This is a genomic window from Cryobacterium sp. BB307, assembly GCF_012274275.1.
Taxonomy (GTDB): Bacteria; Actinomycetota; Actinomycetes; order Actinomycetales; family Microbacteriaceae; genus Terrimesophilobacter.
Window position 1 is genome coordinate 285,007 of sequence record NZ_JAANZA010000002.1, and the last position, 458,085, is coordinate 743,091.

Consider the following 458,085-nt stretch of genomic DNA (forward strand, 5'->3'; position numbering starts at 1 on the left):
CGATGCCCGCGATGACACCCTCGATGTCGAAGACGTTGTCGCGCTGCCCGAAAGAGTAGTCGCGCGGCACCAGGTCGAACAGGCTGGGAGCCAGCGGATACCAGAAGTCCCGGTCCGGCAGATACTCGGCGAACGGAACAGGGTGGATCTTGTCGTACTGATCGACCGCGCCCTGCCCAGCCTGCCACAGCAGCATGCTGTTGAAGATGCGGCCCTGATCGTCGTGGGTGATGGTGCCCGTGACCAGCGGCGCGTCCATCTCCTGGCTCACATAGTCGACCGCCTGGGCCGCCTGCGGGAACTCGAGCGGGCTCAAATCGGATGAGTTCTCCGGCCAGACGACCACGTCGACGTCCTCGCCGAACAGCGGGACCGTCGCTGTGACGTGGTCTTGCAGGATCTGCCCGTGCTGATACTCGGAGAACAACCCGGCATCCGAGTCGCCCTGCACGGCCGCAACGCGCCACTGTCCGCTCTCGTGGTTCGGGAACGCCGGAACGGCGAGCAGCAGCGCGACCGCGATGCCGGCGACGATCGCCCGCAGGCCGACCGCGACATCCCGCAGCCGGACCGCCTGCACGAGGATGGCCGCCGTCCACGCGACGAGGAAGCTGAGCCCGGATGCGCCCACCCAGGCCACAAGCTCCCCGAACGGGCTCTCCGATAGGGAGAAGGCGAGCCGGCCCCAGGAGAAGCCGCCATACGGCCAGGTGCTGGTGATTGCCTCGTACAGCGTCCACAGCCCGGCCAGCACCGCTGGCACACCGACCAGACGCCCGAAGGCGCCCGGCCAGAGCACGGTGACGTAACGCCAGGCGAGCGCGATGAGCACCGCGGCGCCGCCGAAGAACAGCGCTTGCAGTCCGGCCAGCGCGAGCCAGGGCACCGGGCCCAGGTAGACGGTCAGCCAGTCGATGAGCGGGAACCAGTAGGCGGCTCCGCCGACCAGTCCCACGGCGAAGGCGGAGCCGGCCGTGCGGCCGACGAGCGAGACGAGCATGAGCGCCGTCCCGACGAAGATGAGAGGCCACCAGCCCGGGTCGGGGAACGCGAGTGCGTTGATCGGCCCGGACAGCGCGGCGAGGCAGAACGCCAGCCACAGCGGCGGTGCACTCTGCGACAGTGCCCCGACCGCGAAGCTGCGCTCTGCTGTCGGCGCAACTGCCTGAACGCTCATCAGCTCACACTCGAGTAGGCGACGATCCCGCGCCGCACCTGGTCGATCGCAGCACGAGCCCGGGCATCCAACGGGGAGTCCGCGACGATGGACAACTGGTCGAGAAGGTCGATGGTCTGCTTGGTCATCCGCACGAAGTCGCCGGCGGCGAGCTCGGTGTCTTCCAGCACCGAATCCAGGCTGGCCCCGTTGGCCCAGCGGTACATCGGCAGGGACAGCCCGGTGGCGAGCGGCTCGCTGCCCGGCAGCCGGTGATCGCGCTCCAGGTCGTCGAGCTGCGCCCACAGGGTCGTCGTGCGGTCGAGCGCGTGCCGGAACGGCCCCTTCGGCAGCCGGTGGTCAGCCGGATACGCGTCGTCCCGGCGTGGTTCGTAGACGAGGGCGGCCGCCATCGCCGCGAGTCCGGCCGAGTCCAGCTCCGACCAGGCTCCGGTGCGCAGCGACTCCGCGACCAGCAGGTCGCGTTCGCCGTAGATGCGGCGCAGGGTCCTGCCCGGCTGCGCAACCGTGAGCTCGTCCCCGTCCCGCACCAGGTAGTCGAGTTCGAGCAGCACGTCGGTGACACGGTCGAAAATCTTGGAGATCGCGCCGGTGCGGCCGCTGATCTGGCGACGCAGCTCATCCGTCTGCCGCTTCAACCGCCACCAGCGCTCCGCCCAGCGCGCGTGCGCTTCCCGATCAGGGCAGCCGTGACACGGATGCTGCCGGATGCGCTTGCGCAGCCCCTGCATCTGGCGTTGGCGTCGGTCGCGTTCGCTGCGCGACGCCGTTGTGGCCTTCGACGCGCCCTTGCGTTCGAGGTCGCTGAGCTCGCGCCGCAGCCCGGAGTACTCGCGGAAGTCGCCGAGGTGGCAGTGCATCGCCGTCTCGTAGCCCTCGAGCGACTCCTCCTGCGACCGCACCTTGCGGGCGAGGTCGACGACGCCGCGGTCCGCCTGGAACTGGGCGAAGCTGGACTCCAGGATCTGCTTGGTGCGGTCCCGTCCGAACTGCGCGATCAGGTTCACCGACATGTTGTAGGTCGGCTTGAAGCTCGAGTTCAGCGGGTAGGTGCGGCGGGACGCGAGCGAGGCGACCGCTTGCGGGTCGAGTCCGTCTCGCCACTGGATGACGGCGTGCCCCTCGACGTCGATGCCGCGACGGCCAGCGCGTCCGGTCAGCTGGGTGTACTCCCCCGGCGTGATCGGCACGCGCGCTTCGCCGTTGAACTTCTCGAGCCGCTCCAGCACGACAGTGCGGGCGGGCATGTTGATGCCGAGCGCGAGGGTCTCGGTGGCGAACACCACCTTGAGCAGCTTGCGCCGGAACAGGTCCTCGACCACTTCCTTGAACGCGGGCAGCAGGCCGGCGTGGTGGGCGGCGACCCCGCGTTCGAGCCCGGACAGCCAGTCCCAGTAGCCGAGCACCGCGAGGTCATCGTCGGGGATGGTGCGAACGCTCGCCTCAACGGTTGCCCGGATCTCGTCGCGCTCGGCGACCGTTGTGAGGACGGCGCCGGCCCTCAGTACCTGACTGACGGCCTGGTCGCATCCGATCCGGCTGAAGATGAAGAAGATCGCCGGCAGCAGGTTGCGCTCGTCGAGCAGCTTCACGACGTGAGCGCGGTCGAGGCGTTCCTCGCGGTACCGCCCGCCGCGCGAGTGGTAGCGGCCGACATCCTTCATCTGCCGCGCGCTGAGAGTACGACCGCCGTAACGGGCCATTTGCACCAGCTCGGGGTTGACCCGATTGGAGGCCTGCCGGTCGCCCGCGCCCTGCAGCGAACCGGTGGAAGTGTCGAACAGGTCGATGAGCTTGCTGCGCATGAGGATGTGCTGCTCGAGCGGCACCGGCCGCTCCTCGGAGACGATCACCGCGGTGTCGCCGCGCACCGCCTGCAGCCAGTCACCGAACTCCTCCGCGTTCGACACGGTCGCGCTCAGCGACACCAGGCGGACCTCGCGCGGGAGGTGGATGATGACCTCCTCCCAGACCGCGCCGCGGAACCGGTCGGCGAGGTAGTGCACCTCGTCCATGATCACGAAGCCGAGATTGGGGAGCAGGTCCGAGTCGGCGTACAGCATGTTGCGCAGCACCTCTGTGGTCATGACCACGATCCGGGCACGCGAGTTGATGTTGGTGTCGCCGGTGAGCAGGCCGACATCCTCTGGGCCGTACTCGTCGACCAGTTCCTGGAACTTCTGGTTGCTGAGCGCCTTCATCGGAGCGGTGTAGAAGACCTTGGTGGTGGGCGACTGCATGGCGAGGAAGACCGCGAACTCGGCGACGATCGTCTTGCCCGCCCCGGTCGGCGCCGCGACGAGCACACTGCGGCCCGCCTCCAGCTCAGCGCACGACGACAGCTGGAACGGGTCGAGGTCGAAGCGCTGCTTGGCGCGGAACTCCTCGAGCATCGGCTTGCCGCTGCGCTGCCGCGCCGCAGCGTACCGCTCAGCGGCCGAGAGCTCGGTAGTCATGCGACGCTCGGTGCTCCGAGCTCCGCCTCAAGCTTCTTCTGCTTGCGAGCCTCGATGGCGTCGTGCCAGAACGCGACACCGACGGCGAGGAAGTACAGCAGCACCATCGGGATTGCCAGCAGGAACATCGAGAACACGTCCGCGGCGGGCGTGGCGATGGCGGTGAACACGGTGATCGCGAGAATCGCCCAACGCCAGGCCGACAGCATGGCCTTCGCGGTCATGACGCCCATGAAGTTCAGGATGACCAGGAACACCGGCAGCACGAACCCGATGCCGATGGCGAGGATCAGCTTGACGACGAAGTGCAGGTACTCCTTCGCGGCGAAGAGGGATGCTGTGCCCTCGGCGCCGAATGAGCTGAGCAGCTCGACAATGTTCGGCAGCACGTACCAGCCGGCGAAGCAGCCGGCGAGGAAGAGCGGCACCGCGGTGAAGAAGAAGCCGAAGGTGTACCGCTTCTCCCGCGAGGTCAGGCCGGGCACGATGAACGCGAAGATCTGGTACAGCCAGACCGGTGCCGAGAGGAAGATGCCGACGTAGACGGCGATCTGCATGCGCAGGTCGAAGTGCGCGGTGACCGTCGGATAGACCAGCTCGGCGTCACGGCTCTCCGCGACGATCGTGATCGGCTCGCGCAGCGCCGCCCAGATCGGCTCGCTCAGGATCCAGCCGGCGATGCCGCCCACGATAATCGCGAGCGCACAGCGGAACAGCCGCTTGCGCAGTTCGATGAGGTGCTCGCCGAGCGACATCCGGCGTTCGGGATTCGCGCCTCGTTTCACACGAGCTGCCACGGTTGTCAGGGTTGAGAGCTGGGCTTGTTGTCCGTGCTAGTCGTCGGCTCGGTTGCGTCAGCCGGGGTGGTCGGCTCGCCCGGCTGCGCTGCCGTCGCCTCGCTCTCCGGGGTCTTGATCTCGTTCTTGAAGATCTTCATCGACTGGCCGACGCTGCGAGCGAGCGCCGGAAGCTTGGTGGCGCCGAACAACAGCAGAATGACCACCAGCAGGATGATGGCGTGCCAACCACTGAGGTTGCCTAACATGCGGTCACTTCCTTCGTGTCTGTGTTCGTCGCTGTAGTTTAGCCCGGTCAGCGGGACGTAATGTACGCGTCGGCTGACCGTGTTCTAGTCGTTGTAGCGGGCCAGCGCCGCCGCCGCCCAGTCGGCCACGACCTGGCGGGCCTCCTCCGGCTCGACGACGGTGACCATGCCGGGCAGGCCGGCGACCAGACGTTTGAGCCCGTGATAGTGGGAGACCCGGATGCTGGTGCGCAGGGCGTCGCCGGACGGGACCAGCTTGGCGCCGGCGGGGATGTAATCCGAGATGAGCGGGAGCGCCGCGGGGCTGATGTCGATGGTGACCGACAGGTCGTCGGCCGAGCCCTCGAACAGGGTGTCGGGCAGGGTGACCTCGCCAGCGTGGAAGCTGATGCGCTCGTCGGTGAGCACCGGGTTGCCGATCCGATCGATTCGGAACGTGCGCACCGCTTCGCGCAGGTGGCACCAGCCGCGCAGGTACCAGTCGGCGTCGACCGACTCGACGCGCAGCGGGTCGACGCGCCGGCTCTCCAGTTCGCCGCGCGAGTTCAGGTAGTCGAACTGCAGCTGCCGCTCCTCCTCGACCGCCTCGCGCACCAGCTCGAGCGTCGCATCCGCCTCCGCCGTCTCGACGGCGACCTGGGTGGGCAGCGCCGACGCGCCTCGCGCGAGCTTGGCCATGAGCGTCGCAAGCGCGGCGCGGTCGACGGTCTCTGGCAGCGCGGACAGGTACTGCAGCCCCGCGATGAGTGCCGCGGCCTCGCGGCCGGAGAAGCGCGGGGACTCGTCGATGGCCACCATGTTGGTGAGCACGATCTGGTCGTTGTCCTCGAAGTCGTCCCAGGCGATGTCGAAGAGGTCGTCGTGCTGGTAGGCGGCGGTCTCGCCGGGGATGCCTGAGATCGCGATGAGCCGCACCGACTCGCGGATGAGCTCGGCGTCGACCCCAAAGTGGTCGGCGACCGTCTGCACCGACACCCGGTCGTGGTCCATCAGGTAGGGAACGAGTGACAGCAGGAAGGCCAGCTTGTCGCGCGCGTGCAGCGGTTGCTTGGCTCTAGCCATGCGCTGCCTCCGTTTCGGTGTGCGCCGCCAGCACCGCGGCGAGCCGCGAGCGGTGCGCTTGGCGGAGCTGGTCCGGCTCGAGCACGAGCACCTCCGGGCCGTAGCTCGCGAGTTCCTCGGCGAGCAGGTTGGCGTCGGCGAACTGCAGCAGCAGCTCTCCGTTGTCGGCCCCCTCCCTGGTGCCGCGACGCTTGCGGAGCCGCATCGCGGCATCCGAATGCGGCTCGACCCGGATGCGCGCGGTGTTGGCGTTCCAGATCTCCTCGATCTCGCGCAGCGCGATCTCGCCCTCGTCGGCGTCGCGCGGCGGGAAGGTCGCGCCGGTCGGTGCGATGTCACTCACGATGCGTCGCAGCAGGAACGACTTGCGCGCTCCGGTGTCCGGTTCGATCGCCGAGCAGTGCCAGCGTCCCTGGTACTGGAAGAGTGCGACCGGTGCGACCTCGCGCACTGTCGCCTCCGACTGGCCGGGCTTCAGATAGCTGAAGCGCACCACCTGATTGCGTTCGAGAGCGTTGTTGAGCGGCTCGAATGAGGCATCCCGAACCCGCAACCGTGGCGCGTAGGCGAGCACCGGTTCGTCGGCCTCGATGCCGAGCGCGCGCAGCTTGATGAGCGCGCGGCGTGACTCTGTGGACATCGTGCCCTCGCGCCACACCATGCCAGCCAGGCCGAGCAGCGCCGTCTCCTCCGCGGAGAAGGTGATGTCGCGCGGTAGCTCGTAGTCGCCGCGCGGGATGCGGTAGCGCAGCGACTGGTTGTTGACGGCTTCCCCGGGCGGCTGGATGGTCTCCAGCGGAACGCCGAGCTCCCGGATGTCGTCCTTGTCGCGCTCGAACTGGCGCTCGAGGTTCGCGTTGTCGCCGCTTGTCTTGTACCGCTGACGGTAGCCCTGCACGGTCGACAGGATCTCGCTCTTTGTCAGCCCGTTCTCGGTTGCCAGCAACGCCAAGACCAGGCTGAACAGCCTTTCCTCAACGGGTACTCTCACCGGTGCTGCCAATCTTCGTGTTCCGCGCTGTCACCGACATTGGTGTCCAGCGATGTGACAACACACCCGGCCAGTGTGTTTGTGAAGCTCTACAGGTCGACTATGCCCAGAATATCAACCACGTAGACGAGGGTTGACCCCGACGGGATGCCCAGCGCGCCCTGGTCGCCGTAGGCGTGCTCCGGCGGTGCGACGATGAGGATCTGCGAGCCCACCGTCTTGCCGGTCAGCCCCTCGACCACGCCGGAGGGCAGTCCGCCGCCCTCCTTGAGCTCGCGGACGACCGCCTGTCCCTCTTCCCAAGTGGAATCGAAGACGCCGCCGTCGGACCAGAGCACACCGGTGTACTTCATGAGCACCGCGTCGCCGGCCTTGACCGTCTCGCCATCCGCCTTCTGCAGCTCGGCCACCTTCAGGTCGGTCGGCGGCTCCTCATTCGGAACCGTCACGCCGGGAGCGCCGTTCGGCGCGAGGACCACCGCGGGCAGGCCGTTCTGCGGAAGCTGCGGGCCGCCGTTGGCCTTCGCGGGCCACGCCTCGATCAGGTCGATGACGTAGACGAAGGAGTCATTCGCGCTGACGCCGTTGGCCGGATCGGCTGCGCCGTTGTGGGTGTCCTTGGCTGAACCGACGATGGCGATGCGCGAGCCGACGCTCGTGCAGGCGAGTCCGTCGGTGATGACGTCGAGGGTCGAATCGGCTCCAACCGTGACGAACTGGCCCAGGTCGTCGAACTTGCTCTGGCCGAGCACCTCGCCGTCGGCGCCGTTGACGATCGTGAACTGGATGCGGACCGGCGCTCCGGCGCGCACAGGCTCGCCGTCGCCCTCGACGAGGACGCTGCGCTCGGTGCTGTCGGTGTAGATCGGGGTCGGGAAGTCGACGCTGGGCTTGTCGCCGAAGTCCCCGCTGGCCGTCACCACTGACGAAGCGTCTCCCGCAGGCGTCGGCGTGCATCCCGGTGCGAACGGGTTGGCACAGGCCGAAAGGCTTGCGAGCACGCCTGCAGATAGAAGGAGCGCGGGGATCTTGCGCACGAGTCCTCGTTTCGTTGATGGCACAGCTTGGACAATTCTAGGCTGAAGGCTCGGTGTGAGTTTTCTCACCCGGGAGGCGCTTGGCCGCTTCCGATTCCGCCTGCCGCGCCGCCTTGCGGATACGCTTCTCACTCGCGGACCGCTCCCCCAGGGCGCCGGGCGTCCACTGCTCGACATCCTCGTCGGCGTAGTCCGGCTTTGCCTTGCGCCCGCGCTGCGGCAGCACTGTGCCTGGGGCGAGCCGCCGGGCGGTGAGCAGGAAGCCGGTGTGGGCGACCATCCGGTGATCGGGGCGCACCGCGAGACCCTCGACGTGCCATCCGCGCACCATCGTCTCGGACGACTCCGGGTCTGTGAAGTTGCCGGTAGCGCGAATCGCCTCGGCGACGCGAGAGAGCTGGGTGACGGTTGCGATGTACGCGACAAGCACCCCGCCCGGGGTGAGGGCGTGCGCGCTCGCCTCGAGGCAGTCCCACGGGGCAAGCATGTCGAGCACGATCCGGTCGACGGATCCGGCCGCGACCTTGGGGAGCTCCTCCGCCAGATCGCCGAGTTCGACGCTCCAGTTGGCCGGCTCCTCGCCGAGGAAGTTCTCGACGTTGGCGCGAGCCACGCGCGCGAATTCGTCGCGGCGCTCATAGGAGATGAGTCGACCCTCGGGCCCGATCGCCCGCAGCAGGGACAGCGACAGGGCGCCGGAGCCGACCCCGGCCTCCACAACGGTCGCGCCCGGGAAGATGTCGCCGATGCTGAGGATGCGGGCCGAGTCCTTCGGGTAGACGATGGCGGCGCCGCGGGGCATCGACATGACGAAGTCGTTCAGCAGCGGCCGCAGGGTCAGGTACTCGTCGCCTGTGGTGCTGGTCACCACCGAACCATCCGGGAGCCCGATCACGTCATCGTGCTTGAGCACGCCGCGGTGCGAGTGGAACTCGCCGCCCGGCTGCAGGGTGATGGTGTTCAGGCGGCCCTTCGGCCCGGTGAGCTGCACCCGGTCGCCGACGACGAACGGGCCGGACTGACGCCGGGTCACGACGCGAGCCTCTGCGCGCTGAACACCGCGGCGATGTCGTCGAGGGTCTTGCCCTCGAGCGTCGGCCACAGCGTGTAATCCGGGCTCGGCTCCAGCGGGATGTGCGCTGGCACGCCGATCACGGCGGCTCCGGATGCGACAGCGGAGGCGAGTCCGGGACGCGAGTCCTCGATCGCGACGCAGTCGATCGCCGCGACACCGAGCAGCTCTGCACCCCGCAGGTAGGGCTCCGGATGCGGCTTCTCGTTGTCGACATCATCGCCGGAGACGACATGGTCGATGCCGAGCAGCCGGGCGATCGGGTCGGCCATGGTGCGCATGGACATCGTGACGATCGCGGTCGGCACTGCGGCCTCGGCCAGGGCCGCGACGAGTTCACGGGCGCCGGGGCGCCACGGCACGCTGTCGCTGAGCTGGGCCACGACGCGTGAGGTCAGCCGACCGATGATCTCGGCCGCAGGGAGGCCCACTCCCCTGTCCTGGAAGACGTGTGCGCTGTCGAACAGTCCCGAGCCGACCTGGCCCATCGCATCCTCGTGCGTCCAGACGCCGCCGAATGACTCCACAAGCTCCGTTTCTGCGGTCATCCAGTAGGGTTCCGAGTCGATGAGCGTGCCGTCCATGTCGAGCAGGACTGCCGCGGGTAGCTGTGAGGTCACGAGCGTCAAGTGTACTGACCGCGTTCTACCACTCGCGGTCCTATCCTTGAAGGGCAAAAGGTGAGCGCCTTAGCGGCGTTCGAAGATTCGTAAGGTGAATGTGGTCAAGAACGATAGTGTGCTCGGCGGTCGACTGCTGGTCGTCGCGCTCGAGGGCTGGAACGACGCCGGCGAGGCCGCCAGCGGCGCCGTCCGCACGCTGAAGGACCAGCTCGGGGTGGTGCCGGTCGCGGAAATCGACGGCGAGTACTACTTCGACTACCAGTTCAACCGGCCCACGATCGCCACCAACGACGATGGGACGCGCAGTCTCGACTGGCCGAGCGTGATCGTCTACGGTCCGGCATCCGATCGTCCGGCGCAGCGTGAGCCGATTGTCGACGAAGCCGGGCTGTCGGTGAGCGGCGACAACGCCGGCAATGTCTTCATCCTGCTCGGCACAGAGCCGTCGCGGAGCTGGAAGAGCTTCGCCGAGGACCTGATCGCGATCATCGACGAGAACGACATCGAGGCGGTTATCACCCTGGGGGCGATGCTCGCCGACGTACCGCACACCCGGCCGATCTCGGTGTTCACGAGCAGTGAGAACCCGGAGGTGCGCGCAGAGCTGGGCATCGAGCGGAGTCTGTACGAGGGACCGGTCGGCATGCTCACGGTCATCACCGATGCCGCCGAGGCGGCGGGCGTCCCGACCGTGTCGGTGTGGGCATCCGTGCCGCACTACGTGCACAACACGCCGTCACCGAAGGCTATGCTCGCGCTCATCGACCGGCTCGAGGAGCTGATCGACGTGGTGATTCCGCGCGGCGAGCTGCTGGACGAGGCGCAGGTGTGGGAGCGCAGCATCGACCAGCTGACGAGCGAGGACGAGGACATGGCGTCCTACATCCACCAGCTGGAGCAGGCGCGCGACACCGTCGACTCACCCGAGGCGAGCGGTGAGGCGATCGCGCAGGAGTTCGAGCGGTACCTGCGCCGCCGCGGTGGCGAAGGGAAGCCGCCGCCCGGCCCGACCGCCAGCTGAGGCCTCCGCTGGTTGAGGGATTACGCGCAGCGCAATCGTCTCGAAACCAGCTTCACGCTGGGGCTGGTTTCGAAACGATCGCTTCGCGATCCCTCAACCAGCGAGGCTTCGCGATCCCTCAACCAGCGGTTGAGAGGCGGATGCCTAGGAGCGCGTCGATCGCCTCGACCGTGACGCGGCTCGGGGTGCGACCGGCCGCCACCTCGGCGTCGAGCAGCGTGAGCACTCCGGCCGTGTCCAGGTCGTCGGCGAGCAGTTCGCGCATGTTCTTGAGCACCGATACGTCTTCCCCGGATGCGCCGGCCGCCCACGCCCGCCACGAGGCGAGCCGCTGCTGCGCCCGCTCGAGCACGGCATCCGTCCACTCCCGGTCGGAGCGGTAGTGCCCGTCCAGCAGCGCGAGCCGGATCGCCGCAGGGTCGACCCCGGCCTCCCGCAGCCGCGACACGAACACCAGGTTGCCGAGCGACTTGCTCATCTTCTCGCCGCGGTAGCCGACCATTCCGGCGTGCGAGTAGACGCGCGCCCAGTCGGTCCCGGTGAGCGCGGCAGAGTGGGCAGCGCTGAACTCGTGGTGCGGGAACAGCAGGTCAGATCCCCCGCCGTTGAGAGTGATCGGCGCAGCCAAGTGCGTGAGGCCGATTACCGAGCACTCGATGTGCCAGCCGGGCCGTCCGCGCCCGACCGCGGAGTCCCAGGCCGGCTCCCCGTCGCGTTCGGCACGCCACAGCAGCGGGTCCAGCGCATCGCGCTTGCCCGGCCGGTCCGGGTCTCCCCCGCGCTCGGCCGATAGCTGCAGCATCGTCTCCCGGTCGAGCCCGCTCTCCTGCCCGAGGTGCCAGGGCGAAACCTCGGCGGCCGCGGCGATGTCGAAGTAGAGGTCGGGTGCGGCATCCGGGCTCTCCACCTCGTAGGCGAGTCCCTGCTCACGCAGCGTGGCGACAGCATCTGCGATCCGGTCGACCGACTCGACGACGCCGACGAAGTGGGTGGGCGGCAGGATGCGCAGCGCCTCCATGTCGGTGCGGTACAGCTCCAACTGGCTCTCGGCGAGCTCACGCCAGTCGACGTCGGTGGCGGTCGCCCGCTCGAGCAGCGGGTCGTCGACGTCGGTTGTGTTCTGCACGTAGTCGACCCGCGCGCGGGCGTCGCGCAGCACGCGCACGAGTGTGTCGTAGGCCAGGTAGGTGGCGGCGTGGCCCAGGTGGGTGGCGTCGTAGGGGGTGATGCCGCACACGTAGACGGATGCGACGCCGTCGACCTCAAGCGGCGTGAGAGCACCCGTCGCCGAGTCCCTCATCCGCGGCAGCGGTGCGTTGCCCGGCAGCGTCGGCACCGGGACTTCGTTCCAGGACTTCACGGCTGCAGCACACCCGTCGACAGCATCACGATGATCGCCCCGCCGAGCAGCACCCGGTAGAGCACGAACGGCAGGAACGAGCGCTTCGAGATGTAGTTCATGAAGAACGCGATCACTCCGAGCGCGACCACGAACGCGACGCCGGTGGCGGCCGCCGTCTCGAGCCCGGTGAACACTTCTGGCGCGCATCCGGCTGCAGCACCGCCCTCGCACGTGCTCGTCGCGGTCTTGACCAGCTGGAACAGTCCGCTGCCGAAGACTGCCGGGATAGCGAGCAGGAACGAGTAACGCGCCGCGGATGGCCGGTCGTAGCCCATGATCAGTCCGGCGGTGATGGTGCCGCCGGAGCGGGAGACGCCGGGGATCAGGGCGAGCGCCTGCGCGAAGCCGAAGATGACCGCGTGCCGCCAGCCGAGTTTGTCGAGTGTGAGGGTCTTACGTCCCAGCCAGTCGGCGATGCCGAGGATGATGCCGAAGCCGATGAGGGTGAACGCGACGATCCACAGCGACCGGAGGGTGGTCTCGATCTGGTCCTGGAACAGCAGCCCGAGGATGACGATCGGGATGCTGCCGAGGATGATGTACCAGCCCATGAGGGCATCCGGATCCTTGCGCGGGACGCTGCCGGTGAGAGACCGGAACCAGCGGCCGATGATGCGCGTGATGTCACGCCAGAAGAACACGACCACGGCGGTCTCGGTGCCGAGCTGCGTGATGGCAGTGAACGCCGCGCCGGGATCTTCGCCGCTGCCGAGGAACTCCCCGACGATGCGCAGGTGGGCGCTCGAGGAGATCGGCAGGAATTCGGTCAGCCCCTGTACGAGGCCCAGGATGAGCGCGTCGATGATGCCCAAGTGAGGCCGCTTCCGATCAGTAGTCCAACAGCAGCTGCGCGAGCACCTGCCTGCCAAAGACTAATGCGTCGAGCGGGACGCGCTCGTCAACGCCGTGGAACATGCCCGGGAAGTCGAGCTCGGCCGGGAGGCGCAGCGGCGCGAAGCCGTAGCCGGTGATGCCGAGCTTGCTGAGCGCCTTGTTGTCGGTGCCGCCGGAGAGCATGTACGGGAGCACCGGCGCGCCCGGGTCGTGCTCGCCGAGTACCCGGGTGATCTCGTCGACGAGCGGGCCGTCGAACGGCGTCTCGAGGCCGACATCCTGCGTCACGATCTGAAGCTCGATGTCGTCGCCGATGAGTTCGCGCACCTCCGCGAGCACCTGCTCCTCCTCACCGGGCAGGGTGCGGATGTCGATGAGGGCCGACGCGGTCTCCGGGATGACGTTGTGCTTGTAGCCGGCGCTGAGCAGCGTCGGATTGGTGGTCGTGCGCAGCGACGCCTGGATGAAACCGGCGGCGGTGCCGGTGGCGAGCACGATGTCATCAGGGCCCGCGGTCTGCGGGTCGACCTCGAGGATGCGTGCGAGCTCGGCGATGAGCTGGCTGGTGGTGTCGGTGAGCCGCACCGGCCACTCGCGGCGTCCGATGGCGGCGACCGCCTCGGCCAGGCGGGTGACCGCGTTGTCGCGGATGTAACGCGAGCCGTGCGCGGCGCGCCCCTTCGCGACGAGCCGGATCCAGACCAGCGACTTCTCCCCCGTCTGCAGCAGGTAGGCACGCTGGCCGTTGAGGCTGACCGAGTAGCCGCCGACCTCGCTGATGGCTTCGGTGGCGCCAGCGAAGAGTTCCGGATGGGTGTCGACCAGGTAGTGCGCGCCGTACTCTCCCCCGGCCTCCTCGTCGGCGAAGAACGCGATGACGAGGTCGCGGGCTGGCTGCTGGCCGCTGCCGAGGATGTCCTGCAGCGCGGTGACGATCATCGCGTCCATGTTCTTCATGTCCACGGCGCCGCGGCCCCAGAGCATGCCGTCTTTGATGACCCCCTCGAACGGGTCGACGCTCCAGTCCTCCGCCTGGGCGGGGACGACATCCGTGTGCCCGTGCACGACTAGCGCTGGCTTGCTGCTGTCGCGGCCCTCGACGCGCGCGACCAGGCTGACGCGGCCGGGTGCGCTCTCGAACAGCTCGGGCTGGAGGCCCAGCTCGGTGAGCTTGACGTTCAGGTACTCGGCAGCATCCGCTTCGCCGTTCGACTTTCCCTCGCCGTAGTTGGTGGTGTCGAAACGGATGAGGTCGCGAGCGATGATCGCGGTGGCGTCAAGTTCTGGGGACGAGGGTGAGGTCATGCCTCAACGGTACCGGTTGCGCAAAACTGGCCCCGCCGAACGTGCTATTCTCGACACTCGGTGAGAGCCGAATAACATCCTGTCCGGATGGCGGAATTGGTAGACGCGCTAGCTTGAGGTGCTAGTGCCCGTATAGGGCGTGGGGGTTCAAGTCCCCCTTCGGACACAAACAACACGTACTGACCACGGAACCCCCGATTCCTGCGGAACCTTCGCACGCGGACGCCCGATCCGCTGCACTTCCGGACATCCGCGCCCCGCGCACCTGGCGCGGTTGACCGCAAAAGGTGCGGTTGGTTTGGTGCCGCGGAGTCACGTCGATGCGATGTCACATGTCTGCCATGCTGCTTGTTGTGCGATCACCTAACTCCGCCCGCGCCGCTGGTGTGAAGATTGGGCGAGCACTTCCGAACGTCCGCGCCTCTGACAAAGAAGTCCTCCGCATCGTCGATGCACAGGTGGTCCCGCAGATCAAGCTTCTCCGAAGCAAGGAAGAACGTCGGGCGGAAGAAATTCGGGGGCTCGTTTGGTTGTTCGCCGTGCTTGCAGTGATGTCAGCCGTCGTGACTGCTGGCCTCTTGATCCCGAACCCCCTGTTAGCGCGAATACCAACTGTTTGGGGTTTTCCGTCGGGTCTCGCAACGGCGTTGTTCATGATCCTGTCGGCAACTGCGTGGCTCTTCTGGCGCGGAGCGAAGGAAGCAGCCCAAGACAAGCAGGCAGCTGAGACCAACGCTCTACGAGCAGCGGCGTTCGAAGGAGTAATCGAGGAGCTCAACAAGCGCCGATTGCAAGAGGGCGTTCCTCTGCGGCGAAGTCATCACCGTGAGGCGAGCGCACCGGACCGCGTCCCCGGCGGCGTGACACCGCGCGGAGCCGAGGCGTTGGTCGCCCAGTGGATGCGACACCTTGGTGAGACCACCGCGGAGACAACGCAATTCCAAGGTGATGGCGGGGTCGACGTCGCCGGTGCAAGATACATCGCCCAGGTGAAGCACTTCGCCGTGAGCGTCGGCGTCGCCTCCATCCGAGAGCTTGCTGGTGTTGCAATCTACGACGGGCGCGCTGCCCTCTTTTTCACAAGCACCGGATACTCAAAAGGCGCGGTGGAGTTCGCGGAGAAATCCGGGGTCGCACTGTTTGTCTATGACGCGAAGCTAGCTGAGCTGCGAGGCATTAACGAGTTCGCCATTCGGTTGCTTGAGGTTGGGCTTGGTGCATTGGAGGGGGGCATCATCGCCAACGAAGCTAGAACGCTCCTGGCTGCCGAAGGTGATGCAGAAGACCTTCTAGAAACGGTGGAACTCCCTGGGCTTGCTCGGTTGAAGCCAACGACCTCAGCAGTGAGTAGCGCAAATGCGGTCGTATTCGTTGAGGCTCTGACGAGCAACTCTGGATGGCTAATCGATCAAGCGCTGAAACTGCTGGTAAACCGTCAAGACCCTGCAGTTGCGGACGCCGTGAAGTCGCTTGACCAAGATGAAGTCACCATGTGGGAGTCCCGCTTGAACGTTGTTCTCATTCGAGCAACAAACGCGGCAGAGCCTATCGAGGAGGTCCGACGAGCTGCAACGGCTGGCGCCGCCGAGCGCGCTGGGGCCGCACTGCTTTTGACGCATCTGGTGGACACTGACTCGGCCCAATCGGAGCTGCTTTCAATGCTCCGGCGAGATCGCGATGCCACAGTCCGCTATTACGCGGACGCGGAAGTGCTAACTGACTCGGAGTACTGGTCGTGTCGCCCGTGTGGACATCACAACGAGATGACGCTAACCGAATGCTCACGGTGCAATCATTCCCCGGGTTGGCTGACGGGGCTAGTGCCTGAGGATGAAGGAGATGAGGAGTTGGACCCGATTGAGATTTGACCGAAGCGTGCACGGAGTTCGCTGATCGACTGAATCTATGAGCGCACGCCCGATTTCCAAGAATTGTTGACGGTGGTGGCCGAGACCAGCGCATTGGACAACTGATCGGCTCCGAACGGGTATGGGGGCCGACGACGGTTACCTGAACTGACTCAGCAGGTCTCCAGAAATGCCCTGGCCTTTGCGAGGGGGATCCCAAGCGCCTTACCTTCGACCTGAGACCGATACACCTCGTCTCGACGGTGTCGGTCGAGACGGGCGCCGGCGTGAAGTGGAGGGTAGACGCGGGCGGAGATTCTTACAATTTGCCCCGTACTGCGCCACTCTCCGCTGGTCTTCATCCACATCTCTGCGTCGACCAAACCGACCGTGTAGGGATTGCTCTGGGCGGAGTGCTCGACCTCTCCACGGAAGTAGACCAGCGCTCCCAGCACCTGGCCCTCGGCGGATGCTGCGCGAGATGCATGATACTTAGCGCCAAGGTGCTGGCGTTCGCGTTCCTCCGAGCGATACAGCCAGGCGAGGCCATCCAGTAGCGCGGACCAAGCGACATCTTCATCTGGGTTCATGATCGACGCTTCGAGAGCCTTTTCGGCGCGACGGATGCCCGCCAGATATCGTGAACCGTCAGGCGCCTGCATGTACTTATGATGGCCGATCTCTGGCTCGCGGCCTTGCAAGGTTCGGTGCCGATTGGTTTGATCCTCTGCGGAACCACCAGAAGGCACTGCGCAGCCTTCCGTGCGGGTTGGGCAGGGACGGCGGCTTGCGTCCCATCAAGGGTCATCGGCACTCACTACCCTTCGACCGAGCGGACCTCTCACCCGGCGTCCCGGAGGCGCTCAATGCACTGAACCATTGGGCACGGAGCCGGAGTGTGGAATTTGGAGCGTTATCTCGTGGAATGGCTTTTCCGAAGGTCATGAACTCCCCTGTGTTCTCGGGCCAAAATGAATTGTCCGAACCTCCCACAACAAGACTGAATTACTCCGGAAACCCCGTTCTTCAACGGCACTTTCGCACGCGACCGCCCGATCCGCGCCACTTCCGGACATCCGCGCACCGCGCACCTGGCGCGGCTGTCCGCATCGCGCGCGTGTCGGTGATCGGCTCGCCGCCAAGTGCCTTCAGCGACGTCGTTGGAATGACTGGACTGAGAGTGCTAGTTTCGCTCAGCCGCTGACACCTGCAGACCATTGGGGCTGAGGGCAGGATTCGTTTAGTCGACGATAATTGTCTTCGTCCATGTTCCTGAGATCTACGTAGCTCCACGCAGCCCAGAGCGTGGTGTTGTACGTCTCGACGTAGGTTTGGAGCGTCGGTGCAAGCGGGATCTCGTGGCCATGGTCGAGCAGGCATTCTCGCGTCCGCAACTCTGCGTCATGGAGGCGTTCTTTCTCATCGTCGTCCAGAACCTGCATGGCATCAATCTCGGCCATGCACTCATCAGCATCTTCCTCGTATAGCGGCTTCTGCTCGATGGGAATCGTGCGGCTGTCCGCGACGACTCCACCATCCCAATCGATGGTCACGTCCCAGCCGTGGTCTCTGAGGCAGAGGTACAGCAGGTCACCTAACGGTGACTTGCTCAGCGGGTCCGGTGGCGAGGGAGCACTCGAGCTAGCCGGCGACGTCACGGACGGTTCGCTGCACCCAGGCGGGAAGCCTGTCCCCAGAAGTAGGACAGTAATCGGGCCGATCGATCGGATCATCTCTCCTCCGGACTCGGCGAGGCAATCTGGCATTCACTCATAGGCGGTGCCCACTCTGTGAGGTCACCCGATGAAGTGGTCCGGAACTTGCGGACAGACCCGGTTGATGCGCGCCAGTTCGTCCGGGCCGACAGCGGCGTCCGCAACACCGGCATAGATGAACCAACCGCCATCTGTGCGATATGTCTCCTGGAAGCGCTGCAGGCTTGGGGCTGGCGGCACCTCATAACCCTCGCCTTCAAGGCAGGGCTTGAGTGAGTTCAGGTAGTAGTCGTACAGCTGCGTGATCTTTGCATCGGTCATTGGCGCGTTGTACTTCGGATGCACCGGATACATCGCCTCGCACGTGTAGAAGGCGAGGAAGTAGGGTTCGCTTTCTGGCCCACCTTTGACTCCCCACGATCCGTTCGCGTCCGGGACGACGTGGTGCCCCAGCTCGGCTAAGCAGTCGGGGATGATCGTCGTCCAGTCGGCTTGGTCTATCAGCCGGACTCGGTCCACCTCGGGGCGTATGGCGTCAGGGTGGATGGAGGCGACGTTGCGCCAGGCATTGTCGAGGTACTTGCTGACGAGCTCTTGCTCGACTGCGGTGAGGTCCTGGTTCAGCGACTCGTTCGGTTCTGGTGGTGGCGGTTCCGTTTCGGCAGCGCAGCTCGACAGCGCAAGAGCACAGATCACTCCGACAGCAGCGGAAGCTGTTGTACGCACGGCACGACGTCCGGACATCCGCGCCCTGCGCAACCGGCGCGAATGTCCGGAGCGCGAGCGAGAGACCGGAAGAGTCATGGGACGCGCAGCTCCTTCAGTGGGTCGCGGCGGGCTGCCGCGAGTGCGGGCACAAGGGCGGCGACCAGCCCGGTGACGATGGCCAGGATTGCGACGGCTGCGAAGAATGCGATGCCGGGGAGTGGGTCGCCGGATGCCGCCAGCCCGATCGCCGCGGCCGCGCATCCAACGACCGCCCCGACCAGGGCGAGTGCGCCGATCTGTGTCAGCAGCAGTGCAACGATGAGGCTTTGGGAGGCGCCGAGGGCGCGGCGGCGGCCGAAGTCCTTGCGGCGCAGCATCACCAGCCCGTACAGGATGGCGGCGACCAGCACCGCGGTGAGCGCGAAGATCACGATCACGAGTCCGCGGCCGAAGCTGCCGAGTTGGCCCTCGACGATGGCGCGCAGTTGGGCGAGGCTCTCGCTGGTGGACAGGGTGACCTTGGTGATGTCGTCGACCGCGAGCACGGATTGAACTGCTGCCGACACCGGGGCGACCAGGTCCGGGCGTTCTGCGATCACCACCAGCACGCTGACCGGCTGCTCGGCGATGTCCGGGCCGCGCTGTTGCGGCACGATCACCAGCGGTTGGAGGAAGCTGAGGTAGTCGGGCACGGCGAACTCGGCGATCACCGCGAACTGGTCGCCGTCGACGGTGGCGATGCCGCCGGCGGCATCCGGCATCCCGAGCTGGGTGAGCGCTGCGGTGGAGGCGAACGCCGACCGGTCGGCCACCGGCGATGCGGCGAGCCCGAGGTCGCTGAGGTTGTCGCCCCAGGCCAGGCGCACCGGCACCCGGGTGCCGTCGGCGAACGCGGTGTTCTGGGTGTCCCTGGCGGGGCCGAACGCGCCGGCCCACTCGATGCCGTCGAGGTTCGCCAGCCGGTCGAGCACGCCGGTGTTGAGCCCGGCGTCGGCTTCGGCGCGCACCACGATGGAGCGGGTGCCGGCGGAGTCGATGGTGCCGATGACCGCCTGTTCGGCGCCGACCGTGCGACCGGTGGTGAGCAGCACGGTGGCGCACATCCCGGCGACCATCACGATGGTGACCACGGATGCCACCGGCTGGCTGAGCGCGGACGCCAGCGCCTCGCGCACCACCGCCCACCACCGGGTCATAACTGGATCACCCGGTCGCAGCGGGCCACCAGGGCGGGGTCGTGGGTGGCGACGATCACTGTCGATCCGGAGACGGCGTGGGAGCGCATCGCATCTACCACCACGGTCGCCGAGTCCTGGTCGAGGTTGCCGGTGGGCTCGTCGGCCAGCAGGATCCGAGGCCGGTTCAGCAGCGCTCGGCAGAGCGCGATGCGCTGCGCCTGCCCGCCGGAGACCTGCCCGGGCTTGTGGGTGGCGCGCAGGTCGACCCCGAACTGCGCCATCAGCTCCAGCGCCCGCGCCTTCGCCTCCTCCCGCGGCTGACCGCGGTAGAGGGCGGTCTCGATCACGTTGTCGAGCACGGTGCGGGTGGCATCCAGCGCGGCGTCCTGGAACACGAACCCAAACAGGCCGGCCCGCATCCGGGCGCGTGCTGCGTCGCGCTGGGAGGCGGCGTCCGCCCCGTCCACCAGCACCTGCCCGGCGCGAGGCGCGAGCATCAGCCCGAGCAGGTAGAGCAGGGTCGACTTGCCGCGACCGGACGGGCCGGTGATCGCCACCACCTCGCCGGCCTCGAAGCGGGCGTCCCAGCCGTCGAGGATCGGCACGCCGCGGCCGTAGCCGAAGCTGATGCCGCGCGCCTCGAGCAGTGCCATCTCAGCCCTCGCTGGCGGGCACGCGCACTCGGACACCAGCCAAGACGCCCTCGATAACCGACATCCCGCGCGCGCTGGTCACCACCGTGACCGGATGGGACTCCCCCGCCTCATCGACCACCGACACCGCACCCCCGGCCGACGACAGCAAAGCGGCGCTGGGCACGACGAGCCCCTGCACCGTCTCCACGGTGACGATCCTCGACCGCAGCAGCGTCTGCCCGGTGACCGGGATGGTCGCGCAGTCTTCGCCGCAGATCGACGCACCGTCGGCGCCGGCCAGTTTCACCACGGTGCCGGATGCCGGGTCGGTCACCCGGTCGACCACGAACGCCTCCCAGGTGCCTGCATCGGTGACAATCTCCACCCGGGTGCCGTTCGGCATCATCGCCGACTGGTTGTCGCTCACCGGCACGGTGAACGCCGGCTCGGCCGGCAGCCCGCGCACGACCGCCTCGCCCCCGGCCAGGCTCGCCCCGCGGTGGATCACCTCGGTATCGAGCGCCACCCGGGTCGGCAGGGCCGGCACGAACACGATGTCACCGGGTTGCACCACCCCATCCCTCGGGAGGCCGAGACTCTTCTGCCAGGCCCGCACCGCGGCATCCGTCGCCGGACCGAACTTGCCATCCGGCGTCGCCGTGAAGAACCCGAGCGCGGCGAGCATGCCCTGCAGCTGCTTCGTGTCGGTGCCATCCGTGCCGCGCGCCAGCGGCCGGAACCCCGGCACCGCACCCTGCCCGATCACCACCGGACGCAGATTCACCGTGTACAGAACCGACCCGTGGGTCACCTCGTCGCCGGCCGCGACATCCACGGTCGTCACCGTGCCGGATGCCTGATTCGTGCCCACCGGCACCGGTGTCCACTCCGCCACCGTGTTCAGGTTAATGCTCGACCCGACCTCGCCCGGCACCACCTCGACGTAGGTGAATGGCGTGGACTCGAGCACATCCTTGGCGGGGGTGAGCACCGTCGCGCCCGCCCAGCCGATACCGGCGCCTGCGACCAGTGCGGCCACCGTCACACCGACCCAGCGGACCCAGCGACGGGATCGATGGCCGGTTATCGAGTCGCCCTCACGCATGGTTCATCCTGACACAGCCAGAGCCCGAGCGCTGGAACGGTGAGTCAAGTCGCGTGTCGAATAGTCGACGATATGGGCAAGCTCTTTGCGTTTCGTACCTGCTCGCAACATTGAAAGCGTCCAGTGATCTGGCCTATGGGTATGGTGCGGTGCAGAGTGTTGGGTAGAACTCCGATTCACGGACAGACGGGTGGATAGATGCGGGGTGGCACTAGATCTACATCCCTCTTCGGAGCCCTCGTGGGCGTCTTGATTCTCGCCATCGCGACGACCGGTTGTGCCACAACTGAGGCGGATGGCGATCCAGTAGATACAACGTCCTCGCTGACCGACGCGCAGATCATTGAGGAGTCTCTCGACCAACACTGGAACCAAGTTCAGACGCAGTACCCGTCTGCTGTGAGGCCGTCCGTCGAGATCGTCCGAACCATCTCAACAGATGAGTGGGCTCAAGTGATGGCGGATTGCCTGACCGAAGAAGGCTTCTCCAGCGTTCGAGCAAACGACGACGGCTCCATTGAGTGGGGAGATATTTCGCAAGTACAGGCTTTTGATGTCGCCCGCTACGTCTGTACTGCGAAGTTCCCACGGGACCCGAAATACCAGCGCCCACTAACCGACGCGCAACTCGATCGGCTCTATTTGTACTATGTGGGCGATCTCACGGAATGCTTGACGGGCCTCGGGTACCAGATATCGCCGCCGCCGAGCCAACAAGTATTTCGTGAGACATACTACGAGGACGCCTGGCTACCGATCGCAGATGCGGCATCTCGGGCCGACTCTCCTGAAAAGTGGGCGGAGATAGTAAGAAGGTGCCCGCAGGCCCCCGATGACCTGTACTAAATATTGACGAGGTCGAGCATTCCTGCCGCCTCGAAAAATGTCATCTCCATGGGGACTCGAACGTGGTGTTGAAAGCATAGGCTCGGCTCATGACTGAGCCATTGTCGGAATCGAGTGAGACGACGGCGTCTCGACGGTGGGCTCCGACCGCAAGGCTGCCAAGAGCCCTATGCGGAGCAGCGAGCGCACTCCTGGTCGCCGTGGTCTTGACCGGTTGCGCTTGGGGAGGCGTTGATGACGAGCGAGAGGCAGCGCCCGACATCTCGCCCCAAGAAGCCTTTGACTATGACGAGTACTTGGTTCTTCAGCAAGCCAGTGGGATCACCAACCCGCCACCGACCACGATGGTGCGGTTGATTTCCGTCAACGAGGCCAACACCGTGTGGTCCGACTGCATGCACGAACAGGGCTACAACGTCTTCGTCACCTTCGACGGGGGTCAGGCTGCGCCCGTCGACCTGCCCGAGAGTCAATACGAGGCTTACGAGCTGGCCAACTACATCTGTTACGCCAGGTATCCCGTGGACCAGTCCACTATCCCGGTTTTCGGCGACGAGCAGATCAACATCCTTTACAGCTACTACGTCGACCACCTGGTGCCTTGTCTAGAGGCCAACGGTTATCCGATTGAGTATGTCCCCAGCAAAGCCACATTCCGAGCCACGTTTGAGTCCGATCAATGGGCCCCATACGGAGCGGTGGATGCCGCGCGGATTAGTGACGAGGACTGGCAGTCGCTTAACGAGTCCTGCCCGCAACGGCCGCCCGACGACATCCTCTACCCGTCGGACGAATAACGGGTGGCACCGCCTTGCACAGCGTCTCCCCTCACCCGCGACGACGTGTCTGGTCATGCATACGAGCCGTGCGTCGGATTCAACTGCGATCGCCCGTACCAGCGACGACGGTTTACCGAGGAATGTGCCTCCGAGTAAGCAAGTGGCTGCTGTCGTTCCCGGCTCTACTCTTTGCGGCTTCGCTAGTTGGCTGCGCCCCGCAGGAGCGGGCGCCGGCTCCGAACGTTGAGCCCTTGAGCGAGGCGGCGCGGGAGGTGGCGTATCGTGATCACGTTCTCTATGAGCGGGACCGCGTTGAGTGGCTACACCCGGGGGCTGTCATCCCCGACGTGGAGCGAGTGCGATTCGTGTCGGCTACCGAGTGGGCGCTTGCCATGGCTGAATGCATGGTCGGTGAGGGTTTCCAGGTTACGGCGCGGCCCGATGGGGGCATCCACGCCGAGCTCGTCCCACCTGAGCAGGGTGAAGCTCAGGCGATCGCCTTCTATGTCTGCTCGGTGCGTTACCCGATCGACCCGATCTACTTGGTTCCCTTGGCCGAGGACCAGATGTATTACCTCTACGACTATTACGTGCTCGAACTTGTCCCCTGTCTTGAGGCCGAGGGCCATGCGATCAGCGAACCTCCGTCGTGGCAGGTGTTTCGCGACGGATATCTGACTGACCCGTGGTCCCCGTACTCCGACCTGCCGCCCAGTGACGAGGACGACTGGATCGCGATCAATGAGAAGTGCCCGCAACAGCCTGCGAACCTCTTTGGGCCCGGCACCTAGCGGCCGGCGGCCTCGCACAATCCTGGCTGCTACGACCCACACATCTGTCCAATCGTTCGCCAGGACAGTAGGGTGAGCGGATGTCAGCACTTTCCATGCGTCGAAAGACTGCTTCGACAGCGAAGCGGGAGCGCCGTACGTTCGATCGGGTTGCGCTGCTTCTTGCCACGACTTGTGCCGGACTTTTCCTGCTGACCGCCTGCACCGTTTACGACACGCATGCATCTCCGCCATCGCCACCTGCAACCCCGTCGTCTGACCAACCGTTCAACGCGATGGATCTGGCCGCCGACATTGCATGGGAGAAAGTCTTGGTCAGATTCCCTGACGCGACCCGACCGGATGTCCATTACATCCGCACACCTGAACACGACGCATACATGGCAACCATCGTCGATTGCCTGTCGGACGAGGGTGTCGAGGCAGCCCTCGCTGAGAACGGCGGTGGCTACGAGTTTCTTAATGGGTACACCGAGCAGGTGGCTGTCGCCGAGTACATCTGCAATGTGATGTACCCGATCGACCCATCGCTCTACCCGATCGCAACCAAAGATCAGATCGGGCAGATATACGACTACTTCGTGACTGGGCTCACCCCATGCCTGGAGCGGGAGGGGCATGAGATCGACGCGCCACCGAGCCGACAATACTTCGTCGACAACTGGCCCCATGCCGGTTGGAACCCCTACTTCAGCGTTGACACTTCGGACCCAGACCGGACGACCATCCTCGAAGAGAAGTGCCCTCCGGTTTGGCCAGGGTAGAGTCCCGGCGGCGCATGACACGAAGCCGCGCAGTATTGGGAATGTCCCTTGTCGCGGTGCTGCTGGTCTCCTGCAGCGCCCTCGGGGATGCACCAACTCGGGCAACGGAATCCCCGGTGGCGACCGCCCAGCCGACCGCCCTGCCGACCGCCAAGCCGCAGCGCATTCCCCAGGGTCTGGTCGCGTCGGGCACATTTCACTCGACTGATGGGACCACGACGGGCGCCGTCGACGTTGTCGTGAACGGGCACGTTGCCGAACTCGAACTCCGCGACCTCGTGTCGACCCATGAGCGGCTCGGCGTGCGTGCACCGCTCCGCGACTCAGAAGGGGACCCCTGCGTGGACAGTCACGCGTTTGCGTTCACCGACATCGTCGCGGGCACCCCGACCGACCCGCTGATCATGCCCTTGTCGTTGGGTCGCGGCGACCCGACATTCATCAGCGAGATCGCCCTGACGACAATGACCCAAGCGGATGGCAGCAGCCACTGCATCAACCTAGTCGTGGCCCGCGCCCCGCTCGTGTGGACCTTCGGCCCCCTGCGTCCTTACCTCGACACTCTCGTCGACGACGGGATCCGGGGTGGCGCGAGCGGCGAAGTGGTCTTCGATGCAACTGGCCGCCCGGTGACCTACACCGTTGCCCCGAACGACCTGCTCCCGGAGGTGGCCGGCCGGTTTGGTATCACTGTCGACGATGTGTTTTACCTCAATCCCGCCCGTGGTCCGTCGCCTCAGGATCCGATGCTGTATGTGGGCGAGGTGCTCAACCTGAACTTCCGCGAACGGTGAGCCGCCTGCGACGCAATCGCTCCGACGCAAGACAAAGCCCGGCCCGAGGCGTTCGCCTCGGGCCGGGCTGGTCATCGGTTCGGTTCGCGGGAATCCGCGTCCGTCATTTCTCCGGCGGGTACCACCCCGATCCGGTGCCGGTCGCGTAGCCATCAGCCGTGACCGACACGGTGGCGGTGTGCGGGCGGCCGAAGTCGTAGACGACGTTGTTGAAGGTGCTGTTATCCCCGACGTTGAACGAGATCACGATCGGGTCGTAGGCTGCTCCGCGGTTCAGGGGTGCGGTCGAGCGGAAGGTCCAGGTCGTTACCATGGATGGGTCCGAGACGGTGGGATCCCCAACGAGTTCCCACGCGCTGTTCCCGAGAGAACCGTACTGTCCAACCGGAATCCAAGAGAAGAATCGGTCCTGAGGCGTCATCGTCATGGTGACGGTGGCAACCGCGGCGTCGCCAGCACCAGCACCGGACAGGGAGACCGGCACCGTTACCGTCAACACTTCATTGCCGGCCGCCTGAGTGATCGGCACGGTCCTCCTCGCCTCGTAGCTCGTCGGATGAGCGAAGGGGCCCACCCACTTGTGCCAGCTCGGGTCGGGAGGCGTCAGGCCACGAGCAAGAGTGCCGAACAGTGACGCCTCGAACGTCACGGTCCCGACGTTGGCAGCGGTCAGGTGCTGCAACGCGTTCGAGAGAGAGACGCACTGGCCCTGGTTGCTGAACAGCGTGCCGAAGCTCTCCCATCCACCGGCCATGCAGTCCGCCTTGGTCAGCGATACGGTCTCCAGCCGGAAGAAGGCATCCGAGCCGCTGTCGATGCCGTTCCAGATGGCCTTGTTCACAAACTCCAAGGAGTGCGATCCAGGACCAACATAGAAGGTGCCCTGGCTGAACGTCGGGTCGGTCATCGAGATGTCGGCACGGGCAATGGCCGACAAGTAGAAACGGGTCGGACACGTGCGGAGCTCTGCAGGGATCTCGGAAGTGGTACCGATGAGCACGCCGTTGTCGAAGACGGAGAACTCATCGCCGTGGCAGAACGAGTCGGTGACCGTCACCTTCGTCAGCTTGGTGGTCTCGAAGACGTACGGCCCGTCGACTGTGCCGCCGCCCACGCCGCCCTGGGTCGTGAACTGCTGCCATCCCGTGTCGACGATGGTGTTCGTGGTCGCGCTTGCCGTCGTTGGCGAGGCAACCACCATGAGGGCGAGTGAGGCGAGCACCGCTAACAGTCGTGTCCGCACGGCTCGCATGGGCGTCCCGGCCAGCTGAGCCGCGGCGCGCGTCTCCCGGTGTCGGTTCTTGTCTGGAGGGTCTTCCGGTTGGACGGTGGCTAACGTGAACATGGTTTCTCTTTTCTACGGGTTAGAAGGCGACAGGCCTGGATTGGCCAGGGCTTCTAATAACAGCGAACTTTAACGTTAGAAGCTACCATGTCTTTTGCTCGCTTTGAAGCCCCCAGTTGCACGGCTTCTTGGGCTGGACAGGAGAAGCTTCGAAGGTGCGGATGCGGTTGCGCGGCTGGCGGCGCGGACCCCGCCTCAATACTCAGTACGCTGACCAGAAGCAGCAGACACCAGCGAAGGACGCATCAATGACGAGAGTTGCCGTAGCCCAGATCGGGTCGCGAGTGTTCGACACCCCGGCGACCATGCAGCGGTTGCGGGACATCGTCGCGGAGGCATCCGAGAAGCAGGTCGAGTTCCTGGTGTTTCCGGAGGCCTTCATCGGCGGCTATCCGAAGGGGTTGAATTTCGGAGCCGTCGTCGGCTCGCGCACACCGGAAGGACGTGATGACTTCCTGCGCTACTCCGAATCGGCGATCAGCGTGCCCGGCCCGGAGACTGAAGAGATCGGTGAACTGGCAGCATCCGCGGGCATGACCATTGTCGTCGGCGTCATCGAGCGCGATGGCGGAACCCTGTACTGCACGGCCGTCTACATCGGTGCCGACGGTTCGCTGGTCGGGAAACACCGCAAACTGATGCCAACCGCGAGCGAGCGCCTGATCTGGGGGCAGGGTGACGGTTCCACCCTGGAGGTCTTCGACTCCCCCGCCGGCCGGTACGCCGCCACCATCTGCTGGGAGAACTACATGCCCCAGCTGCGCCTGGCGACCTACCAGCAGGGCATCCAGCTGTGGTGCGCGCCGACCGTCGACGACCGCGAGATCTGGCAGTCCAGCATGCGCCACATCGCCTACGAGGGGCGGATGTTCGTGCTCAGCGCCTGCCAGTACCTGACCCGCGCTGATTGTCCAGACGACTACGAGGCGGTGCAGGGCAACGATCCGGAGACCGAACTCATCCGCGGTGGAAGCGTGATCGTCTCGCCGCTCGGCGAGGTTCTCGCCGGCCCGATCTACGGCGAGAGCGCACTGCTGGTGGCGGACATCGATCTCGCCGACCAGGTGCGCGGCCAGTACGACCTGGATGTGACCGGCCACTACTCCCGCAGCGACATCTTCCAGCTCACGGTGAACACCGAGCCGCGGGCATCCGTTCGCCGCGTCGCGGAGATTTCAGACTGAGTCCGGAAGCTGAACCCACGTGGACGACCAGTCCTCCAGCTCCGAGATGACAGCATCGGGTCGGCTCGCCCAACCGAAGTGGGGCCGCTTGCCGGCATCCAAGACCAGATGACGGCGGGTAACCCGTGCGCTCGGCAGGAGAGCCGCGAGCCCGCCCACGGCGCGCTGCGGGGCCAATGTGTCCCCGTGCAACGAGAGAACCAGCACCGGCAACTCGAGGACCGCTAGTGACTGGCCCGCGTCGACAGGAGGTCGGCCGTACGTGAGCCGGCCGGTGCGCGCCAGGCGAGCCCAGTCGCGCATCACACCGCGCGCTTCCCTGCCAGCGAAGCTCACAAGACGCCCGGGGAAATGGCCGACAACCGCGGCGAGGGCAGCGAATAGTTGAATGGCGACGAGGTAGCGAAGTGGCCAGAGTCGCCAGTGAACCGACCCCGCGGCAACGAACGCCAGAGCATCTACGGTCGCACCTCCGCGTGCGACGCTGACACACGCCACCTGGGCACCCAGGCTGTGACCCAAGACAACCACCGGTGAACCGGGAGCGCGTTCCCGAACTTCCTCTATTGCTGCATCGAGGTCATCCGCCAGATCCGCGTATCCGAAGTCCCGCCGACGCCCGGGGATCGACGGTTGCATCCCCTCGTGCCCCCGCAGTTCGGTGACAGCGACACCGCTCCCGTTCTCGGCTAGCGCATCCGCGAACTGGCGGTAGAAACGAGCGCCGACCCCCATCGCCGGAACAACGACATACACCGGAGCCCTCGGTGTGGAAGGCGCCCGCCACTGGACCGCGAAGTGTGAGCCATCCAGGCGCCGAATTGGCACGCTCTCTATTTCGACCAACACACTTCCTCTTTCAGCTGCGGGAGTTATCCGTTCAGCACATGGTCTCATCGACATGGCGACCGCTGCGCCGCTCTCGAGAACGTCGACCACCGGGCCGCTTCCCACTCCCGATACGGTTGGCACAGTCTTGTCCCGCCACAACGGTGGAATCGCAGAGGAGAACCATGAAGACCCAGGACAGCATCAGCATCAACGCTAACCGTGCACGGGTGTTCGGGGTGTTCTGCGACCTCGAGAATGCGGCGGCCAACATCGGCGCGATTACCAAGGTCGAGGTGCTCACCGGGGCATCGCAACTCAACGTTGGCACCAAGTGGCGGGAGACCCGCACCATGTTCGGCAAAGAGGCGACCGAGGAGATGTGGGTCACGGCGTACGAACAGGACGTGTCCTACGTGGCCGAAGCTGAGTCCCGTGGTGCCCACTACCGCACCGAGTACCGATTCACTCCGGAAGGCAGCGGTACCCGAGTCGACATGACGTTCGAGGGTGTCCCGCTCACGTTCGGCGCCCGCCTATCCGGCATCATCGGGACGCTGTTTGTCGGTGCGGCCAAGAAGGCGCTGCACCAGGACCTAGTCGACCTGAAGCGGGTGTGCGAAGCGGCGTGAACCGCGGCAGCTGACGACTGCCATCTTCGTTGCCGGATGCGATGAGGTAGCGTGGACGCAGACTTCCGGCTTTGGCCGGCGGGTACTGGTTGAGACAGTGCATGAACCCCCAGCTGCTTTGACTGGGGGTTCTTCCGTTTCCAATAGTCGCGGGATCGGTGGAATCCTACTCGAAATGCAGTAGCAAGACGCGCGAGGTTGCAGTCCGCTACGCGCCTTAGATTTACCCCGCCGCAGTACGCTGGTTGTCCCGGAAGATCGCGAGGAAACATGGCAACGAAGCAGCCAGCGATGTCACCGTCCGACCTGCCGGTCGCGGAGGTGCTGGACCGCGCCACCGGCCCACGGCGCGCCGAGGCGGACGAACTGCTCGCGATCTTCCGCGACGTCAGCGGCGAGCAACCGGTCGTGTGGGCGGGCCGCATCATCGGTTTCGGAGAGTACGAGTACCGCTACGACAGCGGCCACGGGGGTCGCGCTCCCCTGCTCGCCTTCGCATCCGGTCCCAGGGAACATACGATCTACATGCCCAACGATTTTGCGGAGCGTTGGCCCGATCTTCTAGCTCGGCTCGGCCCCCATCGTGCGAGCAAGGTGTGCCTTTACTTCACACGGTTGACGGGTGTGGATCGCGACGCGCTGCGGATGCTGCTCGAGCTAGTGCTTGATGATGCGAGGTCGCAGGCGGTCTGAGACGGGCACGTTTTGTCTAAACCCTCCCCCTGGCGGCGGGTCGACATCCACGCGCAGGCCAAGCGGGCAGGGTTCAGGTCATCGAGGTAATACGGATGCCCGGGGCAGCAATCAAGGAGAAATCGGCGTCTCTGCGGCGAAACCTCCTCGATTCAGTGCTGGTGGGGCAACAAGTCCTCGGTCAGGATCGCCCCAATCTCCGAACGACGGCCGATGAGCCCTACTTCCGTGCCGCGTGCGTGTCTGCGAGAGTGAGGGCAATCTGGGAACGAAGGGATCACGATGCGCGGTGTTGTCATGTACGGCCCCGGCGATGTTCGGGTCGAAGAGCGCGAAGATCCGAGCATCCGGGAACCCACCGACGCGATCATCCGCGTGACCGCCGCGTGCATCTGCGGCTCTGACCTCTGGCCGTATCGGGGCGCCGACAAACCCAGGTGGCCGATCCCGATGGGGCACGAGTACGTGGGCGTGGTCGAAGAGGTCGGAGATCAGGTCGGGACAATCAAGGTCGGCGACTTCGTCGTCGGATCGTTCTTCGCCTCCGACAACACCTGCGAGATCTGCCAAGCCGGATACCAGAGCCGCTGCGTCCACGCCGTCGGCATGGGTCGGATGGGCACCCAGGCGGAGCGGCTGCGGGTTCCTCTCGCGGACGGCACGCTCGTCGCCATTCCGACGCGGCCTACCGAAGCCCAAGAACGGGGCCTGCTCGCCGCATCCGACGTCTTGGGAACCGGGTGGTTCGGCGCGGTCGCCGCGCAGGCCGGACCCGGCAAGACCGTCGCGGTGGTCGGTGACGGTGCGGTCGGCCTGCTTGCTGTGTTGGCGGCGAAGCGACTTGGCGCGGAACGCATCATCGCGATGAGCCGCCACCCTGACCGCCAGGCGCTGGCCCGCCGGTTCGGCGCCACCGACATCGTCGAGGAGCGCGGAGATGACGGCGTGGCTCGGATCAAGGAGCTGATAGGCGGACTGGGTGCGCACTCAGTCGTCGAAGCTGTGGGCACGCAGGAGGCGATGATGCAGGCGATCCGAGCGACGCGCGCCGGCGGGCACGTGGGATACGTCGGCGTCTCACACGACGTCGCCCTGCCTGGCGAGGAGCTGTTCTACTCCGGTGTGCACCTGCACGGCGGTCCGGCGCCTGTGCGCCGCTTCCTGCCGGAGCTGGTCGACCTGATCATGAGCGGCGAGATCGACCCCGGTCAGGTGTTCGACCTGACGCTGCCGCTCGAGCAGGCCGCCGAAGGTTACAAGGCGATGGACGAACGCCGCGCCATCAAGGTGCTGCTCACGCTCTGAGTTCGCTGAGTCGCTTTGAGCACGCGCCACGTCTGGTCCACCGCTACGACGATGATGAAGAAGCACGATCGCTCAAGCGCGAAGAGGGAGTCAATGCGATGACGAAGTACCTGATCTCGTTCCCGAGTAGTGCCATGGACGTTCCGGAGGAGGAATTCCAGTCGGTGGTGGATGCCTCGCACGCGGTAGTGCAGGAGGCGAAGGATGCCGGCGTCTGGGTGTTCGGCGGCGGTATCGATGAGAGCGTGCCGCCCGTCATGGTCGATGCTGATGGGACCGTGACCGAAGGAACCTATCCGCAGACGAAGCAGATCGAAGGCGGCTACTCGGTGCTGGAATTGCCCTCGTATGAGGCGGCACTGGAATGGGGCGCAAGGATCGCGACCGCCTGTCGATGCGCGCAGGAAGTTCGCGCGTTCCAGTACGACCCCGCCAGCTGAGACGTCGGTGGCCGTCGGTACCATCAGCCGATGGTCACACGATTTCGGATCGACATCGGCGACGACATTCTCGACGACCTGCGCACACGGCTCGCCGGTGCTCGTCTGCTGCCGGAATCGCCGGGGCGGCCATGGTCGGCTCTGTCGGCCGACTACCTCGCGGAACTCGTCGATGACTGGCGGCGGTTCGACTGGCCGCGCCGGCAGGCATGGCTGAACTCCTTCCCGCAGTTCACCGCGACGATCGACACCGCCAGTATCCACTTCGTGCATCGGCTCGGCTCCGACGCGGATGCTCCCCCGGTGCTGCTCATGCACGGCTGGCCCCACACGTTCGCCCTTCAGCTCGCCTTGGTCGAGGCCGCTCCCGAACTCACCTTCGTTGTGCCGAGTCTTCCCGGGTTTGCGTTCTCGTCCCCTTTCGAAGGAGTGATCTCAGAGGCTCGCCTAGCTGAGACGATGCACACGCTGATGACGGGCGTGCTCGGGTATCGCCGCTACGTCACCTAGGCGAGGACGTGACCGCAAACGTGAATGACCTGATCGCTGCCACGCATCCGGAATCAGTGGCCGGCATCCTCGCGACTCACGCGCACTTCCCCACTGCTGCCGAGCGCGAGGCGCTGGGCGACCCGCAGATCGAAGCGTTCTTTGCTCGCCTGGCCGCCGACATGCACGACATGAGCGGCTATGCGCATCTGCAGTCCACCCGACCGGACACCCTTGCGGCCGCGTTGAACGATTCACCGGTCGGCCTGTTGGCGTGGATCGTCGAGAAGCTGATCGAGTGGAGCGACACGCCTCGGGATGACCCTCGAGCGGTGGAGAGGCTGTTGTCGCGGGAGCGGATGCTGACGGAGGCGACAATCTACTGGGCGACGCAGTCGATCGGCAGCTCGTTTCGGCCGTATTTCGAACGCGATTATGGCGCCGAGATCCCGCCGGTCGAGGTGCCGGCATCGGTGCACATCCAGCGGCACGAGCACGACTATCCGGAAGCGGCGGCGCGTGCGTTCTACCGCGACCTGTTCTCGTTCGAGCATCTCGAACGAGGCGGACATTTCGCCGCGGCGGAAGTCCCAGACGTCATTGCTGAACGGCTTCGCGCGCTTGTTGCACATGTGCGGTGACCGGGGCGGCGCAAACGTCTAGAAGTGTCGGGCACAGGTCTCATCTGCTGCGGTTTGGCCCTGAACACCGTCCAACACCTCGGGGGTGGCGGATGGTGGAGCACTCGTGCTCGAAGGCGGGGAGGCGCCTTCCCCAGTCTCGGGCGCATCCGCCGCCGCTGTGCCCAGCCCAGTCTTGCCGGGCACGAATCGTTCGTCGGCCCGGATCTTGTCCATCATTTTGTCGGCCTCAGCCGCCACCGGGGCGACCTTCCCGGCGTAGACGCCATCCTGCCCATAGACACTCGGGTATTGGGCGAACGCGACGTTCTCGAGCCCCATACCGTTCAGCGCCTGGGCCATTGCGACCATCGTCATAGGATTTCTGAGACTGTTCGAGAAGATCGTGTTCTCGCTGACCACGGTCGCCAGCCTGAAGAGCGCCACCGGATCGTTGAGAATGCCGTCTGGCTTCTTCAACGTCCGCAGCATCGACGACAGGAACATCTGCTGCGTGCTGATTCGCCCCAAGTCGCTGCCGTCGCCTACACCGTGACGGGTGCGGAGGAAGTTCAATGCGTCCTCGCCGGACAGCTCGTGCGTGCCGGCGGCATCGACGCTGAACCCGCTCCACGGGTCATCGATCGGACCGTCCACGCACACGGGCACCCCGCCGATCACCTCGGTGATCTTCTTCACACCCTCGAATTTGACCTGCAGCGCGAAAGGGATCTCGAGCCCGGTGAGCTCCGACACGGTTAGAACAGTGCACGCGAGGCCGCCATAGGCAAGGGTGTTGTTGATCGGCTGCGCGGACATGGCCGAATGAAACCCGTTGCCGTCCTTCCGGGGGCATGCCGGGATGGACACGACCATATCCCGCGGGATGCTCACTGCCACGGCACTCTGTTGGTCCTCGGCAACGTGGATGAGCATGGTGACATCGTTGAGCTCCGCCTTGCCGCGCCCGTTACAGCCCGAGTCGTCCTCGCACACGTCGCTGCCGACCACTAGCACGTTGAACCCGCCCTCGAACGATCCGAGTGACGGCGGCGGCCCAGGCGTCTCGCCGACGAGCGGCACCGACTCCACGCGGCTCTCCAGACTCAACAGAACTACCCCGACCAGGCTGACGCTCGACACAACCAGCACCGCGCAGCCAACTGCCGCCGCTTTAAGAAGCACGCGCCACGCCGGGTGACGGTGAAGGCGACCGTGTCTGGCCAGGGTGGGCGGTTGCGTGCGACTTGTTTTCCGCAGGGCACGCATCGGGTCCACTCCCCCCTCCCCCTCTGGTCGCATCCGGCGGCGATCCCTCACCGCTGAGGTCTTGTCAACGATACATGGGAGCATCAGCTCGAAGTCGAAAGTTCGCGTGAAGTCATTCGAGGCCTTCTTGTTACGAACCGGGCGGCTTGAGACGATTCGGCTGTCGCATCAGGCAACCTCTACCCTGAGACCAGTCTCCTCCTTCTCTCGTCAGTAGAAAGCAACATCGCACATGAAGCCCCAACGCGTTGTCGTCATCGGCGCGGGAATGATCGGACTTGCCACCGCGTGGCACCTGCAGGAGCGCGGCGTGGAGGTGACCGTCGTCGACCGCAGCGGCGTCGCAGCAGGATCCTCGTGGGGCAACGCCGGGTGGCTCACGCCCTCGCTCACCCTTCCGCTCGGCGAGCCGTCGATGCTCATGGCCGGCCCGTGGCAACTGGTCAAGCCGTCGTCACCGCTGTACGTGCCGCTCGACCCCAGGCTCGTGCCGTTCCTCAGCGGATTCGCCTGGCACTCGCTGCCCAAGCGGTGGAAGAAGTCGATCGGCATCTTCGCCAAGGTCAACCCGCTGGCCATGGATGCCTTCCACGAGCTCACCGCGGGAGGCGTCAGCGAGCCGGTCACGCAGGCCGAGCCGTTCCTCGCCGGTTTCCGGAGCGACAAGGATCGCGCCGGGCTGCTCCGCGAATTCGAGGTGGTGAAGGCATCCGGCGGCGAAGTCGACTACGAACTCGCCACCGGCGCACAGCTGCGTGAAATCGAGCCCACCCTGAGCGAAGCCGTCACCGCCGGCGTCCTGCTGCACGGTCAGTGGTTCATCGACCCACCGAAGTACGCAGAATCGCTCGCGGAAGTCGTGCGCTCCCGCGGCGCCGAGATCGTCACCGGGTTCGAGGTCACCGACGTTGCCGACACCGGCAGCGGCGTCACGGTCACCGCAGCAACCGGCGAGAAGCTCGACGCGGACTCGGTCGTCATTGCCACCGGGGCGTGGCTGGGTCGCCTCGCCCGCAAGTTCGGTGTCAAGGCCATCGTGCAGGCCGGACGCGGCTACAGCTTCAGCGTCAAACCCGAGGTGATGCCGACGCATCCGATCTACTTCCCGACTCAACGTCTCGCCTGCACGCCGCTCGGCGACCGGTTGCGTGTCGGCGGCATGATGGAGTTCAAGGGGGTGGATGCTGCGGCCGATCCGCGTCGCATCCGGCTGCTCGTCGACACCGCCCGACCAGTGTTCCAGGGCATCGACTGGGATGACCGGCAGGACGAATGGGTCGGCGGACGCCCGGTGACCACCGACGGTCACGCGCTCATCGGCCCGACGCGGTCTCCGCGGGTCTTCGTCGGAGGCGGACACGGAATGTGGGGCATCGCGCTCGGCCCGCTCACCGGGCGGATGCTGGCGAGTTCAGTCGTTGGTGAGCCGGGCCCGCTGCTCGAGCACTTCGACCCGCTGCGGTAACACGCCACCTTGGAATCGCCCCAACGTTTCCCTGTGCTCCCGCGTCTGAGAGAGTGAGGACAACTTCGTTGAGTGGAGGGCGACAGGCATGACGGCTCACGGCAGGCGACGTGGTGGGGGCTTGGCTGCGGCCGCGATGTTGATGACGCTGGTCGCGACTGGCTGCGCGCAGAGCGCGCCTCTGGGCCCCGAGGCCGAAGGTCATGAGACCGTCGACTGCCGGTCGGAGCCGAGTGCGCTGTCTCCGAACCCGGACGGTCGACTGGACGACTCGTCGGTTGCTGTGCCTGGCCGCGTCCCGGACGGGTTCGAAGCGGTCGCTGCACTTCGCTGCTCCCTGGAACTTACGCTCGCTCCCGCGCCTGACCGTGAGCCCGTGCCATTGGAGTTCTGGTCAGAGAGCGGTCCCCCACCTAACGTCGAGACGCCGGAGAACGCCGCTGGCGGCGAGGTCGTTTGGCGAGTCGAACGTCTCGAAGGCGACCTGACCCGGCTGCTCAATGCTCTTGCCGCTCCGGATGACCTGCCATCGGCGGGGCTCGCGTGCACGGCCGACATGGAGATTGTGCCTGCTCTCTGGCTCGAATCCCGGTCCGGCGAATTCGTGCCCGTGCACTATCCGCGCAACGGCTGCGGCAAGACGAAGCCGGCGGTTCGGGATGCGCTCGCTGGGTTGCAGGTCACGATCGTGGTAGCGCCGCTGACAAGTGAGTAAGTCGAGTTCGGCATCGTCGTCGCTGCGGAAGCGAGCGGGATTCGAGGAGCTATTACTCTCGCACTCATCGACGATCCTCGAAACCGCGTCGGCGGACACCTCTCTCCTCGAATCCGGTCGGTCGCCGCGCGTCTTCGTCGGCGGCGGGCACGGCAGGTGGGGCATCACGCTCGGCCGCTCGACCGGCGAGGAGTCAGCGCTTGCGAGGTTTGCGAATCAGCGCCCACACCGCCATCAGCAGCAGGATGCCGACGATGGTGCTGATGCCGCCGAGGACGAGGACGATCGGTTCGATGCCGAACATCGCTACATCCGTGGGTCGTCGTGGCGCGTCGTGTCAGGGCGCACTGTGTCGTGCTGATCCGGCACGGTGTCGTCGAGACGGTCCGTGCCCGAGGATTCCGGGACTGAATCGTCCCGGTGCCGTCCACCAGACTTCACATCTGGATCGATTTCGTCCGCCTTGCGTGCGGCCTCGGTCGACTCTCCTCGGACCTCTTGGGCACTCTGCTGGCGCTGTGCAGCCTCTCGGCGCAGACGCTCTGCGTCGAGTTCCGCTTGGCGGGCCTCCGCTTCCGCCCTCGATGCGGCGACCTCCCTTTCGCGGGCGATCAGGTCGGAATCAGCGGCCTGATCACGCATTTCAGTCGCTCGCTGGCGGTTGGTTTCGTCGCGCCGCTTGCGGCCCAGGTACGCAACAATGCCGATGATCACCAGAACGACAACGACCGCCACGATGATCCAGATGATGGTGCTCGTATCCACGGAATCCACCTCGATTCGCTAGAGCGACTATGTTCGTCACGATATGGGCGCAACCTGTGGCCTGCCCGTGAGAGTTCCACGCTTTGCGGGCGGTTCGTCCACAATCGCAGCACGAGAGAGGTGTGCAGTGGAACAACCGGATATGCGCTTGGCCGGCCCGGTGCTCAGCAGCCCGGAGCCGCGGAAGCTCGCCGACTTCTACCTCCGGATGCTGCCCGGATGGACGGTCGTGCACAGTTCCCCAGACTTCATCATGATCCGTCCAGAGGGCGGCGGCACCGGGATCCATTTCCACGTCGAGCAGTACTACGTGCGGCCGGTGTGGCCGTCACAGCCCGGCGAGCAGTTGCAGATGACGCACCTCGACATCGCGGTGCGGGACCTCAGCGTCGGCGTCGAGTGGGCGAAGTCGGTGGGCGCGGTTGAAGCCGACTACCAACCCAGCGACAGCCACACGGTCATGCTCGACCCTGATGGGCATCCGTTCTGCCTGTTCGAGGCGCAGTTCGCGCCGAAGCCGTAGGGCTACCGGGACTCGGTGCCCGCCGGCTCCAGGTACTCGTCCCAGTCGTGGTGCTTGCGCACGTACGCCGAGATGAAGGAGCACTCCGGGACGATCCGCTTGCCGCTGCCCGCCGCGTCGTTCAACACGAACTCGGCCAGCCGGGAACCGAGGCCGCGGCCGCCGTACCGGTCATCCATCACGGTGTGCGTGAAAGTCACCCGATCGCCGCTGAGCGAGTAGGCGGCTATGCCGATGATCGTGTCGCCCTCGTGCATCTCGAACCGGTTGCGCTCCGGCACGCGCACGATGGCGAACTCGTCCTCCATGGCTAGGCGGGACCTCCGGATGCGGTGTCCTCCTCGGTCTGCGCGTTGTGGTGCTCCTGCTTCGACGGCTCGCCGGACTTCTGCGAGTCGGGTTGCTGCTCGGACTGCTGCTCGTCGTCGGCGTGCTCTTCTTCTCGGTCGTGGTGTGTCATTTCTTCTCCTCGTCGATGAGCTCCATGAGCTCGCCCAATACCTTTCGGATATCGTCGTGGTTGTGCTGGCTGGCCCGGCTCTCCGCGGAGATCACCGCACAGCGGTGGATCTTCTTGAAGTCGCCGTACGGGAACGAGAAACGCCCTTTCGTCTCCTCGCTCGCCTCGTCGTCGACGCCGAGGTGCCACTCGGAGAACTCGCCCCAGCCGTTCTTGTCGACGAAGCGATTCTCCTCGGCGGCGTCCGGTGCGTGCTCGCTCCAGTCGTCGCGTTCGTCACGGACGACGTCGCCGTCCCGGATGAGCTTGCGCGCGTGCTCGTAACCCTTTCGGTTCAGGTTCACGGTCATGGCTCTACCCAACCACCGCGCCGGCGATGGGGCTATCGGCGGGTGTCCAGATAGGCGGCGGGTGGCGGACGCACAATGAGCCATGAAAATCACGCGGCGACCCGAACCACCCGCCCCAGTCGCGTCGGACCCGCCATCCGTTCGCGCTCAGCTCCTCGCCACCGAGCACTGGAGCATCCTGGCCACCAGGAGCATGACCCAGAGCGAAGTGCTCGTGCGGATCACGATGTTCCTGACCCTCGTGTCGGCGAGCGTTGTGAGTCTTGCGCTGATCGGGCAGGCGACCGGCTTCGGTCCGTTCTTCACGGTGTTCGCGCTCGTGCTGCTCGGCATTGTCGTGGTGATCGGCTCGCTGACGACGATCCGGCTATACAACGGCGCGATGGAGGATCTCGCGCACGTGCTCGCAATGAACCGATTGCGCGCCGCTTATGTGGAGCTCGATCCGGGCATTGAGAAGTACTTCCTCAACTCGACGCACGATGACGAGACCGGAATGGGCGTCACCTACAACCATCTCGGCGGCAACGATCGAAGTCAGGTGCTCGGCAGCAGCATGATCTTCATCACTGCAGTGAACGCAGCGCTCCTCGGCGTGTTTGTCGCGATTGCAACGTTCGCGCTCGGTGCGCCGACGTGGGCGATCTATGTCGCGGCTACGCTGGCGGCGCTTGCCTATCTCGGCGTGGCGGTCAGGCACGGGTACGGCAGGTACAGCAGAGTGTGGACGACCTTCGTGCCGCTGTCGCCTACGCCTTCGTAGGCCGCGAACTGCGGCAAATTCGAGGTTCGCGCGCCGGTGACCCCGAACTTGCCGCAACTCGCGACTCGAGTTTTGGTGAAGGGGTCTTCGCCTGAGTAGGCATTGCATTGCTCGAACATGTGTTCGATAATTAAGAGATGTCGAACGCCGCCATTGCTCCCGAACTCGGCCCGACCGGGCAGAACGAGCTGGTGCGCGAACTGCAGGATCGCATCCGGAAGCTGCAGTCAACCAAGCTCGACTCGCGGGACCTCCCCACCAACCCGGCGATCGCCCGACTGCTGCCCGGCGGTGCGCTGAAGCAGGGGTCGGCGTACTCGGTGGAGCGATCGGCGACCCTGCTGATGGCGCTGCTCGCTCCCCCGTCGGCGGCCGGCACCTGGGTCGGCGTGGTCGGCGTGCCCGAGTTCGGGGTGGAGGCTGCCGCCGGCTTCGGCATCGATCTTGACCGGTTGGCGTTGGTGCCGCATCCGGGCGACCAGTGGCTCGCGGTCACCGCGGCGATCGCGGATGTCATGGGCATCGTGGTCACCCGCCCGCCGCAGAAAGCGAGCGACGGCAGCATCGCGCGGCTCGCGGCGCGGCTGCGGCAGCGCGGCACCACCCTCATCGTGCTCGGCAGCTGGCCGCAGAGCGAGGCGATGCTGACCCTCGAGGAGAGCAGCTGGGTCGGCATCGGCGAAGGACACGGGCACCTGACCGCGCGGCAGGCGACGGTGATCGTCTCCAGCAGTACCGGACGGCCGCGGCGGGCGAGGCTGTGGCTTCCGGATGCGGGTTACCAGGTGCGGGAGGCGGGTATGCGGCCGGTTGATACCGCGGACGCGCCCGTTGCGGACATCCGCGCCCCGCGCACCTGGCGCGCCTGACCGGAGGGTGCGCGCCCGACCGGAACGGTAGCGGATGACCGGAAGCCGGGCGGACCGGTTGCTACCGGTCGTCCTCGAGCTCGCCGTACAAGCCGTCGGGAGCCTGCTCGCAGCGGTACTGAAGCCAGCCCGGCGCTGCCACTTTCGCCATCGGCACCCATTCGCGCGGTGTGCCGGCGTCAGCGAGATACGCCTGAAAACTCGGGATCTCACCGACGTCGAAACCCGCCTTCTCGATGCACGGGACGAGCTCATTGACCAGGAACTCATAGAGGAACTCGTGCTGCGACTCGTTGAGTGGGGCCAAGTACTTGGGATCGGGCGGGTACTTCGCGTTGCACACGTAGTGCGCCAAAGCGAAGGCGGCCCGTTGCTCTATCCGATGCCCAATCGACAGACCGCCATCGGTTTCAACGTCGGCGTCAAACCCTTCTTCTCTCAGACATTGAGCAATCGCTTCTGGAGGTTCCGAAGGATCAAGTAAGCGCACGCGAGCCACATCCGGAATCTGCACCGTCGGATCCGCGATGCGCGCCTCATCCGCGTAGAACTCGAGGTGCTCCTCAATCAAGCGCTCTGCGTCGGCTGCAGAGAGTGGATCGGGAGTCGGCAGGCTGCGGCCGGTTGCCACGCACGAGGTGAGCAGCAAGGCGGTTGCGGCGGCCGCGATCATTGTGATCGCTCTCAGGTGGTTACGGATCGCCCAGCGACCAGGTCGACGGCCAGTTATGGAGTCCCCCTCACGCATGGGGGTCATCCTGCCACACGGGGTCGCGGGTTTCGATGGACCTGTCGGCAGTGTGATCAGCCTTAAGGCGCGAGCGCCGCGCGATTATGCGAGCGCGCCTGCAATATCGTGCGCGCTCGCACATTTGGACGGCGCTCGGCAGGCGGGTGGAAGGCGGCCGAACCTGAGCGTTTCCGCGTTGCGCTGCTCGAACAAAGGTTCGATAATTGGTGGATGAAGCAACCGATCCAGCCGCCGGGCACCGCGCCAGAGCGCGTCATGCTGCTCTGGTGCCCGGATTGGCCCGTGATCGCCGCCATCCGCACGCACGGGCTGAAACCGGATGCCCGGATCGCGCTGATCGAATCCGGTCGAGTGTACGCGTGCTCGGGATCCGCTCGCGCCGAAGGCGTCAAGCGCGGCCTCAAGCTGCGTGAGGCGCAAGCCCGCTGCCCCGACCTCATCGTGCAGCCCTACCGCGCCGACGAGGACGCCCGCGCTTTCGAACCGGTGCTCACCGCGATCGAGGAGGCCATGCCGGGTGTGCAGCCGCTGCGCCCCGGGGTGTGCGCCATCCGATCCCGCGGCCCAGCCCAGTTCTACGGCAGCGAGGAGGAAGCAGCGCTCTGGCTGCTCGACCACGTCGACGCGCTCGGCGTCCCGGCCAGCCGGGTCGGCATCGCCGACGGCGTGTTCACCGCGGAGCAGGCCGCGCGCAGCCCGCAACCGCAGCGCATCGGGATCGTGCCGGCCGGCGACGCGGCAACCTTCCTCGCTCCACTGCCGGTCAGCATCCTCGACGACCTCGCACTTACAGGGCTGCTGCGCCGGCTCGGTGTCTACACCCTCGGCGAGTTCGCCGCACTGCCCGCCGAGCTTGTGCTCGACCGCTTCGGCGACCCCGGCGCCCGGCTGCACTCGCTCGCCGGCGGACGCGACTCCCGCCCGGTCATCGCCCGCGTCCCACCGGACGAGCTCGACGCCTCGATCGACTTCGAACCGCCGCTCGACCGCGTCGACCAGGTCGCGTTCGGCGTGCGCGCGACGGCGGATGCCTTCATCCGCTCGCTCACCGACACGAAACTCGTGTGCACCGCGGTGCTCGTGCAGCTCGAGTCGGCGAACGGCGAACTGTCCGAACGCAGCTGGCTGCACCCGCGCTCGTTCACCGCGGCCGAGGTCGTCGACCGGGTGCGCTGGCAGCTGCAGGGCGGCAGCACCGAGACCGGGCTCTCCGCACCGATCGGGCGCGTGCGGCTCATCCCGGAGGCGATCGACTCGATCGGCAACCACGAGGAGGGGCTGTGGGGGTCCGGCCCGGACGAACGCATCCACCACGCCCTCTCCCGCGTGCAGTCGATGCTCGGCCGCACCGCGGTGCTCACCCCGGCGATCGGCGGCGGCCGCGCTCCGGCCGACCGGATGACGCTGGTCCCGTGGGGCGACCGGGTGCTGCACGAGCGCGAACCGGACCGCCCGTGGCCCGGGCGCCTGCCCGACCCCGCCCCGGCCACCGTGTTCGAGCCGCCGCGCCCTATCACCGTGTTCGCGGCATCCGGGGCCGAGGTCGCGGTCGACGACCGCGGCGGGCTCTCCGAACCGCCCGCCACGGTGAGCGCCGGCAGCAGCACCCTGCGGGTCGCAGCGTGGGCTGGACCGTGGATGGTCGACGAGCGCTGGTGGGATCCGGATGCCGCGAGCCGGGTCAGCCGATTCCAGCTGGTCGACGCGAGTGGGGTCGCCTGGCTGCTCTCGCTTGAGCACGGCCACTGGTGGGCAGAAGCGAGGTACGACTGATGTCTGACGGAGCACGCTGATGGGCTGGCAGAACCCCCCGATCCCCTGGTCCCAGTTCGAGCGGACCCTCTCCGGCAACCGGCAGGGACTGCCGCCGGTCGGCGCGGATGGCGGCGACAGCCCGGCATGGTCGCGTAAGCGCGCGCCGTTCCAGCCGACCGACATCGAACCGGTCAGCGGAACGGTCGTCCCGTACGCGGAGCTGCACGCGCACTCCAACTTCAGCTTCCTCGACGGGGCGAGCCAGCCCGAGGAACTGCTCGAGGAGGCCGCCCGCCTACGCCTGCACGGCCTCGCCCTCACCGACCACGACGGCTTCTACGGTGTCGTGCGGATGGCCGAGGCCGCCGAGACACACCCGCAGGTGAAGACCATGTTCGGCGCTGAGCTGTCCCTCGGGCTGCGCGCACCGCAGAACGGCGAGGCCGACCCGGATGGCACTCACCTGCTGGTGCTCGCCCGCAAACAGGAGGGCTACCACCGGCTCGCCGCCGCGCTCACCGCCGGGCAGCTCGCCGGCGGCGAGAAGGGCCGCCCGGTGTACGACCTCACCGACCTGGCCGACCGTGCCGCCGGGCACTGGCTGGTGCTCACCGGATGCCGCAAAGGCAGCGTCCGCCAAGCCCTCGCCGCTGAGGGCGAAGACGCGGCAGCGCGCGAACTGGCGACCCTGATCGACCTGTTCGGACGCGACAACGTCGTCGTCGAGCTCACCCACCATGGGCATCCGCTCGACGACGCCCACAACGACGTCCTCGCCGCGATCGCCGCCCGCACACGACTGCCGGTCGTCGCCACCGGCAACGTGCACTACGCCACCCCGGCACGGCACCACCTCGCCACCGCCCTCGCCGCGGTGCGCGCGCGCCGCAGTCTCGACGAACTCGACGGCTGGCTGCCGGCATCCGGAGCCGCCCACCTGCGCAGCGGCGCCGAGATGGCCGCGCTGTTCGACCGCTACCCGGGCGCGATCGAGCGCACCGTCGAGCTCGCCGACGACCTGTCGTTCCGGCTGCGGAGTCTCAAGCCGGGACTGCCGAAGCAGCAGGTCCCGGATGGTCACACGCCGATGAGCTGGCTGCGTCACCTGGTGTGGGAAGCGGTGCCGGTGAAGTACCCGAACCTGCCGGATGCCGACCGCGAGCGGATCGAACGCGAGCTCGCGGTGATCGAGCAGAAGGACTTCCCCGGCTACTTCCTGATCGTGCACGACATCGTGCGGGAGGCGCGCAGCCGCGGCATCCTGTGCCAGGGGCGCGGCTCGGCGGCGAACTCGGCGGTCTGCTACTTGCTGAACATCACCGCGGTGGATTCCATCTATTACAAGCTGCCGTTCGAGCGGTTCCTCTCCAGCATGCGCGACGAGGAGCCAGACATCGACGTGGACTTCGATTCCGACCGGCGTGAGGAGATCATCCAGTACGTCTACGAGAAGTACGGACGACAGAATGCCGCGCAGGTCGCCAACGTCATCAGCTACCGGCCGAAGATCGCGGTGCGCGACATGGCGAAAGCGCTCGGGCACTCCCCCGGGCAGCAGGATGCCTGGTCGCGGCAGGTGGAACGCTGGGGCGCGCTCGTCGAGAGCGGCGACCACGACATCCCGCAGCCGGTGATCGAGCTCGCGCAGCAGGTGCTGACCTTCCCCCGTCACCTAGGCATCCACTCCGGCGGCATGGTGCTCACCGACCGGCCGGTGGGCGAGGTCGCGCCGATCGAGCATGGCCGGATGGACGGCCGCACGGTGCTGCAGTGGGACAAGGACGACTGTGCCTGGATGGGGCTGGTCAAGTTCGACCTGCTCGGCCTCGGGATGCTCGCCGCGCTGCAGTACTGCTTCGACATGATCCGGGACTCGCTCGGCGAACAGTACGCGCTCGACACCATCCCCCGCGAGGAGGCCGCCGTGTACGACATGCTGTGCCGGGCCGACTCGATCGGAGTGTTCCAGGTGGAGAGCCGCGCGCAGATGGGGCTGCTGCCGAGGCTGCGACCGCGCTGCTTCTACGACCTCGTGGTGGAGATCGCGATGATCCGCCCCGGGCCGATCCAGGGTGGAGCTGTGCACCCGTACGTGCGGCGCCGGATGGGGCAGGAGCCGATCACCTACGCGCATCCGAAGCTCGTCGAACCGCTCGAGCGCACCCTGGGGATACCGGTGTTCCAGGAGCAGCTGATGCAGGTCGCGATGGCGGTCGGCGAGTGCAGCGCCGAGGACGCCGACTTGCTGCGCCGCGCGATGGGGTCGAAGCGCGGGGTCGAGCGCATCGAGTCGCTGCGCGAGAAGCTGTACGCCGGGATGGCCACCAACGGCATCACCGGCGAGGTCGCCGACGACATCTACAGCAAGATTCAGGCGTTCGCGAACTTCGGCTTTGCCGAGAGCCACAGCTTGAGTTTCGCGCTGCTGGTCTACGCGAGCTCATGGCTCAAGCTGCACTACCCGGCGGCGTTCCTCGCTGCGCTGCTGCGGGCACAGCCGATGGGGTTCTACTCCCCCGCGTCGCTGGTGTCGGATGCGCGGCGGCACGGCGTCGAGGTGCGCCGGCCCGACCTGGCGCTCTCGGGGGTGTCGGCCGGACTGGAGCCGATCGAGGCGGGTCCGGATGCTCGGGGCGCGGCATCCGGGAGCGACACCTGCCTCGGCGAGCAGCCGCCGATCCCGCCGTTCGACCCGCGCCTGCCACTGGACTTCAACGCGCACCGGCGCGACGCATCCGTCGCCGTGCGGCTCGGGCTCGCCGAGGTGAAAGGCATCGGCACCGAACTGGCGGAGCGCATCGTCGCCGAGCGGGACGCCCGCGGCGACTATCTGGACATGTCCGACCTGGTGCGGCGGGTCGGGCTCAGCACCGCGCAACTGGAGGCGCTGGCGGCAGCCGGCGCGTTCGAGGGCTTCGGCATGGGCATGCGCGAGGCGTTATGGGTCGCCGGGTCGGCGGCGCAGAACCGCGCCGAGTACCTGGAGGGGACGGTGATGGCGGTGCAGCCGCCGCTGTTCCGGATGCCGTCGGACTCGGAGCGGCTGGTCGCCGACCTGTGGGCGACCGGGCTCTCGACCGACGACCATCCGGTGAGGCACCTGCGGCCTCTGCTTGACGATCGCGGTGCGCTGTCGGCGGCGGAGCTGCTCGGCGCGGAATCGGGTCGGCGGCTCGAGGTCGGCGGGGTGGTGACACACAGGCAGCGACCGGCGACCGCGAGCGGCATCACGTTCATGAACCTGGAGGACGAAACCGGGCTGGTCAACGTGATCTGCAGCACCGGCGTGTGGAAGCGGTACCGGCGGGTCGCGCGGGAATCGCCAGCGCTCGTGGTGCGCGGCATCCTGGAGCGATCGGATGAGGGCGTCGTCAACATCGTCGCCGACCGGCTCGAGCCGCTGCTCGTGGCGCCGCACGTGAAGTCGCGGGACTTCCACTGACGGGTGTCTCTGTGACCAGCGCGACTAGTCCAGCGGGGTGAAGCGTTGCACCTCGGTGCCGTCGACCGTGGTCGTGCCGAAGAACATGTCCTTCGGCCGCACCCACAGCTCCCCCGCCGGTGACCGGTAGACGACGAGTTCCTCTTCCGTCTCGCTGTGCCGGGCGATGCCGATCACCTCGTAGACGTTGCCCTTGAAATGACGGTAGCGCCCAGGCATCCGGATGCTCAGTCCTGCCCGGCCTTGCGGCGTTCGGCGTCGCGTTCCTTCACCCGACGGTTCTCGGCGCGCACCGCAGCCTGAGTCGCGCGCTCCTGCACCAGCCATTGTGGTGGGCTCTCGAGGAGGGCCTTGATCTCCGCTGTCGTGAGCGCATCCGTCAACCCGCCGCGCGCGAGCCCGGCGATCGAGACGCCGAGCTTCGCCGCGACTACCGGACGCGGGTGTGGACCGTTCTTGCGCAGCTCCACCAGCCACTCCGGCGGCTCCGCATTCAGCGCGTTGAACTGGCCGCGGGTGATCGGCGCCGACTGGAGCTCCTCCGGCGTCGCCGGCAGGTAGACCCCGAGCTTCTTCGCCGCCGTGGCGGGCTTCATCATCTGGTCGTGCGCATCCGAGGTCATCCCGACAGCGTAACCTGAGACCACACCGGACGCAGGCGGGAGGCAGAGTGTTCAGGATCGCCTTCGTGCCCGGCGTGACCATCACCAAGTGGACCCGTGCGTGGGAAGAGCGCCGGCGCGACCCGCTGCAGGTGCTGCCGACACTGCCGAGCGACCAGGTTGCCGTGGTGCACCGCGGTGAGGCGGATGTCGCGTTCGTGCGGCTGCCGATCGACCGGGACGGCCTGAGCGTCATCCGGCTGTACACAGAGTCGCCGGTAGTGATTGCGACCAAGGACCACGCTTTCGAGGCCGCCGGCGAGCTGACCACCGCTGACCTCGACGGCGAGAACATGATCCAGGTCGGCGACGACCCGAAGGACGCCATTGAATTGGTCGCCGCGAACGTGGGGGTCGCGGTGCTCCCCCAGTCGGTCGCGAGGCTGCACGCGCGCAAGGACGTCATCGCGAGGCCGCTGACGGATGCGCCGGGCACCGACATCGCGATCGTCTGGCTGGCGGATGCCGAGACGCCAGACATCGAGGAGTTCGTGGGGATCGTGCGCGGGCGGACCGTGCGGAGCTCGCGCGGCCCGGGGGTTGCGCTACCCGCGCCGCAGAAGACCAAGTCGGCGAACGCGTCGAAGCGCCCCAGCCCGAAGCATCCGTCCCGCCGCCGTCGCTCCCGCTAGGAGTCAGCCGCGACGCAGGTAGTCGATCCGCGACTGCAATTGCGCCACGGTCGCTTGCCCCACCGGCGGACCGCCGCAACGGCGGCGCAACTCCGCGTGGATGTGCGCGTGCGGCTCCCCCGTGCGCTTCGCGCGGGATGCGACCAGCGAGTTGAGCAGCCCGCGCTGCTCCTTCAGGGTGCGGTACAGCGGCTTCGACTCCTGAACCCCGCGGTCAGCGCGCCGCCGCGACTGCCGAGCCTGCCGCTGCTGCAGCAGCTCCCGCACCTGCTCCGGTTCCAGGATGCCGGGCAGCCCGATGAAGTCGAGTTCCTCGAGGGTGCCGACGTCTGCAGCGAAGCCGAACTCGGCGCCGTCGAACAGTACCCGGTCGAAGTTCGCATCCGACTCGAGCGCCTTGAAATCGAACAAGTCGGCATCGGCGGATGCGCTCTCCGACGCGTTTGCCTCGTCGACCGCGTCGTCATCGAGCAGGATCTCCTCGAGCCCCTCGCCCGGCTGCCGATCCAGCGCATGGTCACGCTCCAGCTCCAGCTGCGAGGCCAGGTTCATCAGCTGCGGCACGCTCGGCAGGAAGATCGACGCCGTCTCACCGCGCCGCCGCGTGCGCACGAATCGGCCGACCGCCTGCGCGAAGAACAGCGGAGTCGATGCTGAAGTCGCGTACACGCCAACCGCCAGTCGAGGCACGTCGACTCCCTCAGAGACCATCCGTACGGCGACCATCCAGCGCGAGTCCCCTTGCGAGAACTCGGCGATCCGGTCGCTCGCGCCCTTGTCGTCCGACAGCACGACAGTCGGCTCCTCGCGCGTGATCTCCTTCAGCAGAGACGCGTACGCCTTTGCCGCGTAGTGATCGGTCGCGATCACCAGCGCCCCGGCATCCGGGACGTGGTGCCGAACCTCGGTCAGTCGGCGGTTCGCGGCACGCAGCACCGACGGGATCCACTCGCCCTCGGGGTTCAGCGCCGTGCGCCAGGCTTGCGCGGTGACGTCCTTGGTGTCGCCCTCGCCGAGCCGCGCCTCCATCTCGTCGCCAGTGCGGGTTCGCCAGCGCATCCGTCCGGCGTACGCCATGAAGATCACCGGTCGCACGACCCCGTCGGCGAGGGCGCGCCCGTAGCCGTAGCTGTAGTCGGCGCGGGAGGTGCGGATGCCCTGCTCGTCCGGGTAATAGGTGACGAACGGGATGGGCGCGGTGTCGGAGCGGAACGGGGTTCCGGTAAGCGACAGCCGACGGGTTGCCGGTTCGAATGCCTCACGAATGCCGTCGCCCCAGCTGAGCGCGTCACCGCCGTGGTGCACTTCGTCGAGGATCACAAGCGTGCGCGAGCCTTCGGTGAGGCTGCGGTGCAGCGCCGGACGCAGCGCCACTTGTGCGTAGGTGACAGCGACGCCGTGGTAGTGCCGCGCTTGCCGGCCGTGCGCGTTCCGGAAGCCCGGGTCGAGGCGCACACCGACGCGGTGTGCTGCATCCGCCCACTGCCGCTTCAGGTGCTCGGTCGGCGCGACGACCGTGACTCGGTCGATGGTGCGGCTTGCCAGCAGTTCGGTGACCAGCCGGAGCGCGAAGGTCGTCTTGCCTGCGCCCGGCGTTGCGGCGACAAGGAAGTCGCGGGGTTCGCGCTGGAAGTAGACCTCGAGGGCCTCGGCCTGCCAGGCGCGCAGCCGGTCCGCAGTACCGCGAGGCGCTCGACCCGGAAAGGCCGGTGAGAGGTGTTCTGCTGCCGAGGTTCCGACCGGGGGACGATGGATCGGGTCGGTGCTCACTGGATAGAACTTTACCGTGTCGCCACTGACACCAGTGGCCGGAGGTCTCGACAAGCTCGACCAGCGAGGGACGCTCGACCACCGAGAACGGAAGAGAGCGCCGCGACTTTCGTCAGCGGCGCTCTCTCCGTTCAGTCCGGTGTCACACCGGGCCGGGCGTGGTCACGCTCGGGTCGTGGTGCTTCCACTACGGCGGGTGATCAGGCCCCAGATCAGCAGCACGACGATCGCGCCGATGATGGCAATGAGCCAGGACTGGATGGACCAGAAGTCCTCGTACCCGATACCGAACAGCAGACCGCCCAGCCAACCACCGAGCAGTGCGCCGATGACACCGAGGATCAGGGTCGCCACCCATCCTCCCCCTTGACGTCCCGGCAGAATCAGCTTGGCGATAGCACCAGCGATCAGTCCGAGGATGATGAATGCGATCCAACTCATGACGACCTCCCAGTCGTTCAATTCGTCTTGCAGGGACCGAGTCTCGGTCGCCTTTGATAAGCGTGGCATGCCCCCCATACGGGGGCAACCGTTCGACACGGAGTCGCGGAATGTTCACAGGTGGGTGAATTTCGGGTCTGCTAGGGGGGATCCGGGCATTCCGATCTGGCAGTGTTGGGTGTATGTCTGCACAGCATCCGTGGTCGAGGTATATCGCGTTGGGAGACTCCTTCACGGAGGGAATCGGTGACCCTGAGCCGCGCAGCCCAGGCGGCCATCGCGGCTGGGCGGACCGTGTCGCGGAGGAGCTGAGCTCCCTCACCGAGGACTTCGCCTACGCCAACCTCGCCATCCGCGGCCGCCTGCTGCAGCAGATCATCGACGAGCAGGTCGAGCCGGCGCTCGAGTTGCGCCCCGACCTCGTTACCATCTCCGCGGGCGGCAACGACATCATTCGCCCCGGCACCGACCCGGATGACGTAGCCAGCCGGCTCGAAGCCGCCGCCGCGCGACTGCGCTCCAACGGTGCAACGGTTGTGCTGTTCACCGGACCGGATGTCGGCACTACGGCGGTGCTCGGACGCATCCGCGGCAAGGTGGCCATCTACAACGAGAACCTACGCACGATCGCCTTGCGCCACGACCTGGTCATCGCCGACATGTGGGCGCTGCGCGAGCTCAAGGACACCCGGATGTGGGCGCCTGATCGCCTGCACTTCTCCCCCACCGGGCACCACATGATTGCGCGCATGGTGCTCGACTCGCTCGGCGTCGAGCACGCGCTCGAGCCGTATCAGCCCGAGCCGCTGCCCGCCGTCTCCTGGCGTCAGGCGAAAATTCAGGACATCGGCTGGGCGCGCGAGTATCTCGTGCCGTGGGTGGTGCGCCGCATCCGGCACCAGTCATCCGGTGACGGAATCCTGCCGAAGCGCCCGGATGCGTCCCCGTTTCGCCACGCGATCAAGCCGGACGCCACCGACGCCTAGCGTCCGAACTGTGCCGCGGCCGGGCAGTCGAACGGATCGCGGCCAGCGGCAAGTCCGACCCTGTTCAGGTACCGGATGACGATGCCGTACGACTCCACGAGCGTCGTCTCGGTGAACGGGATGTTGTGGGTGGCGCAGTACTCGCGAGCGATCTCGTTCGCCTTGCGCAGGTGCGGCCTGGGCATGTTGGGGAACAGGTGGTGCTCGACCTGGTAGTTGAGGCCGCCCATGAAGGTGTCCATGAACCACCCGCCCTTGATGTTGCGGGACGTCAACACCTGGCGGCGCAGGAAGTCGACCTTGGAGTCGTGCGGCAGGATCGGCATGCCCTTGTGGTTGGGGGCGAAGGATGCGCCCATGTAGACGCCGAACACCGCGAGCTGCACGCCGAGGAAGGCAAACGCCATCCCCAGCGGCAGGAACAGGAAGATCACCGCGACATACGCGCCGACACGGGTGACGAGCATGGTTGCCTCTACCCAGCGGCGCTCCACCTTGCCGCGTGAGAACACCGTGCGGAAGCCGTGGATGTGCAGGTTGATGCCCTCGAGCAGCAGCGCAGGGAAGAACAGCCAGCCCTGACGGCGGGTGGCCCAGCCGTACAGCCCCTTGGCTCGAGCGGCATCCGTCTCGGTGAACGAGATGAAGTCGCGCTCGATGTCGGGGTCCTTGCCGAGGATGTTCGGGTTGGCGTGGTGACGGCTGTGCTTGGTCATCCACCACTGGTAGCTGATGCCGACGAACAGGTTCGCGAGCGTACGTCCGGCGCGGTCGTTGGCGGGGCCGGAGGCGAACACCTGACGGTGGGCGGCCTCGTGCGCAAGGAACGCGTACTGGGTCAGGATGACGCCGAGCGCCCCAGCGATGAGCAACTGGAACCAGCTGTCACCGAGCAGGATGAATCCGGTGACCGCACCGCCGAGTGCGAGCGTGATGCCGGAGAACATCAGCCAGTAGAAACCGGTGCGGCGCCGCAGAAGGCCCGCATCCCTAATGGTGTGAAGAAGGGCCGAGTACTCGGATGTCGAGTTTCCCCGACCTCCGCCCGGCCTCGTCTTCGTGAACGTCACTGTTGGCGTTGCAGAGGTCACGGAACCCTCGTTTCACTAGGTACAACCAGAAGCCCTAGCGAAGCGGATGCCGATTGAAGAATGTGAAGCCAGCCTATGGGCGGTTGCTGGGAATATGTCTCGCCACGCGGAATATGTCCTATCCGAACAGTTCGGCAGGGTTGGTCAGCCGCCAGAGCGCATCCGGTGGGCCGATCGAAGAGTCGAGCACGAGCGGCACTGAGAGGTGTGTGGTGCCCACCTGCACCGCGAGTCTGCCCACTCGGTCCCCTGCGGCGCCGTCGCGCACCTGGTCGGCCACAACGTCGTAGGACACCGGCGTGCCGCGCCAGGTCACGACCGTGTAGGTCTCGCCGGCAACAGCGCTCGCATGCTGGCCCCACGGCGTCACGTAGTCGGCGAACCGGGCGCCGGCCTCGACGACGTCGAGCTCGACGAATCCGGATGTCGCACTCGCCAGCAGCGAACGCACGGACTCACGCACCGCATCCGGGTCCTCGCCGCCCATTACGACCCCGACGAGTTGCACGGTCTGATGACCGACCGGCAGGTCAGCGGAGAACAGCAGGTTCGACTGGTCGAGGCGTCCGGTCTTGATTCCGTCGACGCCGAATTCACCCAGCAGCTTGTTGGAGTTCTCGAGCTCTTCGAAGCCGGGAACCGTTGTACTTGCTGTCGCGACGATCTCGGCGATGACCGGATCGGCGAGGGCGAGCTTGCCGAGCTGGATGAGGTCAGTCGTCGTGCTGACGTTCGCGGGGTCAATGCCGGTCGGTTCCACCACGCGTGTGTCCGGCATCCCGTTGCGCTGCAGCCAGGACGTTGCAGCGGCGACGAACTCGTCGTTGAACCCGAACGCCCAATCCGCGAGCGATGCCGCGTAGTTGTTGGCGGAGGTGATGAGGGTGAAGTCCAGGACCTGACGCTGGGACAGCGTGAGACCGGACCACACCGGCTTGGTGCCGCCGCCGAGCCGCTGGTAGTGGCCGATGAGGGCTTGGTCGTTCGCAGTGAACCTGATCTGCTCTCCGCTCTCGCCGGGCGCCAGCGGCTTCGTCTCGAGCACGACCAGGCTCGTGATGACCTTGGTGATGCTGGCCATCGGCAGGGATTCGCTGGAGCCACCGGATGCGAGTACACCCGGATAGCCGACCGCGCCGATCGCGCTCGCCCCGTAGGCGGGCCAGGTCAACTCCACCGCGGGTTCGTGGATCGCATCAGCCGCCGTCAATTGTGGGGCGATCGCGTCGACCGGGGCGAGCAAGGTGAGCGGTAGGTAGGCGCTCGCGGTGATCAGCGCGAGCACGCCACCGACAACGCCGAACCGGCGACGAATGTACGTCGCGCGGGTTGGTGCCATGCATTCATCTTATGAGCGGGGTTCCGCCCTTATGCTCGCTGAATGGATCCCCAGCCTTTCGATCAGGTTGCCATGGCCGCCTACCCAGACAAGTCCAGCTGGCAGACGGTGGCCGGTGAACTGCTCCTCGACACGCTGAGCCGCTGGAAGCTTGCGCTGGCCGGCTCGCACGAGGGTGGGCGCGCGGGCATCGTCGTCGAGGTCGTGCAGGAGGACGGCACACCCGCGGTGCTGAAGATCGGTGTCCCGCACGAGGAGGGACGCTGGGAAGCTGTCGCGTTGGCAGCCTTCCCGAAGGGAACCGCCCCGCAGTTGCTCCGGCAGGATGCGACGACCTGGGCGCTCCTGCTCGAAAGCGTCCGGCCCGGCACTCCCCTGCGAGACGCGGGACTCGACCCGATGGAGGCTCTGACGATCGGAGGGACGCTGCACGGGCGCATCGCGTCGTCCTCCCCAGTGCGCGGCAGCACGCTGCCCCGCGTCTCCGACTTCGCGGCGTCCGGTGCGCTGCGCATGCGCGACAGGATCGCCCGCGAAGCCGACCTGTTCGAGCGCCTTGAGATCGAGCCGGAGCCGCTGCACCGTGCTGCCGATGAACTGCTCAGACTCGCGGACCTGTCGACTGCTGGTGCGCTAGTGCACGGCGATTTCAACCCTGGCAACATCGTGCACTCGATGGATGACGACAGCGAACGCTGGATGGTCATCGACCCGAAGGGCATGGTCGGCGACCCGGCCTATGACCTCTGGCCGCTCGTGACCCAGCTCGGCGATCCGCTGAACGACCCGGATCCGGCCGGCCGCCTGTCCGAGCAGCTCATGGTGGCCGCGAACGCTGCCGGATGCGATCCGCGCCGGACCGCGGAATGGGCCTTCGCCCGAGCCGGTCAGGTCACAGTGTGGTTCGCAGAGGACGGCGACTACGACCTCGCGCGCAACGAGGCCCGTGTGCAGGCGCTGTGGGCCGAGGTGCTCGCCGGCTAGCTGCCGCTGGCGTGCCCGCGGACGAACGCGGCGACCGAGGGCGCGAGCGAAGCGCCGACCTGCGCCGGGGTGCGCTTGATGCCCGCAACCTCGAAGGAGTGCCCGCCGCCCTCCACCCACTCGAGCAGCGCGCTGGCGCCGATGCGACCCACGACGCCATCGAGCAGCTCGGGCGTCGCGAAGGGGTCCTTGGTCCCCTGCAGGAAGAGCATCGGCACTCGGATGCCGTACAGGTGCTCGTCGCGCAATGCCTCCGGCTTGCCAGGCGGATGCAGCGGATAGCCGAGGTACACCAGGCCGGCAGCGGGCATGCCCTCTGCGACCGCCATCGACGCCATCCGCCCGCCGTACGACTTGCCGGCTGCAAGCACGGGCAACCCGGCCGACTCGGTCTCCGCCCAGCGCAACGCATCGCGCCAGGCGGCGATCGCGTCGGCCGGGCGGCCGGGCATCCGTCGTCCGGCTTCTCGGTACGGCAGGTTGAACCGCAGGGTCGCGACACCGTCGGCGTTGAGCGCGTCGCTGAAGCCGACCAGGAACGGGTGGTCATAGCCGGCCCCGGCTCCGTGGGTCACGGCAATGACCGCCCAGGCGTCGTCCGGTCGCTCCCAGACGGCCGAGACACTCGCGTCGCCCACAGGAACCCTGATCTCGGTCACTCGTCCATTCTCCCCCGCCACAGTTGGCGATCCTTGTCGAGATACGTCGCGCGGGTGATCCTTTCACGCGCGGGTCAAATTCGACCGGCGCATGAAAGTTCGACCCGCGCGAGCGCGATCAGTGTCAGACCCGCAGCTCCCACAGCGCCACCGCGCTCGCCGCCGCCACGTTGAGCGAGTCCACGCCCCGCAGCATCGGGATCGTCACCACCGTGTCGGCCTCCGCGATCGCCTTGCGCGTGAGCCCGTCGCCCTCGGTGCCGAGCAGCAGCGCGACCCGCTCCGGCGCGTTGGCGGCGTACTCGTCGAGCGGCACGGCGCCGTCCTCGAGTGCGAGCGCAGCCAGTTGAAAGCCGGCCGCGCGCAGGGGTGCAGCGCCGTCCGGCCACCACGGGATGCGTGTCCACGGCACCTGCAGCACCGTGCCCATGCTCACGCGCACACTGCGCCGGTACAGCGGATCCGCGCAGCGCGGCGTCACCAGCACCGCGTCGGCGCCCAGCCCGGCCGCCGCGCGGAAGATCGCGCCGACGTTCGTGTGATCGGCGATGTCCTCAAGCACCACGACGCGCCGCGCATACCGGAGCAACTCCTCCACCGCGGGCAGCTCAGGGCGGTGCATCGCCGCGATAGCGCCGCGATGCAGATTGAAGCCCGTGATCGACTCGAGCACCGCAGCGTCGGCGACATACACCGGCACGTCGAAGCCGTCGAGCAGCGGCTCAAGCTCGGGCAGCCACTGTTCCTGAAGCAGGACCGACCTCGGGCGATGCCCGGCGGCGAGTGCACGCGTGATGACCTTGGTCGACTCGGCCAGGTAGAGGCCGCCTGCCGGCTCAAGCTTCCGCCGCAACGCGACGTCGGTGAGGCTCGTGAAGTCGGCGAGCCCCGGCTCGCTCAGGTCGGTGATTCGGATGATGCGCAGCGGCTTCTCCTCATAGCTTCAGCGGCGCAAGGAACAACCCGCCCGCTCTCGCGTTTACTCTAGGGACATTCGCTAGAGAGGTTTCCATTGACTGCCCCCGCACCAAACCCGATCGAGTCCGATGGTGGCCTCGACGCCGTGCTCGAAGTGCTGCAGGGGCGCAAGCTGGCCATCCTCACCGGCGCAGGACTCAGCACCGACTCCGGCATCCCCGACTATCGCGGGGCTGGCGCACCGCCGCGGAACCCCATGACGTTCCAGCAGTTCCTCGCCGACGAGGACTACCGCAAGCGCTACTGGGCTGGCAGTCACCTCGGCTGGCAGCGCTTCAGTTCGGTCACCCCCAACGCCGGCCACCGCGCGGTAGCGGCTTTGGAGGCATCCGGGGTCGCCACGGGCGTCATCACCCAGAATGTCGACGGCCTGCACCGCCGTGCGGGGTCGCTGCGGGTCATCGAACTGCACGGCAGCATGGATCGTGTGCGCTGCCTCGACTGCGGCCAGTTCTACTCGCGCAGGGACATCGCCTCTCAGCTCGCGCACCGCAACCCGTGGCTGGACCGGGTTACAGAGCGTGAGCTCGGCCCTGATGGCGACGTGATCATCGAGGACCCGTCCGCGTTCGACGTTCCGGTGTGCGGTGTGTGCGGCGGCATGCTGAAGCCCGACGTCGTCTACTTCGGCGAGTTTGTGCCGTCGGCGCAGTTCCGGGCCGCCAGCGCGATCATCGGTGCGGCCGATGCGCTGCTGGTCGCCGGGTCATCGCTCGTCGTGAACTCCGGGATGCGTTTGCTCGACCAGGCGATCAAGCGCGGCCACCCCACGGTGATCGTCAACCGGGGGCCCACTAAGGGCGATCCACGAGCAACGGTTAAGCTGGACGCAGGGACCTCCGAGGTGCTGACCGTTCTGGCCAAGGAACTTCGCGGCTGAAAAAGGCACTCACGTCCCGACGCGACCGGAAGGACGTTGATAGGGATGACGACGCTGATCTACCTCGTGCGGCACGGCGAGACCGACTGGAACCAAGTTCACCGCATTCAAGGCAGTTCCGACATCCCACTGAACGACAACGGGCGCGCACAAGCCAGCAGGGCGGGAGCCCTGCTCGCCCGCCGAAGCTGGGACGGCATCTACTCAAGCCCTCTCGGGCGGGCGATGGAGACCGCGACCATCATCTCTGACCGGCTCGACCTCGGCGACCCGACTCCCCTGCCATCCATGGTCGAACGCCACTACGGCGAGGCCGAGGGGCTGACCAACGACGAGGTCGCCGAACGGTATCCCTCGTACGCGCCGGTGCCGGGGCGGGAGTCGCGGGAAGAGGTCATCGCCCGCGTCATGGCGACCCTGAGCACGCTGGCCAAGGAGCGCCCCGGCGAGCACCTCATTGTCGCCACCCACGGCGGTGTCATCCGCGCCACGCTGCTCGCGGTGGGAGCGGACATCGACCGCAGCATCCCGATCACGAACGGCTCCATCCACAGCTTCCGCCGGATCGACGGCGGCTTCCAACTGCTCGCCTTCAACGACCCGATCGAGGTTGCATCCGTTGTTCCCGGCGACGAGGGCATCGAGGAGCAGAACGTCATCGAGGGCCGCGAAGAGAAGGTGGCCGGCTGATGGCGGCGCTCGACCGCTTCCTCACCCGGCTCGAGCAGCTCGGTGTCGAGCTGGACGTCCGGGAGATGGACAGCAGTACCCACACGGCGGCGGATGCTGCTGCCGCCGTCGGCGTCCAGGTCGGGCAGATCGTCAAGAGCCTGCTCTTCATGGCCGACGGTGAGCCGCTGCTCGTGCTGGTTTCCGGACCGAACCGGGTCGATACCGCGGCTCTCGGGAAGCGCCTCGGCACCCCGGTGACCATGGCGGACGCCAAGCGCGTGCGCGAACTGTCCGGGTTCAGCATCGGCGGGGTGCCGCCGTTCGGCCACCCGGCGCCGCTGCGCACAATCGTCGATCCCGACCTGCTGAGCTACGACGAGGTGTGGGCGGCCGCCGGGTCAGCGACAACCGTGTTCGGCATCGAGCCGTCGCGACTTCTCGAGCTCACCCGCGGAGAGGTGCTGCCGGTCGGGGCAGACAGCGGCGCCGAACGCGTCAGCGCCGACTAGGTTCGCGTCGCTCGTCAACGAGCGAGGTCGCGAGTTCGAGCAGGGTCGCCGCGGACGCCTGCCAGGTGTACTCCCCCGCGCGCTGCAGCGAGAGCTCTGAGCGGCGCTTCCACTCCGCGGTGTCCTCGAGCGTGCGCACCTGCGCGGCGAACGCGGCCGGGTCGTCCGGGTTAGCGAACAGCGCTGCGTCGCCCCCGACCTCGCGGAACACCTCAATGTCGCTGCAGACCACCGGCGTGCCGTGCGCCATCGCCTCGATCAGCGGGATGCCGAAGCCCTCATCCCGCGACGCGGTGAGCAACGCGGTGGCGGATGCCAGCAGTTCGGCGTACTGCTCATCACTCACGCCGTTCAGGAACTCGATGCTGCCCGCGGGGGCCAGCGCAGAAAGGCGTGCGCGGTCGCGATCGGTGACCTTGCTGAGCAGTTGCAGCCGGTAGCCGGGAAGGAGCGAGACCGCACGCGCGAGCGTTTCCGCGTTCTTGTACGGCATGAACGAGCCCATGTAGACGAGAGTCCGCTCGCGCGGCCGCGGCGGGGTGGTCGCCGGGTCAACGGCGCTGGAGATGACCGTGATCGGCAGCTGGGTCAGGCGCGCCTCCTGCAGCTCCCGCTTGGCGGTGTGCGAGCCGGTCACGATCGCATCCGCTCGACGCAGCGCCCACCGCTGCGGTGCGAAGCTGAAGTGGTACGCCCGCCAAATGAGCCTCACGATCCAGGGCAGGTTCCGCGGCGGCGTGCGATGCCGGTAGTAGATCAGGTCGTGCACAGTGAGGATCAGCTGGTACTTCGCGCCGGTGCCGCCCATCGTCTGCATGGGGCAGAACACCACATCCGGATGCTCATCGTTCAGGTAGCGCGGCACCCACGGCTCGCTGAGTTTCGTCGGATCCGGCCCGAGAATCCAAGGCAGGTCGGGCAGGTTCGCCAGCTGGCGCTCGTCGCTGATGAACATCGTCACCGGATGCAGCTGGGCCAGCGCCCCGACGATGCCCGCGGTGTACCGGCTGATGCCATCGTGCCGCCCGATGCGGGTGTAGCGGCAGTCGAAGACGATCTTCACGTGGTTTACTTCAGCGCGTCGACGAAGTCACGGATGGCGTCGGCGGCTCGTTCCGGCACCTCGTAGTGGATGAGGTGGCCGACTCCGCCGAGCACCCGCAGCGTTGCATCCGGGAATCGCTCCTGCAGCGTGTACTGGGCGGAGACGGGCGTGATGTCGTCCAGTTCGGCGGCGACCAGCAGTGTTGGCACGGTGATCCGTTCGGCGTACTCGCTGACGTCGGCTGAGATCGACGCGTCGAAAGCCTCGACGACGGTGTCCCGGTCGCTGAAGTTGTTGAAGTAGGTGTGGTGCTGATCGTGGATCCACCTGCGCAGGTCACGATCCTTGGTCTTCACAAGGTTGGAGCTCATGAACTGCACGATCATCCGGTTGCGCAGCAGCGCATCGCCGAGCCGCGTCGGCAGCTTGGATGCTGCACGGTAGTAGCCGACGGTGAGCGCGGTGGCGAACTTGCGCGGCCCGTCGAGGCCGGGCATCGCGATCGGGTTGATCAGCATGAGCGCGGGCGCCTGCATCCCGGACGCGAACGCGTGGGAGGTGACGATCGTGCCGAACGAGTGGCCGAGGATGAGCGCCTCTCCCGTCAGGCCGAGGTCGTCGACGAACGCCTGGAACCACTTCGCGTAGCCGTCGATGCTGTGCGGCACCTCGGTCAGCGGCGTGGACTCTCCGAAACCGGGCAAGTCGGGTCCGATGAACCGGATGCCGGGAAGGTGGGCGATGACCGGCTCCAGGCCGTGGTGCTCGCCGCGGTAGCCGTGCGCGACGACGACGGTGTGCTCGGCGTCCGGGTCGCCGTACTCCCAGTAGCGGGTGGTGCTGCCGAGCACCTCGGTCTCCCGACGGCGGATCGGGATGGACGCGAGGCGCGTTGCGTAGGGCGAAGTGACACTCATCCGCTCCAGTCTAGGGAGTGGCCGCCGATGATCAGGGCCGCAGGAACGTTGCTTAGACTCTCTGGGACGAAGCGCGCCCTTCGCCAACTCCCACAGACAACCCTTCGAGAGGAACCTCGTGAGCTTCACCGCGCCGATCCAGCTGCCCGGTCTGACCCTGGACCCACTCTGGTACCGCCGCTCGGTGTTCTACGAGGTGCTCGTGAGGGGATTTGTCGACTCGAACGGTGACGGCACTGGCGACCTCGCCGGGCTGATCTCCCGGCTCGACTACCTGCAGTGGCTCGGCGTCGACGCACTGTGGATCCCGCCGTTCTTCAACTCGCCGCTGCGGGACGGTGGCTACGACGTCTCGGACTACCGGTCGATTCTGCCCGAGTTCGGCACCCTCGACGAGTTCCAGGAGCTCGTCACCAAGGCGCACGAGCGCAACATGCGGATCATCATGGACCTGCCGCTGAACCACACCTCGGACCAGCACGAATGGTTCCAGCAGTCCCGGTCGGATCCGGATGGCCCGTACGGCGACTACTACGTGTGGAGCGACACCGACGAGAAGTGGCCGGACATCCGGATCATCTTCACTGACTACGAGGAGTCGAACTGGGCATTCGACTCTGAGCGCCGGCAGTTCTACTTCCACCGGTTCTTCTCGCACCAGCCCGACCTCAACTACAACAACCCGGCGGTCGCCGAGGAGATCTTCGAGATCACGCGGTTCTGGCTGTCGATGGGCGTTGACGGTCTGCGGCTCGACGCGGTGCCGTACCTGTACGAGTCGGACGAGGGCAACGGTGAGGGCGAGCCCCCGACGCACGAGTTCCTGAAGAAGCTGCGGAACCTGGTCGACACGGAATTCCCGGGCAGAGTGCTGATCGCCGAGGCCAACCAGTGGCCGCGCGAGGTCGCAGCGTTCTTCGGCACCGATGAGGAGCCGGAGTGCCACATGGCCTTCGACTTCCCGGTGATGCCGCGCATCTTCTACTCGCTGCGCTCGCAGCAGGCGGACGAGCTGGTCCGGGTGCTGTCGGAGACCACCGACATCCCGGAGACCGCGGGGTGGGGCATCTTCCTGCGCAACCACGACGAGCTGACCCTCGAGATGGTCTCCGAGGAGTACCGCCAGGCGATGTACGGCTGGTACGCCTATGACCCGCGGATGCGTGTCAACGTCGGCATCCGGCGGCGCCTGGCCACGCTCCTGGACAACTCGCGCGCGGAGCTCGAGCTGGCGCACGCCCTGCTGTTCTCGCTGCCGGGCAGCCCGTTCCTCTACTACGGCGACGAGATCGGGATGGGCGACAACATCTGGCTCCCCGACCGTGACGCCAGCCGCACGCCGATGCAGTGGACGCCGGACCGCAATGCGGGCTTCTCCTCCGCGGACCCAGGCAAGCTGTACCTGCCGGTGGTGCAGTCGCTCGTCTACAACTACTCGCTCGTGAACGTGGAGTCGCAGCTGGCCCAGTCCCGCTCGCTGCTGCACTGGGTGCGCAATGTCATTCACGTGCGGAAGGCGCATCCGACCTTCGGCCTCGGCTCGATGACGGTCGTCGACTCCGATCACGAATCGGTGCTCGCGTTCGTACGCTCGTACGAGGGGGCGGCCAGCGGCACGCAGTTCGGGGATGCGCCGGAGAACGTGCTGTGCGTGTTCTCGTTCGCGCATAACCCGATCTCGGTGACCATCCGGGCGCCGGAGCATGCGGGCAGCGACCTCTACGACCTGTTCGGCGGCGCCAAGTTCCCGGCGTTCGACGAGAACGGCGAGGTCACCATCACGATGGGCTCGCAGCAGTTCTTCTGGCTGCACATCGGCACACCTAGCCGAGGATTGCCTCGAACCGCGTGATCGCGGCAGCCAGCTGATCGGCCGGCGCCGCCTGCGCTCCCTCGAACCAGTCGATCGAGACTCCGTCGTCGCCGAGGGACCACGTGCCGGACACGACCCCGTCCGTGATGACCAGATTGGCGCCGCGGCTCACCGCCTCGCGGTGCGCTGACGGGACGATGCTGGTGTCGGCCGTGCCGGGGCCGAGCACCCACTGGTCGAAGGCGGGCAGGAGCCGGACCGATGGGGTCTCGGGCGTCGACAGCAACTCGTCGACGTCGTCACCGAGCACATGCGCGGCCGTGCCCTCAACGTCGATCGGCACGAGCCGGCCGCCGAGGTCGGCGATCCACTTCGTGATGCGCCTGCCGACACCCAGGCCATCGCCCAGCCAATAGTCCAGATTGGAGCGGGTCGCCGGTCCGTACGCGCGGAAGTACGCCTCCACCGCGCGGATACCGGCATCCTGCAGGTCGGGGATTCCCGCCCAGCGCGGGTTGGAGGTGAGGTTCTGCAGCGTCGGATGCCCGTCCCGTGATGCTCCGACACTGAGTTCGCCCTGCCACGCGACGGCCTTCAGAAGCGTGCGTGGATCCGCCGCGAAGACAAAGTCGAGGTGCGCAAACTTCGGTACCGCGGTGATCTTCCGGCCTAGTTCGGCGAAGGTGAGCGGCTGGTCGGCCAGCGCTTCCCGCACCACTTCCAGGAACGCGGGCCAGTCGCCGGGAGCAAGCCCGTAGAAGGTCCGCCAGCTTGCGCGTTCCCACATCCGCCCGGCCGCTCGCAAAGCCAGATAGACACCGCCATCCTCAGGCGTCAGCAGGTGGGTTGCTCCGCGGAAGGTGAACGTCTTGATGAGCTCGCCGTTCGCGAGGGCTGCTGCCACTTCACCCGGCCTGGAGCGCTCACGTCTGACGCGAATTGCGAGTTCTGCAGCGGAGTCGGTGCCGGCCGGTATCGCGCCCAAGCGCCGCACGACGCCCGCCACGGACTCCGTGCCGACCGGCTGGAGCAGGTGCCGCTGCATCCGCCATGCGAGGGCTCGCGCTCGAGTGACTGACACCATTGGCCCGTTTTACCGCATCCGCCCTCGTCGAGACTGCACAAACCGGCGTTATCGCGCTCCTTTACGCACTTTCATGCAGTCTCGGCGGGTGCTCCCGGGGCGTGCCGGTGGTCGCCCCTAGCCTTAGCCCCATGGCAGGCAATTGGTATGACATCCTCGGAGTTTTCGACCTTGAGACGACCGGAATAGATGTCGATACCAGTCGCATCGTCACCGCGAACGTGAGCGTCATCGGCCCGGACGGCGGCGTGCTGGAGCGCACCGACTGGATGGCCGACCCGGGCGTGCCGATACCGCCGCAGGCGACCGCCGTGCACGGCATCACCACCGAGCGCGCCCAGCACCAGGGCAGGCCAGCCGTCGAGGTGGTGGAGGAGATCATCGACGCGCTGCGCCGCATCCTGGACCGCGGCATCCCGGTGGTCGTCTACAACGCTCCGTACGACCTGAGCCTGCTGAACCGCGAAGCGGTGCGGTACGGCATCGAGCCGCTGCGCGACCCGTGCCCGATCATCGACCCGCTCGTGCTCGACCGCGCCGTGGACCGGTACCGCAAGGGCAAGCGCACCCTCGAGGTGGCGTCGCTCGTCTACGGGGTCATCCTCGACTCGGCGCACGACGCTGGCGCCGACGCCATCGCGGCCGGCCGTGTGGCGCAGGCGATCGCGCGCCAGTACAGCGATCAGCTGGGTGACGATGTGCTGGCGCTGCACGATTCGCAGGTCGGCTGGTGCCGTGATCAGGCCGCGAGCTTCCAGGAGTACATGCGCCGCGTGAAGGACCCCGCGTTCACCGCGGACGGGTCCTGGCCGGAGCGGGTCGCTGCACCGCTCGCGCGCGAACTCGACCCGATCGTCTGACGAGACGAAAGCGCAGGTTAACGACGAGAGCCGGATGCCCGAAGGCATCCGGCTCATCGCCTGACGTGCTGATTAGGAGCCGAAGCCCTTGTAGCGCGTGTTGAACTTCTCGACGCGGCCTGCGCTGTCGAGGATGCGCTGCTTGCCCGTGTAGAACGGGTGCGACTCGCTGGAGATCTCGACGTCGATCACCGGGTAGGTGGTGCCGTCTTCCCACTCGATCGTCTTGTCGCTCGACACGGTCGAGCGGGTGAGGAACGTTGCACCGGATGCGAGGTCACGGAAGACCACGGGCGCATAGTTCGGGTGGATGTCAGACTTCATGGTGGTTCCTCGCGAGTGGATTGGGAATTAAGGGAAAAGTCTCTCGGCGTCTTAGCCGACTGACCACTTTACCAGAATCAAGAGCGTCGGGTGCGGATCACGCGGCCCGGGCGGTAAACCGGTTGTCGGTGCGCTCGACCTTGAGGTCGACACCGAAGACATCGCTCAGGTTCCCGGCGGTGACGACCTCTTCGATCGGGCCAGAGTCGTGCACCTCGCCCTGCGACAGCAGCAGTGCGTGGCTGAAGCCCGGCGGGATCTCCTCGACGTGATGGGTGACCATGACGATCGCCGGGGCATCCGGTGCGCTCGCGTAGCCGCCGAGCAGCTGCAGCAGCTCCTCACGGGCGCCCAGGTCGAGGCTCGCCGCCGGCTCATCGAGCAGCAACACCTCGGGGTCCGTCATCACGGCACGGGCGATCTGCACGCGCTTCTGCTCGCCGTCGCTGAGGTTGCCGAAGCGGCGGTCCTCGAGGTGGCTGAGCTTCCACTCCCCGAGCACGCGGCGTGCGCGGCGGGTGTCGATCTCCTCGTACTCCTCGTTCCAGCGCCCTGTGACCGAGTACGAGGCGGTGAGCACGACATCCAGCACCGTCTCGTTCGCCGGGATGCGACGGGCAAGCGCCGTCGAGGCGAAGCCGATGCGGGGGCGCAGGTCGAACACGTCGACCGCGCCGAGGGTGCTGTCGAGCACCACCGCTTCGCCGTGGCTGGGGTGGATCTGCGCCGCAGCCAGTTGTAGCAGGGTCGTTTTGCCCGCGCCATTCGGTCCGAGAATGACCCAGCGCTCCTTGCTGTCGACGTTCCAATCAACAGAATCGAGGATCGTGTTCCCGTCGCGCACGACCGACACATCTGAGAACTGGAGAACGCTGGCCATATGCTCAAGCCTAAGCCACGGGCGGGGTGCGACCCGGCAGCGCTAGAGGAGCGTTGCGTACAGTTCGCGGGTGCGCGCCGCGATGCGATCCCAGCCGAACTGGCGCTCGGCACGCTCACGTCCGGCGGCCCCGAACTGCTTGGCGCGCTCCGGATCGGAGACCATCTCGCCGAGCGCTGCGGCGAGGTCGCCGATGAAGCGCTCCGAGTCCACCGGAAGTCCCGTGCCGTCGTTCGCCTGCTCGATCGGCACCAGGAAGCCGGTGACACCGTCATCCACCACCTCCGGGATCCCCCCGGTTGCCGTCCCGACTACGGGGGCGCCGCACGCCATCGCCTCCAGGTTCACGATGCCGAGCGGCTCGTAGATCGACGGGCAGACGAACGTGGTCGCCGCGGTCAGCACGGCGCGAAGTTCGCGCTGGCTCAGCAGCCGGTCGATCCAGACCACACCGGTGCGGGTCTCCTGCAGGTGCGCGACGCCGGCCTGCACCTCCGCCAGGATCTCCGGCGTGTCCGGCGCGCCCGCGCACAGCACCAGCTGCACGTCCGGGTGCAGCCGCTCCGTCGCTGCCAGCAGGTAGCTGAGGCCCTTCTGCCTGGTGATGCGGCCAACGAACACGACCGACGGCCGGTCGGGGTCGATGCCGAGCGAACGCACGAGGTCGTCGTCCGAGGTGGGACGCCACCGGTCCAGGTCGATGCCATTGTGGATGACGCTGATCCGCGACGGGTCGAGACGCGGGTAGGACCGGATGATGTCCTGCCGCATTCCCTCGCTCACCGCGATGATCGCATCCGCCGCTGAAAACGCGCCGCCCTCGATCCAGCTCGACACGCGGTAGCCGCCGCCGAGCTGCTCGGCCTTCCACGGGCGCAGCGGCTCCAGGCTGTGCGCGGTGACGACGTGTGGGACGCCGTGCAGCAGCTGCGCGATGCGCCCCGCGGCGTTCGCGTACCAGGTGTGCGAGTGCACCAGCTGGGCATCACCGCAGTCCTGCGCCATCTGCAGGTCGACGCCGAGAGTCGCAATCGACGGGTTCGCCGAGACCAGTTCCGCGGGCACCAGATAGGACGTCACACCCGGTTCGTCGCGGGGCGCGCCGAAGCAGCGCACGTTCACCTCGACATCGGTGTCCCGGCGCAGCGCGTGCACCAGTTCGCCTACGTGGACGCCGGCGCCGCCGTACACTTCCGGGGGATATTCACGGGTCAGCAGGTCGACTCTCACCAACAAGACACTAGTTCCTATCACGTGGTGTCATCTACGGTGGGAGCATGGCGGCGCCCAAGATCTTCGGAATCGTGCTCGCCGGTGGTGAGGGAAAGCGGCTGATGCCGTTGACCGCCGACCGGGCCAAACCGGCGGTCCCATTTGGCGGAAACTACCGCCTCATCGACTTCGCCCTCTCCAATCTGATCAACTCCGGGCTGCGTCAGATCGTCGTGCTCACCCAGTACAAGTCGCACAGCCTCGACCGTCACGTGTCGCAGACCTGGCGGCTGCCCGGCCTGACGAACTCCTACGTCGCATCCGTGCCGGCGCAGCAACGGCTCGGCAAGCGCTGGTTCGCGGGGTCGGCGGATGCGATCCTGCAGAGCCTGAATCTGCTGAAGGATGAGAAACCCGACATCGTCATCGTCGTCGGTGCCGACCACGTCTACCGCATGGACTTCAGCCAGATGATCGACGCGCACATCGAGGCGGGCACCGGTGTGACGGTTGCAGCCATCCGGCAGCCGATCTCGCTTGCGGGCCAGTTCGGTGTCATCGAGGTCGCGCCGGGTGATCCGACGCGGATCGGGCGGTTCCTGGAGAAGCCGTCCGACCCTGTGGGGTTGGCCGACTCCCCCGGCGAGGTACTCGCGTCGATGGGCAATTACGTGTTCAACGCCCGCGATCTCATGGACGCCGTGCTGCGCGACGGCGAGCGGGCCGACTCGAACCATGACATGGGCGGTGACATCGTTCCCGACTTCGTCGAACGGGGCGACGCGGCCGTGTACGACCTGATCCGCAACGACGTTCCCGGCGCGACCGAGCGCGACCGGTACTACTGGCGCGATGTGGGGACGATCGAGTCGTTCTACGACGCCCACCAGGACCTCATCTCAGCGCTGCCGGTGTTCAACCTGTACAACACCGACTGGCCGATCTACAGCGAGCAGCTGAACTCTCCCCCGGCGAAGTTCGTCCGCGACGCGTCAGGCAACACCGGGACCCTCATCGACTCGGTCGTCTCGCTCGGGTCGCTGCTGTCCGGGGCCCACGTCGAGCGCAGCGTGCTCGGCCCCTGGGCCAACATCGAATCCGGCGCCCAGGTGATCGACTCGATCCTGTTCGAGCGGGTTCGGGTCGGCCCGGGCGCATCCGTGCGCCGCGCTATTCTGGATAAGGATGTCGTCGTCGAACCCGGCGCGACCGTAGGGGTGGATCCCGAGGCCGATCGGGCCAGGGGCTTCACCGTCACAGATACCGGAATCACCGTTGTGGGCAAGGGCGTTCACGTCGCGTGAACAGCGCGCCAGCGCTCTACCCTTGGGGGTTCAATGCCACGGTTCCTCGTCGTGCTCGACGTCGATTCGACGCTCATCGAGAACGAGGTGATCGAACTGCTCGCCGAGGCGGCGGGTTCGCTCGACAAGGTGGCCGAGATCACCAGCCGAGCCATGAACGGCGAGGTCGACTTCGAGCAGAGCCTGCGTGAGCGGGTCGCGACGCTGCGCGGCCTGCCGGTGAGCGTCTTCGGCGAGGTGGGCGAGCGCATCCGGGTGACGGATGGTGTGCCAGAGCTGATTGCGACCGTTCGGGCGAATGGTGGTGCGGTCGGCGTCGTCTCGGGTGGCTTCCATGAGCTCGTCGACCCGGTTGCAGAGCGCATCGGGCTGGACCGGTGGAAGGCCAACCGGCTCGAGGCCGCCGATGGGGTGCTCACTGGTGGGCTCACCGGGCCGATCGTCGACGCCGCCGCGAAAGCGCATACCGTGCGCGAGTGGGCCGCGGAGCTCGACATCCCGCTCCGGCAGACCATCGCGGTCGGTGACGGCGCGAACGACCTGCCGATGATGGAGATCGTCGGGCTCTCGGTGGGCTTCGACGCGAAGGCCCCGGTGCGTGAGGAGGCCGACCTGGTCATCGACCGGCGGGACCTCTCGCAGCTGCTGCCGTTGCTCGGGCTGCGCGGCTAGCGGGTTAGTGGCCCATCCCGAGGCCGCCGTCGACCGGGATGACAGCACCGGAGACGTAGGCGGCGTCGTCGCTCGCCAGCCAGGCCACTGCCGCGGCAACCTCGGCCGCTGACCCGTAGCGGCCGGCTGGGACCTGCGCCAGGTACTCCTTCTGCTTGTCCTCGCTCAGCTCCGCGGTCATGTCGGTCTCGATGAAGCCGGGTGCGACGACGTTCGCGGTGATGTTACGTGAACCGAGCTCGCGCGTGAGCGACCGGGCGAGGCCGATGAGGCCGCTCTTGGATGCGGCGTAGTTCACCTGGCCGGCGGAGCCGAGCAGCCCGACGACGCTCGAAATGAGCACGACCCGGCCGTACTTGGCCTTCAGCATGCCCTTCGACGCGCGCTTGACGACGCGGAACGCGCCGGACAGGTTGGTGTCGATGACGTCGGTGAAGTCGTCCTCGCTCATGCGCAGCAGAAGGGTGTCGCGGGTGATGCCGGCGTTGGCGACGATCACCTCGACGGAGCCGTAGGCCTCCTCGATCTGGGTGAACGCGGCGTCGAGGGACGCAGCATCCGTCACGTCTGCCCTGACGGTCAGCGAACCGGCGGGACCCTCTCCGGAGCGGGCGGTGACGGCGACCCGGTGACCGTCAGCGACGAACCTCTCGGCGATCGCGAAGCCGATCCCCCGGTTGCCCCCGGTCACCAGAACTGTCCTCGGCTCGGCCACGTCAACTCCCTGTCAGTCGGCTAGAAAAACCCACCCAATACTAGACGTAGGCTTGTAGCCACAACGATGACCAGGCATATCAACACGATCACTGCGCTGCCGCGCTCCCCCGAGGATGATCGCAGGCGACGGATGCGCCTCTACACGCTCACGATGAGTATCCGTGTCGTGTGCATCGTGCTGTGCCTGTTTGTGCGTGACTGGTGGTTGCTGCTCGCTGCCATTGGCGCGACGTTCCTGCCGTATGTGGCGGTGGTGCTCGCCAACGCGGTCGACAAGCGCGGTACAAGTCCCGAGCGGCCTGGCTCGATTGTTCCGCTTGCTCCGTACCGGCCGCAGGGCGACGAGAACCTCGGGAACGGCGACCACGGCGAGGACCGCGCCGGCGGCGATAACGGCGAGCACCGCGAGGACAAGGAGTGATCGGCGAGTTTGCCGCCACGGATGCCGCGCAGTGCGCCCGGGCAGGGTGCCGCGCCGCCGCAGCCTGGCGCGTGAACTGGCGGAATCCGCGCATCCACACTCCCGATCGAGTGAAGGTGTGGCCCGCGTGTGATGAGCACGTCGGATACCTGCGGGATTATCTGGCCAGCCGGTCGTTTCCGGTGGTCGTGACGGCGCTGGCCGATGAGGTCGAGTCGGTTCCGGATGGTGCGCGATGAGCGGGTGGCGTTTCGCGTTCACCGGGCGCTGGTTCGGCTGGCTGGCGCTGGCCATCGTGTTCGCCATCGTGTGCAGCTTCTTGGGAACCTGGCAGCTGAATCGCCGCGCCGAGGCCCAGGCCGAGATCACCCGCATTGACAACAACTACGCGAGTGAGCCGCGCCCGCTGGATGAGGTGCTGCCGACGCTCGACTCGTTCGATGAGTCGCAGAAGTGGACACCGGTGGAGATGACCGGCCAGTACCTCGCTGATGAGGAGCTGCTGGTCAGGAACCGGCCGCAGTCCGGGCAGCCCGGTTTCGAGGTGCTCACTCCCCTGCTGCTCGAGGATGGCACGGTGTTCGTCGTCGATCGGGGGTGGCTACCGGTTGGAAACGAGCAGGACGAGCCGGACATGGTGCCGGAACCGCCGACCGGCGAGGTCACGGTTGTTGCGCGCCTCAAGGCGGGCGAGCCCGTGCTCGAGGGGCGCGGTGTTCCGGCCGGGAGTGACCAGATCGCCACGATCCACCTGCCATCCGTTGAGGAGCACGTCGCACGTGATACCTATACGGGCGCATATGGGTTGATGGTGTCGGAGAACCCGCCCGCCGAGCAGCGGCCCGTTGCGGCGCTGAAGCCGATCCGGGACGAGGGTCCGCATCTCTCGTACGCACTGCAGTGGTTCGTGTTCGCGATAATGGGCTTCATGGCGCTCGGCTGGGCGCTACGCCAGGAGTACCGGGTGATCAACTCGGACGACCCGGAGGAGCAGGCTCGAGCGCACGAGCGCGAGCGTCGCAAGGCGGCCAAGGCGCCGTCGGATGCGGACATCGAGGACGCGATCCTCGACGCGCGGCCGCCGCGGTGACATGACGCCACCTCTCCCCCAATGTGGCAACTCTGGGGTTGTTGCGCCGCCTCACCGCCCATAGCGTGCACTTCGGCCCCGCGACAACAGCCGAGGTCATCCTGATCAGGTGGGGGAAACTATGGGTAGGCGCGCGCCGCTTTTTCGGTTGACGGCGATGGGCGCAGCGGTGACCATGCTTCTCACGGGGTGTGTTTTCGGTCTCGGTACGCAGCCGGGCACCGACTCCGTCGACCACCGCATCTACCTCGGCGACTTCCCAGCTCCGCTGTCGTTGCCAGCACTACCCGCCATCCCGCCGCAACCCGTACAACCCGCTGACACAACCGACTCGGCTGCGATGGATGCGTACTATCTCGCGCAAGCCGACTACAACAACGCAGTCATGGAAATGCAGGACGAGTTCGCAATCCACGGCGCCGCGATCGCTGAGGCAGCGGTCACCGCAGCCCAAGGTGGCCGCGACGCGGTGGCCGCGTGGCAATCGCTTATGGTCACCGCTGGCGTGAGCGTTACCGACGCCAGCGGTTCCCTGGTTGAAGTGGGCGGCAACTCGGGTTTCGGTTGGCCGATGTCGGATGCGCAGCTGCGGCTCCACGCCGTGCTCGGTGCGTCAAGCGGTGGACTTGGGCTCGCCGACCTCGCGGATGCGCTCCAAGGGATCCCAGAACTAGCCGATGCGGACCTCGTTACGATGCTGTACGACGAGCTGCTCAACTACCAGGATTATGGCTTCGGAGCGGTGTTCGCACAGTTGGCACCCGGGACCTTCATGACCGGTCCAACTGTGAAGGCGCCTGAAGAGGTCGTGCTGTCATGGGCCCAGGTGAGTCTTGTGCTTCACCGGCTCGCCGCCGAGCTCGCGATCATGGACAGCGTTGACGGCCAGGACACGGTGTCCAGCCAGAGTGGCTCGGCATACGACGCTGCACCGTCCGTCGTGACTGCGTCGTTCACGGGCGACGCTGCCTCCTCGAAGCGCGCGTGCGATGTCGGGATCGAGAACCCCTGGGCCGCAGAGCTTCTCAATCAGTTCAACAAGGCACACGCCACCGTTGTCTTTGACAAGGTCGTCGCATACGTCGATGAGGGACTCGGCACCAACGCCGGGGGCAAGATCGGCATCGCACGGGTGATCTCGGCCTTCGCAACCATGCTCGCGAAAGCCGCCGCGCTCCGGGCGGACTTCTCGGTTTCGGATACGCCGCTCGTGCGCACGAAGAACACGCAGCCTGGTGAGGTTCGCGACTTGGCGGTGAAGCTGCGGTTCGACGCGGACTCATGGGAGGAGATCCGGGGGTGCATGAACCTCTTCATGTCGCCCTTCGGTCTCGAGCTACCGGGCGCCCAGTCCGGTTTCGCCCAGAACATCGACATCGACCTCTCAAGCGAGGAGCCTTGGCGACTGCGGATTGGTGACGGCGCCGGAGGAGACAAGCCCGTCACTCGTGGCAAGACCGACGGCAACGGTGAAGCACGTTTCAAGCTCTCCGGTGCGCCGCAGGCCGACCTCATCCCCGAAGTCGCCGAACCGGAAGACGTTGACGTGACAGTCCGCGCGGTGACCAACCTCGGCGGCAACGACTTCTACAAGGACGTGGCGGCGTTGCCGTGGGACGCGCTCGACGCGGCCGGCACGGCCGGAATCAGCCTCGTGCCGCAGGTGCTCAGCCGGATGAAGTTGATCATACTCACCGGCGCGGTTCCAGTGCGCGACTGGAACCTGGAGGCGGATTTCGAGGCGACCGTCGTCGCCTCCATCAGCTCGCGCTCGGCGACGCATTACCTCCCGGCAGCAGACTGCGGCCAGAGGCCGGTCAGCACCTCGTCGACCGAGGCGGCAGTGTCGCTCGCGTCCGACACCGTCGAGATCTCTGCCGTCCTGTTGAGCAACCCCGATGGCAATCTCGGCGATCAGGCAGTGGTGTTCGTTCCCCGCGGCGAGGAGTTCCAGGGCTACGGTTACGGCGACGGCGTGCTCCAGTTCGAGACCACTGGGAACTACACCGCGACCAAGTCGCATTTCAAGCCCGCCGTTGGCGAACTTCCCCCGGTTCGAGTCGGTCAGGGCAACGGCGTCTGCGATGCGCAAGGCGTCGGCGGCCCGTACATTCCACCGACTCCGGATTGCGGCGAACGGACGTACTCCGAGGCGCTTCAGGTGACCATTCCCTCGGCGCGCACGCTGCACGTGTCCCACCTTTCCTCAACCGCCTCCGAGCTGTGGAGGCACTGCGGCGACGCCGTTGTTGTTGTCGCTCCCCGGCTCATCGAATGTCTGGGCGACGTGCAGCGCCATGGGGGCAAGTTCCCTTCGATCGCTGACATCTACGATTCGTCCAAGACCGTGATTGAGGTCACTGGCACGCTTAGTTGCACAGATATGCGGGAGGGCTATCTGGAGGAGTTCCAGTACGAATGGACGTTGGTGCTCTGTCGCATCGTCGACGGAGAATCTGCCTGCTGAGGGTGCTCGTCAAGAACCTCCACCCAGCGTGGGAATCGGTTCCACCGCTCCTCCACAGGTGGCCCGGAAAGTAGTTTCTAACAGATTCTCAAATCTGCTTGTGTAGCTGTGTTCGGGGCTGGGACAATTGATGCATGAGATCTTCCGCAGCTACGTTCAGCACCTCGCTCGAGGTGCTGCTGGCCGCGGCGGCCCGGATCGGCGCCGACGCGCCCGCTGCCCGGGCGCTGGGTGACAAGCAGCTACTGGCGGCGCAGGCGTCGTTGGCGGAGGCGAAGCGCAGTCTTGATGCTTGCGCGTCGGTGCTCGCCGGTGAGGTGGTGCGCCGCTCATCGGTGGAGGCTGGGTTTGGCGGGTTGGCCCGGAAGGAGGGGTTCCGCACCCCGGAGGCGCTGATCCGTGGGGTGACCGGCTCGACCGCCCGGGAGGCGACCACGCTGGTGCGGGTCGGCGCCATGATGAATGACGCCGACCTGCTGCAGAACGCCGAAGCCAACGGGATCGACGACCCGGTCGGCCTTGCCAGCATGATGACCGAACCCTGGCTGGCCGCGGTGGGGAGGGCCGTCGCGACCGGGGCGCTGTCGGTGGCCGGTGCCGAGGCGATCCGCACCGGGCTGGGCCGGCCGGGACCCGGTGTCACGACTGAAGACTTGACCGCCGCCGCGATCCGGCTGGTGACCAGCGTCGCCGAATCGGCGACCTCGCCCGGTGGCGCGCTCGATGCCGAGCAGCTGTTGCGGCTGGCCCGGACCGCCCGCGATGACCTGGATGCGGCCGGGATCGTGGAGCGGGAGCGGCAGCGCCGGGCGCTGCGCTCCTTCCGCCGGTGGAAGCGGGACGACGGGATGACCCGGTACACCTGGGACCTCGACCCGGAGGGCGCCGCCCTGATCGATGACGTCTACGACAAACTCACCTCACCACGCCGGGGCGGACCCCGCTTCACCACGGGTCCGGAACGGGAGCGGGCGGAGCAGATTATGGCCGACACCCGCACCACCGAGCAGCTGGCCTCGGACGGGATGCTGGAGCTGATCCAACTGGCCCTCGACACCGACCCGCAGGGTGTGGTCGGAGTGAACCGGCCCGCGGTTAGGGTGCTGGTGGCCGCCACAGACCTGACCGACCGGACCGGTCGGGGCTGGATCGAGGGGCAGGACTACCCGGTGTCGATCGCCACCGTGGAGCGCAACGCCTGCCTGAACGGCATCGAGCTGATCGTCTTCGACGACCGCCCCATCCCGGTCAACCTCGGCCGCGAGCAACGCTTCTTCAACCGGGCCCAACGCCGCTTGCTGGCCGCCCGCGACGGCGGCTGCGCCTGGCCCGACTGCGACCGACCCCCCGAGTGGACCGAGGCCCACCACATCCGCTGGTGGGAACGCGACGGCGGGACGACCGACATCGACAACGGCATCCTCCTTTGCCGCCACCACCACCTGCTGCTGCATGACGAGGGCTGGGAGATCGAAACCCGCGACCAGGACCCGCTAGCCCGGTTCTGGCTCATCCCGCCCCGCGACATCGACCCCAGCCAGACACCCAGGCCGATGCCATCCAAATCCCCGGCACTCAACGACGCCCTCCGAACCGCGGAGCGACATCGGGCCACCTGAAGGCCACGGGAGAACGCTGCCCAGCGACGGGTCTCGACAGGCTCGACCACCGGAGGCTCACCACCGAAGCCGGTCAGAGCGCGTCGGCCGGCCGTTTCTTGGGCGAGAAGGTGTAGCTGATCGCCCAGATCAAGTCCACCGCGAACCAGAGGCCCAGCAGCGGATAGATGGCTGTCAGAGCATCAGCCCGGCTCGGGTCGTCAACCAGCACGGTGAGAAGCCAGAGGATGCCCGCAGCGATTCCCACGGCGATGGCGGTGCGGACGACATCAGACCAGCAGTCCTTCGCGTAGTCCCAGCCCCAGAGCTTCAGTGGCTTGGGTCCGCCGGCGAATCGATAGGCGAAGCGAACGTCAGCCCACTTGACCATCTTGTGACCGTAGGCAATGGAGACTCCGAGGTAGATCGCTGCCAGTCCATGGATGAAACTGGCGGTTCCTCCACTCCGCAGATTGATGATCACAGCGGCCAGCAGTACCAGATCCACCGCTGGCGTCATGGCCAGCAGGATCGCGCCGGTGCGACGCCAGCGCAGGAGGTAACGGGCAAGCAGACCCAGGACAACGAAGACCCAGAAGCCGATCTCGCACGCGACGATGATCCCCAGAATCAAGTCCATCTACCCCCCCATTTCCTCTCGGCGCGCGATCGCCGAAGCGCATCACGCCAGCGAGATCAGCTCCGCGTAGTCCGGGTTCCAGTGATCCTCGACACCATCCGGGAGGATGAGCACCCGCTCCGGGTTGAGCGCCTGCACCGCACCCTCGTCGTGACTCACCAGCACCACCGCACCGGAGTAGTTCGCCAGCGCATCCAGGATCTCCGCGCGACTAGCCGGATCCAGGTTGTTCGTCGGCTCATCGAGCAGCAAAACGTTCGCCCCCGACACGACGATCATCGCCAACGCCAGCCTGGTCTTCTCGCCACCGGAGAGCACCCCGGCCAGCTTGTGCGAGTCATCGCCCGTGAACAGGAACGACCCCAGCACCCGCCGGGCCTCAGTCTCGGTCAGGTTCGGCGACGCCGACACCATGTTCTGCAGCACCGACCGCTTGACGTCAATCGTCTCGTGCTCCTGCGCGTAGTAGCCGATCTTCAACCCATGCCCCGGTTCGATCTGCCCTGTGTCCGGTTTGTCCACCCCAGCCAGCATCCGGAGCAGCGTCGTCTTGCCGGCACCATTCAGCCCCAGCACGACTACCTTTGAGCCCCGATCGATCGCGAGGTCGACAGCGGTGAAGATTTCCAGCGATCCGTAGCTCTTGCTGAGGTTGCTCGCCTGCAGCGGCGTACGCCCACACGGAGCCGGCTCCGGGAAGCGCAGCTTCGCCACCCGATCGGCACTCCGCTCATCCTCGAGCCCAGCAAGCAGCTTCTCCGCTCGGCGCACCATCTGCTGAGCCGCCGCCGCCTTCGTCGCCTTCGCCCCGAACCGGGCAGCCTGCAGCTGCAGCGCTGTCGCCTTCTTCTCGGCGTTGGCGCGTTCCTTCTTGCGCCGTTCCTCGTCCGCTTCGCGCTGGCGCAGGTAGTGCTTCCAGCCCATGTTGTAGATGTCGATGACCTGACGGTTCGCGTCGAGGTAGAACACCCGATTCACCGTCTCGCCAACGAGCTCGATGTCGTGGCTGATGACGATCAAGCCGCCCTGGTACGCCTTCAGGTACTCACGCAACCAGACCACAGAGTCGGCGTCGAGGTGGTTGGTCGGCTCATCCAGCAGCATCGTCTCTGCGCCGGAGAACAGGATGCGCGCCAGCTCGATGCGACGACGCTGACCACCGGACAGCGTCTTCAACGGCTGATCGAGGATGCGATCGGGCAGGTTCAGGTTGCTCGCGATGGACGCTGCCTCCGCCTCCGCCGCATACCCGCCGAGTGCGAGAAAGCGGTCCTCAAGCTTGCTGTAGCGCTTCATCGCTGCCGCGCTGACCGTCGAATCGCCATCGCCCATCTCAACCGTGGCCGTGCGCATGCCGATGACCAGGGTTCCCAGGCCGCGCGCGTCGAGGATGCGGGTGCGCGCCAGGTCGTCCGGGTTCCCGGACCGCGGATCCTGCGGCAGGTAGCCGACTTCACCGTGACGTTCGATCTTCCCGTCGGTGGGCGAACCCTCCCCCGCAAGAATCTTGGTCAGCGTCGTCTTTCCTGCGCCGTTGCGCCCGACCAGTCCCACCTTGTCGCCCCGGTCGACCCGGAAGTTCACCTCCGCCATGAGAGTGCGTGCGCCCACGCGAACCTCGAGGTCGTGCACGGCGAGCACAGGCATACTCCAATTCGTTGGTCGTCGTCCGACAACCGAAGGTGAGGGGGAAGCCTCTAGTCTATTTGCTAGTGCGCGCACGAGGGTGCGCGCGAGAAGGAGCAGCAGATGACCACGGTGAGCCTCGCATTCGGACGCCCGACCCTCGCAGACCGGCTCTACAGCCGCGGCCTCGTCATGGACTTGGTACTCATCAGCGCCGGCGCCGCACTCACCTCGATCTTCGCCCAGCTGTCGGTGCCGCTGTGGCCTGTCCCGATCACCGGGCAGACACTCGCGGTACTGCTCGTCGGCAGCGCCCTCGGCGCGGTGCGCGGAGCACTCTCGATGGTGCTCTACATGGCACTCGGCATCGCGGGCCTTCCAGTGTTCTCGGACTCGACATCCGGATTCGCCGCGGTCGCCGGCCCGACCGGAGGCTACATCGTCGGCTTCATCTTCGCCGCCGCCCTGACCGGATGGATCGCACAGCGCTCCTGGGATCGCAAGGTGCTGCGCGCCCTGCTCTCGTTCCTCGCGGGCACGGTCGTCACGTTCGTCTTCGGACTCCCCTGGCTGGCATTCGCCCTCGGTCTCGACCTGCAGACGACCCTTGAGGCCGGCCTCTACCCGTTCATCCTGAGCGGTGTCATCAAGGCAGCCATCGCCGCTGGCGTGATCACGCTCGGCTGGCGGTTCATCGAGCGCAAGGACCGGCGCCGCGCGGAGAGCGAACTCGGCGCCTGATCAGATCGCGAAGCCGAGGGCCCGCATCTGGTCGCGACCGTCGTCGGTGATCTTCTCCGGACCCCACGGCGGCATCCAGACCCAGTTGATCCGGAACCGCTCCACGATGCCATCGAGTGACTGAGCGGTCTCGTCTTCGATCACGTCGGTGAGCGGGCATCCGGCGGAGGTCAACGTCATGCTGATGATAAGCGCATCGTTCTCTTCGTCCCAGCTGAGGTCGTAGATCAGGCCGAGGTCGACGATGTTGACGCCCAGTTCGGGGTCGACGACGTCCTTCAGCGCTTCCTCGACCTGGTCGAAGAGCTTCGGCTCCAGTGCAACAGCCATGATGTCAGCTTACGTTCGCGGCGTGGACAAAGCGATCGTAACCTTCATCCTCGAGCCGGTCGGCGAGCTCAGGGCCGCCCTCCTCGGCGATGCGGCCGTCGACGAAGACGTGCACGAAGTCGGGACGGATGTAGCGCAGGATGCGCGTGTAGTGGGTGATGAGCATTACACCAAGGCCGGTGTTCTCCTTGACCCGGTTCACACCATCGGCCACAACGCGCAGCGCATCGACGTCCAGACCGGAGTCGGTCTCGTCGAGGATCGCGAACTGCGGCTTCAGCAGTTCGAGCTGCAGGATCTCGTGACGCTTCTTCTCTCCACCGGAGAAGCCCTCGTTCACGTTGCGCTGCGCGAACGAGGAGTCCATCCGCAGCTTCTCCATCGACTCGCGGACTTCCTTGGTCCAGCCGCGGATGGCTGGCGCCTCACCGTCGATGGCAGTCTTGGCGGTGCGCAGGAAGTTCGTGACGGTGACGCCGGGGATCTCCACCGGGTACTGCATCGCCAGGAAGAGCCCCGCGCGAGCGCGCTCGTCGGTGGTCATCGCGAGCACGTCCTGGCCGTCCAGGGTGATCGAGCCGGATTCGACGTGGTACTTCGGATGCCCGGCGATCGTGTACGCGAGGGTCGACTTGCCGGAGCCGTTGGGGCCCATGATCGCGTGGGTCTCACCCGATGCGACTCGGAGGTCGACGCCGCGCAGGATCGGCAGTGCCCCCTGGTCGGTCTGGACGGATACGTGCAGGTCCTTGATCTCGAGAACTGCCATGTCTTTACGCTTCTTCCTTCTGGTAGTCAAAGTGCGGGGTGGGGTCGATGTAGACCTCCCCGTCAACGATCTCGACGGTGAACACCGGAACCGGCTCGTACGCCGGCAGGGTCAACGCCTTGCCCGTCACAATCGAGAATTTGGAGCCGTGCGCCCAGCACTCCAGGGTGTCGTCCTCGACGAAACCCTCGGAGAGCGAGATGTCGCCGTGCGTGCAGGTGTCACCGATGGCGTAGATGTCCCCGGCGGAGTCCTTGACCAGCGCGATCGGGGTGTCGTCGATGACGACACGCACCGCGCTGTTCACCTCGACGTCATCCACCGAGCAGACCTTCACGTTCACTTCGATGCTCCCTCACCGCGCAGCTCGAGCTCGATGGCGTCCTCGAGGCGCTGCTCCAGCTCGGGCGAGCCGATCTTCTGGATGATGTCGGACAGGAAGCCGCGCACGACGAGCCGACGCGCTTCCTCCTCGGGGATGCCCCTGGACTCCAGGTAGAACAGCTGCTCGTCGTCGAACCGGCCGCTGGCGCTCGCGTGCCCAGCACCGGCGATGTCGCCGGTCTCGATCTCGAGGTTGGGCACGGAATCGGAACGCGTGCCGTCGGTCAGCAGCAGGTTGCGGTTCTCCTCGTAGCTGTCGGTGCCGGTCGCGGTCTGCTGGATGAGCACGTCGCCGATCCATACGGACCGCGCATCCGTACCCTGCAGCGCACCCTTGTAGGTGACGCGGGAACGCGTGTGCGGTGCGTCGTGGTTGATGAAGACCTGATGCTCAAGGTGCTGCCCGGCGTCGGCGAAGTAGACACCGAACGCTTCGATCTCGCTGCCTTCGCTCGCGAGGTGCACGGACGGGTTGACCCGCACGAGCGACCCGCCGAGCGAAACCGCGACGTGCTTGAGGCTCGCGCCGTGCCCGAGCCGGGCGAAGTGGCTGGCAACGTGCAGCGCGTCATCGTCCCACTCGTGAACGGTGACGACGGTGAGCTGAGCGCCGGGGTCGAGGATGATCTCGACGTTCTCGTCCAACTGCGCCGGGCCGCTGTTCTCGAGCAGCACGATTCCCCGGCTGTTCTCCTCCGCGTGGATCACGGTGTGCGCGGCACGCGGGGTGTCCCCGAGCTGGTTGCGGTCCAGGTGCAGGCGCACTGCCTCACCGGTGACGGTCACCAGCAGCGCCTCCTGGAAGCTGGCCCACGCGTTCGCGGACGCCGGCTCCTCCGGGATGCCGGCGCGACCGATCCGGCTGTCGTCGCGGTCGATCCATTCGATCACCGCGGCGCCGTCGATCTGCTGCTCGAACGGGTAGCGCGAGCCGTCCAGCTCACCGGTGAAGAAGTGACGGATGCGGTCGACGGGGGTGAACTTCCACTCAACCTCGCGTCCGGTCACCGCCGGGAACGCTTCAGGATCGTACGACTTGAACCGCTCGGAGCGGGTTTGCACGGGGACCGTGCCGTGGTCGTGTTTCAGGGTGGGGGTTGCTGACGTGTCGATGACTGCCGGAGCGGTCTGGGATGAGGCTGCTGACATTACTAACCGACAGATCCTTCCATGCCCATCTCGATGAGCTTGTTCAACTCCATTGCGTACTCCATGGGGAGTTCGCGGGCGATCGGCTCGATGAAGCCGCGCACGATCATCGCCATCGCCTCGTCCTCCGGCATCCCGCGGGACTGCAGGTAGAACAGCTGCTCGGCGCTCACTCGGGAGACGGTCGCCTCGTGACCCAGCTCGACGTCATCCTCACGTATGTCGACGGTCGGGTAGGTGTCCGACCGGGAGATGGTGTCGACCAGCAGCGCGTCACAGCGCACCGTGTTCTTCGAGTGGTGCGCGCCCTCCCCGATGCGGACCTCGCCCCGGTAGCCGGAGCGACCGCCGCCGCGCGCGATCGACTTGGACACGATCGACGACTGGGTGTGCGGCGCGAGGTGCACCATCTTGGCGCCCGCGTCTTGGTGCTGGCCGGGGCCGGCGAACGCCACCGACAGGGTCTCGCCCTTGGCGTGCTCCCCGACGAGGTAGATCGACGGGTACTTCATGGTCACCTTGGAGCCGATGTTGCCGTCGACCCACTCCATGGTCGCGCCCTCGTGCGCGACCGCGCGCTTGGTGACCAGGTTGTAGACGTTGTTCGACCAGTTCTGGATGGTCGTGTAGCGCACGCGCGCGTTCTTCTTCACGACGATCTCGACGACCGCGGAGTGCAGCGAGTCCGACTTGTAGATCGGCGCCGTGCAGCCCTCGATGTAGTGCACGTAGCTGCCCTCGTCGGCGATGATCAGCGTGCGTTCGAACTGGCCCATGTTCTCGGTGTTGATCCGGAAGTAGGCCTGCAGCGGGATCTCTACGTGCACGCCGGGCGGCACGTAGACGAAGGAACCACCCGACCAGACCGCGGTGTTCAGGGCCGCGAACTTGTTGTCACCGGACGGGATGACGGTTCCGAAGTACTCGGTGAAGAACTCGGGGTGCTCCTTGAGTGCGGTGTCGGTGTCCATGAAGATGACACCCTGCGCTTCCAGCTCCTCGTTGATCTTGTGGTAGACCACCTCGGACTCGTACTGCGCGGCGACACCGGCGACGAGGCGCTGCTTCTCCGCCTCGGGGATGCCGAGCCGGTCGTAGGTGTTCTTGATGTCGTCCGGCAGGTCCTCCCACGAGGTGGCCTGCTTCTCGGTCGAGCGCACGAAGTACTTGATGTTGTCGAAGTCGATATCGGAGAGGTCGGCACCCCACGTCGGCATCGGCTTCTTCTCGAACAGCGAGAGAGCCTTCAGGCGCGTCTTGAGCATCCACTCGGATTCGTCCTTGAGCTTCGAGATGTTCTCGACCACTTGGGGTGACAGTCCACGCTGCGCGGTGGCACCGGCGTCATCCGAGTCCGCCCAGCCGAATTCGTAGACACCGAGGCTCTCGAGTTCTGGGCGGTCGATCAGGACATCTGACATGCTCATACCTCTTTCACTGCGCCGCGGGTTCTCGCTTTAAAGACAACACGCGGCACTGTCATCTCATTCCCAATCATGCGGAGGCACGGAGGCACCGCTCGCGCGGCGTGCTGCGTGCTTAGACTGGGCGAAGGTCCAGGCATCTGTGCCAGGCCACGCGCGCTGGATACGTCCAGCCGGCTGTTGCCCCTTCGATTCGCTCAATTCTACAGGGGTGGGCCGCGAAAACCAGCGATCCGCAGGGCGCGCACAGTTCGCAGTAGGAGAACATCAGTGACAGGAACGACCGACCGCCAGGCCCCAACCGAGCGGAGCGTGTCAGCGCTGCTCATGCCGGGCAGCATCCAGCGCAGCACCATCGTGCTGGCCTGGCTCAATTTCATCGCCGAGACGCTCATCATCGCGACCGGCGGCGCGGTGCGGCTGACCGGCTCTGGTCTCGGCTGCCCGACCTGGCCGACCTGCACACCCGATTCCCTCATTCCGACGCCCGAGATGGGCATCCACGGCTTCATCGAGTTCGGCAACCGCACGATGACCGGCCTCGTCGGCATCATCGCCGTGCTGGTCCTGCTGCAGGTGTTCAGGATGCGTCGTGAGCGTCGCGACCTGTTCACGCTCGCGCTGATCGTTGTGCTGGGTGTCGTCGCGCAGGCGTTCGTCGGCGGGGTGACCGTGTGGACCGGGCTGAACCCGTTCATTGTCGGCTTCCACTATGTGGCGTCGCTGGCCCTGGTCTGCGTCACGGCAGCGTTCCTGGTGCGGCTGTACTCCCCCGTCGGCCCGCGCGAGCGGGTGGTTCCGCGCTGGTACGCGATCCTCGCGCATGTCACGTCACTGGCTCTCGCGGTGACCATCGCCTTCGGGATCGCGACCACCGCATCCGGACCGCACTCAGGTGACGTGACTGCCGGGCGCACCGGCTTCGACGCCGAACTGCTGCAGCACGTGCACGCGTGGCCCAGCTACCTGATGTTCGCCCTGACCGTGGTGCTCGTCATCGGCGCGGTCGCACGCCGGTTGGCAGTCGCGCCGTGGATGCTGGCACTGCTCGCGCTCGAACTGGTGCAGATCGCCGTTGGCCTCTACCAGGCGCGCAACGGCCTGCCGCCGGTGTTCGTCGGCCTGCACATGGTGCTCGCGGCGCTGATTGCCGCGACCATGACGGTGGCGCTGCTGAAGCTGAAGGCGGTGCCCGCTCAGAACGGCAGCAGCGGGTCGATCCCCACCGCGACGAAGACCAGCGTCAAGTAGGTGATCGACGCGTGGAAGACACGCATCGGGCTGCCCTCCTGGCCGCGAATGGCCTTGGAGTACAGCGCGTGCGACTCGTAGATGAACCACGCGCCAGACAGCAGCGCGACACCGGTGTAGAAGAAGCCCATTCCGGCGACCGGGACCAGCAGCAGCGAGCAGGCGACCGTCGCCCAGGCGTACAGGACGACCTGCAGTCCGACCGTGGTGCGGCCGGCGATCGCGCCGAGCATCGGCACGTCGGCCGCGTTGTAGTCGTCGCTGTAGCGCATCGACAGCGGCCAGTAGTGCGGCGGGGTCCAGAGGAAGACGATGCCGAACAGGATGATGGGCGGCCAGTCCAGCGAACCGGTGACGGCCGCCCAGCCGACCAGCACAGGCATGCAGCCGGCGATGCCGCCCCAGATGATGTTCTGCGAGGTGCGCCGCTTGAGCCAGAGCGTGTAGACGAGCACATAGAACGCGTTGCCGGCTGCCGCCAGCGCGGCGGCGACCCAGTTGACCGCGAACCCGAGCAGCAGCGTCGAGATGACCGCGAGCACCGAGGCGAAGACAAGCGCCTGACGGTCGGTCAGCTCGCCGGTCACCAGCGGACGATGGCTGGTGCGCTTCATCACCCGGTCGATGTCGCGATCGAAGTAACAATTGAACGCGCCGGCGGATCCGGCGCTGAGCGCCCCGCCGACGAGCGTCCACAGCACGAGCCACAGATCCGGAAGCCCCTGTGCGGCGAGGAACATCACCGGAATGGTGGTCACCAACAGCAGCTCGATGATGCGCGGTTTGGTGAGCGAGACGTACGCCTTCACCTTTCGGCCGAAGGCGGAACCGCCCTGCTTGCGCGTCAGTACAGCCGTGTCCATTGCCCCTCGGGTTGCCTAGAAAATGACCTGATTACGAGTCTAGGCGACGGGCACCGCATGCTTGCGTCACGCTGAGAGCCGCAAGAGTGAGGTTGCCTATACTGGGCAAAGCTTGCCATGCCGCGCGCCTGCGAGGATCGTGCGGCCCCTGTCGATGACGACGGGCGAGCGGTTCCCCGCACGATAACCCTCGTGCACCGTCAACGTACAGAAGGAAATCGACGAGAATGGCAGCACTCCAGTGGGATTCCATCGACGATCGCGCGGTTGACACGGCTCGCGTGCTCGCCGCCGACGCCGTGGAGAAGGTCGGCAACGGGCATCCGGGAACCGCGATGAGCCTCGCCCCTGCCGCCTACCTGCTGTACCAGAAGGTCATGCACACCGACCCGTCGGACCCGCACTGGGTCGGCCGTGACCGCTTTATCCTCTCCGCCGGCCACACCAGCCTCACCCAGTACGTGCAGCTCTACCTCGGCGGGCACGGCCTCGAACTGGACGACCTGAAGGCGCTGCGCACGTGGGGCTCGAAGACCCCCGGCCACCCCGAGTTCGGCCACACCGCCGGCGTCGAGATCACCACCGGCCCGCTCGGGCAGGGTATCTCCTCCGCGGTGGGCTTCGCCTACGCCGCCCGCTACGAGCGGGGGCTGTTCGACCCGGATGCGCCGACCGGCGAGAGCCCATTCGACCACTTCATCTACGTGATCGCCAGCGATGGTGACCTGCAGGAGGGCGTCAGCTCCGAGGCCAGCTCCCTGGCCGGCCACCAAAAGCTCGGAAACCTGGTGGTCATCTACGACAGCAACGAGATCTCGATCGAGGACGACACGAATGTCGCGTTCACCGAGGACGTTGCCGCCCGCTATGAGGCGTACCACTGGCACGTGCAGACCGTCGACTGGCGGAAGACCGGCGACTACACCGAAGACGTGCAGGCACTCTACGACGCGATCGAGGCGGCCAAGGCGGAGACCGACCGCCCGTCGATGATCGTGCTGCGCACCATCATCGGCTGGCCGGCACCGAACAAGCAGAACACCGGCAAGATCCACGGCTCGGCGCTCGGTGCCGACGAGCTCGCGGCCGTGAAGAAGGTGCTCGACTTCGACCCAGAGCAGTCCTTCGTTGTCGAGGACGAGGTCCTCGAGCGCACGCGCGGCGCGATCGAGCGTGGCCGCGACGCGCACGAGGCCTGGCAGGAGCGGTTCGACGCTTGGGCTGCGGCAAACCCCGAAGGGAAGGCACTTTTCGACCGGTTGGAAGCCGGAGAGCTGCCCGAGGGAATCGTCGATGCGCTCCCGGTGTTCGAGCCGGGCAAGGACGTCTCCACCCGCGCGGCATCCGGCAAGGTGCTGAACGCGCTGGCCGGCCTGCTGCCGGAGCTCTGGGGCGGGTCGGCCGACCTGGCCGAGTCGAACAACACCACCATCGAGGATGCGCAGTCGTTCATCCCCGCTGAGCACTCGACGCGCGAATGGAATGGCGACCGCTACGGGCGCGTGCTGCACTTCGGCATCCGCGAGCACGCGATGGGCGCGATCGTCAACGGCATCGTGCTGCACGGCAAGACGCGCGCCTACGGCGGCACCTTCCTGATCTTCAGCGACTACATGCGCCCAGCGGTGCGCATCGCCGCGCTCATGCGGATCCCCTCGCTGTACGTCTGGACGCACGACTCGGTCGCGCTCGGCGGCGACGGCCCGACGCACCAGCCGATCGAGCACCTGTGGGCGCTGCGCGCCATTCCCGGTCTCGACGTGGTGCGGCCCGCGGATGCCAACGAGGTCGCTTGGGCGTGGAAGCACATGCTCGAGCGGCGCGGCGGCCCGGCCGGGATCGCGCTCAGCAGGCAGAACCTGCCGGTCTTCGAACGCGGCGACGGCGAAGCATCCGGTGACACCCTCGCCTCTGCGGCCGGTGTCGAGAAGGGCGCCTATGTGCTCGCCGACGCACCCGACGGCAACCCCGACGTGATCATCATCGCGACCGGCTCCGAGGTGCAGTTCGCCCTCGCCGCCCGCGAGACGCTGAAGGCTGACGGGGTGAACGCCCGGGTGGTGTCCGCGCCCTGCCTCGAATGGTTCGCCGAGCAGAGCGCCGAGTACCGCGACGCGGTGCTTCCGCCGTCCGTCACCGCGCGCGTGTCGGTCGAGGCCGGTCTGGCCCTCGGCTGGCGCAGCTACATCGGTGATCGCGGCCGCAGCGTCTCGATCGAGCACTTCGGCGCCTCAGCCGACTACGAGACCCTCTACCGCGAGTTCGGCATCAGCGCCGATCATGTCGTGACGGCAGCCAAGGAATCGCTGGGCGCGTAGGCGTCCGGCAGGAAGAAGAGAGAAATGACTGATTCCACCAGCCCCCTCGCCGCGCTCTCCGCGGCCGGGGTGAGCATCTGGCTTGATGACCTGTCGCGCGAGCGCATCGTCTCGGGCGGCCTGCAGAACCTCATCGATGAGCGTCACGTCGTCGGGGTCACCACCAACCCGACGATCTTCGCCAACGCCCTCGCCAAGGGCAGCGACTACGACGACCAAATCGCCCAGCTCGCGAAGCAGGGAGCGGATGCGAGCGCCGCGGTCGTCGACATCACCACCCACGACGTGCAGCGCGCATGCGACCTGATGCGTCCGGCGTTCGACGCGAGCGAGGGGCTGGACGGCCGGGTCTCCATCGAGGTGGAGCCGGCGCTTGCGCACGACACCGCGGGCACCATCGAACAGGGCGCCCAACTGTGGGAGCTCGTCGACCGGCCCAACGTCATGATCAAGGTCCCAGCCACCGTGGACGGCCTGGAGGCGATCACCGAGCTCACCGCGCGCGGCATCAGCGTCAATGTGACCCTGATCTTCAGCCTGCAGCGCCACCGCGAGGTCATCAACGCCTACCTGACCGGGCTGGAGAAGGCGAAGGCCGCAGGGATCGATCTCGGCAGCATCCGCTCGGTCGCGTCCTTCTTCGTGTCGCGCGTCGACACCGAGGTGGACAAGCGCCTCGATGCGATCGGCACCCCGGAGGCGACCGCGCTGAAGGGCAAGGCCGGCATCGCCAACGCACGCCTGGCCTACCAGGTGTTCACGCAGGCGTTCTCGAGCGAGCGTGCCAAGGGCCTGCTGACTGCCGGCGCCCACGTTCAGCGTCCGCTCTGGGCCTCGACGGGCGTCAAGGACCCGACGCTCAAGGACACCCTCTATGTCGAGGAGCTGGTCGCCCCGAACACGGTCAACACCATGCCGGAGAAGACGATGGAGGCCGCCTACGACCACGGCGAGATCCGCGCCGACACCGTCACCGGTTCCTACGCCGAGGCCAACGAGGTGCTCGATGCGATCGCCGACCAGGGCATCTCCTACGACGAGGTCACCGACCTGCTCGAGCGTGAGGGCGTCGAGAAGTTCACGGTGTCCTGGAACGAACTGCTCGACACTGTCACTGCGGCGCTTGGTGCCGCGGGAGGGCAGCGATGAGCTTTGACGTGACCGCCAGCGGTGCAGCCGCGGAAGCGGTCGACCGGGTGGTCCCCCAGCTGGTCAGCGACCTGGTCGCGTCACGGCTGACCGCACAGGATCCGACGCTGTGGGGCGCAGACGCGGAGGACGAGGCCTCCAAGCGGCTGGGCTGGACCGAGGCCGTCGTCGCCTCGGAACCGCTCGTACCGGACATCCTGGAACTGCGTGACCGGCTGCGTGAGGACGGCGTCGACCACATCGTGCTCGCCGGCATGGGCGGCTCATCGCTCGCGCCCGAGGTCATCACGAAGACCGCCGGCGTGCCGCTCACCGTGCTCGACACCACCGACCCTGGCCAGATACGCGCCGCGATCAGCGACCGACTGCAGCGCACCGCGGTGGTGGTGTCCTCCAAGTCCGGTTCGACGGTGGAGACCGACAGCCAGAAGCGCGTCTACGAGCAGGCGTTCCGCGACGCCGGGATAGACCCCATCGAGCGGATCATCGTCGTCACCGACCCTGACTCCCCCCTCGACCGCTCCGCGCGTGCTGACGGCTACCGGGTGTTCAACGCCGACCCGAACGTGGGCGGACGCTACTCGGCGCTCACCGCCTTCGGTCTCGTGCCATCCGGGCTCGCCGGCGTCGACCTCGAACCGCTGCTCGACGAGGCCAGCGCTGTGGCAGCGCAAGTAGCCATCGACGACCCCAGCAACCCGGCGCTGATCCTTGCCGCAGCGATCGCAGGCACCCGCCCGCTCAAGGACAAGCTCGGGATCGTCGCCGATGGCACCTACATCGTGGGCTTCGCCGACTGGGCGGAGCAGCTCATCGCCGAGTCCACCGGGAAGCAGGGCAAGGGCATCCTCCCCATCGTCCTCGACGTCGACTCGCCAGAGCTCGAGTCGCGCCCGGATGACCTGCAGGTGGTGCGTCTTGTCGAAAGCGCGCGCGCCACCCAGGAGGTGCTGGAGGGCGAGATCGAGATCAGCGGCACGCTCGGCGCGCAGCTGCTGGTGTGGGAATACGCGGTCGCCATCGCCGGCCGGATCCTCGGAATCAATCCGTTCGACCAGCCCGACGTCGAGTCGGCGAAGACCGCCGCGCGTGGCCTGCTCGACGACCGGCCGGAGCCCGCGCCCGCCGCATTCACCGACGGTGACATCGAAGTGCGGGGTTCCGCGACAGTGGTCGCGGGTACCGTCACCGTCCGGGAGGCGATCGATGCGCTGCTCGCCCAGGTCGGCGACGACGGCTACGTCAGCGTGCACGCCTACCTCAACCGGGTCGCGCTGCCCCAGGCGATGCAGCTGCGTGACCTGCTCGCGGCTGAATCGTCCCGTCCGACGACGTTCGGCTGGGGCCCTCGCTTCCTGCACTCCACCGGCCAGTACCACAAGGGCGGTCCGGCCGTCGGCGTGTTCCTGCAGCTCACCGCTGCGCCGACTGACGACCTGGAGATCCCCGGTCGGCCATTCACCTTCGGGCAGCTCATCGAGGCCCAGGCAGCCGGCGATGCCGCGGTGCTCGAGGGTCACGGCCGGCCGGTGCTCACCCTGCGGCTGGAGGACCCCCGCACCGGTCTCGATGCGATCATGAACGCGCTTCGCTGAAGCGCACGCGACCAAGGAACCACCAATGATCCCCACCCCGGTCACCGAGCAGTTCAACCCGCTTCGATCCGTTTCCGACCGGCGGCTCAACCGCATCGCCGGACCAAGCAGCCTGATCATCTTCGGGGTGACCGGCGACCTGTCGCGTAAGAAGCTCATGCCCGCGGTTTACGACCTCGCCAACCGTGGATTGCTGCCCCCAGGCTTCGCCCTGGTCGGATTCGCACGCCGCGACTGGGACGACCAGGACTTCGAGCGGGTTGTGCACGACGCGGTCAAGCAGTATTCGCGCACCCGCTTCGACGAGGACGTGTGGAGGCAGCTGGCACGCGGCATCCGGTTCGTGCAGGGCGAGTTCGACGACGACGACGCTTTCCTGCGGCTGAAGCAGACCGTCGCCGAACTCGACCGCACCCAGGGCACCATGGGCAACCACGCCTTCTACCTGTCCATCCCGCCGAAGGCGTTCCCGCTCGTCACCGAGCAGCTGCGCCGCTCCGGGCTGGCCGAGCAGAAGGACGGCCAGTGGCGGCGCGTCGTGATCGAGAAGCCGTTCGGCAGCGACCTCAGCACCGCGCGCGAGCTCAATGACGTCGTCGAGTCGGTGTTCCCGCCGGATTCGGTGTTCCGCATCGACCACTACCTCGGCAAGGAGACGGTGCAGAACATCCTGGCGCTGCGCTTCGCCAACCAGCTGTTCGAGCCGATCTGGAACGAGCGGTACGTCGACCACGTGCAGATCACCATGGCCGAGGACATCGGCGTCGGCGGCCGCGCCGGCTACTACGACGGCATCGGCGCCGCACGCGACGTCATCCAGAACCACCTGTTGCAGCTGCTCGCGCTCACCGCGATGGAGGAGCCGGTGTCGTTCGACGCACGCGACCTTCGCAACGAGAAGGAGAAGGTGCTGTCCGCCGTGCGTCTGCCCCGCGACCTGGGCACCGCGACCGCGCGCGGCCAGTACAGCGGCGGCTGGCAGGGCGGTGAGCGGGTCGTCGGCTTCCTCGAGGAGGAGGGCATGAACCCGAACTCCCACACCGAGACCTACGCGGCCATGCGGCTGGACATCGGCACGCGCCGCTGGGCCGGCGTGCCGTTCTACCTGCGGGCAGGCAAGCGGCTCGGTCGCCGGGTCACCGAGATCGCCGTCGTGTTCAAACGCGCTCCGCAGTACCTGTTCGCCGAGAGCCAGACCTCGGCGCTCGGCCAGAATGCGCTCGTCATCCGGGTGCAGCCGGATGAGGGGGTCACCATCCGGTTCGGGTCGAAGGTGCCCGGCGCGAGCATGCAGGTGCGCGACGTGACGATGGATTTCGGGTACGGGCACGCGTTCACCGAGGCCAGCCCTGAGGCGTACGAACGCCTCATACTCGACGTGCTGCTCGGCGACCCGCCATTGTTCCCGCGGCACCAGGAGGTCGAGTTGAGCTGGATGATCCTGGACCCGATCGAGCGGTTCTGGCTGACCCAGGGCCGTCCAGAGCAGTACGCGCCGGGAACCTGGGGTCCCGACTCCGCGGATGCGCTGCTTGCCCGCGACGGACGAACCTGGAGGCGACCGTGATCGTCGAACTGCCGAACACCACCACCAGCGCGGTGTCGCGCGCGCTCGTGCGCATCCGGGAAGAGGGCGGCGCGGTCGCCCTGGGCCGGGTGCTCACCCTGATCATCTGCACCGAGCTGGGAGCCGAAGAGGACGCCATCGAGGCGGCCAACCACGCATCCCGAGAGCACCCGATGCGCGTCATCGTGCTGTCGAAGTCCGCGGATCCCACGCATCCGGTTGAGGCGAGCCTGGACGCGGAGATCCGGGTCGGCGGCGACGCCGGAGCGAGCGAGGTCATCGTCCTGCGCGCGTACGGCGAAGCGGCGAAAAGCGAGGAGTCGCTGGTCAACGGACTGCTGCTGGCCGACGCACCGGTGGTCGCCTGGTGGCCGGGCGACGCGCCGGTCGTGGTGGCGGAGTCGCCGATCGGAAGGATGGCGCAGAGGCGGATCACCGATGCGGCAGCCCAGTCGGACCCGCGCGGCTACCTGCAGCACCTGGCGCGGAGCTACACGCCCGGCGACACCGACTTCGCCTGGACCCGCCTGACGCTGTGGCGCGCACAGCTCGCGGCCGTGCTCGATCAGCCTCCGTTCGAACCGGTCACCCGGGTGCACATCGAGGGCGCCTGGGACTCCCCGTCGACGACGTTGCTCGCCGCCTGGCTGCAGCTGCAGCTGGGGGCGAAGGCGGACACGATCCTCGACGACCCGGTCGGCAACAAGCCGGGCATCCACCGGGTCAGGCTCCAGCGGGCATCCGGCGACATCGTCCTCGAACGGGTTCCGGGCAACATCGTCACGCTGGTGCAGCCCGGTCAGCCGAATCACGACATCTCGCTCCCCCGCCGTGACCTGCCGGAGTGTCTCGCGGAAGAGCTCCGGCGCCTCGACCCTGACGACCTGTTCGGAGAGGTTCTTCAAGTCGGCCTCGGTAAGCTCAGCGAACCCGACACCTCGTCGATTACGCTCCCGACATAAAGCCACCGAAGGGAACATTCGCTGTGACACAACGACGCGTGCTCGTCCACACCGACCGCGCGAGTCTGGCAGGAGCGGTCGCCGACCGGTTCATCACCACCATGACCGCAGTGCTCGGCGCAAAGGATGAGGCGCACGTGGTGCTCACCGGCGGCACGCTCGGCATCGACATCCTCGCCCGAGTGTCCGCTTCACCGCGGGTGGGCTCCGTCGACTGGCGTCGCGTGCACTTCTGGTGGGGCGACGAACGCTGGCTGCCCGCAGGCGACCCTGAACGGAACGACAAGCAGGCCAGGGATGCGCTGTTGTCCTCGCTCGATGTCGACGACTCGCACGTGCACCCGTTCGCGGCATCCGACGCCGGGCTCAGCCTCGATGAGGCCGCGGACCGCTACGCCGAGGAGCTGTCCGCCGCCGCGGACGGCGCGCAGCTGCCGGCGTTCGACGTGGTGTTCCTCGGTGTCGGCCCCGACGGGCACATCGCGTCGCTGTTCCCCGACCGGGAGGGCATCCGGGTCAGCGATCGGATGGTCGTGCCGGTGCGCAACTCACCCAAGCCGCCACCGGAGCGGCTGAGCCTGACCCTGCCAGCGATCAACACCGGTGAACTGGTCTGGCTCGCGCTGGCCGGGGCAGACAAGGCCAGCCCGCTCGGTCTCGCGCTCGCGCGGGCGAATACCTTCGAGGTCCCGGCTGCCGGCGCGGATGGGAAGCGCAGAACCGTCTACTTCATCGACTCCGAGGCCGCGGCAGAGGTGCCGCAGGACCTCATCGCGAGCGAGTACTAGCCCGCGAGCGCGGTCAGGAGCCGCGGCGGGAGCGCAGCTGCTGCAGCGCGTCGTCGAGGAGGCTCGCCGCCTCTTCCTCGCTGCGGCGCTCCTTCACATACGCGAGGTGCGTCTTGTACGGCTCGAGCTTGGTGACGGCCGGCGGGTTCTCGCGGTCACGCCCGGACGGCAGGCCGCAGTTCGGGCAGTCCAGCTGCTCCGGGATCTCCTCCGGCTCGATCGTGGCCAGGAAGTACGGGTTGATCTGGTGGCCGTTGGCACACCAGTAGCTGACTTGGATCCGCTCGGCGTGGAAACCACGGTCGAGTTCGCCCATCGGACCCGATCCGACTCGTGATCCCCGAATCGCACTGCCACCTACCATTTGCGCTGCCTTCCTAGATTCCGGTCTCGAACTTGGTGATCAACCCGAGCACCACGATGCTGGTGATCCAGACCACCGCAAGGATGACCGTGAAGCGGTTGAGGTTGCGTTCGGCAACGCCCGATGCACCGAGGTTGGAGGTCACGCCGCCGCCGAACATGTCGGAGAGGCCACCGCCGCGTCCCTTGTGCAGGAGGATGAGCAGGGTCAGCAGGAGGCTCGTGATGCCGAGCACCACCTGCAGGATTACCTGGAGGAATTCCACGAAGACATGCCTTTCTTGGGGGCAAGGGAGCGCCCGATCAGTATAACGCGGCACTGTCGGGCCGCTGCACAGCACCCCGCCCGGTCAGACGCCGACGTGCTTGGGGAACTGCGCGATGCTCGAGAATTCGGCGACATCCAGGCTTGCGCCGCCAACCAGCGCGCCGTCGATGTCCTTCTGCCGCATGAACCCGGCGATGTTGGCGGCCTTCACCGATCCCCCGTAGAGGATGCGGGTGGCCGCGGCCGTGTCGGCGTCGAGCTTCTCCTCGAGCACCGTACGCAACTGCGCGGCGACGGTTTGGGCCTGCTCTGCGGTCGCCGCCTGGCCGGAGCCGATGGCCCAGACCGGTTCGTAGGCGACGACGATGTCGTCGCCCGCCTTCAGCGCTTCGGCGATCGTGCCCAACTGTGCGACAGGGATGGCGCTCGGCCCGTGCTGTTCCAGGTCCTCCGCCGTCTCCCCCACGCAGATGACCGGGACCAGTCCGGCCTTGATGGCGGCCTTGGCCTTGCGCGCGATGAGCTCGTCGGTCTCTCCGTGCAGCGCCCGCCGCTCGGAGTGGCCGATGATCACATATGAGCAGTTCAGCGCGGCCAGGAACTGGGCCGACACCTCTCCCGTGTACGCCCCGGATTCGTGCTCGGAGACATCCTGAGCGCCGTACTTGATCGGCAGCTTGTCCGCTGAGACGAGGGTCTGCACCGAGCGAAGGTCGGTGAACGGCGGAAATACGGCGACCTCCACCGTGTCGAAGTCGTGACGCGCGTCCTTGAGGCTCCACGCGAGCTTCTGCACGAAGGCGATCGCCTGCAGGTGGTCGAGATTGAGCTTCCAGTTTCCCGCGATCAGCGGGGTACGACCCGCCCTGCCTGCTACTGCCATCCGAGAACCTCCAGTCCGGGCAGCCGCTTACCCTCGAGGAACTCGAGGCTCGCGCCACCGCCAGTTGAAATGTGACCGAATTGGTCATCGTCGAAACCGAGGACGCGCACCGCGGCAGCCGAGTCCCCGCCACCGACCACGGTGAGGCCCTTCGACTCGGTGAGCGCCTGCGCGATCGAGTGGGTGCCCCGAGCGAACGGGGCCAGTTCGAACACGCCCATCGGGCCGTTCCAGAACACGGTGTGCGACTCCCGGATGATGCGGGCGAAGGTCGCGGCGGTCTCCGGGCCGATGTCGAGGCCGAGGCCCTTGTTGCCCCATGGTGTGTCTTCGATCGCGGATGCCGCACGGACGGTGTGCTCTGCGTCGGCGGCGAACCGGGACGCGACCACCGCGTCGGTCGGGACGATGAGCTGCACTCCCAGGCGGCGGGCCTCGTCCAGGTACCCGCGGACGCGGTCGATCTGGTCGAGTTCGAGCAGGCTGGCGCCGACCGTGTGACCCTGCGCGGCGAGGAAGGTGTACATCATGCCGCCGCCGATCAGGAGCGAGTCCACGCGCGGCAGCAGGTGGGCGATGACGCCGAGCTTGTCGGAGACCTTGGAACCGCCGAGGACGACCGTGTACGGCTTCTCCGGCCGCTCTGTCAGCCGCTCGAGCACGTCGAGCTCGTTCGCGATGAGGAGGCCAGCTGCGCTCGGCAACAGCTCTGCGAGGTCGAACACGCTGGCCTGCTTGCGGTGCACGACGCCGAAACCATCTGACACGTAGGCGTCGCCGAACCGGGCGATGCTGGCAGCGAACTCGCGCCGCTCGGCGTCATCCTTCGCGGTCTCCCCCGCGTTGAAGCGCAGGTTCTCGAGCAGCGCGATCTCGCCGTCGGCGAGACCGGTCACCGTCCGCTCGGCGGACGGCCCAACGGTGTCGGTCGCGAACGCGACGTCCTTTCCCAGCAGCTCGCCCAGGCGCTTCGCCACCGGCGCGAGGCTGTACTTCGCATCGGGGGCGCCGTCGGGCCGACCGAGGTGGGAGATCGCGACGACCCGGGCACCGGCCTCGAGCAGTCGCTTCAGGGTCGGCAGCGAGGCGCGGATGCGGCCGTCGTCGGTGATCTTCTCGCCATCGAGCGGGACGTTGAAGTCACAGCGGACGACAACCCTCCTGCTCCCCAGCGGCTCTAGCGTCTCTAGGGTGCGAAGCATCGCGCGGCTCCCGGGGTCAGAGCCTTGCGGCGACGTACTCGGTGAGGTCGACCAGTCGGCGGGAGTAGCCCCACTCGTTGTCGTACCAGGCGGCTACCTTGACCTGCGTGCCGATGACCTTGGTCAGCCCGGCGTCGAAGATCGCGGAGTGCGGGTCCGCCTGAATGTCAGACGAGACAATCGGGTCCTCGGTGTACCGCATGATGCCCTTGAGGGGACCCTCGGCCGCCGCACGGTAGGCGGCGTTCACCTCGTCGACGGTGAGGCCGGGGCGGGTCTCCACCGTCAGGTCGGTGAGCGAACCGGTGGGCACGGGGACACGCAGCGCGTAGCCGTCCATCTTGCCGACCAGTTCGGGGATGACGAGGCCGATCGCCTTCGCCGCGCCGGTGCTGGTCGGGATGATGTTCTCGGCGGCCGCGCGAGCGCGCCGCAGGTCACGGTGCGGGCCATCCTGCAGGTTCTGGTCCGCGGTGTAGGCGTGCACGGTGGTCATCAGGCCGCGTTCGATTCCGAATTCATCGAGGAACACCTTGGCCAGCGGCGCCAGGCAGTTCGTCGTGCAGGACGCGTTGGAGATGACGTCGTGCTTCTCCGGGTCGTACTCGCCCTCGTTGACGCCCAGCACGAAGGTGGGGGTGTCGCCCTTCGCCGGAGCGGAGATCAGCACCTTCTTCGCCCCAGCCGCGATGTGCATGCGGGCATCCTCGGGGTCGGTGAACCGCCCGGTCGACTCGATCACGATGTCGACGCCGAGGTCTCCCCACGGCAGCTGCGACGGGTCCTTCTGCTCGAACACGGTGAGGCGCTTGCCGTCGATGACGATGGCGTCACCGTCGACCGAGACCTCGTTCGCGAGCGGACCGAGCACCGAGTCGTACTTCAGCAGGTGAGCGAGGGTGTCGTTGTCGGTGAGGTCGTTGACGGCGACGATCTCCAGGTCGCTGCCCTTCGCGAGGGCGGCCCTGAAGTAGTTGCGACCGATGCGGCCGAAACCGTTGATCCCGACCTTGACACTCACAAGAGTCCTCCGGACAGCTTGCGTGCGTTCTGGAAGCGCTGCTGCACACCCTCCCAGTTCACGATGTTCCAGAACGCCTTGACGTAGTCGGCGCGCACGTTCTGGTAGTCCAGGTAGTAGGCGTGCTCCCAGACGTCCAGCAGCAGCACCGGGATCATCCCAACCGGGAAGTTGGCCTGCTGGTCGAAGAACTGGGTGATGATCAGGCGCTCACCCAGCGCGTCCCAGACCAGCGCGGCCCAGCCGGAGCCCTGCACACCGAGCGCAACGGCGGTGAAGTGCGCCATGAACCCGTCGAACGAGCCGAAGTGGTCGTCGATGGCGGAGGCGAGCTCACCGGTCGGCTTGTCGCCGCCATCCGGGGACATGTTGGTCCAGAAGACCGAGTGGTTGACGTGGCCGCCCAGGTTGAACGCCAGGTCCTTCTCGAGCTTGTTGATGTTGGCGAAGTCGCCCGACTGGCGCGCTTCGGCGAGTTTCGCGATGGCCGTGTTGGCACCGTCGACATACGCCTTGTGGTGCTTGCCGTGGTGCAACTCCATGATCCGACCGCTGATGCTCGGCTCGAGCGCTGCGTAGTCGTAGGGAAGTTCGGGAAGGGTGTAGTCGGCCATTGGTTACCTGCTCCTAGCGATGTAAAGCGGCACGTGTCGTGCCGGCCCGATGGACGTGATCAGTCTAATGACGCCAACTCGGCTCGCTTTCAGAAGCTTCCCAGAAGGCACGGAAAATTCATGCGTCTTCGTATTCGGCCGGCAGGTTGGCGTCGGTGCCCGGAATGCCGAGGTCCTCAGCCTGCTTGTCGGCCATCGCGAGGAGTCTCCGGATGCGGCCGGCCACCGCATCCTTGGTCATCGGCGGGTCGGCGTGCTGGCCGAGCTCGTCGAGGCTCGCGTCGCGGAAGCGCAAGCGCAGCTCCCCCGCATAGCGCAGGTGGTCTGGCACCTGGGAGTCGAGGATCTCCAGCGCGCGTTCGACGCGCGCGCAGGCCGCGACGGCTGCCTGGGCGGAGCGGCGCAGGTTGGCGTCGTCGAAGTTCACCAGGCGGTTCGCGGTGGCCCGCACCTCACGCCGCTGCCGAAGCTCTTCCCATTTCGTCACTGCGTTCGTCGCGCCCATGATCCGCAGCATCGAGCTGATCGCCTCACCGTCGCGGATGACCACTCGGTGCACGCCCCGCACTTCACGGGCCTTGGCGGAGATGCCGAGCCGTCCCGCGGCGCCGACCAGCGCCATCGCCGACTCGTTGCCGGGGCAGGTCACCTCCAGGGCTGCGGAGCGTCCGGGGTCGGTCAGTGAGCCGCGCGCGAGCACCGCTCCGCGCCAGAGGGCCGCCAGCTCCTCCTGGGAGCCGGTGGTCAGGCGGTTGGGAAGCCCGCGCACCGGGCGGCGGCGGGCGTCGAGCAGGCCGGTCTGCCGCGCGAGCGTCTCGCCGCCCTCGAGCACCCGGACGAGGAAGTGGCTGGTGCGGCGGATGCCGGACGCCGAGATCTCGGCCAGCTCGCTGCGGACGCCGTACAACTCGGCTAGATCGCGGCGGACGCGGCGCGCGATGACCGGTGAATCCAGTTCTGACTCGACCGCGATGCGGCCGGAGATCAGGTGCAGCCCGCCGGAGAAGCGGAGGATGGTCGCCAGTTCTGCCGCCCGCACCGTCGTCTTGCTGACCTCGATCCTGGCCAGCTCGTCCTTGACATCGGCGGTGAGCGCCATCGGGTCCTCCTTGAAACGGGTGATTGTGCCGCTATTCGCGGCCAAGATCGCGGTGTTTGGTGCTGACGGCGACCCCCGGCAGATTCCTGATCCGCTCTGCGAGCTTCTCGGCCATCGCCACGGAGCGGTGCTTTCCCCCCGTACAGCCAAAGGCGATCGTAGCGTGTCTCTTGTTCTCGCGCTGATAGCCGGCGAGCACCGGCTCGAGCGCGCGCACGTAGTTGTCGAAGAACTCGGTGGCACCCTCCTGCGCCAGCACATAGTCGCTTACCCGCGCATCCTTGCCGGTCATCGGCCGTAGATCCGGCACCCAGAACGGGTTGGGCAGGAAGCGCATGTCGGCCACCAGGTCGGCGTCGGTCGGCACGCCGTACTTGAAGCCGAAGCTCATCACGGTCACTTGCAGCCCAGGGGCGCCGGCTTCGGCGAAGGTCTCCTGGATCTCGGTCGCCAGCTGGTGGATGTTGAGGTCCGAGGTGTCGATGATGACGTCGCTCGACTCGCGGATCTGCAGCATCCTGGCCCGCTCGGCGACAATCCCGTCGAGGATGGTGTCGCCGTCGCCCTGCAGCGGATGCGGCCTGCGCACCTGCTCGAACCGGCGCACCAGCACGTCGTCGGTCGCCTCGAGGAACACCACCTGCACCGAGGCGGTGGTGCGAAGCTCCTCGATGACCGCGCCGAGCTCGGAGAACAGCCGCCCACCGCGCACGTCGATGACCGCGGCGATCTTCGGGATGGCATCTCCCGCGCGCGACGCGAGCTCCACCAGGGGCTTCAGCATCTGCGGCGGCAGGTTGTCCACCACGTACCAGCCGAGGTCCTCGAGCGCGTTGCCGACGGTCGAACGACCGGCCCCGGACATTCCCGTGACGACAAGCACCTCCTGGCGGGTGCCGTCATCCGTCATGTCGTCGATCCTCTCAGCGTGAGTGCCCCAAGCTTACCGAGCCGGCCGGCCGCTCACGCGCGAAGTCGCTCATGGATCGTGCGCGCGGTTGCCTTGCCGATGCCCTTGACCTCGGCGATCTCGACCTGCGACGCCTGCCGCAGTCGGGTCACCGAGCCGAAGTGGCGGAGCAGCTCGCGCACGCGTGCCGGGCCGAGCCCAGGGATGTCGGCGAGCTGCGACCGGATATCCTTCTTGCGCCGCTGCCGCTGGTAGCTGATCGCGAACCGGTGTGCCTCGTCGCGGATGCGCTGGAACAGGAACAGCGCCTCGCTGTTGCGCGGCAGGATCACCGGGTAGTCGGAGTCCGGCACCCAGATCTCCTCGAGCCGCTTCGCGATCCCGCACAGGGCGATGCCGTCGCCGTTGGCGTAGTCCACGCCGGCGTCCCGCAGCGCGCGGGCCGCGGCCTGTACCTGCGGTTGACCGCCGTCGACGATCAGCAGGTTCGGACGGTAGGCGAACCGCTTGGGCTTCTGGGCGACCTCGCCGTCCTCGCTGATCACCTCCAGGTCGTCGTCTGGCTCGTTGATGCGCGCGAGCCGGCGGCTGAGGGTCTGGTAGATCGACTCCGTGTCGTCCGTCGAGGAGGCAATGCTGAACCGACGGTACTGGTCCTTGCGGGGCAGGCCGTCTTCGAAGACCACCATCGATGCGACGATGTTGGTCCCGCCGAGGTGCGACACGTCGAAGCATTCGATGCGCAGCGGCGCCTGCTCCATGCCGAGCGCGTCCTGGATGTCGGCAAGCGCTTGCGAGCGTGCGACGAAGTCGCCGCTGCGCCGCGTCTTGTAGCTGAGAAACGCGGACTGCGCGTTGTTGCGCACCGTGGTCGCGAGCGACGCGAGGTCGCCGCGTTGGGCCACCCGCATGGTGGACTTCGACCGCTCGCCGCCCGCGCGCCTGCGCTCGGTGAGCCACAGCTGCACCTCGTCGGCGTCCTCAGGCAGCGCGGGCACGACGACGACCTTCGCCGGCACGAGCCTGCTCTCATAGGCGTTCAGGATGATGTTCTCGACCAGCTCCGGCAGTTCGAGATCGAGTTCCTTGTCAACCACCCAGCTATGCACACCGCGGATGCGTCCACCGCGCACGACAAACAGCTGGACGGCCGCGGCGAGTTCGTCGTGGGCGACCCCGATGACGTCGGCGTCGACCGCCTCCGGCAGCACGACGGAGTTCTTGGTGAGCACGGCCTGCAGCGCCAACAGCTGGTCGCGGAGTCTCGCCGCCTGCTCGTAGTCCTGCGCGGCGGCGGCCTCGCGCATCCGCTTCTCCAGCTCGTCGAGGAACCGGGAGTCGTTGCCGGCCATGAAGCTCGCGAAGTCGAGCGCGATCGCCTTGTGGTCGGACTTGCTGATCCGGCCGACGCACGGCGCCGCGCACTTGCCGATGTCACCGAGCAGGCACGGCCGACCGGTCTGCTCGGCGCGCTTGTAGATGCCGTCGGAGCAGCTGCGCATCGGGAACGCCTTGAGCATCAGGTCGACGGTCTCCCTGATCGCCCACACCTTGGTGTACGGGCCGAAGTAGCGGGCGTCCTTGATCGACCGGTTGCGGGTGACCATCACACGCGGCACCGGCTCCCCGAGGGTGATCGCCAGGTACGGGTACGATTTGTCGTCCCGGAACTGCACGTTGAACGGCGGGTTGAACTCCTTGATCCAGCTGAACTCGAGCTGCAACGCCTCAAACTCGCTCGCGACCACCGTCCACTCGACCGATGACGCTGTGGTGACCATCGCCCGGGTGCGCTCGTGCAGGCTGTGCAGCGGCCCGAAGTAGTTGCTCAGCCGCGCCCGCAGGTTCTTGGCCTTGCCGACGTACAGCACGCGACCCTGCGCGTCACGGAACCGGTAGACGCCCGGCCGCTGCGGGATCTCGCCCGCCTTCGGGCGGTAGCTCACGGTCGTCGTCATGGCCTTACACGCCGAGGACCTCGGCGAGGAAGGTCCCTGTGTGGCTGTCCGGCGCCTTCGCGATCTTCTCCGGGGTGCCGGTCGCGACGACGGTGCCGCCGCCAGCGCCGCCCTCCGGCCCGAGATCGATTATCCAGTCCGCCGACTTGATCACGTCGAGGTTGTGCTCGATCACAATGACGGTGTTCCCCTTGTCCACCAGGCCATTCAGCACGAGCAGGAGTTTACGCACGTCCTCGAAGTGCAGACCGGTTGTGGGCTCGTCGAGCACGTAGATGCTGCGGCCGACAGAGCGACGCTGCAGCTCGGTGGCGAGCTTGACGCGTTGCGCCTCACCGCCGGACAGTGTCGTCGCGCTCTGCCCGAGCCGCACGTAGCCGAGCCCGACCTCCTCCAGCGTCTTCAGGTAGCGGTGGATGGCGCTGATCGCCTCGAAGAACTCCGCCGCCTCACGGATCGGCATGTCGAGCACTTCGGCGATGTTCTTGCCCTTGTAGTGCACCGACAGGGTGTCGCGGTTGTAGCGCGCTCCCCCGCACACCTCGCAGGTCACGTAGACGTCGGGCAGGAAGTTCATCTCGATCTTGATCGTGCCGTCGCCTGAGCAGTTCTCGCAGCGGCCGCCCTTGACGTTGAAGCTGAACCGGCCGGGCAGGTAGCCGCGCGCCTTGGCTTCAGCCGTCTCGGAGAACAGGGTGCGGATGCGGTCGAAGACGCCGGTGTAGGTTGCGGGGTTCGACCGGGGGGTGCGGCCGATCGGCGCCTGGTCGACGTGCACGATCTTGTCCAGGTTGTCGAGTCCGCTGATGCGGGTGTGCTTGCCCGGGATCTGCCTGGCGCCGTTCAGCTCGTTGGCCAGGGCACGGTACAGGACGTCGTTGACGAGCGACGACTTGCCCGATCCGCTCACCCCGGTGACCGCGGTGAAGGTGCCGAGCGGGAAGCCGACCGTGACGTCCTTGAGGTTGTTCGCGCGCGCGCCCTCGACCGTAAGCATCCGCTTCTTGTCGACCTTGCGCCGCTTCTTCGGTGTTGCGATCTCGCGCCGCCCGGCCAGGTAGTCGCCGGTGATCGAATGGGTGTTCTCGAGCAGCCGCGCGTAGCTGCCGGAGTGGACGACCTTGCCGCCGTGCTCCCCCGCCCCCGGGCCGATGTCGACCAACCAGTCGGCTGTGCGGATGGTGTCCTCGTCGTGTTCGACGACGATGAGGGTGTTGCCGAGGGTCTTCAGCTTGACGAGCGTGTCGATGAGCCGCCGGTTATCACGTTGGTGCAGGCCGATGCTCGGCTCGTCCAGCACGTACAGCACGCCGGTGAGCCCGGAGCCGATCTGCGTCGCCAGCCGGATGCGCTGTGCCTCCCCGCCGGACAGCGACCCCGCGGACCGGGACAGGTCCAGGTAGCTCAGGCCGACCTCGATGAGGAAGTCGAGACGCGCACGGATCTCCCGCAGCACCGCGGCGGCGATGTGCGCCTCCCGCTCGGTGAGCTCGAGCCCGTTCATGAACGCGTACGAGTCGACGAGGCTCAGGTCGCTGACGTCTGCGATGCTGCGGCCGTGAATGGTGACCGCAAGCACTTCCGGCTTGAGCCGCTTGCCTTCGCACACCGGACACGGCACCTCGCGCAGGTAGCTGCCGTAGCGCTGCCTGGCCGAGTCCGATTCTGCCTCCAGGAACTTGCGTTCGATGTACGGCATGACGCCCTCGAAGCCGGTGCTGTAGCGCATCTCGCGCCCGTACCGGTTCTTCCAGCGCACCGTGACGTTGAAGTCGTTGCCGCGCAGGATCGCATCCTGCACCTCACCGTGCAGGTCCTCCCAGGGGGTGTCGAGAGAGAAGTCGAGGTCCTTGCCCAGGCCCTCGAGCAACCGCTGGAAGTAGTTGTAGAGGCCCTTGCCGCCCTGGGTCCACGGCAGGATGACGCCCTCGGCGAGGCTCAGCGCCGGGTCGCCGAGCAGCAGCTCGGGATCGACCGACATCCGGGTGCCGATGCCGGAGCACTCGGGGCAGGCGCCGAACGGCGCGTTGAACGAGAACGTGCGCGGCTCGATCTCGGTGAGCTGCACCGGGTGGCCGTTCGGGCAGGACAGCTTCTCGGAGAAGCTGCGCCACGCGCCGTCGCCCTCCCCGTCGACGAAGTTCACCGCGACGATGCCGTCGGCGAGCCGCAGCGCCGTCTCGAGCGAATCGGTCAGCCTGGTCAGGATGTCGTCGGCCGCCACCAAACGGTCCACGATGACCGAGATGTCGTGCTTGAGCTGCTTCTTCAGCGTCGGCGGGTTGGACAGCTGCACCGCCTCACCGTCGACGAGCGCGCGGGAGTAGCCGCTGGAGGCGAGCTCGCGGAACAGGTCGACGAACTCGCCCTTCTTCTGCCAGATCAGCGGGGCAACAACCTGATACCGGGTGCCCGGCTCCAGGGTCATCAGCTGGTCGGCGATCTGCTGCACCGACTGCTTGGAGATGGCCTCGCCGCACACTGCGCAGTGCGGAACGCCGATGCGCGCCCACAGCAGGCGCATGTAGTCGTAGATCTCGGTGATCGTGCCCACCGTAGACCTCGGGTTGCGGTTGGTCGACTTCTGGTCGATCGCGACCGCAGGGCTCAAGCCCTCGATGAAGTCGACATCCGGTCGGTCGACCTGGCCGAGGAACTGCCGCGCGTACGCCGACAGCGACTCGACGTACCGGCGTTGGCCCTCCGCGAAGATCGTGTCGAACGCGAGCGAGGACTTCCCCGATCCGGAGAGCCCGGTGAACACGACAAGGGAGTCGCGCGGGATCTCGAGGTCGATGTTGCGGAGGTTGTGCACGCGCGCGCCACGGACGCTCAGCCGCGGGCCGTCTACAGGGTCGATACTCACTGAAGTCAATTCTCTGCCATCTTCCGCTGGGCATTGACCGTGACCCAAGCGCCCCGTGTCACCTCGAACGGATGTTCTATGCTATCGCGCTCGCGCGGTGGATGCGTGCACGCAGGTCACGCGTCGCCGAGCACACGCCTGCGGTGAGCCGCGTATTGACGCTTGCCGATCAGGGTGTACAACACGCGCGGCACTCGCGGCAGGGTCGCCAGCATCCACGCGTCCCGGTCCTCGGGCGGGATCGACTCGAGCAGGAAGCCGAGCCGGATGAGCAGCCTGTTCTTCGGGGTCGACTCGCGGCGGTGGGCGGCGAGCTCGTCCCACTCCTGCTGGGTCAGCGTCGCGGCGACGATCGGCACGATCTGCTGTTCCTCTTCGGCCAGGTGCTGCACGAGGACCGCGCCCAGATGGGCGAGCACCTCCGCGACCCCCTGCCCGTCATCGACGTGCGCGGTGGAACGCCAGGTGGTGAGGTGCAGGTCCAGGCGGTCGAGCAGGAGACTGATCTCGTCATGCTGCGCGCGCATACGACCGACCAGCGGCACGCACGCCGGGGAGCGCTGCTCGAGCCGGTCCCAGAGCACCCTGTCTTGACCTTCGTGATGGGTGTGCAGCATGTCGGCGATGTCATCGAGGTGCTCAGCGACCTGGCCAGTGTGCTTGTGGTCACCGTCCGCGACGGCGCGCACCAGCCCCGGTGCCTCGGCGAACAGGCGGCGAAGCGTGCTGTGGATGAGGATCAGGTCGGAGGTGTCGCAGGGACCGGAGGGCCGGGGCGGGTTGAAGCTGGGAAGCGCAGTGGCCATCTCGTACTCTCAAACTCGCGGTTAACCAGTGACAAAGTGTCGATGAATACTAGCGGTTTTCTAGAGAGACTCAGATGTGGCCGGCTGCCTCCATCTGGCGCAGCTCCTTCTTCAGGTCGGCCACCTCGTCACGCAGCCGCGCCGCGAGCTCGAACTTGAGCTCACCGGCCGCCGCGAGCATCTGGTCGTTGAGGTCGGCGATGATGCTCTCGAGCTCGTTGGCGCCCGCCGCCGCGAGGCCCTCGCGGCGCAGCGCCGGCGTCGCCGCGCGTTTGCGCGAGTCGCGACCGGACAGGAGCTCCTTGGTGTCCGCTCCCTCGCGGATTAGAACATCGGTGATGTCGGCGATGCGCTTGCGCAGCGGAGTGGGGTCGATCCCGTGCTCGGCGTTGTAGGCGAGCTGCCTGTCCCGTCGCCGGTTGGTCTCCTCGATCGCGATCTTCATCGAATCGGTGAGCACGTCGGCGTACATGTGCACAGAACCGGACACGTTGCGGGCGGCGCGGCCGATGGTCTGGATGAGCGACGTCGACGAGCGCAGGAAGCCCTCCTTGTCGGCGTCGAGGATCGCCACCAGCGACACCTCGGGCAGGTCGAGGCCCTCACGGAGCAGGTTGATGCCCACGAGCACGTCGTATACGCCCTGGCGCAGTTCGGTGAGCAGCTCAACCCTGCGCAGCGTGTCGACATCCGAGTGCAGGTAGCGCACCCTGACGCCCGCTTCCGTCAGGAAGTCGGTGAGCTCCTCCGCCATCTTCTTGGTGAGCGTGGTGACGAGCACCCGCTCGTCGCGGTCGGTACGCCGGCGGATCTCCTCGAGCAGGTCGTCGATCTGCCCCTTGCTCGGCTTGACCACGATTTCGGGGTCGACCAAGCCGGTGGGGCGGATGATCTGCTCGACGATGCTGTCGGTGATGCCGAGTTCGTACCTACCGGGCGTCGCAGACAGGTAGACCTTCTGGCCGACCCGGTCGAGGAACTCGTCAAAGGTCAGCGGCCGGTTGTCGAGCGCGCTGGGCAGCCGGAACCCGTGCTCCACCAGGGTGCGCTTGCGGGAGGCGTCGCCCTCGTACATCGCCCCGATCTGCGGCACCGTGACGTGCGACTCGTCGATGACGACGAGGAAGTCCTCTGGGAAGTAGTCGAGCAGGCAGTTCGGCGGCTCCCCCGCTGAGCGCCCGTCGATGTGCCTGGAGTAGTTCTCGATGCCGCTGCAGAACCCGATCTGCTCCATCATCTCGAGGTCAAAGGTGGTGCGCATCCGCAACCTCTGCGCCTCGAGCAGCTTGCCGGCTTTCTCCAACTCTGCCAGTCGCTCGGCGAGTTCCTCCCGGATGGTGCCGATCGCGCGGTGCATGGTGGTCGGGCTTGCCGCGTAGTGCGTCGCGGGAAACACTGAGACGGCGTCCATCTGCTGCAGCACTTCGCCGGTGAGCGGATGCAGCGAGTACAGCGCCTCGATCTCGTCACCGAACATCTCGATCCGGATCGCGTGCTCCTCGTAGACCGGGATGATCTCGAGGGTGTCGCCGCGCACGCGGAATTTGCCGCGGGAGAAATCGATGTCGTTCCGCTGGTATTGCATGGCGACGAATCGACGGATCAGCTGGTCGCGGGAGATGCGCTGGCCCACCTGCAGCGCGACCATCGCCTCCAGGTACTCCTCGGCCGCGCCGAGGCCGTAAATGCAGGACACGGTGGACACCACGATCACGTCCCGGCGACTGAGCAGCGAGTTGGTGGTCGAGTGGCGCAGCCGTTCCACCTCGGCGTTGATCGAGCTGTCCTTCTCGATGAAGGTGTCGGTCTGCGGGACGTACGCCTCCGGCTGGTAGTAGTCGTAGTAGGAGACGAAGTATTCGACCGCGTTGTTGGGCATCAGTTCCCGGAACTCGTTGGCCAATTGTGCGGCGAGCGTCTTGTTGTGGGCGAGCACCAGCGTCGGGCGCTGGACCTGTTCGATCAGCCACGCGGTGGTCGCCGACTTGCCGGTTCCGGTGGCGCCGAGCAGCACGACATCCGTCTCTCCCGCGGTGACTCGCGCCGCCAGTTCGGCGATCGCGGTCGGCTGGTCGCCGCTCGGTTCGTACTCGCTGATGACCTCGAACGGCCTCACCGCACGCGTTGGCTGCATCAGTTAAGACTAAGCCGCTCCCCTGACACGCTCGCGTCGTGGGTGACCAGCACGACGATGCGGTCAGCCAGCGCGGTGCGCAGGTCCGCCATCAGGGCCTCGGCGGATGCCGTATCGAGGTGCGCTGTCGGCTCGTCGATGAGCACCACGTCCGCGGGCGCCAGCAGCGTGCGGGCGACGGCGACACGTTGCCGCTCCCCGCCGGACAGCCTGCTGCCGGCCGCGCCGATGGGCGTGTCCAGGCCCAGCGGGAGACGCTCGAGCAGGTCACCGAGGCCCACCCGACGCAGCACCACGGTCAGCTCGGTGTCATCCGGCGCGTCAGAGCGGTCGCGGGCGATGGTCAGGTTGCCGCGCAGCGTGGAGTTGAACAGGTGCCCCTCCTGCGGGCACCAGGCGATGCGCTCACGCAGCAGCGCCGGGTCGAGTTCTGCGGTGTCCCTGCCGTTGACCAGGTAGCGGCCGCCCTCGGGACGCAGCTGGCCGAGCAGGGTCAGCAGCAGGGTCGACTTGCCCGCGCCGGATGGCCCGGTGACGGTGAGCCAGTCGCCGCCGGTCAGCGTGGCCGAGACCCCGGTGAACGCCGGCGCCGGCGCGTCCGGCCAGCGCACGCTCAGGTCGTCGAGGGTGATCGAATCGATCGGCGGGGCATCTGCGGCGCGCTCCGGCATCGCATCCGTCGTCGTGGTGGACACCCGGCTGAGGGCATCGCGCAGCGCGGGCGCCTGCTGCACGGCGGCAACCAGTTCGAGCACCGGCTCGATGAGGCCGAGCGGCAGCAGGGCAAGCACGGCGACCAGTCCGGCATGGAGGGCACCGCTGGCGGCTGCCGGTGCGCTGATTGCGAGGGTGAGCGGCGCGAGCGCGCAGAACACCAGCACGACGATCGCGTTCCCGGCGCCGAGCGCCAGGGCGCCACGCCGAGCCGTGCCGCTCGCGCGCGCGTCGAGGCCCGCGAGCTCGGCGCGCATCCTTTCGTCCACCCCATTTCCGCTCAGGTCGTCGCTCGCCGCGACCAGGGCAGCGAACCGTTGCATGACCTGAGACCTCAGCAGCGACTGCGAGCGGGTGGCAGCGCGGTCGGTGAGCAGCGCGACGGCGGGCGCGACAACGAGGGCGATCAGCACCGCGAGCAGGAAGGGCCCGACCGCGTCCGGATGGATGGCCGCCACAGCGATGAGCACCGCGGCGGAGGTCAGCGCCCCGACCAGCACCGGCTGAACGACCCGGACCGCGAGGTCGCGCACCTGGTCGGCGTCGTGCACCAGACGCGACAGCGCCCGACCGCCCTGCAGCGCGGCACGGTTCACAACGCCGGAACCGGCGAGCCCGTTCCACAGCCGCATGCGCAAGCGGGTGACCGCCGCGAACACCGCATCGTGGGTCTGCAGCCGCTCCCAATAGCGCAGCACCGCGCGACCGAGCCCGAAGAAGCGCACGCCGACGATGGCGACCATGAGGTGCAGGATTGGCGGCTGCTCGCTCGCGCGCACGATCAGCCAGGCCGACACCGCGGTCAGCGACACCGCGAACAGTGCCGCGAGGGTTCCGAGCAGCGCCGCGAACGCGAACCTGCCGGCGACCGGGCGCAGGAAGGCGACCAGTTCGCGCACCGGATGCGCCCGGCGTCCCGCGACGGTCGACCTGAGCTGCGATTCGCCCGTCGACTCCTGGACGACCGCGGGCAGGTCCTCTGCTACCGCGTCCAGCGTCGCGCCGAGCACGACCCGGTCATCGGCCAGGACGCGGACCCGGTCGTCGTGCGAGGCTGCGATGATGGCGACGTCACCACTCGCGCGCAGCTCCCGGATGAGCCGCACGATCACCGCCGCGCTGTGCGCGTCGAGGTGGGCGGTCGGCTCGTCCAGCAGCACGAGCTCGGCGCCGGCATCCACTCGCGCGAGCACCCGGGCGAAGGCGAGGCGCCGGAGCTCCCCCGGGCTCAGCTGAGCCGGATGCGCGCCAGCCCGATGGGCGAGGCCGACCCGGCGCAGCAGCGCCGCGGCATCCGTCGCGCCGAAGTTCTCGAGTTCCAGCTCGACGGTGTCGCCCGTCACCACCGGCCGCTGTGGAAGCCAGGCGGTGCCGCCAGAGGGCAGCCCGGTCAGGTCGCCCTCGACCTCGACGCCGTGCGCGCCGTCTGCGGTGCGACCGTTCAGCACGGCGAACACCGTCGACTTGCCCGCGCCGCTCTGGCCGTCAAGCAGGGTGACCCTGCCCCGCTCGGCGTTGAACGAGACGTCGCTCACCGCCGCGGCGGAGCGCTCCGGATACCGCACGGTCAGGTTGCGCACCCGCAGCGGCAGTGTCCCGCTGACTGCCGCGCGCGTGGGTCGTGGCGCGTCGACGATCGCGGTGGCGCGCCGCAGTGCCTCGCGACCGTCGTCGGAGGCGTGGTAGGCGGCGCCGACGTCGCGGAACGGCGCGAAGCACTCGGGGGCGAGCAGGAGAGCGAACAGTCCGACGGTCAGGTCGAGTTCGCCGTAGACCAGGCGCACACCGATGAACACCGCGACCACGGCCACCGAGATGGTGGAGATCAGCTCGAGCGCGAGGCTGGACAGGAACGCGGTCTTCAGCGTCTGCAGCGTGGTGTTGTGCTGCCGCTGCGCGATCCGGTGCAGCGCGTCGGCCTGCTCGCGCGAGCGGCCGAGGCCGACCAGCACCGGCAGCCCGCGGGCCAGTTCGACCAGGTGGTCGGAGAACCGCGCGAGCGCATCCGCCGCCGCGCTCACCCGCTCCTGAGTGTGCACGCCGATGAGCGCCATGAACAGCGGCACCAGCGGGACTGTGAGCACGATGATGAGCGCACTCACCCAGTCGGCAGACAGGATCGCGACGCCGGCGAGGAGTGGGATCGTCGCAGCCGACACGGTCGCGGGCAGGAACACCGTGACGTAGTCGTCGAGCGCGTCGAGACCGTGGGTCGCAAGGGTGGTGAGCGAACCCTCGGAGACGTACGGGTCGCGCACCGCCGCTTCGGCCAGTCGCGCGCGCAGCCGCTCCTTGGCGCCCAACGCGGCTCGTGCCGAAAGCGCGTTGTGCGCCCACGCGACGACGGCGCGGAGCACCGCACAGCCCAGACCGACCACGACAGCCACCTGCCAGCCGGCCGTGCCGTCGATGACGGCGACGATGCCGTGCGCGAGCGCCCAGGCCAGCCCGACCAGGCCCACCCCTTTGAGCGCGCTCAGCAGGCCGAGCAGGTACAGCACCGGGCGGTCGGCCGCCGACAGCAGCGCGATCGGCGACCCTGCCCTGGCCCTGCTCCTGGTCACGGCCGCTTCACCGCCGGCACAACCGGCTGCGCGTCCGGGATCGCCGCAGCTGTCAGTCGCTTGCGGAACACCCAGTAGCTCCACCCCTGGTAGACCAGCAGCACCGGGATGCCGATGGCGGCGACGACGGTCATGACGCCGAGTGTGTAGTCGGACGACGACGCGTTCTGGATGGTGAGGTCGTATGCGGCATCGATCGACGACGGGAGGACGACCGGGTAGGCAGCGAGGAATATCGCCGAGGCGCCCGCGGTGAGCAGGACCGAGAAGCCGGTGAAGGCCCACCCTTCCCGCCCTGCCCGGTTGGCGATCCAGCCGATCACCGCGCCGCTCGCCGCGACGCCGACAAGACCGTACGCGGTCAGTGAGCTGCCGTCGGCGACGACGATGAGCACCCAGACGACGATCGGCAGCAACGCGACCGGGGCGCTAAGCCGGATGATCCGGCGCATCCGGTAGCGGATGTCGCCGTCGGTCTTCAGCGCCAGGAAGGTTGCGCCATGCACGAAGCAGAATCCGACGACGGCCAGCCCGCCGATCACCGACTCGAGACTGAACCACGCGAACGCGCCGCCGACGCGGATGGCGTTCTCATCGATCGGCAGTCCGGTCGTCGTGATCGCGAGCATCGCGCCGATGCCGAATGCCGCGCCGAACGAACCGGCGCCCAGCAGCACGTGCCAAACCCGACGTCCGCGCTCTGTCGCCGCCTTCCCGCGGTACTCGATCGACACCGCGCGAACGATGAGGGCGAGCAGCACGATCACCAGCGGCAGGTAGAGCCCGGAGAAGAGGGTCGCGTACCAGACGGGGAACGCGGCGAAGGTCGCAGCACCCGCGGTGATCAACCACACCTCGTTGCCGTCCCAGACCGGGCCGATCGTGTTGAGCAGCAGCCTGCGCTCCTTCTCGCTGCGCGTGGAGACCAGCATGTGCATGCCCACCCCGAGGTCGAACCCGTCAAGCAGCAGGTAGCCGATCCAGAGGAAGGCAATGAGCACAAACCACAGCGTTGGCAGGAAATCCATCAGTCCAGTTCCTTTTCGTGACTCGGTACTCAGTAGGCGAAGGCGAGGACGTCGGTCTCGTCCTTGTCCTTGTCCTGTGGGTCGCCGTCATCCGGTGTGCCGAGTTCCGGCATCGCGCTTGCCACCCCGCCGCGCACGTAGCGCACGAGCAGCGTCAGCTCGACGACCAGGAGCGCCGCGTAGACGAGGGTGAGCGTGATCACCGAGAACAGCAGTTCCCCGGCGCTGACACCCGGCGAAACCGCCGCCGCGGTGAACATGTAGACACCGTCGATGCCGGTCGGGTTGGGGGCGACCACGAACGGCTGCCGGCCCATCTCGGTGAAGATCCACCCGGCCGAGTTCGCGGCGAATGGGGCGGCGATGCTGGCGATAGCGGTGAGCATGATCAGCTTGCTGCGCGGCACGGTGCCCTTCCGGGTCATCCACAGTGCGAGCACGGCGACGCCGGCCGCTGCCATGCCGAACGCGATCATCAGACGGAAGCCCCAGTAGGTGACCTCGAGCATCGGGACGTACTCGATGGCCTCGCCCGCGTGCGCTCCGTACAGCGGGTTGTCCGGGATGTGGGTGCCGTAGAGCTCCTGGTAGATCGGGACCAGGGTGTTGATGCCCTTGATCTCGGTCTCGAAGTCGCCGTGGGCGAGGAACGACAGCACACCGGGGATCTCGATGACGTTCGTCACGTCGTCGCAGTCGCGCGATCCCAGCTCGCCGAGGGCGAGCACGGAGAAGCTGGTGCCGTTGTAGCATGCGCCCTCCGCCGCGGCCATCTTGAGCGGCTGCTGCTCGAACATGAGCTTGGCCTGCAGGTCGCCGGTGAGGGCGACACCGGCGAAGGCGACCACCGCGACGACGCCGCCGACCCGCAACGACTTGATCCACACGCTGTGGTCCTCGCGGTCGCGGCCCGGCACCTCCGGGGCCTCCCCGACGACGACGCGACCGTTCTCATCCACCGTGTCGATGCCGTCCCGCCGGCGCTGCCACAGTTGGTACCAGGCGATGCCGAGCAGGAAGCCACCGGAGACCGCGAAGGCGCCCATGATGGCGTGGGCGAACGCGACGATCGCTGTGTTGTTGGTCATCACGGCGATCACGTCGTTCATGACCGGCCGGCCGTCGATCATTTCGACACCGACCGGATGCTGCATCCACGAGTTCGCGACGATGATGAAGTACGCGGAGATGATCGAGGCGATCACTGCGGCCCAGATCGTCGCGGCGTGCAGCTTCTTCGGCAGGTGGTTCCAGCCGAAGATCCACAGGCCCAGGAAGGTCGACTCGATGAAGAAGGCCAGCAGCGCCTCCATAGCCAATGGCGCACCGAACACGTCACCGACGAAGCGGCTGTACTCGCTCCACGCCATCCCGAACTGGAATTCCTGCACGATGCCGGTGGCGACACCCATGATGAAGTTGATGAGGTAGAGCTTTCCCCAGAACTTCGTCAGGCGCAGGTAGCGCTGGATGCCGGTGCGCACCCACATGGTGTGCATGACCGCGACGACCGGCCCGAGGCCGAGTGTCAGCGGGACCATGATGAAGTGGTAGACGGTGGTGATGCCGAACTGCCACCGTGCGATGAGCACCGGGTCGAGCCAGTCCACTTGCTTCTCCGTTCGAACGAGCTTCGTCTTCTACGAGTCGTAGAGTTCTACGCCAAGTAGAATAACCCCGTTCTACGGGAAGTAGAAATCGGGTGCTGGCGCGGGTAGTATCGATCGCATGCTCCCCCTCGGCGATCTTGAGAAGAAGGTCATGGAGGCGCTCTGGGACTCACCGGATGCGCTGACCGCCATCGACCTGCGCGACCGCCTGAGTGGCCAGAAGGGCAGCCGCGAGCTGGCGCAGACCACCGTGCTGACCGTCCTCTCCCGGCTCGAGGACAAGGGTTACGTCACGCGGGCGCGTGACAGCCGCCCCCACCGCTACCGCCCGGTCACGACGCGCGCGAATTTCATGGCGGAGCTCATGCACGACGTGCTCGGGGCGGCCCGCGACCGCGAGGCGGTGCTGGCACGCTTCGTCGGCGGCGTCTCAGAAGACGACGCCGCGGCGCTGCGCCGGATCCTCGCCGGCCGCTGATAGCGAAGTGATCGGAGCCGCCGCCCTGCTCGGTCTGCTGGCCGTGGCGTTGGCGTGGCCGGTCCCGGTGTTCCTCGCATCCGCGAGCTGGCCGTCGCGCTCGCCCGCGACCGCGCTCGTGCTGTGGCAGGCGATCGCCCTGGCCGGCGCCCTGTCGATGATCGGGGCGTTGCTGATGTTCGGCCTCGCCCCGTTCGGCGACAACCTGGTGCATGGCCTGCAGGCCTTCCTGGGCTCCCTCGGCGATGGCACGCTGCCGCCCGGCGCGCACTTCATCCAGCTGTTCGCGCTGAGCGCCGCGCTATTGCTCGGCCTCCACCTCGCCTTGAACCTGGCTGCCACCGTGTACACGGCGGAGAGGTCGCGGCGGCGGCACCGTGAGCTTGTCGCCCTGCTCAGCTCGCCGTATCCGGAGCAGCCGCGCACCCGGCTGCTGGACTATGACGCGCCGGTCGCCTACTGCCTCCCCGGCACCGTCCGCTCGATGACGGTGCTCTCCGCGGGGCTGATCCAGCTGCTGACTCCGGAACAGCTGCGCGCCGTCATCGAGCATGAGCGAGCGCATGCGACGCAACGGCACGATCTGGTTCTTATCGCCTTCCGCGCTTGGCGGGCTGCGCTGCCGTGGTTCCCTGTCGCGAACCTGGCGGGCGAAGCGGTCGCGACGCTCGTCGAACTGCTCGCCGACGACAGGGCTCGGCGCGTGGTCAGCGATCGCGATCTGGCAGATGCGATCCGGCTGGTGCGGGACGGCCTCAGCGCCGGTGACGCGACGATCGGCGCATCCGAGTTCGAGGCGGAGGGTCCGGCCTCCGCGGTGCGCATCGCACGACTGGACGGCCGAGTGCGCCCGCTTGAGCCGTGGGTCAGCGCCCTGGTCGTGGCGTTCGCTTCGGCGCTGCTGGCCGTGCCGACCACGTTGCTCCTGCTGCCGGCGCTGTAGCCCTGCTGGTATTCGCGCGTCAGCGCATCCGGGTGCGTTCGGCCAGGCTGGTCCAGAGCGCATCAACCTGCGCGACGGTCTCCTGAATCGTGCCGTTGTTGTCGATGATGACGTCGGCGATGGCGAGACGCTCGGTGTCGCTGGCTTGAGAGTTCAGCCGGTGTTCCGCCTCGGCGCGCGACAGCCCGCGGTGCTCCATGAGCCGCAGCGTGCGGGTCTCGGTGTCGGCGTTCACAACCACGATCAGGTCGAACGGGATGCGGCGCTCTCCCCCGGTCTCGACGAGCAGCGGGATGTCGTAGACGACCCTGGCCTCCGGATTCGCGGCCTCGGCGGCGGCGATCCGCTCGCTGGCAAGCGCGGCGACGGCCGGATGCGTGATGCCATTGAGCAGCGCGCGCTTCTCCGGGTCGCGGAAGATGAGGTCGCCGAGGGCGGCACGGTCGAGCGTGCCGTCGGCGCGGATGACCTGGTCGCCGAATTTCTCGCGGATGCGCTCGAGGGCCTTCTGTCCCGGCTCGACCACCTCGCGCGCGAGCTGGTCGGCGTCGATGACCACCGCGCCGAGCTCGGCCAGATGCGACGACACCAGTGACTTGCCCGACGCGATGCCTCCGGTGAGTCCGATCAGCAGCATGATCACACCCTACTGGCGGCGGGATGCGGGCTACGCGTGCGTGGGTTCCCTGTTGTGCAGGAGATCCCTTGTTGTGCAGGACATACTGTCTCGCCACGGGGTTTTGTCGGGCATCCGGGGCCACACCCGACCGGAAGTCCTGCATAACAGGGGGTGGCCCTGGCGGCAGGCACGCGAAAACGGCCGGCCCCGAGGGGACCGGCCGTTTCGTGGAGCGGTTCGCGCTTAGTTGTTGCTCGAAAGCTTCTCGCGCAGCGCCGCGAGGGACTCGTCGTCGGCGAGGGTTCCGCCGCCCGCCGACTCGCTCGTGAAGGAACCGGTGCTCGTCTCGCTCGCTTCCGCGGCGAGAGATGCGGCGACCTGCTTCTTGTGGGCCTCCCAGCGAGCCTGGGCTGCAGCGTAGTCCTGCTCCCACTTCTCGCGCTGGGCCTCGAAGCCTTCCTTCCACTCGTTGGTCTCCGGGTCGAAGCCCTCCGGGTACTTGTAGTTGCCCTGCTCGTCGTACTCGGTGAGCATGCCGTACAGTGCCGGGTCGAACTCGGCGCCCTCGGGGTCGACACCCTCGTTGGCCTGCTTGAGGCTCAGCGAGATGCGGCGACGCTCGAGGTCGATGTCGATGACCTTGACGAACACCTCGTCACCGACCGACACGACCTGCTCCGCGAGCTCGACGTGCTTGCCGGAGAGCTCCGAGATGTGCACGAGGCCCTCGATGCCGTCCGCGACGCGCACGAACGCGCCGAACGGGACGAGCTTGGTGACCTTGCCCGGTGCGACCTGACCGATCGCGTGGGTGCGGGCGAACAGCTGCCACGGGTCTTCCTGGGTCGCCTTGAGCGACAGCGAGACGCGCTCGCGGTCCAGGTCGACCTCGAGGATTTCGACGGTGACCTCCTGGCCGACCTCGACGACCTCGCTGGCGTGCTCGATGTGCTTCCAGCTGAGTTCGGAGACGTGCACCAGGCCGTCGACGCCGCCGAGGTCCACGAACGCACCGAAGTTGACGATCGAGGAGACGACGCCCTTGCGCACCTGGCCCTTGGCGAGGTTGCCGAGGAACGAGCTGCGGCTCTCGCTCTGCGTCTGCTCGAGCAGCGCGCGGCGGGACAGCACGACGTTGTTGCGGTTCTTGTCCAGCTCGAGGATCTTCGCCTCGATCTCCTGCCCGAGGTACGGGGTCAGGTCGCGGACGCGGCGAAGCTCGATGAGCGACGCCGGGAGGAAGCCGCGGAGGCCGATGTCGACGATCAGGCCGCCCTTGACCACCTCGATGACGGTACCGGTGACGACACCGTCCTCATCCTTGATCTTCTCCACGTCGCCCCACGCACGCTCGTACTGCGCGCGCTTCTTCGACAGGATGAGGCGCCCTTCCTTGTCCTCCTTCTGGAGAACGAGCGCCTCGACGGTGTCACCGACCTCGACGACCTCGCTGGGGTCGACGTCGTGCTTGATGGAAAGTTCGCGTGAGGGGATCACTCCCTCGGTCTTGTAACCGACATCGAGGAGAACCTCGTCCCGGTCGACCTTGACGACGGTGCCTTCGATCAGGTCACCGTCATTGAAAAACTTCAGCGTCTTCTCGACCGCGGCCATGAAGTCTTCAGCAGATCCGATGTCGTTGACTGCGACCTGCTTCGGCGCCTTGTCGGTCGTTGCGATTGTCATGTAGTTGTTGCTCCAGAATGGACATAGTTCGGGCCACGAACGAGGTGATGCATTGTTGTGTTTCGCCGTGGCGGGCGGATGGGACGTCACAGAAGTGACATGTCAGCCTATCGTGCCGAAGTGCTGTTTGCCACCACCGTGCTCGTGTGCTCCGGCGTGAGGATGTCGCGCAGCGCGCCGTCGAGGTCCGGGTGCCGGAACCGGTAGCCCGCCGCGGTGAGTCGCTCTGGCAGCACCCACCTGCTCTTCAGCACCAGTTCGGTCTCGGTGCGGATGAGAATCGACCCGAGTTCGAGCATCCACCGGAAAGCGGGCAGGCCGAGCGGCATCCGGAGCACCGTGCGCAGGGTTGCCATGAGTTCGCGGTTGTCGACCGGGTTCGGCGCGGTGACGTTGACGACACCGTCGAGGTCGTCGCGGGTCTGAAGGAAACGGATGATCCCGTAGACGTCGTCGAGATGCACCCAGCTGAAGCGCTGCCTTCCGCGGGTGCGTCGGTTCTGGTGGAAGGTGCCGGCGACCCGACGCGCCCTCGTGCCGAACCAGGTGCCGTCAAGCTGCGGACCACCGAGCCCGAGGCGCACGAGCCACCGGTATGGCACCATCACGCTTCCGTCACCGAGCACGATCGAGGTGCGCAGGGCGACCCGGCGGGTTGCGGGCAGCGCGCCGTCGAAGAACGCGCTCTCCCACGCTCGGGCGATGTCGACGGAGAAGCCCTCCCCCAGTTCGCCCGTGGCCTCGGTCATCGGCCGGTCCTCGGCGTGACGGTAGATGGTCGCCGTCGACGCGTTCACCCAGAGTTTCGGAGGTGCGGTGGTCGCCCCGATGCCGGCGGCGAGCTCCAGGGTCGTGTCCAGTCGCGAGCGGAGGAGTTCGGCGCGGTTGGCGCGCGTGTAGCGGCAGTTGACGCTCTTGCCGGAAAGGCCGACCACCAGGTCGGCACCCTCCAGGGCGGTGCGGATGCCGTCCGGGTCTCCCCAGACGGCATCCGCGCCCGATCGTCCGATGGTTGTGACGGTGAAGCCGTCACGGCGGAACGAGTCGACCAGGTGGCGTCCGATGAACCCGGACGCCCCGGCAACGACTACCGTCCCGCTCACTGGGCTGTCGCCAGCGCTCAGCCGAGCAGCGCCGACTTGAGCGTGTCGAGGCCGACACCGCCGAGGTCGAGCGCCTTGCGGTGGAACTCCTTCATGTTGAAGTTCTCACCCTCGCGCTTCTTGTACTCGTCGCGGATCTGCTCCCAGATGCGCTGACCGACCTTGTACGACGGAGCCTGTCCGGGCCAGCCGAAGTAACGGTTGACCTCGAAGCGCACGAACGGCTCGTTCATGTTGACGTTCTTCTTCATGAAGTCGAACGCGTAGTCGAAGTCCCACACGCCGTCGCCGTCGAGCTTGTTCTTGCCCAGGTGCACGCCGATGTCCAGCACAACGCGCGCCGCGCGCATCCGCTGTCCGTCGAGCATGCCGAGGCGGTCGCCCGGGTCGTCAAGGTAGCCGAGGTCCTGCATCAGGCGCTCCGCGTAGAGCGCCCAGCCCTCGGCGTGTCCGCTGGTGCCGGCCAGCTGGCGGCGCCAGGTGTTCAGCTTGGCGCGGTTGTAGACCGCCTGGCCGAGCTGCAGGTGGTGGCCGGGGACACCCTCGTGGTACACCGTGGTGGTTTCACGCCAGGTGTTGAACTCGGTGACGCCCTCAGGCACTGACCACCACATCCGGCCGGCGCGAGAGAAGTCGTCGCTCGGGCTCGTGTAGTAGATGCCGCCGTCCTGGGTCGGGGCGATCATGCACTCGAGCTTCTTCACCGGGTCGGGGATGTCGAAGTGAGAGCGGGACAGCTCCTCGACCGCGGCGTCGCTCAGCTTCTGCATCCACTTCTGCAGCGCCTCGGTGCCGTGCAGCTTGCGCTCCGGGTCGGCGTCCAGCAGCGCCACGGCCTCCTCGACGGATGCGCCTGGCTTGATCTCGTTCGCGATCGCCGTCTGCTCGTCGACCATCCGGCGGAGCTCCTCGATGCCCCACTCGTAGGTCTCGTCCAGGTCGATCTTCGCACCGAGGAAGCGCCGCGACTGCAGCGCGTAGAGCTCACGGCCGACAGCGTCGCGATCGCTCGCGGCGGGCGCGAGTTCGTTCTCGAAGAAGTCGGCGAGCTTCCGATACGCGTCGGCCGAGACCTCGGCGCCCTTCTGCAGGTCGTTCTTCAGCGACTCTGGCAGCTCGCCGTTCTCGACGCTCGCCCCGTTCGCGAAAGTGAAGAAGAAGCCGTCCTTGGACGAGTTGCGCTGCAGCTGCTCGAGCACCTCCATGACCTGGCGGCGGGCGGGGACGCTGCCGTCGCTCATGCCGAGCCGCAGCGTCTCGATGTAGCCGTCGACGGCTCCGGGCAGGTTGCCGAGACGGCCGGAGATCTTCTCCCAGTCCTCGACGCTGTCGTGCGCCATCAGGTCGAAGGTGTCCCGGATGCCCTGCGCAGGGGAGGCCAGCACGTTGACGTCGCGCTTCCACCAGCCGGCGTCGGAGAGCTCGAGCTCCAGCTCGATCTCCGCGGTCATGTCCGTCTTGGTGACCTCGTCGACCTCGTCGACCGGCTGCACGTCGCGCAGCTTGGCGAGGGTGGCCTTCGCCGCAGCCTCGAGCTTCTCGTGGCCGGCAGGCGACAGGTCGGCGAACTCCTCATACCGGCCGGGGATGCCGATCCAGATCGCGACATCGGGGTCGAGATCGGCGAGGGTCGTGACCCACTCTTCGGCGATCTGGTCGATCGCGGACTGGGGGCGTACTTCGTTGTTGTGTTCAGAAGCAGTCATGCCCACGAGCCTAATGTGCCGCCGCGTCCCAGTTGGGGCCCAGTCCGACCTGCACGTCGAGTGGCACCCGAAGCTGCGCCGCGTTGGACATCCGGTCGGTGACGATCGCGGTCATGGTGTCCAGCTCGTCCGGTGCGATCTCGAAGACCAGTTCGTCGTGCACCTGGAGGAGCATCCGGGAGCGCAAGTCCCGGTCCCGGATGTCGGCGGCGATGCCGAGCATCGCGATCTTCATGATGTCGGCCGCGGAGCCCTGGATCGGCGCGTTGAGCGCCGCCCGCTCGGCGTTCTCGCGCAGCACCCGGTTGTTGGAGTTGAGGTCCGCGAACGGCCGGCGGCGGCCGAAGATCGTCTCGGTGTAGCCGTCGATCTTGGCCTGGGCGACCACGTTGCGCAGGTAGGTGCGCACTGCGCCGAACCGGGCGAAGTACTCGCTCATCAGCTGCTTCGCCTCGGACGTCTCGATGCGCAGCTGGCGGGACAGGCCGAACGCGCTGAGCCCGTAGGCGAGACCGTAGGACATCGCCTTCACCTTGGTGCGCATGAGCGGCGTCACGTCCTCCGGCTGCACGCCGAACACGCGCGCACCGACGAACCGGTGCAGGTCCTCCCCCTCGTTGAACGCCTCGATCAGGCCGGCGTCTTCCGACAGGTGCGCCATGATGCGCATCTCGATCTGCGAGTAGTCGGCGGTCAGCAGGGTTTCGAAGCCGTCGCCGTACTGGAAGGTCGAGCGGATCTCCCGGCCGTCCTCGGTCTTGATCGGCACGTTCTGCAGGTTCGGGTCGGTCGAGGCGATGCGCCCGGTGCTGCTGCCCGCCTGCTCGTAGGTGGTGTGGATGCGTCCATCCGGCGCGATGCTCTTCTCCAGGCTCTCCACCATCTGGCGCAGCTTGGTGACATCCCGGTGCTGAAGCAGCAGGTCGAGGAACGGATGCGGCTCGTCGAGCTGGTCGCGCAGGTCGACGAGGGACGCGGCATCTGTGGAGTAGCCGGTCTTGGTGGCGCGGGTCTTGGGCATGCCCAGCTCATCGAATAGCAGCGTCTGCAACTGCTTCGGCGAGCCGAGGTTGACCTCACGGCCGACGCTCTCGAACGCTTTGGCTTCGATCTCGGCTGCGCGCGCGCCGAGGTTCGCGTTCATCTCGGACAGCGCCTGCGCGTCCACCTCGATGCCGGTGGTCTCCATGCCGGCGAGCACCGGCACCAGCGGGATCTCGATCTCCTCAAGAACACGCAGCGAGCCGGGGTCGAGCCGGCCGCGCAGCTCGTCCGAGAGCCTCAGCAGGAACCAGGCGAGGGTCGCCGGGCTGGGCGCCTCGGTGTCAGGCACCAGCTGGTTGGGGTCCGGCTCGGCGATGGTCTCACCCAGGTAGTAGTAGACCTGACCGACGAGGGTGTCGTTCCTGCCGCCCGGCCGCAGCAGCCACGCGGCGAGGGTGGTGTCGAAGGCGATGCCGCCGAGGGTGATTCCGGATGCGGCGAGCCGCTTCAGCGTGCGTTTCGAGTCGTGCAGGATCTTCGGGGCGTCGCTCGCGAGCCAGTCCTCGAGGGCGGCGTAGTCGGGGCGGTGGGCGCCCCACGGCACGAACGCGGAGTCGGTGAGGGTTGCCAGACCGAATCCGGCCAGCTGGTCTCCTGCCCAGTCGGCGACGAGCCCGAGCGGAGCGCCGTCGGCGGTGGCGGTGCGCAGCCAGTTCGCGAGCTCCTCGTCGACCAGCCGGCGCACTGCGGGCACGGCGACCGCGGGCTTCGCCGCGACGGTCTCCTCGACCACTCCCCCGTTCTCGTCGGCGACGATCTTGAGCATCCGGTCGAGCAGGGTGCGGAACTGCAGCCGGTCGAAGATGTCCCGCACGGCTTGCGTGTCCATAGGGCGGCGTTCGAGGTCGGCTGGCCCGAGCGGCAGCTCGACGTCGTCGACCAGGCGGTTGAGCTTGCGGTTCCGGATCGCGCGGTCCTTCTGCTCGCGCAGCTTCTCGCCGACGACGCCCTTGATCTCGTCGGCGTGTTCGAGGATCTGCTCGAGGCTGCCGTACTGCTGCACCCACTTCACGGCGGTCTTCTCGCCGACCTTGTCGATGCCGCTCAGGTTGTCGCTGGTCTCGCCGACGAGCGCGGCGATGTCGGGATACTGCTCGGGTTCGATGCCGTACCGTTCGAGCACCGCATCCCGGTCGTAGCGCTTGAGCTCTGACACGCCGCGCGCGTTCGGGTAGAGCAGCGTCACGTTGCCGTTGACGAGCTGGATGGTGTCGCGGTCACCGGAGACGACCGAGACGTCGAAACCCTGCTCAGACCCCTGCCTGGCGAGGGTCGCGAGGATGTCGTCGGCCTCGAAGTCCTCCTTGCTGATGGTGGGGATGTTCATCGCCGCGAGGGCTTCTTCGAGCAGCGGGATCTGTCCGATGAACTCCGGCGGGGTCTCGCCGCGGGTGCCCTTGTACTCCTCGTACTCGCGCGTGCGGAAGGAGTAGCGGGAGATGTCGAAGGCGACAGCGAGATGGGTGGGCTTCTCTCGCTGCAGCAGGTTGATCAGCATCGCGATGAAGCCGTGGATGGCGTTCGTGTGCTGGCCTTCCCGGTTCACGAAACTGTCCACCGGGAGGGCGTAGAAGGCCCGGAATGCGAGGGAGTGGCCGTCGATGACCATGAGGGTAGGCTTTGCGGTGTCCGTCACGCAGCCAGCCTAATGGCCGCTGCCGACACCCCCGATCCACCTCTGGAGGGCACACATGGTCGTCCCGATCGACGCGATGAGAGGCACCCTCGTCGAGAGACTCGGCATCGAGTTGCTCGAGGTTTCACCCGAGCGCACCGTGGCCAGGATGCCCGTGGAGGGGAACACCCAGCCTTACGGCCTGCTGCACGGCGGCGCATCCGTCGCGCTCGGTGAAACGCTCGGCTCGCTGTCAGCGGCCGCGCACGCGGGCGAGGGACGCATCGCGGTCGGCATTGAGATCAACGCGAGTCACTCGCGCACCGCGACCTCCGGCTGGGTCACCGGGGTGTGCACCGCGATCAGCCTCGGCCGCACCCTCGCGGTGCACGAGATCGTGGTCTCGGATGATGGCGGGAACCGACTCTCGACCGTGCGGATGACCAACCTGCTGCGTGACGCCCCACCCGGTGTGACGTCGGTGCCGTAGCCGCTACTTCTTCTCTTTCGCGCCGCCGAGTTCCTCGATCAGCGCCTTCGCGACGTCGTGCATGGTCAGGCGGCGATCCATCGACGCCTTCTGGATCCAGCGGAACGCCTCCGGTTCGGTGAACCCGAGCTTCTCGTTGAGCAGGCCCTTGGCGCGGTCGACGAGCTTGCGGGTCTCGAACCGCTCGACCAGGTCGCTGACCTCGGCCTCGAGCGCGACGATCTGCGCGTAGCGGGCGAGGGCGATCTCGATCGCGGGCAGCAGGTCGTTCGGGGTGAACGGCTTCACCACGTAGGCGAGCGCGCCGGCCTCTGTGGCCCGCTCGACGAGCTCCTTCTGGCTGAACGCGGTGAGCAGCACGACCGGGGCGATGTGGTCCTTGCTGAGGCGCTCGGCCGCAGAGATGCCGTCCAGCTGCGGCATCTTGACGTCCATGATCACCAGGTCGGGGCGCAACTCCGTCGCGAGCGCGACAGCCGTCTCGCCGTCTCCAGCTTCACCGACCACCTCAAAACCGTTGTCCCTGAGGGTTTCGACGATGTCCAGCCGGATGAGGGACTCATCCTCGGCTACAACGACTCGGCGGGGTGCGGCTTGCGGGCTGTCCTGGTCGGTCACGTCGTTAAGCCTACGGTATTCTTTGAGCGGCTACGGGGGCATGCCCCCGCAGGCCGGTGTGGCGGAATGGTAGACGCGGAGCACTCAAAATGCTTTGTCCGAGAGGGCGTGTGGGTTCGAGTCCCACCACCGGCACTGAATGGACGCGGCGCGTTCCGCGCGGGTTGCGGACAGCCGCGGGTACTGCGGACCGCCGCGCGCTTGCGGACTGCCGCGCGGGCAGCGGACAACCGCGCCCGGTGTGCCGGGCGCTACCGTCCGGAACGGGCGCGCTAGCGGCGGATAGGCGCGGTTCGGTGAAAGGAAGCCGGCCGGCTAGGCGTTTTTATCGTTGTTGTTGTTGTAGTCGTTATCCGCCCACACCGGTGCGACCGCGTTGATCGCGTCGCCGATGCGGTGGATGCGCATGTCGTTGGTCGAGCCTGGCAAGCCAGGAGGCGAACCGGAGATCACGACCACCTTGTCGCCTGGCTCCGCCATGCCATTGGCGAGCAGCACCTCGTCGACCTGCTTGAACATCGCATCCGTGTGCGAAACCCGATCCACCAGGAATCCGCGGATGCCCCAAGTGAGCGCCATGCGGCGGCGCACGCCCGGCTCGGGGGTGAACGCGAGCATCGGGATCTGCGACCGCAGCCGGGACATCCGGCGGGCCGAGTCGCCCGACTCGGTGAACACGCACAGGAACTTGGCTTCGACGAAGTCGGCGACCTCGGAAGCCGCAAGCGTCACCGCCCCGCCCTGAGTGCGCGGTTTGGTGCCGAGCGGCGGAATGCGCTCCAGCCCGTGCTCCTCGGTGGAGGCGATGATGCGCGCCATGGTCTGCACGGTGATCACCGGGAACTGGCCGACGCTTGTCTCACCGCTCAGCATGACCGCGTCGGTGCCGTCGAGCACCGCATTGGCGCAGTCGGATGCCTCGGCGCGAGTCGGCCGCGGGTTGCTGATCATCGACTCGAGCACCTGGGTGGCGACGATGACCGGCTTGGCCATCCGGCGGCACAGTTCGACCGCGTGCTTCTGCACGATCGGAACCTGCTCGAGCGGCAGCTCGACGCCTAGGTCGCCGCGCGCGACCATGATGCCGTCGAACGCGTCGATGATCGCCTCGAGGTTCTCGACCGCCTGCGGCTTCTCGATCTTGGCGATCACCGGGATCTTGCGCCCCTCTTCGGCCATGATCTCGTGCACGCGCTTGATGTCGTCGGCGCTGCGCACGAACGACAGCGCGATGTAGTCGGCGCCGAGCGAGAGCCCCCAGCGGAGGTCCTCCTCGTCCTTCTCCGACATGGCGGGCACGTTGACCGCCACCCCGGGGAGGTTGATGCCCTTGTTGTTTGAGATCGGACCCGGCACCTCGCACGTCGTGGTCACGACCGTGCCGTCGGTCTCCACGACGCGCAGCGTCACGCGCCCGTCGTCGATGAGCAGCGGGTCCCCCGGCTTGACGTCGTCCGGCAGCCCCTTGTACGTGGTCGACGCCATGTCGCCGTCACCCACGATGTCGTCGGTGGTGATCCGGAAGGTGTCGCCGATCCCCAGTTCGTACGGGCCGCCCTCGAACTTGCCGAGCCGGATCTTCGGGCCCTGCAGGTCGACGAGCACCGCGATGGCGCGACCGGATTCCTCTTCGGCCCGCCGTACGTTGGCGTAGACCTCTTCGTGCACCGCGTGGCTGCCGTGGCTGAGGTTCATCCTGGCAACGTCGACTCCGGCGTCGATGATCGACCGGATGTTCTCGTAACTGGAGGTCGCTGGCCCGAGGGTTGCGACGATTTTGGCGCGTCTCATCTCACGTTCAGTCCTTGCGGGCGACTTCGGAGCTGTGAGCGAAGTCTGAGTCGGAATAGACGTCGTCGGTGTGCACGACCGCATTGGGCGCGAGGTGCTCCTTGCCGGGGACGTACGGGCTGGGCTCGAGGCCGGGGTGCCTGCGGCTCTGCACGATGATGACCACCAGGCCGACAACGATCGCCAGCCACGCCATCCACACGTTGGTGCGCACGCCGAGGAAGATCTCGCTCGGGTCGATCCGGATCATCTCGAAGAAGCTGCGGCCGAGGCCGTACCAGATGAGGTAGAGGCCGATGAGCTTGCCCCACTGCAGGCGCCAGGTGCCCGGGATGGGGGCTGGGATCTCGAAGCCGGCGATGTGCAGCCTGCCGAAGCGCCACTTGCGCTCGAGGTAGAGCAGCACGACCACACCAGCGAGGTTCCACAGGATCTCGTACAGGAACGTCGGGTGGAACAGCGTGCCCGCGGGCAGCCCGGCCGGGAAGGCGGGATTGGTGGACTCGATCTCGAGCCCCCACGGCAGGTCGGTGGGCAGACCGTACAGTTCGTGGTTGAACCAGTTGCCGAGTCGACCGAAGGCTTGCGCGAGCAGCAGGCTCGGGGCGAGTGCGTCGGCGAACGCGGTGAAGCGCAGGCCGGTGATGCGGCAGCCGATCCACACGCCGACCGCGCCGAGCATCAGCGCGCCGAAGATCGCGAGGCCGCCCTCCCAGATATAGAGGGTCTTGGCGAGGTCCTTTCCGGGCCCGAAGTAGTCATCCGGATGCGTGATGACGTGGAAGATGCGCCCGCCGATGATGCCGAACACGACGGCCCACAGCGCGACGTCGATGACGAGTCCGGCTTCGGCGCCGCGCTGGTGCAGGCGGTAGCCGGTGAGGATCGCAGCGACGATGATCCCCGTGAGGATGCACAGCGCGTACATGTGGATGTCGAGGTTCCAGACGAACCAGGTCAGCCCGATGGAGCGCAGCCAGTCCCCGACCTCGAGAACCTGCCAGGCGTAGTCGGGACTCGGGATGCTTAGCGGAGCGAACACGTATCCAGCGGACCTTTCACGTTTGCTTGAATCTTCAGCGAAGTTCAGCCTAGTGCTGAACGCTGGCCCCGGATGCGAGGTCACGGGCGGTGCTCGCGAGAGCGTCGAGGCCGCCGTCGCTGAGCGCACGCACGAGCGCCGAGCCGACGATCGCGCCGTCGGCATAGGAGAGCACCTCGGCGACCTGGTCGGCCGTTGAGATGCCGAGCCCGACACACGCGTTGGTGGCGCCGGCCTCCCTCAGTCGCGCGACGAGGGTGCGAGCGGCACTGTCGACCTCGGCCCGGGCTCCGGTGATGCCCATCGTCGAAACCGTGTAGACGAACCCGCGGCTGAGCTCTGTGATGGTCCTCAGCCGCTCGTCGCTCGAGCTCGGCGCGGCGAGGAACACCCGGTCGAGGCCGGTGGCCTCTGATGCTGCCAGCCAGTTGGACGCCTCATCCGGGATCAGGTCGGGCGTGATCAGCCCGGCTCCCTGCGCCTCGGCCAACTCGGCCGCGAACCGCTCGACGCCGTACTGCAGCACCGGGTTCCAGTAGGTCATCAGCAGCACTGGCGCGTCGACACGGCTGGTGATCTCGCGCACCGCGGTGAACGCGTCACGAAGCCGGAAGCCTGCGGCCAGTGCGGTCTGCGTCGCCTCCTGGATGACCGGTCCGTCCATGACCGGGTCGGAGTACGGCAGCCCGAGTTCGATGACGTCAAACCCGTTCTCGGCGATCGTGACGGCCGCCTCGATGCTCGTGGCGAGGTCCGGGAAGCCGACCGGGAGGTAGCCGATGAGCGCGCCGGAGCCGGCGTCGCGGCGCGCGGCGATGGTTGTCTCGACCTTGCTCATGCTCACTCCCGCTCGTCCAGGAGCCGGAAGTACTCTGCGGCGGTCTCCATGTCCTTATCGCCGCGCCCGCTCAGGCTGACCAGAATGACGGCATCCGGGCCGAGCTGCTTGCCCAGCCTGATCGCGCCGGCGAGGGCGTGCGCCGACTCGATCGCCGGGATGATGCCCTCGGTGCGGGACAGCAGCCGTAGCGCGTCCATGGCCTCCGCGTCGGTGACCGGCAGGTAGCTGGCGCGGCCGATGGACGCGAGCCAGGAGTGCTCTGGGCCGACGCCCGGATAGTCGAGGCCGGCCGAGATCGAGTGCGACTCGACGGTCTGCCCGTCCTCGTCCTGCAACAGGAAGCTGCGCGCGCCGTGCAGCACCCCGGGGCGGCCCTTGGTGATGGTCGCGGCGTGCCGGGGCGTTTCGACGCCATCTCCTGCAGCCTCGAAGCCGTACAGGGCGACATCTGGGTCGTCGAGGAACGCGTCGAAGATGCCGATCGCGTTGCTGCCGCCGCCGACGCACGCTGCGACGGCATCCGGCAGCGCGCCGGTCAGCTCGAGGACCTGCGCGCGTGCCTCATCGCCGATGATCTTCTGGAAGTCACGCACCATGGCGGGGAACGGATGCGGCCCGGCCACCGTCCCGAAGATGTAGTTGGTGGTCGCGACGTTGGTGACCCAGTCGCGCATGGCCTCGTTGATGGCGTCCTTGAGGGTGCGGGAGCCGGTGGTCACCGGCACGACCTCTGCGCCGAGCAGGCGCATCCGGGCGACGTTGAGCGCTTGGCGCTCTGTGTCGACCTCGCCCATGTAGATGACGCAGTCCATGCCCAGCAGCGCGGCGGCGGTGGCGGTGGCGACACCGTGCTGGCCGGCGCCGGTCTCGGCGATCACGCGGGTCTTGCCGACGCGCTTGGTGAGCAGCGCCTGCCCGAGCACGTTGTTAATCTTGTGCGAGCCGGTGTGGTTGAGGTCCTCGCGCTTCAGGATGATGCGCGCGCCGCCGGCGTGCTCGGCGAACCGCGGCACCTCGGTGATGATCGACGGCCGACCGGTGTAGGTGCGGTTCAGGTGGTCGAGCTCTGCACTGAACGCCGGGTCGGCCTTCGCCTCCTCGTACGCCTCGGTCAGCTCATCGAGGGTCGCGATGAGCGACTCGGGGACGAACCGGCCGCCGAACTCGCCGAAGTAGGGTCCGGATGCTTCGCGCAGGCTCATCCGACGGCCAGGAATTCTGCGAGGGTCTCCAGCGGGTCGCCGGTGACGAGGGCCTCGCCGACCAGCACCACGTCGGCGCCGGCCGCGCGATAGGCCGCGACATCCGCGGCGGACTGCACCGCCGACTCCGCGACCTTGATCGCATCCGCGGGGAACCGCTCGACGAGGGAGCCGAACAGGTCCCGGTCGAGCTCGAAGGTGGACAGGTTTCGCGCGTTGACACCGATGAGCCGGGCACCGACATCCGTTGCCCGCGACAGCTCGTCGGCGGAGTGGGTCTCGACGAGCGGCGTCATGCCGAGGTCGGTGATGAGTGTGTGCAGGCGTTCGAGGGTGCGCTGCTCGAGTGCGGCGACGATGAGCAGCACGATGTCGGCGCCGGCCGCCCTGGCCTCGAAGACCTGGTACTCCTCGCCGATGAAGTCCTTGCGCAGCACCGGGAGGGTCACCGCGTCGCGCACTGCCTCGAGGTCACGCAGCGAACCGCCGAAGCGGCGTTCCTCGGTGAGCACGCTGATCGCGCTCGCACCGCCCTCCTCATATAGGGCGGCATGCATCGCGGGGTCTGGGATGCTCGCCAGCGCACCGCGCGATGGACTCGCGCGTTTCACCTCGGCGATGATCTTCACGCGTTCTGCCGGGCTGAGCGCAGCGAGGGCGTCGATGGCGGCGGCACGGTCGAGTGCGGCCCGCTCGACGGCGGCGAGGCTGCGATCTTGCCTGCGCCGAGCCGCGTCCTCGAGCGATCCGTTCAGTAGTTCTAGAAGCACTTCGGTCAGTGGGTCTTCTTGGGCTGGTAACGCTCGCCGCCGGCGCCGTAACCGGCGCGCTTCAGCACCCAGCCGACGATGAGACCCACGACAACCAGGCCGGCGGAGGCCCAGACGAGCCACTCCATCTCGAACCAGAACGCGCCAGTGCCGATCGCGAACGCGGCGAGCATGATGATCACCGCGGTCCAGGCGGCCGGTGAGTGGCCGTGGCCGGGGTCGCCGATGTTCGAGTTGCTCAATTTCACTCCAGTTCTCATGGGGCTTTGACCGTAGTCAGTCTAGCGGGAGGCGGAACCCTGCTCGCCCTGCTCGGTCGGGTCGTTGCCCTCGCTCAAGGCATCCCAGTCGCTTGCGGCTCCCCGCGCGGTGGCTGGCGCTGAGCGCTCATATTTGCGGGACGCACCCGGCCAGCGGCGTGTCGTCACGAGGTTCAGGATGCCGAGGGCGGCCAGCAGGGCGGCGCTGACCATGGCCAGCCACGGCCATGGTGTCGGGCTGATCGCGGTGACAAGCTCGCGCAGCGACGACTCTCCTGACACTCCGGTCAGGTCGGTCACCAGCCGGGAGACCGCGCCAACCGGGTTCGCGATCGCTGCGGAGGCGACGATGACACCGCCGAAACCGATCGCCGTCTGCACCGCCGCGAGCACGACGCGGAAGAGCGTGCCCGCGATGGCCATCGCCGCGACGAGGGCGAGCCCGGCCAGTGCAAGCGCCGGCAGCGCCGGCCCGGCGACGTCTCCGCCCGCGGGGACCGGCTCCGCCGTGACCGCGCCGAGTTCAACCATGAACCAGGGCTGGGTCCACGCGAGCAGCATGAGCGCCGGCAACAGGACCCCGGCGAGGAGGCTCACGGTCTTCAACCGGCGAGGGGTCATCCGCGCACTCTCCGCATGGCGTTGGCGACGGCGACAGCGCGCAGCGGCGCCGCCGCCTTGTTGCGGGTCTCCTCGTACTCGCTGTCAGGGTTCGAGCCGGCGACGATGCCTGCACCGGCCTGCACCCTCGCCACCCCGCCCGCGATCGTGGTGGTGCGGATCGCGATCGCCAGGTCGAGGTCGCCGGCGAAGTCGAAGTAGCCGACGACCCCGCCGTACAGGCCGCGCTGCGCCGGTTCGAGCTCGTCGATGATTTCCAGCGCGCGCGGCTTCGGCGCGCCGGATAACGTGCCGGCCGGGAAGGTCGAGGTGAAGACATCGATCGGGCTGACGTCGGCCCTGGCGTCGCCCTCGACCGAGGACACCAGGTGCATGATGTGGCTGAACCGCTCCACCTGCATGAACTCGGTCACCTCGACCGAGCCGGCAGTGCACACCCGCAGCAGGTCATTCCGGGCGAGGTCGACGAGCATCAGGTGCTCCGAGCGCTCCTTGTCGTCGGCGAGGAGCTCCTCGGCGAGCTCGAGGTCGTGCTCGGGGTTGTCGCCTCGCGGCCGGGAACCGGCGATCGGATGCGAGTAGACGCGGCCGCCGCTGACCTTCACGAGCGCCTCAGGGGACGAACCGACCACCCAGTACTGCGCTCCGGCTGGGTCCTGAAGCGACAGGTAGTACATGTACGGGCTCGGGTTCAGGGTGCGCAGCACTCGGTACACGTCGAGCGGGTCCGCTGTCACCTCGTGGTCGAAGCGGTGCGAGAGCACAACCTGGAAGACGTCACCGTCCCGGATGTACTGCTTGCCACGCTCGACCGACTCGACGAACGCGGCACGCTCGATGCGCGACGACGGCGTCGGTGCGGTCGTCAGGTCGACCTCGGCGAGAAACGCCTCGGCCGGCTGCGCGAGCCGCCGCTGCAGCGAGTCGAGGCGGGCCTGCGCATCCGCCCAGGCGGCATCCGGGTCCGCGCCGTCGGCCAGCACGTTGGCGATCAGCAGCACCGAACCGTCCCTGTGGTCGACGACCACGAGTTCGGAGACGAAGCTCATGGCCAGACCGGGGATCTCGTAGTCGGCCGCGGGCGCCTCGGGGAGGTGCTCCAGTTGCCGTATGGCCTCCCAGCCGATCAGCCCGACGAGACCGCCGGTCAGCGGCGGGTGGCCATCGACCTTGGGGGTGCGCCACCGCTCGTGCAATCGCGCGAGCGCGGCGAGCGGCTCGGTCGGCGCGTCGTCGCCCAGCGCCCGGTCCGCGCTGAGGCCGAAGTCCTGCCATACGGCGGCATCCGAGCCCTGGGTGAGAACACCGAAGCTCGCGACGCCGATGAACGAGTAGCGGGACCAGATGCCGCCCTGCTCGGCGGATTCGAGCAGGAAGGTGCCCGGCGCGTCACCGGCCAGCTTCCGGTAGATCCCGACGGGCGTCTCCCCATCCGCGAACAGGGTGCGGATGACCGGGACCACCTTGTGGCCTGAGATGAGCGCGCCGAACTGCGCGCGGGACGTGGTCACTGGGCCGCCCCGATGACCGGGGTGAGCGGGCCGACGTCGAAGCACGCGTGCGCGCCGGTGTGGCACGCGGCGCCGACCTGCTCGACCTGCACCAGCAGGGTGTCGTTGTCGCAGTCGAAGGCGGCGCCCTTGACGTACTGCGCGTGCCCGGAGGTGTCGCCCTTGCGCCAGTACTCCTGCCGTGACCTGGACCAGAAGGTCACCCGGCCCTCGGTGAGGGTGCGCTTCAGCGCCTCGCGGTTCATCCAGCCGAGCATGAGCACCTGCTTCGTGCTCTGCTCCTGGATCACGGCCGGCAGCAGCCCGCGATCGTCGAATACCGCGGCCTCGAGCACCGCATCCAGTTCCGCGTCGTCCATGTCACGCTCCCCTGACGCTGATGCCGTCGGCGGCCAGCGCGCCCTTGACGTCGCCGACGGTGAGTTCCCCATTGTGGAAGACGGATGCCGCAAGCACCGCGTCCGCGCCCGCGTGCACCGCTGGCGCGAAGTGCTCGAGTGCGCCGGCGCCGCCGGAGGCGATCACGGGCACCGAGCTGAGCTCGTGCATCGCGGCGGTCAACTCGAGGTCGTAGCCTGCCTTGGTGCCGTCGGCGTCGATCGAGTTGACCAGCAGTTCGCCCGCACCGCGTTCGATGGCCTCTTTCGCCCAGTCGAGGGCCAGCAGGTCAGTCTCCCGGCGGCCACCGTGGGTGGTGACGATGAACCCACGGTCGGTGCGCTTGACGTCGAGGGACAGCACGAGCACCTGCGCGCCGAACCGGTCGGCGATCTCGTCGATGAGCGCTGGCCGGGCGATGGCCGCGCTGTTGACCCCCACCTTGTCGGCGCCGGCCGCCAGCAGCCGGCCGACGTCATCCGTGCTGCGCACTCCCCCGCCGACGGTGAGCGGGATGAACACCTGCTCTGCGGTGCGCGCGACCATGTCGTAGGTAGTCGACCGGTTGTCGACTGTCGCGGTGACGTCGAGGAAGGTGAGCTCGTCGGCGCCCTGCGCCGCATACTTGGCGGCGAGCTCGACCGGGTCGCCTGCGTCCCGCAGGTTCAGGAAGTTGACGCCCTTGACCACTCGGCCGTCTGCGACGTCCAGGCAGGGGATGACCCTGATGGCGACGGCCATGTCAGATCCGTGCCGCGTGGATCGGGCTGACCAGGATGGCGCGTGCGCCCAGCTCGTACAGCTCGTCCATGAGCTGGTTGGTGCCGGCGCTGGGCACCATGACGCGCACCGCAACCCAGCCGGTGTCGCGCAGCGGGGACACCGTCGGCGACTCCAGCCCTGGCGTGATAGCCGATGCGGCTTCAACCAGGTCGGCGGGCAGGTCGTAGTCCATGAGCACGTATTGGCGGGCGACCAGCACTCCCTGCAGGCGGCGGTGGAAGGTGGACAGACCGGGCAGGTCCTTGCCGGAGCTGATCAGCACCGCGGTCGACTCCAGGATGATCGGCCCGAACACCTCGAGCCCCTGCTGGCGCAGGGTCGTGCCGGTGGAGACGACGTCGGCGACCGCATCCGCGACCCCAAGTCGAACCGCCGACTCGACCGCGCCGTCCAGCGCAACCAGTTCGACGTCGACGCCCTGCTTCCTCAGGAAGCGGCCGACCAGTCCCGTGTAGCTGGTCGCGACGCGCAGGCCGCTGAGGTCCGCGAGCTCAGTGAATCGGCCGACCGGGCCGGCGAACCGGAAGGTCGACTCGGCGAAGTCGAGCCCGCCGATCTCGGTCGCGCTCGACCCGGAGTCGAGCAGCAGGTCACGGCCGGTGATGCCGACATCGAGCGCGCCACTTCCGACATAGGTCGCGATGTCCCGCGGTCGCAGGTAGAAGAATTCGACGTCGTTGGCCGGGTCGAAGACGATCAGTTCCTTCGAGTCCCGTCGGACGACGTAGCCGGCCTCGCCCAGCATCTGGGTGGCGGTGTCGGAGAGCATGCCCTTGTTGGGCACCGCGACTTTCAGTGTCATGTCAGCTCTTTAACTCGCCGCCGAAAGCGGCGCTCACGTGGGTGGGTGGTGGAGGAAAGGCGATCACAGATGTCGGTAGACATCGGCAGTCGTCAGACCCTTCGCGAGCATGAGCACCTGCAGGTGGTAGAGCAGTTGGGAGATCTCCAGCGCGGTCTGCTCTTCGCCCTCGTGCTCTGCGGCCATCCACACCTCGGCGGCCTCCTCGACGATCTTCTTGCCGATCGAGTGCACCCCGGAGTCGAGGAGTTCGACCGTGCGTGAACCGGCCGGTCGGGTCGCTGCCCGCTCTCCCAGTTCTGCGAACAGGTCGTCGAAGGTCTTCACGCGTACAACGTTACCTGCTGGCGGCAGGCTGCTTGGGCTAGGAGACGCCGAGCAGGTCGATCACGAAGATCAGGGTGCGGCCGGAGAGTTCGTGGCCGGTGCCTGCCTCGCCGTAGGCCAGACGCGGCGGCACCACGAGCTGACGGCGTCCTCCGACGCGCATGCCCGGGATGCCCTCCTGCCAGCCCGCGATGAGCGCGCCGAGCGGGAAGTTCACCGATTGGCCGCGGCTCCAGGACGAGTCGAACTCTTCGCCGGATTCCAGATCCACCCCGACGTAGTGCACGTCGACGGTCGAGCCGGGGGTCGCCTCTGCTCCGTCACCCTCGTCGATGTCCGTGATCACGAGGTCAGTGGGCGCCTCGCCCTCGAAGAAGTCGATCTCCGGCTTGGACTTGTTGAAATCGCTCATCGCACCATCCAAGCAGATGAGGCGGCTGTTCAGGCGTGGGTGTGCTCCGCGACCGCTGCCCGCAGCGACTGGATGTTGTCGGCCGCGGTGCCCGCGCCGTACACCGCGGAGCCGGCGACGAAGGTGTCGGCTCCGGCCTCGGCGGCGATGCCGATGGTGTCGGCGTCGATTCCTCCGTCGACCTGCAGCCAGACGTCGAGTCCGGATGCCTTCACAGCGTCGGCCGCGCGACGCAGCTTCGGCATCATGTCGTGCATGAATTTCTGTCCGCCGAAGCCCGGCTCGACGGTCATCACCAAGAGCTGGTCGAACTCGCCGAGAACCTCGAGGTAGTCGTCGATCGGCGTGCCCGGCTTCACCGCGAGCCCGGCGCGGGCGCCGATCTGCCGCAGTCGCCTGGCGAGCGCGACGGCATCCGTCGCCGCCTCGGCATGGAAGGTGACCGAGAACGCGCCCAACTCTGCGTACCCGGGCGCCCACCGGTCGGGGTCGTCGATCATCAGGTGCACGTCGAGCGGGATCGGGGACACGTCCTGGATCCGCCCGACCATCTGCGGGCCGAACGTCAGATTGGGTACGAAGTGGTTGTCCATGACGTCCACGTGCACGAGGTCGGCGGTCGCGATCGCGGCGATGTCCCGCTCGAGGTTGACGAAGTCGGCCGACAGGATGCTGGGGTTGATGCGCGCCATGCTGGCCAGCCTATTCGGCGGGCTTCTGCAGCAGCGCGATGAACATCGCGTCGGTGCCGTGCCGGTGCGGCCACAGCTGCACGTGCAGTGCGTCGGCGAGCTCGAGCGGCTGGTTCGTGACCCTGCCGAGCACGCCGGGGGTGTCCAGTTGCTCCAGCCCGGCCGCGACCGCCCGCTCAACAATCACACGCGTTTCCGCCACGTGCGGCGAGCAGGTGACGTAGGCGAGCAATCCGCCCGGCGCGAGCGCCGCGACCGCCGAGTCGATCAGTTCGCCCTGCAGCGTGGTGAGTTCCGGCACGTCCCGCGGTTGCTTGCGCCATCGGGCCTCCGGGCGCCGGCGCAGTGCGCCGAGCCCGGTGCAGGGCGCGTCGAGCAGGATGCGGTGGTAGCGTCCCGGCTCGTTCTCGCCGATGCTGCGCCCGTCGCCCACCCGTACCACCGGGGGCCGTTCGAACGCCGCGACCGCGTTGCGCACGAGCTCGGCGCGTGCCGGCACTAACTCGTTCGCGATGAGCTCGACGTCGCTGCCGAGCGCTTCTGCGGCGAGCAGCGCCGTCTTGCCGCCGGGGCCTGCGCACAGGTCCAGCCAGCGCTCCCCCGTGCCGATCGGCCGAGCACGCGTGAGGGCTAAGGCAGCCAGCTGCGATCCTTCGTCCTGCACCCTGACCCACCCGTCGCGCACAGCCGGCCAGCGCCGCGGATCGCCGCCGGGGCTGACCGCCGCGAACGGTGAGAACCGGCCCGGATCCGCGCCGTCGAGGTCGGAGGCGGTCGCCAGGCCGGGTAGTGCTGCGAGCGTCACGCGTGGGGCGACGTTGTCGGCCTCGAGCAGCGCCTCGAGCTCGTTCTCCCTGCCCTCTGCTCGCAGCGCCTGCCGAAAGGCCCTGACCACCCACGCCGGGTGCGAATGCTCCGCAGCCAGCCGGTCGTCGCCGCTCTTCGGTGTGGCGAGCACCCGCTGTCGCCATTCGTCGGCTCCGGTCCGACTGATCGTGCGCAGCACGCCGTTGACGAAACCGGTGCTCGATCGGGTGCCAATTTCGCGGGCGAGCTCCACCGACTCGTCGACCGCAGCGTGCTGCGCCACGCGCATGCCCAGCAGCTGGTGCGCGCCCAGTCGCAGCACATCGAGGATCGGCGGGTCGATGGTGTCGACGCCGCGCCGCGCGGCGAGTTCGATGACGCTGTCGTAGTAGCCGAGCTGACGCAGCGTCCCGTAGGTGAGCTCGGTGGCGAGGCCGGCGTCAGCGCCGCTGATGCCGGCGCGCGCGAGCCGAGTGGGCAGCAGCAGGTTGGCGTAGGCATCCGACTCTGTGACCGCCCGGATGACGTCGAACGCGACTCGCCTGGCCGCGCGCCCGGGGCGTTCGGCGCGCGACTCGCGTCCGCCCTTGCGGCTCACTGCGTCACCAGCTCTTCTGTGCGCTGCCCGCGCCACCAGTCGCCCGCGCGCATCGCGGTCTTCCCTGCCGGCTGCACCTGGAGCAGTTCGATCGGGTGGTCGGCTGTGCCCGCGAGCACGCGGCCTTCGACGAACCGGATGCGTCCAGGCGGCAACGGCGCCGCATCCGGTGCGGGGGTCGCGTCGAGGATCTTGAGACGTGCCCCGTCGATGGTGGTGTGGGCGCCCGGCTCCGGGGTCACTCCGCGGATGCGGCTGTCGACTTCCCGGGCGCTGCGGGCCCAGCCGACGCGGCCGTCGTCCAGGGTCAGCTTGGGGGCGAGGGTGACGTCGCCGCTCTGCGGCTGGGCTGATGCGGTGCCGCCTGCGATCGCGTCGATCACGTCCACCAGCAGTCTGGCGCCGCTGTCGGCTAGTTCGGCCAGCAATGATCCGGATGTCTGGTGTCCGGCGATCTGCTGGGTGAGCTGCCCGTAGACGTCGCCGGCGTCGAGCTCCTCCACCAGCCGGAAGACTGTCGCGCCGGTCAGGTCATCGCCGGCGATGATCGCGTGCTGCACCGGCGCTGCTCCGCGCCACCGCGGCAGCAGTGAGAAGTGCAGGTTGATCCAACCGTGCTCTGGCAGCGACAGCAGCGGTTCGCGGACCAGTCCGCCGTAGGCGACGATGACGCCGAGGTCCGGTGCGAGTGCCGCTATCGCCTCCGTCGCCGGTCCCGCCAGCCGGTTCGCCTTGATCACCGGGACCCCGAGCTCTGCGGCCGCCTCGGCGATCGGGGTGGCACGAAGCTCACGCTTGCGCCCGTGCGGGGAATCTTCCCGCGTGACGACGCCGACCAGCTCGTGCCCGCTCGCCGCCACCGCGGCCAGGCTCGGCAAGGCCGTCTCTGGGCTTCCCGCAAACACCAGGCGCACCGGCGCTCACTCTCCTTGATTCTTCGCTTCCGATGCCGTCAGGACTCGTCGGTGAACGGTTCGAGATCGTCGAACCGGACTCTCAGTGTAGGCGGCGCCGGCCTGCGGTTCGGCGGCACGGCCGAGCGCCTGATGGTCGCGTTCCGAATGAGTTCGGCGCGCAGCGAGCTCGCAACCGCACCGCCAGCCGAGTAGTCGAAACGGACGATCGCCCGCACTGAGCCTCGCTCGGTGGCGACGGGACCCAGCACGTCCACCCCCGGCCCGTCCGGGAGGACCGCGAGTGCCGCAGCGACCTCCTCCGCGGTGCCGGTGACGGTCGCCGCGCGCACCGCGGGCGGGAAGCGAAGCCGCTTCCGGTCGGACAGTTCCGCTCTCGCGTAGTCGGCGAGCCGCCAGGTGGCGAGGGCCGTGGCGATGCTCCCGCTGACCCCGACGAGCATCACCGGCGCGCCGGGGGCGGCCAGCGCGGTCGCGTTCGACCACCAGCGCAGGCAGTCCTCGGCGATCCGGAGGCTCTCGCGCGCGAGCATCCGCTCCCCATCGAGGAGCAGCACCGCCCGGTAGCCGCCGGATGCGATGGGCTCTGCGCCGCGGGTGGCGATCACCAGCGCGGGGGTACCGGACACGCCGAGCACGTTCCGTTCGCCGTCGGCGACGATGACAGGGACGCCGGGGAAGGCACGGCCGAGATCCTCGGCCGTGCGGGTTGAGCCGCCCGTGCCCTGTCGCAGCTCCGTGCCGGGGCACCGGTCGCACGCCCAGTCGCTGGCGATGGCGCCGCACCAGCCGCAGGACGGCGCCGCGCCGCGCGAGGCAAGCCCGAGCGGACCGCCGCAGTGTCGACAGCGTGCCGCCACCCTGCAGCTTGCGCACACCAGTTGCGGCGAGTAGCCCGGCCGGGCGACCTGCACCAGCACGGGTCCGTCCGCGAGGGCGTCGCGGGCGGCGCTCCACGCACCGGAGGGGATGCGGGCCCGCTGCGCGAGTGGGTCCTCGCCACGCTGGTAGGCGGTCGGGATGACGCGTGGCAGGTACGCGCGCCGCGGTGCAACCGCCTGCACCCAGCCGACTTCGACCAGGCGCTCCACCTCGGTGCTGCGGGTGTGCCCGAAGAAAGCGAGGGCACAGCCTTGCTGCTCCTGCCGCACGAGCGCGACGTCGCGGCTGTGCACGTACGGTGCGAGCGGTTCGGCGTGCAGCGGGTCACCGTCGTCCCATAACGCGATCAGGGCCAGTCGCGCCGCCGGCGCGTAGATCGCGGACCGATTGCCGACGATCACCACGGGCTCTTCCTCAAGGCAGCGCAGGAAGCCCGCGTAGCGGTCTCGGTCGGCTTGCCTGGCGTCAAGCGTCACGATGCGCTCCGCCGGCAGCACCGCCTCGAGCGCGGCGACCAGCTGTTCCTGGTCGCGGTAGTCCGGCACGCCCAGGATGACGTGCCCGCGCGGCAGCGCCCGGCTGGCGAGCGCGGCCATCGCGATCGCCCATTCGCCAACCCAGCGGCCATCAGGAAGCGGCGCGGTCAGCGGAACCGCGTCGACCGCGGCTCGGCCGCCGCGTTCGAGGATCGCATCGAACATCGCGTCGTCGAAGGCAGGGACGTCGGCGGGGGCGATCGGAGCGGGTGGGTCGGTCGGCTGCCTGCCCAGCCAGGCCGTCTCGACCCTCGCCTGCCGTTTGGGGATCGCCAGCCGGAGCACGTCGCTCGCCGAACCGCCGGCGCGGTCGGCGACACGCCGAGCGAGCGCCCAGACCTCAGGCGCCAGCACCGGGGCAGCCGAAACGACAGAGTCCAGGTCGCTCAGTTTGCCTGTGAAGTCCGCGTCGGTGGCGAGCTCGACGAGGTATCCGTTGGCGATCCGGTTGCGGAACGGGACCTTGACCCGCACGCCCGGCCGGACGGTCTCGGCGAGTGCGTCCGGCACCCGGTAGTCGTAGAGCTGGTCGAGCTGGGGCAACGGTGAGTCGATGAGCACCCGGGCGATGGATGCCTGACTCATGGCTACAACCCGGCTGCGCTGCGCAGCTGCTCCACGCGGTCGAGTCGCTCCCAGGTGAAGTCGGGGAGGTCCCGGCCGAAGTGCCCGTAGGTGGAGGTCTGCCGGTAGATCGGCCGAAGCAGGTCGAGGTCGCGCACGATCGCGGCCGGACGCAGGTCAAAGACCTCCCGGATGGCCTCGATGATGCGATTCTCATCAACGTGCGCGGTGCCGAACGACTCCACGTACAGCCCGACCGGATGCGCCTTGCCGATCGCGTAGGCCACCTGCACCTCGAGCTTGTCGGCGAGTCCGGCGGCGACGACGTTCTTGGCCACCCAGCGCATCGCATACGCGGCCGAGCGGTCGACCTTCGACGGGTCCTTGCCGCTGAATGCGCCACCGCCGTGCCGTGCGGCGCCGCCGTAGGTGTCGACGATGATCTTGCGCCCGGTCAGGCCCGCGTCGCCCATCGGGCCGCCGATCTCGAAGCGGCCGGTGGGGTTGATCAGGATGCGTGTGCTCTCGGCGTCGAGGCCGGAGCTCTCCAGCACCGGGCGGATCACCAGCTCCTCGATCTCAGGGAACAGCCGGCTGTTGTCGACCTCCGGCACGTGCTGCGTGGACAGGACGACGGTGTCGAGGGTGCGCGGCACGTCGCCGTCGTAGCCGATCGTGACCTGGGTCTTGCCGTCGGGCCGCAGGTAGCCGAGTTCTCCGCTCTTGCGCACCTCGCCGAGCCGTTCCGCGAGCCGGTGTGCGAGCCAGCTCCCGAGCGGCATGTACTGCGGCGTCTCGGTGGTGGCGAAGCCGAACATGATGCCCTGGTCCCCGGCCCCCTGGGCGTCGAGCGGGTCGGAGGCGCCGGCGCGGCTTTCCAGCGCGTGGTCGACGCCCTGCGCGATGTCGGGTGACTGCGCGCCGATCGACACCGAAACGCCGCAGGACTCACCGTCGAAGCCCATGTCGGACGAGTTGTAGCCGATGTCGAGGATGGTCTGGCGCACGATGGTCGGGATGTCGGCGTAGCCGGAGCAGGTCACCTCGCCGACGACATGCACCAGCCCGGTGGTCACGACGGCCTCCACCGCGACACGGCTGCTGCGATCCACGGTCAGCAACGCGTCAAGGATGCTGTCGGAGATCTGGTCGCAGACCTTGTCCGGGTGTCCTTCTGTGACGGATTCGCTCGTGAAGAGGCGCAGTGGCGCGGCAGTGCTCAATAGATCACCCAACGTGAAAGAGGAAGCGGTTCAGGACAGCAGATCGAGAATACGGTCGGCCACTGACGCCTTGGGGCCAGAGGCCTCCATCACTATATCCCCGGCCCTGTTCAGGGTTACGACCGAGTTCTCGCCGGTGCCGAAGCCTGCATCCCAGCCCACCCTGTTGATGACCAGAAAGTCGCTGCCCTTACGGGCGAGCTTGCGGCGGCCCAGCTCGAGCAGCGCACCCGGGTCTTCTTCGGTCTCCGCGGCGAAGCCCACGATGACCTGACCGTCACGCCGGTTCTCCGAGAGGGTCTGCAGGATGTCCGGGTTGCGCACCAGTTCGATGGTGAGCCGGTCGCCCTGGGTCTCCTTCTTGATCTTGCCCTCGGCGACAGCCTCCGGCCGGTAGTCGGCCACTGCCGCCGCCATGATCACCACGTGAGCGGTCGCGGCCGCGGCGAAGGTCGCGTCGGCAAGCTCCCGCGCGGATGACACGCGGGTCAGCACGACGGATGCCGGTGGCGCGACCTCGAGGTTCGCGGCGATCAGGGTTACGTCCGCGCCACGCGTGGCTGCGGCTGCCGCGATGGCGACGCCCTGCCTGCCGCTCGAGCGGTTGCCGATGTAGCGCACCGGGTCGATCGCCTCGCGCGTGCCACCGGCTGTGACGACGATGCGCTTGCCGACCAGGTCACGCGGTCCGCGTGCCGCGAGGGCCGCCTCGACGATCGCCTCCGGCTCCACCATGCGCCCGGGGCCGCTGTCGCTGCCGGTGAGCTGACCGCTCGCCGGCCCGACGATGACGACACCGCGTTCGCGCAGCACGGCGATGTTGTGCGTTGTCGCCGGGTTCTGCCACATTTCGGTGTGCATCGCCGGCGCGAGCACGAGCGGTGCGGTGCTGGCCAGGATGGTGTTGCCGAGCAGGTCGTCGGCGAGTCCGACGGCGATCTTCGCGATGGTGTTCGCGGTCGCGGGGGCGACGATGATCAGGTCGGCTGCCTGCCCGATCGCAACGTGCCTGACCTGCGCGACGCCCTCGTACAGGTCGGTGTGCACCGGGTTGCGGCTGATTGCCTCGAGAGTCGGCCGTCCGACGAAGCGCAGTGCGGCATCCGTCGCCACGACGTGCACGTCGTGACCGGCGAGGACGAGCGAGCGGATGACGCCGACCGCCTTGTACGCGGCGATCCCGCCGGTGACTCCGACGACGACGTTCAGACGCTCCCCCACGTTGCCGCCTTTGGGTCTGGGCTCGCTAGGAGGCGAGCGGCTTCATGACGAGCTTGCCCTCGTTGATCTCGTGCAGGGCAACCGAGAGCGGCTTGTCGTCGATGGTCGAATCGACGAGCGGTCCGACGTTGTCGAACAGGCTGCCCTCGTGCAGATCGGCGTAGTAGTCGTTGATCTGACGGGCGCGCTTCGACGCGAACACCACGAGCGCGTACTTGGAGTCGACCTTGGTCAACAGCTCGTCGATGGGCGGGTCGATGATGCCCTTGGCGCGTTCAACCATGAAAAAACTCCTCATTACTTAGTTCGAGATCGACATCAAGTCTACGACCTCGCGCGCGGCTTGGCTTACCTCGGCGTTCACGATGCGGTAATCGAACTCGTCCTGGGCTGCCAATTCGACCTTTGCGGTCTCCAGTCTGCGCGCCTGTTCGGCGCTGTCCTCTGTGCCGCGGCCGATGAGCCGGCGGACGAGCTCCTCCCAGGTCGGGGGCAGCAGGAACACTAATGTCGCGTCCGGCATCTGGCTGCGCACCGAGCGCGCACCCTGCAGGTCGATCTCCAGCAGCACGCTGCGGCCCTCGTTCAACGCACGCTCGATCGGGGCGCGCGGGGTTCCGTAGCGGTAGGCGTTGTGCACCGTCGCGTACTCGAGCATCTCGCCGGTTGCGATCAGCCGGTCGAACTCGTCGTCGCTGACGAAGTGGTAGTTGACGCCGTCGATCTCGCCCGGGCGCGGCTTGCGGGTGGTCGCGGACACCGAGAGCAGCACGTCAGGGTAGTTCTCCCGGATGTAGCCGGACACGGTGCCCTTGCCGACCGCGGTCGGCCCAGCCAGCACGACGAGCCGGCTCGCCGGCCTGGTCCCGCTGCTCTCTCGCTGCGCGAGGAATTCCTGCAGCGCCTTGCGCTGCCGGCTGCCGAGACCGCCGACCCGCTTGGAGTCCGCGATGCCGAGTTGCTGCATGACGCGGCCGCTGCGCACCGGGCCCATGCCGGGGATGCTCCCGAGCAGTTCCCGCACGCGCAGGCTTGCTTCCGCGCTGCTGCCGTCGCTCAGCCCGGTCTCCAGCACGTCGGAGGCGCTGCGGGTGCGCTCGGCGACGGCGCGTTTCACTTGTGCGCGCGCGCGACGTGCGGCGACGGCGGCGCGCGACGCGGCCGCGCGATCGACCTCGGGCGGGTTCACCTGGCTCACGCGGCGAGCTCTTCCGACGCGCTCTCGATCGCCGCGACGATCCGGTGCGGCCCGGCGCTCAGCACCGTCCGGGAGACCGAAGCGAGAGTGGCTCCCGCTGCCTGCCCGAAGATCGGCCGGAAGTCGGCGAGCTGGGCGCCCTGGTGCCCGAAGCCTGGTGCGAGCACTGGTGTCGCAGGGGGTCCGGCGACGCCGTCCAGGTTGATGCCGAGGGCGGGGAAGTCGGCGGTCGCGCCGAGGACGAGCCCGATCGAGCCGACCGGACCACGGGCATCCGCGTTGAGGGATCGCACGTCCTCGACGATACCCGCGGCGACGCTGGTTCCTTGCCGGTTGCCGGTGCCGAGCACCGCGGATTGCGACTCGAAGCCTTCCGGGTTGGAGGTCGCCGCGAGCACGAACAGGCCCTTCCCGTTGTGGTGGGCCAGGTCGACGGCGCCGCGCAGGGCACCGATTCCGAGGAACGGGTTGACGGTCAGCGCGTCGGCCTCCAGCGGGCTGCCCGGTGTGAGCCAGGCGTCACCGTACCCGTCGAGGGTGCTGCCGATGTCGCCGCGCTTGGCATCGGCGATGACCAGCAGGCCGGCGGCGCGCGCCGCGGCCAGCACCCGCTCGAGGGCCGAGAAGCCTGCAGCTCCGAAGCGTTCGAAGAACGCCACCTGCGGTTTGACCGCGGGCACGCGCCCCGCCGACGCCTCGATGACCCGCAAGCCCAGCTCGCGCGCGCCGTCTGCGGTGTCGTCGAGCCCCCATGCCTTCAGCACTGTGCGCTGTGGGTCGATGCCGACGCACAGGTTGCCGCGCGAGGAGATCGCGGCGGCCAGTCGCTCACCGAACGGAGCCATCCGGTCAGCGCTCATTTCGCCAGGCGCGCCGCGCGGTCGCGCTCGTAGTCCTGCAGGGACCGCACGTCGAAGCCATCCGGGATGGTCTCGATCGACGACACGGCGGCAGAGAGCTGCGCGATGGTCGTGAACAGCGCCTTATCGGCGGCAACCGTCGCGGTGCGGATCTCGTAGCCGTCGACACGCGCCGAGCGCCCGCTCGGCGTGTTGATGACGATGTCCACCTCACCAGCGCTGATCAGTTCGACGATGGTGCGCTCCCCCGGTCCGCGGACGTCGGAGTGCTTGCGCACGACCGTCGCCTCGATGCCGTTCCGCGCCAGGATCCTCGCGGTCCCTGAAGTCGCAAGCACCGTGAAACCGAGCTGCAGCAGTCGCATCACCGGCAGCACGATCGCGCGCTTGTCCCGGTCGGCGACGGAGACGAAGACCGTGCCGCTGGACGGAAGCCCGCCGTAGGCGGCGGCCTGGCTCTTCGCGAACGCCTTCGGGAAGTTCGAGTCGATGCCCATGACCTCACCGGTCGAGCGCATCTCGGGGCCGAGCACGGAGTCGACGATCCTGCCCTCGCGTGTCCGGAACCGCTTGAACGGCAGCACCGCCTCCTTCACCGCCACCGGCGCGTCCATCGGCACATCGGAGCCGTCCTTCGCCGGGAGCAGCCCGGATGCGATCAGCTCGGCGATGCTCTCGCCTGCCATCAGCCGGGACGCTGCCTTCGCCAGCGGGATGCCGAGCGCCTTGGAGACGAACGGGACGGTGCGTGAAGCGCGCGGGTTGGCCTCGAGCACGTAGAGCAGGTCCTGTCCGATCGCGAACTGCACGTTGAGCAGCCCACGCACGCCGATTCCCTCGGCGATGGAGCGGGTGGCGGTGCGTACCGCGTCGATGATGTCGTCCCCGAGGGTCACCGGCGGCAGCGTGCAGGACGAGTCGCCGGAGTGAATGCCCGCCTCCTCGAGGTGCTCCATGATGCCGCCGACGTACAGGTCGGTGCCGTCGAACAGCGCGTCGACGTCGATCTCGACCGCGTCATCGAGGAAGCGGTCGACGAGCAGCGGCGAGCCCGGGCCGATGATGGCCTGACCGGCGACGCGTTCGAAGTAGCCGGCCATCGACTCTGAGTCGTAGACGATCTCCATGCCGCGCCCGCCGAGCACGAAGCTGGGGCGCACCAGCACCGGGTAGCCGATCTCCTCCGCGACCGCGATCGCGCTGTCCCTGTCGGTAGCTGTCCCGTTCTTCGGGGCGAGCAGGCCCGCGGCGTCGAGGATGCCGGAGAACAGGCCGCGTTCCTCGGCGAGGTCGATCGCATCCGGACTGGTACCCAGGATCGGGACACCGGCGTCCTGCAGCCCCTTCGCGAGCCCGAGCGCGGTCTGGCCGCCGAGCTGCACGATCGCGCCGACGAGTTCGCCACTGGATTTCTCCGCCTCGACCACTTCGAGCACGTCCTCGAGGGTGAGCGGCTCGAAGTAGAGCCGGTCAGAGGTGTCGTAGTCGGTGGAGACGGTCTCCGGGTTGCAGTTCACCATGATCGTCTCGAACCCGGCTTCAGACAGCGAGAACGCGGCGTGCACGCACGAGTAGTCGAACTCGACGCCCTGGCCGATGCGGTTCGGGCCGCTGCCGATGATGATGATCTTCTTGGCGTCGCTGGGCTCGACCTCGGTCTCCTGGTCGTAGCTGGAGTAGTGGTACGGGGTGAAGGCGGGGAACTCGCCCGCGCAGGTGTCCACCGTCTTGTAGACCGGGCGCACGCCAGCGTTGTGCCGGATGGCGCTCACCTCGTGTTCGTCGAGCCCGCGCAGCTGTCCGAGCTGCGCGTCGCTGAAGCCGTGGTTCTTGGCGTGGCGCAGCAGTTCTGCGTCGAGGCTCGGCGCGGCGGCCACCTCTGCTGCGACCTCGTTGATGAGCACGATCTGGTCGAGGAACCACGGGTCGATGCCCGTCGCCTCGTGCGCCTGCTCGATGGTCGCACCGGCACGCAGCGCCTGCTGAAGGGTGACGATTCGGCCATCGGTGGGAACGCTCGCGAGCTCGAGCAGTTCGGCGGGGTCCCCCGGTTCGCCCAGCCAGTGGAACGATGAGCCGCGCTTCTCCAGCGAGCGGAGCGCCTTCTGCAGCGCGGTGGCGTAGTTGCGGCCGATCGCCATCGCCTCACCGACAGACTTCATGGTCGTAGTGAGGGTCGTGTCGGCAGCGGGGAACTTCTCGAACGCGAAGCGGGGCACCTTGACCACGACGTAGTCGAGGGTCGGCTCGAAGCTCGCCGGGGTCACCCTGGTGATGTCGTTCGGGATCTCGTCGAGCCGGTAGCCGATCGCCAGCTTGGCGGCGATCTTGGCGATCGGGAACCCGGTCGCCTTGCTTGCGAGCGCGCTCGAGCGGGAGACGCGCGGGTTCATCTCGATGACGATGACCCTGCCGTCCTTCGGGTCGACGGCGAACTGGATGTTGCAGCCGCCGGTGTCGACGCCGACACGTCTGATGATGTCGATGCCGATGTCGCGCAGGTTCTGGAACTCCCGGTCGGTGAGGGTCAGCGCCGGGGCAACGGTGATGGAGTCCCCGGTGTGGACGCCGACCGGGTCCACGTTCTCGATCGAGCAGACCACCACGGTGTTGTCCGAGTTGTCGCGCATGAGCTCGAGTTCGTACTCCTTCCAGCCGAGGATCGACTCCTCGAGCAGCACCTCGGTGGTCGGGCTTTGGTGCAGGCCGTCGGTGACCATCCGGATGAGCTCTTCGCGGGTGTAGGCGAAGCCGGAGCCGAGCCCGCCCATGGTGTATGACGGGCGGATGACGAGCGGGTAGCCGAGGTCCTCGGCGAATTCGATCGCCTCCTCGACGGTGTGCGCCACGTGGCTGCGGGCGACGTCGGCGCCCGAGGCGAGCACCAGGTCCTTGAACAGCTGTCGGTCCTCGCCCTTGCGGATCGCGTCCAGGTTCGCGCCGATCAGCTCGACGCCGTACTTCTCCAGCACGCCGTGTTCGTGCAGTTCGATGGCCGCGTTCAGTGCAGTCTGCCCGCCCAGGGTCGGCAGGATCGCATCCGGCCGCTCCTTCTCGATGATCGAGGAGATGACCTCCCAGGTGATCGGCTCGACGTAGGTCGCGTCGGCGAAGTCGGGGTCGGTCATGATCGTCGCCGGGTTGGAGTTGATCAGGATGACCCGCACGCCCTCCTCCCGCAGCACCCGGCAGGCTTGCGTGCCCGAGTAGTCGAACTCGACGGCCTGGCCGATGACGATCGGCCCGGAGCCGATCACGAGAACGCTGTTGATGTCGCTGCGCTTGGGCATCAGGCCTTGTCTCCAGTGGTGGTGCGTGAATCGATGACCAATTGCCGGAACCGGTCGAAGAGGTAGTTGGCGTCGTGCGGTCCCGCGGCGGCCTCCGGGTGGTATTGCACCGAGAATGCGGGGATGTCGAGGGCGTTCAGGCCCTCGACGACGTTGTCGTTGAGGTTGACGTGGCTCACCTCGACCCGACCGAACCCGGCGGGCGAGTCGCTCACCGTGTCGACGGGCGCGTCGACAGCGAAGCCGTGGTTGTGGGCGGTGATCTCCGTGCGTCCGGTGGCGCGGTCGACGACCGGCTGGTTGATGCCACGGTGGCCGTATGGGAGCTTGTAGGTCTGGTAGCCGAGGGCGCGGCCGAGCAGCTGGTTGCCGAAGCAGATGCCGAAGAACGGGAGCCGCTCACGCAGCACCGCCTGCAGCAGCTCGACGTGGCTGTCCGACCCGGCGGGGTCACCTGGCCCGTTCGAGAAGAACACCGCATCCGGCTTCAGCGCGAACAGCTCGTCCTTGGTGGTCGCCTGCGGCAGCACATGCACGTCGAAACCGCGTGCGGTCAGGTAGGCGAGGGTCGACGCCTTGACGCCGAGGTCGAGCACCGCGACCGACCCGATGCGTTCGCCCTCGGCCTCGAGCAGGTACGGCTCTGGGGTGGAGACGGTGGCCGAGAGGTTGCGGCCGGTCATCGACTCGGATGCCCGCACTGCAGCGAGCTGCTCGTCCTCCCCGAGCGCGGCATCCGGCCCTGAGAAGATCCCGGCGCGCATGACGCCGGCGTCGCGCAGCCGCCTGGTGACCGCTCGGGTGTCGATGCCGCTGATGCCGACGACGCCTTGCTCGACGAGGGCGTCGTCGAGGCTGCCGGTGGCGCGATGGTTGGACACGGTGCGTGCAGGGTCGCGCACGATGAAACCGGAGACCCAGATCCGGTCCGATTCGCCGTCCTCACCGTTGACACCGGTGATGCCGATGTGCGGAGCGGTCATGAGCACGATCTGGCCGGCATAGGACGGGTCGGTCAGCGTCTCCTGGTAGCCGGTCATGCCGGTGGCGAACACCGCCTCGCCGAGCGTCCGGCCGAGTGCGCCGTACGCGGTGCCGACGTAACGGGTGCCGTCCTCGAGCACGAGTACCGCGCTGTGGGGTGCTGTCACTTAGTTCTCCCTTTCCAGGACAGAGGCAATCGCCTCGAGCAGTCCGCTGTCCGCGGCCGCCCGCAGGTAGGTGTCGACCTCGGTGGCTGAAAGCCGCCAGCGCAGGCAGATCAGTCCACCGGTCTCGACGCCCTTGCCGATGGTCCAGGTTGCGCGCTCCACCGAGACGATGTCCGAGGCTGGCACGAACACCGGATCCTCGCCGCGCAGTTCGAGCAGCACGCCCTCCTCGTGTACGGAGACCGTCGCGCGCGCCCGGAACGCGAGCGGACCGACGGTGACGCGCTCGAGCGGCGTATCGGCGATGGTCGTCGCGGCGTGCAGCGCGTCGCTTTCGTGCAGTGCGGCGCCGAGCCCGGCCGGCGCGGCCTCGGGCACCGCAATGTCACGCTGGCGCTGTTTGCGGGACCGCCAGCCGAGGTACATGGCTATGAGGATGAGCGCGAGGACCAGGATCACGATCGCGGCGGGGACGAGCCTATCCACGCGCCACCTCGTGCGTGCCACGGTCGGCGAACTCTTCGGCGGCGACGAGTTCACCGTCGATCACCGTCTGCCGTCCTTCGTGGATGGTCGCGACCACCCGACCGGGCAGTTCCCGCCCGAAGTAGGGCGAGTTGATGCTCTTGCCGCTCAGGTGCTCCGGCGCGAAGGTGCGGGTGGCGGATGCGTCGTAGAGGGTGAGGTTGGCCGGCGCGCCGACCGCGATGCCTTGCGCGTAGCCGTCGAGTCGGCCGATCGCCGCGGGCGCAGCGGACAGCACCCTGGCGACATCCGCCCAGCCGAGCTCTCCACTGTCGACGACGGATGCCTGCACGACGGACAGCGCGGATTCGAGGCCGACCATGCCGAATGCGGCGGCGCTCCACTCCGCTTCCTTGGCCTCGAGCGGGTGCGGCGCGTGGTCGGTGGCGACGATGTCGATGGTGCCGTCGGCGAGCCCTGCGCGCAGCGCCCGCACGTCGTCGTCGCTGCGCAGCGGCGGGTTGACCTTGAAGCGTGCGTCGTAGCCGCGGATGAGGTCTTCGGTGAGCAGCAGGTGGTGCGGTGTGACCTCTGCGGTCACCGCGATGCCGCGCGCCTTCGCCCAACGCACAACGTCGACGGCACCCGCGGTCGAGACGTGGCAGATGTGCACGCGCGCGCCGACGTGCTCGGCGATGAGGACATCACGCGCGATGATCGCCTCCTCGGCGACGGCGGGCCAGCCGGCCAGTCCGAGCTCGCTGGACAGCGCTCCCTCGTTCATCTGCGCGTCGAGGGTCAATCGTGGCTCCTGCGCGTGCTGCGCGACGACGCCGTCGAAGGTCTTGACGTATTCGAGCGCGCGGCGCATGAGGAGGGCGTCCCAGACGCACTTGCCGTCGTCGGAGAATACGCGCACCTGGGCGCGGCTGCGCGCCATGGCGCCAATCTCGGCGAGACGCTCCCCCGCGAGCCCAACGGTGACGGCACCGACCGGACGCACGGTGACGTACCCGGCGGCCCGTCCGAGGGCCTGTACCTGCTCGACGACGCCGGCGGTGTCGGCAACCGGTGAGGTGTTCGCCATCGCGTGCACAGCGGTGAACCCGCCGGCCGCGGCCGCGCGCGAGCCGGTGAGCACGGTCTCGCTCTGCTCGAAGCCGGGTTCCCGCAGGTGGGTGTGCAGGTCGACGAGACCGGGCAGCGCGATGAGCCCGTCGGCGTCGATGCTGGTGGCGCCCGAGGAGTCGAGGCTGCGGCCGAGTCCAGTGATGGTGCCGTTCTCGATCAGGATGTCTGCGGTGGAGCCTCCGGGGAGCGTCGCGCCGCGCACATGCAGTCTTTGGTTCACTTGAGCAGCGCCTCCCGATCTGAAGCCAGCAGGAGGTACAGCACAGCCATCCTCACCGACACCCCGTTCGCGACTTGTTCTCGCACCGTCGACCGCGGGGAGTCGGCGGCGTTGGCAGAGATCTCCAGCCCACGATTCATCGGGCCGGGGTGCATGACAATGCTACCCGCGCCCAGACGCGCCAGTCGCTCGTCGTCGAGTCCCCACTGTCTGGAGTACTCGCGCGCGTTCGGGAAGAAGGCGTCCTGCATCCGCTCCGCCTGGATGCGCAGCATCATGACGACATCCGGTGCCGCGTCGATCGCCTCGTCCAGGTCGTGGCCCGTCGTCGCCGGCCAGCCGTCGATCGCGACCGGCATGAGCGTGCCGGGGGCGACCAGGTGCACGCGAGCGCCGAGGGTGGCCAGCAGCCACACGTTGGACCGCGCAACCCGCGAGTGCAGGATGTCCCCGACGATGGTCACCGAGGTCCCGTCGAGGTCCTTCCCGCGGCTGGCGTCCCCGTGCAGCCGGCGGCGGATGGTGAACGCGTCGAGCAGCGCCTGGGTCGGGTGCTCGTGGGTGCCGTCCCCGGCGTTGATCACACCGGCGTCGACCCAATCGCTCGACGCGAGCACGTTGGGCGCCCCGGATGCCGGGTGACGCATGACCACCGCGTCGACCCCCATCGCCGCGAGGGTCTGCGCGGTGTCCTTCAGGCTCTCGCCCTTGGAGACACTCGAGCCCTTCGCGGCGAAGTTGATGACGTCGGCGCTCAGCCGCTTCGCGGCGGCCTCGAACGAGATGCGGGTGCGGGTGGAGTCCTCGAAGAACAGGTTGACGACGGTCCGGCCCCGCAGGGTCGGAAGCTTCGGCACCGAGCGGCTGGCGACATCCGCCATGTCCTCCGCGACGTCGAGGATGCCGATGGCGTCGTCGCGGGTCAGGTCGCGGGTCGACAGCAGGTGCCTCATCGCGCCTGCCCTTCCGATGGGCTCGGTGTCTCGATGGAGACGTGCTCCTCACCGTCGACCTCGCGCACACGCACGTTGACGCGTTCGGCAGCGGACGACGGCAGGTTCTTACCGACGAAGTCGGCCCGGATCGGCAATTCCCGGTGGCCACGGTCGACGAGCACGGCCAGCCGGACCGCGCGCGGCCTGCCCAAGTCACCGAGCGCGTCCAGCGCCGCGCGAATCGTCCGCCCGGAGTAGAGCACGTCGTCGACCAGCACGACGGTCTTGCCGTCGATCCCGCCGGACGGAATGCGAGTGGGCCGCGGCGTGCGGGTCGGGTTCCGGCCGAGGTCGTCGCGGTACATCGTGACGTCGAGTGTCCCGACCTGGCCGCTGCCCGGCTCAATGCTGTCGAGGATGCTGGCGATGCGCTCGGCCAGCACGGCGCCGCGCGTCGGAATTCCCAGGATGACGAGGTCGCTGCCGCCATGATTCGACTCGAGGATCTCGTGCGAGATGCGCGTGAGCGCCCTGGTGATGTCAGAGGACTGCAAAACGGTGCGCGCAGTCATACCGACCTCCTTCCCCGCCTCTCCGGACGGCTTTAAAGGATGTCTTCTTGCCTCAAGCATACTGCGTGCTCGAGGCGAGCCTCTCGCGTGTGATGGCGGGTCAGACGACGGCGGCGATGCGCCCAAGCAGCCCGTTCACGAAGCCGGCAGAGTCGTCGGTGCTGTAAGTCGTCGCAGCTTCGACCGCTTCCGCGATCGCCACGGCAGCGGGGATGTCGTCGTTGTAGGCGAGCTCCCAGATGCCGATGCGCGTGATCGCCCGGTCGAGCGCGGGCATCCGCTTGATGGTCCAGCCCTGGGCGTAGGTCTCGATGAGCTCGTCGATCTCGACGCGGTGCTCCTCGACCCCCTCGACGATCTGTCGCGCGTACTCCCAGGAGGCGGTGCGCGCCGGTTCGCGGGCGGCACGACCGGCCTCCTCGGCGAGCAGGTCACCGACCGGCCGCTGCGTTAGGTCTGCGCTGTACAGCAGGTCGAGGGCGCGCTTGCGCGCCTTGGTGCGTGCGCTCATACGCGCTAGTCGTTCACGCGGCCGAGGTAGTCCCCGGTGCGCGTGTCGACCTTGACCTTGGTGCCCGCCTCGAGGAACAGCGGGACCTGGATCTGGTAGCCGGTCTCAACCGTCGCGGGCTTGGTGCCGCCGGTGGAGCGGTCGCCCTGCAGGCCCGGCTCGGTGTAGGTGATCTCCAGCACCACGGATGCCGGCAGGTCCAGGTAGAGAGGGTTGCCGTTGTTCAGGGCGATGGTGACCGGCTGGTTCTCCAGCAGGAAGTTCGCGGCGTCGCCGACGACGGTCTCCGACACGGTCACCTGGTCGTAGTCGGTCGCGTCCATGAACACGAAGCCGTCGCCGTCACGGTACAGGTAGGTGAAGTCGCGGCGGTCGACGTTCTCGAAATCGAGCTTGGTGCCCGCGTTGTAGGTGCGGTCCACGGTCTTGCCGGTGACGACGTTCTTGAGCTTGGTGCGCACGAACGCGCCACCCTTGCCCGGCTTCACGTGCTGGAACTCGATCACCGTCCACAGCGCGCCGTCGATGTTGAGAACGGCACCGTTCTTGATGTCAGCGGTAGAGGCCATGAGAGTTCCTGTTCGTGAGTCGTCGGTGGGCGTAGCGCCCGAGCCATTGTAGTTGTTGGAAACCGGTTGGTTGGAAACCGGTGGGGCGGGACCGGTGGCTTAGGAGCCGATCTCCTGGTAGGCGGCGAAGAGCAGCGACTCGTCCGGTCCGGCGAGCACGGTCGGCCGGGCGACGTCGTCGAGCACGATGAAGCGCAGCAGGTCGCCGCGCGCCTTCTTGTCCCGCTTCATCACCGACAGCAGAGTGTTCCAGCGGCCGGCCGGGTAGGTCACCGGCAACTGCAGGGACTCGAGGATGCTGCGGTGCCGGTCGACGACGGCGTCGGAGAGTCGGCCGGTCAGCCGAGCGAGTTCCGCCGCGTACATCATGCCGATCGCGACCGCGGCGCCGTGACGCCACTGGTACCGTTCGGCGAATTCGATGGCGTGGCCGAGCGTGTGCCCGTAGTTGAGGATCTCGCGCTCGCCTGCCTCCTTGAAGTCGTTGCCGACCACCCTGGCCTTGATGCCGATCGACAACTCGACGATGCGCCGGAAGGCGTCCGAGTTGGGGTCGGTCGCTGCCGTGACATCGGCCTCGATCAGCTCGAGGATCTCAGGCTCGGCGATGAAGCCGTACTTGACGACCTCGCCGAAGCCCGCGAGCACCTCCATCTGGCTGAGACCGTCGAGCAGGTCGAGGTCGACGATCACCGCGGACGGCTCATAGAACGAGCCAACCAAGTTCTTGCCCTCGTTGGTGTTGATACCGGTCTTGCCGCCGATCGCGGCATCCACCATGCCCAGCACGGTGGTCGGCACCTGGATGAGCCGGACCCCGCGCAGCCAGGTGGCTGCGACGAAACCGGCGAGGTCGGTTGCTGCTCCCCCGCCCATGCCGATAACCGCATCGGAACGCGTGAAGTCGGACTGTCCCATGATCTGCCAGCAGAACGCGGCAACCTCGACCCGTTTGCCGGCCTCGGCATCCGGCACCTCGGCAAGAAGCACCTCGAAGTCGCCGGCCAGGGACTGCCGGAGCGCCTCGGCCCGTGCCCCGAGCGTCGGCGGGTGCACCACGAGCACCTTGCGCACCCCGGAACCGAGCTGCGCTGCGATTTCGGCGCTCGTGCCGCGTCCGAAGATGACGTCGTAGGGGTTGGTACCGGCGACGGTGATGGTCGTCGTCATGCTTGCTCCTTGGTGCTTGGTCGTCTGCTCAGCCAGTTGGCGATGTCGTGGGCGAGCTTCGGGGCGCTGTGCCTCGATGTGTCCCAGGTTGCCGTGGCGAGCTGGGCGTAGAGGGCGCGACGGCTCTCCACCAGCCGCATCCACGCGTCGATGCCGCCGGTGATGAGCGGTCGCGTGTGCGAGTCCAGTCGCTCGGCGGCTGCCTCCGGGCTCACGGTGAGTCCGATCACAGTGAGCTGGGCAAGGTCGCGTTGGGTGTCCGGGTTGAGCACTGCTCCCCCGCCCAGCGAGACGATCGCATGCTCACCCAGGGCGCGCGCGACCTCAGCGCGCTCGAGGGCGCGGAAGTGCTCTTCGCCGTGGGCCGCGAAGATGTCGGGGATCGGGCCGTGGGCCTCCCGGATCCGGTGGTCGACGTCGATGAACGGCACCTCGAGCAGACGAGCGACGTGACGGCCGATGCGCGTCTTGCCCGCGGCGGGCGGGCCGATGATCACGGCGACGGGCGATTCGGTCATTCGGGTGAGAACAGGGCTGGGTCGGTGCGCAGGTTGTCGGGGATCGCGGCCAGGTAGCCCTGGAGGTTGCGCCTGGTCTCCTCGAGGGAGTCGCCGCCGAACTTCTCCAGCACGGCGTTGGCGAGCACGAGCGCGACCATGGCCTCGCCGACCACGCCCGCGGCCGGCACGGCGCACACGTCGGAGCGCTGATGGTGCGCATCCGCCGTGCCTCCGGTGGCGACGTCGACGGTGCGCAGGGCGTGCGGGACGGTTGAGATCGGTTTCATCGCGGCGGACACGCGCAGCACGGTTCCGGTGCTCATGCCGCCCTCTGTGCCACCGGCACGATCGGATGCGCGGGCGATGCCGGAGTCGGTCTGGAACAACTCGTCGTGGGCCTGGGACCCGCGGCGTGCTGCGGTGAGGAACCCGTCGCCCACCTCGACGCCCTTGATGGCCTGGATGCCCATGAGGGCGGCGGCGAGCTGCGCATCCAGACGGCGATCCCAGTGGGTGTACGAGCCGAGTCCGGGCGGCACGCCGTACGCGAGAACTTCGACGACTCCACCGAGCGTGTCGCCCGCCTCGTGCGCGTCATCGACCTCGGCGACCATCCTGGTCGAGGTGTCGGGGTCGAAGCAGCGCAGCGGGTCGGCGTCCAATGCGGCGACGTCATCGGGTGTCGGCAGGGCGCTGCCCGCTGGCACCCGCACGGAGCCGATCGACAGGGTGTGGCTGATGACCCGGATGCCGAGCTGTTCCAAGAATGAGCGCGCGACCGCGCCCAGGGCAACGCGCGCGGCGGTCTCTCGCGCGCTGGCGCGTTCGAGCACGTTGCGGGCCTCGTCGAAGCCGTACTTCTGCATGCCGGTGAGGTCGGCGTGCCCGGGACGTGGCCGGGTCAGCGGGGCGCCGCGGCCCTTGGGGAGAGTCGCAGGGTCGACTGGTTCAGCGCTCATCACCTCGACCCAGCGGGGCCACTCGGTGTTGCCGATCCGCACCGCGATGGGGCTGCCGATGCTCGCACCGAACCGGACGCCCGCGGAAATAGCGAGCTCGTCCTGCTCGAACTTCTGCCTGGCACCACGGCCGTAGCCCAGGCGGCGCCGGGCCAGATCCTCGCGGATGGCATCGAGGCTGACCGGCACTCCGGCCGGGAGCCCCTCGAGGATCGCAATGAGCTCGGGGCCGTGCGATTCCCCAGCGGTCAACCAACGAAGCATGTAATCGATCTTCCCACAGCCGTCAGTGCCCGATTGCCCGGCGCATGGCCGTGAGCACGGCGGCTTCGTCGTCCAGCGGCTGGTCCGGGTCGCCGGTGACGAAGATCCGCACCTGCCGGAGCGCCTGGTGCAGCAGCATCCCGAGACCGGATGCCGCGGTCCCGCCGACCGCCGCCCAGGACCGTGCGATGGCGGTCGGCCACGGCGCGTAGGCGACGTCGAACAGCGGAACCGACTGCCGAAGCTCGGTCGGCAGTTCGCGGCCGAGCGCGGCGTCGCCGGGCAGGGTGCTGATGACCACGTCCGCGTTCTGCGCCGCCTCACGCACCGCGGTGTCGAAGTCGTGAGCGGTTGCGGTGACGCCGAGTCGGGTGGCGAGCTTGAGCGCTTCGCCCGCCTTCCCCGGCGTGCGTGCGCCGATGACGACGCATGTCGCGCCGAGGCCGTGCACCGCGGCGATCACCGATGACGCTGTCGCTCCCGCGCCGAGAAGCAGCACGGTCCTCGGGCTGGTTACGCCCAGTTCGCGAAGCGCCTGCTGCACGCCGTAGATGTCGGTGTTGAACCCGGCCCTCGCCCCGTCGCGGAGCAACACGGTGTTCACGGCACCGACCTGTGCGGCGACCGGTTCGACCTCGGCCAGCAGCGGCAGTGCCTCGCGCTTGAGCGGCATGGTGAGCGAGAGGCCACGCCAGTCCGGTCCGCAGCTCGCGAGGAAGTCGGCAAGTCCGCCTGCGCCGACCTCGATCGCGGTGTACTCCCAATCGAGACCGAGCACGTCGTAGGCGGCCCGGTGCAGCACAGGGGACTTCGAGTGCGCGATCGGCGACCCGAGGACTGCGAGCCTCATCCGCAGGTGGGGCTTCTGGTATCCCGGCACCACTGCTGCAGCTGCTTCACTGCCGCGTTGTGCTGGCTCAGGGTGTCGGAGAACACGGTCTCCCCGGTCTCCAGGTTGACCGTGACGAAGTACAGCCACGCCCCGTCGGCGGGCTCGAGCGCCGCTCTGATGGCGAGGTCCCCTGCCGCGCCGATCGGCCCGATCGGCAGACCGGCATGCACGTAGGTGTTGTACGGGTTGTCGTCGGTGAGTTCTTCGGTGTTGCTGAAGACGCCGCCGTCGAGCCGCTCGCCGTGCGCCCAGGCGTAACCGTAGTGCGAGGTCGAGTCGAACTGCAGCAGCATGCCGCTCTTCACCCGGTTCTGGACCACACGCGAGACCTTGTAGAAGTCCTCCGCCTTGCTGCCGGCCTCACGCTGGATGAGCGACGCGATGGTGAGCACCCGATGCCGGTCCTCCGGGGCAACACCGGCGGCATCCAGCGACTCGAAGGTGCGATTCACGAGCCGCTCGAGCACAGAGCGGGCCGTGACCCCTGGATCGAAGGTGTAGGTGGCCGGGAACAGGTAGCCCTCGATGCTCGGGGCCTCTGCGGGGATGCCGAAGCTCGCGAGGTCCTCGGCCTCTGCCTGAAACTCCTCGATCGGGATCTCGGTGGCCGCGCTCAGGATCTCAAACGCCTGGTCCTTGCTCTTGCCCTCCTGGATGAGCGCGGTGTTCTCGACACGATTGGCCGGGTCCTGCAGCGCGTCGAGCGCCGCTTGCGCGCTCATCTGCTCTTTGAGCACGTAGAAGCCAGGGAAGAACTGAACGTTCGGGTCCGCCAGGAGCAGGTCGTAGAACGCGTCGAAACTGGCGATCACGTTCGCCTCGAGCAGCGCGCGCGCCACTGCGGCGCCGTTGTCGCCGCTGTTGATGACGATGGTCGCCTCGCCCGTGCCGCTGCCCTCGAAGTCGGCCGGCGGCAGCTCCCAGCCGAGCACCTTGCGGATCTGGTCCTCGTAGTTGGCCCACACGACCGCCGTCGCACCGGCGCCGAGGCCGAGCACAACGACGATGGAGATCAGCCACGGAATCCAGCGGCGCCGCTTGCGGGGGCCCCGGTCCCTGACCCGGTCCTGCCGCTCGCTGCGGCGAGGCCGACGCGCGGTCGGCTCCCGGCGTGCAGAGCGTCTGGTCGGCAGCCCGTCGCCGTCGGCGGGTTCCGTCGGTTGCTCCGCTGCAGCCTGCGGCTGCGTGGTGAAGATGTCGTCCCAGTTGGGCTCGTCTGCCACGATCACGGTCCTTGGGTTGAGACGACGAGCTCACCCGGTGCCGTACCGGACGAGCGCTCGAAGTCGAGGGCGTGCTGAAGGATTATAGTTGCGGCCACCTGATCGATGACCTTCCGAGAGCCCTTGGTGTCGCGCCCGGCGGCGTGCAGGGACTGCTGGGCGCTCACGGTGGAGAGGCGCTCGTCGACCAACCTCACCGGGCGCCCGCCTACGGCGAGCCGAGCGGCGAACTCGGCGGCGTCATCCGTCGACCTCGTCCGCGCCCCCGACAGGGACAGCGGCAGTCCCACGATCAACTCGATTGCCTCCAGGTCGGAGGCGATCGCCAGGATCGCAGTGACGTCGCCGTCGCCGCGGGTGACGGTTTCGACGGGGGTTGCGAGCATGCCGTGCAGGTCGCTGCGCGCAACGCCCACGCGGACGGTGCCAACGTCGATGCCGAGCCGGACGCCACTGCGCATGGTCACCTCGGCAGGGCGTCTCGGATGGAGTCGAGCGCGGCCGGGATCGCCGAGACGTCAGACCCGCCACCCTGGGCGAGCTCGTCCTTGCCGCCGCCACCGCCGCCGAGCACGCCCGCTGCGGTCTTGGCCAGCGGGCCAGCCTTCACGCCGAGACCGCGAGCGGCGTCGTTGGTGGCCACGATCACGGCCGGCTTGCCGCCGATGTCCGCGGCGAGGGCGACGACGGCCGCCTCCGCGCCAAGCCGGCCACGGACATCCGTCACCAACGACCGGAGGTCATCGGCTGAGGAGGCACTGCCGATGCTGTCGACGACGCGCTTCACCCCAGCGACCTGCTGCGCGCCGGAGGCGAGCGCCGGAGCGCGCTGCGCGAGCTCGGCCGCCTGGAACGCGGCGATGCGCTTCTCCGCGGCCTTCAGGTTGCCCATGAGCTCGGCGATGCGCTCCGGAAGCTGCTCACGCGGAGTCTTCAGGTTGGCGCTCAGCTGCGACACGATCGCGCGCTCTGTTGCCAGTTCGCGGAATGCCTCCATACCAACCAACGACTCGATCCGGCGGTTGGTCGAGCCGACGGATGCCTCACTGACGACGCTGATCAGCCCGACCTCGGAGCTGCGGGTGACGTGGGTGCCGGCACACAGCTCGCGTGACCACGGCCCGCCGATGTCCACGACCCGCACGGTCTCGCCGTACTTCTCCCCGAACAGCGCCATGGCGCCCAGGGCCTTCGCCTCATCGAGCGGCATGACGCGCGTCTCGACCTCGAGGTTGCGGCGGATCGCGACGTTCGCGAGCTCTTCGATCTCGGAGCGGGTCTCCGGGGAGAGCGGTTGGCTCCAGCCGAAGTCAAGGCGCATGTAGCCGGCTTTGTTGTACGAACCGGACTGGTGCGCCTGCGGCCCGAGCACCTCACGCAGCGCGGCGTGGATGAGGTGGGTCGCCGAGTGCGCCTGCGTGGCGCCACGGCGGTACTCGGCGTCGACAACGCTCGTGGCCGGTTCGCCGACCGCGACCTCGCCGCTGGTGACCTGCACCTTGTGGCTGATGAGTCCCCTCACCGGGCGCTGCACGTCGAGCACCTCGAGGTCGAAGCCGGTGCCGACGATGCGACCAGCGTCGGCATCCTGGCCGCCGGACTCCGGGTACAGCGCGGTCTCGGCGAGAATGACCTCCGCCGTCTGGCCCGCGCTTGCAGAGGTAACCGATTCGCCGTCGACGATCAGGCCGAGCACCCGGCTGTCGGTCTCCAGGAACTCGTAGCCGGTGAACACCGTCTCGCCAAGCCCGCGGAACTCGCTGTAGACCGACAGGTCGGCCAGGTGCGACTTGCGCGAGCGGGCATCCGCCTTCGCCTTGGAGCGCTGCTCGGCCATGAGGGTGTCGAACGCGCCGCGGTCGACGCTCAGGCCCGCTTCCTCCGCCATCTCCAGGGTCAGGTCGATCGGGAAGCCGAAGGTGTCGTGCAGCAGGAACGCGGTGTCCCCCGGCAGCTCCTTGCTTCCGGATGCGCGGGTCTTCTCCACCGCGACGTCCAGGATGCTGGTGCCGCTCTCGAGCGTGCCGAGGAAGGTCTCCTCCTCGGCGTAGGCGAGGCGGGAGATACGGTCGAACTCGTGCTCCACCTCAGGGTAGGAGGACTTCATCGCGTCCCGGGAGGCGGGGAACAGCACGTCGAAGGTGGCCGCGTCGACCCCCAGCAGGCGCATCGCGCGCACGCTGCGGCGCAGCAGGCGCCTCAGGATGTAGCCGCGCCCCTCGTTGGACGGTGCGACACCGTCGGCCATGAGCATGAGCGCCGAGCGCACGTGGTCGGCGATGACACGCATCCGCACATCGTCGTCGTGGTCGGCACCGTACCGGCGTCCGGAGAGCTCGGCCGCCCGGTCGAGCACCGGCCGGACCTGGTCGATCTCGTACATGTTCTCGACACCCTGCTTCAGGAACGCGACGCGCTCCATGCCCATGCCGGTGTCGATGTTCTGCTTCGGCAGGTCCCCGACGATCCTGAACTCGGTCTTCGAGCGCACATCATCGAGCAGGTACTGCATGAAGACCAGGTTCCAGATCTCCACGAACCGGTTGTCGTCGGCGGCCGGCCCACCCTCGGCGCCGTAGGCGGGGCCACGGTCGAAGTAGATCTCCGAGCACGGACCGCCGGGGCCGGACTGGCCGGTGTGCCAGTAGTTGTCCTCGCGGCCGAGCCGCTGGATGCGCTCATCCGGGAGCCCGGCGACCTTCTTCCACAGCGCAGCGGCCTCATCGTCGTCCTCGTAGACGGTCACCCAGAGGTCACGCTCGTTGAAGCCGTAGCCGCCATCCGACTCGCTCGTGGTCAGCAGCTCCCACGCGTATCCGATCGCGCCTTCCTTGAAGTAGTCGCCGAAGGAGAAATTGCCGTTCATCTGGAAGAACGTGCCGTGGCGGGTCGTCTTGCCGACCTCATCGATGTCGAGGGTGCGGATGCACTTCTGCACGCTCGTCGCCCGCGGGTACGGCGCCGGAACCAGACCGGACAGGTACGGGATGAACGGCACCATCCCGGCGATGGTGAACATGAGGGTGGGGTCGTCGCTGACGAGCGAGGCCGACGGCACGACGGTGTGGCCGCGCTCGGCGAAGAAGTCGAGCCAGCGGCGACGGATTTCAGCGGTTTGCATGGGTTGTCCCGGATCAGTGCCGGGAGGCCCGGCAGGCAGTGGTCTGAGGAATCAGTGCTCAGCCGGCCTTGGCGGCGAACTCGTCGTCGAGCTCGCCACGCAGCTCAGCCTCACGTGCCCGGTAACCCTCGACGACGGCGTCCGCGAACTCGCGGGCCTTGCTGTCGACGTCCTCGAAGAACTTCCTGCCCTCGGGAGTCTTGTTGACCTGGTGCGCAACGACGAACCCGACGCCGACACCGACGATCAGCCAGAACACCTTGCCCATAAGCACTGCTCCTAAATGAAAAGTCGAGTGAGTTCAGTAAGAACTCATAAAGCCTAATCGTGCCACGGTTGACGCCTGCTGCGCGCGGACGGCCAGCGAGCTATGTTAAACGCGAACGGGGCGGCGCACCGAAGTGCAACCGCCCCGACTCGCTTGGAGCTTTTGTGTCGCTTAGCGTGCTGCGTAGTACTCGACCACGAGCTGCACTTCGCAGGTCACCGGGACCTCGGCGCGCTTCGGGCGGCGGACCAGGCGAGCCTGCAGCTTGTCGAGCTCGACCTCGAGGTAGCCCGGGACCTTCGGCAGGACCTCGGCGTGACCGCCGGCGGCCGCGACCTGGAACGGCTCGAGCACCTCGCTGCGCGGGTGCACGTGGATGAGCTGACCCGGCTTCACGCGGAAGGACGGGCGGTCGACGCGCTGGCCGTCGACCATGATGTGACGGTGCACGATCAGCTGGCGAGCCTGCGCGGTGGTGCGGGCGAAGCCGGCACGCAGCACGAGGGCGTCGAGGCGCATCTCCAGCAGCTCGACCAGGTTCTCACCGGTCAGGCCCTGGGTGCGGCGGGCCTCCTGGAACACGATGCGCAGCTGCGCCTCGCGGATGCCGTACTGGGCGCGCAGACGCTGCTTCTCCCGCAGACGGACGGCGTAGTCGCTGTCGGTCTTGCGGCGGGTGCGTCCGTGCTCGCCCGGCGCGTAGGGGCGCTTCTCGAGGTACTTGGCTGCCTTCGGGGTGAGGGCGATGCCCAGAGCCCGCGAGAGGCGGGTCTTGCTATGGGTACGTGACTTGGTAGACACGGTTTCCTTTCGGTACGAATGAGTTCATCGGTCTTCGACTGCCGCGCATGCGCGCACAGCGACAGGTTCATGGAAGAGGGATGCGCCACGGGTACCGTCCGGCTAAAGGGCGTTCCCATCCAGTTGAGTCTCGAAGCAGCCGCGCGCGAGAGCCCACTGTAGGCGGATCAATGTTAGCAGACAGCCGGGGCCGATCGGATGCTAGTCGCGACCGCCGCGGATGATCTTCCGAAGCTTGGCCAGCCGCGCCGACACGTCGCGCTCGTTGCCGTGCTCTGTCGGCGTGTAGTACCGCGTGCCCTGGAGCTCGTCGGGGAGGTACTGCTGCTCGACGACCCCCAGATCGGAGTCGTGCGCGTAACGGTAGCCCTTGCCGTGGCCGAGCCGTTTGGCTCCCGGGTAGTGCGCGTCCCGCAAGTGCTTGGGCACCCGGCCGATCTTGCCTGCACGGACATCCGCGATCGCCGCGTTGATCGCCGAGTACGCGGCGTTGGACTTCGGTGCTGTGGCCAGGTAGACCACCGCTTCAGCGAGCGGGATCCTCCCCTCCGGCATTCCGATCAGCTGCACCGCCTCGGCTGCGGATACCGCGATGTTGAGCGCGTTCGGGTCCGCCATGCCGATGTCTTCCGCTGCCAGGATGATGATGCGCCGAGCGATGAACCGCGGGTCCTCCCCCGCCTCGATCATCCGGGCGAGGTAATGAATCGCGGCGTCGACGTCGGAGCCGCGGACCGACTTGATGAAGGCGCTGATCACGTCGTAATGCTCGTCACCCTGCCGGTCGTATCGCAGCAGCGCCCGGTCGACAGCGGTCGCGACGACCTCGGGCGTGATGACCGGCTTCCCATCCTCAGCCAGCGCGGTCGCGGCGGCGGCGGATGCCTCCAACGCGGTGAGCGCGCGACGCGCGTCGCCGGACGCCAACCGGATGATGGCCGCCCGCGCATCCTGCTGCAGGCTGACGGCATCCGCCAATCCGCGATCGTCGCCCAGTGCCCGGTCGATGACTTCGCCGAGGTCGTCGTCGGACAGCTGCTCGAGCGTCAGCAGCAGGGAGCGGGACAGCAGCGGCGCGATCACCGAGAACGACGGGTTCTCGGTGGTAGCTGCGACGAGGATGACCCAGCCGTTCTCGACGCCGGGAAGCAGGGCATCCTGCTGCGCCTTGGTGAAACGGTGGATCTCGTCGAGGAACAGCACCGTCGAGACGCCGTACAGGTCGCGGGCCGACATCGCGTCCTGCATGACCTGGCGTACGTCCTTGACTCCCGCGGTGACGGCGGACAGTTCGACGAATTTGCGCCCGGAGCTGCGCGCGATCGCCTGGGCGATGGTGGTCTTGCCGGTGCCGGGCGGCCCCCACAGGATGACGGAGACCGCGCCCTGCTCCCCCGTCGTGTCCCCGGCGAGGCTGATGAGGGGCGAGCCGGGCGTCAGAAGGTGCTTCTGGCCGGCCAACTCGTCGAGGGTGCGCGGTCGCATCCGCACGGCGAGCGGTGTCGCGCCCGTGCGCAACCCCGGTTGCAGATCGGCCATAGCGGCCATGGTAGTTGGCTGCACCGACCGTCCTTCGCCCAACCGGTAGTGTTCTTGACGGTTCGTAGGTGAACGCAAGATGGAGGTTCCGTGGCACCGAGCAAGAGCGCCGATCGTGAGGCACGGCAGGCGCGCGAGCGTCTGCGTCGTTTCAACGCGCGGCAGGAAGTGCACAAGCAGCGGGTGTCGCGGCGCAAGCGGGACAACGTGCTGGCTGTCATCGGTGTCGTCGTCATCGCGGCTCTCGCCACGCTCACCCAGGTGGTGTTCTTCACCGCCGGACCTGGCGCCCCGGAGCCCACGCCGGAGCCGTCGGCCACAGCGACCCCAGAGCCGCAGCAGAACGTCGGCGACATCCCCGACCCGGCGCTCTCCGAGTTCCGCACCTGGACCGGTGAGCTCGTGCTCAACGAAGTGCCGCTCGCGTTCGAACTCGACGGTGCTGCGGCGCCGCAGGCTGTCGCCGCGTTCGTCCAGCAGGTGCAGGACGGCTACTTCGTCGACAAGATCTGCCACCGCCTGACCGACGCTGGGGTCAAGCTCATCCAGTGCGGCTCCCTGGATGGAACCGGCGCGGGCGACCCCGACTTCCGCTTCGGGCCCATCGAGAACGCGCCGGAGGACGGCGTCTACCCGGCGGGCACGATCGCGATGGCGCGCGCGGGCGGCGACGCCTACAGCCAGGGGCACCAGTTCTTCATCATGTACGAGGACGGCAGCCTGCCGGACGATATGGCAGGCGGGTACACCGTCTTCGGCAAGGTCACCGACGGGCTCGACCGGTTCATCGAGGAGATCGCAAGCGGTGGTGTGCAGCCGGGTGGTCCCCGTGGGGCCAACGACGGCGCTCCGGTCATCCCGACGACCATCACGAGCGTGAGCGTTCAGTAGGCAATAGGCTTGTGCTCGGTTATCGCGGGCCCTGAAACGGACCGCGCGAGAGCATTCCTGATCCAAACAGCAAGGTGAGGCAGTTGGCCGAAGACAATCAGTCGCAGTGGGGGCGTGTCGACGAGACGGGCACGGTCTACGTGCGCACCGCCGACGCCGAGCGCGTTGTCGGAGCGTTCCCGGATGGCAGCCCGCAGGAGGCGCTCGCCTACTTCGAGCGCAAGTTCACCGAGTTGGAGGGCCAGGTCCGGCTGCTCGAGCAGCGGGTTCGTCGCGGCGCATCCGCGTCCGACGTTGCCAAGACGGTCGAGACCCTGCGCCGAGCGGTTTCGGAGGCGAACGCCGTCGGTGACCTCGCCTCGCTCGAGGCGCGCCTCGACACGCTGAAGGGCGCTGTCGGCGAGCTGACCGCCCAGCAGGCCGAGGAATCGAAGGCCGCACTGCAGCAGGCGATCGCAGAGCGCACCGCCGTCGTCGAGGAGGCAGAGGCGCTCGCCGCAGCCGACCCGGCGAAGGCGCAGTGGAAGCAGGTGAGCGCCGCACTGGACGCCCTGTTCGCTCGGTGGCAGGAGCAGCAGCAGAACGGTCCGAGGTTGCCGAAGGCGGAGCGCGACGAGCTGTGGAAGCGGTTCCGTGCAGCGCGCCTGACGATCGAGACGCACCGCAGGGCGTTCTTCGCCGAGCTGGACGCGGCGCACAAGGATGCGCGCGGCCGCAAGCAGGAGCTCGCAGAGAAGGCGGAGGCGCTTGTGCCGCAGGGTGCTGACGGCATCCCGGCCTACCGGGCGCTCCTGGACGACTGGAAGCGCGCCGGACGTGCGGGCAAGAAGGTCGATGACGCCCTGTGGGCGCGGTTCAAGGCCGCAGGCGACGCGATCTACGCTGCGAAGGCAGAGCTCGACGCCAAGGACGACGAGGAGTTCCGCGGCAACCTGGAGCAGAAGCTCGAGCTCCTGAATGAGGCCGAGCCGCTGCTGAAGGAGACCGACCGCGACGTTGCGCGAGAGAAGCTGCTCGCGATCCAGCGTCGCTGGGACGAGATCGGCAAGGTACCCCGCGACCAGGTTCGCGTGGTCGAGGATCGGCTGCGCAAGGTCGAGGCGGCGGTGCGCAAGCTTGACGAGGAGCACTGGCAGAAGAACAACCCCGAGCGCAAGGCGCGCGCGGAGGGTCTCGCCGGGCAGCTTCAGGATGCTATCGAGAAGCTCGAGAAGGAACTCGCCGACGCGAAGACGGCCGGCGACGCCAAGCGCATTGCCGAGGCCGAGGAAGCACTCGCCGCACGCAAGCTCTGGCTCGGCGCGATCGGCTGACCCGCGTCGCCGCCGGCCCGACTGCCGCGGTTGTGCACAGTTGGCAGACGCGTGATGCACGTCCCACAGCGCGCTCGGCGACCATAGAGGGATGACTGCGGTCCTCTCCCCCAGCCGGCTCGCGTCGCTGCTCGATGACGACGACTTGCCGATGGCGGAACTGTGCGCGGCCCGCCTCGATGGCGAGCTGTTCGGGATCGGCGAGGGATTCGCTCCGGTCGACCAGGCAGAAACGGCCCTGCTGCGGGCGCTCTCGGTCGCCCGCCTGGCGGGGGGTCGGCTGATCGCAGAACGGGCGACAGCGGCATGGATTCTCGGTGCGAGCGCGACGGTGCCGGAGCGTCATCAGTTCTGCGCTCCCCTCTCAGCGCGCTCTCGTCCGGCGTACCCGGCCAGGGTGGCCGTGCGTGAAGTCGTCATCGGGCCGGCCGACTGCACAGAACTCGGCGGCGTCCGGGTCACCACCGAGCTCCGCACCATCCTCGATCTGGTGCGGTTCAGCGAGCCGTTCGATGAGCGCGCGGCAGCCATGGTGTCGGCGCTGGCCGACATCGGCGGTCTCGACCGTGCGCACATCCGTCAGGTTGCGCTCGCTCGCCGGAACCTCCCGAACAAGCGCCTCGCGCTGCGCCGGCTGGCATTCGCCCTCGGGACCTAAGAATCGCTAGTTTGCGTTCACCCGGTACACGTCATAGACCTGGTCGATGCGGCGCACCGCGTTCAGCACCTTCTCCAGGTGGGTGGTGTCACCCATCTCGAATAGGAACCGGCTGAGCGCCAGCCGGTCACTCGAGGTCGCGACGGTCGCCGACAGGATGTTGACGTGGTGTTCGGAGAGCACTCGGGTCACATCCGACAGCAGGCCGGCGCGGTCGAGGGCCTCGACCTGGATCTGCACCAGGAAGACACTCGAGCTCGTCGGCGCCCACTCGACCTCGATCATCCGGTCGGGCTCCGCGAGCAGCGCCTTGACGTTGACGCACTTGCGCTGATGAACCGACACCCCTGCGCCACGCGTCACGAAGCCGACGATCTCGTCGCCCGGGACCGGCGTGCAGCACTTGGCGAGCTTCACCAGGATGTCGGGCGCGCCGCGCACGAGCACACCGGAGTTGCTGTTGCGCAGCGGCGTGGCACGGCCGGGACGGAACGGCAGCTCTGGAACATCGTCGGGCTCGGTGGCGACGAGCGCGAGCACCTTCTCGATCACCGACTGGGTGGAGACATGTCCCTCGCCGACGGCCGCGTACAGCCCGGAGACGTCCTCGTAGCGCAGCTGCGCGGCGACCTCGTTGAACGAGTCCTGGCTCATGAGCTTCTGCAGTGGCAGGTTCTGCTTGCGCATCGCCCTGGCGATCGCGTCCTTGCCCTGCTCGATGGCCTCTTCGCGGCGTTCCTTGGTGAACCACTGCTTGATCTTGTTGCGGGCCCTCGTGCTCTTGACGAACGCCAGCCAGTCCTGACTCGGCCCGGCATCCGGATTCTTCGACGTCAGGACCTCGACGACCTCACCACTCGTGAGCGGGGTGTCCAGCGGCACGAGCCGGCCGTTGACCTTCGCACCCATCGTGCGGTGGCCGACCTCGGTGTGCACCGCGTAGGCGAAGTCCACCGGGGTCGCGCCCGCCGGGAGGCCGATGACCTTGCCCTGCGGGGTGAACACGTACACCTCTTTGGCGCCGATCTCGAAGCGCAGCGACTCGAGGAACTCATTCGGGTCGCTGGTCTCCGCCTGCCAGTCGGAGATGTGGGCGAGCCACGCCATCTCGGTGCTGCCAGCGAAGGTCTTCTCCGGCAGCTTGCCGGCCATCCGCTCCTTGTACTTCCAGTGCGCGGCGACACCGTACTCGGCGCGCTGGTGCATCTCCTCGGTGCGGATCTGCAGCTCCACCGACCGGCCGTGCGGGCCGATGACGGTGGTGTGCAGCGACTGGTACAGGTTGAACTTCGGGGTGGCGATGTAGTCCTTGAACCGGCCGGGCAGCGGGTTCCAGCGCGCGTGGATCGCCCCGAGCACCGCGTAGCAGTCACGGACAGAGTTCACCAGCACGCGCACACCGACGAGGTCGTAGATGTCGTCGAACTCGCGTCCGCGCTGCACCATCTTCTGGTAGATCGAGTAGTACTGCTTGGGCCGGCCCATGATCCGACCGCGGATCTTCGACGCCTTGAGGTCCTCCGTCACCGCATCGATGACCTCCTGGATGAAGCCCGCGCGCTCGGGGTTGCGCTGCTTGACAAGCGACTCGATCTCAACATAGATCTTCGGGTACAGCACCGCGAACGACAGGTCTTCCAGCTCCAGCTTGATCGTCTGGATACCCAGCCGGTGCGCGAGCGGGGCGTAGATGTCGAGCGTCTCCTGCGCCTTGCGGCGGGCGGAGTCGCCATCCACGAACCCCCAGGTGCGGGCGTTGTGCAGCCGGTCGGCGAGCTTGATGACGAGCACCCGGATGTCCTTCGACATCGCGACGACCATCTTCCGGACGGTCTCGGCCTGGGCGCTGTCGCCGTACTTGAGCTTGTCCAGCTTGGTGACGCCGTCGACGAGCATCGCAACCTCGTCGCCGAAGTCGTCGCGCAGGCTCTCGAGTGTGTAGTCGGTGTCCTCCACCGTGTCGTGCAGCAGCGCGGCGGCGATCGTCACCGGACCGATGCCGAGGTCGGCGAGAATCGTCGCGACCGCGAGCGGATGCGTGATGTACGGCTCGCCGCTCTTGCGCAACTGGCCTTCGTGGGCCCGTTCCGCGGCAACATAGGCGCGCTCGATGATGCCGGTTTCCGCCTTGGGGTGGTGGGTGCGGACGGTCTTGATGAGCGCCCCGACCGTGCCCGCCGGCTGGCCCTTGGAGAAGATGCGCGGGAAGAGGGCGCGCCGCAATGCGACAGGTGCCGTGGGGCCCTGCGCAGAGCCCGATCGTGTATCGGTCATCGCGCCTCCTCCACTGGCAAAACTAACACCGGGGCCCTGAGATTCCGCGGCTGTTCGCTACCGGCTAGGCGATGCTCGCCTTGCGGTTCTCGGTCAGCCGCTGCTCCTGCTTCTTCAGCTCCGGCTCGTTCTGTCGCAGGTGCGCGTACAGCGGCGCGGCGATGAAGATCGTCGAATAGGTGCCGACGAGCATGCCGATGAACAAGGCGAGGGCGATGTCTCGCAGCGTGCCGGCGCCGAGCAGCACCGATCCGATGAACAGGATCGAGCCGACCGGCAGCAGCGCGACGACCGAAGTGTTGATCGACCTCACCAGCGTCTGGTTCACCGCAAGGTTCACCGACTCCGAGAAGGTTCGCACCCCGGTGTCCTCTGTGGTGTTCTCGCGAATCTTGTCGAACACCACGACAGTGTCGTACAGCGAGTAGCCGAGGATGGTCAGGAAGCCGATCATCGCTGCCGGGGTCACCTCGAACGCGAGGACGCCGTAGATCCCGGCGGTGATCACCAGGTCGTGCAGCAGTGCGATCATTGCGGCGAGCGACATCTTCCAGGTGCGGAAGTAGAGCGCCATCACCACAGCGGCGAGACCGAGGAACACCAACAGCGCCCGGATGGACGAGTTGGTGATGTCCTGACCCCAGACCGGGCCGATGAACGATGCTGTGACATCCGAAACACCGACGCCGTAGGCCTCGGCGAGTGCATCGCGCACGTCATCGCTCTCGCGGTTCGTCAGCTGGTCGGTCTGCACCCGGACAGAGTCGCCGCCGACGATCGTGACCTTCGCGTTCGCGCTGTCGACGACGGATGCGACGACATCCGAAGCGAGGGCGTCATCCGGATTCGCGACGTCGGCGACCTCGAACTGCGAACCGCCGCGGAACTCGATCCCGAACTGGAAACCGCCGCGCATCATCGTGACGCCGACGAACAGGATGACCAGGGAGATGGCGATCGAGTACCAGATCCGGCGCTTGCCGATGAAGTCGAACGAGCGCTTGCCCGTGTAGAGGTCGTTGCCGAACTGGGAGAAGCTGGCCATCAGGAATCCTTCCCCGCGTTCTTCTTGGCAGTGGAGTTCTTGGCACTGGTGCTGGTGGAGCCGGTGCTGACGGAGCTGACCTTCTCGGCGGCCTTGCGCTCGGCGATGGTCTGGCGCTTCGCGGCCTCACGGCTGCTCGACGCGCGCTTGCTGGCCGGCACGGCGACCGGGTCGCGGAACTGCGCCCGCCCGCGGTAGACGGCGCCGAGCGCACGCGGGTCGAGCCCACTGAAGCGGTGACCCTCTCCGAAGAACTTGGTTTGCGCGAGCAGTTGCATGACCGGGTGGGTGAACATCGACACGACGAGGAGGTCGACCAGGGTTGTGAGCCCGAGCGTGAAGGCGAATCCGCGGACGTTCCCGACGGCCAGCAGGAACAGCACGGCAGCCGCGAGGAAGTTGACCGTGTCGGACGCGAAGATCGTGCGCAGAGCACGCTTCCAGCCCGCCTCGACTGCCGAGACGAGGGCGCGCCCGTCGCGCAGTTCGTCGCGGATGCGCTCGAAGTAGACGATGAACGAGTCTGCGGTGATACCGACCGCGACGATGAGGCCGGCGACGCCCGCGAGCGAAAGTCGGTAGCCCTCACGCCAGGACAGGATGGTGACCAGCAGGTAGGTGATGATCGCCGCGACCATGAGCGACACGACGGTCACGAAGCCCAGCGTCCGGTACTGGATGAGCGAGTAGATCACGACCAGGATGAGGCCGATCAGGCCCGCGAGCAGGCCGCTGGCCAGCTGACTCTCACCGAGAGTCGCCGAGATGGTGTCCTGGCTCTGCACCACGAAGCCGATCGGCAGCGCACCGAACTTCAGCTGGTCCGCGAGGGTCTTCGCCGTCTCCTGAGTGAAGGATCCGGTGATCTGCGGCTTGCCATCGGTGATGACCGCGTTGGTGGTCGGGGCCGTGATGACCTTGCCGTCAAGCACGACCGCGAACTGGTTCTGCGAGCCCGGCAGCTGGAACAGCCGCTTGGTGACGTCGCCGAACTCCTTAGTGCCCTCACCGTCGAAGACGATGTTGACGCCCCACTGGCCGGTGCTGACGCCCTGGCTGTTGGCGACCAGCGCGGCCTGTGCGTCGGCGATGCGCTCACCTGAGACCTCGACCGGGCCGAGGATGTACTTGAACTGCAGCGTGTCGTCACAGGTGATGAGCGGCTTGTCGGCCGGCGCGATCGCCATCGCGGCCTCGTCGATCGTGTCGCAGGTGAAGTTCGTGAACTCCTCCTGCAGAGCAGGGGTGATCCAGTTCAGGTCGCTGGCATCGGTCGGCGTGACGCTCGGCTCGGCCGCAGGCTCTTCCGCCGGTGCAGAAGGCGACGGTGACGGGCTCGGCTCGCCGTCCTCCCCAACCGCCGACGTCGCGGAGACGTCCGCGACGAGCACTGGGCGGAACTCGAGCTTGGCCGAAGCCTCGAGGCGCTCCATGGTCTCGTCATCCGGAACGCCGGGGATCGAGACGATGACGTTCTGCCCGCTCTGCGTGCTGATCTCGGCCTCAGCGACACCGGATGCGTCGACACGCTGACGGATGATCGACACGGCCTGGTCGAGCTGTTCCTGAGTGACGGCCTGGCCGCTCTCCAGTTGCGGCGCCAAGATGATCTGGGTTCCGCCCTCGAGGTCGAGCGCGAGCTTCGGGCTCCACGACCCGCCACCCCAGATGACCGCCGCGCCGTTGAGCGCCACCAGTCCGAGCACGATCACCAGGAGCCAGGTGAGAGTGCGCCATGCCCTCTTCACCGGTGTCGATCTTGCGGCCACGTACGCTCAGCTTTCTAGGGTCAGATCAGGAGTTATTGTGCGGACAACGGCCCGCGGTCCACGCGTCTTCGCGTGGAGCAGGTTTCAGGTTAGCGCCTACTAGAGGGCCTTCTTGTCATCTCCGGTGGTGCCGTCGTCCGTTGCAACGTCGGTTGTGCTGTCCTCGATTGCGTCGGCGGTCTCATCGTCGGTGGCGGCGACGGCCTCGTCGGCGGGCTTAAGGAGCACCTGACGGTGCACGCGGAGCTCGACACCGGGGGCGACCTCGAGGGTGGCGATGTTGTCGTCTTCGTCGATCGCGGTGATGGTGCCGTACAGGCCGAAGTTGGTCATCACCTCGGTGCCGGGCACCATCTGGGTGCGACGCTCCTCCGCCTCACGCTGCCGCTTCTTGCCAGAACGGAACTGGAAGAAGAGCAACGCCGCGAGGGCGACAAGGATGATGACGAATGTGAGGTCCATGTGGGACTTGGCCTTCCGAAGGGGACTGTGGTTGCGGCTCGTGTCGGCGTTCAGCCGTGCGACTGAGCCACTGATCGCGTGCGATCAGGCTGTGGAGAGCCAGTTAAGCATCATAGGTCATCGCCGAACAGGGCGTCTGAGCGCCGCTGGATCCCGAGGTGCTCGAAGGCGGCGCGCGTGGCGACCCGGCCACGCGGAGTGCGGGTCAGCATGCCGACCCGAACCAGGAACGGCTCGACGACCGATTCGATCGTCTCGGCTTCCTCACCGACCGATACCGCGAGTGTGCCAAGGCCCACCGGACCGCCGTCGAAGCGGGTCAGGATGATGTCGAGCACCGCCCGGTCGAGCCGGTCCAAGCCGAGCCCGTCGACGTCGTACAGCTCGAGCGCCGACTGCACCGCGTGCAGACCGTCGACGTGGTGCACCAGGATGTAGTCCCGCACACGTCGAAGCAGACGGTTGGCGATTCGCGGGGTCCCACGGGAACGGCCTGCGATCTCGGCGAGGGCATCGCGTTCGACATTGAGCTCGAGGAGCGCCGCCGCACGGATGAGCACCTGCTCGAGCTCACCCTCGTCGTAGAACTCGAGGTGGGCGGTGAACCCGAAGCGGTCGCGCAACGGGTTCGGCAGCAGACCGGATCGCGTGGTCGCGCCGACCAGCGTGAACGGTGCCAGGTCGAGTGGGATCGACGTGGCGCCTGCGCCCTTGCCGACCATGATGTCGATGCGGAAGTCCTCCATCGCGAGGTACAGCATCTCCTCCGCCGACCGTGCCATGCGGTGGATCTCGTCGATGAACAGGATCTCCCCCGGCACGAGCGACGACAGTAACGCTGCCAGGTCGCCCGCGTGCTGGATCGCTGGGCCGCTGGACATGCGCAGCGGCCGACCGCTCTCCTCCGCGACGATCATGGCGAGCGTCGTCTTGCCGAGGCCGGGCGGGCCGGCGAGCAGGATGTGGTCTGGTGTGCGGTTCTGAATCCGCGCTGCGTCGAGCAGCAGCTGCAGCTGTGCGCGCACCTTGGCCTGCCCGACGAACTCAGCGAGCGTCTTCGGACGAAGCGCGCCCTCGAAGGCGAGCTCGGCATCCGATTCCGGTGTCGACCGGACGATGCCGAGGTCGCCGGCGGCGTCGCCCGTCATGAACGGCCACCCATGGAGCTGAGCTGGCTGGGTCCGAGGTTCGCGAGGGCGATGCGCAGCAGCGCCTGCACGTTCGACTTCTCATCGTCGGATGCCGCGGCGACGGCGTCGTCGACGGCCTGCGCCGCGATCTTCTCCGACCAGCCGAGGCCGGCAAGGGCAGCGATGACGCTGTCGCCGACGTGCGCGGGGGCCCTTGACGCCGGAGCGTCCTGCATGCGGACGGCGGTGAGCTTGCCCGCGAGGGAGACGACGATGAGCTTCGCGGTCTTCGGGCCGATGCCGGAGACCTTGCGGAACGCTGCGTCGTCCTCGTTCGCGACCGCGGCGGCGATCTCCGCCGGCCGGAGCGCGCCGAGCACACCCATCGCCGACTTGGGGCCGACTCCGCTCACGCCGCGCAGCAGGTCGAACAGCTCCCGCTCCTCAGCGTCGGCGAACCCGTAGAGGGCGAGTTCGTCCTCACGCACGATGAGGGCGGTGTGCAGGCTCGCCTCCGAGCCGACCCGCAGCGACAGCGCGGTGTCCGGTGTGACAGCGACCCGCAACCCGACTCCCCCGACCTCGACGACGACACTCGAACCAGCAGTTACGAGCACGGAGCCGCGGACGGAAGCGATCATGGAGCCAGCCTACGGTGGGCCCCCGACCTCGCCGCGGAGCGCTCGGCGGCGTGCCACGCCTGCTGCGCGGGAGTGAGTGTCCCTCGATCCGTTGCGACGCTCGCGCCGCGTTTCCAGGCGTGACAGATGGCCAGGGCGAGCGCGTCCGATGCGTCGGCCGGCTTGGGCGCCTCCGCGAGACGCAGCACCTTCGCCACCATCGTCGCCAGCTGCTTCTTCTCGGCGCCGCCGTAGCCGGTGAGGGCCGCCTTGACCTCGGTCGGCGTATGGAAGCCGACGTCGAGACCGCGCGCGGCGGACGCATGCAGGGCGACACCGCTGGCCTGCGCGACGCCCATCACGGTGCGCAGGTTCTGCTGCGCGAACACGCGTTCGATGGCAACGGCATCCGGATGCCACTCGTCGAGCATCGAGGCGATCTGGTTCCCGATCGTGAGGAGCCGCTTCTCGAGCGCCTCCCCCGCGCCTGTGCGGATGACGTCGACGAACACCAGGGTGGCGCGTCGGTCGGGCGTGACATCGACGACCCCGACGCCGCAGCGGGTGAGGCCGGGGTCGATGCCGAGCACCCGCACGAGGGTCTACTCCTCTTCGTCGAGCTGGGCTTGCACCTCGGCCGGGACGTCGAAGTTCCCGTAGACGTTCTGCACGTCGTCGAGATCCTCGAGCGCGTCGATGAGCTTGAACACCTTGCGCGCGGTCTCGACGTCCACCTCGACGCTGAGGTTCGGCACGAACTCGGCCTCAGCAGAGTCGTAGTCGATGCCCGCCTCCTGCAGCGCGGTGCGAGCCGCGACCAGGTCGGTCGGCTCCGTCACGACCTCGAAGCCAGCGCCACGGTCGATGACTTCCTCTGCCCCGGCGTCCAGCACTGCGAGCAGGATGTCGTCCTCGGAGACCCCGTCGGTCTTCTCGATCGACACGACCCCCTTACGGTTGAAGTTGTAGGCGACGCTGCCTGGGTCGGCCATGGTGCCGCCGTTGCGGGTCATCGCGGTGCGGACCTCGGCTGCTGCGCGGTTGCGGTTGTCGGTGAGGCACTCGATCAGCAGGGCGACGCCGCCGGCGGCGTAGCCCTCGTACATGATCGTCTGGTAGTCGATCGTCTCGCCGGTGAGGCCGGCGCCGCGCTTGATCGCGCGATCGATGTTGTCGTTGGGAACCGACGTCTTCTTCGCCTTCTGCACGGCGTCGACGAGGGTCGGGTTGCCGGAGAGGTCAGCACCGCCGATCTTGGCTGCGACCTCGATGTTCTTGATGAGCTTCGCGAAGGACTTCGCGCGGCGCGCGTCGATGACGGCCTTCTTGTGCTTCGTCGTTGCCCATTTGGAGTGACCGGCCACTAACGTCCCTTTCGTCGACGCACCGCTTGGCTCTGCCCCGGGTGCGCGTTTACCGCCCGTAATTCTACGCCAGCGGTGTCTGGCAGCCGGTTAGGGCGCCGCGTCAGCGAGCCGCGCGCACCTTGTCCAGGAAATAGCGGTGGAAGCGGTGGTCATCCGTCATCTCCGGATGGAAGGACGTGCCGAGCAGATTCCCCTGCTCGACCGCGACGACTCGTCCGTCTCTCAATGTCGCGAGGGTCTTGACCTCGTCGCCGACCCGTTCGACCACTGGGGCGCGGATGAACACCGCGTGCAGCGGCGGTTCTCCGATCGCCGGGACCTTGAGGTCGACCTCGAACGAGTCGGTCTGGGACCCGAACGCGTTGCGGCGCACATCGATGTCGAGTGCACCGAGGCTCTCCTGGCCCTCGATGCCGTCGACGATGCGTGCGGACAGCATGATCAGCCCCGCGCACGTGCCGTACGCGGGCAGCCCCTCGGCCAGCGCGCGCTTGAGCGGCTCGGCGAGGCCGAAGATGCGCGACAGCTTGTCGATGACGGTGGACTCACCACCGGGGATGACGATCCCGTCGATGCTGTCGAGCTCCTCCGGGCGGCGCACAGGCACCGCGTCGGCGCCGAAGCCCCTGAGCACCGCGAGATGCTCGCGGAAGTCGCCCTGGAGGGCGAGCACTCCGACTGTCAGCGTGTCGCTACCAGCCACGTTCGGCGAGGCGGTGCGGTGCAGCGAGGTCGGCGACATTGATGCCGACCATGGCCTCACCCAGCCCGCGCGAGACATCCGCGATGACCTCGGCGTCGTCGTAGAACGTTGTCGCCTTGACGATCGCTGCTGCCCGACGCTCGGGGTTGCCCGACTTGAAGATGCCCGATCCGACGAAGACACCGTCGGCGCCGAGCTGCATCATGAGCGCCGCGTCGGCTGGCGTTGCGACGCCACCGGCGGTGAACAGCACGACGGGAAGCTTTCCGGTCGCTGCGACCTCGGCGACGAGCTCGTACGGCGCCTGCAGTTCCTTTGCGGCGACGTACAACTCGTCCTTCGTCTTCGACTTGAGCTCGTTGATCTGGCCGGTGATGGTGCGGATGTGCTTGGTCGCCTCGGAGACGTCACCGGTGCCAGCTTCACCCTTGGAGCGGATCATCGCAGCACCCTCGGTGATACGGCGCAGGGCCTCACCCAGGTTGGTCGCGCCACACACGAACGGAACGTTGAACTGCCACTTGTCGATGTGGTTGACGTAGTCGGCGGGGCTCAGCACCTCGGACTCGTCGATGTAGTCGACCTTGAGCGCCTGCAGCACCTGCGCCTCGACGAAGTGGCCGATGCGGGCCTTCGCCATGACCGGGATGGAGACGGAGCTCACGATCGCGTCAATGAGGTCGGGGTCGCTCATGCGGGCGACGCCGCCCTGCGCGCGGATGTCGGCGGGCACGCGCTCGAGCGCCATGACAGCGACTGCGCCGGCGTCTTCGGCGATCTTCGCCTGATCCGCCGTGACGACGTCCATGATCACACCGCCCTTGAGCATCTCTGCCAGGCCGCGCTTGACGCGGCTCGTGCCCAGTTCGGTGTTGGAGTCGTTGGTGATGGTCATTAGGTCATTCTACCGCCGCGGAGGACGGCAGAAGCACGCGGCGTAACGCTCAGTCATCACCGGTCGGCCAGCCCGCGGCGATCTCGTCGCGAACCTCGCCGAGCAGCCGCGGAACGGCCTTCGTGCCGGCGACGATCGGGAAGAAGTTGGAGTCGAGCGCCCAGCGCGGAACGATGTGCTGGTGCAGGTGCTCTGCGATGCCCGCGCCGGCGATGCGACCCTGATTCATGCCGAGGTTGAAGCCGTCGCAGTGGGCGACCTTCTTGAGCACGCGCATCGCGGTCTGGGTGAGGCTGCCGATCTCGGCGACCTCTTCCGGGCTCGCTTCGTCGTACGTTGCGATGTGCCGGTACGGGCACACCAGCAGGTGCCCGGAGTTGTACGGGTACAAGTTCAGCAGGGCGTACGCGTGCTTGCCGCGCGCCACGATGAGAGCTTGCTCGTCTTCGAGACCGGGTGCGCGGCAGAACGGGCACTCGTCCTTGGCCGGCTGCTGGCCGTCCTGGATGTAGACCAGCCGGTGCGGTGTCCACAGCCGCTGGAAGGCATCCGGAACTCCGGCGAAATCGCTCGCGAACTCCGCGCCGTGGAACTCCTCCGGCGAGTAACTGCGCCCGCTGTCCATCAGACCTGGGCTTTCGTCTCGATTGCTCTCAGGATGCGCTGGATCGCCTCGGCGACGGGCACGCCGTTGTCCTGGGTGCCGTCGCGGTAACGGAAGCTGACTGCGCCGTTGGCCCGGTCCTCCTCGCCTGCGATGAGCTGGTATGGCACCTTCTGCTTGGTGTGGGTGCGGATCTTCTTCGGCATCCGGTCGTTGGAGTCGTCGAGTTCTGCACGCACACCGGCGTTCTTCAGCTGCTCGATGACCGAGCCGAGGTACTCCTCGTACTCCTCGGCGACGGGTATGCCGACGACCTGCACGGGCGAGAGCCAGACCGGGAACGCTCCGGCGTAGTGCTCGGTGAGCACGCCGAAGAAGCGCTCGATGGACCCGAACAGAGCGCGGTGGATCATCACCGGGCGCTGGCGCGTGCCATCCGCTGCCGTGTACTCGAGGCCGAAACGCTCTGGGAGGTTGAAGTCGAGCTGGATGGTCGACATCTGCCAGGTGCGGCCGATCGCGTCGCGTGCTTGCACGGAGATCTTCGGGCCGTAGAACGCGGCACCGCCGGGATCGGGTACCAGTTCGAGGCCGGATTCCTCCGCCACCTCGCGCAGGGTGGCGGTGGCCTCGTCCCAGACCGCGTCGTCGCCGACGTACTTCTCGGGGTCCTTGGTGGACAGTTCGAGGTAGAAGTCGTTCAGGCCGTAGTCCTTGAGGAGGTCAAGCACGAAGTCGAGGAGCATGCGCAGCTCTTCGCGCATGTTCTCCCGCGTGGTGAAGATGTGCGCGTCATCCTGAGTCATCCCGCGCACGCGGGTGAGGCCGTGCACGACGCCGCTCTTCTCGTAGCGGTAGACGGAGCCGAACTCGAACGCGCGCATCGGCAGGTCGCGGTAGGAGCGCCCACGCGACCGGTAGATGAGGATGTGGAATGGGCAGTTCATCGGCTTGAGGTAGTAGTCGGCGCCCTGTCTGGTGATCTCGCCGTCCTCTCCGCGCAGCTCGTCGAGGTGCATCGGCGGGAACATACCGTCGGCGTACCAGTCGAGGTGCCCGGATTCTTCGAACAGGTTCGACTTGGTGATGTGCGGCGAGTAGACGAACTCGTAGCCGGCTTGCTCGTGGCGGCGGCGGGAGTAGTCCTCCATCTCCTTGCGGATGATGCCGCCCTTGGGGTGGAACACCGGCAGTCCGGAGCCGATTTCCTCGGGGAAGGAGAACAGGTCGAGCTCTGCACCGAGTTTGCGGTGGTCGCGCTTGGCAGCCTCTTCGAGTCGCTGCTGGTACTCGCGCAGCTCGTCCTTGCTCGGCCAGGCAGTGCCGTAGATGCGCTGGAGCTGCTTGTTCTTCTCGGACCCGCGCCAGTAGGCGGCGGCGACACGCGTGAGGGCGTAGCCGTTGCCGATCATGCGAGTGTTCGGAAGGTGGGGTCCGCGGCAGAGGTCCTTCCAGGCGGTTTCGCCGGACTTCGAGTCGACGTTGTCGTAGATCGTGAGTTCTGCGCCGCCGACTTCGACGCTCTCCCCCGCGTCACCGGCTTCGGCCGAGCCGCCCTTGAGCCCGATGAGTTCAAGCTTGTACGGCTCGCCTGCCAGCTCGGTGCGTGCTTCGTCCTCGGTGACGACCCGACGCTGGAAGCGTTGGCCGGACCGGATGATGCGGTCCACCTCTTTCTGGATGGCCTTCAGGTCTTCTGGCGTGAATGGTTCCTCGACGTCGAAGTCGTAGTAGAACCCGTCGGTGATGGGCGGGCCGATGCCGAGCTTCGCTTCCGGATTGATCGACTGCACCGCTTGGGCGACGACGTGGGCCGCAGAGTGGCGGAGGATGTTGAGGCCATCCTGCGAGTCAATGGTGACGGGTTCGACGGTGTCGCTGTCAGTGACGGTGGCGGCGAGGTCTTTCAGTTCGCCGTTGACGCGCATCGCGACGATGTTGCGGTCACTGTAGAGGTCGAATCCCGTCTGGTGGCTCATTGGATCAACTTTAGTGGCCGGGGCGTCCGCCTACAGCCGCTTCTCCATCGGTGGTCGAGCTCTCGGTTGACGAGCCCCCGGTGGTCGTGCCTCTCGAGACCCGCGCTCCGGTGGTCGAGCCTGTCGAGACCCGCGCTCCGGTGGTCGAGTCTGTCGAGACCCGTTGCTGGGCAGAGTTCTCCCGCGGTGCCTCAGGTGGCCCGATGTCGCTCGGCCGCGGTGAGGGCGTCGGCGAGTGCCGGTGACTTGGATGGCATCGGCCTGGGTGTCTGGGTGGGGTCGATGTCGCGGGGTGGGATGAGCCAGAAGCGGGCTAGCGGGTCGTGGTCGCGGGTTTCGATCTCCCAGCCCTCGTCATGCAGCAGCAGGTGGTGGTGGCGGCAAAGCAGGATGCCGTTGTCGATGTCGGTTGTCCCGCCGTCGCGTTCCCACCAGCGGATGTGGTGGGCCTCGGTCCATTCCGGGGGTCGGTCGCAGTCGGGCCAGGCGCAGCCGCCGTCGCGGGCGGCCAGCAGCCGGCGTTGGGCCCGGTTGAAGAAGCGCTGCTCCCGGCCGAGGTTGACCGGGAGGGGGCGGTCGTCGAAGACGATCAGCTCGATCCCGTTCAGGCAGGCGTTGCGCTCCACCGTGGCGATCGACACCGGGTAGTCCTGGCCTTCGATCCAGCCCCGACCGGCGCGGTCGGTCAAGTCTGTGGCGGCCACCAGCACCCGCACCGCGGGCCGGTTCACGCCGACCACACCCTGCGGGTCGGTGTCGAGGGCCAGCTGGATCAGCTCCAGCATCCCGTCCGAGGCCAGCTGCTCGGTGGTGCGGGTGTCGGCCAGGATCGCCTCCGCCCGCTCCCGCTCCGGACCGGTGGTGAAGCGGGGTCCGCCCCGGCGTGGTGAGGTGAGCTTGTCGTAGACGTCATCGATCAGGGCGGCGCCCTCCGGGTCGAGGTCCCAGGTGTACCGGGTCATCCCGTCATCCCGCTTCCACCGGCGGAACGACCGCAAGGCCCGGCGCTGCCGCTCCCGCTCCACGATCCCGGCCGCATCCAGGTCATCCCGGGCCGTCCGGGCCAGCCGCAGCAGCTGCTCGGCATCGAGCGCGCCACCGGGCGTGGTCGCCGATTCGGCGACGCCGGTCACCAGCCGGGTCGCGGCGGCGGTCAAGTCTTCAGTCGTGACACCGGGTCCCGGCCGGCCCAGCCCGGTGCGGATCGCCTCCGCACCTGCCACCGAGACGGTTCCGGCCGCGACGGCCTTCCCGACGGGTGCGAGCCACGGCTCGGTCATCATGCTGGCGAGCCCTGCCGGGTCGTCGATGCCCGCGGTCTCGGCGTTCTGCAGCAGGTCGGCGTCATTCATCATGGTGCCGACCCGCACGAGCGTGGTCGCCTCGCGGGCGGTGGAGCCGGTCACCCCGCGGATCAGCGCCTCCGGCGTGCGGAACCCCTCCTTCCGGGCCAGCCCGCCGAACCGGCCTCAACCGATGACCGGCGCACCACCTCACCGGCGAGCACCGACGCACAAGCATCAAGACTCCGCTTCGCCTCCGCCAACGACCGCTGCGCGGCCATCAAGGCAGAGTCCGAGAGTCCACGACCGCCGGCAGCTTCGGCACCCAGGCGGGCGTTCGCCTTCAGCGCCACCTCGAGCGCGGTGCTGAACGTAGCTGCGGAACTGGTCATGCATCCATTGTCCCAGCCTCGAACACAGCTACACAAGCAGATCTGAGAATCTGTTAGAAACTACTTTCAAGCTCACGTGTGGAGGAACAGACGGGCGCTTCGCGACGCCCCGCGAAGACCCAAACAGGGAAGGTCTCGACAAGCTCGACCACCGGACGAAGCTCAACCACCAAAGGGAAGCTCGACCGCCGAGCGAACGAGGGCTCCGGCGAAACGGCGGTGCCTAGACTGCGGACATGTCCCTTCTGCGCGACCTCGCCCAACCCATCCTTAATGCCCCGATGGCCGGCGCGGCAGGCGGGCGCCTGGCAGGCGCTGTCTCCGCCGCGGGCGGTTTCGGCATGATCGGCATCGCCGGTGCCATCACCGAGGAGTGGCTCGCACGCGAGGTCCCGCTCGCGGCAGCATCCGGACGCCCGTGGGGAGCCGGCATGATGGCCTGGGTTCTCGATGGCGGCCTCGACCCCGTGCGCATGGTCCTCGACCACAAGCCGGACCTGCTGTGCATCAGCTTCGGCGACCCAGGACCGGCAGCCCAGCTTGCGAGAGACGCCGGCGTCACCACCGCCATGCAGGTCGGCAACGCAGAAGATGTCGATCGCGCCATCGAGGCCGACATCGACCTGATCGTCTGCCGCGGAAGCGAGGGCGGCGGGCACGGCCGCGGCGAGGTGGCGACACTCCCCCTGCTCCAACTCGTCCTCGATCGCACCGACAAGCCCGTGATAGCGGCCGGCGGCATCGCAACAGCCCGAGGTGTGGCGGCGGTTCTCGCGGCGGGCGCTGCCGCGGCTTGGGTCGGCACCCGGTTCGCCGCCTGCACCGAGTCGCTGTCGGCGGACTCGCTCAAGCAGGCCATCGCATCCGCCGCCGTCGACGACACCGTCTATACGCGCGCCTTCGACGTGGCCCAGCGCATCCCGTGGCCCTCCGAGTTCGGCGGGCGAGCCATCCGCAACCCCTTCACCGAAGAGTGGGTCGACCGCATCGACGAGCTGCAGCAGCGGGTCGACTCCGAAGATGAGCTGACAGACCGGATGAACGCCGCGCGAGCATCCGGCGACGTCACAGTCGCTCCGGTCTACGCAGGCCAGTCTGCTGGCCTCACGCCGCGTGTGGAATCCGCGGCGGATGTCATAGCGGACCTGGCCCGGTTCCGTGAGCACTTAAACGCAGCGTGGGTCGCCTGGCAATAGGCGACCCACGCTGGCGTGTTATCTAGCGGCGGTAGCCCTCCGTCGGGAAGCCACCGAGGTAGGCGAGCACGCGGGCCATCGCGAACGAGCCGGTATTCGACTCGATCGCGAAGAACTTGTCCGTGAGGTCGCCCTCACGGTCGATGCCGGCCGATTCGAAGGCTCCGACGATCAGCACCGGCGTGTACTCCTTGCCCTCCAGGACGCTCACCGAGCTCGACACCTGGTCGGCCGAGAACTCGAGCGCGTTGCTGAGGTAGGAGTCCGAGCGAACGCCGACGATGTTGAAGTCGCCGTCCATCTGCCCTTGCGCGTACTTCTCGATCAGTCCTGCGTTGCGGGCGTAGTTGCGCCATCCGTAGCCCATCTCAGCGTAGGCAGCGTTGGGGTTCTCCTTGCCGAGGTAGTTGGTGATCATGCCGATCGTGTCGGATGCCGTGTACGCCAGGGCCACGGCGATGTCACGCTCGCTCAGGATGTCCTTGATCACCTGGTCGGAGTATCCGTAGTTCTCGGCAAGCGGCGCAACCTCTGTGGTCGTGAAGGCCTCCAGGTTCGCGTCCGCGGCCCGGCGGAAGAACGATGCGATATCAGCGACATTCGCGTTCTCAGAGATGGCCGGGCTGTCCAGATCGCGGCCCACTTCGAAGATCGCTTCGGCCGCCTCGACCTGCGTGACGGACAGTTCGAGCAGCAGCAGCGGGTAGAGGGAGTCGTTGATGACCTCCTCGATCGACCCGTACGCGCCGGCGTCGAGCGCCGCGTAGATCTCTTCAATCGAGGAGCTCGCGAAGAGGTACAGCGTGAACGCGTCGAACGCATTACCGTATGCGGTAGTGATGGCCTCGGCGTCCGAGAGCGTCTTCACCTTGAAGGTGTCGAGTCTGTCAAGGAAGCCGGTGAACACGCGTTCCACGGTGCCGATGCTGCTGAACTCGCGGTCCAGCACCCCGCCACCGTTGATAAGGGCGTCCTGAGCGATACCGTAAGCGCCCGCCAGCGCCTGCATGAGGCTCTTGGCGTTCATCGCCTCGATGAAAGCTCCGCCGGGGAGGCCCTGGCTGAGCAGACGGTCCGCCTCGTCGGCCATGATGAGCGCCTCGATGTAGCTCTCCCACGCCGCCTCCTGGATGCCGTCGGTAAGCGCGGTGAATTCGAGATCCGCACGGTTGAAGTCGTTGAGCTGGCGCTCGGTCGCGGTCTTGAAGCGTGTGTAGCCGGGCTCAGTCACCTTGAGTCCACGCGCCGCAGACGGAGCGGGCAACTCCTTACCGGTGAGGTGGAAGTAGGCCTCGAAGATGTCACCGACCTCGACGACCTCAAGGCCGTTCTTGCGGCCGTACTCGACCACGTCGACGACCTGACCTTGCGTGTTCATGGAGTTGCGCGATCCCGCGGGAATGAGCACCTTCGTGTAGTCGCCATCAGCGTCGACGACCCCGGTAACTTTCTCGGGAACGCCGCCCACTGGCCCGATGGTGCCGCTCGGCGTGATGGTGCCGGTCATGACGACGTCGGGAAGGAACTCGTCGCCGAGGATGAGACTCAGCAGGCCTGCGGTGGTGATGCCGCCGGCGCTAGGTCCGTCGCCACGACCCCGAAGGGCGAAACGGTAGTTGTTGGTGATGTCGGCACCAGTCAGGAGGGTCGCCACCATCACAGAACTCCACGCTGCTCCCTGGAACATGTCGCCGAAGCCGCCGACCTCGTCCTCGGAGATGTCGATGGAGAACTTGCCATCCTCGGACGGCTTGACGCTGATCGTCTGCTCGAAGATGGAACCGGTGCTGCCGCTGACCGCGAGCATGGGGATCGTGATCTCGGTCCGCTGGTAATCGACCGTGTTGTCGGTGTTCTCGACCGGCGCGACGGGATCGGCCGGGAACAGCGTGCAGCCGGTCAGCATGACGGCGGCTGCAGCGACCACGGCCGTGGCGCGCATGAGTCGCGACGCGTGGCGGCGTGGCGTGGTAGTTCGTGACAAAGGGATCTCCTTGGTTCAGGACGAACGGATGCAGGGATGGTGCGGGTGATGGGGAGTCGGAACGTCGCTTCACTGTGCTTCGCGAAGCTCCACTGTGTCGCGAAACGGAACCTTGCCTGATCGCAACCCAACCGGGAATGCTGTCAGATGCCGGTGCGCTCGGGCAACGAGTTTGAGGGTGTTTCACCCCTAGTTCGCACCCTAGTTTTTACCCGCGTCGCAGCTACAGCCAGCGCTTGGCCTTGAACACGGCGTACAGCCCTCCACTCAGCAACGCCATGAGCACAAGAGCGAATGGATAGCCGACCGACCACGCGAGTTCTGGCATGTGCTCGAAGTTCATGCCGTAGATGGTTCCTATGAGCGTCGGCGCGAACAGGATGGCCGCCCACGCGGTGATGCGCTTGACCTGCTCGTTCTGCTCCACGCTGGTGCGCGTCATCCCTCGGGTGACGAGCGTTGACTGCACTTGGAGAGCATTGTCGAGCAACGCCCGATAGGAATCCACCCGGTCGACGGTTCGCACAACGTGATCGAGCACATCTCGTAGGGAGCGCTGCAGCTCCACCTCGACCGCATAACGGTCCGCACCACGGAGCAGGCTTTCCAGCATCTCAACGAGGGGATGCACTGCCCGCTGGAAGCGGATCACTTCGCGAGAGAGCGCGTAGATTCGCCGCGCCAGGATCTCATCGTCAGCCTCGCCGAAGAGCTGGTCTTCGATCTCGTCGATGTCGTCCTCGAGTCCGGCAACCACCGGCTCGTACTCATCGACGACCTCGTCGACGATGGCATAGAGGACTGCCTCCGGGCCGAGTGCCAGGAGCTCCGGCGACCGCTCGAGCCGTACGCGGACATCCGCAAGGTTCGGAGTCTCCGAGTGTCGCACGGTCACGACGAAATCTGGTCCGACGAACACGTGCAGCTCTCCAAACTCCACCGCCTCTTCCTCGTCCAGGTAGCGTGCCGGCCGGAGTACTGCGAAGAGGGTCTGGTCGTAGCGCTCAAGCTTGGCCCGCTGGTGTCCCTTTCTCGCGTCCTCCACCGCGAGGTGATGAAGCCCGAACTCCGCCGCCACAGAACTGAGCTCAGCATCCGTCGGCCGGTAGAGGCCGATCCAGGCCATCCCGTTCTCTGCGCGATTGAGCTCGTAGGTCTCCTCAAGCGAGCCGGGCGTCTGCACGCGTACCCCGTTGCGGTAGATGGCGTTGTCGACGAGCGGCATGCGGGCTCCGATCACGCGGGTTGGTGGCGTTTCAGACGGTATCGCATTCCTCGGTCGCGCTCCTGTCAGAGGCACATGGAACAATCGCTGGTATGTGCGGCAGGTTCGCTCTTGATGACAAGGCCAACGACTCGATCACCGAGTTCGTGGAGTTCTACGGCGTGAAGCGGCTCAGCGACTGGCAGCCGAACTGGGACATCCGCCCGACCGACCCCATCATGACGGTGATCGACTCCCCCAAGAACGGTCTCGTCGCTTCAACGGCCAGGTGGTCGCTCGTTCCGGGATGGGCGAAAGAGCTCAAATTGAAGTTCCCGACCTTCAACGCCCGCTCGGAGGAGGCGGCCACCAAGAGCGCCTTCGCGCCGTCGGTGAAGTCCAAGCGGGCGCTGATCCCGGCAACTGGGTACTACGAGTGGCAGACGCGCGGATCAACGAAAACGCCTTACTTCATCCGCGCGGGCCAGGACGAGCCGGTGATGTTCGCGGGCCTGTACTCGTGGTGGCGTGATCACTCCAAGGCTGATGACGACGAGAGTCGCTGGGTCTTGACGGCGACGATCTTGACCATGGATGCTGCGCCGCAGCTCGCAGAGATCCACAATCGGAACCCTGTGGTCCTGCCGCGCGACTGGTGGTCGGACTGGCTGAACCCCCAGCTGGAGGGTGACCAGAAGTTCCTCGACGCGGCAGTGCAGGCGGCCCAACCGGTCGCCGATGCCCTCGACTTCTACGAGGTCGCACCGCTGCGCGGCGAGGGTCCGCAGCTGATCGAGCCGCTGAACTCGCTCTGATTCAATTCCGGGCCGCGGCCGCGGAGGCAGTACTCTTCCGCAAGAACCATGAGATCACCCGTCGCGCTCACCCTTGCCGCAGCAACGCTCGCTGCCCTTGCCTGCTGCGCGTATCCGGCTGCGACCGCTGACGATGGATCGCTGACGTTCGCGGCTGTCGGGGACTCCATCACCGCGTGGGATCCCCCGTACAACTCAGACCCGCTGAACTCGTGGATCACCACGGCGGTGGGCGACGACCTTCAGCTCGGTGGCGGCTGGGCGCTGTCCGGGGCGCGGCTGGAGCTCATGCTCGCATCGGTGAAGCCGACGGATGCCGATGTCCTCGTGGTCATGGCGGGCACCAACGACGTGCGTCACACGACGCCGGTCGAGGATCGTCTGGCTCGGCTCGCCGCGGTGATCGAGATGATCGGGATTGACGAGGTCGTGATCGCGGCGATTCCTCCGCTGGATTCCGACCCGGTCGGCGCTCGAGTGTGGAACGACGCCTTGTCGGCTTATGCGACCGCACACGGAATCACTCACATCGACCCGTGGCGCACCTTGCGGTCACTCGACAACAGCTGGGTCGAAGGCGCGAGTGCCGACGGCATCCATCCGAGCCACAGCGCGGCGGCGGCGGCTGGGATGGCGATCCGGAACGAGCTGGTCACCCGGTTCGGTTGAGCACATTCCGGCGGATTACCGTGGATGCATGACTGATCCGAACCAGTCCGACGGCCGTTCGATGATGGAGCGGATGGCTGCTGGCGACCTGTACATCGCCGGCGACCCCGAGATGGCGGAGGCGGCGGACACAGCGCATGATCTGGCTTCCGCGTACAACGCGACGACAAGCAGGCAGGGACCGCTGAGGCGTGAGTTGCTCGGTCAGCTGCTCGGGGCGATCGGTGAGGACACGGTCCTCCGTCCGCCGCTGTACGTGGACTACGGCACGAACATCCGGATCGGTTCGCGCACGTTCGCCAACTTCGGGCTGGTTGCCCTGGACGTCGCGCCGATCACGATCGGTGACGACGTGCAGATCGGGCCGAATGTGCAGTTGCTCACGCCGACGCATCCGCTGGACTCGGAATCGCGCCGCGACAAGTGGGAGGCGGCGGAGCCGATCGTCATCGGTGACAACGTGTGGCTGGGCGGTGGCGTGATTGTGCTGCCCGGCGTGACGATCGGTGAAAACACGGTGGTCGGGGCGGGAGCGGTCGTCACCAAGGACCTGCCGGCGAACGTCGTCGCGGTGGGCAACCCGGCCAGGGTGATCCGCGAACTCTAGACACCCACCGAGACTGCAGATTCTGGCGCCTTCGCGGGCCATTCGGCCGGTTTCTGCAGTCTCGGCGGGGAAAGCTGGCTCAACGCAAGAACCCCCGGATTTCCCGGGGGTTTGCTCTGGTGGGCGATACTGGGATCGAACCAGTTCTCTACGCCCTGGACACTCCCCCGAGATTTCCGCTGAGTTGCCGCTGATGCCCCGTTTTTACTGGGCTGTCGCCCCCACACGGTAGACTCATAGATGGACACGACAGGACACGATTGGCCGGTCGTTAGGGCACGTTGGGGCACGGAGGCATGACATGGCGACTACTCGCAAGCGCAAGGCATCTCGCAACGCCTGGGGCAAGATCCGGCTCCTCCCAAGCGGTCGGTACCAGGCCAGTCACATCGGCCCCGATGGTGAACGGCACACAGCCCCGATGACCTACAGCGCGAAAGTTGACGCGCAAGCGTGGCTTGCCGCCCAGCACACCCTCATCGCTCAGGGAAATTGGTCTCCTGCTGCCGTCCTCGCTGCGCAGGCCACGCAGAAGGCCCAGACTCTCCAGGACTACGCCGAGCGGTGGTTGCGCGAGCGCACCAACTCCCGCGGCGAACGTCTCCGTCCCGCCACGATCCACGAGTACCGCCGCCTCATCGCGGGCCCCCTCGCGCCGCTCGCTCCTCGGCTCCTCGCGGACATCACGCCGGCCGTCGTGCGGACGTGGAGGACCGACCTCCTCGACACAGGGCGCAAGACGCAGACATCTCGCGCCTACGGGCTGCTCAACGCGATCATGGGCACCGCAGTCAGCGATGGACTGATCGCGCTGAACCCGTGCACCATCAAGGGCGGGCAGTCCACCAACACAGGCCGGAAGGTCCTACCGCCAACGGATGCTGAACTCGACACGATCCTGGATACGATTACTCCCCGCTTCCGGGCCCTCGTGCTCGTCGCAGCATGGGGCGGGCTGCGCTACGGGGAGGCGACCGAACTGCGCCGGAAGGATGTCACGATCACACGCGACGACTCAGGCGAGGTCAGCCTGATCCGCGTGCGCGTCGATCGCGCAGTGACCCACACTTCCGACGCCGGATTCCAGGTCGGTCCCCCGAAGTCGGAGGCCGGCATCAGGACGGTCGCTCTGCCACCGCACACAAACGGCGAACTCCTCGCCCACCTGGAGGAGCACACCGGGCGGTTCCCTGACTCGCTCCTGTTCCCCGCCGCTGATGGCTCCTCGCATCTCGGGCAATCAACGTTTACCAAGCACTGGTATCCGGCTCGGCGGGCGGCGGGTCGCGAGGATATGCCGTTCCACGCGCTCCGCCACTACGCGGGCACCCGCTACGCGCAGACCGGCGCGAGCCTTCGCGAGACGATGACCAGGCTCGGGCACTCCTCGACTTCGGCGGCGATGCGGTATCAGCACGCGACGGGTCGGGATGATGAACTGGCGGCGCGCATGGCTCGGCGGGTCTGATCCGGCCAGGTCCGGACACTGCGATAAACTAGATTTCACAACAGAAGACCAACGCTAAGCCGAGGATCGACGCGGAGAGTGGCCTGGAGCCCCCGCTGGGAACCGGATGTGTTGAGCCAGGCGCTCCACTCCGGAAAGTAGGCCGAACGGTTGTCAGCCAGGAGCACAAGACCGAGCACCGACTAGACCCCCTACGGGTCGTCGTGCTTGGTCTTCGTGCATCTAGGAGCAACCACCATGAGCACGACCCCCACACCGGAATGGCTCACCCTCCGCGACACCGCCGAGCGGCTCTCGATCTCGGAGAAGTCGGTCCGCCGCTGGATCGCTGACGGACGCCTCAAGGCCGTCCGCATCGGCCCCCGCATGATCCGCGTGGACGCCGCCAGCATCGCCGCCCTCGGCCAGCCCCTGACCGTCGCCTGACGCGACCAGATCGAGCAACCAGGGGTGCCGATGATGAGAGAGCAGTCACGCCGCTACAAGCGGTTCGAGAAGGCTCGCCAGCGGATCGCTGAGGCCAGAGCACAAACCCGCCGCCGCGAGCATGAGCGCCGGATCAACCCGCCGCTGTTCGACCTCCACGAGATCGAGGAGGACGACCGATGAGCGGGCACACGTCCCGGATCCCTCACTGGCTCCAGGAGCACGGCTCAGTGCTTGGCCTCCAGAGCGCCGATCTGGCCGTCTATGCCGCGCTCCTCCACGAGTGCGACTGGAGGAGCGGGATCACCCGCCGCGTCAGCATGGCGACGATCGCGCGTCTCGCGCTCATGAGATCCACGACGACCGCCGAGGCGTCGATCAAGCGGCTGGTCCGCGCGGGCGTAGTGGCGATCCATGAGCGCGGGATCAACCGCCCCCACGTGTACCGCCTCGGCATGATCCCCGAGGCTCTCAGTCCCCAGAATATGGGCACCGAGCAAGCAGGGACCGAGGCGCTCAGTTCCCAGAATCTGGTGGGCACTCCCCAGAATCTGGTGCCTCAGTCCCCAGAATCTGGTGACGATCTAGAACACAACTCTTTCAAGGGGGCTTCGCCCCTGGCCGATACCGAGGAGTTCGATCGATTCTGGTCGCTCTACCCGACTCACCGCCGAGGAGCGAAGAAGCCCACGCGAGCCGCCTGGGATGAGAGCCAGCCGCCCGCCGATGTCGTCGCCCGCCTCCGTGCTTGGATCCCGACAACGGATCCCCGGTTCGTACCGAGGGCCGAGAAGTGGCTCCACGAGCGGCGCTGGGAACTGGTCAAGATCACCAGTCCCTCGGCCGAGTACCTCGCATGGCTTGAGACGCCCGAGGGGCAAGCCCACGCGGCCCGAAAGGAGGCTGGATAATGCGTATTCCTCGACGCACCGATCCCACCTACCAGCCCGTCCGCGAAGCGGGCCGCCACTCCCAGCGAGTGACCCCGGCATTCAAGCGGGCGATGGACGCCTCGCCGGCATGGATTCGGGAAGCGATCCGCGACTACTGCTCCGCGCTCCGCGCCGAGGCGGCGGCATATCGGGTCGAGGCCCGCACTAATCGCTTCCGCCTGCAGGAGATCACGCGCTCCGGAGCAGATCTCAAGACACACATGGACCAGGACACAACGGAGGATCAGCGATGACCAGCACCAAGGGCAAGACCCGAACCCAGATCCGCGCGGAGGCCCGCACCCGAGAAGCGAAGGCGCTGGATCTCCGGCTCCTCGGCTACTCGCATGAGCGGATCGCCCGAGAACTCGGCTACCAGCACCGGAGTGCCGCGAAGAAGGCCATTGATCGCGCGCTCGCCGCGATCCCCCGGGAGGCCGCGAAGCAACTCCGAGATATGGAACTGGAGCGGCTGGACCTCGCTCAGCGGTCCCTAGCCGACAAGATCGTGCGCGGGCATCTCGGGGCGATCGATCGGCTGATCCGGATCATGGATCACCGCGCGAAGTTGCTCGGACTCTACGAGCCCCAGCCGGATACCGGGATCGCTGAGATTGCCGCGGTCCTCGGTGCGTGGCTTGGGAAGGTCCGGGAGGAGGACGAGGCCCTGGACGGCGATCTGCCGGATCAGGACGCAAAGGCCCTCCCTGGGTCCCTGGACACGCAGAACTCGCGGCAGACCAGCGCAGGAGGCGTTTGACATGCGCATCCGGGATTTTCGCGGACGCGACCCGACCTATCGGACCCGATAGATCGACCCTCACCCATCACAGATCAGGAGATCACTATGAGCACCAGCACCAGCACCCACGCCCAGGCATTCGCACGGCTCCAGCAGGAGCGCCACGCCGCGATCAGCCACGAGGATCACAATCTCTCGCCCCGAGCCCTCACCACTCACCGGCTCGGCCTCCTCCAGAAAGCGAACGACAACCTCGCGGCCCTCATCCCCGCCGTACCAGGGATCAGCGGCCCGACTCAGGCTGAGATCCTGGACAGCCTCCACCCGTCCACCGCCGACGAGATCGCCGTCTCCCGGGACATGCGCGAGCGGATCCAAGCCGACCTGGACCGTGGCCGTCGGCTGGAGCAGATTCTCGCGTCAGCGGATCAGCGGACCATCGTGTCGCTCTTACACTGGCTCCCAACGATGCCTGGTGTAACGGACTCCCCGCATCGGGACGAAATCATGGCGGAGATCCAGGCGCTCGCGTTCGGTCGCCTCGCGGAAATCGGCCACGAGCCCGCCGTGGCCCGCCTCCAGGCCGAGCAGGAGAACGCGCTTCCCGCCGCCGTGGCGCGAGTGTTCAACGAGGCTCTCGCCGGGACGGTCACGACCGGGGCATGGACGGATCTCCACCTCGCCGGCCCCGAGGTCTACCGGGAGATCCAGGCGGCGGAGGTCCCGGGTCTGACGGAGGAGGTTCGCCGGTTCGGGATCCTCGCGGCGCGCCAGGTCGAGCCCGACCAGTTCGCGACGCGGTAGGCCCGCTCGGGCTGGTCGAACGCCTCGGTGTCTGCGGATGCCGGGGCGCTCAGCCTTTCTCGACGGCCAGTCTCGACCGGCTCAGCCGCATCGTCACGGACTCCGGGACCTCCTTGTCCCCGCACGCGGCAACGTAACGCTCGAGGAACGCGAGTTCGTTGGGGTACTCGCGCAGGCGGCGGAGGACCACCGACATCTGTTCGGACGGCCATGGGTCCGGGACCTCGCCGGTCACGGTGCTCTCTTGCTCGGCGGCGTCTATGCACTGTTCCAAAAGGTCCCGCGCTTCCTCGAACCGTTCCTGCCGCTTGAGTTCGGAAACTGACGGCTTGAGGAGGACCCAGTACTGCCCGTCGACGGCCCCGGCGGTGCGCCGCGCCTCCGTATGAGCCTCTCGCGCCGCCTTCTCTGCCTCCTTGCGAGCTTTCTCCGCTTCCCGCTCGGCGTAGTTCGCCTCAGCCCGCCGACGCTCGGCGGCGTAGTCCTTTTCGCTCTCACGGTCCCCTGAGAACATGAGGGTGACGCGGGCTCGCCAGGTGCCATCGTCGTTACGGGCCCAAACTCGCGCGGGGACTGTAGCGACGTTCCCACGCCCGACCGAGGAGCATACGCGCGCAATCCTCCCCGTGCCGGAAGCTACTCGGTGCCGCAGTGTCCGAAGCCGGAGAACCGGGAAGGGGACGAGGGCCCCCGTACTGGTTTCCGCCGCCTGAACCGCCGCCCCGTCCCTCGTCGCCCCACAGGCGAGGGTCCAAGACGCCGGAAATTTGTAGTCGCTCAGGGTGGGCGACTCGTTGTTCGTCAGTCACCACAGCCCCGGCCATCAGAACGCGCACCCGCAAGATTCGGTACACCTCGCGGCGTTGCTCCTCGGCCATCAGGTGGAGGTTGCCCCGCGCCCGCTCTGCAAGCTCCGCAAGGTCGCGGAGCGCCTCACCCTTCTCCCGAACCGACGACGCCAGCGCCCGGTAGCCCTCGCGGCGCTCCCGGAGTCCGGCGAGGTCCTGCTCAATCTCGGCGAGCGCCGCACGGATCGGGGCGGGGTTGTCCGCCAACAGGAGTTCCCGAGCGACATTCGACTGCGCCCCTTCGAGCTTGGTGATTTGCCGTTCCACTGCCGACAGCAGCGTGGAGTCCTCCACGCCGTCGCCCGCGTCCGTGGGTAGTTCGAGGTACTGGCGGGCCATGGCCTCCAGCCGCGCCGGGTCCGTCAGGAACTCCGAAACGGCTCCCCACACGCGCGCCTCCAGAGGCTCGTGGGCGACCTGCTTGCAGGTGCATTTCTCGTCGCCTCGGAGGTGTCGACGCCCGGTGCAGCGCATCACCGCAGGCTTTCCCTTGATGGTCACCCCGTAGTAGGACATGCCGCACTCGCCGTACACCTGACCGGTAAGCGGGCGCGAGACCGCGTGCGCGGCCTTCCCTCGGGTGGAACGCCGAGCCAGCGCCCGAGTGATCGACCGGTGCTCTGCGGGAGTGAACGGCGGCTCGTCCAGTTCGATCCGGATCGGGGCTCCGTACTTCGGCGTGCCGTCGCGGCGAACCTTGGTCTTGTGGCTCCGGGGGTAGAACCCTGACTGTCCCTGTGCGGCTGCGCCCCACATGACCACGCCGGAGGCGAGGCTCGGGTTGGCGAGGATTCGGCGCAGGCTCTCCGGATGCCACTCCTTCGCCAGGCGAGGGTGCAGCCCGGCGTCGTTCAGCCGCGCCGCGACCTCGTAGGCGTTCTTCCGCTGGGTGACCAGCAGCCGGTACGCCTCGGCGAGCACTTCCCGTTCGCGGTCGTCGGGGACGGGTCGAGCGGTGCGCTTGAACCCTTCGAGTCGCCAGCCGAACGGCGGGTGCCCACCGGGCCAGAGGCCTGCCTCACCCTTGGCGCGTTGGCCTCGGGCGGTCTTCTCCACGAGAGAGTCGCGGTCCATCTGAGCGAAGGATGAGAATATTCCTGCCATGCCTCGACCGGCGGAGGTCGAGGTGTCGATGAACGCCTCTTGCACGGACACGAACGCCACGTCGAGGTCGTTCAGGTCCTCGATGGCCTTGGTCGAAATCCACTGTTTGCGGGACAGCCGGGAGAGGTTCAGGGCGACCAGCGCGTCGAACTCGCCCTTGGCGGCGTCCCGCATGGCCTCGGTCAGTGCGGGGCGGTTTTCGACTGTCCCCGAGACTCCGGCGTCCTCGTAGATCCGACCAGTGAACTCCCAGCCGCGCGACTCGATGAGTGACCGGCAGAGGCGTTCCTGGTCACCCAGCGAGGTGCCGTCCACCTGCTCTTCGGTGCTCACGCGGGTGAGGATGACGGCCCGCTTTGGTTTCGCGGCGCTCACCGGGTCACCTCCAGCCCTGCGCGGATGTCCTCGGTCATCGCGTCGGTGGTCATGTTCCCGTCGGCGCCTTCGACGAGGCACCCGATGGCTATTTCGTCGGGGGTGATGGATTGATCAGCCACGGCGGGCCTCCTTCTGCATTGCTCGGGTGGTTCGGACGGCCTCGACCATGCAGTCGCGGCAGTATGACTGGCGGGCCTTTCTGCCTTTCCGCCGGAGGTTGAATGCCTGCACAGGTTTGGTCCGCTCACACTTGAGGCAGCGCTTGGTGTCCGTCATGCCACCGCCTCCTTGGCCTCGGGCTTCGCGGTGAGGCGCTCGACAGCTCGGGTGGCCTTCGACTGGAGTGCGGCGCTTGGGAGGGTGTTGAGCAGCGTCTTGACCTGCTTCGGGTTTTCCGTGATGGCCCGAGCGACAATCCCGGCATGGCGGGCGTGGTGTCCGGGGCGATAGTTTGCCTTCGCCCCGACCGGCTCGCCGCATTCGCATCTGCAAGTCGAGGAGTTCTTGGTGTTCGTCATGGGGTATCCCTTTCTCGGTCGTGTGGCTCGCTTTTCGACCACAATTCCAAGAAAAACATTCCTGGATACTGGCCCACAATTTCGGCTTCCCATCAGGGGTTTCTCGACCTGCACGGGTCTACTGCCGCTCTTCGAGTGCCGCGACCGCCCGCGTCACCACGCGAAGCGCCCCCCAAAACATCCGCTGTGTCCCCGGCTTGAGCTCAAGCCGTTCCATCCAGCCGACTAGCTCGGCAATAACCTCCGCCCCGTCTGCGCCCGATGCGAACGCAAACTCGACAAACGGCAGGAGCGCCGTTGCTAGGTCGGACACCACTTGACACGTGCGAGCGATCTCCTCAGCTGCGATCACCACTGGCTCGGTCGGGTCGTCAAGTACGACATCGGGCATGCCTGTGCACTCGTCGTCGTGCGTCACCCACGCGTCGCTCAGCCCGCCTCCACCAAAGGCCGCGAGGTCGGCGTTCAGCATGTAGACGACCACGCGCCCGTCGCTCCGGATGTCGACAGCGAGGCCCGCCGCGATGCCAACGAGGGTAAAGCGCCCGAGAACTGCGTTCCCGTCCAGCATGTCAGCGAGGCAGGTGTCGCACAGAGTCCACGCGTCCACCCCGTGCTCGCAGTCGCGCGGGTCCGCACTCTCGTGGTTCCTGTACTTGTCCATCAGTTTTTCTCCTTATTGGCTACGGGCCCGACTGTGGCGGCACGACCGAACAAGACGCCCGCACCCACCCGTTGAACGCTGGTTTCCGAGTCGGACGTTGGGACGACGTTCTGTTCCTCGCGGAAGCGGCGGCGGGCCGTCACCGCGTGCGCTTTGCAGAGCCCATGGCTCACTGCCGAGCGCTCGCAGACGCTGACCCAGCAGACCGAGCCTCCGGTCACCAGCGCCGGACCCTGGACGGCCTCGTCGACGTGCGCTGCAAGCCAGCCAGCTAGCGACTGCCCCCGACGCTTCGCCCGAGCACGCAGGTTGTCGTAGTGGTCGCGACACAGGCCGAGGCTGAACCCCGAGTGAGTGCACACCGCGATCAAACACCGAGGGTTAGGTCCCCGAACTGCGGACCACGCCCGCACCTCGGCGACGTGAGGGGCGAGCCACCTCGGAATCGTGAACTGCGGAACCTTGGCATTCATGAGGCGCTCCTTTCGCGCGTGAAGGTTTGGTGAAACAGGGTTAGGTTTGCTTTTCGATTGTGCGGGTGCGGCTTATTTCCGTTCCGCGTGAACTGGTGAACTGGGGGAAATAACGGAAATGAGCCGGGGCTCCGGGGGTTCTTATTTCCGTTATTTCCTTCATCTACTACCCCCGCGCGAGGCGGAAATAAGCGGCTCATCAGTAGTCCTCCTGTCCGCCGAGGCCGGGGATCGGCTGGAGCCCGGTCGGTTTGCTATAGAGGCCCTTGCCGGTCTTGCTGATGTCGCCACGTGCGACCGCGCGTGAGAGCTTCTTCATGAGGTTGGTCCGCTCTTGTTTGGCGGGGCCCTCCTTAGCGTTCGGGTCCACCCCTACCTGCCGAGCGATGGCCGACCAGGTGACCGGTCCCGGCTGGTCGCAGATCCAGGCGATGGTCTCGGCGGTGTCCTCGTTCACGACCCGGCGTCCGTCGCGCTTCGCGTTCTCCGCTTCGAGCAGGTCCTGCACGCTCCTTGGGGAGTCGCCGATGTACTGGGCCTTCGACACGAACTGGTTGCGGGTTTTGCCCTTGGTGTCACGGCCCTGTACGACTGCGCCGGTCACCTCGAACAGCATCGACTTGCCGCGAGCGTTCGAGTAGTTCGACTTGTCAATGGTGACGACGCGGTACTGTGACTCCTCATCGACCGCCATGACGAGCAACGACCTGAGCGCGTCGCGCCAGACGTGGGAGCCGGACACTTTCTCCCCGGCGACGCCGTGGCCCTTCTTGAAGTGCATGACCACCACGACGGCGATATTCAGTTCGCGGGCCAGAGCGGCCAGCGGGTCCAACGCGTTGCGCACGTCTTTCTGGCCGTTCGGGTCACCGTCGACGAAGCTGAGGATCGGATCGAGGACGAGCATCTTCGCGTCCGTATCAATCAACATCTGGCGGATGGTCGGCAGGTCCTTGGTGAGTTGCATTACCGTGTCGACCGACTGACCCTGCACCACCTCGATCGCAGGTTGCACCACACTCACGCGGTTCATGTCAGCACCAGCCACGTTTAGGCGTGGTGCGAGCTGACGACTGGTGTCGTCCTCTCCCGCGACGATCAGCACCGATGCGGGCTGCCCCTTGAGGTCACCCTCGAACTTGCCGCGTGTGAGCCCGGCGACCAGCCACGAGATGAGCGTCGATTTGCCGATGCCCGCCCAGCCGGCGATGCCGGTAAGGATACCGAGCGGGATCACCTCATCCCACGCCCACTCCGTCACTTCGAACTCGACATCGGCCAGGTTCACGAGGTTGAGGGTCCGCTTCGAGTTCCCGCCCGTGGAGACCGTTGGGGGCTTCTCGCGGTTGTTCCAGGCGCTCCGGATTGCGAGCTTCACCGCGTGGCGCTCCGGCGGTTTCCTGCTGTAGCCGTTGCGGTGGTAGCCCCAGACCTGATCTTCAAGGTCGGACAAATCCGGTGCGACTTGGGCGACTGCCTCTGCCACCACGTCGATTGGGAGGTCCATCCGCTTGCGGTCGCCAACTGTCTGGCGGGCCGAGGCGATCTTCGCTCCCACCTGCTCGATGCCCCATGCCTCGTCGGTCGGCGCGTGCTCCCGGACGAGCGCCTCGGCTTCGGCGGCGGTGAGTTCGAAGAACGGGACGTTGGCGAGTTCCAGCAGACTGCACGCCTGACTGAAGGTGCCCTCGTCCCAGCCTGCGCCCTCCGACCATGGGCCGTGCATTGCCTGCAGTCTGGCGATGCACCCGTTGACGGAGGCACGCTCGTAATGGGTCCCGCCGCTGTAGGCGTCGTCCCCGGCATAGGCCGCGACGGCCTCCGGTGCCTCTTCCTTGACCTGGCGCGGCGCAGGGGTGCTCAGGTAGCTGACGAGCCACTCCGGCATCACGGCGACCACCGCGTCGTCGTCCTCGGCGGTGTAGATCACGCCTGTCGCGTGGACTGAGCCCGCCGCCACGGCGTAGGCGTTGCCGCCGCGAACGTCGAGGTTGTAACCGGCCTTCTTGAACGGCGAACGGTTTCCGAAATGTACGCCCTCGGGCTCGGCGAAGTAGTAGTGCCAGCCCTTCGCACTCCGCACCTTGTAGGTGACTGGTACCTCGACCCCCTTATCGCGGCAGAACCGTTCGAAATCGCCGAGGGTGTCCTCGTCGAGGATCACCACGCCGGAGGGTCCGCAGACCACGCCGAGGTTGTAACCCTCAGCTCGCCACTTGCGGACGAGGCCGGGGTCGTTGCTGGCCCGCCGGACGTGGCTCCCAATCGGGTGCTTGCCGCGCTCGGTGCAGGTGTCCGGTTTGTGGGTGCCGCTCTTGGGCGCGAGGCACTGTGGCGCAGTGGGGTCGTCCAGCGGCGCGAAGTGGAAGCGCTCGACCTGTGAGGCCGTGCGGGTGACGTGTCCGATCTTCGGGGTCATCGACGCCCGATCGCCCAGGCGAACAGGAGACCGTAACCGATGTAGGCGAGAAGCCCGGTGATCGTGACGGTGCCGTAGAACAGGTCATCGTGGTTCATCTGCCAGCGGCGGCGGGGTTGGGGTTTCGAACTCATGCCGACACCGCCCTAGTGGCGGCGCTCGCAGGGGCGGCGAACAAGACTCGAAGGAGCCAATGCAGATCCGCGTCGGGGATCGGCTCTGCTTCCCAATGTGTGATCGTGGGTCGGTGAAGCACCGTAACCTCCTGAGGTCACGGGCGCTTGCATGACAAACGCCCATGGTTCCGTCGCTCGCCGCATCTGTTGACACGCGGTGAGCAACCCGATCCACGGGCGTGGGTATCGACTGCCGGTGTTGCCACCGACTCCCCGGACATGGTGCCTTCTTGCCAGCCCAGCGGAAACGCGACCCTGAGGTCCGTCAGCCTTTGTTTAGTTGTCTATCTGAAACCATCAAAACACAGCCGCGAGGTTGGATGCTATGCCTTCAACTGGGAAGGTGCTGCATGACTTTGAGTCAAGCCGTCATGCTCGTTCCGGGGCCGAATCACCGCTGGTAAAATGAGGGTTGGTCGGTTGGTTCCGTTCCGTGGTCTATCTCGGCTTGGCCCTCGCTATGGCGGGGGCCTCGTCGCCCGAGTTTCGTCGTCGGAGGCCGGTTCCGGTAAGAATCCTCGATATGGTGTGAGCCATGACGCCAAACGCCGACGAGGAGCCAACACTCGACATTGAGGTTGAAGATGCTACTGATGCTGGCGACGAGCCTTCCAGCACAGGCCTGAGCATTGATGTCGACGAGTCTCCCGAGACGCTCGGTCAGACACTTGAGACAATGCACGAGCTGTACACGAAGGATCGGGTCAACGCCGTTCGAGGCCAGCACTTCATCAAGACGCTCCATGGTTACATTGCTGAACAACTCCGTGCGCGCCTCCACCCCGACGCTTTCAAGGACGGCGTTCGAGTTATCGAGGAGGCGAGCATCCTCGGCTCGCACAAGACCAAGGACGTCGATGTCGCGGTGGTGCACCCCTCCAGCGGCCCGCTACTCCTTGTAGGTGTCCGTAGCCAGATGAGCTCAATCGGAAAGAACGTGCTCACCTATTACCAAGACATTGTGGGCGAGGCCGTGAGCCTACAGGAGCGTTATCCGATGACGATCCACTCCTACGTTTACCTCCATCCGTACTCGTATGTCGAGGTGAAACCGGCCACCAAGACCTTGCCCGAGCGCAACATCGTAGTCACGCCGGATCACACCCGTTACGCGAAAATGTACAGAGCGATCGCGGGCCGCGACGACAAGCTTTACCGCACCGTCAGCGGCATCTACGATCAGTTCGCTTACATGGTGGTCGACTTTGACAAGTCGCCCGCTCTGCTCCGTGACGACATCGTGAACGCGGCGAGCCCAGATACTGACCTGTCCATCGAGACGTTCGTGGACCGGGTTATCGACACCTATAAGCGGCGCAACATTTGGCTAGACCTGTTTATCTAGTTCGCCACTTGGTGAGAGTCTGGATGCCCTCTGCGATCAGGTCAGCACCCTCAGAACCGAAGGACTTCCGGAGGCTCACCGCTCCACACTCATAGGCGGCGGCGATGTCACCGGATCTAAGGGCGGCGTCGATCTGATCGATGTCACCTGTGACGCGGTCGGGGTGTAGCACAGTCACGCGGGAGGCCTCATTGGGTACCATCACGACCACGCCCCCACCGAGTGAGTGCACTTCGAGACCGATGCTCAAAAGCGTGAGCGGGTTGTACCAAGATGCAGCGAGCTGCTGGACCGTTCCTGAACGAAGGTAAGCGCAGAGGAGACTGTTTGAGGCAACCCAGGACGCGTCATTGATGAGCAGGAGCGGACGTTCACTGAACACTGTGACGATGGCATCCGGAGATTTGACGCCCGGCACCGTGTACCACGGGGACCGTATCCGGGCCTTGTAGCCATCTGAGACGCCCGCCCGCTCTCCCTTGCGTACGTACCGTCTTTCGCCTTCTGTGAGTTCGCCATCTGGGAGCCACAGGTGGTCGACCACTTCTTCGCCCACACCCGATGTCCGGAGGCCGTGTCCACGTAACTTCCGGGCGTTGATGAGAGAGCGGCGAAGACTGGTCTCCGGGAGTTTGTACTTGCGAATCGTCTCGGCGTCCGGATGGAAATATACTTTGTCGCCCGCGACGTACCCGATTCTGAACGTTACGAGGTCCGACGCTGGGATCGTCCAGCCTTTCTGCGATGCGCCCGACAAGAGCGAGTCGAGGCCCTCGGGGAGCAGAGCACGCTGGAAGGCTCGCTCGCCCGCGGCAATGGATGCAACGCTGACGCGCCCGCCGACGCTGCCGACGCCCTCCACCATTGCACCCACACTCTCATAGGCGTCGTAGATGACGTGGTCGGTGGCACCTCCTCGATTGTCGGCAAGCAAGATGAGCACGTCCTGATTGATGTCACCGAAAATGCGCTCCCGGCTCCGTAGAACCCGCAGTGAAGCGAAGGATCTGGCGAGGTGCTCCCAAAGCGGGAGCGCATACGCGACGTACGTAAAGTCAAGCGGCAAGACGACGGCCATCCGCCCTCCCAGCTTGACCGACGCAACCATACGAAGGAGAAACGGCATCCAGATGCTTCCGCTCGGAGCCATTGGCGCGCCGAGGTGCTCATGCGCCACAGCGAGCGCGCGCTCTCGCGAGCGCGCATCCAGGTGCCTCAGCCGGACATACGGCGGGTTTGCGATCACGCCGTCCGCGAGGGTCGGGGTGAGGCTCAGAAAATCGCCAATTCGGATCTCATCGGGGGTCACCAGTCCGCGCCGGGTCGCGGTCAGTGCCGTCTCGGCGTCAAGCTCCGCTGCTATCCAGTTCGGTCGCTTCATTCCTGCGGCAGAGGTCACATCGCCCACAGCCTCCACGAACACACCATCCCCGAGGCTCGGCTCCAAGTAGGTCTCGCCCTCGTGGCGGACCAACCACTTCGCCATCAGGTGTGCCGCGTCGCCAGGGGTGTAGTACGCGCCGCGTGTGCGACGGTCGGTGGTATGGATTAGGCGGTCGGATCGTGGCTCCCGGCTCATGGTCGAGGGGCGACCCGGACCGTGCGGGATGAGGGTCTCGATACCGGCCAGATCCTGCTCTCGCCAGACCAGCCCATCGAGCCTTCCGGCGGGCTCGGGAAGCCACGCCGCGCCCCGACTCCGCCAAGACCGAATGGTCGCCTGTGAAACCCCGAGACGACTCGCGAGACCCTTGGAATCGATTAGCCCTTCAACCACGCCGGGGTCGTGTGAGATCGTCATGCAGAGAGCTTAACGCAAATGCAACGGGTGCGTTGCATGACACGTCGAGGAGGATGAACCCATTTTCACGCGGACCACCGACAATCGCGCAACAGCAAGGAGGGCGTTGGCCCGACCAAGAAACACATGCCAGCTCGATGCTGAAACAAGTGCCTGCGGCGCGAGATTCTGCTCTAGCCTCGGTACCAATAGCTGATCGCGCGACCGACTCCAAGACGGACCGGCGGGTGTTGCGCGCGCTAACCATGGCTTCATCAATGAGGAGGATCGATTGGAATCGCTAAAGAAGGACGATAGCTACACCTTCACGTATCAGTTCGAGTACATCGCCAAGAATCACGGGAACGACAACTACGACATCGACAACGCCACGATGAACGTTCGCGTCGAGTGGAGTGATTCGCAGGCGGGATATGTAGTCACATACGACGTCCCCGACATGCACAAGATCGACCTGGCTCAGGGGAACACTGATGCTGAGGGCTTCTACGAGGACAATGTGTACTGGCGGTTGATGGATGACCTAGCGAGCAACGGCATCCATGCGGAGAGCATCGCTTTGTAGAGTCGGAGGCTCTGCCGGTGTGATTAGCCCGAGGAAAAAACCAAGGAGGCCCAGCGCGATGGCTGGGCCTCCTTCGTGATGGCACGCTTACACGGTCTCCGGCACGCGCTCTTCCAGTCCGGCACGGCGCATGAGCTCTGCGGCGACAGCGCGACGCGTCTGGAAGCTCATCCGAAGCTGCTGCTTGCCGGACGTGTTGACGAGCGCACCGAGCTTTGTCCAGACGGGGTTGTCGTACGAGAAGTAGTCGACCTTCTCGCCCTCGCTGTAGACAGGCTCAGCGAGAGGAGCCAGGACGTCCGCAGGATCGAGGTCGCGCTTGTATATCTCGTAGGCTACGGCGATCACGCCGTGGATGGAGAGTGCCGTCCCTGCCATCGAAGTGCCGCGAAGTGCCATACGATCCGACTTCCCCAGGCGCCCGAACTCCGGGCGAACGGCGACGAGGGCGTCCCAGAAATCCACGAGGTACTGCGCCTGTGCCTGCTCTTCGACCTTGTTCACTGGGTCGCCGTGCCAGAACGACTCCATCGCCTGCGTGAGGGTGTTGAATGCGAAGAGCTTGGAGCTTGACGCTGAGACTGCGTTCTTGAGGACTTCGACGTTGTCGACGCCAAGGTGCGGGCTGTTCTGCAGCAGGTCCCGGGCAAGGCGCTTGTCAGCGTTGTCCTGGTACGCGAACTTCGCCGCCGTGTCGTTCACCTTGTCGCCACGCGTGTTGTAGTCCGATCCGACGCGCGCCGCAAGCTCATCGTCCGCAATCCAGATGCGCGTGGCGAACGGGGTAGTGACCTCGAACGAGCCCACCGGGTTGTTCACTGCCCGGATGATGGCCGTGATACGCGACTGCGAATCGACTGCGGTATCGAGGTGGCCGGACCAGAGTGTGAGCGTCAGGTCTCCATCTTCATCCTGCTCGATCTCGTAGTCACTATTGGTGGGGTTGAGGCGGACGCTGAGGTTGCCGATGACTGCGTCGTTCTGCAGCAACTCCTCGACCCACCGCTCGACCTTCCGGCGGGTCTTGGCGCCCATCTTCTCGGTCTGCCAATCGGGGCGGATGTTGCCGCCGTACTCCAGCACTCCGGTGTTCAGGCTCTCGGCGAACCACGCACCCGTCATGATTCCTTCATAGTGGGTCGTTCCTGCGTCGGTCACCTTGCGAAGGTGGCGGATCACGGCGACCGGATCTCCCTGGTAGTTGCCCATTTTCATTCCCTGCTTCCTGCTCGGTCGACCTCCTAACTGGGCCGGTACGTGTAAAACTACAGGGGTACGTGCGATTGGTCAATGGGTACGTGGAAATTTCTTGCAGTACGTGTAAAGAGGCCTAAATCTGGCGCCGTCACTGCCGCGAGGCGTCGGCGACCGCTGGGGTATCGCGACACTGCGTGCACTGCCACGTTGGATCGCCCTCGACATCGACGGGTTCCATCCTGTGCAGGCAGGTGGGGCAGTTCGGCGTGTTCAGAGTCTCGTCGCGATAGCGGCCTAGTTCCCTCTGGCGCTCCAGGTCATCCATGGTGGGGACTCTACCGCGCCAGGCATACCCGCCCCGGTCTCCCGTGGGGTCTCCGAGACACTGAGAAGCCCCGCACCGTATTCGTAGGGGTGCGGGGCTCTCAGTATGCGGGACAGGCGCGGAGCGCTACTCCTGGATCAGCCCCGGCCTCGCCGGTGGCAGCACTTCACCAACCATGCGACCAGCGAGCAGGGTGAACGTGTCGAACATGCTCACCGTTTTCTGCATCGACTCCTGCTCGCTCAGCAGAATGTCCGGCTTAGTGACGTTGGCGTATCCCCGAAGCGCCGCATCCGCCGCCTGCATCAAGTACTGCCGCTGGCGAGGGTCTGTGACGTTCGCCGCGAGGTCTGCCGACCTCTCTGCCTGATCAAGCATCTTGTCGGCGATGGCCTCACGGCGGTCTCGCATGTACTTCGAGCGGAAACCCCGAGCTTTCGCCGCCGCCTCTGGGGTGCCGCTGGAGCCTGAGCCCGTGCGCGCCCAGTCCAGGCCGGGGGTGTCCCGGACGATGCGGGTCAGCACGCCCTGTGATACCCCCGTGACTTCGGCAACCTCGCGGCGGGTCTGACCCTCACGGATCAGACGCACGGCCTCAGCCTCCACCTCCGGGGAGGTTTTCACGCCCGCCGCCATGGCTCAGATCACCTCAGCCACTGCCAAGGGCTTCGACACGAGGGAGTCGAGGCGCTTGACCGCATCGTCGGTGTCGCCTGCCAGATTGAACTGGAAGTTCGCCGCCTGCACAGCCGCGTAGCCCTCCGGGTCCACCTGGTACAGCGCCTGGATCGAGGCATTGCCGTTGCCCTCGATTGTGTCGGTCAGGAACTTGTTCCAAGCCGCCGTGGTCCGGAAAGTCTCATCGAGGCTCTGCGCACCGACTGCGCCTTCGTGCCCGAGCGCCACCAGCCTGTCGAACACCAACGAGCGAACATCCTCGGCGAATCCCTCCGGATCGTTCGTGTTGAGCCCGTACGCCCAAATCTCGACGTTGTTGGCGATAGCGGCGAGGCGCTCCACCGAAGTGGTATCCATCACTGCCTGCTGGATCACGCGACCAGATTTGAGGATCGCCTGTACCTTCGCCCACTCCGCGCCCTGTACGGCCACCTGATCCGCATTCTTCGGGGCGAGTGACTCGATGACCGCAGGGCGGCGGTCCTGCAGCACCGCCGGGTCCGGGGCGCTCGGGATTTTGTTGATGAGCGCCGACCGTGCCTGCATCACGCGGGCGTGGCGCTGGCGGGTCGCCCCCGTATGTGTCAAATCATGGTGGGTGTAAGTCACGGCCTTCGCGACGTCTGAGCGGTACTGCGTGTAGGCGTCCTGAAAAGGCTTTGTGTTGATTGACATGTGTTTCTCGTTCCACTGGGCGGGCCTCTCGGCCCTGGGTGTACCCGACGAACGGTCGCCGCCGGGGGTCTGTTAGGCGGCGCGCCGGTCGGCCTCGATCTGCCAGGCGAAGGGAGGGAGCGAGAAACTTTGCGTACGGGGGCGATCGCTGCACTGGCTTCCTGCGGGACGTGGCCGACCTGCTCACCCAGGACGACCACACGTACTGCATTGCGGTCGTACTTGTTCTTTGGCTCTGGGACTAGGTGGGCGGTCTGCATAGTCACGCCGCCCTCGGTACGTCCGAGGTTTCGGAAGATCTTGCCGATGTTGTCGCGGTAGTAGGACTCGCCTGAGACCTCGAGGTCCTCGCGAAACGAGATTGGGATCTCGCGACCGGAGGCGGCTGCTGGTGGTGGAGCGGGTTGGGCACGGGCGACCTGTGCGGGCTCGGCTTTCGTCCCGCCGCCGAACAGTCTGGACAGGAATCCGGTCATTGATGCCCCCTTAGTGTCTGCGAGAAACCCCCAGGTATCCCGTTTCGCGTGAGTCTATCCTTCGCAGTGAGCGACTGATCGACGCCAGCCGCCGAGAAAGAAAGTCATGTCGATACTCAGCGCGTTGTCGGCAGTGCCCTATAGTCTGTCGAAAGGACGGGCCACCTGATGCTCGCCGGGGATCGCCAGCGGTGCTGCCACCGCACTCCTTAAGTGGATCGGCCCCTGGGGGCTTCAGGGGGCCCGTACTGCATTGCAGTACTTGCACACACAGTCGTTCCAGTCCAGCTTCCGGGCAATGCCATTGTCTGGCATTGACATGAACCCCAGCGGGATTGCGCATTCGTCATAGCCCTTCCGAACCTGGGGCCACACCGTCTTTAGGTATTGCGGCTCAACGAGGTCGAACTCAGCGGGCCAGACGGCTGCGCGGAGGAACCCCCCGTAGAGGTCTGCGGCCTGGCTCTCCAGGTACTTGTCGGCGGAAACCCACTGCAGTCCTCGTTCAAGACGATGCGGCACTTTCGGATCCATTGATGCCTGGAACTCGAGGTACTGCTTGGTGCCGGTGTGATCATGTCCCCGCACGTGGCCATAGCGCGTGTGCACGCCGGCTGTGCCCTGCCAGTTCCGTGCAGCCCAGAGGATGTTCTTATACAACTTGAACGCGACGTAGTTGTAGAACAGTTCGCGGTTCTGTGTGTACGCGCCGCTCACCTGGTCCTTCTGGCAGTAGACATACGAAACCCACACGTCGGGCACCGCGGCCAATGTTTTCGCGGCGTACTGACGGCGCGCGTGAGACTTAACGTGCTCCTTCCACGACATCACCTTGGTGTGAGGAACGCTAAACGTCGCACGAAGGTCAGTGACGGCCGCCCTAAGTTTCGGAGCCGATTTTTCCGAGACGAGTACTGCGGCCATCCCGAAGATCGGGCTAGATCCCTTGGTGCCTGCCAGCCCTCGGTCGCCGGTCTCATCTATGTACGCGTATATGACCACAGCACAACCCTAGAGATCGCGGCAGCAATTCGCTCCCGGCCTCGCGCCCCGCCCTGCCCAAGGGCGCCACAGGGTCATTCGCGCCACAACTCACATCGGCTAGGGCACGGGGAGGGCACGAACCCTCCGACACAATGAGGAAACCCCCGGCGGACCGGGGGTTTCTTTGGTGGGCGATACTGGGATCGAACCAGTGACCTCTTCCGTGTCAGGGAAGCGCGCTACCGCTGCGCCAATCGCCCAGGTTGTGAAGCCTGGAGGTGGAGACGGGATTTGAACCCGCGTATACGGCTTTGCAGGCCGCTGCCTCGCCTCTCGGCCACTCCACCGCATGGCGGGACCCGCCAGCGAGGCTGACACTTCCCACTCGAGCGGATGACGAGATTCGAACTCGCGACCCTCACCTTGGCAAGGTGATGCGCTACCACTGCGCCACATCCGCATTTGCTCGCATTTCTGCGTGCTTGAAGACTCTAACCGATGCGCGCCACCCACGGCAATTCCGTGACGAGTGTCGCCAAACCTATGGCAAGATTGTGTGGTCGGCCCGGCCGGCGAGGGCGATTGGCGCAGTTGGTAGCGCGCTTCCTTCACACGGAAGAGGTCATCAGTTCGAGTCTGGTATCGCCCACAACAGAAGGGCCCGGAAATCGTTGATTCCCGGAGGTTCTTGGGTCAAGGTTCAGTTGGGTGAAGGCCCATGACACAATCGGAGCCGTGGCAAAGGATCACAGGGCCCCATCACCAGTCGATGAGTTCGCCGCCGCGTTCGGTCGGAACAAGAAGCACCTGGGCCGGATATCCCCGGAGCTTGTCGAATTGCTGCTCGCGTACGGCCGACCGCCCAAGATGCCGACCTTCAAAGGCGATGCAGTCGAGTACGCCGCCGCAGTAACTCACTTCATCAGGCTCTCCTCAACGCCCGAGGCGATGGCACGGACGGAAGCCTTGCGGCGGTACTTCGATGCCCGGTGGGGCGCTCGCAAGGATCCCACCGACGGGAGTTCCTGGGGCAGCTGACCGGCCTCCGACAACCGCAAGCCGCCTTGGAGCTGATGAGGTCGGTCCGGGTACCAGAACGATCGAGGACACGCGGGCCGCGCGGGTAGCCGCGGTGATCCTCGCGGTGACGGGCTCGGTCGTTCCAGTTGTCGGTTGTTGACGCCAGTGTCGTTCGACTGGTTTGCCCCAAAAGGCGGGGTGGGATCAGTCGGACTCCGGCAACTGAGGGTCCACTCTTCGATTCCGGGGTTCCGGTTTTCCTTCACACGGAAGAGGTCATCAGTTCGAGTCTGGTATCGCCCACCAGCACTTCCCCCGCCACCCGTCAGACGATGATCGGCGTGGTCTGTGCGGATGCGATCCGCCACTCCCCTTCCCGCACGAGCACATAGGTCAGGCTTCCGGATGCCGGGAGCGCTGCACCGCCGTCGCGACCATCGTGCACGTGTTTCACGCAGCTGACGATCGCGACATCGGGTCGAAGGAAGACGATGTCCTCCACGTCAACCGTCGTCAGGACGTCCGCGAGAGGCGACGCCAGCGCAGCGCTCATCGCATCAGCCAGGGCGGGCCGGCCTCGCACCCGGCGGCCCGCGATGTTCACGATCCGAACGTCATCCGTGTGCAGCCCGACGAATGCTTCGTCGCTCTGCAGCCGAACGGCCTCGGCAACCAGCCTTCGAATCTCGGCCGCATCGCCGCTGTTGTGGTGTTCACTCATGATCGGCACAACCTGCTTTGCGCTGCGGCCATTCCGTCACTCGTCGGAATCGAGCAACCCCACCTCGGCGAGAGCCTCCCGCAAGCCGTCACGCGATGACACCCCGAGCTTGCGGTAGGCCGACTGCAACTGGGTGTCGACGGTGCGCACAGAGGTTCCCAGTCGCTCGGCGATCTCCCGCGACCGTTCCCGCGCCGATGCTGCACGCGCGACCTCGAGCTCACGCCGGCTGAGCAGCGGCGGCGGCGCACGATGGAACGGCTGCTCGTCGACGACCGACGCGATCCGCACCATCATTAGCTCCAGCTTGCGCCGCAGCTCAGCTGACGGGCGCATCCGCAGGGCGAGTGTGATCGCGTCGAGCACCGTCGGCTCCTGACCGGATGCCTCGACACGGCTCAGCACGCCGGGCAGCACCTCGAGATCCCGATCGCGCAGTGCCACCGCGAGCTCCTGGATGCAGCGGACGATCTCCAGTTCGGTCGGCGAGCGTTCGCTGATCCAGTCCAGCATGGTGGCTGCCCGGTCGAAGTGCCCTAGCCGAATCGGGATGCACGCGGCCAGCGCAGCCAGGAACGCGGAACCGCGATCCCCCTGCCCGGTGATCGCCTGCTCGACGACCTCGACGGCGCCGTCCAGGTCTCCGGAGTGGGCGCGAATCCACGCCTGCGCCTCCGCAACCTGGATGTACGCGTTGCGCGCGGTGCGCTGCGCGGGCGTCATCGCGTCGAGCAGACGCTGCGCCTCCTCGACGCGACCCTGTTTCGCGATCGCATTCGCCTGGTACCCGAGAGCAACGCCGAGCAGCCCGAGTCCGTCCCGCCACCGCAGCTGGTCCACGGCCAGGGTGGTCAGACGTTCCGCGTCGGCGAGCCGCCCGCCGCACTGGCGCAGGTTGCCCAAGAGCATCGTGTAGATGCCAATGCCGTCGTCCGCGTCGATGCGGCGCGCTTCGACGTACTCGGCCGCCTCCTTCACCTTGCCGTCGCAGATGAGTTCCACGAACCGCGCAAACCCCAGGGCCGCCGAGGCAAGCGGGTCGACCTGACCGATCTGGTCCTGGATATGCGACAACTCATCGATCGCGGAGCGCGCCGCAGCAAGGTCGCCGCGGGTGGACCGAGACACCACCAGAAGGATGGCCGACCGGATGGCAAGTTCCGGGTTCACACGGAACGCCAGGCGCCCCAGCAGTGGCATCCCGGCGATCACGTCTAGGGAGGCATCCCACTGCTTGAGCGATTCATCCAGCGCCTCGGACTCGGCGTTGATCCGAGCCCGGATGCGCTCGGCCTGGGCAACAGCGCCGGCCAGGTCGTAGCGGCGATAGGACAGGTGCTCGCCTCGGCGGACCGCAACGAGGGCAAGCTCCTGGGGCGTGTGAGCGAGCGCCTCGGCTTCAGCGAAAGCGGCCTCAGCCGCGGTGTGCTCGCCAAGCAAGGACTGGGTACTCGCGAGGGTGGTAAGAGCCGCGCAACGACTGGCCCGGTCGGCGTCGCGAGCGAGCAGAGCCGTCGCGAAGTCCGCCGCCATGACGAGATCCCCCATCCCGTACGCGTACCCCGCCCCCCACGCAAGCTCACCGATCGGTGGCGGCGTGAGGCCCTGCAGCTCGAGCCGCACGGCGTGAAGTCGGTCACGGTCATCCCCGGTGGCACGAAGCCTGCACACGGCCTCCGCGATGTCCTGCGTTGCGTGATCGTCCTGCGCGAGGCCTTCGGCGATGAGCGGGTGGGTGAGGCGGATCCGGTCTGTACCGAGTTCGGCCGCTACAAATCCGCGCTCCTCAAGCGCTGACACATGTACCGCCTCGTACGCTGTGGCGGCCAGGATCCCGCGGCTGACTGGCTGCAGCAACGCCGCCAGGCGCAGCACGCGCCGCTGCTCGTCGGTGAGGCCTGTCAACCGGGTCGCCATCGCGTTGATCAGATCTGTGGGCGCATCACCCTCGTCAATACGGATCGTGTCGCCCTCTGGCCTGACCTTGCCCCTCAACTGTGCGCTCTCCACGAGCACACGCAGGTACAGCGGGTTGCCCGACGTGCGCCTGGCGAGCCGTTGCACATCCGCGTAGCTCACGCGCGCGTCGAATCGGCGGTCTAGCAATTCGCCGACCTGGCTCGGTGTCAGGCCGGCAAGGTCATGTCGAACCGTGAGACCCTCATCGACCATCCGCTGGATGGGCGCAGGGAACCGCTCGCCGAGACGCGCGGTCGCCACCGTCGGCACACCGAACGCGCGCACAAGCTGATACACCGCGGCCGCGGAGACGTCATCAAGCCGCGGGATGTCGTCGACGACAAGCAGGAAGCGCTCCGCCGCGCCCCCGATCGCCGACATCAGCGCGGGCACCGCGCGCTCCGGCTCAGCAGGGATACCGAATTGGGCAAGCAGCGGCCCGAACGCGCCAAGCGGGACCCCGGCGAGCTCGGCCAGCCCGATCACCTGTCCCACGGTTCGGTCATCAACGGCACGCGTGACCTCGGATGCGAGTACGGTCTTGCCGACACCGGCGGCTCCGACGATCAGTTGCACCCGGCTCGGCAGACGACCCAGGCCATCCGAGATCTCCGCAGCCGCGGTCGGACGCGGCACAAACGGCCATTCCGGCCGGGCGGTAGGGCTCCAGAGACCTGACACGGCTCTGATCGTAGTGGTCGGCGCGCGTACGTAATTCCTACTGATTGCGTGCGCGAGTCGCTCTGCCAGCCTGTCAAAGGCCGGCGCGCGGCGTCGGCGACCTAACGTCCTGCCAAGAAAGAGGCCTCATGCACGCTCGCACCTCCATCGGGTTGACCTCGGTCACCGCTCTCGTGACCCTCCTCACCCTTGTCGCCTGTTCGTCCCCGGCGATCGACCCGGTCGAAGACATCGCCGAGAACATCGTGGAGACCGAGCCGGATGTCGAGGTCGAAGCCCCAGAGCCCGGAGGCGATCCCGCGACCAAGGGTTTGAGCCCAGAGGCCATCGACGGCGGGTACACGATCGTGAAGATGCCGAGTGGATGGCCCGGCGAACTCCCGCTGCCGGATGGGCATCCGGTCACCGCGATGCGCAGCGGATCCAGCTTCTACCTCGTCTACGACCTGTCATCGGTCAAGGCCGGCGAGGAGGTCATTGCGTGGTACGAGAGCAAGAGCGACTGGACCCTCGAGGAGGACTGGGAGAACGACGGCGTCCGCGTGACGACCTTCGACAGTGTCGAGACCAATGACTACGGGCCGCTGCGCCGGGTGATACTGGGCCTCGGCATGACCGACTGGCCGACCGGATTCCAGTACAACCTCGAAGTTCGGGAGGACTGACCATGAGCATCCGATCGAAGCTTGCTGCTTCCAGCGCCGCAGTGCTGCTCCTGGCCGGACTCGTCGGCTGCACGGCACAACCACCTTCCGGCGATCCGGAAGACGGCCCCGACACGGTCCAGCCAGCGAACGTGGACAGCCCCGGTACAGACAGCGACACCGGCACCTTCATGATCAGTCCCGGGTGGCCGTGGCCGGCCGCGCTGCCGCGCCCAGCGCACACCATCACCTCGGAGTACACCGGCGAGAACATCCTCGGCGAGGGCGGCATCTACACCATCGAGTTCACCGTCCCGAACCTGGCTGCCGCGCAGGAGTATGCCGACGCGCTGGCAGCGGCCGGGATCAGCTGGATGATGGACAGCACGTTCCCGGATCCAGAGCCGGGTGATCCCGAGGTTTCGCTCGTCGCGATGGCTGGGGCGTCCATGGCGACGCTTACGGTGGACACCGACTCGCTCCACACCGAGTTCAGCTTCATCGGAGCTCTGGAATGAGGCTGCGCCGGCATTCGTCGGCCCTGGCTGTCGTTGCTGCCACGGTGCTCTTGCTCGTCGGCTGCGCGACTCCGGGACCGGGCGGAACGGAGCCCGTTGGCCCGGGCGACAACCCGGGTGCGGCTGCACCCGATGACAACGAGGCCGCGGCGGAACGTGCCGCGATGGAGTGTGTGACCGGCGCCTGGGTGGCCGAGACGCCGGCGCTCCAGGAGTTCTTCGACCAGGCGGTGGCCAGAGCCGGAGCCAGTGACTTCCAGATCATCGCCGAGGGAAGCATCGTCTACGAGTTCATTGAGCACGGCTTTGGGCTGATCGTCATCCCAACCGCGTTCGCCATGCGGATGCCGACAGAGGTCGGTGATGTGGTCGGAACGATGACGGGGCAGGCGTCCGGAATGTGGACCGTGAAGGGTCAGTACATCCACGCCGCCGGCGAGGACTGGCAGATGGCCCTCGAGATGCGCTGGACCTTCAACGGCCAGGCGATCGAAGCGGACACCGGTGCCCAGTCGATGACCAATGGCTTCACCGACATCGACCGCTTCGAGTGCGACGGAGACGTGCTCGTGCTCCAGTCCCATGACGGACCGCCGCTCACGCTGGAGCGGATGACGCAACTCCCCTAGTCGCAGGGCCGGGCGCCGCCACCCGAAGGCACCCCGGCCCTGTCAGCGGCCGCGCTGCAGCAGCGACGCGACCGTGGCGATGAGCATCGAGAGGACGAGCGCGAACACCGTCGCAAGCGCCGTCACCGAGAACTGGCTGGCCAACTGGGTGGGCTGGCCCGAATACACGAACCCAGGACCGAGCGCGAAAACTCCGAGAAACAGGAGGCCCCAAAGCCCGCCGATCAGCAGCGGAGCACCCAACCCGGCAGCGGCCGGCCACGGCTTGAAGAAAGCGCCGCAGACCGTCCCGACCACGAGGCCGAGGATCACTGCGCTGACCGGTTCGAGGTACGCGCTGGTTCCGAGCGCGCCCGCCACCCCGGCGAGGACCCCTGCGGCGAAGCCCTCCCCCGAATTCCGCGCCGATTTCAGCCGCTCGACCACCACGACCGCCACGGCCGACGCAGCGGGAGTGAGCACACTGTTCAGTGCGATCACCGGGGTGAGCTCATCCACCCGCAGCTCGAAGCCGATGCCCGCGACAATGCTCGAGGCCCACAGCAGAGCAACTCCGATCACCGCCCGCGGATGCCACACCGCGGGAGCTCCGCGGTCCTTGAACGCGAGCACGAGCAGGAACACGCCGCCGCCGATGGCCACCGGCAGCGCGCCCGCGAAGTCCAGGGCACCTGCGGTGCGGTACAGCCACATGCCGCCGCCACCGAACACAACGAGCGCGAGCGGCAGGAAGACCAGCACCGAGAACGCAACCGCAACCCCGGCGGCCGCCGACGGGCCGAACCTCTCGCACGCGGCCATCGCGACGCCCATCCCGACCACGAAACCTCCGGCGGGAACCAGCACGGCGAAGCCGAACGGCTGCCATCCGGCCAGCGCCGCCGCGATGCCTGCCAGACACCACAGCGCAAACAGCGTCACGGCAGCCGGCCACAGCATCCGCCAGTGCCCGCCGCCGTACAGCAGCACGCCGGGCGTCGCGATGAGGATGCCGACGACCCCCGCCACGAGCAGCAAGCTGTCAGCGAACATGTGTCATCTGTACCACAGGACCAGTGAGCCGCCCGGTCCGCTCCGAGCGCCCAGCCGATCGAGCGCCGCCCACAGCGCCACCAGCACGCCTGCGACCTCCAATGACTCCTCCACCAGCACCGCGATGTCGCCGATAATCAACAGTCCGTCCCTGTTGTGTCCGACGTCGGCTGTCGTCAGCAATCCGCCGAGTGCCTCGATCCCGATCGCGCCGGCAAGGTACAGCGCACCGCCAAGAATTAGCCGGCGCCGCAGCACCCGATCCAGCGACCGAGCCACCCAGGTCAGCCACACCCCCACGGCCACCGCGACGGGCGCGGCGATGACAAGCCAGAGGTAAGCGAACGAGACGTCGATACCCAGCGTCGCCGGCAGGTTCCTGAGCCGGTCCTGAAGCGCGGCACCCTCTCCCGCCGACAGCACAATCGCTGCTCCGGCCATGACCGCGAACGGCAGCCGTTCGCGCGTGCGCCAGTTGACGAGCATGGCTATGCCGAACACGACGGCGAGCAGGGCAAGCAGGAACGCGGAGTACCACGCGAACAGGTTCGACTCGCCATTCGGATGAAACGCATCCACCAGCGCGCCGAGGATCGGAAGCGACTGCCGGGCGCCCGTCAGACCGAGGTACACGTCGAGAGCGATCCCGATGACGCACATCGCGCCGCCGACCACGGCCAGCACCGTCACCAGCGCGCCGAACCGGAACTCCGGCCCCTGAAGGGACTGGGGCGTGGGTGTCGCCTGCGGCATCCCCACATGCTGGCACGGCGACACGATGTCGGCCTACCGAATCCGGCAATGGATTACTCGGGCGCCCCGGAGGTGAGCGAGATGAGACGCGAGATGGCGCGCAGATACTTCTTCCGGTACCCGCCGCCCAGCATGTCCTCGGCGAACACCGCATCGAGCGGCACGCCGGAGGCGACAACGCGCACCTGCGCGTCGTACAGCCGGTCGACGAACGCGACGAAACGCAGCGCATCCGTCTGGTGGTCGAGCACGGTAACGTTCCGCAGCCCGATCGCCTGCAGGCCGTCGACGAGCTTCGCGTAGCGCGACGGGTGCACACCCCCCAAGTAGGAGATGACCGTCGCGAAGTCGTCCACTGTCGCGTTGCCGTCCAGGTCTGCGATCGCCTGCTCGAGCGCCGCGTCGTCGGCGACGCTGACCGCGTGCCCCTCGACATCGCGTCGGCGGTAATCGAGCCCGTCAATGCGGATGGTCGTGAACTGACCAGCGAGCGCGTCGATCTCCCGCAGGAAGTCCTGGGCGGCGAAGCGTCCCTCCCCCAGCGCGTTCGGTGGCGTGTTCGACGTCGCCGCGATTCGGGTTCCGGATGCGGTGAGCTCGCCGAGCAGGCGAGACATCATTCGGGTGTCGCCCGGGTCGTCCAGTTCGAACTCGTCGATGGCGAGGAACGATGAGCCACGCAGCATCTTCACCGTCTGCGCGTAGCCGAGGGAGCCGACCAGCGCGGTGTACTCGATGAAGGTGCCGAAGTACTTGCGGCCGGGCGCGAGGTGCCACAGCGAGGCAAGCAAGTGGGTCTTGCCGACGCCGAAGCCGCCGTCGAGGTAGATCCCGGGAAGCGTCTTCGGCGCCTTGCGTCTGGAGAACAGGCCGCCGCGGGCGGGCTGCCACGCCGCCACGAACTCGCGAATCGCGTCCACTGCCTCCGCTTGCGACGGGTAGTCAGGGTCCGGCTGGTAGTTGTCGATCGATGCGCCCCGGAACTGGCGCGGCGGCACCAGGTGATCGACGATTTCGGTGCCGGTGAGGGATGGGCGACGGTCAGTGAGACTGCCCGCCACCCGCACATGTTCAGCGGGCACGCGACTCTTTCCTTCGTGTAATGCTTGGACTCATCCGCCGCCACGTGGCAAGAAAGTGCGTAGATTCGTTGTGGGCGGCGCGAGATTCAAGCCTAACGCGCCGTGAACGCACCATTCGCCCGCAGGACGGGCGCTGACTGGAGGTAATAATGACCGTCGAGGTCGATTCATCCGAACGGTTCGCCGGCTACGCCAACCCGAACCGGCTTGTCACCACCGAGTGGTTGCAGGCGCACCTCGACAAGCCGGATCTCGTCGTCATCGAATCGAATGAGGATGTGCTGCTCTACGAGACCGGTCACATCCCCGGCGCCGTGAAGATCGACTGGCACACCGACTTGAACGACCCGGTGCTGCGTGACTTCGTCGACGGCGATGCCTTTGCGAAGCTGATGAGCTCGAAGGGGATCGCGCGCGACTTCACCGTCGTCATCTACGGCGACAAGAACAACTGGTGGGCCGCGTACGCGCTGTGGGTATTCACCCTGTTCGGTCACGAGGATGTCCGCCTGCTCGATGGCGGCCGGAACAAGTGGATCGCCGAGGGCCGGGAACTGACCACCGAGGTGCCCCAGCGCACCCCGGTCGAGTACCCGATCATCCCCCGCAACGACCACGCGATCCGCGCGTTCAAGGACGACGTGCTCGACCACCTGGGCAAGCCGCTGATCGACGTCCGCTCCCCAGAGGAGTACAGCGGTGAGCGCACCACCGCACCGGCGTATCCGGAGGAGGGCGCGCTGCGCGCCGGCCACATCCCGACCGCGCGCAACGTCCCGTGGGGCCGCGCCGCAGCCGAGGACGGCACGTTCAAGCCCATCGACGAGCTGAAGGCGATCTACGTCGACGAGGCCGGGATCGGCGCCGCCGACGACGTCATCGCCTACTGCCGGATCGGTGAGCGCTCTGCGCACACCTGGTTTGTGCTGCACCACCTGGTGGGCATCCCGAAGGTGCGCAACTACGACGGCTCGTGGACCGAGTGGGGCAGCACCGTGAAAGTGCCGATCGTGCAGGGAGAAGCGCCCGGCGAGCTTCCCTGACCGCGGTGGGATAATCGTCGGATGACTGAAACGGCGGTACCCCCCGCGCTCGCCGAGATTCGTGACGAGTTCCTCGAACTCGAGCAGCAGGATCGACTCATGCTGCTGCTCGAGTTCGCGAACGAGCTCCCGGAGCTTCCGGAGCGATTCCAGGACCACCCCGACCTGCTCGAGCGTGTCACCGAGTGCCAGTCCCCCGTCTACCTCTTTGTCGAGGTTGACGACGAGCGTGTCGTGCACATGCACGCGACGGCCCCCAGGGAAGCGCCCACCACGCGCGGATTCGCGTCGATTCTGGTGCAGGGACTGTCCGGGCTCACCGCCGACGAGGTGCTCGCCACGCCGGACGACTACCCGCAGACCATCGGCCTGAACGAGGCAGTGAGCCCGCTTCGCATCCGGGGCATGAGCGGCATGCTGGGCAGGACGAAGCGGCAGGTGCGCGCGAAAGCTGCCGCGTGAATCTCACGCGGCTCATTCCGCAGCCGCCGCTCACGATAGACACCACCGCCGACGACGCGGCAGCGCGCCTCGAAGAGCTGTACGCAAGCGAGGCCACCTGGTTGCGCATCAACATGATCGCAAGCCTCAACGGGTCAGCGGTCGGCGTCGACGGCACCTCCAACAGCCTGACCAGCCGCGTCGACCGGCGCATCCTCGGGGCGATCCGACGGCAGAGCGACATCGTGCTCGTCGGCGCCACCAGCATCCGGAACGAGGGTTACCTGATGCCGCGCACAGCCGCGCTCGCCATCGTCACGGCCAGCGGTGACCTCGAGGGCAACAAAATCCCGGCGGACCTCGCACCGGGTCGGCTGATCGTCGTGTGCCCGTCGCACGCCGCCGCGCGCGTGCGGAACCACCTGCCCGACACGGTTGACATCGTCGAGACCGGCGACGAGCGCCCGGATGCCGCCGGCATCGTCTCCGCGCTTCGCGACCGCGGTCACCGCCGCATCGTCTGCGAGGGCGGCCCGAATCTGGCGGCCCAGCTGCTGGATTCCGGACTGGTGGACGAACTGTGCCTGTCGACCAGTCCGCTGTCCGTGCCGTCGGTGCTGCCTGTGTTGCCGGGTCAACTGCCGCAGCGGCTCGAGCTGACCCAGCTGCTGGCCGATGACGACGGCGCGCTTTACGCCCGCTGGCGGGTCACGCGTTGAGCTCTGGCCGGCCGAGCCAAATCCGGATGGTGCCCACGAACCGCTCCTCGTCGTAGTTCCACAACTTCGTGTGCCGTGCGACGGTGAAGGCCTCCAGTTGCACGATGTCCGGCCGGGCTTTCGCCAGTGCGCGCGAGCCGGTCGAGGGCACGAAGCCGTCGTCGTCGCTGTGCAGGATGAGTATGGGCAGGTCAAGCTCGTCGGCACGGCGCACGAAGTTCAGGCGTGCAAGGTCGATCGGGTCGCGTTGGCCGGTGAGGATGCGCCCCCAGGGTGCGCCGATGGCGCGGAATACCGACCGACTCACCGGAACGGGCAGCCCCGCCTCCCCCGCGATCGCCTCGAGCGTGATCACCCAGTCGATCACCGGCGACTCGAGCACGACGCCGCGCACGAGCGGCGCGAGTTGGGACCGGGTGACCGCCTGAAGCACCGTCGCCCCGCCCATCGACCAGCCCATGAGCACGATGTGCCTCGCCCCGCGCTCCTGTGCGTACTGCATCGCGGATTCGACATCCCGCCATTCGGTGTCGCCGAGGGAGTATCGACCATCGGCACTCGATGGGGCGTCGCCGTCGTTGCGGTACGAGATGAGGAGGCTGTGGTAGCCGGCGTCGCGGAAGACCGGCACGGCGCGCAGTCCCTCCGGCCGGCGCACCGCCCGGCCGTGCACCTGGATCACCCAGCGGTCGGTGTCCTCGATGCGCCGGTCATCGTGCGCCGCGATGAGCCACGCCGGTGCTGGACCGAGCTCGGTGTCGATGTCGACGTCCTCGTAACCGACGCCGAGGTCATCCGGGGTCAGGTACCACCATCCGGCGATCCGGCCGCTGCGGGCGAGCCGCAGTTCTCCGTGGCTCACGTCGTCGAGTCGCCTGGTAACCGTCTCGTCGGTCTCGCTGAGAATGTCGCCGATGCGCGCGTGACCTCTGTCGTTCGAGAACCACAGGCTGTACCGGCCGCTGATCACGGTGTCAGCGGAGCGCCGCAGCTCGATCGTGCCTTCCGTCTCGTCGACGCCGACGATCACGACGTCCTGTTGACGCTTGCGTGGCGGAACAATGATGGTGCGCGCGACAGCCGCGGTCAGCCAGGCGGTCGCGAGCAGGCCGAAGGCTGCAAGTCCCCCGACGGCGACAAGCCCGAGACGCAAGTACGGCCTGGGGTCGGCGTGCCTGCGGGAAACTGCCACCCTGAAACTTTAGTCTGCTGAACGTGTCCGACACCGTGACCGGTTCGCCGGTGCCAGCGCCCTTCGGCGCGGCGATCGACTCGATTCACGCAGCAACGCTGCGCAGTGAACTCGTGGTCACAGAGCTGCCCGCGCCGGGTTCGCTCGCACCGCACTCCATCGCCTTCGCGGCTGACGTCACCCCCGCGCGGCACAGCGACGACTCCGACCTCGCAACGGGCCGCTTCGTGCTGCTCTACGACCCCAGCTCTCCGGATGCCTGGGGCGGGCCGTTCCGCGTCGTGTGCTTCGCGCAGGCACCGCTCGAGACCGACATCGGCGTCGATCCGTTCCTCGCCGCAGTGGCCTGGTCGTGGCTGATCGACGCGCTCGACACTCGCGGTGCGCGCTACCACTCCCCATCAGGCACGGCCACCAAGATCCTCTCCACCGGGTTCGGCGAGCTGGAGGTCCAGGGCGACGGTGCGCAGATCGAGCTGCGCGCGTCCTGGAGCCCCGACGACAGCGCGCTCGGCCCGCACGTTGAGGCATGGGGCGACCTGGTCTGCATGCTCGCCGGGCTGCCTCCCGTTCCAGAGGGCGTCAGCGTTCTCCCGACTCGGCGCAAGGGCGCGTGACGGGCGAAGACGCGGGTGGCGGGACCCGTGAGGACAAGGGTGGGCACGAGCCGCTGCGCGTGATCGACAACCGTGACGACTACCTCGACGCTGTGCGCCAGGTCGCCGCGGGCACCGGCCCGGTCGCGATCGACGCCGAGCGGGCATCCGGCTACCGCTACTCCCAACGCGCCTACCTCATCCAGCTCTACCGCGACGGGGCAGGAACGTTCCTGTTCGATCCTCCGGCCATTGGCGACTTCAGCGAACTGGCCGATGTCATCCGTGACGAGGAATGGGTGCTGCACGCCGCGAGCCAGGACCTCGCCTGCCTGCGCGAAGTCGGCCTCGAACCGAACCGCATTTTCGACACCGAGCTGGGGGCGCGGCTCGCGGGCCTTCCACGCGTCGGCCTTGGCGCAGTGGTCGAGGAACTCCTCGGCATCAAGCTCGCCAAGGAGCACTCGGCGGCGGACTGGTCGACCAGGCCGCTGCCCGAGTCCTGGCTTGTCTATGCGGCGCTCGACGTGCAGCTGCTCGTGCGGCTGCGGGCCGAAGTCGCCGCGCTGCTCGTCGAGGCGGGCAAGAAGGAGCTGGCGGAGCAGGAATTCGATGCGGTCCGCACCAAGGAGCCCAAGCCGGTGGTCTCCGAACCGTGGCGGAGACTCTCCGGCATGCACGCCCTGCGCACGCCCCGCTCGCTCGCGGTCGCCCGCGCGCTGTGGCAGGCACGCGACGAGTACGCGCAGGAGATCGACACCGCGAGCGGCCGGCTGCTTCCGGATGCGTCGATCGTCGCCGCAGCCAAGGCATTGCCGCGAACGCGTGGCGAGCTCATGAAGATCAAGGAGTTCACCGGGCGTGCCAGCCGCACCCAACTCCCCCGCTGGCTTGCCGCTATCGAGGAGGGCATGGCGGCCGAAGACCTGCCGCCGCTGCGAGTGCCAGGCGACTCCATCCCGCCCGCACGGTCCTGGTCCGATCGCAACCCGGAAGCCGACCGCCGCCTGCGCGCCGCGAAGGCGCAGATCACCTCGCTGTCCGATCGGGTCGCCATCCCGGTCGAGAACGTGCTCACCCCTGAGCTCCTGCGCCGCGTAGCGTGGGCGCCGCCGCAGCCGATCACCACCGAGAGCGTCGGCGAGGCCCTCGCGGGCGGCGGTGCGCGCCCCTGGCAGATTGACGCAACCGCACAGTTGATCGCGGATGCCTTTGTGGAAGTCGACCAAAGCGCCGACACCGCCCAATCCGACGATTCGTAGAAAGAATCAAAGGATTCTTAGGGCAAATCGCCCGACTCTAGGATCAGTGGGACTTGTCTGAGGAGGCACAGTGGTCGAGAGAACAGAAGTCGTCTTCGTCGATGGCGTTCGCACCCCGTTCGGGCGCGCCGGCGAGAAGGGCATGTACTGGAACACCCGCGCCGACGACCTTGCGGTCAAGGCGATGATCGGTCTGCTGGAGCGGAACCCAGAGGTTCCCAAGGACCGTATCGACGACGTCGCGATCGCCGCGACGACGCAGCAGGGTGACCAGGGCCTGACGCTCGGCCGCACCACAGCGATGCTCGCAGGACTGCCCAAGTCGGTGCCCGGTTACGCCATCGACCGGATGTGCGCCGGTGCGATGACCTCCGTCACGACGACGGCAGGCGCGATCGCGTTCGGCGCTTACGAGCTGGCGATCGCCGGCGGTGTCGAGCACATGGGTCGTCACCCGATGGGGTTCAACGCCGACCCGAACCCGCGCTTCCTCGCCGAGAAGCTGGTGAGCCCCGACGCGCTGAACATGGGGATGACGGCCGAGCGCATCCATGACCGTTTCCCGCACCTCACCAAGGAGCGCGCGGACCGTTACGCGATGCGCAGCCAGCACAAGCTCGCCGCTGCGTACGAGGCCGACAAGATCCAGCCCGACCTGATCCCGGTCGCCATCCGCAGCGATGAGGGCTGGGGACTCGCCACGCGCGACGAGGCGCCGCGCCCGGAAACCACCATGGAGGGACTGGCCGGCCTGAAGACGCCGTTCCGTCCGCACGGCCGGGTGACCGCGGGAAACTCCTCCGGCCTCAACGACGGCGCCACCGTGAGCCTGATGGCATCCGCCGCCGCGGCGAAGGAATTCGGGTTGAAGCCGAAGATGCGCATGGTGAGCTTCGCGTTCGCCGGGGTCGAGCCGGAGATCATGGGCATCGGACCGGTCCCGTCGACCGAGAAGGCGCTGCGCAAGGCGGGCCTGTCGATCGACGACATCGGACTGTTCGAGCTGAACGAGGCGTTCGCGGTGCAGGTGCTGTCGTTCCTCGACCACTTCGGTATCGACGACGACGACCCACGCGTCAACCCGTGGGGCGGCGCGATCGCGATCGGGCACCCGCTCGCGTCATCCGGTGTCCGCCTGATGATCCAGCTCGCCCGGCAGTTCGAGGAGCACCCGGAGGTGCGCTACGGCGTGACCGCGATGTGCGTTGGCCTCGGCCAGGGCGGCACCGTGATCTGGGAAAACCCGAACTTCAAGGGAGGCAAGTGACCATGGCGGAATTCACGCAGCTCGCTGAGCTTCTCAAGGACGACGAGGTAGTCACGCACTCCTACGTGCGGGACGTGCCGCTGAGCGGCGGCAAGACTCTCGCGCTCGTAACCCTCGACAACGGGCGCGACCACACGCGGCCGAACACCATGGGCCCGACGACGCTGCTCGAGCTGCAGCGCACCTTGCAGTCGCTCAAGGACCGCGCGTCGCACGGCGAGATCCACGCGGTCGCGGTCACCGGCAAGCCGTACATTCTCGCGGCCGGCGCCGACCTCAGCCACGTCGACGCAATCCCGAGCACCGAGGTCGCGAAGCAACTCGGGCAGCAGGGTCACGCGACGCTGGGGCTGCTCGGCGACCTGGGCGTGCCGTCGTTCGTGTTCATCAACGGCCTCGCGCTCGGCGGCGGCGTGGAGATCGCGCTCAACGCCGACTACCGCACCATCGACAGCTCCGTTCCGGCCCTCGCACTGCCGGAGGTCTTCCTCGGAATCATCCCCGGCTGGGGCGGCGCGTGGCTGCTGCCGAACCTGATCGGGATCGAGAACGCGCTCAAGGTCATCGTCGAGAACCCGCTCAAGAACAACCGGATGCTGAAGGCGAAGGATGCCCTCGAGCTCGGCATCGCGGATGTCATGTTCGAGCCGGCGAACTTCCTCGAGGACTCCATCAAGTGGGTCGACCGGGTGGTCTCTGGCACGACGAAGGTCAAGCGCCCGAACCAGCCGGGCAAGATCGAGCGCGCGGTCAAGTGGGATGCTGCCATCGGCATCGCCCGCAAGATGCTGCAGAGCCGCATCGGCACCGTGCCGAAGTCTCCGTACGCCGCCCTCGACCTGCTTGCGGCAGCCAAGAACACCGACAAGGCGACCGGCTTCGCCGCCGAGGACGAGGTGCTGGCCGGACTCATCACCGGTGACCAGTTCCGCGCGAGCATCTACGCGTTCAACCTCGTGCAGAAGCGCGCGAAGCGGCCGGCCGGCGCGCCGGACAAGGCGCTCGCCCGCCCGGTCACCAAGGTCGGAGTCATCGGGGCCGGGCTCATGGCCAGCCAGTTCGCGCTGCTGTTCGTGCGCCGCCTTCAGGTTCCGGTCGTGATCACCGACCTCGACCAGGCACGCGTCGACAAGGGGCTGGACTACATCCGCGGTGAGATCGACACTCTCCGCGACAAGGGCCGCATCTCCCCCGACGAGTCCAACCGGCTGAAGGCACTTGTCAGCGGGACGACGGACAAGTCCGAGTTCGCCGACTGCGACTGGGTCATCGAGGCGGTATTCGAGGAGCTGGGCGTCAAGCAGGACGTGTTCGCCGATGTCGAGCAGTACGTCTCCGAGACGGCAGTGCTCGCCACCAATACGTCGTCGCTGTCGGTCGACGCGATCGGCGCCAAGCTGAAGCATCCGGAGCGCCTCGTCGGCTTCCACTTCTTCAACCCGGTCGCGGTGATGCCGCTCATCGAGGTCGTGAAGGCGCCGAAGACCGACGATGAGACACTCAGCACCGCGATGGTCACCGCCGCGGCGCTGAAGAAGACCGCGGTCATCACCAAGAACACGCCGGGGTTCGTCGTCAACCGCATCCTCGCCAAGCTGCTCGGTGAGGCGATGCACGCTGTCGACACCGGTACGCCGTTCGACACGGTTGTGGAGGCGGTCAAGCCCCTGGGCCTGCCGATGGATCCGTTCGAGCTGCTCGAGCTCGTCGGGCTGACTGTCGGCGCGCACGTGCTCGACACCCACCACGCGGCGTTCCCCGACCGTTTCTTCGAGAGCGAGAACCTGCGCAAGCTGGCCGAGCACGGGAAGATCCTGGATCGGGACGGCAAGGGCAAGGTCAAGGGGTACGACAAGACCGCGCTCTCGATCGTCGCCGGCGGCACGACGCCGATGTCGGCGGACGAGCTGCGCATCCGGATCGAGGACGGCCTCGCCGACGAGATCCACCGCATGCTCGAGGACGGTGTCGTGGCCGCGGCCGAAGACATCGACCTGTGCATGATCATGGGTGCCGGCTGGCCGTTCCAGATGGGTGGGGTCACCCCATACCTCGACCGGGTCGGCGCCTCCGAGCGGGTCTTCGGCGGGACGTTCCACACTCCGCCGATCAGGGGCGTCGCGTAGAGCTTGAAAGCAAGAACGGGAAGCAGTCGTCAGACTGCTTCCCGTTTTGTCTCACGGCCGGTCGAGCTTCTCTTCCGCCTCGATCTGCGCGCCCTGCTCCTCCGGAAGCGGCCGCGCGACCGGGATCTTCGTGCCGAGCACCTGCGCGACGACATTGCGCGCGATGCTCTGCGCGGTGAGGCCGGCCGCGGTCAGGATCTCGTCGCGGGAACCGTGGTCGAGGAACTCGTCCGGCAGCCCCAGCTCGTCCAGCCCGGTATCAACTCCCGCAGCGCGCAGATCCTGGCGGATGCGCGTGCCGATGCCGCCGACTCGGACGCCGTCCTCAATGGTGATCACCAGGCGATGCTCGTCGGCGAACCGGATGATGCTCGGCTGGGTCGGGACGACCCAGCGCGGATCGATCACTGTCGCACCGATGCCCTGCGCCGCGAGCCGCTCTGCGACCTCGAGGCCGAGGGTCGCCATCGAACCGACCGTGACGATCAGCACATCCCGGTGCGGGGCCTCGCGGAGCACGTCGACGCCGTCCTCGGTGCGGCGGACCGCCTTCAGCTCGTCCCCGACCGAACCCTTCGGGAATCGGATCACCGTCGGCGCGTCATCGATCGCGACGGCCTCGGCGAGTTCCTCGCGGAGCCTGGCCGCGTCCCGCGGGGCAGCGATACGGATGTGGGGCACGATCTGCAGCGCCGCAAGGTCCCACATGCCGTGGTGGCTCGGACCATCCGGCCCGGTCACACCCGCTCGGTCGAGCACGAAGGTGACGCCGGCCTTGTGCAACCCGACATCCATGAGGAGCTGGTCGAACGCGCGGTTCATGAACGTGGCGTACAGCGCCACAACGGGGTGCAGGCCGCCGAAGGCGAGACCGGCAGCTGAGGTGACCGCGTGCTGTTCGGCGATTCCGACGTCGAAGACGCGGTCCGGATGCCGCGCCGCGAGCACGTGCAACCCTGTCGGCCGCAGCATGGCTGCGGTGATCCCGACCACCCGGTCGTTCTTGTCCGCCAGGCGGACGAGCTCGTCGGCGAACACCGAGGTCCACGACGGCCGGTCGGGAACGTCGAGCGCCTCCCCGGTATCGGGATCGATCTGGCCAACCGCATGGAACTGGTCGGCCGCGTCGTGCCGTGCGGGCTCATACCCGCGGCCCTTCTCGGTGATCGTGTGCACGATCACCGGGGCTGCGTAGCTCTTCGCCTGACGCAGCGCACGCTCGACGGCCTCGAGATCGTGACCGTCGATGGGGCCGATGTACTTGATCTCCAGGTTGGAGTACGGTCCCTCATTCTTGATGAACCGGGTCCCGAAGCCATGCACGGCACCGCGGACGCCTCGATAGAAGGCGCGCCCAGGCGACCCGAACTTGTCGAAGAGCCTGCGGCTCGAGTGGTGCAGGCCGCGGTAGGCGCGCTTGGTGCGGACACCGTCGAGGAAGCGCGCGATGCCGCCGATGGTGGGAGCGTAGGAGCGCCCGTTGTCGTTGACGATCATCACCAGGTTGCGCGTGTTGTCGTCGCTGATGTTGTTCAGCGCTTCCCAGGTCATGCCGCCGGTCAGCGCACCGTCTCCGACGACGGCGACAACGTGGCGGTTGGTCTGGCCGGTCATCTCGAACGCCCGGGAGATCCCGTCGGCCCAGCTCAACGAACTGGACGCGTGCGAGCTCTCGACGACGTCGTGCACGGACTCGCTGCGCTGCGGATACCCGGCGATGCCGCCGCGCTGACGAAGCCCGGAGAAGTCCTTCCGTCCGGTGAGGAGCTTGTGCACGTACGACTGGTGCCCGGTGTCGAACACGATCGGGTCACGCGGTGAGTCGAAGACCCGGTGGATGGCAATGGTCAACTCGACGACGCCGAGGTTCGGCCCGAGGTGTCCGCCGGTGCGAGCCACGTTAGCGATAAGGAATTCGCGGATCTCCCCGGCTAGCTTCTCGAGTTGCGGCTTGGTCAGCGAATCCAAGTCCCGAGGTTCATGGATGGACTCGAGAATGCTCATGCTCCAACCCTATTTCACTTGCCGCCACCGACTCCTGAGTACAGGCCACTAAGACGTCCGATTCGCGCAAATAGGGATAACTCCCGATGTGCGGGTGCTGCCTCAGAGCGGACTCTTGAGACATGGAAACGATCACCACCCCGCATCCTGTACTCAGCATCCCGGATGAACGTGAAATGGCTCTCGCTGCCGAGTTGGCTCGACTGCGTGCCGCCGGCGACACTCGTGTCATGCCGGCACCCCGCCGGCTTACCACCCGGTTGCGGGCGGCTTTCGCGGTTGCCCCGCACCCGACCCCCGTCCTGGACAGGTGAGCGCTGGCCGGCCCCTCCCGTTTCGCCCGCCACGGTGGGACGATGGAGTGGTGCGCAGCCAGTCTGCCCCGGACATGGTCGGACGCCAATCCGAGCTGGAAGCCCTGCGAGCCGTCTTCGACGAAGCGGCCGCAGGGTCCACCCGCGTCGTGCTTATCAGCGGAGAAGCGGGCATCGGCAAGACCCGACTACTCGAAGAACTCGCCGCCGAGGTCGCCGACGAGTCGGACGTCATCGTCACCCACTGCCTGGACTACGGCGCCGTCGTGGTGCCGTACGCGCCGATCTCCGGATTGCTGCGCGAGCTGGTGGAATCACACGGCCGAGAGGCCGTCGACAAGGCCGCGGGGACCGGGCGTCGGATGCTCTCCGAGTTCATCGACGGAAGCAAGCTCTCCCCCACCCGCGACGACCGGATGGGCGTCGACCGGTTGAACGACGCGATCACGACCGTGCTCGAGAACCTCGCCGCAAGCAAACCGCTCGTCATCGTGATCGAGGACCTGCACTGGGCAGACCCAGCCACCCTGGACTTCCTGCGTTTCGTCGCGCGGGCCGGGGTGCGCAGCGGCCTGTTGTTCGCGCTCAGCTTCCGCAGCGACGAGGTCAAGCGCGGGCACCCGCTTCGCACTTTCCTGGCTGAACTGGAACGCAACCGGCGGGTCGATCGCATCACGCTCCCCCGGCTGACCCGCACGCAGGTGCGCGACCAGGCGCGCTCGATTCTCGGCACCGCCCCGGATGCCGACCGCACCCTCGCACTGTTCGAACGCAGCGAGGGGGTGCCGTTCTTCGTCGAGGAGCTGGTGTGCTTCGACCGGGCCGGGGGTGTGCCGGACACGCTGCGCGAACTGCTTTTGAACCGCTATGACGCCCTGGGTGACAGTGCCCGTGCGCTGATGCGGATCCTGGCAGCCGGTGGCGAACGTGTCGAACACGACCTACTGGCGGCGGTGGTCGACGATCCGGGGACCCTGGACGACGACGCTCGGGAGGCCATCGACGCCGGGCTCATCTCGATCCACGATCGTGATTACGCGTTCCGGCACGCGCTGGTGCGCGACGCGGTCCGCGAGGAGCTGTTGCCGGGCGAGGCGACCCGATTCAACACCCGCTACGCGCAAGCGCTCACCGCCGAAGAGGGGGCGCCGGGTGAACGCGCCGGGCGAGCGACGAGGATCGCGTCGCATTGGATGGAAGCGCACGACGTGCAGCGTGCGTTCGCGGCGTCGATCACGGCCATGGACCTGAGCCTGGACGCGTTCGCGTACGCGAGCGCCGCGCAGCTTGGCGAGCGGGCGCTGGAACTGTGGGACCTCGTCGCGGAACCGGACGCGACAGCCGCGATGTCGCGAGTCGACCTGCTCAGGGAGGTGTCCGGTGCGTGGTACCAGGACGGAGACATGGGCAGGGCCCTCGCCATGGTCGACCTCGCCCTCCGTGAGACCTCGCCCGAGGATCCGACCCGGCACGCCGATGTGCTGAGGCAGAAGGCAGCCATCAGGGACCATTCCGGCGCTACGGACGCACCGCAGCTCTACGAACAGGCTCTGGACGTGCTCGGCGACCGCGACCCGGTGCTGAGGACGTGGATCCTCGCCGAGCTCGCGGCGCAGTACATGCTCATCGGCAACCTCGACGACGGCATCCGCCGCGCGACCGAGGCGCTCGAGAACGCGCCGCGCGAGGCCAGGCGGTTCGCGTCGGTTGCCGCGAATGTGCGGGGCTGCTCGCGCCTGAGTCTCATGGACATCTCCGGTGGGCTCGAGGACCTCGAACTCGCCAAGGAACTGGCCGGCCGGGATCCGGACGCGCTCTTGCGCTACTACGTGAACGCGTCCGATTCGCTCGCCCTGCTCGGCGACTTCCCCCGATCGCTCGAGGTCGCAAGCGAGGGCCTGCGGCTTGCCCGAGCGAACGGGGTGGAGCGCAGCGTCGGCTCGATCCTGGCCGTCAACACGGTCGATCCGCTGTTCGCCCTCGGCCAGTGGGAGCACGCCGACGAACTCATCGACCGCTCTCTAGAACTCGACCCGCCGCTGTCGTTCAAGATCTTCATGCGCGCCGCGAAGCTGCGGTCGCTGCTGTGGCGCGGCCAGGTCGACAAGGCGTGGGAACTGTATGGCAAGTGGCGCCCCGTCATGACCTCGCTGGGCAGCCATCAGGCTCAGGTGCGATTGTGCGTGGCAGCGGTTGCGGGTCACCTTGCCTTCGCGCGTGGCGACCTCGACTCCGCGTGGGAGGCTGTGTCTTCGCTGTTCAGCGAACAGACACCCGCGTCGGGGTGGACACTGCCCCTCGCCGGGATCGCCGCGCGCGTGCTCGCCGCCAAGCGCAGGGCGTTGCTCGCGCGTGGCGCAGAAGCACCGGTGCTGACGGTCGAGGAGGAGCAGCTCCGCGCCTGTCTTGCACGCGACGAGGGCTGGCCGACTCACTCACTCTGGAGCACCGTCGTCGATGCCGAACTGTCGGGATCACTCGCCACCGGTGACGACCCGGATGCCTGGCAGCGGCTGGTCGATCATCCTGACCTTCCGGGCGCAGCCGTGGTCCTCCGGCTCCTCGCACGGCTGGGGTTGGCCAGGGCCTTCCTGGAATCTGGCGATCGCGCTCGCGCTGCCGAGACGCTCGATGCCGTCCTCGCCGACGCGGATGACGTCGGCGCGAAGCTCGTGGTGGCAACAGCGGAGCAGCTGCTGCAGCGTGCGGGCATCCGTGGCGAACGCGCCGTGGTGCCGGGCAACGAACTCACGGCCCGCGAGAGGCAGGTTCTCGAGCTGATCGGTCAGGGCCTCAGCAACGCGCAGATCGCCGGACGGCTCTTCATCAGCCCGAAGACCGTGAGCGTGCACGTCTCGGCGATCCTGCGGAAGCTGGGCGCGGCGAGCCGCACGGAAGCGGCTCACCGCGCCAGCCAAGCGCTCGCGCAGGTGGACTGACTCAGACCAGGCTGCGCAGCACGTACTGCAGGATGCCCCCGTTGCGGTAGTAGTCCGCCTCACCGGGGGTGTCGATGCGCACGACCGCGTCGAACTCGACCGGCTGCTTGCCGGCCGGCGAATGCTCGCTGGGCTCCGCAGTGACCCGCACGGTCTTCGGGGTGGTGCCAGCGTTGAGCTGCTCGATGCCTGAGATGCTCACGAACTCGGTGCCGTCGAGGCCGAGGCTCTCTGCGGTCTCACCCGCGGGGAACTGCAGCGGGATGACGCCCATGCCGATCAGGTTCGAACGGTGGATGCGCTCGAAGCTCTCAGCGATCACCGCGCGGACGCCGAGGAGAGACGTGCCCTTGGCCGCCCAGTCGCGGCTCGATCCGGATCCGTACTCCTTGCCGGCGAACACGACGAGGGGGATGCCCGCTGCCTGGTAGTTCTCGCTCGCGTCGTAGATGAACGACTGCGGGGCGTCCGGCTGGGTGAAGTCGCGGGTGTACCCGCCCTCAACGCCGTCGAGCAGCTGGTTCTTCAGGCGGATGTTCGCGAACGTGCCGCGGATCATCACCTCGTGGTTGCCGCGACGCGAGCCGTAGGAGTTGAAGTCCTTGCGGTCGACGCCGTGCTCGGTGAGGTAGTGACCGGCCGGGCTGTCCGCCTTGATCGAGCCGGCGGGGCTGATGTGGTCGGTCGTGACAGAGTCGCCGAGCTTGGCCAGCACGCGCGCACCGGCGATGTCGGTCACCGGGCTGGGCTCGAGGGTCATGCCGTCGAAGTACGGGGGCTTCCGCACGTAGGTGGACTTCTCGTCCCACTCGAACACCGAGCCGGCCGGCGTCGGCAGCGAACGCCAGCGCTCGTCGCCGTCGAAGACGCCCGCGTACTCGCGCGTGAACATCTCGCTGTCGATCGATGAGTCGATGGTCTTCTGCACCTCGGCTGCATCCGGCCAGATGTCCCGCAGGAACACGTCGTTGCCGTCGCTGTCCTGGCCGAGCGCGTCGTTCTCGAAGTCGAAGTTCATCGACCCGGCGAGAGCGTATGCGATGACGAGCGGTGGGCTCGCCAGATAGTTCATCTTGACGTCGGGGTTGATGCGGCCCTCGAAGTTGCGGTTGCCGGAGAGCACGGCCGTGACGGCCAGGTCGCTCTCGTTGACGGCGGCCGAGACCTCTTCGATGAGCGGTCCGGAGTTGCCGATGCAGGTGGTGCAGCCGTAGCCGACGAGCGCGAAGCCGAGCTCGTCGAGGTAGCCGTTCAGTCCGGCCTTCTCGTAGTACTCGGTGACCACCTTCGAGCCGGGTGCGAGCGTGGTCTTCACCCACGGCTTGACCTTGAGGCCCTTCATGCTCGCGTTGCGGGCGAGCAGCCCCGCGGCGAGCATCACCGACGGATTCGACGTGTTGGTGCAGGACGTGATGGCCGCGATCGCGACAGCGCCGTGGTCCAGCACGACCGACTCGCCGTCGAGCGAGACCTCGGTCGGCTTGGAAACCGACTTCGGGGCGTGTGCGCGGTGCGTGTGCTGGTGCTGGCTGTACTCGCTCTCCGGGGTGTTGCCGGGCGGGTCGGATGCCGGGAACGACTCCGACACCTCGAGGTCGACCAGGTCGTGCACGACGGTGGTGTAGTTGACGAGGTCGTTCTCGAACTGCTCCTTGGCCTGGCCGAGGATGATGCGGTCCTGCGGGCGCTTCGGGCCGGCGATCGACGGGACCACCGTCGCGAGGTCGAGCTCGAGGTACTCGCTGAACGCGGGCTCGGTGCTCGGGTCGTGCCAGAGCTTCTGCAGCCGGGAGTACTGCTCGATGAGCTCGATCTGCTCGGAGCTGCGGCCGGTGAGACGCAGGTAGTCGAGGGTGACATCGTCGATCGGGAAGATCGCGGCGGTCGAACCGAACTCGGGGCTCATGTTGCCGATGGTCGCCCGGTTGGCGAGCGGGACCTGCGCGACGCCCTCGCCGTAGAACTCGACGAACTTGCCGACCACGCCGTGATGGCGCAGCATCTCGGTGATGGTGAGCACGACATCCGTCGCGGTCACGCCGGTCGGGATCGACCCGGTGAGCTTGAAGCCGACGACCTTGGGGATGAGCATCGAGACCGGCTGGCCGAGCATCGCGGCCTCCGCCTCGATGCCGCCGACGCCCCAGCCGAGCACGCCCAGTCCGTTGACCATGGTGGTGTGCGAGTCGGTGCCGACGCACGTGTCGGGGTAGGCCTGCAGGACGCCATCCACGGTGCGAGTCATCGTGACGCGGGCCAGGTACTCGATGTTCACCTGGTGCACGATGCCGGTGCCGGGCGGGACGACCTTGAAGTCGTCGAATGCGGTCTGGCCCCAGCGGAGGAACTGGTACCGCTCGCCGTTGCGCTCGTACTCGATCTCGACGTTGCGCTCGAAGGCATTCGGCGTGCCGAACAGGTCGGCGATGACCGAGTGGTCGATCACCAGTTCAGCGGGCGCGAGCGGGTTGATCCGCTCCGGGTCGCCGCCGAGGGCCGCCACCGCCTCGCGCATCGTGGCGAGGTCGACGATGCAGGGCACGCCGGTGAAGTCCTGCATGATCACGCGCGCTGGCGTGAACTGGATCTCGGTGTCCGGCTCGGCCGCGGGATCCCAGCCGCCGAGCGCGTCGATCTGGCTGCGGGTGACGTTCTTGCCGTCCTCGGTGCGCAGCAGGTTCTCCAGCAGCACCTTGAGGCTGAACGGGAGGCGCTCATGACCGGCGACCTTGTCGATCCGGAACACCTGGTAATCGGTGCCACCGACCGTGAGTGTGTCTTTGGCTCCGAAACTATCCACTGCCGACATTTGTGGTCTCCCTTGCTGAAGCTGCCAAATTTATCTTGACGTCGAGATAAATACTATCACTTATGCCGTGTCATCCGCTGTGGAACTCGCCGGAGGGCTGTACGCCCACCTCACGAGCATCCAGGTGACCCAGAGCATGCCGGCGTAGAGCGGCACGCCCATGAGCAGCTTGGTCGCGGCAAGCCATTCGGTATTCGAAGAGAAGTAGAGGGGCGCCTGCACGAGCAGTCGTGCAGAGAACAGTCCGACCCACAGCCAGGTGGCGATGTACAGCACGCGGCGCTTGTTCGCATCCTGGCGCCAGTGCGAATCGTTCGCGAGCAGCCCGACAATGACGCCGATGAGCGGCCAGCGCACGGCGATGCTGACCAGCAGGACCAGCACCGACACCACATTAATGATGAGTCCGGGCACGAAGCTGTCCTCGGCGCGCCACGTCAGCAGGGCGAGGACCGCGGAGATGCCGACACCGGCGAGTCCCGCGAAGGCCTGCGTCGCGGGCGTCTTCTGCACGAGTCGAACGATCACGAACACCGCGGACACGGCCACCGGGGCGAGCACCGAGGCGACAAGGTTGCCGGTGAATGTGTAAATGACCAGGAACCCCATGCCGGGCAGGATCGCCTCGATCAGGCCGCGGACGCCGCCGACCGCCTTGAGCAGAGATCCAGCGGTCGGCACTTCGCCGGGCGCGACCTGCCCGATGCCGGCCTTGCGGGCCGCAGCGGCGAACGCCTGCCTGACCGACTCTGTGTCCGATTCGGCTGGCTTCTGCTCGCGCGGTTCTGTCATGTCGCGGTGTGCCCTGCGCTGGTCGGTGGCGTGGTGGTGGTGCCAGGTGCAAGGGTCGTCGCACCCTGCGGGACGTGCAGCGGGATCAGGTCGCGCGGCGGCATCGGGGTGTTGCCGCGCACGACCACGACACTGCGGAAGAGCTCTTCTACCTTCGCGGCGGCCTCCGGGTTGTTGACGCCCTCCCCCGCGATGACACCGCGCAGGAACCAGCGCGGCCCGTCGACGCCGACGAACCGGGCCAGACGTGTGTGCCCGGCCGCGCCCGCGCCGGTGGCGGGGATCTCAGCCAGCAGCTCGGGACCGAACGGGCCCATCGTCAGCTTGGTCGTGCCGCCCTGCTTGGCGATCTGCTCGCCGATCTGCTCCCGGATCTCGTGCCAGAGACCGGTCGAGCGCGGCGCGGCGAACGGCTGCACCTGAAGGGTCGATCCCGCGTAGTCGAGCCCGACCGCGACCACCCGCTTGGAGCCCTCCTCGATCTCGAGCCGCAGCTGCAGGCCCTCCCGCGGCAGGAGCTTGATGCCGCCGAGATCGATGTACGGGCGCACCGCGTTGGCTTCGCTCTCGTCGAGCGGTCCCGCGGTTGCGCGGTCGGCTGGCGCCGACTTGGACTGGTCCAGCTCGTCTGTGAGTTCGTCTTCTGTGCCGGTCTCATCCGGATTGGCGCTGGCGTTCACGACTGTGCTCCCGTTTGTGTCTGCGTCGACTCGGACCGATACCCGGTCGAACCGAACCCCGCGGCCCCGCGGAGGCTTTCGGGGAGCGACTCTACCGGGGTGAATCGCGCCGTGGTCACCGGAGTGATGATCAACTGAGCGATCCGATCGCCGACCGCGACAGAATACGGCACCGACCTGTCGGTATTCAGAAGGGTCACCCGGATCTCGCCCCGGTACCCCGCATCGACCGTTCCGGGGCTGTTGACGATGGTGATGCCGTGCTTGGCTGCGAGCCCGCTGCGCGGCACGACGAAGGCCGCGTAGCCATCCGGCAAAGCGACGGCGAGCCCGGTCCCGACGGTGGCGCGTTCGCCCGGGCCCAACTCGACTGACTCGGCCGCGCACAGGTCGGCCCCGGCGTCGCCATGATGCGCGTAGAGGGGAGCAGCGGCCCCCACATACAGAACCTCGATCGCCTCAGTCACGGCATTCAGGCTAGTGCAGGCCGGCGGTGCACCGTCGCCGCGCGAAAGTCTGGTCGAATGGTGCCATGACGATCTACCGCGAGAAGCTCAACCCCTCCGTCTGGCTGTACGTCATCGCGTTGCTGGTGATTCCCGCGAGCCTGCTCGTCTTCCTGCCCATCAACGTCTGGGTGGGCGTGGCGGTCGCGGTCGTGCTGTACGCCGGATGCGTCGTGCTCCTGCTCCTCGCCAGCCCGGTGCTCGAGGTGACGGACGGCGAGTTCATCGCAGGGCGGGCGCGCCTGCCTATCGCCTTCGTCGGCGTCATCGAGGGCTTCAGAGCATCGGAGGCGACCCTGGAACGTGGCCAGCGGCTGGATGCGCGCGCCTGGCTCGTCATCCGGGGCTGGATCGACCCGGTTCTCAAGGTCGAGGTGACCGACCCGAAGGATCCGGTGCCCTACTGGCTGGTCTCCACCCGGCGACCGGATGAGCTGAAGTCGGCACTGGAGAAAGCGAAAGCCGGCGCATGAAGCGCCGGCTCACCGCCTGGAGTACAGCGAATTCCTAGGCTGCACACTCGATGCAGATCGGTCCGAGCTTGCTCTCGTGGTCGATCTGCGAACGGTGCTTCACCAGGAAGCAGTTCACACACGTGAACTCGTCCGCCTGCGGCGGAAGTACGACGACGTCGAGGTCGACATCGGTCAGGTCGGCTCCGGGAAGCTCGAATCCCCCGGGGTTGTCGGCGTCATCGACGTCTACGACTCCCGACATCTTGTCGGGGACCCGTTCCTTGAGCGCCTCGATCGACTCCGAATCGTCGTCCGTCTTTCGCGGGGCGTCGTAGTCCGTTGCCATGCCCATCCACTTCTGTTGTTGCTGTGATTTAGCCAATCGGCGCGCATAGTTTGCACCATCCGGAAGTCAATAGCAAACCATTGGCAGCACTAACATCCGTCCCCTACCCAACTCGCGGCGCGCCCAGCGTATTCCGGCCGAAATCGCATGGGCCATGGCACGCTTGGGGCATTGGCGAAAGGAACGCATCAGCCATGCAGGACCTGAGAGTGATCGGAGTGGAGAGCGGGGCGCTCCTCGTCGCATCAGACACGGGTGACCGGTTCCGTCTGGCCATCGACGACGTGCTGAAGTCCAAGCTGCGGCAGGCCCAGCCGGCCGCAGGCGAGAGTCGCAAGCTCTCCCCCAAGGAAATCCAGGCGCACATCCGCTCCGGCATGTCGGCCGAGGATGTTGCGGCCATCACCGGCGCGTCGCTCGAGTACATCGAACGGTTCGAGGGACCGGTGCTCGCTGAACGCGAGTACGTCGTGGAGAGCGCCCTCGCGGTGCCCGTGCACACCGCAGCGGACACCGACCCGCTGTCGGATGCCCAGACCTTCGGCTCGGTCATCATGAGCCGCCTGCACGAGCTGGGCGCGTCTGACGAGCGCTGGGCGAGCTGGAAGGAGGCTGCGGGCGGCTGGGTCATCAAGCTGTCGTTCACGGCCGACCAGATCGACCACGACGCCCGCTGGAGTTTCGACCCGCGCAAGTCCGCGCTCGCGCCGCTCAACAACGAGGCGATCACTCTCTCGCAGCAGGGTCGCCTGACCGGCAGCCTGATTCCGCGACTGCGTGCCGTCGACGTGCAGGAGCGCGTCCCGGATGCGACACGCTTCGACAGCGGCGCGTTCGACGACAGCGACCTGTTCCATGCCGACACCCTGCCGCAGCCCTCGCTTCGCCCGGTCACCGGCCCTGGCGCGGTCAACCCTGCGGCGATCAACCGGGACGAGAGCGAGACCTCCAGGCCGTCGAGCCAGACCGCTGATCTGCTCGAGGCCCTGCGCCGTCGTCGCGGCGAACGTGAGGCGGCGAGCTACGACGATCTCGAGGACGCCATGGCGGACCACCCGTCGACCGGGAGCATCCGTCTCATCGACGTTCCGCTACCCGACCCTGACCCAGAGGAGGAGCCGGTTGCATCCGCGCCCACCCCTCATAAGTCGGGCAAGAAGGGCCGCGCCACCATGCCGAGCTGGGACGAGATCGTCTTCGGTGCGCGCTCGGACGACGACCCGGCCTGACCGGTTCAGCGAGCGAACGCACCGAAACGCAGCAGCGGCACGGTCGTCTCTTCCGGAGAACGTGACCCGTGCTGCCCCACCATGGCAAGCGCCGTCTCGGATGCGGTCCGGCTGTCGTAGTAGACGATCGCCTTGCGCGCGGCCACCACGATGTCGCCGACGCGCGGAAGCACCTCGTCGGCAACGTCAGCACCGAACCAGCCCTGCGCGACGATCTCGTCACGCGTGAGCACCCAGGACCGGTCACCCTCCGCTGATCTCCACCGCTCGAGCACCCGCTGCCGCTGATCGGGCGACGCGTCCGGTTCGAAGTAGAGCTGCAAGCCACGGGGCTCCCCCGCGACATGGCGGATGCCGTCCACCAGTCCCGGGACGCTGTCGAACAGCACGTGCGCGTGCTGCGGCACGTCGATGACGCCGTGATCGGCTGTGACGAGCATCCCCTCGCGTTGCCCAAGGCTTGACAGGAACTCGTTCGCGGCGGCATCCGTCGCCTCCAACGCGCGAAGCCACCGCTCGGACTGCCAGCCGTCGCGGTGCGCCGCCTGGTCGAGTTCGGAGATATAGAGGTAGACGACCGCGGTGTCATTCTGGTCAAGCACTCGCCGCGCCTCGGTGAAGCGGTCCGCGATGCTCACACCGCTCAGGTACTCTGCCCCGCGCAGCACGGCCTGGCTGAAACCGGACCCGCGGAACCGCTCGCTGCCGATGGTGAACGACGGGACACCGTTCGCCGCGGCCTCCTCGAACAGCGTCCCGGAGCGCTGCCAGGTGAGCGGGTCGAGCCGGTCGTCCCACCCGGTCAGCAGCTTCACGACCCGGTCGTGCTCCGCGTCGAGCACCTCGTAGCCGACCATGCCGTGCACACCCGGCTGCTCACCTGTGGTGAGCGATGCCAGCGCCGCCACTGTTGTGGTGGGGAACACCGTCTGGATCGTCGAGGATCTGGTCAGCGCGCTCGCGAGCGTCCGCGCGTGCCCGGCGCGAGCCCGCAGGTTGACAGCACCGAGGCCATCGACGATGACGACGACGGCGCGATCCACCGTCGGCAGCCCGAGCGCGTTGGAGCGTCCGGCAACCGAATCAAACGAACTTCGCAGAACGTCGGCAAGGCTCGGCCGCACGGTTTGAGTGGCCGCTAGCATGGTCGCAATCCTATGACTACCCCCGCCACTCCCCATTCAGACGGCCAGCTCGAACGCATCGACGAGATCGACCTCTCCACCGAGATGGAAGGCTCGTTCCTCGAGTACGCCTACTCGGTGATCTACTCCAGAGCGCTCCCGGATGCGCGCGACGGGCTCAAGCCGGTTCAGCGACGCATTCTGTTCCAGATGAGCGAAATGGGCCTCCGCCCCGATCGCGGTCACGTCAAGTCCGCGCGCGTGGTCGGCGAGGTGATGGGCAAGCTGCACCCGCACGGTGACGCGTCCATCTACGACGCCATGGTGCGCCTGAACCAGCCGTTCATCCTGCGTGTTCCGCTCGTCGACGGGCATGGCAACTTCGGCTCGCTCGACGACGGTCCGGCCGCCCCGCGCTACACCGAAGCCAGGCTCGCGGCCCCGGCGATGGCGATGACCGCCGACCTGGACGAAGAGGTCGTCGACTTCGTCCCCAATTACGACAACCAGCTGCTCCAGCCGGAGGTGCTCCCGGCGGCGTTCCCGAACCTGCTCGTCAACGGCGCCAGCGGCATCGCGGTCGGCATGGCGACGAACATGGCGCCGCACAACCTGATCGAGGTCGTCGGCGCGGCTCGCCACCTGCTGCAGCATCCGGATGCGTCCCTCGACGACCTGATGTCGTTCGTACCGGGCCCTGACCTGCCGACCGGCGGCACGATCGTCGGTCTCGCCGGCATCCGGGACGCCTACGAAACCGGACGAGGGAGCTTCAAGACCCGTGCGCGCGTGTCGATCGAGCCGCTGACCGCGCGCAAGACCGGACTCGTGGTGACCGAACTGCCCTACATGGTGGGGCCCGAGAAGGTCATCGAGAAGATCAAGGACGGCGTCAACTCCAAGAAGCTCTCGGGCATCTCCGATGTCACCGACCTCACCGACCGCAAGCACGGCCTGCGGCTGGTGATCGGCATCAAGACCGGGTTCAACCCGACCGCGGTGCTCGAGCAGCTGTACAAGGTCACACCACTGGAAGAGCAGTTCAGCATCAACAACGTCGCGCTGGTCGACGGTGGGCCCAGGACCCTCGGCCTTCGCGAGCTGCTGCAGGTGTACCTCGACCACCGGATCTCGGTCACCACCAGGCGGAGCCGGTTCCGTCTGGCCAGGAAGCAGGAGCGGCTGCACCTCGTCGAGGGCCTGCTCATCGCGATCCTCGACATCGACGAAGTCATCCAGGTCATCCGCACCAGCGACGACAGCGACCAGGCCAGGACGCGACTGAAGGATGTCTTCGACCTCAGTGACGTTCAAGCCGAGTACATCCTCGAGCTGCGCCTGCGCAGGCTCACCAAGTTCTCCCGCATCGAGCTTGAGGCCGAACGCGACAAGCTGCAGCAGGAGATCGCGGAGCTCGAGCTTCTCCTGTCCGAGCCCGCCCGCATCCGCGCACTTGTCGGTGACGAGCTCGAGGCCGTCGCGGAGCTCTACGGCACGCCCCGGCGGACCCTCCTGACCGAAGCGCGGCCCTCCGTGGCCACGACGAAGTCAGCGCGTGGTGCCGCGCCGGTGCTGGAGATCGCGGATGCGCCCTGCCGCGTTCTGCTCTCCACGACCGGTCGGGTCATCCGGGTCGATCTCGGTGACACCGGCGACCTGCCGGGCAAGCCCGCCCGCCGCAGCAAGCACGACGCCATCCGCTCGATCGTGACCACGACCACTCGCACCGAGATCGGCGCCGTCACCAACCTCGGCAGGCTCGTGCGGCTCTCCCCTATGGACCTCCCGGTCGTGCCGGAGAACTCGGTGCAGCTCGCGGCGGGAGCGAAGATCGCCGAGTATCTTGCGCTCGACTCGAAGAAGGAGCGGGTGCTCGCGCTCGTCTCGCTCACCTCGGACGCACCCATTGCGCTCGGCACGGCGCAAGGTATCGTGAAACGGGTATCGCCCGGGGAGTGGCCGAGCAAGCCTGACTTCGAGCTGATCTCGTTGAAGGCCGGCGACGAAGTCGTCGGCGCCGCTCAGGGCAGCAACGCGGAGGAGTTCGTCTTCGCAACCTCCGACGCGCAACTGCTGCGCTTCTCCGCCTCAGCCATTCGACCGCAGGGCCGCAGCGCGGGCGGGATGGCCGGCATCAAGCTGGGCTCTGGCGCGCGGGTGATCCTGTTCACCTCGGTCGACCCGGCCGTGACGAACGTGGTCGCTACCGTGTCGACCAGCCTGTCGACGATCGCCGGAACCGATCCCGGACGCGCGAAGGTCTCCCTGCTGTCTGAGTTCCCCGCGAAGGGACGCGCAACCGGTGGTGTCCGGGCGCATGCGTTCCTGAAGGGCGAGGACATGCTCGCACTCGCGTGGGCAGGACCGGAGCCGGTGCTCGCGGTCGGAACGGATGGCGCGGTGCGCACGCTGCCGGATACCGGGGCCAAGCGCGACGCATCCGGAGCCGCCCTGGATGCGGTGATCGGCTCGATCGGGACGAGCGCCTCAGCGCTCGCCTGAGTTCCGCTCCCGCTCGGCGGCGTCCAGCCGGAGCGCACGGCCGCGCTCTAGGTCCTCTTCTTCCTTCTTCGCAGCCTTGTCGCTCTTCTTCGTATCACGCGGTGGCAGCTGAATCGTTTCCTCCGCCTCGATACCGGCCTGCAACTGACGGCCACGCTCGAGTTCCGCGTCGAACTCGGCGCCGAACAGCAGTGCGAGGTTCACGATCCACAGCAGCAGCAGGAAGATGATGACGCCCGCGAGTGAGCCGTAGGTGCGGTCGTAGTTGGAGAAGTTCGCAACGTAGATGCCAAAAACGATGCCAGCAATGACGATGAGCAGCAGCGCGATGAACGCTCCGATGCTCATCCAGCGGAATTTGGGCTGCTTCGCATTCGGCGTCGCGTAGTAGAGAATCGCGATCATCGCGATGAGGATGATCGCGATCACCGGCCATTTCGCGATCTCCCAGACGATGCGAACTGTAGTGCCGAGGCCGAGCGCCTCGCCTACTGCGTCGGTGACCGGACCGGAGATGACGAGGAGCAAAGTCATGATGAGGATCATGACGATGCCGATCAGCGTCACCAGGAGCTGGGCCGGCTTGAGCTTGAAGAACGTGCGCCCTTCCTCGATTTCATAGATTCGGTTCATTGCGCGTGTGAACGCGCCCACGTAGCCGGACGCCGACCAGATGGCCAGCACGATTCCGAGGACCAGCGCGAGCCCGGCGCCGGGGGCGGAGCTCAGTTCTTGAAGCGGCCCCTCTAGGCCGGCCGCAGCATCCGGTGCGACCTGCTCGACGGTCCCGAGTATTGCGCGCGTAGCCGCTTCGCCCTGGCCGAAGATCCCGAGCAGTGAGAAGAGCGCGAGCAGGGCTGGAAAGAGGGCAAGCACCGAGTAGTAGACAAGCGCCGCTGCGATGTCGATGCACTGGTCGCTGCTGAACTCGCGAACCGTCTTGCGAAACACGTACTTCCACGACGGTTTCTCGATGTCGGTCGGCGAGTCCGGCTTTGCTTCGTGCTCCGGATGCGGCGCGTCGGTCTTGGCTCGTGCGTCTTGCTCCCTGACCACCTGATCCCTCCCCTGCTCGCGATCTCCTTGCTCGGCCATTCAGGAACTACTGGTTGCGCATGTCCTGCGCAGCCGTGCCGGCCTCGTCCTTCACGTGGGCTCCTTCGGCCTTGGCCTCGGACTTGACGGTGTCAACGCCCTCCTGGGCACGACCCTTCACAGCGTCGACGGACTGCTTGGCGGGTTCCTTGAGGTGCTCGCCCATCTCCTTTGCGACATCTGTCGCCTGATCGACCAGTGGCTGAGCCTCCTCCTTCACCTTGGTTGCCATCCTCTTCTCCTGCTCGCTCGCAGGAATAAGCGAGGCGACGAGCCAACCCAGGCTGAACACCGCAAGACCGACAGCGAGGGGGTTGCCCTTGGCTTTGTCGACCGCTGTGTGGCCAGCCTCGGAGATGTTCGTGGCGACGTCGTCGCCAGCGCCCATCACCCGGTCGCGTGCGGAGCGCATCGCGCCGCGCATGCGGCTGGTCTGGCGTTGCACCATCTTCGAGGGTGTCACCTTGTCGGCGAGAGCGTCGACGTTTTCGCCGAGTTCTTCACGGGTGCGTTCGATATCCGACCGGATGCGGTCGGGATCGGTGTTGCTCATTGGTTCTCCTCATTTCGCTTCAATGCGTCTGGAATCTTCTTGACTGAATCGACGGTGCGGGGCATCCCGCGGACCGACTGCAACTGCTTGCGGCCCACCATGTACAGGATCAGCGCGATGATCGCCCACAAGACTGCGACGACCACTGCCGACCATCCCCTGCCCATGAGGTAGCCGAGCGCCCACCAGAGTGCTAATGACAGGAAGAACACGGCCATCAGGGCGCCGTACACAGCGCCGCCCATCATCCCGGCTCCTCGGCCGCCCCGTTTGGCGGTTTCTGTCAGTTCAGCCTTCGCGAGTTCCAGCTCCTGACGCATCAGGGTCGAGAAGTCGCGAGTGACTTCGCTGATCAACTCTCCGAGTGACGCGCTGGAGGCTTTTTCCTCCGACGGGGTGGGAACTTCGTCGCTCATGGTCGAACTCCTCCGGGGGCGCCGGGGTTGGTGTCGGACGTGTAGCCGGTGCCGGTTCCCGTCGTCGTGCCGGGCATCGTGGTCCCGGGCGTTCCGGTGTAGGCCGTGCCGAGCGCGTCATCCGGAACCGGGGTGGTGCTCTGGGTTCGGCGAACGCCGGGCTGGCGCTGGTCGTCCGAGTCGCCGCCGCTGACGATCCCGCGAGTCAGCCTGCCGACCGCGAGGCCTGCCAGTGCTGCGATGCCGATGAAGACACCGGGGCGCCGCCTGGCGAACGAGCGGACCTCGTCGATGATGTCACCGGGTTCCCGCTGCTCGAGCCATCCTGCGATGTCGCCAGCCTTGGACGCGGTGGTCGAGACCAGCTGCGATGCCATGCCCTGGTCCTCCGACCGGTCGGCCATGCTCCGCAGTTCGTCGCTCATAGTGCGCAGACTCGAGGCTGCGCGGCTCTGTTGACTGCTCGCCTGATCGCGAAGCTCTATCTTGGCTTCGTCATACATTTCGCGCGCCTGGTTCTTGGCTTCGCGGGCGACGCCCTTCGCTTCGTCGGTGGCGGTGCCGGCAACGCGCTTGGTGGACTCGGATGCTTCGTGTCCCACCTTGCTCGCCTGCTCCTTTGCGCCGCCGCCCTCCGTGGTTGATGGAGTCGTCGGGTAATCAGTGGACATGATGATCCTCTCGGGGAAGGACCGCTCCCGGGGTTCGGGGCGACCGGGTTCCTGATCTTGGGTCCACTATTGAACGGCGTTTGGATGTTCCGCTCCCAGAGTCGACAAACGTCCAGCACCATTTCAGGGCAGATGCAGACCGGCGTCAGCCAAGGCTCAGGCTGGGGGCGGATGCGACGAGATGCTGATCATGCTCCACCTTTCGGCGCCCAACTGAATACACTTCGACTCATGCACATCGTCATCTCTGTCGTCATCTTCTGCCTGGTGCTCGCGGCACTCATCGACATCGTGATCAGGGATGAATCGCAGATCCGCCACCTTCCCAAGCTGGTGTGGATCGTCCTGGTGATCCTCTTGCCGCTGATCGGCTCCATCATCTGGTTCACGGTTGGTCGCGAGTACCGAACCGTTGAGGATCGCGGCAGCTTCGGTGATCCACGACGCTGGGAGAGCGCGGAGCCTGCGGCCGCACCGGTTCGAGCCAAGTCGACCGAGGAGCAGCTGGCCGAGCTCGAACTGGAGATCGCCGAGTACAAGGAGCAGGAGCGCATCCGCCGCCTGAAGGCGGAACTGGACGAGCGGCGCAATAACTAGACGTCGATGCGGTCGCGGCTCAGCGCCGCCGAGCCGGCCACGATGAACTCCTTGCGCGGCGCAACCTCGTTGCCCATGAGCAGCTCGAACACCTTCTCGGCTCGCTCGGCATCCTCGATGCGAACGCGGCGCAGCGTGCGGTGACGCCGGTCCATGGTCGTCGTCGCGAGCTGCTCGGCATCCATCTCACCGAGACCCTTGTACCGCTGGATCGGGTCCTGGTACTTCCTGCCGCTCTTCTTCAGCGCCGCGAGCACCCCGGCAAGCTCCTGCTCGGAGTAGGTGTAGATGGTCTCGTTCGGCTTGCTCCCGTGGTTCACCGCGATCACCCGGTGCAGCGGCGGCACCGCCGCGTAAACCCGCCCATCCTTGATCATGTCCGGCATGTAGCGGAAGAACAGGGTGAGCAGCAGCGTCCGGATGTGCGCGCCATCGACATCCGCGTCGCTCATGATGATTACCTTGCCGTAGCGCGCGGACGACAGGTCGAAGCTGCGACCAGAGCCGGCGCCGATGACCTGGATGATCGATGCGCACTCGGCGTTGCCAAGCATGTCGGACACCGATGCCTTCTGCACGTTCAGGATCTTGCCCCGGATGGGCAGCAGCGCCTGGTACTCGCTGTCGCGGGCCAGCTTGGCCGTTCCGAGCGCGGAGTCACCCTCGACGATGAACAGTTCACTGTTCGCCACGTCGTTGCTGCGGCAATCGACGAGCTTGGCCGGCAGCGACGAGTTCTCGAGCGCGTTCTTGCGACGCTGGGTCTCCTTGTGGGCGCGAGCCGAGACGCGCGCCTTCATCTCTGCGACGATCTTTTCGAGCACGAGCGTCGTCTGAGTCTTGTCGTCGCGCTTCGTCGACGAGAACTTGGCCGCCAGTTCCTTGACCATCACGCTGGAGACGATGTTGCGCACCGCCGGTGTGCCGAGGACTTCCTTCGTCTGGCCTTCGAACTGCGGCTCCGGGAGCCGCACCGTGAGCACCGCGGTGAGCCCGGCGAGGATGTCGTCCTTCTCAAGCTTGTCGTTGCCCACCTTCAGCCGGCGGGCGTTCTGGTCCACCTGAGCGCGCAGGAACTTCATCAGCCCCTGCTCGAACCCGGCGAGGTGCGTTCCGCCCTTCGGCGTCGCGATGATGTTGACGTAGCTGCGCACCTCGGTCTCGTAGCCGGTGCCCCAGCGCAGCGCGACGTCGACGTCGCACTCACGCTCGAGTTCGGTCGGCACCATGTGCCCCTTGTCGTCGAGCACCGGAACCGTCTCGGTGAACGTGCCCTTGCCCGTGAGCTGCCAGGTCGCGGTGAGCGGAGCGTCCTTGGCGAGGAAGTCGACGTACTCCGAGATCCCACCGTCGAACCGGAACGTCTCGCGCACCGGCTCGTCGCCGCGCTCATCCACGATGTCGAGGGACAGCCCGCCGACGAGGAAGGCCGTCTGCCGCGCGCGCTCCAGCAGGCTGTCGAGCTGAAAGGTCGCGCCCTTTGTGAAGATCTGCGGATCCGCCCAGTAGCGCACGCGGGTGCCGGTGACGCCCTTCGCCACCTTGCCGATCACCCGCAGTTCGCTGCCAGAGACGAACGGCGTGAACGGCGCATCCGGTGATGGCTGGCCGTTGTCGGAGAAGGTGCCTGGCTCGCCCCGGTGGAAGGACATCGCCCAGGTCTTGCCATCCCGGTCGACCTCGACGTCCAGGCGCGCCGAGAGCGCGTTGACGACGGAGGCGCCGACACCGTGGAGTCCGCCAGAGGAGCGGTAGGACTGGCTGCCGAACTTGCCACCGGCGTGCAGTTTGGTGAAGACGACCTCGACGCCGGAGAGCCCGGTCTTGGGCTCGACGTCGACGGGCACGCCTCGGGCGCGGTCGCGGACCTCGACGCTGCCGTCCTTGTGGAGCACGATCCGGATGTCGTCACCGTGACCGCCGAGCGCCTCATCGACCGAGTTGTCGATGATCTCCCACAGGCAGTGCATGAGCCCGCGCGAGTCGGTGGATCCGATGTACATGCCGGGACGCTTGCGAACGGCTTCGAGACCCTCCAACACCGACAGGTGCCGTGCGGAGTAGTCCGATGATGCCATTTCGTGCCTCCAAAGCTGCGGCCTCAAGCTGTTTCTGGCCGCCTTCAAGACTAACCAGCGCCGGCGACGTCCCCACGCTCCGACACCCGTTCGCGCCCGCCTTGTCTGCCTCAAGTTGAGCACCTGGTCACAGTTCTTCGCGGTAAGCGAAATCCCTCCGCGGAAGGTAAGGATTGTCGGCGGGGCGTGTTTGTATAGATATACGTCCCCGACGATCGGTAAGCGTGAGGAGAAGCAGATGTCACAGATCACCGCAGAGGCCACCGCAGTGGATGACAAGCGCCCGCTCACCGCTCTCGATCGGTGCGACAGTTGCGGAGCGCAGGCCTACATCCGAGTCATGATCGGCGAGAGCGAGTTGTTGTTCTGCGCCCACCACGGTCGCCGTCACCAGGAGAAACTGGCCCAGGTGGCAACCGGCTGGCACGACGAGTCCGCCCGGCTGGCCGAGAGCCACAACGTCTGATCTTGTGAAGAGAAGGCCCGCTGATTGCGGGCCTTTTCTTTTGCCTCTCAGTCGACGTAGTGCCGGGGCACGCGCGAGCTGACACGTAAGACGAGCTCCTCGCCGATGGTGCCCATCGCATCCGCCCACTCCTGCGTGGTCGCCTCACCCGCCGAGCCGTCGCCGAACAGCGTCACCTGGTCGCCGACGGAAACCTCGGACCCGGTGACATCGATGATCGTCCGCAACGGTTCGACCGCAGTGATCGGATGCCGCACTCCGCCGATCGCGACCGAGACCGCCCCGGCCGCGTCGGAGAGCAGGCCGAGCACTCCGCCGTAGCCGATCTCCGCGAGCGTGCGGCCGGCGTCCACGCGCACGGCGCTCACTCGATCGCGTACGGTCATCGCCGGCCGGAGGCCAAGCTGGCCGGGCCCGACCCCACCGCCGGGTGCGATGCCGTACAGGAACGCGCCGATCCGCACCAGGTCGAAGCGGGCATCCGCGCGAGCGTAGGCAGCGGCACTCGCGGCGACGTGACGGGTCGCGCTGTCCAGTCCGTGCTCGCGCGCGAGCTGCACTGCGGACTCGTACTCGGCGATCGACCTGCTGTCGTCCTCATCCGACGCCTCGGCGAGATGCGTCCAGAGCCCGTCCACCGACACACGACCCGCGCGCTGCAGCTCGGCCGCGCGTTCCGTGAACTCCGACCACCGGTCGGGCAGCACTCCGGCTCGGTGCAGGCCGCTGTCCACCTTCAGGTGGATGCGCGCTGTCAGGTCCCCCGCCGCTTGCGCAACCCGCTCGAGGGTCGCGGCATCCGTCACCCCCAGGTCGATGCCGGCACGCACCGCGGCGCCTAGCTCCGAGTGCGAGTCGAACACCCAGGCGAACACCATCGCATCCGGAACGAGCGAGCGGACGCGGAAGGCGCCGTCGAGGTCGAGCGTGCCGAACCGGCGCACTCCTTCGCCGACGAGCACCTCGAGCACCTGCTCCAGGCCGTGGCCGTAGGCGTTGTCCTTGACGATCGCGAGCAGCTCAGCCGGCGCAACGCGATCGCGCATCACCTGCACGTTGTGCCGGATCGCCCCGGTCGACACCTGCGCGATGGCCTCGACCGGGGTCACGCTGTGGTCTCCGTTGTCACCCGGTTCAACCCGGCGAGCAGCGACACCGGATGCTCGTCGACGCTCTGCGCCCAGTCGGTCAAACCCAACTCACCCGCGCTCGTGCTGCCGAAGAGCACCACCCGTTCGCCGAGCGTCGGTGTGCTGTCACCGGCGTCGATCACCATGACGTCCATCGCGACTCGCCCGACGATCGGCATGATCCGTGGGCCACTCGAGTCGTCCCAGGTGACGGATGCCCGGTTGCCGGCCTTGCGCGGCACGCCGTGACCGTACCCGATGGCCGCGAGCAGAAGGGTCGTGTGGTGTTTCGTCCTGTAGGTGTGTCCGTAAGAAACGCCCGCGTCGACCGCGACCCGCTTCACTGACACGACCTCCGCGGTCAGCCGCACCGGGTCCGTGGCGAGGCCACCGATGAACGCAGACACCGCCTCTTCGTCGCCGCCCTGAGCGGCGGCGAGCCGAGCAGCCTGAGCCGCGGACAGCTCGAGGATTCGCGCGTTGGACGTCACAGCGATCCAGCATAGTTTGAGCCGCCCGCGCGGTCCGGGCGGGCGCACCCTTCGCGGATCGCGCAGGCGACCGCCGTTAGAGTTGAGTTTGCTGATCGGCGCATCCCGTGCGCCGCCGACAGGAGACAACACAGTGAACGCCAAGAAGCTCAGTCTCGGCACACGAGCGCGCTACCTCTTCCTCCGCGTGAAGGGTTTCAACTTCTCTTCGGTGTGGTCGCGCGCCCGCGACGTGGCGAAGCAGCACAATCGGTCGACGTTCGGGGTGTTCGTCGACATGCTGTGGTCGGCCGCGTTCCACAACACCGCGTTCCAGGACTACGTCGACTTCGAGTTCGCGACCCTGAACCGCCAGGAGCGCGCCACCTACATGACGCACTCGCTCTCCAATCACCTCGCGATGACCTACGACGACCCCAAGTATCGGGAGCTGTTCCACGACAAGATCGAGTTCAACCGGGTCTTCGACGAGTTCCTCGGCCGCGAGTGGCTGGACATCCGTGAGTCGAGCGCCGACGGGGTCCGCGACTTCTTCGAACGGCACCGGACTGTCGTGGCAAAGGAGCCGTTCAGCAACTCCGGGCACGGGGTGCACCGCCATCGCTACGAGGACGTCAGCGACTGGGGTGCCTTCTACGCCGAACTCAAGCAGAGCGGCCAATCGCTCATCGAGGAGAACATCAAACAGCACCCGACGCTCGCCGAGGTCTGCCCTGGCACCGCTAACACGACCCGCATCACGACCTTCTTCGACGGTGACCGCACCCACGTCCTGTCGATGGCTCAGAAGTTCGGCCGCGGCACGGTCAGTGATCAGCAGACCTACGGCGGCTTCTATACGATGCTGAACCTGGACGGCAGCGCACGCGGGGCAGGCTACGACTCTCATGGCAACGTGCACGCGACGCATCCCGAGTCCGGGGTTTCGATCCCCGACTTCCAGCTGCCGATGGTCCAGGAGATGTTCGACTTCATCGACCGCGTCGCCCGCACGGTCCCGCAGATGCAGTACGTGGGCTGGGACGTCGTGATCACCGCGGACGGGCCGGTGCTCGTCGAGGGCAACTGGGCGGCGGGCGTCTACGAGAACAAGCCAAGCGTCACCGGCATCCGCACCGGCAGTCTCCCCCGCTTCCGCGAGGCGATCGGCTTCTAGCTCGCCGGACGGATGATTCCGATCGGCGTGCTCTGGTGGCCCTGGCCGAGCGGGTTGTCGGCGAGGATCCGCTCGACGCGCTTCTCCGCCTCACGATCAAGCGTGGAGCCGAGGACATTGCCGCCGAGGTCGTTGATGTCGACGATGAGCACATCGACCTTGTTGCCGAGCGCTTCGCGCAACTGCCGAGCGACATCATCCGGGCGCTCCGGGGCGAGAACGACGTACGTGTTGTAGGGCGGAATCGTCCCGCTCGTCGGCCCGTCGATGCCGCGGGCCTTCGCCCCAGCGACCCGGTAGAAGTCACCCTTGCGCCCGAACAGCTTGGTCACCGCGGCCACGCCGGCCGCGAGGAGGATGCGGGGTGTGCCGCAGTCCCGCAGTGCGCACTCCATGGTCTCCGGCATGCCGAGCCCGATGCCGCTCGGAGTCTTGGTGACGTACTTCGCGAGCGTGTAGGCGAGCTTGCGCGGCCTGATCGAGTCGATCGGGAACGCGCGACCTTGCGTGATCGCGACGATCTTCTCCGTCACGAACAGCAGGTCGCCGTCCTGCAGGTGTTCCGGCACAAACTCGGTGACGACGTCGACGATGTCGTCGTCGGCCATTACCAGCTTGGTCTTGATCGGGATGCGCAGGAACCGCCCGCCGTCGAACTCAACGTCGAGCTTCTTGCCCTGATTGGCTTCAGCGGCCATTTGCTGCGCTCCTGTCTGGACCGGTCGGACGGCTTACTCGAGGTAGTCGCGCAGTGACTGCGACCGCGACGGGTGACGCAGCTTGGCCATAGTCTTCGACTCGATCTGGCGGATGCGCTCGCGCGTCACCCCAAAGGTGTCGCCGATCTGGTCGAGAGTCTTCGGCATCCCGTCGCCGAGACCGAAACGCATCCGGATGACTCCGGCCTCACGCTCGGAGAGCGAGTCGAGCAGGCTCTCCAGCTGCTTCTGCAGCATTGTGAAGCCGACCGCGTCTGCCGGCACGACCGCTTCGGTGTCCTCGATGAGGTCACCGAACTCGCTGTCGCCGTCCTCGCCCAGGGGCGTGTGCAGCGAGATCGGCTCGCGGCCGTACTTCTGCACCTCGACGACCTTCTCCGGGGTCATGTCGAGTTCGCGGCTGAGCTCTTCCGGCGTCGGCTCCCGTCCGAGGTCCTGCAGCATCTGGCGCTGAACGCGCGCGAGCTTGTTGATGACCTCGACCATGTGGACCGGGATGCGGATGGTCCGCGCCTGGTCGGCCATCGCACGCGTGATGGCCTGACGGATCCACCAGGTCGCGTAGGTGGAGAACTTGAAGCCCTTGGTGTAGTCGAACTTCTCGACCGCACGGATCAGGCCCAGGTTTCCCTCCTGGATCAGGTCGAGGAACTGCATGCCGCGACCGGTGTAGCGCTTGGCGAGGCTCACGACGAGGCGCAGGTTCGCACCGAGCAGGTGCGACTTGGCGCGCTGGCCGTCCTTGGCAACCCACAGGAGCTCACGGCCGAGCTGAGAACGCTTCTCGGTGTCCGACATGCCCGACAGCTTGTCCTCGGCGAACAGGCCGGCCTCGATGCGCATCGCGAGCTCGACCTCTTCCGCGGCGTTGAGCAGCGGGACCTTGCCGATCTGCTTCAGGTAGTCCTTGACCGGGTCAGCGGTCGCGCCGGTGATGGCGCTGGAGTAAACCGGGACCTCGTCCTCGTCGTCGACGAGCGACAGCCGGATGGCGCCGGTGGGCAGTTCCTCGACCCTGCCGCCTTCGGAATCGCTGTCAGAGTCGGAGTCGTCATCGGACTCATCCTTCGCTGCTGCCTCGGGAGCGGCCACCTCTGTTGCCTCAGTGTCGACGTCGACAACGGCGACGTCCTCGTCGTCAATGTCGACCTCATCGAGCTCTTCGACCTCGGTCTCGGGCGCTGCCTTCGCCTTCGACGCCGTGCTCTTCGCCGCACGAGTCGTCTTAGTCGCGGCCGTCTTGGTGGCAGCGGCCTTCGTGGCGGCGGGCTTGGTCGCGGTCGACTTCGTCGTCTTCGCAGCCGTTGCCTTGGCGGCCGTGCTCTTGGCTGCGGTCGTCTTCGCAGCCGCGCTCTTCGCGGGCGCAGCCTTCGCAGCAGTGGTCTTCGCGGGCGTCGCCTTCGCAGCTGTCGTCTTCGCCGCGGGTGCGGACTTAGCGGTGGCTGTCTTGGTCGCGGCGGGCTTGGTTGCCGTGGCCTTCGGGTCGTCAGCAGCCTTCTTGGAGGCCGACGACGGTGAGCTGGATCGGGTAGCCATGCGGTTACCTTTCTTGTTTGCGGAGTCGGCCGCCATCGTTGGTCACGTCAAGGCGCGTTCGGGAAACCGATTCCGGGCATTACTAAGACCCTTGTCAAGTCCGCGCCCTTCGAATCGCTACCGCAAATCGAGAGAACGACGGAATGACCGGGGTCCTAAGTCAATTATTACATGCGTTTATGGACGAACCTGACCATCGTCAGTGAGAGGGCGAATCCTCGTCCCCGTGGCGCCTCAGCGCGAGGAAGAACTCGAGCTCCGCCGCGATCTCGTCTGCCGACGGGAGCTCGCCGTCCTCATCCGTCAACGGAGAGCGAAGCGGGTTGCCCTCCATGTAGGAGTCGTGGCGCTGCTCGAGGGTTCCGACCAGCCGCGCGAGCTCACTGTTGTTCTCGACTTGGCTGTCGATCTTGGCCGCGAACTCGCGTCCCTCTTCTCGCAGAGAATCGGTCGCGAAGACCAAACCGGTCGCCGCGCTGACCGCTTCGAGTGACTTGACCGCGGCATCCGGGTACTCGGTGTCGGCCAGGTAATGAGGCACGAGCAGCACGAAACCCGCAACCGGGTGACCCTGCTCCTGAAGCCGGTACTCGACCATGTGCAGCGCGTTCGCGAGCACCTGGGTGTGCGGCTTCCACACCGAGTAGGTGTCGATGAGTTCGACGCGGTTGCCGCTCACCGTCATCTGGATGGGCCGCGTGTGCGGGACCGGCATCGGGATCGCGTGCACCCACGTGGTCGTCTTGACCTTGAACATGGCGACCAATTCGAGCACCGCCGCGGTGAACCGCTCCCATTGGAAGTCCGGTTCGTAGCCAGCGAGAAGGAGGAATTGCTGGCCGAGCTCATCCTGCATGAGGTGCAGCGCAAGGCGCGGCGGTTGGTAATCGGTCAGGTGGTCCTGATCGAAGTAGATCGTCGGCCGGCGCGCGCGGTAGTCGAGGAGCGCGTCGTTGTCGAAGGATGCGATGACTCGCGACTGCAGGGTGGCGAGCACCGCCTCATTGAGTCCGGCGACCGCTCCACCGGCGTCTGCGAAACCGGTCAGGCCGGCGACGAGCGGAAGTCCCTCAGGGACGTCGGAGACGTCGATGCTGAGTTCGTAGAGTTCGCCGGATTGGTACATACGTCGAGTTTAAGCGTCGGGCGGCGCACAACATTCCCATAGGGCACCCTTGCATCAAGCCGATAGCGAACAGGCGGGAACCGGGCGCCATGATGAACCGCATTACGATTGCGGTCATGACTGTTCCCGCCCTTGCCGTGTCGACCGAATCCGCCCTCGACCAGAGTGTTGATGTCCTCGTGCTTGGGGTGAGCAGCACCGAATCCGGACCGCAACTTCGCACAGAACTTGCCGACTTCGACGCCATCAAGAGCTCACTTTCGGCTCTCGGCGTGACCGGGGCGGAGGATGAGCTTCGTCGCCTCCCCTCCCCGAACACTTCCGTGGGCAGCATCGCCCTGATCGGGCTCGGCAGCGGTGAGCCGACCACAAACAGCCTCCGCCGGGCGGCCGGATCCGCCGCGCGCCAGCTCATCGGCGCCGGGTCGCTCGCGTTCGCGCTACCAACCGCCGATGACGCGGGCGTGCAGGCCGTGCTCGAGGGCGCGGCGATCGGTGCTTACTCATTCTCGGCGTACCGCTCCGCCGCGCCGGAGAACGGCAAGCAGCCCGCAGCCAGCGTGACCGCCGTCGCCACCAGCGCCCCGGCGGATGACATCGCAGCTCGAGCGGCAATCGTCGCCGAGGCAGTGCACACCGTTCGCGACCTGGTCAACACGCCGCCGTCGGACCTCTACCCGGAGACCTTCGCGCAGGAAGCCCAGGACATCGCATCCGACGCGCCCGTCACCGTCACGGTCCTCGCCGAAGACGAGCTCGAGCGGGAGGGCTTCGGCGGCATCCTTGGTGTGGGCAAGGGGTCGACTCGCGGACCGCGTCTTGTCAAGGTGGAGTACTCGCCGGCGGATGCGTCCCAGCACCTCGCGCTGGTCGGGAAGGGCATCACGTTCGACTCGGGTGGACTCTCGCTCAAGCCGCCGGCGTCGATGGTCGGCATGAAGTACGACATGACCGGCGCCGCGACCTCGCTCGCGGTGACAGTTGCGGCGGCACGCCTCGGCCTGCCCCTGCGGGTGACCGCGTGGCTGTGCCTCGCCGAGAACCTGCCGTCCGGCTCGGCCATGCGACCCAACGATGTGCTGCGCATCCGCGGCGGCAAGACCGTTGAGGTGCTCAACACCGACGCTGAGGGCCGCCTCGTGCTCGCCGACGGGCTGGCCGCAGCGAGTGAGGAGCAGCCGGACGTCATCGTCGACATCGCCACGCTCACCGGTGCCGCCCGCGTGGCGCTCGGCGACCGGTACGTCGGCACCATGGGCAACGGCTCCGCGGTTGACGACCTCATCGCGGCCGCCACCGAGGTTGGCGAGACCTTCTGGCACATGCCGCTCCCAACCGAACTGCGCCCGCTGCTCACATCCGACGTCGCCGACATCACCAACGTGAAGATCGGCAGCACCGCCGCCGGAATGCTGGTCGCCGGCGTCTTCCTGCAAGAGTTCATCGGCAATTCTGCGGACGGTTCGCCCATCCCGTGGGTGCACCTGGACATCGCGGGGCCGGCGAACAACGACGGCGGCAGCTACGGCTTCACCGGCAAGGGACCGACCGGCGTGACCGTACGCGCCCTCCTCGCGTTCGCCGATCGGCTTTCACGCGCGTAGTAAGGTCATTACGGCGGGAATCACCGCCGCCCAGGGCCCCGCCGAGTTCGACACACGCGGGGCCGATGCAAGCAGAACCACAAGGGAGTTGCGGGTGTCCGAACAGAACTTTGACCTGGTTGTCCTCGGAGGCGGAAGCGGCGGATACGCGGCTGCACTCCGTGCGACCCAGCTCGGCATGAGCGTCGCTCTGATCGAGAAGAACAAGGTTGGCGGTACATGCCTTCACGTCGGGTGCATCCCGACGAAGGCGCTGCTCCACTCGGCCGAGGTTGCTGATGTCGCCCGCGACTCAGCAAAGTACGGTGTCAACACCCAGCTCGACGGCATCGACATCTCTGCGGTCACCGCGTACCGCGAGGGCATCGTCGCCAGCAAGTACAAGGGACTGCAGGGGCTGATCAAGGCGCGCGGCATCACCACGATCGAGGGTGAGGGGCGCCTGGTCGCACCGACCACGGTCGAGGTGAACGGCGACCGCATCACCGGCAAGAACGTCGTGCTCGCCACCGGCTCCTACTCGCGGTCGCTTCCGGGCCTTGAGCTCGGCGGTCGCGTGATCACCTCGGAGCAGGCGCTCACGCTCGACTTCGTGCCGAAGAAGGTCGCGGTGCTCGGTGGCGGTGTCATCGGCGTCGAGTTCTCGAGCGTCTGGCGCTCCTGGGGTGCCGAGGTGACCATCATCGAGGCGCTCCCCCGCCTTGTGCCCAACGAGGACGAGTCGGTCAGCAAGCAGTTCGAGCGCGCGTTCCGCAAGCGTGGGATCGACTTCAAGGTCGGCACGCGCTTCGAGAGCGTCACCCAGAACGAGAACGGCGTCGTCGTCACGGTCGAGGGCGGCGGAACCGTCGAGGCGGAGCTGCTGCTCGTCGCGGTCGGTCGCGGCCCGGTCACGCAGGGACTCGGCTTCGAAGAGGCCGGCATCACCATGGACCGCGGCTTCGTGCTCACCAACGAGCGCCTCGCCACCAACGTGCCCGGCGTCTACGCGGTCGGTGACATCGTCCCCGGACTGCAGCTCGCGCACCGCAGCTTCCAGCAGGGCATCTTCGTTGCCGAGGAGATTGCAGGCCTGAACCCGATCGTCGTCTCAGACACCAACATTCCGAAGGTCACCTACTCCGACCCCGAGGTCGCATCCGTGGGACTCACCGAGGCGAAGGCCAAGGAGCAGTACGGCGACAGCTCGGTGACCAGCTACGACTACAACCTCGCCGGCAACGGCAAGAGCTCGATCATCGGCACGACCGGCTCGATCAAGGTCGTCCGCGTCAACGACGGCCCGGTCGTCGGCGTGCACATGATCGGCGCCCGCGTGGGTGAACTCATCGGCGAAGCGCAGCTCGCGGTTAACTGGGAGGCGTACCCGGAGGATGTCGCGCCGCTCGTCCACGCACACCCGACGCAGAACGAGGCGCTCGGAGAGGCGTTCCTCGCCCTCGCCGGCAAGCCGCTTCACGCAATGTGACACGAACTAACCTAGAACCACGGTCTTCCAGAAGGAGCAAATACTGATGAGCGAATCCGTCAACCTCCCGGCACTCGGGGAGAGTGTCACAGAGGGTACGGTTACCCGCTGGCTGAAGCAGGTCGGCGACCGGATCGAGGTCGACGAACCTCTCGTCGAGGTCTCGACCGACAAGGTCGACACCGAGATCCCGTCCCCGATCGCCGGCGTGCTCGAGCAGATCCTCGTTCAGGAAGACGAGACGGTCGACGTCGGTACGCCCCTCGCGATGGTCGGAGACGGAACCGGCGGCGGCGAGGCTCCGGCCGCGCCAGCTGCAGAGCCGGTAGCAGCTGAGGCCGCACCGGCTCCCGCTCAGGAAGCTCCCGCGGAACCCGTGCAGCAGGAAGCGCCTGCCGCGCAGCCCGCTCCGGTCGAAGAGGCGCCTGCCGCTCCGGCTCCGGCCGAGGCGGCGCCCGCTCAGCAGCAGGTCTCGCAGCCAGAGGCTCAGCAGCAGGAGCAGCAGGCTCCTGCTGTAGTCCCGTCAACCGAGGCTCCCGCGCCCGCAGAGGCGGCTCCGGCCGCTCCCCCGGCTCCCGCGGCCCAGGTCGACCAGCCGCCGGCGGCGCCAGCGGCCGAGCCCGCTCCTGCACAGGAGGCACCTGCTGCGCCGGCCGCTCCCGAACAGGCTGAGCCGGCCACCGGCGGTGGCCACGCTGGCACCGGCTACGTCACCCCGATCGTCCGCAAGCTTGCGAACGAGAGGGGCGTCAACCTGAACCAGCTCTCCGGCTCGGGTGTCGGCGGTCGCATCCGCAAGCAGGATGTCCTCGCCGCAGCGGGCGGACCCGCCGAGGCGGGCGAAGCAGCGCCGGCAGCGGTTGTCAGCGCGCACGCTCCGCTGGAGACGTCGCCGCTGCGCGGCACGAGCGTTCCGATGTCGCGCCTTCGCAAGGTCGTCGCAGAGCGCGCGGTCGTCTCGATGCAGACATCCGCGCAGCTCACCACCGTTGTCGAGGTGGATGTGACGGCCGTCGCCAAGCTGCGTGACCGGGTCAAGGGCGAGTTCCAGCAGAAGACGGGCACCAAGCTCTCGTTCCTGCCGTTCTTCACCCTCGCGGCGGCGGAGGCGCTCAAGGCGTACCCGATCATCAACGCGACGATCGACGGCGACAACATCGTCTACCCGCCGCACGAGAACATCAGCATCGCGGTCGACACCGAACGCGGACTGCTCACCCCGGTGGTGCGTGACGCGAGCGACCTCAACGTCGCTCAGCTCGCGCAGCAGATCGCGGACCTCGCGGAGCGCACGCGTGACAACAAGCTGAAGCCGGACGAGCTCGCTGGCGGCACCTTCACGGTGACCAACACCGGCTCGCGCGGTGCGCTGTTCGACACGCCCGTGGTGTTCCTGCCGCAGTCGGCGATCCTCGGCACCGGCATCGTCACCAAGCGCCCGGTCGTCGTCTCCGACAACGGCATGGATGCGATCTCGATCCGCTCGGTCGTCTACCTGGCGCTGTCGTACGATCACCGCATCGTCGATGGTGCTGACGCAGCTCGCTTCCTGGTCACGGTGAAGAACCGCCTCGAGGAGGGCAACTTCGAGGGCAACCTCGGCCTGTAGTCGACGCAAACGCTCCATCCGGCCCCGCTCCTTCACTGGAGCGGGGCGGATTCGTTAAGGGGTCTCGACAAGCTCGACCACCGGAGTGGCGGATCATTCGAACAGGAGCTCGCGGATGCGCCAGCCTGCATCGCTGCGCACGATGAGGAGAGACGCTGTCGCGGCATCCGGCTCGACCGACACGGAGATCAGCACCGCGTCGCCCAGTTCCTCGACCAACTCGAGAGTTGCGTCAGCAACCCGGATCGGCGCGGACTCCTCTCCCATCTGGGCGAGGCGGATGGCGTCGGCGTCGCGCTCGAGCATCGCCGAGCCGGGCTGATCCACGGCATCGAGGCAGAGCACCGACCTGGCCTCAAAACATTGGTCCCGCGCAGCGAGCAGCGCTTCGGCGGCCGCCAATGGGTCATCGCCAAGAATGGCCGGATTGGCCGTCTCAGTTGAGGTAGGTTGCGCAACAACGGGCTGCGGTTCGAGATCAGAACCAGCTCCCGGCTGCAGAAGCACCGCTGTCGCAACGATGGCCGCCACCATGGCGGCCGCGGCGACCCAAAACGGCTTCCGCACTGTTCGAAGTGACTGCGCCGCTCGAAGCGTACGATCACGGGTTTTCTGCGCCCATTCCCCGGCCAGCGACTCCAGCCACGCAGGCAGGTGTGCGCCAGCCAGCACGAGGGACGGTGCAGCTGACGCTTCCGCCTCAGGTGCATCCCCGCCGCGCGCGATGACTATCCGAGCGGGCGGCCCCGCGATCGGCGGGACATCAAAGCGCATCGGCACGGGGTTAGCCGCGCGGAACAGCGACGGCGTCAGCGCGTCCCGCAGTTCCGTCGCGTTGTCGGGAACGTCGTCGAGGTCCACGGAGTGCACCCCGGCGGTTCCGAGCACAAGTCGCAGCAGGTCGACCAGCTGCCGGCAATCGGCAAGCGCACGATCGTGCTCTTCGAGCCGCGCTGTCGTGAGGCTGTACTCCTCTGGCGGTACCGGGAATGGGCCGATCAGCTCGGCGCGCCCGAATTCGGCCAGCACCGGTGCGCCCACCGCGTCGAAGTGGATCACGCCGGGTCGCAGGTCGCCATGTGCTACGCCGACCCGGTGAAGTTCCGCCACCGCTTCCAGTGTCGGCACCAGCAGAGTCACCGCCTCACCAGGAGCAAGACTGCCGCGGTCAGCGAGCAGCCTGGCCAGGCTCACCCGCCCCAATCTGGCCATGATCAGGCAGGGGCGGTCATCCGGGTCCATCGCGATGTCGACCAGCTCGACGATGTGACGATGTGAGACTCGCCCGAGCGCCTCGAGCTCGGTGTCGATCTCGCGCCGCGGTGTCCCCGACAGAAACCGTTTGATCGCGACCGTCTCCCCTGCACCATCCGGTGCGCTGCGGTGCCCGAGCCACACTTCTGCGCGGCTACCGGCACCGAGCAGCCGCACGAGCCGGTAGCCGCCGATCGAATCCACGAGCCGATCATCCGCCACCACCAAGCCGTGCCCCGACCCGGCTGCGGCCGCTGTGTTCACAGCGATGCTGGCGGGATTGGGGCGGAGCGGAAAGCCCTATCCTTGAAGCATGGCGCGAAGCGAGAAAGCCCCCAAGGCTCCGAAACCCCAAAAGGAGCCAGGCCGGCTCAAGCAGATGTACCAGGTGTACAAGATGACGCGCCGGGAGGATCCCGGCTCGGTCTGGTACATGCTCGCTGGCTTCGTGCTGCCGCTGCTCCTCGCCATCCTGCTCGGCGTGCTGCTGTCGCGCGACAGCATCTTCGGGCTCATCATGTGGGTTCTGGCCGGCATCCTCGGTGGCCTTCTCGGCTTCATGATCGTGCTGGGCCGCCGCGCCGAGCAGGCCGCGTACAAGCAGATCGAGGGGCAACCCGGCGCGGTCGGTGCGGTGCTGAAGAGCTCACTCCCCCGCGGCTGGACCGGCAGCGAGATGCCGGTCGCCATCAGCCCGCGCACTCAGGACGCCGTCTACCGCGCGGTCGGCAAGGGAGGCGTCGTGCTGATCGGCGAAGGCCCAGCGTCGCGCACCCAGCGGATGCTGGATGACGAGCGCCGCAAGGTGGCCCGCATCCTCCCCAATGTGCCCATCCACGTGCTGCACGTCGGACCGGACATCGACTCCGTGCCGCTTGCGAAGATGTCGAAGAAATTCAAGCGCTACAAGAAGGCGCTGAACCGGGCAGAGATCTACGCGGTCAGCAACCGCGTGAAGTCGCTGTCGAGCAAGGGCACCAACCTGCCGATCCCGAAGGGCATCGACCCGACCAAGGTGCGCGCACCGCGCCCGCGCTGACGCTCAGACTCGCACCAGGACGGTGCCGGCAGCCAGGTCGTGAAGGCCGCGCTGGTCGTGGTCCCAGATCACTGCCGGGATCACCAGGCACAGCAGCATTGTGCGCACGACCGGCCGCCACACGCCGATCCAGCCCGTCTTCACCGGCACGACCCGCATCCCGAACACGAGATGCCCGATGCTGCCGGCCGCGAGGATGATGAACAGCACCTGCAGGCCGGCGAAGATCCACAGCGTCACCCACGGATCGCCACCGAAAAAGGCGAGCGAGATGATGTAGCCGGGGATCCAGTCGACCACGAGCGCCCCGATGCGGCGCCCGAGTCGGCCCACCGAGCGGGGTCCGGATGCGGGGAGACCGAGCCGCTTCCCCGGCCAATCATCGGAGGTGTCAGGGGAAGTCGGGGGTACGCTGGCCATCAGACCATCCTAGGAGCGCGCCGCGAAGGGCCCGTTCGCGGATGCGAAACACCGCCGAAACATTTGCGACACGGTTGCGAAATCGCCCGCGCATACCCTCGTTTTCATCAGCACTGCGACCGCCCACGCACAAGAAAAAGGAGTGCACTGCATGTTCCGCGATCCCTCGGAAGTCCTGTCGTTCATCAAGGAGACGGACGTCAAGTTCCTCGACATCCGCTTCACCGATCTGCCGGGCGTGCAGCAGCACTTCAACATCCCCGCGTCGACCGTGGACGAGGACTTCTTCACCGTTGGGCAGCTTTTCGATGGCTCGTCCATTCGCGGTTTCGCGAGCATCCACGAATCGGACATGCAGCTGATCCCGGATGTGTCCACCGCCTACATCGACCCCTTCCGCGTAGAGCGCACGCTCATCATGCTCTTCGACATCCACAACCCCCGCAATGGCGAGGTGTACGGGCGCGACCCACGCCAAGTGGCTAAGAAGGCCGAGAAGTACCTCGCCTCCACCGGCATCGCCGATACCGCGTACTTCGCCCCTGAGGCGGAGTTCTACATCTTCGACGACGTGCGGTACGAGACCAAGCAGAACCAGAGCTACTTCTATGTCGACTCCAGTGAGGGCGCGTGGAACTCTGGCCGGGTCGAAGAGGGCGGGAACCTAGCCAATAAGACGCCGTTCAAGGGCGGATACTTCCCGGTCAGCCCCGTCGACCAGCACGCGGACCTGCGTGACGACATCGTGCTCAAGCTCGAGGATGCGGGCCTTCAGGTGGAGCGCTCGCACCACGAGGTCGGCACGGCAGGCCAGGGTGAGATCAACTACCGCTTCGAGACGATGGTGCACGCGGCCGACGACATCCTGAAGTTCAAGTACATCGTCAAGAACACCGCCACCGAGTGGGGCAAGACCGCGACCTTCATGCCGAAGCCGCTGTTCGGTGACAACGGATCGGGCATGCATGTGCACCAGTCGCTGTGGAGTGGCGGTGAGCCCCTGTTCTACGACGAGACCGGCTACGGCGGGCTCTCCGATATCGCTCGCTGGTACATCGGCGGCCTGCTGAAGCACGCGCCCGCGCTGCTCGCGTTCACCAACCCGAGCATCAACAGCTTCCGGCGGCTGGTCCCGGGCTTCGAGGCTCCCGTCAACCTGGTCTACTCGGCTGGCAACCGCTCGGCCGCTATCCGGATTCCCATCACCGGCACCAACCCGAAGGCCAAGCGCATCGAGTTCCGTGCACCGGATGCCTCCGGCAACCCGTACCTGGCGTTCGCCGCCCAGCTCATGGCCGGAATCGACGGCATCCGGAACAAAATCGAGCCGCTCGAACCCATCGACAAGGACCTCTACGAGCTGCCGCCAGAGGAGGCCCGCAACATCCCGCAGCTGCCGGGGTCGCTTGCTGAGGCGCTCGAGGCGCTCGAGGCTGACAACGACTTCCTGACCGCTGGTGGAGTGTTCACGCAGGATCTCATCGAGACCTGGATCGCGTACAAGCGCGAGAAGGAGCTTCTGCCCCTCGCGCAGCGCCCTCACCCCTACGAGTACGAGCTGTACTTCGGGGTGTAGCCCGCGGCGGCTGGGAACTCGGCGCGATCTCACGGCGGTTGTTAGACCGGCGTGACTACTGTGGCCGGCATGCGTCGATCATTTCTCGCACTAGTGCTGGGAGTGGCCATCGCGTCGATGACCGGATGCACGTCGATCCCGGCGGACCCTGATGGGACCTTGGACCGCGTAACGGGCGGTGAGCTGCGCGTCGGCGTCTCCCACCATCCACCGTGGGTCGTCGTACCGGAATCCGGTGAGCCCGCTGGGCACGAGGCCGACCTCGTACGGGAGTTCGCGGAAACGCTTGATGCCAGCGTTGAGTGGGTCGCTTTGGGCGAGGAAGCGCTGATGCTCCACCTCGAGAACGGACGCCTCGACCTCGTGATCGGCGGACTGACATCGGATACGCCGTGGACAGATTCTGCCGGCGTGACCCGCCCCTACCGCGAGTCCACCAACGATCTCGGGCAAACGGTGCAGCACGTCATGGCCGTTCCGCTCGGTGAGAACGCGTTTCTCGTCGAGCTGGAGACCTTCCTTCACGAGAACGGAGAAGGACCGTGACACGTCGGTTCGGCAGGACCGAGCTGCCGCCGGAACTCCAGGACGTGCTGAAGCGAGCCATCCGGATCGAGTGGATCACCATCTGCTTCCTTGTCGTGACGACGATCCTGTTGGGGCTCGTGCTCGGAAACTCGCAGGCGATGAAAGCCGCGTGGCTCGAGGACCTGCTCTCGCTCGCGCCGCCGATCGCGTTCCTGGTCGCGGTGCGTGTCGTCAACCGGCCACCATCTGCCCGCTATCCGTACGGGCACCACCGTTCGATTGGCGTCGCGCACCTCGTTGCCGCTGTCGCGCTGACCGCGGTCGGAACGTTCCTGATCGTCGATTCCCTGAGCGGTTTGTTCCGGGCGGAGCATCCGACGATCGGGTCGGTCGTGATCTTCGGCCAACAGGTGTGGCTGGGCTGGCTCATGATCGGCGCACTGTCGCTGACGGTGGTTCCGCCGATCATCTTGGGTCGGATCAAGATGGAGCTCGCCGAACAACTCCACGACAAGGTGCTTTACGCCGACGCTGACATGAACAAGGCCGACTGGATGACCGCGGCGGGGTCGATGCTCGGCGTGTTCGGCATCGGGCTGGGCATCTGGTGGGCGGATGCCGTCGTCGCGACGCTGATCGGCTGCAGCATCCTGTGGGACGGGTACAAGAACCTCAAGGCAGCGATCACCGATCTCGTCGACTCGCGCGCGACGACCGTGGACGATAGCGCGCCGCATCCGCTGATCCGTGAGGTCAACACCTACCTGCGGTCACTGCCGTGGGTAGAAGCGGCCGGTGCGCGCGTGCGGGACGAGGGTCACGTTCTGCACGTCGAGGCGTTCGTTGTGCCCGAAAGAGGGAAGGTGCGGCTCGAGCAGCTTCTGGAAGCGCGCGACGGATGCATCGACCTCGACTGGAAGATCGAGGACATCGTGATCGTGCCGGTGGGGCAGCTACCTGAAGAGGTCGGCGGTCCGAGCCGGGAGCGGCAGAGCGAGCGGAGCGGCTGAGGACGGGTTTCGAGACGATCGCTGCGCGATCCCTCAATCAGCGATTCCCGCGATCCCGTGGGCCGGCGGGTCCGTCACCAGCGTCAAGCTCAGTTCCAGCGGGCGGGGTGGTCGGTGGCGGTGACCCCGTTGGGGCTGGTCCACTCCAGCACCCCGGGGGTGACCTGCTTGACCTTCCAGGCGCCGATCGACTTCAGGGTGTGGTGGCCGCGGCACAGGTTGGCCAGGTTGTCGATCTCGGTCTTCCCGTCGTGCTGCCACTCTTCCGTGTGGTCCAGGTCGGTGCGCCACGGCGATGCGTTGCAACTGGGGAATCGGCAGCGGCCGTCTCGCCAGCGCAGGTAGCGGCGCATCTTCGCCGACGGCCGGTAGGAGTCCACCGCCACCGTCATCCCGGACACCGGGTGGGTGATCAACCGCACCAGCTGGTCGGCATCCGCCGCCAGCCGTCTGGCGGTGTCCATGTCGATCGGGCCGCGCCCGGCCATGCTGGCCGGGCCGGCGCTCTCGTCGCCGGCCAGGGCGAGGGCGGGGATCACAATCGCCACCTCGCCGCGGATGCCGACCCCGGCCCGGTGCGGGGCGTCCGGGTCGCCGTCGGGTTGTCCGGTCAGCAGCAGCTCGGTCAGCAGGTCGGCGCGCAACTGGTCGCGGGTTCGCGGGTCGCCGGTGTCGGTGACCGCCTTGGCCTGCTTGGTCAGCCGGTCCCAGATCCCCTCCGCCAGCACCGTCGGCAGCATCGCGGCGACCTGGGACATGCCGTCCTCGCACTCGGTCACCCACACCCGACGCTCCTCGCGGGCCTTCTTGTGCCGTTCCTCGAACGGGGTGGCACCCAGCCGGGCGGCGGTCAGCTGCGCGAACCGGTCCAACCGGCCCGGAGTGACCTCCACCGCCCGCTCCAACACCACCTGCTCGTACTCGGCGCGGGCCTCCGGGGTGCCGAGGTTCAGGCCGCGGTCCAGGATCACCCGGGCATGCCCGAAGCCGATCGCGCCGCACTGCAACGCGTCCAATGTTTGCGGGAACTGGTGCACCAGCGAGTAGGCGGTGCCCACCCGGGCGTCCACCGTCCGGTCGGCCAGCCGAAGCATGACCGCCAACTCGCTCACCATCCCCCGCAGCGCCAGATCCCGATTCCTGAACGTCGGACCACCATCGGCCTCGGCAAGTTCCGCCAGCTCCGCCAGCACCCGCTGCTGCTTGGCCAGCGCCCGATCCTGCACGTACTGCGGCTCCAGCACCTCATCCAGCAGCGACTGGCGGTGTCGCTCCTCGCCCTCCGTGCCCGGGAAGAACCGGTCCGCCTCCCACGCCGCGACCTGCGGGTCCTCGAACGGGCCATACCTCGCCAGATATGCCTCTTTGATATCCGCGGTGCGATCCCGACCCAGCCACGCCTCCCAGTCCTCGTAAGCCCGAGCATCAAGCTCCGTAGGCTCCGGATAGGGGGTCGTGGTGTTCATATTTCCACTGAACAACCCACCACCGACATTGCAAACGACGCGGCGGACGGGGTGTGGATAACTCTTCCAAAAGCCATGCTGATGCTGGTTTCGAGACGATCGCTTCGCGATCCCTCAACCAGCAGGTGACGCGGCGTAGAAGGTGCGCTCGAAGACCTGCCGCGCCCTCCGCGTCACGCGCAGGTAGTCGTCCTCCAGCCGGCTCGCCGAGCCCGCTGGGTACCTCAACAACCGGGCTACGCCCTCCAACTGCACCCTGTCCACTGGAAGCACGTCCGACGTCTTCGACGTCCACAGCATCAGCGCCGACCGCGTCCGCGAGGCGAACAGCCACGCCTCGCGCAGCACCCCAGCGTCTTCGGCCGTCAGCAGACCAGCTTCGACAGCAGCCTCCAGCGCCCCCAGCGTCGACGTGATGCGCAAGGACGGCACCTCTGCAGCCTGCGTGAGCTGCAGTAGCTGGACAAGCCACTCGACGTCACTCAGCGACCCTCGCCCGAGCTTCAGGTGCCGGGTCGGGTCTGCGCCCTGCGGCAGCCGCTCCGCCTCCACGCGCGCCTTTATGCGCTTCACCTCGCGGATGTCCTGTTCGCTCAGCCTCTCCGGGTACCGCACCTCGTCGGCCACGGTCTCGAACCCGCGCAGCAGCTCAGCGTCCCCCGCCACGCCACGAGCACGGAGCAGCGCTTGCGCCTCCCAGGTGAGCGACCAGCGCTCGTAATAGGCGCGATATGCGTCAAGCGAGCGCACCACCGGGCCGTTGCGACCCTCTGGGCGCAACCCGGCGTCGAGTTCCAACGGCACCGAGAAGTCTTCGGTCAGAGCGCCCAGCGCGCGCACGAGCTCGCCAGCGCGCACCCTGGCCGCCTCAGGCTCCGCGCCGGCCGGCCGATACACGTACAGCACGTCGGCGTCAGAGCCGAAGCCCAGTTCGCGCCCCCCGTACCGTCCCATTGCAATCACCCCGAACTCGATGCCGTCGGGTTCCGTCCGGGCAATGCGCAGGGCGCTCCGGATCGCCGCGGTCATCACGTCGGTGAGCGCGCGCCCCAGCTCCTGGACGCTCAGCAGCCCTAAGATGCTTGCAATCGCCGCCCGCAGGATCTCCCGGCGACGCACCGTGCGCACCCCGGCCGCCGCCGCATCCGGATCGTCGCCGTGGCGGCTGATGATCGCCTCGCCCTCCTCGATCAGCTGGTCGAGGGTCCGCGGTGCGAGATCCGCATCCACTTCGAGCCAGGCAACCGCCTCGGGGATGGTGAGAAACAGGTCGCTGACGAAGCGCGAACTCGCCAGCACCTGCGTCAGGCGATGCGCCGCGCCGGACGAATCACGGAGCATCCGCAGGTACCAGTGCGATTCCCCCAGGCGCTCGCTCAGTCGCCGGAAGACGAGCAGCCCATGGTCGGGATCGGCGCCGTCGGCGAACCATTGCAGCATGACAGGAAGGAGGTTGCGTTGGATGATCGCCCGGCGGGAGATCCCGGCGGTCAGTGCTCCGATGTGCCGCAGCGCGCCGGCGGGGTCGACGAAGCCGATGGCCGCGAGCCGCGCGACCGCCTGATCACTTGTCAGCGCGAAGTCCTCGTCAGGCAGCGCGGCAACGGCCGACAGCAGCGGCCGATAGAACAGCCTCTCGTGCAGGCTTCGAACCTGGGTCTTGGTGCGCTGCCAGCGCGCGGTGAGCTCCGGCTCGTTCGCCGCGACCCCGGATGCGCGAGCGAGCACGCGCAACGCTTCGGGGTCGCGCGGCATCAGATGGGTGCGACTGAGTCCGGCCAGCTGAAGGCGATGCTCGAGCAGCCGGAGGAAGCGGTAGTGGTCAGCGAACTCGGCCGCCTCCGCACGTCCGATGTAGCCGTGCTCCGCCAGCGCCTTCAGCGCCGGCAGGGTGGCGCGCTGACGCACCTCGGGGTCGGTCTGCCCGTGCACCAGCTGCAGGAGCTGAATCGTGAACTCGATGTCGCGCAGTCCGCCCGGTCCGAGCTTCAGCTGAACATCCCGCTGCGCGGCGGGGATATTGGCCGTGACCCGCTCACGCATCCCCTGCACCGATTCGACGAAGTTCTCGCGCGACGCGCTCGACCAGACGAACGGGGCGACGCTCTCGCAGTAGCGCGCCCCCAGCTCTCGGTCGCCAGCAAGCGGCCGGGCCTTCAGCAGCGCCTGGAACTCCCAACCTTTCGCCCAGCGTTCGTAATAGGCGATATGCGACTCGAGGGTGCGCACCAGCGCTCCGTCGCGCCCCTCCGGCCGCAGGTTCGCGTCGAGATCCCACAGCGCGGGCTCGCTCGACGGGCCGCTCAGGATGCGCGTGAGCGCCTTGGCCAGGCGGGTACCGAGCTCCACCGCCCGGTCGCCGGTCAGGTCGCCGGATGCCCGGGCCACGTAGATCACGTCGACATCGCTCAGATAGTTCAACTCGCGCGCGCCGGCCTTGCCCATGCCGATCACTGCGAGGCGAGTGGCGGCGAGCTCCTGCTTGTCGCCCGCAACGCTCGCGCGGGCAACATCCAGCGCGACGTCCAGAGCGGCGCCGGCCAGGTCGGCGAGCGTCGCGGCGACGGAGTCGACCGCCGCGATCGGATCCTCCTGCTCGACATCCCACGCCGCGATCCGCGCGAGTTCGCGCCGATACCGCACGCGCAGCGCGTCCACGGCGGCCTCTGGTGCGCTGCCCTGCACCCCAGCGAGCAGGCTCGCGTGCAGGCTCTCGGCATCCGGTAGTCGCTGCACCCGACTCGACAGCACGTCCAGCTCGTCCGGGTGCCGCTCGAAGAACCCCGCGAGTCCCGCCGACGCGCCGAGGACTCGGATCAGCCGAGCCGCGGCATCCGAATCCGCCAGCAGGGCATCCGCTCCGCCACCGTGCTCGCGCAGCCGCAACAGCTCACGCAGCGCCTGGTCAGGGTCGGCCGCGCGTCCGAACAGCGCATGCAGCGTCGGCTCGACCTGCTCCAGCAGCCGCTGCGCCCCACGCAGGTCGCTGAACCCAAGCCGAGCCAGGTCGGTAAGCGACGTGCGACCGCGCGACATGGCCTGTTAGAGGGCGTGCAGGTTCGTGCGCAGTTCGTACGGCGTCACCTGGCTGCGGTACTCCGCCCATTCGCGACGCTTGTTCTTGAGCACGTAATTGAACACCTGCTCGCCCAGCGTCTCGGCGACCAACTCCGACTCCTCCATGAGTGAGATGGCGCTGTCGAGACTGGTCGGCAGTGGCCGGTAGCCGAGTGCACGCCGCTCGGAGTCGGTGAGCTCCCACACGTTGTCCTCCGCCTCTGGCGGCAGCTCGTAGCCGTTCTCGATGCCCTTGAGACCGGCGGCCAGGATGACCGAGAACGCCAGGTACGGGTTGGCTGCGGAGTCCAGCGCGCGGTACTCGACGCGCGAGCTCTGCCCCTTGGACGGCTTGTACAGCGGCACCCGGACGAGCGCCGAGCGGTTGTTGTGCCCCCAGCACACGAAGCTGGGGGCTTCGTCGCCGCTCCAAAGGCGCTTGTACGAGTTCACGAACTGGTTGGTGATTGCGGTGATCTCCGGCGCGTGCTTCAGCAGCCCGGCGATGAACTGACGACCGATCTTCGAGAGCTGGTATTCGGCGCCGGCCTCGAAGAACGCATTGGTGTCGCCCTCGAACAGAGACGCGTGGGTGTGCATCCCGGATCCGGGCTGCCCGATGAGCGGCTTGGGCATGAAGGTGGCGTACACGCCCTGCTCGATCGCAACCTCTTTGATGACGGTGCGGAAAGTCATGATGTTGTCGGCCATGGTGAGCGCGTCCGCGTAGCGCAGGTCGATCTCGTTCTGGCCGGGGCCGCCTTCGTGGTGGCTGAACTCGACCGAGATGCCCAGGTCCTCGAGCATGCGCACGGATGCCCGGCGGAAGTCGTGAGCGGTGCCGCCGGGAACATTGTCGAAGTAGCCGGCAGAGTCGACCGGCGTCGGCTGGCCATCCTTTCCCAGCTTGGAGCTCTTCAGCAGGTAGAACTCGATCTCCGGATGCGTGTAGAACGTGAAGCCGCGCTCTGCTGCCCTCTCGAGGTTGCGCTTGAGCACATTACGCGGATCTGCGACAGCTGGCTGGCCATCCGGCGTGCTGATGTCGCAGAACATGCGCGCGGTGGCGTCTTCCTCGCCCCGCCACGGCAGGATCTGAAAGGTCGCCGGATCCGGATGCAGCAGCACATCCGCCTCGTACGCGCGCGTGAGGCCCTCGATGGCGGACCCGTCGATTCCGACGCCCTCTGCGAACGCTCCCTCGACCTCAGCCGGGGCGATAGCAACAGACTTCAGTGTGCCTATGACATCCGTGAACCACAGTCGTACGAACTTGACGCCGCGTTCCTCGATAGTGCGCAGAACGAAGTCTTGCTGCTTGTCCATGAGCTCCTCATTATCGGCCCCGCGTAACCGCTATTAGGCTACTGGCTATGCCACGACTCCGCTTGGCGCTGGCCCAGACCAACCCCGTTGTCGGGGACATCACCGGGAACTCGGCCCAGTTGCGTGCAGCGGTGGCGAAAGCGGCCGAAACCGGTGCCGACCTGGTGGCGGCCGGTGAGATGGCGATCACCGGGTACCCGATCGAGGACCTGGCGTCGCGCCCTGCCTTCCTGCGCGCCTCACGCGAGGCGGTGGGCGACCTGGCCCGGCAGCTCGACGAGGACGGCTACGGCGACCTCGCGGTCGTTGTCGGGCATCCGGATGGTCCGTTCGAGCCGCGACTTCTCGGCACGTCCAACGCACCGACCGCGATCGCCAAGAACTCGGCGAGCGTGCTGCAGCACGGCAAGGTGGTTGCCGTCTATTCGAAGCACCACCTGCCGAACTATGCGGTGTTCGACGAGTACCGCACCTATATCCCTGGCGACGAGCTGCTCGTGCTGCGCATCAAAGGCGTCGACGTCGCGCTCATCATCTGCGAGGACCTCTGGCGCGACGGCGGACCGGTCGGTCGGGTGCTGGAAGCGGATGCCGGACTGCTGCTGGTCATCAATGCGTCGCCGTTCGAGCGCGACAAGGACGAGGTGCGGCTGCCGCTGGTCACCCGGCGTGCCACCGAGACAGACACGATTGTCGCCTACGTCAACATCGTCGGCGGTCAGGACGACCTGGTGTTCGACGGCGACAGCGTTGTGGTGGACGAGGCCGGGACAGTCATCGCGCACGCGCCGAAGTTCGCCGAGCACCTGCTGGTTGTCGACGTCGATCCGGCCGCGGCGACGGATGCTCCGCTTCCGGCCGGTGTGCGTCGTGTCGAGCTTGCCGCCTCCCAGCGTGCACAGCCCGCCCGCGAAGCGGACCACGCCGAACCGTCGGATGACACCGAGGACATCTGGAACGCCCTCGTGCTCGGGGTGCGCGACTACGTCAACAAGAACGGCTTCCGCAGCGTCATCATGGGCCTGTCCGGAGGGATCGACTCTGCAGTATGCGCTGCGGTGTGTGTCGACGCCATCGGCGCCGATCGCGTGTACGGGGTCGGCATGCCGAGCGCCTACAGCTCCGATCACTCGCGCACCGACGCGGACGTGCTCGCCGACAACCTCGGACTGCACTACAGCGTCGAGGCCATCGCCGACCTGGTTGCACCGGTGGAGAGCCAGCTCGCCCTCACCGGCGTCGCCGCGGAGAACCTGCAGGCCCGCATCCGGGCCCTCATCCTGATGGGCAAGTCCAATATGGATGGGCATCTGGTGATCACCACCGGCAACAAGACCGAGGTGGCGGTCGGCTATTCGACCATCTACGGCGACTCCGCCGGCGGGTACGCGCCTCTGAAGGATGTGCCCAAGACGCTCGTGTGGGCGCTGGCCCGGTGGCGCAACGACTTCGCCGCCGCGCGCGGCGAGACCCCGCCGATCCCGGAGAACTCGATCACTAAGCCCCCGAGCGCCGAGCTGCGCCCCGGCCAGGTCGACCAGGACTCGCTGCCGCCGTACGAGCTGCTCGACGGCATCCTGTACTCCTACATCGATCAGCGGATGGGACTGGACGACATCGTCGCGGCCGGGTATGACCGCGAGACGGTGGAGGCGGTCATCCGGCTCGTCGACCGGTCCGAGTGGAAGCGCAGGCAGGGCGCGATCGGGCCCAAGGTCAGCGCGATGGCGTTCGGGCGTGACCGGCGCATGCCGATCACCATGCGACAGACTTGGTAGCTCGTTTTCCCGCTCTCGCGAAACGCCCGCTATAGGCTGACGTTCGTGACTTCAATGACGGATCCGACACCGGCCGAGACTCAAGCGAAGCTCAAGCGGGTGCGCACGCGGCACTTCCAATCCGCGAAAGAGAACGGCATCAAGATCCTGGGCCTCACCAGCTACGACTTCCTGAGCGCGCAGATCTTCGACGAGGCCGGCGTCGACTTCCTGCTCGTCGGCGACTCCGCCGGCAACAACGTGCTCGGTTACGACACCACACTCCCGGTCACGATCGACGAGCTCATTCCGCTCACACGGGCCGTCGCCAACGCCGCCAAGCGCGCGTTCGTGATCGCCGACATGCCATTCGGGTCCTACGAGACCGGTGCCGACGAGGCGCTGCACTCGGCGTTCCGCTTCATGAAGGAGACCGGCGCACACGCCGTCAAGCTCGAGGGCGGCGAACGCAGCGCCGAGCAGATCCGGCGCATCGTCTCTGCCGGCATCCCGGTGATGGGGCACGTCGGCTTCACCCCGCAGAGCGAGCATGGTCTCGGCGGCCACATGATCCAGGGCCGCGGCGAGGGACTCGAGCAGCTGCTTCGCGACGCGCACGCGGTGCAGGATGCCGGAGCGTTCGCCGTCGTGCTCGAGATGGTGCCCGCAGAATCCGCGGCTCAAGTCACCAAGGAGCTGAGGATTCCGACCATCGGTGTCGGCGCCGGGCCGGATGTCGACGGACAACTGTTAGTGTGGACCGACTGGGCTGGCTTCACGACTGGCCGCATACCCAAGTTCGTACGCAAGTACGCTGACCTCCGCGGCATCCTCACGGATGCGGTCAACAACTACCGGGCGGATGTCGAGAACGGCGCCTACCCCGGCCCCGAGCACAGCTACGAATAGTCACAAATAGCGCTGGAGCTATTGGCGAAGGCCAACTCCGGCCTTCCCGCGCGCAGGACCTGATGGCGAACGCGCAGACACTCGGAAGGCCCCACATGACGATTTCCGTTTCCCCCTACATTTCCAAGGTGTACGACGCCGCCATCGCACGGAACCCCGGCGAACCGGAGTTCCATCAGGCTCTCGGCGAGGTGCTGGAGTCGATCGCACCCGTCGTCGCCCAGCATCCGGAGTATGCGGAAGCGGGAATCCTGGAACGCCTCGTCGAACCGGAGCGGCAGGTCATGTTCCGCGTGCCGTGGGTCGACGACGCCGGCAGGGTGCGGGTGAACCGCGGCTACCGGGTGCAGTTCAACTCGGCGCTCGGGCCGTACAAGGGCGGGCTGCGCTTCCACCCGAGCGTGAACCTCAGCATCATCAAGTTCCTTGGGTTCGAGCAGACCTTCAAGAACGCGCTGACCGGTCAGGGCATCGGCGGGGGCAAGGGCGGCAGCGACTTCAACCCGCACGGCACGTCCGACGGCGAACTCATGCGCTTCTGCCAGAGCTTCATGATCGAACTGACCCGCCACATCGGGCAGTACACCGACGTGCCGGCCGGCGATATCGGAGTGGGCACCCGCGAGATCGGCTACCTGTTCGGCCAGTACCGGCGCCTGATGAACCGGCACGAGTCAGGTGTGCTCACGGGTAAAGGTCTCGGCTGGGGCGGCGCCAACGTCCGCACCGAGGCGACCGGCTACGGCGTCGTGTTCTTCCTGCAGGAGATGCTCGCCAAGCGCGGCGAGACCCTGGAGGGCAGGACCGCCATCGTGTCCGGATCGGGCAACGTCGCGACCTACGCGATCGCCAAGCTGCAGCAGCTGGGCGCGAAGGCGATCACCGTGTCGGACTCGTCCGGCTACATCGTCGACCAGGCCGGGATCGACCTGGAGCTGCTCAAGCAGGTCAAGGAGGTGGAGCGACTGCGGATCTCTGCATACGCCGACCGGCGCCCTGGAGCTCACTTCGTTGCGAGTGGCCGCGTCTGGGAGGTGCCCGGTCAGCTGGCGATCCCCGCCGCTACGCAGAACGAGCTCGGGTCGGATGACGCTGCCGCGCTCATCCGCAACGGCGTCGTGGCCGTGGCGGAGGGCGCCAACATGCCGAGCACACCGGATGCCGTTGAGCTGCTGCAGCAGGCGGGGGTGCTGTTCGCCCCCGGCAAGGCGGCGAACGCCGGCGGCGTGGCGATGTCAGCGCTCGAGATGAGCCAGAACGCCGCTCGCGAGCGCTGGGGTTTCGAGGAGAGCGAAGCGCGCCTGAGCGGCATCATGAGCGACCTGCACGCGGCCGCCTACGACGCGTCGGAGAAGTACGGGCATCCGGGCGACTACGTCATCGGGGCGAACGCCGCTGGTTTCGTGCGCGTGGCCGAAGCGATGCTCGCGCAAGGGCTGATCTAGGCCGTCACGAAGTCGATCAGCTGCTCAACACGACCGAGCAGCGCCGGCTCCAGGTCGTTGAACGTCGACACCCGGCCGAGGATCCGCTGCCACGCGTGCGCGATGTCCGCCTGATCGTCGTGCGGCCAGCCAAGCGCGTCGCACACGCCGTGCTTCCAGTCGATGCCGCGCGGCACAACCGGCCAGGACTCGATCCCGATTCGGGCGGGCTTCACCGCCTGCCAGATGTCGATGTACGGATGCCCCACCACGAGCACGTGCTCCCGGAATGGGCCGCGCATGACCGCGTCGGCGATGCGGCTCTCCTTCGACCCTGCAACCAGGTGATCGGCGAGCACGCCCACCCGGCGTCCGGCATCCGGGGCAAAATCGCGCAGCACCTCATCAAGGTGGTCGATGCCCTCCAGATATTCGACGACAACGCCCTCGACCCGCAGGTCGTGGCCCCATACCTTCTCGACCAGTTCGGCATCGTGCCTGCCCTCGACGAAGATCCGGCTGCCCCTGGCGACGCGCGCCGTGTGATCGGTGACGGCAACCGACCCGGATGCCGAGCGCAGCATCCCCTGCTGTTTCACCGTTGGCAAAATCAACTCCACCGGTTCGCCCTCGAGGAGGAAGCCGGGGCCGAGCGGGAAGACTCGACGCTTCCCGAAGTAGTCCTCAAGCGTCACCAGACGACCCTCGCGCGCGACCACGGCGCCGCTGAATCCGGTCTCGGTCTCCTCGACCACCAGGTCGTCGGTCGCCTCCACCTTCCGCGGCGGAGCCGGGGTGCCGCGACGCGAGAAGTCAGCGAGAACGTCGGAGCTGTAGCGATCGGGACCGAAATCTGTCACCCGACGAGGCTAGTCCTCCGCGGCATCCTCTTCGGCCCATTTCCGGGCGCGTTCGCGAAGGATCTCCGGCGCGCGCGCCGCTTCCTCGCGTGAGGCGAACGGGCCGACTCGATCGGTGCCCAGCGACTGCGGCCCCTCCTCCACCTCGCCGGTGCGATCGTTGTACCACCACTCGGTCATCGTTGCCTCCTGCTTGCGTAAAATCGATCCTATGCCTAGGGACTCCAACGGTCACCTCACGCCCGGACGGATCTCCGGGCTCCGCGCGGTGCCGAAGCACATCGTCCGACCGGAATACGTCGGCAAGCAGGCGCCAACCCCGTTCACCGGCTCTGACGTCTACGAACAGGAGGCGATCGAGCGCATCCGGCACGCGGGTGAGCTCGCCGCTGCTGCCATCCAGACGGTCGGCGAGGCGATCGCGCCCGGCGTCACCACCGACGAGCTGGACGGCATCGGACACGACTTCCTGATCGCGAACGACGCCTATCCGTCGACGCTCGGCTACCGCGGCTTCCCGAAGTCGCTGTGCAGTTCGGTCAACGAGGTGATCTGCCACGGCATCCCGGATGACACGGTGCTCGAGGCCGGCGACATCATCAACATCGACATCACCGCGTTCAAGAACGGGGTGCACGGCGACAGCAACGTGACATTCATCGTCGGCGAGGCCAGCGACGAGGCGACCGCGCTCGTCGAGCGCACACGGGAGTCGCTTCGACGCGCCATGAAGGCGGTCGCACCCGGCCGCCAGGTGAACGTCATCGGACGCGCGATCGAGTCGTACGCCAAGCGTTTCGGCTACGGAGTCGTGCGCGACTTCACCGGGCACGGTGTCGGCGAGGCGTTCCACTCCGGGCTGGTCATCCCGCATTACGACGCCGCGCCGGCGTTCGCACAGCCGTTGGAGGTGGGCATGGTGTTCACGATCGAGCCGATGCTCACGCTCGGCACGCACGAGTGGGATCAGTGGGCGGATGGCTGGACCATCACCACCAAGGACAAGAGCCTCACCGCGCAATTCGAGCACACCCTCGCTGTCACTGAACACGGGGTGGACGTTCTCACTTGGGCGCCTGAAAGAATGAGCGCATGACCATCGCAGTTGGCATCGATATCGGCGGCACGGGAATAAAGGGAGCGGTCGTCGACATCGCCACCGGCGAGTTGCTGACCGAGCGGATGAAGATCGCAACACCGGCAGGCGGGTCACCAAGCGACATCCTCGACACCGTCGAGGAGCTCTTCGGCCGACTCGGCGACGTGGCGACCGAGGTGCCGGTCGGCGTGTGCTTCCCCGCGATCGTGAAGAACGGCGTCACCATGTCGGCGGCGAACGTCTCGAAGGACTGGATCGGCCTGGAGGCGGAGCGGCTGTTCGAGGAGCGCCTCGGCCGCGACATCCACTTCCTCAATGACGCGGATGCCGCGGGCATCGCCGAGGTCGTCTACGGCGCTGCGCGGGATGTTCCCGGGCTGGTGCTGCTCACGACGCTCGGCACCGGCATCGGCACCGCGCTGCTGTACAACGGGGTGCTGATCCCGAACACCGAACTCGGGCATCTGGAGATCGGCGGCGTCGACATCGAGACCGTTGCGGCCGTGTCGGCACGCGAGCGCGAGGACCTCAGCTGGACCGAGTGGGTGGCGCGGCTGCAGCCGTACTACACGCACCTCGAGTTCCTATTCTCCCCCGACCTGTTCATCGTCGGCGGTGGGGTGTCGAAGAGCCACGAGCAGTTCCTCCCGCTCATCACCACCCGCGCACCGATGGTGCCCGCGAGCCTGCGCAACAACGCCGGCATCATGGGTGTCGCGTGGCTGTCTGTGAACGACCACCGCGCGCGCTACCGCGACTCCCCCATCGCCTGAGCGAGAGGGGTGAATGGGCCGGCTGTTACGCCGGGTTCTGTCCGGGTGCCGTTAGGCACCGTGGACGGTCATCTATCTCGGGACTACGTTGCCGCAGCCCTCTAGCGGTCTACCCGGGGACTCGGCGAGCAGCCTCATCGTCCCCTTATTCGACCTTGCTCCTGGCGAGGTTTACCCAGCCGACCCGATCGCTCGGGCCGCTGGTGGTCTCTTACACCACCGTTTCACCCTTACCCCGGGCACAAGGCCCGTGGCGGTCTGCTTTCTGTTGCACTTTCTCGCGGATTGCTCCGGGTGGGTGTTACCCACCACCATGCTCTGCGGAGCCCGGACGTTCCTCGGCACCCTTTCGGATGACGCGACCGTCTTGCCGACCCATTCACCGTTGATTCTACGGTGAGCGGGCAGCCTCCGGTATGACTAATCGTCGAAATCGGTGCGGAGGTCCATGGCCTTGTTGGCCACGGCATCCGCGCGCGAGTTCTGCAGCCGCGGTACCCACTCGAAGCGCACCGGTGTGCCCATGAGCAGGTCGCGGGCCTGCGCGGCGAGCTCCGCCATCGCCGGATGCTTGATCTTCCAGCGCCCGCTCATCTGCTCGACGACGAGCTTGGAGTCCATCCGCACGAGCAGCTCGGCGTCCGGGTCGATCACCAGCGCCCTGCGCACGCCTTCGACGAGTCCGGTGTACTCTGCCACGTTGTTGGAAGCGACGCCGATGTAGCGGCCGACAACGGCGAGGATCTCGCCGGAGTCACCGTCGATGATGACCGAGCCGCTGCCGGCCGGCCCGGGGTTGCCCCGCGAGCCGCCGTCCGCCTCGATGATGAGCCGGCGGCCCATCAGAGGCCGGACTCGCTGGTACGGACCAGGATGGCGTTGCTGGTCGGGCACAGCAGCACGTCATCCGGCGCCGCCGCGCGGATCTCCGCGAGATCGCTCTCGTTGAGCTTCACGCCGCTCGCGCTCGAAACCCCGTACTGCAGCAGGGATGCGCCCGCGCCGTAACGCTCGCGCTGGCGCTCGTACAAGGCGAGCAGGTCATCCGGCACACGGCCGGCGATGGTCTGCCTGTTCGCGTTCGCATGCTGCTGTTCACCCCGGATTCCCTCGAGCGCGGCATGCCGATCGGCCTCTAGCGCTTTGACCTTCTCGGCCACATCGTCGAGCCGGGTGCGCGCTTCGCGCTCGGCGGCCTCGGCCTCCTCGACGCGTTCCATGACCGCGAGCTCGATGTCCTCGAGGTCGCTCTGGCGCTTGCGCAGCGAGGTCAGTTCCGCCTCCAGACCCTGGACGTCCTTCACCGAACTGCTGGCATCCAGCCGCTCGGTGTCGCGCCGGATCCGCGCCTCCACGAGCTCGACGTCGGACTCGATGCGCTTGAGCTCGATCCGGGCATCCTCGAGTGACCCGAGCTTCTCCAGCAGGTCCTTGCGGAGCTCATCGGCTTGCCCGCCGAGTTCGGCCAACGCCGCGTGCTCTGGCAGGGTCTTCGCGCGGTGCTCGAGCTGCGCGAGTCGTGTGTCGATCGCCTGCAGGTCGAGCAGGAGCGCCTGGATTTCCGGGCTCGCTTTCAACGCCATCTGTCTCGGGCTCGCTTTCTCTTCTTACTGGACAATCGCAAAATCCCACGGATCGGTGCGCAGCTCGCTCACCGTGATCTGGGTTCCCGGCAGCTCCCGCCGCAGCTCCTGGGCCGCGGCGTCGAGCCACAGCCATTCGCTGGCCCAGTGGGAGACATCGATCAGGGCCGGTCCCCCGCTTAGTTTCGCCTGCTCACGGGCCTCGCTTGCCGGGTGGTGGCGCAGGTCGGAGGTGATGTAGACATCCGCGGACCTGACCGCGCTCTCCGCCAGCAGGCTGTCCCCGGCGCCTCCGCACACGGCGACGGTGCGAACCGGCCGGTCGTACTCGCCGGAGACGCGAATGCCGGATGCCGTGGCGGGCAGCAACTCGGCCAGCGCGCCGGCGAGTCGCCCCAGGGTGGTCTCGGCGGGCAGGTCGCCGACGCGACCGAGCCCGCGACCGGGCTGTTCGCCCGCGACGATGGGCTGCGGCGACACGAGGCCGAGCCCCGCCGCGAGCACCGCAGAAGTGCCGGTCTCGACGACGTCGGCGTTGGTGTGCGCGGCGATCAGCGCGCATCCGGAGCGGATCAAGCGGGCGAGCACCGCGCCCTTGTAGCGGTCCTCGGCGACGCTCGTGACGCCGCGCAGCAGGAGGGGGTGGTGAACGAGCAGCAGCTGGGCGCCAGCGTCGATGGCTTCGTCGACGGTGTCCGGGACCGCGTCAACGGCAAGGTGGATGCGCCAGGTGGGTGCTGCCGGATCACCGGAGAGCAGCCCGGGGGCGTCCCAGACCTCGGATCCGCTGAGCGGCCACAGCCGTTCGACCGCGCGGACGACGTCGGCGAGCGTCGTGGGCGTTGGCTCCGGCATCCCGTCAGTCTAGTTCGGGGGCGGGACTGCGCTCTTGCCGCCGGACCGCCGGGATGCCGGCGACGATGGGGGTGAGCAGTCCGAGGCCAAGCGCGACCAGCACGCCCAGGTCGGTGTCAGCGAGCACACTGCCGTCCGCTACCCCGAACACGCCCCACAGGTAGCCCTCCCAGGCAAGCGCGGGAACGCTCGCGCTGACCAGACCGAGGCCAATGGCCGAGGCGACGACGAGCATGGCCAGGTTGACCCAGTTCACATCCGGGTACACGCCGCCACGATGCAGCAGCGACGTGCTCTCGAATCGCCTGCTCCTGATCATCATCTCGCCGGCGAAGATGCCCGCCCAGGCCGCGACCGGCACCGCGAGGGTTGTCGCAGCGTCCCGCAGGATGAGCGCGACGTCGCCGACGAGGAGGGCGAGCGCGAGCGCGGCGCCGAGCACGAGCACGCCGACGATGGCGGCGGCCGCGGCCCGCGGCATCCGGATGCCGGCCGACTGCAGCGCGAAACCGCCCGAGTAGATGGTCACGATGACGCCGGAGAGCACGCTGAGGCCGACCGCGGCCAACAGCGGAATCGGATACCAGCCGGGCAGCACCGAGCCGAGAGTCTCGAAAGGCTCCTCGACGAGGCCCGAGGCGAGCGATGGATTGGATGCCGCCAGCAACGCCCCGTAGGAGATGAGCACGAATGCGGGGATCATCGCCCCGAAGCTCGACCACAGCATCGATGCTGCGCCGGAACTTCCCGGACGCTGGTAGCGGGCCAGGTCGGCGCTGCTGACAGCCCAGACCAGGCCGACGAAGCTGAAGACGAGCACGGCGCCGGTCACGAGCAGCAGCCAGGAACCATCACCGACGGTGAGCGCCGCCTGGAGGTCGATCTCGGACCAGGTGAGTGAAATGAAGCCGGCGACGAGCACGCCCGCGATGACACTGATCGCGAGTTGCACGGGAGCGATGAGCCCGTAACCGAGGATCGCGATCGCGAGGGCGATGACCACACTCCCGCCAATGCCGATCAGGATGCTGGTCTGCTCGCCGAGGCCGAGAGTGTCGCCGAAGATGCGCTCCACCCCGATGCCGAGGATGACGAGCAGCACCGCACCCCAGAAGACGCGTGTGATGAGCGTGAGGATCGCCGGCAGGATGTTTCCGAGCAGGCCGAAGGTCGCTCGCGAGACGACCATCGCGGGCTGACCGCTCCACTTGCCTGCGAGGGTGCCGAGACCGAGCGGGAGTGCGGAGATGGCCACCCCGGCGAGGGTCGCGACAACGGCCTGCCTCAGGCTCATGCCCAGGCTCAGGATGACCGCCCCCATGACGATGCTGAGCACCGACGAGTTGGCCGCGAACCAGAGCCAGAACAGCCGTACCGAACGGCCGACCCGGTTCTGGATCGGGGTCGGCTCGAGCCCGGCCTGCTCGAGCGAGAAGACCGAAAGCCGGCGTGGCTCGGCGTCGACCGGCAGGATCGGAACCTCGTAGGTCGGCTGCCGCTGCACCGTGACTACCGGAACCGAGTCAACGGATTCCACGGCCTCGCCGGGTTCACCGGGTTCGTTGAAGAGGGTGAAGACGTCGCCGGTGCTCTCGTCCTGCGCGACCTCATCGTCGGGCACATCCGGAGCGGCCAGCAGTGAATCGAAGTCGAACGGACCGGTGGGCGGGTCCGGGATCGGTGGGATCACCGGTTCGACGAGTTCGTGCAGCACCGGGATGTCGAGAGGCTCCTCGGCGGTAGTGGGCTCGGTCTCGGCCGGCTCGACCGTCTCAAACTCCGGCTCGATGGCCCAAAGCTCAGGCTCGGCCGGCGCGAGTTCCGGCTCGACCTCTTCGATCGGCTCGGGCCCCGCCACGGGCTCGGGCTCCGGCTCGCGCGGCTTGGGAGGCATCAGGACCGTGCCAGGCGGCGGCGGGATGTGCACGAACGGCTGCGACAACGGCGCGGGCGCGCTGAGCAGCAGCTGGAGCTGCTCGGGGGTGTACTGCTGGGTGGTCTGGTGAAGCATGGACGGATCCGGATGCGACTCCACCGCCGGCGGAAGCGGCGTTGGTCCCTCGTGGAACGACCGATGCACGCGGTCCACCTCGGCGAGAGCCTCCGGTGTGCCGACGCGGCGCATGGACTCCTCCCAGTGGGCGAGTTCCTCGGCCTCCTGCGCACGCAGCCGCATCTGAGCTTCCAGCTGATGCATCGCCTCGAGGCGCTCGTCGGGTGAGCTCGACTCCGACGTCAGCCGGCCCATCAGCACCTCATCGGGCAGGGACCGGCGCACCGGGGGCGGGAGCAACTCGGTCTTGTCGGGCGCGGCGGGCGCTTCCGGCGCTACGCCAAGGTCGTAGACGACCGTGGGGGCGACGTCCTCATCATCCGGCACCGGCTCGAAGTCGCCGAACACCTGGTGGACGGGCGGCTGGTAGTGGGGCGCAGGCTCGGCGCTGACCTCTGGCTGCGGAACAGGCGCAGCCTCGGCGGCGGGCTCAGCCTCCTCTGCGGGCGGCGCCTCCTCGACGGGTGCGGGCTCTTCGGCAGGCACGAACTCGAATACCGGTTCCCGCACCGGCCCCGGTGTTGACGCTTGCCACGAGGGTGCCGCAACGGGCTGCTCTGCGACCGGCTGCGCGACCGTTTTCGCTGCCGGCGTCTGCGTGATCCGCGCGATCTCCTCGGCGATCGCCGCCGCGAGGTCGTCATCATCCACACCGAGCGCTTCGGCAGCGAGCCGCGGTGAAATCTCCGCGGGTGGGGTGTAGGTCGATCGCCGCTGCGTCGGCAACACCGACTGGGGCTCCGACTGCTCGTCGTCGCCCGTCATGTCCTGATCAACCATGGCCAAAATACTAGAGGCGCAGCGAAGATTCGTCGCCGCGGCGTGCCGAATGAGACCCGCTAGTGACATTCTCCGTCAGCAAGGCTGACAGTGCTCACAACGACCGATCAGAGCAGCAACGCGAGGTCCCCAGCCAGCCGCGGTGCGACGTAGCCGCCGACCCAGACCAACGAGGCGATGAGGAACACTCCGGCGATGGCGGCCGAAACGGCCGCGACTCGCCACACTCTGGGAGCCGGCGGGCGGTGCACGCTTCGCCGCCAGAGCCCGTAGCCGACGGCTGCCTCCGAAACATGTCCCGCGAGCAGCAACGGGACGAACAACAGGATCCCCCACCAGCCTTCTCCCCCGAAGGCGCTTGCGAACGGCGCCAGCAGATCGGCCATTGGTCACCACTTCCTCAACCCTCGATGGAAGCTGAGGTTGCCACGCAAATCTGGAGCGGCGCTGTGAACCCCATTCGGGGGTCATGCGGCTCAGAGCTTCGGAGTCCGGCCCAACGCGCTGAGCGGGCGCGGCTCGTTCACGAGTTCATCCAATGCGCCGTGGTGCCCATTGTTCACCGCGGCCGCCCGGCGGAGGTTCGCGTCGAGCTTCGCAGCCAACTCACGGGACGAGGGGTTCAGGTCGTAGCTTGGCGGGTCCTCCGGGTCAATCCCTAGCACTGCCCTCCCTCGCTTGTACGAGGTCAGGAACGCCGGAAGCGTGCTGAGCAGCGCCCGGTAGCGCACCCACCTGTGGTTGTCCCACCCGGTCTGCGGAGTGTCGCTTCCGAGTCGATAACGCGGCTCGTTGAACTGCCCGACGATGGCGTCGGCCGCCACGGCGCCGCGCGTGGCGAGCCGCTCGATCGTCGCCGAGTCCATGTGCAGGTTCAACCCGCCCTGCGCTCGGGTCTGCAGCACCCGAACGATCCGGTCGCGGTAGCCGGGTTGGTCCAGCCGGGCGTTGTCGGTCCACTCGCGGGCGGTGTCGATGGTCGCGGCCCCGAAGCCGATGATGGCCGAGATCCCGGATGCCGGAATCGCCGTGTACGGGGCGGGCAGAACGTTGTTGTTCCGGGCGAGATCGACGTTCTCGCGTTCGTCGGCACTCTCCGGCCAGTCGGTGCGGAACCGGCCGAGATTGATCGCAAAGGTGGGCCGTGTCGGCAGAGCAGCGTCGAACAGGTGGATCGGAAAGTTGCTGGTGAGCCCTCCGTCGCTGAACCACAGCGACTGGAAGTGCGGCCCGTGGTTCGGATGGTCCGGGTCGGCGCGATGCAAGTGGTCGATGCGCCACAACGGGACCGCGGAGATGAGCACCGGAAAGCTCAACGACATGCGCGTTGCGACGATGACCGGCAGGTGCGCGGCATCCGGAAGCCTCCGCAGCCTAAGGCGGTGGGTCTCGGCGTACTTGTCCTCCTCTCGCCAGCGGGCGGTCTTGCTCGGGGTCGAGGCCGTTGCGGGCGGGGCCGCCTCGAGCGCGTCCATCACAGCGGCCGGGAACAGCCGCCGCCAGACGGCCGGCTCGTAGAAGAAGTTGCACGCCTGCCACGGCAGCTCGTATGGGCGCGACTGGCTGAGGCACGTGCTCATCATCCGCAGGTCGATGGTGCGGTCAGCCACCTCGGTGCTCTCGACATCCGATCCCCACAGGTCGCCGAAGGTGAGCGGCCCATGCTCGGGGCTGAGCCCGGCGAGTTCGTCGATGCGCGCGGTGAGCCAGTCGGTGAGCGCCGGCGCCGTGGATTCGCTGAGGCCGGTGCAGATGCCGAACCCGTTGTCTGGTACGGCGTGAGCAAGCTTGCGATAGATCCGGATTCCCACGGCAACGGCCCAGCCGACGATGAGCAGCACGATGCCGCAGACCAGCAGGGCGACGCCCGTCGGCCAACCGGAGTAGGCGCCGAGCAGGATCGCCGCAGCCCCGGGGAGCAGGCCAAGGATCGTTGCAAGCGGGAATGACCGGACCAAGGCGAGGACGGTGTCGAGCACCCGGTGGCTTCGTCCGTTACGCGAGGCCGGACCGTTGCCCGTCGCCGCCAGGAGAACCGGGAGAAGCGCGCGGGTCGAGCGTTGCGGCTGGAACAGATCGGCGAGACGGCCATCACCGAGCTCGTCGGGGATCTGTTCGAGCCGCTCGAAACCTCCCATTTTCGAATGCCGGCCGAACTCGGCGGCCGCGGCCAGCGCGGCGCCGATCGCCCCGGCGGACGACCCGCCGACGCTTCGGAGCCGGTAGGTCTTCGCCAGCTCTGTCACCGCGCGCGGGTAAACCACGCCTGAAGTGATGCCGCCCTTCATGACGACATCGCACTCGAGCGACGGGTTGGACGCCCGCCAGTTGAACGGGATCGTGTTCTCAGCGTCAACGTCGGTCATGGTTCATGGAACCACGGGGTGCTCACCTTTATGGTGAGAGTTGGCACAGAGCCTCATTTTTGTGGTGAGAGTTGGCTCTGCTGCGTCAGCCCGCTGGCGACAGCGATCCGGACTCGATCGCGCGGCGCGCGTCCCTGATCAGCGAATTCAGCACACCGCACAGCTTGCCTGCGGAGAGCAATCCGGCATCCGGACGCCTGGTGACGTCCTCCATCGCCACGCGGAGCACCTCGATCGTTTCGGCGGTGGAGAGCATAAGTCGCAGGATCGCAGTGTTGCGCTCGAACTCGAGCCGGAACAGGTACTCGTCTCCGATCGCGCCGACGGCGACCATCGGGTGCGTGCCGGTCACCGAGGCGACCCTGGCCGCCGGGTACACGGCGGACAGGAGCGTGTTCACCTCGTTGGCCAGATTGCCATCCGCGACCGCCACGGGCGCGTCGGGGACACCAGCGTAGTCGAGGACTGGCGCCACGAAGTCGGGCAGCGTGGACTCTGGCTCAGACGGAGCGGGAGCCGGCGCCGCGGGGGCGGCAGGCGCGGAAGGCTCGATGGCCAGCGAGGCAGTCGTACCCGGTGCGAGCAGTTCGGCGTACCGCCTGTCGAGCGCGGTCAGGAGCTCGGCATCCTCGACCCCATACGAGTCGGGGAACCCGTGCTGCCGGGCCGCGTAGTGCACGAGCTCACCCAGCCGCAGGTCTGGTCGCTGCTTCCAATGGTCGGCGATGACCGCGAGAACGGCGTCGATGCGCTCCGGCGCTCGGCCCGCGCCGTCGCGGCGAGCCAACTCCGAGGAGCGCACGAGCGCGAGAGCGCTGCGTAGTGTCTCGTTCATTCTGTGATCCTCAGCCTTCGGGTAGCTGTTTGAACGACCACGGACGCCGACGATATATCGGCGCCGTGGGTCCCCATGCTAGCAGCGGACTCTCAGGCGCGGAATGACCCCTCAGGGGGGTACGCGTTCGTCATGCGAGAGCCGCCGAAACCACGCTCAGCATCTCGGGCGAACCGATCGGCCGGAAGTGTCCCGCCATCGGCAGCCGCACGTTGGTCGCCCCTGGCAGTTCGCTGCCGCCGGGGATGTGCGGGTCGAATTCGGCATAGATAGAGGTGATGCGAGAGTTGATCTCCAAGTTCTCCGCGAGCATCGTGAGGGTCTTGTCGCGGGGTGAGAACTGTCGTAAGGTGCGGCTGGGCGTCCGGAGTGCGTACCGCGAGCCGCTGAACGGCGTGCTAATGGCCACCAGCCGGTCGATCCGCCCGTCGCGGTCATCGATCATCATCATGTGCTTGCCGATCAGGCCGCCCTTGCTGTGGGCGACGATCGACACGTCTCGTAGGTCGTGCAGGTCGACGTAGGCCTGGGCAACCGCTGCCATTTTGGCGACCGGGCCGCGGTTGTAGCCGAGGTCGTCGATGACGTGGATCGGATGCCCCAGCCTGTGAAGTTCGTCGGCGAGGGGGCGCAGGAACGTCCAGGTCTCGTACACGCCGGGGAGCAGCAGCACGGGCGAGCGGTCGCCGCCGCCGTAGCCGGCCGCTTCGCCGCGGACCACAGCATGCCGAAGCTGCCACCAGCCGACGTACACGTAGTCGAGGAACCAGGAAACGCCGCGGCGCAGCCAGTTCATCGCGAATGGTCCGCGATCAGCGCGGCAACCCTGACCGGATCGGTGAACATCACGACGTGCGGTCCCTTGACTTCGACGAATGAGCCATCCGGGATCGTGTTCGCCACCCGCAGCGACCAGCCGTCGCCCGCGATCGGATCCCGGTCGCCGGCGATAACGAGGGTCTTCGCGCGGATGTCGCCGAGGCGGTCCTCGATGCGGTCGTCGAGCAGCTTGGGCAATTGGCGGAGGTAGTACGGGATGCCGCAACGGAAGAGGTAATCGACCATGACGACAAGATTGCTGTGGGCAGGCTCGCGCAGCATGTCCTTGAACAGGGCGAAGGATGCTCTCGGCACGGTGCGCAGGTGCGGCGCCATCGTTGTGCCCATGAGTACGAGCCGGTCGGTCAGTGTGGGATCGTCGACGGCGAGCTGCGTGACGATCTGGGTGCCCATCGAATGGCCGACGAGCACCGGATTGACCAGGCCGAGCTCGCGTACGAGCTCGGAAATTACCGCGCCGTGGTCGGCGAGTTCGACGTCACGGCGCGGATCCGGTGCCGTGCCATACCCGGGCAGGTCAACCGAGTAGACGGTGCCGTGCTTCGAGAGTTCCTTGGCCATCGGGCCGAAGTACCGCGACGAAACGCCGATTCCGTGAACCAGCACGAACGGCCGGACGTTCGGCGGTCCCTTGATGACGTGCAGATCCACGTCGAGTCCAGCGAGCTGTCGGTGCCGTCTGGTGCGAGCCATCCGGTCAGTGTAGGTACCGCAACTGAATCATGTCCCCGCTAGTCTGCGGTCATGGCTGATCGCGCGCAGGATTTCGTCGACACCTTTCGGCTGTTCCTTGAGGAGGTGGTCCAGCATTAGCGGATGCGACCGGCCGTCCTGACACCGATCGGAGTCACGGTCGAGGAACACCTGGGCGCCCCAGTGCGGGACCTGCCGCTTGTGAGCGAAGCGATCCCGCCGCACCGTCTGGTCGACGCTGACGTCGCACTCGATCACCTGACGGACTCCCCCGGCTCCGGACTGTTCGGCTGCAGCGGCGGCCAGCAGCGCTACGTCGAGGACTTCCCGCAACTGCTGCAGCACCCGCATGTGGCGTTCGCGCCGGCGCCGGTCGACTACGTGACGGTCGATACCGGCCCGGACAGCCAGCGCCGCGTGGTGGCGTTCGGCATCCGCCTCGTAGTGTTTGAGGGCAAGCCGGTCGCGGTGCTGCAGCGGGCAGCCGCACCACAGTTCGGGCGTGCGACCGCGAGCCTTGACGTGCTTTCCCCGGACGCCGACCTCAGTGGTCGCCTGCTTGCTGAGGTGCGTCGCCTGATGCTCACCCACAGTGTGCTGCGCGGCAAGGTGCTGACGTTCACGGGCGACGAGTACGCGCACCAGGCCGCCGGCGCAACATTCGTGCCGCGTCCGGCCGTGTCGGCAGAGGATGTCGTGCTCCGCCCCGGCGTGCTCGAGCAGATCACGGGGCACGTCGTCGACATCGGCAACCAGCGCGTGAAGTTGGCGGATGCCGGTCAACATCTCAAGCGTGGCGTGCTGCTGTATGGCCCGCCCGGAACCGGCAAGACGCTGACCGTTCGACACCTGCTCGCCTCCACTCCCGATGTGACCGCAGTGCTGCTCACGGGCACGAGCATCCGCTTCATCACCGAGGCTGCCGAACTCGCTCGTGCGATGCAGCCGGCGATCGTCGTGCTGGAGTCGATCTCGTCGCGCACGAGCGCGGCATGCACGGCGGTCCGCAACCGCTGCTCTTTGCGGTGCTTGATGCGCTCGACGGGCTGGACGGTGACGCTGATGTCGCGTTCATCCTCACCACGAACCGGGCGGACCTGCTCGAGCCGGCGCTCGCTGCGCGACCCGGCAGGGTTGACCTAGCGGTCGAGATTCCGCTGCCAGATGCGGATGCTCGGCGCCGCATGTTTGCGCTCTACGCTTCGGGGCTCGGGTTGTCGGAAGCGGCGGTGCAGGAGGCCGCGGACCGCTCGGAGGGTGTGACAGGTTCGTTCGCGAAGGAGCTCATGCGGCGTGCGGTACTGCGGGCGGCCAGGAACGATCGTGCGGTGGCGGATGCAGACCTTGCCGCTGCGCTGGACGACCTGCTCTCATCCGGAGCGACGCTCACGCGCACCCTGCTCGGTGTCGGTGGTGGCGACCAGGCGTGACACGAGGAGGATCACGGCGCCAGTCGCCACGGCCACCAGCCCACCGAGGGCAAAGTAGGGCGTGATCTGGTCTCCATAGGGGATCAACTGCGGCGTCGCGTGACCAACGGCGCTCGACACCAACCCGACCGGGATGTAGCTGGTTGCCCCGATCCCGCCGAGCACTACCAGAGCGAGGCCAACTTGATCGTGCACAGCCGCCTGGAGTCGTCCTGCTAGAGCCGCGACCCCGATCGAACCGATCGCCCAGATCCCGCCCGCCAAGATGGCGGCAGTCAGCGGCGCGGATTGCTGGGACATAGCAGCGTACGCGGTCCCGAGGTCGGGCGAAACAGTCTGGGAGCCAGGACGAAGCTCGCGAACGCCAGGACCGCGACGAGCACAACTCCAAGCAGCAGCAGCCGAGGCGGTTGCTCCTTCTTGATTGCAGCCGGGTCCATGCCTCAGTCTTGCATGGGACCGAGCATTCGTCGTGGTGGGCCCTGCCGGGATCGAACCGACGACATCCACGGTGTAAACGTGTTGGCAATGGGAATCCCTTGCATGGAATGTTGCGATTTCTCAATGAATTCAAGGGTAGGCGGGTCAGCCCGTTCCAGTAATTCGCCGCAATTTGCGGACGTTTGTGAAGGTCTACCGGCACCTCACCGGCACGCATCGCGTCCGACAATCAGGACCCCTTGTAGTCCAGCCATCCGAGAAACTGTGCCAGAGGTCAGACCAGGGCCGTGGGCCGCTTGGATTGCAGACCGTGCCGAAGATGCGGCATCGTTGAATGGATGTCAGGATGGGCACATCATGAGGGCCCCACGGACCACAGTCGCTTCGCTCATCGCCTTGGTACTTGTCGCGTCAATGACGGCCTGCACTCGCAGTGCCAGTTCCGGCGCTGCATACTCGGCGCCCAGTTGCTCACAGCTACTCACGTCCGCTGTAGCACACGAGCGATCTGGCAGTGGCGACATCGACTCAACATTGCAGGCGCTGAGTGACAACTGCTCGGATGAGTATGAGATCGCCGTCGACTACCTCGCGCACTCCACTGATGGCCCGTTTAGCATCGACTCCTGCGACGAACTGATCGGCTATGGAGTCAGGGCAGAGTCCGTCGAGTTGCTCGAACAAGACCGACGGTGCAGTTTCGGGCAAGGCGAGGCAGCCGTCGGCTCAGGGTGGCCAGAAGGTGGCCTTGGATGGGACAAGGCACGGGAGCATTCAGGAACGATGCAACGGGTGTGCGGCCCTCTCATGAGCGCCAGAGAAACATCCGACGGCACCTTCGTAAACGTGGGCCAGGACTATCCCTCCGCTGACCGATTTACGTTCATTTTCTGGGACGTCTATCTCGAGCCGATCGGACCCGACGCTGTTGTTTGCGGGAGCGGCGAGATTTATCTCTACAACGGCGTCGCGCAAATGGAAATGTGGGACCCGCGCGCGCTCGAGATCTGGCGTTAGCCGAGGCGATCCGTGAAATTGGCCCTTGGAAGGAAGTGCCGCAATGGTAATGCGGCAACTATCGCAATTGACGACGATAGATGGGCGAAGCGCCCCCAATGGCGTGGAGTTCGATGAGGCAGAATGTGATCGCCTGTTTGGTAGGACCGGGTTCCATAGTCCCAGCCGTGCTATGACCTTATTTGAGCAGGCCAAGGCGGCTGGCTATGACATCGCGGATGTCGATGAGCGATTCTCCTGAGAGCGCCTTCGTTATTGAGACCGGGAAAAGCGACGACTCTGCGACGAAGGGCGTGGAAGCCACGGCGTTAGTCACCGCACAACGGGCGCACTGTCATGTTAGGCCGAACGCGACGCCATTCAAGTGCAGTGCGACGGCAAGGACGATCAGCATGACGAGAGTGCCAACGAGTGGGGCCCAAAAACGATGGAGTTCTCGTGCGTCCAAGTACCAGACGCTCCACAGTACGCAAGCAAGCACTACCAATGCCGCAACCCAAACCGAGATGAGCGTCCAGTATGCAAGTGCGTAATCGCAGCGGACTGGCCCGCCGCAATGGGCAACACTGAGATGATCGAAATAGACGAAAAATGCTATTCCGCCCGAAACGATCACGTGCACTACTAGTAGGAGCACGCTGGCTATTTGGTCGATCGGGCGATCGTCGGTACTCGGATTGTCCAGGCTGGAATGCATCACTCTCCCCCTCCGATTGGGCACCCGGGCTTCGCGGTCGCTCGGACTGACCGCGGGCTAGCCCCAGATGATCGGGTTGATCGGTGTCCCGTCCGCTTCGCATGCGCGGCTCACCGATGCAACATCTTCGAAGTACCGGTCGTGCTGGAGGAACAGCATGTGAACCTTGCCCGGTAGGTTCTCAACCAGCGTGCCGATGCGCTCTTTCACGTCTCCGGTGCCGCGGAGAGCTGCTTCATCGAAGCGTCCGCGCATGCCGTTCATGGTTTCCATGAACTCCTCTGAGTTCGTCGAGTCGGAGCCTTCGACCATCCGTTTCGCGAGATCGCGGGTAGTTGTCTCGAACGCATCACATGATTCCGCGTTGGGCAGCGGTTCCTCGGCGGGCCCAGGCTCCTCCGTGGCGCTAGCGCTGCACCCAGTGAGCAACACGGCGGTGATGAGCAAGAATCCGCTTAGTCGCTTCATGCCTGCATCCTAGAGCGGAACTCCACATAACCGAGGAACCAACATGATCCGACTCGCGTCCCGGCACGGACAGGGGCACGGGCCATCCGGCGGGGCGCAACGACCGTCTGCGTCACCCCGGACAGCGCGTCGAGCGCATGAGCCGCATGATGTGGCGATTCATAGGGGGTGTTTTGCACGCACACCTCTAGGCGCGGTGGTCGACGGAAAACGGCGGCTCCGACGCGACGGATCTTGGATTCTCACCGGCACCTGACCGGCACGAGCGAGCTGCGGCTGCGCGAAACGAGGGCTATGCATTGTGGAAGCCCCGGATTATCAGGGGTTTTGACGGTGGGCCCTGCCGGGATCGAACCGACGACATCCACGGTGTAAACGTGGCGCTCTACCAGCTGAGCTAAAGGCCCTCACCCACGAGTGGGCTCCCCCATGTTACGACAGCGGCAGCGCGGACACGTCGATGCCACGAATCGCGGCTGACGGTGCGTCAGAACTAGACTCGAACGGCATCCCGAAGCGGCAACCGCCACCAGTTGGTTGACGCGCGCAACGATGCGATCTGTCTCAACAAGGAAGAGGTCACAGTGACGGTCAACGATCAGGACCCGTACTCGATGCACCACGTGGATGCTGATCCCGAAGAAACCGCCGAATGGCAGGAATCGCTGGATGCCGTCGCCGCGACCCACGGTCGTGAGCGTGCCCGCGAAATCATGCTGAGCCTGCTCAAGCGGTCCAAGGAGCTTCAGCTCGGTGTGCCGATGGTCCCGACCACCGACTACATCAACACCATCGCCCCCGAGAACGAGGCGAACTTCCCCGGCGACGAGGAGATCGAGCGCCGCTACCGCGCCTGGATCCGCTGGAACGCCGCGATCACCGTGCACCGGGCACAGCGGCCCGGCATCTCGGTCGGCGGGCACATCTCGACCTACGCCTCATCCGCCACCCTCTACGAGGTTGGCTACAACCACTTCTTCAAGGGCAAGGACAACCCCGGCGGCGGCGATCAGATCTACTTCCAGGGACACGCCTCCCCCGGCATGTACGCGCGTGCGTTCCTTGAGGGCCGGCTCAGCGCCGACCAGCTCGACGGCTTCCGCCAGGAGAAGTCGCACCACTCCGGAGGCATCCCCTCCTACCCCCACCCGCACCTCATGCCCGAGTTCTGGGAGTTCCCGACCGTGTCGATGGGTCTCGGCCCACTCAACGCGATCTGGCAGGCGGAGACCAACCGGTACCTGCACAACCGCGGCATCAAGGACACCTCCGCGAGCCACGTCTGGGCATTCCTCGGCGACGGCGAGATGGACGAGGTTGAGAGCCGCGGTGCCCTGCAGTGGGCTGCCAACCACAACCTCGACAACCTGACCTTTGTCGTCAACTGCAACCTGCAGCGCCTCGACGGTCCGGTCCGAGGCAACGGCAAGGTCGTGCAGGAACTGGAGAGCTTCTTCCGCGGCGCCGGCTGGAACGTCATCAAGGTGCTGTGGGGCCGCGAGTGGGACTCGCTGCTCGAACGCGACGACGACGGCGCGCTCGTCAACCTGATGAACGTGACGCCGGATGGCGACTACCAGACCTACAAGGCCGAGAGCGGCGCGTACGTGCGCGAGAACTTCTTCGGCCGCGACCCGCGCACCGCTGAGCTCGTCAAGGACTACACCGACGACGAGATCTGGGGCCTCAAGCGCGGTGGCCACGACTACCGCAAGGTGTACGCCGCCTACAAGGCCGCCATTGAGCACAAGGGCAAGCCGACGGTCATCCTCGCCAAGACGGTGAAGGGCTACGGTCTGGGCGCATCCTTCGAGGGCCGCAACGCAACCCACCAGATGAAGAAGCTCACCCTCGACAACCTGAAGCAGTTCCGCGACGCGATGCGCATCCCGATCACGGATGCCCAGCTTGAGGAGAACCCGTACGTCCCGCCGTTCTACCACCCCGGCCAGAACGACGAGGCGATCGAGTACCTGCAGCAGCGTCGCCGCGAGCTCGGCGGCTATGTGCCCGAGCGGCGCACCAAGTACACGCAGATTCAGGTCCCTGATGCCAGCGCGTACGACGTCGTGAAGCGCGGCTCCGGCAAACAGGAGATCGCCACGACCATGGCGTTCGCCCGCCTGCTGAAGGACCTGCTGCGCGCAGAGGGCTTCGGCCACCGCATCGTGCCCATCATCCCGGATGAGGCGCGCACGTTCGGAATGGACGCCTACTTCCCGACGGCGAAGATCTACAACCCGAACGGCATGAACTACACGTCGGTCGACCGGGAGCTGCTGCTCGCCTACAAGGAGAGCGAGCAGGGGCAGATCCTGCACGTCGGCATCAACGAGGCGGGCGCGATCTCCGCGTTCACCGCGACCGGCAGCTCGTACTCGACGCACGGTGAAGCGCTCATCCCGGTGTATGTCTTCTACTCGATGTTCGGGTTCCAGCGCACCGGCGACGGAATCTGGGCGGCCGCCGACCAGATGGCGCGCGGGTTCATGATCGGCGCGACCGCGGGTCGCACCACCCTCACCGGTGAAGGCCTGCAGCACGCCGACGGCCACTCGCCATTGCTCGCCGCGACGAACCCGTCGGTTGTCGCCTACGACCCCGCTTACGGGTACGAGCTCGGCCACATCGTGAAGTCCGGCATCGAGCGCATGTACGGCGGCACGCATCCGCACCCCGACGTCATGTACTACATCACCGTCTACAACGAGCCGATGGTTCAGCCGGCCGAGCCGGAGGGCCTCGACACCGAGGGGCTGCTCAAGGGCATCTACCTGCTGAAGCCGGCGACCGCCGGCCTGGCGCGGGTGCAGCTCATGGCATCCGGTGTCGCGGTGCCCTGGGCGCTCGAGGCGCAGGAGCTGCTCGCCAAGGACTGGAACATCGCGGCCGACGTCTGGTCGGTCACCTCCTGGTCGGAGCTTCGGCGCGACGGCCTGGACGCGAACGAGTACAACTTCCTGCACCCGAACGAGCAGAAGCGCACCCCGTACCTGACCGAGAAGCTCAGCAGCGCGCAGGGGCCGTTCGTCGCGGTGACCGACTACGCGCACGCGGTGCCGGATCAGGTGCGCCAGTTCGTGCCCGGCCACTATTCGACGCTCGGTGCTGATGACTTCGGGTTCTCGGACACGCGTCCGGCCGCACGTCGGCACTTCAAGATCGACGGTCCGTCGGTGGTCGTCAAGGCGCTGCAGTCGCTCGTCGCGCAGGGTCAGCTCGACCCGGCCGTGCCGCAGTGGGCGATCGACAAGTACGAGCTGCACAACGTCAACGCTGGAACGTCCGGCTCCGCCGGCGGGGAAAGCTAGACCGCGCCGCTCATGCCTGAGGCCGCGACGAAGAAGCAGACCCTCGCCTGGTTGAAAACAGTGTCAGGCGAGCTGGCCACTGCGACCCTGAAGCGCCTCGACGACACGCTGCCCTGGTATCGCGAGATGCCGCCGGGGCGACGGTCCGCTGTCGGACTCGTCGCCCAGGCGGGCATCACCTCGTTCATGCAGTGGTACGACGATCCGAGCTCGACGCCGTGGATCGCCGCCGACGTGTTCGGCGCTGCGCCGCGTGAACTGCTGCGCTCGGTGAGCCTCACCCAGACGCTGCAGCTCATCAAGGTCACCGTCGAGGTGGTCGAGGAGCGGGTTAAAGGGCGTGATGAGTCGCTGCGCGAGGCGATCCTGCTGTACTCGCGGGAGATCGCCTTCGGGGCGGCGGATGTCTACGCGCGGGCCGCTGAGGCGCGCGGGCTCTGGGACGCCCGGCTCGAGGCGCTGGTCGTCGACAGCATCCTGAGCGGCGAGTACGACGACGAGCTGCCGTCCCGCATCGCGGCGCTCGGCTGGCACGGACATGGAGAGGTGTCGGTGCTGGTCGGCACCGCACCGAAGATGCTCGACGTCGACATGCTGCGGCGCACCGCGCGGCACCAGGACGCTGATGTGCTGATCGGCGTGCAGGGTTCGCGGCTCGTGCTGGTGATCGGGCGGGCGCAGCCGGCATCCGTTAACGAGGACGAGGGCACCGCTCCCCCGAAACCGTTCCTCGACATCGCGATGGAGCTCGAACCCGGGTTCGGCGACGGCTTCCTGGTGCTTGGTCACGAGGTGCCCAGCCTGGTCGATGCGTCGAAGAGCGCGAAGGCCGCGCTGGCCGGATTCGCGGTCGCCCGGTCGTGGCGGAATGCGCCGCGACCGACTCTCGCCGATGATCTGCTGCCCGAGCGAGCGCTCGCGGGCGACCCGCTGGCGCGCGCGACGCTCATCACGCGGATCTACCGGCCGCTGCAGGCTCACTCGACCGAGCTGCTGTCGACGCTGTGGAGCTACCTCGACAACGGCCGCTCGCTCGAGGCGACGGCGCGCGAGCTGTTCGTGCACCCCAACACCGTGCGGTACCGGCTGAAGCGCGTGTCCGAGGTGATCGGCTACGACGCGACCGGTGCGCGGGAGTCGCTCATCCTGCAGGCGGCACTCATTGTCGGCTCGATCGCCGAGCACGACACCCCCCGCCGCCGCTGACCGCACTCCCCGCAGGCTGGCCGCCCGTAGTGCCCTCTCCTGCACAACAAGTGGGTGGCGCCGTTTCAGGCATGGTGCCGTGTCGGCGGACCGTAGCCGATTAGCGGGCACGCACAAGGGTTCCGGATATTGTTGGTCGGGTCTCGACAGAGGAAATCGAAAGCGGATTGGAATACTAAAACAGTGATCGTCATCGTCTGCCCCGGCCAGGGCTCCCAGACTCCCGGATTCCTCCAGCCTTGGCTCGAGCAGCCGGGCTACGCCGAGCATCTGGCGACCCTGTCCGAAGCATCCGGCATCGACCTGGCCAAGCACGGCACCGAGTCCGACGCCGAAACCATCCGCGACACCGCCATCGCGCAGCCGCTGATCGTCGCGGCGGGCCTCCTCACCCTCCGCACGCTGCTCGACGGACGCGGCGACGGCATCGGCGTCGCCGGCCACTCGGTCGGCGAGTTCACCGCGGCCGCCGCCGCAGGCATCCTGAGCGAGACGGATGCGATCGCACTGGTCGCCGAGCGCGGGGCCGCCATGGCGGAAGCCGCCTCGCTCACTCCCACCGGCATGAGCGCGGTCATCGGCGCCGATGAGACCGCACTCCAGGAGCGCCTCGACGACCTCGGGCTGCAGGCCGCCAACTTCAACGGCGGCGGGCAGGTCGTGGTCGCCGGCGAACTCGACGCTCTCGAGCGGCTGAAGGCAGAACCGCCGCAGGGCGCGCGGGTCATCCCACTCCAGGTCGCCGGTGCATTCCACACGCGGCATATGTCGCCGGCAGTGCAGCGCCTGGAGCAGGCAGCGGCCGGCATAGAGGCCAGCAACCCGACCCGACCGATCTGGACCAACCGCGACGGAGGCCTCATCACAGACGGTGCCGAGTTCCTGAACCTGCTGGTCGGGCAGGTGCAGTCGCCCGTACGCTGGGACAGGACGATGGAGACATTCGCCGCAGATGGCGTGACCGGCATTATCGAGGTCGCACCGGCTGGCGCCCTGGTCGGGCTCGCGAAGCGCGGGCTCAAGGGTGTCCCCACCGTCGCGGTGAAGACCCCAGATGACCTGCCCGCCGCACTGAACATGATTGAGATGGCATGAGCCCCACCCTGAAGCAGTCCACCGGCCCCCAGTACACGCGCATCTACGGCTTCGGAGCCGCGCGCGGCGACCGGATCGTCCCGAATGAGGAGCTCATCGGGCCGATCGACTCGAGCGACGAGTGGATCCGCCAGCGCACCGGCATCATCACCCGCACGCGCGCATCCGAAGGCCTGCTCGCCATCGACCTGGCGACCGATGCTGCCAAGGAGGCCATCGAGGTCTCTGGCGTGCCCGCCGACCAGATCGACCTGGTGATCATCGCCACCATCAGCAACGTGCAGCAGACGCCGTCGATGGCCGCCGTCGTCGCCGACCGCGTCGGCGCCAACCCTGCCGCCGCCTACGACTCCAACGCGGCGTGCGCCGGCTACTCCTACGCTGTCGCACAGGCGGATGCCCTCATCCGGGCCGGAGCAGCGCACTACGCGCTGGTGATCGGCGCCGAGAAGCTGTCGGATGTCGTCGACCCCACCGACCGCTCGATCTCCTTCCTCCTCGGCGACGGCGCGGGCGCGGCCGTGATCGGCCCCTCAGACTTCCCGGCCATCTCCCCCGCGGTCTGGGGCTCTGACGGCTCGAAGGCTCACGCGGTCACCATGAACTCCACCCTGATCGACTACCGCGACGGCGACGCCAACTGGCCGACACTGCGCCAGGAGGGCCAGACCGTCTTCCGCTGGGCGGTGTGGGACATGGCCAAGGTCGCCAAGCAGGCGCTTGACGAGGCCGGGATCGAAGCATCCGACCTCGCCGCCTTCATCCCGCATCAGGCCAACATGCGCATCATCGACGAGTTCGCCAAGCAGCTGAAACTGCCGGAGAGCGTCATCATCGCGCGCGACATCGAGACGACCGGCAACACCTCCGCCGCCTCGATCCCGCTTGCCACCCACCGACTGCTGAAGGAGCACCCGGAGTTGAGCGGCGGCCTTGCCCTGCAGATCGGTTTCGGCGCGGGCCTCGTTTACGGCGCTCAGGTTGTCGTCCTGCCCTAAACTTGTCCCCGGTCATCAACACCCAAGGAGAATCACAATGGCATTGTCCACCGAAGAAGTACTTGCCGGCCTCGCCGAGCTGATCAACGACGAAACCGGCATCGCGACCGACACGGTCGAGATGGACAAGTCGTTCACCGACGACCTCGACATCGACTCGATCTCGATGATGACGATCGTCGTCAACGCCGAGGAGAAGTTCGACGTGAAGATCCCGGATGACGAGGTCAAGAACCTGAAGACCGTCGCCGACGCGGTCAACTTCATCGTCGCAGCGCAGAACTAGGGCACGCACGCACATTCGGACGGCCAGCCGTCGATAAGACGGCTGGCCGTATCCGTGCATCCCGACCTACCCAGCAGAGAGATGCCATGACTCCCAAAAAGATCGTCGTCACCGGTCTCGGCGCCGCCTCACCCCTCGGCGGCACCGTCACAGACTCGTGGAAGGCACTGCTCGCCGGCGAATCCGGTGCCAGCACCCTCGAACAGGAGTGGGTCGCCGACCTCCAACTCCCCGTGACGTTCGCCGCGCAGGCCAAGGTTGCTGCCGGTGACGTGCTCGAACGCGTCGAGCTGAAGCGCCTCGACCCTGGCAGCCAATTCGCCCTCATCGCCGGACGTGAGGCATGGGCGGATGCCGGTGCGCCCGAGGTCGCGCCCGAGCGGCTCGCCATCGACTGGTCGACTGGTATCGGCGGGGTCTGGACGCTTCTCGACGCGTGGGACACCCTGCGCGAGAAGGGCCCGCGACGGGTTCTCCCTATGACCGTGCCGATGCTCATGCCGAACGGGCCCGGAGCGGCGATCGGAATGGACCTGCACGCTCGCGCTGGCATCCGTACCGTCGTCTCTGCTTGTGCATCCAGCACCGAGGCGATCGCCAACGCGTACGAGCACCTTCAGGCGGGACTGGCGGATGTCGTCATCGCCGGCGGCTCCGAGGCCGCCATCCACCCGCTGCCGATCGCGGCATTCGCGAACATGCAGGCGCTGTCGAAGCGCAACGACTCCCCCGCAACCGCATCCCGCCCGTACGACGTCACGCGTGACGGTTTCGTGCTCGGTGAGGGCGCGGCCGCGATCGTCCTGGAGACCGAGGAGCACGCCAAGGCGCGCGGTGCGAAGATCTACGCCGAGCTCGCTGGGGGCGCCGTCACCAGCGACGCGTACCACATCACCGCGCCGGACCCGGAGGGGTCGGCTGCGGCTCGCGCGATGATCCGCGCGATCGAGCTGTCCGGGGCCACGCGGGAGCAGGTCGGGCACATCAACGCCCACGCGACGAGCACGCCCACCGGCGACATCGCCGAGTACAAGGCGCTCCTGCGCGTGTTCGGCGACAACCTGCCGAACATCGCAGTGTCGGCGACGAAGGCCTCAACCGGGCACCTGCTCGGTGGCGCCGGAGCCATCGAGGCGGTCTTCACGATCCTCGCACTGCACAACCGCATCCTGCCGCCGACGATCAACCTCACCGAGCAGGACCCCGAGATTCCGCTCGATGTGGTGACCGAACCGCGTCAGTTTCCGGATGGTGACCTGCTAGCCCTCAGCAACTCGTTCGGTTTCGGCGGTCACAACGCTGTCATCGCGTTCCGCAGCGTCTAGGCGACTCTTTGCGTATAGCGATCGTCAGCGACTACTTCCCGGATTTCGTCGGAGGGGCGCAGACCTCGATGCGTGAGCAGCGGCTCGCGCTGCAGGCTGCCGGCCACCACGTCGTGATGGTCAGCGCGGTGCGTGGCGGACCTGGTGGCCGATACCGCCGGACGGATGACGGCTTGCAGGTGAAGCCGAGCTTCACCCTGCCCGGCGTTCAGTTGCCGGTGATCCCCAACAACCCGCGCACGACCAAGGTCCTCGAGGAGTTCCTGCGGGAGCACAAGATCGATGTCGTGCACGTGCAGACCGAGTTCGGCCTCGCTCACGCGGCCGCGACCGTGGCTGCTCGGATGGGCATCCCCGTGGTGCACACCGTGCACACCTTCTACTGGGCGAGCGATGGGGGCTGGCACGCCCCGCTCGAGCCGCTCATCCGCGGCCTGCTGCGCCGGGTCATCCGGTGGGAGATTCCGCGGCAGCCGTTCACGCCGCGACCGGTCGACAACCTGCTGCGCAACCTGACCCTCTCAATGGCGAAGCGCGCGGATGTCGTGGTGTCGCCGTCCGCGCATCAGGCGAAGGACCTGCAGTCGGCGGGAGTCGCCGGGCCGGTGCGGGTCGTGCCTAACCCGGTCACGACCTCGCCTGCGCCGTCGCGACCGCTCGGTGAGGTTGCTGAGCCCCGATTCCTGTGGGTGGCGCGCTGCGACACGGTCAAGCGGCCGCTGGAGTTCGCGCAGGGCGCCCTCGACGCGCTGGAGCGCACGGGCGGTGGATTCAGCGTCGACTTCGTCGGTGACGGCACCGAACTGCCGGCGCTGAAGCGCCTGGTCGGCGATCGGCCGGAGGTCCGGGTGCACGGCGCGCTGCCCCACGACCGGGTGCTCGAGCTGATGGACGAGTCCAGCGCGGTCGTGCTGTCCTCCCTGGGGTTTGACAACCAGCCGATGACGATCGCCGAGGCGGTCAGCCGAGATCGTGGCGTACTGTACGCCGACCCGAAGCTCAAGGAAGGGCTGCAGGGCGCGGGCTACCTGGCGCACAGCGCGGACCCGGCCGGGTTCGCGGATGCGCTCGTGAAGCTCACCAAGGACCCGTCCATCTTGGTTCGGATGTCGAAGAATGCGGCAACCGATGCGGCGGAGTTCAGCGCGCAGACCTACGTGTCGCGCATCCTGATCGCCTACGTGGCCGCCAAGCGCTAGCGCTACCGGAGGCCGAGCTCGTCGAGACCCTGGGATCTCGACAGGCTCGATCACCGGAGCAGCGCGCTGGTCAGCCCACCTTGTGCAGCCAGACCACCTGGTTGTCGTCCGAGGCGTGGCGGAACGGCTCCAGCTCGTCATCCCACGCCTGACCGAGCGCGAGGCGCAGTTCGCGGTGCAATTCGAACGCATCCGAACCGGCGACCTCCATCGCGTACCTCACGCGATCCTCCGGAATCACGACGTTGCCGGCGCTGTCCGTCTGCGCGTAGAAGATGCCCAGGTCGGGCGTGTGCAGCCAGCGACCGCCATCCGCGCCCAGGCCTGGGTCCTCGGTCACCTCATAGCGCAGGTGCTCCCAGCCGCGAAGCGCGGAGGCGAGGCGAGCGCCGGTTCCCTGCGGACCCTCCCAGTAGTACTCGGCACGCATGGCGCCCTTGAGCACGGGCTGCCCAGCCCAGTTGAAGTTCACGGCGCGCTCGAGGGCACGACCAGCAGCCCACTCGATGTGCGGGCAAAGCGCTTTCGGCGAGGAGTGTACGTAGAGCACTCCCCGTGCTTGTGCAACAGCCACGATTACTCCATTCCGTTAGGTGCGACTTCCCCATCGACCTGGTGGAACAGAAACGTGCTGAATATGAAGTTCTCCCTGCATTATTGCCTATACACGCTCGTAATCACAACCGTGTGATTTTCTTCCTCTCGGCGCGTCGCGCGTCGGTTGGGCAGGGCGCACGCGGCTCACTTCGCGTCGGCGTAGGTGGTGACCGGCGCGATAGCCAGCGGGAAGTCGACCGGAGTCGAGCCGAACAGCAGGCGACTGGCATCGGCTGCCGAATCGCGGATTGCGTTCACCACTGCCTCGGTGTGCTCTTCGGGCGTGTGCACGACGATCTCGTCATGCAGGAAGAACACGAGGTGCGGCGCATCCGTCAGCCAGGCCGAGCCGCCGATCGCCCACAACTTGAGCCGCAGCGACGCCATCCACGCCATCGCCCATTCGGCGGCCGTCCCCTGCACGACGAAGTTGCGGGTGAAGCGCCCCCACGACCGTGCGTCGCCGCGCGCCCTGCGCACGTCGGACTCTGTCGCATCCTCCGACGAAGCGCGCGACTGCGCTTCGCGCCACTCGGCTCCCGGCTTCGGCGAGCTGCGACCGAGCCAGGTGGTCACTGACTCGCCCCGTTCTCCCGCCCGGGCCGCCGACTCGACCAGCCCGATCGCCTGCGGATAGGCCCGAGTCAGGCCGGGCATCAGCCGGCCGCTCTCCCCCGTGGTCGCCCCGTACATCGCGCCGAGCATCGCGACCTTCGCCTGGTCCCGGGTCGCGACCGCGCCAGAATCGACGATCGCCTGGTACATGTCGATCGCCTGGCCGGCCTTGGCCATCTTTGCATCGCCGGACATCGCCGCGAGGATGCGCGGCTCGAGCTGGGAGGCGTCGGCAACGACGAGCCGCCATCCGGCATCCGCCACCACCGCCTGCCGCACCTGTTTCGGCAGCTGGAGCGCCCCGCCGCCACCCTTGGACGCCCACCGGCCGGTGACCACCCCGCCGACGACGTAGTCGGGATGGAACCGGCCGTCGCACACGTTCTGGTCAAGCCAGTGCCAGCCGTTCGCGCTGAACAGCCGGGACAGCTTCTTGTATTCGAGCAGCGGTGCAGCGACCGGATGCTTCAGCTCCATGATGTCCCACTGGCGGGTCGACTCGACTTGCAGTCCGGCGTGCTGCAACGCCTTGAGCAGCTCGTGCTGTGAGTCGAGGTTCACCCTCGGTGCGTCGATCGCATCACGGACCCGTTGTCCAACGGCGGCAAGCTTCGCCGGCTGCTCCCCGGCGACCGGTCTCGGTCCGAGCGCATCTTCCAGCAATCGCTCGTGCACCTCAGCGACCCAGGGCAGACCGGCGTGCTGCATTTCGGCGGCGACCAATGCGCCAGCCGACTCGGCGGCCAGCAACAACCGCAGCCGAGCCGGCTCAGTGGCCGACTCGAGAGCCTGATGCTGAAGGGCGAACTCGGCGATCGGATCCAGCAGCTCGGCCTCCTCGAGCGAGAACAGCCCGTCGTCGGCTTGCATTTCGGATGCCGGCTGATCCCAGCCGGTGAGATCCCCGCGAGCGAGTTCGGACGCCGCGGTCAACTCCGAGTTCCGCAGGATGGCGTGCGACAGCCGCAGGTCGACGCAACGCTCCACTCGGACACCGGCCGCGATGAGCGCCGGGTACCAGGTCGTTGTGTCGTCCCAGACCCAGCGGGGCCGCTGCGACTCGAGCCGCGCGACCTCAGCTGGAAACGCCTCCCGCGGGACCTCGATGACCTCGCCGTCGGCGGAGCCGTCGCGCCCGACGGGCGTGATGACGACGTCATCACCTTCGGCGCGGAGGACCAGATGCACGCCTACAGTCTGCCGTGAGCATCCGACTCTGCGTCGACGTGACCCATTTGAAGGAAGTACCGGCTCATCCGCGTTGAATCGAGGAGGTTTTCGGCTGCCCGGAGCCGAAACTCCTTGAAACGGGTTAAGTCCGGGTCAGTGCAGGAGGGAGCCGTCCTTGGCGAGTACGTTCTTCTCGCCGGCCTCGATGGCGACGCTGAACCGGTTCTGCTTCGGCGGCAGCGGGCAGTTGAACGCGTACGAGAACGCGCAGGGCGGCAGCACCGCGCGGTTGAAGTCCAGCACGACGTTGCCCTCGGCATCCGGAGCGACGAAGAGGAACCGGCCGACGCTGTAGGTGCTGTCACCGCTGGTCGAGTCGGCGAACACGATCTGCAGCGCACGACCGGACTTGATCGCGGCGAGGCGGTACTCGACGCCGTCCTTCTCGAAGCTGATCTCGCCGGGCATCTCCAGCTCGCGGGTCTTGCCCTCGTCCTTGACATGCTCGAAGGGCAGCGTCGCGCCGGGCAGCGGCATGAATTTTGCCTGAACCACCCAGTCGGGGTCGTAGTCGAAGGTGTCGATACCGCCGAAGTTCTGGATGGCCTCAGAGTTCGAATCCCACACGCGCAGCGCGTACGCCCCCTCCGCGCCCGCGATGACAAAGCCCTGCACGCCGCCGCCGAAGTCGATCTCGCCCGGCTTCTCGGCATCCTTACCCGCAACGATTGCCTCCCCGTCGACCAGTTCGCCGTCGACCCGGATGTTGTCGGCTGCGGTCGCCGTGACCCTCAGGCCCGACTCCCCAGCAGGCAGCGGCGCCCAGGTTCCGGGGACGCCCCAGATGGGCTGCTCAGTATCCACCCACTGCGTGTTCACGAGCGCGAGGTTGCCGAGCGGCTGCACAACGACCTGCTCACGCCGCGCGCGATAGGCGGCGTGGAGTTCTTCTGGAGCGGCGGTCTGGGTGTCGGTCATGTGTTCCATCCTTGTCGTGGCCATTGACTCTAACCGTCAGGGACACGCTTCTCTTCCTGCGAGCGGGCAAACGAAAACCGGCCCCCGCCGCGAGGCGAGGGCCGGTCCGATTGCTCGATTACATCGGGCGGATGTTCTCCGCCTGCGGGCCCTTGGGGCCCTGCGCGAGGTCGAACTCGACGCGCTGGTTCTCGTCGAGCGAACGGTAGCCGTTGCCCGAGATTGCCGAATAGTGGGCGAACACGTCAGGACTTCCGTCCTCAGGGGCGATGAATCCGAAGCCCTTTTCCGCGTTGAACCACTTGACGGTGCCTACTGCCATTTTGTTTTCTCCTTCAGGAGTCTGCTTGGGCGACCCCGGACTTCGGAGCCGCTCGTCGCGGTGTTCATCTACTCTCCCGAAGGTTCAGCGCCGGCCCCGTAGGTAAGGCGCTGTCATTCAAGATCTGCGAATACTGCAACTGCGCTCTTGACAGTAGTCCACATTGTTGAGCAACAACAGTGTTTGACGAAGGTCGGGTTAGTGAATCGTTACTTTTGGGCTAGGGTGTTCGGCTCGAAATCGAGTCGCCAGACAACGAAGGCGAACCAGATCGCCACGATCACGGCCACCACGGATGCCGCGGCGAACACCGCCGTCAGTCCCCACAGCCCGACCACCGCGCTCGCGAGCGCCGAGCCCACCGGCAACGCTCCCCAGCTCACAACGCGGGACGCCGAATAGACCCTGCCGAGCAGCGGCTCCGGCGTGTGGTTCTGCCGGATGGTCGCCACCAGGATGCGCCAGATGCTGGAGCCTGCCCCGGCCAGCACCACGCCGGCTGCCGTCACCCAGACGTTGGCGCCGAGAGCTGCCGGAGCGACCAGCAGGATCGTGGTGACCGTGTCAAGGAACAGGAGCGGAGGCATCCGGAACCTGCGAGCGAGGGCCGGTACGAGCACGGATGCGGCGAGCCCGCCCGCCGCCATGCCAGCGAGGATCAGCCCGTAGCCGGCCGCGTCGAGGTCGAGGTGCTCGTCGCCGAGCGCGTAGAGGACGAACACGGCACCCCACGCCGACCAGACGAGGTTCATCAGGCCGGTGAAGATCGTGATCGGCCGGAGCAACGGGTGCCGCCACAGGTAGACGAGCCCGGTGCGCAGCCGGCGGTCCACCGACCCGCGTGGCGGCCGTGGCCGCCGTCGGAGCGCGGCTGCCACGAACGGCAGCCCGGCAAGAGCGAGGAGGTAGAGCGCAGCCGAACTGGTCGAGGCGAGGCCCAGGCTGATGCCGGCAATGAGTCCGGCGAGGGGCGGGCCGAGCAGTTGGTTCGAGAAGTTGATCGTCGCTTCGATCCGCGCGTTGGCACCATCGCGCTGACGGATGTCGACGAGCGCGGGCACCAGCGAGGTCAGGGTGGTGTCGGCCAGCACCTCACAGACGCCGTAGATGACCGCCGCGGCGAGGATGAGCGGCACCGTCAACTCGCCCCGGACCTGGAGGAACGCGACGACCGCGAACATCGCCCCGCGCGTGCCGTTGACTGACAGCAGCAGCACCGACCGGTTCACCCGGTCGACGATCCAGCCGCCGTGCAGCCCGAACAGCGGCCAGGCGAGGGTCGCCGCGGTCGTCACCAGGGCGACCTCGGCGTCGCTGGCGGCGACCGCGATCGCGAGCAGTGGCAGCAGGAAAAGCGCGATGCCGTCACCGAGATTGGCGGCGCCGGTGCTGAACCATAACCCGCGGAAGCCTGCGCTCATCTCCCCAGTACACACCGAACCGCCGACGGTCGATCCTCCACCGTCAGTCCCGCGTGGCACGATGGCAGTTGATTGATGGAGGTCACGGTGGCGACGATCGAGGTGCGGCCAGCACACAACTTCGATGACATGGCGACCATGTTCGCGTCGAAGAACCCGGAGTCGTCGGTGTGCTGGTGCCTGTCCTGGCGCCTCAGTTCCAAGGAGAACCGGTCGCTGACCGGAACGGCTCGGGCCGACAAGGTGCGCGAGCTGTGCGCGCTCGAGCGGGCGCCGGGGGTGCTCGCGTTCGTGGACGGCGAGGTGGCCGGATGGGCGGGGGTCGCGCCGCGGTCCGACCTGCACCCGTTCGCGAACTCGAAGAAGATCCCGCACGTCGACGACCTCCCCGTGTGGACGCTGTGGTGCATCCGGGTGCGGCCGGGGTTCCGCAAGCAGGGTGTGACGCGCGCGCTCATCGACGGCGCGATCGAGTATGCGCGAGCATCCGGGGCGCCGGCGATCGAGGGCTATCCGGTCGACAACGGCGACCAGCGCGTCGACCAGACCATGGCCTTCGTCGGCACGCGCGCGATGTTCGAACGCGCCGGCTTCACCAAGGCCGCGGACACCGATTCGGTCTCCGGCGGCATCCCCCGGATCCTGATGCGACTCCCGCTGGCCTGACCCTCAGGCGCGCTCGCGCGCTGACTCGAACCGCGGCATCCGGAGGGCGACAACGGATGCGAGCAGCAGAAGCACGAACGCCGACCCGAACGCCGCCGGGTACGAGTATGCGTCGAGCAGCAGCCCTGCGACGATCGGCCCGATAACCGCACCGAGGTCGGACACCGCCGAGAACACCGCGACCGGCTGGCCGCTGCGCGCGCCGGCCGCGTCGCCGACAGCCGCAGCGGGAGCGGTCCCCATGAATGCGGATGCCACCCCGTAGACGCACAACAGCGCGATCAGGAGCCAGATGTCGGTGACGAACGCCATCGCGAGCATGGAGACGGCGGCAACCGCGAATGAGCCGATGATGGCGGGGCGGCGGCCGACCTTGTCGACGTAGTAGCCGGCGGGTGCGAGTGCCAGCGTCTGGGCGACCGCGGCGATCGCGAAGGCGACGCCGGTCCAGAGCTCGGTGCGTCCGAGCGCTTCGACCACGAGGATGGGCACGAGCGCGGACCGCACCCCGAAGGTCGCCCAGCCGACCGCAAGGGCGGCGACGCACGCGGCCTGGAACCTCCGATCGGCGAGCACCACGCGGAACGGGATGATCGAGGCATCCGGATGCTGCTGGTCGCGACTGTGCCGCGACGGCGACCGGAGCAGGATCAGGCCGATGACGCCGGCGACCAGGAGCATCGCTGCGTAGAAGAAGAAGGGCGCGCGCAGCGAGATCGTTGCGAGGAGGCCGCCGATCGCCGGGCCGGCCATCCCGCCGAGCAGGAACCCGCCCTGATAGAAACCGACGGCGCGGCCGCGCATGGACGGTGCGGTTGTCGCGAGCAGCAGCGACATCGCCGCGATGGTGAACATCGCAGAGCCGATACCGCCCGCACCTCGCAGGATGAGGACCTCGCCGAAGCTCTGCGCCAGCCCCACGAGGGCGCTCGACACCGCGACGATGACGATGCCCGCGGTGAGGATGACCCGCTCCCCCAGCCAGTCGACCAGCCGGCCGGTGAAGGTGCTGCCGACCAACCGCATGAGCGCGAACGCCGAGACGACCGCGCCTACCTCGGCGTAGCCGACATCGAAGCTGCGGACGTACACGGGCAGCACAGGGATGACGACCCCGAACCCGACCATGACGAAGAACGCGATGATCGCGAGGACGACGACATCACGGGACAGGCGCGGAGCATCCGGGTCCCTGGGTCGCTTCCGGATGCCGAACACCGATTCAGACTACGACCACTGGCGGATCCTGAGCCTCCAGGCTGCTCGTGGGCACCGCAATTCGGCGACGTGAGCGTTCACCTCGTTGTCAGGGGAAGGCGTCTGCGACTTTGTTATGGTGCTTCCGCCCTGGTTCGCCCGAGTGGGAAGGCTCCATGTTTTCAGAGGTGCTGACGGCTGCGCAGGCCGGCGGGCAGTGGGCGAACCGCATCATCTGGACGGAGTACTCCCCGAAAGTCGCCGCATATCTGCGCGCACGCGGCTCGCTCGAGCCCGACGATCTGACGAGTGAGGTCTTCCTTACCGTCTTCGCCCAGCTGGCGGATTTCGAGGGAGATGAGGAACAGTTCCGCGCCTTCGTGTTCACGATCGCGCACCGCCGACTCGTCGACGAACTTCGGAAGAGATCGAGTCGGGGCCTCCACGTTGAGTGGTCGGAGGAGTCAGACGCGCGCGCGACCAGCAGCGCTGAAAGCCAGGCGATGGAGCGAATCGGAAATGACGATGCTCGAGCCCTGCTGGATGGGCTGCCACCCGACCAGCGCGACGTGCTCGTGCTGCGCATCATCGCTGATCTGACGGTGGAGCAGATTGCCGAACTTCTAGGCAAGCGACCGGGAGCGGTCAAAGCACTGCAACGGCGGGGCCTTGAACGGCTTCGGAAAAAGGTTGGAGCTACCCGTACCCTTTTCGCGGACTCGAACGATAGCAAGGTGTGAGATGAGGAAGCAGTCGATATCCACCGAGGACGCCGCGGCGATTCTCAGTGGGCGCGCGCCAGAGAAGCGGCCGGACCTTGAGGTCCTGGTCGCTGCCCTTGACGACTTTCGGTCTGCCTCCTTTGAGGCGCCTCCCTTGCCATCGGCAGAGCTGGCGGCTCTCCTGGATGCTCCCCCAGCACCACGGATCTCGACTTCGCCAGAGAAAGCTCTGGCGAAGAAGACACGTAACGCGAGGGCAACCGCATGGCGGAGACCCACGCTCCTAGTAAGGAGATCGAAATTGTTTGGATGGATTGCCGGCCTGAGCTTGGCCGCGAAGATCAGTGTTGGAGCGACGGCAGCCGCCGTCGGCGTCGTCGGCGCCGGCGCAGCCGAGGTACTGCCGGCCCCGGCGCAGGAGGTCTTCGACCAGGTGGTCACGGCGGTGACCCCGTTCGACCGCTCCGGCGAAGTGCGTGAGGAAGACGGCCGCGGCGAGGAAGTGCGCGAAGTCGCAGAACTTGAGCTGGAAGAGGCGCTGAAGCGCGCGGAGGAGGCCCGCCAGGCCGCAGCGGAGAAGCAGGAAGAAGCCCTCAAGCTGGCTGAAGAGGCTCGCCAGGCAGCAGCAGACACGCGCGATGAAGCCCTCAAGCTCGCTGACGAGGCCCGCCAGTCTGCAGAGTCGAAGATGGAAGAAGCGCTCAAACTCGCCGAAGACGCCCGCAAGATCGGGGCCGAGATCCGCGGGGGCGTCGGCGTCGGGGGCGCCGGAACCGAAGCCGGAGTGGAAGTCGGTGTCGAGGTTCGGGGAGAAGTCGGATCGGAGCAGGGCCGCCCGTAACCCCAGTAGGTGAATGGGCCTCCGGCATCCGCCGGGGGCCCATCTGCCTGCGCGCGACGGCCGTGAACCGCGACCCCACCTGGCCTCTTGGTTTGGGCCGACCTAGATCACGACTGGCACGTCAGGCTTCCTAGTGGAACTTTGTACTCCTTGTGCGGGAAGGAACGCGACCAGCATCGCGGCGCAGATAGCCAGCCGGCCGAGTATCGTGATCGCCTGACCGGTCGCTATCGCGTCGGCGCCGCTCGTCGCGAAGGTATCAGCGAGCGACATGCCCATTCCGAAGCTCGCCGTGACGGAGAAGATGGCAGCGAACCCCACGATGAAGAGGCCGATCACCGCGATCCGCCGCCGGTCGAGAGCATGCGCAAACCGTGGCAGCCCGCACGCGACGAGAAGCGCGAGCGCAGCGAACAGGCACAGGGCTGCCCAGCCGTTGACCATCACGCCACTGGTGCTCCCTTCGCCGGCGGCACGCATCTCCGCGTAGATCTGGTCCAGCGTCAGGCTCGGCACCTTCGCCAGCGGATTCCAGACGGTGATGTGCTGGTGGCCGATGACCACCACCGCGAACGTTGCGAGCGCAAACGGCGTCGCCATCAGCATCCGACCGGCTAGCGAGGATGGTTTGGCTGCAACGGCCGGCGGCCGCGCCCAGATGACGACAAACACCGTTCCCGCCAGTGGAAGGAACATCAGCGGGAGGATCGGCAGGAACATCGTCACGGCTGTACCGACGAACACCCCGACGAGGAGGAATACGACGGCAACGGCGCTGGCATCACCCCGCTCGTGGGCCGTTGCGGCTATAGCTCTCCTGCCGCAGATCACGCCGAGAACGGTGAAGACCACCGCCAACACGTCGGAAGCCAGACCGAAAGCGACCAGGAGGTCGCTGCCCACCATGTCGTTGATGTAGCGGTAGCCGCCCCAGACGTACGAACCTGCGATCAGAACCGCTGCCGACGCGATGAGCGCGAGCGCCCGGAGCTTCCAGACGGTCGCGGACGCCGTTGGAGGCTCGCTCATGCAGCGCAGTCTCATGACTCACGCCGTGTCGAAAGCGCGCTGGAGCTCGGCGATGTCCAGTTTGCGCATCTGCAGCATCGACTGCATGGCGGCACTCGCCTTGGCGGAATTCGAATCGGTGAGCAGCTTCTCTAGCACCGATGGGACGATCTGCCAGGAGACGCCGTACTTGTCTTTCAGCCAGCCGCACATGCTCTCCTCGCCGCCGTCAGCGGTGAGAGCGTTCCAGTAGCGGTCGACCTCGTCTTGGTCCTCGCAGTCCACGAAGAAGCTGAACGCCTCGTCGAGCTTGAACTGCGGGCCGGCGTTCAGGAAGATGGCCTCCTGCCCGGCGATGTTGACGCGCACCGAGAGCACGGTCCCCGGCGACGGCGACCCTTCCGGGTACACGCTCGTGTCTAGAATCTTCGAACCGTCGAACACCGAACAGTAGAGTTCGGCGGCTTCCTGCGCCTGGTTGTCGAACCACAGGTGGGGCGTGATCTTATTCATCGCTGACTCCCTTTGTGTCGGTCCGCACCATGCTAGACAGCGTTGACCCCGCAGTCACGCCCCGACTCCGGATGCGTTGGTGCCAGCCATACGCGGCATCCACGCGCAACGGACACGAGACGGCCGCTGGCGAATTCAACGCGGGTGGGTCAGCACCCAGGCCGCTGCGGCGGCGCGAGATGGGACGCCGAGTTTGGTGCGCGCGTTGGCGACGTGCCGGTGGACCGTGTGTGCGCTGAGGACCAACCGGTCGGCGATCTGAGCGTCGGTCAGACCTTGGGCGACCAGCGTCAGCACTTCGCGCTCACGCGCCGTGAGAGCTACTGGAGTGCGCTGTTCGGCCGGTGAGCGCTGCGGCAGCCCGCCGAGGAAGCGTTCGATCGCATCGACGACGGCGCGACTATCGCCTAACCAGGGGAAATGGTCCTCGCCGTCCAGTTCGACGAACGTCGCACCGGGCACCGTGTCGGCCACCTCGCGGCCGAGCGCAAACGGGATGGCCCGGTCGCCTCGTCGGTGCAGCACCAGTGTCGGTACACGCACGCGCGACAGGTACGCGGTCGAGTCCATCTCATACACCTCGCGCAGCGCCTTCGACGCTGCTTCAGGTGAGGCGGACCGTCGCTGGAACCGAGCGAACTGTTCCCGGTCATTGGCTGTCGCGTTCGGGAGGAACACGTCCGCCAGGACTCGCGCGCCGAGCCCCCATTGGTCTTCGACCATCGACACCATCAGCTCCCGCGCAGACTCAGAGGCGATGTCCTCACCGCGTGGATAGCTGCCGTAGAGCACCAATCGGTCCACACGCTCAGGATGCTGGGCGGCGTAGGCCGAGGCGACCGCGGATCCTGCAGAAGCACCTAGCAGGGAGAGTCGAGGATGGTCGATGCTCTCGAGCAGACCGGCCAGGGCCGCCAGCTCATCGTCGAGACTGGCCGGAGGCGGCCCGTCGCGATCGGACAGGCCGGTGCCGGGCCGGTCGTAGCGGATGACGGTGTGCCGGCGAGCGAGGGCATGCACGAACTTCTGGAACGCGGGATCGTCCCAATTCAGCGCCAAGTGGCTGGCCCACCAGCCACCGATCACCAGTGGCGTTCCGGAACCGACGGAACACCAGGCCACCGTACGGTCACCGACCTGAGTGTGCCGTACAACCTGCTCGTGCGCCGTCATAACCGGATTGTAGAAAGCGGATGCCCGATGTCAAGCGTCGTCGTCTCAGCCGACTCCGCGTCCGCAGCCCGTCCGGGTGGCCGGATCGGGCCATACAAGGTTGGCCGGTTCCGGGGATGAGGCCAGTGGGCCCGCCGCAGTTAGGTAGCGGTATGAAAACAACGACCAACACGCTGCGTATCGACGCTCGCCTCAACGGCCCACCCGACAGCGCCAACGGCGGATTCGCCAGCGGCACGATCGCCGAGACGCTGGGCGGCACAGCGAGCGTCCGGCTCATCCGGCCGATTCCCCTCGACAACCCGCTGGAGGTGGAGATCGATGTCGACGGGATCACAGCCTCGGTCACCGACTCGCACGACCAGGTCGTCGCGGAGGTCAGACGAGTCGATCCGTTCACGATGATGCCTCCCGTGGTGCCCAGTTTCGCTGACGCTGAGGCGGCACGTGCCGCTAGTCCCCTCCAGGGTGCACGCCACTTGTTGTCGGATTGCGTGGTGTGCGGGGCTGCGCGTCGGGACGGACTGGGGGTGACGCCAGGGCCGCTGGTGAACCGAAGCGACGTGCTCGCGGCCCCCTTCGCGCCACATGAACGGGACGCCACCGACGGCGTCGTCCATCCGGCAGCCGTCTGGGGTGCTCTCGACTGCCCCAGCTACCCGGCGACGTTTTTGCGCGACCGTCGGCTCGGTCTACTCGGCACTTTGACAGCTCACCGGAACCGTGACGTGTTCCTCGGTGAACGGCTCGTTGCGGTCGGGTGGACCATCGAACAGCACGGTCGATCCGCCCAGACGGCCAGTGCACTCCTCGACGAGCGCGGCGACGTTGTCGCGTCTGCTCGCGCCGTATGGATCGAGCTCAGGCACCAGTGGTTGGTGCGGCTCGTTGGCCGATTCCGCTGATCATCACCGATCACCACTGGACCGGAGGACAACATGATCGAGGTCGTCGGCAGCCGTTTGACTGCGAGAATCTACGACCCATTCCTGTGGCTCGGGGAGCGGCTTGGGATGCAATCCAGGCGCCGCCGTCTTCTCAGCACCGCCAACGGGCGGGTGCTCGAAATCGGGGCGGGCACCGGTCTCAACCTGAGCCACTATCCCGCGATCGACGAGTTGGTCCTAGCGGAACCATCCGAGCCGATGGCACAACGTCTCGAGACGCGCCGGTCGAAGCTCGGCCGCTCGGCGCAGATAGTGGCCGCACCAGCTGAAGAGCTCCCATTCGAGGACGGATCCTTCGACACAGTCGTCTCGACCCTGGTGTTGTGCACGGTGCTCGACTCCGAGCGTGCGCTCGCGGAAGTGCGGAGAGTGCTTCGCCCAGGCGGCCGTCTCCTGTTCTGCGAGCACGTTCGCTCCGACAGTCCACGCCTGGCGCGCTGGCAGGACCGATTCGCAGACACGTGGGCCGGGATCGCTGACGGGTGCCGGTGCAACCGCGAGACACTCGCGACGATCTCGTCGCAATTGGAGATCGTGACGATCGAGCGAGCCAACTGGCGAGGCATGCCCCACCTCGGTCACCCGTTGGTTATCGGCGAAGCAGTGCACCCCGCGCCGACAACGTCCGGTGGGAGAAGTGCTTCGTAGGGCGGACGGTTGAACCGGTGACAGGGCCTGCCTCGCGCGAGACAGGCCCAAACCCTCACCGAGCTAGGTAGCCGCCATCGACGTTGTAGTAGCCGCCAGTGATGAACGAGGCGCGATCGGAGGCGAGGAAGAGCACAAGCTCGGCGACCTCGTTGGCCTCGCCCAGACGATTCATCGGATGCATAGCGGCAAGGGCCTGTGTTTCCGCGGACGTGTCTGAGCTGCTGGTGTCCAGCACGGAGCGCTTGCCCAGCAGTGGGGTGTTGATGAAGCCTGGTCCGACGGCGTTCACACGGATTCCTTGCTCGGCGTGGTCGATCGCGGCGGTTTTCGTGAGGCCGATGACGCCATGCTTGGCGGCAGAGTAGCCCGCTCCATTGGGGAGGCCAGCCATACCAGCCACCGAGGACATGTTTACGATGGCACCGCCACCGGTGGCGAGCATAGCGGGGATCTGATGGCGCATCCCGTAAAAGACACCGGAGAGGTTGATGCCCATTATCGTGTCCCACCCATCGATGGGGTACTCCCCGGCCGGTGCGGTGGCACCGCCGATGCCGGCGTTGTTCACGGCGATATCGAGCCGGCCGAACTCGTTGACTGTGCGATCGACCAGGTTTTTCGCGTCGTCGACCTTCGACACGTCGGTCTTCACGACGAGGCCGCGTCCCCCCTCATTCTCAATGTCGCTCAACACACGCTCGGCTGCCTCGACATCCATGTCCGCGAGAACGACAGTTGCACCGTTTTTCGCGAAGAGGCGGGCAGTGGCTTCACCCAGTCCTGAGCCTGCTCCGGTAACGATGGCGATCTTCTGGTCGAGCATGGTGTCTCCTTCACTTTGTTGACGAGGGCTATTGAGCGTGCCCGCGCACGATACGCCACGCTGTACGTTGCGTTGTCATAGGTGGCAACAAATTTCGGCGCGTCCGCATTCCATGCAGATGCATATTTCGTAGCGACATGCCCGCCGGTCACACGCGTATCGAGTAGTTCCACGCGGCTCGCGAGGCTCTGGCAATCTGGGGTCATGACCGACCAGCTACAGCGCACCACCCCCACGAGCACGGCGGCCAACGGGTTCGCCGCCGCCGGACTCGCCCTCGGCATTCTCGGACTCACCCTCGGCATTTTCGGGATCGTCACGGCGAGACTTGCCCTCGTGACGCTGATTCTCGCAATCCTGGCGATCGTGTTCGGTGCGCTCGGCGGCGCGACATCGAAGCGGATCGGCGGAGTCGGGCGCGGCATGTCCGTGTGGGCCATGAGCCTCGGGATATTCCCCTTCGCGTTCGCTCTGTTGCTCCGTATCCTCTAGCCCGCAACAAAAAAACGCCCCCACCCGCTGTTAGGCAAGGTGGGGGGTTCTTCTTTCACTGACAGCTAAGGGTCAGGTAGGGGTCAGAAACCCGAGACAGCAGCAAACCCCCGGCCAGGCATTCACCATCTGGGGGTTTCGTCTGTAGGGCGGACGGGACTTGAACCCGTGACCGACGGATTATGAGTCCGCTGCTCTAACCAGCTGAGCTACCGCCCCGTGGGCGCCGACTCAGTTCGCCGACTCGTCGAGCGCCACTTCGGTGACCGGGTCGGTCACCGATTCCCCACGATACAACCTCTCGAATACGTTCAGCGTGCGCTCGATGTCGTGCGGCTTGATGAGCTTGAGACTCGACTCCTGCATCCGACGGTACTCGTCCGGCGATGACGTGAGCACCCGGGTGAGCTTCTCGGCCAGGTCGTCCGGGTTCCCCGGCTCGAACAGGTAGCCGTTCTCGCCGTCGTGCACGAGGTGCGGCAGCGCCATCGCGTTCGCGGCGACGACCGGAAGTCCGGATGCCATCGCCTCCATTGTCGCGATCGACTGCAGCTCGGCGATCGACGGGATCGCGAAGACCGTCGCGCGCGTCAGGGCGGCGCGCAGCTCCTCATCCGAGACATACCCGGTGAATGTGGTCCGCTCCGCGATCCCGAGACGCTGCGACAACACCTTGAGCTGGTTGAGCAGGTCGCCGCCGCCGACGATGTCGAGCTTGACGTCCAGGGCAGGGTCGAGCTTCGCGACGGCGCGCAGCAGCACATCGATGTGCTTCTCGCCGGTCACCCGACCGACGAACACGATGCGCTTCTCCTGACGCTGGCGAATCTCAGCCGTGTAGTCCTCGGCCCGGATTCCGCAGGACACCGCGTGCACACCGTCGACGTCGATCGCACCCTCGAGGAATTCCGCAGCCTTGCGTGTCGGCGTGGTGATCGACTCAACGAGCTCGTACGTCTTCGCAGCATCGGACCACGCGATCTGCGCGGCCTTACGGTTCAAGAATTTCGGGAGCAGCGTGTGCTCCATCAGGTTCTCCGGCATGAAGTGGTTCGTCGCAACGACCCGGATGCCGCGTTTGTGCGCCTGCCTGGCCAGCCCGCGGCCGACGACAATGTGCGACTGGATGTGCACGACATCCGGTTTCACCTCATCGAGAATGCGCGCGGCGTGCGCCTGGCTGCGCCACGGCAGCACGAAGCGGAGCCAGTCGTGCGGGTACCAGCGCCACGAGTACACGCGGTGCACCGTGATCTTGGCACCGTCATGCTCCTCGATGAAGCGGCCGTGCTTGCGGCTGAAGGCAGGAGCCTCGACGTGCACGTCGTGTCCACGCGCGGTGAGCCCGGCCGCGAGCTTCGACGTGAAGGTCGCGGCACCGTTCACATTCGGGGGGAAAGTGTCGGCGCCGATGAGCACACGCAGCGGTCGGCGGTCTGAAGTATCAGTCAAAGTGTGTTGAATTCCTTCTCAGGATGCTCAGTCAAGACTACCGCTGAGCCTGCGGATGGTGCTTCGCCAACTGGAAGACACCATAAACCGCGAGGCCGCCGGCCGCGAGGAACGCCACGACAGCCCACAGCGGAGCCGAGGCTGCCTCTTGCAGCACGACCACACCGATTGCCACCGCGACGATCGGGTCGATCACGGTCAGACCTGCGATCACGAGGTCGGGCGGACCGGATGCGTAGGCGTTCTGCACGAAGTACGCACCAAGCGCCGCAGCGGCGATCAAGGCGACGATGCAGGTGATGGTCAGCCATTCGAAATCGCCGGTCTTCCCACGGTCGATGACCACCTTGGCGAGCGTGGCCACGAAACCGTAGAGCACACCCGACGCGATGATGTAGCCGATCGCCTTGAACCGGTTGCGCAGGAACGCGAACGCGAGCGAGAACCCCATGGTCACGACGCCCAGCAGCGCGAGGATCACGGCGAGCTGCCCGTCGCTCACCGGCTTCGACTCCGCGAACAGCGCGGCGATGCCGACGAACAGGGCGACGCCTGCGACGCACAACAGAATCGCCCGGATCGAGATCCGGTCCAGCTTCACCCCGGACAGGCTGGAGTTCAGCACGGCGGTGATCACCAGCGCGATCGCGCCGAGGGGCTGCACGACGATGATCGGCGAGAGGTACAGGCTCGTGAGCTGCAGGACTATCGCGAGACCGAGCAGCACAGTGCCGATGACCCACGAGGGTCGCGAGAGCAGCGCGAACAGCGAGGAGAACCCCATCCCGCCGGTCTGGCCGCCATGCTTGGCCTCGACCTTCCCCACCCCGCGGTGCTGAAACTGGGCGCCCAGCGCAAGGAAGACCGCCCCGACAAGCGCCACCGGGATGCCGAGCCATTGGTTGGGGGTGAGGGACTGGAACTGGTCCGTAATGTCCATCAGGTCTGGCGGCACGCAACGACTTTAGCGGCAATACGACCGATATTCTTGACCAATGCCAGCACTTCCCATACGTATCACCGGCGACCCCGTGCTGCACCGGGTCGCCGATCCGGTCGAGACTTTCGACGATGAACTTCGCACGCTCGTCGCGGACATGGTCGAAACCATGCACAAGGCGCCAGGGGTCGGCCTCGCCGCACCCCAGGTAGGCATCCCGCTGCGACTGTTCGTGTTCGAGTGGGATGACGGCACCCGGCATGTCAGCGGAACCGCCGCGAACCCCGAGCTGTGGATCTCGCCCGTCGCCGTCGGGGAAGCGGATGAGGAAAACGAGTCTGAGGGCTGCCTCTCCATCCCGGGTGAACGGTTCGCGCTGCATAGGGCCGACCGCGCGATCCTGCGCGCTCAGGATGTCGACGGCAAGCCGTTCGAGCTCGAGGCCGAGGGCTGGCTCGCCCGCATCCTGCAGCACGAGTTCGACCACCTGAACGGCATCCTCTACGTCGACCGGCTCGACTCTGAGGACCAGCGTGACGTCGCCAAGATTGTGCGGCGCAACGGCTGGGGCGTCCCCGGTAGGAGCTGGCTGCCGGGCGTCGATCACCTCGAGGACTAACCCCAACCAGACAGCCGGATGAGCGCCGCCACCGCGGCGGCCGCGATCACAACGAGCACGAACGGCACCCGCAGCGAGAACAGCACCGCAGCGACGACCAGGGCCGGCAATCGGGCGTCGACCTGCAGCCCCTCGCCGTGGCCGAAGGTCTGCACCGAGACGAGGGCCGCCAGCAGTGCGATGGTCAGCAGGTTGGCGATGCGCGAAGTCGCGGGCTTTTCGAGAGCGGACTTCGGAACCAGGTAGCCGGAGAGCTTCAGCGCGAGGCACAGCAGCGACGCGATGATCACGATCTGCCAGAGCGTCATGCTGCTCCCTTCTTCGGCGCGCTGTCGAACCAGTTGAAGGCGCCGACGACCACCGCGACGAGTCCGGCGATCAACACCGGGAGGCCGGGCAGGACCACCGGGGTGAGCACGAGCGCGACGACCGCGGCGGCGGATGCCACGGCGATCGTCTGGCGCTGCCGCAGCCGTGGCCAGAGCAGACCGAGGAACGCTGCCGCTGCGGCGGCATCCAGTCCCCACTGGCGCGGATCGCCCAGCAGGTCGCCGATCAGCGCGCCGATAAGGCTGGTGAGGTTCCAGCCGAGGTAGACGGTCACCGCGGTGGTCCAGAATCCGATGCGCTGGCTGCGCAGCGTCGGCTGACCGGTCGACACCGCGGTCGTCTCGTCGATCGTGACGTGGGCGGCGAGGGCGCGCAGCCACCACCTGCCTCCGATGATCGGCGCCATCCGGATGCCGTAGATGCCGTTGCGCACGCCCAGGATGGCGGCGCTCGCGATCGCGGTCGGCCCGGCCGCCGCTCCCCCGGTCGCAAGCACGCCGATGAGGGCGAACTGCGACCCGCCGGTGAACATCAGCAGGCTCATCACGCAGGTCTGCCAGACGTCGAGACCGGCCGCCACCGCGAGGGCGCCGTATGAGACCCCGTAGGCGGCCGCGGACAGCCCGACCGCGATCCCGTCTTGGATCGCGACCGTCTCTTCCTTGGGCCTCGCCACTGACTCAGTCTTCGACACGCTGTGCGATTCCAAAGTCCGCCGCCTCGGCCGCCGAACGAACAGCCTCGAGCAGCGCCTCCGGCGCAATGTCCTTGTACAGCACCGCGAAGACGCCGGCCTCGGCCGCCGCGGCGAGGTGGTCGTCGAGTTCCACGGCGGTCATCAGCAGGATGCGCGGGGCAACACCGTTTCGCTCGATCACGCGTGCGTCGCCCACCACTCGCTGCGCTGCCGTCAACCCGTCGACGCGCGGCATCTGGATGTCCATGAGCACGACATCCGTCTGCTTCCGGCGCACCAGCGCCAGCAGCGTCGCACCGTCGCCCGCTTCCCCGACGACCTCGATGTCCGCCTGCGACCCCAGCACCAGCCGGTACCCCTCGCGCTGCAGCTTCTGGTCGTCGGCGATCGCGACGCGGATCACGAACGCCCCAGATCGACGCTGTGGACACCGTTGTGGTGCTTCAGGGATGGGAAGACGACGGCAATCGAGAATCCGACGCCCGGCACACGGTAGGCGCTGAACACGCCACCGAAGAGGGTCGCGCGTTCCTTCATCTCGGTGATGCCCGGTCCCATCACGTCCGCAGTCAAGGCGGCAAGGTCGTCGCGCTCCGTGTAGCCCTTGGACGGCGACTCGGCGCTGTCCTGGCCCGCCAAGCGTGCCTGGTTGCGGGCGCCGTCGTCGTCGACCAGCACCTGCAGGCCCTCGCCCCGCCAGCTGAACGAGACCTTGACCTCGGTGCCGGGTCCTCCATACTTCAGCGCGTTGGACAGGGCCTCCTGCAGGATGCGGTAGATCGCGAGCTCGGCCGCCTGCTGAACTTGGAACGGCGTTCCGTCCTCGTCGAAGGTGATGCCGAGGCCTGCGTCCCGCATGACCCCGAACAGGTCACGGGCGGTCTTCAGTCGCGGCTGCGGCGCGACGCTCGCCTCGCCCTCGCGCACGACATTCATGACGCGGCGGAGGTCGGCGAGCGTGGACCGGGCGGCATCCGCGATGTTGCCGGCCGTCCGCGCGGCGACAGCGGGGTCGTTCTGCGCGGCGAAGCGCGCGCCATCCGCCTGGCTGACGATCACCGAGGTCGAGTGCACCGCAACATCCCCAAGCTCGCGCACGATGCGCAGGCGCCCCAGCTGCTCGCGCAGCGAGAGCTCCAGGTCGAGTGCTTCGCGCTCGACCTGCACGCGACGGCGGTGCTCAGCACGGCCACGGCGGGCAGCGCGCAGCCAGAGGACCAGCAGCACGACGACGACCACTGCCGCGACCACCGCGGCGGCGATCATCACCACTACCGGGGCGCTGAACTCACCCCCGAGCCACTCGCCCATGATTGCCTTTCGTCACGCATCCTGATTCGACCGCGCGAATGCGGCGCGCGAGTCGAGATTATCGTGAACCCACGACGAGATCTCATCGGCTACGCGTTCAGCACTCGATGTTGTTCACCGAGACGTGCACGGCCAGCCCGCCGCGGGAGGTCTCCTTGTAGATCGACATCATGTCCCGACCGGTGACGCGCATCGTCTCGATGACCTCGTCGAGAGTCACCCGATGGGTGCCATCACCGCGCAATGCCATGCGCGCGGCGTTGATCGCCTTGCCGGCCGAGATGGCGTTGCGCTCGATGCACGGGATCTGCACAAGCCCACCGATCGGGTCGCAGGTGAGACCGAGGCTGTGCTCCATTGCGATCTCCGCGGCGTTCTCCACCTGAGCGGGCGTGCCGCCGAGAACCTCGGCGAGGGCGCCTGCGGCCATCGATGCTGCCGACCCGACCTCCCCCTGGCAGCCGACCTCTGCACCGGAGATGGAGGCTCGCTCCTTGTACAGCGAGCCGATCGCCCCCGCTGTGAGCAGGAATCGGACGGCCGCGTCGTCGCGGTCGCGAGCACCGGCATCCGTGTAGTGCATCGCGTAATGCAGCACGGCGGGGATGATTCCGGCGGCCCCGTTGGTGGGGGCTGTCACCACGCGCCCGCCCGAAGCGTTCTCCTCGTTGACCGCGAGGGCGACCAGGTTCACCCAGTCCTGCGCGAACTCCGGCTTCCGGTGGGGATCGTCGCGCTCCAGCTGCTGGTGCCAGTCGTGTGCGCGCCTGGGCACGCCGAGGCCGCCTGGCAGGGTGCCGTCACGTCGCATCCCCCGCTCCTGGCATTCCACCATGACGTTCCGGATGTGCAGCAAGCCCGCACGAACGTCGTCTTCGGTGCGGAGGGCGGCTTCGTTCTTCAGCATCACCGCGCTGAACGACCCATGCTCGCGTGCAAGCTCCAGCAGCTCTGCCCCGGAGGAGAACGGCAGCGGCCAGTGGGTGGACGACGCTGGTACCGCCCGCTGTGCCTCGTCCTCGTTGACGATGAAACCGCCGCCGACCGAGTAGAAGGTCTCGCTGTGCTGCCGGCCGAGGTCGCCGGCGAACGCCGTCAGTCGCATCCCGTTCGGGTGGAAGTCGAGCGACTCCTGCAGGTGCAGCACGATGTCGCGCTCACCGAACGGCAGCTCCTTCACGCCGCCGAGGCGGACGGTCGGATTCTCACGCATCTCGGCGAGCCGCTGTTCCATCTCGGCCACCTCGATGGTGTCGGGACGCCTGCCCTCGAGCCCCAGCAGCACCGCGTTGAGGGTGCCGTGACCGGCCCCGGTCGCGGCGAGCGAACCGTACAGGTCGACGCCGATCTCTGTGATCCGCTCCAGTGGCATGCGCTCGGCGACTTCGCGCACGAAGCGCTCTGCCGCGCGCATCGGGCCGACGGTGTGCGAGCTGGAGGGCCCGATGCCGACCTTGAAGAGGTCAAAGACGCTGATTGTCATGGCGTGTCCGCCTGGGCGCCGGAGGGCAGTGCCGGGTAGAGCGGGTACTTGGCTGCGATCGCCTGTGCGCGCTCCCGCAGCGGTGTGAGGTCGGCGTCTTCGCCCGCTGTGAGGGTCAGTGCGATGATGTCGGCAACCTCGCGGAAGTCCTCCGGCGTGACCCCTCGCGCGGCCAGCGCCGGCGTTCCGATGCGCAGACCCGAGGTCACCATCGGGGGTCGCGGATCGAACGGGATCGCATTGCGGTTGACCGTGATGTCGACCGCCGCGAGGCGATCTTCGGCTTGGCGACCGTCGATCGCCGCGTCGCGCAGGTCGACCAGCACCAGGTGAACATCCGTCCCGCCAGTGAGCACGGTGATGCCCGCGGACCGGACGTCATCGGCGTTCAGCCGCTCGGCGAGCAGCTTCGCGCCGGTCAGGGTCAGCTCCTGGCGGGCGCGGAAGTCTGGGGCGAGGGCCATCTTGAACGCTGTCGCCTTGGCCGCGATCACGTGCTCGAGCGGCCCGCCCTGCTGGCCGGGGAATACAGCCGAGTTGATCTTCTTGGCGATGTCGGCGTCGTTCGTGAGGATGATGCCGCCACGGGGTCCGCCCAGAGTCTTGTGGGTCGTGCTGGTCACGACGTGGGCGTGCTCGATCGGTGACGGATGCAGGCCAGCCGCGACCAGACCGGCGAAGTGGGCCATGTCGACCATGAGCAACGCGCCGACCTCGTCGGCAATGCGGCGGAAGCCGGCGAAGTCCAGCTGCCGGGGGTACGCCGACCAGCCGGCGATGATGAGCTTCGGCTTGTGCTCTCGCGCTGCCCGTGCGACGTCGTCGAGATTCACACGGTAGTCGTCCTCTGAGACCCCGTACGATGCGACGTTGTAGAGCTTGCCGGAGAAGTTCAGCTTCATGCCGTGTGTCAGGTGCCCGCCGTCGGCCAGCGATAGTCCCAGGATGGTGTCGCCGGGCGACAGCAGCGCGTGCATCACGGCGGCGTTCGCGGTGGCCCCAGAGTGTGGCTGCACGTTGGCGAAAGAAGCGCCGAACAGTTCCTTGACCCGGTCGATGGCGAGCTGCTCGATCTGGTCGACGTACTCGCATCCGCCGTAGTAACGACGTCCGGGGTAACCCTCCGCGTACTTGTTGGTGAGAACCGAGCCCTGCGCCTGCATGACGGCCAGCGGTGCGTGGTTCTCGGAGGCGATCATCTCGAGGCCGGTGCGCTGGCGCTCGAGCTCCTTGCCGATGAGAGCGGCCACTTCAGGATCGAAGTCGTCAAGCGTTCGACTGAGAAGCTCCGGACTGTACTCGGTGGAAGCGGTAGCGGATTCTGGTGCGATGGTCATGGGAGGACACCCGTTTCGTCACTGTCGACCGCCGTGGTCGACATGGTCCCCGCTCTGTCCTCGCACCTGAGAGTTTCAACGCATGGGCACTTCGTCGTGCGTCATTCACCTTCGGTAAGCGGCTGGCCGCTTTCTCCAGAGTTGCCTGTGCGTGACGGTACGTGGGCCTGAGAGATTCCCGGGGAGGTTGCTCCTACGGCGCCTCCAGGGAGGCTCTCCCGCCGCGCGTAAAGCATTTTCAGTTACTGACAGCCATCCTAGGCGCAACCGAGCAACTATTGAGACTAAAACACCCCCGCCACGAGGGCGGGGGTGTATCGCTCCCCGAGATGGACTCGAACCATCAACCTGCCGGTTAACAGCCGGCTGCTCTGCCAATTGAGCTATCGAGGACTATGGCGTTTCGACTAGCCACTCTAGCAAATACTTCGGGGCACCTTTGCCACGCCCGCCACCGGGTCGGCGCAAACCTCATCACCAATCGCGCGAGACTGCACAGACCTGCGTTTTGGCGCGTGAGACTGCCGGTTTGCGCAGTCTTACGATGTGGCGCGGGTTCAGTAGCCGGATGCCGGGTCGACCGCTCCGACGAACGGGCCGTGTCCGAGTAACGCGCGCACGTTCACGGCGACCCGCTCGGCGAGCAGCGGATCCACCATCTCAGGCGTGTCGGCGCTGTGCGGTGTGATGATCACATTCGGCGCCGACCAGAGCGGATGCCCGGTAGGCAGCGGCTCCGGGTCCGTCACGTCCACGCCTGCACCCGCCAAGCGGCCGTCCCGCAGCGCCGAGATGAGGGCATCCGTGTCGACCATCCGGCCGCGGGCGATGTTAACCAGCACCGCCTCGGGCTTCATCTTCGCGAGTTCGCGCGCACCGATCAGGCGCTCCGTCTCGGCGGACAGCGCGGCAGCGAGGACCAGCACGTCGGCGTCGTGGAGCGCCTCCGTGAGACCTTTGCTGGTCACCGTGGCCGCCACCCCGGCCACCGGCTCCGCGCGGCGCCGCACGATCGTCACGCGCACGTCGAACGGCTCCAGCAGCCGTACGAGCTCCAGTGCGGTGCCACCGGCTCCGACGATGACCACGTTCAGCCCGTACAGCGACCGCCCGTACTTGCCGCCCCACTCGGTCGCGCGGGCACGCTCAGGCAGGCCACGCAGGGCCGCCAGGGTGAGCGCAAGCGCGTGCTCGGCTACCGGCTGCGCGTACGCGCCCTTCGCGCTCGTCCAGACGATATCTCGCTCTGCGTGGCGGACCGCCAGCGCCTCATGGAACGCGTCCACTCCGGCGAACGGCAGTTGCACCCAGTTGATCCCAGGGTGCGACGCCAGGATCGGCGCGAACTCGGCCGCACGCTCGTTGGAGAGCCAGACGACACCACGCGTCGCATCCGACAGCGGGGCAACGGTGCCGCCGGCCGATTCAACCGCCCGAACGAAGAACTCCTCGGCCTCGGGCAGCACCGCGATCGGCCCGGGCTCTGGCCGCGCTTCGTCGCCCAGGTGCAGCTCAACCGCGCCCACCGACCGGTGCTGCGCTTCTCGCTCCCCCATCATTGGGCCGAGCGCGCGATGCGCGCCAGGTCCATCAGGTACGGATGCCGCGGGTCACGCAGCACCTCCTCGACCGTGCCGTCACCGATGACCATGCTTCGCTGCAGCACCAGCACGCGATCGGTCAGGCCGGCCGCGACCTTGAGGTCGCTGCTGACGATCAGCGCGGAGAATTCGCGCTGAGTCCGCAAGTCGCGGATGACATCGAGCACCTCTTCGCGGACCGTGACGTCCACACCGCGGGTCGGTTCGTCCGCAACCAGCAGCGCCGGCTCGAGCACGAGGGCACGGGCGAGCGCGATGCGCTGACGCTGACCACTGGACAGCTCGTGCGGGTACTTGTGCATGACAGACAGCGGCAGCCGCATCGAGTCGATGAGCGTCGCGACGGCCGTGCCGGCCTCGCGGGAGCTGAACTTTCGGTCGCGGGAGTAGATCGGCTCCGCGACATTCTCTGCGCAGGTCAGCCGGGCATCCAGCCGCTCGGCGCCGTCCTGCGCCAGGTAGCCGATGTGGAACTGCGTGCGTGCCCGCCGGAAGCGGTTGATGTTGCGCGCCTTCGCCCCGAGCACGCTGAGCGAGCCGCCGAAGATCTCCGGGTAGCCGATCTCCGGGTCTCCCCTGCCTGCGCGCAGCGCGACCGTTGCCGCCAGCGTCGACTTGCCGGAGCCCGCCTCACCGACCACTCCGAGGAAGTCGCCGACCTGCACCTGGAAGGTCACGCCGTTGAGAGCCAGGGTGCGCGAGCGCACGTCACGCGACCGGTAGTGAACTGACAGATCGTTGGCGTCGATGACCGGCATCAGGGCGCCTCCCGCAGGAGACGCAGTTCTTCGCGGCGTTTCCCCTGCTCGATCGGGTCGGGGACGGGGAGGGAAGCGAGCAACCGCTTGGTGTACGGATGCTGGGGCGCGCCGAGCACCTGCTCGCCGGTTCCCTCTTCGACCAATTCCCCCTTGTAGAGCACGGCGATGCGGTCGGCGAGCATATCCACCACGGCGAGATCGTGGCTGATGAACAGGGCCGCGAACCCGAACTCGTGCTGCAGTTCGGCGAACAGTTCGAGCACACGCGCCTGCACCGACACGTCGAGCGCACTCGTAGGCTCATCGGCGATCAGGAGCTTCGGCCGCAGCGCGAGCGCTCGGGCGAGGCTGGCGCGCTGGCGCTGGCCGCCGCTCAGCTCGTGCGGGAAGCGGTCTCCGAAGCCGATCGGCAGCTGCACTGCCTCGAGCAGCTGGTTGACCCTCGCCCGTGCGTCATCCGGATTCGCCGCCTCTGAGTGCACGACAAGCGGTTCCGCGATGGCCTCCGCGATCGTGAGCAGCGGGTTGAAGCTGGTTGCCGGGTCCTGGAAGACGAAACCGATGTCCTTGCGAAGCGGTCGGATGTCGCTCTCCTTGGCCCCGTTGAACTCGGTGCCAAGGACCATCAGCGAACCGCCGGTGACCCTGGTCAAGCCACCGATCGCCCTTCCGATCGTCGTCTTTCCGGAGCCGCTCTCGCCGACCAGGCCGAGCACTTCGCGCGGGCCGATCTCGAAGTCGACCCCCGCGACGGCGCGGAACCCGCCGCGGCCGAAGCGCCCCGGGTAGACGATTTCGAGGCCTCGCGCCACGACGACCGGCTCGGCGTTGACCTTGTCCCGCTCCACCGCCCGTGCGCGGGCCGCCTCCCTGCCTGCACCGATGTATGGCACCGCGGCGAGCAGGCGCTTGGTGTAGTCGTTCTGCGGATTGGCGAACAGCTCCGTGGCCGTGGCTTGTTCGACGACTTCACCCTGGTACATCACGGCAACGCGGTCGGCCAGGTCGGCGACGACGCCCATGTTGTGGGTGATGAGCAGGATGCCCGCGTTGAACTCGTCGCGGAGGCGTCGCAACAGGTCGAGAATCTCCGCCTGCACTGTGACATCGAGCGCCGTCGTCGGTTCGTCGGCGACGATGAGCTCTGGGTCGAGCACGAGCGCCATAGCGATGACGATGCGCTGTTTCTGGCCTCCAGAGAACTGGTGCGGATAGTGGTCCACTCGGTGCTCAGGATCCGGGATGCCGACCTTCCGCAGGATGTCGATCGACTTCTCACGCAGCTCGCCGTTGCTGTAGTTGCCGTGTGCGCGAAGACCCTCCGCGATCTGCCAGCCGACCGTGAACACCGGATTGAGTGCGGTTGACGGCTCCTGGAAGACCATCGCAACGCTGGTGCCGCGCAGCTGGCGCAGCCGCTCGCCGGACACCTGCACGATGTTCTCTTGCCCGATGAACACGGCTCCGGATGTCGTTGCGGTCTCCGGCAGCAGGCCGAGGATGGTCTTCGCGGTGACGGTCTTGCCGGATCCGCTCTCCCCGACCACCGCGAGCACCTCACCCGCCGCGACGTGGAGACTCACCCCGTCGACCGCTCGGACGTCGCCGCTGTCGGTGGCGAAGGTGACCTCGAGGTCCTCGATGCGAGCGGCCTGCTCGCCCTTGGCAAGCCTGCTCATTCGGGTTTCTCCAGTTCGTCGACCTCATTCGCCGTCGCCGCGGCAGCGGGCGAGGCTATGGCCCGGTGACGAGTGCGCAGCCGCGGGTCGGCGAGGTCGTTCAGACTCTCCCCGACGAGGGTGATGCCGAGCACCACCAGCACTATCGCGAGACCCGGGTAGAGCGCGGTCCACCAGATCCCGGATGAGACGTCCGCGATCGACCTGTTGAGGTCGTACCCCCACTCTGCGGCGCTCGTCGGCTCGATGCCGAAGCCCACGAAGCCGAGGCCCGCGAGTGTCAGGATCGCCTCAGAGGCGTTGAGCGTCAGGATCAGCGGAAGAGTCCTGGTCGCGTTGCGCAGCACGTGCCGGAACATGATGCGCATGTTGCTCGCGCCGATGACCTTCGCCGACTCGACGAACGCCTCCGCCTTGATGCGTACGGTCTCAGCGCGCACAACACGGAAGTACTGCGGGATGAACACGACGGTGATCGAGATCGCCGCCGACATGATCCCGCCGAGCAGGCTCGACTGACCACCCGAGATCACGATCGACATGACGATCGCGAGCAACAGGGACGGGAACGCGTAGATCGCATCGCAGACGACGACGAGGATGCGGTCGAGCGTGCCGCCGAAGTAGCCGGAGAAAACACCGAGCAGCACCCCGATGATGAGTGACATGGTGACGGCCACGACGATCACCAGCACCGCAGTCTGGGCACCCCAAATCGTGCGCGAGAGGACGTCGTAGCCGCTGACGGTGGTCCCGAACAGGTGCTCAGCGCTCGGCGGCTGCTGGGAACCGAAGCGGCCGGACTCGTCCCGCAGCTGCGCGAAACCGTAGGGCGCGAGCAGCGGTGCAAGGGCGGCAGTCAGCAGGAAGAGCGCCACCAGCACGAGGCCGGCGACAAGCATCCCGCGCTGCAGTCCGACGCTTTGCGCCAGCTGCTTGACGAGCGGCAGCCGCGACCACAGGCTGCCCTTGGGGTTCACTACGACGGGTGTCGCAGCCATGTCAGTACCTCACCCTCGGGTCGATGAGCGCGGCGATGATGTCGACGATGAAGTTGCTGACGGCGACGATCACCGCGAGCAGGGCGACGATCCCCTGCACTGCGACGAAGTCACGCGACGACAGGTACTCGACCAGGATGAAGCCGAGGCCCTTCCACTCGAACGTGGTCTCGGTGAGGACAGCTCCTCCGAGCAGCAGGGCGATCTGCAGGCCGATCACAGTGATGATCGGGATGAGCGCTGGCTTGTAGGCGTGCTTCCTGACGAGACGCAGCTCGCCGACGCCGCGTGACCGGGCTGAGTCGATGTACTCACGCCCGAGCGTTCCGATGACGTTGGTGCGCACGAGCCGGAGGAAGACCCCGGCGGTGAGCAGGCCGAGGGCGATGGCGGGTAGGACAGCGTGGGCGAGCACGTCCCAGACGTTATCCATGTCCCCGGTGCGGAACGCGTCGATCAGATAGATGCCGGTCGGGTTATCGAGCAGCAGGAGGTCGAGTTCCGTTCTGGTCGATGCGCGCCCAGACACCGGAAGCCAGCCGAGCCAGACGGAGAAGACCAATTTGAGAAGCAGCCCGGAGAAGAACACCGGCGTTGCGTAACAGAGGATCGCGAACACGCGAAGCGAGGCATCCTGCCACCGGTCGCGCAGATAGGCGGCCAGCAGCCCAAGGGGGATTCCGACAACAAAAGCGACGATGAGCGAATAGAAGACCAGTTCGGCCGTCGCGCCGCCGTAGGTGAGGAGCACTTCGCTCACCGGACGGTTGTCGCTGATGGTGGTGCCGAAATTGCCGGTGAAGACCTGGCCGATGTACTCGACGTACTGAACCCAGATCGGCCGGTTGTATCCGGCGGCTTCCTTGCGCTCCTCCAGCTGGTCCGGGCTGAGCCGGCCGCCGAGGGAGGCGGTGATCGGGTCGCCGATGAGCCTCATCAGGATGAACACCATCGTCACGAGGATGAACACCGTTGGGATGATGAGCAGCAGCCTGACCAGGATGTAGCGGCCGAGGTTGCCTCCGCCCTTCACCCTTTCGGTCGTCGTGCCATCCAGTGGCGCCGACGGGGAAATCTCAGTGGTTGTCATGACCGCCTAACTGATGAGCCGAACGTGCATGGAAGGGGGTGACCCGCGCGTGGTGCGAGTCACCCCCTAGACGGCTGGGACGATTTTAGCCCCAGACCGTCGGTCCGACTACCTGCTCAGTGTGGTGAAGCGGAACTTGAACGAACCGTCGAGCGTGTCGCTGACACCGTCGATGTCGGTACCGGCGACAGCCACCTGAGCGCCCTGCAGGAGCGGAAGGGTGGACAGTTGGGCCGCAACCATCTCCTGGGCCTCACCCAGCATCTGCAGGCGGGTGTCCTCGTCAAGCTCGACCGCTTGCTGGGCGATCAACTGATCCACCGCAGGGTCGCTGAAGTGGTTCACGAGGAAGTTCTCTGTGCGGAAGAACGGCGACAGGTAGTTGTCGGCGTCCGGGTAGTCCGGGAACCAACCCAGTTGGAAGATCGGGTACACGTCAGCGACTCGGTCTTCGTTGTACTGCACCCACTCGGTCGACTGCAGGTTGACCGTGAAGAGGCCGGATTCCTCGAGCTGCGACTTCACGAGCGCGTACTCGTCACCCGAGCTCGCACCGTAGTGGTCCGGGTTGTACTGCAGGTTGATCGCGAGCGGCGTGGTGACGCCGGCTTCTTCGAGAAGGGCTGTTGCCTTGTCGACGTCCGGGCCGCCGTTGCCGTCACCGTAGAGGTCCTTCAACGGCTGGGTGGCGCCGGGCAGGCCATCCGGAACGTAGGAGTACAGCGGCACGTAGGTGCCCTTGTAGACCTGGTCGGAGATCTCGGCGCGGTCGATCACGTTTGCCATCGCCTGACGCACTGCGAGAGCCTTCGCGGGGTCAGCTTCGGGAGTCGAGGCGCCGAACGGCATCGTGTTGAAATTGAACACTATGTACCGGGTCTCTCCACCCGGTCCGGTGTGGACTGTCACGTTGTCGTTGTTCGACAGGTCCTCGACGTCGGTGGCCGAGAGGCTGCGGGTCGCAACGTCGATGTCACCCTCCTGAACGGCCAACTTCATGTTGGACTGGTCGGCGAAGTAGCGCAGGTTGATCGTCTGCGTCTTCGGGGTTCCGAGCAGGCCCTGGTAGCCGTCGTAGGCCTGGAACTGCACCAGGTCGTTGAAGCCGTACCGGGTGATCGTGTACGGGCCCGCGAATGCGTTGGCGTCGACGATCTCATCATCAGGGGTGACCTCGGTTGGCGAGAAGCTGTCCTCGTCGACGATCACGCCAGCGGGGCTGGAGAGGATCTGGAGCCAGATCTGGTCGTTCTCCGCCAGCAGGTTGAACACGACCGTCGTGTCATCCGGCGCCTCTGTGCTCTCGAGGTTGGCGAGCAGCGCGCTCGGCCCATTGGGGTCGGCGATCGCGACCTGGCGGTCGAAGCTGAACTTCACATCGGATGAGGTGAGCGGGTTGCCGTTGGCGAACTCGAGGCCCTCCTTCAGTTTGACCGTGAACTCCGTCGGCGCCGTGAACTCAGCCGATTCGGCGATGTCCGGCTCGAGTTCTGCGCTTCCCGGAACCGAGTTCATGAGGAACGGGAAGACGTTGTTCATCAGGAAGAACGAACCGTTGTCGTACGAGCCGGCCGGGTCGAGTGTCGTCACCTTGTCGGTCGTTCCTACGATGATCGCGTCGGAGCCGTTGTCGTCACCGCCGGTATTGCCACCGGCGCAACCGCTGAGGACCAAGACCGCGGCGGCGGTACCGCCAAGCACGGCCAGTGCGCGTTTGCGCGACGATGATGCGGATGTCATGTCCGTCTACCCCTTTTCTGTTGTGAGAACGGGCCGCCACTGAACGCAGTTGAGGCCCCTCGCTGCACCGTCAGTCTTAACACAGCAGCCTGAGCCGATCGCTCACGTAACTCTCAGGGAGCGGGAGACGTTACTTATCTGCAACGGGAGGGCGCGGAACCTGGGTCTGACTGCTCCTCCACAGGTGGCCCGGGAAGTAGTTTCTAACAGATTCTCAAATATGCTTGTGTAGCTGTGTTCGAGGCTGGGACAATTGATGCATGACCAGTTCCGCAGCTACGTTCAGCACCTCGCTCGAGGTTCTGCTGGCCGCGGCCGCCCGGATCGGCGCCGACGCGCCCGGTGCCCGGGCGCTGGGTGACAAGCAGCTTCTCAAGGCGCAGGCATCGTTGGCGGAGGCGAAGCGCAGTCTTGATGCTTGCGCGTCGGTGCTGGCCGGTGAGGTGGTGCGCCGCTCATCGGTGGAGGCGGGTTTCGGTGGGCTGGCCCGGAAGGAGGGGTTCCGCACCCCGGAAGCGCTGATCCGCGGGGTGACCGGGTCGACGGCGCGGGAGGCGACCACGCTCGTGCGGGTCGGCACCATGATGAATGACGCCGACCTGCTGCAGAACGCCGAGAGCGCCGGCATCGACGACCCGGCGGGGCTCGCGGCGATGATGACCGAGCCGTGGCTCGCAGCCGTCGGGAAGGCCGTTGCTGCCGGGTTGCTGGCGGTGGCCGGTGCGGAGGCGATCCGCACGGGACTCGGCCGACCCGGACCCGGCGTCACGACCGAAGACTTGACGGGTGCAGCGACCCGACTTGTTGCCACCGCATCCGAGCGTGCGGCCGGCACCACGCCCGGTGGCGCGCTCGATGCCGAGCAGCTGTTGCGCCTCGCCCGGGCCGCCCGGGATGACCTGGATGCCGCCGGGATCGTGGAGCGGGAGCGGCAGCGCCGGGCCTTGCGGTCGTTCCGCAGGTGGAAGCGGGATGACGGGATGACCCGGTACACCTGGGACCTCGACCCGGAGGGCGCCGCGCTGATCGATGACGTCTACGACAAGCTCACCTCACCACGCCGGGGCGGACCCCGCTTCACCACCGGTCCGGAGCAGGCCCGGGCGGAGCAGATTATGGCCGACACCCGCACCACCGAGCAGCTGGCCTCGGACGGGATGCTGGAGCTGATCCAACTGGCCCTCGACACCGACCCGCAGGGTGTGGTCGGGGTGAACCGGCCAGCGGTGCGGGTGCTGGTGGCCGCCACAGACTTGACCGACCGGACCGGTCGGGGCTGGATCGAGGGCCAGGACTACCCGGTGTCGATCGCCACCGTGGAGCGCAACGCCTGCCTGAACGGCATCGAGCTGATCGTCTTCGACGACCGCCCCCTCCCCGTCAACCTCGGCCGCGAGCAGCGCTTCTTCAACCGGGCCCAACGCCGGCTGCTGGCCGCCCGCGACGGCGGCTGCGCCTGGCCCGACTGCGACCGACCCCCGGAATGGACCGAGGCCCACCACATCCGCTGGTGGGAACGCGACGGCGGGACAACCGACATCGACAACGGCATCCTGCTCTGCCGCCACCACCACCTGCTGCTGCACGACGAGGGCTGGGAGATCGAAACCCGCGACCACGACCCGCTAGCCCGGTTCTGGCTCATCCCACCCCGCGACATCGACCCCAGCCAGACACCCAGGCCGATGCCATCCAAATCCCCGGCGCTGAACGACGCCCTCACCGCGGCCGCGCGACATCACGCCACCTGAAGCACTCGGGGAGAACTCTGCCCGGCGACGGGTTTCGACAAGCTAGACCACCGGAATGCGCGGATCTCGACAAGCTCGACCCCCGGGGGCTAGTCCGGGCCGAACGTCCGCCGCTCCTGCTCTACCCGCACGAGCTCGGTCTGGAGCTCACGGAAACGCTCTGGCTCGGCCGTCGCATCCGTTCGCTGCAGCCTGCCGAGCAGGTCTGCCTTCCGCGATAGCAGGTCGCGGGCGATGAGAGAGCTTGTGATCCCTTTGCAGTAGACAGTGAGTTCGCGCCCATCCTGCTCCGGGATCGGGGCGACACTGAGCTGCTTCACCAGATCCGCGAACGGCTCCGGCACCTCCGAGATGACCCGTTGCAGCCACTGGGGCGACTCGAAGTCGTCGAGGGTGGCCGCGATCGCGTCACGCACGACAGCGAGGGATGCGTTGGCCATCCTCACCTGACTGGCCCGGGTCGCATACTCACGGCCCACCTCGGCCGGTTGCTGCAGGATCGCCATCAGGGCATCCCTCTCCAACCGGGTCGCAGGGTCGGACGGGAGGTCGGTGATCGACGCACGCGGTCTCTCGGCGCTCTGGCTGGGCTGCTCCTGAGGATCGCCCTGCGGACGCCTCGGTTGCCCCGCTGGCGCTCCCTTGTCCGCGGCGTCAACTGCCTTGGCGACGTCACTCGGGTCAATGCCGAGCCAGCCCGCAAGGTTGCGGATGTAGCCGGCGTGCAGCGCACGATCCCGGATGCCTGCGACCACCGGCGCTGAGGCCCGCAGCGCCGCCACGCGACCCTCGACAGTGTCGAGGTCGTGGTCGGCGAGCCGGCGGCGGATCATGAACTCGAACATGGGCTTGCGGCTCTCGACGAGGGCACGCACAGCGCCATCGCCGCGCTGCAAGCGGAGGTCGCACGGGTCGAGTCCCTCCGCCGCGACGGCGACGAAGGTCTGCGCGGCGAACCGCTGCTCCTCGGCGAAGGCTCGGCTCGCGGCCTTCTGACCCGCCTCGTCGGGGTCGAAGGTGAAGATGACCTCTCCGGTCGCCGTGGTGTCGGAGTTCGCGACATCGCCGAGCACACGGCGCAGCACCGTGATGTGGTCGCCGCCGAACGCGGTCCCACAGGTGGCGACCGCGGTCGTGACTCCGGCCAGATGGCAGGCCATCACGTCGGTGTAACCCTCGACCACGACCACCTTCTTGCCGCGCGCGATGTCGCGCTTGGCGAGATCAAGTCCGTAGAGCACCTGCGACTTGTGGTAGACAGCGGTCTCCGGTGTGTTCAGGTATTTCGGACCCTGATCGTCGTCGAACAGCCTGCGGGCGCCGAAGCCCAAAGTCTGCCCTGTCGTGTCCCGGATGGGCCACACCAGGCGGCCGCGGAACCGGTCGTACAGGCCACGGTCGCCCTTACCGACGAGTCCGGCACCGAGCAGTTCCTCCTCGGTGTAGCCAAGCGACTTCAGGTGCTTACTCAGCGCGTCGTAGCTCTTCGGCGCGAACCCGACCCCGAAATGGGCGGCCGCAGCCGGGTCGAAGCCGCGTTCGCCGAGGAAACGGCGGCCGGCATCCGCTCCCGGGGTGGCCAGCTGGGTGACGAAGAACTCGGCAGCAGCCTGGTTCGCCCCGAGCAGTCGGGAGCGGGCACCTTGGTCGCCGCGGCCCTTGCCGCCGTCCTCGTAGTGCAGCTCGTAGCCGATCCGCGCAGCCATGCGCTCGACCGCATCCGTGAACGTGACGTGATCCATCTTCTGCAGGAAGGTGAAGACGTCACCGCCCTCACCACAACCGAAGCAGTGGTAGAAGCCTGCGGCCGGGCGCACATGGAAGCTTGGGCTGCGCTCGTCGTGGAACGGGCAGAGCCCCTTGAACGACCCGACCCCGGCGCCCTTCAGCGTCACGTAGTCGCCGACGATGTCGACAATGTTGATCCGAGCGCGCACCTCGTCGATGTCGGAGCGTCGGATGAGGGCCATGGCGATGATTCTAGGCCGCGGGTGGGACCTGGCCGGCCGCACGCTCACGGGTCAGCGGGTGCGTGAGGTCACCAGTCGCTCGTGCCATGCCAGTGCGGACTGGTCGGTGAGGCTGGCGACCTGGTCGACGACGGAGCGCTTGCGTTGTGCATCTGTCGCGGCGTCCGCCCAGTCCGCCGCGAATCCGGAGTCCATCGCATCCGGGCCGATGGCGAGGATCGCGTCGGCGAGCTCGTGCAGCATCTCCCGCTGGCGTGCGTAGATCGGCTGCCGAGTGTTCTTGGACATCACGAACGCGGCGACGATGCCCTTCAGCACCGCGATCTCGGCGCGGATCTCGCGCGGCACGACGATGGTGGCACCGAACCGGATGAGCTTCCCGTCGCCATGCTCGGCCATCGTCGCCTTGGTCGCGGCGGCCGCGAAGCGGCCGATGAGCTGGCTGGTGAGGTTCTTCAGGCCCGCCTGGGCGCGGCGGCTGCCGTCCCATTCGGCGAGCCAGACGTTGAGGGAGTCGAGCCTGTCGAAGGCGGCGATCAGCTCGCTCTTCTCGAACTCGCCGCCGATCCATTCGAACATCGAGTCGACGAGCTCGTCGTGGTCAACGCGGGAGTCGAGCGCACGCACGTCGATGTAGCCGCCGACGACCGCGTCCTCGAAGTCGTGCACCGAGTAGGCGATGTCGTCGGAGAGGTCCATGACCTCAGCTTCGATGCACAGGCGGCGATCGGGTGCCCCGGCTCGCAGCCACCTGAAGGCGGGTTCGTCGTCCTCATAGAAGCCGAACTTGGCGCGACCGCTGGGGTCGCCGACCGCGGAGCTCGCAGGCCACGGATACTTGCAGCTCGCATCGAGGCTCGCGCGCGTCAGGTTCAGCCCGAAGGGCTGGCCGTCGGGCCCGAACACCTTCGGCTCGATCCGGGTGAGCAGCCGCAGCGTCTGGGCATTGCCCTCGAAGCCACCGATGTCCAGGCTCCACGCGTTCAGCGCCCGCTCGCCATTGTGCCCGAACGGCGGATGCCCGAGATCGTGCGACAAGCAGGCCGTGTCGACGACATCCGGGTCCAGGCCGAGGCTCGTTGCGAGCTCGCGCCCCACCTGGGCGACCTCGAGCGAATGGGTGAGCCGGTTGCGCGCGAAATCGACGCCCGCAGTCGGGCTGAGCACCTGCGTCTTGGCCGCCAGGCGGCGCAGGGCACTCGAGTGCAGCACGCGGGCACGGTCGCGTGCGAAATCGCTACGTGGGTTGGAGTGCTCCTCGGGGACGGCGCGCTCCCGGTCGAACGCGGTGTACGCCTCAGCCACCGGTCGTGTCCGCTTCGCCTTCCGTGAGCTGGCCGCGGTGAGCGGCGTCCAGCTCCTGGCTCACGAGCCAGCCATCCGGCAGGGCAGGGCGCTTGGGCGAACCGGCTCGGCCGCGGGGACCCTCAACCGCCTCGCCCGGGTAGGGCAGCGACCAGTCGAGGGTTCCGAGCAGGTCATCGAGCTGCTGCAGGCTCTCCACCGTCGCCAGTGCGGAGCGGAGCTCGCCGCCTACCGGGTAGCCCTTGAAGTACCAGGCGACGTGCTTGCGGATGTCACGGCACGCGCGATCCTCATCATCGAAGAACTCGACGAGCAGCTCGGTGTGACGCCGGATGGCGGCGGCAACCTGCCCGAGGGTCGGCTGGGCGTACGGTTCGGCATCCGCGTGACCGTCACGGGCCCTGAACGCCGAGACCAGGTCACCGAACAGCCACGGCCGGCCCAGGCATCCGCGGCCGACGACCACTCCGTCGCATCCGGTCCGCTCGACCATCCGGACCGCGTCGGCGCCGGACCAGATGTCACCGTTGCCGAGGATAGGCACGTCGGTCACCGTCTCCTTGAGGGTCGCGATGGCCGACCAGTCGGCGTTGCCGCTGTAGAAATCGGATGCGGTGCGGGCGTGCAGGGCGATGCTCGCGACACCGGCGTCGCGCGCAGCCTTGGCCGCCTCCAGGTAGGTCAGGTGGTCGGCGTCGATGCCCTTGCGCATCTTCACCGTGACGGGAACGGAGCCACCCGCCTTGACTGCACCCTCGACGATCTCGCGGAACAGGCTGAGCTTCCACGGCAGCGCCGCTCCCCCGCCCTTGCGGGTCACCTTAGGCACCGGGCATCCGAAGTTCAGGTCGATGTGGTCGGCGCGGTCCTCGGCGACGAGCATGGTCACCGCCTCTGACACCGTCTTCGGGTCGACGCCGTAAAGCTGGATGCTGCGGGGCGTCTCGGACTCGTGGTGCGAGATCAACCGCATGGTGGCCGGGGTGCGTTCGACAAGGGCGCGGCTGGTGATCATCTCGCTCACGTACAGTCCGGCTCCGTACTCCCTGCACAGGCGGCGGAACGCGGTGTTGGTGATGCCGGCCATCGGCGCCAGCACGACCGGTGCGTCCAGCTCGATCGGGCCGATCTTCAGCCCATGGACGGCAGCGTTCGGCACCGTCGAACCCGCACCCGTGGTGCTCGTTGCGGTGGTGTCGAGGACAGTCATCCGACAATTCTCCCAGAAAGTGCGGCGCGCGCCTTCTTCCCGGCTTCACCCGGCCACTACTTCCATCCGGTTTGAACTCTGGCTGACGGGGCCGAACTGGACATCGCTACTCCTTCGCGGCGAGGTAGGCGAGCGCCGCAACAACCTGCGCTTGCACTCCGATCGTCAGTGTCGGATCGATCACGGGGGCGAAGCGCGGTGAGTGATTGGCCGGGACGTCCTGCGACACCGTGCCCGTGTCGACCGCGCGCTGGTACGCGGCGGGATCGACCCCGCCGACGAACCAGAACGTGTACGGGACGCCGAACGCATCCGGGATCCGGCTGAAATCTTCAGACGCGGTCTGCGGAGCGGCACGCTGCACCGTGTCGGCGCCGAAGTGGGCGGTGAAGACCGCGGTGACGCGCTCGGTCACTGCGGCATCGTTGCTCGTGAGCGGGAACTTGTCGTAGGGCTCGATGTCCGCCGGCCGGGGCGCACCGGATGCCGCGCATTCGCCCGCGACGATCCGCTCGATCGAAGCGAGAATGCGGTCGCGCAACGTGGTGTCGTAGGTGCGCACGTTCAGCAGCAGGGTGGCCTGCTCCGGGATGATGTTCGACTTGGTTCCGGCGTTCAGCGCGCCGACCGTGACCACCGCGAACTCGCCCGGTCGGGTCTCTCGCGAGACGATCGTCTGCAGCTTCAGCACGATGGATGCCGCGAGCACCACAGGGTCGACCGACAGGTGCGGCATCGAGCCGTGGGCACCCGCGCCGTGGACGGTGATCTTGATCGAGTCGCCTGCGGACAGCACAGGACCGGCGGCGGTGGCGACGATTCCGGCCGGCAGCGGCATGACGTGCTGGGCGAGTGCGACATCCGGTTTCGGCAGCTTGGCGACGAGCCCGTCTTCGACCATCGCCTTCGCGCCGGCGCCGATCTCCTCGCCCGGCTGGAACAACGCGATGTAGGTGCCCGCCCACGATCCGCGGGCGGAGGAGAGCAGTTTGGCCGCCCCCAGCAGCGCGGCAACGTGCAGGTCATGACCGCACGCGTGCATGACCCCGTTGACCTCCGAGCTGTACGGCAGCCCGGTTGCCTCGCTGACCGGCAGCGCGTCCATGTCGGCCCGCGCGAGCACCACCGGTCCCTCACCATTGGCAAGCACGCCCACGACGCCGGTGCCGCCGATGCGGATGACATCGAAGCCGAACGACGCGAGGTGCTCGTGCACAAGCTTCGAGGTCGTGTGCTCCTCGAGGCTCAGCTCTGGCCGGCGGTGGAGATCGGTGTAGAGGCGCCGCACCCACTCGAGCTCGTTCTCGAGCCCGGCCAGCACATCCTCGAGAACACGCACGTGGATTCCCCTCTCGGCGCCGCCCTGCCGACAGCATAATTCGGGCGCGGCAAATGCACGTGATCGCTCTTGCCGGGCGAACTACAGTGGCTGCATGACCGAACCATCCGGACGCGAGCGCGTCGAAGCGGACGCCGCGGCACGCGGCCTCGACATCGAGATCGTCGACAGGGTCGGGGCGACGAGCCTCGAACACGCAGCGGAGCTGCTCGGGATCGACCCGTCGGCGATCGTCAAGACGCTCGTGGTGAAGCACAAGGACGGCTCATACCTTTTCGCACTCATCCCGGGCGACCGCCAGATATCGTGGCCAAAGCTGCGCGCGGTGGTCGGTGTGAACAAGCTGTCACTTCCGGACGAGACACGGGCGCTCGAGGCGACTGGCTACTCCCGCGGAACGATCACCCCGCTTGGAAGCACAACACCCTGGCCGGTCTACGCGGATGCGAGCATGGTCGGCAAACGGGTATCCCTAGGCGCGGGCGAACGTGACATCAGCCTGTTCGTCGACGCCGATCAGCTCCTCGCCGCATGCGATGCGACGGTGACGGACATTACGGAGCCGCTGTAGCGGCCTCCTCGCTCTCCAACGCCGCGACCGCGGGGACAGCACACACGCCATCGACGCACGCCGCGGCATCTGCATCCCCGATCATCGTGAACACGGGCTTGTCGCCGCTCACGACGAAGCCTTCTCGTCGCGCACCTGCTGCAGCACCTGCGCGAAGGTCGCCGCTTCCTGCGCTCCGGAGACCCCGTACTTGCCGTCGATGACGAAGAACGGAACACCGCGGATGCCGTATTGCATCGCCTGGGCCTGATCGGCCTTCACCGCAGGCAGGTACTCTTCCTCGGTGAGCGAGCGGATGACATCCGCCCGGTCGAAGCCGACCTCGACCGCGAGGTCCGCGAGGTCCTCGATCCGACCGACGTGGTGGCCCTCCTCGAAGTACGCCTTGAGCAGACGCTCCTTCATCTCGAGCTGCTTGCCCTTGGCCTTCGCGTAATGCAGCAACTCGTGCGCCTTGATGGTGTTGGTCTGCTTGACCGAGTCGAAGTCGTAGTCAAGGCCGACGGTGCTGGCGATGTTGGTGACGTTGGCGAGCATCCCGTGCACTTGGTCGAGCGGCATTCCCTTGCGCTCGCTCAGGTAGTCGGCGGTGCTGCCCTCGTAGTCAACCGGCGTGTCAGGGGCAAGTTCGAAGGAGTGGTACTCGACTTCGACATCTCCACCGAACTGCTCGGCACCTGCCTCGAACTTCCGCTTGCCGATATAGCACCACGGACACTGCACGTCCGACCAGACGTCAACCTTGATCTTTTCGCTCATGCTCAAGACAACCGGTGCGTATGTATCTTTCATTCCCTGCATCGGGAATGAAAGGCGTGTTTCATGCGTTTGCATCTATAACGGGCGGCAAGCCCAACGAGAGAAGGGACATCGACATGACTCGATTCACAGGCAAGACAGCATTGGTGACTGGCGGCGCGAGCGGCATCGGCAAGGCAGCGGCGAAGCAGTTCGCGGCTGGCGGCGCGAACGTCGTGATCGGCGACATCCAGGAAGAGGCCGGTGCGGCTGTAGTCAAGGAGATCACGGATGCCGGTGGCAACGCCCTCTTCGTGAAGCTCGACGTCACCAGCGAAGACGACTGGAACGCCGCAGTCGCGAAGACCGTGGAGACCTACGGTGGGCTCACGACCCTCGTGAACAACGCGGGCATCGGGGACACGCTGCCGATCGAGGAGACCCCGGTCGAAAGCTGGAACAAGGTCATCGCGGTCACCCAGACCAGCGCGTTCCTCGGCATGAAGGCCGCGAGCGAGGCGCTGCAGGCATCCGGCAATGGCGCGGTCGTCAACATCAGCTCGATGTACGGCATCGTCGGCGGACTCGGCGGGCCGAGCTATGCGGCCGCGAAGGGCGCAGTGCGCATCCTCACCAAGAACACCGCACTCGGCTGGGCCAAGAAGGGCGTGCGCGCCAACTCAGTGCACCCGGGCTACATCAACACGCCGATCCTCGGTGAGACCGACCGCAAGTACCTCGAAGACACCACCCCGATGGGTCGCCTCGGCGAGCCAGAAGAGGTTGCGAATGTCATCGCCTTCCTCGCGAGTGACGAGTCGTCGTTCATGACCGGCTCCGAGGTCGTCGTCGACGGTGGGTACACCGCCGGCTGACGCCGCCCGCCCTGCCAGCGGCCCGCACCATCTGATGTGCGGGCCCCCGCTGCGCAGGCCCTGTTAAGCAGGAGATTCGGCCCCGAATTGCCTAGTTCATTGGCATCCGGGGCCGTTTCGTCTCAGAAGTCCTGCAGAACAAGGGATGTCCTGCATAACAGGAGTCGCCTGCTGACCGGAAGGCCAGCCGCTCGAGGCGATGGAGCCGGTCAGACGCCGAGCAGGCGCTCCGCGAGGTAACCCTTCAGCCGGTCGAGCGACACGCGCTCCTGCTCCATGCTGTCGCGCTCGCGCACCGTCACCGCCTTGTCTTCGAGGGTGTCGAAGTCGACGGTGATCGCGAACGGCGTTCCGATCTCGTCCTGACGCCGGTAGCGGCGGCCGATCGCGCCCGCGTCGTCGTAGTCGACGTTCCAGAGCGTGCGCAGGTCGGCGGCCGCCTCTTTGGCGATCGGCGACAGCTGCTCGTTGCGCGACAGCGGCAGCACCGCCGCCTTCACCGGCGCTAGCCGCCGGTCGAGCCGCAGCACCGTGCGCTTGTCGACGCCGCCCTTGGTGTTGGGCGCCTCGTCCTCCGCGTACGCCTCGACCAGGAACGCCATCATCGAACGGGTCAAACCGAACGACGGCTCGATCACGTGCGGGGTGTATCGCTCGCCGCTGGCCTGGTCGAAGAAGCTCAACTCGGTGCCGGATGCCGTGCTGTGCGATCCGAGGTCGAAATCGGTGCGGTTGGCGATGCCCATGAGCTCGCCCCACTCCGAGCCCTGGAACCGGAACCGGTACTCGAGGTCGATCGTGGCCGCCGAGTAGTGCGCCCGCTCGCCGTCGGGAACATCGAACTTGCGCAGGTTGTCTGGGCTGAGCCCCAAGTCGACGAACCAGTTCCAGCACGCCTCGACCCACTCGTCGAACCACTGGTTCGCATCCGCCGGCGGGGTGAAGAACTCGATCTCCATCTGCTCGAACTCGCGGGTGCGGAAGATGAAGTTGCCCGGCGTGATCTCGTTGCGGAACGCCTTGCCGATCTGCCCGATGCCGAACGGCGGCTTGCGCCGAGCCGCGGTCACGACGTTGTTGAAGTTCACGAAGATGCCCTGTGCGGTCTCAGGGCGCAGGTAGTGCAGCCCCGCCTCGTCATCCACAGGGCCGAGGAACGTCTTCAGCAGTCCGGAGAACTCGCGCGGCTCCGTCCATTTGCCGCGGGTACCGCAGTTCGCGCAGACGATGTCCGCCCAGCCGTTCTCCGGCGCGCGGCCCTTCTTGTCTTCGTACTCCTCGAGCAGGTGATCAGCGCGGTACCGACGATGGCAGTTCAGGCATTCGACGAGAGGGTCGGTGAACGTCGCAACGTGACCGGATGCCTCCCAGACGGCCTTCGGCAGGATGATCGACGAGTCGAGGCCGACCATGTCCTCGCGGCCGCGCACGAACGTCTGCCACCACTGGCGCTTGATGTTCTCCTTGAGCTCGACACCCAGCGGGCCGTAATCCCACGCCGAACGAGACCCTCCGTAGATCTCTCCCGCCTGGAACACGAAACCACGGCGCTTGGCCAGTGAGATGACGGATTCGAGCGGGGAGGCGTCGGCCACGTTTATTCAACTCCAGGTGGGGTGGGATGCGCGGATCGGCGCAGGGATGGCCCTGCGAGCGCGGTGCACACCAGTCTAGGGCGACGAAGGCGGCGGTCTCAGCGCAGCACGCGCACCACGGCGTCGACGTCGGACTCGTCGTTCCAGAGGTGGAACGCGGCGCGAGCGCGGCCGGCGCGGCCGGACACCGTGATGCCCGCGGCGATGAGCTTGCCGACGTCAGCCTTCTCCGGGTCCTCCCAGGTGACGATCGCCTGGTGCTGCTGCTCGATGCCGAGCGCGTCGCACAGTTGGTCGCCGAGCCCGGATGTTCTGGCCCAGACCTCCGCGATGTCGAGGCCGGCGAACATCCGCACGGCCGGTTCCGCGCCCGTCCAGGCCGGCCAGGCCGGGGAGACGTCGAAGCGGCGCGCGGTGGGCGCGAGTTCCATGCCGGGGCCATAACAGGACGCCCACACATCGTCGCCCGCGTACCAGCCGGCCTGCACCGGCACCAGTTCCTCAAGGAACCGGTCCGATACGGCCATGAAGGCCACGCCGCGTGGGCTGCACAGCCACTTGTAGGCGTGGCAGATGGTCGCGTCGAACACGGATGCGTCGACCGGATGCACGCCCGCTGCCTGCGTGACGTCGCACACAGTGCGGGTGCCGAAGCGTGCGGCCGCGGCGATGATCGCCGGCACGTCTGCGATGCGGCCCGTGGCGGACTGCGCGAGGGAGAAGACGACCGCCCAGGTGTTCGCTCCGACCGAGAAGGCGACCTCCTCCAGCGGAACGCTCGTGACGCTGATGTCGCGCCGCTGCAGGAACGGGAACACGATCGAGCTGAAGTCTCCGTCGACGACGACCACCTCGGCACCGGTAGGCACCGCGGCGGCGATGACGCTCGCCATCACCGAGGTCTGCGAGCCGGTGGCGACACTGTCGGCCGGCACGCCGACCAGCCGGGCGAAGCTGGCCCGCGTCGCGTCGACGATGCCGTCGTAGTCCGTCGGGTTGCGCGTCGCCGACGCCCACAGCTCGAGGTCGTTCTTCTGGGCCTCGATCGTCTCCCTGGTCGGCAGGCCGATGGAGGCGGCGCCGAGATACCCGCGTGCCGCTTCCGGCCGGAAGCTGTCGATGGCCGCCCGCAACTCTGGGGACGGCGCGCGGCGCGGGGCCGCTGAGGTCGTGGTCATGCCTCTATCCTGCAACGCATCGGGTGCGCTGTGGCAAGGCCTACGGCCTGTTTGTTGCGTGTATAACCGGTGCCCGGCGGATTATTGCGCCACCGCGTTGGGGAGGTCCTGGGCTCCACCGAACCGGCGATCCCGGTCGGCGTACAGTTCGACCGCGTGCCACAAATCCTCGCGCGTGAAGTCCGGCCACAGGGTGTTCAGGAACACCATCTCGGCGTACGCGCTCTGCCACAGCATGAAGTTGCTGGTGCGCTGCTCCCCCGAGCTGCGTACGAACAGGTCAACGTCGGGCAGGTCCGGCACGTAGAGGTGTTTGCCGACGGTCTTCTCGCTGATGCGCGCCGGGCTCAACCGCCCGGCCGCGACCTCCTCGGCGATGGAGCGCACCGCATCCGCCAGCTCGACCCTGCCGCCGTAGTTCACGCACATCGTCAGGGTGAGCACACTGTTGCGCCCGGTGAGCCGCTCGGCAAACTGCAGCTCCTTGATCACCGAGCCCCACAGCCGCGGCTTCCTGCCAGCCCAGCGGATGCGCACGCCCCAGTCGTTGAGCTGGTCGCGGCGGCGGTGCAGCACGTCGCGGTTGAAGCCCATGAGGAAACGCACCTCGTCCGGCGAGCGGCGCCAGTTCTCGGTCGAGAACGCGTAGACGCTCAGGTGCTTGATGCCGAGCTGGAGAGCTCCGGCCACGACGTCGAGCAGCGAGGCCTCGCCGGCGCGGTGCCCCTCGATCCGCGTCAACCCGCGGGCGTTCGCCCAACGGCCGTTGCCGTCCATGACGAGTGCGACGTGATTCGGGACGGCGGATGCCGGGAGCTTCGGCGGGTAGAGACCGGTCCAGTCGACGGGGCGGAAGGGCTCGGAGTCCTTGTGGGTCTTGGGTGCCGGGGTCACTCAGATCTCCGATCGACGTGCTGCAGTGAGCGCAGCCCGCGCTCGAGGTGGAACTGGGTGTATGCGGCAATGATGCCACTCGCCTGGCTGCGAGCGCGTTCCGGTGTGGCGTCGGCGAGAGCCCAGTCACCGCTGAGCAGCGCACCGAGCAGCGCGATCGTCTCGCTGTCCAGTCGCGGCGCACCGGGCGGGGCGACCGAGTCTGCGACGACACCGCCGAGCTGGACCACGAACGCCGTGTGCGGTCCGGGCGCACCGGTGACGGCGCAATCGTGGAAGCTCGGCGCCCAGCCGGCGATCGACAACGCCCGCAGCAGGTAGGAGTCGAGGGTGAGCGAGGGTCCGTGCTCGTGCCGCGCGAGCGACCGCAGCGCGCCGACGAGCAGCAGGTACTGCTGCAGCGAACCGCCGTCATCCGTCACCTTGTCGGCGGTCTCCACCATCGCACTCGCCGCGGTGTAGCTCGCGTAGTCCGAGGTGATGACCGCCCCGTACGACGCGAGCGTCTCGGCCTGCGTGATGATGTCGAGGCTGCGTCCCTCGTACAGCTGCACATCGGCGACCATGAACGGCTCGAGACGCGCACCGAACTTCGACGCGGTGCGCCGCACGCCCTTCGCGACGGCACGGATCTTGCCGTGCTGTCTGCTCAGCATGGTCACGATGCGGTCGGCTTCGCCCAGCTTGTGGGTGCGCAGCACGACTGCTTCGTCTCGGTAGAGGGGCATCAGTCAATTATCTTCCCCGATGTGCCGCAAGCGCGCAGGCAGGCGACGCACGGCAGCAGAATAGGGGCATGAACGACACGATCCTCGTCACCGGCGGCACCGGCGGTCTGGGCCGCCCCACCGTCTCGCACCTGCGCGCCGCGGGGGGCGACATCCGGGTGCTTAGTCGCAAGCCGGGCGATGGCCGAGTCGTTGCCAACCTGCAGACGGGCGAGGGGGTGACGGATGCGCTCGAGGGCGTGCACACCGTGCTGCACCTGGCAACCAACCGGTGGAACGACGCCAAGCAGACCGGTCAGCTGATCGCGGCCGCGCAGCGAGCGGGCGCCCAGCACGTGGTGTACATCTCCATCGTCGGGATCGAGGAGATCCCCTACCGCTACTACGCTTCCAAGCTGGAGTGCGAACGGCTGATCGAGGACTCCGGTCTTCCGTTCACGATCCTGCGGGCGACCCAGTTCCACGACTTCGTCGCTTCGTTCTTCACCGCGCAGCGGCGCCTGCCCGTGCTGTTCGTGCCCGACCTGCCGGTGCAGCCGATCGCAACGCACGAGGTTGCGGCCAGGCTGAGCGAGCTGACGCGGTCGGCTCCGTCCGGGCGCGTGCCGGACATCGGCGGCCCGGAACACGCGTCGGTGCGCTCATTGGCCGAACAGTGGCAGGCCGCGCACGGCACCCGCAAGCGCACGCCTCGCCTTGCCATCGGGGGCAAGACCGTCGCTGCGTTCCGTGCTGGGCACCACATGACCCAACTGCCCGGCTACGGCACAGAGACGTTCGCCGAGTATGCGGCTCGCGAGGCAACATCCGGGAGCCACCGGGCATGACCGCCGCGTTTGTCATCCCGCTTTGGGCCGAACTCGTCGCGATCGCCATCGGCGCGGTGCAGGGATCCATGTTCGCGGCCCAGTTTCGCGACCGCAGGCTGGATCTGCTTGGTATCACGATCATCGGCATCGCAAGCGGGTATGGCGGCGGCCTTCTTCGCGACATCCTGCTGAACGTGTCCCCCGCAGCCCTGCAGAGTAATTGGTACCTGCCGGTCGCCGCGGCCGCGGCGATGCTGGGGATGCTGCTGGAGCGGGTGTTCTCGCGACTCAGCAAGGCGATCACAGCTCTCGACGCGCTGACAATCGGGGTGTTCGGCGCGATCGGAACAACCAAGGCGCTGTCGCTCGGCTTCGACGTGATCCCCGCGGTTTTCGTCGGTGTGCTCGCCGCCGTCGGCGGGTCGATCCTACGCGACATGCTGCTCAATCTGCCGATCGCGCTTATGCACGTGGGTTCCCTCTACGCCGCCGCGGCGGTCATTGGCACGGTGACCCTCGTCGCCTTGCAGTCGCTGGGGGTCGACGTCTTCATCGCGGCGATCGTGTGCGTCGTCGTGACCTTCGGGGTTCGGATTCTCGCGGTGTTGTTCCACTGGAAACTGCCGGAGCAGCGCGCCATCTCCCGCTTGCCGAGGGTGACACGGCGGCCGAAGGGCCGCCCCTGACTCGTGTCAGACGGATGCCAGCTGCGTGGTCCCTGACTGGCTGCGCACCGCGCGGTTGACCGCGGACACCACGGCCTTGAGCGACGCCGTCGAGATGTCGGTGTCGATTCCGACACCCCACAGCCGTTTGTCCCCGACCTGGCATTCGACGTAGGCGGCGGCCTGAGCGTCGCCGCCGGCGCCGAGCGCGTGTTCGACGTAGTCGTACACCTTCACCTCAACGCCCTGCTCGGCGAGCACATGCAAGAACGCGTCCAGCGGACCGTTCCCGGTGCCGCCGACCTGCACAACGTCGTCGCCGACACGCAGCGCGGCGGTAAGGGACACCTCGCCGCTCATGTCGCTGGAGATCCCGGTGCGGCGCAGTTCGAATCGGCCCCACTTCTCCCCCGGCACTTCTGACGGCAGGTACTCGTCGGAGAAGATGTCCCAGATCTCCTCGCTCGAGACCTCTCCGCCCTCGGCATCCGTCTTCGCCTGCACCACCGAGCTGAACTCGATCTGCAGCTTGCGCGGCAGGTCGAGCGCGTGGTCGGTCTTCAGCAGGTACGCGACGCCACCCTTGCCGGACTGGGAGTTGACCCGGATGACCGCCTCATAGCTGCGGCCAAGGTCGCGCGGGTCGACCGGCAGGTAGGGCACCGCCCACTCGAGTTCGGAGACGGGCTTGCCCTCGGCCTGGGCGCGGGCATCCATGGCCTCGAAGCCCTTCTTGATGGCGTCCTGGTGCGAGCCGCTGAAAGCGGTGTAGACCAGGTCGCCGGCCCACGGGCTGCGCTCTGGCACCGGCAGCTGGTTGCAGTGCTCGACGACGCGCTTGATCTCATCCAGGTCGCTGAAGTCGATCTGCGGGTCGACGCCCTGGGTGAACATGTTGATGCCCAGCGCGACCAGGTCAACGTTGCCGGTGCGCTCACCGTTGCCGAACAGGCACCCCTCGATGCGGTCCCCGCCGGCCAGGTAGCCCAGCTCGGCCGCGGCGACGGCCGTGCCGCGGTCGTTGTGCGGGTGCAGGCTCAGGATGACGTTCTCGCGGTGGTTCAGGTTGCGCGACATCCACTCGATCGAGTCGGCGTACACGTTCGGTGTCGCCATCTCGACCGTCGCAGGCAGGTTGATGATGACCTTGCGCTCCGGGGTGGGCTCGAACACCTCGAGCACCTGGTTGCACACGTCGAGGGCGAATTCCAACTCGGTGCCGGTGTAGCTCTCCGGGGAGTACTCGTAGTAGATCTCGGTGCCCGGCGCGAGCGCCTCGGCCGCCTTGCACATGCGGGCGCCCTCGAGCGCGAGGTCGATAACGCCCTGCTTGTCGGTGCGGAACACGACGTCGCGCTGCACGATGCTGGTCGAGTTGTACAGGTGCACGATGGCCTGCTTCGCCCCGCGGATCGACTCGTAGGTGCGGTCGATCAGGTGCTTGCGTGCTTGCGTCAGCACCTGGATGGTCACGTCATCCGGGATCAGGTCCTCGTCGATGAGCGAGCGCACGAAGTCGAAGTCGGTCTGGCTCGCGGACGGGAACCCGACCTCGATCTCCTTGTAGCCCATCCGCACGAGCAGGTCGAACATGACGCGCTTGCGTTCCGGGCTCATCGGGTCGATCAGCGCCTGGTTGCCGTCACGCAGGTCCACCGCGCACCAGCGTGGCGCCTGGGTGATCTTCGCGTCGGGCCAGGTGCGGTCCGGCAGGTCGACCGCGAAGGTCTCGTGATAGGGGCGGTAACGGTGTACCGGCATCCCGGATGGCTGTTGTGTGTTCTTCATGGTTCTCGTACCTTCTGGTCGTCTGCTTCAGCCAATGACGGACTCCGCGACGAGTGAGGCCTGGAAGTTAGGACTCGTCGCGGCAGCTAAGGAGAAGCAGACCGAACACGCCTTCAAGACTAACACCGCGCACACCGGGCGATCGCCGCGAGGTGACGAGCGAAAAGCGGAAAACGTTGGGTACCGGCGACCGGCAGGCCCAACTCATACTTTCTTCATGACCACAGCACACCTCTCTCGATTCGTCACGACGGCGGCCGTCCTCAGCGTCGGGCTGCTCCTCGGCGGTTGCGCCGCCTCTCCCGGTTCCAGCCCGATGCCGGCCCCGGCCGACGAACCGATTCCCGCATCCGGGGAGGTGGTCGGACAGGGAACCGTGCTGCAGGTCGGCGATGCGGCCCCCCAGTTCTGCCTGGGCGGCGTCATGGAGTCGTACCCGCCCCAGTGCTCCGGTCCGGAACTGATCGGCTGGGACTGGGAGGCCGTGGACGGAGCCGAGACCTCTGGCGACGTGACCTGGGGCAGCTACGCCGTGCAAGGAACCTGGGACGGTACCAGCCTCACCGTGACCGCTCCCCCGATCATGCTCGCACTGTACGACCCGATCCGGGTCGACAACCCGTACCAGGATCCCGCCAACAAGGGGGCGACCTCAGAGGACGAGCTGCTGCGCATCCAGACGGAGCTCCACGAATCGGCACCGTTCGACGTGCTCACCTCATGGACAGAGAACGGGTATCTGTTCGCAACCGTCACCTACGACGACGGCGACATCCAGGCGTACCTCGATGAGGAATACGGTAAAGACGTCGTGATCGCCCAGTCTGCCCTGCGGGGTCTCGCCGACTGATCCGCCTAAGTCACCCGACGAACTCGTCGACGCGCCCCAGCACGTCGGCGAGTTCGCCGCGTGTGGCGACCGCAAGCTTGCGGAAGCACCGCGACAGGTGGAACTCGACCGTCTTCATGGTCACGAACAAGCGTGCGGCGATGTCCCGGTTGGTGAGACCCTGCGCCGCCAGCGACGCGACACGGAACTCCGCGGGCGTGAGCGAGGACACCCGCAGCTCGACCTCGGTCGGGATGGCGGGCCGCCCGATCGCGGCAAGGGACGCGCGCACGCGCTTCTCGGTCGGCGCCATGCCCTGCGCTTGCGCGTAGACCAGCACTTCGCCGAGCAGGCCGGCCGCCTCGTCCCTGGCGTCCCTGGCGACCAGCAGCTCGGCCAGGAAGTCGATCAGCTGCGCCCGCTCGAGCGGTCGCGTCGGGTTCAGCCAGTCGAGCGCGTCGCGCACGATCCGCTCCGCTTCAGCCGCGTCGTCGACGGTCCGCGCGAGCCGTAACGCCGCGGCCGCACGGACTCCGCCGGACGCGGCGACAGTCAGGTCGAACTCCTCACGGGCAACCGCCTCGGCTGCGGCCCGATCGCCCATCGCGAGCAGCGCTTCGGCGGCCGCGCCGCGCCATCCGGCCGAGAGCGGCTCCCCTCCGACCGGCACCAACGATCCGGCACGCCTGGCCAGTTCGAGCCCGCGCTGCGGTTGCCCGTAGGCGGTCCAGTAGTGCGCCTTGCCGACCAGCTTCACCGCTTCGAACAGGCTGCTCGGACTCTCATACTCCCCGCCCAGCGCAAGCTCGCCGGCAGCCTCGAGGTCGCCGACCAGCAGCTGGCAGCGAATGAGGAAGAATTCCGCCGCCTCGCGGTAGAGGGTCCAGCCGAGTTCGACCGCCTTGACGGCCGTCATCAGGTCGGCGACAGCGTTGCGCACGTCGCCCGCGGACAGGTACATCGCGCCGCGGCTGTACAACGCGGTTGCCTCGCCGAGCACCTGGCCGTCTCGGCGAGCATCCTGGATCACGCCGGTGAGCACGTCGACCCCTTCGCCGAAGCGCTCGGTGAAGTTGAGTGCACCGCTCAGCATGTAAGTGGTCGGGTCGTTGGCGCTGCCCTGACTGTCGCGGCTCCAGCCGTCGTACGCGCGTTTCGAGAGCAGCTCCGCGTGAGCGCCAGGGTCGCCCGCCATGGTGACCGCGACGGCCACCGCGGCCAGCAGCGAGCTGTCCTCGTCGGTGTCGAGCGCGGGGTCCTGCCCGACGACATCCGCGATCACCGGCAGGTCGAGAGCCGATGGGTTCATCGTCTGATTGAGCTGTGCCGCGAGGAGGCGCGCGATGATCGAACGGTACAGCGGCTGGTCTGTTGTGAGTTCGGTGGCCGCGTCGGTGTAGGACGCCTCAGCATCCGCGTGCCTGCCGGATGCGACGAGCGAGTCGCCGATGCCGGTGAGCAGCCGGGCACGGTGGTCGGGGTCGACAACGCTTCGCAGCGCCTCGCGCCAGCGACGCTCCGCCCGTTCCCTGTCGCCGATCGCGAGCTGCGCCCTCCCGGCGAGCTCCAGCAAAGCGGTACGGCCCGGATCGTCGACGCGGGATTCCTGGAGCGCGCGTTCCAGCCAGGCCGCCGCCTCGCGGGTGGACCCGGCGGCGAGTGCGGCTTTGGCGGCCTGCTCGAGCACTCGAACCTTCCACGGGTCGCGGCCGAGGAGCCCGTGCATCAGGTTCGCTGCGACAACGGTGTCGGGCAGGCCGAGCTCGGCCAGCACCCGCGCGGCACGGTCGTGCAGCTCGGCCCTGCTGATGGAGGACATCGAGCCGAGGATCGCCTCCTCCACGAGCGGGTGGCTGATCATCAGCGGCTCGATCTGGTCCGCCTTGACGATGCCCTCTGCTACGAGGTCGCCGACGACGCCATCCAGTGTCTCGCGATCGACCTCGGACACCGACACCACCGCGAGGATGGTGGCGATCGGCCCGAGTACCGCGATGGAGCCGGCGACCGCCTTGTGCAGCACACCCAGACGGTCGAGGCGCGACGTCACCGACTCGGTGATCCGGATGCTCGCGCGCAGGTCTCCGCCGGACGCTGCCGCCTCGACCGCGTAGAACGGGACGCCGCCGCTCAATTCGTGGATGCGAGCGGCGTCGAGCGATGGATCGGCGATGAGCCCGGCGACCCCGTCGATGCTGAGCGGTCCAAGCGTGACCGCTTCCGCTGATGCGAGCAGGCCGCTCACGACCTGAGAGCGTGTGGAGTCGGCGATCTCGCGCACACCGAACATCACCGCCACGGCGTCGCCGTTCAGTTGCGGGACGGCCACCCCGAGTACCGCAGCGGAGGCGTCGTCGATCCACTGCAGGTCGTCGAGCACGAGCAGCAGCGGGCGCTCCTCGGCCAGCCTGGCCGCGACCCATTGGACCGAGTAGGCCAGCGCGGCGCTGTCGGCATTGTGGGGGTCACCGATCAGGAGCTCCCGCAGCGCATTCCCCGGGCCGTCGAAAGGCGCGTAGCCGGCCGCGGTGTCCTGCGCGAGCGCCCTGAACCACTGGTGCAGCACCCCGTAGGGGACCTCGACCCCGAACGGGGTGCACACAGCCTTCAGCACGGTCCAGTCGGTGAGCTCGGATGCGACGGCGCCGATGAGGGTGGTCTTGCCGATGCCGGGTTGTCCAACGACCGCGATCATCCGGGACCCGGACTGCCGGGCAGCCGCGAGGCTGCGCCGCAGCATGTCGAGCTCCCGCTCGCGTTCGACGATCCGCATGCCCCCCCTGCTTCACCTGTCGTGGTTCCCCCCGCATCATAGGGGCAGGGCCACCGAGGTGGCCACTGTCCGAGTCGCCCACTCCTGCCCCATAACAGGGCGCGAACAGGGGCGGGAGTGGGCAACTCGGCGGTGCGGGTCGAGCCAGGGCCCTCCTCAGTCGGTCGCGAGGGCGGCGACCGGCGTCACGCGCAGCGCACTGCGCGCCGGCCCGACGGAAGCGGCAAGCGTGATCACCGCTGCCGCCAGCGCGACGCTGACCGGAACGAGCCACGGGATAGCCGGCGGCACGATCGCCTGCCCTGCGGTGCTGCCCAGCAGAGATTGCGCGCCGACCCAGCCGTAGAAGACCCCGAGAGCGGTGCCAACGAGCACCGCTGCGGCCGTGTACTGCGCTGCTTCCGCGGCGACCATCAACCGCACCTGGCCGCGAGTGAACCCAAGTGCGCGGAGCAGGCCCAACTCACGCCGACGCTGGTGCACCGAAAGCGACAGGGTGCCCGCGATGCCGACCGCGGCGATGAGAGCCGAGAAGCCGATCAGTGCTGAGAACACCACGACGGTCACCGTCAGGATGTCGTCCCATCCGTCCGCTCCGCCGTGCAGTTCCACCGAGCGGGTCACTAGGTCGACGTAGGACCGCATCGCGACCGCGAACATCACGACGAGCGTGACGCCGATTACCAGTCCGATGGTCGTGCGCGCGCTGCGCTCCGGGTACCGAACCGCATTGGCTGCGGCGAGCCGCGCAAAGGGCGCCCGCCCGAGCATCCGACCCAGCAGACGGAGCACGGGCGGCATGACGCGGTCGGCGCCGAGGATGATTCCGGTGAACGACACCATTCCGCCGACCAACCCGACGAGGACGCCGAGCGGCGTGACCAAGCCGCTGAGGACCGCGAGCACGAGCAGTGCGAAACCGACGATCACGAGGGTGAGAGCGGTCGCGTTGCGGCCGCGGCGGCCGGCGCGCTCATCGCTCTCGACGGCTGCGCCGAGCGCCTCGAGGGGCGTCACTCGCAGCACGCGCCGGGAACCGATCCACGATGAGAGCCAGGTCGTCAGCGTGACGATCAGGATCGGCAGCATGAGCACCGGCTCGAACCAGGCATAGTCGAGCTCGGGTATGAGCGAACTCGCGATGGCAATGCGCACGCCGCCCATCGCGATGAGCGTGCCTGCCGCAGCGCCGATGAGTGACCCGATGACGCCGACCACCAGCCCCTCACGTGCGACCACTTGCCGCTGTGCTGATGCGCTCGAGCCGAGCAGCCTCAGCAGGGCGATGGTCCGCGTGCGCCCGGCGATGATCGTCGAGAACGAGTTGGTGGTGACGATCGCCCCGACGAACACGGCGATCGCCAGGAACACGAAGGCGACTATCGACAGCACCGCTTGGAGCGTCTCAGATTCGGCGATGTCGTGTCCTCGCACCATGGCGGTGAGCGCGCCGATGACCTGCAGCAGCAGAACCCCGAATGCCGAGCTCAGGGCAGCGACGAGGACGCTCGAACCGTGGTCGCTCAGGTTCCCGTGCTTCACGCTGCACGCTCCATGGTGAGCATCTTGCGCGAGATCTCGTCGGCGGATGCTGCCTCGATGTCGTCGATGATGCGCCCGTCCGCGACGAACAGGATGCGGTCGGCGTGACTCGCGGCGATCGGGTCATGGGTGACCATGACGATGCTCTGCTGGTGGTCCCGTGCTGCTGCGGCAAGCAGTTCGAGCACCTCGCGGCCGGTGCGCGTGTCGAGGTTGCCGGTCGGTTCGTCGGCGAAGACGACATCCGGCCGTGTGGCAAGAGCACGTGCGATGGCGACGCGCTGCTGCTGACCGCCGGACAGTTCGTGGGGACGGTGGGTGAGCCGGTCGGCCAGCCCGAGGGATGCGATCAGCTCGTCGACCCACTCCCGTTCGCTGCCGCTGGGGTTGCGCCCGTCGAGTTCGAACGGCAGGTGCACGTTTCCGCCGACCGTCAGCGTCGGCACCAGATTGAAGGACTGGAAGACGAAACCGACGCGGCGACGGCGCAGTGTCGTCAGCTCCCTGTCGTTCAGCGCGCTGATCTCGGTGTCGCCCAGCCACACCGATCCGGTGGTGGGGGCGTCCAGCCCGGCCATGATGTGCATGAGCGTCGACTTGCCGGAGCCGCTCGGCCCCATAACCGCGGTGAACTCGCTCTCTCGGATGCCGACCGAGACGTCGTCGAGTGCCCTGACTGTGCTGCTGCCGCTGCCATAGGACTTGCTCAGCTGCGATACGCGGGCGACCAGGCCCGCCTCTGTGTGATTGAATGCCATGCCCTCAACGCTAGGAAGCTGGTGAGTGCACGAGCATCCGTCTGCCGAGGGCATCCGCTACATCGTTCGGATGATCCTCAGTCGAACTGCTTGTCGATGGCCCTGACGACCGGCCAGGCGCCGTCCTCTGAGTTGGACAGCACTGCGACGTCGACACCGGCTGCCGGGTAGTGGCGCACGATGCCGCTCGCCCCAGCGTTGATGCCGTCCTTGTAGTACGAGCGCACCGTGCCGTCCTCGGCCAGGTCGAACTCCAGGCCGAAGCCGTACTTGGTGTCCTCGTCATGCACGACCTGGGGGCTCAGGAACTCCTCCGTCAACTCGCCGCCGAGCAGCCGCCCGGAACGCACCGCGGTCAGGAAGGTCAGCAGGTCGGCGGCGGTGACGAACGCCCCACCGTCGGGTGATCCGATCGGCGGGTAGGAGTAGATGTTCTGCACCCACCTGCCGTCATCCTTCTTGTCCCAGCCTTCCGCGACCCTGGGTGCGGCGTCGCGGCGGTCGAAGAAGCCCGAGTCATGCATGCCTGCTGCCGCGAAGACATCCCGGGTGACGACGTCGCGGTAGGTCTCGCCGGTCACCGCCTCGAGCGCGAGGCCAAGCAGCACGTACCCGACGTTGCAGTAGCGGCACTGCACGCCGGGTGCAGCGAGAGGCTCCTTGTAGGCGAACTGGGGCAGGAAGTCGCGCGTCTCGATGATCGAGTAGTTCGGCTTGTCCTTGAACAGGGCCTCATAGCTCTCGCCGGCTTCCTCGTCGGCGTCATCGGCGATGCCTGAGGTGTGGGTCAGCAGGTGCAGCAATCGCACGTCGCGGCTGATGGTGGTGGACTCCAGGTCGACATAGTCATGGATCGAGGCCTCGAGGTCGAGCCGTCCTGCCTCGACCTGTTGGAGCACCGCGATCGAGGTGAAGAGCTTGGTGATCGACGCGCTGTCGAAGCGGATGTCCGGGGCGTTGGGCACGTCCCAGTGCCGGGAGGCCAGCCCCGCGGCGCGCTCGTAGAGCACCTCGGAATCGCGGGCGATCAGCACGACCCCGGAGAACTCGGTTTCGGCGATGGCGTCGTTTACGGCGTCGAACTGCATCGGACGAGCCTATCGGCCGCTACTGGTCGGCTCTGTGCTCGTTCAGCCGGTGCTCGAAGGCGTACACGACGAGTTGGACCCGATCACGCAACGAGAGCTTGCCGAGGATGCGACTCACGTGCGTCTTCACGGTTGCCTCGCTCAGGTACTCGCTCTGGGCGATCTCCGCGTTGCTGAGGCCGCGGGCGGCGAGGCCGAAGATCTCTCGCTCACGGCTTGTGAGGCTGCGGAACTCCGCCGGCGCCGGCTTCGGCGCTTTCCTGCCAACGTGCTCGAAGAGCGCGCGCGTCGCGGAGGCGGCAACCACCGCGGTTCCCGCGTGCACCGTGCGGATGGCGGCGAGCAGGAACTCTGGCTCCGCGTCCTTCAGCAGGAAGCCGCTCGCGCCGGCCCGGATGGCGCGGGCAGCGGCCTCGTCCAGGTCGAAGGTGGTGAGCACGATGATCCTGGGAGCCGTGGCACCGCTCTCCTCGCCGGCCAGCACGATCCGGCGGGTCGCCTCGATGCCATCGAGAACAGGCATCCGCACGTCCATCAGGATCACGTCCGGCCGCAGCTCGTCGGAGAGCTGGATCGCGCCCTGGCCGTCCCCGGCTTCGCCGACGAACTCCAGGTCCGGTTGCGATGCCACCAGCATCCGGATGCCGGCGCGAAACAGTGCCTGGTCGTCGACGAGCGCGACCCGGATGGGCGCGCTCACGCGGTCACCGGCTCGAACACCGATGGCAAACCGGCGCGCACGACCCAGCGTCCTGCCTCAGGACCCGCGTCGAACCATCCGCCTGCCAGCTCGGCGCGCTCCCGCATGCCCGCGATGCCGTGCCCGATGCCCTGCGGGTGCTCCGGCGTCAGGATGGCGCTCGAGACCCGGATGCCGAGTTCGTCAGCCCAGTCGAGTCGCACGTCGACCTGCTTCGCCACGTCGCCGTGTCGCAGCGCGTTGGTGAGCGCCTCCTGCACGATCCGGTAGGCGGCCAGCTGCTGGCTGGTGCCCACCGCGACCGGTTCACCCACCTGCTCGAACCGGATCGGCAGTCCGGATGCGCGCAGCTGGTCGAGCAGTCGGTCCAGGTCGGCGAGCACCGGCTGCGGCGATTCGCCCTGATTGTGCCGCAGCTGGGCGAGCAGCACGCGCACGTCAGCAAGGGCCTCCCGCGCGGTCGTGGAGATGGCCTCGAGCGCGGTGCCCACCGCACCCGGGTCGGCGTCCTTCGCGTACCTGGCGCCGTCGGCCTGCGCGATCACGACCGCGAGCGAGTGCGCGACGACGTCGTGCATGTCGCGCGCGATGCGGGTGCGCTCGTGTTCGCGCGCGGCCTCCCGCTCTGCGTCGAGTCGCTGGCGCTCTGCGATGATGCGCGCCCGCCCGGCTTCCCGCGAGGCGCGCCAGGTGCGCGCGAGGAGGCCGAACGTCCAGCTCAGCACGAAGACCGCGAGGAAGGACAGGAACGTGATGAGCATCGTCAGCGTTATCGCCGGCAGCTGCGCGAGGATCGAGACCGATCCGAGGTCCGGCGCATAACCGGCGTCGAGTGGAAGGTAGATCGCGATGATCAGCGCGCCGACTCCGCTGGAGACGAGACCCGCCCACTTGGTGATCCGATCGCCGTAGGACGCCGTCGCGTACAGGACGGGCAAGATGGCGAGGTTCGAGGGGTCGGGTCCGATGTCGGCGAAAACCTGCACGAGCGAGGTGAGCCACGCGATGCCGAGAGCGATCGGCGGGCTGATGCGCCGGAGCCCGAGTGCGGCGCTCATGCCGATGCCGGCGACAGGTGAGGTCCCAAGACTGGGGCTCAAAGCGGACACGTAGAGCACCAGCAGCAGGCACAGCGTCGCGACAACGATGTCGAACACCAACTGGGCTGGCTTCAGCGTGCGGATCATGGCTTCAACGGTAGATGCTCGCCGCGCGCCGACGGCTCCAGTTGAGCCTCCCGGCGGCCGGAATCATCCTTCCGATGTACGTCCGGCCGGGGTCTCGACCGGCTCAACCACCGGGGTTTCAGAAACCCAGCCGACCCAGCTGCTTCGCGTCGCGCTGCCAGTCCTTCGCGACTTTGACCCGAATGCTCAGGTACACCGGTGAGCCGACGAGCGGTTCGATCTGGCCGCGCGCACGCGCGCCCACCTCACTCAGGCGGGAGCCCCTATGCCCGATGATGATGCCCTTCTGGCTGTCCCGCTCCACCCACAGGTTCGCGTACACCTCGACGAGGTCCTTGTCCTCGCGTTCCACGATGTCATCGACGGTCACCGCGATCGAGTGCGGCAGTTCGTCCTCGACACCCTCAAGGGCGGCCTCCCGCACCAGCTCGGCGATGCGTGCCTCGAGCGTCTCCTCGGTGATGGTCTCAGCCGGATACAGCGGCTCCGACTCCGGCATGAGCGCGACGAGCTCGGCAGCGAGCGTGTCGAGCTGGATGCCGGTGGTCGCCGACACCGGAATGATCGTCGCCCAGTCCCGCAGCTCACTCACGGCGAGCAGCTGCTGGGCAACCTGGGCCTTGGACGCCGAGTCGACCTTGGTCACGAGCGCAACCTTCTTCGCCTTCGGGAACTGGTCGAGCTGCTCGTTGATGAACCGGTCCCCCGGTCCGAGCTTCTCGTTCGCTGGGACGCAGAAGCAGATCACGTCGACGTCGCCGAGGGTCTCCTGCACGATGTCGTTGAGTCGCTCGCCGAGCAGCGTGCGCGGCCGGTGCATGCCGGGCGTGTCGACGAGAATAAGCTGCCCGTCCTCCCGGTGCACGATGCCGCGGATCGCCCGGCGGGTGGTCTGCGGCTTGCTGCTGGTGATCGCGACCTTCTCACCGACGAGCGCGTTGGTGAGCGTCGACTTGCCCACGTTGGGCCTGCCGACGAAGGTCACGAATCCGGCGCGATAGGTCAACGGTGCTCCCTGGGGTTCGATTGGCCGTTCTGATGGTTCGAGTTGTCATCTGATCCGAACGCGTCGTCGGCGTCGATGAGCGCCTGGTCGCGCTCTACCAGCACCGTGGTGACCCGCTTGCGGCGGCCCTCGGTGCGCTCCGCGGTGAGGATGATCCCGGAGTGGGTCGCTGACGACCCGGCGAGCGGCAACCGGCCGAGCGCCTTGGTCAGCAGTCCGCCGACCGAGTCGACGTCGTCGTCGTCCAGGTGGATCCCGAACAGCTCTCCCAGCTCGTCCACCGGCAGCCGGGCGCTCACCCGGTACCGGCCATCACCCAGGTCGACCACCTCGACGACCTCACGGTCGTATTCGTCGGAGATGTCGCCGACGAGTTCCTCGATCAGGTCCTCCATCGTGACCAGGCCGGCGATGCCGCCGTACTCGTCGACGACCATCGCGAGGTGGTTCGACTCGAGCTGCATCTGTCGCAGCGAATCGTCGGCCTTCTGCGACTCGGGCACGAACAGCGTCGGACGCGCCAGCTCGGCCACCGTCATGCCCTCCGCGTCGAGCGGCTTCTCATAGCTCAACCGGGCGACATCTCGCAGGTAGAGCACGCCGATGACGTCGTCGATGTGCTCGCCGATCACCGGCATCCGGGACACTCCGCGGCTGAGGAACAGTCCCATCGCGGTGCCGATGTCGGCGCCGCCATCAATGGTGACCATGTCGGTGCGCGGGATCATCACCTCGCGCACCACGGTGTCGCTGAATTCGAAGATCGAGTGGATCAGCTCGCGGTCGTCCTCCTCGAGCACGTCGAGTTCTGTGGCCTCGTCGACCATGCTCAGCAGCTGTTCCTCGGATGCGAAGCTCGAGGTGCGCGGGCGGCCGGGGGTAACCCGGTCGCCGATCCGCACGAGCGCGGCCGCGATCGGGCCGAGGACCACCCGGAAGGCGTGCACCAGCCACGCGCTCTGCCGCATCACGGTGCGCGCGTGCACCCGGCCGACGGCGCGCGGGCTGGACCCGACGAGCACGAACGACACGATGGTCATGCCAAGCGCAGCCAGCAGCAGCGCAAGCCACAGGTCTTCGACCGTGTAGGCGAGCGCCAGGGTCACGAGCACCGCCGCGGTGGACTCGGTCACGACGCGCATGAAGTTGACCGCGTTGACGTGAGCGCCGACATCGGAGGCGATCGCGAGCAGCGACTTGCGCGCGCGCGAGCGCACCGCGAGGTCCTGCAAGTCGGTGCGCGACAGCACGCTCATCGCGGAGTCGGCTGCGGCGAGGAGTCCGCCGAGCGCCACCAGGAGGACCGCAATGGTGACGAAGACGGGGATCATCGGCGTGTCCCTACGATCGTCGTTCCTGCATCGTGAACCCGATCAGGATGTCCCGCTGGATGCCGAACATCTCCCGTTCCTCGTCCGGTTCCGCGTGGTCGAAACCCAGCAGGTGCAGCAGGCCGTGGCAGGTGAGCATGACGAGTTCGTCGAGCGTGCTGTGGCCGGCCGTCTTCGCCTGGACCTCAGCGACCTGCGGGCACAGCACGATGTCGCCGAGCAGCCCCGGTGGCGTCAGCTCTTCATCACTGCCAGGGCGCAGCTCGTCCATCGGGAAGCTGAGCACGTCGGTGGGGCCGGGCTCGTCCATCCATTGCACGTGCAGCTGTTCCATGGCCGCCTCATCGACGAGCACGATGCCGAGGTCGGCATCCGGATGCACGTGCAGCTGCTCCAGGGTGTACCCGGCGAGCCGCTGCAGCGCAGCCTCGTCGACCGGGATCGCCGACTCGTTGTTGACCTCTATCGACATCAGCGCTTCCTCTTGTGGTCCTGGGGCATCCGGGCCCGTCGTTCGGCTCGGTTGGCGCCCTCGACGGCGCCGTGCTGCTCGAAGCGCTGCAGTTGCCGCTCCGCGTCGTACTTGGTGTACGCATCCACGATGCGACCGACGAGGCTGTGCCGCACCACGTCGTCGCTCGTCAACCGCGCGAAGTGGATGTCGTCGATCTCGGAGAGCACGCGCGTCACCAGCTGCAGCCCGCTAGCCCCGGTGGGCAGGTCGATCTGGGTGATGTCGCCGGTGACCACCATCTTCGAGCCGAAGCCCAGCCGGGTGAGGAACATCTTCATCTGCTCCGGCGTGGTGTTCTGCGCTTCGTCGAGCACGATGAAGGAGTCGTTCAGGGTGCGCCCGCGCATGTAGGCCAGCGGCGCAACCTCGACGGTGCCTGTGGCGAGGAGTCGGGGCACGACCTCCGGGTCCATCATCTCGTTGAGCGCGTCGTACAGCGGCCGCAGGTACGGGTCGATCTTGTCGTTGAGGGTGCCGGGGAGGAATCCCAACCGCTCCCCCGCCTCGACGGCGGGACGGGTCAGGATGATCCGGTTGACCTCCTTGCGCTGCAGCGCCTGCACCGCTTTCGCCATCGCGAGGTAGGTCTTGCCCGTGCCGGCCGGTCCGATTCCGAACACGATGGTGTTCTCGTCGATGGCGTCGACGTAGTTCTTCTGGCCGAGCGTCTTCGGCCGGATGCTTCGGCCGCGGCTGGTGAGGATGGCCTGGCTGAGCACTTCGGCCGGGCTGACCCTGGGGTCCTCCTTGAGCATGCGCGCGGACGTGTTCACTTCCGGCTCGCCGAAGTCCTGGTCGTTGCGCACCATTTGGATGAGCTCCTCCACGAGCCGCTTCGCCCCTGCGACCTGCCCCGCATCACCGTCGAGGGAGATCTCGTTGCCTCTCACCGCAACCCGCACGAGCGGGAACTGACCCTCAACGGTCTTGAGGAGCCGGTCCTGGGGACCCAGCAGCCGGACCATCGCAATGCCATCGACGCGGAGCTCTTCGTGAGCCACCGCATCCGGTTGGTCGCTATTGGCCAAGGGTTCCTTCCTCCAGTTCGCCGCACAGCACATGGGCGTGGACATGGAAAATCGTCTGACCGGTCGACTCGCCCTCATTGAACACGAGACGGAAGTCCCCGTTCGATTTGTCGCTGGCCAGCGATTTCGCCGTCGCCACGATGCGCGCGAGCAACGCGGGGTCGCCCGCCGCGAGCTCGCTCACGTTCGCGAACTCCTCCGTCTTGGGCACCACCAGCATGTGGACCGGCGCCTTCGGGGCGATGTCGTTGAATGCGATGAGCGTTTCATCCTCGTAGACGATGTCCGCGGGGATCTCACGCGCGATGATCTTCGTGAACACGCTTCGCTCATCGGTTTCCGGCATGCGCACCATCGTAACGGGTGCCGCTCACCAGCGGCCGAGTCGCGAGTTGACCACTGCGAGCGCCGCCGGGCCCGCGGTGCTCGTCCGCAGCACGGTCGTGCCGAGCTTGTACTCGGTCGCGCCCGCGGCGACGAAGCGCTCGCGTTCGGCCGGGGCGATGCCACCCTCCGGCCCGACGATGAGCAGGATGTCGCGCCCGTCGGTGGGGAGCCCGGTCAAAGGAAGCTCGGCGAGCGGCTCGAGCACCACCGTCTGCAGGTCGGCGGCCAGAGCGACCAGCTTGGCGGTGTTCACCAGCGGCAGCAGTCGCGGCAGCCGGGCCCGCATCGACTGCTTGCCTGCCTCGCGGAGAATCGCCGCCCACCGGTCGTGGTGCTTCTGCAGCTTCGGTCCCTCCCAGCGCACGATGGAGCGCGCGGCGGCCCACGGAATGACCGCATCCACCCCGAGCTCTGTGGCCGCCTGGATCGCCAGCTCGTCCCTGTCGCCCTTCGCGAGCGCTTGCGCGAGCCACACGGCTGGCCGCGATTCCGGCTCGGTCCGAACCGCTTCGACCCGGATGCTGAACTCGGCAGGTTCCGCGTTCGTCACCGTGCCGCTGACGACCAGGCCCGCACCGTTCCCGACGGTTGTCGTCTCGCCGACCCGAAGCCGACCGACGGTGACCGCGTGCCGTGCCTCGGATCCGCTGACCGTGACCTCACTGCCGACTGCCGTCCCGGTGAGATCGTCGCTCAGGTAGAAGTGCGCCACGGCTCTTAGTCACAGGTTCAGGAAGCGGTCCCGCAGCTTCTGGAACAGTCCCTGCTGGAACACGCTGAGGGTAGGGGGCACACTCTTGCGGCTCTTCGCGAACTCGTTCATGAGTCGCAGCTGAGTCGTGTCGAGCTTGGTCGGGGTGATCACCTGAACGCCGATCTTGAGGTCGCCGCGTCCGGTTCCGCGCAGGTGGGTGATTCCGCGTTCCTTGACCGTGATGACCTCTGCGCTCTGCGTGCCCGGCTTTACCTCGACGGTGATGGGCCCATCGAGGCCCTTCAGCGTCGCGGTGGTGCCGAGGATCGCATCCGTCATCTGCACCTCGAGCGTGGCGAGCAGGTCGTCGCCGTTCCTGCTGAAGATGTCGTGGTGCTTGACCTTGATCTCGAGGTAGAGGTCGCCGTTGGGCCCACCGGCCGGTCCGGCTTCACCCTGACCGGGCAGCTGAAGGCGCAGGCCGGTGTCCACACCAGCTGGCACGTCGACCTTGATCTTGCGGCGCGCGCGCACACGCCCCTGGCCCTGACAGGTCGGGCAGGGGTTCGGGATGACCGTGCCGTAGCCGCGGCAGGTGCCGCACGGGCTCGACGTCATCACGTTGCCGAGGAGGCTGCGCACCGAGCGCTGGATGGATCCGGTGCCGCCGCAGATGTCGCAGGTCACCGGCTTGGTGCCGGGCGCGCAGCAGGAGCCGTTGCAGGTCTCGCACATCACCGCGGTGTCGACCTCGAGTTCGCGCGCGATGCCGAAGACGACATCCTTCAGGTCGACCTCAACGCGCAGCAGCGCATCCTGCCCGCGCTCACGGCGTGAGCGAGGCCCTGACGCGCGCGGGCCGGCGCCGAAGAACGCGTCGAAGACGTCGCCGAAGCCGCCGAAGCCCGCAGCGCCGAAGCCGCCGGTGCCGCCGAGGTCGTACTGCTCGCGCTGCTTCGGGTCGGAGAGGACGTCGTAGGCGTGCGTCACCTGCTTGAACTTCTCCGCCGCGTCAGCCCCCGGGTTCACATCCGGATGCAACTCGCGAGCGAGGCGTCGGTACGCCTTCTTGATCTCTTCCGGGGTCGCGGTGCGCTCGACGCCCAGCACTTCGTAATGGTCAGCCAAATGAAATTCCTTGAGATTGTGCCCGGGTGCTCAGTTCTCACCGAGCAGGCGGGACAGGTAACGCGCGACCGCGCGAACGGCCGCCATATTGTTCGGATAGTCCATGCGGGTGGGACCCAGCACACCGAGTCGCGCCAGTTCGCCGCCGGATGTCGAGTAGTTGCTCGTGAGCACACTCGTCTCACTCAAGCCGAACTGCGCGTTCTCGCTTCCGATGCTCGATGATAACCCGCTGCTGTCTGGCTCCATCTCAGCGAACAGCCTGAGCAGGGTGACCTGCTCCTCGATCGCCTCGAGCACCGGGTAGATGCTGCCGGTGAAGTCGTCGGCGGTGAGCGCGAGGTTCGCGGCCCCGGCCATCACCAGCTTCTCGCCACGGCCCGCAGCGACCTGCTCGAGAAGGCTCTCGACGACCTGTCCGACGAGCAGCCTGCGATCCTGCGGGAACTGGTCGGCGAACTCGGCCAGCGCCGCCGCTGCTTCGGGGAGGCTCAAAGCGGCAAGGCTCGCGTTCAGCGCGTTGCGCAGCTCGGTCAGGAAATCGTCGTCAAGCACCGCGTGCAGGTCGATCAGCCGCTGCTCGACACGCCCGGTGTCGGTGATCAGCACCGTCATGACCCTGGTCTCGCTCAACCGGACCAGTTCGATGTGGCGGATGTGCGACCGGCCGAGGGAGGGGTACTGGACGAGCGCCACCTGGTGGGTCAGTTGCGACAGCAGCCGGACCGTCCTGCTCAGCACCTCATCGAGGTCGGTCGCTTCGCCCAGGAAGGTCTCGATCGCCTGGCGTTGCGCCGGGGTGAGCGGACGCAGGTCGGCAAGCTGGTTGACGAAGACGCGGTAGCCCTTGTCCGTCGGGATGCGCCCGGACGAGGTGTGCGGGGCGACGATCAGCTCCTCTTCCTCGAGGAGCGCCATATCGTTCCGGATGGTGGCAGCGGACACTCCGAACGAGTACCGGTCGACGATCGACTTCGACCCGACCGGCTCCCGGCTCGCAACATAGTCCTGCACGATGGCCCGCAGGACGGCGAGGCTGCGATCGGAAACCATGACCCGTCGACCTCCTCATTGGCACTCTGCTAACCCGACTGCCAATTGTACCGCGACACGCCGGATAATGAGCGTTGCACGCGCACCGACGGGGGCACTAGCTTATGGGAGGACCCGCGCGGCCCTTCCCATGTGGGGCGCAAAACCGCCGGTCACGCAACGTTTCTGGCCAACCCGGTCAGGCATGTTCGAAGAAAGGCAGTGTCAATGACTGATTCAACCTCTCAGCCCGAGACTCCCCAGCCGGCGGCCCAGCCCGCAGCACCCGCTGCACCGTTGACGGCGGCCGAGGACAAGCAGTGGGCGTCGTTCGCTCACTTCGGTGGAATCCTGAGCTTCATCCCCGCCCTCATCATCTTCCTGGTCTTCAAGGACCGCGGAACCCTGACCCGTCAGGAGAGCAAGGAAGCCCTCAACTGGCAGATCACCTGGATCGCGGTCTCGATCATCCTGAGCATCCTGATCAGCATCATCAGTGGTGTCATCTGGGCGAGCGTGGGCTTCGGCGGTATCGGTGGCGCGCTTGCGATCACCGGACTGCTGAGCTTCATCGGCTGGCTGCCCTACCTGATCAACGTCGTCTTCTCGATCATGGGCGGCATCAAGGTCAACGGCGGCGGCAGCTACCGCTACCCCTTCGCGATCCGTCTGATCAAGTAGTCGCAGCGTAAATGTAGGGCCGGGGAGTTGCTCCCCGGCCTTTCATTGTTGAGGGCGACTGCTTTAATGGGGTCATGTCTGACACCACGCCTCCTCCCCCGCCGCAGAACCCCTACCAGGCGCAGCAGCCGCTCAACCCGAGCGATGAGAAGCTCTGGTCAACGCTGATTCACATCGGCGGCATCTTCTTCAGCTTCATCCCGGCTCTCATCGGCTACATCGTGCTGAAGGACCGCGGTCCGTTCGTGCGCCAGCACACAGCGACGGCCCTCAACTTCCAGATCACGATGGCGATCGCCTACGTCGTCGGCACCATCACGATCATCATCGTTGTCGGCATCCTGATCCTCATCGCGGTCTGGATCGTCACCATCATCTTCTCGATCATGGCCGCCGTGGCTGCGAACAAGGGCGAGTACTACAGCTACCCGCTCGCCATCAAGTTCGTGAAGTGAGCTAGTCGAGCAAAGCCCGGACCACCGCGTCCGCCAGAAGCCGCCCCCGCAGCGTCAGCACGACGCGCCCGCGGAGGGCGGCTTCCGCGTTGACCAGGCCATCCGCGATCAGGCCGGCGACCGCGCGACGGCCGGCTGCCGTCAGCTCGCTGGTGTCCAGCCCGTCTCGGACGCGCGTGCCGAGCATCACCCGCTCGATGCGCCGCGTCTCGTCGTCGAGCGTCTCCCGGCCGGCAGCCGGGGACAGCCCGGCGAGCACCCGGTCGGCGTAGGCAGCCGGATGCTTGACATTCCACCAGCGCACCCCGCCGACATGGCTGTGAGCGCCCGGCCCGACGCCCCACCAGTCGTGCCCCTGCCAATAGGCGAGATTGTGCCGCGAGCGGTGGTCGCCACGCGCATCCGGGCGTCCCCAGTTGCTGACCTCGTACCACTGATAGCCGGCTTCCGACAGCAGCGCGTCGGCCAGCTCATACTGGTCGGCCGCGAGCTCGTCGTCCGGCTGCGCGACCTGCCCCTTGCGGATCTGCCGAGCCAGTTTGGTGCCGTCCTCGACGATGAGCGAGTAGGCGCTCAGGTGGTCGGGCTCCTGTGCGAGCGCGTGCTCGAGGGAGCGCCGCCAGTCGTCGAGGCTCTCCCCAGGCGTGTTGTAGATCAGGTCGAGGCTGACCTCGAGGCCCGCTTGCTTCGCCCACCCCACGACGAGCGGGATGCGTGCAGGGTCGTGGGTGCGCTCGAGCGTTGCGAGCACGTGGGGCATCGCTGACTGCATTCCGAATGACACGCGAGTGAAGCCGGATGCGCGCAGCCCCTCGAGGTAGCGCTGGTCGACCGAGTCCGGGTTCGCCTCGGTCGTGATCTCGGCATCCGGCGCCACTCCGATCGCGTCGCGGACACCGGCGAGCATTGCCGCCAGGTCGGCGACAGGGAGGATGGTCGGCGTCCCGCCGCCGAAGAACACCGTGGATGCTTGCCGCTCCTGCACTCCGGATGCGTCGAGCACCCCGCTCGCGAACCGCAGTTCCGAGACGGCCTGGCCCGCGTAGTCCTCGCGCTTGTGGCCGCCCAGCTCACTCGCCGTGTAGGTGTTGAAGTCGCAGTACCCGCAGCGCACTCGGCAGTACGGCACGTGCAGGTACACGCCCAGGTTGCGCTGCCCGGCGCCGAGCCCGGCGCGTTCGGGGAGGATTCCGTCGAGCGGCGCCGGGTCGGCGATGGGCAGAGCTGAGGGCATTAGCGGCGGATCAGGCGATCCTCATCGAGTGCGTACAGGTCACGTGCCCCCGCTGTCGCGGCTGGCAGCAGGCCCCTCGCCGCGGGCAGGAGCTGTTCTGCGAAGAAGCGCGCGAGCACCAGCTGGGTCTCGGCATTGGCGGAGTCGTCTGTCCCGGCCGCGACCAGCGCGCCCTTGGCGAGCAGCCACGCGCTCAGCACGAGACCCCACATGCGCAGGTACGGCGATGAGCCGGCCAGCGCCGAGTTCGGGTCTGCCTGGCCGTTCTGCAGCATCCAGCGCGTCGCTTCCTCGAGGGCGCCGAGATTGTCGCTGAGCGCTGCGCGAATGGACTCGAACTCCGTCCCCGCCGCCGCCAGGTCGCCGTCGAGTGCGCGCAACTGCTGCAAGTACTCGGAGACGGCCGCGCCGCCGCGCAACCCGAGCTTGCGTCCGACGAGGTCGGCGGCCTGGATGCCGTTGGTTCCTTCGTAGATCTGCGTGATGCGCACGTCGCGGAAGTACTGCGCAACGCCGGTCTCCTCGATGTAGCCCATGCCGCCGAACACCTGGAGCGCGAGCGAGGTCATCTCCGAGCCGATGTCGGTGCCGAACGACTTGCAGATCGGGGTGAGCAGGGCGACGATCTCGTCGGCGCGCTGCCGCACCGCGGCATCCGGGTGATTGCGGCTGATGTCCATCTGCGCCGAGTTGGTGTACATGAGCCTGCGCAGCGCTGCGATGTACGCCTTCTGGGTCATGAGCATCCGGCGCACATCCGGGTGGTCGATGATCGGCGAGTCGGACTCGGCGCCGATCGCCTTGCCCTGCTTGCGCTCCTTCGCGTAGGCAAGCGCATCCTGGTAGGCGCGCTCAGCCAGGGAGAGTCCCTGCAGGCCAACCGAGAGCCGGGCATTGTTCATCATGACGAACATGATCTTCATGCCGATGTTCTCTTCGCCGATGAGGTACCCGGTCGCCTCGTCGTACTCGAGCACGCAGGTCGGCGAGCCGTGGATGCCGAGCTTGTGCTCGATCGAGAGCGCCCGAACGCCGTTGCGCTCTCCGAGGGTGCCGTCGTCGTTCACCAGGTGCTTGGGGACGATGAAGCAGGAGATGCCCTTCGTGCCAGCCGGGGCGTCGGGTGTGCGCGCGAGCACGAGGTGCACGATCTGGTCGGCCATGTCGTGTTCGCCGTAGGTGATGAAGATCTTCTGCCCGCTGATCCGGTAGGTGCCGTCGTCCCGCCGCACGGCACGCGTGGTGAGCGCTCCGACGTCGGAGCCCGCGTGCGGCTCGGTGAGGTTCATGCTGCCGGTCCACTCGCCGCTGATCATCCGCGGGAGGAAGGTCCGCTTCTGCTCGTCGCTGCCGTAGTGCAGCAGCGCATCGATAGCGCCCTGAGTCAGCAGCGGGTTGAGCGCGAACGCGGTGTTCGCCGAGTTCAGCATCTCCTGGAGGGCGATCCCGATGGTCCATGGGAAGCCGCCGCCGCCGAACTCCTCTGGGAACTGCAGCGAGCCCCAGCCCGCGTCGATGAGCTTGCGGTAGGCGGCCTTGAAGGCATCCGGCGTCACGACGCTGCCGTCGGGCTGCCACTTCGCGCCGATGGTGTCGCCCTGCCTGTTGGTGGGCGCGATGACTTCGGCCATGAAGTCACCGGCCTCGTCGAGCAGTCCGTTCACCGTCTCCAGGTCGGCGTGCTCGAACCCGGGAAGGGATGCGATGGTCTCGTAGTCGGCAATGTGCTCGAGTACGAACATGAGATCCGTGAGGGGAGGTCGATAGTCAGTCACGGCGTCAGAGTACTCGCCGCCCCGCGAACGGTCAGCGGGTGATGGACGAAATCGACAATTTCCGGGCGGTAGATGTGCCACGCCGTTGTGCCGTACCGCAGGTGGCGTGCCATTCACGCCATCGGTCCGGAGAGGGAGCGCAGGTAGCGCCCCACCATGCGCTTCTGCTGCATCCGCAGCAGCGGGGTGAGCAGCCGCCAGCGCACGTTGGCGGGGCGGGAGAAGGTGCGCACGGTCAGCCACACCGAGCCGTCGGGTGTCCGCTCGACGATGAACGCCTCCTCGCCGGCGAGCGGATGCCCCGGCAGGGTCCCGTAGGCGAAGCCCTTGCGGTTCGGCTCGTCGACGACGTAGATGACCCGGCTGGGTGAGCGGAACTCCTTCGGCCCGATGCGGGACACCAGCACGACGGTGTCGCCGGGTGCGATGAAGCGCTGCCCGTCGGGGCCGAACACCGTCTCGCCCTCTGATGACTTCATCGCGCCGGTGACGGGGATGCCCGCGGTGTCGAAGGTGACAGGCGTGTAGGTGCCTTCGCCGATGTGCGGCGGCGCGTCGGCGAGCTCGACCTCGAAGCCGCTGCCGCGCTGCACCTGCCAGGACAGTGTCGCCTGCCACGCGTAGTCCCAGCGTGCGTCTCCGTGACCGACGCGCGAGCGCTGCTCGAACGGTCGGAAGCCCTGCGGCGGGTATTCCAGCAGGTCGTCAGCCTTGGTCGCGCCGATGGCGCCGTAGTTGACCGGCTGCCTCCACAGTGGTGCGTCTGAATGCTGCAAGCTACTTCTTGGCCTTCTCTACGTCTCCGCTGAGCGCTGCGATGAAGGCCTCCTGCGGCACCTCGACCCGTCCGATGGTCTTCATGCGCTTCTTGCCCTCCTTCTGCTTCTCGAGCAGCTTGCGCTTTCGGGAGATGTCACCGCCATAGCACTTGGCCAGCACATCCTTGCGCATGGCCCGGATGCTCTCACGCGCGATGATGCGGGCACCGATCGCGGCCTGGATCGGCACCTCGAACTGCTGCCGCGGGATGAGCTCGCGCAGCCGACCGGTCATCAGCACGCCGTACGCGTATGCCTTCTCTCTGTGCACGATCGCGCTGAACGCGTCGACACGCTCTCCCTGGAGCAGGATGTCCACCTTCACCAGATCGGCCTCCTGCTCCCCCGCCGGTTCGTAGTCGAGGCTCGCGTAGCCCTGCGTGCGGCTCTTCAGCTGGTCGAAGAAGTCGAACACGATCTCACCGAGCGGCAGCGTGTAGTGCAGCTCGACCCGGTCCTCGCCCAGGTACTCCATCTTCCGCATGGTGCCGCGGCGGCTCTGGCAGAGCTCCATGATCGAGCCGACGTAGTCCTTGGGGGCGAGGATCGACGCCTTGACCATCGGCTCGCTGACGCTCGCGATCTTGCCCTCGGGGAACTCGCTCGGGTTGGTCACGGTCACCGTCTTGCCGTCGTCGGCGGCGACCTCATAGATCACGGATGGCGCAGTGGTGATGAGGTCGAGTCCGAACTCGCGCTCAAGCCGCTCGGTGACGATCTCCAGGTGCAGCAGCCCAAGGAACCCGCAGCGGAACCCGAACCCGAGCGCAACCGAGGTCTCCGGCTCGTAGGCGAGCGCGGCATCCGAGAGCTTGAGCTTGTCAAGCGCATCGCGCAGGTCCGGGTAGTCGCTGCCGTCGATCGGGTACAGGCCGGAGAAGACCATGGGCTTCGGCTCGGTGTAACCGGGCAGCGCGTTCACCGCAGGCTTCGTCGCGGTGGTGACGGTGTCACCCACCTTCGACTGCCGAACGTCCTTCACACCAGTGATCAGGTAGCCGACCTCGCCGACGCCGAGACCATTGGCTGGCACCGGCTCTGGCGAGCTGACCCCGATCTCGAGCAGCTCGTGCGTCACCCGAGTCGACATCATCTGGATGCGCTCCCGCGGGGACAGCGCACCGTCGATCATCCGCACGTAGGTGACCACGCCGCGGTAGCTGTCGTACACAGAGTCGAAGATCATGGCCCTGGCAGGGGCGCTCGGGTCGCCGACGGGCGCGGGGATGCGCTCGACGACGCGGTCGAGGAGGTCCTCGACGCCGATGCCGGTCTTCCCGCTCACTCGCAGCACATCGTCCGGGTCGCCACCGATCAGCCCGGCGAGTTCCTTCGCGTACTTCTGCGGGTCGGCCGCAGGCAGGTCGATCTTGTTGAGCACCGGGATGATCGTCAGATCGTTCTCGAGCGCGAGGTAGAGGTTCGCCAGCGTCTGCGCCTCGATGCCCTGCGCCGCGTCGACAAGCAGGATGGCTCCCTCGCACGCGGCGAGGCTGCGGGACACCTCATAGGTGAAGTCGACGTGACCCGGGGTGTCGATCATGTTGAGCGCGTAGACCTGATCGCGCCCGTCCTCGCCGGGAAGCGCCCACGGCATCCGCACCGCCTGGCTCTTGATGGTGATGCCGCGCTCGCGCTCGATGTCCATCCTGTCGAGGTATTGGGCGCGCATGTCCCGGTCGGCGACGATGCCGGTCATCTGCAGCATCCGGTCCGCGAGCGTCGACTTTCCATGGTCGATGTGGGCGATGATGCAGAAGTTGCGGATGAATGCGGGATCGGTCGCCGACGGCTCCAGCGCTCTCACGGCCTTGGGTGTCACACGGTCCTCATGCTCGAATGCTTAAACGGGGATCGGACAATTCTCCCACGTCCCACGATCGGGCGGTCACCGTCTTGCCAGGGTGCGTCGCGCCGCAGCCAGCACGTGCTCCGCCGTGATGCCGCGCAGCTCGAGCACCTCTGGGCCGCTGCCCGACTCGCCGAATCTCTCAACGGAGACGACCTCGCCGGCCAGGCCGACCCAGCGGTACCAGGCGTCGCCGCGGCCGGCCTCGACGGCCACCCGCGCGACGATCGAGGACGGCAGCACGCTCTCACGCCATTCCCTCGCTGACTCCTCGAACCACTCGACGCACGGCATGGAAACGACGCGCGCCTCGATGCCCTCCTCGGCGAGCGCCTCCGCGGCGGCGATGGCGAGCTGCAGTTCGCTGCCGGTGCCGATGAGCGCCACATCGAGCCCTTCCCCGTGCTGCCAACGGACGTAACCGCCGGCGGCGACACCGTCGGCGAGGCCGTCTGCGTCGGTCAGCACCGGGACGTCCTGCCTCGACAGGATCAGCGCGGTCGGCCGTTCCGGCTTCTGGAGCAGACGCCGCCAGAGCGCGACCGTCTCGCGCGCATCGGCCGGGCGGACGACGTCGAGGCCGGGGACCGTGCGCAGCCCTGCGATCTGCTCCACCGGCTGATGGGTCGGGCCGTCCTCGCCGACGGCGACCGAGTCGTGAGTGAAGACGTACAGCACGGGCAGCGCCATCAGCGAGGCGAGCCGGATGCTGGGCCGCATGTAGTCGCTGAACGCCAGGTAGGTCGAGCCGAACGGCCGCCACGGGCCGTGCAGCGCGATGCCGCTCAGGATCGCGGCCATCGCGTGCTCCCTGATGCCGAAGCGCACGAACGCGCCGCCGGGATGCTCCGGGGAGACTCGATCGCCGGGGACCTCGACGTTGGTGGAACCGGCCAGGTCCGCCGAGCCGCCGAACAGGCTGGTCAGCGGTGTCAGGGCCGAGATCACCGCGCCGTTGGTCTTCCGTGTCGCCACCGGTGTGCCCTCGGGCGCGATGGCAGCCTCAACATCATCCAGCGCCGCGAACGCGGCGCCGGGGTAGACGGGAGATTCGAAGGCCTCCCAGCGTTCGGCATCCGCGGGGTTCTCCGCCGACCAGTTCGCGAACCGCGACGACCACTCGGCCTCCAGCTGACGGCCGCGGTCGACGGCGCGCCGCGCGAAGGCGAGCCCATCCGGTTCGACGAGCTCCTCGAGGGTGGCGTCCGGAGGGAACCCGAGCTGCTGCTTGATCCGCGCGACCTCGTCGTCGCCGAACCCGCCGGCGTGAGCGGCCGGCTTGCCGCCGAACTTCTCGGACGGCGCCGCGATGGTGGACTTCAGGGCGACGAAGGTCGGTCGGCCGTCAGCTGCCTGCCGGTCGGCTGCGTCCGTCAGGACCCGCTCGAGCTCGTCCAGGTCGGTGCTGTCGTGCACCTCGAGCACGCGCCAGCCGTAGGCGCGGTAGCGGGCGCGGACATCCTCGGCGAAGGTCTCGTCGGTGAGCGAGTCGATGGTGACGGAGTTGTCGTCCCAGACCATGACCAGGTTGTCGAGGCCGAGGGTCGCCGCGAGGCTGGACGCCTCCGACGACACGCCCTCTTGCAGGCATCCGTCGCCCGCCACCACCCAGATCGTGTGGTCGAACAGGTCGGTGCCCGGGGTGAACTCCGCCGCCTCCTTGCGCGCGGCGATCGCCATCCCGACCGCGTTGCCGACGCCCTGGCCGAGAGGCCCGGTGCTGGCCTCGATGCCGGGCGTGTGCCGGAGCTCCGGATGCCCGGGCGTGAGCGAGCCGAGCTTGCGACTTGCAGCGAGGTCATCGAGAGTCAGACCGTAACCGGTGAGGAAGAGCTGCACGTACAGCAGCAGGCTCGCGTGCCCGGCGCTGAGCACCAGCCGGTCCCGAGCCGCCCACCGCGGGTTCGCGGGGTTGTGGCGCAGGACGCGTGAGAACAGCACGTGTGCGAACGGTGCGAGCGCCATCGCGGTGCCCGCATGGCCGTTGCCTTTCGCGTTGACGACGTGCGCCGGAATGGCGATGGCCGCGGCAACAGCACGGGCCTCGGCGGCGACATCCGGATGCGCGGGCGAGGTGTCCAGGTCACTCATGGGCACACCCTAATCGCATAGCTTTCGTGGATTCCGAAGAGTTCGCAGGCGCCCGCGAAGATTCCGGCACGGCCTGCTGTATGACCCTCGAACGCGGGTATATGGTTGCAAACAGGACTCACCGCCCGGAAGGGACCTGATAATGGGGGACAATCTCGCGGACATGCTGCCGGAAGAGGCGATCACCCTCGGGGCTCGCCCTTCCGACTGGCGTGAAGCGATCACCGTCGCCGGCGATGCCCTCACGGCGAGCGGTGCGACGACCGACGAGTACACCCGGGAGATGATCGCCGCGGTCGAGGAGCTCGGGCCGTACATCGTGATCGCGCCCGGCCTCGCGCTTGCGCACTCCCGGCCCAGCCCGTCGGTGCTGCGCGCCGGGCTCAGCTGGGTGACCCTCTCCGAGCCGATCGAGTTCGGCAGCCCCAACGACCCGGTGACGCTCGTGATCGGGCTCGCCGCGACCGCGCAGGACGGTCACCTCGAGGTCATGTCGTCGCTCGCCGGCATCCTCGCCGACGAGGATCAGATGACGCAGCTCGAGGACGCTGACTCCCCCGCCAGGTTGCGGGAACTCCTGACCCGGTTCTCGGCATCCGGCGACTGAGACTACAGAAAGGCACAACGAATGAAGAAGATCCTCACCGTCTGCGGAATGGGTATCGGAACCTCGCTGATCCTCAAGAACAACACCGAGAAGGTGCTGCGCGGCCTCGGGCAGGACCGTGAGATCGATGTCGAGGCCGCCGACATCGGCACTGCGCGCGGCGCGGCCCGCACCGCCGACGTCGTGCTGATCTCGCAGGAACTCGTCGAGCAGCTCGGCGACGTTCACTCGAAAGTGATCGTCATCAACAACTTCCTCTCGCTCGACGAGATCAAGTCGAAGCTCGAACCCGAACTGGAGCTCTGAAACCAAGCAGCACCGCCCCCACGCGGTAACCGCTACGAAGGAGTAGACAATGGACAACTGGTTTGTTGCAATCCTTGAATTCATTGGATTGCAGATCCTCAATGTGCCGGCCTACCTGATCGGCATCATCGCTGCAATCGGTCTCATCGCGCTCAAGCGATCGGCCGGCCAGGTCATCGGCGGCGGCCTCAAGGCAGCGCTCGGCTTCCTGATCCTGGGAGCAGGCGCGAACGTCGTCGTAGCCTCGCTGGAACCGCTCGGCATCCTCGTGCAGGAGGTGACCGGGATGCAGGGCGTCGTGCCGACCAACGAGGCGATCGTCGCGATCGCATCGGCTCAATACGGCGCGACGAGTGCGTACGTGCTTGTGCTCGGCTTCGTCGTGATGCTGCTGCTGGCGCGGTTCACGCCGCTCAAGTACATCTTCCTCACCGGGCACCACATGGTGTTCATGTCGATCCTGCTGGCCGTCGTACTGTCGGTCGGGTTCGGCGCGGAGCTGCAGTGGCTCGTCGTCGTCATCGGCGCGTTCCTTCTCGGCGTGATCATGGTCGTCATGCCGGCGTTCGCGCATCCGTGGATGAAGCGCGTCACCGGTGACGACTCGATCGCCATCGGGCACTTCAGCACCGCCGGCTACATCGCCGCCGGTGCCGTGGGCCAGGGTGTCGGCCGCCGCAGCCACTCGACCGAGAAGATCGAGTTCCCCAAGGGCCTGAGCTTCTTGCGTGACTCGATGGTCGCAACCGCGATCTCCATGATGCTGATCTACCTCGTCTTCGCGATCTGGGCGCTCATCGTGCTCCCGGCCGAGCAGGCGTTCGAGATCTTCGCGGCTGCCGACGGCGGCGCATTCATCATGGCCGCGATCATGCAGGCTCTTCAGTTCGGCGTCGGCGTCGCGATCATCCTCTACGGTGTCCGCACGTTCCTCGGCGAGCTGGTCCCCGCGTTCCAGGGCATCTCCGAGAAGGTGGTCCCAGGTGCGAAGCCCGCACTCGACATTCCCGTGGTGTTCCCGTTCGGGCCGAACGCGGTGCTGTTCGGCTTCATCGCATCCTTCATCGGTGGCGTGGTCGCGCTCGTGCTCATCGGGATCTGGCTCGGCCCGATGTGGGGGCTGGCGCTGATCCTGCCCGGCATGGTCCCGCACTTCTTCACCGGCGGTGGCGCCGGCGTGTTCGGCAACGCCACCGGTGGACGCGCCGGGGCGCTCGTCGGCGGATTCGTGAACGGCATCATCATCACGATCCTGCCGGCGCTGCTCATGCTCGTCATGGGCGAGGTGCTCGGAGCGGAGAACACCACCTTCGGTGACGCCGACTTCGGCTGGTTCGGCACGCTCATCGGCACGTCGCTGCTCTCCGGCAACGCGGTCGTCGGTGTTGTGCTCACCGTGGTCATCGGCCTGGTGCTGATTGCGGCCGCGTGGGCCTTCCAGGTGCGGGTCGTGAACCGCGGCTGGATCCCCGGCGCCCAGCGCGCTGAGGAGATGGCGCGACTGGAGGCCGAGGAGGCCGCAGCGGCGAAGGCGGCTCGTGCAGAGGCGCGGAGCGATGCTGCAGAACGCTCCACCGACCCCACGGACCGTGACATGCGGTCCTGATGCGTTGCTGTGGGCAGTCGATAGCTGGTAAAGTTGCCTGTTGGCTTCCCGTGCGATTGGCGCGCGGATGCAGCGAGCGGCTCGAGCAGTGAGTCGGCTGCCCACAATCGAGACGAACCGAGAGAGTTACACACGTGGCAAACATCAAGTCGCAGATCAAGCGAATCGGCACCAACCGCAAGGCGCAGGAGCGCAACAAGGCGGTCAAGAGTGAAGTGAAGTCCGCCATTCGCGCGACCCGCGAGGCCGTCGCAGCAGGCGACGCCGAGAAGGCCACCGCAGCGCTGAAGACCGCAGCGAAGAAGCTCGACAAGGCTGCGAGCAAGGGCGTCATCCACAAGAACCAGGCGGCGAACCGCAAGTCGGCGATCGCCAAGAAGGTTGCGGCTCTCTAGGTCACACCAGCTGACGAGAAGGCGCTCTCCTACGGGAGGGCGCCTTTTCTGTTGGCTCCGCCCCCTGTTGTGCAGGAGATCCCCTGTTGTGCAGGACATTTGGCCAATCGCCGGGATGTTGTCAGGGATCCGGGCCGGCGAGCGTGCGGATGTCCTGCATATAACAGGGAAGCTCGGTCAGCGGGAGGTTGCGATGTGCGCGACCATGCGCTCGAGCGCGAACACCGGGTCGCGGCCCGCGCCCTTGACCTGCGCATCCGTCTCGGCGACGAGCTGGATGCTGCGGCCGAGGCCATCCTGCGTCCACCCCTGCAGGTCGCGCTTGGCGCGGTCGATCTGCCAGGGTGCCAGACCGAGCTGACCGGCGAGCTGTTGCGAACTCCCCCGCACCCCGGCGACCTTCGCCATGGTGCGCAGCTTGCTCGCGAACGCCGCGACGATCGGCACCGGGTCGGCCCCGGATGCCAGCGCGTGACGAAGCAGCACCAGCGCCTCACCGTGACGTCCGGCGATCGCGGTGTCGGCGACGCGGAACGCGTTGGTCTCCACTCGCCCGGAGTAGTAGCGCTCCACCGTCGCCTCGGTGATCTCCGCTGAGGAATCGGCGAGCAACTGCCGGCACGCCGCAGCCAACTCGGCGAGGTCATCGCTGAACGCCGAGACCAGCGCGCGCTGGGCTCCGCCTGTGATGCGCCTGCCGGCCGCGGAGAACTCGGCGCTCACAAAGTCGAGCTTGTCGGATTCGCGTTTGAGCTCGGCGCAGACGATCTCGATCCCGCTGCCGGCTCCCCCGCGAATCGCGTCAAGCAGCTTCTTGCCGCGAACCCCGCCGCCGTGCCGCAGCACCAGATAGCTGTCCGAGGCCGGCGACTGCAGGTAGCTGAGCGCCTCGGCCAGGAACGCGTCCGACGCCTTCTCGACCTTGCTGACCCGGATCATCCGCGGCTCACCGAACAGGGACGGGCTCGCGAGCGTCGCGAGCTCGCCGGGAGAGTACGCGTCTGCCTCGAGGTCGCTGACCTCGAGCGACGGGTCCTCGGCCTTCAGGATGTCGCGCAGCAGCCCGATCGACCGCGAGGCGAGGAACTCCTCGGTGCCCGACACCAGCACTACCTGCGCCGGACGCACCTTGTCCCAGCTGAGCTGCGGGATGCCAGCCGACTTCGCGGTTCTGCTCGCCACCGGACCCCTCTCCCTCTCCCTCTTAGCCTACTGGCGCGGCGCGACACGCTCGCTCCACAGCACCACTCTGCCCTGGGCATCCGACGTCACGAGCATCAGCCCGGCGGTGTCGGTTCTGGCGGGCGTCGTGCCCACCCCGGCGAGCAGCGCGATCGTGCGCGGATCCGGATGCCCGTACCGGTTCTCGCCCACCCCGATCAGCCCGACGGTCGCGCCCAGCCTCGCGTACAGGGCATCGCTTTGGTCGCGCGAGCCGTGGTGCGCCACCTTGACGACGTCCACCCGCGGCGGCCGGGCGGACGCGAGCAGGCGCACCTGCTCCTGCTCGCCGAGATCGCCGAGGAACAGCGCGTCCAGGCACGTCGAGTCGGCGCACGCTGCACCGTCGAAGTGGATCACGAGGCTCGACGGGTTGCCCGGCTCGAGCCCCGCGGGGCGCGCCGGAGGCCACAGGATGCGCCAGCGCAGCTCGCCCAGCCTGCCGCTCGCCCCGGCCTCCACCTGCGTGACCGTGGCACCGGATGCCGCGAGCTCGGCCCTCAGCCGGTCGTCGGCCGGTTCGGCGCTCGGCCCGACGAGAACGTGATCGACCCTGCCGAGCACCGCGGTGGCACCACCGACGTGATCGAGGTCGAAGTGGGTGAGCACGAGCAGCTGGAGTCGTGCGATGCCGAGGTCGTCGAGGCAGTCATCGAGCAGCTCCGGGGACTCCCCCGCGTCGATGAGCGCCACCACACCGCTGTTGCGCACGACCATCGCGTCACCCTGCCCGACGTCGCAGGCCGCGTACTGCCAATCGGCGGGTCGCGTGAGACTGCGCCCGATGCCGGCGCCGATCACGATGGCCCCGTAGGCGACGCAGACCACGGCGACGGCGATCGAAAGCCACCGGTCGTGGCGCCGTGCGGCGATGAGTGCGGTGGCGAGCAGCGCAGCCAGCGCCACCGCCCCAAGCAGGCCGGGAAGCCACGGCCACAATGACCCGGGCAGGCCAGCGAAGTAGGTCGCGACGGCGGCGATCCAGGCCGACGGCAGCCAGGCGACGGTGGTCAACAGCGCGCCGACGGGAGGCAGGACCGGCAGCATGACGCACGCGAGCAGCCCCAGCACGGTGGCGATTGGAGCGGCCAGACCCGCGAGAAGGTTCGCCGCGACACCGTAGACCGGGATGGCCGGGTTCAGCAGGATGAGCACCGGCTGGCAGGCCAGCTGAGCGGCGATGGGCACGGCCAGAGCCGCGGCGAGCGGCACCGGCATCCAGCGCGCCAGAGTGCGGGTCAGCCCTCCGGTGAGCAGCAGCAGCCCGGCGGTTGCGAGCACCGACAGCACGAAGCCGTATTCGCGGGCCAGCCAGGGATCGAACGCGAGCAGCACGGTGATCGCGAGGGCCAGCACAGGCACACCGCGCACCGGTCTGCCGCTGGCCAGGGCGACCAGCACGACCGACGCCATCACCGCCGCGCGCAGCACGCTCGCCTCTGGCGTCACCAGCACCACGAACCCGGCGAGGGCGACCAGCGCCACCGCGATGCGCCAGCGCCGGGACAGCCCGAGAGCCGCCCCGGCGAGCACGACCAGCCCGACCACGACAGCGCAGTTCGCCCCGGAGACAGCGGTGAGGTGACTCAGCGCGGTCTCCTTCATGGCCAGGTCAAGGGCATCCCCGACGGCCGAGGTGTCGCCGATGGCGAGCCCCGGCAGGAGCCTGCCGCCATAGCCGGGCAGTTCGAGCGCCGCGGCCCGGAAGCGTTCGCGCAGGCTGTTTGCCCAGTCCAGCACCAACGCCGGCTCGCCGGTCACGGTCGCCTCCCCGTGCGCGAAGAGCAGGAAGGCAACGGCATCCCCGGCGGTCGCCGGGACCAGGCGGCCGGTCACCTGCACCCGCGTGCCGAGTCCCGCGTCGAGGTCGAGGCCGAAGGCGAGCACCGGCACGCTGAGCCCGGTGACCTCGTCATCGGTCGTCAGCCCGGTCATCGTCGCGCGCACTGGGGACTGCTCGCCCGCGTGCAGCACGCCGTCGGTGACAAGGGTCGCGCCGATGGCCAGACCGCCCTGGCCCAGGTCGCGCAGCGGTTCCGGCCGTCGTGTGCCGTCGCCGATCGCTGCGACGCCGAGCAGCAGGCCCGCCAGGGCCAGCCCGACGGCCGCCATTCCGGCACCGCGACGCACGGCAGCCGCCGGTCGCAGGGCGACCAGCCCCGCGCATCCGATCGCCGCTGCCCACGCCACGACCGAAGCGCCGGGCAGCGCATCCGGAAAGCAGAGCAGCACCACCAGACTCGCCCACGCGAACGCCGCCGGCAGGGCAAGGCGCAGGTCGGGCGGACTCACACGGTGACCGAGTCGCGCAGACCGTCGAGGATCCGCTCGCCGATGCCCGACACCGCCAGCAGGTCCTCGACCGAGCTGAACCGCCCATTCGCCTCCCGCCAGGCGACGATGCGTTCCGCCAGGGCCGGACCGATGCGCGGCAGCGTCTCGAGGGTGGCGACGTCAGCGGTGTTCAGGTTCACCAGGCCGCCCGCGTTCCCAGCGGTCGGCGGCGGTAGCGCGCCCACCGCGACGACCACCAGTTGCTCCCCGTCGCCCACCAGTCGCGCCAGGTTCTGCTGCGACCGGTCAGCCGCGTCGGTGAACCCGCCCGCGGCCGCGATGACATCGATGACGCGCGCGCCGTCGCGCAGCTCGTACAGCCCCGGGCGACTCACCTCACCGAGCACGTGCACGAAGATCATCGCGTCACCGGATGCGGCGACCCCGTCCGAGTGGGTCGGGGCGGGGACGACCGTCGGCCGGTTCCCGGATGCTGTGAACGCGGTGACCAGAACCGCGACACCGAGCCCGGCGATGAGCAGCACGACGGCCGCCCCGACTCCAATCCGCAGCCTTGGCGATCGGGACGCCGCAAGCGGATCGGGCGGTGACATGCACGCGACGGTAGCCGTGCCTACCGCGCCAGCCCTGCGATCGGCAGGCAACTGTGCGGAGCCTCCAGCGGGCGTGCCGGATGGTGGATCGGACAACCCGCAGGACCGCTGACGCCCCGCCATGGCACACTAGCGTCATCGTGGAAAGGCGGGCTGACATGGCTGAGATCGCTGACCGGACGGTCGTCGAGGTGCGCGGCGTCGCGATCGGACAGGGCATCCCGAAGATCATCGTCTCGCTTACCGGCGCATCACCCGACGAACTGGAGACCCAGCTCGCCACGCTCGCCGACCATCCGGTCGACCTCGTGGAGTGGAGGGTGGACCGCTTCGCCCGGCACGAGTCGGTCGCTGCGGTGCTCGGCATGCTGCGGCGCATCGATGAGCTGCTCGGCCGCCACCCGCTGCTGTTCACCGTCCGCACGGCCAGCGAGGGCGGCGATGCCGCGCTTGACGACGACGCTTACGCCGCGCTCATCGGCGCCGCGCTCGACAGCGGCGACCTCGACATCATCGATGTCGAGTACCGCCGCTCCGGCGCGGCCCAGCTGATCGCATCCGCTCACGAGCGTGGGGCGCCGGTGATCGCCTCCAGCCACGACTTCGCCACGACACCGCCCACCGAGGAGTTGGTGGCCCGCGGGCTGGCGATGCAGGACCTGGGTGCCGACATCCTGAAGCTTGCGGTCATGCCCCACTCCACCGCCGATGTCCTCACCCTGCTCGACGCCACACGGCAGCTGCGGGAGCGCAGCATCCGCCCGCTGATCACCATGGCGATGGGACCGCTGGGCGCGGTGACCAGAATCGCCGGTGGCGTGTTCGGGTCGGCTGCGACGTTCGGCCGGCTCGGGGCGGAATCCGCTCCCGGCCAGCTGCCGGTCGACGGACTCCGCGCCGCGCTCGAGCTGCTCGGCACCGGCGACTAGGGCGCTATCAGCCCTTCGTCGCGATGCTGACGATCTTCGGCGCGCGCACGATCACGTTCACGATCTGGCGTTCACCGATCGCGCGCTTGGCGCCCCCGGTGTCAAGCGCGAGGCGCTCCAGTTCGGCGGCCGCGATATCCGGGCTCACGGTGAGGCGATCACGCACCTTGCCGTCCACCTGCACGACGCAGGTGACCGATTCCTCGACCAGCAGCGCCGGGTCGGCCGTCCGCCAGAGCGCGCTGGCAACGGTGGGCTGGTGGCCGAGCTGCTCCCACATCTCCTCCGCGGTGTACGGGGCGAACAGGCTCAGCGCGAGCGACACGGTCTCCGTGGCCTCGCGCACCGCGGCATCCGCCGGGCCAACACCGCTGTCGATCGCCTTGCGGGTCGCGTTGACCAGCTCCATGATGCGCGCGACGGCGACGTTGAACTTGAATCCCTCGATGAGTCCTGGCGCGTCGGCGAGTAACCTGTGGGTGACCCGGCGGAGGGCGACGTCACCCGTGCTGAAGTCGATCCCGGGCTCACTCGTGACGTCGTTCGCGAGCCGCCACGCGCGGGCCAGGAACTTCGCCGAAGCGTGCGGCGCGACATCCGCCCAATCGATGTCGTCCTCTGGCGGGCCGGCGAACGCCATCGTCAGGCGCACCGCGTCGACACCGTGCTCGTCGAGCTGGTCGCTGAGTCGCACCAGGTTGCCGCGGCTCTTGCTCATCGCCGAGCCGTCCATGAGCACCATGCCCTGGTTGAGCAGCGCGGTGAATGGCTCGGTGAAGGTGATGTAGCCCATGTCGAACAGCACCTTGGTGATGAAGCGCGCATAGAGCAGGTGCAGGATGGCGTGCGTCACACCGCCGATGTACTGGTCGACCGGACCCCACTTCTCGGCCTCTGCGGGGTCGAAGGCCTGCGTGTCGTCGTTCGGGTTCAGGAACCGCAGGTAATACCAGGAACTGTCCACGAAGGTGTCCATGGTGTCCGGGTCCCGCCTGGCCGGCGTGCCGTCGAGCGGGTTTTCGACACTCACCCAGTCGGTGGCGCCGCCAAGCGGCGAGGTGCCCTTCGGCGACAGGTCGAGCCCCTCGCTCGGCGGGAGTGTCAGCGGCAGCTGGTCCTCCGTCATCGGGATGAGTTCGCCGTTCGCGCCGTGGATGATCGGGATCGGAGTGCCCCAGAAGCGCTGGCGGGAGATCAGCCAGTCCCGCAGCCGGTAGGTCTTCGCGGCGCGACCGGTGCCTGCCTCCTCGAGCAGTTCGATCATGCGCGCGATCGCGTCCCGCTTGGACAGTCCGTCCAGCGGACCGGAGTTGATCATCCGCCCGTCGCCGACGAGCGCCTCACCGGTCGCGACCGGGTCGAGGACGGTGGCGTCGGATGCGACCGGGTCGTCACCCGCGTCCGTCTCGATGCTCGGGTCGGCAGCCGCGGTGGGGTCGACGACGACCCGCACCGGCAGGCCGAACTTGCGGGCGAAGTCGAGGTCACGCTGATCGTGCGCAGGGACGGCCATGATGGCGCCGTGACCGTAGTCGGCGAGCACGTAATCGGCAGCCCAGATCGGCAGCCGCTCACCGTTGACCGGGTTGACGGCGTAGCGGTCGAGGAACACGCCGGTCTTCTCCCGGCTGGCGTCCTGCCGGTCGATCTCGGTCTCCTTCTGCACAGCCTTCAGGTACTCGGCGAACGCGGCCTGCACGTCGGGAGTTGACCCATCGACCAGCTCGGCTGCGAGCTCGGAGTCGGGTGCGACGACCATGAAAGTCGCGCCGAACAGCGTGTCGGGACGGGTCGTGAACACGGGGACCTTGTCCTCGCGGCCCTCGATCTCGAACTCGACGTCAGCGCCGGTCGAGCGGCCGATCCAGTTGCGCTGCATCGAGAGGACCTTGGACGGCCAGTGCCCCTCGAGCTGCTCCAGGTCATCGAGCAGCCGGTCGGCGTAGTCGGTGATCTTGAAGTACCACTGGGTGAGCTTCTTCTTCTCGACGATGTTGTCACAGCGCTCGCAGCGGCCGTCGACGACCTGCTCGTTGGCGAGCACCGTCTGGTCGAACGGGCACCAGTTGACCCAGCTGGCCTTGCGGTAGGCGAGACCCTTCTCGTACATCTTCAGGAACAGCCACTGGTTCCACTTGTAGTACTTGGGGTCGCTCGTGTGCAGCACACGGTCCCAGTCGAAGGATGCCGCGTACAGCTTCATGCTCTTCTTCTGCTGGGCGATGTTCTCGTAGGTCCACGCGAGCGGGTCGACACCGCGCTTGATGGCGGCGTTCTCGGCGGGGAGGCCGAAGGAGTCCCAGCCGATCGGGTGCAACACGTTGTAGCCGCGCTGCCGCCAGTAGCGGGCGATGACATCACCCAGCGCGTACGCCTCCGCGTGACCCATGTGCAGGTCGCCGGAGGGGTACGGGAACATGTCGAGCACGTACTTGCGCGGACGGGTGTCGTCCGGGTCCGAGGTGGAGAAGGGCTGAAGCTCGTCCCACACCGCCTGCCACTTCTGCTGGATGCGGGCGATGTCGTACTCGGGCGCGTCGTCTGCGCTGTGATCGGCCAAAATGTCTCCTCAGGCGAAGGGTCGGCGCCTCTTCCGACCCGACTTACCAGCGTACCGGTCGCGCAGTATCGACACCGAGCACGTCGAGCAGGGCGCGCGCCTTGATGCGCACCTCCTCGAGTTCCTCCTCTGGCACCGACAGCGCCGTAATCCCACCGCCGGCACCCACCGTCGCACCGCGCGCATCCAGCACGATGGTGCGGATCACCATCGCCAGGTCGATCCGCCCGTCCAGTCCGAAATAGCCGAGCGCGCCCGAGTAGACCCCCCGGGCGCGCTGCTCGAGCGCGTCGAGGGTGAGGATCGCGCTGTGCTTGGGCGCGCCCGTCATCGACCCCGCCGGGAAGCACGACTCGACCGCATCCACGCCACTGGCATCCGGGCGCAGCTTGCCCGTCACGGTGCTGACCAGCTGGTGCACCTGCGCGTAGCTCTCCACCTCCATCAGCCCGGTCACCGTGACCGTTCCGCGCTCGCTGACCCTGCCGATGTCGTTGCGCATCAGGTCCACGATCATCAGGTTCTCTGCCCGCTCCTTGTCGCTGGATTCGAGCTCGGCCCGCAGCGCCGCGTCGTCGCCCGCGGTCTGTCCGCGGCGGCGAGTCCCCTTGATCGGCCGCGTCTGCACCAACCCGTCCGGGGTGACCAGGAGGAACTGCTCCGGCGACGAGCTCAGGATGGCGAGCTCCCCCACCCGCAGGAAGGCGCCGTGATGCGCCGGGCTCGTCACGCGCAGCCGAAGGTAGGTCTCCGCCGGATCCGGCCGTGTGTCGACGCTCGCTTGCGTTGTCAGGCACAGCTGGTATGCGTCGCCGCGCCGGATCGCATCCTGACAGCGCTCGATCTTCTCGAGGTAGTCGGCATCGGTGTACGCCCAGGCCGCGGTCGACCGCCGCGCGGGGGGCGGTGGCTCCGGCACCCGGGCGTCGCGCAGTTGCGCGACGACCCGATCCCGCCACAGCGCCAGCTCCCCCGCCCACGAGTCGCCCAGAGCGACGAGAGTCACGGTGCGGGCCGCATGGTCGAAGGCCAGCGCCCGGTCGACGAACAGCAGCGCGGCATCCGGATGCCTGGAGCGCCTCCCCAGGCCCGTGCCCATCGTTTGCGCGTGGAGCTCGTAGCCGAGGTAGCCGACCCAGCCGAGCTGGAACACCCCGGCCGCCGGATCCGGCAGCGCACCGCCTTCCCCGCGCAGGAAGTCGAAGATGGTGCCGGGCGTTGGGTTGCCTTGGGCCGTCACCGAACCATCGGCGACGGACGCCGTCACCAGCCGAGCTGAGCCAGCCAGGTAACTCCACCCCTCGGTCGCCGAAGGCCCGGAATCGAGCCACACCGCGCCAGGCGAATCCGCGAACAGGCCGAACGCGGCAGCCGGGTCCACCCACCCGGGAATGGCGTGCGTCAACACGCGGGTTCCGGGGGTGCGCTGACGCATACGCTAACTCTATGAGCCGCACCGACCTCCTCCGCTGGAACGGCAGCACGCTCGAGCCGCTGGAGTACTGCGACCCGAGCGAGTACCTCTTGGAGGCCGCCGATTCCTGGCTCGTCGAGGATGGTCAGACCCTCGCCCTCGGGCTGCACCGCGAACGGTTCACCCACGCGATCGCTGCGCGCGGGTTCGACACCGATCCGGATGCGTTCTGGCGCGCGGCGACCGACAGCGTCCCGAACGATGGTGCCTGGTTCCCGAGGGTCGAGCTGCAGTCCCGCGGTGGTGCCGGACTGTTCGTGCTGCGGCTGCGCAACGCTCCCGAACGCGCGCAGGCCATCACCCTCGCGACGCACAACGGCCCGGACCCGCGCACCGCACCGCGCATCAAGGGGCCGGACCTGGCGGCGATGACCCGGCTGCGCGGGGAGGCGAAGCTCGCGGGAGCCGATGAGGCGGTCATCCTGCGGGATTCTCTCGTGGTCGAAGGGTCGACCACGGCGCTGCTCTGGTGGGAGGGCGATGTGCTGTGTCAGCCGCCGCTCGCGCTGGAGCGGATCGACAGCGTCACGGCGAGGGCGCTCATGGGCATCGCTCTGGCGCTCGGCACGAGTGTCGAGGAGTCGGCAGCGACCCCGGCCGATTTGGACGGCCGCGAGCTGTGGGCGCTCAACGCGCTGCATGGCATCCGCATCGTCACCGGATGGGTGGACGGACCGTCTCTCGCGGCGGAACCCGGTAGGCTCCACACCTGGCGCACGCGACTCGCTGCGCTGCGCACCACACCCGAAGGACCACCCGCGTGAACGCCATCCTGGACTGGATCCTGGCGACGGTCTCTTCCGTGCACCCGGCGGTGCGTACGCTGCTGGCCGGCCTGGCGATCATGCTCGAGACGTCGGTGCTGATCGGCTTGATAGTGCCAGGCGACTCCGTGGTGATCGTCGCGAGCACCGCGATCAGCAACTGGTTGGAATACCTCTCGCTCATCCTGGTCGTCATCGGCGGCGCGCTCACCGGCGAGAGCATCGGCTTCGCCCTCGGCCGGTACTTCGGGCCGAAGATCCGGGACTCGCGGTTCGGCGGGTGGATCGGACGGGACAATTGGCGTCGCGCCGAGAACTACCTGGACAGGCGCGGCGGGATCGCGGTGTTCGTCTCGCGCTTCCTGCCCGTGCTGCACTCGCTCATCCCGCTGACCGTCGGCATGAGCTCGATGACCTACCGCAAGTTCATGACCTGGACCATCCCCGCCTGCGTCATCTGGGCCGTCGCCTACGCATCCGTCGGCTGGGCGGCTGCGGGGACTTACCGCGAGCTGTCCAAGCAGCTGCACTGGGCCGGCTACGTCTTCGTGGGCATCATCGCCCTGTTCCTGCTGCTGATCGTGGTCGTGAAGACCGTGCTGCAGCGCAGCCAGGCCAGGCACATGGAACGCCCGGGCGACGGCGACGCCAACACCCTCGAGGACGCCGAGTCCTAGCGCGCTCAGTCGATGAGGTTGTTGTCCCTCAGCCAGTCCTCGGCGATCTGCTTCGAGCTCTGCTGCTCTGTGGTGCTGAGACCGTTCAGCCGGATCAGCTCGTCGGTGGTCAGCAGCGCGTTCACCTCGTTCAGCAGGTCGGCGATCTGGTCGGCGAGGTCCTGGCTCACGATCGGCACGACGTTCTGCGCGAGAAACAGTCCCTCTGGGTCATCCAACGTCACGAACCCGCTGGTGGCAATGTCGGGGTCGGCCGAGTAGACGTCGCCCATGGTGATCTCACCGCTCTCGAGTGCAGCCTTGGTCAGCGGCCCGCCGCTGTCGCCGATCGCCGTGAACGACACCTCGACGCCGTAGGTCTCGAGCAGGCCGTCCGGCCCGTACGGGCGCTCGGCCAGCTCAGGATTGCCGCCGAGGATGATGGGCACGTCGACCCCGGCGAGGTCGGCCAGACTCGTCACGTCGTGCTCGTCTGAGAACTCCTGCGTCACGTTGTACGAGTCGGCGTCCTGCGCGTCCGCGCGATCCAGCGCGGTGAGGCCATCAGGGAGCGCGTCGGTGAGCTGTTGGTACACGGTGTCCGGATCGGTCCCGGAGCTGTCCGGGTCGAGGAACTGCAGCAGGTTTCCGGTGTACTCGGGGAAGACGTCCACTTCGCCGTTCTCCAGCGCCGGCCAGTACGCGTCGCGCTGGCCGATCTGGTAGCGGCGTTCGACAGTGAAGCCGGCGTTCTCGAGCACCTGCGCGTACAGCTCGGCGATGATCTCGTTCGAGTAGTACGCCTGCGAACCGACCACGATCGTCTCGCCGTCACCGGTGGCTCCCGGCCTCGGCTCGAGCGGGTTGCTCTGGCTGCACCCTGCGATGCCGAGCACCGCTGAAAGCGCGATCGCGGACAGCGCCAAGCGCTTCGGGCGGGCGGAGCTGGTCGTTGCTGTGAACATGGCTTTCACCTCTCGTCCCTCACGCTCGTGAGGGTTCAACTGTCTCACGCGCCCTGTTCGGCCGCGCACTGATATTCCTGTGTTTGGCCGCAAGAACCCCGCGAGGAGTAGCGAGCCGTTCCAACACCGCGAACAGCGCATCCAGCAGCAGCGCGAGCGCGACGATGACGAGTGCCGCGCCGAGCATGACGTCGTACTGGCGCAGCGGTATCGCGGTGAAAATGTAGATCCCGAGCCCGCCGAGCCCGACGTAGGCGGCCAGCGTCGCTGTCGCCACGATCTGCAGGGCAGCGCTGCGCAGCCCACCGATCAGCAGCGGCAGGCCGATCGGGATCTCGACCTTCATCAGAATCTGCCACTCGGTCATCCCCATGGCTCGGGCCGCGTCCACCGTCTTGGGATCGACGGACTGCACTCCCGCGTAGGCGCCGGCGAGCACCGAGGGGACGCCGAGGACCACGAACACGATGATGGCCGCGACATCCGCTCGTGCCGGGCCGAGCAGCAGCGCCATGACGGTCAGCAGCCCGAGGGAGGGCAGGGCACGCGCAGCGCCGGACAGCGCCACCGCCACCTCGCGTCCCTTCCTCGTGTGCCCGATGTAGTAGCCGAGCGGGATCGCGATGACAGCGGACACCAGCAGGGAGACGAACGTGTAATAGAGGTGCTCGCCGATCCGCACGGGCAGCGCGTTCGCTCCCTCGAGGCGCTCGGGTGAGAACAGCCAGGCGATCGCGTCCAGGAAGAGGTTCACGCCGGAACCGCCGTGGTCACCGGAATCCGGCGGCGCGCGCGGGCGTCAAGGCGCGTCCACGGCAGCACCAGCCGGCCGAGCAGCACGAGCAGCCCGTCAAGGATGAGGGCGATCACCACGGTCATGACGATACCGGTGACGATCTCGACGATGATGCCGCGCTGCAGGCCGTTGGTGAACAGGAAGCCGAGGCTCCGCACGCCGACGAAGACACCGACCGTGACGAGACTCACCGTGCTGACTGCGACAACACGCAGGCCTGCGAGCAGCACAGGACCGGCCAGCGGAAGCTCCACGGAGAAGAACCGCCGCCACGGCGAGTAGCCGACCGCGGTCGCCGATTCGCGGACGATCGGGTCGACTGATGCGAGGCCGTCGGCAACCGAGCGGGTCATGAGCGCGACGGCGTAGATGGTGAGCGCGATGAGCACGTTGAGTTCGCTCAGGAAGCTGATCCCGAGCAGCGGAGGCAGCAGCACGAACAACGCCAGCGACGGGATCGTGTAGAGCAGCCCGGCGAGGGTCAGGACGAGTCCGCGAGTCAGCTTGTACCGATAGGCGAGCCACCCGAGCGGTACCGACACGATGAACCCGAGGATGATCGGCGGAAGACTCAACCGCAGGTGCTCGACGGAGAGTTCTAGCACCAGGTCGAGGTTGTTCCACAGCCAGTTCACTCGCCGGGCTCCCCCTCCAGCAAGACACCCGCTGCGCGACCGTCGCGGTCGATGAGAACGGTGCGGCCATCGGTGTGAACCGCTCGCAGCGCGCGGCGGCCACGATCGGCACCGATGAAATCCGCCACGAAGTCGCTCGCCGGGTTGGCGAGGATCTCGGCCGGGCTGCCGACCTGCGCGATCCGGGCGCGCTGCTCGAGGATGACCACCTGATCGCCGAGCAGGAAGGCCTCGTCGATGTCGTGGGTGACGAAGACGATGGTCTTGGCGACTTGCCGTTGGATGCGGATGAGCTCCTGCTGCAGGTCGGCGCGCACGATCGGGTCGACCGCGCCGAATGGCTCGTCCATGAGCATGATGTTCGGGTCCACCGCGAGAGCCCGTGCCACACCGACCCGCTGCTGCTGCCCTCCGGAGAGCTGACTGGGATAGCGATCGGCAAGCCCTCGGTCCAGGCCCACCGTGTCGAGCAGTTCCAGCGCACGCGCTCGCGCGTCGCGCTTCGACACGCCTTCCAGCAGCGGGACGGTCGTGATGTTGTCGACGACCTTGCGATGCGGCAGCAGCCCGGAATTCTGCAGCACGTAGCCGATTCGCCGCCGCAGCGGGACCGGCGCGACGCGCGCGATGTCCTCACCGTCGATCTCGATGGTCCCCGACGTCGGGTCGACCATCCGGTTGATCATGCGCAACAGCGTCGTCTTGCCGCTGCCGGACGAGCCGACGAGCACGGTGGTCCGCCGGGACGGCAATTCCAGGCTGAAGTCCTCGACGGCGATGGTGCCGTCAGGGAAGCGCTTCGAAACGGAGCGGAACTCGATCATCCTGCTGACGGCTCATTCCTCGTGTACGACCGGCGGTGTGACCAGTCCAACACTAAATAGAGCTACCGTCATTCCCACGGGCGCCGAACGAGGATCAGCTCTGCTTCGGCTCGCCGTAGTGGCCGACCAGGTACTCCCGCGCGACCCGCCGGGCCTCGCCGATGTAGGCGTCGTCCCCGGAACTCTCAAAGCTGAACGCCCGGGACAGCAGCGCGTCGACGATCGTGATGACCACCTCGAGGCGCATGCCGAGGTCCCCTTCGGGCAGCCCGTAGCGCGACACGAACACCGGGACGAGTTCGCGCACAACGCGGCTGGCACCGGTGTCAGCGCCCTCACGGGGGCGCAGGTCGATGACGTCACCGAAGCGCAGCGCGGCGAATGCCGGCTCTTCGCGGAACGAGGAGACGAAGTCGTCGATCACCGCGTCGAACGCATCCCACCAGGTGTCGTGCCCGGTGTCGGTCACGCTCGCCCTGACCTTCTCGGTGAAGCGATCGACGGCGCGGGCGCTGACCGCCTGAAGCACGGCAATGCGATCGGGAAAGTAGCGGTACACGGTGCCGATGGATGCGCCGGCACGCTCGGCGACCATGGCGGTCGTCAGACGCTCATACCCCAGCGCATCGATGGCCGCCGCAGCGGCATCGAGCAGGCTTGCAAGTCGCGCGGTGCTTCTCGCTTGAACCGGTTCATTGCGTAGAAGTGCGGATGCGTCAAGCACTTGGACTCCCTGTGGATCGTGCGAATTCGGGGTAATCGCGGGTGGAACTCAATTAGTTTCGAAATACTATCGCGCCCCCGTCAGGGGGCGTGTCACATACTCACACCTAGGACGTAAATCACGGGTATTTTTCAGGATACTGGTTTGGCAGCCCACCCGGCCGGTGCACGGCGACGCACCGGCCTCATGAAAGACTGGTCGAATGAGTCGCCCCGTTCCAGCCTCCGACGACCGGTCGCCGGCCCCGGAAACTCCGCCCCGCCCCGGGTTCGCGGCTCGTCTCGAGGACCGATTCCACGCCTGGCGCGAACGGCGCGCACGGAAGCGCGGCCACACCCCGGTCGTCATCCCGTACACCGGCTACGGCTCAGCCGGCTGGACTCGCGTGCTGTGCCGGGTGCTGCTCGCCAAGCCGTCGCCGCCGGTCGAGAATCCGCAGGCGCGCTACAAGAAGATCCGCGGCTGGCGAAGCTTCACGAGTGTCTCCGTCAACGACGTCGACGTCATCATCACGATCGAGGGTGTCGAGCACCGCTTGCGCGCCGACCGCGGCGGCATCGTCGACGCCGTGGTGCCGACCGAACTCAGCCCCGGCTGGCACACGGTCACCATCCGCACCGACGAATCGGAGACCGTCGACGCACCCGTCTTCATCGTGACTCCGGATGCCAGTGTCGGCATCATCTGCGACATCGACGACACGGTCATGGTGACGAGCCTCCCCCGCCCATTCCTGGCGGCCTGGAACACCTTCGTGCTCGACGAGCATGCCAGGCGGCCGGTTCCCGGGATGGCCGTCCTGCTGGAGAAGCTCACCCGGGCGCACGAGGGCGCGCCGGTCATCTACCTGTCGACCGGCGCCTGGAACGTGGCGCCGACCCTCAACCGCTTCCTGTCACGCAACCTGTACCCGGCCGGGCCGCTGCTGCTCACCGACTGGGGTCCGACGCACGACCGCTGGTTCCGCAGCGGCCGAGCCCACAAGGAGCAGAGCCTGGGGCGGATCGCCGAGGAGTTCCCGAGCCTCCGCTGGATCCTGGTCGGCGATGACGGCCAGCACGACGAGGAGATCTACGGCGAGTTCGCGGGTTCGCACCGGCAGAACGTCGCCGCCGTCGCCATCCGCCAGCTGACCGGCGGTGAGGCTGTGCTGGCCGGTGGGCGCAGCAAACCCGACGAGCACGAACCGGTCGAGTCGGTGCCGTGGGTGTACGCCGAGGACGGCGCCGGCCTCGCCGACCACTTCGAGTCGCTCGGCCTGCTTTAACCGATTACCGTTGAGTGGCGGTTCTTCTTGCCGCCGCCTATCCCAGGAGTGTTCATTGATTCAGCGCAGCCAACTCGTGCGCCACGACTTCGCCATCCGCGACCTCACCGTCTCGGCCGTGCGGGAACTCTCCCCCAGCTTCCGTCGCGTGACGCTCACCGGCGCTGACCTGGCCGGATTCACCAGCCTCGGCGCCGGCGACCACAGCAAGGTCTTCTTCCCCGACCCGGCGAACGGCGACTACGCGGTGCCCGCCCTGACCGAGGATGGACTGCGGATGCCGGATGCCGGCACCGTGATCATGCGCGACTACACGCCACGCGACTTCCGGGAACTGCCGGCCGAGCTGGACATCGACTTCTACCTGCACGGCGACGACGGACCCGCATCCGCCTGGGCGGCGCGGGCCAGCGAGGGAGATCGTCTGGTCGTCGCCGGACCACGCGGATCCCACTTGCCGCCCACCGGGGCGGCACGGGTCGTGCTGCTCGGTGACGAGACCGCCCTGCCCGCGATCGCGCGCTGGATCGAGATCCTCCCGGAGCCGATCGAGGTGTTCGTCTTCGTCGAGTTGGGCAACCAGTCGGATGCCGCCTACCTCGACCCCGACCACGTCCACCGGGCCCGCGTGGTCTGGCTCGGCAAGGGCGACGGCGGGCTCGAGCGCGCCATCCGGTCACTGGATACGGCGGTCATCGGCGACGACACCTACTTCTGGGGTGCTGGCGACAGCGAATCGCTGCTTCCGGTGCGCCACTACCTGCGCCGCGAACTGGGCCTGCCGGTCACCCAGGTCAAGCTCACCGGCTATTGGAAGCCCGGTGTCGAGGCTCTCGACCACCACGCGCCGATCGACCCCACCGACCCCGACTGACGGCCAGGGCGGAACACGCCCTAGCTCGCCGCCTTCTTCCCCTTCTTCGGCGCTGGCGCCTTCTTCTGGCCGCCGCGGGACTTCTCGACGCTCTTGCGCAGCGCCTCCATGAGGTCGAGCACCTCGCCGCCCTCCTCTTCGGCGGCCTGCCCGAAGGTCGCCTCGGTGTCGAGGGCGTCGCCCTCCTCGAGCTTGGCGTCGATCAGGGTCTTCAGCTGCTGCTGGTAGTCGTCGGTGAACTCGTCCGGGGTGAAGTCCGACGAGAACGAATCGACGAGCGCAGCCGACATCTCCCGCTCCTTCGCGGTGATCCGCGCCGGGTTCTCGAGCGACGGGAACTTCGCCTCCCGGATCTCGTCACCCCACAGCAGGGACTGCAGCATGAGAACACCCTCCCGCACCCGCAGCGCGCCCAGCTTGGTACGCTGCCGCAGCGCGAACGTGACGACGGCGGTGCGGTCGGTGTCCTCAAGGGTCTTCCGGAGCAGCTCGTACGCCTTGTTGGATGAGCCGTCCGGCTCCAGGTAGTAGCTGCGGTCGAACATGATCGGGTCGATCTGGTCGGTGGGGACGAATTGCTCGACGCTGATCTCCCGGCTCTTCTCCGCCGGCAGCGCCTTGAAGTCCTCCTCGGTCAGGACCACGGTGCGTTCGCCGTCGTCGAAGGCCTTGTCGATGTCGCGGTACTGCACCACCCTGCCGCACACCTCGCAGCGGCGTTCGAACCGGATGCGCCCGCCGTCCTTGTTGTGCACCATGTGCAGCGAGACGTCGTGATCTTCGGTGGCGCTGTACAGCTTGACCGGCACGTTGACCAGCCCGAATGCGATGGAGCCCTTCCAGATCGATCTCATGTCACGCTCCTATCCACCTTTCAGTACAGCCGCGAACGCGAAGGCTTATCAAGGGATTTCCCAGTTACACGGCAAAGATTGAGCCATGCCGAAGGCGACACGGGGCACGGGAGAACTGGTCTCGGTCGATGGAAGGCGCATCCGGATCACCAACCTCGACAAGGTGCTCTACCCGGAGACCGGGACGACCAAGGCAGACGTCATCGCCTACTACTCGGAGATCGCCGACGTCCTGCTCCCCCACTGCGCGAACCGGCCGGCAACCCGCAAGCGCTGGGTGCACGGTGTCGGCACCGCGAGCAAGCCCGGTGAGGTGTTCTTCCAGAAGAACCTCGACAACTCGACTCCGCCGTGGGTGCGCCGCCGGCCGATCGAGCACAGCGATCGCACCAATGTCTACCCGCTCGTAAACGACCGGCCGACACTCGTCTGGCTGGCGCAGATGGCCTCCCTGGAGATCCACGTGCCGCAGTGGGCGTTCGGCCCGCGCGGTGCGCGACTGAACCCGGACCGGATGGTGCTCGACCTCGACCCCGGCGAGGGCGCCGGGCTGCAGGAGTGCGCCGAGGTCGCCCGGCAGGCGCGCGCCATCATGAAGGGCATGGGCCTCGACCCGATGCCGGTCACCAGCGGCAGCAAGGGCATCCATCTGTACGCGGCCCTCGACGGCAGGCAGACGTCGGATCAGGTCTCGGCGGTGGCAAAGGAGCTCGCGCGTGCACTGGAGGCCGATCACCCCGACCTGGTCGTCAGCGACATGAAGAAGACGCTGCGCACGGGCAAGGTGCTGGTCGACTGGAGCCAGAACAACGGCAACAAGACCACCATCACGCCCTATTCGCTGCGCGGCCGGCTGCACCCGATGGTCGCTGCCCCACGAACCTGGCGCGAATTGGCATCCAAGGAGCTCGCCCACCTGGACTACCAGGAGGTGCTGAAGCGCGTGCGCACTCGCGGCGACCTCCTCGAGGGACTCGACTCGGTCGCAGCGTCGGCCGGGAGTGCCGAGGGGCACGACCGGCTCGAGCTGTACCGCGACAAACGCGACCCGAAGAAGACGCCAGAGCCGATGGGTGGTGCGCCGACCGGTGACGGCAACTCGTTCGTGATCCAGAAGCACGAGGCACGACGGCTGCACTACGATTTCCGGCTCGAGCGGGACGGCGTGCTCGTCTCGTGGGCGATTCCGAAAGGGCCACCGACGGACCCGAAACAGAACCATCTGGCGGTACATACCGAGGACCATCCGCTCGACTACGGCTCGTTCGAGGGTGAGATCCCGGCCGGCGAGTACGGCGCCGGCCATGTCGAGATCTGGGACCGCGGTAGTTACGAGGTGGAGAAGTGGCGCGAGGACGAGGTCATCGCGACCCTGCACGGCGCGCCGGAGGGCGGCCTCGGCGGCTCCAAGCGGTTCGCGCTGATCCGCACCGGCGCAGCCGGGAATCCGGACAACTGGCTGATCCACCTGATGAAGCCGAAGACCGAGGAGAAGCCCCGGTCGGGGCAGCCCGCCAGGACGATGCCAGAGCCGGTGAAGCCGATGCTCGCCACGGCGGGGACGCTCGAGGGCTTCAGCGGCGCGGATGACGACGAGTGGGCATTCGAGATGAAGTGGGACGGCGTGCGGGTCATGGCCACCGTCGGCGGTGGCGAGGCGCGACTGTTCAGCCGGAGGGGGCTGGACATCACCACCACCTACCCGGAGGTTGTCGTCGATCTCGTCGCGCATGTCACCGTCGACTCCGCATTGCTCGACGGTGAGGTGGTCGCGCTCACCAAGGCCGGAAAACCGAGCTTCTCGCTGCTGCAGCAGCGGATGGGGCTCAGCAAGCCGCGGGACGTCGAGCGGGCGATGCGCTCGATCACCGTGCAGTACCTGGTGTTCGACGTGCTGAACGTCGACGGCGAGGACCTCACGGACCTTCCGTACTCGAAGCGGGTCGAGCGGCTGGCCGAGACGGTCAGCCAGGCGGGAACAATCCGAACACCGGATGCTTTCGTGGGAGACGCCGAGGCCGCGATGGAAACCAGTCGCGAGCTCGGCCTCGAAGGCATCCTCGGCAAGCGGCGGACCAGCAGCTACCGCGCGGGTGACCGTTCCCGCGACTGGGTCAAGCTCAAGCACACCGCAACGCAGGAGGTCGTGGTGGCCGGCTGGCGACCGGGCAAGGGAAACCGGTCGGGGCGGGTCGGCTCGCTGCTCGTCGGCATTCCAGAGGACGGGAAGCTGCGCTACGCCGGTCGCGTCGGCACGGGCTTCAGCGAGGCGGAACTCGGCTCGATCACCAAGCGGCTCAGCACCCTGTCACGCGCGACCAGCCCGCTCATCGACGTGCCACGCACAGACGCGGCCGACGCCCACTGGGTGACGCCCAAGCTCGTGGGTGAGGTCGAGTTCTCGGAGTGGACGACAGCGGGCCGGCTTCGGCAACCGACCTGGCGGGGTTGGCGACCCGACAAGTCCCCGTCCGAAGTCCGCAAGGAGAGCTGAACCAGGTGGCACGGCTGCGGAGGGTCGATCCGGCTGCCCCGGGCTGGCGCAGGGTGCGCGCCGGCCGCGGCTTCCGCTACCTCGACGAGTCCGGTGCGCCACTTCCGGAGGAGGAGCTCGAGCGCATCCTCGCCCTGGCGATCCCGCCCGCATGGAAGGATGTCTGGATCTCACCGTGGCCGAATGGCCACATCCAGGCGGTCGGCACCGACGCCGCGGGCAGGCGGCAGTACCTGTACCACGAGCAGTGGCGCCGCAAGCAGGACGAGCTGAAGTTCGATCGGGCGCTGGAGCTTGCCGCTCGGCTGCCCGGCGCCCGACGCGCCGTCACCATTGCGTTGCGCGGCGACGACCTGACACGCGAGCGTGCCCTGGCCGCCGCGTTCCGCATCCTCGACACCGCGGCCCTGCGGGTGGGTGGCGAGCAATACGCGCAGGACAACGGAAGCCACGGCCTGTCGACCCTCCTCTGCCGCCACGTCACGATCTCCGGCGACACCATCGAGTTCTGCTTCCCAGGCAAGAGTGGGCAGGAGTGGTTCTCCGCCGTCACCGACGCCGAACTGGCCAGAGCGGTCAGAGCGATGAAGCGACGCTCCGGTCGATTGCTCGGCTGGCGGGACGACGACGGCTGGCATCCGCTCACCGCCGCCGACATCAACGACGCGGTGCGCTCGCTGGTCGGGCCGGATTTCACGTCCAAGGACTTCCGGACGCTGAGTGGCACCATCGCGGCGGCGAGATCGCTCGCGGGAACGCTTCCGAAGACCCGCTCCGCTCGCGACAAGGCGGTCGCAGCCGCAATGCGGGACGCAGCCGAGGCACTCGGCAACACGCCAGCCATCGCCCGGAAGAGCTACGTCGATCCCAGGGTCATCGACCGCTTCCATGACGGAGAGGTGATCTCCAGGGCAGGCGCCGGCGAAACCGCGCTTCGAGACCTGCTTGAGGATCGCTAGAGACAGCTTCTGAAAATAACACGGATACCAGTCAGGATACGTGCGGTGAACGCGCAGAGGCCGCGGTCAGGATGACAAGGCGAACTCTAACTGACAGGGAGGCTCGTTGGACGGAAACGCGACGACCTCGCACACCAACGTCGCCCTGCTCTCGGTCACAAGCACCCTCGCTGCGCGAATCACTTCATCGGCCGAGATCGACAGGCAGCTGGCACCGGTCCTGCGCAAGTTGAAACTGCCCGACGGCCTGCTGCAGCGGGTTGCTGGCGTGCACGAGCGCCGCAACTGGGGCGAAGGCCAGACTTTCGACGACGCGGCTGTCTCCGCAGGTGAACGGGCCTTGCAGGCGGCAGGCGTTGAGCCCGGTCAGGTGGGGCTGCTCATCAACACCTCGGTGACGCGCAAGAATCTGGAACCGTCCGTGGCCGTGCGCATACACCACCGGCTGGGGCTGCCGTCATCCGCTGTCAACTTCGACATTGCGAACGCCTGCCTCGGCTTTGTCAACGGGATGTCACTGGCGGCCGGGCTCATCGACTCCGGCCAAGTGAAGTATGCCGTCATCATCGACGGTGAGGACGCCGACGACATCCAGATCAACACCATCAACCGGCTCAGCCGCAGGGGCATCGGCCGCAAGGACTTCATGAGCCAGTTCGCCAGCCTCACCCTTGGTTCCGGAGCCGCTGCTGCCGTGCTCGGACCGGCGGATGCGCATCCGGCAGGCCACCGGGTGCTCGGCGGCGTGACCCGCGCGGCCACCCAATTCAACGACCTCTGCGTCGGCAGTGTCGACGGCATGTTCACTGATGCGAAAGCGCTGCTCAAGGGCGGCATGGAGCTGGTTGTCTCCGCCTGGGACGAAGCGAAGCGCGACTGGAACTGGTCGAACATGGACCGCTACATTGTGCACCAGGTGTCGGACGTGCACACCAACGCCATAGTCAAGGCATCGGGCATCGACCGCTCCCGCGTGCCGCTCACCTACCCGAGACTCGGCAATGTCGGCCCCGCGTCGATCCCGATCACGCTCGCCGAGGAGGCAACAAGCCTGGCCCCGGGCAGCCGGGTGTTGCTGATGGGCGTCGGGTCGGGCCTGAACACCGCGATGATGGAACTCGCCTGGTGACGCCGCGTCTTCCGCGTGCCGCTCTTCTCACTGCCCCTGCCCGGCTGCCGCCTCTTGTCCTCGAGGGCATGGACGCCGCCTCTTCCCGGCTGGTGATCGCTCCGGATGCGCAGGGCAGACCGCGCACCTGGCACCTGCTCGACAACGCGGCACGGCTGGCGGAGCTCGGCGTTACGGCGACGGGCACGATTCTCTGCGTGCACGGCAACCCGACCTGGTCGTATCTGTGGCGCGGGCTGGTCAGCGCGGCGACGGATGCGGCGGGACTCGGTGACCCCGCCTGGCGGGTGATCGCGGTCGACCAGTTGGACATGGGTTTCTCGGAGCGCACCGGGGAGACCCGCGGCCTGCCTGGGCGGGTCAGCGACCTGTCGTCGCTCACAGACGCGCTGGAGCTGAACGGCCCGGTCTTCACCCTCGGCCATGACTGGGGTGGCCCCATTTCGCTCGGCTGGGCGATCGACCATCCCCAGCTGCTGGCTGGGGTAATGCTGCTGAATACAGCAGTGCACCATCCCGGCGGCCCCATCCCCGTCCCGCTTCGACTGGCCTTGAGCGCGCCGGTGCTGGGACCCGCGACGGTTTCCACGCCTGCGTTTCTGGAGAGCACTCTGGCTCTGGCACATCCGCCGCTCACCGCCGACCTGAAGCGAGGCTACCGCGCCCCCTACCGAACGGCCAGCCGCCGTGGCGGTATCGGGGCCTTCGTCGCCGACATCCCCATCGGCGCTGATCACCCCAGCCGAGCCGAACTCGACCGCATAGCCGACGGGGTGCGCAACCTCAGGCGGCCCGCCCTGTTGCTGTGGGGGCCGCTGGACCCGATTTTCAGCGACAACTACCTGGACGACCTCATCGAGCGGATGCCGCAGGCGGACGTGCACCGATTCGAGGGGGCCGGCCACTTGGTGGCCGAAGATGCCGACTACGCTTCGGCGGTGCTCGCCTGGCTGGACGAGCAGCAGGCAGTGGGGCAGCTGGATCCGCCTTTCCAGCCAGCGACTGCGGTCGCGGCGGGGTCCGACCGGCCCCTCTGGCACCACCTTGAAGCGCTTCGGGACAGCTCCGGCACCGCGCTCGTCGAACTCGCGCCGCCACGCGGCCGCACTCCCCGGGTGGTGAGCTGGCGCCTGCTCTCGCGTCGGGTGCGGCAGATCGCTGCCGGCCTGACGCGCTGCGGAGTGAAGTCCGGCGATCGGGTTTCCCTGCTCATCCCGCCCGGCGCCGACCTCACCGCGGTGCTGTACGCCTGCCTGCGCATTGGTGCGGTGGTGGTGGTGGCAGACGCCGGCCTCGGCCTGGGCGGGCTCACCCGGGCGGTGCGCGGCGCCAGGCCAGATCACATTGTGGGTGCGGCGCCCGGACTCACGGCCGCCCGGGCATTGGGCTGGCCGGGGCAGAGAATCGCCACCGCACGGCTGGCACCCGGCGCGAAACGCGCGCTCGGGGTCTCGCACCTGCTGGCCGATGTCGCCCGGCTGGGGTTCGACGAGGAACTTCCGCCGCCGCCATCAGCCGCCGATACTGCCGCGGTGCTGTTCACGTCCGGTTCCACCGGGCCCGCGAAGGGCGTCGTCTACACGCATGCGCAACTCGCCGCGCTCTGCAAGGCGCTTGCCGACCAGTACGGCGTCGGAACGGGCACCGGCCTAGTCGCCGGCTTCGCCCCGTTCGCCCTGCTGGGCCCCGCGCTCGGTGCCCGGTCGGTCACCCCCGACATGAACGTGACGTCCCCGAAGACACTCACCGCCTCGGCGGTCGCGGCCGCGGTGGCTGCGGCGAATGTGGACACCGATTCCACTGTGGTGTTCCTCTCTCCCGCCGCCCTGTCCAACGTCGTAGCAACCTCGGATGCCCTGACCGCCGCCGACCACAGCGCCCTGGGGCGGGTGGAACTGTTCCTCTCGGCCGGAGCCCCGGTGTCCGAGTCGCTGTTGACCGCGGCCTCCGCGCTGATGCCGGCGGCGAGCGCGCATACTCCTTACGGCATGACCGAGGGTCTGCTGCTGACCGATGTCTCGTTGCAGGGCATCTGGGCTTCGGCTGCCGTGGCGGCGGACGGCCCGGGCGGCGTTTGCGTCGGTTTCCCGACGGCGACCACGCAGGTGCAGATCAGCCCCCTGGATGAAAACGGCAACGCGGTCGGTGCCCCGATGGATGCACCCAACGTCACCGGCGAGATCGTCGTCTCGGCGGCGCACCTGAAGGACCGCTACGACCGGCTCTGGCTGACCAACGTAGCCGCCACCCGCGGCACGGGCGCCGGACGCTGGCACCGCACTGGCGACGTCGGCCACCTCGACGAACAGGGGCGGCTGTGGGTCGAGGGCAGGCTGCCGCACGTGATCACCACGGCGGCCGGCGTGCTCACCCCGGTCGGTCCGGAGCAGGCGATCGAGTCGGTTCCCGCCGTTGCCCGTGCCGCGGTGGTGGGTGTCGGTCCGGCTGGCACCCAGCAGGTCGTCGCGGTGGTTGAGACAATTCGGCCTGCCCCACGCGTGTCCATGGCTAGCACCGAGCTGGCGGCTTCCGTTCGGGCATCCGTCTCGCATCCGATCGCGGCGGTGCTTGTGGTGCCGCGGCTGCCGACCGACATCCGGCACAACTCGAAGATCAACCGCACGCGGCTCGCCGAATGGGCAACGCGACTACTGGCCGGTGGCCGCATGGTGCGGCCATGAGGGTGCTGGTCACCGGGGCGAGCGGGTTCCTGGGTCGGGCGGTCGCGGCGCAGGTCGCAGCGGCCGGACACTCGGTGCGGACGTTCCAGCGGCGGCCTTCCGGGGTCGCTGGCGTGGAGGACGTGCACGGTTCGGTGACCGTACGTGCCGACGTCGACCGCGCGGTTCGGAACATCGACGCGGTGGTGCACCTGGCGGCGAAGGTGTCGATGGCGGGTGACCCGGCCGAGTTCCGACAGGTGAACGTCGGCGGTACGCGGGCGATGCTCGCCGCAGCGCAGGCGGCTGGGGCCAGCCGATTCGTGTTTGTCTCCTCCCCCTCCGTCGCGCACTCGGGCAGCTCGATCATGGGCGACGATGCGTTGCCTGCCGACCCGCTGCGTGCCCGCGGTGACTACGCCCGCACCAAGGCGGTCGCCGAGCTGATGGCGCTGGCCTCCGACGCCCCGGGGTTCTCGGTGGTGGCGGTGCGCCCGCACCTGGTCTGGGGTCCGGGCGACACCCAGCTGATCGCGCGCATCGTCGACCGGGCCAGGCGCGGCCGGTTGCCGCTGCTCGACCACGGCGCAGCCATGATCGACACGACGTTCGTGGACAATGCCGCATCCGCGATCGGTGCTGCGCTCGAGCGGGCGGATGCCGTCCACGGCCAGGCGTTCGTGGTCACCAACGGGGAGCCGCGCCCGGTATCGGAACTGCTGGCCGCAATCTGCACCGCGGCTGGCGTAGCCGCTCCCCGCTGGCGGGTCCCTGCGGCGGTGGCGCGTGGTGGCGGTTCCCTCGTCGAGGCGCTCTGGCGGGTGCGGCCGGGTGCGGATGAACCGCCGATGACCAGGTTCCTGGCCGAACAGATGTCGACGGCGCACTGGTTCGACCAGCGTCGCACCCGCGCCCACCTGCAGTGGGCACCCACGGTCACGCTGGAGGAAGGCTTCCGCCGCCTGGCCGCGTCGTACAGACGGCGGTCATAGTGCTCAGGGACCGGCCGATCCGGCCGGGTACTCCTCGAGCGGCACCTCGTCGTCTCGCCATGCCTTCATCACCGGCTCGACGATGCGCCAGCACTCCTCGATCACGTCGGAACGGACCGACAGTGTCGGGTCGCCCCGCAGCATCCCGGAGATGACCTCGCCATACGGCAGCAGGTCCCCCGTGCCGAAATCGACCCGCAGCGTGGTCTGCTCGAGCGTGAACGGGTCGGCCTCGCCGTTGATGTTGAGGTCGAGCTCGATGACCTCTGGGCTCAGCAGGATGCGCATCCGCGTCGCTCCGTCGTACCCCTTGAACCCGCTCGGAAGGTGCGGCACATCCTTGAACTGAACGACGATCTCCTTTCGGATGTCGCCGATCGCCTTCCCCGAGCGCAGCCGAAACGGGACACCGGCCCAACGCCAGTTGTCGATCGTGACGGTCACCTCGGCAAGCGTCTCGGTCTTCCGGGCGGGGTCAACGCCCGGCTCGTCCGCGTAGTCGGGAAAGGTGCGGTCCCCGATCCTGCCTGCGGTGTATCGCGCGCGGCGGCTTGACTGGCGGGCGTCGCCGTGGGCGACCCGGGTCGCCCGGAGCGTCTGCGCTATCGCGCCGCGCAGGTCATCGGCGTCGACGCTCGACGGCGGTTCCATCGCGAACAGCGCCAGGACGATCAGGAGGTGGCTCTGCAGCATGTCGCTGAGCGCGCCGGCACGGTCGTAGTAGGACGCGCGCCCTTCGAGGCCGAGTTGCTCGTCGAAGACGATGTCGACGGCTGCGATGTTGTCCGAGTTCCAGACCGGCTCGAAGATTCGATTCGCGAAGCGGACGCCGAGCAGGTTGAGCACCGTGGCCTTGCCCATGAAGTGGTCAACCCGGTGCACGGCGTTCTCCGGAACCAGCCTGGCCAGCAGCCGGTTGAGCGCCTTGGCGCTCTTCAGGTCGGTCCCGAACGGCTTGTCGAGCCCGAACACCGTGCCATCGGGAAGCTCGACCCGTGCGAGGGCGCGGCACGCCTTGGCTGTCACCGCCGGTGGCAGCGCGAAGTAGACCGCCGGCGTGCCCTCCACTTCGCCCAGCACCCGCCGCAGCTCCTCAGGGTTGGTCACGTCGGCCTGCAGGTAGCGGGATCGCGCGGCGGTGTCCGAAGCGTACTGGCCGGATGCGCCGATCGAGTCGAATGATTTCCTCACCCGCTCGCGCCAGTCGTCGTCAGACAACGGGTCCTGGCCGACTCCGATGAGGTGGAAGCCGGTCATCCGCTCGGCATCCAGCAGTTGACCCAGGCCGGGCATGAGCAGTCTGGCGGCCAGATCGCCCCCACCGCCCAGGATGACGAAGGTGTCGATTCGGTCGGCCATGGGGCCAAGGCTAACCGGCGACCTTGAAGACAGATCAGGGTTCCCTGACGGGAGAGCGTGTCAGGATGAGCGCGTGCCACTGCGCATCGAGGACTACGCACTCATCGGTGACTGCCACACTGCCGCGCTGGTCGGTGTCGACGGGAGCATCGACTGGTTGTGCCTGCCGCAGTTCGACTCCCAGTCGATGTTCGGCGCGCTGCTCGGCACCGAAGACCATGGTCGCTGGCTGCTCGCACCGGCCGACGCGGTGCTGTCGACGAGCCGCGCCTACGACGGTCCAACCTTCAATCTGGTCACACGCTGGGAGACCGCCGATGGTGAGGTCGAGGTCACCGACCTCATGCCCCACGGGAACAAGCGCGCCGACCTCGTCCGCCGGGTGCGTGGCATCCGTGGCAGCGTGACGATGCACCAGGAGGTGCGCATCCGCTTCGGGTACGCCAACGCCATGCCGTGGGTTCGCCAGGTGGCGCACAAGGGCGGGCCGGCGCTCATCGCGATCGCCGGCCCGGATGCGGTCATCCTGCGGGGACCGGCGATGAAGGCCATCGACCATGCGCACGCGTGCGACTTCACCGTGTCGGCAGGTGAGACGGTCGACATCCAGCTGACCTGGTACAAGTCCTACCGCCCGCCGCCGCCCGCGGTGGATATCGATGCGGCGATCGAACGCACCACGGCGTGGTGGACCGACTGGGCGGCGCCGCTGCAGAACACCGGTCCCTACCGTGATCAGGTACTGCGCTCCATCCTCGTGCTGCGCGCGCTGACGCTCGAGACAACAGGTGGGATCGTGGCGGCAGCCACGACCAGCCTGCCCGAGCAGTGGGGTGGCGTGCGGAACTGGGACTACCGCTTCGTCTGGCTGCGCGACGCGTCGGCCACGCTGGAGGTGCTCGCCAGCCGCGGGTTCACGAGCGAGGCCCTGGCCTGGCGCGGTTGGCTGCTGCGCGCCATCGCCGGCGATCCCGCCGACATCCAGATCATGTACGGACTCGCAGGAGAGCGGATGCTCGTCGAGCACATCGTCGACAGCCTGCCCGGGTACGACGGCGCCGCTCCCGTGCGACGCGGCAACGCCGCCTTCGGCCAGTACCAGGGCGACATCTTCGGCGAGGTGATGATCGCGCTGCAGAAGTCGCGCGAGGCAGGCATCGAGGAGGATCGCTTCTCGTGGCCGCTGCAGCGCGCGCTCATGCAGTTCGTGGCGGAGAACTGGCAGCGACCGGACCACGGCATGTGGGAGATCCGCGGCCCGAAGCGGCATTTCACCCACTCTCGTGCCATGCTCTGGGCCGCCGTCGATTGCGGAGTGCGCGGCATCGAAGAGCACGGCCTCGACGGCCCGCTCGACGAGTGGCGTGCGTTGCGGCAACGCATCCGGGACGACATCGAAGAACATGGGTTCGACCGCAGGCGGAACAGCTACACGCAGTACTACGGCAGTGAGGGCGTCGACGCCACCCTGCTTCAACTGGCCCAGATCGGCTACCTGAAGCACGACGACCCGCGGATGCTCGGCACGGTCGCCGCGATCGAGAACGAGCTCATGCGCGACGGCGTGCTGTTGCGCTACCGAACCGAGACCGGCGTCGACAAGCTCCCGCCGGGAGAGCACCAGTTCCTCGCCTGCTCGTTCTGGCTCGTCGAGCAGTACGCGCTGAGCGGCCGGGTGGAGGATGCGATGGCGCTGATGGACCGGCTGGTCGGCTTCTGCAGCGACCTTGGTCTGCTCTCGGAGGAGTACGACACCGGCCAGGGTCGACAGGCCGGGAACACGCCGCAAGCGCTCTCCCACCTCGGGCTGGTGCGCGCAGCTGGCGCCATCGCATTCGCAACGGGAGAGCAGTCCGAGCCGAAACTGGCGACGGTGAGCAAGAAGGCCCAGCGGTGACCACAGCGTCGCGCCGGATGCTGCGGATGCGCCTGGCCGCGCAGCGAATCAGCAACGGCAAGCTCACATCACCCGCCGACGTGGTGCGGTGGATGACGGCGATGCAGGCGCAGGACTTCAACGGCGCACGCTGGGCGGTCGCGTTGCGCACTGACTCGGCCACTCAGCGCGACATGGATCATGCGCTCGCGAGCGGAACGATCGTTCGCTCCTGGCCGATGCGAGGAACGTTGCACTTCGTCGCCCCGGAGGACCTGAGATGGATCCTCGGCCTCACGACCGAGCGACTGCTCCGCCAGGCAACTACCAGGCTCAGCAGCCTTGGACTCGACGAACGGCAGATCGAGACTGCCCGCTACGCGGCGATCGACGCGCTGCACGGCGGCCGCTCGCTGAGCCGGATGGAACTCTACCGAGCATTCGAGCGCGGCGGCGTGTCGGCGAATCAGCAGCGGGGCTACCAGTTGCTGTGGATCTTGTCGCAGACCGGGACCCTGTGTTTCGGGCCACCCGACGGGAACACCCAGACCTTCGCGCTGCTGGACGATTGGGTTCCGACGTATCGGCAGTTGGAGGGCGACGAAGCATTGGGCGAACTCGCACGCCGCTATTTCGCCGCGCGCGGGCCCGCCACGATTCGCGACTTCGCCTGGTGGGCGTCGCTCAGGCTCGCCGATGCGCGTCGGGGACTGGCCGTCGCGCGCGACGACCTGGAGCTCACCGAGTTTGATGGGGCCGAATTCTTCCACGAAGCCGCCAGCGAACAGGGTGCGGATGGAATCCGGCTCCTTCCCGCCTTCGACGAGTACCTGCTCGGCTACCAGGACCGCTCACTCCAGCTCGACGGCGAAAGCCTCGGGGATCTGGTGCCCGGCGGCAACGGAGTGTTCCCGAACACCCTCGTTGTGGACGGGGTGGTGCGTGGCACGTGGCGTCGGCCCTCGCGTGCGACGAGCGTCGAGGTGACGCCGTTCGAGCCGCTGAAGCCTCGCGCGGAAGCGGGTCTTAGAAGGCCGGCGCGCGAATACGCGCGGTTCCGTGGTGAGAAACACGCTGAGGTTGTCGTCACTGGGTAGCCTCCGGGGCCGCAACTACGCTTGAGGTGTGCGGCGCTACGTTCCCGAGGTCTTTGTCTCGACCCGTAGCCCGCTGCTGCAGGTACTGAAGACGTTCGTCGCGGCATCCGGCGCCTGGTTGGCCTGTGTATGGCTGCTCGACCAGCCCGCTCCCATCTTCGCCGCGATCGCGGCGCTGCTCGTCGTTCAGCCGAGCGTCAACCAGTCGCTCGCGAAGGGTGTCGAGCGCAGCGTCGGCGTGATCCTCGGCGTCATCATCGCGTTCGCGGCCGTGACCTGGTTCGGCAGCTCGGCCCTTGTCGTGATCGCCGTGATCCTGGTGTCTTTGCTTGTCGCCTGGGCACTCAAGCTGACGCCCGGCTCGTCGAACCAGATCCCGATCAGCGCCCTTCTCGTGGTCGCGCTGGGTGCCGCCACGCCGGGGTACGGGGCCGAGCGTATCCTCGAGACCATCATCGGCGCCGTCATCGGGCTCGTCGTCAACGTGGCGATCGTGCCACCCGTGCACAGCGCTCCCGCGCACGCAGCGGTCGCTCAGCTCGCCGAGGGCATCGGCGGCACGCTCGACGACTTGTCCACGGCGCTGCGAACGCCGACCTCCTTCCCCGAATTGGACGCGTTGCTGCAGAGGACGCGCGGCCTGCGGGGGCAGCTGCAGAAGGCATCCGACGCGATCTCCGCTGCGGACGAAAGCCTCATGCTGAACCCGCGCGGCGGCAAGCACCGCGAGCGCATCGACCACGACCGCAAGGTGCTCGCGTCGCTCGGCGTGCTCGTCACGCGGGTGCTCGGCATGGCGCGCGCCGTGCGCGACCACTACTCCCCCGGGCTCAGCGATGATCGGATCGTGCGCTCTATCGCGGTTGAGCTGGAGCGGGCAGGACACGACGTTCGGCTGCTCGCGACAGAACCGCGGCCAGGCGAGGACAACGCCGACCAGCCGACGGCCCAGCTGCCGGCGCTGACTGCCCCGCTGGTGATCACGCACCCGCATCCGGAGCACTGGATCCTGGTCGGCTCGCTCATGGAGGACCTGAGGCGCGTGCGAGAGGAATTGGCGGGCCAGCTGACCTGACCTCACGCCGGGGGCGTACCGTTGAGGAATGCGTGCGATGACCGTCCCCCTGTCCGGAAGCGCCCAGGCCTTCACCCTGAGCGAGTTCCCGGATCCGGTTCCGGGTTCGGGCGAGGTGCTGATCGAGGTGGCCGCGGCCGGCGTCAACCGGGCGGATGTCGCACAGCGGCAGGGAACCTACGCGTCCGCCCCCGGATGGCCGGAGTGGCCCGGACTCGAGGTGTCGGGAACGATCGCGGCGGTTGCGGGGCAGGTCGGCGACTGGAGGGTCGGCGATCGGGTATGCGCCCTGCTGGGCGGGGGCGGCTACGCCGACCTGGTCGTGGTCCCGACCACGCACCTGCTCCGGGTGCCGGAATCAGTCGACCTGGTCGACGCGGCCGGGCTGCCCGAGACGGTGTGCACGGTGTGGTCCAACGTCTTCATGACCGCGGGGCTGAAGGCGGGTGAGACGCTGCTCGTGCACGGCGGCGGCAGCGGCATCGGCACAACCGCCATCCAGCTCGCGCGGGCGCTCGGCTCGCTGGTGGCGGTCACCGCGGGCAGCCAGCGGAAGCTCGACGTGTGCCGCGAACTCGGCGCGGAGATCCTCATCAACTACCCGGAGCAGGACTACGTGACCGAGTTGCTGCGCGCGACGGATGGCCGCGGCGCCGACGTCATCCTGGACCACATCGGCGGTGACTACCTCGACCGTGACCTCCAGGCGCTCGCACCGCACGGGCGGATCATCATGATCGGCAACCAGAGCGGGCAGCAGGCGACCATCAGCATCGGCCGGCTCATGCGCAAGTGGGCCACCATTCACGGCAGCACGCTGCGGGCGCGAAGCGACGAGGAGAAGTCCGAGATCGTCGCGAGTGTCGCCGCGAACGTGTGGCCGCTCGTCGAGAACGGGCAGGTCACGCCGGTGATCGACGAGCGCATCCCATTGACCGAGGTGGCACGTGCGCACGAGAAGCTCGAGGCCTCCGAGCACGTGGGAAAGATTCTGCTCGTGCCCTGAGAAGCCGTGTCAGCCGGCGCTGTGCAGCGGCACCTTCGCGACCGCCTCGCGCGCCCCGGCCGCGGTCGACGCGGAGAGCGCGGCCGCCGCCATCGCCTCGGCGTCCTCGCGCGTGTGCTTGGCGAGTTCCGCGCGCACGTCGGCGAGCGCCGCGGGGGTCATCGACAGCGTGGACGCGCCGAGTCCGACCAGCACGACCGCGAGGGTGGGGTCGGCCGCGGCCTCACCGCACACGCCGATCGGCGTGCCTCCGGCGCGGCCCGCGTCGCCGATGAGCTTGATGAGACGCAGGACAGCCGGATGCCACGGGTCCTGGTACGCGGCGACGGAGCCGAGCATCCGGTCGGCTGCGAGCGTGTACTGCGTCAGGTCGTTGGTGCCGATGCTCACGAAGTCGGCGTGCTCGCTCACCTGGTCGGCCATCACCGCGAGGGACGGCACCTCGGCCATGACACCGGCGAATCGGATGCCCAGCGCCTTGGCGAGCGACACGAAGTATGCGGTCTCCTCGGCGTCGGAGACCATGGGCGCCATCACCCACAGGTCGCCCTTCGCGTTCTCCTGCGCTCGGGCGAGCGCGGTGAGCTGGTTGCGGAGGACCTGCTCATGCACACGCAGTGAGCGCAGTCCCCTCAGGCCGAGCGCCGGGTTCTCCTCGGGCTGGTTCTCTACGAACCGCAGCGGCTTGTCCGCTCCGGCGTCGAGGCAGCGGACGACCACTTTCCGCCCGGGGAACGCGTTCAGCACTGCCTCGTAGTCGCGCTGCTGCTCCTCGATGCTCGGCTCGGTGGCCGCGTCCAGAAACAGGAACTCGGTGCGGAACAGGCCGACACCCTCGGCGCCCAGTTCGACCGCGGCGGCAGCGTCGGCCGGCGAGCCGAGGTTGGCCAGCAGTGGGATCTTCTCGCCGTCGGCGAGCGTGCCGTCGCTCAGCGGAAGCGCTGCGGCAGCGCGGAACTCGGCGATGCGCGCTGCGGCGTCCTCTAGCTGAGCCGGCTCGGGGTCGATGACGATCGTCCCCGCGCCCGCATCCACGATGACCGGGGTGCCGTCGGTGAGCTCCTCGGCGCCTGCGACGCCGACGATGGCGGGGATCGACTTGGCGCGCGCGAGAATCGCGGTGTGCGAGGTGGGTCCGCCCTCGCGCGTGACCAAGGCGAGCACCTTCTCCAGGTCCAGCAGCGCGGTGTCAGCCGGGGCGAGGTCGCGGGCAACCAGGATGAATGGCGTGTCCGACTCCGGCACACCGGGTGCGGGAACGCCACGCAGGTGGGCGATCACCCGCTGGGCGACATCCCCGAGGTCGGCTGCGCGCTCGGCCATGTACCCGCCCATGTCGGTGAGTGTCGTCTGGAACTCGGCGAACGCGTCGAACACCGCGCGCTCACCGGTGCTGCCGGCGTCGATCTTGGCGTCCACCTCGTCGACGACCCCCGGGTCCTGCGCCATCATCGCTTGCGCGTCCAGCACGTCCTTCGCCGCCCCGCCTGCCTTCTCACCGCGACGTGTGAGGTCCGCCGCGACGGCCGCCATCGCGGCGGTGACTGCCTGCTTCTCCTGCTCGGCGTCTGTGCTGCGCTCGACGACCTGCGGTTCGCTCAGCGGTTCGGGCATCCGGATCACGCCCCCGCTCGAAATACCCCTTCCGACTCCGATGCCGTGGAGTTCCCGCATTGTCTGCTCCTTCTTGCCGAGTGGGCGCGAGGCGAGGCCTGACGCGCACAAAGCGTCAGAGTACTACTCGAACATCCGCGGACCCGGACCGGCACCGCCCGTGCGGTCGGCGGGGTCGCGACTTAGGATTGGGCCCACAGTTCACGGAAAGGACCCTTCGACATGGCGACAGCGGAACGCACGGTTGTCTTCGGCTCTGCAGTGGGGATGCACGCGCGACCGGCCGCCACGGTGGCGAAAGCGGCAGCGGACAGCGGCCAGAAGGTCACCATCGAGAACAGCGCAGGCAAGAAGGCGAACGCCGCGAGCGTGCTGTTCCTGCTCGCACTCGGCGTGAACCACGGCGACAGCGTGAAGCTCACGGTTGAGGGAGAGCGCGCCGAGGAGGTCGCGGACGAACTGGCGGAGCTGATGGCGTCCGAACTTGACGCCGAGGGCCAGTCGGCGACCTCGTAGGCGCCGGATGCGCGTAACCGCGGCGCTGTTTCGCGCCAGCCACCCCGGTCCGAGCCTTGCTGTCGCGGTGATCACCGCGCTCATCGGTGTCGGCGTTGGGCTTGAGCCGTGGCGTGTGGTGGTGCTCACCGTGGCGGTGCTGCTCGGTCAATTCTCTGTCGGGCTGTCGAACGACTGGCTGGACGCAGAACGCGACCGCCTCACCGGTCGCCGCGACAAGCCGATCGCATCCGGCGAGGTGGCCGCGCGCACCGCGATCGTCGTGAGTCTGGTCTCGCTCGTGCTGGCGATCCTGTTGACCCTCCCGCTCGGCCCGGCCGCCGTCGTTGCTCACCTGGTGTTCATCAGCGCCGGCTGGACCTACAACCTGTGGTTGAAAGGGACCCTCGCGTCGGTCGTCCCCTATACGGTCGGCTTCGGCTCGCTCCCGCTCATCGCGACCCTGTCGCTGGCCGAGCCGCGGCTGGCGCACGCGTGGGCGATCGTGGCGGCCGCGCTGCTGGGTTCCGGAGCACACTTCGCCAACGCGCTGCCGGACTTCGATGCGGACGCGGCTACCGGCATCCGGGGGCTCCCGCACGCGATCGGCCGGCGAGGCAGCGCCATCGCGGTCAGTGTCCTGCTCGTCGCATCTGCCGGGTGCGTTGTGCTCGGCACCTGGCCGCCGAGTCCCGCCAGGATCACCGTGTTCCTGATCGTGCTGGCGGCAGCGGTCGCCGTCTCATTGATGGTGTTGACCGATCGAGTCGGGCGGTCGTTGTTCCGCCTGATCATCGGTGCTGCGTTAGCTACCGTTGCCGGGGTCGTGCTCGCGGGCGGACAATTGGTCGTCTGACAGGCTCGGCTCCGCCGTTCCGGCGCCCGGCTCGGTCTTCGGGTTCTGGATGCCGATCGCCGAGATGACACCACCCAGGATGAGCAGCCCGGCTGTCGCCCACAGGCCGCGGTGCAGACCTTCCAGGTCCAGGGTTCCGCCGATGATGATCCCCAGCATGGCGACGGCGATGAGACCGGCGACCCGCGCGACGGCGTTGTTGATCGCCGAACCGATGCCGGAGCGCTTCTCGTCGATCGACCCGAGGATGGCCGACGTGAGCGGCGCAACGGTGATCGCGAGGCCGAGACCGAACAGGATGATGCCGGGCAGCAGCTGCAGCCAGAAGTTGAGGTCCTCAGAGACCGTCAGCATGAGCAGATGCCCGACGCCGGCGAGGATCGGCCCGACGGACATGAAGACGCGGGGCCCGTACCGGCCCGACAGTCCGCCGAAGAACGAGGACAGCAGGATCAGGAGCACCATCACCGGGATGGACGCCAACCCGGCCGCCGTCGCCGGCCAGCCGGCCTCCTGCTGAAGGTAGACGGCGATCAGGAAGCCGCTCATAGACAGCGCACCGTAGATGAACAGCGTCGAGACGTTGCCGACCGCGAAGTTCCGGATGCGGAACAGCGACAGCGGCATCATCGGGTGCCGTGCTGTGGCCTGCCGCCACAGGAACGCGCCGAAGGCGATCACGCCGATGACCATGGGCAGCCAGATCGCCGGGCTGGCCCAGCCGTAGTTGTCCTGCTCGATGAGTGCGAACACCGGACCGCCGACGCCGATGATGGCCAGGACGGCGCCGAGGTAGTCGACCGTGACACCCTCCAGCCGCACGTCGCGCTGGGCGATCCGGGTGATCAGCCACAGGGTGACCGCGATCGGGAGCACGTTGATGCCGAACACCAGCCGCCAGGTCAACAAGTCGACGAAGGCGCCGCCGATGAGCGGACCGGCGATGAAGGCGCCGCTGGTCCAGGCGGTCCACGCTCCGATCGCCTTGCCCTGGGCGGGGCCTCGGAACGACGACATGATTAGCGCGAGCGAGCTGGGCACGAGCAGCGCGCCGGCGATCCCCTGGACGCCGCGCGCGACGATCAGGAACTCGGCGGTCGGCGCGAACGCGCAGAGCAGCGATGCGACGCCGAAGCCCCACAGTCCGAAGCGCAGCACGACGAGTCGGCCGAAGACATCCGACAACGACCCGGCGACGAGAATGAGCGCGCCGAGCGTGATCAGGTAGGCGTCGACCACCCACTGCTGGGTGGTCAGCCCTCCCCCGAGTTCTTCGCTGATTGCCGGCAGCGCGACGGTCACCACCGAGCCGTCGAGGAAAGCCACGAACGACGCGAGGATCGCAATGCTGAGCACCAGCTTCTGTTGCGAGCTCATGGACTGCACCCCTCTAGTAGACACCCGATCAGACGCTAACGGACGTGTCGATTTCGCCGACACCGGTCACCCGGATGACCGCAACCCCTTCCTCGGCCGACCGCTCGAGGTCGACGATGGCGGTGATGCCCCAGTCGTGGTCGCCAGCTGGGTCGGCGAACACCTGCCGCACCCGCCACTCAGACTTCCCCTCGACGATCTGCAGCAGCGTCCCGCTGCGGGCATCCGAGTCGATGCCGATGGAGTCGTGGACGGCGTAGTAGGCATCGAGCGCGTCGGCCCAACGGTCGACGCCGAAATCCGCGTCGGCATCCAGTTCACCCAGCTCCTCCACCTTGTCGAAGGCGGCTAGTTGCACGCGGCGGAACAACTCGTTGCGCACCAGCACCCGGAAGGCCCGCTGGTTCGTCAACACGCTCGGCGGTGGCGGTGGCGCGACCTGCTGCTCATGCTGCTGGTGCTCGGCCGGATTCGCGAGCTCCGCCCACTCGTCGAGCAGGCTGGAATCGACCTGGCGGACAAGCTCGCCCAGCCACTCGATGATGTCGTGCAGTTCCTCGTTCTTCGCCGACTCCGGGATGGTCTGCCGGATCGCCCGGAACGCGTCGGTGAGATAGCGGAGCAGTGTGCCCTCGGAGCGGTGCAGCGAGTAGAAGCCGACGTACTCGTTGAAGGTCATCGCCCGCTCATACAGGTCCCGGACCACGGTCTTCGGTGACAGTTCGAAGTCCGCGACCCAGGGCTGCGAGGTGCGGTAGGTCGCGAACGCGGCCTCGAGCTCGTGCTCGAGCGGTTTCGGGTGGGTGATCTCCTCGAGCAGCTCCATCCGCCGCTCGTATTCGATGCCGTCAGCCTTCATCGCCGCGATCGCTTCGCCGCGAGCGAGTTTCTCTTGCGCGCGAAGCACCGGGCCGGGGTCGTCGAGCGTCGCCTCGACGGTCGAGATGACGTCGAGCGCGTAGGACGGCGATTCGGGATCCAGCAGCTCGAGCGCCGCGAGTGCGAACGGTGACAGCGGTTGGTTGAGCGCGAAGTTCGACTGCACATCGACGGTGAGACGGATCTGCCCGTCGACGCTCTCCACCAGCCCGGCGGTCTTCAGGGTGCGGTAGATCGACAGCGCCTGCCGGGCGAGTTGCCGCTGGCGCGGTCGCGGTTCGTGGCTGTTCTCGATGAGCTCCCGGATCTCGGTGAACGGGTCCTCGCCGTGCGCGATCACGTTGAGCACCATGGCGTGGCTCATCCGCATGTTGGAGGTGAGTCGCTCCGGCTCGGCGACGATGAGGCGGTTGAAGCTCGGTTCGCCCCATGAGACGAAGCCGTCCGGCGCTTTCTTCCGCTGCACGCGCTTGAGCTTCTTGGGGTCGTCCCCGGCTTTCGCGACCAGGCGGGCGTTCTCCACCTCGTGCTCCGGCGCCTGGGCTACCACCGTGCCGGCGGTGTCGAAGCCGGCCCTGCCCGCCCGACCCGCGATCTGATGGAATTCACGCGCGGTGAGTTGGCGCATCCGGGTGCCGTCGAACTTGGTGAGGCCGGTGAGCAGCACGGTTCTGATCGGCACGTTGATGCCGACGCCAAGCGTGTCGGTGCCGCTGATGACCCGCAACAGGCCGCGCTGGGCGAGCTGTTCGACGAGTCGGCGGTACTTGGGCAGCATGCCTGCGTGATGCACGCCGATGCCGGATCTGACCAAGCGGGACAGGGTCTGGCCGAACTTCGTGGTGAAGCGGAAGTCGCCGATGAGGTCGGCGATCTCGTCTCGCTGCTCGCGCGTGATCACCTTCAGGCTGGTCAGCGCCTGAGCGCGCTCAAGGGCAGCGAGCTGGGAGAAGTGGACGATGTAGACGGGCGCCTGGCCGGTGGCGAGCAGCTCGTCGACACTCTCGTGCACCGGGGTTGTCGCGTAGAAGTAGTGCAGCGGCACTGGGCGCTCCACTCCGGTCACGGATGCGGTGGGCCGCCCGGTGCGCTCGGTCAGGTCGCGCGCGAGCGCGTCAACATCGCCGAGAGTCGCGGACATCAGCAGGAACTGCGCCTTGGGCAGGCGCAGCAGCGGCACCTGCCATGCCCAGCCCCGTTCCGGGTCGGCGTAGAAGTGGAATTCGTCCATGATGACGATGTCCACCGGTGCGTCAGCGCCCTGCCTCAGCGACATGTTGGCGAGGATCTCCGCGGTGCAGCAGATGATTGGGGCATCCGGGTTCACGCTCGAGTCGCCGGTGACCATGCCGACGTTCTGGGCCCCGAACAGGTCGACGAGCGCGAAGAACTTCTCCGACACCAGCGCCTTGATCGGTGCCGTATAGACGCTGCGCGCACCGGCCGCCATGGCGGTGAAGTGTGCGGCGACGGCTACCAAAGACTTGCCGGTGCCGGTCGGCGTGCTGAGGATGACGTTGGCGCCGGTGACCAGCTCCATGACGGCCTCGTCCTGCGCTGGATACAGGGTGAACCCCGCGCCGGACGCCCAATCCACGAACTCGCCGTAGACGACATCCGGGTCACTGCTGTCGGGGATACGCACCCTTAACGGTTGCACACGTGGTGGCTAGTCCCGTTCTGGCTCGACCGCCGGGTCGCGGTCGGCCACCACCGAGGCGATCACGGTCAGCAGCGCGGATGCGATGATCGCGGTCCCGAACAGCTGGTCGCCGACTCCGGCGAATGCGCCGAGGTTGATCGCGGCGTCGGGGTCGCGGGCGAGCGCGGCGAACGCGAGCACGGTCACGCCGAACAGGGAGTAGGCGAGGAAGATCAGCACCCGCGACGGCAGCGGGTAGCGGCGAGTGCCCTTGTTGGCGTACTCGGCGGTCGTCAGGAGGTTCCAGACGAAACCGAACAGCACGAAGGCGACGCCGGTGAAGCCGAGCAGCGCGCCGAGCGGGTCGGAGACGAAGTCCCGCTGGTCGAAGAGCGCGGCGAGCAGCAGCGCGACGGCGATCCCGGCTGCCCGCGTCACCGTGAGGGCTCGCTTGGCGGCATAGAACGCGAGGAGCGCGAGGCACGCCACCGTCGCGACGATGGTCAGGGCTTCGCTGGTCCACAGCGCACCGAATGGCGGCGGGAGCACATTGGCCGCCACCATCACGGTCACCACGCCGATCGATCCGAGGATCTCGGGCGTGCCGGTGCGGCCTCGGCGTGCCCAGCGGATCGCCAGCACGATCAGGAAGATCCCGACCAGCAGCCGGTTCAGTGCGACGACGCGACTCATGGACAGGAAACCGACCACCTCGGATAGAGCGGCAGGCACGGCGGGCACCCCGTAGTTGAAGGCGACCTGGGCGACTAGCAGCGACGCGGAAACGATGCCGAGGGTACCGGCGAGGCCCGCTGCGATGGGAGTGGCGACGGCACTGAAACTGCTGTCGATGCCCTCGACCGAGGTCTCGTCACGGCGCCCGCGCACCCGGGCCAACAGGAGCCATACGACGACGATCAGACTGCCGAGCAGGACGGCGAGCGCAAGGTGGCTGAGTTTCGGCGGGTCACCGTCGAGCATGCTCGCGGTCATCACCCAGCCGCGCCAGACCACGAGCGCTGCGATGCCGATGGCGAGGGTGATCACGGATGGCAGCTGGGTGCGGACCACCCGCACCGCCCACACCGCGGAGGTGGCCGCCAGTTGGGCGACGGCTGCGCCGGCAACGAAGGCAAACGGAACCGCCAGCTGCCCGATGGTCGACATCATCAGCGACACGGTCACAGGGCCGAGGTCGTAGCCGAGGGAAGCGCTCAGGGCGCTTGCGCTCAGAGACGTCGTGCCGAACGCGATCGTGAGGAGCGCGAGAATCGCCGGAAAGTCCCACCAGGCGAAATCGAATCGACGGCGGATGACGGTGTACACGATGAGCGCCAGCGCGACACCGATGGTCGCGATCCTCGAGTTGAGGGTCTCTTCGCCGATGTTCATTGAGCCGACAAAGAGGAGGACGAGGACGGTCAACACCGTGACGACCGCGGTCAGCCATCCGGTGACGTGCAGCACGGCGGTCTGCACCAGCGCGATCGAGATGACAAGCAGCAGCATGAGCACCCAGAGCACTGGGCGCGGGAATGAGAGGTACTGGCCGCCGACGGTCACCGAGAGCGGCAGCGTCTCCCGCAGTGCAGACGAGAACAGGATGCCCGCCACCGCGACGCCGTAGCCGATGACGGCGATGGTGGCGATGGGCTTCAGACCCTTGGGCCAGCCGTCGGCTCGCAGCCTGCCTTCCCGGTACGGCCGACCGACGACGTGATCGAAGAAGGAGCTGACCATCGCCCAGGCGATGCCGACGATACGGCGCGGCCGGGACGATGTCTGCTTCTGGCTGAGGGTCGCGGTCACGGCTCACCGATCCTCAGCGCGGAGTTGAGGCTTTGGACGGACCAGATGCCGTCCCGCCCGGCGAGGACGTGTCGAGACAGTGCGTCCGTTTCGACTTGGATTTTCCACTCGAGCACGGTTTCGCCCTGGTCGTCGACGAGAGTCGCCGAGTCGCGATCGACCAAAATGACGTGCTTGCCGTCGCCGATGGCATGGCTCGCCCCGTCCCGCGACCAGAGGATGGTCCCGTCATCGGGGTCGAAGGCGACGCTTTCCTCGTCGCTCACGACCACGACCTGTCCTGCTGCAGCCTGCACAGCGGACGGGAGACCGAGGTAGCGCGCGTCCCACAGCTTCGTGCCGGTGGTGAGCCGGTAACTCGTGACCCAGGAGTCGCCTTGGGCGACAACGACCACATCGTCGGCGATGGCGATCCCGTAGGCCTCTGTGCCGTTCGCATCCCATCGGATGTCGCCGTCACTGCGATCGAGCGCAACGACTCGGCCGGCACGGTCGACGACGATGACGGTGTCCACGCCGGCGACGGCCCGCTGGTCGACATCTGCGCCGATCGGCGTTTCCCAGCGGGTCTTGCCGCTGATCGCGTCGACGCTCGTGACGACGCCGTCGAGTCCGACGATGATGGCGTTGCCAGCGCCGTCTGAAACGGGTGCGGCGACGACGAGGTCGTTCGTGTCGCGCGTCCAGAGCCGCTCGCCAGCATCGCTGTAGGCGACGATGCGGCGGCTGGACGTGGTGACGATGATGATGTCGCCGACAGCGCCGAGCGCGATGGCGTGGCCCCCGGGGTGACCGATCCAGTGGTGGACGAGTGATCTGTCGCTGGCGTCGTAGCGCAATGCGACCAGGTCGTCACCGCTGTCGCGTGTTGAGACGATGATGCCGGAGGCGGTCAGCGCCGGCACTACCGAGTAGGACGGGATGCCCTCGTCCTCCCCGTAGACCGGGTCGCGCCGCACCGTCTGCAGTTCTCGATCCCGCCAGGCGCTCGGATCGGTCCATGCGCCGATGGATCTGGTGGCGGATTGCGACTGGAGCCGTGGAGCGTCGATCCCTGCCTGGATGACCACGGTGTCCTCGACCGTTGCGTCGATCGCGACGCGTCCACGCCCGGGGCACCACAGGTCTGCCTCGTTAATGGTCAGAAGGAGGGCGCCTGCGTCGTCGAGGTATTCGATGACGCCGCGAGTCTCGATGCATCCGCGGGGGTCGTTCACTCTTGCGTTCTTGAGGAGGCTGGCGTTCTCGGGCTCGTGCGCGGTGAAGCGGGAGCGGTAGTTCAGGGACTCGTTCACGAAGGCGGTTCCTTCGCCTTGCCAACTGGATCCTGGTGCGACATCCGTGGGCAGCACCAGCAATCCCGGGGTGTAGAGGAAGGACACTTCCCCACCCCAGACGACCATCGATTCGACGCCCGCGTCCGTGAACCGGAACAGCTCGCCGTTCTGCGTGGTCTCGCCATCGGTGACCGTGGTGGTGGTTTCGCGCCAGAGCGTCGCGTTCCTGACCTCGCTGTCGCTGAGGCCACCTAGCAGCGCGTGCGCAGCCATGCTGGGAAGGGTGAGGAACTCTTCAACCCCGGTTGCCCTGGAGCTTTCCGTGGAGCGCACGACGCCGTCCTGGTCCACGAACCATTCGACGTGTCCATCCGCGGGGATGAGTACGGCGGCATTGCTCTCGTCCTGCCCGGATGCCTGCTGGTCGCTGAGAGCGATCGCGCCGGTGCAGACAGCGACGACTGCCACGATCGACACGGCCGCTGCGACGCTGGACCCACCCAGCTTTGCGAGGGCACCGGCGGAGGTCATTCGATCATCGTAGGGGTTGACGGTCTTTCAGTTGTGCTGCCGTTCAGCCCCAATTCGGGCACTGTCGAGACCCGTCGCTGGGCAGAGTTCTCCCCGAGTGCCTCAGGTGGCCCGATGTCGCTCGGCCGCGGTGAGGGCGTCGTTGAGTGCCGGTGATTTGGATGGCATCGGCCTTGGTGTCTGGGTGGGGTCGATGTCGCGGGGTGGGATGAGCCAGAACCGGGTTAGCGGGTCGTGGTCGCGAGTTTCGATCTCCCAGCCCTCGTCGTGCAGCAGCAGGTGGTGGTGGCGGCAGAGGAGGATGCCATTGTCGATGTCGGTTGTTCCGCCGTCGCGTTCCCACCAGCGGATGTGGTGGGCCTCGGTCCACTCCGGGGGTCGGTCGCAGCCGGGCCAGGCGCAGCCGCCGTCGCGGGCGGCCAGCAGCCTTCGTTGGGCCCGGTTGAAGAAGCGCTGCTCACGGCCGAGGTTGACGGGGAGGGGGCGGTCGTCGAAGACGATCAGCTCGATGCCGTTCAGGCAGGCGTTGCGCTCCACGGTGGCGATCGACACCGGGTAGGGCTGGCCCTCGATCCAGCCCCGACCGGCGCGGTCGGTCAGGTCTGTGGCGGCCACCAGCACCCGCACCGCGGGCCGGTTCACCCCGACCACACCCTGCGGGTCGGTGTCGAGGGCCAGTTGGATCAGCTCCAGCATCCCGTCCGAGGCCAGCTGCTCGGTGGTGCGGGTGTCGGCCATAATCTGCTCCGCCCGGGCCTGCTCCGGACCGGTGGTGAAGCGCGGTCCGCCCCGTCGTGGTGAAGTGAGCTTGTCGTAAACGTCATCGATCAGGGCGGCACCCTCCGGGTCGAGGTCCCAGGTGTACCGGGTCATCCCATCGTCCCGCTTCCACCTGCGGAAGGAGCGCAGCGCCCGGCGCTGCCGCTCCCGCTCCACAATGCCGGCCGCATCCAGGTCGTCCCGGGCGGTCCGGGCGAGGCGCAGCATGCCCTCCGCGTCCAGTGCGCCACCCGGCGTGGTGCCGGCCGCACGCTCAGTTGCGGCGGCAACAAGCTTGGTTGCCGCGGCGGTCAAGTCTTCGGTCGTGACGCCGGGTCCGGGCCGGCCCAGCCCGGTGCGGATCGCCTCGGCACCGGCCACCGACAGCGCCCCGGTCCCGACGGCCCTCCCCACCGCGGCCAGCCAGGGTTCGGCCATCATGCTGGCCAGCCCCGCCGGGTCATCGATGCCGGCGGTCTCGGCGTTGTTCAGCAGGTCGGCGTCGTTGAGCATGCTGCCGACCCGAATCAGCGTGGTCGCCTCCCGGGCCGTGGAGCCGGTCACCCCGCGGATCAGCGCCTCCGGGGTGCGGAACCCCTCCTTCCGCGCCAACCCACCGAACCCCGCCTCCACCGATGAGCGGCGCACCACCTCACCGGCGAGCACGGACGCGCACGCATCAAGACTGCGCTTGGCCTCCGCCAACGACGCCTGCGCCGCCAGTAGCTGCTTGTCACCCAGCCACCGGGCACCGGGCGCGTCGACGCCGATCCGGGCGGCAGCGGCCAGCAGAACCTCGAGCGAGGTGCTGAACGTAGCTGCGGAAGATCTCATGCATCAATTGTTCCAACATCGAACACAGCTACACAAGCATATCTGAGAATCTGTTAGAAACTACTTTCCGGGCCACCTGTGGAGGAGCAGTCGGTGTCGCACGGGCCTTCGAGCCAGCCGCCACCAAACACCGACCAAGGACGGTTCAGCACTGGCGAATAGACTGGAGTGCGCGTCGGCGGCCCGCTCGAACGGCCCGGCGAACCACCCCGATCGGCGAAAGGCGAAGCGCAACTATGGTCAGAGCCACGAATATCGATGCGACTGCGGTCAATACGATTCGCTGGCTCTCCGAAACCGACACCACCATCGTCGTGCCCGTCTACCAGCGCCAGTACCGTTGGGACATCGGCGGATGCGAGCAGTTGCTCGCAGACATCCGTGACGCTGCGGATGCGGCGCACAAGCACACCCACTTCATCGGCTCGATCCTGTCGAGCGCCAATGCGGGCAACGGCGAGCTCGTGCTGATCGACGGCCAGCAGCGGATCACGACGCTCATGCTGTTGATCGCGGCGCTCCAGCACACCGTGCGAGATCACGACCCGGAGTTGGCGGCTCAACTGCAGCAGGTGCTGGTGTCCCCCAGCGATCCGACCCGCACCAAGCTGCAACCCCACCGGGCGTGGGCTGAGGTGTTCGAGAGCGTCATCTTGGACCGCCGACTCGGTGACGCCCTGCGAGACTCTCGCTTCGACGACAACTACGCGTTCTTCCGCAGCCAGATCCCGGCCGACGAGGTCGCCCAGGTCTGGAACGGTCTGCAGCGGCTCGAGCACGTGTCGATCACACTCGGCGCCCACGCCAACGCGCAGCAGATCTTCGAGAGCCTGAACTCGACCGGCGAGCCGTTGCGCGACCACGAACTCATCCACAACTACGTGCTCATGGGCCTATCGCACGCCCAGCAACGCGAGATCGAGAGCGAGTTCTGGCTCCCGATCGAGGAGCACACGGGCGAGTCGATTGCGAGCTTCTGGCGCCATTACCTGGTGATGACCACTGGACGGGAAATCGACGTCGTCGGAGGTCGCGGCGTGTACGAGGCGTTCCGGCACCGGTTCCCTCGACTGGAGTTGGAGACGCTGCGCGAGTTCGCGACCGAATGGCGCGAGTTCTCGGCGATCTACCGCACGCTGATGGAGCCGTCTCGCGAGAAGGATGCCGACATCGCGGCCCAGCTCGGGTACCTCACCACCTTCGGCCAGCTGATGTATCCGCTGATGATGCGGGTCTACCGCGACTACCTCACCGGCGCCATCGACAAGCCGGCGCTGCTGGCCTCGCTCGAGCGCATTCAGTCACTGCTCATCCGTCGGACCATCGTCGGCCTTTCCAACGACCGGCTGGTGGCGCGGTTGTGCCGTGCGCGTGAAGACGGTCCCGACAGCCTGCTCAACGCGATCGCCCGGATCACGCCATCGGATGAGCGAGTGCGGGTCGCGCTCAAGTACGGCGAGCTCCCCCACCCCGGCTACGTGCTCGGGCGACTCTCGGGTGCCACCGACCTGTCCGAGCTGGACGTCGAGCCGATCATGCCGCTGGCGCCTGGCGATGCCTGGACCGGTGACGGTGCTCGGATCTGGGTGGACTTCAGCGAGGACGAGCAGAACAGCCACCGCGCGCTGGCGCAGACGCTCGGCAACCTGACGCTCCTCGAGCAGTCGCTGGCGGAGCGCGGAGCAGACCTGCCGTTCCCACAGAAAAGGGAGGCGATCTACGCGAAGAGCCAGATCGGTCTGGCGCGCGAGCTCGCCGACACACCCGTCTGGGGCACCGCGACGATCTCGGAGCGAACCGAACGACTCACCTCGGAATTCGTGCGCATCTGGGCGCGGCCGGCTGTTGTCGGGATCGATGATGACGGGCTGACCCCGATCCTGGACGCGAAGCGCCGACCGGGCTGGCCGCGCGGCTGGCAGCGGGAGTTCGAGTACGTCGAATACCGCGGCGAGCACTGGGAGGTGTACGACGTCAAGTACCTGTTCAACCGCATCTTCAAGCGGCTCTGGGCGGATGCGCGTGACGACGTCGTCGCATTCAGCGCCCACCGCGGTGGGCCGATCTTCCAGGCTCAGGCGTGGAACGGGCAATGGGACCAGCTCGACGCGGGCAACTTCCTCTACATGGGCTGGGACTCGAAGTACATGCTGACCGCCGTGCAGGGTGTGCTTGAGGAGTCGGGCATCGCGTCCGAGGTCTTCGTCAAGTACTCCTACATCGGCGCGGCAATGTAGCGCTGGAGCATCGCCCGCTCCAACCGCAATGCGCAGTGCCTCGGATGGTGCACTGGATTCGTTTCTACAGATGACTGGTTTTCAACCAAATTGGTTTGCAGTTCCCAGCATGTTCGCAAATTGCAGTGGTGACATCTGCTTGTTTCCGGTAGGTGCTATGAAACCCCCCGCACGTCCGGCGTTGCTGCGAGTCACGCGTTCACGATAAGGGGGCGGCCCCACGTTACCGGCCCAGAAAGTGGATTCCCGGAGTCGAGAATGAGTAGAGGCAGCACAACAGTCGTTTCGACCGTCGTCGGCGCGTGCGTATCGGCAGCGCTCCTCGCGGGGTGCACGGGCGACGATTCTGCCCCGGCATCGTCCCCGACATCGTCCGCGTCGACGTCAGCCGCGCCGACCCCGTCACCGACCGCATCGCCGGTCACGCTGCCGACCGACTGCGCATCCTTGGGCACGGACGAGACCCGCACAGCCGTGCTCGCTGGGTTGAATTTCCATGGAGGGGACTACACCCAGTTCGTGAGACCCGCTCCCGACTCGGCACGGCTGGTGCTGGGCTGCGACTGGTTCGCCGGAGACGCCACCGGGCTGCTGGTGCTAATCAGCACGGCCTCCCCCGCAGATGTCGCGGCCGCAGCCGCCGGTCTCACCGCGGACGGCTTCACCTGCGCCTCGTCGGACTCGGGCGCCCAGCGTTGCGAGCTGGTCACGCCTCACTCCCAGTACCCCGTGGACGTCAAGGAGACGATCGTCGCCCGCGACGGCGTATGGGTGTACATGGAGAGCTCGAACCTCGACGGGACGCCGCTGCTCGACGAAATCGTGCAGGGGATTTTCGGCTGAAACCGCGACCTACCCGCCGGGACAGTGGGTCCCGGGAGCGAAACCGAGACTCGTCCTCCATGAAGTGCGAGATCGGGCGTCGAGCGGCTCCGGGCGGATTCGCGTGATGAGGTCGTTGCGTTCAGCGCCTACGCGGCGGGCCGATCTTCCAAGCGCAGGCGTGGAAACGCTACCTACATCGGCCAGGCGATGTAACGAGACCCAAAAGTTTTTTCGGCCAGGTGCATCCAAAACACCCCTCCCGCAGGAAGTACCTCTGTGACGGGCGATTCCCGCCCACTCAATGAGGAGGACACAATGCGATACAAGATTCTCACGGGACTTGCGGCCGGCTTCGTTGCCACTGCCGGTCTCGCTGCACCAGCGCAGGCGATCTCGCCCTCGACAGCGGATCTCTATCTTCTGCACGCCGTGCCGGACCTGACCGTGGATGTGTGGGTCAACGGCGAGGTCCTGATCGAAGACTTCGCGCCGGAGACGCTCACGGATCCGCTCGATCTTGCTGCCGGCGATTACGAGGTCGTGATCACGGCGCCCGACGACCCGATCTCCTCCCCGGCGATCGGACCGGTCACACTCACGCTCGCCGCCAACACCAGCTACACGGCGGTTGCCCACCTCGCAGCCGATGGCACCCCAACAGCGACGATGTTCACCAACGACCTCGCGACCACTGCCGCCGGAACGGGCCGGCTCACCGTGCGTCACACGGCAGCCGCTCCCGCCGTCGATGTCCTTGCGAACGGCGAGGCGGCGTTCACGAACCTCGAGAACCCGAACGAGGTCAAGGCCGATCTGCCAGCGGGCACGATCTCGGCTGCAGTAGCGGCGACGGGCACAACCGAACCTGTTATCGGTCCGGCTGACGTGAACGTTCAAGAGGGCGTCAACACGATCGTCTACGCGTGGGGGAGCCTCGAGGACGGCAACCTCGCCCTGGCCGTGCAGACCATCGATGGGCTTCATGCGGCCCCGGGTGGTGTGAATTCAGGCACCGCCGGACTGGTTGCCGACCCCGACCCGGCCCTCATCGGAATCGGAATCGCCGGGCTGATGGCGCTCCTCGCAGTGGGAACCATGGTGACCCTGCGGGTGCGTGCGAAGAACGAAGGCTAGCCGGTGCAGACCAGGAGGGCAGGCGTGTTCTCGCAGATCGGGGTGTGGGGCATGACTGTCCTTCTGTTGGCGGGCTGCTCCTGGACTCAGGAGCAGCCCTCTCCGTCTGCAACGCCGAGCCAGCACAGCAGCCTCGGCGCCGATTCGGAGATCGGCACCCACAGCGCGGCCCTCGGGGCGGTGCCAGCACCTACGCCGCCGACTCGAGTGCAGATCCCCTCCCTCGAAGTCGATGTAACCGTGCGGCCGGTGGGCGTGGAGGCGGACGGGTTCATGGAGATTCCCCCGGATGTCGCAGTCGGAGGCTGGTACAAGTACGGCTCGGACCCCGCCAGCGACACCGGCACGACGGTCATCGCGGCCCACGTGGACTCTCCCAAGTACGGGATCGGTCCGTTCGCAGCGTTGAAGGATGCATCCGTCGGGGCGGTCGTCTCGGTGACCTCAGCTGAGGGTGTCGTGCACGAATACGTGATTGAGTCCGTGGAGCGCATCGAAAAAGCGCGGTTGCCGCTCGATGAGGTGTTCGACCGAGAAGGCGCCCCGCGGCTGGCTCTCATCACGTGCGGCGGACAGTTCGACTACGGCACCGGTCACTACGAGGACAACATCGTCGTGATCGCAATCCCCACGACGCCGTGAACCGGCGCGAGTAGTATCCCGAAAATGGCCAGCGAAGCCGATGAGGCTGAGGCACGATTCACCGCCGCCTTCGTCGAGGGCGACGAGGAGGCGCTTGCGTGGGTTTACCGACGCTGGTCACCGCTCGTGTACACGATTGCTGTTCGCTCTCTCGGCGATGTCGGGGATGCCGAGGATGTCACCCAGAAGACCTTCGTGGCGGCGTGGACCGGCCGCACGGGGTTCGACTCGTCCCGGGCGCAGCTGTCCACCTGGCTCGTGGGCATCGCAAAGAACAAGATCGCGGACACGCACGAAGCGCGAACACGTATCGGCCGACTGCACGCTCAGCTCGCCGCCACCACCAGTCCGCTCGAAGCCGTCGTCGAGCCCGATGACCTCGCCGACACCCTTGTGCTCTCGGATGAGATCGCCCACCTGGAGCCGGAAGCGCAAGTGGTCGTGCGACTCGCCTTCTATGACGATCTCACCCATAACGAAATCTCAGAACGGCTGGGTCTACCCTTGGGCACGGTCAAGAGTCACATCCGGCGCAGCCTGCAGCGGATGCGCGCACGATTGGAGGTGACCTATGCGCCACGTGGACCCTGACACCCTCGCGCTGCTGGGCATGGGCGAGGAGGTCGCCGACAGCGAGTATCGCGAACACATCGCCCAGTGCCCCGAGTGTGCGTCCGAACTCGCGAACTACAGCCGGGCTGCACGCGTTGGACGAGCCACCCTCGGGGCGGGGGAACTGCTTGAACCGTCTCCGCGGGTCTGGGACCGCATCTCTGACGAGCTGGGCATCACCGAGGAGCCGACGGCTGAGGTCGTCGAGCTCGCTCCCCGGCGGCGCCGGTGGGTTCCGCTTGTCGCGGTGGCCGCGAGCGTGGCACTCCTCGCATCCCTCGGGATCGTCCTCTGGCAGTTTGCGCAGCCGTCTCCACCCACGGTGATCGCAACCGCGACCCTCGAAGCCTTCCCCGCCTGGCCGGGCGCCACCGGAAAAGCTGTGGTTGAGCAACAAGCCGACGGCACCCGTGTGGTGCACATCGATTTCGATGCACCCAGTCTCAACGACGCGTATGAGGAAGTGTGGCTCATCTCATCCGACGCGACCCGACTCGTGAGCCTCGGCACCGCCTCCGGCCCGACAGCCACTCTCCCGATTCCTGACGGCATCGACCTCTCCACCTATGACCTGGTCGATGTGTCAGCCGAGCCGTACGATGGCAACCCCACCCACTCGGGCGATTCCATCGTCCGCGGACAGCTTGAATGAGGCGCCGGTCACGCCCCACCGGGCAGCGTCAGCGCATGACACATACCGTTGAACGCGCCACGGATCCGCCGACACCGCCGGCCCGCGCCCGCGCGCCAAGGTGGTTGCGGATCTTCGTCCCGGCCGCGCTGATCATCGTCTGGCTGGTGGGGGCGTCGGTGGGCGGCCCCTACTTCGGCAAGGTCAGCGAGGTGTCGTCGAACGACCAGACGACCTACCTGCCGGAGTCGGCCGACGCCACCCAGGTGCAGAAGCTGCTGGGCGAGTTCAACGGCAGCGATGCGATTCCCGCGATCATCGTCTTCGCCGGGGAAAGCAGGCTGACCGACGCCGAGCTGAGCTCGATCTCCGCCGCCATCGCCGACCTCCCTGACCTCGAGGGCGTGGCTCCGGATGTCTCCCCCGCCATCGAATCCGACGATGGCCTGGCTGTGCAAGCGTTCGCGCAAGTCGAGTCCGGCGCGTCAGTGGACGAGGTGGTGACCGCGATGAGCGACTCACTTCGGGAGTCCACGCCATCCGGAGTCTCGGTGTACGTAACCGGCCCGGCCGGCTTCACCGCGGATCTCGTCGCGGGTTTCGCGGGAATCGACGGGATTCTCCTTGGGGTCGCCCTGCTTGCGGTGTTCGTCATCCTGGTGCTCGTCTACCGCTCGTTCCTGCTTCCCATCGCGGTGCTGTCGACGAGCGTGTTCGCGCTGTGCATCGCCTTGCTCTCGGTGTGGTGGCTCGCCAAGGCGGGGATCCTGCTGCTCAGCGGCCAGACGCAGGGCATCCTCTTCATCCTCGTCATCGGCGCGGCAACCGACTACTCATTGCTCTACGTGTCTCGCTACCGTGAGCAGTTGCGCGTCAACACCGACAAGTGGGTGGCGACCACCCGGGCGATCCGGGGGTCGTTCGAGCCGATCATCGCTTCCGGCGGCACCGTGATCGCCGGATTGCTCTGCCTGCTGCTCAGCGACTTGAAGTCGAACAGCACACTCGGTCCGGTCGCCTCGATCGGCATCATCTTCGCAATGCTCGCAAGTCTCACCCTGTTGCCGTCGCTGTTGTTCGCGTTCGGACGCGCCGGATTCTGGCCGAGACGCCCGATCTACGAACCTGAGGTGGTTGCGGCCGAGGGAAACATGCCGTCGCGCGGGGTGTGGGCGAAGCTTGCAGGGCAGATTCGGCGCCACCCACGACTCATCTGGATCGTCACGACTGTGGTGCTGGTCATCGGCACCTTCGGTGCCACGCAGCTGAATGCCGTGGGCGTCGCGCAATCGGATCTGCTGCTTGGCGCATCGGAAGCGCGCGACGGCCAGTCGGCGCTCGGGGAGCACTTCCCTGGGGGGTCAGGCAGTCCGGCTTTCGTCGTGGTGCCGGAGGGCGACCTTCAGGACGCCGCCGACGTGCTCCTCGCCCATGACGGTGTTGACGCCGTCACGGTGGTCGCGGCCGATTCGCCCAGCGGCTCGGCGAGTGTCGCCGAGGACGGGATCGTCGCACTGGGCCCGCCCGGGACACCTGCACCCGAGCCGACAGCCGTGGACGGGGATGTGCTGCTTCAGGGCACGCTCAGCGACGCAGCCGACTCGGATGAAGCCGCCGGTACCGTCCGGGAACTGCGGGCGGAGCTTGCCGACGCGGTACCCGGTGCGCTCGTCGGTGGCGTGACTGCAACCGCGATCGATACCAACGACGCATCGCTTCACGACCGCAACGTGATCATCCCGGTGGTGCTGGTTGTGATTCTGCTGATCCTCATGATGCTTCTGCGTTCCGTGGTCGCGCCGGTGCTGCTCATCCTCACCACTGTACTGTCGTTCGGAACGGCGCTCGGCGTGTCGGCGCTGGTGTTCAACGGGATCTTCCAGTTCCCTGGCGCTGACCCCGCGGTGCCGTTGTTCGGCTTCATCTTCCTGGTCGCATTGGGTATCGACTACAACATCTTCCTGATGACGCGCGTGCGCGAGGAATCGCTTGCCCACGGAACCCGGGAGGGCATCTTGCGCGGGCTCACCATCACTGGTGGGGTGATCACGTCGGCTGGACTGGTGCTCGCGGCTACCTTCGCGGCGCTGTCGGTGATCCCGATCCTGTTCCTGGTGCAGATCTCGTTCATTGTCGCCTTTGGCGTCTTGCTCGATACCTTCGTGGTTCGGTCGCTGCTGGTCCCGGCCCTCGCGTATGACATCGGGCCGGCCATCTGGTGGCCGTCGAAGCTCGCACGTCATTCAGGAGAGGATCGCCGCGAGTAGCGCGTGCTCCTGGTCAGGATCAGGCCAGCTGGGGATGCGATCAACGCAGCCAGCGTTGGCCAAACGAGTAGAGGGAACGCCGAGTGGTCTGTGGGCATGTCGCTGCTCGCCCAGACGAACAGGATCAGCGCCGCGAGCGTCGCCGCCGGGGCCAACCACCACACAAGGTCGCGGAACGAGCCGGGGTCGAACGCGCGGGCGCGCCTGGTGAATCCTGCGCTGGCGCCAGCCAAGCCGAGTGCCAGCCCGATCGCGGCCAGCGTGGCCACCAGGATCACCGGCAGGATGTTCATGACCTGGGACACCCGCAGTGCCGCATCGTCGGTGCCGGCGAAGGTGCCGGCAGGGAAGTCCACCCGGGTACCTACGTCGTCCACCGTGAACTCGAGCGGCCACCCGCCGAACTCGTCCTGCTTCAACTCCAGAGCGTGCGAGTCCCCGGGATTCGGGGCAGCCACCGCGTTGAACGGCACCACGGAGGGCTGCCAATCACGGGCGCGCTCGGCGGACTCGGTGTCTTTGGAGATCCATCCGCCGGTCGTGGCCAGCGCCGCGAGCTCGTCTGCCATCCGGAATTCGATCCGGAGCGGATCGGGCACCGGATCGGCTCCCCATCCGCTGTTCCACTCCCACCCGTCGAGAAGCGCCGCCCAGCGCACCCGGTCGACGATCTCACTCCCCTGCTGCGCTGCGACCGCCGCCGACGCCAGGGTGTACTCGATCCGCACCTCGTGCTCGCCGTTCACCACCTCGACCAGCGTGGTCCTCAGGAGAAGGGTGTCTCCCTCCTGCTGCGTCGCGAAGGGCACGTCGCGATCGTCGATCTGCACCGATTCCACGCGCAGGCCGAGATCCTGCCCGTTCAGGCGGTTCGGCCATTGCTGCGCAAACTGCGGCACCCGGGATCCGCGCTCGGTGAAGGACACATCGAGTCGCTCGATCACGTCAAGGCGGGCATGCCCATCGTCCGTGCGAGACAGCTGCGCGGTCGCTTCGAGGGAGTTGACCTTGGTCCACAGCGTGCCCGGAACGTCACCGGAGTAGGAGGCGCGGTCGACCGATTGCGGGTACGGGTTGGGCAGCAGCGCGACTGCACCGATCGCCCCGGCCACGATGATGAGTGAGAGCGCCCGGATGATCAGGCGCGGCCAGGTCAGGTACTCACGGATGCGCCACCGGCTCGAGACCCCGCTTTCGCCCAGTCCGGCTTCGATCCGGGCCACCGTGCTCGCACCTGCTGCGCGCGGCTCGGCGAGCAGGACCGCGTACGGCAGCAGGCGCTCGCTGGGTGCGGACCGGTCGAGCAGCTGCGTTCTCCTCGCGTATTCGCGGATGCCCAGCAGGTGCTGCTTGACCAGCGCACCGCGCCTGGTCAGTGGTCTCGATGACAGCGCGATCCAGAGCACGATGGCGGCGACTACGGATGAGATGAGCACGAACGCGACCGGCCACCAGAGAACAGCCAGCACCGGCTGGTAGGACAACTGGCGGATGAGCCCCCACTGCACGAAGGTCAGTGCGATGGGCGCCGCGATGAAGAGGTCCCGCACCAACCCATGCGGTACCCGCCGGAATCCGGCCGAGAACTGGTCTCGTCGCTCGGCTGCGGACAGGTAGCGAGAAAGGGCACGAGGCAGGTCGCCGACACGCCCGGTTCGCCTCGCAACCTTCGCGGCGGCAACCAGCCGCTCTCTCTGCTCTCGCTTGCTCAGCTGTTTCGCTTGCGACGCCCGGAGCGCCTCGGCGAGTTCCATCGCTGCGGTAGCCCGGAGGATCTGGGCGGCCATCCGAGGCGTGACGTCCGTCGGCGGGACGGTCTGCACGACGTACCAGGGCCGCCCGCGGACGTCACTCCAGGCAACCGCGCGTGCCGCCAGCGCCAGAAGCAGGGTGACCGCGAGGAACGCGAGCGGAAGGAGCGGCCCGAACACCTGAAGCCAGTACAGGGGGCTCGGCGCCGGCATGGTGAACGTGCCCGGTTCGAAGCTCATGGTGAACCACGCCTGCGCGTTCGGCGGGATCCGCTGATCATTGACGAAGCGATAGGTGACGTCGCCGGATGCGCCGGGCTCGGCGGTGAGCCACTCGCCTGCGCTAAGCATGCTCCAGGCGAGGCTGCCGCGCGGTTGCCTGATCAAACTGTCGTCGAGGTCCTCCGGGAGGGTGATCTGCACGTCAAGGCCGGCGAATCCCTGCGGCCAGGACAGTCCGAACACATCCCACTCGAGCAGCTCCACCGGTTGGTCGGACGCCGAGTCGGTCGTCGGGTAAGCCAGATGGTGGAGCTGGTAGCGGAGGACGAACTCGTGATCGCCCTGCAACCGTTCTGGTCCGTTCAGCGTGAGGGTCAGCTGGTCCGGCGTCGAAGATCTGCCGACCGGCACCCGCTCACCGTCGAGGGTCGCCTCGATGTTCTGAGGCGTGAGGGCGTGGCTCTGATACTGGGTGGCGAGCACCCGCTGAATCCCGTTCTCCCGGGTGTCTTCGGGGAAGAACGCGCTGATCCGCTCCTCCACCTGGCTCACCAGCGCCCCTTCCGGGGTGCGGGAGATGCGGTAGTCGACGGCGAAGTCACGGGCGATCCACCGGTCGGTGGCGTTCCTCGCCGAGTTGGTGATGTCGTCGAGGGTGAGCGGTTTGTTGATCACCGGGCCCACCAGCAGCACCACTCCGGCAACCGCCACGAGTGCCCAGAAGGTGCGGAGTCCGACGCGCAGTCGGCGGCCCCCGTGCGATCGGAGCCAGGCTTCCATGCCGAGCAGCCGCCTCGACAGCGCTACCCATAATCGGGTTTGCTGTGGAGCGTCGTCGCGTATGGGCTCAGCTCCGGCATCCGTCACTCCACCATCATGGTGGATGCCTTGTTCTCATTCTCGACCCTACGTTCCGCGGGTGCTCGGCAGACCGGCATCCGGAATAGTGTGGAGACGGGAGGCCCGCATGGCGGACACACAGCTGGCGGCGGTGATGGCCGAGCTTGACGCGCTCGCCGACCCGAAGATGCGCGAGGCGAACGAGAAGCGCGGTGACGATCACGGCGTGAACCTCAGCAAGCTGCGTGAGGTGGCGAAGCGGCTGAAGACGCAGCACGACCTGGCGTTGGAACTGTGGGCGACGGATGACACCGCGGCTCGGCTGCTGGCGCTGCTGATCTGCCGGCCGAAACTGTACAGCGCGGACGACTTGGATGCGATGCTGCGCGAGGCTCGCGCGCCAAAGGTGCATGACTGGCTCGTGAACTACGTGGTGAAGAAGAGCCCACACATGGAGGAGTTGCGTGTGCGCTGGTTCGCTGACTCCGACCCGGTGGTGGCAAGTGCCGGATGGGCGCTCACCACGGACCGCGTGGTCAAGAAGCCTGAGGGCATCGACCTGACCGGGCTGCTCGACACCGTCGAGTCGGAGATGAAGGATGCCCCCGACCGCCTGCAGTGGGCGATGAACCACTGCCTGGCCGAGATCGGCATCCAGAACGCCGACCTGCGTCCCCGCGCGATCGACATCGGTGAGCGGCTGGAGGTCCTGAAGGACTACCCCACTCCCCCGAACTGCACCTCACCGTTCGCGCCCATCTGGATCGCGGAGATGGTGAGCCGGCAAGGGTGACTTTCGACTCAGACTGAGGGTCTCGCCGGCGTTCTCGAGCCCCCGTGCAGGCTATCGATGCGACGGTTCCGTGCCCTGACGAAATCAAGGACTCGCTCACGATAATCGACGTAAGACTCGAGACTCTTCGGCAACGGAGACGACTCAAAGCCGTCAAAGGGTAGGAAGAAGTCGACTTCGGCGCGATCGTTGACGAGGTCCTGAAGCAAGAAGAAGTTGACGTACCCGTCGAAATCAACGAAGAGTTCGAAGAAGTCCGAGTACCGGGCGATTGTTTCACCAAGGGGACTCCCTTCGCCTGCGTAGTAGCGGCGAATGCACTCGAGGGTGAGATCGATTCGATCCTCAATCAAACGGCTGACGCCTCGGTGCTGATTGATTGTGAAGCGTCGCTCGATCCTGTTCCCCGGGAAGACCATGTTCCCGCCAATCGTGTAACCGAGTCGATGAAACTCCTCGTTGGTCTCGTCAGGGAGTTGGGTGTAGTAGCCGTGCAGCCTCTTTCGATGAGAGTTAGCCACGGTGTCGCTGGACAGGAAGAAGCGGCCAAGCTCCGAGTCATGGTGCAGGTAAACGCCCTTGGTGTCAGTCGTGAGGACGAACACGTGCCCGTTCGGCAGCGGCTTGCTCCACAGCATCCGGTGGTATCTCCGCAACGTCGGGCTGTGGGAGTCCGGGTCCTTGCCGGTTGGCGTGTCCGACCTGAAGTCAAAATCGACGTCAATTTCGGGAGCGTGCTCCGCCTTGTCCGGTTCGTTGTCAGTTGGAGCATTCGGAAGCGGGTTGGTCATGCGGCCCAACCAACCTATCGCCAACAACCGACATCCACTCAGAAGCTGTCGCCGGCAGTGACACGGTCACTTATTCGCGACGCCGTAGCTCAGGTACACCACCCCGCTGCCGAAGCGGCGCTCATCCAACAGCTCCAAGTCGACCCGCACGTCGTCCGGGAAGAACCGCTTGCCACCGCCGACGATCGCGGGGACGATGAAGAGCTCGTACTGATCGACTAGGCCAGCACGGATCGCATGCGCGGCCAGGGTCGGCCCATCGATAGTGATGTCGAGCTCCGAATCCTCTTTCAGCGTGCGCACCGCATCCGGGTCGAACGTGCGCTCGATCCGAGTCCTCTTGCTGGCGACCTCGCCCAACGACGTGGAGTAGACGATCTTGTCGGCCGCCTGCCAGGTGTTCGCGAACTCAAGCATGAAGGGCGGCTGATCCGGCAAGGTATGGAGCGTCTCCCAGGCGACCATCGTCTCGTACATCCGACGTCCGTAGAGGTACGTTCCGACGGACTGCATCAGGTCATTGACGAACTGGTGCAACGTCTCCCCGGGTACGCTCCAATCGAAGTTGCCCTCCGCGTCAGTCACGTACCCGTCAAGAGACGTGATCATCGAGTAGATCAGCTTGCCCATCACCGGACCTCCCGTACAGGACCAAGAATCCACCGGATGCGCAGACATGGCAAGACCGCCGAGCCCAGCCGCTTCAGCCATCTGCTGACAGCCGCTCTGCTAACGGCAGATTCGCTCACCTGACCCGGAGTCGCGGAGGCAGGGTGGAGGCATGAGCGATTCACCTAAGCCGCCGCTGTTCACCGAAACCGTTCGGCGCGAGTTCTTTGAGCGGCGCGTCCTCGTGCTGGACGGACCGCTTGACGACGACAACGGCACGCTGCTGGCTACGCAGCTCATTGCGTTAGCAACGGAGGACGCCCGTCAAAGCCGACGTCTCGACTGGTCAGGCGGCCAGAACGAACTGGGATTGGGTGCCCGAGAGTTGTGTGGTGGAGTGCTCCCGCATTGCGATCAGACGCTCGGCGATCTCGCGCGTCAGGTCGACCAGGGTGATGTCCAAGGCACCCGTCACAGCCGCGATCATCTCACTCGAAGGTTCCTTGCGACCCCGCTCGATCTCGGACAAGTATTGAGGGGAAACCCCGGCACGCGTCGCGGTCTCGCCCAGAGTCTCGCCACGCTCGTGCCGAAGCCTCCGCAATTGGTCACCGACCATGTGCCGCCACAAAGGCTCACGGGGCTTCCTCCCGTCGGAACCCGCAGCGCCGTGCCAATCAGTTTTCAAGAAGCGGCGCTCGGCTGCTCCGATTAGTCTCATTCCCACCTACGGGCCGAAGGGAGACCGTCATGAACGACGAGAAGAAGTCCGGTCGGGGCACCAAAGCCAAGAGCACGGCACCTGAGTTCACGCCCGAAGAAAAGGCAGCGATGAAGGAACGGGCCAAGGAGCTGAAGGCCGAAGCCGCTCGCGGGAAGAAGGAGGCGGACCTCGAGAGCGAAGTGCTCGCGAAGATCGCCGAGATGCCGAAGTCTGATCGCACAATGGCCGAGCGAATCCACGCGCTCGTCAAGGCCAACGCACCCGAGCTCAAGCCCAAGCTCTGGTACGGGATGCCTGCCTACGCCAAGGACGGCAAGGTCGTCTGCTACTTCACGAGCGCCGACAAGTTCAAGGCGCGCTACGCCAGCTTCGGCTTCGACGAAGCAGCCAATCTCGATGAGGGCAGCATGTGGGCAACCTCGTTCGCGCTGACGAAACTGACCGCCACCGACGAGAAGAAGCTTGGCGAACTCGTGAAGAAAGCCGTGAGCTAGCCCGCCTCCTCGCCGGAGCGCCGTGAGGCACCCCGGCGAGGGTGGAAGGTTAAGCGTTACGCGGCGTCGGCCTTGCCAGCCACCCCAGGCTGCACGACCGGGAAGTCGATCTCGGTCTTCATCGCCTTGTTGAAGAAGTTGGTGAGGGAGTTCAGCCCCACCGCAGCGATGACCTCCACGATCTCGGCGTCACTGACGCCGGCCGAGCGGACGGCCTCAAAGTCAGCGTCGGTGATGTCACCGCGGCTGCTGTTCACCGCAAGGGCGAACGTAAGGATGGCGTCCTCCTTGGCGTCGGTCGCGGTGCCTTCACGTGCCGACAGGATGTCCTCCTCATCGAGCTTCGCGGCGTGGGCACTCGTGTAGGTGTGCACCGAGAGGCAGTACGCGCACTCGTTCGACTCGGCGATCGCCAAGGCGATACGTTCGCGCGTGGCAGCGCGAAGCACACCGCGGCCGAGCGCTCCGGACAGCCCCAGGTAGCCCTGCAGCGCTGACGGGCTGTTGACCATCGCACGAGCCATGTTCGGCACTGCACCCATCGCCTTCTGTGTCGCTTCGAGTTGCTCGGCGGCAGTTCCGGTTGCAGATGCGGGGTCGATAAGCGGGATGCGCGTCATGGTGCTCCAATTTCTAGCGGTTGTAACTGGCTTTTGCCATAAGACAGCCCATCACACTCTTCTCACGATTGCAAACCGCTGTTACCATGAGAACATGGTTGTGTCGGATGTTGAGGGCAGCGCCCCTGTCATTGGCGAGCGTCTGTCGCTCGACCTGATGAACACGTCTTTCTCAACACGCGGCAAGCCGGCGGAGGGGCTCGGATCTCCTGAGCAGGCGACGTCATGGGTTCAGAGGATCGCTGGCCGACTTGCAGATGCCGGCGCCACGTCCGCATCCGAGGCGCGCTTCGGCGAGGCGGGACTGGACGACTTGCTCGCCCTTCGCACTGCAATGCGGTCACTTGCCGACGCTGTCGTCAGCGGCGGAACGCCGGGTGCGCACGACGTCGAACGGATTAACCGGGCGGCCGCCCTGACGCCGCGGTGGTCATCGATGGCTTGGAATGGCGACGCCCGTCCCGCCATGACGAAGCAATCTGCGGGCGCTCCCGCCGACCAGGTGCTCAGCACGCTGGCCGGAGACGCGGTAGACCTCTTCACCGGCGCTGACGCCGCCCGGCTGCGCATGTGCGAGCGCCCGGGGTGCGACCTGTTCTTTCTGAAAGACCACCCGCGTCGAGAGTGGTGCACTCCAGCCTGCGGCGCACGCGTTCGTGCCGCGCGGTCATACCAGAAGCGAGTTCAGCGAGCCCGATCTGCTTCGGCGATCGGGGCTCCCCAGCCGTCTCCTACTACGCCAGAACGCCGTAGAAGATGACGTAGTTCATCGCGAGGTTGAACGCCGCGTGGGCGACGATCGCGCCAACGAGCGATCCGGTAAGCATCCGGAACGCGTAGAAGACGAGCGAACTCAGGAACATTGCGGCAACCCACAGGAGTGCGGGAAGCGGAAGGAACGCCCACGCACCCGCGACGAAGACGATGCCGAAGTGAGCGAGGTGGGTGACCGCGAAGGCGCCTGCGTCCACGAGCACGGCCGAGCGATTGCCGAGGCGCGACGCGAAACTCTCGTGGGCGATGCCTCGATAGAGGAGTTCCTCTCCGATGGGGCTGAAGAGCATGCTGATCACCGCGTAGATGATGAAGTACACCAGTCGGTCGGCTTCGGATGGTGATTCAGGCACGTTGGAGTAGGTTCGCGCGATGTAGGCGAACGGGTTCTGCACCGAAAACCCCCACAGCGCGGTTGTCGCGAAGTAGACAGCGAAGCAAGCCGCGGCGCCCGCCAACGCGGCGGGCAGCATCCAACGCCAGCGCGACGGGCGCACTACTCCGATGGCTCGCCGACCGGCACGCGTGAGCACGATCCAGGGCAGCACCGCCATCGCGACGAAGACGAGACTCACCAGTTGATAGGTGCCCGTCACATTGGCTTGAAGCACGAGAACCATGCGCACCACACCGAACACGACGAGCAACAGGATCCCGGTCCTGACATCGAACGTGAGGACTCGGAGAAAAGGCGCGCGAAAGGCCGGCTTCACGTCTACTTGCTCTTCCAGCGTAGGCACGACGCGAAGCCTATTGGATGCCGGACATCATCCGAGGTCGACTCGTGCTTGGGTTCTGAGTTTGCGGGGAGAGTTCTCGGGCGTTCATTGATCACCATCGAGGTGCGCGTGTCACTCACCCTGCAGGGGTGACGCCGCCGAGGTTGCCAGTGAATCGAATGGTGTTGACCTCGGATTGGAGCTCGACATGGAGATCGGCGCAGTCATCCAGACAGTCGGTGAGGTCGTTGACGTTATGGGAGTCGTAGCAATCGTCCTGGGAATCACCTATTCGATGGTGGACGCGGGAGTGCGCGGACTCCGAAGGCAGCGGCCGATTTACACCAGATTCCGCCGTGTGCTCGGGCGCGCCATCCTGCTTGGCCTAGAGCTCCTCGTTGCGGCGGACATCATCAAGACAGTGGCGGTGACACCGACCCTCCAATCCGTCACCGTGCTCGCCATCATTGTGCTCATCCGGACATTTCTCAGTTGGGCGCTTCAGCTGGAAGTGACTGGCAGATGGCCCTGGCAGAAGCCGACGGATGATGAGACGACCGAACCCGTGGAGCGCACGGCGTGACCCGGTGGGCGACCTGCCGCGACATCATCCCATGAGGCTGATGCAGCTGCCGGATGGGGTGCCGATGATGGCCTCCAACACTGTTTCACTGACGGACCGGGAGGAACCAGCGATGAGTTCCATCGTCACCTACAGCGAGGGACAACCCTTTGCGGGAGTGGTCGGGCGCACAAGTGGCGAATCCACCCCGGCTTGGCCGACTCCTCCTCGCGCGCAGGACGGAGCGCCCAACGTCATCATCTTCGTCCTCGATGACGTCGGTTTTGGACAACTCTCAAGCTTCGGCGGGCTCGTCGAGACCCCAGTGATCGACCGGTTCGCGGATGACGGACTGCGGTACACCAACATGCACACGACCGCGCTCTGCTCACCCTCGCGCGGTGCCATCTTGACCGGCCGCAACCATCACTCGCTCGGATTGGGCGTGATTTCTGAAGTGTCGACCGGATACCCGGGCTACAACGGGATCATGCCCTTTGACAAGGGGATGCTGTCGGAAATGCTGCTTCCCCACGGTTACAACACTTTCATGGTTGGCAAGTGGCACCTCTCCCCGCCGGAACACGAGACTGCCGCCGGGCCGTATGATCGTTGGCCCCTGGGACGTGGATTCGAGCGGTTCTATGGGTTCCTCGGCGGAGATACGAACCAGTGGTATCCGGACCTCGTTTATGACAACCATTCGGTCGAGCAGCCCCGGCAGCCGGAGGATGGCTACCACCTCAGCGCAGACCTCGCGGACAGGGCCATCGAGTTCATTCAGGACGCCCACGTGAACGCCCCGGACAAGCCGTTCTACCTGCACTATTGCACGGGTGCTGCGCATGCGCCGCACCACGTGCCCGTTGAGTGGGCCGACAAGTACAAGGGCAAGTTCGACGCCGGCTGGGACGACTACCGAGAGGTAGTGCACCATCGCCAACTCGACATGGGCATCATTCCGGCCGGGACGGAACTTTCCGCCCATGACCCGGACGTTCCCGTGTGGGAGACCATCTCTGAAAGCGAGAAAAGGGTCTACGCCCGGATGATGGAGGTGTACGCCGGCTTTGTCAGCTACACCGACCACGAGTTCGGACGAGTGGTCAGCTTCGTGGAGGAAATCGGAGAGCTCGACAACACATTCTTCATTCTCATCTCCGATAACGGGGCCAGCTCGGAGGGTGGCCCGGTCGGATCTCTCAACGAGATGATGTTCTTCAACAACGTGCCGGAGGATCTCGAGGAGAACCTCGAGCGGATTGATGAGCTCGGCGGCCCGACCGTCTTCAACCACTACGCGTGGGGATGGACCAATGCCGGCAACACGCCGTTTCGTCGATGGAAGCGAGAGACGTACCGCGGCGGCTGCACCGACCCGTGCATCGTCTCATGGCCCGCCAGGATCACCGCTCGTGGTGAGATCCGCACGCAATACGCGCACATCGTGGACTTCGTGCCCACAGTGCTCGATGCCCTTGGGATCGACCCGCCGATAACCATCCGTGGTGTCACTCAAGCCCCTCTCGAAGGGGTGAGCTTCGCGCACACCTTCAACGACGCCGACGCTGGTACTGCTCATCACACGCAGTACTTCGAAATGTTCGGCCACCGGTCCCTGTACCACGACGGATGGCGGGCCGTGTGTCCGTGGCCAGGCCCGAGCTTCGCAGAAGCCGCGGAGAAGGGGCTCCGTTACGGCACTCCGATCGATGAAGCGGTTCTCGCCGACATCGAAGCCAACAACTGGGAGCTGTACGACCTTACAAAGGACTACTCCGAGACGCATGACCTCGCTGCCGAGAACCGTCCAAAGCTGATCGAGATGATTGGCCGGTGGTGGGCTGAGGCAGGCAACTACAACGTGTTGCCACTCGATGGCGCCATGCTGCAACGCATGAATGTTGAACGGCCAACGATCGCGAAGTCACGTGACCGTTTTGTCTACTTTCCGGGTGGCTCACCGGTGCCGTTCACCGCAGCGCCTAAGGTCTACAATCGCCCGTTCACGATCACGGCCGATGTGCAGATCCAAGACGCCGCCGTTCACGGAGTCCTAATCGCCCAGGGCGGCCTGACCGGGGGGTACTCGTTCTTCGTCAAGGACAACCGACTGAGCTTCGTCTACAACTTCCTCGGACGCGATCTCTTCACCGTCGTTTCCAACGTAGACGTGCCCAGTGGCGATGTCTCCCTTCGCTACGAATTCGAGCCAACCGGCGAACCGGACTTCGCTGCCGGGAAGGGCACACCAGCGCGCGGACAGCTGTACATCGACGACAACCTCGTTGGGGAAGTCGACATGCCGCACACAGTGCCGAATATTTTCAGCACCGAAGGCCTCACCTGCGGTCATGACGGCGGCAGCCGCGTGGCCCCCGACGATTATCAGGACGACTTCCCCTTCACCGGCCTACTCAAACGGGTCACGATTGACCTCTCGGGAACCGACCTCATCCCTGACAGCGAAACTGACATGAAGGTGGCAGTTGCCCGCCAGTAGCGATTCTCTTCGTTCATCATCGACCGGGACTCGTGACATGGTGCTCATCGAGGGCGGCGTCCTTTTGATGGGATCGGATGAGTTCTACCCCGACGAACGCCCTGTCCATCCACGCGAGGTGAGGTCATTCCGAATTGACCGGTTCGAAGTCACGAACGAGGACTATAGGCGGTTCGTTCACGACACGGGATATGTCACCGTTGCCGAGCGGGAGCTCAATCCGGCGGATTTCCCCGGCGCAGATCCTGCCGACCTGGTGCCTGGTGCAATGGTGTTCACGCCCACGCCGGGTCCGGTCGACCTGCGGGATTGGCGCAACTGGTGGCGCTGGCAGCCTGGCGCGTATTGGCGGGAACCGTACGGTCGCGGCTCAACAATCGCGGGCAGATTACGGCACCCTGTCGTTCACATCGCCTTTGAGGATGCCGTGGCCTACGCGGAGTGGGCGGGGGTACGTCTGCCCACCGAGGCCGAGCACGAGTACGCCGCCCGCGGTGGGTTGGTCGGCGCGCGTTTCGCCTGGGGTGACGAGCTCTACCCGGCCGGCGTGCCCCAAGCGAACTCGTGGCTCGGGCACTTCCCGTACGACAACCAAGGGGTAGGAGACGCCGCTCCGGTCGGCTCGTACCCACCCAACGGCTACGGGTTGCACGACATGACAGGCAACGTGTGGGAGTGGACCACGGACTACTACACGCCGCGGCATCTAAGACTTACCGACAACCCTGTCGACCCGGGCAAGCGGAAGAACCTGCTCGCCGCTGCGAGCGCGCAGGAGCACTCGCCTATGCCTCGGCGCGTTCTGAAGGGCGGCTCCCATTTGTGCTCGCCGGAGTACTGCCTGCGCTTCCGCCCGGCGGCGCGCTCGCCGCAGGCGGAGGACACCGGCATGTCGCACATCGGGTTCCGTTGCGCGCTGGATGCCTGAGGGAACGCCCTAAGCCGCTCCCCAACCTCGACGACTAAGTGTCCTTTGGCGCCCGGCGGCCCCAACCTGTGGTCGGCATCGTCGCCGGCGTGCCGAATCGTTGGGCAAGGCTGCCCAGTCCATCGATGTTGATGGTGAATGCCTCCCCCGGCTCGAGCCATTCGTCGCGGTCCAGTCCGCAGCAGCCGGGGACAGCTCCCATCCCGACGACTGTGCCTGCAGGGAGCGAGCGACGACGAAGGATGTGGGCGAGCATCCGGGCGGGGTGGAGGGAGTAGTCGCTGGTGGTTCCGGTCCAGGCGGAGCGACCGTCGAACGTCACTGTTACGGCAAGGTCGAGCGGATTAGGCACCTCGTCTGGGGTGACTAGGTACGGGCCGATGCCGTTGCCGGTGTCGAAGTCCTTGCTGCTGGCGGGGCCGGTGAACAGCATCTCCCCCAGCTGCACGTCGCGCGCGCTGGCGTCGTTGTAGATGAGGTAGCCGGCAGGTTCGACCCAGGCAGAGTGCTGTTGGGGTTCGGCGCCGGTGACGATCGCGAGTTCCGGTTCGATGTCGAGGTAGGCGGTGAAGTCGGGCCAATCGATCGTGTCGCCGGTGCCGCTGATGGAGTAGTGATTGCCCTTATAGAAGCGCAGCGTCTTCGACCGAGCAGCCGCACGGCCGAGTAGCGCGCCCACCGGCCTGCCCACACCGAATGGCAGGCTGCGGCGTAACAGGGTCCGGGTGGATGCGCGGAGATGCTTCGGACTCAGACCGCAATCCAGTAGGGCCGCTGGCTGCGGAAGCGGCGCGAGCAACTGCACGTCGTTCAGTCGCAGTGCGGGCTGCGCGGGGTCGGCAACGATCGCCGCGGCGCGGTCGAAGGTGTCGGGGAGGCCGGCGAGATAGGAGTCCATGGAGTCCAGTCCACGAACGTCATGGCCCGCAGCGGACGTGAAGCGAACGACTTCGGCACCACGCACCGCGCCGAACGCAATCTCGGCCCGATCTGCTTCCGTGAGCCGAAAGCTCACCAGCTTCATGACCGACTCCCCCGCACCGCCTGGACACCGATCCATACAGCGCTGCCCAGCGCGAGCGCCCACTTTGTGCGCGTTGCCGCGCCCGAGAGCGCCGCATCTCTTGGGGTGATGTCGTCGGGCCGTGCGGTGAACCGCGCGTGGAAGGCGTTCTCGACTAGGTCAAGCACGGCCGATGCCGCCGGTGCCGCGATCAACGCCAACGTCACCGCTCGCGGCTGGGCGGGTTGTCGAACGGCTCGTCCCGAGGCGATCAACGCTGCCGCATACAGGAACGGATGCAGGGTGTCCGGCCCGAGGTGGCGCTGATATTGCTCGCGTTGCGCAGGCGTCCAGCCACCCATGATCTTGCGGAAGACCGTGGGGTCAGCAGTGGTCTGCAGCCGTCCGACATCGCTCCCCAGCGGAAGCAGCAGCCGTGCGATGTTCGCTTGAGACACCGCGAACGCCACCCACAACGCGACGGTGATGCGCTTGTTTTTCCCGTGCACGCCGATGCCACCCTCCTATTAGACCTTGAGTTCAATAACAAGAGAGCGTACATTATTGAACTGATGTCTAATAAACCGGTGCGCCGGCGCCTGACGACCGAGCAGCGGCGCCTTGAACTGATTAGATCCGCGGCCCAGTTGTTGGGAACGCGACCATACGAGGACGTCTCCATTGATGAGATCGCCGAGCACGCCGGCGCCTCCCGAGCACTGCTGTACCACTACTTCCCGTCCAAACAGGAACTGGCCCGCGAGGTCGTGCAGCATGAGTCAACCGCCCTGCGCGCGGCGATCGAGGGACAAGATCTGCCCGCCGCGTTGGCCGCTTACCTGGACTATGTCGAGTCGCATCCGGATGGCTACCGACTCCTACACGAGGGCGCGCTCCGTCTTGATAGCGAGATCCGCGGCGTGATCTCGGAGAGCCGAGAGCACGTCGAACGTATCGTTTTGGAGCTTCTCGGCACCACAAACCCGGGCCCGGCAGCGCGATTGGCGGTCCGAGGATGGACCGGTTTCGTGATCGCGATCTGCTTGGAATGGATCAACGATTCCGGCATCGACCGGCGAACCGTGGAAGCAATCCTGACGCGCTCCCTCGACCAGCTCGTGCATTCCGCGTGACCTGGTCGCTGACGCATCGGGCGAGCTAGAAGCGTTCAAACAACGGCCTCAAGCGGTGTCTGTAGTCGCGTGGCGTCAAGCAGGGAGAGGACCGCATTTCGGTCGCCTTGCACCGTCGTGTCCTCGCTGCTGTCGAGCGGAGCCCCGCCAATTACGAGGCCTTTCCATGCCCGTGTCGTGCTGACAACGCGGGCATCGACGTCGTCGGGGGCGACTTCCTTCGTGATGGAGGTCCCTTCCTTTGTCACTGTCGCGAGGTATTCGACAGGATCTCGGTCGATCAGGCGGGAGTCTCTTAGTTGAAGACCGACCCGGCGACCACGGGCGCCATGAGCGAGTGGCCGCGCATGCGCTCGCATTGCCAAGACGAGGGTGTCGGGGCTCATATCGGCGTCTACCGGAAGCATTGGGGAGCGGACAGCCCATAGCGACAGGGCTGTGTTGACCGCCTCGAGCTCGCGCCCCCAGTCGGTGAGGTCGTACAGCATCACGTGCGTAGGCGCCGACGAGGTGTGGCGCGCCACCACGCCTACCTCTTCGAGATCCTGAAGCCGTTGCGTGAGCACCGCGGGACCAATTCCTGGGATATCTCGTTGTAGATCGACGAATCGCTTGGGTCCGAGCAGTAGTTCCCGCACAACGATGAGCGCCCACCGCTCGCCAATGAGGTCGAGGCCGTGCGCCGACGCGCATCCGTCGTTGTATGAGCCATAGGTTCTGCGCGTCGCCACCCTCGAATGTTACTACTTGTCAAGAAGTGCACACTACTGTTTTAGTAGTGCTATCGATGATCAACGCGAGGAGACCAGCATTGGCGAACACCACTAGGACGGCACAGCCGATTGACGTCACTTTCAGCGCTGAGGTGATTGCCGACTCGAATAGCGGCTGGCTCTGCGTGCAACTGCCGGACTCGGCCGAGATATTCGGGACGGGCAAATCAGTGAGAGTCTGCGGCACGGTCGATGGCCACGACTACGAGGCGACCATGCTGCCCGTCGGCGGCGGCACACACATGCTGGCCCTCCGGGCTGCGTTGCGAAAGGTTCTGAACATAAAACTTGGCGACGAGGTCGTTGTGCATCTGACGGGCAGGATCGCGTGACTACCCCGGGAATGCCCCAAGACCTGGATCACACGTTCTCCGCGACCATCGGCGTGGACGTCAAGGGCGAGATCTGGTCATGCGTCGAGATGCCGGAGTCAACCGCATTCTTTGGAACAGGCAAGGCCGTCAAGGTCAATGCAACGGTCGATGATCAGCCCGTGACCACATCATTCATGCCAACCGGTCGCGGTGGTCACATGCTCTCGATCAGCGCGAAACTTCGCAAGCTCCTGAGAAAGGACATCGGCGATGAGGTCACCGTTCATCTGACGCAGCGCCTGAGCTGATGTAGATGCAAGCGCCGACCCCGATCCCCAGTCACTACGAGCACTGACTACCTGTCAGCAGTTGGCGCTAGCCTCGAGAATGAGATGAACTCTGCAACCAAAGGCGTTCGAAGAGCAGCACAACGAGAGGCGCGGGCGGTGGGCTTAGTGACGTGTGACGTGGGCATTTCGGTCGACGGCTTTGTGGCCGGGCGGAATCAGACCCTGGACGAACCGCTCGGAGTAGGCGGCGAGCACCTGCACCGGTGGATGTTCGAGGAACCGGAGCAGCACGCTGCGGAATTGGCCGCCATCACCGAAGCGGGTGCCTTCATCATGGGTCGGAACATGTTCGGCCCCATCCGCGGCGAGTGGGACGAGCCGTGGAGCGGATGGTGGGGCGACGAGCCGCCGTATCACGCCCCCGTGTTCGTACTGACTAACCATGCTCGCGACCCGTTGGAGATGGACGGTGGGACCACATTCTTCTTCGTCACCGAGGGAATCGAGGCTGCGATGGAGCAGGCCCGCGCTGCGGCAGGTGAATCGTCCGTGTCCGTTGCCGGCGGTGCTTCCACCATCAACCAGTACCTGGCCGCCGGCTACATCGATGAGTTGCGACTGCACATTGCCCCAATAGTGCTGGGCGCGGGTGAGCGTCTCTTCGAAGGCAATGCGGGACTTGACCTCGAGCCGGTAAGCAGCCGCTCGACGTCGCTCGTCACCCACGTGACGTACCGAGTGGGAGTAACAGAAACCGGATGACTGCAACGGCGCGCACACTGACGATTGTTCTCCTGGTCGCGGCGGCGGTCGTCACGTCCGGCTGCTCGGCTGCACCCGAACCGGCACCATCGCCGGCGAGTGCCGAGCCGACACCCTCGGCCGCAGCCCCGGTGGACATGATGGACCGAGTCGGGAATGCCGACTGGGAGTGCGGCCAGTTCAGCGCACTTCGGGGCATCGAAGCCCGATCTTGGTGGCAGCACGACAACGGACTGATCGACGACGACGCCTACGACTCCCGGCTTGCGGCACTGAAGGATGCTTGGGTGCACACTGTCTTTGGAGACTCGAGCGTCACTCCAAGCCTTCGCGAGGCTCAGCGAGCAGCCACGGACGGCGTCGGCGAGGACAATGCTGAATTCCAAAGGGCCACCACTGCAGTCACTCTTGCCTGCGACGCCGCTGGCTCCATCGTTTCTTACGGCGCGCTTCTGGAAATGGGCGGGTAAGCACCTCGCTTGAAGTCGACGACTCACATCACTAGCATCGTTTCATCGAACATAGTTTCGAACGAACTAGCTGGGGTGAGATTATGCAACTCGACCATGAGCCGGTCATCGTGCGTACCGTTGGAGCCGTACCCGCGTGGGTGCAGTGGCGCGGGACGACGTACTCCGTCACCGACACACCGACCGCGCTCTACGGATACATCGCCGAGGCGCCGACACATCCGTTGCAGCCGCGGGTCGGCTGGAGATTCCAGGGAACCAGTCCGGCGGGCGAAACGCACGTCTTTGACGTCCGCCAGACCAACCTGGAGCGATGGGATCTCGTCGCAATCTACGACTGAGCTGAGTGGGACTCGGCAAAGGCTTCCGCTCGCCCCTCTTATGGGGGATGATGAGCGCATGTCGGCTGTGGATGTTCCAGAGCAACGTACGCAGGCAATCCGCCTCCCGCGCGCATCAGTGACGTGGTCGCTCATTGCGGCCGCGCTGTTTCTCACCTCCGCTGCGCTTCAACTCGCGGCATCGCTTCAGCGGTGGGTGGTCTTCAGGGGCGCGTTCCCGGGTAACAAACTTTCGGTCGAAGACCATCTCTACGACTACACCTATCCCGCTGAACCTTGGGAGAGCATCGGCACCGCGGCGCAGCTCTTCGGCGCGGGCATCCTGATCGCTGCGGGCGGCGTGTTGGCCATGACGATCGCGGTCGTGAGCATGCCCAGAAAGGGATCGCACCGCGGCATCCGCATCCTCCTGGAGTTCGTGATTGCAGCCGTCATCGCCAGCTGGTTGGTGATGTACGGATTGCGCGCTCTTCTGTCGGGCCTCGCTGGTTCTCCAGTCGCCCTGCAACCCTCGGGATGGCTGGGCCTCGGCGCGTTCGTCGGCGTGATCGCTCTCGGGGTTCTTTGGCTGTTCCGTGCCCCCGCCGCCGCACTGGCCTGCATGTTCCTGATCGACACAGTGTCGGGCCAGCTCTTCTCCACGTTGCTGATGGCTCCCTTGGTCGCCGGTTACACATCGCACGACACCACCCCGTGGACGGAGACGGTCGGCGCGCTGGGGACGGGCGCTGCGGGAATCTCGATGATCCTCGCCGCCGTGTGGGCGCATCGGGTGGTCACCGACTAGAGGGGCCCAGCTCGAGTGGTTCCGTAAAGTCGCCGGGTGTACGCTCCGCATCAATAGCGCGCACGCGCTGAACCGCTGGAGGTGCCCAGTGAGTCGAGCGACATCCCTCTCCCGCGTCATCCAGAACCCGATCGCGGATGCCGAGGCTCGCGAGTCCTCCGCTCTCCTCGTCGGAGCCGTCGTCTTCGTGGCCGGAACGATACCGGCCCTGTTCGTCTTCTGGGGACGCGACCTGCCGATCTCCGGCCGCGGCTCCGTCGGGGAGTTCGCCGCGATCGGCTCGGGCATCGCCGCACTTCTTGCCGTCCTTTATGCCAGCCTGCTCAGATCAGCTCAGCAGCGCGATACCCGTACCTGGCGTCGGCTGCGCTGGTTCGATGTAGCGGCGATCTGCGCGGCGCACGCCGTCATCGCCCTGCTCGGCTGGATCGGCCTCGCTTCTGTCTTCAGTGCGAGCTTCCAAGGCGCGGAGGTGTACGGGACCTCGGCTGCAGTGCTCGCGGGCGTCATCATGGCGATCACCGCCTACGCAGCGTTCCTCTCCGCCATCAACCTCACACCGATGCTGCTCTCGCTCCTACTGGCCGTGTTCCTCGCCGTCGGCACACTGGCGAGCATGCTCAGCGCCAGCGATCCGCTCTGGTGGAAGGAAAACCTGAGTACGCTCGGGATCAATGACGACATCTCGGCGTTGGCTTTCAACCTGACCTTGATCATTGCCGGCGTCATGGTCACCACGATCTCGCACTATGCAACCGCGTGGCTGCCCACCGCTACACAGGCCGAGGCACGCGGGCGCTATCTCGTTCGGCTTGCACTGATCCTCATCGGCATCCTGCTCGCCTGCGTCGGGATCTTCACGCTAGATGAGTTCTTCGCCATTCATGGCTTGACCGCCTCCGGGATGGCTCTCATCTACGTGGCGATGGTCATTGCCTTGCCGTGGCTCGTGCCCTCCATGCCGCGGGTCTTCGTTCTGTTGGGCTATGTCTTCGTCGGGGTGATCGTCGTGCTGGCGATCTTCTACGTCACCGGGTACTACACCCTGACAGCGGTGGAGTTGATCGCGTTCGTGCTTATTTTCGCCTGGCTCATCGTGTTCCTCCGCACCGCGGGCTCGGTCGAGCCAAAGGTGGAGCTGAACGCCGAATAGGGTCAGCTGCTCCTGCGCATCGACCGGATGCCGACCCACAGTCCGACCGCGGCGAGCGCCAGCGCGGCGACCCAGCCCCAGAGCACGGTGACGCTCCCCAGATCGCCGGCGAACAGCATCCGCTCGGCCTGCACTACCCAGTTGATCGGGTTGACGACTGCGACGGCGCGCATCCAGCCCGGACCCTCGTCGAGCGGCAAAAGCATGCCGGAGAGGATCAGCAGTGGGAAGATCAGCGTCTGCTGCACACCCCAGAACAGCCACTCGCGATCTTTCGTCGCCAGCGCGAGCGAGTAGGACAGCGACCCGAGGCCGATCCCGAAGACCGCCAGCAGCGCCAGGCCGATCACGAGCCCTGGGGCGTGGATCGTGAAGCCGAACGGCCAGGCGATCAGCACGATGATGAGCGCCTGCACCACGATCGGTGCAATCTCTTTGAGCGCGCGCCCGACCAGCAGCGATGAGCGTGACAGCGGCGCGACGAGCGTGCGCTCGTGCGAGCCGGTCATCATCTCGTACTGCAGGTTCGAGCCGACCGCGCCGGTGCCGAAGAGCACGATCATGACCAGCACGCCAGGCACGAACCACTGCAGAGTCTCGCCGACCGGTCGCCCGGACGAGCCGACCAGCAACGGCGCGAACAGCCCAAGGAAGACGAGCGGTTGCACCAGGCTGAAAATGAGCGTGAACGGGTCCCGGATGACCGGCTTCAGTTCGCGCCGGAGCACATTCCAGGTGTCACGCGTCGGGGTCGACTTGACTGCGGTGTCGGTTTCTGTGGCGCTCATCGCTGGACTCCTGTCTTCTCGGCCGCGGCGGCCGGTTGGGTGTTCTCGTCTTGGTGTTCGTCGCTGGGCTCGCCCTCGCCGGCTTCGCGAAGCGTGCGCCCGGTGAGCGCGAGGAACACATCGTCGAGCGTCGGAGGCACCCCGGTAGCACGGTCAACCCGCAGTCCGGCGGCATCCAGCGCTCGGACGGCGGCCGGGAGGAGTGCGTCGCCGTCCGGGGCGGTGAGGGTGACGGATGCTTGCCCGTCGCGCGCGACCTCACGGTCGGTGAGCGTCTGCACCACCGCGATGGCTGCGTCGGCGTCGGCCGTGGTGGCAAAGCTCAGGGTCAACAGGTCGCCAGCCAGGTGGGATTTGAGCCGGGTGGCGGTGTCGTCCGCGATGACCCGACCCTTGTCCATGACCATGACGCGTTCCGCGTAGCGGTCGGCCTCCTCGAGGTAGTGCGTGGTGAGAAACACCGTCGTGCCGTGCTCGGTGCGCAGGTCGAGGATGTGCTGCCACAGGTTGGCGCGGCTCTGCGGGTCCAGCCCGGTCGACGGCTCGTCGAGGAATAGCAGCGGCGGTGCGTGCATGAGTCCGAGCGCGATATCGAGGCGCCGCTTCTGCCCGCCGGACAGCTGCTGCACCGAGCGGGTCGCAAACGGCGCGAGGTCGAGTGACTCGATCAGCTCGTCGGCGCGGGTTCGGGATGCAGCGGCCGACATCCCGTAGAACGCTCCTTGGCTGAGCAGTTCGTCGCGGACGCGCTGCGCGAAGCTGCCGCTGGTGAGCTGGCCGACGTAGCCGATGCTCGAGCGCACCGCGGCGGGTTGTTTCAGGATGTCGTGGCCGACGACCCGCGCGGTGCCGGAGGTCGGCGGCATCAGTGTGGTGAGCATCCGGAGGCTGGTCGACTTGCCTGCGCCGTTGGGGCCGAGGAAGGCGACGAGGGCGCCGCGCTCGACCTGGAAGGTGAGGTCGGTGACGGCCTCGACGGTCTTCTTCTTGACGGTGAAGCGCTTGGTGAGGGAGTGCGCTTCGATGATCGGTTCGCTGGTCATGCGTCGAGGGTAGGACGGTATGCGGACAGATTCTGTCCGCGATGTGTGAAATTCTTGGGGCATGTCCGATACGACTACACGGGCGCTCTCGCTGCTCAATCTGTTGCAGACGCACCGGCACTGGCCGGGAGCCGAGCTGGCCGACCGGCTCGGTGTGACGGAGCGGACGGTGCGACGGGATGTGGAGCGGCTACGCGAGCTGGGCTACCGGATCGAGTCGACGCCGGGGGCGAGTGGCGGGTACCGACTGGAAGCGGGAGCGGCATTACCGCCTCTCTTGCTGACCGACGAGGAGGCGGTGGCGATGGCAATCGGGCTGCGAGTTGCGGCCTCCCAGCGGCTGGTGTCGGGGCCGGAGACGACGGTTACGGCACTCGCGAAGCTTGAGCAGGTGCTGCCCGCTCCCCTGCGCCGGCGGGTCATCGCGCTGGCCGACGCGGTTCAGCCGGCGGGTATCAACGCCGGCGCCGCGGTATCAAGTGAGGTCCTCGGCGAGCTCGCCCTCGCCTGTCGGGATCATGAGCGGGTGCGTTTCACCTACACCGCGGCATCCGGTGAGGTGACCCGGCGTCGGGTGGAACCGCACGCGCTGGCCCCGGCGGACCGGCACTGGTATCTGCTGTGCTGGGATCTGGAGAAGGATGACTGGCGCACGTTCCGGGTCGACCGGCTGGAGGGCGTCGAGCACACGCGGGTGCTGTTCGAGCCGAAGCCGCTGACGCCCGAGCAGATCGAGGAGTTCGTCCTGGTGGCGCGGTCGTGGGTGCGGCAGGCGGTGGAGGCAGAGGCGGTGATGGAGCTGCCGCTGGCGGAGATGCGCGAGGTGTTCGGGCAATGGGGTCAGGGCGCGAACGCGGAGGATGACTTGCGAACGCGGTGGCCGGTGGGTGGCAGCGACTTCCGGGAGACCATGTATGGGTTGTCGTGGATACCGGCGGGGGTCGAGTACACGGTCGACTTGGATGACGTTCCCCGAGCCGAGTTGCGCGAAACGCTCGAGCGGATGCTGCGGGCGCTGGATGCGGCGCCGGCGCAGCAGAGCGACCGCCTCAAGGCATGAGGGGACGGATGTCGGTGGCTCCCGGCTAGAGTGTGGACACGTTCACGAGTCGCGGCTTTCGGTACCTGGCTGGCCGCGCGGCAACCCGAGTCCATCGACTTCCGGGTGCCCCAGGGGAAGAACGGGCGAGGCACCAACGGGTGCCACGCAAGATTCGATGGGGTTCGCCCCCAGAGAGGGCGGCAAGAATGCACGCCGGATGCACCGCTTGTGAACACCTGACCCGCGCAGAGGCCTATCGCTGGCTCGGAGAGAACCACTGGATACCAGCGCGCCACGGAGTCAACTGGATCGCAGAGGACCTGGAGCGCGCCATCGGCGGCCTTCGCCCGGGCGAAGAGCTCGAGGTCGACTACCGCGGCGAAGTCGCCGACGCACCGACGATCGCCATCCGCCGCTCGGCCAACGGTGTTTTCAGTGCCAAGGGACCGGGATGGCTGGCTCGAAACGACCGGCCACACGAGTTGGACGTGGCAGCCAAACGACGATCCGGACCCGCTGGCGCAGATCAGGTACGACCTGCTGTCGTTCATCAGGGATCGCCGCGGGGCGCAACGCGTGATCCTGATCCAGCCGAGCTGACCCGCACGAGATGCCCACTCAACGCGGGAGTGGGTATCTCGAAGCGCGGCCACCTCAGGCGCAGATCACCCCTCGCGGATGAGGCGGCTATCAGCGTCCCGGTGCGACATTGGTGTCCAAATCGGCCGCCGTTGAACGATTCGAGCGGCGACTTCGCCCGAACGACCGGGAAGGCACTCTGATGGCATTCGACACCCTCATGGTTATCGCCGGCGTCTACCCCGACCTCAAGTCCGCCGAGGATGACTACGACCTAGTCAAAGAGCTCCACTCCAAGGAGGGGCTCATGGACGCCTACGACGCCGCCGTCATCCATCGCCGCGACGACGGCAAGGTGAAAATCACCCGCAAGCACGAGACCCCGACCCGGGTCGGCGGCGTGCTCGGCGGTGGCGCGGGACTGGCCACCGGGCTCGTCGTCGCGCTCTTCCCGTTCGCGGCGATCGGCGGCGGCCTCCTCGCAGCCACCTCAGCCGGCGGGGCAATTCTCGGGGCCGTCGCCGGTCACGCAGCGGCCGGCATGAGCCGCGACGACCTGAAGGAACTCGGCGAATCCCTCGATAACGGCGAAGCGGGCCTGGTTGTCGTCGGCGTGACCGATATGGAAGCGCGGATCGAAGAGGCCATGCGCCGCGCGGAAAAGCTCGAGAAAAAGCAACTCAAGGCGGACGTCGAGGCCCTCGAGCGCGACGCGAAGGAAGCTTCCGGTCAGTAGAGCCCCCGCACCGTGCTACGACCTCAGCGCGACCGGTTCGCCCGCACGGTCGCAACGATCGACATCGTCACCGCCAGTGCCATCACCACCAGGAAGATCACGACGGCAATCACGTTCACTTGTGGCGGCACTCCGCGCTTGGCCGCGCCCCAGACGTACATCGGGAAAGTCATCGCGTTGCCCGAGTTGAAGTTCGTGATGATGAAATCGTCCAGCGACAGCGCGAATGCGAGCACCGCCCCGGCCAAGATGCCGGGTGCCGCCAGCGGCAGGGTGACCCGCCTGAAGGTGCGCCACGGCGTCGCGTAGAGGTCGGCCGCCGCCTCGGTGAGACTCGGATCGAGCATCGCCAGCCGCGCCTTCACGACGATGATCACGAAGCTGATGCAGAACATGATGTGGGCAAGCAGGATCGCGACCGGGCCGAGCGGGATCCCGACGTTCACATACAGCGTGAGCAGGGACGCCCCGAGCACCACCTCCGGCATGGTCATCGGCAGCAGCACCAGGATGTTGGCCATCCCCTGCCCCCGGAACCTGAACCGGGTGAGCGCGTAGGCAGCCAGCACGCCGATGATCGTCGCCGCGAGCGCGGCACCCAGCGCGATCTGCAGGCTCAGGGCAACGGAGTCGCACAGGCCGTACGGGCCGCACATGTTCGTCCAGTTGTCGAGCGTGAACTCGTTGAAGGTGAAGTTGTAGCGGCCAGCTGGCTTGTTCAGCGACATCACGACGATGACGGCGATGGGCAGCAGCAGGTACACGGTGGCCAGCGCGCCGATCACACGAATGATGTGGCGGCCGAAGAATGCGGCCGTACGCTCCCGCAGCGGCGAATAGTTCAGCCGAGCCGAGGACTCCGGAGCCGTCGAGACGCTCATGACACTCCCCTACAAGATTTCGTTTGTGCGCGACCGGCGCATCGAGATGGTGACCAGGCCGATGATCAGCACGATGAGCGACACCGAAAGAGCGGATGCCATCGGGTAGTCGAGAGCGCGCAGGTACTGGCTCTCGATCACGTTGCCGATCATCTGCGTGTCCACGCTGCCGAGCAGTTGCGCATTGACGAAGTCGCCGGCAGCCGGAATGAAAACGAGCAGGCATCCCGACACGATCCCGGGCAGCGACAACGGCAGGGTTACCCGCCGGAACGCACGGAATCCGCTCGCATACAGGTCGGTGGCGGCCTCGATCAGCCTCTTGTCGAGGCGATCCAGGCTCACATAGATCGGCAGGGTCATGAACGGCAAGAAGTTGTACGTCAAGCCGGCGATGACCGCCGTCGGCGACGCGAGCAGCCACTGATCGGGCGCCAGGATGTGCAGTGACCGCAGCACCTCCACCACGATCCCCTGATCGGCGAGGATTGTGGTCCAGGCCAGCGTGCGCACCAGGAAGCTTGCGAACAACGGCGCCACGACCAGCACCAACAGCAGATACTTCCAGCGGCCGGCCTTGAAGACGATCATGTAGGCCAGCGGGTAGGCGATAAGCAGCGCACACAGGGTGGCGATCGCCGCGTAGGTGATGGACCGCAGGAACCACGGCCAATAGGCGCCGACGGCGCTCACGTAGTTGCCCACCTCGAAGGTGAACGCAAAGCCCTCGGAGAACGACCCCGACTGCAGCGACCCCATCAGCAGGGTGACCATCGGTGCCAGGAAGAACAGCAGCAACCACACCACCATGGGGGCGAGGAGCAGATACGGCGCGAGAGTTCTGCGCCTTTCGGCGCTGAGTGCGGACACCATGACCAACTACGCGCTCGGGCCCTGGTTGGCCGGGGCGGCCGGTCGTTCGGGGTCGATGCTCACGGCGCGCGTGTCGGCTCCGACCGGGCTGCCCTCGCCGGCGTGGGGATCCTCATTGCCGTCCAACGCGAAAGTGTGATCCCGGTGCCAGCGCAGTTTCACCGGCGTGCCCGGGGCGAGTCGCCGTGCGGTTGAGTGGTTCTGCACGAACGCCTTCATCGTGTCGTCCATCCCGGTGACGGCCACCACGTACTCGGTGCCGATGCCGATGTAGGAGGAGTCGAGCACGACGCCTGAGATCTCGTTCTCTGAAGAGTCGGGGGCGCCGTCCTCGACGAGGTGAACCTTCTCCGGCCGGACGCCGACGAAGACCTGAGCGTTCGTGCTGTGTATCCGATCCCGGGGAATGCGCACCGACTGCCCCGCGACATCCGCGACCACGAAGTCGCCTTCGCTCCCACGCACGTCGGCGTGCAGCAGGTTCGAGCTGCCGAGGAAGTTCGCCACAAACGCCGTACGCGGCGACTCGTACAGCTCCTCCGGGGCACCCATCTGCTCGATCCGGCCCTTGTTCATGACCGCGATCTTGTCGGCCATGGTCATGGCTTCTTCCTGGTCATGGGTGACGTGCAGGAAGGTGAGACCAAGCTCGGCCTGGATCTGCTTGATCTGGTACTGCATCTGACGGCGCAGCTTCATGTCCAGCGCGCCCAACGGCTCATCCAGCAGCAGCACCTGCGGCTCGTTCACGATCGCGCGTGCGAGCGCGACGCGCTGCTGTTGGCCGCCCGACAGCTGCGCCGGCTTGCGATGCGCCATGCTCGCAAGCTCGACCGTTTCGAGAATCCGGTTGACCTTCTCCTTGATGTCCTTCTTGCGCCGCTCTCGCAGCCCGAACGCCACGTTCTCGAAGACCGTCAGGTGCGGGAACAGGGCGTACGACTGGAACACCGTGTTGACCGGCCGCCGGAACGTCCGCAGCTGAGCGATATCGGTACCCGACAGCAGGATCTGACCCCCATCGGGTTGTTCCAGGCCGGCCACCATCCGCAGGGTCGTGGTCTTGCCGCATCCGGATGGCCCCAACAGGGCGAACAACTCACCGCTCGGAATCGTGAGGTCGAGGTGATCGACCACGGTGTTCTTGCCGTAGCGCTTCACCAGCCCGCGAAGTTGGAGGTCCCCGTCTCGGGCGGTAGTCGTCCCCCCGACGGTGCTTGCGGTGGCCTCGGTCGTGGTGTCTGTAATGCTCACAGACCCAGCGCCTTGTCGAACGCGGACTGGTACTTCTGGTTGTCGTCGATGCTGAGCGACATGTAGGTGAACATCTGCTTCATCGACTCGGAGTCGGGGAAGATGAGCTGGTTGTCCGCGAGCTCAGGGTCGATGTTTGCCATCGCATCCTGTGCACCGGCGACGGGGCAGACCGCGTTGACGTACGCCGCTACCTGCGCGGCGATCTCGGGCTCGAAGTAGAAGTCGATGAGCTCGTGCGCGCCGTCCGAGTTCGGCGCACCCTCGGGCACCATCATGACGTCTTCCATCAGCACTCCGCCCGATTCGGGGATGAAGAACTTGATGGCGGGATTGTCCTTGCTCAGCTGCACCACGTCGCCCGCCCATGCGAGACAGGCGCCGAGGTTGCCCTGCGCGAGGTCCGACGCGTAGTCATTGCCGGTGAAGCGTCGCAGCTGGCCACTGGCACGGGCCGCTTCGATGTCCTCGATGGCTTGGTCGAAGTCGTCGTCGGTGAAGTTGCCCGGGTCGGCTCCGTTGGCGAGCATCAGCGTGCCCGTGGTCTCACGCAGCTCGGTCAGGAGCGACACCTTGCCCTTGAGGGCGGGGTCGTTCAGCAGCTCGACGACCGATCGGACGTCCTTGCCCGTGACATCCGTGTTGACCGCGATGCCGACCAGCCAGCCTTGCCAAGGCAAGGAGTACTTGCGAGAAGGATCGAATGCCGGGCTCTCAAACGCCGGCAGCAGGTTCCTCGAGTTCGGGATCTTGGACTTGTCCAGGGCAGCGGCCCAGTCGAGCGAGATGAACCGGCCGCCCATCCAGTCCGTCGGGCTGACGAGGCTGGCGGGGATTCCTTGGCCGTTCTGCATGAGCGGCTGCACCTTCGCGAACCACTCGTCGTTGCTGTTGATCTCGGCAAGGTACTCGGTGTGGATCCCGGTGAGCTCCTTGAACTGCTCGAGGCTCGGGATGGTGCCGTCATCCTCGGTGTCGACCGACAGCGGCCAGTTGGCCCAGATGAGCTCGTCGGTTGCACCATTTCCAGGCCCGGCGACACTGCCGCCCGGCTTTGTGGTGCAGGCCGCGAGGAGCGATACGCCTCCGGCGATTGCTGCGAACTCCAGCAGCTGTCGGCGGGACATGCCCCGCATTGCGGGCAACCGTGTGCCCCCCTGATGTGATGCTGATCGGAAGGTACCCATGATTCCTTTTCCACTGCCATAGTGCTGTCGGTCATGCCCCGGCAGAGTGATGAAAATCCCCCACGCCCGCGGTTGGCTCGATTATGGCCTAGCGGTGCGAGGGAAGGGAAATCGCCCCCTGATGGGGGCGTGAGCCGCCCCTTCTCGCGCGGTGGGAGGAACCGGGCTAGTCTCATCACCGGCTGGCGGTGGTACGTCTGGGGCGGTGCGGCCTGGATCGGCCAGGCGCTCCTCTTCGGCAGCCGGTGGCTTGTGCTCTACGCCGGAATCGCGCTCGGAACCGGTGTAACGGTCGTCGATGCCGAAGTCGGTAGGCGTGCCGGTCCCCTCCCGGTGTGATTGCGCGCATCCGGCACGACGCGGGGTGAGCAATGCCCGTAGGCTGGCGGTGTATCAGCAGCAATGGAGGGGATTGCTACTTTGACCACCACGAACGAGCCCGTGGCCGATGACCTTTCGTTGAGGCCGGCAACGGTGGCGTGGTGACGGGGCACGCCGAGCGCACGCGTTCCCCCCTAACAAGGCTGATCGCCAAGAGCTTCGAGCTCGACTCTCTGCCCACCTTTCTGAAGCAACTCCCCACATTTCTGCTGTACATGGCTGCAGTGATCGGCAGCTTCCTCATCCCAGGATTGATCGTCTCGAACCTGGCAGCACTCGTCGTTGGGGCGATTCTCATTCTGGGAGTCACCCTCTTCGCAGGAATCGTGACGCTGCGACCAGCGCTTTCCCACCTGGCACTGGTGGTGCCGGCCGTCGACTTCGTCGCGATCGGCGTGCTCCGCTTCGCCACCGGCGAGACACAGTCGATCTTCGCCTCACTTGTCGTGCTCCCGGTGCTGTGGGTCAGTTCCATTGCCGGGCGACGCTACGTTGCCTACGCGATCGCGGGAGCGTTCACCTCCGTCATCCTGCCCGTGTTGCTGGGCGTACACGTCGAGGTGAAGGCCGATGAGATCATCAGGGCGGCTTTCAACCCGGTCGCTTTCGGGGTGGCGGCCTTCGTCGTCAACGAACTGGCGCGACAGGCTCGTCGTCAGGTCAAGGCGGCGCAATTGAAAGAGCAGGTCAGTGCGACTGAATTGACGCGAGCGGCCGCCGTTCAGCGCGCAATGCTGCCCAAAGACGGATCCTCCCTTGAGGGCTTCGATGTTGCCGGGGTCTGCGTGCCGTCCAAGAGCGTTGGTGGCGACTTCTTCGACTGGTATCCGGCGGATGGCGGCCTCGCCTTGACGCTGGGTGACGTGATGGGCAAGGGGGTCGGTGCCGGCATGATCGCTGCCACTGCCCGCGCTGTGATGCGCAGCGCCGTCGACGACGCCCGACCGACGGTCGCCCTGGAACGACTGGCAGCCTGCCTGAACACCGAGCTCAGCGAGGAGGCCGCGTTCGTCACCCTCTTCCATGCAAGGATGACCCCAGACGGCCGCGTCAGGTACGTGGATGCAGGGCATGGGCTCACGCTGCATGTGCACGCGGACGGCACTGTAGAAAGGCTGGCCTCGCTGGACTTGCCGGTCGGAGTCGATGATCAGGTGATCTGGAACGAACGCGAACTCACCCTGAATCCCGGCGACATGCTGCTCAGCTTCAGCGACGGAGTCCTCGATCTGGGCGATGGCACCCTGAGCGCCGTCGACGAGGTGGCTAAGATCGCGGCGGCATCCGGGTCGGCCACCGAAGTGGCGCATGCCCTATCGACGCGCGCCTCGCGGCGCTCGAACCCCGACGACGTCACGCTGGTTGCGTTGCACCGCCAGCCCGTTTCCGCCGCCCACTGAACAAACACGCCACACTAGAAGGAACATCGATGGAGATAACAGCACACGACGCCGATGCGGGGTTCACCATTCTGCGCCTGGTCGGCCGCCTCAACATGGTGACCGCTCGCCAGCTGCGCAGTTCTGTGGCAGAAGCCGTGGCCGAGGGCCGCTCCAGACTTGTCGTCGATCTGGCACAGACAGAGTCGATGGATTCCTCCGGGCTGGGCGTGCTCATCAACAGCCTGAAAGTCGCACGCCAGGCCGGAGGCGACTTGCGGATCGCGGCACCCAACGAACAGGTGAAGCTCGTGTTGCAGCTCACCAACATGGAGCGGCTGTTCCACGCGCATCCGAGCGCCGAAGTGGCGTACCAGAATGACTGACGCGTTGCGGCGGACGTACGTCCTGGAGTCCCCGCCGGACGACGTGGAGACGGTGCATGATCTGCTCGCCTCGCTTTGGAGTGAGGCGCCTCAGGTGACCAATGGCGACCGCATCCGCTTCGAGACGGCGCTGATCGAGTTGGCCGCGAACGTCATGACGTACGCCGTCCCGGGTGGCACGGTCGAGTGCACGCTCCTCATCGAGGTGACGGATGTCCGGATCATCGCCACGCTCACCGATTCTGGGTACGAGGCGGATATCCCGCTCACCGACGGCAGGATGCCCGGTGAGTTGCAGGAGGCAGGGAGGGGCCTGCTCCTCATGCGTGCCCTGGTCGACGAGATCGAGTACACGCGCGAGGGAGACCTGAACCGTTGGAGGATCGCCAGGAACCTCGCCGAATGAGGGCGGCACGCATAGGACCTTCGCCCGTACGCCTCGCGGTGATCCGGGTGGTCACCGTGGTTGCAGTCGCGCTCGGCATCAACTACATCGCCTGGCGGTGGTTGGACTCGCTCAACTGGGAGGCGTGGTGGATCGCCGTTCCCCTGGTGGTTGCAGAGACCTACAGCCTCATCGATGTCTCGCTGTTCGCCATGACCGTGTGGAAGGCTCGCGGTCGGCCGGCGCCTCCCCCGCCCCCGGACTCCGCGACAGTCGATGTCTTCATCACCACCTACAACGAACCCATCGAACTGGTGCTCGACACCGTTCGGGCCGCCCTCGGCATCCGCTACCCGCACTCGACCTGGGTGCTCGACGATGGTGCCCGTCCGGAGCTGGAGGCAGAACTGGAGCGCCTCGGCGTCGGATACATCACGCGAGGCGACGAATGGCTGGGCAAACCGCGGCACGCCAAGGCCGGCAACCTGAACAACGCCCTCATGGCGACGAGCGGGGAGTTCATCCTCGTGCTCGATGCGGACCAAGTGCCGAAGTCGGACATCCTCGACAAGGTGCTCGGGTACTTCACCGACGATGCCCTGGCGCTCGTGCAGACGCCGCAGGTCTTCAGCAACGTGGCGCCCGGAGACCCACTCGGCAGCCAGGCGCCGCTCTTCTACGGGCCCATCCTGCAGGGCAAGGACGGCTGGAACGCCGCATTCTTCTGCGGGTCGAACGCGGTGCTGCGCCGCGAAGCGCTGATGCAGCTGGGGGTGGTCGCCTACGTTCGCGAGGTCGACCGGTCGGTCGCCACCGCCCTGCGCGCAGCATCCGTGGTGATCGCCAAGGCGAGGCGGCACCCCTCGGCCCGCTCGCGGGCGGTGGCCAGAGCCCTGCGGGCGGTGCAGGCGGCCGTCGGTGTGGCGCGGAAGGACCTCCGTTCTGGCACCCCGCTGGCTGAGGTGACCTACCAGCTCGAGCAGAAGGTCAACGCGGTGAGCGCCGCAATTGTGGCGTCGGATTTCGCCTCGGTGAGCGATGACCTGCGGACCATCCGCCGACTTGCCGGCGAAGTCGAGGTGCCGGAGGACGATTTCGACATTGGAGCCGCCATTTCGGCGCTGTCATCCCGCGAGCTCTCCCCCATGAACGCGCTCGAGGCTGTGCACTCCGCCCTGCAGTCGATCGCAGTCGACCGGCCGGATGAGGCGCAGCCCCTGATGCCGCTGGCGACTATTTCCGTGACAGAAGACATGGCGACATCAATGCGCCTGCATCGCATGGGATGGAAGAGCGTCTACCACCACGAAAAGCTGGCCGATGGGCTTGCCCCGGAAGACCTCGGCACCATGCTCACTCAGCGGTTGCGCTGGGCGCAGGGCACGATGCAGGTGTTCTTGCGCGAGAACCCGCTGGTGCAGCGCGGGATGTCGCTGGCGCAGCGGCTGATGTACTTCTCCACGATGTGGAGCTACTTGTCCGGCTTCGCTGCCGTGGTTTATTTCGCTGGCCCAGCCATCTTCCTGCTGTTCGGCGTGCTGCCGGTCAATGCCATCTCGGCCGACTTCGCCATCCGTTTCGTGCCGTTCATGATCGTGAACCAGCTGCTGTTCCTGTTTGCGGCACGCGGTGTACCGACTTGGCGCGGGCAGCAGTACAGCCTGGCGTTGTTCCCGGTGTGGATCAACGCGTGTTGGACCGCGTTCCGGAATGTGGTGTTCTCGACCCCGCTCGATTTCGCGGTCACCCCGAAGACGAGGCAGGCTTCCACGCGCCAGTGGTGGCGAATCCGGTGGCAGCTGCTGGTGATGGCTGTGCTGGTCGTCTCGCTGATTGTCGGCGGTGTCCGGCTGGTGGCAGGTGACGCTGACCTGCTCGGCACGGTGGTCAACGTCGCGTGGGCCGTTTTCGACCTGATCGTGTTGAACGTCGTGCTGACCGCGGCCCGGCACCGCGCGCCGGAAACATTCAGCCCTATGTGAGCGACTCCGTGAGCGCGCCGAACGGTAACTCGCGGCCGAGAATGTTCTGGGCCGCGCGGTGGCCGGAGCGCAGCGCAGCCGTGACCGTGGCGGGGTCTTCCGTCCAGGTGGCTTCACCTGCAATGTGCAGCACGCCCTCGATCGGGGTGGCCAATAGGTCGTGGTCATCGGCGCCCGCGCCCGGCTTCATGTAGGCGTAGGAACCGCGCGAGTACGGGTCGTCCTGCCAGTTGGTGATCAGCACCTGGTGAGGGACGTCGACTTGGTCTCCGTAGACACCCCGCAGGGCTTCGAGGACGGAGTCGGCGATCTGGTCGGCGCTCCACGATCGCGTCTCGATCGCGCTCGGGCCTGCCGCAAACGTCAGCAGGGTGGGCACTCCATCCAGCGCCGTCAAGTCGTACCAGGAGTGCCACCACTTGCCGGCCTCACCCTGCTGTCGAATGGCGTAGACCTCGTCATCCCAGAACTTGGTGGGGAAGCGCAGGAAGACCTTCTCGAAGTTGTTCATCTCGAATCCGCTGATCGCTCTGGCGTGCTTCTCAGGCAGCGGCGGCTCAAAGACGAAGTCACCGGATTTCAGGACGCCGATCGGCACCGTGACCGTCGCCCTGGCGGCCATGAACTCGCCCTGGTCGGTGCTGACAGTGACGCCCTCCGGCGTCCAGGCAATACGCGTGACAACGTGCTCAAGCCTGACGTCGAGGTCCTCGGCAAGATTTTCGGCGAGCTCGTCGAACCCGTCGGGAAACACGACCTCATCCCCGAAGATGACATCGTCGTCCAGCCCGCGTGCGGCAAGGTCCCCAGCCCACACCCCGTACTGCTCTTCAGAACGATGCAGCAGGAATTCGCGCACGCGCTCCGCGCGGTCCGCATCCCAAGCCAGGCCGGCCAGGGCCGTCTCGATGGCCTCCTGGTAGGTGCCGTGCGATTCGGATGCGTCAACGGCGGCAGCGAGATGTTCATCAAAGTGGCGGATGTCGTCGGCGAACCTCTGCACCGCGTCGTCGTCCAGCCGCTCCCCCGTCGGACCGTAGTAGGCGATGGGGCGACCGTCTGGCTGGTAGCTGCCGACCGTGAACTCAGCCGTGCGCATGCCGAAGGCGCTCACCACATCGGCCAACGGATTGTCGTCGATGCCGTGGATCCAGGACGCACCGCGGTCGGCGACGAAGCCGTCGGCGCGGTGGCTCCAGGTGCGGCCGCCGATGCGATCGCGCGCCTCAAGCACGACCACTCGCTGCCCAGCCTGTGCGAGCAGGCGCGCCGCGGTCAGCCCGGATACGCCCGCCCCTATGACGACGGTGTCAAAGACCTGCATGGAGTCAGCGTAGCGATGCGCAGCTCTGGCCTAATTCGCGGGCCTCGCCATCCCGTAGGAGCTCGCGCTCAATTCCTTCCAGCCGAAGGTGTCAAAGC

General features: G+C 67.1%; 435 protein-coding genes, 9 tRNA genes, 1 other RNA gene and 2 riboswitches (1 of these 447 only partly in view). Of the genes, 170 read left to right on the top strand and 275 right to left on the bottom strand.

The window, feature by feature from the left end; all coding sequences use genetic code 11:
* From lnt to HGK58_RS08695, 9 genes are all read right to left on the bottom strand, one after another.
* Positions 1–1,177, bottom strand: the 5' portion of a protein-coding gene (lnt, locus tag HGK58_RS08655) for an apolipoprotein N-acyltransferase (protein WP_168627188.1). Its footprint begins 389 nt before the window's first position; 1,177 of the gene's 1,566 nt are visible here — the first part of the coding sequence; its start codon is at positions 1,175–1,177; the stop codon falls past the left edge of the window.
* Entirely contained in the window at positions 1,177–3,633 is a 2,457-nt protein-coding gene (locus HGK58_RS08660; protein ID WP_168627189.1) for a DEAD/DEAH box helicase, read from the bottom strand. Before HGK58_RS08660 ends, lnt begins: the two co-directional genes overlap by 1 nt.
* Entirely contained in the window at positions 3,630–4,430 is an 801-nt protein-coding gene (tatC, locus tag HGK58_RS08665; RefSeq protein WP_349236179.1) for a twin-arginine translocase subunit TatC, read from the bottom strand. The genes HGK58_RS08660 and tatC overlap by 4 nt, the downstream gene beginning before the upstream one ends.
* Before the next feature lie 5 nt (positions 4,431–4,435).
* The gene (tatA, locus tag HGK58_RS08670; protein WP_168627190.1) at positions 4,436–4,678 is read right to left on the bottom strand and encodes a Sec-independent protein translocase subunit TatA; all 243 of its coding nucleotides are present in this window, start codon (positions 4,676–4,678) and stop codon (positions 4,436–4,438) included.
* Between the two features lie 84 nt (positions 4,679–4,762).
* Positions 4,763–5,740, bottom strand: a complete 978-nt coding sequence (locus HGK58_RS08675; RefSeq protein ID WP_168627191.1) for a WYL domain-containing protein — start codon at positions 5,738–5,740, stop codon at positions 4,763–4,765.
* The gene (locus tag HGK58_RS08680) at positions 5,733–6,731 is read right to left on the bottom strand and encodes a WYL domain-containing protein (protein WP_349236180.1); all 999 of its coding nucleotides are present in this window, start codon (positions 6,729–6,731) and stop codon (positions 5,733–5,735) included. Before HGK58_RS08680 ends, HGK58_RS08675 begins: the two co-directional genes overlap by 8 nt.
* An 89-nt stretch (positions 6,732–6,820) precedes the next feature.
* A complete protein-coding gene (locus HGK58_RS13920; RefSeq protein ID WP_168627193.1) occupies positions 6,821–7,654 on the bottom strand; it encodes an FKBP-type peptidyl-prolyl cis-trans isomerase in 834 nt (277 codons plus the stop codon).
* 151 nt (positions 7,655–7,805) lie between these two features.
* Positions 7,806–8,801 carry a tRNA (adenine-N1)-methyltransferase gene (locus HGK58_RS08690; protein ID WP_349236181.1) on the bottom strand — a complete coding sequence of 332 codons (996 nt, stop codon included), beginning with the start codon at positions 8,799–8,801 and terminating at the stop codon, positions 7,806–7,808.
* The gene (locus tag HGK58_RS08695; protein ID WP_168627195.1) at positions 8,798–9,460 is read right to left on the bottom strand and encodes an HAD family phosphatase; all 663 of its coding nucleotides are present in this window, start codon (positions 9,458–9,460) and stop codon (positions 8,798–8,800) included. Before HGK58_RS08695 ends, HGK58_RS08690 begins: the two co-directional genes overlap by 4 nt.
* Positions 9,461–9,560: 100 nt before the next feature.
* Between HGK58_RS08695 and HGK58_RS08700 the strand changes: the two genes are divergently transcribed.
* Positions 9,561–10,484: a PAC2 family protein gene (locus tag HGK58_RS08700; RefSeq protein WP_168627196.1), complete on the top strand. Its 924-nt coding sequence runs from the start codon at positions 9,561–9,563 to the stop codon at positions 10,482–10,484.
* A gap of 118 nt (positions 10,485–10,602) precedes the next feature.
* Here HGK58_RS08700 and mshC read toward each other — a convergent pair whose 3' ends face one another.
* From mshC to HGK58_RS08715, 3 genes are read right to left on the bottom strand one after another with little or no spacing between them, the layout of a single operon-like run.
* Complete coding sequence (gene mshC / locus HGK58_RS08705; protein WP_168627197.1) at positions 10,603–11,844, bottom strand: cysteine--1-D-myo-inosityl 2-amino-2-deoxy-alpha-D-glucopyranoside ligase; 1,242 nt, start codon at positions 11,842–11,844, stop codon at positions 10,603–10,605.
* Positions 11,841–12,698 carry an undecaprenyl-diphosphate phosphatase gene (locus tag HGK58_RS08710; protein ID WP_168627198.1) on the bottom strand — a complete coding sequence of 286 codons (858 nt, stop codon included), beginning with the start codon at positions 12,696–12,698 and terminating at the stop codon, positions 11,841–11,843. The genes mshC and HGK58_RS08710 overlap by 4 nt, the downstream gene beginning before the upstream one ends.
* 16 nt (positions 12,699–12,714) lie before the next feature.
* A complete protein-coding gene (locus tag HGK58_RS08715; protein WP_168627199.1) occupies positions 12,715–14,025 on the bottom strand; it encodes a M20/M25/M40 family metallo-hydrolase in 1,311 nt (436 codons plus the stop codon).
* An 81-nt stretch (positions 14,026–14,106) separates the two neighbouring features.
* On the opposite strand from HGK58_RS08715, the gene HGK58_RS08720 reads away from it, so the two are divergent.
* Both HGK58_RS08720 and HGK58_RS08725 read left to right on the top strand, forming a co-directional pair.
* A tRNA-Leu gene (locus tag HGK58_RS08720) sits at positions 14,107–14,191 on the top strand.
* Between the two features lie 175 nt (positions 14,192–14,366).
* Positions 14,367–15,893 carry a restriction endonuclease gene (locus tag HGK58_RS08725; RefSeq protein WP_168627200.1) on the top strand — a complete coding sequence of 509 codons (1,527 nt, stop codon included), beginning with the start codon at positions 14,367–14,369 and terminating at the stop codon, positions 15,891–15,893.
* 152 nt (positions 15,894–16,045) lie between these two features.
* On the opposite strand, the gene HGK58_RS08730 is transcribed toward HGK58_RS08725, so the two are convergent.
* The 6 genes from HGK58_RS08730 to HGK58_RS08755 all read right to left on the bottom strand — a co-directional run bounded on the left by HGK58_RS08730 (position 16,046) and on the right by HGK58_RS08755 (position 21,213).
* Positions 16,046–16,534 carry a hypothetical protein gene (locus tag HGK58_RS08730; RefSeq protein ID WP_168627201.1) on the bottom strand — a complete coding sequence of 163 codons (489 nt, stop codon included), beginning with the start codon at positions 16,532–16,534 and terminating at the stop codon, positions 16,046–16,048.
* A 531-nt stretch (positions 16,535–17,065) separates the two neighbouring features.
* On the bottom strand, positions 17,066–17,425 hold the full coding sequence (locus HGK58_RS08735) for a hypothetical protein (RefSeq protein ID WP_168627202.1): 360 nt from the start codon (positions 17,423–17,425) through the stop codon (positions 17,066–17,068).
* Positions 17,426–17,668: 243 nt separating this feature from the next.
* Positions 17,669–18,391 carry a hypothetical protein gene (locus tag HGK58_RS08740; protein WP_168627203.1) on the bottom strand — a complete coding sequence of 241 codons (723 nt, stop codon included), beginning with the start codon at positions 18,389–18,391 and terminating at the stop codon, positions 17,669–17,671.
* Entirely contained in the window at positions 18,388–19,491 is a 1,104-nt protein-coding gene (locus HGK58_RS08745) for an FtsX-like permease family protein (RefSeq protein ID WP_227411904.1), read from the bottom strand. Before HGK58_RS08745 ends, HGK58_RS08740 begins: the two co-directional genes overlap by 4 nt.
* Complete coding sequence (locus HGK58_RS08750; RefSeq protein ID WP_168627204.1) at positions 19,488–20,126, bottom strand: ATP-binding cassette domain-containing protein; 639 nt, start codon at positions 20,124–20,126, stop codon at positions 19,488–19,490. The genes HGK58_RS08745 and HGK58_RS08750 overlap by 4 nt, the downstream gene beginning before the upstream one ends.
* 1 nt (position 20,127) lies before the next feature.
* The gene (locus tag HGK58_RS08755; RefSeq protein ID WP_210422809.1) at positions 20,128–21,213 is read right to left on the bottom strand and encodes a peptidoglycan-binding domain-containing protein; all 1,086 of its coding nucleotides are present in this window, start codon (positions 21,211–21,213) and stop codon (positions 20,128–20,130) included.
* A 240-nt stretch (positions 21,214–21,453) separates the two neighbouring features.
* On the opposite strand from HGK58_RS08755, the gene HGK58_RS08760 reads away from it, so the two are divergent.
* From HGK58_RS08760 to HGK58_RS08780, 5 genes are all read left to right on the top strand, one after another.
* Complete coding sequence (locus tag HGK58_RS08760) at positions 21,454–22,059, top strand: hypothetical protein (RefSeq protein WP_168627205.1); 606 nt, start codon at positions 21,454–21,456, stop codon at positions 22,057–22,059.
* Positions 22,060–22,148: 89 nt separating this feature from the next.
* Complete coding sequence (locus tag HGK58_RS08765) at positions 22,149–22,856, top strand: hypothetical protein (protein ID WP_168627206.1); 708 nt, start codon at positions 22,149–22,151, stop codon at positions 22,854–22,856.
* Positions 22,857–23,230: 374 nt separating this feature from the next.
* On the top strand, positions 23,231–23,629 hold the full coding sequence (locus HGK58_RS08770; RefSeq protein WP_168627207.1) for a hypothetical protein: 399 nt from the start codon (positions 23,231–23,233) through the stop codon (positions 23,627–23,629).
* 80 nt (positions 23,630–23,709) lie between these two features.
* Positions 23,710–24,393 (top strand): hypothetical protein, encoded by a 684-nt coding sequence (locus HGK58_RS08775; RefSeq protein ID WP_168627208.1) that lies wholly within the window; start codon positions 23,710–23,712, stop codon positions 24,391–24,393.
* 41 nt (positions 24,394–24,434) lie between these two features.
* Positions 24,435–25,187: a LysM domain-containing protein gene (locus tag HGK58_RS08780; protein WP_168627209.1), complete on the top strand. Its 753-nt coding sequence runs from the start codon at positions 24,435–24,437 to the stop codon at positions 25,185–25,187.
* Between the two features lie 103 nt (positions 25,188–25,290).
* Here the strand turns inward: HGK58_RS08780 and HGK58_RS08785 are convergent, their stop codons facing one another.
* Entirely contained in the window at positions 25,291–26,532 is a 1,242-nt protein-coding gene (locus HGK58_RS08785) for a hypothetical protein (protein ID WP_168627210.1), read from the bottom strand.
* A gap of 248 nt (positions 26,533–26,780) precedes the next feature.
* Between HGK58_RS08785 and HGK58_RS08790 the strand changes: the two genes are divergently transcribed.
* Positions 26,781–27,716 carry a carbon-nitrogen hydrolase family protein gene (locus HGK58_RS08790; RefSeq protein WP_168627211.1) on the top strand — a complete coding sequence of 312 codons (936 nt, stop codon included), beginning with the start codon at positions 26,781–26,783 and terminating at the stop codon, positions 27,714–27,716.
* On the opposite strand, the gene HGK58_RS08795 is transcribed toward HGK58_RS08790, so the two are convergent.
* Positions 27,708–28,472 carry an alpha/beta fold hydrolase gene (locus HGK58_RS08795; RefSeq protein ID WP_168627212.1) on the bottom strand — a complete coding sequence of 255 codons (765 nt, stop codon included), beginning with the start codon at positions 28,470–28,472 and terminating at the stop codon, positions 27,708–27,710. The two genes, HGK58_RS08790 and HGK58_RS08795, sit on opposite strands and share 9 nt — an antisense overlap.
* A 257-nt stretch (positions 28,473–28,729) precedes the next feature.
* On the opposite strand from HGK58_RS08795, the gene HGK58_RS08800 reads away from it, so the two are divergent.
* From HGK58_RS08800 to HGK58_RS13805, 6 genes are all read left to right on the top strand, one after another.
* A complete protein-coding gene (locus HGK58_RS08800; protein ID WP_168627213.1) occupies positions 28,730–29,176 on the top strand; it encodes an SRPBCC family protein in 447 nt (148 codons plus the stop codon).
* 291 nt (positions 29,177–29,467) lie between these two features.
* A complete protein-coding gene (locus tag HGK58_RS08805; protein ID WP_246865494.1) occupies positions 29,468–29,869 on the top strand; it encodes a DUF1801 domain-containing protein in 402 nt (133 codons plus the stop codon).
* 282 nt (positions 29,870–30,151) lie between these two features.
* Positions 30,152–31,174 (top strand): zinc-dependent alcohol dehydrogenase family protein, encoded by a 1,023-nt coding sequence (locus HGK58_RS08810; protein WP_168627215.1) that lies wholly within the window; start codon positions 30,152–30,154, stop codon positions 31,172–31,174.
* Positions 31,175–31,272: 98 nt separating this feature from the next.
* On the top strand, positions 31,273–31,614 hold the full coding sequence (locus tag HGK58_RS08815) for a YciI family protein (protein ID WP_168627216.1): 342 nt from the start codon (positions 31,273–31,275) through the stop codon (positions 31,612–31,614).
* Between the two features lie 30 nt (positions 31,615–31,644).
* Complete coding sequence (locus HGK58_RS13800; RefSeq protein ID WP_246865495.1) at positions 31,645–32,124, top strand: epoxide hydrolase N-terminal domain-containing protein; 480 nt, start codon at positions 31,645–31,647, stop codon at positions 32,122–32,124.
* Positions 32,125–32,132: 8 nt separating this feature from the next.
* Positions 32,133–32,744, top strand: coding sequence for a hypothetical protein (locus HGK58_RS13805; protein ID WP_246865496.1), 612 nt, complete (start codon positions 32,133–32,135; stop codon positions 32,742–32,744).
* Positions 32,745–32,762: 18 nt separating this feature from the next.
* Here HGK58_RS13805 and HGK58_RS08825 read toward each other — a convergent pair whose 3' ends face one another.
* On the bottom strand, positions 32,763–33,833 hold the full coding sequence (locus HGK58_RS08825) for an LCP family protein (protein ID WP_168627217.1): 1,071 nt from the start codon (positions 33,831–33,833) through the stop codon (positions 32,763–32,765).
* A gap of 391 nt (positions 33,834–34,224) precedes the next feature.
* On the opposite strand from HGK58_RS08825, the gene HGK58_RS08830 reads away from it, so the two are divergent.
* Entirely contained in the window at positions 34,225–35,457 is a 1,233-nt protein-coding gene (locus HGK58_RS08830; protein WP_168627218.1) for an FAD-dependent oxidoreductase, read from the top strand.
* A gap of 88 nt (positions 35,458–35,545) precedes the next feature.
* Positions 35,546–36,172: a hypothetical protein gene (locus tag HGK58_RS08835; protein ID WP_168627219.1), complete on the top strand. Its 627-nt coding sequence runs from the start codon at positions 35,546–35,548 to the stop codon at positions 36,170–36,172.
* 306 nt (positions 36,173–36,478) lie between these two features.
* Here HGK58_RS08835 and HGK58_RS08840 read toward each other — a convergent pair whose 3' ends face one another.
* On the bottom strand, positions 36,479–36,937 hold the full coding sequence (locus tag HGK58_RS08840) for a DUF6479 family protein (RefSeq protein WP_168627220.1): 459 nt from the start codon (positions 36,935–36,937) through the stop codon (positions 36,479–36,481).
* Between the two features lie 127 nt (positions 36,938–37,064).
* Here HGK58_RS08840 and HGK58_RS08845 point away from each other — a divergent pair, with 127 nt between their 5' ends.
* Positions 37,065–37,460, top strand: a complete 396-nt coding sequence (locus HGK58_RS08845; protein WP_349236182.1) for a VOC family protein — start codon at positions 37,065–37,067, stop codon at positions 37,458–37,460.
* A gap of 2 nt (positions 37,461–37,462) precedes the next feature.
* Here the strand turns inward: HGK58_RS08845 and HGK58_RS08850 are convergent, their stop codons facing one another.
* Genes HGK58_RS08850 through HGK58_RS08860 form a run of 3 tightly spaced genes read right to left on the bottom strand, consistent with a single transcriptional unit; the run spans position 37,463 to position 38,270 of the window.
* Positions 37,463–37,768, bottom strand: coding sequence for a GNAT family N-acetyltransferase (locus HGK58_RS08850; RefSeq protein ID WP_168627221.1), 306 nt, complete (start codon positions 37,766–37,768; stop codon positions 37,463–37,465).
* 2 nt (positions 37,769–37,770) lie between these two features.
* Positions 37,771–37,920, bottom strand: a complete 150-nt coding sequence (locus HGK58_RS08855) for a hypothetical protein (protein ID WP_168627222.1) — start codon at positions 37,918–37,920, stop codon at positions 37,771–37,773.
* Complete coding sequence (locus tag HGK58_RS08860) at positions 37,917–38,270, bottom strand: hypothetical protein (RefSeq protein WP_168627223.1); 354 nt, start codon at positions 38,268–38,270, stop codon at positions 37,917–37,919. Before HGK58_RS08860 ends, HGK58_RS08855 begins: the two co-directional genes overlap by 4 nt.
* 82 nt (positions 38,271–38,352) lie before the next feature.
* Here HGK58_RS08860 and HGK58_RS08865 point away from each other — a divergent pair, with 82 nt between their 5' ends.
* Positions 38,353–39,033 carry a hypothetical protein gene (locus tag HGK58_RS08865; RefSeq protein ID WP_168627224.1) on the top strand — a complete coding sequence of 227 codons (681 nt, stop codon included), beginning with the start codon at positions 38,353–38,355 and terminating at the stop codon, positions 39,031–39,033.
* A gap of 137 nt (positions 39,034–39,170) precedes the next feature.
* The gene (locus HGK58_RS08870) at positions 39,171–39,902 is read left to right on the top strand and encodes a hypothetical protein (RefSeq protein ID WP_168627225.1); all 732 of its coding nucleotides are present in this window, start codon (positions 39,171–39,173) and stop codon (positions 39,900–39,902) included.
* A gap of 61 nt (positions 39,903–39,963) precedes the next feature.
* Here HGK58_RS08870 and HGK58_RS08875 read toward each other — a convergent pair whose 3' ends face one another.
* Entirely contained in the window at positions 39,964–40,575 is a 612-nt protein-coding gene (locus tag HGK58_RS08875) for a hypothetical protein (RefSeq protein WP_168627226.1), read from the bottom strand.
* Positions 40,576–40,863: 288 nt separating this feature from the next.
* Here HGK58_RS08875 and HGK58_RS08880 point away from each other — a divergent pair, with 288 nt between their 5' ends.
* The gene (locus HGK58_RS08880) at positions 40,864–42,426 is read left to right on the top strand and encodes a DNA polymerase Y family protein (RefSeq protein WP_168627227.1); all 1,563 of its coding nucleotides are present in this window, start codon (positions 40,864–40,866) and stop codon (positions 42,424–42,426) included.
* A 19-nt stretch (positions 42,427–42,445) separates the two neighbouring features.
* On the top strand, positions 42,446–45,850 hold the full coding sequence (locus HGK58_RS08885) for an error-prone DNA polymerase (RefSeq protein WP_168627228.1): 3,405 nt from the start codon (positions 42,446–42,448) through the stop codon (positions 45,848–45,850).
* A gap of 24 nt (positions 45,851–45,874) precedes the next feature.
* Here the strand turns inward: HGK58_RS08885 and HGK58_RS08890 are convergent, their stop codons facing one another.
* Positions 45,875–46,069, bottom strand: a complete 195-nt coding sequence (locus HGK58_RS08890; protein ID WP_193509599.1) for a DUF1653 domain-containing protein — start codon at positions 46,067–46,069, stop codon at positions 45,875–45,877.
* Between the two features lie 8 nt (positions 46,070–46,077).
* Positions 46,078–46,473 (bottom strand): DUF5997 family protein, encoded by a 396-nt coding sequence (locus tag HGK58_RS08895; RefSeq protein WP_168627230.1) that lies wholly within the window; start codon positions 46,471–46,473, stop codon positions 46,078–46,080.
* A 47-nt stretch (positions 46,474–46,520) separates the two neighbouring features.
* On the opposite strand from HGK58_RS08895, the gene HGK58_RS08900 reads away from it, so the two are divergent.
* Positions 46,521–47,144 (top strand): LysR family substrate-binding domain-containing protein, encoded by a 624-nt coding sequence (locus HGK58_RS08900; protein WP_168627231.1) that lies wholly within the window; start codon positions 46,521–46,523, stop codon positions 47,142–47,144.
* 3 nt (positions 47,145–47,147) lie between these two features.
* Here the strand turns inward: HGK58_RS08900 and HGK58_RS08905 are convergent, their stop codons facing one another.
* Positions 47,148–48,914, bottom strand: a complete 1,767-nt coding sequence (locus tag HGK58_RS08905) for a DEAD/DEAH box helicase (protein WP_168627232.1) — start codon at positions 48,912–48,914, stop codon at positions 47,148–47,150.
* Positions 48,915–49,076: 162 nt separating this feature from the next.
* On the bottom strand, positions 49,077–49,355 hold the full coding sequence (locus tag HGK58_RS08910) for a GlsB/YeaQ/YmgE family stress response membrane protein (RefSeq protein ID WP_168627233.1): 279 nt from the start codon (positions 49,353–49,355) through the stop codon (positions 49,077–49,079).
* A 182-nt stretch (positions 49,356–49,537) separates the two neighbouring features.
* Here HGK58_RS08910 and HGK58_RS08915 point away from each other — a divergent pair, with 182 nt between their 5' ends.
* Positions 49,538–50,341 carry an SGNH/GDSL hydrolase family protein gene (locus tag HGK58_RS08915; protein ID WP_168627234.1) on the top strand — a complete coding sequence of 268 codons (804 nt, stop codon included), beginning with the start codon at positions 49,538–49,540 and terminating at the stop codon, positions 50,339–50,341.
* Here HGK58_RS08915 and HGK58_RS08920 read toward each other — a convergent pair.
* The gene (locus tag HGK58_RS08920) at positions 50,338–51,432 is read right to left on the bottom strand and encodes an acyl-CoA desaturase (protein ID WP_349236183.1); all 1,095 of its coding nucleotides are present in this window, start codon (positions 51,430–51,432) and stop codon (positions 50,338–50,340) included. The genes HGK58_RS08915 and HGK58_RS08920 overlap by 4 nt on opposite strands.
* Positions 51,433–51,550: 118 nt before the next feature.
* Positions 51,551–52,771, bottom strand: a complete 1,221-nt coding sequence (locus tag HGK58_RS08925; RefSeq protein WP_168627235.1) for a D-alanyl-D-alanine carboxypeptidase — start codon at positions 52,769–52,771, stop codon at positions 51,551–51,553.
* A gap of 42 nt (positions 52,772–52,813) precedes the next feature.
* Between HGK58_RS08925 and HGK58_RS08930 the strand changes: the two genes are divergently transcribed.
* On the top strand, positions 52,814–53,755 hold the full coding sequence (locus HGK58_RS08930) for an aminoglycoside phosphotransferase family protein (RefSeq protein ID WP_168627236.1): 942 nt from the start codon (positions 52,814–52,816) through the stop codon (positions 53,753–53,755).
* On the opposite strand, the gene HGK58_RS08935 is transcribed toward HGK58_RS08930, so the two are convergent.
* Complete coding sequence (locus HGK58_RS08935; RefSeq protein ID WP_168627237.1) at positions 53,752–54,414, bottom strand: alpha/beta family hydrolase; 663 nt, start codon at positions 54,412–54,414, stop codon at positions 53,752–53,754. The genes HGK58_RS08930 and HGK58_RS08935 overlap by 4 nt on opposite strands.
* A gap of 124 nt (positions 54,415–54,538) precedes the next feature.
* A complete protein-coding gene (locus tag HGK58_RS08940) occupies positions 54,539–55,339 on the bottom strand; it encodes an RNA methyltransferase (protein WP_168627734.1) in 801 nt (266 codons plus the stop codon).
* 87 nt (positions 55,340–55,426) lie between these two features.
* On the opposite strand from HGK58_RS08940, the gene HGK58_RS08945 reads away from it, so the two are divergent.
* From HGK58_RS08945 to HGK58_RS08955, 3 genes are read left to right on the top strand one after another with little or no spacing between them, the layout of a single operon-like run.
* Positions 55,427–56,272, top strand: a complete 846-nt coding sequence (locus tag HGK58_RS08945; protein ID WP_168627238.1) for a Sir2 family NAD-dependent protein deacetylase — start codon at positions 55,427–55,429, stop codon at positions 56,270–56,272.
* 45 nt (positions 56,273–56,317) lie between these two features.
* On the top strand, positions 56,318–56,962 hold the full coding sequence (locus tag HGK58_RS08950) for a histidine phosphatase family protein (protein WP_168627239.1): 645 nt from the start codon (positions 56,318–56,320) through the stop codon (positions 56,960–56,962).
* The gene (locus HGK58_RS08955; RefSeq protein WP_168627240.1) at positions 56,962–57,453 is read left to right on the top strand and encodes a YbaK/EbsC family protein; all 492 of its coding nucleotides are present in this window, start codon (positions 56,962–56,964) and stop codon (positions 57,451–57,453) included. Before HGK58_RS08950 ends, HGK58_RS08955 begins: the two co-directional genes overlap by 1 nt.
* Here HGK58_RS08955 and HGK58_RS08960 read toward each other — a convergent pair.
* Together HGK58_RS08960 and HGK58_RS08965 are read right to left on the bottom strand one after the other, a co-directional pair.
* Positions 57,440–58,516, bottom strand: coding sequence for a glycosyltransferase family 1 protein (locus HGK58_RS08960; protein ID WP_168627241.1), 1,077 nt, complete (start codon positions 58,514–58,516; stop codon positions 57,440–57,442). The genes HGK58_RS08955 and HGK58_RS08960 overlap by 14 nt on opposite strands.
* 5 nt (positions 58,517–58,521) lie before the next feature.
* The gene (locus HGK58_RS08965; protein ID WP_168627242.1) at positions 58,522–59,415 is read right to left on the bottom strand and encodes an alpha/beta hydrolase; all 894 of its coding nucleotides are present in this window, start codon (positions 59,413–59,415) and stop codon (positions 58,522–58,524) included.
* A gap of 118 nt (positions 59,416–59,533) precedes the next feature.
* Here HGK58_RS08965 and treS point away from each other — a divergent pair, with 118 nt between their 5' ends.
* Positions 59,534–61,267 (top strand): maltose alpha-D-glucosyltransferase, encoded by a 1,734-nt coding sequence (treS, locus tag HGK58_RS08970; RefSeq protein WP_168627243.1) that lies wholly within the window; start codon positions 59,534–59,536, stop codon positions 61,265–61,267.
* On the opposite strand, the gene HGK58_RS08975 is transcribed toward treS, so the two are convergent.
* On the bottom strand, positions 61,239–62,312 hold the full coding sequence (locus HGK58_RS08975) for a crosslink repair DNA glycosylase YcaQ family protein (RefSeq protein ID WP_168627244.1): 1,074 nt from the start codon (positions 62,310–62,312) through the stop codon (positions 61,239–61,241). The two genes, treS and HGK58_RS08975, sit on opposite strands and share 29 nt — an antisense overlap.
* Positions 62,313–62,443: 131 nt before the next feature.
* Between HGK58_RS08975 and HGK58_RS08980 the strand changes: the two genes are divergently transcribed.
* Positions 62,444–63,172, top strand: coding sequence for an exonuclease domain-containing protein (locus HGK58_RS08980; RefSeq protein WP_168627245.1), 729 nt, complete (start codon positions 62,444–62,446; stop codon positions 63,170–63,172).
* Positions 63,173–63,244: 72 nt separating this feature from the next.
* Here HGK58_RS08980 and HGK58_RS08985 read toward each other — a convergent pair whose 3' ends face one another.
* From HGK58_RS08985 to glgA, 3 genes are all read right to left on the bottom strand, one after another.
* Positions 63,245–63,496 (bottom strand): type B 50S ribosomal protein L31, encoded by a 252-nt coding sequence (locus HGK58_RS08985; RefSeq protein ID WP_168627246.1) that lies wholly within the window; start codon positions 63,494–63,496, stop codon positions 63,245–63,247.
* 97 nt (positions 63,497–63,593) lie between these two features.
* Positions 63,594–64,376, bottom strand: coding sequence for an ABC transporter ATP-binding protein (locus tag HGK58_RS08990; RefSeq protein WP_168627247.1), 783 nt, complete (start codon positions 64,374–64,376; stop codon positions 63,594–63,596).
* Between the two features lie 42 nt (positions 64,377–64,418).
* Positions 64,419–65,606: a glycogen synthase gene (gene glgA / locus HGK58_RS08995; RefSeq protein ID WP_168627248.1), complete on the bottom strand. Its 1,188-nt coding sequence runs from the start codon at positions 65,604–65,606 to the stop codon at positions 64,419–64,421.
* A gap of 47 nt (positions 65,607–65,653) precedes the next feature.
* Here glgA and HGK58_RS09000 point away from each other — a divergent pair, with 47 nt between their 5' ends.
* Positions 65,654–66,892, top strand: a complete 1,239-nt coding sequence (locus HGK58_RS09000) for a glucose-1-phosphate adenylyltransferase (protein WP_168627249.1) — start codon at positions 65,654–65,656, stop codon at positions 66,890–66,892.
* A 33-nt stretch (positions 66,893–66,925) separates the two neighbouring features.
* Positions 66,926–67,564 carry a phosphoserine phosphatase SerB gene (gene serB, locus HGK58_RS09005; RefSeq protein ID WP_168627250.1) on the top strand — a complete coding sequence of 213 codons (639 nt, stop codon included), beginning with the start codon at positions 66,926–66,928 and terminating at the stop codon, positions 67,562–67,564.
* 4 nt (positions 67,565–67,568) lie between these two features.
* On the opposite strand, the gene fabG is transcribed toward serB, so the two are convergent.
* On the bottom strand, positions 67,569–68,279 hold the full coding sequence (gene fabG, locus HGK58_RS09010) for a 3-oxoacyl-ACP reductase FabG (protein ID WP_168627251.1): 711 nt from the start codon (positions 68,277–68,279) through the stop codon (positions 67,569–67,571).
* Positions 68,280–68,345: 66 nt separating this feature from the next.
* On the opposite strand from fabG, the gene HGK58_RS09015 reads away from it, so the two are divergent.
* The 5 genes from HGK58_RS09015 (at position 68,346) to HGK58_RS09035 (ending at position 73,878) form a co-directional block, all read left to right on the top strand.
* Positions 68,346–68,702, top strand: a complete 357-nt coding sequence (locus HGK58_RS09015) for a DUF3099 domain-containing protein (protein ID WP_168627252.1) — start codon at positions 68,346–68,348, stop codon at positions 68,700–68,702.
* A complete protein-coding gene (locus tag HGK58_RS09020) occupies positions 68,699–68,941 on the top strand; it encodes a hypothetical protein (RefSeq protein WP_193509590.1) in 243 nt (80 codons plus the stop codon). Before HGK58_RS09015 ends, HGK58_RS09020 begins: the two co-directional genes overlap by 4 nt.
* The gene (locus HGK58_RS09025; protein WP_168627253.1) at positions 68,938–69,792 is read left to right on the top strand and encodes an SURF1 family protein; all 855 of its coding nucleotides are present in this window, start codon (positions 68,938–68,940) and stop codon (positions 69,790–69,792) included. The genes HGK58_RS09020 and HGK58_RS09025 overlap by 4 nt, the downstream gene beginning before the upstream one ends.
* A 175-nt stretch (positions 69,793–69,967) precedes the next feature.
* A complete protein-coding gene (locus HGK58_RS09030) occupies positions 69,968–72,259 on the top strand; it encodes a hypothetical protein (RefSeq protein WP_168627254.1) in 2,292 nt (763 codons plus the stop codon).
* 134 nt (positions 72,260–72,393) lie between these two features.
* Positions 72,394–73,878: an HNH endonuclease signature motif containing protein gene (locus tag HGK58_RS09035; protein WP_168627255.1), complete on the top strand. Its 1,485-nt coding sequence runs from the start codon at positions 72,394–72,396 to the stop codon at positions 73,876–73,878.
* Positions 73,879–73,951: 73 nt separating this feature from the next.
* On the opposite strand, the gene HGK58_RS09040 is transcribed toward HGK58_RS09035, so the two are convergent.
* Both HGK58_RS09040 and HGK58_RS09045 read right to left on the bottom strand, forming a co-directional pair.
* Complete coding sequence (locus tag HGK58_RS09040; RefSeq protein WP_349236184.1) at positions 73,952–74,497, bottom strand: hypothetical protein; 546 nt, start codon at positions 74,495–74,497, stop codon at positions 73,952–73,954.
* Positions 74,498–74,539: 42 nt separating this feature from the next.
* The gene (locus HGK58_RS09045) at positions 74,540–76,138 is read right to left on the bottom strand and encodes an ABC-F family ATP-binding cassette domain-containing protein (protein ID WP_168627737.1); all 1,599 of its coding nucleotides are present in this window, start codon (positions 76,136–76,138) and stop codon (positions 74,540–74,542) included.
* Between the two features lie 108 nt (positions 76,139–76,246).
* Between HGK58_RS09045 and HGK58_RS09050 the strand changes: the two genes are divergently transcribed.
* A complete protein-coding gene (locus HGK58_RS09050; RefSeq protein WP_168627256.1) occupies positions 76,247–76,864 on the top strand; it encodes a biotin transporter BioY in 618 nt (205 codons plus the stop codon).
* Here the strand turns inward: HGK58_RS09050 and HGK58_RS09055 are convergent, their stop codons facing one another.
* Genes HGK58_RS09055 through sufB form a run of 5 tightly spaced genes read right to left on the bottom strand, consistent with a single transcriptional unit; the run spans position 76,865 to position 80,917 of the window.
* The gene (locus tag HGK58_RS09055) at positions 76,865–77,194 is read right to left on the bottom strand and encodes a metal-sulfur cluster assembly factor (RefSeq protein ID WP_168627257.1); all 330 of its coding nucleotides are present in this window, start codon (positions 77,192–77,194) and stop codon (positions 76,865–76,867) included.
* Between the two features lie 4 nt (positions 77,195–77,198).
* Positions 77,199–77,963, bottom strand: a complete 765-nt coding sequence (sufC, locus tag HGK58_RS09060) for a Fe-S cluster assembly ATPase SufC (RefSeq protein ID WP_168627258.1) — start codon at positions 77,961–77,963, stop codon at positions 77,199–77,201.
* A 4-nt stretch (positions 77,964–77,967) separates the two neighbouring features.
* On the bottom strand, positions 77,968–78,306 hold the full coding sequence (locus tag HGK58_RS09065) for a non-heme iron oxygenase ferredoxin subunit (RefSeq protein ID WP_168627259.1): 339 nt from the start codon (positions 78,304–78,306) through the stop codon (positions 77,968–77,970).
* Positions 78,303–79,496: a Fe-S cluster assembly protein SufD gene (sufD, locus tag HGK58_RS09070; protein ID WP_168627260.1), complete on the bottom strand. Its 1,194-nt coding sequence runs from the start codon at positions 79,494–79,496 to the stop codon at positions 78,303–78,305. Before sufD ends, HGK58_RS09065 begins: the two co-directional genes overlap by 4 nt.
* Positions 79,497–79,498: 2 nt before the next feature.
* Positions 79,499–80,917, bottom strand: coding sequence for a Fe-S cluster assembly protein SufB (gene sufB / locus HGK58_RS09075; RefSeq protein ID WP_168627261.1), 1,419 nt, complete (start codon positions 80,915–80,917; stop codon positions 79,499–79,501).
* A gap of 273 nt (positions 80,918–81,190) precedes the next feature.
* On the opposite strand from sufB, the gene HGK58_RS09080 reads away from it, so the two are divergent.
* Positions 81,191–82,171 (top strand): COX15/CtaA family protein, encoded by a 981-nt coding sequence (locus HGK58_RS09080; protein WP_349236185.1) that lies wholly within the window; start codon positions 81,191–81,193, stop codon positions 82,169–82,171.
* Here HGK58_RS09080 and HGK58_RS09085 read toward each other — a convergent pair.
* Positions 82,117–83,034 carry a heme o synthase gene (locus HGK58_RS09085; RefSeq protein ID WP_168627262.1) on the bottom strand — a complete coding sequence of 306 codons (918 nt, stop codon included), beginning with the start codon at positions 83,032–83,034 and terminating at the stop codon, positions 82,117–82,119. The two genes, HGK58_RS09080 and HGK58_RS09085, sit on opposite strands and share 55 nt — an antisense overlap.
* A 227-nt stretch (positions 83,035–83,261) precedes the next feature.
* Here HGK58_RS09085 and tkt point away from each other — a divergent pair, with 227 nt between their 5' ends.
* The 6 genes from tkt to pgl are packed head-to-tail and all read left to right on the top strand — an operon-like array spanning position 83,262 to position 91,413.
* Positions 83,262–85,352 (top strand): transketolase, encoded by a 2,091-nt coding sequence (gene tkt, locus HGK58_RS09090; protein WP_168627263.1) that lies wholly within the window; start codon positions 83,262–83,264, stop codon positions 85,350–85,352.
* 24 nt (positions 85,353–85,376) lie between these two features.
* Entirely contained in the window at positions 85,377–86,501 is a 1,125-nt protein-coding gene (tal, locus tag HGK58_RS09095) for a transaldolase (protein WP_168627264.1), read from the top strand.
* A complete protein-coding gene (locus HGK58_RS09100; RefSeq protein WP_168627265.1) occupies positions 86,498–88,096 on the top strand; it encodes a glucose-6-phosphate isomerase in 1,599 nt (532 codons plus the stop codon). Before tal ends, HGK58_RS09100 begins: the two co-directional genes overlap by 4 nt.
* 25 nt (positions 88,097–88,121) lie before the next feature.
* Positions 88,122–89,663: a glucose-6-phosphate dehydrogenase gene (gene zwf / locus HGK58_RS09105; RefSeq protein ID WP_168627266.1), complete on the top strand. Its 1,542-nt coding sequence runs from the start codon at positions 88,122–88,124 to the stop codon at positions 89,661–89,663.
* Positions 89,660–90,625: a glucose-6-phosphate dehydrogenase assembly protein OpcA gene (locus HGK58_RS09110; protein ID WP_168627267.1), complete on the top strand. Its 966-nt coding sequence runs from the start codon at positions 89,660–89,662 to the stop codon at positions 90,623–90,625. Before zwf ends, HGK58_RS09110 begins: the two co-directional genes overlap by 4 nt.
* A 23-nt stretch (positions 90,626–90,648) precedes the next feature.
* Positions 90,649–91,413: a 6-phosphogluconolactonase gene (gene pgl / locus HGK58_RS09115; protein WP_168627268.1), complete on the top strand. Its 765-nt coding sequence runs from the start codon at positions 90,649–90,651 to the stop codon at positions 91,411–91,413.
* A gap of 13 nt (positions 91,414–91,426) precedes the next feature.
* Here pgl and HGK58_RS09120 read toward each other — a convergent pair whose 3' ends face one another.
* From HGK58_RS09120 to HGK58_RS09190, 15 genes are all read right to left on the bottom strand, one after another.
* Positions 91,427–91,777, bottom strand: coding sequence for an RNA polymerase-binding protein RbpA (locus HGK58_RS09120; protein WP_168627269.1), 351 nt, complete (start codon positions 91,775–91,777; stop codon positions 91,427–91,429).
* A 13-nt stretch (positions 91,778–91,790) separates the two neighbouring features.
* Positions 91,791–92,042 carry a preprotein translocase subunit SecG gene (gene secG / locus HGK58_RS09125; protein ID WP_168627270.1) on the bottom strand — a complete coding sequence of 84 codons (252 nt, stop codon included), beginning with the start codon at positions 92,040–92,042 and terminating at the stop codon, positions 91,791–91,793.
* A gap of 84 nt (positions 92,043–92,126) precedes the next feature.
* The gene (gene tpiA / locus HGK58_RS09130) at positions 92,127–92,927 is read right to left on the bottom strand and encodes a triose-phosphate isomerase (RefSeq protein ID WP_168627271.1); all 801 of its coding nucleotides are present in this window, start codon (positions 92,925–92,927) and stop codon (positions 92,127–92,129) included.
* Positions 92,918–94,129, bottom strand: coding sequence for a phosphoglycerate kinase (locus HGK58_RS09135; RefSeq protein ID WP_168627272.1), 1,212 nt, complete (start codon positions 94,127–94,129; stop codon positions 92,918–92,920). The genes tpiA and HGK58_RS09135 overlap by 10 nt, the downstream gene beginning before the upstream one ends.
* Before the next feature lie 16 nt (positions 94,130–94,145).
* Positions 94,146–95,150 (bottom strand): type I glyceraldehyde-3-phosphate dehydrogenase, encoded by a 1,005-nt coding sequence (gene gap / locus HGK58_RS09140; protein ID WP_168627273.1) that lies wholly within the window; start codon positions 95,148–95,150, stop codon positions 94,146–94,148.
* Positions 95,147–95,764, bottom strand: coding sequence for a superoxide dismutase (locus tag HGK58_RS09145; RefSeq protein ID WP_168627274.1), 618 nt, complete (start codon positions 95,762–95,764; stop codon positions 95,147–95,149). Before HGK58_RS09145 ends, gap begins: the two co-directional genes overlap by 4 nt.
* 118 nt (positions 95,765–95,882) lie before the next feature.
* Positions 95,883–96,863, bottom strand: a complete 981-nt coding sequence (gene whiA / locus HGK58_RS09150; protein ID WP_168627275.1) for a DNA-binding protein WhiA — start codon at positions 96,861–96,863, stop codon at positions 95,883–95,885.
* Positions 96,864–96,894: 31 nt separating this feature from the next.
* Positions 96,895–97,773 carry an RNase adapter RapZ gene (rapZ, locus tag HGK58_RS09155; protein ID WP_168627276.1) on the bottom strand — a complete coding sequence of 293 codons (879 nt, stop codon included), beginning with the start codon at positions 97,771–97,773 and terminating at the stop codon, positions 96,895–96,897.
* Positions 97,774–97,826: 53 nt separating this feature from the next.
* Positions 97,827–99,731 carry an excinuclease ABC subunit UvrC gene (gene uvrC, locus HGK58_RS09160; RefSeq protein WP_168627277.1) on the bottom strand — a complete coding sequence of 635 codons (1,905 nt, stop codon included), beginning with the start codon at positions 99,729–99,731 and terminating at the stop codon, positions 97,827–97,829.
* A 4-nt stretch (positions 99,732–99,735) separates the two neighbouring features.
* Positions 99,736–102,597: an excinuclease ABC subunit UvrA gene (gene uvrA / locus HGK58_RS09165; protein ID WP_168627278.1), complete on the bottom strand. Its 2,862-nt coding sequence runs from the start codon at positions 102,595–102,597 to the stop codon at positions 99,736–99,738.
* 116 nt (positions 102,598–102,713) lie between these two features.
* Positions 102,714–103,403, bottom strand: coding sequence for a hemerythrin domain-containing protein (locus HGK58_RS09170; RefSeq protein WP_168627279.1), 690 nt, complete (start codon positions 103,401–103,403; stop codon positions 102,714–102,716).
* Positions 103,404–103,473: 70 nt separating this feature from the next.
* Positions 103,474–105,537 (bottom strand): excinuclease ABC subunit UvrB, encoded by a 2,064-nt coding sequence (gene uvrB / locus HGK58_RS09175; RefSeq protein WP_168627280.1) that lies wholly within the window; start codon positions 105,535–105,537, stop codon positions 103,474–103,476.
* Positions 105,537–108,815: a thiol reductant ABC exporter subunit CydC gene (cydC, locus tag HGK58_RS09180; protein ID WP_349236186.1), complete on the bottom strand. Its 3,279-nt coding sequence runs from the start codon at positions 108,813–108,815 to the stop codon at positions 105,537–105,539. The genes uvrB and cydC overlap by 1 nt, the downstream gene beginning before the upstream one ends.
* A complete protein-coding gene (gene cydB, locus HGK58_RS09185) occupies positions 108,812–109,843 on the bottom strand; it encodes a cytochrome d ubiquinol oxidase subunit II (RefSeq protein WP_168627281.1) in 1,032 nt (343 codons plus the stop codon). The genes cydC and cydB overlap by 4 nt, the downstream gene beginning before the upstream one ends.
* Before the next feature lie 29 nt (positions 109,844–109,872).
* Positions 109,873–111,453: a cytochrome ubiquinol oxidase subunit I gene (locus HGK58_RS09190; protein ID WP_349236187.1), complete on the bottom strand. Its 1,581-nt coding sequence runs from the start codon at positions 111,451–111,453 to the stop codon at positions 109,873–109,875.
* A 118-nt stretch (positions 111,454–111,571) separates the two neighbouring features.
* Here HGK58_RS09190 and HGK58_RS09195 point away from each other — a divergent pair, with 118 nt between their 5' ends.
* A complete protein-coding gene (locus HGK58_RS09195; RefSeq protein WP_168627282.1) occupies positions 111,572–111,931 on the top strand; it encodes a BlaI/MecI/CopY family transcriptional regulator in 360 nt (119 codons plus the stop codon).
* Positions 111,932–111,938: 7 nt separating this feature from the next.
* Positions 111,939–112,874, top strand: a complete 936-nt coding sequence (locus HGK58_RS09200) for a M56 family metallopeptidase (RefSeq protein ID WP_168627283.1) — start codon at positions 111,939–111,941, stop codon at positions 112,872–112,874.
* A gap of 19 nt (positions 112,875–112,893) precedes the next feature.
* Here HGK58_RS09200 and coaE read toward each other — a convergent pair whose 3' ends face one another.
* From coaE to polA, 5 genes are all read right to left on the bottom strand, one after another.
* Positions 112,894–113,511, bottom strand: coding sequence for a dephospho-CoA kinase (gene coaE, locus HGK58_RS09205; RefSeq protein WP_168627284.1), 618 nt, complete (start codon positions 113,509–113,511; stop codon positions 112,894–112,896).
* A 225-nt stretch (positions 113,512–113,736) separates the two neighbouring features.
* Positions 113,737–115,179, bottom strand: a complete 1,443-nt coding sequence (gene rpsA, locus HGK58_RS09210) for a 30S ribosomal protein S1 (protein ID WP_168627285.1) — start codon at positions 115,177–115,179, stop codon at positions 113,737–113,739.
* Positions 115,180–115,286: 107 nt separating this feature from the next.
* A complete protein-coding gene (locus HGK58_RS09215) occupies positions 115,287–116,282 on the bottom strand; it encodes a DUF1731 domain-containing protein (protein WP_168627286.1) in 996 nt (331 codons plus the stop codon).
* 17 nt (positions 116,283–116,299) lie between these two features.
* Positions 116,300–117,988, bottom strand: a complete 1,689-nt coding sequence (locus tag HGK58_RS09220; RefSeq protein ID WP_168627287.1) for a DUF885 domain-containing protein — start codon at positions 117,986–117,988, stop codon at positions 116,300–116,302.
* A 10-nt stretch (positions 117,989–117,998) separates the two neighbouring features.
* Positions 117,999–120,668: a DNA polymerase I gene (gene polA, locus HGK58_RS09225; protein ID WP_349236188.1), complete on the bottom strand. Its 2,670-nt coding sequence runs from the start codon at positions 120,666–120,668 to the stop codon at positions 117,999–118,001.
* A 55-nt stretch (positions 120,669–120,723) separates the two neighbouring features.
* Between polA and HGK58_RS09230 the strand changes: the two genes are divergently transcribed.
* On the top strand, positions 120,724–121,137 hold the full coding sequence (locus HGK58_RS09230) for a hotdog fold thioesterase (RefSeq protein ID WP_168627288.1): 414 nt from the start codon (positions 120,724–120,726) through the stop codon (positions 121,135–121,137).
* 3 nt (positions 121,138–121,140) lie between these two features.
* Here HGK58_RS09230 and HGK58_RS09235 read toward each other — a convergent pair whose 3' ends face one another.
* Positions 121,141–121,755 carry a response regulator gene (locus HGK58_RS09235; protein ID WP_168627289.1) on the bottom strand — a complete coding sequence of 205 codons (615 nt, stop codon included), beginning with the start codon at positions 121,753–121,755 and terminating at the stop codon, positions 121,141–121,143.
* 52 nt (positions 121,756–121,807) lie between these two features.
* Between HGK58_RS09235 and HGK58_RS09240 the strand changes: the two genes are divergently transcribed.
* Positions 121,808–121,890 (top strand) — tRNA-Leu (locus HGK58_RS09240).
* A 180-nt stretch (positions 121,891–122,070) separates the two neighbouring features.
* Here the strand turns inward: HGK58_RS09240 and pyk are convergent.
* From pyk to HGK58_RS09440, 40 genes are all read right to left on the bottom strand, one after another.
* Complete coding sequence (gene pyk / locus HGK58_RS09245; RefSeq protein ID WP_168627290.1) at positions 122,071–123,546, bottom strand: pyruvate kinase; 1,476 nt, start codon at positions 123,544–123,546, stop codon at positions 122,071–122,073.
* 7 nt (positions 123,547–123,553) lie between these two features.
* Complete coding sequence (gene lgt / locus HGK58_RS09250) at positions 123,554–124,588, bottom strand: prolipoprotein diacylglyceryl transferase (protein WP_349236189.1); 1,035 nt, start codon at positions 124,586–124,588, stop codon at positions 123,554–123,556.
* Between the two features lie 49 nt (positions 124,589–124,637).
* Positions 124,638–125,426, bottom strand: coding sequence for a tryptophan synthase subunit alpha (gene trpA / locus HGK58_RS09255; protein ID WP_168627292.1), 789 nt, complete (start codon positions 125,424–125,426; stop codon positions 124,638–124,640).
* 2 nt (positions 125,427–125,428) lie between these two features.
* Positions 125,429–126,631 carry a tryptophan synthase subunit beta gene (gene trpB, locus HGK58_RS09260; protein WP_168627293.1) on the bottom strand — a complete coding sequence of 401 codons (1,203 nt, stop codon included), beginning with the start codon at positions 126,629–126,631 and terminating at the stop codon, positions 125,429–125,431.
* Positions 126,628–127,401, bottom strand: a complete 774-nt coding sequence (trpC, locus tag HGK58_RS09265) for an indole-3-glycerol phosphate synthase TrpC (RefSeq protein WP_168627294.1) — start codon at positions 127,399–127,401, stop codon at positions 126,628–126,630. Before trpC ends, trpB begins: the two co-directional genes overlap by 4 nt.
* Before the next feature lie 5 nt (positions 127,402–127,406).
* Positions 127,407–127,643: a DUF6704 family protein gene (locus HGK58_RS09270; RefSeq protein WP_227412039.1), complete on the bottom strand. Its 237-nt coding sequence runs from the start codon at positions 127,641–127,643 to the stop codon at positions 127,407–127,409.
* A 39-nt stretch (positions 127,644–127,682) separates the two neighbouring features.
* On the bottom strand, positions 127,683–128,282 hold the full coding sequence (locus HGK58_RS09275; protein ID WP_168627296.1) for a Trp biosynthesis-associated membrane protein: 600 nt from the start codon (positions 128,280–128,282) through the stop codon (positions 127,683–127,685).
* On the bottom strand, positions 128,279–129,793 hold the full coding sequence (locus HGK58_RS09280) for an anthranilate synthase component I (protein WP_349236190.1): 1,515 nt from the start codon (positions 129,791–129,793) through the stop codon (positions 128,279–128,281). Before HGK58_RS09280 ends, HGK58_RS09275 begins: the two co-directional genes overlap by 4 nt.
* Positions 129,790–130,152: a phosphoribosyl-AMP cyclohydrolase gene (hisI, locus tag HGK58_RS09285; RefSeq protein ID WP_168627298.1), complete on the bottom strand. Its 363-nt coding sequence runs from the start codon at positions 130,150–130,152 to the stop codon at positions 129,790–129,792. Before hisI ends, HGK58_RS09280 begins: the two co-directional genes overlap by 4 nt.
* 1 nt (position 130,153) lies before the next feature.
* Positions 130,154–130,912 (bottom strand): imidazole glycerol phosphate synthase subunit HisF, encoded by a 759-nt coding sequence (hisF, locus tag HGK58_RS09290; RefSeq protein ID WP_168627299.1) that lies wholly within the window; start codon positions 130,910–130,912, stop codon positions 130,154–130,156.
* A 1-nt stretch (position 130,913) separates the two neighbouring features.
* Positions 130,914–131,756, bottom strand: coding sequence for an ATP phosphoribosyltransferase (hisG, locus tag HGK58_RS09295; protein ID WP_168627300.1), 843 nt, complete (start codon positions 131,754–131,756; stop codon positions 130,914–130,916).
* Between the two features lie 63 nt (positions 131,757–131,819).
* Positions 131,820–132,083 carry a phosphoribosyl-ATP diphosphatase gene (locus HGK58_RS09300; RefSeq protein ID WP_168627301.1) on the bottom strand — a complete coding sequence of 88 codons (264 nt, stop codon included), beginning with the start codon at positions 132,081–132,083 and terminating at the stop codon, positions 131,820–131,822.
* Between the two features lie 37 nt (positions 132,084–132,120).
* The gene (locus HGK58_RS09305; RefSeq protein ID WP_168627302.1) at positions 132,121–132,495 is read right to left on the bottom strand and encodes an FKBP-type peptidyl-prolyl cis-trans isomerase; all 375 of its coding nucleotides are present in this window, start codon (positions 132,493–132,495) and stop codon (positions 132,121–132,123) included.
* Positions 132,496–132,524: 29 nt separating this feature from the next.
* Positions 132,525–133,187: a ribulose-phosphate 3-epimerase gene (gene rpe, locus HGK58_RS09310; protein ID WP_168627303.1), complete on the bottom strand. Its 663-nt coding sequence runs from the start codon at positions 133,185–133,187 to the stop codon at positions 132,525–132,527.
* A 10-nt stretch (positions 133,188–133,197) separates the two neighbouring features.
* A complete protein-coding gene (locus HGK58_RS09315; protein ID WP_168627304.1) occupies positions 133,198–134,592 on the bottom strand; it encodes a transcription antitermination factor NusB in 1,395 nt (464 codons plus the stop codon).
* Positions 134,589–135,506: a methionyl-tRNA formyltransferase gene (fmt, locus tag HGK58_RS09320; protein ID WP_168627305.1), complete on the bottom strand. Its 918-nt coding sequence runs from the start codon at positions 135,504–135,506 to the stop codon at positions 134,589–134,591. The genes HGK58_RS09315 and fmt overlap by 4 nt, the downstream gene beginning before the upstream one ends.
* A gap of 38 nt (positions 135,507–135,544) precedes the next feature.
* Complete coding sequence (locus HGK58_RS09325; RefSeq protein ID WP_168627306.1) at positions 135,545–137,509, bottom strand: primosomal protein N'; 1,965 nt, start codon at positions 137,507–137,509, stop codon at positions 135,545–135,547.
* 2 nt (positions 137,510–137,511) lie between these two features.
* Entirely contained in the window at positions 137,512–138,711 is a 1,200-nt protein-coding gene (metK, locus tag HGK58_RS09330) for a methionine adenosyltransferase (protein WP_246865497.1), read from the bottom strand.
* Positions 138,712–138,741: 30 nt separating this feature from the next.
* Positions 138,742–139,920, bottom strand: a complete 1,179-nt coding sequence (coaBC, locus tag HGK58_RS09335) for a bifunctional phosphopantothenoylcysteine decarboxylase/phosphopantothenate--cysteine ligase CoaBC (protein ID WP_168627743.1) — start codon at positions 139,918–139,920, stop codon at positions 138,742–138,744.
* Between the two features lie 37 nt (positions 139,921–139,957).
* Positions 139,958–140,215, bottom strand: coding sequence for a DNA-directed RNA polymerase subunit omega (gene rpoZ / locus HGK58_RS09340; RefSeq protein WP_168627307.1), 258 nt, complete (start codon positions 140,213–140,215; stop codon positions 139,958–139,960).
* Between the two features lie 18 nt (positions 140,216–140,233).
* Positions 140,234–141,130: a guanylate kinase gene (gene gmk / locus HGK58_RS09345; protein ID WP_168627308.1), complete on the bottom strand. Its 897-nt coding sequence runs from the start codon at positions 141,128–141,130 to the stop codon at positions 140,234–140,236.
* The gene (pyrF, locus tag HGK58_RS09350) at positions 141,127–141,990 is read right to left on the bottom strand and encodes an orotidine-5'-phosphate decarboxylase (RefSeq protein ID WP_227412041.1); all 864 of its coding nucleotides are present in this window, start codon (positions 141,988–141,990) and stop codon (positions 141,127–141,129) included. The genes gmk and pyrF overlap by 4 nt, the downstream gene beginning before the upstream one ends.
* Positions 141,987–145,280, bottom strand: a complete 3,294-nt coding sequence (gene carB, locus HGK58_RS09355) for a carbamoyl-phosphate synthase large subunit (RefSeq protein ID WP_168627309.1) — start codon at positions 145,278–145,280, stop codon at positions 141,987–141,989. The genes pyrF and carB overlap by 4 nt, the downstream gene beginning before the upstream one ends.
* Positions 145,280–146,431 (bottom strand): glutamine-hydrolyzing carbamoyl-phosphate synthase small subunit, encoded by a 1,152-nt coding sequence (gene carA / locus HGK58_RS09360; protein ID WP_168627310.1) that lies wholly within the window; start codon positions 146,429–146,431, stop codon positions 145,280–145,282. The genes carB and carA overlap by 1 nt, the downstream gene beginning before the upstream one ends.
* Positions 146,432–146,917 carry a hypothetical protein gene (locus HGK58_RS09365; RefSeq protein WP_168627311.1) on the bottom strand — a complete coding sequence of 162 codons (486 nt, stop codon included), beginning with the start codon at positions 146,915–146,917 and terminating at the stop codon, positions 146,432–146,434.
* Positions 146,910–148,247 (bottom strand): dihydroorotase, encoded by a 1,338-nt coding sequence (locus HGK58_RS09370; RefSeq protein WP_168627312.1) that lies wholly within the window; start codon positions 148,245–148,247, stop codon positions 146,910–146,912. Before HGK58_RS09370 ends, HGK58_RS09365 begins: the two co-directional genes overlap by 8 nt.
* Positions 148,244–149,200: an aspartate carbamoyltransferase catalytic subunit gene (locus HGK58_RS09375; RefSeq protein ID WP_168627313.1), complete on the bottom strand. Its 957-nt coding sequence runs from the start codon at positions 149,198–149,200 to the stop codon at positions 148,244–148,246. Before HGK58_RS09375 ends, HGK58_RS09370 begins: the two co-directional genes overlap by 4 nt.
* Positions 149,197–149,754, bottom strand: a complete 558-nt coding sequence (gene pyrR / locus HGK58_RS09380) for a bifunctional pyr operon transcriptional regulator/uracil phosphoribosyltransferase PyrR (protein ID WP_168627314.1) — start codon at positions 149,752–149,754, stop codon at positions 149,197–149,199. Before pyrR ends, HGK58_RS09375 begins: the two co-directional genes overlap by 4 nt.
* A 100-nt stretch (positions 149,755–149,854) precedes the next feature.
* Complete coding sequence (nusB, locus tag HGK58_RS09385; RefSeq protein ID WP_168627315.1) at positions 149,855–150,265, bottom strand: transcription antitermination factor NusB; 411 nt, start codon at positions 150,263–150,265, stop codon at positions 149,855–149,857.
* Between the two features lie 5 nt (positions 150,266–150,270).
* Positions 150,271–150,834, bottom strand: a complete 564-nt coding sequence (gene efp, locus HGK58_RS09390) for an elongation factor P (protein ID WP_168627316.1) — start codon at positions 150,832–150,834, stop codon at positions 150,271–150,273.
* A 99-nt stretch (positions 150,835–150,933) separates the two neighbouring features.
* Positions 150,934–152,004, bottom strand: coding sequence for a 3-dehydroquinate synthase (aroB, locus tag HGK58_RS09395; protein WP_168627317.1), 1,071 nt, complete (start codon positions 152,002–152,004; stop codon positions 150,934–150,936).
* Entirely contained in the window at positions 152,001–152,522 is a 522-nt protein-coding gene (locus tag HGK58_RS09400) for a shikimate kinase (RefSeq protein WP_168627318.1), read from the bottom strand. Before HGK58_RS09400 ends, aroB begins: the two co-directional genes overlap by 4 nt.
* A complete protein-coding gene (gene aroC / locus HGK58_RS09405; protein WP_168627319.1) occupies positions 152,519–153,727 on the bottom strand; it encodes a chorismate synthase in 1,209 nt (402 codons plus the stop codon). Before aroC ends, HGK58_RS09400 begins: the two co-directional genes overlap by 4 nt.
* A 22-nt stretch (positions 153,728–153,749) precedes the next feature.
* Positions 153,750–154,577: a shikimate dehydrogenase gene (locus HGK58_RS09410; RefSeq protein ID WP_168627320.1), complete on the bottom strand. Its 828-nt coding sequence runs from the start codon at positions 154,575–154,577 to the stop codon at positions 153,750–153,752.
* Positions 154,574–155,842 carry an endolytic transglycosylase MltG gene (gene mltG, locus HGK58_RS09415; RefSeq protein ID WP_168627321.1) on the bottom strand — a complete coding sequence of 423 codons (1,269 nt, stop codon included), beginning with the start codon at positions 155,840–155,842 and terminating at the stop codon, positions 154,574–154,576. Before mltG ends, HGK58_RS09410 begins: the two co-directional genes overlap by 4 nt.
* Positions 155,843–155,844: 2 nt before the next feature.
* Positions 155,845–156,303: a Holliday junction resolvase RuvX gene (ruvX, locus tag HGK58_RS09420; RefSeq protein ID WP_168627322.1), complete on the bottom strand. Its 459-nt coding sequence runs from the start codon at positions 156,301–156,303 to the stop codon at positions 155,845–155,847.
* Between the two features lie 2 nt (positions 156,304–156,305).
* On the bottom strand, positions 156,306–158,963 hold the full coding sequence (gene alaS, locus HGK58_RS09425; protein ID WP_168627323.1) for an alanine--tRNA ligase: 2,658 nt from the start codon (positions 158,961–158,963) through the stop codon (positions 156,306–156,308).
* Between the two features lie 58 nt (positions 158,964–159,021).
* Complete coding sequence (locus HGK58_RS09430; RefSeq protein ID WP_168627324.1) at positions 159,022–159,231, bottom strand: hypothetical protein; 210 nt, start codon at positions 159,229–159,231, stop codon at positions 159,022–159,024.
* 171 nt (positions 159,232–159,402) lie between these two features.
* Positions 159,403–160,032: a 30S ribosomal protein S4 gene (gene rpsD, locus HGK58_RS09435; protein ID WP_168627325.1), complete on the bottom strand. Its 630-nt coding sequence runs from the start codon at positions 160,030–160,032 to the stop codon at positions 159,403–159,405.
* Between the two features lie 201 nt (positions 160,033–160,233).
* Positions 160,234–161,571 (bottom strand): replication-associated recombination protein A, encoded by a 1,338-nt coding sequence (locus HGK58_RS09440; protein WP_168627326.1) that lies wholly within the window; start codon positions 161,569–161,571, stop codon positions 160,234–160,236.
* Positions 161,572–161,661: 90 nt separating this feature from the next.
* On the opposite strand from HGK58_RS09440, the gene HGK58_RS09445 reads away from it, so the two are divergent.
* The 3 genes from HGK58_RS09445 to HGK58_RS09455 all read left to right on the top strand — a co-directional run bounded on the left by HGK58_RS09445 (position 161,662) and on the right by HGK58_RS09455 (position 164,433).
* Entirely contained in the window at positions 161,662–162,462 is an 801-nt protein-coding gene (locus HGK58_RS09445; RefSeq protein ID WP_168627327.1) for a peptidylprolyl isomerase, read from the top strand.
* Positions 162,463–162,545: 83 nt separating this feature from the next.
* The gene (locus tag HGK58_RS09450) at positions 162,546–163,775 is read left to right on the top strand and encodes a DUF349 domain-containing protein (RefSeq protein WP_168627328.1); all 1,230 of its coding nucleotides are present in this window, start codon (positions 162,546–162,548) and stop codon (positions 163,773–163,775) included.
* 91 nt (positions 163,776–163,866) lie between these two features.
* Positions 163,867–164,433, top strand: coding sequence for a type IV toxin-antitoxin system AbiEi family antitoxin (locus HGK58_RS09455; RefSeq protein ID WP_168627329.1), 567 nt, complete (start codon positions 163,867–163,869; stop codon positions 164,431–164,433).
* Between the two features lie 6 nt (positions 164,434–164,439).
* On the opposite strand, the gene HGK58_RS09460 is transcribed toward HGK58_RS09455, so the two are convergent.
* The 14 genes from HGK58_RS09460 to HGK58_RS09525 form a co-directional block, all read right to left on the bottom strand.
* Positions 164,440–166,707, bottom strand: coding sequence for a bifunctional (p)ppGpp synthetase/guanosine-3',5'-bis(diphosphate) 3'-pyrophosphohydrolase (locus HGK58_RS09460; protein ID WP_168627330.1), 2,268 nt, complete (start codon positions 166,705–166,707; stop codon positions 164,440–164,442).
* A gap of 64 nt (positions 166,708–166,771) precedes the next feature.
* Entirely contained in the window at positions 166,772–167,752 is a 981-nt protein-coding gene (gene secF, locus HGK58_RS09465; protein ID WP_168627331.1) for a protein translocase subunit SecF, read from the bottom strand.
* Positions 167,752–169,521: a protein translocase subunit SecD gene (gene secD, locus HGK58_RS09470; RefSeq protein WP_168627332.1), complete on the bottom strand. Its 1,770-nt coding sequence runs from the start codon at positions 169,519–169,521 to the stop codon at positions 167,752–167,754. Before secD ends, secF begins: the two co-directional genes overlap by 1 nt.
* A gap of 99 nt (positions 169,522–169,620) precedes the next feature.
* Positions 169,621–169,983, bottom strand: a complete 363-nt coding sequence (gene yajC, locus HGK58_RS09475; protein ID WP_168627333.1) for a preprotein translocase subunit YajC — start codon at positions 169,981–169,983, stop codon at positions 169,621–169,623.
* A 110-nt stretch (positions 169,984–170,093) separates the two neighbouring features.
* On the bottom strand, positions 170,094–171,131 hold the full coding sequence (ruvB, locus tag HGK58_RS09480; RefSeq protein WP_168627334.1) for a Holliday junction branch migration DNA helicase RuvB: 1,038 nt from the start codon (positions 171,129–171,131) through the stop codon (positions 170,094–170,096).
* Positions 171,128–171,754 carry a Holliday junction branch migration protein RuvA gene (gene ruvA / locus HGK58_RS09485; protein WP_168627336.1) on the bottom strand — a complete coding sequence of 209 codons (627 nt, stop codon included), beginning with the start codon at positions 171,752–171,754 and terminating at the stop codon, positions 171,128–171,130. The genes ruvB and ruvA overlap by 4 nt, the downstream gene beginning before the upstream one ends.
* Positions 171,751–172,329, bottom strand: a complete 579-nt coding sequence (ruvC, locus tag HGK58_RS09490) for a crossover junction endodeoxyribonuclease RuvC (protein WP_349236191.1) — start codon at positions 172,327–172,329, stop codon at positions 171,751–171,753. The genes ruvA and ruvC overlap by 4 nt, the downstream gene beginning before the upstream one ends.
* A gap of 6 nt (positions 172,330–172,335) precedes the next feature.
* A complete protein-coding gene (locus tag HGK58_RS09495; protein WP_168627338.1) occupies positions 172,336–173,097 on the bottom strand; it encodes a YebC/PmpR family DNA-binding transcriptional regulator in 762 nt (253 codons plus the stop codon).
* A gap of 103 nt (positions 173,098–173,200) precedes the next feature.
* Positions 173,201–173,803: a pyridoxal 5'-phosphate synthase glutaminase subunit PdxT gene (pdxT, locus tag HGK58_RS09500; protein WP_349236192.1), complete on the bottom strand. Its 603-nt coding sequence runs from the start codon at positions 173,801–173,803 to the stop codon at positions 173,201–173,203.
* On the bottom strand, positions 173,793–174,698 hold the full coding sequence (gene pdxS / locus HGK58_RS09505) for a pyridoxal 5'-phosphate synthase lyase subunit PdxS (protein ID WP_168627341.1): 906 nt from the start codon (positions 174,696–174,698) through the stop codon (positions 173,793–173,795). Before pdxS ends, pdxT begins: the two co-directional genes overlap by 11 nt.
* 49 nt (positions 174,699–174,747) lie before the next feature.
* The gene (locus tag HGK58_RS09510; RefSeq protein WP_168627342.1) at positions 174,748–175,323 is read right to left on the bottom strand and encodes an HIT domain-containing protein; all 576 of its coding nucleotides are present in this window, start codon (positions 175,321–175,323) and stop codon (positions 174,748–174,750) included.
* Complete coding sequence (thrS, locus tag HGK58_RS09515) at positions 175,323–177,281, bottom strand: threonine--tRNA ligase (RefSeq protein WP_168627343.1); 1,959 nt, start codon at positions 177,279–177,281, stop codon at positions 175,323–175,325. Before thrS ends, HGK58_RS09510 begins: the two co-directional genes overlap by 1 nt.
* Positions 177,282–177,472: 191 nt before the next feature.
* Positions 177,473–178,687, bottom strand: coding sequence for an HNH endonuclease signature motif containing protein (locus tag HGK58_RS09520; RefSeq protein ID WP_168627345.1), 1,215 nt, complete (start codon positions 178,685–178,687; stop codon positions 177,473–177,475).
* An 8-nt stretch (positions 178,688–178,695) separates the two neighbouring features.
* Positions 178,696–178,956 carry a hypothetical protein gene (locus HGK58_RS09525; RefSeq protein WP_168627346.1) on the bottom strand — a complete coding sequence of 87 codons (261 nt, stop codon included), beginning with the start codon at positions 178,954–178,956 and terminating at the stop codon, positions 178,696–178,698.
* Between the two features lie 236 nt (positions 178,957–179,192).
* Here HGK58_RS09525 and HGK58_RS09530 point away from each other — a divergent pair, with 236 nt between their 5' ends.
* A complete protein-coding gene (locus HGK58_RS09530) occupies positions 179,193–180,152 on the top strand; it encodes a nitronate monooxygenase (protein ID WP_168627347.1) in 960 nt (319 codons plus the stop codon).
* 22 nt (positions 180,153–180,174) lie between these two features.
* Here HGK58_RS09530 and HGK58_RS09535 read toward each other — a convergent pair whose 3' ends face one another.
* Both HGK58_RS09535 and corA read right to left on the bottom strand, forming a co-directional pair.
* On the bottom strand, positions 180,175–182,136 hold the full coding sequence (locus tag HGK58_RS09535) for a S16 family serine protease (protein ID WP_168627348.1): 1,962 nt from the start codon (positions 182,134–182,136) through the stop codon (positions 180,175–180,177).
* A gap of 223 nt (positions 182,137–182,359) precedes the next feature.
* Entirely contained in the window at positions 182,360–183,361 is a 1,002-nt protein-coding gene (gene corA / locus HGK58_RS09540; RefSeq protein ID WP_168627349.1) for a magnesium/cobalt transporter CorA, read from the bottom strand.
* A 92-nt stretch (positions 183,362–183,453) separates the two neighbouring features.
* On the opposite strand from corA, the gene HGK58_RS09545 reads away from it, so the two are divergent.
* The 10 genes from HGK58_RS09545 (at position 183,454) to HGK58_RS09590 (ending at position 189,803) form a co-directional block, all read left to right on the top strand.
* On the top strand, positions 183,454–184,155 hold the full coding sequence (locus HGK58_RS09545) for an SOS response-associated peptidase (protein ID WP_168627350.1): 702 nt from the start codon (positions 183,454–183,456) through the stop codon (positions 184,153–184,155).
* A gap of 48 nt (positions 184,156–184,203) precedes the next feature.
* The gene (locus tag HGK58_RS09550) at positions 184,204–184,824 is read left to right on the top strand and encodes an SGNH/GDSL hydrolase family protein (RefSeq protein ID WP_168627351.1); all 621 of its coding nucleotides are present in this window, start codon (positions 184,204–184,206) and stop codon (positions 184,822–184,824) included.
* A gap of 28 nt (positions 184,825–184,852) precedes the next feature.
* Positions 184,853–185,431 (top strand): sugar O-acetyltransferase, encoded by a 579-nt coding sequence (locus HGK58_RS09555; protein WP_168627352.1) that lies wholly within the window; start codon positions 184,853–184,855, stop codon positions 185,429–185,431.
* Positions 185,432–185,732: 301 nt separating this feature from the next.
* The gene (locus tag HGK58_RS09560; protein ID WP_168627353.1) at positions 185,733–186,899 is read left to right on the top strand and encodes a site-specific integrase; all 1,167 of its coding nucleotides are present in this window, start codon (positions 185,733–185,735) and stop codon (positions 186,897–186,899) included.
* A 237-nt stretch (positions 186,900–187,136) separates the two neighbouring features.
* Complete coding sequence (locus tag HGK58_RS09565) at positions 187,137–187,325, top strand: helix-turn-helix domain-containing protein (RefSeq protein ID WP_168627354.1); 189 nt, start codon at positions 187,137–187,139, stop codon at positions 187,323–187,325.
* A gap of 33 nt (positions 187,326–187,358) precedes the next feature.
* On the top strand, positions 187,359–187,508 hold the full coding sequence (locus tag HGK58_RS09570; RefSeq protein ID WP_168627355.1) for a hypothetical protein: 150 nt from the start codon (positions 187,359–187,361) through the stop codon (positions 187,506–187,508).
* Entirely contained in the window at positions 187,505–188,236 is a 732-nt protein-coding gene (locus HGK58_RS09575; protein ID WP_168627356.1) for a hypothetical protein, read from the top strand. The genes HGK58_RS09570 and HGK58_RS09575 overlap by 4 nt, the downstream gene beginning before the upstream one ends.
* On the top strand, positions 188,236–188,511 hold the full coding sequence (locus HGK58_RS09580) for a hypothetical protein (RefSeq protein WP_168627357.1): 276 nt from the start codon (positions 188,236–188,238) through the stop codon (positions 188,509–188,511). The genes HGK58_RS09575 and HGK58_RS09580 overlap by 1 nt, the downstream gene beginning before the upstream one ends.
* On the top strand, positions 188,508–189,017 hold the full coding sequence (locus HGK58_RS09585; RefSeq protein WP_168627358.1) for a hypothetical protein: 510 nt from the start codon (positions 188,508–188,510) through the stop codon (positions 189,015–189,017). Before HGK58_RS09580 ends, HGK58_RS09585 begins: the two co-directional genes overlap by 4 nt.
* Before the next feature lie 87 nt (positions 189,018–189,104).
* Positions 189,105–189,803 (top strand): hypothetical protein, encoded by a 699-nt coding sequence (locus HGK58_RS09590; RefSeq protein ID WP_168627359.1) that lies wholly within the window; start codon positions 189,105–189,107, stop codon positions 189,801–189,803.
* A gap of 49 nt (positions 189,804–189,852) precedes the next feature.
* On the opposite strand, the gene HGK58_RS09595 is transcribed toward HGK58_RS09590, so the two are convergent.
* The 7 genes from HGK58_RS09595 to HGK58_RS09620 all read right to left on the bottom strand — a co-directional run bounded on the left by HGK58_RS09595 (position 189,853) and on the right by HGK58_RS09620 (position 196,341).
* Complete coding sequence (locus HGK58_RS09595) at positions 189,853–190,317, bottom strand: hypothetical protein (RefSeq protein WP_168627360.1); 465 nt, start codon at positions 190,315–190,317, stop codon at positions 189,853–189,855.
* Between the two features lie 34 nt (positions 190,318–190,351).
* Positions 190,352–192,130, bottom strand: a complete 1,779-nt coding sequence (locus HGK58_RS09600; RefSeq protein WP_210422814.1) for a recombinase family protein — start codon at positions 192,128–192,130, stop codon at positions 190,352–190,354.
* Positions 192,127–192,252 (bottom strand): hypothetical protein, encoded by a 126-nt coding sequence (locus tag HGK58_RS13925; protein ID WP_282597254.1) that lies wholly within the window; start codon positions 192,250–192,252, stop codon positions 192,127–192,129. Before HGK58_RS13925 ends, HGK58_RS09600 begins: the two co-directional genes overlap by 4 nt.
* A gap of 153 nt (positions 192,253–192,405) precedes the next feature.
* Positions 192,406–192,651 carry a hypothetical protein gene (locus tag HGK58_RS09605; RefSeq protein WP_168627362.1) on the bottom strand — a complete coding sequence of 82 codons (246 nt, stop codon included), beginning with the start codon at positions 192,649–192,651 and terminating at the stop codon, positions 192,406–192,408.
* Positions 192,652–192,769: 118 nt separating this feature from the next.
* Positions 192,770–193,315, bottom strand: coding sequence for a hypothetical protein (locus tag HGK58_RS09610; RefSeq protein WP_168627363.1), 546 nt, complete (start codon positions 193,313–193,315; stop codon positions 192,770–192,772).
* A gap of 672 nt (positions 193,316–193,987) precedes the next feature.
* Complete coding sequence (locus HGK58_RS09615) at positions 193,988–196,207, bottom strand: AAA family ATPase (RefSeq protein ID WP_168627364.1); 2,220 nt, start codon at positions 196,205–196,207, stop codon at positions 193,988–193,990.
* Positions 196,204–196,341 (bottom strand): hypothetical protein, encoded by a 138-nt coding sequence (locus HGK58_RS09620; RefSeq protein ID WP_168627365.1) that lies wholly within the window; start codon positions 196,339–196,341, stop codon positions 196,204–196,206. Before HGK58_RS09620 ends, HGK58_RS09615 begins: the two co-directional genes overlap by 4 nt.
* A gap of 577 nt (positions 196,342–196,918) precedes the next feature.
* Between HGK58_RS09620 and HGK58_RS09625 the strand changes: the two genes are divergently transcribed.
* A complete protein-coding gene (locus HGK58_RS09625; protein ID WP_168627366.1) occupies positions 196,919–197,728 on the top strand; it encodes a hypothetical protein in 810 nt (269 codons plus the stop codon).
* On the opposite strand, the gene HGK58_RS09630 is transcribed toward HGK58_RS09625, so the two are convergent.
* Positions 197,721–199,529 (bottom strand): N-6 DNA methylase, encoded by a 1,809-nt coding sequence (locus HGK58_RS09630; protein WP_168627367.1) that lies wholly within the window; start codon positions 199,527–199,529, stop codon positions 197,721–197,723. The two genes, HGK58_RS09625 and HGK58_RS09630, sit on opposite strands and share 8 nt — an antisense overlap.
* Positions 199,530–199,800: 271 nt before the next feature.
* Between HGK58_RS09630 and HGK58_RS09635 the strand changes: the two genes are divergently transcribed.
* On the top strand, positions 199,801–200,094 hold the full coding sequence (locus HGK58_RS09635) for a hypothetical protein (RefSeq protein WP_168627368.1): 294 nt from the start codon (positions 199,801–199,803) through the stop codon (positions 200,092–200,094).
* Between the two features lie 87 nt (positions 200,095–200,181).
* Here HGK58_RS09635 and HGK58_RS09640 read toward each other — a convergent pair whose 3' ends face one another.
* From HGK58_RS09640 to HGK58_RS09680, 8 genes are all read right to left on the bottom strand, one after another.
* Positions 200,182–201,303, bottom strand: a complete 1,122-nt coding sequence (locus tag HGK58_RS09640) for a DNA sulfur modification protein DndB (RefSeq protein ID WP_168627369.1) — start codon at positions 201,301–201,303, stop codon at positions 200,182–200,184.
* Between the two features lie 136 nt (positions 201,304–201,439).
* Entirely contained in the window at positions 201,440–201,616 is a 177-nt protein-coding gene (locus HGK58_RS09645) for a zf-TFIIB domain-containing protein (protein ID WP_168627370.1), read from the bottom strand.
* Positions 201,617–201,742: 126 nt separating this feature from the next.
* The gene (locus tag HGK58_RS09650; protein ID WP_168627371.1) at positions 201,743–202,240 is read right to left on the bottom strand and encodes a helix-turn-helix domain-containing protein; all 498 of its coding nucleotides are present in this window, start codon (positions 202,238–202,240) and stop codon (positions 201,743–201,745) included.
* A gap of 15 nt (positions 202,241–202,255) precedes the next feature.
* The gene (locus HGK58_RS09655; RefSeq protein ID WP_168627372.1) at positions 202,256–202,969 is read right to left on the bottom strand and encodes a hypothetical protein; all 714 of its coding nucleotides are present in this window, start codon (positions 202,967–202,969) and stop codon (positions 202,256–202,258) included.
* A gap of 710 nt (positions 202,970–203,679) precedes the next feature.
* The gene (locus HGK58_RS09665; RefSeq protein WP_168627374.1) at positions 203,680–204,447 is read right to left on the bottom strand and encodes a DUF3800 domain-containing protein; all 768 of its coding nucleotides are present in this window, start codon (positions 204,445–204,447) and stop codon (positions 203,680–203,682) included.
* Positions 204,448–204,614: 167 nt separating this feature from the next.
* Positions 204,615–204,689, bottom strand: a tRNA-Val gene (locus tag HGK58_RS09670).
* Positions 204,690–204,702: 13 nt separating this feature from the next.
* Positions 204,703–204,776, bottom strand: a tRNA-Cys gene (locus HGK58_RS09675).
* Positions 204,777–204,817: 41 nt separating this feature from the next.
* A tRNA-Gly gene (locus tag HGK58_RS09680) sits at positions 204,818–204,889 on the bottom strand.
* 116 nt (positions 204,890–205,005) lie between these two features.
* On the opposite strand from HGK58_RS09680, the gene HGK58_RS09685 reads away from it, so the two are divergent.
* Positions 205,006–205,078 (top strand) — tRNA-Val (locus HGK58_RS09685).
* A 59-nt stretch (positions 205,079–205,137) separates the two neighbouring features.
* Positions 205,138–205,467 (top strand): hypothetical protein, encoded by a 330-nt coding sequence (locus tag HGK58_RS09690; protein ID WP_168627375.1) that lies wholly within the window; start codon positions 205,138–205,140, stop codon positions 205,465–205,467.
* Positions 205,468–205,774: 307 nt separating this feature from the next.
* Here HGK58_RS09690 and HGK58_RS09695 read toward each other — a convergent pair whose 3' ends face one another.
* Entirely contained in the window at positions 205,775–206,170 is a 396-nt protein-coding gene (locus HGK58_RS09695; RefSeq protein ID WP_168627376.1) for an SgcJ/EcaC family oxidoreductase, read from the bottom strand.
* Between the two features lie 36 nt (positions 206,171–206,206).
* Complete coding sequence (locus HGK58_RS14080; RefSeq protein WP_168627377.1) at positions 206,207–208,810, bottom strand: LuxR family transcriptional regulator; 2,604 nt, start codon at positions 208,808–208,810, stop codon at positions 206,207–206,209.
* Positions 208,811–208,938: 128 nt separating this feature from the next.
* Here HGK58_RS14080 and HGK58_RS09705 point away from each other — a divergent pair, with 128 nt between their 5' ends.
* The 3 genes from HGK58_RS09705 to HGK58_RS09715 are packed head-to-tail and all read left to right on the top strand — an operon-like array spanning position 208,939 to position 210,601.
* On the top strand, positions 208,939–209,475 hold the full coding sequence (locus HGK58_RS09705; RefSeq protein ID WP_168627378.1) for a hypothetical protein: 537 nt from the start codon (positions 208,939–208,941) through the stop codon (positions 209,473–209,475).
* A 2-nt stretch (positions 209,476–209,477) separates the two neighbouring features.
* Positions 209,478–209,972 (top strand): hypothetical protein, encoded by a 495-nt coding sequence (locus HGK58_RS09710; protein ID WP_168627379.1) that lies wholly within the window; start codon positions 209,478–209,480, stop codon positions 209,970–209,972.
* Positions 209,969–210,601, top strand: a complete 633-nt coding sequence (locus tag HGK58_RS09715; RefSeq protein WP_168627380.1) for a hypothetical protein — start codon at positions 209,969–209,971, stop codon at positions 210,599–210,601. The genes HGK58_RS09710 and HGK58_RS09715 overlap by 4 nt, the downstream gene beginning before the upstream one ends.
* A gap of 42 nt (positions 210,602–210,643) precedes the next feature.
* Here HGK58_RS09715 and HGK58_RS09720 read toward each other — a convergent pair whose 3' ends face one another.
* From HGK58_RS09720 to zapE, 3 genes are read right to left on the bottom strand one after another with little or no spacing between them, the layout of a single operon-like run.
* A complete protein-coding gene (locus HGK58_RS09720; protein WP_168627381.1) occupies positions 210,644–211,633 on the bottom strand; it encodes an ammonium transporter in 990 nt (329 codons plus the stop codon).
* A 3-nt stretch (positions 211,634–211,636) separates the two neighbouring features.
* On the bottom strand, positions 211,637–212,386 hold the full coding sequence (locus tag HGK58_RS09725; protein WP_168627382.1) for a hypothetical protein: 750 nt from the start codon (positions 212,384–212,386) through the stop codon (positions 211,637–211,639).
* 53 nt (positions 212,387–212,439) lie between these two features.
* A complete protein-coding gene (gene zapE, locus HGK58_RS09730) occupies positions 212,440–213,468 on the bottom strand; it encodes a cell division protein ZapE (RefSeq protein ID WP_168627383.1) in 1,029 nt (342 codons plus the stop codon).
* Between the two features lie 149 nt (positions 213,469–213,617).
* Here zapE and HGK58_RS09735 point away from each other — a divergent pair, with 149 nt between their 5' ends.
* Genes HGK58_RS09735 through HGK58_RS09745 form a run of 3 tightly spaced genes read left to right on the top strand, consistent with a single transcriptional unit; the run spans position 213,618 to position 215,671 of the window.
* The gene (locus tag HGK58_RS09735) at positions 213,618–214,511 is read left to right on the top strand and encodes a sulfurtransferase (protein ID WP_168627384.1); all 894 of its coding nucleotides are present in this window, start codon (positions 213,618–213,620) and stop codon (positions 214,509–214,511) included.
* A 21-nt stretch (positions 214,512–214,532) separates the two neighbouring features.
* Positions 214,533–214,973 (top strand): SufE family protein, encoded by a 441-nt coding sequence (locus tag HGK58_RS09740; protein ID WP_168627385.1) that lies wholly within the window; start codon positions 214,533–214,535, stop codon positions 214,971–214,973.
* A complete protein-coding gene (locus HGK58_RS09745) occupies positions 214,970–215,671 on the top strand; it encodes a dihydrofolate reductase family protein (RefSeq protein WP_168627386.1) in 702 nt (233 codons plus the stop codon). The genes HGK58_RS09740 and HGK58_RS09745 overlap by 4 nt, the downstream gene beginning before the upstream one ends.
* Here HGK58_RS09745 and HGK58_RS09750 read toward each other — a convergent pair.
* On the bottom strand, positions 215,661–216,863 hold the full coding sequence (locus HGK58_RS09750; RefSeq protein WP_168627387.1) for an alpha/beta fold hydrolase: 1,203 nt from the start codon (positions 216,861–216,863) through the stop codon (positions 215,661–215,663). The two genes, HGK58_RS09745 and HGK58_RS09750, sit on opposite strands and share 11 nt — an antisense overlap.
* 23 nt (positions 216,864–216,886) lie before the next feature.
* Here HGK58_RS09750 and HGK58_RS09755 point away from each other — a divergent pair, with 23 nt between their 5' ends.
* The 4 genes from HGK58_RS09755 (at position 216,887) to HGK58_RS09770 (ending at position 222,114) form a co-directional block, all read left to right on the top strand.
* Entirely contained in the window at positions 216,887–217,480 is a 594-nt protein-coding gene (locus tag HGK58_RS09755) for a DUF3000 domain-containing protein (RefSeq protein WP_349236193.1), read from the top strand.
* A 53-nt stretch (positions 217,481–217,533) separates the two neighbouring features.
* On the top strand, positions 217,534–218,721 hold the full coding sequence (locus tag HGK58_RS09760) for an HRDC domain-containing protein (protein WP_246865543.1): 1,188 nt from the start codon (positions 217,534–217,536) through the stop codon (positions 218,719–218,721).
* Positions 218,722–218,791: 70 nt separating this feature from the next.
* On the top strand, positions 218,792–219,988 hold the full coding sequence (locus HGK58_RS09765) for a thiolase family protein (RefSeq protein WP_168627389.1): 1,197 nt from the start codon (positions 218,792–218,794) through the stop codon (positions 219,986–219,988).
* 2 nt (positions 219,989–219,990) lie between these two features.
* Entirely contained in the window at positions 219,991–222,114 is a 2,124-nt protein-coding gene (locus HGK58_RS09770) for a 3-hydroxyacyl-CoA dehydrogenase NAD-binding domain-containing protein (protein WP_168627390.1), read from the top strand.
* A gap of 51 nt (positions 222,115–222,165) precedes the next feature.
* Here the strand turns inward: HGK58_RS09770 and dxs are convergent, their stop codons facing one another.
* A complete protein-coding gene (gene dxs / locus HGK58_RS09775) occupies positions 222,166–224,118 on the bottom strand; it encodes a 1-deoxy-D-xylulose-5-phosphate synthase (protein ID WP_168627391.1) in 1,953 nt (650 codons plus the stop codon).
* 122 nt (positions 224,119–224,240) lie between these two features.
* Here dxs and HGK58_RS09780 point away from each other — a divergent pair, with 122 nt between their 5' ends.
* Together HGK58_RS09780 and HGK58_RS09785 are read left to right on the top strand one after the other, a co-directional pair.
* A complete protein-coding gene (locus HGK58_RS09780; RefSeq protein ID WP_168627392.1) occupies positions 224,241–224,432 on the top strand; it encodes a hypothetical protein in 192 nt (63 codons plus the stop codon).
* Between the two features lie 50 nt (positions 224,433–224,482).
* Entirely contained in the window at positions 224,483–227,371 is a 2,889-nt protein-coding gene (locus HGK58_RS09785; RefSeq protein ID WP_168627393.1) for a helix-turn-helix transcriptional regulator, read from the top strand.
* A 1-nt stretch (position 227,372) separates the two neighbouring features.
* On the opposite strand, the gene acnA is transcribed toward HGK58_RS09785, so the two are convergent.
* From acnA to dut, 4 genes are read right to left on the bottom strand one after another with little or no spacing between them, the layout of a single operon-like run.
* Entirely contained in the window at positions 227,373–230,180 is a 2,808-nt protein-coding gene (gene acnA, locus HGK58_RS09790) for an aconitate hydratase AcnA (RefSeq protein ID WP_168627394.1), read from the bottom strand.
* 60 nt (positions 230,181–230,240) lie between these two features.
* Positions 230,241–230,972, bottom strand: a complete 732-nt coding sequence (locus HGK58_RS09795; protein ID WP_168627395.1) for a DUF3159 domain-containing protein — start codon at positions 230,970–230,972, stop codon at positions 230,241–230,243.
* Complete coding sequence (locus tag HGK58_RS09800; RefSeq protein WP_210422889.1) at positions 230,969–231,595, bottom strand: DUF3710 domain-containing protein; 627 nt, start codon at positions 231,593–231,595, stop codon at positions 230,969–230,971. Before HGK58_RS09800 ends, HGK58_RS09795 begins: the two co-directional genes overlap by 4 nt.
* 53 nt (positions 231,596–231,648) lie before the next feature.
* Entirely contained in the window at positions 231,649–232,119 is a 471-nt protein-coding gene (dut, locus tag HGK58_RS09805) for a dUTP diphosphatase (RefSeq protein WP_168627397.1), read from the bottom strand.
* Positions 232,120–232,184: 65 nt separating this feature from the next.
* Between dut and HGK58_RS09810 the strand changes: the two genes are divergently transcribed.
* Complete coding sequence (locus HGK58_RS09810) at positions 232,185–232,631, top strand: DUF3093 domain-containing protein (protein ID WP_168627398.1); 447 nt, start codon at positions 232,185–232,187, stop codon at positions 232,629–232,631.
* Between the two features lie 34 nt (positions 232,632–232,665).
* Here the strand turns inward: HGK58_RS09810 and HGK58_RS09815 are convergent, their stop codons facing one another.
* Complete coding sequence (locus HGK58_RS09815; RefSeq protein WP_168627399.1) at positions 232,666–232,959, bottom strand: DUF4193 domain-containing protein; 294 nt, start codon at positions 232,957–232,959, stop codon at positions 232,666–232,668.
* Between the two features lie 194 nt (positions 232,960–233,153).
* Here HGK58_RS09815 and sepH point away from each other — a divergent pair, with 194 nt between their 5' ends.
* A complete protein-coding gene (gene sepH, locus HGK58_RS09820) occupies positions 233,154–234,188 on the top strand; it encodes a septation protein SepH (protein ID WP_168627400.1) in 1,035 nt (344 codons plus the stop codon).
* A gap of 5 nt (positions 234,189–234,193) precedes the next feature.
* Here sepH and HGK58_RS09825 read toward each other — a convergent pair whose 3' ends face one another.
* Positions 234,194–235,333 (bottom strand): alkaline phosphatase family protein, encoded by a 1,140-nt coding sequence (locus tag HGK58_RS09825; RefSeq protein ID WP_168627401.1) that lies wholly within the window; start codon positions 235,331–235,333, stop codon positions 234,194–234,196.
* 12 nt (positions 235,334–235,345) lie between these two features.
* Here HGK58_RS09825 and HGK58_RS09830 point away from each other — a divergent pair, with 12 nt between their 5' ends.
* Entirely contained in the window at positions 235,346–237,814 is a 2,469-nt protein-coding gene (locus HGK58_RS09830) for a DNA topoisomerase IV subunit A (RefSeq protein WP_168627402.1), read from the top strand.
* Here HGK58_RS09830 and HGK58_RS09835 read toward each other — a convergent pair.
* From HGK58_RS09835 to HGK58_RS09850, 4 genes are read right to left on the bottom strand one after another with little or no spacing between them, the layout of a single operon-like run.
* A complete protein-coding gene (locus HGK58_RS09835) occupies positions 237,800–238,909 on the bottom strand; it encodes a YihY/virulence factor BrkB family protein (RefSeq protein ID WP_210422815.1) in 1,110 nt (369 codons plus the stop codon). The two genes, HGK58_RS09830 and HGK58_RS09835, sit on opposite strands and share 15 nt — an antisense overlap.
* A gap of 7 nt (positions 238,910–238,916) precedes the next feature.
* A complete protein-coding gene (locus HGK58_RS09840; RefSeq protein WP_168627403.1) occupies positions 238,917–239,462 on the bottom strand; it encodes a DUF3618 domain-containing protein in 546 nt (181 codons plus the stop codon).
* A complete protein-coding gene (locus HGK58_RS09845; RefSeq protein ID WP_168627404.1) occupies positions 239,459–239,878 on the bottom strand; it encodes a phage holin family protein in 420 nt (139 codons plus the stop codon). The genes HGK58_RS09840 and HGK58_RS09845 overlap by 4 nt, the downstream gene beginning before the upstream one ends.
* Positions 239,875–240,549, bottom strand: coding sequence for a hypothetical protein (locus HGK58_RS09850; RefSeq protein ID WP_168627405.1), 675 nt, complete (start codon positions 240,547–240,549; stop codon positions 239,875–239,877). Before HGK58_RS09850 ends, HGK58_RS09845 begins: the two co-directional genes overlap by 4 nt.
* 231 nt (positions 240,550–240,780) lie before the next feature.
* Here HGK58_RS09850 and HGK58_RS09855 point away from each other — a divergent pair, with 231 nt between their 5' ends.
* Positions 240,781–241,146, top strand: coding sequence for a PLD nuclease N-terminal domain-containing protein (locus tag HGK58_RS09855; protein WP_168627406.1), 366 nt, complete (start codon positions 240,781–240,783; stop codon positions 241,144–241,146).
* Here the strand turns inward: HGK58_RS09855 and HGK58_RS09860 are convergent.
* Positions 241,143–243,224: a DNA topoisomerase IV subunit B gene (locus HGK58_RS09860; RefSeq protein WP_168627407.1), complete on the bottom strand. Its 2,082-nt coding sequence runs from the start codon at positions 243,222–243,224 to the stop codon at positions 241,143–241,145. The genes HGK58_RS09855 and HGK58_RS09860 overlap by 4 nt on opposite strands.
* A 238-nt stretch (positions 243,225–243,462) precedes the next feature.
* Here HGK58_RS09860 and HGK58_RS09865 point away from each other — a divergent pair, with 238 nt between their 5' ends.
* Positions 243,463–243,690, top strand: coding sequence for a hypothetical protein (locus HGK58_RS09865; RefSeq protein WP_168627408.1), 228 nt, complete (start codon positions 243,463–243,465; stop codon positions 243,688–243,690).
* 47 nt (positions 243,691–243,737) lie between these two features.
* On the opposite strand, the gene HGK58_RS09870 is transcribed toward HGK58_RS09865, so the two are convergent.
* On the bottom strand, positions 243,738–244,799 hold the full coding sequence (locus HGK58_RS09870; protein WP_168627409.1) for an alanine racemase: 1,062 nt from the start codon (positions 244,797–244,799) through the stop codon (positions 243,738–243,740).
* Complete coding sequence (locus HGK58_RS09875; protein ID WP_168627410.1) at positions 244,796–245,311, bottom strand: alanine racemase C-terminal domain-containing protein; 516 nt, start codon at positions 245,309–245,311, stop codon at positions 244,796–244,798. The genes HGK58_RS09870 and HGK58_RS09875 overlap by 4 nt, the downstream gene beginning before the upstream one ends.
* A gap of 133 nt (positions 245,312–245,444) precedes the next feature.
* On the opposite strand from HGK58_RS09875, the gene HGK58_RS09880 reads away from it, so the two are divergent.
* Entirely contained in the window at positions 245,445–246,467 is a 1,023-nt protein-coding gene (locus tag HGK58_RS09880; RefSeq protein WP_168627411.1) for a sugar-transfer associated ATP-grasp domain-containing protein, read from the top strand.
* Here HGK58_RS09880 and HGK58_RS09885 read toward each other — a convergent pair.
* The 3 genes from HGK58_RS09885 to HGK58_RS09895 form a co-directional block, all read right to left on the bottom strand.
* Entirely contained in the window at positions 246,464–247,165 is a 702-nt protein-coding gene (locus HGK58_RS09885) for a coenzyme F420-0:L-glutamate ligase (RefSeq protein ID WP_168627412.1), read from the bottom strand. The genes HGK58_RS09880 and HGK58_RS09885 overlap by 4 nt on opposite strands.
* Positions 247,166–247,198: 33 nt before the next feature.
* Positions 247,199–248,722: an RNA polymerase sigma factor gene (locus HGK58_RS09890; protein WP_168627413.1), complete on the bottom strand. Its 1,524-nt coding sequence runs from the start codon at positions 248,720–248,722 to the stop codon at positions 247,199–247,201.
* Positions 248,723–248,921: 199 nt separating this feature from the next.
* Positions 248,922–249,848, bottom strand: a complete 927-nt coding sequence (locus HGK58_RS09895) for a PAC2 family protein (RefSeq protein ID WP_168627414.1) — start codon at positions 249,846–249,848, stop codon at positions 248,922–248,924.
* A gap of 116 nt (positions 249,849–249,964) precedes the next feature.
* Between HGK58_RS09895 and HGK58_RS09900 the strand changes: the two genes are divergently transcribed.
* The 3 genes from HGK58_RS09900 (at position 249,965) to sucB (ending at position 254,529) form a co-directional block, all read left to right on the top strand.
* Positions 249,965–251,452 (top strand): leucyl aminopeptidase, encoded by a 1,488-nt coding sequence (locus HGK58_RS09900; RefSeq protein ID WP_168627415.1) that lies wholly within the window; start codon positions 249,965–249,967, stop codon positions 251,450–251,452.
* Positions 251,453–251,546: 94 nt separating this feature from the next.
* Entirely contained in the window at positions 251,547–252,920 is a 1,374-nt protein-coding gene (gene lpdA / locus HGK58_RS09905; protein ID WP_168627416.1) for a dihydrolipoyl dehydrogenase, read from the top strand.
* A gap of 46 nt (positions 252,921–252,966) precedes the next feature.
* Positions 252,967–254,529: a 2-oxoglutarate dehydrogenase, E2 component, dihydrolipoamide succinyltransferase gene (gene sucB, locus HGK58_RS09910; protein WP_168627417.1), complete on the top strand. Its 1,563-nt coding sequence runs from the start codon at positions 252,967–252,969 to the stop codon at positions 254,527–254,529.
* 93 nt (positions 254,530–254,622) lie between these two features.
* On the opposite strand, the gene HGK58_RS09915 is transcribed toward sucB, so the two are convergent.
* A complete protein-coding gene (locus HGK58_RS09915) occupies positions 254,623–256,047 on the bottom strand; it encodes a protein kinase (RefSeq protein ID WP_168627418.1) in 1,425 nt (474 codons plus the stop codon).
* 49 nt (positions 256,048–256,096) lie between these two features.
* On the opposite strand from HGK58_RS09915, the gene HGK58_RS09920 reads away from it, so the two are divergent.
* Positions 256,097–256,822 carry a DUF4191 domain-containing protein gene (locus tag HGK58_RS09920; RefSeq protein WP_168627419.1) on the top strand — a complete coding sequence of 242 codons (726 nt, stop codon included), beginning with the start codon at positions 256,097–256,099 and terminating at the stop codon, positions 256,820–256,822.
* 3 nt (positions 256,823–256,825) lie between these two features.
* Here HGK58_RS09920 and HGK58_RS09925 read toward each other — a convergent pair whose 3' ends face one another.
* Positions 256,826–257,242, bottom strand: coding sequence for an RDD family protein (locus tag HGK58_RS09925; RefSeq protein WP_168627420.1), 417 nt, complete (start codon positions 257,240–257,242; stop codon positions 256,826–256,828).
* Between the two features lie 151 nt (positions 257,243–257,393).
* Here HGK58_RS09925 and glnA (HGK58_RS09930) point away from each other — a divergent pair, with 151 nt between their 5' ends.
* From glnA (HGK58_RS09930) to HGK58_RS09940, 3 genes are all read left to right on the top strand, one after another.
* On the top strand, positions 257,394–258,818 hold the full coding sequence (gene glnA / locus HGK58_RS09930) for a type I glutamate--ammonia ligase (RefSeq protein WP_168627421.1): 1,425 nt from the start codon (positions 257,394–257,396) through the stop codon (positions 258,816–258,818).
* Between the two features lie 69 nt (positions 258,819–258,887).
* Positions 258,888–259,364, top strand: a complete 477-nt coding sequence (locus HGK58_RS09935; protein WP_193510063.1) for a transporter substrate-binding domain-containing protein — start codon at positions 258,888–258,890, stop codon at positions 259,362–259,364.
* The gene (locus HGK58_RS09940; protein ID WP_168627422.1) at positions 259,361–260,356 is read left to right on the top strand and encodes a cation diffusion facilitator family transporter; all 996 of its coding nucleotides are present in this window, start codon (positions 259,361–259,363) and stop codon (positions 260,354–260,356) included. The genes HGK58_RS09935 and HGK58_RS09940 overlap by 4 nt, the downstream gene beginning before the upstream one ends.
* A gap of 89 nt (positions 260,357–260,445) precedes the next feature.
* On the opposite strand, the gene HGK58_RS09945 is transcribed toward HGK58_RS09940, so the two are convergent.
* From HGK58_RS09945 to glnA (HGK58_RS09955), 3 genes are all read right to left on the bottom strand, one after another.
* A complete protein-coding gene (locus HGK58_RS09945) occupies positions 260,446–261,822 on the bottom strand; it encodes an HNH endonuclease signature motif containing protein (RefSeq protein ID WP_168627423.1) in 1,377 nt (458 codons plus the stop codon).
* Between the two features lie 114 nt (positions 261,823–261,936).
* A complete protein-coding gene (locus tag HGK58_RS09950; protein WP_168627424.1) occupies positions 261,937–264,858 on the bottom strand; it encodes a bifunctional [glutamine synthetase] adenylyltransferase/[glutamine synthetase]-adenylyl-L-tyrosine phosphorylase in 2,922 nt (973 codons plus the stop codon).
* 6 nt (positions 264,859–264,864) lie between these two features.
* Positions 264,865–266,205 (bottom strand): type I glutamate--ammonia ligase, encoded by a 1,341-nt coding sequence (gene glnA, locus HGK58_RS09955; RefSeq protein WP_168627425.1) that lies wholly within the window; start codon positions 266,203–266,205, stop codon positions 264,865–264,867.
* 47 nt (positions 266,206–266,252) lie between these two features.
* On the opposite strand from glnA (HGK58_RS09955), the gene HGK58_RS09960 reads away from it, so the two are divergent.
* The 3 genes from HGK58_RS09960 (at position 266,253) to gdhA (ending at position 270,316) form a co-directional block, all read left to right on the top strand.
* Complete coding sequence (locus HGK58_RS09960) at positions 266,253–267,983, top strand: NAD+ synthase (protein WP_168627426.1); 1,731 nt, start codon at positions 266,253–266,255, stop codon at positions 267,981–267,983.
* A gap of 54 nt (positions 267,984–268,037) precedes the next feature.
* Positions 268,038–268,871: a 3-methyl-2-oxobutanoate hydroxymethyltransferase gene (gene panB, locus HGK58_RS09965; protein WP_168627748.1), complete on the top strand. Its 834-nt coding sequence runs from the start codon at positions 268,038–268,040 to the stop codon at positions 268,869–268,871.
* 95 nt (positions 268,872–268,966) lie between these two features.
* Complete coding sequence (gene gdhA / locus HGK58_RS09970) at positions 268,967–270,316, top strand: NADP-specific glutamate dehydrogenase (protein ID WP_168627427.1); 1,350 nt, start codon at positions 268,967–268,969, stop codon at positions 270,314–270,316.
* Here gdhA and HGK58_RS09975 read toward each other — a convergent pair.
* Together HGK58_RS09975 and HGK58_RS09980 are read right to left on the bottom strand one after the other, a co-directional pair.
* Positions 270,313–271,155 carry a DUF3097 domain-containing protein gene (locus HGK58_RS09975; RefSeq protein WP_168627428.1) on the bottom strand — a complete coding sequence of 281 codons (843 nt, stop codon included), beginning with the start codon at positions 271,153–271,155 and terminating at the stop codon, positions 270,313–270,315. The two genes, gdhA and HGK58_RS09975, sit on opposite strands and share 4 nt — an antisense overlap.
* 9 nt (positions 271,156–271,164) lie before the next feature.
* Positions 271,165–271,335 carry a methionine aminopeptidase gene (locus tag HGK58_RS09980; RefSeq protein WP_168627429.1) on the bottom strand — a complete coding sequence of 57 codons (171 nt, stop codon included), beginning with the start codon at positions 271,333–271,335 and terminating at the stop codon, positions 271,165–271,167.
* 31 nt (positions 271,336–271,366) lie between these two features.
* Between HGK58_RS09980 and map the strand changes: the two genes are divergently transcribed.
* Complete coding sequence (gene map / locus HGK58_RS09985; RefSeq protein ID WP_168627430.1) at positions 271,367–272,251, top strand: type I methionyl aminopeptidase; 885 nt, start codon at positions 271,367–271,369, stop codon at positions 272,249–272,251.
* A complete protein-coding gene (ppgK, locus tag HGK58_RS09990; protein ID WP_168627431.1) occupies positions 272,248–273,027 on the top strand; it encodes a polyphosphate--glucose phosphotransferase in 780 nt (259 codons plus the stop codon). The genes map and ppgK overlap by 4 nt, the downstream gene beginning before the upstream one ends.
* A gap of 10 nt (positions 273,028–273,037) precedes the next feature.
* On the opposite strand, the gene rnpB is transcribed toward ppgK, so the two are convergent.
* The 10 genes from rnpB to HGK58_RS10040 all read right to left on the bottom strand — a co-directional run bounded on the left by rnpB (position 273,038) and on the right by HGK58_RS10040 (position 283,032).
* An RNA gene (gene rnpB / locus HGK58_RS09995) (RNase P RNA component class A) lies at positions 273,038–273,405 on the bottom strand.
* A gap of 42 nt (positions 273,406–273,447) precedes the next feature.
* Positions 273,448–273,870 carry a reverse transcriptase-like protein gene (locus HGK58_RS10000; protein ID WP_168627432.1) on the bottom strand — a complete coding sequence of 141 codons (423 nt, stop codon included), beginning with the start codon at positions 273,868–273,870 and terminating at the stop codon, positions 273,448–273,450.
* Positions 273,870–274,610, bottom strand: coding sequence for a hypothetical protein (locus tag HGK58_RS10005; RefSeq protein WP_246865498.1), 741 nt, complete (start codon positions 274,608–274,610; stop codon positions 273,870–273,872). The genes HGK58_RS10000 and HGK58_RS10005 overlap by 1 nt, the downstream gene beginning before the upstream one ends.
* A gap of 24 nt (positions 274,611–274,634) precedes the next feature.
* A complete protein-coding gene (locus tag HGK58_RS10010) occupies positions 274,635–275,465 on the bottom strand; it encodes a Nif3-like dinuclear metal center hexameric protein (protein WP_168627433.1) in 831 nt (276 codons plus the stop codon).
* A 4-nt stretch (positions 275,466–275,469) separates the two neighbouring features.
* Positions 275,470–278,298, bottom strand: coding sequence for a cytosine permease (locus HGK58_RS10015; RefSeq protein ID WP_168627434.1), 2,829 nt, complete (start codon positions 278,296–278,298; stop codon positions 275,470–275,472).
* Positions 278,299–278,405: 107 nt separating this feature from the next.
* Entirely contained in the window at positions 278,406–278,684 is a 279-nt protein-coding gene (locus HGK58_RS10020; protein WP_168627435.1) for a hypothetical protein, read from the bottom strand.
* Between the two features lie 90 nt (positions 278,685–278,774).
* A complete protein-coding gene (locus HGK58_RS10025; protein ID WP_168627436.1) occupies positions 278,775–280,664 on the bottom strand; it encodes a patatin-like phospholipase family protein in 1,890 nt (629 codons plus the stop codon).
* An 85-nt stretch (positions 280,665–280,749) separates the two neighbouring features.
* Positions 280,750–281,499: a hypothetical protein gene (locus HGK58_RS10030; protein WP_168627437.1), complete on the bottom strand. Its 750-nt coding sequence runs from the start codon at positions 281,497–281,499 to the stop codon at positions 280,750–280,752.
* Between the two features lie 130 nt (positions 281,500–281,629).
* Positions 281,630–282,295 (bottom strand): alpha/beta hydrolase, encoded by a 666-nt coding sequence (locus HGK58_RS10035; RefSeq protein ID WP_168627438.1) that lies wholly within the window; start codon positions 282,293–282,295, stop codon positions 281,630–281,632.
* Positions 282,292–283,032 carry an alpha/beta fold hydrolase gene (locus HGK58_RS10040; protein ID WP_168627439.1) on the bottom strand — a complete coding sequence of 247 codons (741 nt, stop codon included), beginning with the start codon at positions 283,030–283,032 and terminating at the stop codon, positions 282,292–282,294. Before HGK58_RS10040 ends, HGK58_RS10035 begins: the two co-directional genes overlap by 4 nt.
* Before the next feature lie 123 nt (positions 283,033–283,155).
* Between HGK58_RS10040 and HGK58_RS10045 the strand changes: the two genes are divergently transcribed.
* Together HGK58_RS10045 and HGK58_RS10050 are read left to right on the top strand one after the other, a co-directional pair.
* Positions 283,156–284,175, top strand: coding sequence for an AAA family ATPase (locus HGK58_RS10045; protein WP_168627440.1), 1,020 nt, complete (start codon positions 283,156–283,158; stop codon positions 284,173–284,175).
* Positions 284,176–284,216: 41 nt separating this feature from the next.
* Positions 284,217–284,462 carry a hypothetical protein gene (locus HGK58_RS10050; RefSeq protein WP_168627441.1) on the top strand — a complete coding sequence of 82 codons (246 nt, stop codon included), beginning with the start codon at positions 284,217–284,219 and terminating at the stop codon, positions 284,460–284,462.
* Here the strand turns inward: HGK58_RS10050 and HGK58_RS10055 are convergent.
* On the bottom strand, positions 284,403–284,762 hold the full coding sequence (locus HGK58_RS10055) for a hypothetical protein (protein WP_168627442.1): 360 nt from the start codon (positions 284,760–284,762) through the stop codon (positions 284,403–284,405). The genes HGK58_RS10050 and HGK58_RS10055 overlap by 60 nt on opposite strands.
* 675 nt (positions 284,763–285,437) lie before the next feature.
* Between HGK58_RS10055 and HGK58_RS10060 the strand changes: the two genes are divergently transcribed.
* On the top strand, positions 285,438–285,920 hold the full coding sequence (locus HGK58_RS10060; RefSeq protein WP_168627443.1) for a hypothetical protein: 483 nt from the start codon (positions 285,438–285,440) through the stop codon (positions 285,918–285,920).
* A 754-nt stretch (positions 285,921–286,674) separates the two neighbouring features.
* On the opposite strand, the gene HGK58_RS10065 is transcribed toward HGK58_RS10060, so the two are convergent.
* Together HGK58_RS10065 and HGK58_RS10070 are read right to left on the bottom strand one after the other, a co-directional pair.
* Entirely contained in the window at positions 286,675–286,890 is a 216-nt protein-coding gene (locus HGK58_RS10065) for a hypothetical protein (protein WP_168627444.1), read from the bottom strand.
* Between the two features lie 529 nt (positions 286,891–287,419).
* Positions 287,420–287,492 (bottom strand) — tRNA-Val (locus HGK58_RS10070).
* Positions 287,493–287,669: 177 nt separating this feature from the next.
* On the opposite strand from HGK58_RS10070, the gene aceE reads away from it, so the two are divergent.
* The 7 genes from aceE (at position 287,670) to HGK58_RS10105 (ending at position 296,505) form a co-directional block, all read left to right on the top strand.
* Complete coding sequence (gene aceE, locus HGK58_RS10075) at positions 287,670–290,396, top strand: pyruvate dehydrogenase (acetyl-transferring), homodimeric type (RefSeq protein WP_168627445.1); 2,727 nt, start codon at positions 287,670–287,672, stop codon at positions 290,394–290,396.
* Positions 290,397–290,408: 12 nt separating this feature from the next.
* Positions 290,409–291,602, top strand: coding sequence for a helix-turn-helix domain-containing protein (locus HGK58_RS10080; protein WP_168627446.1), 1,194 nt, complete (start codon positions 290,409–290,411; stop codon positions 291,600–291,602).
* Between the two features lie 183 nt (positions 291,603–291,785).
* A complete protein-coding gene (locus tag HGK58_RS10085) occupies positions 291,786–292,697 on the top strand; it encodes an ACP S-malonyltransferase (RefSeq protein WP_168627447.1) in 912 nt (303 codons plus the stop codon).
* Positions 292,694–293,695 (top strand): beta-ketoacyl-ACP synthase III, encoded by a 1,002-nt coding sequence (locus HGK58_RS10090; RefSeq protein WP_168627448.1) that lies wholly within the window; start codon positions 292,694–292,696, stop codon positions 293,693–293,695. The genes HGK58_RS10085 and HGK58_RS10090 overlap by 4 nt, the downstream gene beginning before the upstream one ends.
* A 37-nt stretch (positions 293,696–293,732) precedes the next feature.
* Positions 293,733–293,981 carry an acyl carrier protein gene (locus tag HGK58_RS10095; RefSeq protein ID WP_168627449.1) on the top strand — a complete coding sequence of 83 codons (249 nt, stop codon included), beginning with the start codon at positions 293,733–293,735 and terminating at the stop codon, positions 293,979–293,981.
* 86 nt (positions 293,982–294,067) lie between these two features.
* A complete protein-coding gene (locus HGK58_RS10100; RefSeq protein WP_168627450.1) occupies positions 294,068–295,306 on the top strand; it encodes a beta-ketoacyl-[acyl-carrier-protein] synthase family protein in 1,239 nt (412 codons plus the stop codon).
* Between the two features lie 8 nt (positions 295,307–295,314).
* Complete coding sequence (locus HGK58_RS10105) at positions 295,315–296,505, top strand: glycosyltransferase family 4 protein (RefSeq protein ID WP_168627451.1); 1,191 nt, start codon at positions 295,315–295,317, stop codon at positions 296,503–296,505.
* 70 nt (positions 296,506–296,575) lie between these two features.
* Here the strand turns inward: HGK58_RS10105 and HGK58_RS10110 are convergent, their stop codons facing one another.
* The 5 genes from HGK58_RS10110 to HGK58_RS10130 all read right to left on the bottom strand — a co-directional run bounded on the left by HGK58_RS10110 (position 296,576) and on the right by HGK58_RS10130 (position 301,668).
* Positions 296,576–297,079, bottom strand: a complete 504-nt coding sequence (locus HGK58_RS10110; RefSeq protein ID WP_349236194.1) for a DUF3145 domain-containing protein — start codon at positions 297,077–297,079, stop codon at positions 296,576–296,578.
* A 167-nt stretch (positions 297,080–297,246) separates the two neighbouring features.
* Positions 297,247–298,905, bottom strand: coding sequence for a bifunctional 3'-5' exonuclease/DNA polymerase (locus tag HGK58_RS10115; RefSeq protein WP_168627452.1), 1,659 nt, complete (start codon positions 298,903–298,905; stop codon positions 297,247–297,249).
* Positions 298,906–299,040: 135 nt separating this feature from the next.
* The gene (locus tag HGK58_RS10120) at positions 299,041–299,865 is read right to left on the bottom strand and encodes a DUF1684 domain-containing protein (protein WP_168627453.1); all 825 of its coding nucleotides are present in this window, start codon (positions 299,863–299,865) and stop codon (positions 299,041–299,043) included.
* A 118-nt stretch (positions 299,866–299,983) separates the two neighbouring features.
* Positions 299,984–300,187: a cold-shock protein gene (locus tag HGK58_RS10125; RefSeq protein ID WP_168627454.1), complete on the bottom strand. Its 204-nt coding sequence runs from the start codon at positions 300,185–300,187 to the stop codon at positions 299,984–299,986.
* A 209-nt stretch (positions 300,188–300,396) separates the two neighbouring features.
* Entirely contained in the window at positions 300,397–301,668 is a 1,272-nt protein-coding gene (locus tag HGK58_RS10130; RefSeq protein WP_168627455.1) for an MFS transporter, read from the bottom strand.
* 69 nt (positions 301,669–301,737) lie between these two features.
* On the opposite strand from HGK58_RS10130, the gene HGK58_RS10135 reads away from it, so the two are divergent.
* Positions 301,738–302,274 carry a GNAT family N-acetyltransferase gene (locus HGK58_RS10135; protein ID WP_227412089.1) on the top strand — a complete coding sequence of 179 codons (537 nt, stop codon included), beginning with the start codon at positions 301,738–301,740 and terminating at the stop codon, positions 302,272–302,274.
* Between the two features lie 3 nt (positions 302,275–302,277).
* Here HGK58_RS10135 and HGK58_RS10140 read toward each other — a convergent pair whose 3' ends face one another.
* Positions 302,278–303,492, bottom strand: a complete 1,215-nt coding sequence (locus HGK58_RS10140) for an MFS transporter (RefSeq protein ID WP_349236195.1) — start codon at positions 303,490–303,492, stop codon at positions 302,278–302,280.
* Between the two features lie 155 nt (positions 303,493–303,647).
* Here HGK58_RS10140 and HGK58_RS10145 point away from each other — a divergent pair, with 155 nt between their 5' ends.
* Both HGK58_RS10145 and HGK58_RS10150 read left to right on the top strand, forming a co-directional pair.
* Positions 303,648–304,211: a sigma-70 family RNA polymerase sigma factor gene (locus HGK58_RS10145; protein ID WP_168627457.1), complete on the top strand. Its 564-nt coding sequence runs from the start codon at positions 303,648–303,650 to the stop codon at positions 304,209–304,211.
* 310 nt (positions 304,212–304,521) lie between these two features.
* Entirely contained in the window at positions 304,522–305,034 is a 513-nt protein-coding gene (locus tag HGK58_RS10150) for a hypothetical protein (protein ID WP_168627458.1), read from the top strand.
* A 102-nt stretch (positions 305,035–305,136) separates the two neighbouring features.
* Here HGK58_RS10150 and HGK58_RS10155 read toward each other — a convergent pair whose 3' ends face one another.
* From HGK58_RS10155 to HGK58_RS10165, 3 genes are all read right to left on the bottom strand, one after another.
* The gene (locus tag HGK58_RS10155; protein ID WP_168627459.1) at positions 305,137–306,063 is read right to left on the bottom strand and encodes a hypothetical protein; all 927 of its coding nucleotides are present in this window, start codon (positions 306,061–306,063) and stop codon (positions 305,137–305,139) included.
* Between the two features lie 18 nt (positions 306,064–306,081).
* Entirely contained in the window at positions 306,082–306,555 is a 474-nt protein-coding gene (locus tag HGK58_RS10160; protein WP_168627460.1) for a VOC family protein, read from the bottom strand.
* Between the two features lie 135 nt (positions 306,556–306,690).
* Entirely contained in the window at positions 306,691–307,728 is a 1,038-nt protein-coding gene (locus HGK58_RS10165; RefSeq protein WP_168627461.1) for an alpha/beta fold hydrolase, read from the bottom strand.
* Between the two features lie 152 nt (positions 307,729–307,880).
* On the opposite strand from HGK58_RS10165, the gene HGK58_RS10170 reads away from it, so the two are divergent.
* On the top strand, positions 307,881–308,633 hold the full coding sequence (locus HGK58_RS10170; protein WP_168627462.1) for a hypothetical protein: 753 nt from the start codon (positions 307,881–307,883) through the stop codon (positions 308,631–308,633).
* A gap of 33 nt (positions 308,634–308,666) precedes the next feature.
* On the top strand, positions 308,667–309,323 hold the full coding sequence (locus HGK58_RS10175) for a class I SAM-dependent methyltransferase (protein ID WP_168627463.1): 657 nt from the start codon (positions 308,667–308,669) through the stop codon (positions 309,321–309,323).
* Between the two features lie 55 nt (positions 309,324–309,378).
* Here HGK58_RS10175 and HGK58_RS10180 read toward each other — a convergent pair whose 3' ends face one another.
* Positions 309,379–310,149 (bottom strand): glucose 1-dehydrogenase, encoded by a 771-nt coding sequence (locus tag HGK58_RS10180; protein WP_168627464.1) that lies wholly within the window; start codon positions 310,147–310,149, stop codon positions 309,379–309,381.
* A gap of 204 nt (positions 310,150–310,353) precedes the next feature.
* Here HGK58_RS10180 and HGK58_RS10185 point away from each other — a divergent pair, with 204 nt between their 5' ends.
* Positions 310,354–310,641, top strand: coding sequence for a hypothetical protein (locus tag HGK58_RS10185; RefSeq protein WP_168627465.1), 288 nt, complete (start codon positions 310,354–310,356; stop codon positions 310,639–310,641).
* A gap of 145 nt (positions 310,642–310,786) precedes the next feature.
* Here HGK58_RS10185 and HGK58_RS10190 read toward each other — a convergent pair.
* From HGK58_RS10190 to HGK58_RS10200, 3 genes are all read right to left on the bottom strand, one after another.
* Positions 310,787–310,860, bottom strand: a tRNA-Ile gene (locus HGK58_RS10190).
* Between the two features lie 12 nt (positions 310,861–310,872).
* Entirely contained in the window at positions 310,873–312,093 is a 1,221-nt protein-coding gene (locus HGK58_RS10195) for a glycosyltransferase (protein WP_210422817.1), read from the bottom strand.
* A gap of 37 nt (positions 312,094–312,130) precedes the next feature.
* The gene (locus HGK58_RS10200) at positions 312,131–313,033 is read right to left on the bottom strand and encodes a DMT family transporter (protein ID WP_168627753.1); all 903 of its coding nucleotides are present in this window, start codon (positions 313,031–313,033) and stop codon (positions 312,131–312,133) included.
* 55 nt (positions 313,034–313,088) lie between these two features.
* On the opposite strand from HGK58_RS10200, the gene def reads away from it, so the two are divergent.
* Positions 313,089–313,652 carry a peptide deformylase gene (def, locus tag HGK58_RS10205; RefSeq protein WP_168627466.1) on the top strand — a complete coding sequence of 188 codons (564 nt, stop codon included), beginning with the start codon at positions 313,089–313,091 and terminating at the stop codon, positions 313,650–313,652.
* Here the strand turns inward: def and HGK58_RS10210 are convergent.
* From HGK58_RS10210 to HGK58_RS10270, 13 genes are all read right to left on the bottom strand, one after another.
* On the bottom strand, positions 313,649–313,960 hold the full coding sequence (locus HGK58_RS10210) for an AzlD domain-containing protein (RefSeq protein WP_168627467.1): 312 nt from the start codon (positions 313,958–313,960) through the stop codon (positions 313,649–313,651). The genes def and HGK58_RS10210 overlap by 4 nt on opposite strands.
* The gene (locus HGK58_RS10215; RefSeq protein ID WP_168627468.1) at positions 313,957–314,658 is read right to left on the bottom strand and encodes an AzlC family ABC transporter permease; all 702 of its coding nucleotides are present in this window, start codon (positions 314,656–314,658) and stop codon (positions 313,957–313,959) included. The genes HGK58_RS10210 and HGK58_RS10215 overlap by 4 nt, the downstream gene beginning before the upstream one ends.
* Positions 314,659–314,662: 4 nt before the next feature.
* A complete protein-coding gene (locus HGK58_RS10220; protein WP_168627469.1) occupies positions 314,663–315,082 on the bottom strand; it encodes a response regulator transcription factor in 420 nt (139 codons plus the stop codon).
* Complete coding sequence (locus tag HGK58_RS10225) at positions 315,079–315,990, bottom strand: histidine kinase (RefSeq protein WP_168627470.1); 912 nt, start codon at positions 315,988–315,990, stop codon at positions 315,079–315,081. Before HGK58_RS10225 ends, HGK58_RS10220 begins: the two co-directional genes overlap by 4 nt.
* Before the next feature lie 97 nt (positions 315,991–316,087).
* The gene (locus HGK58_RS10230) at positions 316,088–317,473 is read right to left on the bottom strand and encodes an L-serine ammonia-lyase (protein WP_168627471.1); all 1,386 of its coding nucleotides are present in this window, start codon (positions 317,471–317,473) and stop codon (positions 316,088–316,090) included.
* On the bottom strand, positions 317,470–318,810 hold the full coding sequence (gene glyA, locus HGK58_RS10235) for a serine hydroxymethyltransferase (RefSeq protein ID WP_168627472.1): 1,341 nt from the start codon (positions 318,808–318,810) through the stop codon (positions 317,470–317,472). The genes HGK58_RS10230 and glyA overlap by 4 nt, the downstream gene beginning before the upstream one ends.
* Before the next feature lie 145 nt (positions 318,811–318,955).
* Positions 318,956–319,041: riboswitch (glycine riboswitch) on the bottom strand.
* Positions 319,042–319,130: 89 nt separating this feature from the next.
* Positions 319,131–319,203: transfer RNA gene (locus HGK58_RS10240), tRNA-Asn, on the bottom strand.
* 164 nt (positions 319,204–319,367) lie between these two features.
* Positions 319,368–320,276, bottom strand: coding sequence for a D-isomer specific 2-hydroxyacid dehydrogenase family protein (locus HGK58_RS10245; protein ID WP_349236208.1), 909 nt, complete (start codon positions 320,274–320,276; stop codon positions 319,368–319,370).
* 89 nt (positions 320,277–320,365) lie between these two features.
* A complete protein-coding gene (locus HGK58_RS10250; protein WP_210422820.1) occupies positions 320,366–321,169 on the bottom strand; it encodes an ATP-binding cassette domain-containing protein in 804 nt (267 codons plus the stop codon).
* Positions 321,169–322,851: an ABC transporter ATP-binding protein gene (locus HGK58_RS10255; protein WP_168627474.1), complete on the bottom strand. Its 1,683-nt coding sequence runs from the start codon at positions 322,849–322,851 to the stop codon at positions 321,169–321,171. The genes HGK58_RS10250 and HGK58_RS10255 overlap by 1 nt, the downstream gene beginning before the upstream one ends.
* The gene (locus HGK58_RS10260) at positions 322,848–323,852 is read right to left on the bottom strand and encodes an ABC transporter permease (protein ID WP_168627475.1); all 1,005 of its coding nucleotides are present in this window, start codon (positions 323,850–323,852) and stop codon (positions 322,848–322,850) included. The genes HGK58_RS10255 and HGK58_RS10260 overlap by 4 nt, the downstream gene beginning before the upstream one ends.
* 1 nt (position 323,853) lies before the next feature.
* Entirely contained in the window at positions 323,854–324,942 is a 1,089-nt protein-coding gene (locus HGK58_RS10265; RefSeq protein ID WP_168627476.1) for an ABC transporter permease, read from the bottom strand.
* A gap of 108 nt (positions 324,943–325,050) precedes the next feature.
* Entirely contained in the window at positions 325,051–326,682 is a 1,632-nt protein-coding gene (locus tag HGK58_RS10270; protein WP_168627477.1) for an ABC transporter substrate-binding protein, read from the bottom strand.
* A 260-nt stretch (positions 326,683–326,942) separates the two neighbouring features.
* On the opposite strand from HGK58_RS10270, the gene HGK58_RS10275 reads away from it, so the two are divergent.
* Positions 326,943–328,433, top strand: coding sequence for an HNH endonuclease signature motif containing protein (locus HGK58_RS10275; protein WP_168627478.1), 1,491 nt, complete (start codon positions 326,943–326,945; stop codon positions 328,431–328,433).
* Between the two features lie 89 nt (positions 328,434–328,522).
* On the opposite strand, the gene dnaG is transcribed toward HGK58_RS10275, so the two are convergent.
* The 4 genes from dnaG to HGK58_RS10295 form a co-directional block, all read right to left on the bottom strand.
* The gene (gene dnaG / locus HGK58_RS10280) at positions 328,523–330,403 is read right to left on the bottom strand and encodes a DNA primase (RefSeq protein ID WP_168627479.1); all 1,881 of its coding nucleotides are present in this window, start codon (positions 330,401–330,403) and stop codon (positions 328,523–328,525) included.
* A 51-nt stretch (positions 330,404–330,454) separates the two neighbouring features.
* The gene (locus HGK58_RS10285; protein ID WP_168627480.1) at positions 330,455–331,708 is read right to left on the bottom strand and encodes a deoxyguanosinetriphosphate triphosphohydrolase; all 1,254 of its coding nucleotides are present in this window, start codon (positions 331,706–331,708) and stop codon (positions 330,455–330,457) included.
* Positions 331,701–332,918 carry a tRNA dihydrouridine synthase DusB gene (gene dusB, locus HGK58_RS10290; protein WP_168627481.1) on the bottom strand — a complete coding sequence of 406 codons (1,218 nt, stop codon included), beginning with the start codon at positions 332,916–332,918 and terminating at the stop codon, positions 331,701–331,703. The genes HGK58_RS10285 and dusB overlap by 8 nt, the downstream gene beginning before the upstream one ends.
* Before the next feature lie 106 nt (positions 332,919–333,024).
* The gene (locus HGK58_RS10295) at positions 333,025–334,257 is read right to left on the bottom strand and encodes an amidohydrolase (protein ID WP_168627482.1); all 1,233 of its coding nucleotides are present in this window, start codon (positions 334,255–334,257) and stop codon (positions 333,025–333,027) included.
* A gap of 94 nt (positions 334,258–334,351) precedes the next feature.
* Between HGK58_RS10295 and HGK58_RS10300 the strand changes: the two genes are divergently transcribed.
* Positions 334,352–334,828: a YbaK/EbsC family protein gene (locus tag HGK58_RS10300; protein ID WP_168627483.1), complete on the top strand. Its 477-nt coding sequence runs from the start codon at positions 334,352–334,354 to the stop codon at positions 334,826–334,828.
* Here the strand turns inward: HGK58_RS10300 and HGK58_RS13930 are convergent.
* Together HGK58_RS13930 and HGK58_RS10305 are read right to left on the bottom strand one after the other, a co-directional pair.
* On the bottom strand, positions 334,812–334,940 hold the full coding sequence (locus HGK58_RS13930; protein ID WP_255506679.1) for a hypothetical protein: 129 nt from the start codon (positions 334,938–334,940) through the stop codon (positions 334,812–334,814). The genes HGK58_RS10300 and HGK58_RS13930 overlap by 17 nt on opposite strands.
* Positions 334,937–335,587 (bottom strand): DsbA family oxidoreductase, encoded by a 651-nt coding sequence (locus tag HGK58_RS10305; RefSeq protein ID WP_168627484.1) that lies wholly within the window; start codon positions 335,585–335,587, stop codon positions 334,937–334,939. Before HGK58_RS10305 ends, HGK58_RS13930 begins: the two co-directional genes overlap by 4 nt.
* 116 nt (positions 335,588–335,703) lie before the next feature.
* Here HGK58_RS10305 and HGK58_RS10310 point away from each other — a divergent pair, with 116 nt between their 5' ends.
* The gene (locus HGK58_RS10310; RefSeq protein WP_168627485.1) at positions 335,704–336,441 is read left to right on the top strand and encodes a glucose 1-dehydrogenase; all 738 of its coding nucleotides are present in this window, start codon (positions 335,704–335,706) and stop codon (positions 336,439–336,441) included.
* Positions 336,442–336,650: 209 nt separating this feature from the next.
* On the opposite strand, the gene HGK58_RS10315 is transcribed toward HGK58_RS10310, so the two are convergent.
* The 4 genes from HGK58_RS10315 to recO form a co-directional block, all read right to left on the bottom strand.
* Positions 336,651–338,036, bottom strand: a complete 1,386-nt coding sequence (locus HGK58_RS10315; protein WP_168627486.1) for a glycine--tRNA ligase — start codon at positions 338,034–338,036, stop codon at positions 336,651–336,653.
* Positions 338,037–338,134: 98 nt separating this feature from the next.
* A complete protein-coding gene (locus tag HGK58_RS10320) occupies positions 338,135–339,214 on the bottom strand; it encodes an aminotransferase class V-fold PLP-dependent enzyme (protein WP_168627487.1) in 1,080 nt (359 codons plus the stop codon).
* Between the two features lie 81 nt (positions 339,215–339,295).
* Positions 339,296–340,108: an isoprenyl transferase gene (locus HGK58_RS10325; protein ID WP_168627488.1), complete on the bottom strand. Its 813-nt coding sequence runs from the start codon at positions 340,106–340,108 to the stop codon at positions 339,296–339,298.
* Positions 340,105–340,836 carry a DNA repair protein RecO gene (gene recO, locus HGK58_RS10330; protein WP_168627489.1) on the bottom strand — a complete coding sequence of 244 codons (732 nt, stop codon included), beginning with the start codon at positions 340,834–340,836 and terminating at the stop codon, positions 340,105–340,107. The genes HGK58_RS10325 and recO overlap by 4 nt, the downstream gene beginning before the upstream one ends.
* A 68-nt stretch (positions 340,837–340,904) precedes the next feature.
* Between recO and HGK58_RS10335 the strand changes: the two genes are divergently transcribed.
* Both HGK58_RS10335 and HGK58_RS10340 read left to right on the top strand, forming a co-directional pair.
* Positions 340,905–341,663, top strand: coding sequence for an NAD(P)H-binding protein (locus HGK58_RS10335; RefSeq protein ID WP_168627490.1), 759 nt, complete (start codon positions 340,905–340,907; stop codon positions 341,661–341,663).
* Positions 341,660–342,331 (top strand): TRIC cation channel family protein, encoded by a 672-nt coding sequence (locus HGK58_RS10340; RefSeq protein ID WP_168627491.1) that lies wholly within the window; start codon positions 341,660–341,662, stop codon positions 342,329–342,331. The genes HGK58_RS10335 and HGK58_RS10340 overlap by 4 nt, the downstream gene beginning before the upstream one ends.
* A gap of 6 nt (positions 342,332–342,337) precedes the next feature.
* Here HGK58_RS10340 and leuA read toward each other — a convergent pair whose 3' ends face one another.
* Positions 342,338–344,098 (bottom strand): 2-isopropylmalate synthase, encoded by a 1,761-nt coding sequence (gene leuA, locus HGK58_RS10345; protein ID WP_168627492.1) that lies wholly within the window; start codon positions 344,096–344,098, stop codon positions 342,338–342,340.
* A 217-nt stretch (positions 344,099–344,315) separates the two neighbouring features.
* On the opposite strand from leuA, the gene HGK58_RS10350 reads away from it, so the two are divergent.
* On the top strand, positions 344,316–344,948 hold the full coding sequence (locus HGK58_RS10350) for a hypothetical protein (protein ID WP_168627493.1): 633 nt from the start codon (positions 344,316–344,318) through the stop codon (positions 344,946–344,948).
* 10 nt (positions 344,949–344,958) lie between these two features.
* Here HGK58_RS10350 and HGK58_RS10355 read toward each other — a convergent pair whose 3' ends face one another.
* The 14 genes from HGK58_RS10355 to hrcA all read right to left on the bottom strand — a co-directional run bounded on the left by HGK58_RS10355 (position 344,959) and on the right by hrcA (position 360,116).
* Complete coding sequence (locus HGK58_RS10355; protein ID WP_168627494.1) at positions 344,959–347,700, bottom strand: LuxR family transcriptional regulator; 2,742 nt, start codon at positions 347,698–347,700, stop codon at positions 344,959–344,961.
* Between the two features lie 156 nt (positions 347,701–347,856).
* Positions 347,857–349,242, bottom strand: a complete 1,386-nt coding sequence (locus HGK58_RS10360) for an FtsX-like permease family protein (RefSeq protein WP_349236196.1) — start codon at positions 349,240–349,242, stop codon at positions 347,857–347,859.
* Entirely contained in the window at positions 349,239–350,000 is a 762-nt protein-coding gene (locus HGK58_RS10365; RefSeq protein ID WP_168627495.1) for an ABC transporter ATP-binding protein, read from the bottom strand. The genes HGK58_RS10360 and HGK58_RS10365 overlap by 4 nt, the downstream gene beginning before the upstream one ends.
* Positions 350,001–350,077: 77 nt before the next feature.
* Positions 350,078–351,088, bottom strand: coding sequence for a serine hydrolase domain-containing protein (locus HGK58_RS10370; protein ID WP_168627496.1), 1,011 nt, complete (start codon positions 351,086–351,088; stop codon positions 350,078–350,080).
* A 19-nt stretch (positions 351,089–351,107) separates the two neighbouring features.
* Positions 351,108–351,788 (bottom strand): response regulator transcription factor, encoded by a 681-nt coding sequence (locus tag HGK58_RS10375; protein ID WP_349236197.1) that lies wholly within the window; start codon positions 351,786–351,788, stop codon positions 351,108–351,110.
* Positions 351,785–352,975, bottom strand: coding sequence for a histidine kinase (locus HGK58_RS10380; RefSeq protein WP_168627497.1), 1,191 nt, complete (start codon positions 352,973–352,975; stop codon positions 351,785–351,787). Before HGK58_RS10380 ends, HGK58_RS10375 begins: the two co-directional genes overlap by 4 nt.
* A gap of 118 nt (positions 352,976–353,093) precedes the next feature.
* Positions 353,094–353,981, bottom strand: coding sequence for a GTPase Era (gene era, locus HGK58_RS10385; RefSeq protein WP_168627498.1), 888 nt, complete (start codon positions 353,979–353,981; stop codon positions 353,094–353,096).
* Positions 353,978–355,312, bottom strand: a complete 1,335-nt coding sequence (locus HGK58_RS10390; RefSeq protein WP_168627499.1) for a hemolysin family protein — start codon at positions 355,310–355,312, stop codon at positions 353,978–353,980. The genes era and HGK58_RS10390 overlap by 4 nt, the downstream gene beginning before the upstream one ends.
* Before the next feature lie 10 nt (positions 355,313–355,322).
* On the bottom strand, positions 355,323–355,784 hold the full coding sequence (gene ybeY / locus HGK58_RS10395) for an rRNA maturation RNase YbeY (RefSeq protein ID WP_168627500.1): 462 nt from the start codon (positions 355,782–355,784) through the stop codon (positions 355,323–355,325).
* Entirely contained in the window at positions 355,784–356,854 is a 1,071-nt protein-coding gene (locus HGK58_RS10400) for a PhoH family protein (RefSeq protein WP_168627501.1), read from the bottom strand. Before HGK58_RS10400 ends, ybeY begins: the two co-directional genes overlap by 1 nt.
* A complete protein-coding gene (locus HGK58_RS10405; RefSeq protein WP_168627502.1) occupies positions 356,844–357,200 on the bottom strand; it encodes a histidine triad nucleotide-binding protein in 357 nt (118 codons plus the stop codon). The genes HGK58_RS10400 and HGK58_RS10405 overlap by 11 nt, the downstream gene beginning before the upstream one ends.
* A 24-nt stretch (positions 357,201–357,224) precedes the next feature.
* Positions 357,225–357,953, bottom strand: coding sequence for a 16S rRNA (uracil(1498)-N(3))-methyltransferase (locus tag HGK58_RS10410; RefSeq protein ID WP_168627503.1), 729 nt, complete (start codon positions 357,951–357,953; stop codon positions 357,225–357,227).
* A 9-nt stretch (positions 357,954–357,962) separates the two neighbouring features.
* Entirely contained in the window at positions 357,963–359,063 is a 1,101-nt protein-coding gene (gene dnaJ / locus HGK58_RS10415) for a molecular chaperone DnaJ (RefSeq protein WP_168627504.1), read from the bottom strand.
* A gap of 30 nt (positions 359,064–359,093) precedes the next feature.
* Positions 359,094–360,116, bottom strand: coding sequence for a heat-inducible transcriptional repressor HrcA (hrcA, locus tag HGK58_RS10420; RefSeq protein WP_168627505.1), 1,023 nt, complete (start codon positions 360,114–360,116; stop codon positions 359,094–359,096).
* Positions 360,117–360,323: 207 nt separating this feature from the next.
* Between hrcA and HGK58_RS10425 the strand changes: the two genes are divergently transcribed.
* Positions 360,324–360,776 (top strand): DUF4870 domain-containing protein, encoded by a 453-nt coding sequence (locus HGK58_RS10425; protein ID WP_168627506.1) that lies wholly within the window; start codon positions 360,324–360,326, stop codon positions 360,774–360,776.
* Positions 360,777–360,850: 74 nt separating this feature from the next.
* Positions 360,851–361,231: a DUF4870 domain-containing protein gene (locus HGK58_RS10430; protein ID WP_168627507.1), complete on the top strand. Its 381-nt coding sequence runs from the start codon at positions 360,851–360,853 to the stop codon at positions 361,229–361,231.
* 1 nt (position 361,232) lies between these two features.
* Here the strand turns inward: HGK58_RS10430 and hemW are convergent, their stop codons facing one another.
* From hemW to HGK58_RS10455, 5 genes are all read right to left on the bottom strand, one after another.
* Positions 361,233–362,465 carry a radical SAM family heme chaperone HemW gene (gene hemW / locus HGK58_RS10435; RefSeq protein ID WP_168627508.1) on the bottom strand — a complete coding sequence of 411 codons (1,233 nt, stop codon included), beginning with the start codon at positions 362,463–362,465 and terminating at the stop codon, positions 361,233–361,235.
* Positions 362,465–364,240 (bottom strand): acyl-CoA dehydrogenase, encoded by a 1,776-nt coding sequence (locus tag HGK58_RS10440; protein ID WP_168627509.1) that lies wholly within the window; start codon positions 364,238–364,240, stop codon positions 362,465–362,467. Before HGK58_RS10440 ends, hemW begins: the two co-directional genes overlap by 1 nt.
* Positions 364,241–364,353: 113 nt before the next feature.
* Positions 364,354–365,016, bottom strand: a complete 663-nt coding sequence (locus tag HGK58_RS10445) for a DUF1990 domain-containing protein (RefSeq protein ID WP_246865499.1) — start codon at positions 365,014–365,016, stop codon at positions 364,354–364,356.
* Between the two features lies 1 nt (position 365,017).
* A complete protein-coding gene (gene lepA / locus HGK58_RS10450; protein WP_168627510.1) occupies positions 365,018–366,880 on the bottom strand; it encodes a translation elongation factor 4 in 1,863 nt (620 codons plus the stop codon).
* A 66-nt stretch (positions 366,881–366,946) separates the two neighbouring features.
* Complete coding sequence (locus tag HGK58_RS10455) at positions 366,947–368,998, bottom strand: transketolase (RefSeq protein ID WP_168627511.1); 2,052 nt, start codon at positions 368,996–368,998, stop codon at positions 366,947–366,949.
* Positions 368,999–369,140: 142 nt separating this feature from the next.
* Here HGK58_RS10455 and HGK58_RS10460 point away from each other — a divergent pair, with 142 nt between their 5' ends.
* The 4 genes from HGK58_RS10460 to rpsT all read left to right on the top strand — a co-directional run bounded on the left by HGK58_RS10460 (position 369,141) and on the right by rpsT (position 371,912).
* Entirely contained in the window at positions 369,141–369,605 is a 465-nt protein-coding gene (locus tag HGK58_RS10460) for a PTS sugar transporter subunit IIA (protein ID WP_168627512.1), read from the top strand.
* Between the two features lie 21 nt (positions 369,606–369,626).
* Positions 369,627–369,911 (top strand): PTS sugar transporter subunit IIB, encoded by a 285-nt coding sequence (locus tag HGK58_RS10465; protein ID WP_210422821.1) that lies wholly within the window; start codon positions 369,627–369,629, stop codon positions 369,909–369,911.
* A 49-nt stretch (positions 369,912–369,960) separates the two neighbouring features.
* Entirely contained in the window at positions 369,961–371,517 is a 1,557-nt protein-coding gene (locus HGK58_RS10470) for a PTS ascorbate transporter subunit IIC (protein WP_168627513.1), read from the top strand.
* A 134-nt stretch (positions 371,518–371,651) separates the two neighbouring features.
* Positions 371,652–371,912, top strand: coding sequence for a 30S ribosomal protein S20 (gene rpsT, locus HGK58_RS10475; protein WP_168627514.1), 261 nt, complete (start codon positions 371,652–371,654; stop codon positions 371,910–371,912).
* Between the two features lie 177 nt (positions 371,913–372,089).
* Here the strand turns inward: rpsT and holA are convergent, their stop codons facing one another.
* The 3 genes from holA to HGK58_RS10485 are packed head-to-tail and all read right to left on the bottom strand — an operon-like array spanning position 372,090 to position 376,021.
* Positions 372,090–373,094 (bottom strand): DNA polymerase III subunit delta, encoded by a 1,005-nt coding sequence (gene holA / locus HGK58_RS13815; RefSeq protein ID WP_349236198.1) that lies wholly within the window; start codon positions 373,092–373,094, stop codon positions 372,090–372,092.
* 27 nt (positions 373,095–373,121) lie between these two features.
* On the bottom strand, positions 373,122–375,425 hold the full coding sequence (locus tag HGK58_RS13820) for a ComEC/Rec2 family competence protein (RefSeq protein ID WP_349236199.1): 2,304 nt from the start codon (positions 375,423–375,425) through the stop codon (positions 373,122–373,124).
* Entirely contained in the window at positions 375,422–376,021 is a 600-nt protein-coding gene (locus HGK58_RS10485; protein ID WP_168627515.1) for a ComEA family DNA-binding protein, read from the bottom strand. Before HGK58_RS10485 ends, HGK58_RS13820 begins: the two co-directional genes overlap by 4 nt.
* Positions 376,022–376,179: 158 nt before the next feature.
* Here HGK58_RS10485 and aroD point away from each other — a divergent pair, with 158 nt between their 5' ends.
* Positions 376,180–376,950 carry a type I 3-dehydroquinate dehydratase gene (aroD, locus tag HGK58_RS10490; protein ID WP_168627516.1) on the top strand — a complete coding sequence of 257 codons (771 nt, stop codon included), beginning with the start codon at positions 376,180–376,182 and terminating at the stop codon, positions 376,948–376,950.
* Between the two features lie 7 nt (positions 376,951–376,957).
* On the opposite strand, the gene leuS is transcribed toward aroD, so the two are convergent.
* Positions 376,958–379,510, bottom strand: coding sequence for a leucine--tRNA ligase (gene leuS / locus HGK58_RS10495; protein ID WP_210422822.1), 2,553 nt, complete (start codon positions 379,508–379,510; stop codon positions 376,958–376,960).
* A gap of 43 nt (positions 379,511–379,553) precedes the next feature.
* Positions 379,554–380,945 (bottom strand): aminodeoxychorismate synthase component I, encoded by a 1,392-nt coding sequence (pabB, locus tag HGK58_RS10500; protein WP_168627517.1) that lies wholly within the window; start codon positions 380,943–380,945, stop codon positions 379,554–379,556.
* Between the two features lie 11 nt (positions 380,946–380,956).
* Here pabB and HGK58_RS10505 point away from each other — a divergent pair, with 11 nt between their 5' ends.
* Positions 380,957–381,748, top strand: coding sequence for an aminotransferase class IV (locus tag HGK58_RS10505; protein WP_168627518.1), 792 nt, complete (start codon positions 380,957–380,959; stop codon positions 381,746–381,748).
* Entirely contained in the window at positions 381,745–382,425 is a 681-nt protein-coding gene (locus HGK58_RS10510; RefSeq protein WP_168627519.1) for a DedA family protein, read from the top strand. The genes HGK58_RS10505 and HGK58_RS10510 overlap by 4 nt, the downstream gene beginning before the upstream one ends.
* 5 nt (positions 382,426–382,430) lie before the next feature.
* Here HGK58_RS10510 and HGK58_RS10515 read toward each other — a convergent pair whose 3' ends face one another.
* From HGK58_RS10515 to HGK58_RS10535, 5 genes are all read right to left on the bottom strand, one after another.
* On the bottom strand, positions 382,431–383,369 hold the full coding sequence (locus HGK58_RS10515) for an ABC transporter substrate-binding protein (protein ID WP_168627520.1): 939 nt from the start codon (positions 383,367–383,369) through the stop codon (positions 382,431–382,433).
* A 19-nt stretch (positions 383,370–383,388) separates the two neighbouring features.
* Positions 383,389–384,123, bottom strand: a complete 735-nt coding sequence (locus tag HGK58_RS10520; RefSeq protein WP_168627521.1) for an ABC transporter permease — start codon at positions 384,121–384,123, stop codon at positions 383,389–383,391.
* Positions 384,120–384,800, bottom strand: a complete 681-nt coding sequence (locus tag HGK58_RS10525; RefSeq protein WP_168627522.1) for an ABC transporter permease — start codon at positions 384,798–384,800, stop codon at positions 384,120–384,122. The genes HGK58_RS10520 and HGK58_RS10525 overlap by 4 nt, the downstream gene beginning before the upstream one ends.
* Complete coding sequence (locus HGK58_RS10530; protein ID WP_168627523.1) at positions 384,797–385,624, bottom strand: ATP-binding cassette domain-containing protein; 828 nt, start codon at positions 385,622–385,624, stop codon at positions 384,797–384,799. The genes HGK58_RS10525 and HGK58_RS10530 overlap by 4 nt, the downstream gene beginning before the upstream one ends.
* A gap of 94 nt (positions 385,625–385,718) precedes the next feature.
* Entirely contained in the window at positions 385,719–386,348 is a 630-nt protein-coding gene (locus HGK58_RS10535) for a TetR family transcriptional regulator (protein ID WP_168627524.1), read from the bottom strand.
* A 202-nt stretch (positions 386,349–386,550) separates the two neighbouring features.
* Between HGK58_RS10535 and HGK58_RS10540 the strand changes: the two genes are divergently transcribed.
* The gene (locus tag HGK58_RS10540) at positions 386,551–387,615 is read left to right on the top strand and encodes a phosphatase domain-containing protein (RefSeq protein WP_168627525.1); all 1,065 of its coding nucleotides are present in this window, start codon (positions 386,551–386,553) and stop codon (positions 387,613–387,615) included.
* A 55-nt stretch (positions 387,616–387,670) separates the two neighbouring features.
* Positions 387,671–388,489 (top strand): siderophore-interacting protein, encoded by an 819-nt coding sequence (locus tag HGK58_RS10545; protein WP_168627526.1) that lies wholly within the window; start codon positions 387,671–387,673, stop codon positions 388,487–388,489.
* Between the two features lie 20 nt (positions 388,490–388,509).
* On the opposite strand, the gene HGK58_RS10550 is transcribed toward HGK58_RS10545, so the two are convergent.
* Positions 388,510–389,343, bottom strand: a complete 834-nt coding sequence (locus HGK58_RS10550) for a Ku protein (protein WP_168627527.1) — start codon at positions 389,341–389,343, stop codon at positions 388,510–388,512.
* An 85-nt stretch (positions 389,344–389,428) separates the two neighbouring features.
* Between HGK58_RS10550 and HGK58_RS10555 the strand changes: the two genes are divergently transcribed.
* The 5 genes from HGK58_RS10555 (at position 389,429) to HGK58_RS10575 (ending at position 397,577) form a co-directional block, all read left to right on the top strand.
* Positions 389,429–391,837, top strand: coding sequence for an ATP-dependent DNA ligase (locus HGK58_RS10555; protein ID WP_168627528.1), 2,409 nt, complete (start codon positions 389,429–389,431; stop codon positions 391,835–391,837).
* Between the two features lie 5 nt (positions 391,838–391,842).
* Positions 391,843–392,796, top strand: a complete 954-nt coding sequence (locus HGK58_RS10560; protein WP_168627529.1) for a DNA topoisomerase IB — start codon at positions 391,843–391,845, stop codon at positions 392,794–392,796.
* A gap of 106 nt (positions 392,797–392,902) precedes the next feature.
* On the top strand, positions 392,903–393,925 hold the full coding sequence (locus tag HGK58_RS10565) for a 3-oxoacyl-ACP synthase III (protein WP_168627530.1): 1,023 nt from the start codon (positions 392,903–392,905) through the stop codon (positions 393,923–393,925).
* A 68-nt stretch (positions 393,926–393,993) separates the two neighbouring features.
* Positions 393,994–396,606 (top strand): alpha/beta fold hydrolase, encoded by a 2,613-nt coding sequence (locus tag HGK58_RS10570; RefSeq protein WP_168627531.1) that lies wholly within the window; start codon positions 393,994–393,996, stop codon positions 396,604–396,606.
* Positions 396,603–397,577: an NAD-dependent epimerase/dehydratase family protein gene (locus tag HGK58_RS10575; RefSeq protein WP_168627532.1), complete on the top strand. Its 975-nt coding sequence runs from the start codon at positions 396,603–396,605 to the stop codon at positions 397,575–397,577. The genes HGK58_RS10570 and HGK58_RS10575 overlap by 4 nt, the downstream gene beginning before the upstream one ends.
* A 3-nt stretch (positions 397,578–397,580) precedes the next feature.
* On the opposite strand, the gene HGK58_RS10580 is transcribed toward HGK58_RS10575, so the two are convergent.
* A complete protein-coding gene (locus HGK58_RS10580; RefSeq protein WP_168627533.1) occupies positions 397,581–398,936 on the bottom strand; it encodes a glucose-6-phosphate dehydrogenase in 1,356 nt (451 codons plus the stop codon).
* Positions 398,937–399,009: 73 nt separating this feature from the next.
* On the opposite strand from HGK58_RS10580, the gene HGK58_RS10585 reads away from it, so the two are divergent.
* Genes HGK58_RS10585 through HGK58_RS10600 form a run of 4 tightly spaced genes read left to right on the top strand, consistent with a single transcriptional unit; the run spans position 399,010 to position 403,990 of the window.
* A complete protein-coding gene (locus HGK58_RS10585; RefSeq protein ID WP_168627534.1) occupies positions 399,010–400,833 on the top strand; it encodes a glycoside hydrolase family 15 protein in 1,824 nt (607 codons plus the stop codon).
* Positions 400,830–401,909: a winged helix DNA-binding domain-containing protein gene (locus HGK58_RS10590; protein ID WP_168627535.1), complete on the top strand. Its 1,080-nt coding sequence runs from the start codon at positions 400,830–400,832 to the stop codon at positions 401,907–401,909. The genes HGK58_RS10585 and HGK58_RS10590 overlap by 4 nt, the downstream gene beginning before the upstream one ends.
* Before the next feature lie 28 nt (positions 401,910–401,937).
* Positions 401,938–402,984 carry an FUSC family protein gene (locus tag HGK58_RS10595; protein ID WP_168627536.1) on the top strand — a complete coding sequence of 349 codons (1,047 nt, stop codon included), beginning with the start codon at positions 401,938–401,940 and terminating at the stop codon, positions 402,982–402,984.
* 28 nt (positions 402,985–403,012) lie between these two features.
* The gene (locus HGK58_RS10600) at positions 403,013–403,990 is read left to right on the top strand and encodes an NAD(P)H-quinone oxidoreductase (protein ID WP_168627537.1); all 978 of its coding nucleotides are present in this window, start codon (positions 403,013–403,015) and stop codon (positions 403,988–403,990) included.
* A gap of 9 nt (positions 403,991–403,999) precedes the next feature.
* On the opposite strand, the gene ptsP is transcribed toward HGK58_RS10600, so the two are convergent.
* Entirely contained in the window at positions 404,000–405,664 is a 1,665-nt protein-coding gene (ptsP, locus tag HGK58_RS10605) for a phosphoenolpyruvate--protein phosphotransferase (protein ID WP_168627538.1), read from the bottom strand.
* Between the two features lie 162 nt (positions 405,665–405,826).
* On the opposite strand from ptsP, the gene HGK58_RS10610 reads away from it, so the two are divergent.
* Together HGK58_RS10610 and HGK58_RS10615 are read left to right on the top strand one after the other, a co-directional pair.
* Entirely contained in the window at positions 405,827–406,120 is a 294-nt protein-coding gene (locus HGK58_RS10610) for an HPr family phosphocarrier protein (protein ID WP_168627539.1), read from the top strand.
* Between the two features lie 7 nt (positions 406,121–406,127).
* The gene (locus HGK58_RS10615) at positions 406,128–406,955 is read left to right on the top strand and encodes a UbiA family prenyltransferase (RefSeq protein WP_168627540.1); all 828 of its coding nucleotides are present in this window, start codon (positions 406,128–406,130) and stop codon (positions 406,953–406,955) included.
* Here HGK58_RS10615 and HGK58_RS10620 read toward each other — a convergent pair.
* The 5 genes from HGK58_RS10620 to HGK58_RS10640 form a co-directional block, all read right to left on the bottom strand.
* Entirely contained in the window at positions 406,905–408,332 is a 1,428-nt protein-coding gene (locus tag HGK58_RS10620; protein ID WP_210422823.1) for an MFS transporter, read from the bottom strand. The two genes, HGK58_RS10615 and HGK58_RS10620, sit on opposite strands and share 51 nt — an antisense overlap.
* A gap of 28 nt (positions 408,333–408,360) precedes the next feature.
* Positions 408,361–410,871 carry a DEAD/DEAH box helicase gene (locus HGK58_RS10625; protein ID WP_168627542.1) on the bottom strand — a complete coding sequence of 837 codons (2,511 nt, stop codon included), beginning with the start codon at positions 410,869–410,871 and terminating at the stop codon, positions 408,361–408,363.
* Positions 410,872–410,880: 9 nt separating this feature from the next.
* Positions 410,881–412,662, bottom strand: a complete 1,782-nt coding sequence (locus HGK58_RS10630; protein ID WP_168627543.1) for a hypothetical protein — start codon at positions 412,660–412,662, stop codon at positions 410,881–410,883.
* Positions 412,659–414,470 (bottom strand): PQQ-binding-like beta-propeller repeat protein, encoded by a 1,812-nt coding sequence (locus tag HGK58_RS10635; protein WP_168627544.1) that lies wholly within the window; start codon positions 414,468–414,470, stop codon positions 412,659–412,661. Before HGK58_RS10635 ends, HGK58_RS10630 begins: the two co-directional genes overlap by 4 nt.
* 102 nt (positions 414,471–414,572) lie before the next feature.
* On the bottom strand, positions 414,573–416,063 hold the full coding sequence (locus tag HGK58_RS10640; RefSeq protein WP_168627545.1) for an HNH endonuclease signature motif containing protein: 1,491 nt from the start codon (positions 416,061–416,063) through the stop codon (positions 414,573–414,575).
* A gap of 236 nt (positions 416,064–416,299) precedes the next feature.
* On the opposite strand from HGK58_RS10640, the gene HGK58_RS10645 reads away from it, so the two are divergent.
* The 7 genes from HGK58_RS10645 (at position 416,300) to HGK58_RS10675 (ending at position 424,411) form a co-directional block, all read left to right on the top strand.
* Positions 416,300–418,300, top strand: a complete 2,001-nt coding sequence (locus tag HGK58_RS10645; protein WP_168627546.1) for a DUF262 domain-containing protein — start codon at positions 416,300–416,302, stop codon at positions 418,298–418,300.
* Between the two features lie 258 nt (positions 418,301–418,558).
* Positions 418,559–419,143, top strand: a complete 585-nt coding sequence (locus HGK58_RS10650; protein ID WP_168627547.1) for a hypothetical protein — start codon at positions 418,559–418,561, stop codon at positions 419,141–419,143.
* Between the two features lie 297 nt (positions 419,144–419,440).
* Complete coding sequence (locus HGK58_RS10655) at positions 419,441–420,259, top strand: DUF4397 domain-containing protein (RefSeq protein ID WP_168627548.1); 819 nt, start codon at positions 419,441–419,443, stop codon at positions 420,257–420,259.
* A gap of 51 nt (positions 420,260–420,310) precedes the next feature.
* Positions 420,311–420,901, top strand: a complete 591-nt coding sequence (locus HGK58_RS10660; RefSeq protein ID WP_168627549.1) for a class F sortase — start codon at positions 420,311–420,313, stop codon at positions 420,899–420,901.
* 24 nt (positions 420,902–420,925) lie between these two features.
* On the top strand, positions 420,926–421,492 hold the full coding sequence (locus tag HGK58_RS10665; protein ID WP_168627550.1) for a sigma-70 family RNA polymerase sigma factor: 567 nt from the start codon (positions 420,926–420,928) through the stop codon (positions 421,490–421,492).
* Positions 421,473–422,165, top strand: coding sequence for an anti-sigma factor (locus HGK58_RS10670; protein ID WP_168627551.1), 693 nt, complete (start codon positions 421,473–421,475; stop codon positions 422,163–422,165). Before HGK58_RS10665 ends, HGK58_RS10670 begins: the two co-directional genes overlap by 20 nt.
* Positions 422,166–422,200: 35 nt before the next feature.
* Positions 422,201–424,411, top strand: coding sequence for an MMPL family transporter (locus tag HGK58_RS10675; RefSeq protein ID WP_168627552.1), 2,211 nt, complete (start codon positions 422,201–422,203; stop codon positions 424,409–424,411).
* On the opposite strand, the gene HGK58_RS10680 is transcribed toward HGK58_RS10675, so the two are convergent.
* Positions 424,384–427,164 (bottom strand): DUF2207 domain-containing protein, encoded by a 2,781-nt coding sequence (locus tag HGK58_RS10680; RefSeq protein ID WP_168627553.1) that lies wholly within the window; start codon positions 427,162–427,164, stop codon positions 424,384–424,386. The two genes, HGK58_RS10675 and HGK58_RS10680, sit on opposite strands and share 28 nt — an antisense overlap.
* A gap of 187 nt (positions 427,165–427,351) precedes the next feature.
* Between HGK58_RS10680 and HGK58_RS10685 the strand changes: the two genes are divergently transcribed.
* Positions 427,352–428,017 carry a DNA alkylation repair protein gene (locus HGK58_RS10685; protein ID WP_168627554.1) on the top strand — a complete coding sequence of 222 codons (666 nt, stop codon included), beginning with the start codon at positions 427,352–427,354 and terminating at the stop codon, positions 428,015–428,017.
* 8 nt (positions 428,018–428,025) lie between these two features.
* Here the strand turns inward: HGK58_RS10685 and HGK58_RS10690 are convergent, their stop codons facing one another.
* The 3 genes from HGK58_RS10690 to HGK58_RS10705 all read right to left on the bottom strand — a co-directional run bounded on the left by HGK58_RS10690 (position 428,026) and on the right by HGK58_RS10705 (position 430,036).
* Positions 428,026–428,808: a hypothetical protein gene (locus HGK58_RS10690; RefSeq protein ID WP_210422824.1), complete on the bottom strand. Its 783-nt coding sequence runs from the start codon at positions 428,806–428,808 to the stop codon at positions 428,026–428,028.
* Between the two features lie 66 nt (positions 428,809–428,874).
* On the bottom strand, positions 428,875–429,438 hold the full coding sequence (locus HGK58_RS10695) for a dihydrofolate reductase family protein (RefSeq protein WP_168627555.1): 564 nt from the start codon (positions 429,436–429,438) through the stop codon (positions 428,875–428,877).
* Between the two features lie 325 nt (positions 429,439–429,763).
* Positions 429,764–430,036: a helix-turn-helix transcriptional regulator gene (locus HGK58_RS10705; RefSeq protein ID WP_168627761.1), complete on the bottom strand. Its 273-nt coding sequence runs from the start codon at positions 430,034–430,036 to the stop codon at positions 429,764–429,766.
* 131 nt (positions 430,037–430,167) lie between these two features.
* On the opposite strand from HGK58_RS10705, the gene HGK58_RS10710 reads away from it, so the two are divergent.
* A complete protein-coding gene (locus HGK58_RS10710; RefSeq protein ID WP_168627556.1) occupies positions 430,168–430,635 on the top strand; it encodes a DUF1801 domain-containing protein in 468 nt (155 codons plus the stop codon).
* Positions 430,636–430,691: 56 nt separating this feature from the next.
* Here HGK58_RS10710 and HGK58_RS10715 read toward each other — a convergent pair whose 3' ends face one another.
* Positions 430,692–431,255, bottom strand: coding sequence for a carboxymuconolactone decarboxylase family protein (locus tag HGK58_RS10715; protein ID WP_168627557.1), 564 nt, complete (start codon positions 431,253–431,255; stop codon positions 430,692–430,694).
* A gap of 734 nt (positions 431,256–431,989) precedes the next feature.
* Complete coding sequence (locus HGK58_RS10725) at positions 431,990–432,769, bottom strand: CPBP family intramembrane glutamic endopeptidase (protein ID WP_168627559.1); 780 nt, start codon at positions 432,767–432,769, stop codon at positions 431,990–431,992.
* Between the two features lie 187 nt (positions 432,770–432,956).
* Between HGK58_RS10725 and HGK58_RS10730 the strand changes: the two genes are divergently transcribed.
* The 3 genes from HGK58_RS10730 to HGK58_RS10740 are packed head-to-tail and all read left to right on the top strand — an operon-like array spanning position 432,957 to position 436,741.
* Positions 432,957–433,331, top strand: a complete 375-nt coding sequence (locus HGK58_RS10730; protein ID WP_168627560.1) for a DUF1622 domain-containing protein — start codon at positions 432,957–432,959, stop codon at positions 433,329–433,331.
* 40 nt (positions 433,332–433,371) lie between these two features.
* Positions 433,372–435,813 carry an arylsulfatase gene (locus tag HGK58_RS10735; RefSeq protein ID WP_210422825.1) on the top strand — a complete coding sequence of 814 codons (2,442 nt, stop codon included), beginning with the start codon at positions 433,372–433,374 and terminating at the stop codon, positions 435,811–435,813.
* 37 nt (positions 435,814–435,850) lie between these two features.
* Complete coding sequence (locus HGK58_RS10740; protein WP_168627561.1) at positions 435,851–436,741, top strand: formylglycine-generating enzyme family protein; 891 nt, start codon at positions 435,851–435,853, stop codon at positions 436,739–436,741.
* Positions 436,742–436,775: 34 nt separating this feature from the next.
* On the opposite strand, the gene HGK58_RS10745 is transcribed toward HGK58_RS10740, so the two are convergent.
* Together HGK58_RS10745 and HGK58_RS10750 are read right to left on the bottom strand one after the other, a co-directional pair.
* On the bottom strand, positions 436,776–437,765 hold the full coding sequence (locus tag HGK58_RS10745) for a fumarylacetoacetate hydrolase family protein (RefSeq protein ID WP_168627562.1): 990 nt from the start codon (positions 437,763–437,765) through the stop codon (positions 436,776–436,778).
* Positions 437,762–438,253, bottom strand: coding sequence for a hypothetical protein (locus tag HGK58_RS10750; RefSeq protein WP_168627563.1), 492 nt, complete (start codon positions 438,251–438,253; stop codon positions 437,762–437,764). Before HGK58_RS10750 ends, HGK58_RS10745 begins: the two co-directional genes overlap by 4 nt.
* Positions 438,254–438,331: 78 nt before the next feature.
* Between HGK58_RS10750 and HGK58_RS10755 the strand changes: the two genes are divergently transcribed.
* Complete coding sequence (locus HGK58_RS10755; protein ID WP_168627564.1) at positions 438,332–438,877, top strand: TetR/AcrR family transcriptional regulator; 546 nt, start codon at positions 438,332–438,334, stop codon at positions 438,875–438,877.
* A gap of 35 nt (positions 438,878–438,912) precedes the next feature.
* Here HGK58_RS10755 and HGK58_RS10760 read toward each other — a convergent pair whose 3' ends face one another.
* Entirely contained in the window at positions 438,913–439,608 is a 696-nt protein-coding gene (locus tag HGK58_RS10760; protein ID WP_168627565.1) for a helix-turn-helix domain-containing protein, read from the bottom strand.
* 80 nt (positions 439,609–439,688) lie between these two features.
* On the opposite strand from HGK58_RS10760, the gene HGK58_RS10765 reads away from it, so the two are divergent.
* The 7 genes from HGK58_RS10765 to HGK58_RS14085 all read left to right on the top strand — a co-directional run bounded on the left by HGK58_RS10765 (position 439,689) and on the right by HGK58_RS14085 (position 443,767).
* A complete protein-coding gene (locus HGK58_RS10765; protein ID WP_168627566.1) occupies positions 439,689–439,982 on the top strand; it encodes a DUF1905 domain-containing protein in 294 nt (97 codons plus the stop codon).
* Positions 439,983–439,993: 11 nt separating this feature from the next.
* Positions 439,994–440,272, top strand: coding sequence for a DUF1905 domain-containing protein (locus tag HGK58_RS10770; protein ID WP_168627567.1), 279 nt, complete (start codon positions 439,994–439,996; stop codon positions 440,270–440,272).
* Positions 440,273–440,410: 138 nt separating this feature from the next.
* Complete coding sequence (locus tag HGK58_RS10775) at positions 440,411–441,016, top strand: dihydrofolate reductase family protein (RefSeq protein WP_349236200.1); 606 nt, start codon at positions 440,411–440,413, stop codon at positions 441,014–441,016.
* On the top strand, positions 441,013–441,486 hold the full coding sequence (locus HGK58_RS10780) for a hypothetical protein (RefSeq protein ID WP_168627569.1): 474 nt from the start codon (positions 441,013–441,015) through the stop codon (positions 441,484–441,486). The genes HGK58_RS10775 and HGK58_RS10780 overlap by 4 nt, the downstream gene beginning before the upstream one ends.
* Positions 441,487–441,569: 83 nt before the next feature.
* Positions 441,570–441,827, top strand: a complete 258-nt coding sequence (locus tag HGK58_RS10785; RefSeq protein ID WP_168627570.1) for a hypothetical protein — start codon at positions 441,570–441,572, stop codon at positions 441,825–441,827.
* 58 nt (positions 441,828–441,885) lie between these two features.
* The gene (locus HGK58_RS10790; protein ID WP_168627571.1) at positions 441,886–442,614 is read left to right on the top strand and encodes a hypothetical protein; all 729 of its coding nucleotides are present in this window, start codon (positions 441,886–441,888) and stop codon (positions 442,612–442,614) included.
* An 88-nt stretch (positions 442,615–442,702) separates the two neighbouring features.
* Positions 442,703–443,767, top strand: a complete 1,065-nt coding sequence (locus HGK58_RS14085; RefSeq protein WP_168627572.1) for a DUF998 domain-containing protein — start codon at positions 442,703–442,705, stop codon at positions 443,765–443,767.
* A 2-nt stretch (positions 443,768–443,769) separates the two neighbouring features.
* On the opposite strand, the gene HGK58_RS10800 is transcribed toward HGK58_RS14085, so the two are convergent.
* Positions 443,770–444,555, bottom strand: a complete 786-nt coding sequence (locus tag HGK58_RS10800; protein ID WP_168627573.1) for an ABC transporter permease — start codon at positions 444,553–444,555, stop codon at positions 443,770–443,772.
* Complete coding sequence (locus tag HGK58_RS10805) at positions 444,552–445,598, bottom strand: ATP-binding cassette domain-containing protein (RefSeq protein WP_210422826.1); 1,047 nt, start codon at positions 445,596–445,598, stop codon at positions 444,552–444,554. Before HGK58_RS10805 ends, HGK58_RS10800 begins: the two co-directional genes overlap by 4 nt.
* Before the next feature lie 61 nt (positions 445,599–445,659).
* Between HGK58_RS10805 and HGK58_RS10810 the strand changes: the two genes are divergently transcribed.
* The 3 genes from HGK58_RS10810 (at position 445,660) to HGK58_RS10820 (ending at position 447,955) form a co-directional block, all read left to right on the top strand.
* Entirely contained in the window at positions 445,660–446,658 is a 999-nt protein-coding gene (locus HGK58_RS10810) for a YafY family protein (RefSeq protein ID WP_168627574.1), read from the top strand.
* A 40-nt stretch (positions 446,659–446,698) separates the two neighbouring features.
* Positions 446,699–446,818: riboswitch (SAM riboswitch) on the top strand.
* Positions 446,819–447,075: 257 nt separating this feature from the next.
* On the top strand, positions 447,076–447,240 hold the full coding sequence (locus HGK58_RS10815; protein WP_168627575.1) for a hypothetical protein: 165 nt from the start codon (positions 447,076–447,078) through the stop codon (positions 447,238–447,240).
* Between the two features lie 181 nt (positions 447,241–447,421).
* Positions 447,422–447,955 carry a DUF1269 domain-containing protein gene (locus tag HGK58_RS10820; RefSeq protein ID WP_168627576.1) on the top strand — a complete coding sequence of 178 codons (534 nt, stop codon included), beginning with the start codon at positions 447,422–447,424 and terminating at the stop codon, positions 447,953–447,955.
* A 23-nt stretch (positions 447,956–447,978) separates the two neighbouring features.
* Here HGK58_RS10820 and HGK58_RS10825 read toward each other — a convergent pair whose 3' ends face one another.
* The 4 genes from HGK58_RS10825 to HGK58_RS10840 form a co-directional block, all read right to left on the bottom strand.
* Positions 447,979–448,836 (bottom strand): ABC transporter permease, encoded by an 858-nt coding sequence (locus tag HGK58_RS10825; protein WP_168627577.1) that lies wholly within the window; start codon positions 448,834–448,836, stop codon positions 447,979–447,981.
* Positions 448,837–448,845: 9 nt separating this feature from the next.
* Entirely contained in the window at positions 448,846–449,706 is an 861-nt protein-coding gene (locus HGK58_RS10830; RefSeq protein WP_349236201.1) for an ABC transporter permease, read from the bottom strand.
* 9 nt (positions 449,707–449,715) lie between these two features.
* Positions 449,716–450,873 (bottom strand): ABC transporter ATP-binding protein, encoded by a 1,158-nt coding sequence (locus tag HGK58_RS10835; protein WP_210422911.1) that lies wholly within the window; start codon positions 450,871–450,873, stop codon positions 449,716–449,718.
* Positions 450,874–450,959: 86 nt separating this feature from the next.
* Complete coding sequence (locus tag HGK58_RS10840) at positions 450,960–452,090, bottom strand: spermidine/putrescine ABC transporter substrate-binding protein (protein ID WP_168627579.1); 1,131 nt, start codon at positions 452,088–452,090, stop codon at positions 450,960–450,962.
* Between the two features lie 189 nt (positions 452,091–452,279).
* Between HGK58_RS10840 and HGK58_RS10845 the strand changes: the two genes are divergently transcribed.
* From HGK58_RS10845 to HGK58_RS10865, 5 genes are all read left to right on the top strand, one after another.
* Entirely contained in the window at positions 452,280–452,489 is a 210-nt protein-coding gene (locus tag HGK58_RS10845; RefSeq protein ID WP_168627580.1) for a hypothetical protein, read from the top strand.
* A 257-nt stretch (positions 452,490–452,746) separates the two neighbouring features.
* The gene (locus HGK58_RS10850; protein ID WP_168627581.1) at positions 452,747–453,931 is read left to right on the top strand and encodes a SpoIIE family protein phosphatase; all 1,185 of its coding nucleotides are present in this window, start codon (positions 452,747–452,749) and stop codon (positions 453,929–453,931) included.
* Positions 453,932–453,960: 29 nt separating this feature from the next.
* A complete protein-coding gene (locus HGK58_RS10855; RefSeq protein ID WP_168627582.1) occupies positions 453,961–454,296 on the top strand; it encodes an STAS domain-containing protein in 336 nt (111 codons plus the stop codon).
* Positions 454,289–454,702 (top strand): ATP-binding protein, encoded by a 414-nt coding sequence (locus HGK58_RS10860; RefSeq protein ID WP_168627583.1) that lies wholly within the window; start codon positions 454,289–454,291, stop codon positions 454,700–454,702. Before HGK58_RS10855 ends, HGK58_RS10860 begins: the two co-directional genes overlap by 8 nt.
* Entirely contained in the window at positions 454,699–456,663 is a 1,965-nt protein-coding gene (locus HGK58_RS10865; protein ID WP_168627584.1) for a glycosyltransferase, read from the top strand. Before HGK58_RS10860 ends, HGK58_RS10865 begins: the two co-directional genes overlap by 4 nt.
* Here the strand turns inward: HGK58_RS10865 and HGK58_RS10870 are convergent.
* A complete protein-coding gene (locus HGK58_RS10870) occupies positions 456,656–457,987 on the bottom strand; it encodes an NAD(P)/FAD-dependent oxidoreductase (RefSeq protein ID WP_168627585.1) in 1,332 nt (443 codons plus the stop codon). The two genes, HGK58_RS10865 and HGK58_RS10870, sit on opposite strands and share 8 nt — an antisense overlap.
* Positions 457,988–458,085: the final 98 nt, after the last annotated feature.

Bases quoted from the DNA above. Each gene is read 5' to 3' on its own strand.
- HGK58_RS08990 (WP_168627247.1), bottom strand. From the start codon at position 64,376: ATGGCCAGCGTTCTCCAGTTCTCAGATGTGTCGGTCGTGCGCGACGGG.
- HGK58_RS10210 (WP_168627467.1), bottom strand. From the start codon at position 313,960: ATGACGCTCTGGCAGATCGTGATCATCGCGTCGCTGCTGTGCCTCGCG.
- HGK58_RS10575 (WP_168627532.1), top strand. From the start codon at position 396,603: ATGAGGGTGCTGGTCACCGGGGCGAGCGGGTTCCTGGGTCGGGCGGTC.
- HGK58_RS10380 (WP_168627497.1), bottom strand. From the start codon at position 352,975: ATGATCCGCACGCTGAAGCCAGCCCAGTTGGTGTTCGACATCGTTGTC.
- pdxS (WP_168627341.1), bottom strand. From the start codon at position 174,698: ATGACCATCACCAACGACTCCAACACCGAACTGGGCACGAGCCGCGTC.
- ruvA (WP_168627336.1), bottom strand. From the start codon at position 171,754: ATGATCGCTTCCGTCCGCGGCTCCGTGCTCGTAACTGCTGGTTCGAGT.
- HGK58_RS10680 (WP_168627553.1), bottom strand. From the start codon at position 427,164: ATGGAAGCCTGGCTCCGATCGCACGGGGGCCGCCGACTGCGCGTCGGA.
- HGK58_RS08965 (WP_168627242.1), bottom strand. From the start codon at position 59,415: ATGAGTGTCACTTCGCCCTACGCAACGCGCCTCGCGTCCATCCCGATC.
- HGK58_RS10265 (WP_168627476.1), bottom strand. From the start codon at position 324,942: ATGACAACCACTGAGATTTCCCCGTCGGCGCCACTGGATGGCACGACG.
- HGK58_RS10640 (WP_168627545.1), bottom strand. From the start codon at position 416,063: ATGAGATCTTCCGCAGCTACGTTCAGCACCTCGCTCGAGGTTCTGCTG.
- HGK58_RS09640 (WP_168627369.1), bottom strand. From the start codon at position 201,303: ATGGGCAACTACCAGGGAGATCCGGTCGCCGTGATCCGCCACCTTCGC.
- HGK58_RS10320 (WP_168627487.1), bottom strand. From the start codon at position 339,214: ATGACCACGACCTCAGCGGCCCCGCGCCGCGCGCCGTCCCCAGAGTTG.
- HGK58_RS10505 (WP_168627518.1), top strand. From the start codon at position 380,957: ATGAGCCGCACCGACCTCCTCCGCTGGAACGGCAGCACGCTCGAGCCG.
- HGK58_RS09585 (WP_168627358.1), top strand. From the start codon at position 188,508: ATGACCAGCACCAAGGGCAAGACCCGAACCCAGATCCGCGCGGAGGCC.
- HGK58_RS10705 (WP_168627761.1), bottom strand. From the start codon at position 430,036: ATGGTCGGTGACCAATTGCGGAGGCTTCGGCACGAGCGTGGCGAGACT.
- HGK58_RS08915 (WP_168627234.1), top strand. From the start codon at position 49,538: ATGTCTGCACAGCATCCGTGGTCGAGGTATATCGCGTTGGGAGACTCC.
- HGK58_RS08980 (WP_168627245.1), top strand. From the start codon at position 62,444: ATGGCAGGCAATTGGTATGACATCCTCGGAGTTTTCGACCTTGAGACG.
- HGK58_RS08890 (WP_193509599.1), bottom strand. From the start codon at position 46,069: ATGCCTGGGCGCTACCGTCATTTCAAGGGCAACGTCTACGAGGTGATC.
- HGK58_RS09170 (WP_168627279.1), bottom strand. From the start codon at position 103,403: ATGGCCACTGCGCTTCCCAGCTTCAACCCGCCCCGGCCCTCCGGTCCC.
- HGK58_RS09835 (WP_210422815.1), bottom strand. From the start codon at position 238,909: ATGGCCGAGCAAGGAGATCGCGAGCAGGGGAGGGATCAGGTGGTCAGG.
- HGK58_RS08880 (WP_168627227.1), top strand. From the start codon at position 40,864: ATGAAGCAACCGATCCAGCCGCCGGGCACCGCGCCAGAGCGCGTCATG.
- HGK58_RS09410 (WP_168627320.1), bottom strand. From the start codon at position 154,577: ATGAGGCTCGCAGTCCTCGGGTCGCCGATCGCGCACTCGAAGTCCCCT.
- HGK58_RS10810 (WP_168627574.1), top strand. From the start codon at position 445,660: ATGTCCGATACGACTACACGGGCGCTCTCGCTGCTCAATCTGTTGCAG.
- sufD (WP_168627260.1), bottom strand. From the start codon at position 79,496: ATGTCAGCAGCCTCATCCCAGACCGCTCCGGCAGTCATCGACACGTCA.
- HGK58_RS09050 (WP_168627256.1), top strand. From the start codon at position 76,247: ATGACCACGGTGAGCCTCGCATTCGGACGCCCGACCCTCGCAGACCGG.
- cydB (WP_168627281.1), bottom strand. From the start codon at position 109,843: ATGGATTTCCTGCCAACGCTGTGGTTTGTGCTCATTGCCTTCCTCTGG.
- HGK58_RS10670 (WP_168627551.1), top strand. From the start codon at position 421,473: ATGCGCCACGTGGACCCTGACACCCTCGCGCTGCTGGGCATGGGCGAG.
- nusB (WP_168627315.1), bottom strand. From the start codon at position 150,265: ATGAGCGCACGCACCAAGGCGCGCAAGCGCGCCCTCGACCTGCTGTAC.
- HGK58_RS08855 (WP_168627222.1), bottom strand. From the start codon at position 37,920: ATGACACACCACGACCGAGAAGAAGAGCACGCCGACGACGAGCAGCAG.
- HGK58_RS10015 (WP_168627434.1), bottom strand. From the start codon at position 278,298: ATGGTTGATCAGGACATGACGGGCGACGACGAGCAGTCGGAGCCCCAG.
- HGK58_RS08925 (WP_168627235.1), bottom strand. From the start codon at position 52,771: ATGGCACCAACCCGCGCGACGTACATTCGTCGCCGGTTCGGCGTTGTC.
- HGK58_RS09960 (WP_168627426.1), top strand. From the start codon at position 266,253: ATGCCACGACTCCGCTTGGCGCTGGCCCAGACCAACCCCGTTGTCGGG.
- ppgK (WP_168627431.1), top strand. From the start codon at position 272,248: ATGACCATCGCAGTTGGCATCGATATCGGCGGCACGGGAATAAAGGGA.
- HGK58_RS09575 (WP_168627356.1), top strand. From the start codon at position 187,505: ATGAGCGGGCACACGTCCCGGATCCCTCACTGGCTCCAGGAGCACGGC.
- HGK58_RS09400 (WP_168627318.1), bottom strand. From the start codon at position 152,522: ATGACCGAATCGCCCGTCGCCGTGATCATCGGCCCGCCCGCCGCGGGC.
- HGK58_RS09145 (WP_168627274.1), bottom strand. From the start codon at position 95,764: ATGGCCGACTACACCCTTCCCGAACTTCCCTACGACTACGCAGCGCTC.
- glyA (WP_168627472.1), bottom strand. From the start codon at position 318,810: ATGACCATCGCACCAGAATCCGCTACCGCTTCCACCGAGTACAGTCCG.
- HGK58_RS10540 (WP_168627525.1), top strand. From the start codon at position 386,551: ATGAGTCGCCCCGTTCCAGCCTCCGACGACCGGTCGCCGGCCCCGGAA.
- HGK58_RS08865 (WP_168627224.1), top strand. From the start codon at position 38,353: ATGAAAATCACGCGGCGACCCGAACCACCCGCCCCAGTCGCGTCGGAC.
- HGK58_RS09770 (WP_168627390.1), top strand. From the start codon at position 219,991: ATGGCGGAATTCACGCAGCTCGCTGAGCTTCTCAAGGACGACGAGGTA.
- HGK58_RS10690 (WP_210422824.1), bottom strand. From the start codon at position 428,808: ATGACCAACCCGCTTCCGAATGCTCCAACTGACAACGAACCGGACAAG.
- HGK58_RS09980 (WP_168627429.1), bottom strand. From the start codon at position 271,335: ATGACCGAGTGGTGGTACAACGATCGCACCGGCGAGGTGGAGGAGGGG.
- HGK58_RS09735 (WP_168627384.1), top strand. From the start codon at position 213,618: ATGACCGTCGAGGTCGATTCATCCGAACGGTTCGCCGGCTACGCCAAC.
- HGK58_RS09610 (WP_168627363.1), bottom strand. From the start codon at position 193,315: ATGGACAAGTACAGGAACCACGAGAGTGCGGACCCGCGCGACTGCGAG.
- HGK58_RS08835 (WP_168627219.1), top strand. From the start codon at position 35,546: ATGACGGCTCACGGCAGGCGACGTGGTGGGGGCTTGGCTGCGGCCGCG.
- sucB (WP_168627417.1), top strand. From the start codon at position 252,967: ATGAGCGAATCCGTCAACCTCCCGGCACTCGGGGAGAGTGTCACAGAG.
- yajC (WP_168627333.1), bottom strand. From the start codon at position 169,983: ATGGACCTCACATTCGTCATCATCCTTGTCGCCCTCGCGGCGTTGCTC.
- HGK58_RS08830 (WP_168627218.1), top strand. From the start codon at position 34,225: ATGAAGCCCCAACGCGTTGTCGTCATCGGCGCGGGAATGATCGGACTT.
- HGK58_RS08985 (WP_168627246.1), bottom strand. From the start codon at position 63,496: ATGAAGTCTGACATCCACCCGAACTATGCGCCCGTGGTCTTCCGTGAC.
- HGK58_RS10685 (WP_168627554.1), top strand. From the start codon at position 427,352: ATGGCGGACACACAGCTGGCGGCGGTGATGGCCGAGCTTGACGCGCTC.
- HGK58_RS10780 (WP_168627569.1), top strand. From the start codon at position 441,013: ATGACTGCAACGGCGCGCACACTGACGATTGTTCTCCTGGTCGCGGCG.
- HGK58_RS10005 (WP_246865498.1), bottom strand. From the start codon at position 274,610: ATGGCGTTGAAAGCGAGCCCGGAAATCCAGGCGCTCCTGCTCGACCTG.
- HGK58_RS09550 (WP_168627351.1), top strand. From the start codon at position 184,204: ATGAGATCACCCGTCGCGCTCACCCTTGCCGCAGCAACGCTCGCTGCC.
- whiA (WP_168627275.1), bottom strand. From the start codon at position 96,863: ATGGCGCTCACCGCCGATGTCAAGGACGAGCTGGCCAGGATCGAGGTC.
- HGK58_RS08815 (WP_168627216.1), top strand. From the start codon at position 31,273: ATGACGAAGTACCTGATCTCGTTCCCGAGTAGTGCCATGGACGTTCCG.
- HGK58_RS08765 (WP_168627206.1), top strand. From the start codon at position 22,149: ATGACTGAGCCATTGTCGGAATCGAGTGAGACGACGGCGTCTCGACGG.
- HGK58_RS10055 (WP_168627442.1), bottom strand. From the start codon at position 284,762: ATGTCCCAGCAATCCGCGCCGCTGACTGCCGCCATCTTGGCGGGCGGG.
- HGK58_RS09085 (WP_168627262.1), bottom strand. From the start codon at position 83,034: ATGGACACGGCTGTACTGACGCGCAAGCAGGGCGGTTCCGCCTTCGGC.
- HGK58_RS09220 (WP_168627287.1), bottom strand. From the start codon at position 117,988: ATGACTGCTTCTGAACACAACAACGAAGTACGCCCCCAGTCCGCGATC.
- map (WP_168627430.1), top strand. From the start codon at position 271,367: ATGCCTAGGGACTCCAACGGTCACCTCACGCCCGGACGGATCTCCGGG.
- HGK58_RS08730 (WP_168627201.1), bottom strand. From the start codon at position 16,534: ATGCAGGCGCCTGACGGTTCACGATATCTGGCGGGCATCCGTCGCGCC.
- alaS (WP_168627323.1), bottom strand. From the start codon at position 158,963: ATGCAAACCGCTGAAATCCGTCGCCGCTGGCTCGACTTCTTCGCCGAG.
- HGK58_RS10425 (WP_168627506.1), top strand. From the start codon at position 360,324: ATGACTGATTCAACCTCTCAGCCCGAGACTCCCCAGCCGGCGGCCCAG.
- HGK58_RS09305 (WP_168627302.1), bottom strand. From the start codon at position 132,495: ATGAGCGATTTCAACAAGTCCAAGCCGGAGATCGACTTCTTCGAGGGC.
- HGK58_RS10145 (WP_168627457.1), top strand. From the start codon at position 303,648: ATGTTTTCAGAGGTGCTGACGGCTGCGCAGGCCGGCGGGCAGTGGGCG.
- HGK58_RS10745 (WP_168627562.1), bottom strand. From the start codon at position 437,765: ATGAAGCTGGTGAGCTTTCGGCTCACGGAAGCAGATCGGGCCGAGATT.
- HGK58_RS10805 (WP_210422826.1), bottom strand. From the start codon at position 445,598: ATGACCAGCGAACCGATCATCGAAGCGCACTCCCTCACCAAGCGCTTC.
- HGK58_RS10025 (WP_168627436.1), bottom strand. From the start codon at position 280,664: ATGACCGACGTTGACGCTGAGAACACGATCCCGTTCAACTGGCGGGCG.
- HGK58_RS09015 (WP_168627252.1), top strand. From the start codon at position 68,346: ATGACCAGGCATATCAACACGATCACTGCGCTGCCGCGCTCCCCCGAG.
- HGK58_RS10800 (WP_168627573.1), bottom strand. From the start codon at position 444,555: ATGAGCGCCACAGAAACCGACACCGCAGTCAAGTCGACCCCGACGCGT.
- HGK58_RS10555 (WP_168627528.1), top strand. From the start codon at position 389,429: ATGCCGAAGGCGACACGGGGCACGGGAGAACTGGTCTCGGTCGATGGA.
- HGK58_RS10230 (WP_168627471.1), bottom strand. From the start codon at position 317,473: ATGACAATCAGCGTCTTTGACCTCTTCAAGGTCGGCATCGGGCCCTCC.
- HGK58_RS08975 (WP_168627244.1), bottom strand. From the start codon at position 62,312: ATGGTGTCAGTCACTCGAGCGCGAGCCCTCGCATGGCGGATGCAGCGG.
- tal (WP_168627264.1), top strand. From the start codon at position 85,377: ATGACTGATTCCACCAGCCCCCTCGCCGCGCTCTCCGCGGCCGGGGTG.
- HGK58_RS10310 (WP_168627485.1), top strand. From the start codon at position 335,704: ATGACTCGATTCACAGGCAAGACAGCATTGGTGACTGGCGGCGCGAGC.
- HGK58_RS10675 (WP_168627552.1), top strand. From the start codon at position 422,201: ATGACACATACCGTTGAACGCGCCACGGATCCGCCGACACCGCCGGCC.
- dxs (WP_168627391.1), bottom strand. From the start codon at position 224,118: ATGAGCATTCTCGAGTCCATCCATGAACCTCGGGACTTGGATTCGCTG.
- uvrC (WP_168627277.1), bottom strand. From the start codon at position 99,731: ATGACGACGACCGTGAGCTACCGCCCGAAGGCGGGCGAGATCCCGCAG.
- HGK58_RS09795 (WP_168627395.1), bottom strand. From the start codon at position 230,972: ATGACAGAACCGCGCGAGCAGAAGCCAGCCGAATCGGACACAGAGTCG.
- HGK58_RS08850 (WP_168627221.1), bottom strand. From the start codon at position 37,768: ATGGAGGACGAGTTCGCCATCGTGCGCGTGCCGGAGCGCAACCGGTTC.
- hemW (WP_168627508.1), bottom strand. From the start codon at position 362,465: ATGCCCTCAGCTCTGCCCATCGCCGACCCGGCGCCGCTCGACGGAATC.
- HGK58_RS09560 (WP_168627353.1), top strand. From the start codon at position 185,733: ATGGCGACTACTCGCAAGCGCAAGGCATCTCGCAACGCCTGGGGCAAG.
- efp (WP_168627316.1), bottom strand. From the start codon at position 150,834: ATGGCCTCTACCGCTGACATCAAGAACGGTGCCGTTCTCAACATCGAC.
- HGK58_RS10470 (WP_168627513.1), top strand. From the start codon at position 369,961: ATGGACAACTGGTTTGTTGCAATCCTTGAATTCATTGGATTGCAGATC.
- pabB (WP_168627517.1), bottom strand. From the start codon at position 380,945: ATGCGTCAGCGCACCCCCGGAACCCGCGTGTTGACGCACGCCATTCCC.
- HGK58_RS09860 (WP_168627407.1), bottom strand. From the start codon at position 243,224: ATGGCATCATCGGACTACTCCGCACGGCACCTGTCGGTGTTGGAGGGT.
- HGK58_RS10465 (WP_210422821.1), top strand. From the start codon at position 369,627: ATGAAGAAGATCCTCACCGTCTGCGGAATGGGTATCGGAACCTCGCTG.
- tatA (WP_168627190.1), bottom strand. From the start codon at position 4,678: ATGTTAGGCAACCTCAGTGGTTGGCACGCCATCATCCTGCTGGTGGTC.
- tpiA (WP_168627271.1), bottom strand. From the start codon at position 92,927: ATGGCAGTAGCAGGCAGGGCGGGTCGTACCCCGCTGATCGCGGGAAAC.
- HGK58_RS10185 (WP_168627465.1), top strand. From the start codon at position 310,354: ATGACCGACCAGCTACAGCGCACCACCCCCACGAGCACGGCGGCCAAC.
- zwf (WP_168627266.1), top strand. From the start codon at position 88,122: ATGATCCCCACCCCGGTCACCGAGCAGTTCAACCCGCTTCGATCCGTT.
- HGK58_RS09530 (WP_168627347.1), top strand. From the start codon at position 179,193: ATGTCCCTTCTGCGCGACCTCGCCCAACCCATCCTTAATGCCCCGATG.
- HGK58_RS10350 (WP_168627493.1), top strand. From the start codon at position 344,316: ATGACCACAGCACACCTCTCTCGATTCGTCACGACGGCGGCCGTCCTC.
- HGK58_RS09230 (WP_168627288.1), top strand. From the start codon at position 120,724: ATGGTCGTCCCGATCGACGCGATGAGAGGCACCCTCGTCGAGAGACTC.
- HGK58_RS10225 (WP_168627470.1), bottom strand. From the start codon at position 315,990: ATGGGCGAGTGGCTCGGGGGTGAGTTCAGCGCCCCGGTAGTGGTGATG.
- HGK58_RS10655 (WP_168627548.1), top strand. From the start codon at position 419,441: ATGCGATACAAGATTCTCACGGGACTTGCGGCCGGCTTCGTTGCCACT.
- HGK58_RS10165 (WP_168627461.1), bottom strand. From the start codon at position 307,728: ATGACGGCGCACGAGCAGGTTGTACGGCACACTCAGGTCGGTGACCGT.
- HGK58_RS10020 (WP_168627435.1), bottom strand. From the start codon at position 278,684: ATGGCCGATCTGCTGGCGCCGTTCGCAAGCGCCTTCGGGGGAGAAGGC.
- panB (WP_168627748.1), top strand. From the start codon at position 268,038: ATGACGGATCCGACACCGGCCGAGACTCAAGCGAAGCTCAAGCGGGTG.
- HGK58_RS10010 (WP_168627433.1), bottom strand. From the start codon at position 275,465: ATGCCGGAGCCAACGCCCACGACGCTCGCCGACGTCGTCCGCGCGGTC.
- HGK58_RS10460 (WP_168627512.1), top strand. From the start codon at position 369,141: ATGGGGGACAATCTCGCGGACATGCTGCCGGAAGAGGCGATCACCCTC.
- HGK58_RS08740 (WP_168627203.1), bottom strand. From the start codon at position 18,391: ATGACTCTTCCGGTCTCTCGCTCGCGCTCCGGACATTCGCGCCGGTTG.
- HGK58_RS10160 (WP_168627460.1), bottom strand. From the start codon at position 306,555: ATGAATAAGATCACGCCCCACCTGTGGTTCGACAACCAGGCGCAGGAA.
- tkt (WP_168627263.1), top strand. From the start codon at position 83,262: ATGGCAGCACTCCAGTGGGATTCCATCGACGATCGCGCGGTTGACACG.
- HGK58_RS10120 (WP_168627453.1), bottom strand. From the start codon at position 299,865: ATGACCGACACCCAGACCGCCGCTCCAGAAGAACTCCACGCCGCCTAT.
- HGK58_RS09025 (WP_168627253.1), top strand. From the start codon at position 68,938: ATGAGCGGGTGGCGTTTCGCGTTCACCGGGCGCTGGTTCGGCTGGCTG.
- HGK58_RS10050 (WP_168627441.1), top strand. From the start codon at position 284,217: ATGTTTGCGCTCTACGCTTCGGGGCTCGGGTTGTCGGAAGCGGCGGTG.
- HGK58_RS10550 (WP_168627527.1), bottom strand. From the start codon at position 389,343: ATGAGATCGATCTGGAAGGGCTCCATCGCATTCGGGCTGGTCAACGTG.
- HGK58_RS09850 (WP_168627405.1), bottom strand. From the start codon at position 240,549: ATGTCCACTGATTACCCGACGACTCCATCAACCACGGAGGGCGGCGGC.
- hrcA (WP_168627505.1), bottom strand. From the start codon at position 360,116: ATGGTTTCCGATCGCAGCCTCGCCGTCCTGCGGGCCATCGTGCAGGAC.
- HGK58_RS10090 (WP_168627448.1), top strand. From the start codon at position 292,694: ATGAGCCCCACCCTGAAGCAGTCCACCGGCCCCCAGTACACGCGCATC.
- sufB (WP_168627261.1), bottom strand. From the start codon at position 80,917: ATGTCAGATGTCCTGATCGACCGCCCAGAACTCGAGAGCCTCGGTGTC.
- HGK58_RS09725 (WP_168627382.1), bottom strand. From the start codon at position 212,386: ATGCCGCAGGCGACACCCACGCCCCAGTCCCTTCAGGGGCCGGAGTTC.
- HGK58_RS10405 (WP_168627502.1), bottom strand. From the start codon at position 357,200: ATGCCGGAAACCGATGAGCGAAGCGTGTTCACGAAGATCATCGCGCGT.
- HGK58_RS09590 (WP_168627359.1), top strand. From the start codon at position 189,105: ATGAGCACCAGCACCAGCACCCACGCCCAGGCATTCGCACGGCTCCAG.
- HGK58_RS10170 (WP_168627462.1), top strand. From the start codon at position 307,881: ATGAAAACAACGACCAACACGCTGCGTATCGACGCTCGCCTCAACGGC.
- acnA (WP_168627394.1), bottom strand. From the start codon at position 230,180: ATGTCGGCAGTGGATAGTTTCGGAGCCAAAGACACACTCACGGTCGGT.
- HGK58_RS10430 (WP_168627507.1), top strand. From the start codon at position 360,851: ATGTCTGACACCACGCCTCCTCCCCCGCCGCAGAACCCCTACCAGGCG.
- secF (WP_168627331.1), bottom strand. From the start codon at position 167,752: ATGGCCAGCTTCTCCCAGTTCGGCAACGACCTCTACACGGGCAAGCGC.
- dusB (WP_168627481.1), bottom strand. From the start codon at position 332,918: ATGACTGTCCTCGACACCACCGCAACGAGCACCACGGGTGCGGGTTCG.
- hisG (WP_168627300.1), bottom strand. From the start codon at position 131,756: ATGACACTGAAAGTCGCGGTGCCCAACAAGGGCATGCTCTCCGACACC.
- HGK58_RS09900 (WP_168627415.1), top strand. From the start codon at position 249,965: ATGACTGTTCCCGCCCTTGCCGTGTCGACCGAATCCGCCCTCGACCAG.
- HGK58_RS08745 (WP_227411904.1), bottom strand. From the start codon at position 19,491: ATGACCCGGTGGTGGGCGGTGGTGCGCGAGGCGCTGGCGTCCGCGCTC.
- HGK58_RS09605 (WP_168627362.1), bottom strand. From the start codon at position 192,651: ATGACGAACACCAAGAACTCCTCGACTTGCAGATGCGAATGCGGCGAG.
- rpoZ (WP_168627307.1), bottom strand. From the start codon at position 140,215: ATGGTTGAACGCGCCAAGGGCATCATCGACCCGCCCATCGACGAGCTG.
- leuA (WP_168627492.1), bottom strand. From the start codon at position 344,098: ATGAAGAACACACAACAGCCATCCGGGATGCCGGTACACCGTTACCGC.
- HGK58_RS10730 (WP_168627560.1), top strand. From the start codon at position 432,957: ATGGAGATCGGCGCAGTCATCCAGACAGTCGGTGAGGTCGTTGACGTT.
- gdhA (WP_168627427.1), top strand. From the start codon at position 268,967: ATGACGATTTCCGTTTCCCCCTACATTTCCAAGGTGTACGACGCCGCC.
- HGK58_RS08715 (WP_168627199.1), bottom strand. From the start codon at position 14,025: ATGACCTCACCCTCGTCCCCAGAACTTGACGCCACCGCGATCATCGCT.
- HGK58_RS10850 (WP_168627581.1), top strand. From the start codon at position 452,747: ATGGCTGCAGTGATCGGCAGCTTCCTCATCCCAGGATTGATCGTCTCG.
- ybeY (WP_168627500.1), bottom strand. From the start codon at position 355,784: ATGTCGATAGAGGTCAACAACGAGTCGGCGATCCCGGTCGACGAGGCT.
- HGK58_RS09920 (WP_168627419.1), top strand. From the start codon at position 256,097: ATGGCGCGAAGCGAGAAAGCCCCCAAGGCTCCGAAACCCCAAAAGGAG.
- HGK58_RS08895 (WP_168627230.1), bottom strand. From the start codon at position 46,473: ATGACCTCGGATGCGCACGACCAGATGATGAAGCCCGCCACGGCGGCG.
- pyrF (WP_227412041.1), bottom strand. From the start codon at position 141,990: ATGAGCGCTGACCGGATGGCTCCGTTCGGTGAGCGACTGGCCGCCGCG.
- HGK58_RS10175 (WP_168627463.1), top strand. From the start codon at position 308,667: ATGATCGAGGTCGTCGGCAGCCGTTTGACTGCGAGAATCTACGACCCA.
- sepH (WP_168627400.1), top strand. From the start codon at position 233,154: ATGCAGGACCTGAGAGTGATCGGAGTGGAGAGCGGGGCGCTCCTCGTC.
- HGK58_RS10125 (WP_168627454.1), bottom strand. From the start codon at position 300,187: ATGGCAGTAGGCACCGTCAAGTGGTTCAACGCGGAAAAGGGCTTCGGA.
- hisI (WP_168627298.1), bottom strand. From the start codon at position 130,152: ATGGACGACGCGGAACTGGATGCGGTGCTCGAGGCCGCGGTATTCGAC.
- HGK58_RS09925 (WP_168627420.1), bottom strand. From the start codon at position 257,242: ATGGCCAGCGTACCCCCGACTTCCCCTGACACCTCCGATGATTGGCCG.
- HGK58_RS10000 (WP_168627432.1), bottom strand. From the start codon at position 273,870: ATGGGCCGCCGGCTCATCATCGAGGCGGACGGCGGCTCGCGGGGCAAC.
- HGK58_RS09935 (WP_193510063.1), top strand. From the start codon at position 258,888: ATGCGTCGATCATTTCTCGCACTAGTGCTGGGAGTGGCCATCGCGTCG.
- HGK58_RS09000 (WP_168627249.1), top strand. From the start codon at position 65,654: ATGGCGGCGCCCAAGATCTTCGGAATCGTGCTCGCCGGTGGTGAGGGA.
- HGK58_RS09555 (WP_168627352.1), top strand. From the start codon at position 184,853: ATGACTGATCCGAACCAGTCCGACGGCCGTTCGATGATGGAGCGGATG.
- HGK58_RS10270 (WP_168627477.1), bottom strand. From the start codon at position 326,682: ATGACATCCGCATCATCGTCGCGCAAACGCGCACTGGCCGTGCTTGGC.
- HGK58_RS08955 (WP_168627240.1), top strand. From the start codon at position 56,962: ATGGCGGCGCTCGACCGCTTCCTCACCCGGCTCGAGCAGCTCGGTGTC.
- HGK58_RS09440 (WP_168627326.1), bottom strand. From the start codon at position 161,571: ATGGCCGATCTGCAACCGGGGTTGCGCACGGGCGCGACACCGCTCGCC.
- HGK58_RS09510 (WP_168627342.1), bottom strand. From the start codon at position 175,323: ATGGACAGCGGGCGCAGTTACTCGCCGGAGGAGTTCCACGGCGCGGAG.
- HGK58_RS10825 (WP_168627577.1), bottom strand. From the start codon at position 448,836: ATGAGCGTCTCGACGGCTCCGGAGTCCTCGGCTCGGCTGAACTATTCG.
- coaE (WP_168627284.1), bottom strand. From the start codon at position 113,511: ATGCTGCTGATCGGACTCACCGGAGGCATCGCGTCGGGCAAGTCACTG.
- HGK58_RS09810 (WP_168627398.1), top strand. From the start codon at position 232,185: ATGACGATCTACCGCGAGAAGCTCAACCCCTCCGTCTGGCTGTACGTC.
- HGK58_RS09135 (WP_168627272.1), bottom strand. From the start codon at position 94,129: ATGCTTCGCACCCTAGAGACGCTAGAGCCGCTGGGGAGCAGGAGGGTT.
- HGK58_RS10600 (WP_168627537.1), top strand. From the start codon at position 403,013: ATGCGTGCGATGACCGTCCCCCTGTCCGGAAGCGCCCAGGCCTTCACC.
- HGK58_RS10580 (WP_168627533.1), bottom strand. From the start codon at position 398,936: ATGGCCGACCGAATCGACACCTTCGTCATCCTGGGCGGTGGGGGCGAT.
- HGK58_RS09645 (WP_168627370.1), bottom strand. From the start codon at position 201,616: ATGGATGACCTGGAGCGCCAGAGGGAACTAGGCCGCTATCGCGACGAG.
- HGK58_RS09040 (WP_349236184.1), bottom strand. From the start codon at position 74,497: ATGGACTTGATTCTGGGGATCATCGTCGCGTGCGAGATCGGCTTCTGG.
- HGK58_RS09055 (WP_168627257.1), bottom strand. From the start codon at position 77,194: ATGGCTGTTGCACTGGAGCCGAAGCTCTTCGACCAGGTCGAGGAAGCG.
- HGK58_RS09840 (WP_168627403.1), bottom strand. From the start codon at position 239,462: ATGAGCAACACCGATCCCGACCGCATCCGGTCGGATATCGAACGCACC.
- HGK58_RS08725 (WP_168627200.1), top strand. From the start codon at position 14,367: ATGCTGCTTGTTGTGCGATCACCTAACTCCGCCCGCGCCGCTGGTGTG.
- ptsP (WP_168627538.1), bottom strand. From the start codon at position 405,664: ATGCGGGAACTCCACGGCATCGGAGTCGGAAGGGGTATTTCGAGCGGG.
- HGK58_RS09885 (WP_168627412.1), bottom strand. From the start codon at position 247,165: ATGGCCGCTGAAGCCAATCAGGGCAAGAAGCTCGACGTTGAGTTCGAC.
- rpsA (WP_168627285.1), bottom strand. From the start codon at position 115,179: ATGACAATCGCAACGACCGACAAGGCGCCGAAGCAGGTCGCAGTCAAC.
- HGK58_RS10620 (WP_210422823.1), bottom strand. From the start codon at position 408,332: ATGAGCTCGCAACAGAAGCTGGTGCTCAGCATTGCGATCCTCGCGTCG.
- HGK58_RS09825 (WP_168627401.1), bottom strand. From the start codon at position 235,333: ATGCTAGCGGCCACTCAAACCGTGCGGCCGAGCCTTGCCGACGTTCTG.
- HGK58_RS08805 (WP_246865494.1), top strand. From the start codon at position 29,468: ATGTCACCGTCCGACCTGCCGGTCGCGGAGGTGCTGGACCGCGCCACC.
- HGK58_RS08660 (WP_168627189.1), bottom strand. From the start codon at position 3,633: ATGACTACCGAGCTCTCGGCCGCTGAGCGGTACGCTGCGGCGCGGCAG.
- HGK58_RS09120 (WP_168627269.1), bottom strand. From the start codon at position 91,777: ATGGTAGGTGGCAGTGCGATTCGGGGATCACGAGTCGGATCGGGTCCG.
- HGK58_RS08775 (WP_168627208.1), top strand. From the start codon at position 23,710: ATGTCAGCACTTTCCATGCGTCGAAAGACTGCTTCGACAGCGAAGCGG.
- HGK58_RS09620 (WP_168627365.1), bottom strand. From the start codon at position 196,341: ATGAGTTCGAAACCCCAACCCCGCCGCCGCTGGCAGATGAACCACGAT.
- HGK58_RS10100 (WP_168627450.1), top strand. From the start codon at position 294,068: ATGACTCCCAAAAAGATCGTCGTCACCGGTCTCGGCGCCGCCTCACCC.
- HGK58_RS10365 (WP_168627495.1), bottom strand. From the start codon at position 350,000: ATGGCATTCAATCACACAGAGGCGGGCCTGGTCGCCCGCGTATCGCAG.
- trpB (WP_168627293.1), bottom strand. From the start codon at position 126,631: ATGAGCCTGCGCGAAGCATCCGGACCCTACTTCGGCGAGTTCGGCGGC.
- HGK58_RS10485 (WP_168627515.1), bottom strand. From the start codon at position 376,021: ATGTCACCGCCCGATCCGCTTGCGGCGTCCCGATCGCCAAGGCTGCGG.
- HGK58_RS10840 (WP_168627579.1), bottom strand. From the start codon at position 452,090: ATGTCCCGCCGACAGCTGCTGGAGTTCGCAGCAATCGCCGGAGGCGTA.
- HGK58_RS10635 (WP_168627544.1), bottom strand. From the start codon at position 414,470: ATGACCTCCGCCGGTGCCCTCGCAAAGCTGGGTGGGTCCAGCGTCGCA.
- HGK58_RS10030 (WP_168627437.1), bottom strand. From the start codon at position 281,499: ATGAACGAGACACTACGCAGCGCTCTCGCGCTCGTGCGCTCCTCGGAG.
- pyrR (WP_168627314.1), bottom strand. From the start codon at position 149,754: ATGACTGCGCGCACCGTTTTGCAGTCCTCTGACATCACCAGGGCGCTC.
- HGK58_RS09275 (WP_168627296.1), bottom strand. From the start codon at position 128,282: ATGACCCCTCGCCGGTTGAAGACCGTGAGCCTCCTCGCCGGGGTCCTG.
- HGK58_RS09375 (WP_168627313.1), bottom strand. From the start codon at position 149,200: ATGAGGCACCTGCTGTCGACCCGCGACCTGACCCGCGACGACGCCATC.
- HGK58_RS08885 (WP_168627228.1), top strand. From the start codon at position 42,446: ATGGGCTGGCAGAACCCCCCGATCCCCTGGTCCCAGTTCGAGCGGACC.
- HGK58_RS08875 (WP_168627226.1), bottom strand. From the start codon at position 40,575: ATGATCGCGGCCGCCGCAACCGCCTTGCTGCTCACCTCGTGCGTGGCA.
- HGK58_RS09695 (WP_168627376.1), bottom strand. From the start codon at position 206,170: ATGAGTGAACACCACAACAGCGGCGATGCGGCCGAGATTCGAAGGCTG.
- def (WP_168627466.1), top strand. From the start codon at position 313,089: ATGCCAGCACTTCCCATACGTATCACCGGCGACCCCGTGCTGCACCGG.
- HGK58_RS10065 (WP_168627444.1), bottom strand. From the start codon at position 286,890: ATGGAAACCATGAACGGCATGCGCGGACGCTTCGATGAAGCAGCTCTC.
- HGK58_RS10335 (WP_168627490.1), top strand. From the start codon at position 340,905: ATGAACGACACGATCCTCGTCACCGGCGGCACCGGCGGTCTGGGCCGC.
- HGK58_RS09780 (WP_168627392.1), top strand. From the start codon at position 224,241: ATGGAAACGATCACCACCCCGCATCCTGTACTCAGCATCCCGGATGAA.
- HGK58_RS09890 (WP_168627413.1), bottom strand. From the start codon at position 248,722: ATGGCTACCCGATCCAGCTCACCGTCGTCGGCCTCCAAGAAGGCTGCT.
- HGK58_RS08780 (WP_168627209.1), top strand. From the start codon at position 24,435: ATGTCCCTTGTCGCGGTGCTGCTGGTCTCCTGCAGCGCCCTCGGGGAT.
- HGK58_RS09705 (WP_168627378.1), top strand. From the start codon at position 208,939: ATGCACGCTCGCACCTCCATCGGGTTGACCTCGGTCACCGCTCTCGTG.
- aroC (WP_168627319.1), bottom strand. From the start codon at position 153,727: ATGCTTCGTTGGTTGACCGCTGGGGAATCGCACGGCCCCGAGCTCATT.
- HGK58_RS10770 (WP_168627567.1), top strand. From the start codon at position 439,994: ATGCCCCAAGACCTGGATCACACGTTCTCCGCGACCATCGGCGTGGAC.
- HGK58_RS10735 (WP_210422825.1), top strand. From the start codon at position 433,372: ATGCAGCTGCCGGATGGGGTGCCGATGATGGCCTCCAACACTGTTTCA.
- HGK58_RS09580 (WP_168627357.1), top strand. From the start codon at position 188,236: ATGCGTATTCCTCGACGCACCGATCCCACCTACCAGCCCGTCCGCGAA.
- HGK58_RS10530 (WP_168627523.1), bottom strand. From the start codon at position 385,624: ATGATCGAGTTCCGCTCCGTTTCGAAGCGCTTCCCTGACGGCACCATC.
- dnaG (WP_168627479.1), bottom strand. From the start codon at position 330,403: ATGGCCCTCATCCGACGCTCCGACATCGACGAGGTGCGCGCTCGGATC.
- hisF (WP_168627299.1), bottom strand. From the start codon at position 130,912: ATGGCCGTCGCCATCAGGGTCATCCCCTGCCTGGACGTCGCAGACGGC.
- HGK58_RS09595 (WP_168627360.1), bottom strand. From the start codon at position 190,317: ATGTTCTCAGGGGACCGTGAGAGCGAAAAGGACTACGCCGCCGAGCGT.
- HGK58_RS09845 (WP_168627404.1), bottom strand. From the start codon at position 239,878: ATGAGCGACGAAGTTCCCACCCCGTCGGAGGAAAAAGCCTCCAGCGCG.
- aroB (WP_168627317.1), bottom strand. From the start codon at position 152,004: ATGACGACGACCATCACCGTCGCCGGTACCAACCCCTACGACGTCATC.
- HGK58_RS10790 (WP_168627571.1), top strand. From the start codon at position 441,886: ATGTCGGCTGTGGATGTTCCAGAGCAACGTACGCAGGCAATCCGCCTC.
- glnA (WP_168627421.1), top strand. From the start codon at position 257,394: ATGTTCCGCGATCCCTCGGAAGTCCTGTCGTTCATCAAGGAGACGGAC.
- HGK58_RS10155 (WP_168627459.1), bottom strand. From the start codon at position 306,063: ATGAGCGAGCCTCCAACGGCGTCCGCGACCGTCTGGAAGCTCCGGGCG.
- rpe (WP_168627303.1), bottom strand. From the start codon at position 133,187: ATGGCGCGCATCAACCCCAGCATCCTGTCGGCCGACTTCGTCAACCTC.
- HGK58_RS10870 (WP_168627585.1), bottom strand. From the start codon at position 457,987: ATGCAGGTCTTTGACACCGTCGTCATAGGGGCGGGCGTATCCGGGCTG.
- pyk (WP_168627290.1), bottom strand. From the start codon at position 123,546: ATGAGACGCGCCAAAATCGTCGCAACCCTCGGGCCAGCGACCTCCAGT.
- ruvB (WP_168627334.1), bottom strand. From the start codon at position 171,131: ATGACGGGCGACGCCGCCGGCGACCTCGGCATCGTCCGGTCGACACCG.
- corA (WP_168627349.1), bottom strand. From the start codon at position 183,361: ATGCCGCTCGTCGACAACGCCATCTACCGCAACGGGGTACGCGTGCAG.
- HGK58_RS09460 (WP_168627330.1), bottom strand. From the start codon at position 166,707: ATGACCGATACACGATCGGGCTCTGCGCAGGGCCCCACGGCACCTGTC.
- thrS (WP_168627343.1), bottom strand. From the start codon at position 177,281: ATGAGCCACCAGACGGGATTCGACCTCTACAGTGACCGCAACATCGTC.
- HGK58_RS10095 (WP_168627449.1), top strand. From the start codon at position 293,733: ATGGCATTGTCCACCGAAGAAGTACTTGCCGGCCTCGCCGAGCTGATC.
- HGK58_RS09100 (WP_168627265.1), top strand. From the start codon at position 86,498: ATGAGCTTTGACGTGACCGCCAGCGGTGCAGCCGCGGAAGCGGTCGAC.
- HGK58_RS10340 (WP_168627491.1), top strand. From the start codon at position 341,660: ATGACCGCCGCGTTTGTCATCCCGCTTTGGGCCGAACTCGTCGCGATC.
- HGK58_RS10035 (WP_168627438.1), bottom strand. From the start codon at position 282,295: ATGAACTGGCTGCGCCGCGGCGTTTCCTGGTTCCTCGACTACGTGTAC.
- HGK58_RS10040 (WP_168627439.1), bottom strand. From the start codon at position 283,032: ATGGCTCGCACCAGACGGCACCGACAGCTCGCTGGACTCGACGTGGAT.
- ruvX (WP_168627322.1), bottom strand. From the start codon at position 156,303: ATGCGCAGTGGCGTCCGGCTCGGCATCGACGTTGGCACCGTCCGCGTG.
- HGK58_RS10045 (WP_168627440.1), top strand. From the start codon at position 283,156: ATGCGACCGGCCGTCCTGACACCGATCGGAGTCACGGTCGAGGAACAC.
- HGK58_RS09630 (WP_168627367.1), bottom strand. From the start codon at position 199,529: ATGACGATCTCACACGACCCCGGCGTGGTTGAAGGGCTAATCGATTCC.
- HGK58_RS09035 (WP_168627255.1), top strand. From the start codon at position 72,394: ATGAGATCTTCCGCAGCTACGTTCAGCACCTCGCTCGAGGTGCTGCTG.
- HGK58_RS08750 (WP_168627204.1), bottom strand. From the start codon at position 20,126: ATGGCACTGCTCGAGGCGCGCGGCATCAGCTTCGGCTACGGCCGCGGC.
- recO (WP_168627489.1), bottom strand. From the start codon at position 340,836: ATGCCCCTCTACCGAGACGAAGCAGTCGTGCTGCGCACCCACAAGCTG.
- HGK58_RS09565 (WP_168627354.1), top strand. From the start codon at position 187,137: ATGAGCACGACCCCCACACCGGAATGGCTCACCCTCCGCGACACCGCC.
- HGK58_RS09945 (WP_168627423.1), bottom strand. From the start codon at position 261,822: ATGAACACCACGACCCCCTATCCGGAGCCTACGGAGCTTGATGCTCGG.
- HGK58_RS10715 (WP_168627557.1), bottom strand. From the start codon at position 431,255: ATGACGCGCATCCCGCTTATCGACCCCGCATCTGCAACCGGAACTGCC.
- rapZ (WP_168627276.1), bottom strand. From the start codon at position 97,773: ATGACGGATGACGGCACCCGCCAGGAGGTGCTTGTCGTCACGGGAATG.
- HGK58_RS13800 (WP_246865495.1), top strand. From the start codon at position 31,645: ATGGTCACACGATTTCGGATCGACATCGGCGACGACATTCTCGACGAC.
- HGK58_RS09855 (WP_168627406.1), top strand. From the start codon at position 240,781: ATGCACATCGTCATCTCTGTCGTCATCTTCTGCCTGGTGCTCGCGGCA.
- HGK58_RS10855 (WP_168627582.1), top strand. From the start codon at position 453,961: ATGGAGATAACAGCACACGACGCCGATGCGGGGTTCACCATTCTGCGC.
- HGK58_RS10260 (WP_168627475.1), bottom strand. From the start codon at position 323,852: ATGGCTGCGACACCCGTCGTAGTGAACCCCAAGGGCAGCCTGTGGTCG.
- HGK58_RS08770 (WP_168627207.1), top strand. From the start codon at position 23,231: ATGGCTGAATGCATGGTCGGTGAGGGTTTCCAGGTTACGGCGCGGCCC.
- HGK58_RS09455 (WP_168627329.1), top strand. From the start codon at position 163,867: ATGACTGCGGTCCTCTCCCCCAGCCGGCTCGCGTCGCTGCTCGATGAC.
- HGK58_RS09895 (WP_168627414.1), bottom strand. From the start codon at position 249,848: ATGTACCAATCCGGCGAACTCTACGAACTCAGCATCGACGTCTCCGAC.
- HGK58_RS10570 (WP_168627531.1), top strand. From the start codon at position 393,994: ATGGACGCCGCCTCTTCCCGGCTGGTGATCGCTCCGGATGCGCAGGGC.
- HGK58_RS10255 (WP_168627474.1), bottom strand. From the start codon at position 322,851: ATGAGCAGGCTTGCCAAGGGCGAGCAGGCCGCTCGCATCGAGGACCTC.
- HGK58_RS08930 (WP_168627236.1), top strand. From the start codon at position 52,814: ATGGATCCCCAGCCTTTCGATCAGGTTGCCATGGCCGCCTACCCAGAC.
- HGK58_RS10275 (WP_168627478.1), top strand. From the start codon at position 326,943: ATGACCAGTTCCGCAGCTACGTTCAGCACCTCGCTCGAGGTTCTGCTG.
- serB (WP_168627250.1), top strand. From the start codon at position 66,926: ATGCCACGGTTCCTCGTCGTGCTCGACGTCGATTCGACGCTCATCGAG.
- HGK58_RS09195 (WP_168627282.1), top strand. From the start codon at position 111,572: ATGCTCCCCCTCGGCGATCTTGAGAAGAAGGTCATGGAGGCGCTCTGG.
- HGK58_RS08800 (WP_168627213.1), top strand. From the start codon at position 28,730: ATGAAGACCCAGGACAGCATCAGCATCAACGCTAACCGTGCACGGGTG.
- HGK58_RS10785 (WP_168627570.1), top strand. From the start codon at position 441,570: ATGCAACTCGACCATGAGCCGGTCATCGTGCGTACCGTTGGAGCCGTA.
- HGK58_RS08755 (WP_210422809.1), bottom strand. From the start codon at position 21,213: ATGCGTGAGGGCGACTCGATAACCGGCCATCGATCCCGTCGCTGGGTC.
- glnA (WP_168627425.1), bottom strand. From the start codon at position 266,205: ATGGACAAGCAGCAAGACTTCGTTCTGCGCACTATCGAGGAACGCGGC.
- HGK58_RS09615 (WP_168627364.1), bottom strand. From the start codon at position 196,207: ATGACCCCGAAGATCGGACACGTCACCCGCACGGCCTCACAGGTCGAG.
- HGK58_RS10200 (WP_168627753.1), bottom strand. From the start codon at position 313,033: ATGGACATTACGGACCAGTTCCAGTCCCTCACCCCCAACCAATGGCTC.
- trpA (WP_168627292.1), bottom strand. From the start codon at position 125,426: ATGAGCAAGGTCGAGACAACCATCGCCGCGCGCCGCGACGCCGGCTCC.
- HGK58_RS08950 (WP_168627239.1), top strand. From the start codon at position 56,318: ATGACGACGCTGATCTACCTCGTGCGGCACGGCGAGACCGACTGGAAC.
- aroD (WP_168627516.1), top strand. From the start codon at position 376,180: ATGGCTGAGATCGCTGACCGGACGGTCGTCGAGGTGCGCGGCGTCGCG.
- HGK58_RS09325 (WP_168627306.1), bottom strand. From the start codon at position 137,509: ATGAGTCAGGCATCCATCGCCCGGGTGCTCATCGACTCACCGTTGCCC.
- HGK58_RS10135 (WP_227412089.1), top strand. From the start codon at position 301,738: ATGGCGACCATGTTCGCGTCGAAGAACCCGGAGTCGTCGGTGTGCTGG.
- HGK58_RS10515 (WP_168627520.1), bottom strand. From the start codon at position 383,369: ATGTTCACAGCAACGACCAGCTCCGCCCGCCCGAAGCGCTTGGCGCTG.
- HGK58_RS10710 (WP_168627556.1), top strand. From the start codon at position 430,168: ATGAACGACGAGAAGAAGTCCGGTCGGGGCACCAAAGCCAAGAGCACG.
- carB (WP_168627309.1), bottom strand. From the start codon at position 145,280: ATGCCCAAGCGCAGCGACATCAACAGCGTTCTCGTGATCGGCTCCGGG.
- HGK58_RS08860 (WP_168627223.1), bottom strand. From the start codon at position 38,270: ATGACCGTGAACCTGAACCGAAAGGGTTACGAGCACGCGCGCAAGCTC.
- HGK58_RS09815 (WP_168627399.1), bottom strand. From the start codon at position 232,959: ATGGCAACGGACTACGACGCCCCGCGAAAGACGGACGACGATTCGGAG.
- HGK58_RS09715 (WP_168627380.1), top strand. From the start codon at position 209,969: ATGAGGCTGCGCCGGCATTCGTCGGCCCTGGCTGTCGTTGCTGCCACG.
- HGK58_RS10695 (WP_168627555.1), bottom strand. From the start codon at position 429,438: ATGGGCAAGCTGATCTACTCGATGATCACGTCTCTTGACGGGTACGTG.
- HGK58_RS09655 (WP_168627372.1), bottom strand. From the start codon at position 202,969: ATGTCAATCAACACAAAGCCTTTTCAGGACGCCTACACGCAGTACCGC.
- HGK58_RS09570 (WP_168627355.1), top strand. From the start codon at position 187,359: ATGAGAGAGCAGTCACGCCGCTACAAGCGGTTCGAGAAGGCTCGCCAG.
- HGK58_RS09865 (WP_168627408.1), top strand. From the start codon at position 243,463: ATGTCACAGATCACCGCAGAGGCCACCGCAGTGGATGACAAGCGCCCG.
- HGK58_RS09545 (WP_168627350.1), top strand. From the start codon at position 183,454: ATGTGCGGCAGGTTCGCTCTTGATGACAAGGCCAACGACTCGATCACC.
- HGK58_RS09430 (WP_168627324.1), bottom strand. From the start codon at position 159,231: ATGGGCAAGGTGTTCTGGCTGATCGTCGGTGTCGGCGTCGGGTTCGTC.
- HGK58_RS10250 (WP_210422820.1), bottom strand. From the start codon at position 321,169: ATGCCGGTCATCGACGCCAACGATCTGTCAGTTCACTACCGGTCGCGT.
- HGK58_RS10865 (WP_168627584.1), top strand. From the start codon at position 454,699: ATGAGGGCGGCACGCATAGGACCTTCGCCCGTACGCCTCGCGGTGATC.
- HGK58_RS08870 (WP_168627225.1), top strand. From the start codon at position 39,171: ATGTCGAACGCCGCCATTGCTCCCGAACTCGGCCCGACCGGGCAGAAC.
- HGK58_RS08810 (WP_168627215.1), top strand. From the start codon at position 30,152: ATGCGCGGTGTTGTCATGTACGGCCCCGGCGATGTTCGGGTCGAAGAG.
- sufC (WP_168627258.1), bottom strand. From the start codon at position 77,963: ATGGCAGTTCTCGAGATCAAGGACCTGCACGTATCCGTCCAGACCGAC.
- HGK58_RS10820 (WP_168627576.1), top strand. From the start codon at position 447,422: ATGGCATTCGACACCCTCATGGTTATCGCCGGCGTCTACCCCGACCTC.
- HGK58_RS08785 (WP_168627210.1), bottom strand. From the start codon at position 26,532: ATGTTCACGTTAGCCACCGTCCAACCGGAAGACCCTCCAGACAAGAAC.
- HGK58_RS08790 (WP_168627211.1), top strand. From the start codon at position 26,781: ATGACGAGAGTTGCCGTAGCCCAGATCGGGTCGCGAGTGTTCGACACC.
- HGK58_RS08910 (WP_168627233.1), bottom strand. From the start codon at position 49,355: ATGAGTTGGATCGCATTCATCATCCTCGGACTGATCGCTGGTGCTATC.
- HGK58_RS10665 (WP_168627550.1), top strand. From the start codon at position 420,926: ATGGCCAGCGAAGCCGATGAGGCTGAGGCACGATTCACCGCCGCCTTC.
- HGK58_RS10370 (WP_168627496.1), bottom strand. From the start codon at position 351,088: ATGCAGTTCGACGCCGTAAACGACGCCATCGCCGAAACCGAGTTCTCC.
- HGK58_RS10455 (WP_168627511.1), bottom strand. From the start codon at position 368,998: ATGAGTGACCTGGACACCTCGCCCGCGCATCCGGATGTCGCCGCCGAG.
- HGK58_RS09030 (WP_168627254.1), top strand. From the start codon at position 69,968: ATGCTTCTCACGGGGTGTGTTTTCGGTCTCGGTACGCAGCCGGGCACC.
- HGK58_RS10390 (WP_168627499.1), bottom strand. From the start codon at position 355,312: ATGATCCCCGTCTTCGTCACCATTGCGGTCCTCCTGGTGGCGCTCGGC.
- HGK58_RS09720 (WP_168627381.1), bottom strand. From the start codon at position 211,633: ATGTTCGCTGACAGCTTGCTGCTCGTGGCGGGGGTCGTCGGCATCCTC.
- HGK58_RS10080 (WP_168627446.1), top strand. From the start codon at position 290,409: ATGCCTGAGGCCGCGACGAAGAAGCAGACCCTCGCCTGGTTGAAAACA.
- HGK58_RS10615 (WP_168627540.1), top strand. From the start codon at position 406,128: ATGCGCGTAACCGCGGCGCTGTTTCGCGCCAGCCACCCCGGTCCGAGC.
- HGK58_RS09740 (WP_168627385.1), top strand. From the start codon at position 214,533: ATGACTGAAACGGCGGTACCCCCCGCGCTCGCCGAGATTCGTGACGAG.
- HGK58_RS08675 (WP_168627191.1), bottom strand. From the start codon at position 5,740: ATGGCTAGAGCCAAGCAACCGCTGCACGCGCGCGACAAGCTGGCCTTC.
- HGK58_RS09710 (WP_168627379.1), top strand. From the start codon at position 209,478: ATGAGCATCCGATCGAAGCTTGCTGCTTCCAGCGCCGCAGTGCTGCTC.
- HGK58_RS10180 (WP_168627464.1), bottom strand. From the start codon at position 310,149: ATGCTCGACCAGAAGATCGCCATCGTTACCGGAGCAGGCTCAGGACTG.
- HGK58_RS10355 (WP_168627494.1), bottom strand. From the start codon at position 347,700: ATGCGGATCGTCGAACGCGAGCGGGAGCTCGACATGCTGCGGCGCAGC.
- uvrB (WP_168627280.1), bottom strand. From the start codon at position 105,537: ATGCAGCCAACGCGTGCGGTGAGGCCGTTCGAGGTCATCAGCGAGTAC.
- HGK58_RS09830 (WP_168627402.1), top strand. From the start codon at position 235,346: ATGACTACCCCCGCCACTCCCCATTCAGACGGCCAGCTCGAACGCATC.
- HGK58_RS10660 (WP_168627549.1), top strand. From the start codon at position 420,311: ATGACTGTCCTTCTGTTGGCGGGCTGCTCCTGGACTCAGGAGCAGCCC.
- HGK58_RS10300 (WP_168627483.1), top strand. From the start codon at position 334,352: ATGACCGAACCATCCGGACGCGAGCGCGTCGAAGCGGACGCCGCGGCA.
- HGK58_RS09625 (WP_168627366.1), top strand. From the start codon at position 196,919: ATGACGCCAAACGCCGACGAGGAGCCAACACTCGACATTGAGGTTGAA.
- HGK58_RS10650 (WP_168627547.1), top strand. From the start codon at position 418,559: ATGAGTAGAGGCAGCACAACAGTCGTTTCGACCGTCGTCGGCGCGTGC.
- HGK58_RS10610 (WP_168627539.1), top strand. From the start codon at position 405,827: ATGGCGACAGCGGAACGCACGGTTGTCTTCGGCTCTGCAGTGGGGATG.
- HGK58_RS10645 (WP_168627546.1), top strand. From the start codon at position 416,300: ATGGTCAGAGCCACGAATATCGATGCGACTGCGGTCAATACGATTCGC.
- HGK58_RS10860 (WP_168627583.1), top strand. From the start codon at position 454,289: ATGACTGACGCGTTGCGGCGGACGTACGTCCTGGAGTCCCCGCCGGAC.
- HGK58_RS10305 (WP_168627484.1), bottom strand. From the start codon at position 335,587: ATGAGCGAAAAGATCAAGGTTGACGTCTGGTCGGACGTGCAGTGTCCG.
- HGK58_RS09525 (WP_168627346.1), bottom strand. From the start codon at position 178,956: ATGACCAGTTCCGCAGCTACGTTCAGCACCGCGCTCGAGGTGGCGCTG.
- HGK58_RS10740 (WP_168627561.1), top strand. From the start codon at position 435,851: ATGGTGCTCATCGAGGGCGGCGTCCTTTTGATGGGATCGGATGAGTTC.
- HGK58_RS09950 (WP_168627424.1), bottom strand. From the start codon at position 264,858: ATGTCGCGCGGTCGCACGTCGCTTACCGACCTGGCTCGGCTTGGGTTC.